The 458,493-nt window shown below is 64.8% G+C and carries 398 protein-coding genes, 5 tRNA genes, 5 pseudogenes, 1 CRISPR repeat array and 1 riboswitch (1 of these 410 only partly in view); of the genes and pseudogenes, 179 read left to right on the top strand and 229 right to left on the bottom strand.

The genetic code is table 11. The features are described 5' to 3' along the window. On the bottom strand, nucleotides 1-569 hold the 5' portion of the coding sequence (gene ehuB / locus F8S13_02040; GenBank protein KAB8145882.1) for an ectoine/hydroxyectoine ABC transporter substrate-binding protein EhuB. It extends 304 nt beyond the left edge of the window; 569 of the gene's 873 nt are visible here — the first part of the coding sequence; it begins with the start codon at nucleotides 567-569; its stop codon lies off the left edge, out of view. 216 nt (nucleotides 570-785) lie between these two features. Here ehuB and F8S13_02035 point away from each other — a divergent pair, with 216 nt between their 5' ends. Beyond that, on the top strand, nucleotides 786-1,895 hold the full coding sequence (locus tag F8S13_02035) for a transposase (GenBank protein ID KAB8145881.1): 1,110 nt from the start codon (nucleotides 786-788) through the stop codon (nucleotides 1,893-1,895). Between the two features lie 325 nt (nucleotides 1,896-2,220). Here F8S13_02035 and F8S13_02030 read toward each other — a convergent pair whose 3' ends face one another. From F8S13_02030 to F8S13_02000, 7 genes are all read right to left on the bottom strand, one after another. Further along, nucleotides 2,221-5,397 carry an alpha-mannosidase gene (locus tag F8S13_02030; protein KAB8145880.1) on the bottom strand — a complete coding sequence of 1,059 codons (3,177 nt, stop codon included), beginning with the start codon at nucleotides 5,395-5,397 and terminating at the stop codon, nucleotides 2,221-2,223. Nucleotides 5,398-5,595: 198 nt separating this feature from the next. Next, the gene (locus tag F8S13_02025; protein ID KAB8145879.1) at nucleotides 5,596-8,541 is read right to left on the bottom strand and encodes a hypothetical protein; all 2,946 of its coding nucleotides are present in this window, start codon (nucleotides 8,539-8,541) and stop codon (nucleotides 5,596-5,598) included. 525 nt (nucleotides 8,542-9,066) lie between these two features. Beyond that, on the bottom strand, nucleotides 9,067-9,939 hold the full coding sequence (locus F8S13_02020) for a carbohydrate ABC transporter permease (protein KAB8145878.1): 873 nt from the start codon (nucleotides 9,937-9,939) through the stop codon (nucleotides 9,067-9,069). Next, entirely contained in the window at nucleotides 9,923-10,870 is a 948-nt protein-coding gene (locus F8S13_02015; GenBank protein KAB8145877.1) for a sugar ABC transporter permease, read from the bottom strand. The genes F8S13_02020 and F8S13_02015 overlap by 17 nt, the downstream gene beginning before the upstream one ends. Nucleotides 10,871-11,140: 270 nt before the next feature. Continuing rightward, complete coding sequence (locus tag F8S13_02010) at nucleotides 11,141-12,580, bottom strand: sugar ABC transporter substrate-binding protein (GenBank protein ID KAB8145876.1); 1,440 nt, start codon at nucleotides 12,578-12,580, stop codon at nucleotides 11,141-11,143. Continuing rightward, nucleotides 12,516-13,952 (bottom strand): hypothetical protein, encoded by a 1,437-nt coding sequence (locus tag F8S13_02005; protein ID KAB8145875.1) that lies wholly within the window; start codon nucleotides 13,950-13,952, stop codon nucleotides 12,516-12,518. The genes F8S13_02010 and F8S13_02005 overlap by 65 nt, the downstream gene beginning before the upstream one ends. Nucleotides 13,953-14,106: 154 nt before the next feature. Then, complete coding sequence (locus F8S13_02000) at nucleotides 14,107-15,141, bottom strand: LacI family transcriptional regulator (protein KAB8145874.1); 1,035 nt, start codon at nucleotides 15,139-15,141, stop codon at nucleotides 14,107-14,109. 307 nt (nucleotides 15,142-15,448) lie between these two features. Here F8S13_02000 and F8S13_01995 point away from each other — a divergent pair, with 307 nt between their 5' ends. Next, the gene (locus F8S13_01995; protein ID KAB8145873.1) at nucleotides 15,449-16,399 is read left to right on the top strand and encodes a multidrug resistance efflux transporter family protein; all 951 of its coding nucleotides are present in this window, start codon (nucleotides 15,449-15,451) and stop codon (nucleotides 16,397-16,399) included. Nucleotides 16,400-16,442: 43 nt separating this feature from the next. Here F8S13_01995 and F8S13_01990 read toward each other — a convergent pair whose 3' ends face one another. From F8S13_01990 to F8S13_01970, 5 genes are all read right to left on the bottom strand, one after another. Then, a complete protein-coding gene (locus tag F8S13_01990; GenBank protein KAB8145872.1) occupies nucleotides 16,443-17,291 on the bottom strand; it encodes a class I SAM-dependent methyltransferase in 849 nt (282 codons plus the stop codon). Nucleotides 17,292-17,419: 128 nt separating this feature from the next. After that, nucleotides 17,420-18,664, bottom strand: coding sequence for a PAS domain-containing protein (locus F8S13_01985; GenBank protein KAB8145871.1), 1,245 nt, complete (start codon nucleotides 18,662-18,664; stop codon nucleotides 17,420-17,422). Between the two features lie 556 nt (nucleotides 18,665-19,220). Next, the gene (locus F8S13_01980; GenBank protein KAB8145870.1) at nucleotides 19,221-20,930 is read right to left on the bottom strand and encodes a hypothetical protein; all 1,710 of its coding nucleotides are present in this window, start codon (nucleotides 20,928-20,930) and stop codon (nucleotides 19,221-19,223) included. Nucleotides 20,931-21,191: 261 nt separating this feature from the next. Beyond that, complete coding sequence (locus F8S13_01975; protein ID KAB8146086.1) at nucleotides 21,192-22,229, bottom strand: beta-lactamase family protein; 1,038 nt, start codon at nucleotides 22,227-22,229, stop codon at nucleotides 21,192-21,194. Between the two features lie 53 nt (nucleotides 22,230-22,282). After that, the gene (locus F8S13_01970; protein ID KAB8145869.1) at nucleotides 22,283-23,893 is read right to left on the bottom strand and encodes a hypothetical protein; all 1,611 of its coding nucleotides are present in this window, start codon (nucleotides 23,891-23,893) and stop codon (nucleotides 22,283-22,285) included. A 181-nt stretch (nucleotides 23,894-24,074) separates the two neighbouring features. Between F8S13_01970 and F8S13_01965 the strand changes: the two genes are divergently transcribed. From F8S13_01965 to F8S13_01955, 3 genes are all read left to right on the top strand, one after another. Continuing rightward, complete coding sequence (locus tag F8S13_01965) at nucleotides 24,075-24,962, top strand: sortase (protein KAB8145868.1); 888 nt, start codon at nucleotides 24,075-24,077, stop codon at nucleotides 24,960-24,962. 24 nt (nucleotides 24,963-24,986) lie between these two features. After that, the gene (locus F8S13_01960; protein KAB8145867.1) at nucleotides 24,987-25,949 is read left to right on the top strand and encodes a voltage-dependent potassium channel subunit beta; all 963 of its coding nucleotides are present in this window, start codon (nucleotides 24,987-24,989) and stop codon (nucleotides 25,947-25,949) included. A gap of 69 nt (nucleotides 25,950-26,018) precedes the next feature. After that, nucleotides 26,019-26,486 carry a metallophosphoesterase family protein gene (locus F8S13_01955; GenBank protein ID KAB8145866.1) on the top strand — a complete coding sequence of 156 codons (468 nt, stop codon included), beginning with the start codon at nucleotides 26,019-26,021 and terminating at the stop codon, nucleotides 26,484-26,486. A gap of 51 nt (nucleotides 26,487-26,537) precedes the next feature. On the opposite strand, the gene yhbY is transcribed toward F8S13_01955, so the two are convergent. From yhbY to F8S13_01930, 5 genes are all read right to left on the bottom strand, one after another. After that, nucleotides 26,538-26,837: a ribosome assembly RNA-binding protein YhbY gene (yhbY, locus tag F8S13_01950; GenBank protein KAB8145865.1), complete on the bottom strand. Its 300-nt coding sequence runs from the start codon at nucleotides 26,835-26,837 to the stop codon at nucleotides 26,538-26,540. A gap of 103 nt (nucleotides 26,838-26,940) precedes the next feature. Further along, nucleotides 26,941-27,363, bottom strand: coding sequence for a CoA-binding protein (locus tag F8S13_01945; GenBank protein ID KAB8145864.1), 423 nt, complete (start codon nucleotides 27,361-27,363; stop codon nucleotides 26,941-26,943). 77 nt (nucleotides 27,364-27,440) lie between these two features. Then, nucleotides 27,441-28,097 (bottom strand): hypothetical protein, encoded by a 657-nt coding sequence (locus F8S13_01940; protein KAB8145863.1) that lies wholly within the window; start codon nucleotides 28,095-28,097, stop codon nucleotides 27,441-27,443. A 276-nt stretch (nucleotides 28,098-28,373) separates the two neighbouring features. Continuing rightward, nucleotides 28,374-28,979: a GTPase domain-containing protein gene (locus tag F8S13_01935; GenBank protein KAB8145862.1), complete on the bottom strand. Its 606-nt coding sequence runs from the start codon at nucleotides 28,977-28,979 to the stop codon at nucleotides 28,374-28,376. Nucleotides 28,980-28,982: 3 nt separating this feature from the next. Then, the gene (locus F8S13_01930; GenBank protein ID KAB8145861.1) at nucleotides 28,983-29,576 is read right to left on the bottom strand and encodes a GTPase domain-containing protein; all 594 of its coding nucleotides are present in this window, start codon (nucleotides 29,574-29,576) and stop codon (nucleotides 28,983-28,985) included. Nucleotides 29,577-29,999: 423 nt separating this feature from the next. Between F8S13_01930 and F8S13_01925 the strand changes: the two genes are divergently transcribed. The 11 genes from F8S13_01925 to F8S13_01875 all read left to right on the top strand — a co-directional run bounded on the left by F8S13_01925 (nucleotide 30,000) and on the right by F8S13_01875 (nucleotide 43,563). Then, a complete protein-coding gene (locus F8S13_01925) occupies nucleotides 30,000-30,638 on the top strand; it encodes a hypothetical protein (GenBank protein KAB8145860.1) in 639 nt (212 codons plus the stop codon). Between the two features lie 136 nt (nucleotides 30,639-30,774). After that, entirely contained in the window at nucleotides 30,775-31,104 is a 330-nt protein-coding gene (locus F8S13_01920; GenBank protein ID KAB8145859.1) for a cupin domain-containing protein, read from the top strand. A 1,110-nt stretch (nucleotides 31,105-32,214) separates the two neighbouring features. Further along, a complete protein-coding gene (locus F8S13_01915) occupies nucleotides 32,215-33,108 on the top strand; it encodes a glycosyltransferase family 2 protein (GenBank protein KAB8146085.1) in 894 nt (297 codons plus the stop codon). A 90-nt stretch (nucleotides 33,109-33,198) separates the two neighbouring features. Then, the gene (locus tag F8S13_01910; protein KAB8146084.1) at nucleotides 33,199-34,158 is read left to right on the top strand and encodes a glycosyltransferase family 2 protein; all 960 of its coding nucleotides are present in this window, start codon (nucleotides 33,199-33,201) and stop codon (nucleotides 34,156-34,158) included. Next, entirely contained in the window at nucleotides 34,155-35,312 is a 1,158-nt protein-coding gene (locus F8S13_01905) for a glycosyltransferase family 4 protein (GenBank protein ID KAB8145858.1), read from the top strand. The genes F8S13_01910 and F8S13_01905 overlap by 4 nt, the downstream gene beginning before the upstream one ends. Before the next feature lie 84 nt (nucleotides 35,313-35,396). Next, the gene (locus F8S13_01900) at nucleotides 35,397-37,292 is read left to right on the top strand and encodes a hypothetical protein (protein KAB8145857.1); all 1,896 of its coding nucleotides are present in this window, start codon (nucleotides 35,397-35,399) and stop codon (nucleotides 37,290-37,292) included. Continuing rightward, nucleotides 37,270-38,046 (top strand): DUF1616 domain-containing protein, encoded by a 777-nt coding sequence (locus F8S13_01895; GenBank protein KAB8145856.1) that lies wholly within the window; start codon nucleotides 37,270-37,272, stop codon nucleotides 38,044-38,046. Before F8S13_01900 ends, F8S13_01895 begins: the two co-directional genes overlap by 23 nt. Nucleotides 38,047-38,054: 8 nt before the next feature. Further along, the gene (locus F8S13_01890) at nucleotides 38,055-39,341 is read left to right on the top strand and encodes a glycosyltransferase family 4 protein (GenBank protein ID KAB8145855.1); all 1,287 of its coding nucleotides are present in this window, start codon (nucleotides 38,055-38,057) and stop codon (nucleotides 39,339-39,341) included. Then, entirely contained in the window at nucleotides 39,313-40,635 is a 1,323-nt protein-coding gene (locus tag F8S13_01885) for a hypothetical protein (protein ID KAB8145854.1), read from the top strand. Before F8S13_01890 ends, F8S13_01885 begins: the two co-directional genes overlap by 29 nt. A gap of 156 nt (nucleotides 40,636-40,791) precedes the next feature. Continuing rightward, complete coding sequence (locus F8S13_01880) at nucleotides 40,792-41,940, top strand: hypothetical protein (GenBank protein ID KAB8145853.1); 1,149 nt, start codon at nucleotides 40,792-40,794, stop codon at nucleotides 41,938-41,940. A 246-nt stretch (nucleotides 41,941-42,186) separates the two neighbouring features. Next, complete coding sequence (locus F8S13_01875; protein KAB8145852.1) at nucleotides 42,187-43,563, top strand: sugar ABC transporter substrate-binding protein; 1,377 nt, start codon at nucleotides 42,187-42,189, stop codon at nucleotides 43,561-43,563. Nucleotides 43,564-44,112: 549 nt separating this feature from the next. On the opposite strand, the gene F8S13_01870 is transcribed toward F8S13_01875, so the two are convergent. The 6 genes from F8S13_01870 to F8S13_01845 form a co-directional block, all read right to left on the bottom strand. Next, nucleotides 44,113-45,261, bottom strand: coding sequence for a LacI family DNA-binding transcriptional regulator (locus tag F8S13_01870; GenBank protein KAB8145851.1), 1,149 nt, complete (start codon nucleotides 45,259-45,261; stop codon nucleotides 44,113-44,115). A gap of 390 nt (nucleotides 45,262-45,651) precedes the next feature. Beyond that, nucleotides 45,652-46,059 carry a hypothetical protein gene (locus F8S13_01865; protein KAB8145850.1) on the bottom strand — a complete coding sequence of 136 codons (408 nt, stop codon included), beginning with the start codon at nucleotides 46,057-46,059 and terminating at the stop codon, nucleotides 45,652-45,654. A gap of 13 nt (nucleotides 46,060-46,072) precedes the next feature. Next, complete coding sequence (locus F8S13_01860) at nucleotides 46,073-46,951, bottom strand: carbohydrate ABC transporter permease (GenBank protein ID KAB8145849.1); 879 nt, start codon at nucleotides 46,949-46,951, stop codon at nucleotides 46,073-46,075. Nucleotides 46,952-46,960: 9 nt separating this feature from the next. Then, on the bottom strand, nucleotides 46,961-47,875 hold the full coding sequence (locus F8S13_01855) for a sugar ABC transporter permease (protein ID KAB8145848.1): 915 nt from the start codon (nucleotides 47,873-47,875) through the stop codon (nucleotides 46,961-46,963). 57 nt (nucleotides 47,876-47,932) lie between these two features. Further along, nucleotides 47,933-50,284 (bottom strand): DUF5110 domain-containing protein, encoded by a 2,352-nt coding sequence (locus tag F8S13_01850; GenBank protein KAB8145847.1) that lies wholly within the window; start codon nucleotides 50,282-50,284, stop codon nucleotides 47,933-47,935. A gap of 142 nt (nucleotides 50,285-50,426) precedes the next feature. Continuing rightward, entirely contained in the window at nucleotides 50,427-51,980 is a 1,554-nt protein-coding gene (locus F8S13_01845; GenBank protein KAB8145846.1) for an extracellular solute-binding protein, read from the bottom strand. Nucleotides 51,981-52,589: 609 nt separating this feature from the next. Between F8S13_01845 and F8S13_01840 the strand changes: the two genes are divergently transcribed. Continuing rightward, nucleotides 52,590-53,798 carry a radical SAM protein gene (locus F8S13_01840; GenBank protein KAB8145845.1) on the top strand — a complete coding sequence of 403 codons (1,209 nt, stop codon included), beginning with the start codon at nucleotides 52,590-52,592 and terminating at the stop codon, nucleotides 53,796-53,798. Here the strand turns inward: F8S13_01840 and F8S13_01835 are convergent, their stop codons facing one another. Further along, a complete protein-coding gene (locus F8S13_01835) occupies nucleotides 53,799-57,092 on the bottom strand; it encodes a response regulator (protein ID KAB8145844.1) in 3,294 nt (1,097 codons plus the stop codon). A 704-nt stretch (nucleotides 57,093-57,796) separates the two neighbouring features. On the opposite strand from F8S13_01835, the gene F8S13_01830 reads away from it, so the two are divergent. Beyond that, nucleotides 57,797-59,044 carry a S8 family peptidase gene (locus F8S13_01830; protein ID KAB8145843.1) on the top strand — a complete coding sequence of 416 codons (1,248 nt, stop codon included), beginning with the start codon at nucleotides 57,797-57,799 and terminating at the stop codon, nucleotides 59,042-59,044. A 53-nt stretch (nucleotides 59,045-59,097) separates the two neighbouring features. Here F8S13_01830 and F8S13_01825 read toward each other — a convergent pair whose 3' ends face one another. Next, a complete protein-coding gene (locus tag F8S13_01825; GenBank protein KAB8146083.1) occupies nucleotides 59,098-59,295 on the bottom strand; it encodes a hypothetical protein in 198 nt (65 codons plus the stop codon). A 23-nt stretch (nucleotides 59,296-59,318) separates the two neighbouring features. Next, nucleotides 59,319-60,197, bottom strand: a complete 879-nt coding sequence (locus F8S13_01820; protein ID KAB8145842.1) for a helix-turn-helix domain-containing protein — start codon at nucleotides 60,195-60,197, stop codon at nucleotides 59,319-59,321. 131 nt (nucleotides 60,198-60,328) lie between these two features. Here F8S13_01820 and F8S13_01815 point away from each other — a divergent pair, with 131 nt between their 5' ends. Beyond that, a complete protein-coding gene (locus F8S13_01815; GenBank protein KAB8145841.1) occupies nucleotides 60,329-61,093 on the top strand; it encodes an SDR family oxidoreductase in 765 nt (254 codons plus the stop codon). A 151-nt stretch (nucleotides 61,094-61,244) separates the two neighbouring features. Here the strand turns inward: F8S13_01815 and F8S13_01810 are convergent, their stop codons facing one another. Next, a complete protein-coding gene (locus F8S13_01810) occupies nucleotides 61,245-61,745 on the bottom strand; it encodes a hypothetical protein (GenBank protein ID KAB8145840.1) in 501 nt (166 codons plus the stop codon). 177 nt (nucleotides 61,746-61,922) lie between these two features. Here F8S13_01810 and F8S13_01805 point away from each other — a divergent pair, with 177 nt between their 5' ends. Further along, on the top strand, nucleotides 61,923-62,285 hold the full coding sequence (locus F8S13_01805) for a hypothetical protein (GenBank protein KAB8145839.1): 363 nt from the start codon (nucleotides 61,923-61,925) through the stop codon (nucleotides 62,283-62,285). 94 nt (nucleotides 62,286-62,379) lie between these two features. Then, nucleotides 62,380-63,492, top strand: coding sequence for a 3-deoxy-7-phosphoheptulonate synthase (locus tag F8S13_01800; GenBank protein ID KAB8145838.1), 1,113 nt, complete (start codon nucleotides 62,380-62,382; stop codon nucleotides 63,490-63,492). Between the two features lie 75 nt (nucleotides 63,493-63,567). On the opposite strand, the gene F8S13_01795 is transcribed toward F8S13_01800, so the two are convergent. After that, a complete protein-coding gene (locus tag F8S13_01795; GenBank protein KAB8145837.1) occupies nucleotides 63,568-64,236 on the bottom strand; it encodes a type 1 glutamine amidotransferase domain-containing protein in 669 nt (222 codons plus the stop codon). A 117-nt stretch (nucleotides 64,237-64,353) separates the two neighbouring features. Between F8S13_01795 and F8S13_01790 the strand changes: the two genes are divergently transcribed. From F8S13_01790 to F8S13_01780, 3 genes are all read left to right on the top strand, one after another. Beyond that, a complete protein-coding gene (locus F8S13_01790; GenBank protein KAB8145836.1) occupies nucleotides 64,354-65,223 on the top strand; it encodes a LysR family transcriptional regulator in 870 nt (289 codons plus the stop codon). A 507-nt stretch (nucleotides 65,224-65,730) separates the two neighbouring features. After that, the gene (locus F8S13_01785) at nucleotides 65,731-67,119 is read left to right on the top strand and encodes an extracellular solute-binding protein (GenBank protein KAB8145835.1); all 1,389 of its coding nucleotides are present in this window, start codon (nucleotides 65,731-65,733) and stop codon (nucleotides 67,117-67,119) included. Nucleotides 67,120-67,353: 234 nt separating this feature from the next. Continuing rightward, entirely contained in the window at nucleotides 67,354-68,859 is a 1,506-nt protein-coding gene (locus tag F8S13_01780) for an extracellular solute-binding protein (protein KAB8145834.1), read from the top strand. Between the two features lie 80 nt (nucleotides 68,860-68,939). Here the strand turns inward: F8S13_01780 and F8S13_01775 are convergent, their stop codons facing one another. The 3 genes from F8S13_01775 to F8S13_01765 all read right to left on the bottom strand — a co-directional run bounded on the left by F8S13_01775 (nucleotide 68,940) and on the right by F8S13_01765 (nucleotide 71,383). After that, on the bottom strand, nucleotides 68,940-69,341 hold the full coding sequence (locus F8S13_01775; GenBank protein ID KAB8145833.1) for a hypothetical protein: 402 nt from the start codon (nucleotides 69,339-69,341) through the stop codon (nucleotides 68,940-68,942). 274 nt (nucleotides 69,342-69,615) lie between these two features. Beyond that, nucleotides 69,616-70,767 carry a hypothetical protein gene (locus tag F8S13_01770; protein KAB8145832.1) on the bottom strand — a complete coding sequence of 384 codons (1,152 nt, stop codon included), beginning with the start codon at nucleotides 70,765-70,767 and terminating at the stop codon, nucleotides 69,616-69,618. A gap of 115 nt (nucleotides 70,768-70,882) precedes the next feature. Then, nucleotides 70,883-71,383: a YcxB family protein gene (locus tag F8S13_01765; protein ID KAB8145831.1), complete on the bottom strand. Its 501-nt coding sequence runs from the start codon at nucleotides 71,381-71,383 to the stop codon at nucleotides 70,883-70,885. A 192-nt stretch (nucleotides 71,384-71,575) separates the two neighbouring features. On the opposite strand from F8S13_01765, the gene F8S13_01760 reads away from it, so the two are divergent. Next, nucleotides 71,576-74,284 carry a glycoside hydrolase family 2 protein gene (locus F8S13_01760; protein ID KAB8145830.1) on the top strand — a complete coding sequence of 903 codons (2,709 nt, stop codon included), beginning with the start codon at nucleotides 71,576-71,578 and terminating at the stop codon, nucleotides 74,282-74,284. A gap of 70 nt (nucleotides 74,285-74,354) precedes the next feature. On the opposite strand, the gene F8S13_01755 is transcribed toward F8S13_01760, so the two are convergent. The 5 genes from F8S13_01755 to F8S13_01735 all read right to left on the bottom strand — a co-directional run bounded on the left by F8S13_01755 (nucleotide 74,355) and on the right by F8S13_01735 (nucleotide 78,764). Next, nucleotides 74,355-74,909 (bottom strand): ATP-binding protein, encoded by a 555-nt coding sequence (locus tag F8S13_01755; protein ID KAB8145829.1) that lies wholly within the window; start codon nucleotides 74,907-74,909, stop codon nucleotides 74,355-74,357. Nucleotides 74,910-74,969: 60 nt separating this feature from the next. Beyond that, nucleotides 74,970-75,671 (bottom strand): SMI1/KNR4 family protein, encoded by a 702-nt coding sequence (locus tag F8S13_01750; protein ID KAB8145828.1) that lies wholly within the window; start codon nucleotides 75,669-75,671, stop codon nucleotides 74,970-74,972. 112 nt (nucleotides 75,672-75,783) lie between these two features. Then, entirely contained in the window at nucleotides 75,784-76,245 is a 462-nt protein-coding gene (locus F8S13_01745; GenBank protein ID KAB8145827.1) for a DUF2207 domain-containing protein, read from the bottom strand. Nucleotides 76,246-76,347: 102 nt separating this feature from the next. Further along, nucleotides 76,348-77,511: a hypothetical protein gene (locus tag F8S13_01740; protein ID KAB8145826.1), complete on the bottom strand. Its 1,164-nt coding sequence runs from the start codon at nucleotides 77,509-77,511 to the stop codon at nucleotides 76,348-76,350. A 743-nt stretch (nucleotides 77,512-78,254) separates the two neighbouring features. Further along, a complete protein-coding gene (locus F8S13_01735; GenBank protein KAB8145825.1) occupies nucleotides 78,255-78,764 on the bottom strand; it encodes a DinB family protein in 510 nt (169 codons plus the stop codon). Nucleotides 78,765-79,156: 392 nt separating this feature from the next. Between F8S13_01735 and F8S13_01730 the strand changes: the two genes are divergently transcribed. The 4 genes from F8S13_01730 to F8S13_01715 all read left to right on the top strand — a co-directional run bounded on the left by F8S13_01730 (nucleotide 79,157) and on the right by F8S13_01715 (nucleotide 81,072). Beyond that, a complete protein-coding gene (locus F8S13_01730; GenBank protein KAB8145824.1) occupies nucleotides 79,157-79,726 on the top strand; it encodes an SRPBCC domain-containing protein in 570 nt (189 codons plus the stop codon). Between the two features lie 54 nt (nucleotides 79,727-79,780). Next, nucleotides 79,781-80,125 (top strand): winged helix-turn-helix transcriptional regulator, encoded by a 345-nt coding sequence (locus F8S13_01725; protein ID KAB8145823.1) that lies wholly within the window; start codon nucleotides 79,781-79,783, stop codon nucleotides 80,123-80,125. Between the two features lie 76 nt (nucleotides 80,126-80,201). Next, nucleotides 80,202-80,546: a hypothetical protein gene (locus F8S13_01720; protein KAB8145822.1), complete on the top strand. Its 345-nt coding sequence runs from the start codon at nucleotides 80,202-80,204 to the stop codon at nucleotides 80,544-80,546. A gap of 154 nt (nucleotides 80,547-80,700) precedes the next feature. Further along, nucleotides 80,701-81,072 (top strand): RidA family protein, encoded by a 372-nt coding sequence (locus tag F8S13_01715; protein KAB8145821.1) that lies wholly within the window; start codon nucleotides 80,701-80,703, stop codon nucleotides 81,070-81,072. A 33-nt stretch (nucleotides 81,073-81,105) separates the two neighbouring features. Here the strand turns inward: F8S13_01715 and F8S13_01710 are convergent, their stop codons facing one another. Further along, a complete protein-coding gene (locus F8S13_01710) occupies nucleotides 81,106-81,675 on the bottom strand; it encodes a hypothetical protein (GenBank protein KAB8145820.1) in 570 nt (189 codons plus the stop codon). 554 nt (nucleotides 81,676-82,229) lie between these two features. On the opposite strand from F8S13_01710, the gene F8S13_01705 reads away from it, so the two are divergent. After that, nucleotides 82,230-82,805, top strand: coding sequence for a hypothetical protein (locus F8S13_01705; GenBank protein KAB8145819.1), 576 nt, complete (start codon nucleotides 82,230-82,232; stop codon nucleotides 82,803-82,805). A gap of 310 nt (nucleotides 82,806-83,115) precedes the next feature. Further along, nucleotides 83,116-84,331: a CRISPR direct-repeat array (repeat unit 36 nt; unit sequence GTTTCAATCCCCTCACGAGGATTAGGTGATTCCGAG). Between the two features lie 1,364 nt (nucleotides 84,332-85,695). After that, nucleotides 85,696-86,301, top strand: coding sequence for a nitroreductase family protein (locus F8S13_01700; GenBank protein ID KAB8145818.1), 606 nt, complete (start codon nucleotides 85,696-85,698; stop codon nucleotides 86,299-86,301). Nucleotides 86,302-86,357: 56 nt separating this feature from the next. On the opposite strand, the gene F8S13_01695 is transcribed toward F8S13_01700, so the two are convergent. Further along, entirely contained in the window at nucleotides 86,358-87,425 is a 1,068-nt protein-coding gene (locus tag F8S13_01695; protein ID KAB8145817.1) for a zinc ribbon domain-containing protein, read from the bottom strand. A gap of 112 nt (nucleotides 87,426-87,537) precedes the next feature. Here F8S13_01695 and F8S13_01690 point away from each other — a divergent pair, with 112 nt between their 5' ends. Further along, nucleotides 87,538-88,185 carry a deoxynucleoside kinase gene (locus F8S13_01690; protein KAB8146082.1) on the top strand — a complete coding sequence of 216 codons (648 nt, stop codon included), beginning with the start codon at nucleotides 87,538-87,540 and terminating at the stop codon, nucleotides 88,183-88,185. Nucleotides 88,186-88,244: 59 nt separating this feature from the next. On the opposite strand, the gene F8S13_01685 is transcribed toward F8S13_01690, so the two are convergent. From F8S13_01685 to F8S13_01675, 3 genes are all read right to left on the bottom strand, one after another. Beyond that, a complete protein-coding gene (locus tag F8S13_01685; protein KAB8145816.1) occupies nucleotides 88,245-88,964 on the bottom strand; it encodes a ferritin-like domain-containing protein in 720 nt (239 codons plus the stop codon). A gap of 321 nt (nucleotides 88,965-89,285) precedes the next feature. Then, complete coding sequence (locus tag F8S13_01680) at nucleotides 89,286-90,776, bottom strand: HAMP domain-containing histidine kinase (GenBank protein ID KAB8145815.1); 1,491 nt, start codon at nucleotides 90,774-90,776, stop codon at nucleotides 89,286-89,288. Then, the gene (locus tag F8S13_01675) at nucleotides 90,769-91,452 is read right to left on the bottom strand and encodes a response regulator transcription factor (GenBank protein ID KAB8145814.1); all 684 of its coding nucleotides are present in this window, start codon (nucleotides 91,450-91,452) and stop codon (nucleotides 90,769-90,771) included. The genes F8S13_01680 and F8S13_01675 overlap by 8 nt, the downstream gene beginning before the upstream one ends. Nucleotides 91,453-91,594: 142 nt before the next feature. On the opposite strand from F8S13_01675, the gene F8S13_01670 reads away from it, so the two are divergent. The 4 genes from F8S13_01670 to F8S13_01655 are packed head-to-tail and all read left to right on the top strand — an operon-like array spanning nucleotide 91,595 to nucleotide 94,369. Beyond that, nucleotides 91,595-92,299: a PepSY domain-containing protein gene (locus F8S13_01670; protein KAB8145813.1), complete on the top strand. Its 705-nt coding sequence runs from the start codon at nucleotides 91,595-91,597 to the stop codon at nucleotides 92,297-92,299. Between the two features lie 40 nt (nucleotides 92,300-92,339). Further along, entirely contained in the window at nucleotides 92,340-92,672 is a 333-nt protein-coding gene (locus F8S13_01665; GenBank protein ID KAB8145812.1) for a hypothetical protein, read from the top strand. A gap of 13 nt (nucleotides 92,673-92,685) precedes the next feature. Next, entirely contained in the window at nucleotides 92,686-93,627 is a 942-nt protein-coding gene (locus tag F8S13_01660; protein ID KAB8145811.1) for an FAD:protein FMN transferase, read from the top strand. Continuing rightward, nucleotides 93,617-94,369: a hypothetical protein gene (locus F8S13_01655; GenBank protein KAB8145810.1), complete on the top strand. Its 753-nt coding sequence runs from the start codon at nucleotides 93,617-93,619 to the stop codon at nucleotides 94,367-94,369. The genes F8S13_01660 and F8S13_01655 overlap by 11 nt, the downstream gene beginning before the upstream one ends. Nucleotides 94,370-94,421: 52 nt before the next feature. Here F8S13_01655 and F8S13_01650 read toward each other — a convergent pair whose 3' ends face one another. Beyond that, nucleotides 94,422-96,323, bottom strand: a complete 1,902-nt coding sequence (locus tag F8S13_01650) for an AIPR family protein (protein KAB8145809.1) — start codon at nucleotides 96,321-96,323, stop codon at nucleotides 94,422-94,424. 268 nt (nucleotides 96,324-96,591) lie between these two features. Here F8S13_01650 and F8S13_01645 point away from each other — a divergent pair, with 268 nt between their 5' ends. Together F8S13_01645 and F8S13_01640 are read left to right on the top strand one after the other, a co-directional pair. Further along, entirely contained in the window at nucleotides 96,592-97,590 is a 999-nt protein-coding gene (locus tag F8S13_01645; protein KAB8146081.1) for an AAA domain-containing protein, read from the top strand. Between the two features lie 6 nt (nucleotides 97,591-97,596). Then, nucleotides 97,597-98,763 (top strand): DUF58 domain-containing protein, encoded by a 1,167-nt coding sequence (locus F8S13_01640; protein ID KAB8145808.1) that lies wholly within the window; start codon nucleotides 97,597-97,599, stop codon nucleotides 98,761-98,763. Here the strand turns inward: F8S13_01640 and F8S13_01635 are convergent. The 5 genes from F8S13_01635 to F8S13_01615 all read right to left on the bottom strand — a co-directional run bounded on the left by F8S13_01635 (nucleotide 98,651) and on the right by F8S13_01615 (nucleotide 103,568). Then, on the bottom strand, nucleotides 98,651-99,238 hold the full coding sequence (locus F8S13_01635; GenBank protein ID KAB8146080.1) for a hypothetical protein: 588 nt from the start codon (nucleotides 99,236-99,238) through the stop codon (nucleotides 98,651-98,653). The two genes, F8S13_01640 and F8S13_01635, sit on opposite strands and share 113 nt — an antisense overlap. 456 nt (nucleotides 99,239-99,694) lie before the next feature. Further along, nucleotides 99,695-100,924 (bottom strand): DUF4419 domain-containing protein, encoded by a 1,230-nt coding sequence (locus tag F8S13_01630; protein KAB8145807.1) that lies wholly within the window; start codon nucleotides 100,922-100,924, stop codon nucleotides 99,695-99,697. A 114-nt stretch (nucleotides 100,925-101,038) separates the two neighbouring features. Then, complete coding sequence (locus F8S13_01625) at nucleotides 101,039-102,226, bottom strand: DUF4419 domain-containing protein (GenBank protein ID KAB8145806.1); 1,188 nt, start codon at nucleotides 102,224-102,226, stop codon at nucleotides 101,039-101,041. A gap of 115 nt (nucleotides 102,227-102,341) precedes the next feature. Next, nucleotides 102,342-102,848 carry a YcxB family protein gene (locus F8S13_01620; protein ID KAB8145805.1) on the bottom strand — a complete coding sequence of 169 codons (507 nt, stop codon included), beginning with the start codon at nucleotides 102,846-102,848 and terminating at the stop codon, nucleotides 102,342-102,344. Between the two features lie 12 nt (nucleotides 102,849-102,860). Next, nucleotides 102,861-103,568, bottom strand: a complete 708-nt coding sequence (locus tag F8S13_01615; GenBank protein KAB8145804.1) for a YcxB family protein — start codon at nucleotides 103,566-103,568, stop codon at nucleotides 102,861-102,863. A gap of 73 nt (nucleotides 103,569-103,641) precedes the next feature. Here F8S13_01615 and F8S13_01610 point away from each other — a divergent pair, with 73 nt between their 5' ends. Next, a complete protein-coding gene (locus F8S13_01610) occupies nucleotides 103,642-104,529 on the top strand; it encodes a hypothetical protein (protein ID KAB8145803.1) in 888 nt (295 codons plus the stop codon). A 119-nt stretch (nucleotides 104,530-104,648) separates the two neighbouring features. On the opposite strand, the pseudogene F8S13_01605 reads toward F8S13_01610, so the two are convergent. After that, nucleotides 104,649-104,846 (bottom strand): annotated as a pseudogene (locus F8S13_01605) (outer membrane autotransporter barrel domain-containing protein). Between the two features lie 1,524 nt (nucleotides 104,847-106,370). Beyond that, a complete protein-coding gene (locus F8S13_01600; protein KAB8145802.1) occupies nucleotides 106,371-106,949 on the bottom strand; it encodes a dihydrofolate reductase in 579 nt (192 codons plus the stop codon). 97 nt (nucleotides 106,950-107,046) lie between these two features. On the opposite strand from F8S13_01600, the gene F8S13_01595 reads away from it, so the two are divergent. Next, a complete protein-coding gene (locus F8S13_01595) occupies nucleotides 107,047-107,337 on the top strand; it encodes a hypothetical protein (protein ID KAB8145801.1) in 291 nt (96 codons plus the stop codon). Between the two features lie 557 nt (nucleotides 107,338-107,894). Here the strand turns inward: F8S13_01595 and F8S13_01590 are convergent. The 3 genes and pseudogenes from F8S13_01590 to F8S13_01580 form a co-directional block, all read right to left on the bottom strand. After that, nucleotides 107,895-108,320: pseudogene (locus F8S13_01590) on the bottom strand (NYN domain-containing protein). A 634-nt stretch (nucleotides 108,321-108,954) separates the two neighbouring features. After that, nucleotides 108,955-109,476, bottom strand: a complete 522-nt coding sequence (locus F8S13_01585) for an ATP-binding protein (GenBank protein KAB8145800.1) — start codon at nucleotides 109,474-109,476, stop codon at nucleotides 108,955-108,957. A gap of 125 nt (nucleotides 109,477-109,601) precedes the next feature. Continuing rightward, nucleotides 109,602-109,805 (bottom strand): YwbE family protein, encoded by a 204-nt coding sequence (locus tag F8S13_01580; protein ID KAB8145799.1) that lies wholly within the window; start codon nucleotides 109,803-109,805, stop codon nucleotides 109,602-109,604. Between F8S13_01580 and F8S13_01575 the strand changes: the two genes are divergently transcribed. The 4 genes from F8S13_01575 to F8S13_01560 all read left to right on the top strand — a co-directional run bounded on the left by F8S13_01575 (nucleotide 109,804) and on the right by F8S13_01560 (nucleotide 113,066). Then, nucleotides 109,804-110,655, top strand: coding sequence for an FHA domain-containing protein (locus tag F8S13_01575; protein KAB8145798.1), 852 nt, complete (start codon nucleotides 109,804-109,806; stop codon nucleotides 110,653-110,655). The two genes, F8S13_01580 and F8S13_01575, sit on opposite strands and share 2 nt — an antisense overlap. 244 nt (nucleotides 110,656-110,899) lie before the next feature. Continuing rightward, the gene (locus F8S13_01570) at nucleotides 110,900-111,673 is read left to right on the top strand and encodes a thioesterase (GenBank protein KAB8145797.1); all 774 of its coding nucleotides are present in this window, start codon (nucleotides 110,900-110,902) and stop codon (nucleotides 111,671-111,673) included. 222 nt (nucleotides 111,674-111,895) lie between these two features. Continuing rightward, nucleotides 111,896-112,552, top strand: a complete 657-nt coding sequence (locus tag F8S13_01565; protein KAB8145796.1) for a hypothetical protein — start codon at nucleotides 111,896-111,898, stop codon at nucleotides 112,550-112,552. A gap of 4 nt (nucleotides 112,553-112,556) precedes the next feature. Further along, a complete protein-coding gene (locus tag F8S13_01560) occupies nucleotides 112,557-113,066 on the top strand; it encodes a DinB family protein (protein ID KAB8145795.1) in 510 nt (169 codons plus the stop codon). A 5-nt stretch (nucleotides 113,067-113,071) separates the two neighbouring features. Here the strand turns inward: F8S13_01560 and F8S13_01555 are convergent, their stop codons facing one another. Next, nucleotides 113,072-114,439 carry an alpha-amylase gene (locus tag F8S13_01555; GenBank protein ID KAB8145794.1) on the bottom strand — a complete coding sequence of 456 codons (1,368 nt, stop codon included), beginning with the start codon at nucleotides 114,437-114,439 and terminating at the stop codon, nucleotides 113,072-113,074. 52 nt (nucleotides 114,440-114,491) lie between these two features. Continuing rightward, the gene (locus F8S13_01550) at nucleotides 114,492-115,058 is read right to left on the bottom strand and encodes a TetR/AcrR family transcriptional regulator (protein KAB8145793.1); all 567 of its coding nucleotides are present in this window, start codon (nucleotides 115,056-115,058) and stop codon (nucleotides 114,492-114,494) included. Nucleotides 115,059-115,274: 216 nt separating this feature from the next. Between F8S13_01550 and F8S13_01545 the strand changes: the two genes are divergently transcribed. The 3 genes from F8S13_01545 (at nucleotide 115,275) to F8S13_01535 (ending at nucleotide 120,199) form a co-directional block, all read left to right on the top strand. Then, a complete protein-coding gene (locus F8S13_01545) occupies nucleotides 115,275-117,257 on the top strand; it encodes a PAS domain S-box protein (protein KAB8145792.1) in 1,983 nt (660 codons plus the stop codon). Between the two features lie 42 nt (nucleotides 117,258-117,299). Next, nucleotides 117,300-118,103, top strand: coding sequence for a response regulator transcription factor (locus F8S13_01540; GenBank protein KAB8145791.1), 804 nt, complete (start codon nucleotides 117,300-117,302; stop codon nucleotides 118,101-118,103). 158 nt (nucleotides 118,104-118,261) lie between these two features. Further along, entirely contained in the window at nucleotides 118,262-120,199 is a 1,938-nt protein-coding gene (locus F8S13_01535; GenBank protein ID KAB8145790.1) for a PAS domain S-box protein, read from the top strand. Nucleotides 120,200-120,322: 123 nt separating this feature from the next. On the opposite strand, the gene F8S13_01530 is transcribed toward F8S13_01535, so the two are convergent. From F8S13_01530 to F8S13_01515, 4 genes are all read right to left on the bottom strand, one after another. Beyond that, entirely contained in the window at nucleotides 120,323-122,161 is a 1,839-nt protein-coding gene (locus F8S13_01530) for a DNA mismatch repair protein MutS (protein ID KAB8145789.1), read from the bottom strand. A 117-nt stretch (nucleotides 122,162-122,278) separates the two neighbouring features. Beyond that, nucleotides 122,279-122,866, bottom strand: coding sequence for a TetR/AcrR family transcriptional regulator (locus F8S13_01525; GenBank protein KAB8145788.1), 588 nt, complete (start codon nucleotides 122,864-122,866; stop codon nucleotides 122,279-122,281). Next, the gene (locus F8S13_01520; GenBank protein KAB8145787.1) at nucleotides 122,856-123,587 is read right to left on the bottom strand and encodes an MBL fold metallo-hydrolase; all 732 of its coding nucleotides are present in this window, start codon (nucleotides 123,585-123,587) and stop codon (nucleotides 122,856-122,858) included. The genes F8S13_01525 and F8S13_01520 overlap by 11 nt, the downstream gene beginning before the upstream one ends. Before the next feature lie 79 nt (nucleotides 123,588-123,666). Next, on the bottom strand, nucleotides 123,667-125,037 hold the full coding sequence (locus F8S13_01515; protein ID KAB8145786.1) for a hypothetical protein: 1,371 nt from the start codon (nucleotides 125,035-125,037) through the stop codon (nucleotides 123,667-123,669). A gap of 222 nt (nucleotides 125,038-125,259) precedes the next feature. Here F8S13_01515 and F8S13_01510 point away from each other — a divergent pair, with 222 nt between their 5' ends. After that, the gene (locus tag F8S13_01510; GenBank protein KAB8145785.1) at nucleotides 125,260-125,610 is read left to right on the top strand and encodes a hypothetical protein; all 351 of its coding nucleotides are present in this window, start codon (nucleotides 125,260-125,262) and stop codon (nucleotides 125,608-125,610) included. A 50-nt stretch (nucleotides 125,611-125,660) separates the two neighbouring features. Here the strand turns inward: F8S13_01510 and F8S13_01505 are convergent, their stop codons facing one another. From F8S13_01505 to F8S13_01435, 15 genes are all read right to left on the bottom strand, one after another. Further along, nucleotides 125,661-126,086 (bottom strand): hypothetical protein, encoded by a 426-nt coding sequence (locus tag F8S13_01505; protein ID KAB8145784.1) that lies wholly within the window; start codon nucleotides 126,084-126,086, stop codon nucleotides 125,661-125,663. 2 nt (nucleotides 126,087-126,088) lie between these two features. Next, the gene (locus tag F8S13_01500) at nucleotides 126,089-126,553 is read right to left on the bottom strand and encodes a GNAT family N-acetyltransferase (GenBank protein ID KAB8145783.1); all 465 of its coding nucleotides are present in this window, start codon (nucleotides 126,551-126,553) and stop codon (nucleotides 126,089-126,091) included. Nucleotides 126,554-126,600: 47 nt separating this feature from the next. Next, nucleotides 126,601-127,086, bottom strand: coding sequence for a hypothetical protein (locus F8S13_01495; GenBank protein KAB8145782.1), 486 nt, complete (start codon nucleotides 127,084-127,086; stop codon nucleotides 126,601-126,603). 92 nt (nucleotides 127,087-127,178) lie between these two features. Further along, the gene (locus tag F8S13_01490) at nucleotides 127,179-128,111 is read right to left on the bottom strand and encodes an ADP-ribosylglycohydrolase family protein (protein KAB8145781.1); all 933 of its coding nucleotides are present in this window, start codon (nucleotides 128,109-128,111) and stop codon (nucleotides 127,179-127,181) included. A gap of 19 nt (nucleotides 128,112-128,130) precedes the next feature. Continuing rightward, complete coding sequence (gene vat / locus F8S13_01485; protein ID KAB8145780.1) at nucleotides 128,131-128,769, bottom strand: Vat family streptogramin A O-acetyltransferase; 639 nt, start codon at nucleotides 128,767-128,769, stop codon at nucleotides 128,131-128,133. A 9-nt stretch (nucleotides 128,770-128,778) separates the two neighbouring features. After that, complete coding sequence (locus F8S13_01480) at nucleotides 128,779-129,213, bottom strand: NUDIX hydrolase (GenBank protein KAB8145779.1); 435 nt, start codon at nucleotides 129,211-129,213, stop codon at nucleotides 128,779-128,781. 268 nt (nucleotides 129,214-129,481) lie between these two features. Beyond that, entirely contained in the window at nucleotides 129,482-130,318 is an 837-nt protein-coding gene (locus F8S13_01475) for a hypothetical protein (GenBank protein KAB8145778.1), read from the bottom strand. A 178-nt stretch (nucleotides 130,319-130,496) separates the two neighbouring features. Next, entirely contained in the window at nucleotides 130,497-131,291 is a 795-nt protein-coding gene (locus tag F8S13_01470) for a phosphodiesterase (GenBank protein ID KAB8145777.1), read from the bottom strand. Nucleotides 131,292-131,357: 66 nt separating this feature from the next. After that, a complete protein-coding gene (locus tag F8S13_01465; protein ID KAB8145776.1) occupies nucleotides 131,358-132,275 on the bottom strand; it encodes an alpha/beta fold hydrolase in 918 nt (305 codons plus the stop codon). Between the two features lie 15 nt (nucleotides 132,276-132,290). Further along, a complete protein-coding gene (locus F8S13_01460; GenBank protein KAB8145775.1) occupies nucleotides 132,291-133,013 on the bottom strand; it encodes a serine/threonine protein phosphatase in 723 nt (240 codons plus the stop codon). Between the two features lie 150 nt (nucleotides 133,014-133,163). After that, nucleotides 133,164-133,733: a hypothetical protein gene (locus F8S13_01455; protein KAB8145774.1), complete on the bottom strand. Its 570-nt coding sequence runs from the start codon at nucleotides 133,731-133,733 to the stop codon at nucleotides 133,164-133,166. A 60-nt stretch (nucleotides 133,734-133,793) separates the two neighbouring features. Then, nucleotides 133,794-134,330, bottom strand: coding sequence for an aminoglycoside nucleotidyltransferase ANT(2'')-Ia (locus F8S13_01450; GenBank protein ID KAB8145773.1), 537 nt, complete (start codon nucleotides 134,328-134,330; stop codon nucleotides 133,794-133,796). Further along, entirely contained in the window at nucleotides 134,327-135,139 is an 813-nt protein-coding gene (locus tag F8S13_01445; GenBank protein KAB8145772.1) for an alpha/beta hydrolase, read from the bottom strand. The genes F8S13_01450 and F8S13_01445 overlap by 4 nt, the downstream gene beginning before the upstream one ends. A 22-nt stretch (nucleotides 135,140-135,161) precedes the next feature. Beyond that, nucleotides 135,162-135,767, bottom strand: a complete 606-nt coding sequence (locus tag F8S13_01440) for a leucine-rich repeat domain-containing protein (GenBank protein KAB8145771.1) — start codon at nucleotides 135,765-135,767, stop codon at nucleotides 135,162-135,164. Between the two features lie 310 nt (nucleotides 135,768-136,077). Next, on the bottom strand, nucleotides 136,078-136,689 hold the full coding sequence (locus tag F8S13_01435) for a hypothetical protein (protein KAB8145770.1): 612 nt from the start codon (nucleotides 136,687-136,689) through the stop codon (nucleotides 136,078-136,080). Nucleotides 136,690-137,050: 361 nt separating this feature from the next. On the opposite strand from F8S13_01435, the gene F8S13_01430 reads away from it, so the two are divergent. Further along, on the top strand, nucleotides 137,051-138,514 hold the full coding sequence (locus F8S13_01430; protein KAB8145769.1) for a hypothetical protein: 1,464 nt from the start codon (nucleotides 137,051-137,053) through the stop codon (nucleotides 138,512-138,514). 187 nt (nucleotides 138,515-138,701) lie between these two features. Here F8S13_01430 and F8S13_01425 read toward each other — a convergent pair whose 3' ends face one another. The 14 genes from F8S13_01425 to F8S13_01360 form a co-directional block, all read right to left on the bottom strand. Beyond that, nucleotides 138,702-139,340 (bottom strand): EcsC family protein, encoded by a 639-nt coding sequence (locus F8S13_01425; GenBank protein ID KAB8145768.1) that lies wholly within the window; start codon nucleotides 139,338-139,340, stop codon nucleotides 138,702-138,704. 34 nt (nucleotides 139,341-139,374) lie between these two features. Beyond that, nucleotides 139,375-140,085 carry a GIY-YIG nuclease family protein gene (locus F8S13_01420; protein KAB8145767.1) on the bottom strand — a complete coding sequence of 237 codons (711 nt, stop codon included), beginning with the start codon at nucleotides 140,083-140,085 and terminating at the stop codon, nucleotides 139,375-139,377. 227 nt (nucleotides 140,086-140,312) lie between these two features. Further along, nucleotides 140,313-141,452: a DegT/DnrJ/EryC1/StrS family aminotransferase gene (locus F8S13_01415; protein KAB8145766.1), complete on the bottom strand. Its 1,140-nt coding sequence runs from the start codon at nucleotides 141,450-141,452 to the stop codon at nucleotides 140,313-140,315. 12 nt (nucleotides 141,453-141,464) lie between these two features. Then, a complete protein-coding gene (locus F8S13_01410; GenBank protein KAB8145765.1) occupies nucleotides 141,465-142,781 on the bottom strand; it encodes a cytochrome P450 in 1,317 nt (438 codons plus the stop codon). Continuing rightward, nucleotides 142,778-143,839 (bottom strand): DUF362 domain-containing protein, encoded by a 1,062-nt coding sequence (locus tag F8S13_01405; GenBank protein ID KAB8145764.1) that lies wholly within the window; start codon nucleotides 143,837-143,839, stop codon nucleotides 142,778-142,780. Before F8S13_01405 ends, F8S13_01410 begins: the two co-directional genes overlap by 4 nt. Before the next feature lie 15 nt (nucleotides 143,840-143,854). Next, nucleotides 143,855-145,339, bottom strand: a complete 1,485-nt coding sequence (locus F8S13_01400; GenBank protein KAB8145763.1) for a hypothetical protein — start codon at nucleotides 145,337-145,339, stop codon at nucleotides 143,855-143,857. Further along, nucleotides 145,290-146,546 (bottom strand): glycosyltransferase family 4 protein, encoded by a 1,257-nt coding sequence (locus F8S13_01395; GenBank protein KAB8145762.1) that lies wholly within the window; start codon nucleotides 146,544-146,546, stop codon nucleotides 145,290-145,292. Before F8S13_01395 ends, F8S13_01400 begins: the two co-directional genes overlap by 50 nt. Then, complete coding sequence (locus F8S13_01390) at nucleotides 146,543-147,454, bottom strand: glycosyltransferase family 2 protein (protein ID KAB8145761.1); 912 nt, start codon at nucleotides 147,452-147,454, stop codon at nucleotides 146,543-146,545. Before F8S13_01390 ends, F8S13_01395 begins: the two co-directional genes overlap by 4 nt. A gap of 164 nt (nucleotides 147,455-147,618) precedes the next feature. After that, nucleotides 147,619-148,893, bottom strand: coding sequence for an MFS transporter (locus F8S13_01385; protein ID KAB8145760.1), 1,275 nt, complete (start codon nucleotides 148,891-148,893; stop codon nucleotides 147,619-147,621). Next, nucleotides 148,886-149,434, bottom strand: coding sequence for a TetR/AcrR family transcriptional regulator (locus tag F8S13_01380; protein KAB8145759.1), 549 nt, complete (start codon nucleotides 149,432-149,434; stop codon nucleotides 148,886-148,888). Before F8S13_01380 ends, F8S13_01385 begins: the two co-directional genes overlap by 8 nt. 402 nt (nucleotides 149,435-149,836) lie before the next feature. Next, on the bottom strand, nucleotides 149,837-150,664 hold the full coding sequence (locus F8S13_01375; GenBank protein KAB8145758.1) for an alpha/beta hydrolase: 828 nt from the start codon (nucleotides 150,662-150,664) through the stop codon (nucleotides 149,837-149,839). A gap of 169 nt (nucleotides 150,665-150,833) precedes the next feature. Then, a complete protein-coding gene (locus F8S13_01370) occupies nucleotides 150,834-151,124 on the bottom strand; it encodes a steroid delta-isomerase (GenBank protein ID KAB8146079.1) in 291 nt (96 codons plus the stop codon). 99 nt (nucleotides 151,125-151,223) lie between these two features. Then, the gene (locus F8S13_01365; GenBank protein KAB8145757.1) at nucleotides 151,224-151,847 is read right to left on the bottom strand and encodes a suppressor of fused domain protein; all 624 of its coding nucleotides are present in this window, start codon (nucleotides 151,845-151,847) and stop codon (nucleotides 151,224-151,226) included. A gap of 36 nt (nucleotides 151,848-151,883) precedes the next feature. Continuing rightward, the gene (locus F8S13_01360; GenBank protein ID KAB8145756.1) at nucleotides 151,884-152,450 is read right to left on the bottom strand and encodes a macro domain-containing protein; all 567 of its coding nucleotides are present in this window, start codon (nucleotides 152,448-152,450) and stop codon (nucleotides 151,884-151,886) included. 228 nt (nucleotides 152,451-152,678) lie between these two features. Between F8S13_01360 and F8S13_01355 the strand changes: the two genes are divergently transcribed. Continuing rightward, on the top strand, nucleotides 152,679-153,161 hold the full coding sequence (locus F8S13_01355) for a hypothetical protein (protein KAB8145755.1): 483 nt from the start codon (nucleotides 152,679-152,681) through the stop codon (nucleotides 153,159-153,161). A 28-nt stretch (nucleotides 153,162-153,189) separates the two neighbouring features. Here F8S13_01355 and F8S13_01350 read toward each other — a convergent pair whose 3' ends face one another. The 4 genes from F8S13_01350 to F8S13_01335 form a co-directional block, all read right to left on the bottom strand. Then, complete coding sequence (locus F8S13_01350) at nucleotides 153,190-153,279, bottom strand: winged helix-turn-helix transcriptional regulator (protein ID KAB8146078.1); 90 nt, start codon at nucleotides 153,277-153,279, stop codon at nucleotides 153,190-153,192. 96 nt (nucleotides 153,280-153,375) lie between these two features. Next, entirely contained in the window at nucleotides 153,376-153,624 is a 249-nt protein-coding gene (locus F8S13_01345) for a hypothetical protein (GenBank protein KAB8145754.1), read from the bottom strand. An 83-nt stretch (nucleotides 153,625-153,707) separates the two neighbouring features. After that, the gene (locus F8S13_01340; protein KAB8145753.1) at nucleotides 153,708-154,322 is read right to left on the bottom strand and encodes a DUF479 domain-containing protein; all 615 of its coding nucleotides are present in this window, start codon (nucleotides 154,320-154,322) and stop codon (nucleotides 153,708-153,710) included. 19 nt (nucleotides 154,323-154,341) lie between these two features. Beyond that, nucleotides 154,342-154,785, bottom strand: a complete 444-nt coding sequence (locus tag F8S13_01335) for a MarR family transcriptional regulator (protein ID KAB8145752.1) — start codon at nucleotides 154,783-154,785, stop codon at nucleotides 154,342-154,344. 58 nt (nucleotides 154,786-154,843) lie between these two features. Here F8S13_01335 and F8S13_01330 point away from each other — a divergent pair, with 58 nt between their 5' ends. After that, entirely contained in the window at nucleotides 154,844-155,206 is a 363-nt protein-coding gene (locus F8S13_01330) for a VOC family protein (protein KAB8145751.1), read from the top strand. 165 nt (nucleotides 155,207-155,371) lie between these two features. Here the strand turns inward: F8S13_01330 and F8S13_01325 are convergent, their stop codons facing one another. Continuing rightward, a complete protein-coding gene (locus F8S13_01325; GenBank protein ID KAB8145750.1) occupies nucleotides 155,372-155,998 on the bottom strand; it encodes a hypothetical protein in 627 nt (208 codons plus the stop codon). A 222-nt stretch (nucleotides 155,999-156,220) separates the two neighbouring features. Beyond that, the gene (locus F8S13_01320; GenBank protein KAB8145749.1) at nucleotides 156,221-156,634 is read right to left on the bottom strand and encodes a hypothetical protein; all 414 of its coding nucleotides are present in this window, start codon (nucleotides 156,632-156,634) and stop codon (nucleotides 156,221-156,223) included. Nucleotides 156,635-156,678: 44 nt separating this feature from the next. On the opposite strand from F8S13_01320, the gene F8S13_01315 reads away from it, so the two are divergent. Beyond that, a complete protein-coding gene (locus F8S13_01315; GenBank protein KAB8145748.1) occupies nucleotides 156,679-157,245 on the top strand; it encodes a hypothetical protein in 567 nt (188 codons plus the stop codon). A gap of 218 nt (nucleotides 157,246-157,463) precedes the next feature. Here F8S13_01315 and F8S13_01310 read toward each other — a convergent pair whose 3' ends face one another. From F8S13_01310 to F8S13_01260, 11 genes are all read right to left on the bottom strand, one after another. After that, nucleotides 157,464-157,751 carry a hypothetical protein gene (locus F8S13_01310; GenBank protein ID KAB8145747.1) on the bottom strand — a complete coding sequence of 96 codons (288 nt, stop codon included), beginning with the start codon at nucleotides 157,749-157,751 and terminating at the stop codon, nucleotides 157,464-157,466. A gap of 43 nt (nucleotides 157,752-157,794) precedes the next feature. Next, a complete protein-coding gene (locus F8S13_01305) occupies nucleotides 157,795-158,184 on the bottom strand; it encodes a VOC family protein (protein KAB8145746.1) in 390 nt (129 codons plus the stop codon). 88 nt (nucleotides 158,185-158,272) lie between these two features. Continuing rightward, nucleotides 158,273-160,177 (bottom strand): DUF1998 domain-containing protein, encoded by a 1,905-nt coding sequence (locus tag F8S13_01300; GenBank protein ID KAB8145745.1) that lies wholly within the window; start codon nucleotides 160,175-160,177, stop codon nucleotides 158,273-158,275. Nucleotide 160,178: 1 nt separating this feature from the next. Next, the gene (locus tag F8S13_01295; GenBank protein KAB8145744.1) at nucleotides 160,179-164,012 is read right to left on the bottom strand and encodes a helicase; all 3,834 of its coding nucleotides are present in this window, start codon (nucleotides 164,010-164,012) and stop codon (nucleotides 160,179-160,181) included. Next, entirely contained in the window at nucleotides 164,009-166,093 is a 2,085-nt protein-coding gene (locus tag F8S13_01290) for an AAA family ATPase (protein ID KAB8145743.1), read from the bottom strand. The genes F8S13_01295 and F8S13_01290 overlap by 4 nt, the downstream gene beginning before the upstream one ends. A 12-nt stretch (nucleotides 166,094-166,105) precedes the next feature. Then, a complete protein-coding gene (locus F8S13_01285; protein KAB8145742.1) occupies nucleotides 166,106-170,917 on the bottom strand; it encodes a DUF4011 domain-containing protein in 4,812 nt (1,603 codons plus the stop codon). 87 nt (nucleotides 170,918-171,004) lie between these two features. Continuing rightward, on the bottom strand, nucleotides 171,005-173,098 hold the full coding sequence (locus tag F8S13_01280; GenBank protein ID KAB8145741.1) for a DUF262 domain-containing protein: 2,094 nt from the start codon (nucleotides 173,096-173,098) through the stop codon (nucleotides 171,005-171,007). A 329-nt stretch (nucleotides 173,099-173,427) separates the two neighbouring features. After that, a complete protein-coding gene (locus F8S13_01275; protein KAB8145740.1) occupies nucleotides 173,428-174,618 on the bottom strand; it encodes a hypothetical protein in 1,191 nt (396 codons plus the stop codon). Between the two features lie 479 nt (nucleotides 174,619-175,097). Next, the gene (rmuC, locus tag F8S13_01270; protein ID KAB8145739.1) at nucleotides 175,098-176,480 is read right to left on the bottom strand and encodes a DNA recombination protein RmuC; all 1,383 of its coding nucleotides are present in this window, start codon (nucleotides 176,478-176,480) and stop codon (nucleotides 175,098-175,100) included. Between the two features lie 419 nt (nucleotides 176,481-176,899). Then, nucleotides 176,900-180,079 carry a helicase gene (locus tag F8S13_01265; protein ID KAB8145738.1) on the bottom strand — a complete coding sequence of 1,060 codons (3,180 nt, stop codon included), beginning with the start codon at nucleotides 180,077-180,079 and terminating at the stop codon, nucleotides 176,900-176,902. Nucleotides 180,080-180,157: 78 nt separating this feature from the next. Next, nucleotides 180,158-185,275 (bottom strand): restriction endonuclease, encoded by a 5,118-nt coding sequence (locus tag F8S13_01260; GenBank protein ID KAB8145737.1) that lies wholly within the window; start codon nucleotides 185,273-185,275, stop codon nucleotides 180,158-180,160. A 910-nt stretch (nucleotides 185,276-186,185) separates the two neighbouring features. Between F8S13_01260 and F8S13_01255 the strand changes: the two genes are divergently transcribed. Continuing rightward, entirely contained in the window at nucleotides 186,186-188,462 is a 2,277-nt protein-coding gene (locus F8S13_01255) for a hypothetical protein (GenBank protein ID KAB8146077.1), read from the top strand. A gap of 38 nt (nucleotides 188,463-188,500) precedes the next feature. Here F8S13_01255 and F8S13_01250 read toward each other — a convergent pair whose 3' ends face one another. Next, nucleotides 188,501-189,619, bottom strand: coding sequence for a HAMP domain-containing histidine kinase (locus F8S13_01250; GenBank protein ID KAB8145736.1), 1,119 nt, complete (start codon nucleotides 189,617-189,619; stop codon nucleotides 188,501-188,503). Continuing rightward, nucleotides 189,612-190,298 (bottom strand): response regulator transcription factor, encoded by a 687-nt coding sequence (locus F8S13_01245; protein ID KAB8145735.1) that lies wholly within the window; start codon nucleotides 190,296-190,298, stop codon nucleotides 189,612-189,614. Before F8S13_01245 ends, F8S13_01250 begins: the two co-directional genes overlap by 8 nt. An 86-nt stretch (nucleotides 190,299-190,384) precedes the next feature. Between F8S13_01245 and F8S13_01240 the strand changes: the two genes are divergently transcribed. The 5 genes from F8S13_01240 to F8S13_01220 all read left to right on the top strand — a co-directional run bounded on the left by F8S13_01240 (nucleotide 190,385) and on the right by F8S13_01220 (nucleotide 196,322). Then, a complete protein-coding gene (locus tag F8S13_01240; protein ID KAB8145734.1) occupies nucleotides 190,385-191,146 on the top strand; it encodes a M15 family metallopeptidase in 762 nt (253 codons plus the stop codon). A gap of 60 nt (nucleotides 191,147-191,206) precedes the next feature. Then, a complete protein-coding gene (locus tag F8S13_01235) occupies nucleotides 191,207-191,890 on the top strand; it encodes an ABC transporter ATP-binding protein (GenBank protein KAB8145733.1) in 684 nt (227 codons plus the stop codon). Beyond that, on the top strand, nucleotides 191,887-194,535 hold the full coding sequence (locus F8S13_01230) for an FtsX-like permease family protein (GenBank protein ID KAB8145732.1): 2,649 nt from the start codon (nucleotides 191,887-191,889) through the stop codon (nucleotides 194,533-194,535). The genes F8S13_01235 and F8S13_01230 overlap by 4 nt, the downstream gene beginning before the upstream one ends. A 264-nt stretch (nucleotides 194,536-194,799) precedes the next feature. Beyond that, the gene (gene tnpA / locus F8S13_01225) at nucleotides 194,800-195,213 is read left to right on the top strand and encodes an IS200/IS605 family transposase (protein ID KAB8145731.1); all 414 of its coding nucleotides are present in this window, start codon (nucleotides 194,800-194,802) and stop codon (nucleotides 195,211-195,213) included. Continuing rightward, on the top strand, nucleotides 195,213-196,322 hold the full coding sequence (locus F8S13_01220) for an IS200/IS605 family element transposase accessory protein TnpB (protein ID KAB8145730.1): 1,110 nt from the start codon (nucleotides 195,213-195,215) through the stop codon (nucleotides 196,320-196,322). The genes tnpA and F8S13_01220 overlap by 1 nt, the downstream gene beginning before the upstream one ends. Before the next feature lie 287 nt (nucleotides 196,323-196,609). Here the strand turns inward: F8S13_01220 and F8S13_01215 are convergent, their stop codons facing one another. The 3 genes from F8S13_01215 to F8S13_01205 all read right to left on the bottom strand — a co-directional run bounded on the left by F8S13_01215 (nucleotide 196,610) and on the right by F8S13_01205 (nucleotide 198,890). Next, on the bottom strand, nucleotides 196,610-197,695 hold the full coding sequence (locus F8S13_01215) for an IS200/IS605 family element transposase accessory protein TnpB (GenBank protein KAB8145729.1): 1,086 nt from the start codon (nucleotides 197,693-197,695) through the stop codon (nucleotides 196,610-196,612). Between the two features lie 189 nt (nucleotides 197,696-197,884). Beyond that, nucleotides 197,885-198,586 (bottom strand): hypothetical protein, encoded by a 702-nt coding sequence (locus tag F8S13_01210; GenBank protein KAB8145728.1) that lies wholly within the window; start codon nucleotides 198,584-198,586, stop codon nucleotides 197,885-197,887. A 227-nt stretch (nucleotides 198,587-198,813) separates the two neighbouring features. Next, nucleotides 198,814-198,890: transfer RNA gene (locus F8S13_01205), tRNA-Arg, on the bottom strand. Nucleotides 198,891-199,019: 129 nt separating this feature from the next. Between F8S13_01205 and F8S13_01200 the strand changes: the two genes are divergently transcribed. The 5 genes from F8S13_01200 to F8S13_01180 all read left to right on the top strand — a co-directional run bounded on the left by F8S13_01200 (nucleotide 199,020) and on the right by F8S13_01180 (nucleotide 199,792). Then, nucleotides 199,020-199,095 (top strand) — tRNA-Lys (locus F8S13_01200). 25 nt (nucleotides 199,096-199,120) lie between these two features. Further along, nucleotides 199,121-199,196, top strand: a tRNA-Lys gene (locus tag F8S13_01195). Nucleotides 199,197-199,220: 24 nt separating this feature from the next. Then, nucleotides 199,221-199,296 (top strand) — tRNA-Lys (locus tag F8S13_01190). Between the two features lie 22 nt (nucleotides 199,297-199,318). Then, a tRNA-Lys gene (locus F8S13_01185) sits at nucleotides 199,319-199,394 on the top strand. Nucleotides 199,395-199,531: 137 nt separating this feature from the next. Beyond that, the gene (locus F8S13_01180; GenBank protein ID KAB8145727.1) at nucleotides 199,532-199,792 is read left to right on the top strand and encodes a hypothetical protein; all 261 of its coding nucleotides are present in this window, start codon (nucleotides 199,532-199,534) and stop codon (nucleotides 199,790-199,792) included. Nucleotides 199,793-199,854: 62 nt separating this feature from the next. On the opposite strand, the gene F8S13_01175 is transcribed toward F8S13_01180, so the two are convergent. Together F8S13_01175 and F8S13_01170 are read right to left on the bottom strand one after the other, a co-directional pair. Next, nucleotides 199,855-200,538, bottom strand: coding sequence for a zinc ribbon domain-containing protein (locus F8S13_01175; protein KAB8145726.1), 684 nt, complete (start codon nucleotides 200,536-200,538; stop codon nucleotides 199,855-199,857). A 3-nt stretch (nucleotides 200,539-200,541) separates the two neighbouring features. Continuing rightward, nucleotides 200,542-201,030 carry a hypothetical protein gene (locus F8S13_01170; GenBank protein KAB8145725.1) on the bottom strand — a complete coding sequence of 163 codons (489 nt, stop codon included), beginning with the start codon at nucleotides 201,028-201,030 and terminating at the stop codon, nucleotides 200,542-200,544. Between the two features lie 388 nt (nucleotides 201,031-201,418). On the opposite strand from F8S13_01170, the gene F8S13_01165 reads away from it, so the two are divergent. The 4 genes from F8S13_01165 to F8S13_01150 all read left to right on the top strand — a co-directional run bounded on the left by F8S13_01165 (nucleotide 201,419) and on the right by F8S13_01150 (nucleotide 204,724). Further along, on the top strand, nucleotides 201,419-201,964 hold the full coding sequence (locus F8S13_01165) for a PadR family transcriptional regulator (protein KAB8145724.1): 546 nt from the start codon (nucleotides 201,419-201,421) through the stop codon (nucleotides 201,962-201,964). Between the two features lie 47 nt (nucleotides 201,965-202,011). Continuing rightward, complete coding sequence (modA, locus tag F8S13_01160; protein KAB8145723.1) at nucleotides 202,012-202,926, top strand: molybdate ABC transporter substrate-binding protein; 915 nt, start codon at nucleotides 202,012-202,014, stop codon at nucleotides 202,924-202,926. 52 nt (nucleotides 202,927-202,978) lie between these two features. Beyond that, nucleotides 202,979-203,767 carry a molybdate ABC transporter permease subunit gene (gene modB, locus F8S13_01155; GenBank protein KAB8146076.1) on the top strand — a complete coding sequence of 263 codons (789 nt, stop codon included), beginning with the start codon at nucleotides 202,979-202,981 and terminating at the stop codon, nucleotides 203,765-203,767. 189 nt (nucleotides 203,768-203,956) lie between these two features. Beyond that, entirely contained in the window at nucleotides 203,957-204,724 is a 768-nt protein-coding gene (locus tag F8S13_01150; protein ID KAB8145722.1) for a hypothetical protein, read from the top strand. A gap of 177 nt (nucleotides 204,725-204,901) precedes the next feature. Here F8S13_01150 and F8S13_01145 read toward each other — a convergent pair whose 3' ends face one another. The 3 genes from F8S13_01145 to F8S13_01135 form a co-directional block, all read right to left on the bottom strand. Continuing rightward, nucleotides 204,902-206,317 (bottom strand): hypothetical protein, encoded by a 1,416-nt coding sequence (locus F8S13_01145; GenBank protein ID KAB8145721.1) that lies wholly within the window; start codon nucleotides 206,315-206,317, stop codon nucleotides 204,902-204,904. A 207-nt stretch (nucleotides 206,318-206,524) separates the two neighbouring features. Further along, on the bottom strand, nucleotides 206,525-208,210 hold the full coding sequence (gene ilvD, locus F8S13_01140; protein ID KAB8145720.1) for a dihydroxy-acid dehydratase: 1,686 nt from the start codon (nucleotides 208,208-208,210) through the stop codon (nucleotides 206,525-206,527). 365 nt (nucleotides 208,211-208,575) lie between these two features. Next, complete coding sequence (locus F8S13_01135; protein KAB8146075.1) at nucleotides 208,576-209,256, bottom strand: HAD hydrolase-like protein; 681 nt, start codon at nucleotides 209,254-209,256, stop codon at nucleotides 208,576-208,578. A 125-nt stretch (nucleotides 209,257-209,381) separates the two neighbouring features. Here F8S13_01135 and F8S13_01130 point away from each other — a divergent pair, with 125 nt between their 5' ends. Continuing rightward, nucleotides 209,382-210,131, top strand: a complete 750-nt coding sequence (locus F8S13_01130) for a superoxide dismutase (protein ID KAB8145719.1) — start codon at nucleotides 209,382-209,384, stop codon at nucleotides 210,129-210,131. Between the two features lie 49 nt (nucleotides 210,132-210,180). On the opposite strand, the gene F8S13_01125 is transcribed toward F8S13_01130, so the two are convergent. Beyond that, nucleotides 210,181-210,744 (bottom strand): NAD(P)H-dependent oxidoreductase, encoded by a 564-nt coding sequence (locus tag F8S13_01125; protein KAB8145718.1) that lies wholly within the window; start codon nucleotides 210,742-210,744, stop codon nucleotides 210,181-210,183. A gap of 202 nt (nucleotides 210,745-210,946) precedes the next feature. On the opposite strand from F8S13_01125, the gene F8S13_01120 reads away from it, so the two are divergent. Together F8S13_01120 and F8S13_01115 are read left to right on the top strand one after the other, a co-directional pair. After that, on the top strand, nucleotides 210,947-211,483 hold the full coding sequence (locus tag F8S13_01120; protein KAB8145717.1) for a hypothetical protein: 537 nt from the start codon (nucleotides 210,947-210,949) through the stop codon (nucleotides 211,481-211,483). A gap of 11 nt (nucleotides 211,484-211,494) precedes the next feature. Then, nucleotides 211,495-212,715 carry a serine hydrolase gene (locus F8S13_01115; GenBank protein ID KAB8145716.1) on the top strand — a complete coding sequence of 407 codons (1,221 nt, stop codon included), beginning with the start codon at nucleotides 211,495-211,497 and terminating at the stop codon, nucleotides 212,713-212,715. Nucleotides 212,716-212,775: 60 nt separating this feature from the next. Here F8S13_01115 and F8S13_01110 read toward each other — a convergent pair whose 3' ends face one another. After that, nucleotides 212,776-214,392 (bottom strand): catalase, encoded by a 1,617-nt coding sequence (locus F8S13_01110; protein KAB8145715.1) that lies wholly within the window; start codon nucleotides 214,390-214,392, stop codon nucleotides 212,776-212,778. 50 nt (nucleotides 214,393-214,442) lie between these two features. On the opposite strand from F8S13_01110, the gene F8S13_01105 reads away from it, so the two are divergent. Beyond that, a complete protein-coding gene (locus F8S13_01105) occupies nucleotides 214,443-215,513 on the top strand; it encodes a LysR family transcriptional regulator (protein KAB8145714.1) in 1,071 nt (356 codons plus the stop codon). On the opposite strand, the gene F8S13_01100 is transcribed toward F8S13_01105, so the two are convergent. From F8S13_01100 to F8S13_01085, 4 genes are all read right to left on the bottom strand, one after another. Then, on the bottom strand, nucleotides 215,506-216,969 hold the full coding sequence (locus F8S13_01100) for a PP2C family protein-serine/threonine phosphatase (protein ID KAB8145713.1): 1,464 nt from the start codon (nucleotides 216,967-216,969) through the stop codon (nucleotides 215,506-215,508). The genes F8S13_01105 and F8S13_01100 overlap by 8 nt on opposite strands. 264 nt (nucleotides 216,970-217,233) lie before the next feature. Beyond that, nucleotides 217,234-217,764 carry a cysteine hydrolase gene (locus F8S13_01095; protein ID KAB8145712.1) on the bottom strand — a complete coding sequence of 177 codons (531 nt, stop codon included), beginning with the start codon at nucleotides 217,762-217,764 and terminating at the stop codon, nucleotides 217,234-217,236. A gap of 68 nt (nucleotides 217,765-217,832) precedes the next feature. Beyond that, a complete protein-coding gene (locus tag F8S13_01090) occupies nucleotides 217,833-218,429 on the bottom strand; it encodes a hypothetical protein (GenBank protein KAB8145711.1) in 597 nt (198 codons plus the stop codon). A 178-nt stretch (nucleotides 218,430-218,607) separates the two neighbouring features. Next, complete coding sequence (locus F8S13_01085) at nucleotides 218,608-219,291, bottom strand: helix-turn-helix transcriptional regulator (GenBank protein ID KAB8146074.1); 684 nt, start codon at nucleotides 219,289-219,291, stop codon at nucleotides 218,608-218,610. A gap of 263 nt (nucleotides 219,292-219,554) precedes the next feature. Here F8S13_01085 and F8S13_01080 point away from each other — a divergent pair, with 263 nt between their 5' ends. Then, nucleotides 219,555-219,989, top strand: coding sequence for a VOC family protein (locus tag F8S13_01080; GenBank protein KAB8146073.1), 435 nt, complete (start codon nucleotides 219,555-219,557; stop codon nucleotides 219,987-219,989). A 56-nt stretch (nucleotides 219,990-220,045) separates the two neighbouring features. Here the strand turns inward: F8S13_01080 and F8S13_01075 are convergent, their stop codons facing one another. The 3 genes from F8S13_01075 to F8S13_01065 form a co-directional block, all read right to left on the bottom strand. Further along, a complete protein-coding gene (locus F8S13_01075; protein ID KAB8145710.1) occupies nucleotides 220,046-220,417 on the bottom strand; it encodes a VOC family protein in 372 nt (123 codons plus the stop codon). A gap of 89 nt (nucleotides 220,418-220,506) precedes the next feature. Next, on the bottom strand, nucleotides 220,507-221,472 hold the full coding sequence (locus F8S13_01070; protein KAB8145709.1) for a YafY family transcriptional regulator: 966 nt from the start codon (nucleotides 221,470-221,472) through the stop codon (nucleotides 220,507-220,509). Nucleotides 221,473-221,566: 94 nt separating this feature from the next. Then, complete coding sequence (locus tag F8S13_01065) at nucleotides 221,567-221,902, bottom strand: hypothetical protein (GenBank protein ID KAB8145708.1); 336 nt, start codon at nucleotides 221,900-221,902, stop codon at nucleotides 221,567-221,569. 333 nt (nucleotides 221,903-222,235) lie between these two features. Here F8S13_01065 and F8S13_01060 point away from each other — a divergent pair, with 333 nt between their 5' ends. Together F8S13_01060 and F8S13_01055 are read left to right on the top strand one after the other, a co-directional pair. After that, nucleotides 222,236-226,237: a DUF4157 domain-containing protein gene (locus F8S13_01060; GenBank protein KAB8145707.1), complete on the top strand. Its 4,002-nt coding sequence runs from the start codon at nucleotides 222,236-222,238 to the stop codon at nucleotides 226,235-226,237. 114 nt (nucleotides 226,238-226,351) lie between these two features. Then, nucleotides 226,352-227,158, top strand: a complete 807-nt coding sequence (locus tag F8S13_01055) for a hypothetical protein (protein ID KAB8145706.1) — start codon at nucleotides 226,352-226,354, stop codon at nucleotides 227,156-227,158. A 58-nt stretch (nucleotides 227,159-227,216) separates the two neighbouring features. Here F8S13_01055 and F8S13_01050 read toward each other — a convergent pair whose 3' ends face one another. After that, nucleotides 227,217-228,098 carry a hypothetical protein gene (locus F8S13_01050; GenBank protein ID KAB8145705.1) on the bottom strand — a complete coding sequence of 294 codons (882 nt, stop codon included), beginning with the start codon at nucleotides 228,096-228,098 and terminating at the stop codon, nucleotides 227,217-227,219. Between the two features lie 470 nt (nucleotides 228,099-228,568). On the opposite strand from F8S13_01050, the gene F8S13_01045 reads away from it, so the two are divergent. After that, a complete protein-coding gene (locus F8S13_01045) occupies nucleotides 228,569-229,051 on the top strand; it encodes a GNAT family N-acetyltransferase (GenBank protein KAB8145704.1) in 483 nt (160 codons plus the stop codon). 36 nt (nucleotides 229,052-229,087) lie between these two features. On the opposite strand, the gene F8S13_01040 is transcribed toward F8S13_01045, so the two are convergent. The 3 genes from F8S13_01040 to F8S13_01030 all read right to left on the bottom strand — a co-directional run bounded on the left by F8S13_01040 (nucleotide 229,088) and on the right by F8S13_01030 (nucleotide 231,218). Beyond that, on the bottom strand, nucleotides 229,088-229,993 hold the full coding sequence (locus F8S13_01040) for a hypothetical protein (protein ID KAB8145703.1): 906 nt from the start codon (nucleotides 229,991-229,993) through the stop codon (nucleotides 229,088-229,090). Continuing rightward, nucleotides 229,990-230,580 carry a sigma-70 family RNA polymerase sigma factor gene (locus tag F8S13_01035; protein ID KAB8145702.1) on the bottom strand — a complete coding sequence of 197 codons (591 nt, stop codon included), beginning with the start codon at nucleotides 230,578-230,580 and terminating at the stop codon, nucleotides 229,990-229,992. Before F8S13_01035 ends, F8S13_01040 begins: the two co-directional genes overlap by 4 nt. 104 nt (nucleotides 230,581-230,684) lie before the next feature. Beyond that, nucleotides 230,685-231,218, bottom strand: coding sequence for a MarR family transcriptional regulator (locus F8S13_01030; protein KAB8145701.1), 534 nt, complete (start codon nucleotides 231,216-231,218; stop codon nucleotides 230,685-230,687). 59 nt (nucleotides 231,219-231,277) lie between these two features. Here F8S13_01030 and F8S13_01025 point away from each other — a divergent pair, with 59 nt between their 5' ends. Next, nucleotides 231,278-231,847, top strand: a complete 570-nt coding sequence (locus tag F8S13_01025) for a cysteine hydrolase (GenBank protein KAB8145700.1) — start codon at nucleotides 231,278-231,280, stop codon at nucleotides 231,845-231,847. A gap of 122 nt (nucleotides 231,848-231,969) precedes the next feature. After that, nucleotides 231,970-232,542, top strand: coding sequence for a hypothetical protein (locus F8S13_01020; GenBank protein KAB8145699.1), 573 nt, complete (start codon nucleotides 231,970-231,972; stop codon nucleotides 232,540-232,542). A 9-nt stretch (nucleotides 232,543-232,551) separates the two neighbouring features. Here F8S13_01020 and F8S13_01015 read toward each other — a convergent pair whose 3' ends face one another. After that, entirely contained in the window at nucleotides 232,552-234,093 is a 1,542-nt protein-coding gene (locus F8S13_01015) for a hypothetical protein (protein ID KAB8145698.1), read from the bottom strand. A gap of 325 nt (nucleotides 234,094-234,418) precedes the next feature. On the opposite strand from F8S13_01015, the gene F8S13_01010 reads away from it, so the two are divergent. Next, nucleotides 234,419-235,393, top strand: a complete 975-nt coding sequence (locus F8S13_01010; protein KAB8145697.1) for a tyrosine-type recombinase/integrase — start codon at nucleotides 234,419-234,421, stop codon at nucleotides 235,391-235,393. A 2-nt stretch (nucleotides 235,394-235,395) separates the two neighbouring features. On the opposite strand, the gene F8S13_01005 is transcribed toward F8S13_01010, so the two are convergent. From F8S13_01005 to F8S13_00960, 10 genes are all read right to left on the bottom strand, one after another. Beyond that, the gene (locus F8S13_01005; protein ID KAB8145696.1) at nucleotides 235,396-235,803 is read right to left on the bottom strand and encodes a hypothetical protein; all 408 of its coding nucleotides are present in this window, start codon (nucleotides 235,801-235,803) and stop codon (nucleotides 235,396-235,398) included. A gap of 159 nt (nucleotides 235,804-235,962) precedes the next feature. Beyond that, on the bottom strand, nucleotides 235,963-236,373 hold the full coding sequence (locus tag F8S13_01000) for a VOC family protein (GenBank protein KAB8145695.1): 411 nt from the start codon (nucleotides 236,371-236,373) through the stop codon (nucleotides 235,963-235,965). An 86-nt stretch (nucleotides 236,374-236,459) separates the two neighbouring features. After that, nucleotides 236,460-236,900 carry a hypothetical protein gene (locus F8S13_00995; protein KAB8145694.1) on the bottom strand — a complete coding sequence of 147 codons (441 nt, stop codon included), beginning with the start codon at nucleotides 236,898-236,900 and terminating at the stop codon, nucleotides 236,460-236,462. A 32-nt stretch (nucleotides 236,901-236,932) separates the two neighbouring features. Continuing rightward, the gene (locus F8S13_00990; GenBank protein KAB8145693.1) at nucleotides 236,933-237,775 is read right to left on the bottom strand and encodes an ADP-ribosylglycohydrolase family protein; all 843 of its coding nucleotides are present in this window, start codon (nucleotides 237,773-237,775) and stop codon (nucleotides 236,933-236,935) included. 27 nt (nucleotides 237,776-237,802) lie between these two features. Then, nucleotides 237,803-239,167, bottom strand: a complete 1,365-nt coding sequence (locus F8S13_00985; protein KAB8145692.1) for a WD40 repeat domain-containing protein — start codon at nucleotides 239,165-239,167, stop codon at nucleotides 237,803-237,805. A gap of 75 nt (nucleotides 239,168-239,242) precedes the next feature. Further along, nucleotides 239,243-239,716 carry a hypothetical protein gene (locus tag F8S13_00980; GenBank protein KAB8145691.1) on the bottom strand — a complete coding sequence of 158 codons (474 nt, stop codon included), beginning with the start codon at nucleotides 239,714-239,716 and terminating at the stop codon, nucleotides 239,243-239,245. A gap of 54 nt (nucleotides 239,717-239,770) precedes the next feature. Further along, nucleotides 239,771-241,468, bottom strand: coding sequence for a CocE/NonD family hydrolase (locus tag F8S13_00975; protein ID KAB8145690.1), 1,698 nt, complete (start codon nucleotides 241,466-241,468; stop codon nucleotides 239,771-239,773). Next, nucleotides 241,465-242,079 (bottom strand): TetR/AcrR family transcriptional regulator, encoded by a 615-nt coding sequence (locus F8S13_00970; GenBank protein KAB8145689.1) that lies wholly within the window; start codon nucleotides 242,077-242,079, stop codon nucleotides 241,465-241,467. The genes F8S13_00975 and F8S13_00970 overlap by 4 nt, the downstream gene beginning before the upstream one ends. Nucleotides 242,080-242,194: 115 nt before the next feature. Further along, nucleotides 242,195-242,731: a hypothetical protein gene (locus tag F8S13_00965; protein KAB8145688.1), complete on the bottom strand. Its 537-nt coding sequence runs from the start codon at nucleotides 242,729-242,731 to the stop codon at nucleotides 242,195-242,197. 21 nt (nucleotides 242,732-242,752) lie between these two features. Beyond that, nucleotides 242,753-243,487: a hypothetical protein gene (locus F8S13_00960; protein ID KAB8145687.1), complete on the bottom strand. Its 735-nt coding sequence runs from the start codon at nucleotides 243,485-243,487 to the stop codon at nucleotides 242,753-242,755. Nucleotides 243,488-243,643: 156 nt separating this feature from the next. Between F8S13_00960 and F8S13_00955 the strand changes: the two genes are divergently transcribed. Together F8S13_00955 and F8S13_00950 are read left to right on the top strand one after the other, a co-directional pair. Continuing rightward, nucleotides 243,644-244,339, top strand: coding sequence for an AIM24 family protein (locus tag F8S13_00955; protein ID KAB8145686.1), 696 nt, complete (start codon nucleotides 243,644-243,646; stop codon nucleotides 244,337-244,339). Nucleotides 244,340-244,461: 122 nt separating this feature from the next. Then, entirely contained in the window at nucleotides 244,462-245,337 is an 876-nt protein-coding gene (locus F8S13_00950) for a fumarylacetoacetate hydrolase family protein (GenBank protein ID KAB8145685.1), read from the top strand. Between the two features lie 35 nt (nucleotides 245,338-245,372). Here F8S13_00950 and F8S13_00945 read toward each other — a convergent pair whose 3' ends face one another. Continuing rightward, on the bottom strand, nucleotides 245,373-247,379 hold the full coding sequence (locus F8S13_00945; protein ID KAB8145684.1) for a hypothetical protein: 2,007 nt from the start codon (nucleotides 247,377-247,379) through the stop codon (nucleotides 245,373-245,375). 177 nt (nucleotides 247,380-247,556) lie between these two features. On the opposite strand from F8S13_00945, the gene F8S13_00940 reads away from it, so the two are divergent. Both F8S13_00940 and F8S13_00935 read left to right on the top strand, forming a co-directional pair. Further along, nucleotides 247,557-247,973 (top strand): MarR family transcriptional regulator, encoded by a 417-nt coding sequence (locus tag F8S13_00940; protein ID KAB8146072.1) that lies wholly within the window; start codon nucleotides 247,557-247,559, stop codon nucleotides 247,971-247,973. A gap of 42 nt (nucleotides 247,974-248,015) precedes the next feature. Next, on the top strand, nucleotides 248,016-248,963 hold the full coding sequence (locus F8S13_00935; GenBank protein KAB8145683.1) for a ring-cleaving dioxygenase: 948 nt from the start codon (nucleotides 248,016-248,018) through the stop codon (nucleotides 248,961-248,963). A 64-nt stretch (nucleotides 248,964-249,027) separates the two neighbouring features. On the opposite strand, the gene F8S13_00930 is transcribed toward F8S13_00935, so the two are convergent. The 9 genes from F8S13_00930 to F8S13_00890 all read right to left on the bottom strand — a co-directional run bounded on the left by F8S13_00930 (nucleotide 249,028) and on the right by F8S13_00890 (nucleotide 259,217). Then, complete coding sequence (locus tag F8S13_00930) at nucleotides 249,028-250,050, bottom strand: LLM class flavin-dependent oxidoreductase (protein KAB8145682.1); 1,023 nt, start codon at nucleotides 250,048-250,050, stop codon at nucleotides 249,028-249,030. Between the two features lie 11 nt (nucleotides 250,051-250,061). After that, nucleotides 250,062-251,405 (bottom strand): NtaA/DmoA family FMN-dependent monooxygenase, encoded by a 1,344-nt coding sequence (locus F8S13_00925; GenBank protein ID KAB8145681.1) that lies wholly within the window; start codon nucleotides 251,403-251,405, stop codon nucleotides 250,062-250,064. 24 nt (nucleotides 251,406-251,429) lie between these two features. Next, a complete protein-coding gene (locus tag F8S13_00920; GenBank protein ID KAB8145680.1) occupies nucleotides 251,430-252,551 on the bottom strand; it encodes an LLM class flavin-dependent oxidoreductase in 1,122 nt (373 codons plus the stop codon). Nucleotides 252,552-252,563: 12 nt separating this feature from the next. Next, nucleotides 252,564-253,739 (bottom strand): amidohydrolase, encoded by a 1,176-nt coding sequence (locus F8S13_00915; GenBank protein KAB8145679.1) that lies wholly within the window; start codon nucleotides 253,737-253,739, stop codon nucleotides 252,564-252,566. Beyond that, a complete protein-coding gene (locus F8S13_00910) occupies nucleotides 253,736-254,842 on the bottom strand; it encodes an LLM class flavin-dependent oxidoreductase (protein KAB8145678.1) in 1,107 nt (368 codons plus the stop codon). Before F8S13_00910 ends, F8S13_00915 begins: the two co-directional genes overlap by 4 nt. Nucleotides 254,843-254,845: 3 nt before the next feature. Beyond that, a complete protein-coding gene (locus F8S13_00905) occupies nucleotides 254,846-255,346 on the bottom strand; it encodes a GNAT family N-acetyltransferase (GenBank protein KAB8145677.1) in 501 nt (166 codons plus the stop codon). A 167-nt stretch (nucleotides 255,347-255,513) separates the two neighbouring features. Further along, a complete protein-coding gene (locus tag F8S13_00900) occupies nucleotides 255,514-256,491 on the bottom strand; it encodes an ABC transporter permease (GenBank protein KAB8145676.1) in 978 nt (325 codons plus the stop codon). Nucleotides 256,492-256,503: 12 nt separating this feature from the next. After that, nucleotides 256,504-257,463, bottom strand: a complete 960-nt coding sequence (locus tag F8S13_00895; protein ID KAB8145675.1) for an ABC transporter permease — start codon at nucleotides 257,461-257,463, stop codon at nucleotides 256,504-256,506. Next, nucleotides 257,460-259,217, bottom strand: a complete 1,758-nt coding sequence (locus tag F8S13_00890; protein ID KAB8145674.1) for a peptide ABC transporter substrate-binding protein — start codon at nucleotides 259,215-259,217, stop codon at nucleotides 257,460-257,462. Before F8S13_00890 ends, F8S13_00895 begins: the two co-directional genes overlap by 4 nt. Nucleotides 259,218-259,563: 346 nt before the next feature. On the opposite strand from F8S13_00890, the gene F8S13_00885 reads away from it, so the two are divergent. After that, on the top strand, nucleotides 259,564-259,914 hold the full coding sequence (locus F8S13_00885) for a helix-turn-helix transcriptional regulator (protein KAB8145673.1): 351 nt from the start codon (nucleotides 259,564-259,566) through the stop codon (nucleotides 259,912-259,914). Between the two features lie 79 nt (nucleotides 259,915-259,993). Here the strand turns inward: F8S13_00885 and F8S13_00880 are convergent, their stop codons facing one another. The 7 genes from F8S13_00880 to F8S13_00850 all read right to left on the bottom strand — a co-directional run bounded on the left by F8S13_00880 (nucleotide 259,994) and on the right by F8S13_00850 (nucleotide 269,527). Continuing rightward, nucleotides 259,994-261,172: an alpha/beta fold hydrolase gene (locus tag F8S13_00880; GenBank protein KAB8145672.1), complete on the bottom strand. Its 1,179-nt coding sequence runs from the start codon at nucleotides 261,170-261,172 to the stop codon at nucleotides 259,994-259,996. 100 nt (nucleotides 261,173-261,272) lie between these two features. Next, entirely contained in the window at nucleotides 261,273-261,899 is a 627-nt protein-coding gene (locus F8S13_00875; protein ID KAB8145671.1) for a TetR/AcrR family transcriptional regulator, read from the bottom strand. Nucleotides 261,900-262,454: 555 nt separating this feature from the next. Next, a complete protein-coding gene (locus tag F8S13_00870) occupies nucleotides 262,455-263,678 on the bottom strand; it encodes an N-acyl-D-glucosamine 2-epimerase (protein KAB8145670.1) in 1,224 nt (407 codons plus the stop codon). A gap of 202 nt (nucleotides 263,679-263,880) precedes the next feature. Beyond that, nucleotides 263,881-265,878, bottom strand: a complete 1,998-nt coding sequence (locus tag F8S13_00865) for a cellulase family glycosylhydrolase (GenBank protein KAB8145669.1) — start codon at nucleotides 265,876-265,878, stop codon at nucleotides 263,881-263,883. A 115-nt stretch (nucleotides 265,879-265,993) separates the two neighbouring features. Beyond that, complete coding sequence (locus F8S13_00860) at nucleotides 265,994-266,989, bottom strand: glycosidase (GenBank protein KAB8145668.1); 996 nt, start codon at nucleotides 266,987-266,989, stop codon at nucleotides 265,994-265,996. A gap of 88 nt (nucleotides 266,990-267,077) precedes the next feature. Beyond that, complete coding sequence (locus F8S13_00855; GenBank protein ID KAB8145667.1) at nucleotides 267,078-268,154, bottom strand: LacI family transcriptional regulator; 1,077 nt, start codon at nucleotides 268,152-268,154, stop codon at nucleotides 267,078-267,080. 434 nt (nucleotides 268,155-268,588) lie between these two features. Further along, on the bottom strand, nucleotides 268,589-269,527 hold the full coding sequence (locus F8S13_00850) for an NAD-dependent epimerase/dehydratase family protein (protein ID KAB8145666.1): 939 nt from the start codon (nucleotides 269,525-269,527) through the stop codon (nucleotides 268,589-268,591). Between the two features lie 80 nt (nucleotides 269,528-269,607). Between F8S13_00850 and F8S13_00845 the strand changes: the two genes are divergently transcribed. The 4 genes from F8S13_00845 to F8S13_00830 all read left to right on the top strand — a co-directional run bounded on the left by F8S13_00845 (nucleotide 269,608) and on the right by F8S13_00830 (nucleotide 275,246). Beyond that, nucleotides 269,608-270,192 (top strand): TetR/AcrR family transcriptional regulator, encoded by a 585-nt coding sequence (locus tag F8S13_00845; protein KAB8145665.1) that lies wholly within the window; start codon nucleotides 269,608-269,610, stop codon nucleotides 270,190-270,192. Between the two features lie 29 nt (nucleotides 270,193-270,221). Further along, a complete protein-coding gene (locus F8S13_00840; protein KAB8145664.1) occupies nucleotides 270,222-270,935 on the top strand; it encodes a DUF4386 domain-containing protein in 714 nt (237 codons plus the stop codon). 443 nt (nucleotides 270,936-271,378) lie between these two features. Continuing rightward, nucleotides 271,379-273,823 carry a glycosyl transferase gene (locus tag F8S13_00835; GenBank protein KAB8145663.1) on the top strand — a complete coding sequence of 815 codons (2,445 nt, stop codon included), beginning with the start codon at nucleotides 271,379-271,381 and terminating at the stop codon, nucleotides 273,821-273,823. A gap of 181 nt (nucleotides 273,824-274,004) precedes the next feature. Beyond that, the gene (locus F8S13_00830; protein KAB8145662.1) at nucleotides 274,005-275,246 is read left to right on the top strand and encodes an N-acyl-D-glucosamine 2-epimerase; all 1,242 of its coding nucleotides are present in this window, start codon (nucleotides 274,005-274,007) and stop codon (nucleotides 275,244-275,246) included. 44 nt (nucleotides 275,247-275,290) lie between these two features. Here the strand turns inward: F8S13_00830 and F8S13_00825 are convergent, their stop codons facing one another. The 3 genes from F8S13_00825 to F8S13_00815 form a co-directional block, all read right to left on the bottom strand. Continuing rightward, entirely contained in the window at nucleotides 275,291-275,572 is a 282-nt protein-coding gene (locus tag F8S13_00825) for an STAS domain-containing protein (GenBank protein ID KAB8146071.1), read from the bottom strand. A gap of 184 nt (nucleotides 275,573-275,756) precedes the next feature. After that, a complete protein-coding gene (locus tag F8S13_00820) occupies nucleotides 275,757-276,914 on the bottom strand; it encodes a SpoIIE family protein phosphatase (GenBank protein ID KAB8145661.1) in 1,158 nt (385 codons plus the stop codon). Nucleotides 276,915-276,935: 21 nt separating this feature from the next. Then, nucleotides 276,936-279,395 carry a PAS domain S-box protein gene (locus F8S13_00815; protein KAB8145660.1) on the bottom strand — a complete coding sequence of 820 codons (2,460 nt, stop codon included), beginning with the start codon at nucleotides 279,393-279,395 and terminating at the stop codon, nucleotides 276,936-276,938. A 225-nt stretch (nucleotides 279,396-279,620) separates the two neighbouring features. Continuing rightward, nucleotides 279,621-279,756: riboswitch (cobalamin riboswitch) on the top strand. Between the two features lie 128 nt (nucleotides 279,757-279,884). On the opposite strand from F8S13_00815, the gene cobO reads away from it, so the two are divergent. The 8 genes from cobO to F8S13_00775 all read left to right on the top strand — a co-directional run bounded on the left by cobO (nucleotide 279,885) and on the right by F8S13_00775 (nucleotide 287,404). Next, entirely contained in the window at nucleotides 279,885-280,520 is a 636-nt protein-coding gene (gene cobO, locus F8S13_00810) for a cob(I)yrinic acid a,c-diamide adenosyltransferase (protein KAB8145659.1), read from the top strand. Further along, nucleotides 280,520-281,455 (top strand): cobalamin biosynthesis protein CobD, encoded by a 936-nt coding sequence (gene cobD / locus F8S13_00805; protein ID KAB8145658.1) that lies wholly within the window; start codon nucleotides 280,520-280,522, stop codon nucleotides 281,453-281,455. Before cobO ends, cobD begins: the two co-directional genes overlap by 1 nt. Next, nucleotides 281,452-282,501 carry an ABC transporter substrate-binding protein gene (locus tag F8S13_00800; protein KAB8145657.1) on the top strand — a complete coding sequence of 350 codons (1,050 nt, stop codon included), beginning with the start codon at nucleotides 281,452-281,454 and terminating at the stop codon, nucleotides 282,499-282,501. The genes cobD and F8S13_00800 overlap by 4 nt, the downstream gene beginning before the upstream one ends. A gap of 71 nt (nucleotides 282,502-282,572) precedes the next feature. Then, entirely contained in the window at nucleotides 282,573-283,544 is a 972-nt protein-coding gene (locus F8S13_00795) for an iron ABC transporter permease (protein KAB8146070.1), read from the top strand. Continuing rightward, complete coding sequence (locus F8S13_00790) at nucleotides 283,541-284,341, top strand: ABC transporter ATP-binding protein (GenBank protein KAB8145656.1); 801 nt, start codon at nucleotides 283,541-283,543, stop codon at nucleotides 284,339-284,341. The genes F8S13_00795 and F8S13_00790 overlap by 4 nt, the downstream gene beginning before the upstream one ends. Next, a complete protein-coding gene (gene cobU, locus F8S13_00785) occupies nucleotides 284,338-284,898 on the top strand; it encodes a bifunctional adenosylcobinamide kinase/adenosylcobinamide-phosphate guanylyltransferase (protein ID KAB8145655.1) in 561 nt (186 codons plus the stop codon). Before F8S13_00790 ends, cobU begins: the two co-directional genes overlap by 4 nt. Beyond that, the gene (locus F8S13_00780; GenBank protein KAB8145654.1) at nucleotides 284,892-285,932 is read left to right on the top strand and encodes a histidinol-phosphate aminotransferase family protein; all 1,041 of its coding nucleotides are present in this window, start codon (nucleotides 284,892-284,894) and stop codon (nucleotides 285,930-285,932) included. Before cobU ends, F8S13_00780 begins: the two co-directional genes overlap by 7 nt. After that, nucleotides 285,929-287,404: a cobyric acid synthase gene (locus tag F8S13_00775; protein KAB8145653.1), complete on the top strand. Its 1,476-nt coding sequence runs from the start codon at nucleotides 285,929-285,931 to the stop codon at nucleotides 287,402-287,404. Before F8S13_00780 ends, F8S13_00775 begins: the two co-directional genes overlap by 4 nt. Here F8S13_00775 and F8S13_00770 read toward each other — a convergent pair. After that, entirely contained in the window at nucleotides 287,401-287,799 is a 399-nt protein-coding gene (locus F8S13_00770; protein KAB8145652.1) for an ACT domain-containing protein, read from the bottom strand. The two genes, F8S13_00775 and F8S13_00770, sit on opposite strands and share 4 nt — an antisense overlap. A gap of 276 nt (nucleotides 287,800-288,075) precedes the next feature. Between F8S13_00770 and F8S13_00765 the strand changes: the two genes are divergently transcribed. Continuing rightward, nucleotides 288,076-288,912 carry a MerR family transcriptional regulator gene (locus F8S13_00765; GenBank protein ID KAB8145651.1) on the top strand — a complete coding sequence of 279 codons (837 nt, stop codon included), beginning with the start codon at nucleotides 288,076-288,078 and terminating at the stop codon, nucleotides 288,910-288,912. Nucleotides 288,913-288,937: 25 nt separating this feature from the next. Beyond that, nucleotides 288,938-289,807, top strand: coding sequence for an NAD(P)H-binding protein (locus F8S13_00760; GenBank protein KAB8145650.1), 870 nt, complete (start codon nucleotides 288,938-288,940; stop codon nucleotides 289,805-289,807). Between the two features lie 11 nt (nucleotides 289,808-289,818). On the opposite strand, the gene F8S13_00755 is transcribed toward F8S13_00760, so the two are convergent. After that, nucleotides 289,819-290,358 carry a flavodoxin gene (locus F8S13_00755; GenBank protein ID KAB8145649.1) on the bottom strand — a complete coding sequence of 180 codons (540 nt, stop codon included), beginning with the start codon at nucleotides 290,356-290,358 and terminating at the stop codon, nucleotides 289,819-289,821. Nucleotides 290,359-290,593: 235 nt separating this feature from the next. On the opposite strand from F8S13_00755, the gene F8S13_00750 reads away from it, so the two are divergent. Next, nucleotides 290,594-291,025 (top strand): EamA family transporter, encoded by a 432-nt coding sequence (locus tag F8S13_00750; GenBank protein ID KAB8145648.1) that lies wholly within the window; start codon nucleotides 290,594-290,596, stop codon nucleotides 291,023-291,025. 67 nt (nucleotides 291,026-291,092) lie between these two features. Here F8S13_00750 and F8S13_00745 read toward each other — a convergent pair whose 3' ends face one another. From F8S13_00745 to F8S13_00735, 3 genes are all read right to left on the bottom strand, one after another. After that, a complete protein-coding gene (locus F8S13_00745; GenBank protein ID KAB8145647.1) occupies nucleotides 291,093-292,424 on the bottom strand; it encodes a hypothetical protein in 1,332 nt (443 codons plus the stop codon). A 252-nt stretch (nucleotides 292,425-292,676) separates the two neighbouring features. Then, entirely contained in the window at nucleotides 292,677-293,744 is a 1,068-nt protein-coding gene (locus F8S13_00740; protein ID KAB8145646.1) for a leucine-rich repeat domain-containing protein, read from the bottom strand. A 111-nt stretch (nucleotides 293,745-293,855) separates the two neighbouring features. Continuing rightward, nucleotides 293,856-294,404 (bottom strand): hypothetical protein, encoded by a 549-nt coding sequence (locus F8S13_00735; GenBank protein KAB8145645.1) that lies wholly within the window; start codon nucleotides 294,402-294,404, stop codon nucleotides 293,856-293,858. Between the two features lie 371 nt (nucleotides 294,405-294,775). Between F8S13_00735 and F8S13_00730 the strand changes: the two genes are divergently transcribed. Beyond that, nucleotides 294,776-295,942, top strand: coding sequence for a hypothetical protein (locus F8S13_00730; protein KAB8145644.1), 1,167 nt, complete (start codon nucleotides 294,776-294,778; stop codon nucleotides 295,940-295,942). Between the two features lie 38 nt (nucleotides 295,943-295,980). Next, complete coding sequence (locus F8S13_00725) at nucleotides 295,981-296,943, top strand: GAF domain-containing protein (GenBank protein ID KAB8145643.1); 963 nt, start codon at nucleotides 295,981-295,983, stop codon at nucleotides 296,941-296,943. Nucleotides 296,944-297,004: 61 nt separating this feature from the next. On the opposite strand, the gene F8S13_00720 is transcribed toward F8S13_00725, so the two are convergent. The 5 genes and pseudogenes from F8S13_00720 to F8S13_00700 form a co-directional block, all read right to left on the bottom strand. Continuing rightward, nucleotides 297,005-297,511, bottom strand: a complete 507-nt coding sequence (locus tag F8S13_00720) for a hypothetical protein (protein KAB8145642.1) — start codon at nucleotides 297,509-297,511, stop codon at nucleotides 297,005-297,007. Nucleotide 297,512: 1 nt separating this feature from the next. Continuing rightward, nucleotides 297,513-298,421 (bottom strand): hypothetical protein, encoded by a 909-nt coding sequence (locus tag F8S13_00715; GenBank protein ID KAB8145641.1) that lies wholly within the window; start codon nucleotides 298,419-298,421, stop codon nucleotides 297,513-297,515. Nucleotides 298,422-298,884: 463 nt separating this feature from the next. After that, nucleotides 298,885-300,252, bottom strand: a pseudogene (gene clcA, locus F8S13_00710) (H(+)/Cl(-) exchange transporter ClcA). 162 nt (nucleotides 300,253-300,414) lie between these two features. Continuing rightward, on the bottom strand, nucleotides 300,415-301,047 hold the full coding sequence (locus tag F8S13_00705) for a LysE family translocator (GenBank protein ID KAB8145640.1): 633 nt from the start codon (nucleotides 301,045-301,047) through the stop codon (nucleotides 300,415-300,417). Between the two features lie 40 nt (nucleotides 301,048-301,087). Further along, complete coding sequence (locus F8S13_00700) at nucleotides 301,088-301,663, bottom strand: TetR/AcrR family transcriptional regulator (protein ID KAB8145639.1); 576 nt, start codon at nucleotides 301,661-301,663, stop codon at nucleotides 301,088-301,090. Between the two features lie 94 nt (nucleotides 301,664-301,757). Here F8S13_00700 and F8S13_00695 point away from each other — a divergent pair, with 94 nt between their 5' ends. The 20 genes from F8S13_00695 (at nucleotide 301,758) to F8S13_00600 (ending at nucleotide 316,613) form a co-directional block, all read left to right on the top strand. Beyond that, nucleotides 301,758-302,480 carry an SDR family NAD(P)-dependent oxidoreductase gene (locus F8S13_00695; protein ID KAB8145638.1) on the top strand — a complete coding sequence of 241 codons (723 nt, stop codon included), beginning with the start codon at nucleotides 301,758-301,760 and terminating at the stop codon, nucleotides 302,478-302,480. 97 nt (nucleotides 302,481-302,577) lie between these two features. Further along, nucleotides 302,578-303,081, top strand: a complete 504-nt coding sequence (locus F8S13_00690; protein KAB8145637.1) for a hypothetical protein — start codon at nucleotides 302,578-302,580, stop codon at nucleotides 303,079-303,081. A gap of 17 nt (nucleotides 303,082-303,098) precedes the next feature. Further along, complete coding sequence (locus F8S13_00685; GenBank protein KAB8145636.1) at nucleotides 303,099-303,725, top strand: hypothetical protein; 627 nt, start codon at nucleotides 303,099-303,101, stop codon at nucleotides 303,723-303,725. A 290-nt stretch (nucleotides 303,726-304,015) separates the two neighbouring features. Further along, the gene (locus F8S13_00680) at nucleotides 304,016-305,365 is read left to right on the top strand and encodes a GTP-binding protein (GenBank protein ID KAB8145635.1); all 1,350 of its coding nucleotides are present in this window, start codon (nucleotides 304,016-304,018) and stop codon (nucleotides 305,363-305,365) included. Beyond that, nucleotides 305,353-306,525 (top strand): WD40 repeat domain-containing protein, encoded by a 1,173-nt coding sequence (locus tag F8S13_00675; protein KAB8145634.1) that lies wholly within the window; start codon nucleotides 305,353-305,355, stop codon nucleotides 306,523-306,525. The genes F8S13_00680 and F8S13_00675 overlap by 13 nt, the downstream gene beginning before the upstream one ends. Nucleotides 306,526-306,594: 69 nt before the next feature. Further along, nucleotides 306,595-306,990, top strand: a complete 396-nt coding sequence (locus F8S13_00670; protein KAB8145633.1) for a GTP-binding protein — start codon at nucleotides 306,595-306,597, stop codon at nucleotides 306,988-306,990. Continuing rightward, entirely contained in the window at nucleotides 306,971-307,201 is a 231-nt protein-coding gene (locus tag F8S13_00665) for a zinc ribbon domain-containing protein (GenBank protein KAB8145632.1), read from the top strand. Before F8S13_00670 ends, F8S13_00665 begins: the two co-directional genes overlap by 20 nt. Further along, complete coding sequence (locus F8S13_00660; GenBank protein ID KAB8145631.1) at nucleotides 307,165-308,235, top strand: GTP-binding protein; 1,071 nt, start codon at nucleotides 307,165-307,167, stop codon at nucleotides 308,233-308,235. The genes F8S13_00665 and F8S13_00660 overlap by 37 nt, the downstream gene beginning before the upstream one ends. Beyond that, entirely contained in the window at nucleotides 308,079-308,729 is a 651-nt protein-coding gene (locus F8S13_00655; GenBank protein KAB8145630.1) for a transcriptional repressor, read from the top strand. The genes F8S13_00660 and F8S13_00655 overlap by 157 nt, the downstream gene beginning before the upstream one ends. Further along, nucleotides 308,638-309,303, top strand: a complete 666-nt coding sequence (locus F8S13_00650; GenBank protein ID KAB8145629.1) for a GNAT family N-acetyltransferase — start codon at nucleotides 308,638-308,640, stop codon at nucleotides 309,301-309,303. The genes F8S13_00655 and F8S13_00650 overlap by 92 nt, the downstream gene beginning before the upstream one ends. Continuing rightward, nucleotides 309,300-309,944, top strand: coding sequence for a 4-vinyl reductase (locus tag F8S13_00645; protein ID KAB8145628.1), 645 nt, complete (start codon nucleotides 309,300-309,302; stop codon nucleotides 309,942-309,944). Before F8S13_00650 ends, F8S13_00645 begins: the two co-directional genes overlap by 4 nt. Nucleotides 309,945-309,946: 2 nt before the next feature. Beyond that, nucleotides 309,947-310,909: a Crp/Fnr family transcriptional regulator gene (locus tag F8S13_00640; GenBank protein KAB8145627.1), complete on the top strand. Its 963-nt coding sequence runs from the start codon at nucleotides 309,947-309,949 to the stop codon at nucleotides 310,907-310,909. 403 nt (nucleotides 310,910-311,312) lie between these two features. Beyond that, nucleotides 311,313-311,831: a DinB family protein gene (locus tag F8S13_00635; protein ID KAB8145626.1), complete on the top strand. Its 519-nt coding sequence runs from the start codon at nucleotides 311,313-311,315 to the stop codon at nucleotides 311,829-311,831. A 203-nt stretch (nucleotides 311,832-312,034) separates the two neighbouring features. Beyond that, nucleotides 312,035-312,958, top strand: a complete 924-nt coding sequence (locus tag F8S13_00630; GenBank protein KAB8145625.1) for a hypothetical protein — start codon at nucleotides 312,035-312,037, stop codon at nucleotides 312,956-312,958. Then, the gene (locus F8S13_00625; protein ID KAB8145624.1) at nucleotides 312,958-313,731 is read left to right on the top strand and encodes a metal ABC transporter ATP-binding protein; all 774 of its coding nucleotides are present in this window, start codon (nucleotides 312,958-312,960) and stop codon (nucleotides 313,729-313,731) included. The genes F8S13_00630 and F8S13_00625 overlap by 1 nt, the downstream gene beginning before the upstream one ends. Beyond that, nucleotides 313,728-314,570, top strand: coding sequence for a metal ABC transporter permease (locus tag F8S13_00620; GenBank protein KAB8145623.1), 843 nt, complete (start codon nucleotides 313,728-313,730; stop codon nucleotides 314,568-314,570). Before F8S13_00625 ends, F8S13_00620 begins: the two co-directional genes overlap by 4 nt. Before the next feature lie 22 nt (nucleotides 314,571-314,592). Continuing rightward, entirely contained in the window at nucleotides 314,593-314,868 is a 276-nt protein-coding gene (gene rpmB, locus F8S13_00615; GenBank protein ID KAB8145622.1) for a 50S ribosomal protein L28, read from the top strand. Continuing rightward, on the top strand, nucleotides 314,748-315,125 hold the full coding sequence (gene rpsR, locus F8S13_00610) for a 30S ribosomal protein S18 (GenBank protein KAB8146069.1): 378 nt from the start codon (nucleotides 314,748-314,750) through the stop codon (nucleotides 315,123-315,125). The genes rpmB and rpsR overlap by 121 nt, the downstream gene beginning before the upstream one ends. 24 nt (nucleotides 315,126-315,149) lie before the next feature. Next, nucleotides 315,150-315,383, top strand: coding sequence for a hypothetical protein (locus F8S13_00605; GenBank protein ID KAB8145621.1), 234 nt, complete (start codon nucleotides 315,150-315,152; stop codon nucleotides 315,381-315,383). A gap of 15 nt (nucleotides 315,384-315,398) precedes the next feature. Further along, nucleotides 315,399-316,613, top strand: coding sequence for a GTP-binding protein (locus F8S13_00600; GenBank protein ID KAB8145620.1), 1,215 nt, complete (start codon nucleotides 315,399-315,401; stop codon nucleotides 316,611-316,613). Between the two features lie 151 nt (nucleotides 316,614-316,764). On the opposite strand, the gene F8S13_00595 is transcribed toward F8S13_00600, so the two are convergent. Then, the gene (locus tag F8S13_00595; GenBank protein KAB8145619.1) at nucleotides 316,765-317,520 is read right to left on the bottom strand and encodes an SDR family NAD(P)-dependent oxidoreductase; all 756 of its coding nucleotides are present in this window, start codon (nucleotides 317,518-317,520) and stop codon (nucleotides 316,765-316,767) included. 155 nt (nucleotides 317,521-317,675) lie between these two features. Here F8S13_00595 and F8S13_00590 point away from each other — a divergent pair, with 155 nt between their 5' ends. Further along, entirely contained in the window at nucleotides 317,676-318,305 is a 630-nt protein-coding gene (locus F8S13_00590; protein KAB8145618.1) for a TetR/AcrR family transcriptional regulator, read from the top strand. 92 nt (nucleotides 318,306-318,397) lie between these two features. Beyond that, nucleotides 318,398-318,496, top strand: a pseudogene (locus tag F8S13_00585) (DUF4343 domain-containing protein). A gap of 201 nt (nucleotides 318,497-318,697) precedes the next feature. Here the strand turns inward: F8S13_00585 and F8S13_00580 are convergent. Beyond that, a complete protein-coding gene (locus F8S13_00580; protein KAB8145617.1) occupies nucleotides 318,698-320,236 on the bottom strand; it encodes an MFS transporter in 1,539 nt (512 codons plus the stop codon). Between the two features lie 202 nt (nucleotides 320,237-320,438). After that, nucleotides 320,439-321,086, bottom strand: coding sequence for a DsbA family oxidoreductase (locus tag F8S13_00575; GenBank protein ID KAB8145616.1), 648 nt, complete (start codon nucleotides 321,084-321,086; stop codon nucleotides 320,439-320,441). Nucleotides 321,087-321,177: 91 nt separating this feature from the next. Between F8S13_00575 and F8S13_00570 the strand changes: the two genes are divergently transcribed. Both F8S13_00570 and F8S13_00565 read left to right on the top strand, forming a co-directional pair. Then, nucleotides 321,178-321,816 carry a TetR family transcriptional regulator gene (locus tag F8S13_00570; protein ID KAB8145615.1) on the top strand — a complete coding sequence of 213 codons (639 nt, stop codon included), beginning with the start codon at nucleotides 321,178-321,180 and terminating at the stop codon, nucleotides 321,814-321,816. Between the two features lie 60 nt (nucleotides 321,817-321,876). Next, a complete protein-coding gene (locus F8S13_00565) occupies nucleotides 321,877-322,626 on the top strand; it encodes an SDR family oxidoreductase (protein ID KAB8145614.1) in 750 nt (249 codons plus the stop codon). A gap of 24 nt (nucleotides 322,627-322,650) precedes the next feature. Here the strand turns inward: F8S13_00565 and F8S13_00560 are convergent, their stop codons facing one another. The 9 genes from F8S13_00560 to F8S13_00520 all read right to left on the bottom strand — a co-directional run bounded on the left by F8S13_00560 (nucleotide 322,651) and on the right by F8S13_00520 (nucleotide 334,012). Further along, nucleotides 322,651-323,202: a hypothetical protein gene (locus tag F8S13_00560; protein KAB8145613.1), complete on the bottom strand. Its 552-nt coding sequence runs from the start codon at nucleotides 323,200-323,202 to the stop codon at nucleotides 322,651-322,653. 251 nt (nucleotides 323,203-323,453) lie between these two features. Continuing rightward, complete coding sequence (locus tag F8S13_00555; GenBank protein ID KAB8145612.1) at nucleotides 323,454-324,287, bottom strand: class I SAM-dependent methyltransferase; 834 nt, start codon at nucleotides 324,285-324,287, stop codon at nucleotides 323,454-323,456. 233 nt (nucleotides 324,288-324,520) lie between these two features. Continuing rightward, complete coding sequence (locus F8S13_00550) at nucleotides 324,521-326,611, bottom strand: hypothetical protein (protein ID KAB8145611.1); 2,091 nt, start codon at nucleotides 326,609-326,611, stop codon at nucleotides 324,521-324,523. A 69-nt stretch (nucleotides 326,612-326,680) separates the two neighbouring features. Continuing rightward, nucleotides 326,681-327,325 (bottom strand): hypothetical protein, encoded by a 645-nt coding sequence (locus F8S13_00545; protein ID KAB8145610.1) that lies wholly within the window; start codon nucleotides 327,323-327,325, stop codon nucleotides 326,681-326,683. Beyond that, a complete protein-coding gene (locus F8S13_00540; protein ID KAB8145609.1) occupies nucleotides 327,318-327,968 on the bottom strand; it encodes a hypothetical protein in 651 nt (216 codons plus the stop codon). Before F8S13_00540 ends, F8S13_00545 begins: the two co-directional genes overlap by 8 nt. A 105-nt stretch (nucleotides 327,969-328,073) precedes the next feature. Then, nucleotides 328,074-329,993: an ABC transporter ATP-binding protein gene (locus tag F8S13_00535; protein ID KAB8145608.1), complete on the bottom strand. Its 1,920-nt coding sequence runs from the start codon at nucleotides 329,991-329,993 to the stop codon at nucleotides 328,074-328,076. Continuing rightward, entirely contained in the window at nucleotides 329,974-331,725 is a 1,752-nt protein-coding gene (locus tag F8S13_00530; protein ID KAB8145607.1) for an ABC transporter ATP-binding protein, read from the bottom strand. The genes F8S13_00535 and F8S13_00530 overlap by 20 nt, the downstream gene beginning before the upstream one ends. A gap of 550 nt (nucleotides 331,726-332,275) precedes the next feature. After that, on the bottom strand, nucleotides 332,276-333,490 hold the full coding sequence (locus F8S13_00525) for an amidohydrolase family protein (GenBank protein KAB8145606.1): 1,215 nt from the start codon (nucleotides 333,488-333,490) through the stop codon (nucleotides 332,276-332,278). A gap of 84 nt (nucleotides 333,491-333,574) precedes the next feature. Then, nucleotides 333,575-334,012, bottom strand: coding sequence for a MarR family transcriptional regulator (locus F8S13_00520; GenBank protein ID KAB8145605.1), 438 nt, complete (start codon nucleotides 334,010-334,012; stop codon nucleotides 333,575-333,577). 232 nt (nucleotides 334,013-334,244) lie between these two features. Between F8S13_00520 and F8S13_00515 the strand changes: the two genes are divergently transcribed. The 7 genes from F8S13_00515 to F8S13_00485 all read left to right on the top strand — a co-directional run bounded on the left by F8S13_00515 (nucleotide 334,245) and on the right by F8S13_00485 (nucleotide 341,203). After that, nucleotides 334,245-334,793: a sugar O-acetyltransferase gene (locus F8S13_00515; GenBank protein ID KAB8146068.1), complete on the top strand. Its 549-nt coding sequence runs from the start codon at nucleotides 334,245-334,247 to the stop codon at nucleotides 334,791-334,793. Between the two features lie 427 nt (nucleotides 334,794-335,220). Further along, entirely contained in the window at nucleotides 335,221-336,585 is a 1,365-nt protein-coding gene (locus F8S13_00510; protein ID KAB8145604.1) for a hypothetical protein, read from the top strand. 28 nt (nucleotides 336,586-336,613) lie between these two features. After that, the gene (locus F8S13_00505) at nucleotides 336,614-337,036 is read left to right on the top strand and encodes a response regulator (GenBank protein ID KAB8145603.1); all 423 of its coding nucleotides are present in this window, start codon (nucleotides 336,614-336,616) and stop codon (nucleotides 337,034-337,036) included. 42 nt (nucleotides 337,037-337,078) lie between these two features. Then, nucleotides 337,079-338,413 carry an FkbM family methyltransferase gene (locus tag F8S13_00500; protein ID KAB8145602.1) on the top strand — a complete coding sequence of 445 codons (1,335 nt, stop codon included), beginning with the start codon at nucleotides 337,079-337,081 and terminating at the stop codon, nucleotides 338,411-338,413. Nucleotides 338,414-338,515: 102 nt separating this feature from the next. Continuing rightward, a complete protein-coding gene (locus F8S13_00495) occupies nucleotides 338,516-339,814 on the top strand; it encodes a HAMP domain-containing histidine kinase (protein ID KAB8145601.1) in 1,299 nt (432 codons plus the stop codon). An 86-nt stretch (nucleotides 339,815-339,900) separates the two neighbouring features. Then, on the top strand, nucleotides 339,901-340,800 hold the full coding sequence (locus F8S13_00490) for a hypothetical protein (GenBank protein ID KAB8145600.1): 900 nt from the start codon (nucleotides 339,901-339,903) through the stop codon (nucleotides 340,798-340,800). Nucleotides 340,801-340,972: 172 nt separating this feature from the next. Then, a complete protein-coding gene (locus F8S13_00485) occupies nucleotides 340,973-341,203 on the top strand; it encodes a hypothetical protein (GenBank protein KAB8145599.1) in 231 nt (76 codons plus the stop codon). Between the two features lie 17 nt (nucleotides 341,204-341,220). Here F8S13_00485 and F8S13_00480 read toward each other — a convergent pair whose 3' ends face one another. After that, nucleotides 341,221-341,829, bottom strand: coding sequence for a hypothetical protein (locus tag F8S13_00480; protein ID KAB8145598.1), 609 nt, complete (start codon nucleotides 341,827-341,829; stop codon nucleotides 341,221-341,223). Between the two features lie 150 nt (nucleotides 341,830-341,979). Between F8S13_00480 and F8S13_00475 the strand changes: the two genes are divergently transcribed. Beyond that, on the top strand, nucleotides 341,980-342,828 hold the full coding sequence (locus F8S13_00475) for a DUF4343 domain-containing protein (protein ID KAB8145597.1): 849 nt from the start codon (nucleotides 341,980-341,982) through the stop codon (nucleotides 342,826-342,828). A 97-nt stretch (nucleotides 342,829-342,925) separates the two neighbouring features. Here the strand turns inward: F8S13_00475 and F8S13_00470 are convergent, their stop codons facing one another. Continuing rightward, entirely contained in the window at nucleotides 342,926-343,681 is a 756-nt protein-coding gene (locus F8S13_00470) for an SDR family oxidoreductase (protein KAB8145596.1), read from the bottom strand. A 131-nt stretch (nucleotides 343,682-343,812) separates the two neighbouring features. On the opposite strand from F8S13_00470, the gene F8S13_00465 reads away from it, so the two are divergent. Further along, entirely contained in the window at nucleotides 343,813-344,526 is a 714-nt protein-coding gene (locus F8S13_00465; protein ID KAB8145595.1) for a TetR/AcrR family transcriptional regulator, read from the top strand. Nucleotides 344,527-344,619: 93 nt separating this feature from the next. On the opposite strand, the gene F8S13_00460 is transcribed toward F8S13_00465, so the two are convergent. The 11 genes from F8S13_00460 to F8S13_00410 form a co-directional block, all read right to left on the bottom strand. Next, on the bottom strand, nucleotides 344,620-344,976 hold the full coding sequence (locus F8S13_00460; protein KAB8145594.1) for a DUF4180 domain-containing protein: 357 nt from the start codon (nucleotides 344,974-344,976) through the stop codon (nucleotides 344,620-344,622). A gap of 123 nt (nucleotides 344,977-345,099) precedes the next feature. Then, the gene (locus tag F8S13_00455; GenBank protein KAB8145593.1) at nucleotides 345,100-345,510 is read right to left on the bottom strand and encodes a DUF2000 domain-containing protein; all 411 of its coding nucleotides are present in this window, start codon (nucleotides 345,508-345,510) and stop codon (nucleotides 345,100-345,102) included. Nucleotides 345,511-345,576: 66 nt separating this feature from the next. After that, entirely contained in the window at nucleotides 345,577-346,416 is an 840-nt protein-coding gene (locus tag F8S13_00450; GenBank protein ID KAB8145592.1) for an AraC family transcriptional regulator, read from the bottom strand. After that, nucleotides 346,413-346,790, bottom strand: a complete 378-nt coding sequence (locus F8S13_00445) for a hypothetical protein (protein ID KAB8145591.1) — start codon at nucleotides 346,788-346,790, stop codon at nucleotides 346,413-346,415. Before F8S13_00445 ends, F8S13_00450 begins: the two co-directional genes overlap by 4 nt. Nucleotides 346,791-346,918: 128 nt before the next feature. Further along, nucleotides 346,919-347,923, bottom strand: coding sequence for a sugar ABC transporter permease YjfF (yjfF, locus tag F8S13_00440; GenBank protein ID KAB8145590.1), 1,005 nt, complete (start codon nucleotides 347,921-347,923; stop codon nucleotides 346,919-346,921). 11 nt (nucleotides 347,924-347,934) lie between these two features. Next, on the bottom strand, nucleotides 347,935-348,966 hold the full coding sequence (locus F8S13_00435) for an ABC transporter permease (GenBank protein ID KAB8145589.1): 1,032 nt from the start codon (nucleotides 348,964-348,966) through the stop codon (nucleotides 347,935-347,937). After that, a complete protein-coding gene (locus F8S13_00430; protein ID KAB8145588.1) occupies nucleotides 348,923-350,455 on the bottom strand; it encodes a sugar ABC transporter ATP-binding protein in 1,533 nt (510 codons plus the stop codon). Before F8S13_00430 ends, F8S13_00435 begins: the two co-directional genes overlap by 44 nt. Before the next feature lie 60 nt (nucleotides 350,456-350,515). Continuing rightward, entirely contained in the window at nucleotides 350,516-351,481 is a 966-nt protein-coding gene (locus F8S13_00425; GenBank protein KAB8146067.1) for an ABC transporter substrate-binding protein, read from the bottom strand. Between the two features lie 262 nt (nucleotides 351,482-351,743). After that, on the bottom strand, nucleotides 351,744-353,246 hold the full coding sequence (locus F8S13_00420) for a sensor histidine kinase (GenBank protein ID KAB8145587.1): 1,503 nt from the start codon (nucleotides 353,244-353,246) through the stop codon (nucleotides 351,744-351,746). A 36-nt stretch (nucleotides 353,247-353,282) separates the two neighbouring features. Beyond that, complete coding sequence (locus F8S13_00415; GenBank protein ID KAB8145586.1) at nucleotides 353,283-354,560, bottom strand: response regulator; 1,278 nt, start codon at nucleotides 354,558-354,560, stop codon at nucleotides 353,283-353,285. 21 nt (nucleotides 354,561-354,581) lie between these two features. After that, nucleotides 354,582-356,015 carry a GAF domain-containing protein gene (locus F8S13_00410; protein KAB8145585.1) on the bottom strand — a complete coding sequence of 478 codons (1,434 nt, stop codon included), beginning with the start codon at nucleotides 356,013-356,015 and terminating at the stop codon, nucleotides 354,582-354,584. A 725-nt stretch (nucleotides 356,016-356,740) separates the two neighbouring features. Between F8S13_00410 and F8S13_00405 the strand changes: the two genes are divergently transcribed. After that, nucleotides 356,741-357,922: a GRAS family protein gene (locus tag F8S13_00405; GenBank protein KAB8145584.1), complete on the top strand. Its 1,182-nt coding sequence runs from the start codon at nucleotides 356,741-356,743 to the stop codon at nucleotides 357,920-357,922. A gap of 8 nt (nucleotides 357,923-357,930) precedes the next feature. Beyond that, nucleotides 357,931-358,437: a hypothetical protein gene (locus tag F8S13_00400; GenBank protein KAB8145583.1), complete on the top strand. Its 507-nt coding sequence runs from the start codon at nucleotides 357,931-357,933 to the stop codon at nucleotides 358,435-358,437. Nucleotides 358,438-358,615: 178 nt separating this feature from the next. Here the strand turns inward: F8S13_00400 and F8S13_00395 are convergent, their stop codons facing one another. Further along, nucleotides 358,616-359,719 (bottom strand): STAS domain-containing protein, encoded by a 1,104-nt coding sequence (locus F8S13_00395; protein KAB8145582.1) that lies wholly within the window; start codon nucleotides 359,717-359,719, stop codon nucleotides 358,616-358,618. A gap of 139 nt (nucleotides 359,720-359,858) precedes the next feature. Between F8S13_00395 and F8S13_00390 the strand changes: the two genes are divergently transcribed. Both F8S13_00390 and F8S13_00385 read left to right on the top strand, forming a co-directional pair. Then, nucleotides 359,859-361,757 (top strand): gamma-glutamyltransferase family protein, encoded by a 1,899-nt coding sequence (locus F8S13_00390; protein ID KAB8145581.1) that lies wholly within the window; start codon nucleotides 359,859-359,861, stop codon nucleotides 361,755-361,757. 160 nt (nucleotides 361,758-361,917) lie between these two features. Continuing rightward, nucleotides 361,918-362,457, top strand: coding sequence for a DUF1349 domain-containing protein (locus F8S13_00385; GenBank protein KAB8145580.1), 540 nt, complete (start codon nucleotides 361,918-361,920; stop codon nucleotides 362,455-362,457). On the opposite strand, the gene F8S13_00380 is transcribed toward F8S13_00385, so the two are convergent. Together F8S13_00380 and F8S13_00375 are read right to left on the bottom strand one after the other, a co-directional pair. Next, nucleotides 362,454-363,014, bottom strand: a complete 561-nt coding sequence (locus tag F8S13_00380; GenBank protein ID KAB8145579.1) for a hypothetical protein — start codon at nucleotides 363,012-363,014, stop codon at nucleotides 362,454-362,456. The genes F8S13_00385 and F8S13_00380 overlap by 4 nt on opposite strands. A 182-nt stretch (nucleotides 363,015-363,196) precedes the next feature. Then, the gene (locus tag F8S13_00375) at nucleotides 363,197-363,595 is read right to left on the bottom strand and encodes a VOC family protein (protein ID KAB8145578.1); all 399 of its coding nucleotides are present in this window, start codon (nucleotides 363,593-363,595) and stop codon (nucleotides 363,197-363,199) included. 133 nt (nucleotides 363,596-363,728) lie between these two features. Between F8S13_00375 and F8S13_00370 the strand changes: the two genes are divergently transcribed. The 12 genes from F8S13_00370 to F8S13_00315 all read left to right on the top strand — a co-directional run bounded on the left by F8S13_00370 (nucleotide 363,729) and on the right by F8S13_00315 (nucleotide 379,110). Beyond that, the gene (locus tag F8S13_00370) at nucleotides 363,729-364,289 is read left to right on the top strand and encodes a TetR/AcrR family transcriptional regulator (GenBank protein ID KAB8146066.1); all 561 of its coding nucleotides are present in this window, start codon (nucleotides 363,729-363,731) and stop codon (nucleotides 364,287-364,289) included. A 221-nt stretch (nucleotides 364,290-364,510) separates the two neighbouring features. Beyond that, nucleotides 364,511-368,023: a helix-turn-helix domain-containing protein gene (locus tag F8S13_00365; protein KAB8145577.1), complete on the top strand. Its 3,513-nt coding sequence runs from the start codon at nucleotides 364,511-364,513 to the stop codon at nucleotides 368,021-368,023. Between the two features lie 209 nt (nucleotides 368,024-368,232). Further along, on the top strand, nucleotides 368,233-368,595 hold the full coding sequence (locus F8S13_00360) for a transposase (protein ID KAB8145576.1): 363 nt from the start codon (nucleotides 368,233-368,235) through the stop codon (nucleotides 368,593-368,595). Nucleotides 368,596-368,717: 122 nt separating this feature from the next. Then, nucleotides 368,718-369,575, top strand: a complete 858-nt coding sequence (locus F8S13_00355; GenBank protein KAB8146065.1) for a sugar ABC transporter permease — start codon at nucleotides 368,718-368,720, stop codon at nucleotides 369,573-369,575. A gap of 30 nt (nucleotides 369,576-369,605) precedes the next feature. Then, the gene (locus F8S13_00350; protein ID KAB8145575.1) at nucleotides 369,606-370,490 is read left to right on the top strand and encodes a carbohydrate ABC transporter permease; all 885 of its coding nucleotides are present in this window, start codon (nucleotides 369,606-369,608) and stop codon (nucleotides 370,488-370,490) included. 44 nt (nucleotides 370,491-370,534) lie between these two features. Continuing rightward, nucleotides 370,535-372,217 (top strand): extracellular solute-binding protein, encoded by a 1,683-nt coding sequence (locus F8S13_00345; protein ID KAB8145574.1) that lies wholly within the window; start codon nucleotides 370,535-370,537, stop codon nucleotides 372,215-372,217. Between the two features lie 126 nt (nucleotides 372,218-372,343). Beyond that, nucleotides 372,344-373,486 (top strand): glycosyl hydrolase family 88, encoded by a 1,143-nt coding sequence (locus F8S13_00340; protein KAB8145573.1) that lies wholly within the window; start codon nucleotides 372,344-372,346, stop codon nucleotides 373,484-373,486. An 11-nt stretch (nucleotides 373,487-373,497) separates the two neighbouring features. Next, nucleotides 373,498-375,030, top strand: coding sequence for a glycoside hydrolase family 28 protein (locus F8S13_00335; protein KAB8145572.1), 1,533 nt, complete (start codon nucleotides 373,498-373,500; stop codon nucleotides 375,028-375,030). A gap of 141 nt (nucleotides 375,031-375,171) precedes the next feature. Then, nucleotides 375,172-375,990: a 5-deoxy-glucuronate isomerase gene (iolB, locus tag F8S13_00330; GenBank protein ID KAB8145571.1), complete on the top strand. Its 819-nt coding sequence runs from the start codon at nucleotides 375,172-375,174 to the stop codon at nucleotides 375,988-375,990. A gap of 9 nt (nucleotides 375,991-375,999) precedes the next feature. Further along, the gene (kduD, locus tag F8S13_00325) at nucleotides 376,000-376,758 is read left to right on the top strand and encodes a 2-dehydro-3-deoxy-D-gluconate 5-dehydrogenase KduD (GenBank protein ID KAB8146064.1); all 759 of its coding nucleotides are present in this window, start codon (nucleotides 376,000-376,002) and stop codon (nucleotides 376,756-376,758) included. Nucleotides 376,759-376,812: 54 nt separating this feature from the next. Further along, a complete protein-coding gene (locus F8S13_00320) occupies nucleotides 376,813-378,276 on the top strand; it encodes a hypothetical protein (GenBank protein ID KAB8145570.1) in 1,464 nt (487 codons plus the stop codon). Between the two features lie 15 nt (nucleotides 378,277-378,291). Continuing rightward, on the top strand, nucleotides 378,292-379,110 hold the full coding sequence (locus tag F8S13_00315) for an SDR family oxidoreductase (GenBank protein ID KAB8145569.1): 819 nt from the start codon (nucleotides 378,292-378,294) through the stop codon (nucleotides 379,108-379,110). Nucleotides 379,111-379,170: 60 nt separating this feature from the next. On the opposite strand, the gene F8S13_00310 is transcribed toward F8S13_00315, so the two are convergent. Together F8S13_00310 and F8S13_00305 are read right to left on the bottom strand one after the other, a co-directional pair. Beyond that, the gene (locus F8S13_00310; protein KAB8145568.1) at nucleotides 379,171-379,662 is read right to left on the bottom strand and encodes a hypothetical protein; all 492 of its coding nucleotides are present in this window, start codon (nucleotides 379,660-379,662) and stop codon (nucleotides 379,171-379,173) included. Nucleotides 379,663-379,968: 306 nt separating this feature from the next. Continuing rightward, nucleotides 379,969-380,892 carry an aldo/keto reductase gene (locus F8S13_00305; protein ID KAB8145567.1) on the bottom strand — a complete coding sequence of 308 codons (924 nt, stop codon included), beginning with the start codon at nucleotides 380,890-380,892 and terminating at the stop codon, nucleotides 379,969-379,971. A 165-nt stretch (nucleotides 380,893-381,057) separates the two neighbouring features. Here F8S13_00305 and F8S13_00300 point away from each other — a divergent pair, with 165 nt between their 5' ends. Together F8S13_00300 and F8S13_00295 are read left to right on the top strand one after the other, a co-directional pair. Continuing rightward, entirely contained in the window at nucleotides 381,058-381,954 is an 897-nt protein-coding gene (locus tag F8S13_00300; protein KAB8145566.1) for an AraC family transcriptional regulator, read from the top strand. A gap of 33 nt (nucleotides 381,955-381,987) precedes the next feature. Beyond that, a complete protein-coding gene (locus tag F8S13_00295) occupies nucleotides 381,988-382,719 on the top strand; it encodes a hypothetical protein (GenBank protein ID KAB8145565.1) in 732 nt (243 codons plus the stop codon). Nucleotides 382,720-382,813: 94 nt separating this feature from the next. On the opposite strand, the gene F8S13_00290 is transcribed toward F8S13_00295, so the two are convergent. The 3 genes from F8S13_00290 to F8S13_00280 form a co-directional block, all read right to left on the bottom strand. Further along, nucleotides 382,814-383,992 carry a chromosome condensation regulator RCC1 gene (locus F8S13_00290; protein ID KAB8145564.1) on the bottom strand — a complete coding sequence of 393 codons (1,179 nt, stop codon included), beginning with the start codon at nucleotides 383,990-383,992 and terminating at the stop codon, nucleotides 382,814-382,816. A gap of 216 nt (nucleotides 383,993-384,208) precedes the next feature. Next, nucleotides 384,209-385,273: a glycoside hydrolase family 5 protein gene (locus F8S13_00285; GenBank protein ID KAB8145563.1), complete on the bottom strand. Its 1,065-nt coding sequence runs from the start codon at nucleotides 385,271-385,273 to the stop codon at nucleotides 384,209-384,211. A gap of 83 nt (nucleotides 385,274-385,356) precedes the next feature. After that, nucleotides 385,357-386,046: a DUF1697 domain-containing protein gene (locus F8S13_00280; protein ID KAB8145562.1), complete on the bottom strand. Its 690-nt coding sequence runs from the start codon at nucleotides 386,044-386,046 to the stop codon at nucleotides 385,357-385,359. A 12-nt stretch (nucleotides 386,047-386,058) separates the two neighbouring features. On the opposite strand from F8S13_00280, the gene F8S13_00275 reads away from it, so the two are divergent. Then, on the top strand, nucleotides 386,059-386,994 hold the full coding sequence (locus tag F8S13_00275; GenBank protein ID KAB8145561.1) for an aldo/keto reductase: 936 nt from the start codon (nucleotides 386,059-386,061) through the stop codon (nucleotides 386,992-386,994). A gap of 88 nt (nucleotides 386,995-387,082) precedes the next feature. Here F8S13_00275 and F8S13_00270 read toward each other — a convergent pair whose 3' ends face one another. Together F8S13_00270 and F8S13_00265 are read right to left on the bottom strand one after the other, a co-directional pair. After that, the gene (locus tag F8S13_00270) at nucleotides 387,083-387,901 is read right to left on the bottom strand and encodes a YceI family protein (protein KAB8145560.1); all 819 of its coding nucleotides are present in this window, start codon (nucleotides 387,899-387,901) and stop codon (nucleotides 387,083-387,085) included. 283 nt (nucleotides 387,902-388,184) lie between these two features. Next, complete coding sequence (locus F8S13_00265) at nucleotides 388,185-390,251, bottom strand: beta-galactosidase (GenBank protein ID KAB8145559.1); 2,067 nt, start codon at nucleotides 390,249-390,251, stop codon at nucleotides 388,185-388,187. Nucleotides 390,252-390,509: 258 nt separating this feature from the next. Here F8S13_00265 and F8S13_00260 point away from each other — a divergent pair, with 258 nt between their 5' ends. Next, nucleotides 390,510-391,712, top strand: a complete 1,203-nt coding sequence (locus F8S13_00260; protein ID KAB8145558.1) for a hypothetical protein — start codon at nucleotides 390,510-390,512, stop codon at nucleotides 391,710-391,712. 14 nt (nucleotides 391,713-391,726) lie between these two features. On the opposite strand, the gene F8S13_00255 is transcribed toward F8S13_00260, so the two are convergent. Continuing rightward, on the bottom strand, nucleotides 391,727-392,455 hold the full coding sequence (locus F8S13_00255) for a hypothetical protein (protein KAB8145557.1): 729 nt from the start codon (nucleotides 392,453-392,455) through the stop codon (nucleotides 391,727-391,729). A gap of 181 nt (nucleotides 392,456-392,636) precedes the next feature. On the opposite strand from F8S13_00255, the gene F8S13_00250 reads away from it, so the two are divergent. The 3 genes from F8S13_00250 to F8S13_00240 are packed head-to-tail and all read left to right on the top strand — an operon-like array spanning nucleotide 392,637 to nucleotide 395,812. Beyond that, nucleotides 392,637-393,239 (top strand): ECF transporter S component, encoded by a 603-nt coding sequence (locus F8S13_00250; GenBank protein KAB8145556.1) that lies wholly within the window; start codon nucleotides 392,637-392,639, stop codon nucleotides 393,237-393,239. A 12-nt stretch (nucleotides 393,240-393,251) separates the two neighbouring features. Further along, nucleotides 393,252-394,988, top strand: coding sequence for an ATP-binding cassette domain-containing protein (locus F8S13_00245; protein KAB8145555.1), 1,737 nt, complete (start codon nucleotides 393,252-393,254; stop codon nucleotides 394,986-394,988). Beyond that, nucleotides 394,988-395,812, top strand: a complete 825-nt coding sequence (locus tag F8S13_00240) for an energy-coupling factor transporter transmembrane protein EcfT (protein ID KAB8145554.1) — start codon at nucleotides 394,988-394,990, stop codon at nucleotides 395,810-395,812. The genes F8S13_00245 and F8S13_00240 overlap by 1 nt, the downstream gene beginning before the upstream one ends. Nucleotides 395,813-395,885: 73 nt before the next feature. On the opposite strand, the gene F8S13_00235 is transcribed toward F8S13_00240, so the two are convergent. The 3 genes from F8S13_00235 to F8S13_00225 form a co-directional block, all read right to left on the bottom strand. Then, entirely contained in the window at nucleotides 395,886-398,333 is a 2,448-nt protein-coding gene (locus F8S13_00235; protein KAB8145553.1) for an extracellular solute-binding protein, read from the bottom strand. Next, on the bottom strand, nucleotides 398,330-399,133 hold the full coding sequence (locus tag F8S13_00230) for a hypothetical protein (GenBank protein ID KAB8145552.1): 804 nt from the start codon (nucleotides 399,131-399,133) through the stop codon (nucleotides 398,330-398,332). Before F8S13_00230 ends, F8S13_00235 begins: the two co-directional genes overlap by 4 nt. A 72-nt stretch (nucleotides 399,134-399,205) precedes the next feature. After that, nucleotides 399,206-399,604, bottom strand: a complete 399-nt coding sequence (locus F8S13_00225; protein ID KAB8145551.1) for a hypothetical protein — start codon at nucleotides 399,602-399,604, stop codon at nucleotides 399,206-399,208. A 510-nt stretch (nucleotides 399,605-400,114) separates the two neighbouring features. Here F8S13_00225 and F8S13_00220 point away from each other — a divergent pair. The 3 genes from F8S13_00220 (at nucleotide 400,115) to F8S13_00210 (ending at nucleotide 404,132) form a co-directional block, all read left to right on the top strand. Beyond that, entirely contained in the window at nucleotides 400,115-400,990 is an 876-nt protein-coding gene (locus tag F8S13_00220; protein ID KAB8145550.1) for an alpha/beta fold hydrolase, read from the top strand. A 123-nt stretch (nucleotides 400,991-401,113) separates the two neighbouring features. Then, on the top strand, nucleotides 401,114-403,465 hold the full coding sequence (locus F8S13_00215) for a PAS domain S-box protein (GenBank protein ID KAB8145549.1): 2,352 nt from the start codon (nucleotides 401,114-401,116) through the stop codon (nucleotides 403,463-403,465). A gap of 19 nt (nucleotides 403,466-403,484) precedes the next feature. Continuing rightward, nucleotides 403,485-404,132 (top strand): response regulator transcription factor, encoded by a 648-nt coding sequence (locus F8S13_00210; protein ID KAB8146063.1) that lies wholly within the window; start codon nucleotides 403,485-403,487, stop codon nucleotides 404,130-404,132. Between the two features lie 49 nt (nucleotides 404,133-404,181). Here the strand turns inward: F8S13_00210 and F8S13_00205 are convergent, their stop codons facing one another. From F8S13_00205 to F8S13_00190, 4 genes are all read right to left on the bottom strand, one after another. Next, nucleotides 404,182-406,959, bottom strand: a complete 2,778-nt coding sequence (locus F8S13_00205) for a PAS domain-containing protein (protein KAB8145548.1) — start codon at nucleotides 406,957-406,959, stop codon at nucleotides 404,182-404,184. An 81-nt stretch (nucleotides 406,960-407,040) separates the two neighbouring features. After that, entirely contained in the window at nucleotides 407,041-408,081 is a 1,041-nt protein-coding gene (locus F8S13_00200; GenBank protein ID KAB8145547.1) for a chemotaxis protein CheB, read from the bottom strand. Nucleotides 408,082-408,184: 103 nt separating this feature from the next. After that, a complete protein-coding gene (locus F8S13_00195; GenBank protein ID KAB8145546.1) occupies nucleotides 408,185-408,847 on the bottom strand; it encodes a response regulator transcription factor in 663 nt (220 codons plus the stop codon). A 12-nt stretch (nucleotides 408,848-408,859) separates the two neighbouring features. After that, nucleotides 408,860-410,932, bottom strand: coding sequence for a PAS domain S-box protein (locus tag F8S13_00190; protein KAB8145545.1), 2,073 nt, complete (start codon nucleotides 410,930-410,932; stop codon nucleotides 408,860-408,862). Here F8S13_00190 and F8S13_00185 point away from each other — a divergent pair. Both F8S13_00185 and F8S13_00180 read left to right on the top strand, forming a co-directional pair. Then, nucleotides 410,600-411,268 (top strand): PAS domain-containing protein, encoded by a 669-nt coding sequence (locus tag F8S13_00185; protein KAB8146062.1) that lies wholly within the window; start codon nucleotides 410,600-410,602, stop codon nucleotides 411,266-411,268. The genes F8S13_00190 and F8S13_00185 overlap by 333 nt on opposite strands. Nucleotides 411,269-411,349: 81 nt before the next feature. Next, nucleotides 411,350-411,736, top strand: a complete 387-nt coding sequence (locus F8S13_00180) for a response regulator transcription factor (protein KAB8145544.1) — start codon at nucleotides 411,350-411,352, stop codon at nucleotides 411,734-411,736. 30 nt (nucleotides 411,737-411,766) lie between these two features. Here the strand turns inward: F8S13_00180 and cadA are convergent, their stop codons facing one another. Further along, a complete protein-coding gene (gene cadA, locus F8S13_00175; protein KAB8146061.1) occupies nucleotides 411,767-413,857 on the bottom strand; it encodes a cadmium-translocating P-type ATPase in 2,091 nt (696 codons plus the stop codon). Nucleotides 413,858-413,874: 17 nt separating this feature from the next. Next, nucleotides 413,875-414,252 (bottom strand): winged helix-turn-helix transcriptional regulator, encoded by a 378-nt coding sequence (locus tag F8S13_00170; GenBank protein KAB8145543.1) that lies wholly within the window; start codon nucleotides 414,250-414,252, stop codon nucleotides 413,875-413,877. A 298-nt stretch (nucleotides 414,253-414,550) separates the two neighbouring features. Between F8S13_00170 and F8S13_00165 the strand changes: the two genes are divergently transcribed. Further along, a complete protein-coding gene (locus F8S13_00165; protein KAB8145542.1) occupies nucleotides 414,551-415,759 on the top strand; it encodes a PLP-dependent aminotransferase family protein in 1,209 nt (402 codons plus the stop codon). 113 nt (nucleotides 415,760-415,872) lie between these two features. Here F8S13_00165 and F8S13_00160 read toward each other — a convergent pair whose 3' ends face one another. The 5 genes from F8S13_00160 to F8S13_00140 form a co-directional block, all read right to left on the bottom strand. After that, nucleotides 415,873-416,373, bottom strand: a complete 501-nt coding sequence (locus F8S13_00160) for a vitamin K epoxide reductase family protein (GenBank protein ID KAB8145541.1) — start codon at nucleotides 416,371-416,373, stop codon at nucleotides 415,873-415,875. A gap of 66 nt (nucleotides 416,374-416,439) precedes the next feature. Continuing rightward, on the bottom strand, nucleotides 416,440-417,984 hold the full coding sequence (locus F8S13_00155) for a DUF4173 domain-containing protein (GenBank protein KAB8145540.1): 1,545 nt from the start codon (nucleotides 417,982-417,984) through the stop codon (nucleotides 416,440-416,442). 102 nt (nucleotides 417,985-418,086) lie between these two features. Next, a complete protein-coding gene (locus F8S13_00150) occupies nucleotides 418,087-419,052 on the bottom strand; it encodes a hypothetical protein (GenBank protein ID KAB8145539.1) in 966 nt (321 codons plus the stop codon). A gap of 113 nt (nucleotides 419,053-419,165) precedes the next feature. Further along, nucleotides 419,166-419,915 carry a helix-turn-helix transcriptional regulator gene (locus F8S13_00145; GenBank protein KAB8145538.1) on the bottom strand — a complete coding sequence of 250 codons (750 nt, stop codon included), beginning with the start codon at nucleotides 419,913-419,915 and terminating at the stop codon, nucleotides 419,166-419,168. 32 nt (nucleotides 419,916-419,947) lie between these two features. After that, nucleotides 419,948-420,325: a cupin domain-containing protein gene (locus tag F8S13_00140; GenBank protein ID KAB8145537.1), complete on the bottom strand. Its 378-nt coding sequence runs from the start codon at nucleotides 420,323-420,325 to the stop codon at nucleotides 419,948-419,950. 428 nt (nucleotides 420,326-420,753) lie between these two features. Between F8S13_00140 and F8S13_00135 the strand changes: the two genes are divergently transcribed. Continuing rightward, complete coding sequence (locus tag F8S13_00135) at nucleotides 420,754-422,793, top strand: alpha-L-fucosidase (GenBank protein KAB8145536.1); 2,040 nt, start codon at nucleotides 420,754-420,756, stop codon at nucleotides 422,791-422,793. Nucleotides 422,794-422,837: 44 nt separating this feature from the next. Beyond that, entirely contained in the window at nucleotides 422,838-423,524 is a 687-nt protein-coding gene (locus F8S13_00130) for a M50 family metallopeptidase (protein KAB8145535.1), read from the top strand. A gap of 58 nt (nucleotides 423,525-423,582) precedes the next feature. On the opposite strand, the gene F8S13_00125 is transcribed toward F8S13_00130, so the two are convergent. From F8S13_00125 to F8S13_00105, 5 genes and pseudogenes are all read right to left on the bottom strand, one after another. Then, complete coding sequence (locus F8S13_00125) at nucleotides 423,583-424,911, bottom strand: adenylosuccinate synthetase (protein ID KAB8145534.1); 1,329 nt, start codon at nucleotides 424,909-424,911, stop codon at nucleotides 423,583-423,585. A 144-nt stretch (nucleotides 424,912-425,055) separates the two neighbouring features. After that, nucleotides 425,056-425,961 (bottom strand): annotated as a pseudogene (locus F8S13_00120) (hypothetical protein). Nucleotides 425,962-425,982: 21 nt separating this feature from the next. Beyond that, entirely contained in the window at nucleotides 425,983-427,059 is a 1,077-nt protein-coding gene (locus tag F8S13_00115) for a molecular chaperone DnaJ (protein ID KAB8145533.1), read from the bottom strand. A 183-nt stretch (nucleotides 427,060-427,242) separates the two neighbouring features. Next, a complete protein-coding gene (locus tag F8S13_00110) occupies nucleotides 427,243-428,103 on the bottom strand; it encodes an STAS domain-containing protein (GenBank protein KAB8145532.1) in 861 nt (286 codons plus the stop codon). A 182-nt stretch (nucleotides 428,104-428,285) separates the two neighbouring features. Beyond that, complete coding sequence (locus F8S13_00105) at nucleotides 428,286-428,963, bottom strand: triacylglycerol lipase (protein ID KAB8145531.1); 678 nt, start codon at nucleotides 428,961-428,963, stop codon at nucleotides 428,286-428,288. 404 nt (nucleotides 428,964-429,367) lie between these two features. On the opposite strand from F8S13_00105, the gene F8S13_00100 reads away from it, so the two are divergent. Next, a complete protein-coding gene (locus F8S13_00100) occupies nucleotides 429,368-430,096 on the top strand; it encodes a carbonic anhydrase (GenBank protein KAB8145530.1) in 729 nt (242 codons plus the stop codon). A gap of 60 nt (nucleotides 430,097-430,156) precedes the next feature. On the opposite strand, the gene F8S13_00095 is transcribed toward F8S13_00100, so the two are convergent. After that, nucleotides 430,157-430,759 (bottom strand): GNAT family N-acetyltransferase, encoded by a 603-nt coding sequence (locus F8S13_00095; protein KAB8145529.1) that lies wholly within the window; start codon nucleotides 430,757-430,759, stop codon nucleotides 430,157-430,159. A gap of 187 nt (nucleotides 430,760-430,946) precedes the next feature. On the opposite strand from F8S13_00095, the gene F8S13_00090 reads away from it, so the two are divergent. The 4 genes from F8S13_00090 to F8S13_00075 are packed head-to-tail and all read left to right on the top strand — an operon-like array spanning nucleotide 430,947 to nucleotide 433,215. Then, complete coding sequence (locus F8S13_00090; protein KAB8145528.1) at nucleotides 430,947-431,420, top strand: AAA family ATPase; 474 nt, start codon at nucleotides 430,947-430,949, stop codon at nucleotides 431,418-431,420. After that, a complete protein-coding gene (locus tag F8S13_00085; GenBank protein KAB8146060.1) occupies nucleotides 431,410-432,171 on the top strand; it encodes a guanylyltransferase in 762 nt (253 codons plus the stop codon). Before F8S13_00090 ends, F8S13_00085 begins: the two co-directional genes overlap by 11 nt. A gap of 30 nt (nucleotides 432,172-432,201) precedes the next feature. Next, on the top strand, nucleotides 432,202-432,735 hold the full coding sequence (locus tag F8S13_00080; protein ID KAB8145527.1) for a GNAT family N-acetyltransferase: 534 nt from the start codon (nucleotides 432,202-432,204) through the stop codon (nucleotides 432,733-432,735). A gap of 18 nt (nucleotides 432,736-432,753) precedes the next feature. Beyond that, entirely contained in the window at nucleotides 432,754-433,215 is a 462-nt protein-coding gene (locus F8S13_00075) for a hypothetical protein (GenBank protein ID KAB8145526.1), read from the top strand. Between the two features lie 25 nt (nucleotides 433,216-433,240). On the opposite strand, the gene F8S13_00070 is transcribed toward F8S13_00075, so the two are convergent. Then, nucleotides 433,241-434,131 carry a phosphotransferase gene (locus F8S13_00070; GenBank protein KAB8145525.1) on the bottom strand — a complete coding sequence of 297 codons (891 nt, stop codon included), beginning with the start codon at nucleotides 434,129-434,131 and terminating at the stop codon, nucleotides 433,241-433,243. Between the two features lie 12 nt (nucleotides 434,132-434,143). Beyond that, nucleotides 434,144-435,010: an ROK family protein gene (locus F8S13_00065; protein KAB8145524.1), complete on the bottom strand. Its 867-nt coding sequence runs from the start codon at nucleotides 435,008-435,010 to the stop codon at nucleotides 434,144-434,146. Nucleotides 435,011-435,146: 136 nt separating this feature from the next. Here F8S13_00065 and F8S13_00060 point away from each other — a divergent pair, with 136 nt between their 5' ends. Then, on the top strand, nucleotides 435,147-436,367 hold the full coding sequence (locus F8S13_00060; GenBank protein KAB8145523.1) for a beta-lactamase family protein: 1,221 nt from the start codon (nucleotides 435,147-435,149) through the stop codon (nucleotides 436,365-436,367). A 31-nt stretch (nucleotides 436,368-436,398) separates the two neighbouring features. Here the strand turns inward: F8S13_00060 and F8S13_00055 are convergent, their stop codons facing one another. Then, nucleotides 436,399-438,780 (bottom strand): glycoside hydrolase family 95 protein, encoded by a 2,382-nt coding sequence (locus tag F8S13_00055; GenBank protein ID KAB8145522.1) that lies wholly within the window; start codon nucleotides 438,778-438,780, stop codon nucleotides 436,399-436,401. A gap of 208 nt (nucleotides 438,781-438,988) precedes the next feature. Here F8S13_00055 and F8S13_00050 point away from each other — a divergent pair, with 208 nt between their 5' ends. From F8S13_00050 to F8S13_00040, 3 genes are all read left to right on the top strand, one after another. Then, nucleotides 438,989-441,208, top strand: coding sequence for a response regulator (locus F8S13_00050; GenBank protein KAB8145521.1), 2,220 nt, complete (start codon nucleotides 438,989-438,991; stop codon nucleotides 441,206-441,208). Between the two features lie 21 nt (nucleotides 441,209-441,229). Next, nucleotides 441,230-446,929, top strand: coding sequence for a PAS domain S-box protein (locus tag F8S13_00045; protein KAB8145520.1), 5,700 nt, complete (start codon nucleotides 441,230-441,232; stop codon nucleotides 446,927-446,929). 394 nt (nucleotides 446,930-447,323) lie between these two features. Then, nucleotides 447,324-448,232: an ABC transporter substrate-binding protein gene (locus tag F8S13_00040; protein ID KAB8145519.1), complete on the top strand. Its 909-nt coding sequence runs from the start codon at nucleotides 447,324-447,326 to the stop codon at nucleotides 448,230-448,232. Between the two features lie 64 nt (nucleotides 448,233-448,296). On the opposite strand, the gene F8S13_00035 is transcribed toward F8S13_00040, so the two are convergent. Next, entirely contained in the window at nucleotides 448,297-449,367 is a 1,071-nt protein-coding gene (locus F8S13_00035; protein KAB8145518.1) for a LacI family transcriptional regulator, read from the bottom strand. Between the two features lie 503 nt (nucleotides 449,368-449,870). Between F8S13_00035 and F8S13_00030 the strand changes: the two genes are divergently transcribed. From F8S13_00030 to yicI, 6 genes are all read left to right on the top strand, one after another. Then, complete coding sequence (locus F8S13_00030) at nucleotides 449,871-451,190, top strand: sugar ABC transporter substrate-binding protein (protein ID KAB8145517.1); 1,320 nt, start codon at nucleotides 449,871-449,873, stop codon at nucleotides 451,188-451,190. Between the two features lie 163 nt (nucleotides 451,191-451,353). Next, entirely contained in the window at nucleotides 451,354-452,262 is a 909-nt protein-coding gene (locus F8S13_00025) for a sugar ABC transporter permease (GenBank protein KAB8145516.1), read from the top strand. A 30-nt stretch (nucleotides 452,263-452,292) separates the two neighbouring features. Next, nucleotides 452,293-453,138: a carbohydrate ABC transporter permease gene (locus F8S13_00020; GenBank protein KAB8146059.1), complete on the top strand. Its 846-nt coding sequence runs from the start codon at nucleotides 452,293-452,295 to the stop codon at nucleotides 453,136-453,138. A gap of 282 nt (nucleotides 453,139-453,420) precedes the next feature. Further along, the gene (locus F8S13_00015; protein KAB8145515.1) at nucleotides 453,421-455,433 is read left to right on the top strand and encodes a beta-galactosidase; all 2,013 of its coding nucleotides are present in this window, start codon (nucleotides 453,421-453,423) and stop codon (nucleotides 455,431-455,433) included. Between the two features lie 131 nt (nucleotides 455,434-455,564). Further along, nucleotides 455,565-456,929 (top strand): beta-glucosidase, encoded by a 1,365-nt coding sequence (locus tag F8S13_00010; protein KAB8145514.1) that lies wholly within the window; start codon nucleotides 455,565-455,567, stop codon nucleotides 456,927-456,929. A 3-nt stretch (nucleotides 456,930-456,932) separates the two neighbouring features. Further along, a partial coding sequence (gene yicI, locus F8S13_00005; GenBank protein ID KAB8145513.1) for an alpha-xylosidase occupies nucleotides 456,933-458,493 on the top strand: 1,561 nt, incomplete at its 3' end.

Raw genomic sequence — 458,493 nt, 5'->3', positions numbered from 1 at the left:
CCCGATAGCACGGCGGCCAGCCCGGTCTGCGCATCTGGCACCGCCAGCAGGTGTCTGTCGGTGATCCCTACCTCGATGGCCAGATTCTGCTCCTGTGCGCCCTGGATGACGACGAGCACCGCGTCGCGTTTGAGGATGTCATCGTAGCTGTGCAGCTGCCTAGGGTTGCCGCGCGGCACCAGCAGGGCCTCATTTAGCTGGTAGGTTGGCTGGGTGAAGGCGATCTGCTGGGCGCGCTCGCAGGTGATGAACATCCCCGAGGCGATGATGTCGAATCGCCCGGCGTTGAGATTGGGTATCAGCGATGCCCACTCGGTCTGCACCCACTCGATCTGGTGGATACCAAGCTGGCCTAGGACATGCCTGATGATCTCGGGCGACTCGCCTGTGACATTGCCTGCGTTGTCGCGGAAGGCGAACGGCGACTCGGGCGCATAGCCGACCCGGATCACGCCAAGCCGCTGGGCCTGGGCCAGCGTATCTTCGCTCTGGCTGGCGAGCGTTAGGTATACGGCAATGGCGATGCTTATTCCTATGATCAGGATACTGGGCCACAGGAGCCTGCGCATACGGTGGTCTCCTTCACCCTTTTGATACAGCTGTGTGGGTGCGTGTCGTGCACCCCTATCTTGAACATCAAGAGCGATCTTTACGGATGCTTGCCTTTAGGCGCTTCGTCCCACCAGCTTCAGCGGTGGGACGAAGCGCGCCGCTTTAGCGGCTTTCGCCCACAGTCGAGATAGTACATGTTTGCTGTTTACGCAGAATGGTGCTATAACGAATGTATGCGTAAAGCGTACAACTACCGAATCAGTCCGACAAGGGGACAACAGCACATCCTCACCACGATGCTTGAGGAATGTCGCTTTGTCTATAACCAGACGCTTACCGCTCGCCGTGAGGCGTGGGAGCAGCGTCAGGAGTCGCTTGGGTTGTACGATACGCAATCCCTCCTTCCGGCCTGGAAAGCTGATCGCCCGTCGCTCAAACGGGTCCATTCTCAGGTCTTGCAGAACGTTCAGGTACGTGTTGATCTGGCGTTCAAAGCGTTCTTTCGTCGCGTCAAAGCGGGCGAATCGGACGTTGGCTATCCGCGCTTTAAGGGCTTTGGGCGCTATGACAGTCTCACCTATCCGCAGTATGGGAACGGCGTACGACTGCAAGGGAACACGCTCATCCTGAGCAAGATCGGCTCGGTCAACGTCATCTTGCATCGTCCAGTCGAAGGACCGATCAAGACGGTCACGATCCGACGCGCAGCTACAGGGAAATGGTATGCCAGCTTGAGTGTTGAAACATCGCCACGACCGCTTGCACCAGACAAGAGCGCGGTTGGCGTCGATGTTGGCCTCGCTTCGTTCGCTACCCTGTCGAATGGTGAGAAGATCGCCAACCCGCGCTTCTTTCGAGTAAAAGAGAAGGAACTTGCGAAGGTTCAGCGGAAGCTCTCGAAAGCGGAGAAAGGCACACCAGAACGAACGAAGCGTCGGAAGATTGTCGGTCGTGTGCATGAGCGGATAGCGAACTGCCGCTCGAACTTTGCCCATCAGGAAGGCCGGAAGCTGGTCAACCGTTTCGGTATCCTGGCTTTTGAGGACGTGAATACCAACGGAATGCTCACGAACCACTGCCTGGCGAAAAGCATTGCAGATGCGGCGTGGAATCAATTTGTCCTGGTCACGACGAGCAAAGCGGAAGAAGCTGGCCGTCGCGTCGTACTGGTTGATCCACGCAACACCAGCAAGCGCTGTAGCCGGTGCGGGCAGTTGGTCGAGAAAGATTTGAGCGTTCGTGTGCATTCTTGTCCTGTATGCGGTCTTGTGCTCGATAGAGACGAGAACGCCGCGATAAACATATTGGCATTGGGACTACAATGCCTGGGTGCGAGTCCCTAGAAGCCCACGGGGTTACCCGTGGGAGTAGTCACAATACTATACTCCACTTATGCATGGGGTGAAAGCTGCTTTTGTTTTCATCAGGGTCTCTGTGTTCTCCAAACGCAATGGATTGGGGAGAACCGGCAATGCTGCAAGCATTGCCTACGTTCTCCCCCAGCGCGATCCGCCTATACGATGGTTTGCCGGATGCCCTTGGCACCTTCGGGTCGTCGTGGTGTTTGTGCGCATGCGTGCCCTTGGTGTCTTGGCGCCTTGGTGGTAAAAACATGCCGCCGCATGAAAATGAGGCGGCCCCCAGCGGAGGGCCGCCTCGCCAGCCATGTTAGGATGCGCGCTCCAGCCGAATCGTGATGATCTCATAAGGGCGCACGCTAAACTGCACCACGCTGCCCGCCACATCCAGCCGCTGCTGCTCTTCTTCCAGCAGGTTGGTCTTCCACGCCGCCGCGACGGCGAAGCTGGCCCGCAGCGTGGCCGTGCCGCGCCGCCGCTGGCTCTCGTAGAGCCGCACAATGATCCCGCGCCCGTCCTCGGCCAGCTTGACGGTCTCGACCACCAGGTTGGGCTGGTCCAGCTCGATGAGCGAGGGGAGGCCCGCCGCCGCTGCAGGTCGCGCCGCAGCCTGGGGCCGCGCGTACACGATCAGCGGGTCGTTCAGGGCGTAGGCGCTGCCGATCGTCTCCTCGCCCCAGCCGCCGTCGTGCGGCAGCAGGCTGTAGCTGAAGCGGTGCTCGCCCTGGTCGGCCTCGGGGTCTGGCTCGGTGGGGCTGCGCAGCAGGCTGATCCGCATCACGTTCTCGTGGATGTCGTGGCCATACTTGCAGTCGTTCAGCAGGCTCACGCCATAGTCGCCCTCGCTCAGGTCAACCCACTTCTGCGCGCAGGTCTCGAAGCGCGCCCAGTCCCAGCTGGTGTTGCGGTGGGTAGGCCGCTGCACATTTCCCCACTGGATCTCGTAGGTGGCCTGGGGGGACAGGATGTCCACTGGGAAGGCGACCTTTAGCATGGTGTGGCGCTCACGCCAGTCGATGGTGGTGCTGATCGTCAGCAGCCGCCCGCTGTGGCCGAGCGATATGTCCTGGGTGTAGGTGCTGTGCCGGATGGTGCGCTGGATGCGCAGGGTGGCGCGCAGCGGCCCGCTCTCCACCACCGTGATCGCGGTCGCGGGGTCGGCAGTCCACATGGTGTCGGTGTAGAAAATGTCGATGTCCCAGGCGTCCCAGCGCATCGGCCGGTCCTCGAAGGCCTGGAACTGGTTGGCCAGCGCGCCCTTGGGCAGCACCTCGCGCTGGGCCTGCTTGTCGTAGATACGGGTGATGTCGCCGTCGGCGTTTAGCTCGACCAGCAGGTCGGGGTTTTCTAGGCGGCTCTGGCTGACGCGCAGGCCGCTATCGTGCCGTGGCGCGCTGGCATCGGCCACGGTCAGGCCCTGGATGCTCAGGCCGTCCCACTCGCCATACAGCAGTGTGCCCTCGGCGGTCGGCTGGCTGGGCACCAGATCGCCCTCGGCGCTGCAGATCTGCTGGCCAGCGCCCAGCTGGCTCTTCCACAGCGCCAGACCCGCACGCCGGAAGCTGGTGGGGTTCACCACCAGCAGGTCGCCGCCCACGTGGGCCGCGATCTGGGCCAGCGCGGCGTCGCGCACGGCCTCGCCGATCTGGCGGATCTGGGCGTACTGCTGCTGCGAGTCGACATAGACCTCGTGGATGCTGCTGCCGGGGATGATGTCGTGGAACTGGTTGAGGCAGACCAGCTGCCAGGCCTGGGTAAGTTCCTGCGATGGGTAGGCGTAGCTCTGGTCCAGCTGCGCCGCGATCGTGGCCAGCAGCTCGGCGTCGTGCAGCAGGAACTCGCTGGTGCGGTTGGCGCGCTTGTTGCGGCTCTGGGTGGTGTAGGTGCCGCGGTGGTACTCTAGGTACAGCTCTCCGTTCCATGTGGGCAGCCGCTCGCCCGCGCTCTCCTCCAGCGCGCGGAAGAAATCGCCCACCGCGCCCTGCCGCACCCGTGGCGTGGCCGGGAAGCTGCGCAGCTCGCGCAGGTTCTCCAGCATCTCGCGGGTCGGCCCGCCGCCGCCGTCGCCGAAGCCAAAGGCCATCAGCAGCGGCGGCAGGGGGCCGCTGCCGCTCAGGTCTTTCTGGCGGTAGTTTGTCCATGTGCCGATCACATCCTCGGCGGTGGCCATGGCGTTGTAGGTGCTGGCGTAGGCGCTGCCCTTCTCGGGCGTGGGGCTGAAGTGGGTGAGCACGCGGGTGCCATCTAGGCCCTGCCACCAGAAGCTATCGTACGGCAGGCGGTTGTACTGGCTCCAGCCGATCTTGATCGTGAAGAAGTAATCCAGCCCGGCCTGCTTGATCAGCTGCGGCAGCGCCCAGGCGTAGCCGAACACATCGGGCAGCCACACCACCGGCGAGGAGGCATCCTGGCCAAATTGCTGGCGGAAGAAGCTGCGGCCCAGCAGGAACTGCCGCGCCAGCGACTCGGCCCCGCTCAGGTTGCAGTCGGCCTCCAGCCACATGTCGCCGGTCGGCTCCCAGCGGCCCTCGGCCACGCGCTGCTTGATCTGCTCGAACAGCTCAGGGTGATCCTGCTGGATGAACTGGTACAGCTGGGGCTGGCTCTGGGTGAAGTGATAGTCGGGGAACTGCTCCATCAGCCGCATGACAGTGTGGTAGGTGCGGCTGGCCTTGCGGCGGGTCTGGCCCAGCGTCCACAGCCAGGCCACATCGATGTGGGCATGCCCGGTGGCCACGATATCGACATCCAGCGGCAGGCCAGCGCGCTCGATCTGGGCCTTCAGCGCGGCGTGGGCGGCGGGGATGCTGGCGTAGAACGCGTCGCCAAACGGCTCGCCTGTGTCGAGGACGCGGAAGGCGTCATCCAGCCCGTTCATTAGGTGGCTCTTGGCGGGCACGCTGTCGGCGATCGTGCTGGCCACGCCCAGCGTTACCCTTGCCAGTGCGATAAAATCGCGGGTCGGCTGGTCGATCTGCACCACCGCGCAGGGGCGTAGAAACAGCTGGGTCGGCTCTTGGCGGGCGCGCCAGCCGCCGCCGCCCAGGCCCACCCAGCCGTGTAGCGCCAGGTGGTGGCTCTGGCCGCCGCGCCACTCGTCGCGCAGGCGGAACTCCTGATGGTGGCGGTCGCAGGCGGCGTAGGGCGCGCCATCGATATAGGCCAGCGCCTCGGGGTGCGAGAAGTCGCCTGCCTCGCCGAGCGGCAGAAACAGCGCCACCGGCGCGCTGGTGTCCCAGTCGGCAGGGATGTGGAAGCTGCCCCGCAGCACAAAGTTCGTATTCCAGGTGCCCCAGTAGCTATTGGGGGCCACCACATCCCATGCGCTGTCGTCGAAGTTGGGTGCGGTGGGGGGTAGCTCGGTGGGGCTTTCCAGGGCGGTGTAGCGAAAAGGGGTAAGCTCGGTGCGGCGACGGTAGACAAGCGGCTCGATCAACGCGAGGCGTTGGGTGATCTTTTGGGTTGTCCAACGTACGATGTGTGACACCTTGTTTCTCCTGCGATGGGCTTTTCGCCGAATGCTGCCACTCTGTGCGAAAAGGGTGGAACAATGATGGTGACAGAGCTGCTTCCCCGTTGAGCAGCCTTCCACATGTCACGAGCCTATAGGATAACACGATCCCAACAAAAGAGCGCTGTCACGTTGACAGCGCTCCAAGCCGTTTGGTCTGCCGAGAAATGGATCCTACTCGTCCGCCGCGCTCACCCCGGCGTCCATCGTCAGCAGCTCGCTGTCGTGGGTGGTGTCATCTGCAGGCGTGGGGGCCGATTCGATGTGCGTTTCGGCGCTGGGCGGCGTCAGCAGCGACCCGATGCTGGGGTACACCTGGGGCCACTCCTGCTGGGGTGTCAGCACCACCGGCGTGGACGTGTCGGCGGTGCGGATGGCGTAGCGGTGGCTGCCGGGCACCAGCTTGGTGGCGTAGACATACAGCTTGCCGTCGCGGTAGTTGGTGTCGCTGGCGCTGGCCTCCACCATATCGTGCAGCACGCCATCGATGATGATCTGCACGGCGAACGGCTTATCGTTATCGGGGTCGGTGTAGGTGGTGCTGAACTGGAAGTTCGTGTTCTCCGTGCCGGTTTTGGGCTCGACGCTCAGCTGGGTCAGGGTCGGCTGGCCGCCGCCATTCTCATTGGTGTAGGCGATATTGTCGATGGCGATGCTACCAGGGGCGGTGCCAGCCTTCAGCCACAGCGTGATGTGGATGTTGCTCTTGTCGAGGCCGGGGAACTGATCCAGATCGAAGCGCAGGGTGGTCCAGCTGGTTGGGATGCTGATATAGCCGCCGCTGAACTCGTAGCCGCTGCCGCCCTCGGCATAGAAGCGCGCCTGGATGTTGGTGTTGCTCAGGTTCTTGACCCTGACCTCCATATAGCGGTAGCCCGAGGCGTTCACGGTATCTTTCCACGGCTCGAACTTCGCCAGCGAGCTCTCCGAGGCGGGCCTCTGGCTGAAGACGCCGACATCGCGCGCATCCACCGAGGTCTGCTCGAAGCTGCCGGTGCCGCCGTCCTGGTTGTACCAGTTGGGCCAGCCCAGGCTCACCGCGCCCCAGGTGCCATTGCCGCTGAAGTCATCGTAGAGCAGGCTGCTGCCGGGCGCGGGCAGGTCGGGGGCGGTGTTCACGTGCATGGCGCTGTATGAGTCGACACCAAGCATGCTGGTGCCGTGCACCATGATCCGGTGGAAGGCGAAGGGCTGCGAGGTGTCGATCGGCACGTCGGCGTAGTAGGAGCCGTTCTTCCACTGCATTGGCTCCTCGTCGGCGGTGAGGCTCAGGGGGTAGCCCTGCGGCTGCACAAATACCCGCACGTCGCCCGCCACGAAATCGCCGATCTGGGGGCTGGTGATTGGCAGCTGCATGGGGGTGATGCCGGTCCCCTGCGGGTTCGAGTTAGTTGCCGCCAGGGCCACCATGGTGTACAGCAGGTTCACCTGGATGCTGATGCTATACTCGTTGTAGCGCCACTGCTGCGCGTCATCCTGCCATAGCGGGCGATCCTCGTACCAGGGGCTGACGCTGTATTTGTCTTTGGTATCCTTGATATTGGGGCCGCTCACTAGCGCGCCGGGGATGGTGATGCCAGCCAGGGCGTGGTCGTAGGCCTGCTCGTCCAGACGGGTGTGCAGGTACTTCACCGAGTTCGCGCCGATGCCCGACACCCAGCTGATGTTCCACGGGTTTGCGCCATAGATCCAGTAGACGCCTTTCTTGGCCGCGCGTAGCACCGAGGGATCCTGGAACAGCTCGTAGTAGCGCATCAGGTCGCCGATGTAGGACATATGGGCCTCGTTCACGCCAAAGTTGGTGAACTCATCCAGCACACCGTAGGGCGTGTCATCGGCCATCGAGATGAAGTACTCGACGCGCGAACGCAACAGCAGGCGGATGCGGACCTTCTGGACGAGGCTCGCCTCGGGGTAGAACTCGACCAGCGACAGCGGGCGCAGATCCCAGTAGTTGGTGGCGCGCAGGTCCTCCTTGGTCAGCTCGTTGATGCGGCTGATCGCTCGGTCCTTGTAGATCTGCTCTTTGGTCAGCAGGTAGAGCTCAACCTCGGCCCACAGCAGGCTGTTAGGAAGCCCGCCGATAGCCTCGTACGACCCTTCGTTCTGTAGCTGGTTGACATAGGCGTAGTTGTAGGCGATCACGGCGCGCTGGGCGGCGGCGTCGGCGAAGCTGGGGTCGACCTTGGCCTTGTGGAAGGCCCGCGCGGTGGCGGCCAGCATACCAGCGGCCTTGGCCGACCCGCCGATGCTCAGCTCGCCGATAGTGCGGTCATCGGCTGTGCCCACGATATTGTCGGTGGTCTTCTCGGGGTGGTCGAAGCCTGCGTTGTTGGCGATGTTGTACACGGCGCCGCCGAAGGTATCGACAAACTTCATCGCGTAGAGTGCGCCGACCTTGGCCTCGTCGAGCAGGTCGGGGGTGCCGTTGTGGTCGTGGTCGAACTGCACCTCTTTGGCGTTGGCGTGGCGCAGGTAGGAGAGAGCGATCATACCGCCGACCCACTGGTTGCCGCCATACTTGCCATAATCACCGGCATCATACCAGCCGCCGGTGAGGTCGTAGTGCTGCGTGCGGTCGGGCGAGGCGGCGTCGTCTAGGTGGCCTGCCTGGTGGTAGCCCTTTGCAGAAAGTGGCGTGTTGGTATAGTTCGGCGGCAGGGCGCTTTGGGTGTCCACATTGGCGCGCTGTACGCGGTAGAAGGCGGTCATCTCGTCGAGGTACTGCTCCCAGACGTTGGCCTGGATGGGGAAGGGTGACGAGCTGGCGCCATTGGATCGGAGCGTGAAGCTGTTGCCGGTCTTCTGGATGGATGTGAAGGTGATCTTGTAGACATGCTTGCCCCAGGTGATGCCCGTGTATTCCAGCGCACCGGTGGCTAGGCGATGGTTTTCTTTGTATACCTGGAAGGTCTCGTCGCTGAGGCGTGAGGGGCTGATCACGAAGCCGATCTTGATGTCTTTCTTGCTATAGCCAGCAAGGGATGCGACCACCTGGATCGTGGTGCTGTTTGCTTCTCGGGGGTGCGCGGCAGCCGACAATGGATCCAGGGTCATCGCGATAATACCGACAATCAGCCAGAAGCGGACGAGAATTGTCTTTAGGCATGCTCCCATCATAAACCTCTCTGAATGTTTGCAAAGCGTGATCGAATTCCGAAAGATCCTTTTTTGGGTATATTAACCCAATGGTGTGAGCTATTCACTCAACCAAAACGCTGTGTTTTGTTGGTTTCTGGTATTATCTGCAGAATAACAGCATTTATTAACTGTATTGATGCAAATTATGCCAGATTCCAGAAAAAAGATGAGATAAGTGATCGAAACCGTGAATAAATATTGCGATTGTCTGAAAGGAACTGTGAGGCGCTGCGATGGCCAAGGAGCTTGGTCGCTTGGCGCTGGTTCGCTACAATTGGTCAAGTGCTTTCGCAACACGGCCAGTATGTCATGCCTCCGTTACTATATAGTAACAGAGCGTTTAGACCCGTTACCTAAATGGCAGATCATCGGTATAGATATTTTAACTTATGCGTCGAGAAGATCGCGCTGTGCTAGCGCAGGCGACACGCTCGCTGGCCGCAAAAAGCCGAGGCCCTGGCTCCAACTGGAGCCAGGGCCTCGGCTTTTTGGCGTTAGAAAGCGCTATTTTAATCCATCAACAACAAAACCTTGGATCAAGAACTTTTGAGCCGAGAAGAAAATGATCAGACAGGGAATGAGCGATATCACCGATGCCGCCATTGTCAAGTTCCAATATTGTGTATATTGTGTACGAAAGAGATTCAATCCCAGCGCAACGGTAAAGTTTTCAATCGAGCTGAGGTAGATCAGCGGCCCCATAAAATCGTTCCACGACCCAATAAAGACCATGACGCTGACCGTGATCAGCGCGGGCACCAGCATCGGCAGGATGATCCGCCAGTAGATCCCAAACGTAGAGCAGCCATCGATTCGCGCGGCATCGTCATAGTCGAGCGGGATGGTCATAATGAACTGCCGCAGCATGAAGATATAGAAGGGAGTGCCGAGCCAGGCTGGCACCGTGAGCGGGGCGAAGGTGTCGTACCATCCAAGCTCGCGGAAGAGCAGGAATGAGGGGATGAGTGTCACCTGGCTTGGCAGCATCATGGTGCTGAGCAGCAGCCCAAACAAGATGGGCTTGCCAACCCCGCTCAGGCGTGCGAACCCATAGGCCACCAGCGACCCCGAGAGCACCTGCCCGACGACCGAGACCAGCGCTATCCCGATCGAGTTGACCAAGAACTGGGCAAACGGTACGGTGGTAAACAGATCGACATAATTACCCCAGTGGGGCCGTGCGGGTATCCACTCGATTGGGATGGAAAAGGCCTCGATGCTGGTCTTGAGCGATGTCGAGATCATCCAGAAGAATGGGACGAGGAACAGTGTCCCGATGCCAAACAAGAGCACATAGGTGATGATCTTCTGCCCCTGCGAGGCCATCGGTGATTCGAGGCCGTTGGGCATGGGGCGGATATTAGCGTTTTGACTCATAGTGTACCCACCGATCCTGTGTTTTGATCAGCACGAATGTGCAGGCTAATATGATCAGAAAGAGTATCCAGGCCAGCGCCGAGGCGTAGCCCATGTTGAAGTAGGTAAAGGCATGCCGGAATAGGTAGAGCACATAGAAGAGGCTGGCGTTGTCGGGGCCGCCGTCGGTCATCACGTAGGCCTGGGTGAAGGTCTGGAATGTGCCGATGACGCTCTGGATGAGCACAAAGAACAGCACCGGCGATAGCATGGGCACCGTGATATGCCAAAGTCGCTGGGCCGCGTTGGCACCGTCGAGCTCGGCGGCCTCGTAGAGCGCGGTGGGGATGCCCTGCAGACCCGAGATGAGGATCATCATGTTGCCGCCAGCGCCCCACAGACCCATGATGATCAGGGCCGGCATGACCCAGTTGGAGTCGTAGATCCACATCGGGCCATTGATGCCGAAGGCGCTGAGCGCCTGGTTGATGATGCCAGTGTTGGGGTTGAACACCCATGTCCAGATCAGCGAGACCGCCACGCCGCTGATCAGCGAGGGCAGGTAGAACAAGGTTCGCCAGACCTTCACCCCCCGGATCTTCTGGTTGAGCAGCAGCGCGATGCCTAGCGATACCATCATGTTGAGCGGGACGCTGATGAAGGTGTAGGTGATGGTGACCCTGAGCGACTGCCAGAACGAGTCGTCCTCGGTGAAGATGGTGCGATAGTTCTCGAACCCGACATAGTGAATGGAGCCGATGATGTCCCATTTCGACAGGCTCAGCCAGATCGAGAAGAGCAGCGGGTAGACGCTGAAGACTAGGAAACCGATCAGCCAGGGTGAGATAAACAGGAAGAAAAGTGCGTTTTGCCGAAAGCTGCGCGCCCACCGCTGGGAGAGGCCCTGTGGCCCTGCGTAGGGTACTTTGTGAACAGGTTGATATGATGCCATCAATGCTCTCTTTCGCCAGGGCCGTCTCCCTGAGCCAGTCTGCTGGGGTTGTGCGAATAGAACGTTTTATGTTCAATTTGCCCAAGAAATACATGGGTATATACTGGGCTAGGCTGAAACGGAACTGTTTTGCCCCGCTCAACTATGTATTGTATATGTGTGCCATTACCAATGCGTTATACATTTTGTGAAAAAAGCCGTTGGGTCTTGGAATAAATCTTCCAAGACCCAATCGAAATAGTTTGTTTGTGATATTATTTGTGTCGTAAATTAATTTGACACTGGCTCATCCATCAGCTTTTGTATCTTGGGCTGAAGCTCGTTCATCAGTGTCGCGGCATCCGATTTCCCCGACCAGAGCGGCTCAAGGCCGTCGTTGAGTGCGATCTCGATCTTCGACCAGTTGGGGTTGAAGCGCAGGTAGATCGGCTTGGCATCGGGGTGCTTGGTGGCCTCGGTGAAGACCTCGATATGCAGGTTGGGCAGCGATTCCTTGGCGTCGCTGATGAAGGTGCGCTGGAGGCTTGTCATGGCCGGGATGGCCGCGCCGCCGCCCGCCGCCTGGATGAACTCGCTGGTGTGGGTCTCGTCGCCGAAGATCCAGTCGATGACCTTCCACATCGCGTCGGGGTTCTTGGAGTTGTCGCCGATGCCGATGCCGTCGGTGAAGAGCACGATCGAGTGGTTGGTGCCGATAGGCGAGGCCGCCACGTTCCAGTGCAGGTTGGGCTTCTCTTTGTAGCTGGCGATGGCCCAGTTGCCGTTCATGGTCATGGCCGCCTTGCCGGTGGCGAAGAGGTCGCCGCCTAGGGCCTTGATAGTGGCGGGGGTGGGCAGCACGTGGTATTTGTTGCTCAGGTCGGCCACGGTCTGCAGGCCCTTGACCACCTCGGGCGAGTTGCCGGTGAAGGTTTTGCCCTCCTTGTCGCTCCAATCGCCGCCGAAATACCATGGGTAGAGCAGGAATGACTGCATGTCGGCGATTCCGTACTGCACCACGTTGTTGGGGTCGAAGGCTGGGTCGAGGGCATTCTTGCCATTTTTGTCGATGGTCAGCTTCTGGGCGACCTGGGTGAATTCATCGAGCGTCCAGGTCTTGTTGTTCCAGTCGGTCGGCGGCGTGTCGATACCTGCGGCCTTGAACATGTCCTCGTTGTAGAACAGCACGACGGTGAAGGTGGCCGTGGGGATGCGCCAGAGCTTGCCATTCCAGCGGAAGGCGTCGACCGTCTTGGGGTCGAATCGGCTCAGGTCGAAGTTGTTGGTGGTGATATAGTCGTTGATCGGCTTGACCGCGCCACGGCTGGCCCAGGGCACAAAGTCGGTGCCGCCGACCCAGAACTCGGGGTTCTCTTTGGCGGCGATCAGGGTCTGCACCTTCTGATTGAAGTTGTCGGCGGTAGTTGGGCTGATATCGACCTCGATGTTAAGATCGCGCCGGGCCTCGCTCATCACCTGCTGGTACTGGACAAGCTGCTCGGGGCTAGCGCCGACAAGCCAGGATATCTTCTGCGGGGTGCCAGGGACGGCCGTTGCTTGGGCGACAGGCGGTGTAACAGAGCCGGGGGTGCCGCAGGCCGCGATGGCGAAAAGCAGGCACGAGATCAGCGCTGCGGATGTCCACCGTTTCATGAGCGGTCTCCTTTCATGATCCAATCCCTGTTGTTGAGAAGAGCGCATATGCCAGTTCTGCCGGTGCAGAAGAAGCATCGAGGGAAGGATTGGCCTGGTCGGCGTGCAGCTGGAGATGGATGATCTGGGGCAGGCCGGTGAGGGTGAGCCGCATGAACACCACCTTGTGCTCGACGATCGTGGCCTCGTGCACGCCCTGGATGTCGGTGATCTGGTAGCTACGGAGATCGTCCCAGTAGGCAAGACCAAAGGGCATCGGGCTGCTGTGGCCAATGGTGAACTGGATGTCGATCCGCCCGGCGCTGCGGGTATAGTGCTTGATGGTGATCTCGGGGAGATTGGCGACCCTGAAGTTTCCCTCCATCGAGGCCGCACCCACGTAGCTGCGCAGCATATGCGGCGTCGCACTGCCGCGCACGAAGGCCATCTGGCATTCGGCGTCGTAGTAGAGCAGGGTCTCGGGCCAGGGGCCGCTGGAAACCCCGCCGTGGGCCATGGTGTAGCTATTGATCTGGGGGACGACGTCGCTGCCCTGGCAGAGCATCAGGGCGGGCGCGGTGGCGCTGTGGGCCTGCCGATAGCGGGCGACGGCATCGGGCAGGCTGGTGCATGTCGCGCCGCTGCTGCGCACGTGGTGGAAGAACTGGCCGAGCAGCCGGGCGCTGTCGTCGATCTCCTGCTGCGACCAGATGGCGAATCGGTCGCTGCGCTCCATCTCGTGGGCCTCTTGGTGCTGCACAAAGATGACCTGCTGGTTGTGCTGGGTGTTGCGCATGTACTGGCCGAACAGATCGCGCCAGTAGCGGTCGGATGTGGCGCTGCACAGCCCGGCGCGCAGCACATCGTTGGGATCGGTGGAGTAGATGCAGGGCTGGCCGGTGTGGTAGGCCGCGTGCAGATCGCGCGCGGTCCACTCGCAGGCCACCATGCCGCCGCTGCTGGGGTTGGGCACCTTGTAGCGCAGCGGGTCGATATACCACATGCCCCATGGGCAGCCCTGGTGGCTGATGTTGTCCCAGCGGCTCTGCTCCCAGCAGTAGCCCCACAGGCCATCGAACGCGAGCTCGTCGAGCACGCGCACCAGATCGGGGGTGATGTAGCCAGCGGCGGCGACCTTGGCCTCAACCCATGGGAAGGCGCTGGTGAGCAGCTCCCACTCGCGGCAGATCGCCTCGCGCAGGGCGGCGCTGATCATGGCGGTGTCGTTGCTGTGCAGGTGCGGTGGGGTGCAGAGGATCACGCTGTCGCCCCAGCGCTCGTGGCGGGCCTGGATCATGGGCTGGAGCTCGGTGATCGAGCCGCTGTTGACGATCCATGTCACCGGGATGCCGTAGACTGAGGCGAGATCGGCTATGCGTCTGGCGCCGATAGCGGGTGTGCCATGCCCCCATGATGCGTCGATGTGGGCTGCGAAGCAGACAAACGTGTAGGAGAGCTGGTGTGGGTTCATGTGCATCCTTACATGCTCCAGCCGCGTAGCGGCGGCTGGGTTGGGGTTGATGGCTTGGGGGTGCGCCAGGGCATCCAAGCCATCGGGCTAGAGCAACAGCATGCGGGGGTGTCAGGGCTGCAAGGCGGCGGGGTCTGCGGCCTGAAGGGGAGATCTAGATACTTTCGCCTGGTACGAGCCGGGCCGAGAGCCACTGGCTCGATGTGTCGGTGGTGGGCCGACGATGGCTGATGTACTCGATCAGCCGTTTGGTGGCGAGGATACCCATGTCTTTGTAGGGCACCTCGACCGCGCTAAGCGTGGGGATCATGTGCGCGTTGATCCGCTCGGTGTTGTCGCAGGCCATCACCTGCAGGTCGCGCCCGATGCGCAGCCCCAGGCTGTAGGCGGCGCGGTAGAGATAGGCTGCCCCGCGCGACCAGTTGGAGAGCACGGTCATGGGCAGCTGCTGCTGCGAGAGCCACGAGATCCAGAAGTGCGAGCCAGCGGCCCATGGCTGATCTTCGATGGACAGCACGCGCGGCTCGCTGCCGTGGCTCTTCATCCAGCGGCAGTAGGCGTTGCGCCGGTTGGTCTCGGCCCAGTTTTCGTACGAGTGTCCGTCGGCGGTGTCGTAGAGCTCAAGGTAGAGCGGCAGCACCGGGCTGCGCTGCGACATATACTCCAGCGCGATCGTGACGCTGTGCGCATAGTCCATCAGCACTGATGAGACATCGCTGTTGGTTGGGTAGCCCTCGATCGAGACATAGGGCACCTCTTCGGTGCTGATCGTCTTAAACCACGAGAAATCTTGGAAGGTGGTGTAGTCGACCGAGATGATCCCATCGATGCGGTGCTGTAGAAAGACATCGATCATGGAAAACCGATAGGCCGGGTCTCGTTTGGCCCCGTAGAGCAGCAGGTGGTAGTCGTTGTTGCTGCAGACCTCTTGAATGCCATCAAGCGACTGTAAGAACAGCGGGTTGGTGACATTGCCGTAGACTGCGATGCAGCGACTTAGGCCAGTACGCATGCTCTTGGCTTGGACGTTGACTTTGTAGTTGAGCTCTTGGATGGCTTGCAGAACCGATTTGCGCGTCTCTTCGCTGTAGCCGATACCTGGCGTGTGATTTAGGATGGCTGAGACGGTGCTGCGAGAAACCCCAGCACGCTTGGCGACATCCTGGCTGGTAGCGCGGCGCTTTCTCATAGTTTGGCCTCCGCGTAGATTATAACACGTGTTATTTGGCTGTCAAGAGCTGTGATGTACTTCTTTGGTCTGAACTTTTGCTAAATTATATCGGTGCATTTTAATACGTATGCGAAAGCATTGCTTGTCGGGCTATAGGATGCTTTAGAATGCAAACTATATCTAAAAAAACGGATGTGTGCACAGCGCACTATGCTGCTCTATTCCACGATTATTTTTAAAACACGCCTAAAACTTTTGCATGGCGCTTGCTTTTCAATAGTATACTGCCTGCTAGGACGTTTTTGCAAGTGGAGGAAGCCTCGCCGTGAAAGCGATCGTGCTGGGCCTGATTGCCTCGCTGTTTTTCGCCACCTCGTTCGTGCTGAATCGCTCGATGAACCTGGGCGGCGGCGCGTGGATGTGGAGCGCGGTGCTGCGCTATGTATGGATGCTGCCCATGCTGCTGGCCATCGTGTATATGCGGGGCAGCGCCCGCGCCATGTGGCGCGAGCTGCGGCAGCACCTGTGGGCCTGGCTGGGCTGGAGCACGGTGGGCTTTGGGCTGTTCTACGCGCCGCTGTGCTTTGCCGCCGCCTTCCAGCCGGCCTGGCTGGTGGCCAGCACCTGGCAGCTGACAATCATCGCGGGGTCGCTGCTGGCCCCGCTGTTATGGGTGGCCGCGCCCACGCCCGATGGGCCTCGCCGTGTGCGCGGGCGCATCCCGCTGCGCGGCATCGGCTTCTCGCTGCTGATCGTGCTGGGCGTGGTGGTGATGCAGGCCGAGCAGGTGGGTCGGGTGTCGCTGGGCGACGTGCTGCTGGGCGCGCTGCCGGTGCTGCTGGCGGCGTTTGCCTACCCGCTGGGCAACCGCAAGATGATGGAGCTGTGCGGCCAGCGCCTCGATACCTTCCAGCGCGTGTGCGGGATGACGATCGCCAGCATGCCGTTCTGGGCCGTGCTGGCGGCATATGGCCTGGCCACCGCCGGGCCGCCCAGTCTGCCGCAGGTCGAGCAGTCGCTGGTGGTGGCGGTCTGCTCGGGGGTGGTGGCCACGCTGCTGTTCTTCCGCGCCACCGACATGGCCCATGGCGACGCGCATCGGCTGGCGGCGGTCGAGGCTACCCAGTCGGGCGAGGTGGTGTTCACGCTGCTGGGCGAGATCGTGTGGCTGCAGGGCGCGCTGCCCTCGGCGGTGGGGCTGGCGGGGATCGCCTGCATCGTGGTGGGCATGGTGGCCCATAGCTACAGCTCGCATCGGGTGGTGCGGCCAGCCTAGATCGGCCATGTGGCGCGGGGCCGCCCCGCGCCACATGGCCGATCTAGCCCAGCGGGGCGCTGGCCACGAACACCCCGCTGGGGTGGGCGAGCCAGCGCCGCCCGCCGCGCTCGTAGCTGAGCTGGTGCAGCGTGTCAAGCACGTGCTCGCGCAGCTCGGCGGGGGCGCGCTGCATGTCGGCCTGCATGATGAAGTCGAGCAGCTGCTGGCCGAGGGCCGAGCCGGGCTGGAAGCAGGCGCTCACATCGATCGCCACATCGGGGAAGCGCGCGGCCTCGTAGCGGATGCCCTCTCGGTTGAGGATGTCCATCAGGCTCTCGTGGCCAAACAGGCCGTGGGTGAAGAAGCTGTAGTCGATCTCGCCCCAGTGGCGCTGCATCATCTGGTAGATGCCGCCCTGCTCGCTGGAGAGCGCGATCAGCAGCCTGCCGCCAGGCCTCAGCCGGGAGTACGCGCCGAGGATGAGTTGCTGCTCGTGGTCGGGCATGTGATAGAGCGAGTGGATAAAGTGGATGAGGTCGAACTGCCGCTCGGGCTGGTAGGCCTCGGCGGGCTGGGCGATGAAGCTGAACTGCACTGTGGGGCGCGGGCTGCGCGCTAGGTTGGCCTGAAAGCCACGCAGCTGAGCCTCGTTGGGGTCGAGCGCGACATAGCACATGGGCATGTCGCCCAGGTGCTGCTGGAGGCAGTCGATGATCTGCAGATCGAAGGAGCCGTCGCCCACGCCGATGCCTAGGATGTCCAGCCCATGCGCGCTGGGGGTGGGCAGGTGGGCGCGCAGGCACGAGAGCACCTGGTCGCGGTCGGCGGCCCAGCACTGGCGGAAGGCCTCGTTGGCGGCGGCGTAGCCCTGGGCGCTGAGCGGCAGCGCGATCGGGGTGGATGTGTCCATGGTGGTTGCTCCTCCCGCGCGGCGTCGCGCGGTATGCAAGCGCGCCACCCGGCGCGCTTGCTTTGATTCGCAGATATTTTGTGTTTCGTATCGTTGGGTGGCACAATAGCGTACAACAAAAGCGGTGTTTAGAGCTTTCGCAATGCGTAGGCGATACCATTTTCAAGCGTGCCAGGGGTGGAGATCGACGAGAGATCGGCCCCAATGCCGATCAGAGTCTGCGCCACCTCGGGGCCGATGCCGGTGAGCACCACCTCGGACCCAAGCAGCCCAACAGCCCTGGCCGACTGGAACAGCACCGCCGCCACCTGGGTGTCGACGATCGGCAGCCCGGTGATGTCGATGATCGCGGTGCGGGCCTGGTGGCGCATCACGCCCTCCAACAGCGTCTCCATCACCTGCTGGGCGCGGGCGCTGTCCATGGTGCCCACCAGCGGCATCACCACCACGCCATCGGCGATCGGGATGAGCGGGGTGGAGAGGTCGCGCAGCGCCGACTGCTGGGCTTCGATCACGGTCTGCTGCATCTGCTCGCGCTCGCGCTCGGCCTGGCGGATGCTGGTGATGTCGGTAGATATGCCGCAGATCGCATAGGGCTGGTCGTCGGCGGTGTAGAGCGGGAACTGCACCGAGAAGAAGTCGCGCGGCTCGCCATCGACCTCGAACACGTTGTCGAGCTGGACTGGCTGCCGCTGGGCGAAGATCGCGCGGTCCTTCTCGCGCCACTGGCGCACCACCTCGGCGGGGAACAGCTGGTCTTCGGTCTTGCCTACGATCTCGTGGACGGGCCTGCCCAATACATGGGCGTACATGCTGCTCACCGCTAGCATCTTGCTGCTGGGATCTTTGACATAGATGACCGTTGGGGCGTGCTTGAGGATACCGTCCAGGATGCGCTGGCTCTGCTCTAGGGCCTGCTCGGCCTGCCGCTGGGCGGTGATGTCGAAGATCGTGCCCGTGGTGGCGTAGATCTGCTGGTCGCTGCCGTGCAGTGGCGTGCGCTGAATGCGGAAGCTGCGCACCTGCCCCTGGCTGTCGATCTGCTGCTCGGATGTGGTGCTAGCGTTGCTCTGGTAGACCTTTTGGCTATCGGCGCGCCACTGTCCGACCAGGGCAGCGGGGAAGATCGCGTCCAGCTTTTTGCCGACAAGGTCGCCAATGGAGTGCTGCGCCCAAGCCGCGAATGGCTGGTTGACGATCTGGATTTGCTCGTTACGGTCGGTGGTGTAGAGTAGGAGCGGAAGGCTGTCTATGGTTTCCTGAAAGATCTGGAGCCGTTGCTGGGCATCAGAAAGCTGCTGCTCAAGCTCGGCGATGCGCTGATGGAGCGCTGTCCCGTCCTCGTTGGGATCGGCGGGCGTCGTGTCAGTCATGGCTTCCTCTATAGGGCTGGATGTTCGGGCAATTATACCAGCAACCGCATGATCTTACATCGCGTTGAAGCCGACTTGTTCCTAACTTTATGCGTTTCGGTGGTATTCTCGCCCAGTGATGAGCGCGGGCAGATCGTGCGGGATGAAGCGCCCGGTGCGCTTGCTGTAGCGCTCGGACTGCACATGGCATTCTCAGCGATATTTCTGTCAGATCTACGTTTAGGCTAATGTGTTGTGCACCTGTAGCGTTCGCAGCACTGTTGCCCGTAGGCCTCCATTTTTAAGGGGCAGAATGCATGCCGTTGCGTGATCGATACCTGAAAGAGCCGCTCGAAGATCTGTTCGCAGAAGATGACATAATCACGCGGTACGGCGAAAATGACATTGAGGATGCGGCTGATATGCGGCGCGAGCACCATGCTGTTGGTGAATGAGCATATTCTACCATTGCTGCGGGCTGCTGCGGCTCATTTTTGTAGCCTAACATCTTGATTTCAGGAAATGCCAAGGCCCCAGGCTCGCTGATCGCGGGCCTGGGGCCTTGGCGCTGGTTGGCCTACAGCCCGGCGGACTCGGCCCCGAGCCTGCCAAACTGGATGGTGTACGGCTCGGGGTTCTCGGGGAACTCCTCGAAGCGGGCGCGCTCGAAGATCTGGACGGTGCGGGCAAGCTGAGGGTCGACGAAGGGCTGGCTGAGCGGCAGCCCGTAGAGGGCCAGCGACTCGCGCTGGCTGATGCCCGGATCGTCCAGGTCGACGCCCGCGCGCCGCCAGTAGCGCAGCTGGCTGCCGCAGATGCTGTGGCCAGTCTCGGGGAACCACAGGCAGCCGGTCTCGTCGGGGTGGTCGATCGGGAGAAAGGCGACGTTTGCCGTGAGATTACGCCGCTGCGCATCCGCCGCGCCCATGCGCCCGATCAGCACCTCGTAAGGGCCACCCGCGTTTTCGGGGTGCAGCTCGAAGCGCTGGCGCTCGAAGATCTGCACGGTGTAGACCTGGCCGGTGTCGGCGTTGCGCTCGGCGTACTCCTCGGTGAGCGGGTAGCCGAAGGTGGCCAGGCCGCCGCTGCGCTCCCAGAAGCTGCGGAAGGTGCCTGAGAGCGTGTGGCCGGTCTGCGGGAAGTACACGCTCTGCTCGGCAGGCATGGCACGTGCGATCTGCACGGCACGTATGGTGATGGGAGAAGTCAGGCCATGCTGATAGACCAGCATCCCGCTGCCCAACGATGGCATCACATTCTCGCGATCGTCCGCCGCAATGCTAAAACGTGTCTGCGCCTGGATGTCGTAGCCGTACAGATCGATCGCACCATCGCGCGGCTCGCTAGAGAGGATGTGGCGGTCGGTGTAGGAGGAGATGCCATGGGTTGTTGGGATGTCGGTGCGCTTTCCCGTCTGCAGGTTCACCACGGCGATGCTGCTGGCATATTGCTCAAGCACCACGCTGGCTGCGCCTACGGCTGGGCTACCCGCCAGGGTGATGCCTGGCCCAAACTGCTCCTCGAAGGATCGCGTCTGGCCGCTGCGCAGGTCGTGTATATAGGTTTTGTTGGCTAGCGGCTGCCCCGACGAGCTTGGCCCCAGCGGCGGAAAGTCGGTCCAGCCCAGGTGCGTGTTGCTGAGCATGAAAATGCTGGGCGCGGTGAATTCGAGTGATGTGATCACCTGAGGGGCATCCATCGAGCGGATGTTGCGGCGGATGATCTGGCGCACGTCGCCCCGGTCGATGGCCCAGGCGGCGTAGTCACCCCAGATAATGGGGCCGTTCAGCAGCCGCGCGCCGCTGTCTAGCTCCGTCACCTGGCCACTGGTGAAAGTTCTGGTCAATACATGTGCGCCGTCGTCGCGCAGCTCGCCCCACACCACCCGGCCACCCTGGATCTTAGGCGCACCAGCCAGCTTGGGGCTGGTGCTGATCGCGAAGCTCGCGCCGCTGCGCAGGTCGCGGGCGCTGATGTGTACGCCATCCGGCTTCTGCACGGCCCAGACGGCGATGCCGCCATCGATGCTGAAGGGGCTGTCGATGGCGAGGCCCGTTTCGAGCAGGATGGGGTCGCCGCCCACTATATTGGCGGCATAGAGCGATAGATCTGCGCCTCCCTGCGTCTGGCTGAGATAGAGCATGAAGATGCCATCGGTCTGGACGCTAGCGATGGGGCTAGAAACGCTGATCTCGCGCAGGGTAGGCGCGGGCTGCTGAGCCTGCGCCGCGCCTGCTGGGATCATAAAGAGCGCTGCGACGATCGCGAGTACGAGCGATTTTTTCATAAAGAAGAACCTCAGCAGATAAAGAGGAACACGGTGTTCAATCTATTCGGATGGGCACTATCATACCTGCGATCTAGGAAGAAGTCATTGATAGGCAATAGCGCGCAGAATGAGCTGTCTCTGATGAAAAACGTCGAAGATGATACATTTTATCAGGCGGGATCTAGCGCAGCCGATTGAGCGGGAGGCAGCTGAAGGGGATGTTTCGGGTCTGTGGCTCTAGGCTCGCGTATCTCTCCCGCGTTGGTCTGCGCTCTGTGGCTAGCTGCCGAGGGCGAGATCGACGAGGGCGGCGCAGACCTCGTGGTGCTGCGCCGGGGTGCGCCGGGGGTACACGCGGTTGGTGAGCATGATCACCACGGCGCGCTGCTGCGGCACCACCACCATGGCGGTGCCGGTGAAGCCGGTGTGCCCGAAGCTGCCGTGCAGGGCTGCGCCCATGAAGTTCGGCCTATCCATCATCCAGCCCAGGCCGCAGGCCAGCGCGTGCTGCGGGGTCTGGCTGGTGGTGGCCTGCTGGGCGATGGTGCTGCCCAGGATGCCGCCGGGCTGGCCCTCGGCGGCCAGCAGCCAGGCCTGGCAGAAGCCCAGGAGATCGCGGGCGGTGCTGAACAGGCCAGCGTGGCCCGCGACCCCGCCCAGGGCGTAGGCGCTCTCGTCGTGGACGTGGCCGTGCACCAGGCCGCCGCGCCAGTCGGCATCCACCTCGGTGGGCACGATGCGCGGTCGCAGCGCAGCGGGCGGGCGGAACATAGTCTCGCGCAGGCCCAGCGGCTGCAGCACCAGCCGGGCGATGGCATGATCGAGCGGTTGGCTTGTCAGGTGTGCCACCAGATCGCCCAGCAGCAGCGTGTTGACATTCGAGTAGGCCACCGCCTCGCCAGGGGCGCGCTGGGGCTGGGTGCGGTAGATAGCCTGGCGGATCTGCTCGGGCGGCAGCTCGCGCAGCGCCGAGAGGCGGATGTCGATGCCGGATGTGTGGGTAAGCAGGTGCCAGATCGTGATTGCGAGCTGGGGGTAGCCCGGCAGCACATCGGCCAGCGGCGCGTCGAGCGCCAGCGCGCCCGCCTCGATCAGGCGCAGCGCGGCGGTGGCGGTGAACATCTTGGTGAGCGAGGCGATGTCGAAGATATCGTCGGGCGCGATCGGGCGGCTGCCGGGGTCGCCGTAGCAGGTGGTGCCGTAGGCCGCGTGGTGGGCGACATGGCCGTCGCGGGCGAGCAGGACGACCGCCCCCGGGAAGATGTGCCGCTCGATGGCCTGGCGGATGGTCGACGCAATCGTGGCGTGGAGTGTCATGGGTGTGAGGTAGGATGTGCGGCGCGGGAAAGCCCCCGCGCCGCACGGTTGGGCTACCGCGTGGGCGCGCAGCCGGGGCGCGCGGTGAGCCATGGCTCGAAGGTGATGTTTGCGCCGACCGAGTTGCCGCGCCCGTCGGCGTGCAGATCGGGGTGGTAGGGGCCAAGGTCGCTGCGCCACCAGTTGTTCTTCATGTCGATATACAGATCGCTGGTGGCCCCGCGCCCGATGCCGTACTTCAGGTAGGTCGGGATGATCGGCGGGGTCTGGTCCTCGATAGCGTTGTTCGAGATATCGAGCTGGATCTGCGGCGCGACCTGCACCATCGACGACTTGACCATCAGGCCGTCGGTGCCATTCAGCATGGCGTTGCAGCTCAGGCTGCCCAGCAGCCCGCCGTCGGTGTACACCACCATGTCTGGCCCCTGCTCGCCGACCAGCAGGTTGCCCTGCACGTTCATGTTCAGCGTGGTGTAGGGGTTCTCGTTGCGGATCTCCACCGGCGGAGCGCCTGGGGCCAGGCGGTTGCCGCCGATGCGATTGCCCTGCAGCGTGATGCCGCCGCCGATGCCGTAGCTGGCGTTGATCGCGCCGCCGTAGGGCATGTCGTTGCCGCTGATCTCGCTGTTGCGGATGTCGACGCGGCTATCGATGGCGCTGATATGCCCACCGTTGTCGCTGATCCGCGAGTTCATGATGCTCAGGTTGCCGCCCTTGCTGGCGATCAGCGTGCCGCCGTTGCCGCCCCGGCTCACATTGGCGTACTCCAGCCCGATGTCGCTGTTGGAATTGCCGTAGATCGCATCCCAGCGGCCCGCGCCCGCGCTGGTGAAGCGCACGGGGTTGCCCTCGGTGCCTGCGGCGTAGAGCTTGCCATCCACATAGATCGCCGCCCCTGGGGCCACGCGCACCTCGACGCCCGGCTCGATCACCAGGGTGGAGCCTGCCGCCACCTGCAGGTCGCGCGGCAGCGTGATCGGGCTTTGGTTGGCGGTCCAGTGCATCGAGCCGCGCACCACGTCGATCGGCACCGCGGTGGGCGGCACGGCGGTGGCCGTGGGCCTGGGCGGCGGTGGTGTGGGCGGGATGCTGGTATCGGGCGTTGGGAAGCTGATATCGGGCGTCGGGAAGCTCGTGTCGGGCGTCGGCTGCGGGATAGGCGTGTAGACAGGAGCGGGGGTGACGATCACCGGTGTGGGCTGCTGCCCGCCAGGGCCAGGGTACGGGTTGCTGCCCCCGTTGCCTGTGTCGGTGGGGCGGCTGGGGTCGAAGGTCGGCAGCGACCCAACGATCGGCGTGGGCGTGGCGAAGCCGCCCGGCAGCGTGGTCTCGCCCGGGATGCCGACTGCGGTGGGGCCGCCCGGCTCGCCGGGGCCAGGGTAGGGCTGGCCCGACACGGTCGGGAACAGGCTGCCCGGCCCAGGGTAGGCCGCGCTGGTGGGCGCGGTGCCGATGGCGCTAGATGTGCCCTGCGCCGTTGGGTTGATCGCGATCGGCGTACCAGTTGGCCCGGTGGCATTTGGCGATTCGAGCGAGAAGAAAATGGCTAGGATGACCGCAGCAAGTAGAAACAGTACCGCAGCAGCCAGGATGACATTTTCTGGGGTTAGACGAAGGGTGAGTGCACGTTCGGAGGCTCCATCCGGCTGCTCATTCGATCCCACACGTCGCTCCTTATTGCTTCAGGGAGAGCATTTACGCGGCTGTCCACCGCGGACCGGCATTCATCTTACCATAGCCATGAAATGCGTGCAATGATAGCGCCCTGAGTGGTATACTACCCCTGACTATTTCAGTGCCCGGATAATTGTCGGGCATCGGTGCCAGCATCATCGTGGAGGCGCAATGACCCGTACCCAACGTGGGCGCGCGGCTGGGGTGGCCCACACCCCGCGAGGCCGCGCCACCCGCAAGCCGACCCCGCGCACATCGACCCCGCGCATACCAGCCCCGCAGCGCTCGGCCCCGCGCCCCCTTACCTCGCGCTTCCGCCTGCTCTGGACGCTGGGAAATATCCTGATGCTGGTGGGCGTGGTGGTGCTGCTCTACGTCGGCGGGCTCTACGCCACCGATGCCTATGGCCGCTACGCCGCCCGTGGCGACTCCGATGTGCCCGCGCCGGTGGTGGTTGAGGAGAGCGAGGGCAGCCCAGCAGAGGAGGAGCCTGCTCCCTTCGTGGCCCCCATGCTGAATAACGGCCAGCCGGTGCCGAGCGACCAGGCCGCCAAGCGCTCGACCGTGACCCGCCTGATCATCCCCAGCGTCGATATCGACGCCAAAGTGGTGGATGTGGGCTGGGACATGGCCCAGGTGGGCGACGAGCAGGTGGCCACATGGCAGGTGGCCAAGTACGCCGTGGGCCACCACCAGGGCTCGGCCAACCCCGGCGAGGGCGACAATATCGTGATGGCCGGCCACGTGGGCGGCTTCGGCCACGTGTTCCGCGATCTCTACTATGTACACCCCGGCGAGGAGGTGCTGGTGTTCAGCGGCGACCAGCAGTTCCGCTACCTCATCCAGCAGCGCCTGATCGTGGATGAGGAGGGCGTGTCTGCCGAGCAGCACGCCGAGAACGCCAAGCTGATCGCGCCTACTGGCAAAGAAGAAGTAACTTTGGTAACATGCTGGCCGCCGACCGGAAAAGAGAAGTTCAAGCAGCGCGTGGTTGTGCGCGCGGTTCCGTTCTCGGCTGGCTCGGTCGATACCACACAGAGTAGTTGGTCGATCCGATGATCTTCTGAGTTGAAGGGATTGGTCATGGAGTACCGACGGTTAGGGAAGGCGGGCCTGAAGGTGAGCGCGCTCTCGCTGGGCGCGTGGGTGACATACGGCGGCCAGGTGGGCCAGGATGCGGCGGACGATTGCATGGTGGCGGCCTACGAGGCCGGGGTGAACTTCTTCGACAACGCCGAGGGTTACGCCGCTGGCCAGGCCGAGATCGTGATGGGCAACACCATCAAGAAGCAGGGCTGGGCGCGCGAGGATCTGGTGGTCTCCACCAAGATCTTCTTCGGCGGCGACGGCCCCAACCAGCGCGGCCTCTCGCACAAGCACATCATCGAGGGCGTCAACAAGGCGCTGAAGCGCTTCCAGTTCGACTACGTGGATCTGGTGTTCTGCCACCGCCCCGACCCCGAAACCCCGATCGAGGAGACGGTGCGCGCCATGGACATCGTGGTCAAGCAGGGCAAGGCCTTCTACTGGGGAACCTCCGAGTGGAGCGCCGAGCAGATCCTTGAGGCCGACCGGATCGCCCGCGAGAACTACCTCACGCCGCCCTCGATGGAGCAGCCGCAGTACAACATGCTGTTCCGCGAGCGCGTGGAGGTGGAGTACGCGCCGCTGTACGAGAAGCTGGGCTACGGCACCACGATCTGGAGCCCGCTGGCATCTGGCCTGCTCACCGGCAAGTACAACGATGGCATCCCGCAGGACAGCCGCGCCGCCCTCAAGGGCTACGAGTGGCTCCAGCAGGGCGTGATCACCGCCGAGAACATCGCCACGGTGCGCCGCCTGCAGCCGATCGCCGATGGCCTGGGCGTGCCGCTGGCCCAGCTGGCGCTGGCCTGGTGCCTCAAGAACCCCCACGTGTCCACCGTGATCACGGGGGCTAGCCGCGTGGAGCAGGTGCACCAGAACATGAAGGCGCTCGATCTGCTGCCCCAGCTCACCGATGAGGTGATGGGCCAGATCGACGCGGCGCTGGCCAACAAGCAGTAGCCGTCTTCTTTCTTAGCAAGCCAAACGGGGCTGGTCTATGCGCCAGCCCCGTTTGTGTGCGGAGGAGCAATGCACCTGATCGGCATTATCTCGGACACCCACGGCCTGCTGCGCCCCGAGGCCCTGGCCGCGCTGGCGGGGGTGGAGCAGATCATCCACGCGGGCGACGTGGGTGGGCCGGAGATCATCGCGGCCCTAGCCGAGCTGGCCCCGGTTACGGCGGTGCGCGGCAACACCGACACCAGCCCGTGGGGCCGCACGCTGCCGCGCACTGCCGAGCTGGCGGTGGACCAGGCGCGCCTGCTGATCATCCACAACCTAGCCGAGCTGCCGCCGCCCACCCCCGACGCGGGCTACCACGCGGTGATCAGCGGGCACACCCACCGCGCCCTGGTGCGGCCCTACGGCGCGGCGCTGGGCATCAACCCTGGCGCGGCAGGCCACCGCCGCTTCAGCCTGCCGGTGACGGTGGCGCTGCTGCGGGTGGATGGGGTGGATCTGGATGTGGATGTGGTGGAGCTGGATGTGGGGCGCTAGGGCGGTGGCTGCGGGGTTTGCCCCGCAGCCGCTTTTGCTTACTGGGGTGGGCTAGATCGGCAGGATGATCGAGCGTAGGTCGGGGTCGGGACTTTCGCGGTAGAGGATCACGGTGTTGCCGATCACATACACCAGCGCGCTGCCGGTGCGGTCGGCAAGGCTCTCGGAAAGCTCCTGCTTCTCGTCCTGAACATCGTTAAACTTCACCTTGATCAGCTCGTGGGTGATCAGCACCTGATCGATGGCCGCGATGGTCTGATCGGTGATGCCGTTCTTGCCAATCTGCACGATAGGCTTGAGGTTGTGGGCGGTCTTGCGCAGGTACTGGCGCTGCTTCTGCGTGAGCTGCATATCTCTCCTAGATGGGTGTTGGTTGTGGCCCCTCGGCCAGAAAAAGACCAGGCCGATGCCCGCTGGCACGCCTGGCTGGGCGAAAACGTGCGGAGGACGGTCGCTAGGAAGGCCCCCCGAAGCGGTAGTGCTCGATCTTGATGCAGCGGTCCTGCACGGCCACCAGGCCCGCGTCTGCCGCCTGCTGCGAGGCCTCGTCGTTGCGGATGCCCAGCTGTAGCCATACGGCCTTCGCCCCCACGGCGATCGCCTCTTCCACATGCGGCAGCACGGCCTCGGGCTTGCGGAAGATGTCGACGATGTCGATCGGGAAGGGCACCGACGCCAGGTCGGGGTAGGTCTGCTCGCCCAGGATGCTGCCCGGCTTGGGTGTGATCGGCACGATGGTGTAGCCGCGCCGCTGCATGTACTCGGCCACGCCGTAGCTGGCCTTGCCAGGGTTATCGCTCAGGCCGACCACCGCGATCACCCGCGCCTGCTTGAGCAGGTCGGCGATGGCGGCGTCGGGCGGGTTGGTGAAGCTCATGAGTCCTCGTCCTTCTCTTTCCTGCCTACCATACTACCATATTTCTGCGGGTGTCTGGAGCACCTTCTGACCGATCTTCAGCAAGAATCGTGCGCCGACTCCGCTGGCTCGCTTTTCGCGATGCGGTGGGCCGAGGCAATCGCTACGAGGTAGCTGGTGGGGTACGTGTTCGGCGCGAGATTTGCCACCGCAGCGTAGAGTGTGGCGACGATCCGCAGCGCGGTGTAGCCCAGCAGCGCGCCGAACATGTTGCACATCACGTCGTTGACATCCACCACGCGGTAGAGCACGCCCGCCACCAGCGAGAGCAGCAGCTGCGACCCCTCCAGCCCCAGCCCCAGCCCCAGCGCGGCCCACCACATGCGCCCAGGCCGCACGCGGGCCACCAGCGGCAGCCCAAAGCCAAACGGCATGGTCATCAGCACGTTCAGCACGGCGTCTTCGAGCATCTGGCTGCGGTAGGCGCGGGGGTTGATGTAGAAGGGGATGAGGTTGAGATTTGCCCTGTCGCCCCAGTCCATCAGCGGATCGAGGCCGTGCGCCAGCCGGTTGCTCAGCGGCCACGGGAACAGCACCTTGTCCAGCATCACCATCATGTAGAGCCAGAATAGCGTGAGCGCGGCCAATGCTGCCCAGCCGCGCCCACGGCGGCGCTGCACGGCCAGCGCCACCGGCAGCAGGGCGAGCGCGAACGGCCATAGGCTGATGGCCGAGTTGCCGATGATAATGTCCATTTGGTGGGCTTTCTTCTAGAATGTTGGCGGTTCTCCCACATGCTCTCCAATTATACGCGTGACCATATCGAACGCGTTCATAATGCCGCCGCTGCGCCTGGGTATAGGCGGGCACGAGACCCGCCCCTACGTCAATGATCGCATCGCACGCATGCCCCCTTCGATTGCCTTTTGTTCCCTTGGAGCCTTGGCGGTAAAGAATTCTCGGTGCATGACGTTGGTCTTGTGGCCTGGCACCTGGACCGGGTTGAGGTCGCTCTGATCGTGCGGTTTCGCCTATCGATTAGCCCCAAAGGTTTTCTCATGCTGCGCCACGACCATACGCGTTATCGCATCGAACGCGTCCATAATGCCGCCGCTACGCTGCTTGAGGTCGGTCTCGAAGACGGGCAGGCGCAGCGGGTTGAGGTAGTGGTTCATGCGGTCAATAGAAAAAATGTTAGTGAGATCGCGCTTGTGGTATTGCAAAATGAATGGGATAGTGCGGATGGATCGGCCCTGCTGGCGGAGCGCACCTTCTAGCTCATGCATAAGCTCTATGTTGTGGCGCATGTGGAAGCCGCTGCTCTCCCATTCAGAAGAGGCTACAAAGATAACCCCATCCGCATCTTTGAGCGTATCAATACGCGTTTGGGGGTAGAGTAAAGAGCCAGGTGCGGTATAGAGGTGAAAGTGGCGCGTGCAGCCTTGGAAGGGTGTCATATCAGGTATTTGGCACTGAAAGAATAGAACCCGCTCCCCGATGGACCAGAGATCTTGGGCATGATCCGGGCCAAGTGTCGCATGAATATGCTCAAAACATGATGTTTTCCCCGCCATTCCAATGCCATAGTAGGCGATCTTGTGGTGAATGATCTTGTTTTCGGTGTCGATAGTGGCCATATATCACCCTTTGCGCTGCTGCGCCACGACCATACGCGTTATCGCATCGAACGCATTCATAATGTCGCTGCTGCGCTGCTTGAGGTCGGTCTCGAAGACGGGCAGGTGCAGCGGGTTGAGGTAGTGGTTCATGCGGTCAATAGAGAAAATGTTTGGGAGATCGCGCTTGTTATATTGGAGAATGAAGGGGATAGTGCGGATGGATCGGCCCTTCCCCTGAAGAGCTTGCTCTAGCTCTCGCATGTGCTTCACGTTGTCCATCATCCTATACCAGAGCCGCTGCGAGTCGGCCACAAACACCACGCCGTCGGCCTGTTCGAGGGTGCGGGTGCGGTTGTGGCGGTAGAGCACGGCCCCCGGCGTTGCGGTGAGAGTGAACGATTGTGTGTAGGCTGTAGCTGGTGGGATGTGTGGCGCTTGGCAATGCAGAAAGATCGTGTGCTCTGTTTCAGTGGCGATAGCGTAGATATCTTCGGCGTATGCGTTGCCCAGGTGGCGACGGACATACTGCATGGATGATGATTTTCCTCCTGCGCAAGGGCCATAGTAGGTGATGGTGTAGCGGATCTCCCGCCTGTCGTGGTCGATGGCTGGCATCGCGTGTCTCCTCGCCGCCTGCGCTGGGTACGCTCTCATGCGGAATGTGCGTGGTTGTGGCGATTATAGATGCCCTGTCCAGCAGGTGCAATAAATCGGGGATTTGTGTAGATAGCGGGGGCTGGGTGTGCTTCTCAACCGATTCTTGACAAAAACCCATGGTTGGCGTATCGTACGGCACAGTTCGTGTGATGATAGCAACAGAAAAAGGGTAGCGCCGCAACGCTACCCTTTCGTGCGGGGCGGGGCGGCCTAGCTGCCCAGCGCCTGGTCGTCGGTGCCTGCGCGGCGCGGGGCATCGAGCGCGGCTGCGGCCTGGCCGCCGTCGAAGGCGATCGCGCCGTCGGCGGGGGTGAAGGTGGCGCAGTGCGGCATGCCCTCGTAGAGCGCGATCTGCACCGCGCCGGCGTGGCAGTGGCCGACATGGTTGAAGCTGCAGATCGTGACGCCGCAGGATTCAACGACGCTCTGGCCGAAGGTGTTGTCGGTCGGGCTGGCTGTGTCCATAGTGGCCTCCTCTGCACAGTGGCGTTAGCTATCGTTCACACTGCAGACGTGAAGAGCAAGATAGAGACCAAAAACATCCCAAGGAGTTTTTCTGTGAGCAACATGCAGTTTTCTCTCGCTGGCCTAGAGCCCAGCCAGTATGGCTTCGCGGTGCTGGTGCTGAACCGCATCCCCCTCACCCACACGCTGCGGGTGCGGCTGGGTGCGCTGGATGCCCAGCCGCTGGCCAGCGAGCTGGCGGGGGTGCCCACGGTGCGCTCGCGCATGGGCGTGGTGCTGGGCCAGATGGTGGAGCGGCTGGATGGCCACCTGGCCCATGTGTTCCTGCAGTGCACCGAGGGCAACATGATCGAGGCCTCGGTGGTGGTGGAGACGGCGCTGGAGCAGATCTCGGTGCCGATGACGTGCGGCGACGCCTTCGCGCTGGCGGTGGCGCATCGCCTGCCGATCTTTGGCGATCTGTCGCTGGGCAGCCTGCTGAAGCCCACCGCCCACGAGCGCGCCGACGAGGTGGTGCTGCCCTCGGGCATCGACGCCTTCCTCAGCTCGCTCTAGCGCCTGCTGCGATTAGCCTACCCTGGGCGCGTGGGAGATTTTCCCGCGCGCCTTTTTGCGTGCCTGCTGCGATCTGTGCGATACTGGGCCGGGTTTCCTTCGTCTCGTCAATGGCGTCGTTGTGGAGGAGCGATCTATGCAACCGATCAGACTTATGGAGCAGTTTGCGACGTTTAGCCAGCAGTGGTGCCCGCAGGTGGTGGCTGCGCTCAATGGCCAGCAGATCAAGCTGGTGAAGCTGCAGGGCGCGTTTGTGTGGCATCGCCACGAGCACGAGGATGAGCTGTTTCTGGTGTGGCGCGGGCGGCTGGTGGTGGAGTTTCGCGACGGCGCGGTGCAGCTGGGGCCAGGCGAGCTGCTGGTGGTGCCGCGCGGCGTCGAGCATCGCACGGTGGCGGCGGATGAGGTGGAGGTGCTGCTGTTCGAGCCGGTTGCCGCCCGCGATGCGGAGGCGCTGCCGGTGTGAGCCTACCGCGTCAGCAAGATGACAAAACCGTTATGTGCTTGGCGTGGCTGGGTGCGGTTGGGTTTCTTCTTGCTGGGTTTTTGTTAGGTTCTACATGCTGATGCGTTTGGGCGTTGCCTGCATGGGGCACTCTGATGGCGTGGGTGCTGCTGGCTGTGATGCGCCGCGCCGCCGCGCATCACAGCCCGGTGCTAGGCGGATCGCCGCTGATGAGCCTGGCGCTGGGCAAAATAGAGGGGGAACGCCACGCTGCCATGAGTGAACAAATTGTCACTCATGGTTGCGGAAAGGTTGTGGTATAGTAGCAATCGAGAACCATATCTCGGCGGTGAACCCTGCCACAGGGCCACAACGAAGTCGCAACACTGTGTTCCCGACCGAGCCATGGCCACGCAACGAGGCGGGTCGATACAATCCAGCGGGTGAAGCCTTGACCTCCCGGGGAGCGCTCACCCTGTAGATGCCGGATGACCCGTTCGCCACTCCTCCTCCTCCCGATTCGGCACAGCACTCATGGCATAGATCCTGCATTGCCAGAGCGAGCCCCATCAATGATGATCATGCGCTCTTGTTTTGCAGATGCGATCATGCCGCTATGGCAGCGCGCTGCGCTGGACTGTGCCTTGGCGAGGAGATCGGGCGTGGGAAGAAACACTTGGTCTCATCTCCCCCTGCTGATCCCAGTTGATCAGCTGCTCTTCCACCTGCAGAAATGCCAAGGTCTTGCTGTGCCATCCCGGTGTTGCTGATCGCCAGGTGATTAGCTGATGGATGCAGAAGCTGTGTAGGCCGCTCGGCAGAGCGTGAGGCGCGGGCGGGGCGTATGTGCGGTACGCCCCGCCCAACCGAGGATCAAGCGTTCGGCGCTGCTAGCAACGAGCGTTTGGAAGTTCCACGGCTGCCTCATTATAGCGCCTTTTGCCCAAGAATACATGGAGGATCACGCCTATTTTGTGACGTCGTCATCGGTATTCGCAATCCTGGCCCTGCCTTTTTGCCCCACCCCCGTGTGCGGCGGGTGAGGGGCGACGCATCGTGCGGGTGCGCTGGCACGGCCAGATCGAAAAGCTGCTAGCAACGAGAAAATTGGAGGATCCCATGACAACAGCGATGCGTGAATCGTTTGATACTGGCCTGCGCCCTTCAGGCAGCGTGTTCGCCAAAGAGCACGGTGCGCTTGCCTCGATCGCCCCTGCGGCCTTCCCGCCCTCCCATTTTCCGACGGTCAGTGTGGTCATTCCAGCCCTGAACGAGGCCGAGAACCTAGCCCATGTGCTGCCGCGCATCCCCGCCTGGGTCCACGAGGTGCTGCTGGTGGATGGCAACTCCACCGATGGCACCGTGGATGTGGCCCGCTCGATCATGCCCGACATCCGTGTGATGGGCCAGCATGGGCGCGGCAAGGGCGCTGCGCTGCGCTCGGGCATCGCCGCCGCCACCGGCGAGATCGTGGTGCTGCTGGATGCCGATGGCTCCACCGACCCCGCCGAGATCCCCTCGTTCGTGGCGGCGCTGCTGGTGGGGGCCGATTTCGCCAAAGGCTCGCGCTTCCTGCAGGGCGCCGGCACTAACGACATGCCCGGCCTGCGCCAGCTGGGCAACTGGGCGCTGACCACCCTCACCAACCTGTGCTTCGGCACGCGCTACACCGACATCACCTACGGCTACAACGCCTTCTGGCGCAAGAACGCCCAGTGCCTGGCTCTGGAGATCGACGGCTGGGCCAACGAGATCGTGAGCGGCATCCGCGTGGCCCGCCACGGCCTGCATATCGTGGAGGTGCCCAGCTTCGAGCACGAGCGGATCGCCGGGCAGGCCAAGCTCAGCACCTTCTCGGCGGGCTGGGTCATCCTCAAGGCCATCCTGGGCGAGTGGGTGGCGGCGGTGCGCAACCAGGCCCCGGTGCGCAGCGCGCTGGCCCATGTCTCTCAGGCCACCTCGACGATCGCCATCCTCCCACGGCAAGAAGTGGAGATCCTGCACGAGCGCTCGGTTGGCGAGTAGCCTGCGCCGCCTGCCGCGCTGGGTGTGGCTGCCACACAACGGCGGCCACACCAGCGCCCCTGTTTGGAGATTCAGACCATGCAAGAAGATATGCTCGATATCTCGGTGATCATCTGCGCCTACACCGATAAGCGCTGGGACTACCTGGCCGCCGCTGTTGCGTCGGTGCAGCGCCAGACCAAGCGCCCCCGCGAGCTGATTATCGTGGTGGACCACAACCCCGCGCTGCTGGAGCGTATCCAGGAGCGCTTCCCCGACGTGCGGGCGGTGGCCAACAGCCAGCCGCGCGGCTCCTCGGGGGCCAAGAACGCGGGCGTGGCGGTGGCCGAGGGCGAGATCATCCTGTTCCTAGATGACGATGCCGAGGCGCTGCCCGACTGGCTTGAGCAGATCTGGGCGGCCTACGCCGACCCCAAGGTGATCGGCGTGGGCGGCGCGCTGACGGCCAAGTGGCCAGATAAGCGCCCTGCGTGGTTTCCGGTCGAGTTCGACTGGGTGGTGGGCTGCACCTACCGCGGCCTGCCCGAGGTGGCCACGCCGGTGCGCAACCTGATCGGCGCGAACATGTCGTTCCGGCGCGAGGTGTTCGAGAAAGTGCTGCTCTACAGCGGCATCGGCCACGTTGGCTCGCGACCGTTTGGCGGGTCCGACCCCGACTTCTGCATCCGCGTGGGCCAGGCCTTCCCCGACCACGTGCTGCTGCACGAGCCGAAGGCCCGCGTGCTGCACAATGTCAGCCAGCAGCGCACCACCTGGGGCTACTTCATCACCCGCTGCTACAACGAGGGCCTGTCGAAGTCGCTGCTGACCCGCCGCGTGGGCAGCAAGGCGGGCCTCTCTTCCGAGCGGGCCTATACGCTGCGCACGCTGCCCACCGGCGTGCTGCGCGGCCTGGCCGAGGCGGCCACCGGCCTTGACCGCGCCGGGGCGCGGCGGGCCTGGGCGATCGTGGCGGGGTTCAGCGCCACGGTGTGGGGCTATGTGGTGGGCAGCGTGCGCCAGCGCCTGCCCACCTACAGCGGCTCGCTCACTGGGGAGGTGGCGGCATGAGCATGACGGCATCGCTGGCGGGGCTGGCCCCCGCCCCCGCCGCGCGCGGCAAGGTGCTGATCGTCAGCCCGCGCTACTTCCCCTTCTCGGGCGGCGTGCAGAACCACACCTACCAGATCGCGCGGCGTATGACCGAGCGCGGCCTGGATGTGACGGTGCTCACATCCAACCCCAACGGCGACCTGCCTGCATCCGAGGTGCTGGATGGCGTGTCGGTGGCGCGGGTGCCCGCCATGCCGCGCGGGCGCGACTACTACTTTGCGCCTGCCATGTACGGGATCATCGCCAGGGGGGGCTGGAGCGTGGTGCACGTGCAGTCGTACCACACGCTGGTCGCGCCGATGGCCATGTACGCGGCCTACCGCGCTGGAATCCCATATGTGGTAACGCTGCACGGCGGCGGCCACTCGTCGCGGCTGCGCCAGGTGCTGCGCGGGCTGCACTGGCGGCTGCTGGGGCCGCTGCTGCGGCGGGCCGACCGCCTGATCGCCACAGCCCGCTTCGAGCAGACCTTCTTCGGCAAGCTGCTGGGCATCCCGCCCGAGAAGTTTATCTACATCCCCAACGGCGGCGATCTGCCCGATATCGGCACGCCGCCCGCGCCGCCCACCGACCGCACCCTGGTGGTGTCGATCGGGCGGCTGGAGCGCTACAAGGGCCACCATCGTGTGATCCGGGCCTTTCCGCAGGTGCTGGCGCAGCGCCCCGATGCCTTTCTGTGGGTGGCGGGCGCAGGGCCGGATGCGCAGAAGCTGAAGGATCTGGCCGCCCAGCTTGGCATCGCCGACCGCGTGGATGTGCGGGCCGTGCCTGCATCCGACCGCGCCGAGATGGCCCGCCAGCTGGCCCGCGCCCACCTGGTGGTCTCGATGAGCGACTACGAGACCCACCCCATGGCCATCCTGGAGGCGGTGGCGCTGCGCCGCTCGGTGCTGGTGGCCGATTCGCCAGGGCTGAACGAGATCGCCGAGGATGGGATGGCGCGCGCCATACCGCGCGGCAGCAGCACGGCGGCCCTGGCCGAGGCCATGTTGGCCCAGCTCGCGGCACCGCTCGACCCGCCCGCGCCCAAGCTGAATACCTGGGACTCGTGCACGGATGAGGTGATGGCTCTCTATCGCGCGGTCACAGCCGGGCGGCTGGCGACGGTCTGATTTTTTACACTGCGCGGTCGTAACGTAGTAAGGAGGATGGGGATGAAGCGAGCCAGCCTGCGGGCAAGCGTGAGGGACGGGTGAATGGCCGCGCTGGCTGACAAGCGGCGCGGTGAGCGCGCGGCGGAGGCCTACCGCCCTGAGGTGGAGCTGCGGCCTGCGCCGCGTGTGCCGCAGCACTGGGAGTGGGGCTGGCTGCCGCCGCTGACGCTGGCCATGGCCTGCGGCATGCTGCTGATCGGCTACGCCTTTGCGCAGGCGCGGGCCGGGGCGGCCTGGGCCGAGCTGGGCTTCTGGGGCGGGCTGCTGCTGATCGTGCTGCCCACCGCGCTGCGGCTGATGAGCGCGGGGGCCTCGCGGCGCGAGCGGCTGGGCCTGGTGGTGACCATGGGCCTGGCGATCTACGCGGTGAAGGTGATGCACAACCCGCTGGCCTTCACCTTCCCCGACGAGCTGACCCACTACCGCAATGTGGAGGAGGCGCTGGCCTCAGGCCATCTGTTCGCGCCGAACCCCGGCGTGGAGGCCACGGCGCGCTACCCAGGGCTGCCCATCCTGGCGGCGGCGCTGGTGCAGCTGGGCGGGCTGTCGATCTTCCAGGCGGGCCTCGCGCTGATCGGGGTGGCGCGCGCGGTGGCGCTGGCCGCGCTGTTCCTGCTGCACGAGCGGGTGAGCGGGTCGGCGCGGATCGCGGGGATCGCCAGCCTGATCTACATCGGCAACTCGAACTTCGTGTTCTGGAGCGCGCAGTACGCCTACGAGTCGCTGGCGCTGCCCATGGGCTGCCTGGTGCTGTTCCTGGTGGCGCGGCGCGAGCGCGAGTACGACGCGGGCGTGCGCGGCGGCCTGACGGTGGCGGCGGCTATGGTCATCCTGCTGGTGGTGGTGACGCACCATATGACCACGGCGGCGCTGCTAGTGTTCCTGTGGGCGGCCTGCGTGGCGGTGTTTGCGCTCTCGGGGCGGCGGCGGGCCGGGCCGCTGGATCTGGCGGTGTACGCCACCGGGCTAGGGGTGGCCTGGCTGCTCACGGTCTCGCCGGTGACGGTGGGCTACCTCTCGCCGGTGCTGGGCGGCGCGATCCGCTCGGGCTTCGAGTTCGCCACGGGGCAGCGCGGCGGGCGGCAGCTGTTCCAGTCGACATCCACCAGCACGGTCGCGCCGCTGTGGGAGCGGGTGACCGGCCTCGGCTCGGTGGCGGTGATCGTGCTGGCGCTGCCCTTCGGGCTGGTGCGCTTCTGGCGCGAGTACCGCGACCACGCCTACGCCTGGCTGCTGGCGCTGGCGGCGCTGGGCTACTTCCCGGTGCTGGGCCTGCGCCTGACGGCGGCGGGCTGGGAGACCTCGAACCGGGCCTCGACCTTCATGTTCATCGGCGTGTCGATGATCGTGGCGCTGGCGCTGGCCCAGCTGACGCTGGTGCGGCGCTGGCGCTGGCCCATCCGGGCGGCCTGCGCGGCCTATGTGGGCGTGGTGTTCTTCGGCGGGGTGATCGCGGGCTGGGCGCCGCGCGTGCGCATGGCCCAGCCCTACGCGGTGGGTGAGCAGATGGTAGAGCCGCAGGGCCTGCTGGCCGCCGAGTGGCTGCGCGGCAGCTTCGGCGCGGACAACCGCGTGGCGGTGGACCCGGCCAACGCCAAGTACATGCTGTCCTACGGCGAGCAGACGCCGCTGACCCGCACCAAGAACGGTATCAAGGCCATGCTGACATCCGACAACGTGGGCCGCACCGAGCGCTCAATCATCCGCAAGAGCGATGTGCGCTTTGTGGTGATGGATCGGCGCGAGGTGAGCTGGGACCACGTGGCCGGGCTGTACTACGAGCGGGCGGGCGTGCAGAGCCTGACGCCGCTGTACCTGAGCGACGCCGTGTTTACCAAGTTTGCCTATGAGGAGTTCGTGGATCGGCTATACGACAGCGGTACGGTGGTGATCTACGACGTGGGAGTGTACGAGCATGTTCCTGAAGCGCCAAGATAACGCCGCGCTGGCCACGCTGGGCGCGCTGGGCCTGGCCCTGCTGGCGCTGCTGGCGGATGTGCCGCTGGCGCGCGCGGCGGCGGCCCTGGCGCTGGCCCTGGCCCTGCCGGGCTACGCGCTGAGCCTGGCGCTGTTTGCGCCCGGCGCGCTGCGCAAGGATGAGCAGGCCGTGATCGGCGTGGGCATGAGCCTGGCGTCGACGGTGTGCGGCGGGCTGGTGCTGAACGGGCTGGCCTCGCTGCGGCAGGAGCTGTGGCTGGCCTGGCTGGCCGGGGTGACGCTGCTGGGCTGCGCTGTGGCGCTGTGGCGCTGGCGGGCCGCGCCCGCGCCGCTGGCTGGCGGGCCGAGCGGGCCGCGCCACACGCTGGGCATGGGGCAGTGGCCGTGGCTGCTGGCCGCCGCCGGGGTGGCCTGCGCGGCGCTGTGGGTGAGCCGCACGCCGCCGCCCTCGGCGGGCTTCCAGGGCTACACCGCGCTGTGGGTGACGCCCGAGGCGGGCGGCGGCGATGGCCTAGCGCTGGGCGTGCGCAGCAGCGAGTTTGCGCCCACGCGCTACCGGCTTCAGATTACCCAGGGCGGCGCGCTTCTCCAGCAGTGGGATGACATCGCGCTCCAGCCGGGGCAGACCTGGCAGGCCGAGCTGCCGCTGGCCGAGGTGCGCGGGGCCGAGCCGGTGCGGGCAACCCTGTACCGCGCCGACGCGCCCGCCGTGGCCTACCGCGAGGGCATCTGGTGGCCGATCAAGCCAAAGTGAGGAAGAGCATGAGCATGCGCGTGATGATCGTGAGCGACGTCTACCCGCCGCTGATCGGCGGGGTCGAGCGCCAGATGCAGGTGCTGGGCCAGATGCTGCGCCAGCGCGGGCACGAGGTGTGCGTGGCCACGCCCTGGCAGGAGGGCCTCGCGCCCTACGAGGAGGCTGACGGCGTGGCCATCCACCGCCTGCGCGGCGTTAGCGCGCTGCTGGCCCCGGCCAAGGGGGCCAAGCGCCGCCACCACCCGCCCGCGCCCGACCCAGCGACGGTGTGGCAGCTGCGCCGCCTGATCGACCGTTTCCGCCCCGATGTGGTGCACGTCTACGGCTGGATCGCCTACTCCTGCGCGGCAGCGCTGGTGGGCAGGCGCACCCCTATGCTGCTATCGGTGCGGGAGTATGGCTACACCTGCGCGCTGCGCACCATGATGCACCACGGCAAGGAGCTATGCTCGGGGCCTGCGCCCGCCAAGTGCCTGAGCTGCGCGGCCAGCTACTTTGGCCCGGCTAAGGGCGTGGTGGCGACGGTCGGTGTGTGGTCGGGCCGGGGCCTGCTGCGCGGGAAGACCGCCGGGCTGCACAGCGTGAGCCACTACATGCAGCAGAATATCCGCCGCGACCTGTACGACGACCAGGTACCGCCCCAGCTGCCCGACGCGGTCATCCCCAGCTTTCGCAACGACGCCGACTCGGCCAGCGAGGCCGAGCTGCGGCCCTACCTTGAGCAGCTGCCCGACGAGCCATTTATCCTGTTTGTGGGCGCGCTGCGGCTGGTGAAGGGCCTGGGGCCGCTGCTGGAGGCCTACGCGGCCCTGCGCGACGCCCCGCCGCTGGTGCTGATCGGGCGCATGGCCTCGGACACGCCGCGTAGCTTCCCGCCCAATGTGCGCGTGCTGTACGACTTCCCGCACCCCGCTGTGATGGCGGCCTGGGGCCGCTCGCTGTTCGGCGTCGCGCCCTCGGTGTGGCCCGAGCCGTTTGGCAGCGTCATCCACGAGGCCATGAGCCAGGGCAAGGCCGTGGTGGGCACCACGCCCGGCGGCCAGACCGACATGATCGTGGATGGCGAGACCGGCCTGCTGGTGCCCGCTGGCGACGCGGGCGCGCTGGCCCAGGCCATGCAGCGCCTGATCGACGACCCGGCCCTGCGCGAGCGCCTAGGCGAGGCCAGCCGCGTGCGCGCCCGCCTGTTCACCGCCGAGCTGGTGGTGCCGCAGTTCGAGCAGCTCTACCGCCAGCTTATTGCCCAGAGCAGAGGAAACGCCTTTGAAAGCGATCATCTCTCGATTAGTTAGCGCCAACCGCATCATTCTCACCAACGCCAGCTCGCTGATTAGCTCGACGCTGATCGCCTCGGCGCTGGGGTTCGCGTACTGGTGGCTGGCGGCGCGCTTCTTCTCGCAGCACGCGGTGGGCGTGGCCTCGGCCTCGGTCTCGGCCATGCAGCTGTTCGGCAGCCTGGGCGTGATGGGCCTGAGCACCCTGCTGATCAGCGAGCTGCCGCAGTCGGCAGAAGAGGCCCCCTCGCTGATCTGTACCGCGCTGTGCGTGGCGGGCGCGGCCAGCTTCGCGCTGGGCCTGGGTTTCTCGGTCGTCGCTCCGCTGGTCGCGCCCGATCTGGGCGACCTGGCCACACCCAGCCATAGCCTGCAGTTCGCGGCGGGCGTGAGCCTGACGGCCATGAACACCGTGCTCGATCAGGCCACCATCGGGCTGCTGCGCGGCCACCTGCAGCTGTGGCGCAACGCCTTCTTCGCCGTCGCAAAGCTGGTGATTCTCTACGCCGCAGCCATGTTCGTGAGCCTGCGCACCGGCATGGGCATCTATACCTCGTGGACGCTGGCCAGCCTGCTGTCGTTTCTTTTCCTGCTCTGGTTCAGTCGCCGTATCATCAGCACCGGCGACGCCTTCCGCCCGCGCTGGGGCCTGCTGCGCCGCCTGGGCCGCGCCGCGCTCAGCCACCACGCGCTGAACATCACGCTGCAGGGGCCGCGCCTGCTGCTGCCGCTGATCGTCACCGCCATGCTCTCCGCCGCCACCAACGCCCACTTCTATGTGGCGCTGATGATCGCCAATTTTATCTACATGGTGCCGATCTCGCTCACCACCGTGCTGCACGCCGTGGGCATGGCCCAGCGCGAGGCGCTCATCCAGCGGCTGCGCTCGACCTTCGCCATGTCGCTGGCGGCGGGCCTGGGGGCGAACCTAGTCACGCTGGTGGCGGCGGACTGGATGCTACGGATCTTCGGCCACTCCTACGCCGAGGAGGCCCGCGCCTGCCTGCAGATCCTGGCCCTGGCGGTCTTCCCGATCATCATCCGCTACCACTACGTGTCGCTGGCCCGCATCCACGGATTTGTGCTGAGCGCCGCGCTCTGGCTGACCATTGGCGGCCTGCTGGAGCTGGGCATGGCGGCGGCGGGCGCGGCCATGGGCGGCCTCAGCGGCCTCAGCTGGGGCTGGCTGCTGGCCATGGCGCTGCAGGCGGCGGCCATGTTCCCGGCGCTCTACCGCCTGGCGCTCGGCCAGATCGTGCGGCAGCTGCTGCGGCGCGATGCCATGCCCGCCGTGCCGACCAGCGCCGAGTAACGCAGGGGCGGCGGGCAGATGCAACCATTTCGATTCAAAAAGATCGATATATGCGCCGGTGACACAGGATAACAAAATGCTAACATTCCCCCGTACGCATATCCGTCCATCATTTAGCCGCAGTGGTGGGCAGATGCCACCGCTGCTCCAACAGCCATGCAACAACCATCACTGCCCCGCCGCCGTTTCGGCTGGCAAGCTGCTCTCTCAATCCTCTGCCTCTTCATCGTCATCCTGGCCGTCGCCCTGCTGGCGCGCCCGATCTCGGGCGACACCACGCGCTCCGACGCGATCTACTGGGGTGCGCTGATCAAGGGCAGCACCTACAGCATGACCGACGCGCCCTGGGATATGGCCACCGTCAGCATGTTCGAGCAGCACACCAAGAAGAAGGCCTCGATCATCCACTGGGGCCAGCCCTGGTGGTTCTGCCACTCGACCTGCGACTACCAGCCCTTCACCGACCAGCTGGCGCAGTACAATGCGGTGCGCGCCCGTGGCTCCATCCCGCTGGTGGACTGGGGCTCGTGGGACTACTCGATCCAGCCGCAGTACAAGCAGCCCGACTTCTCGCTGGACACCATCATCACCGGCAAGCACGATGCCTTCATCCGCCAGTGGGCCACCGACGCCAAGGCCTGGGGCCACCCGTTCTTCCTGCGCTTTAACTGGGAGATGAACGGCAAGTGGTACCCGTGGAGCGAGCGCCGCAACGGCAACGAGGCGGGCGAGTTTGTGAAGGCCTGGCAGCACGTGCACAACATCTTCCGCGATGTGGGCGCGACCAATGTGACCTGGGTGTGGTGCCCAGTCGCGCTCTACGACGACAGCACCGGCCTGCAGCGGCTCTACCCCGGCGACGCCTATGTGGATTGGACGTGCGTCGACGCCTACAACTGGGGCACCAACCCCAACCGCACCAGCAGCTGGCGCAGCTTCGCCGAGACGCTCAAGCCCACCTACGACCGCCTGCTTGAGATCGCGCCCAGCAAGCCGATCATGATCGGCGAGTTTGCCAGCAGCGAGCACGGCGGCTCGAAGGCGCAGTGGATCACGGATGCGCTGGCGGTGCAGCTGCCGCAGAACTTCCCCAAGGTCAAGGCGATCGTCTGGTTTAACTGGGACACCGGCGGGATGGACTGGACGATCGAGACCTCATCCAGCGCGCAGGCGGCCTTCGCCAAGGGCATCGCCTCTACCTACTACACCAAGAACGATTTTGCCAATCTGAACGTCGGGCCGATCCCTCCCTACGAGGATCTGCCATCGATGCTGCAGCAACTCTATAACGATCTGATGCAGTAGTGGGGCTTTTTTTATTTGCCTGCCCAGGAGCGTTTCTCCTGGGCTTTTTTATTGCTACTGGGTGAAAATAAATGTTAGGGTATCATTCTTGTTTGCAGCGTCACCTTTGGGCAAAAACGGCAAGACCGCTACCTGCTATCCCCGAATATATATGATGTCATCCAACGCATACCCTTGGTCATAGATTGCTCATATTGGGCCGGTATCATTCCACCTGCAAATAGTTTGCATCAAGGAGCATCCAGGATGATCTGGCCACCAGTTCGCCGCACCACCGCTGTGGCGCTAGCGCTTAGCGCTGTGCTGCTGGCGGGCTGCGGCACGCAGGCGGGCCGCGCCGCGCCCGCGCCCACCGCCCCCGCCCCGACCCCCGCGCCCACCGCCACCCCCACCGCTACCCCCACCCCCAGCAGCGATACCGTGACCCTGCGCTGGTACATGCGCTGGGATAAGGTGCGGGTCGATACGATCGCCAAGCCGGTGATCGAGGAGTTCGAGCGCACCCACCCTACTATCAAGATCAAGTTTGAGAATGTCTCGGTGTCCTCCGAGTACTGGACCCAGCTGCAGTCGACGCTCTCGGATGGCACTGGCCCCGATATCTTCTACCCCCAGGTCTACCAGGTCGACAAGATGGGCAAGAGCGGCTATCTGCTCGACCTCAACCCCTATCTCGCCCGCGATCGCATCGACACTGCCGCCTATGATCAGAAGGCCTTCGAGATGTACCAGTTCGACCAGAAGCAGTACGGACTGCCCGTCGACCTCGTGCCAGTGGTGATCGCCTACAACCGCGACATGTTCGACGCGGCTGGCCTGCCCTACCCCACCGACGACTGGACCTGGGATGATTTTCTGGCTGCCGCCCAGAAGCTCACGCTGGACAAAGATGGGGATGGCGCTGTCGATCAGTATGGCGTCGATCAGTTCACCAACTACTGGCCGGTGTACCTGTGGAGCAAGACTGGCCACGGTGTGTTTGACGACGAGCGCGCGCCCACACAGTTCCTGCTGGGCGAGCAGGATTCGGTGGATGCGCTGCAGTGGCTGGCCGACCTGACCGCCAAGCACCACGTGATGCCCACCTCCGCCGAGCGCGGCGAGTCGAGCGACCTCTTCCTGGATGGCAAGGCGGCGATGACCATGCTGGCCCACCGCCAGCTGCCCCAGTACCTGCGCAACGCCGCGTTCTCGTGGGATCTGGCCGCCTTCCCCCACGGCAAGGCCCGCGTGGTGCGGGTGGATGGCAGCGCCTTCGTGATCAACGCCCACACCGCCCACCCCGATGAGGCCTGGGAGTTCGTGAAGTTCTTGGCCGGGCCAGAGGGCCACGGCGTGCGCATGCTGGTCTCGCTGCAGCAGATGCTGCCATCGCTGAGCGCCCTGCAGCAGACCGACGACTTCCTGCGGCCCAAGGAGCGCCCCACGCTGCACAAGGATGCCTTCCTGCCCACCACCGATACCGTGCGCATCTCGATGTACCAGCCGATCACCGCGCTCTATGAGCCGGTGTCGCAGATCGAGGGCGAGTCGCTGGGCAAGCTCTGGGAGGGCAAGATCACCGCCGCTGAGGCCGTGAGGGAGATGGAGCCGAAGATCGCCACGCTGCTGAAGCAGCCGTAGCTCGCGCAGGCCGGTCGGGTAGAGAACCGTTTACCACGAGGACACGAAGGCGCGAAGGGGAAAATGGTTTTACCACCAAGACTCCAAGACACCAAGGGGGCAAAAGGTGTTGCTCATGCACGCGACGCGTTCAGTGACGTAGGGGCGGGTCTGGTGCCCGCCCACGCCGTGTTTCATCGTATCCATCGCAGGGGCATTCGATGACGCCGATGAACGCGAAGCAGATCTGCATCGCCACGCGCTGTTCTCATCGGTTGGCGTTCGATGCCTGCGGCGGCCTGCGATGGGGCGGGCACCAGACCCGCCCCTACACCCGTTGCGGATCATTGCAGTCATCGGATCGGAGGCGATGACCGCAATGTGAGAGCATCGGTGCCGCCCGCGCATGGGCACCAAAGAAAGTAGAGGAACGCCCGTGAAAAGGGACACTAGCAGGGCATCCACCCAGCTCATCGAGCCACCATCCCTCGTAGCGCACCCGCGCCGCCCGTCGGCAAATGCTTGGAGCGTTGCCCGGTCGGCCCTGGCGCATACCAGCGCGCCGACCCCCTAGCGCTGGCTGCGGCTGCTGGCCCGCACCACCAGGCTTGGCTCCAGCAGCACATTGCGCCGCGCCACCGGCGTCTCCTGGATCTCGCCGATCAGCATCTCGATCACGCGCACCGCCACCACATCGGTGGGCTGCCGCACCGACGTGAGCTGCAGCAGCTCGGCCACCGGCGTGTCGTCGTAGCCGGTCACGGCCACATCGACGCCCACGCGCAGGCCGGCCTGCTCTAGGTAGCGCATCACGCCGAAGGCCATCACGTCGTTGGCGCAGGCGATGGCGGTGGGGCGCGGTGTGGCCGCCAGCAGCTGCTGGGTGGCGAATAGCGCGTGGTCCACCGCGTTGCGGGTGTGCCCCACCCACTGCGGCGGCGGCTCGATGCCAGCGCTGCGCATGGCGTCCATGTAGCCCTGGGCGCGGCTGTCGCCGATCCGCACGCCCTCGGGCCAGCTCAGCAGCGCCACCCGCTCGTGCCCGCGCGCCAGCAGGTGCTCCACCGCCATGCGCATGCCCAGCTGGCCATCCACATCCACCGAGGGGATCTGCCAGTCGGGGCGCGACTGGCCGAAGGCCACGAACGGCACCCCGGTCTTGCGCAGGTAGGCGATGCGCGCATCGTTGTAGGCGATGTCCGAGAGCACGAAGCCATCCACCCGCGTCATCTGGATCAGCTCCTCGTAGCTGCGGATGCTGGTGGGGTCGGGCTGGGCGAAGGTGAGGATGTGGTAGCCCCACGACTCGGCGGCCTGCGCGATGTCGTAGAGGAAGCGGTCGAGCAGAGTGTTGCGGCGGATGGGGTCTTCGGCGCTGTGCCAGGCGTAGCCGATCAGGCGGCTCTGGTTCGACTTCAGGCCGCGCGCGATGCTGTTGCGGCGGTACTCCAGGTCGCTGATCGCCTGCAGCACGCGCTGGCGCGTCTCGGGCTTGGTCAGCGGGCTGTCGTTCAGCACATGCGACACCGTGCCCACCGACACCCCGGCCAGCGCGGCCACATCGCGGATGGTGACGTTGAGCGTGTAGCCCGACTCGTCGGCGGCGTGGCGCACGCGCTGCCGCACGTCGGCGGCTACTTCGCCATACTCGCGCAGCGCCTGGTACGCCGTCAGGATAGAGACATTGGCAAGATCGGCGATCTGTTTTAGGTTTGTCATATGGCGAATATGCTCGCTGCCGCGCGCCGTGCCCGTGGCTGGTGTGGCTACAGAGCGCTGCGACTTTCTGCTGAGATAGTACCGATGCCCTGCCCGCTTGTCAAATAACCAGGGCCGAGGCGAGAGAACGATTTACCACGAAGGTTTTTCACCACGAAGAAGCGAAGACGCGAAGGGAACGAGAACCGTTTACCACCAAGACACCAAGGCACCAAGGGAACGAAATGTCATGGAAAAGAGCGACGGAGCGAACCTTACCCACCCGGCCCATGCGGCGAAGGTGCTGCTCGTGTTTTGATGGCCATATGCACGAACACCAGCCGCCAGTTTTCGGCACGGGAACGCCCAAAATTGGGGGATCGAAGGGGGCATCGCCCCCTCGCGGGGTTGCTAGGGGCAGGCCCCTAGCCGCCGCCCGCGCAGGGCACACACCAAACAACAACAAGAACCCGCTATCGCAGAATTGGCACCATGTTTGAACGCCGAGCAAACAAGATTCACCGCCGAGCAAACGAGATGTATTGCCAATCCAACAAGTTTTGTCGACAATCCGACGAGATCAGTTGTCGCGCGAACGAGATTGATTGCTAATCCAACGAGATATGTTGCCAATCCGACAAGATTCACCGTCGCGCCAACGAGTTCTATTGCCAATCCAACGAGATATGTTGCCAATCCGACAAGATTCACCGTCGCGCCAACGAGTTCTATTGCCAATCCAACGAGATATGTTGCCAATCCGACAAGATTCATCGTCGTGCAGACGAGTTCTATTGCCAATCCAACGAGCTTGATCATCAAACCAGCGCCGCTAGCCCTTCACGCTGCCCAGCAGCATGCCGCCCTTCATATAGCGCTGCATCAAGAACGCCACGATCAGCGGCGGCACCATCGCCATAAACGCCGCCGCCAGCTGCAGGTTCTGCGGGAAGTTCTGCACCAGCGTGTAGAGCCGCACCGTGATCGGCTGCAGGCTGGCCTCGCGCAGCACCAGCAGCGGCAGCATGAAATCCTTCCACAGGCCCACGAAGCTCAGCATCGCCAGGATCAGCAGGATCGAGCGCGAGAGCGGCAGCGTGATCGTGAAGAAGATCCGCAGCGGCGAGGCTCCATCCACCGCCGCCGCATCGTAGATATCCTGTGGGATCTGCTCGAAGAAGTTCTTGAGCATCAGGATGGCGAAGGCGCTGACCGAGTAGGGCAGCCACAGGCCCCAGTAGTTGTTCAGCAGGCTGATGTTCAGGATGGGCAGCCGCACCAGCGTGATGTAGAGCGGGATGATGTAGGCGATGCCGGGGATGGCCAGGCTCATCAGGAAGATCAGCAGCATCAGCTTGCCGCCCACCGGCTTCAGCCGCGCCAGGCTATAGGCCGCCAGCGACGAGATCAGCAGCTGTCCCGCCACGCCGCCCAGCGCCACCGCGAAGCTGTTGCGGAACATGCCCAGCATGTTGAAGCGCTGCCAGGCGTCGGCGTAGTTCTTCCACTGCGCCACCTTGGGCAGCAGGTTCAGGCCGGGGCGGTAGATCTCGGCGCTGTTCTTCAGCCCGGCGGTGAGCGCGTAGAAGAACGGGAACACGAAGGCCAGGCTCAGGGCCAGCAGAAAGGCGAAGATCAGCCAGTAGGTCAGCCGACCGCCCAGCGAGCGCGCCTCGGTGTGCGAGAGGATACCGCGTTGTACTGTGCTCATGGCAAACTCCTAGCTGTTGCGGTTGGAAGCCCACACGTGGATGATCGAGAAGATCGAGAGCACCACCAGCAGCGTGATGCTCCAGGCCGAGGCCAGCCCAAAGTCGTTCTGCAGGAAGGCGATGCGGTAGCTGGCCAGCACTGGCGTCAGCGTGCTGTTGGCCGGGCCGCCCTCGGTCAGCAGCATTGGCTCGGCGAACACCTGCACCACGGCGATGATCTGCAGCACCAGCAGCACCTGCATCTTGGATGCTAGGTTGGGGATGGCGATGTAGCGCACGCGCTGCCAGGGGCCGAAGCCATCTAGCTCGGCGGCCTCGTACAGCTCCATGGGGATGTCCTGCAGCGCGGCCAGGTAGATCAGCACGGTGCCGCCCGCCCCAGCCCATGTCATGATGATCACGATCGCGAACTTGGCCAGCGCGGGGTTCTGCAGCCACAGCTGCGGCGGTAGCGACACCATCTGCAGCAGGCTGTTGAGCAGGCCGCCCTCGGGGGCGTAGATCTGCCGCCAGACCAGCAGCGCGATGGTGACGGGGATGAGCGTGGGCAGGTAGTAGACCAGCTGGAAGAACGGCGTGGCGCGGCGCATCTCGTTGATCATCAGCGCCAGCAGCACCGGCACGAAGAAGCCGAACACCAGGCTGAGCAGGGTGTAGTTGAAAATGTTCTGCCAGGCCGTTACGAACAGCGGGTCGGCGAGCATGCGCTGGTAGTTCGAGAGGCCAACCCAGGTCGACTCGCCCACCAGGCTCACGTGCTGGAAGCTGTAGCCGATCGCCACCAGCATGGGGTACCAGACAAAGTAGGCGAACACCACCAGGGCGGGCAGCAAGAACAGCCACGCCGGGATCTGCTCGCGCCAGCGGATGCGGCGGCGCTTGATGGCCGGGGCTTTGGCTGAGGGGATCGTCGAAGATCGCATTTCTTTAGCTTTCTTGAGCCGCCGCGACCAGCACACCTGGGCGCGGCGGTAGAGCTGCTAGGCAAGGGCGATGTCGAGCTGGAAGGGCTGGCCGTCGTCGCGCCGCTCCACCGTCAGCACCTGGGTCGCCGCGTCGTAGCCGCCGCCCTGGGCCGCCGCGCCGTGGAAGCGCAGGGTCAGCGGGCGAGGCGGCACGCGGTAGCTGCCCTGGCGGGGCTGGGCCTCGAAGCGCAGGCCCTGTGGGGTGCGGCCCACGCGGTAGCGGGTGGTGCTGCACTCGCCGCGCTCGTAGGCGAAGCTGATGCCGTCATCATCGTAGTGGGTCCACTCGCCATCGCCGGGGTAGATGTCTAGGGTCAGCGCGGCCAGCGGGCCTTCATGCGCGTGCAGGCTGGCCGGGCCGCTGGCCACGATCGCGCCGCCGCGCACATACAGCGGCATGCGCTCCAGCGGGGCCTGGGCCAGGATGTGTGCCGGGCCGCTTGTCACCTCGCCGGTCCACCAGTCGTGCCAGGTGCCCTCGGGCAGGTAGACGTGGCGGCAGCGCTGGTCGGCGTGGTAGACCGGCGCGGCCAGCAGCCATGGGCCGAGCATGAACTGGTCGTGGATGCCGTAGGTGGCGGTGTCGTCGGGGAAGTGGTAGAGCAGCGGGCGCATCACCGGTGTGCCGCGCTGCGATGCCTCCCAGAACAGGCTGTAGAGGTAGGGCATCAGCCGGTAGCGCAGGGCCAGGTACTCGCGGCAGATCGCCTCCACCTCCGGCCCGAAGGCCCACGGCTCGTGGCGTGCGGTGCCCGCCGTCGAGTGCCCGCGCGCGAACGGCACCAGCGCGCCCAGCTGCATCCAGCGCGCGAACAGCTCGCCGGTGGCGTTATCGTAGAAGCCGCCGATATCGGTGCCCACGAACGGCACGCCCGAGAGCCCCATGTTCATCAGCTGGGGCATGGTCATCTCCATATGCTCCCAGCGCGAGCAGTTGTCGCCCATCCAGCAGGCGCTCCAGCGCTGCACCCCCGCGAAGCCCGAGCGCGTGAGCACGAAGGGCCGCTCGTCGCTCACCATCCGCATGCCCTGGTAGGATGCCTGGGCCATGTTCGAGCCGTAGAGGTTGTGCACCTCGGCGTGGGTGGTCTGCTCGCCCGCAGGCCCCTGGGGCGCATCCAGGTCGATGGTGTGGGGCAGCCCGCCGCCCTGGCTGAAGGGCAGGTCGAACACGGTCGGCTCGTTCATGTCGTTCCAGATGCCGCCGATGCCCAGCTCGGCCAGCGGGCGCTGCTGCTGGCCCCACCACGCGCGCACCTCGGGCCGCAGGAAGTCGGCGAACACCGAGTCGTCGGGCCACACGTAGCCGTGAAACACCTCGCCGTCGGCGCGGCGCAGAAACATGTCGCGCTCGCTGCCGTCGATAAACACGCCGTACTCGGGGTCGGCCTTCACGCCCGCGTCGATGATCGGCACCACGCGCACGCCCGCGCGCCGCAGGTCGGCCACCAGGGCGGCGGGGTCGGGGAAGGCCTCGTCGTTCCAGGTGAAGTCGCGGTAGCCGCGCATATAGTCGATGTCGAGGTGGATGGCGTCCAGCGGGATCTGGCGGCTGCGGAACTGCTCGGCCAGCTGGCGGGTCTCGGCGTCGCTGCCGTAGCTCCAGCGGCTCTGGTGGTAGCCCAGCGCCCAGCGTGGCGGCAGCGGCATGGTGCCCAAGATCTGCGCGAGGCCCTGCGATACCGCCTCGGGGCGCGGGCCATACACGACATAATAGTCTAGCTCGCCGCCCTCGGCCCAGATCTGCAGCGCGCCCGCGCGGGCCGCGCCCACGTCGAAGCTGCTGCGCCAGGTGTTGTTGAAGAATACGCCGTAGGCCAGGCCAGGCCGCAGCGCCATGAAGGTGGGGATGGCGATATACAGCGGGTCGGTGCAGGGGCCGTAGCGGTACTGGTCGGTGGTCCAGTTGCTCAGCAGCTGGCCGCGCTTGTCCAGTTGGCCGGTGCGCTCGCCGAAGCCGTAGAAGTGCTCGCCCGCCGCGATCTGCTTGGCGCAGCGCACCTGGCCGCCGCCGTCCTGCCACTCGGCCCCGACCTCGTCGGCGCAGAACGCGCGGCCATCCGCCGTGGTGAAGCGCAGCGCACCCGTGGCCGTATCCACATGGGCCGCCAGCGCCGCCGTGCGCAGCGTGATCACCCCGCCCTCGTGCGCCACCTGGGCGGCTGCGCCGGGGAACTCCTCGTCGGGGGCGGCCACCGCCCACGAGCGGCGCGGCGCGAAGCTGCCTGTGGGGGCCAGCCTCACTCGCATGATCTGGTCGGTCAGCGTGGTGATCGCAAGCACCGGCCCGCCAAATGCCAGGCTCAGCGTGCTGCCTTCGAGGCGGTGCGACTGCACCGCGCCAAGTTGTTTGAATGAACCGCTCATAGGGTATTTTCTCCAAAGGACAAAAGGGAGCTTTTCTTCTTCTTTTGACACATGCGCAGAGGATGTGCTTTTTTTCAGAAGATCGCATCTTCTGCGGGAAGCATGTCGCTTCCCGCAGAAGATGTGATATACGGCGCGATCGCTACTTCTTCAGCAGATTGAGCACGTTGGCCTGGAACGTGTCCGACGCGCCCTTCATCGCGGCGGCAGGCTCCACCGACTGATCGGTGAGGATGCTGCTGACCACGGTGCCGATCGCGGCGTAGTACTCCTGCCCGGCGGTCGCAGGCTCCGGCTCAAGGCTCACCTGCTCCGCCGTCACGGCGTCGATGAACGGGGCGTAGTTGGCCACCGGCAGGTTGGCGTACTGGGCCTGGAGCGCCTGCGCGGCCTTCTGGTAGTCGCCCACGTAGAGCGGCAGCACCGGCTGGCCCACTACCACGGTCGGGTCTTTCTTACTGTTGTCGTAGCCGATCTGGATCTCGCTGGGGTCGAACTGTGTCCACAGGCGGAAGTAGGCGGCGGCCTCCTTCTCGTCGTCGCTGGCGCTGGCGCTGACCATGGCGATGTTGCCGCCCACCAGTGAGACGCTCTTGCCATCCGGGCCTGCGGGCAGCGGCGCATAGCCGAACTGGCTCATGTCTACATCGGGGAAGGTGGTGCGGATCCAGGTGTACTGGTCGCCCGCGATCACCACCATGGCCGCGCGGCCCGTGGCCAGCGCCTCGCCGTTGCGGTTCCAGTTCAGGTTCTCGCGCGGCAGCACGTCGTACTTCCAGCGCAGATCCTTCACATACTGCATGGCATCCACCGGCGCGCCCTCGGCGAACCCGGCGGTGTAGCTGCCGTCGGCGTTCTGCTTCACGATGCTGCCCTGCTTCGCGCCCCAGGTGTAGGCCAGCGTGGTGAACTGCCAGCCCGACGCGCCGCTGCCGTCGGTGATGAACGAGAACCCGGCGACGCCCTCATCGCGCTTGGTCAGCTTCTGCGCCATGGTCGCCAGCTCCTCCCATGTCTTGGGCGGCGCGCTGAACCCGGCGTCTTTGAGCATCTGGAGGTTGTAGCCAAGGCCCATGGCGTAGGCGAAGCGCGGGATGCCGTACACCTTGCCATCCTTCGAGGTGATCGAGAGGATGTTGGGGTTGAACACATCCTGCAGCTTGTTGGCGTCGAACACGCTGGTCAGGTCGGCGGCGATGCCCTGGTCGATGATCTTCGACGGGTCGGAGAGGTAGACTTCGAAGAGCGTGGGCACCTGCTTGCCGGCCACGAGGGTGGCGAAGGTGTCGGGGCTGTAGGCGTAGTCGGTGCCGTTGATCGTGACGTTGGGGTAGCGCTTCTCGAAGCGCTCGACCTGGGCGGTCCAGCTGGCCAGCGACTCGGGCTGCGACTCGGCGGGCTTGCCCACCACCGAGATGGTCACGGGGCGGCCCCCGGCGATCTGCTCGGGCATCTTGATGATGGACGGCAGTACGCCTGCCGCTGCGGGTGCGGTGGCGGCGTCGGCTGCGGGTGCGGCTGTGGTGGCGTCGGCTGCGGCGGGAGCCTGGGTGGCGGACACAGGTGCCTCGGTGGCGTTGCCAGCGGCGGGTGCCTCGGTGGCGGCGGGTGCGGTGGCTCCGCTGCACGAGCTGAGCACGGCGGCCACGAGTGCGCACGGGATCAGCGAGCCCCAGCGGATATTGGTTATGGACATGGCAGACTCCTCTATGAGATTAGCTTACGTCATTGTGGTTGCGGGCGTTGTTGGCTGGTTGAGCTGACCTCCTCTGGTTGTTTGAACCGTTTCAAAAATCAGGGTAAAAAAAGGAATGCCCATCCCTTCCTGGGTTGGAAACGCAGGATATGTATGTGATCTTGTCAGGTTTTGCCGAATAATGTGTACGATAAACACTACCTGGGCAAAACAGATCTCATCACGCGCATCGCTGCGTTGTTTAGCTGGTTGTGTGAACACTATCTTTGAAACGGTTCAATAATAGCACGAAGCCTATACCCTGTCAATAGCATCTGCCCTCAGTCCATGGTGGATGCGTTCTACGCAGCCGTCGCGCTGGGGCCGATCAGCAACGCTGAAAACAGTGTCGATGTTTGTTCCAGCGCGGTATGCCCATTACGAGTTCGCTTGCTTTTCCCCTCTGTGTCTTCGCGCCGTTGTGGTATCCGTTTCTTTTTGTTCCTTGGTGTCTTGGCGTCTTGGTGGTGAATATCGCTGGCATGTTGAGAAGGTATAGGCCCTGTCGCCAATCCCCAACGAACCCTGGTATAATCGCAGCGACCAGCATTTCACGCAAAGGCCAACCCAATGATCGAGCTCACCCCCCATATCGCCAGCACCCAGCACGCTAATTCGGCGCTCTACATAGCTGCCAAGCATAACATGCTCACCATCTCGGAAAACCTCACCACCACCGCCGCCTTCGACCGCGCGGGCCGCCTGGTGAGCGCCGTGATGGATGGGGCCACCTACTGCCGCGCGCTCAACGGCGACATGGTGCTCAAGCAGGTGCGGCCCAATGCCCCCAAGCTGCGCCGCCGCCTGGCTACCGCCGAGTCCGAGCAGGTCGAGGCCCGCCTGATCGACCACCTGCGCAGCATCGCCCCCGCCCTGCCCACGGCAGGCCGCGCCGACCTCGCCGCCTGGCTCGACACCATCCTGGCTTGGGATGCCGACCGCCGCGAGCGCGAGCGCCAGCAGTTCGCGGCCATCTACAAGCCGGTCAGCATCCTCCCGCCCGATCAGTACCGCTCGGTGGTCTTCCAATCTGCCGAGGGCTGCAGCTGGAACCGCTGCAGCTTCTGCACCTTCTACCTCGATCGCCCGTTCCGGATCAAAGCGCCTGTCGCCTTTCGCCAGCACGTGCGCGATGTGCTGGCTTTCTTGGGCCAGGGCATCAGCATGCGCGGATCGGTGTTTCTGGGCGATGCCAACGCGCTGATCGTGCCGCAGCCGCGCCTGCTTGAGCAGATCCGGGTCATCCACGACGAGCTGCCCGGTGTGGCCAGCGGGGCGCAGGGCATCTATTCATTTCTAGACATCTTTGGGGCCACGCGCAAGACCGAGGATGACTACCGCCAGCTCCGCGAGCTGGGGCTGCGCCGCGTCTATATTGGCATGGAGACGGGGGATGACGAGGTGTTCGCGCTGCTGCGCAAGCCTGGATCGCCCGCCGCGTGCGTGGAGGCCGTGCATACGATGAAGCGGGCTGGCCTTGAGGTGGGCGTGATCGTGCTGGCGGGCGCGGGTGGGGCGCGCCTGGCCGACCAGCACTGCGCAAACACCCTGATGCGGCTCGGCGAGATGCAGCTTGGCGTGGGCGATATCGTATACGTTTCGCCGCTGATCCCGCCGCCGGGCAGCCCTTACGAGCAGGACATGCGGGCGCTCGGCAGCGAGGCGCTGTCGCCCGCGCAGCTGGATGCCCAGCTCGCCACGATTCGGTCGGCCGTACGCTCGTGGCCTGGCCCGCCGCCCAAGGTTGCGCTCTACCATATCGAAGAGTTCCTCTACTAGCTAGGTGTTCGATTGCGCCAGGATTGTGTGCATGGCTTGCATCGACTGCTGATAGAGCGTGGTGAGCGTCGGCTCGCTTGTGCCTGGGTCGCTGATCACCCCAGCAGCTGCCAGCTGCTCGATCTGACCGCAGTATTTGGCCAGCGCTGCTAGCCCCAGGTTGGCCGCGCTGCCCTTGATGGTATGCGCCTGGGCGCTCACGTCGGCGGCCTCGTTGGTGCGGATCGCCTGAAATAGTCGATCCAGATGCGACGGCGTATCGCGCTCGAAGATCTGCAGCAGCTCGCTGAGCAGATCGTAGCTTTTTGACCCGCTGTCGTTGACAAGATCATCGATCAGGCTCATGTCGATCAGCGCAGCGCTATCCTTTGGGCTGGCGGTGGCGGACGGCTCCTGTTGAGCGATCCAGCGGGTCAGCGCGCTGGCCAGCGCATCGCGGGTGACCGGTTTCGAGATATAGTCGTCCATCCCCGAGGAGAGGCAGCGCTCGCGCTCGCCTTGCAGGGCGCTGGCGGTGAGCGCGATGATCGGCGTGTGGCGCGCATGCCCCTCGCGCTGGCGGATGGCGGATGTTGCGGCGAATCCATCCATCTCGGGCATGTGGCAGTCCATCAGCACCAGCGTATACTGTATTCTCGCTAGGGCGTCGAGCGCCTCGATCCCGTTGGCTGCGACATCGGCTTTATAGCCCAGCCGCTCAAGCAGGTGCACGGCCACCTTCTGATTTACCGCGTTGTCATCCACCACCAAGATCCGCCCGTGCTTGATGCTGGCCTGCTCGCTGATCGTGTGTTTGGTGACGATCTGGGGCGCGCTGTGGGGCTGCTCGCCGCTGGAGAAGAGCGCGGCGAGCGCGGCGAACAGCTGCTCCTGGCGTAGGGGCTTGCTGAGGTAGGCCGATGCGCCGGCCAGCCGTGCGGCGCGGCCATCGCCGCGCTGCGAGAAGGCCGTGACCATAAGCAGCGGGGTAGCCTGCAGCAGCACATCGGCCTTGATCTGGCGCGCGAGGCTTAGGCCATCCAGCACCGGCATGGCGATGTCGAGGATGGCCACATCGTAGGGTTTCTTGCCCATGGCCGCCTTGCGGAGCATCTGGATGGCCTCTAGCGGCTGATCGATGGCGGTGGCATGCATGCCCCAGCTCTCGGTCAGCTGGGTGAGCAGCATACAGCTGGTCAGATGATCGTCGACGATCAGCACGCGGCGGCCGCGCAGATCCTCGGCCTGCTGCTTGGCTGGGGCGGGGTGCAGCGGCTGCGGCAGCTGCAGGGTGAAGGTAAATGTTGAGCCCATCTGTGGCGTGCTGTCGAGGCGGATGTCGCCGCCCATCAGCAGCACTAGCTGGCGGCAGATCGAGAGGCCGAGGCCGGTGCCGCCATAGAGTCGAGTGGTAGAGCTATCGGCCTGCGAGAAGGGCTGGAACAGCTGGGCCTGGCCCTGTGCGCTGATCCCGATGCCGGTGTCTTGCACGGCTATTTCGATCGTGCTCTGCTCGCTGTTCTGGCTTTCTAGCCGAGCCTGCACGATCACCTCGCCCTGGTGGGTGAACTTGATCGCGTTACTCACCAAGTTCGTTAGGATCTGACGAATACGCCCAGGGTCGCCGCGCAGCCGCTGCGGCACACTGTGTTCGACGATGCAGGTGAGCAGCAGGCCCTTGCGCTCGGCATGTTCGGCCAGCAGATCCAGCACATCTTCGATCAAGATCCGCATGTCGAAATCCAGCATCTCTAGCTCAAGTTTCCCAGCTTCGATCTTCGAGAAGTCGAGAATATCATTAATAATGGTGAGCAGCGACTCGCCGCTGCGGCGGATGGTTTCGGCATAGTCGCGCTGCTCGGATGAGAGGTTGCTATCCAGCAGCAGGCTGGTCATGCCGATCACGCCATTCATGGGGGTGCGGATCTCGTGGCTCATATTGGCCAGGAAGGTTGATCGGGCGCGCACGGCGGCCTCGGCGGCCTCTTTGGCATCTTGCAGCGCGCACTCGGCAGCGCGGCGCTCGGTGATGTCGTGGATGATCGTGTGGAGCAGCACATGCCCATCGATATCGATCGGGCTGCTGTAGACTTCGACATCGCGGATGCTGCCATCGGCGATGCGGTGCTGAAAATGGAAGACGCTGTGGGTGGTCTGTTCTGCTTGCTTGGTCGCTGCCAGCACCTGCTCTGGGGAGAGCAGGTTGAGGTCATAGACATACATCGAGGTGAGGGTGCTGTGGGGGTAGCCATAGAATTTGCAGGCGGCTGGGTTGACATCGATGATCCGGGCAGTTGCTGGGTCGATGAGCATCTGGAGGGCCTGGTTGCCCTCGAACAGCTGGCGGTACTGGCGCTCGCTGTCGAGCAGCACCTGCTCGGCCTGCTTGCGCGCGGTGATGTCGGAGAATGATGAGACAACGGCGTAGGGCGATTGCTCACCCTGCTCGAAGAGCGGCTGCACATTGAGCAGGATCCATGTCACTTGCCCATCGGGCTTGTGGATGGCCAGGGTGATATCGCGCTGAGGCTTTCCGGTGCGGAACCCGACCAGCGCCGGGTGCTCATCTATGGGGCAGTCGCGCCCATCCTCGTAGCAGATCTTCCAGCCTGCCTCTATAGTGTCTGGCCGCTCGATCTGCTGGGCGCTGATGCCGAGGATGTCTTCGGCGCTGCGGTTGCACGAGTAGACCACGCCGTTGGGGCCTTGGAGCACCACGCCCTCGGTCATTGCGCCGATGGTGGCGCGGTAGCGTAGCTGGCTGCTGTGCAGCGCGGCCTCGATCTGCTGCCGTTCGTCTATGGCTTCTTCGAGCGCCCGGATCTTGAGCCGCTGCTCAAGCAGCAACATGACTTGGCGGCCCAAGGTGCGTAGCGCATCACGCTGGAACGGGGTGAGCGTGCGCGGCGTATGGTCGAGCACACACAGCGTGCCGAGCGCGTGCTGCTCGGGATCGACGATCGGCATCCCTGCGTAGAAGCGGATGTTGGGATCGGCGGTGACCAGAGGGTTGTCGTAGAATCGCTGGTCCTCAAGGGCGTTTGGCACCTCGAAAATTTCTGTTGGCTGGTGGATGGCGTGGGCGCAGAAGGAGACCTCGCGTGAGGTCTGGTTGGTCTCTATACCGATCTGGGCCTTGAACCACTGGCGGTCGCTCTCGATAAAGGTGATGAGCGCCATCGGGGTGCCGCAGATGCTGGCGGCAAGCTGCACCAGGCTGTTGAAATCGGCTTCGGGGTCGGTGTCGAGGATGTCGTAGTTATACAGCGCTGCGAGGCGCTCGGCTTCATTTGCTGGTAGCGATGATTTTTGCATGGGGGTGTCGCTTCTTCATAGGTGCGTCAGCCGCCAAGATTCTGCCGACATGCCGAGTATAGCGCGTATGTATGGCAAAAGGCGTACAAGATAGGCGCAAAATGGCTTGATAGCCGCAATGCTTGGCGTGCGGATATGTGTTCTCGTTCGGCAGAACGTTTTACCACCAAGATCCAAGAGACCAAGGCACAACGAAGCCCCGAAGCATGAAGTGGAGCAGGCAAAGGCCTCACATAGGGGCATAGTGCGCGGGGGCGAACGTCGGCAGTGCTTGCAGCCTTGCCCGTTCGCGCTAGCTTATGGCTCCTGGAGAACGTATAGGCCCTGTTTATCCTCGGAGGTTGATAGATTTGAATTACTATATTATAGTGTTTTTAAAATTGATTTACTGCTAAATAATTTGATTTGCATTAAATAATATACTAATATCAAAATATTTGATATTAGTATTATTTTCGATGCTAAAATTTTTGTAATCAAAAATATTTCCAAAAATGCAATCTTTTCTATACAGTTCTGTGACTATTTTCGATTGCAAAAGGGTAAACGAGTATTTTTGTGGATGATGGTGCTGCCATTGACATAGCGCTGAATAGAGTTCTATAATCAAAGTAGATGCTTAACGACACGTAGATTTACCCGCGACAATAGAACAATCATGTACTGAAGACATCCGCCCTGATGCACGATGTGAACCAAGGCGGATGTCTTCTTCATGGTTGGCCCGGCAAACCCGAAACACACCCATACGCCGTGAAACCATCGGTTTTGTATATAGCGGAGGCCATCCCATGAAACACACCACAAAGCTCTACCTCGTGCTATTTGCGGTCGCGCTGCAGCTTCCTTTCGCCTTGGCGGTGCAGGCGGCCCCCTCCCCTCTCCCCATCCAATCTGCATCGGCTGCCGATGGCGTGCCGGGGCGCTATATTATCACCATGAAGCCAGGTCGGCACGCACAGCCGCTCATCCAGGCGCGTGGCCTGCAGGCCCGCCGCGTGTTCGCGCGTAGCCACGCGGGCTTTGTGGCCGACCTCAGCGCGGCCCAGCTCGAAGGGCTGCGCCGCGCGCCCGATGTGGCGGCGATCGAGCAGGATCGGCGGCTGCGCATGCAGGGCCTGGAGGTGGTTGGCTCGGAGTCGGCGTGGGGTATTGACCGGATCGACCAGCGCAGCCTGCCGCTCTCATACACCTATAGCTACGAGAGCACCGGCGCGGGGGTGAATGTCTACATTCTCGACTCGGGGATTGATGTCTCCCTGCCCGAGTTTGGCGGGCGCGCCTCGGTGGCCTACGATGTGTTGGGCGGCGACGGGCTAGACTGCCACGGCCACGGCACCCATGTGGCAGGCACGATCGGCAGCGCGACCTATGGGGTAGCCAAGCAGGCCAACCTTCATGCGGTGCGCGTGCTGGATTGCGATGGCACCGCCACCGTGGCCGAGCTAGTGGATGGCATCACCTGGGTGGCGAATAATCACCTGCCGATGGCGGTGGCCAATATCTCGATCGGCGGCGACTACTCGGCGGCGATCAACGCGGCGGTGGCTGATCTGGTGGCTTCGGGCGTGTTTGTGGTGGTGGCGGCGGGCAACGAGACGCGGAATGCATGCAATGTCTCGCCCGCTAGCGCCCCTGCCGCATATACCGTGGCGGCGGTAGATAAGAAGGATGTCCGATCGCTCATTTCGAACTATGGCTCGTGTGTGGATGCCTATGCCCCTGGCGTAGCGATCAAATCCACATGGCCAGGCGATACAGCCAAGACCCTTAGCGGCACGTCGATGTCGGCGGCGCATGTCACCGGCGTGGCGGCGCTGTACAAGGCCACCTACGGCGATGTGGGGGCGGCCACGATCTGCGCCTGGCTAGATAGCCACGCGGTGCCAAATGTGATCAAGAGCAACCGCATCGGCACGCCAAATCTGCTGCTGAACATGGTCGGGCTCTAGCGCGGGGCGGGCTGTCGAGGGCGGTGGGCTATACCCACCGCCCTCGCTTTTTGTTAGGCGGTCGTGCGTTTTTGCTTGCCCAGGGCTGCCCCGCACCATGGGCAGTAGTCTATGTGGATGCTCGATCTGCCGCCGTCGTGGATGATCAGGCCGTAGGTGTTGCTCTGCGGGCTATAGTACACCAGCATATCGGGGCAGTCGAAGGGGTCGGGGTGCTGCTCGCAGATCTGCGCGAGCTGCGTGCGCATCATTTTGCACCAGTGGGTGGTATTGGTCACGGTCTGGCTCCTAGCAGCGGCGGCTTGGCTGGGGCTGGCAGCAGCGCGCTGAGCGCGGCTGCGGTGGGCGGGTCGGCGGGCGTGTGGACACAGCAGCGCAGATCGGGGTCGCCGCCGATCTGGAAGCTGAGCACGGTGAAGCGGAGCGCCCCGGCCAGCGGGTGCAGCATGGTGCGCTGTGGCGCGCAGCTGTTCTGCACATCGTGCTGGCTCCACAGCTGTCGAAACGCTTGGCTGCGCTGGCTGAGCGTAGCGATCAGCTGGGCGGTCTTGGGGCTGTCCAGCTGGCGGCCAGCGGTGATGCGGAACCCGGCCACGGTGCCCTGCGCGACGCTATCCCAGTCGTCGAATCGCTGGCGGAAGTCGTGGTCGAGGAAGAGCAGCTGCAGGAAGTTGCGCTCGCCTGCGGGCACGGCGTCTAGCTGGCCAAACACCAGATCTGCGGCGCGGTTCCAGGCCACCACATCCATCATGCGGTTGGTGATATAGGCCGGGCTGTAGGGCAGCGCCTCGATCATCTGCTGGTAGCTTTCCAGCGTGCCGCCCGCGGGAAAGGGATCGGGGAGGAGGGCGGCGGGGGTGGTGAGGATGGCTAGGTAGAGCTGCTCGTCGGCGCTGAGCCGCAGTGCCCGCGCGATATTCTGCAGCACGCTGCTGGAGACATGGATATCGCGGCCCTGCTCGATCCAGGTGTACCACTCGACGCTTACCCCGGCCTGCTCGGCCACCTCCTCGCGGCGCAGCCCCGGCGTGCGCCGCCGCCCGCCTGAGGTGGGCACGCCGATCTGCTCGGGCCGCAGCCTGGCGCGGCGCGTGCGCAGGAAGTCGCCCAGCATCGTGCGCCGCCGTATATCAACGTTGGGGTTTGATGTCATAGTTCTTTCGATAAGCCTAGGAGCAGCGCTCCCTGGCTGCGCGGTGCTGTGCCTATTATAGTGGGTCTGCGGCAGTTTTCCACAAGGCCTGAGCGATCGCTGCCGCCGCTCAGGAGATCTGGGGTAGAGATATGGGCACACTCTCGGGGAAGGTTGCGCTGGTCACCGGCGCGAGCCGTGGGATCGGGCGGGCCATTGCGCTGCGGCTGGCCCGCGATGGGGCGCTGGTGGCGGTGCACTACGGCGCTCGCCGCGAGGCCGCCGAGGCCACGCTGGCCACGATCGCGGCGGCGGGCGGCCAGGCGTTTGCGGTTGGGGCCGATCTGGGCCAGCCAGGCGGGGCGGCGGCGCTCTGCGATGCGCTGGCCCCAGCCCTGCGCGAGCGCACCGGCAGCACATCGCTTGATATTCTAGTGCATAACGCCGGGATCTCGCCGCGCGTCTCGATCGAGCAGACGAGCGAGGATGTGTTCGATCAGGTGTTCGCGGTGAATGTGCGCTCGGTGTTTTTCTTGACCCAGCGGCTGCTGCCGCAGCTGCGCGATGGCGGGCGGATCATCGCCATCTCCTCGGGTGTGACGCGGATCGCCTACCCCGAGACGGCGGCCTACAGCATGACCAAAGGTGCGCTGAACACATTCACGCTGATGCTGGCCAAGCAGCTCGGCGGGCGCGGGATCACAGTCAATGCGGTGCTGCCAGGCATCATCGAGACCGACATGAATGCGGAGTGGATGCGCGTGCCCGAGGCCCACGCCCAGGCGGCGGCCTACTCGGCATTCGGGCGGGTGGGCCAGCCCGAGGATGTGGCCGACGTGGTGGGCTTTGTGGCCTCGCCCGATGGCCGATGGGTCACGGGGCAGCTGCTGGATGCGACCGGCGGCTCGCAGCTGTGATTTGCCCGTTGCCCGGCCTAGCCCGCCCGCACCAGCGCCCTGGAGCATGAGCGCGCCGCCTGCTCCATGGGCGCGGCCCAGTAGCACGCGCTGTGCAGGGTCGAGGGCCGCCCACGCGCAGGCAGCAGGGCGTCCAGCTGTTCGGCTGCGATCATGGCTTGGCCTCCCCGGCCAGCGGCGAGAACTGGCTGATGGTGTAGCTGATCTCATCATCGGCGATCTCGAATCCGCCATCTATCGCCACCTGGCTGGGGTAGCCATACGCTGGGTCGTAGCGCACATCCAGCCGCGCGGCGCGATTGTCCTGCGCGGTCTGGATGATCGCGAACATGCCCTCGATCGGCACCGCCTGCGCGAAGAAGCTGGCCTCCACCGGTTCGTCGCTGTCGGTGTAGCGCAGCTCGGGCTGCATGCCTTCGCGCACGGTCACACGCACCGGGCTGGTGATCTGGGTGGGGCAGAAGCACGAGATCTGCAGCACATACTGATACGCGGCTGGCCGACGGTCGGCCCACAGCTGCTGGTTTTTGCGCAGCGGCGTGCTGGCCGCCGCCCCCCACGCCCACAGCAGCCCACCCGCGACGAGCAGCGCTACCGCCCCCGCCAGCCAAAAGCGGACATGCCGCCGGTGATTCTGCATCGCTGCTACCATCGTCTTTCTCCCTTCGTAGAGCCTATCGACAGCTGCCTATCGGCAGCGTCCGCCTGCCTGTATGACGGCTGCCTGCCGCTTTTGTTCCACGCTGCGGGCGCGGCGCAAGGCAAGCGCGGTAAAGGTGTATACTTCCCTGCATCGCACTGGTGCCCCGCTATGCAGGAGGAATGCGCCATGAAAGAATTTTACAGCTACGAGGACTGGGTGGATTATGTGCTTGACGAGGAGCGCGAGTTCAGCTACCGATCGATCTATGACGCCTATCTGCTGGTTCAGAACCCGCGCTCGTTTGGCGTCTTTTTTACGATCGAATCGCGGGCCGCTGCTGATGGGGGTCAGGAATATGTGCTGGTAGACCCCCAGGGCGAGTATGCGCTCATCCTGGCGGGCGACCCCGGGCGCGAGGCCTTCATCGAGTACCTGATCAGCCGCTTTAGCCCGCAGGAGCGCGATATGGCCAGCTGGCACCAGCTGCGCCACCAGTGGCACGGCGACGATCTGGACAGCTGGGAGCCGATCGACGAGCCTGCGGCCTAGCGTTTTTGATCGCTGCAGGCTGCAGGCCCACAGTATGGTATCCTGCAGTGCTGCGGAGATGTGACGATACTGAACAGAAGCGGAGCACACGGACATGACCAATACCAGTGGCGAACCGCGCCACGCATCGGATGCGGACGCGACGCCGCGCACCCGCGACCTGCGCATTGTGGGCTACCGGCCCCTGCTGCCGCCAGCCATCCTGATGGAAGAGCTGCCGCTGAAGCCAGCGGCCTCGCGAACCGTGAGCGGGCATCGCGAGGAGATGGTGAACATCCTCGATCGGCGCGACGACCGGCTGATCGTGGTGGTCGGCCCGTGCTCGGTGCACGACACCACGGCGGCGCTGGAGTACGCGCGGCGGCTGGCCGCTGCGCTGCCCGAGTTCGAGCGCGACCTGCTGCTGGTGATGCGGGTCTACTTCGAGAAGCCGCGCACCACCGTCGGCTGGCGCGGCCTGATCAGCGACCCCTACCTGGATGGCAGCTTTGCGGTGAATGACGGCCTGCGCATGGGCCGCCGCCTGCTGATCGATATTGTCGAGCTTGGCCTGCCGGTCAGCTGCGAGTTTGTCGACCCGATCTCGCCGCAGTTCTTCGCCGATGCCGTCAGCTGGGCGGCCATCGGGGCGCGCACCACCGAGAGCCAGGTGCACCGCAACCTCGCGTCGGGTCTGTCGATGCCGGTGGGCTTCAAGAACGGCACGGGCGGCAGCGTGCAGATGGCGATCGACGCCATCCGCGCCGCCGGGGCCGCGCACAGCTTCCTGAGCGTTACCGAGCAGGGCCTGGCGGCCATTGTCACCACCCGCAGCAACCCCGACTGCCACGTGGTGCTGCGCGGCGGGCGCACCAGCCCCAACTACGACCGCGAGAGCGTGCAGAGCACGCTGGCGGGGCTGCGCAAGGCCGCCCTGCCCGAGCGCGTGATCATCGATGCCAGCCACGACAACAGCCGCAAGGACTTCCGCCGCCAGCCGGTGGTGGCCAGTGAGATCGCCGCGCAGGTGGCCGAGGGCGAGCGCGGGATCGTGGGCGTGATGCTGGAGAGCTTTCTGGTGGAGGGGCGGCAGGATCTGGATGACCCCAAGCAGCTGGTCTATGGCCAGAGCATCACCGACAGCTGCATGAGCTGGGAGACCACCGTGCAGGTGCTGCGCGAGCTGGCGGGCGCGGTGCAGGCCCGCCGTGCGGCGAGCGCCAGCTAGCTGCCTGCGCTTCTCTATGCGATATACCAATGCCCCAGGCCGCACACTGCGGCCTGGGGCATTGGTATGTTGCTGCTACGCCGCCACGGCGGCCAGCGCATCTGCCACCGCCCTGGCGATGCTGGCGCTCGACTGCGGGTTCTGGCCGGTGATCAGCTTGCCATCCTGCTCGATGTGGTCGCTCCAGTTGGGCTGGGGCACGAAGACCGCGCCCAGCTCGCGCAGCCGCGACTCCAGCAAAAATGGCATATCGTTGGTGTGCTGGGCGGCCTCCTCCTCGTCGTTGGTGAACGCGGTGATGGTCTTGCCCGCCACCAGCGGTGTGCCGTCGGAGAGCGTCGCGCCGACCAGGCCTGCGGGGCCGTGGCATACTGCCGCTATCACCTTATCGCCCTCGGCGAAGGCGCGCAGCAGCTGGTGCAGCGCGCCGCTCTCGGGCAGGTCGAACATGGTGCCGTGACCGCCCGGCAGAAAGATCGCGTCGAACCCAGCGGCGCTGACCTCGGCGAGCGGCAGGGTCTGCTGGAGCGCCGCGTAGGCATCCTGCGCGTCGTCGGGCACGGGCAGGCTGTTGGGGTCGATCGGCACCACGCCGCCCCTGGGGCTTGCGGTGGTGATCGCCACCCCGGCCTCGCGCAGGATGTTGTACGGCGTTGCGAACTCTTCGAACCAGAGCCCGGTCGGTGTGTTGGTTGCTGGGATGATATCGTGGCTGGTGACGACCATCAGAATACGTTTTGCCATTATCTGCTACCTCTTTTTTGATCGTATGCGGCGCTATCGCCGCTCGATAGCCTGAGTATAGTGGGCGAGATGCTATAATTCAAATAATCATTTTATCGCCAAACCATAAGATTATTTATGATCGACCTCACATGGTACCAGAGTTTCATTGCGATCTACCGCACGGGCAGCGTGTCGCGGGCGGCCAAGGCGCGCTTCCTGACCCAGCCTGCGGTCAGCCAGCACCTGGCCGCGCTTGAGCATGCGGTGGGCCAGCCGCTATTTCAGCGCCTGCCGCGCCGGATGCTACCCACCGAGTATGCCAAGGAGCTCTACACCCAGGTCGCGCCTGCGCTGGATGCGCTCGACATAACCAGTCAGCAGCTGCGCCTCGCCGCCGACGAGCGCCCGCTGGTGCGGGTGGGCGGCCCGCCCGAGTACATCGGCCAGGTTGCCATGGCCAAGCTGCTGCCGCTGCCGCTGCGGCTGGCGGTGCAGTTCGGCATGCCGCAGGCGCTCATCCCGCTGTTGGAGCAGGGCGAGCTAGATCTGGTGATCTCCTCGCAGCGGGTGCCAGCCATGCAGGTGGACTACACGCTGTTTGCCGAGGAGGAGTTCATCCTGATTGCGGCCAGCGGCCATGTGCCGCCCGAGGGCGATGTCGAGCAGCTGCAGCGCTGGATGTCGGTCCAGCCCTGGCTCAGCTACGCCGCCGACCTGCCGATCATCCGTCGCTTCTGGCGGCAGCACTTTCAGGTACGCCCGCCCTTCCGCCCGGCGGTGATCATCCCCGATCTACGCATTCTGGTCGAGGCGGTGGCGCTGGGCCACGGCCTGAGCGTGCTGCCCGCCTATCTCTGCCGCCAGGCCCTAGCCGAGGGCCGTATCCACGAGCTGTGGCGCGCGCCCCAGCCTGCCACCAACGAGCTGTGGCTTGCGACCCGCCGGATCGACCGCGACCGCCCAGATCTGCGGCAGATCGCCGACGCGCTCCGCGAGCGCGTATAAGGGCGGTTGGGGTTGATGCCCTCAACAGGTGCTACTTTTTCGGGCGGGCCATTCCGATGCAGCAGATGGCGCGATACCGCGTGCCGGGGCAGCCTGGTGGGTGCCACGGCAGCAGGTGGGCATGGGTGCGATGCGATCGTTGACGTAGGGGCGGGTCTCGTGCCCGCCTCTACGTGTTTCATTGTATCCATCGCCGAGGCGTTCGATGACGCCGATGAACGCGAAGCCGATCAGCATCGCCACGTACCGTGCTCATCGGTTGGCGTTCGATGCCTGCGGTGGGTTGCAATGGGGCGGGCACCAGACCCGCCCCTACATCCATGGTGCGGCAGTGCGTGCATCGGATTGCGGGTGATGTCGGCAATGCAGGATCATCGCCAGCTGACCAGGCGGGAGCGCCAAGTGCCAAGCGCTGTAAGGTAAGCATAGGTAATTGCCCTGCGGTACACTAGCGTTCTATTAACGGCGGATACCACATCGCTTGTACCACCGCTTGCGCCACGCAGTATGGTTTATTTGAGGAGAGCTCCGATGAAGATCAACAGGCCATGGATCGCGTCAGCTGCGTCGCTGCTCTGTATGCTCCTCGCCTCGTGTACCATGGCCCCGGCGGCAGCGACACCCCAGCCCACCCAGGCGGCAACGCCTCCCCCCGCGAGCACCAGCGCCCCCACCCCCACCGCAGGCACCAGCGCCCCTGTGACGCTGCGTGTCGCGTGGTGGGGCAGCAAAAATCGCCATGATCGCACGCTTCAGGTCATCGATCTGTTTGAGAAAGCGCACCCGAACGTCACAGTTGTTCCGGTCTACGTCGATTTTAAAGACTACTGGGATCTGCTGGGCAAGCAGGAGGCCGAGGGGACGACCATCGATGTGATCCAACAGGACTACTCGCGGATCGGCGAGTGGGTTTCCAAGGGCAAGCTGCTCTCGCTCAACCGCTACGTCTCGGAGAAAGATATCCACCTGGATGGTGTGGCGGATGAGCAGCTGGCCGGTGGGCGTATCGGCGACCAGATGTATGGCATCTCGCTGGGTACCAATGCGATCACGCTGCTCTACGACCCGGCGCAGTTCAAGGCGGCGGGCGTGGCCGAGCCGACCGCCGACTGGACCTGGGACGACTTCAAGCAGGCGGCCACCACGCTCCACGACAAGCTGGGCATCTATGGCGTCGAGCAGATCTCGAACCTCGATGTTCTCAAAATCTACCTGAAAGAGCATGGCAAATGGCCCTACAATGATCAGAGAACGGGCCTTGGCTATACCGATGATAGACTAGCGTCCTCGTTTTTCCAACTTCTGGTCGATCTGGATGCGTCGGGAGCGATGGCCCCGCTGGAGACCGACTCCTCTCGGGGGGGCCTCGCCCTAGAGGAGTCGCTGATCGTGAATAACAAGGCCGCGATGAAGATGCTCTGGAGCAACCAGGCGGTGGCGCTTTCCGCCGCAAATCCCGAGCATCAGCTGGCGCTGGTGCAGACGCCGCGCGTGGCGGAGGGCAGCGAGGGCCTGTTCCTCAAGCCGTCGATGTTCTTCTCGATATCGTCGAAGACGCAGCACCCCGATGCGGCAGCGCTCTTTATCGATTTTTTCATCAACTCGCCCGAGGCCAACACGATCCTGGCTGCCGAGCGGGGCGTGCCGATTATCCCCGCAGTACGTAAGGCGATCAAGCCCAACCTGCTCCCCATGCAGCAGGAGGTCTTCCGGTATATTGGTGAGGTCGAGACGGTGGCCTCGCCGCTCAACCCGCCCGACCCGACGAGCTTTGCCAAGATCTCAGCCGAGATCTATGATCCGCTGATCAACCAGCTGCTGAGCGGCCAGATCACTGCCGACGAGGCGGCTGCGCAGCTGCGAGCTCAGCTCACCGCGATCCTACAGGAAAAATAGCAGACCGCTGACCGTGGGCACACTATCGGGCTAGCTCCGCAGGGCTGGCCCGATGTTTTTTTGCTGAGCGCGAGCTATGCCTTGTGGCGGGCCAGTGTAGGCCATGAAGCGAGCCGATCGCTGGTCCAGGGTGAGAAAATTGTCAGGGTAAAGATGATAAGACCGTTAACAGAAATTGGTAATTATCCGGGTATACTATGAGAGAGTGAGATGTTCTGAACAAGGCTTTGATCCATGTCGATCCTGGTGGGCATCTGTGGGCTGCGCTATAGGAGCAGATCGACCGCGCTCGCCACGCTGGCTGGATCATGTAGTGGCAATTGTTCGTTTTCTGCCCCTATGCTAAGGAGACCATTGATGAAGGGAATGACGTCTTGGGTAGCCTCGGCTGTGCTGCTCAGCTCGGCGTTTCTTGCCGCGTGTGGCGTGCCAGCTACTGGGACTCAGCCATCTGTCGCTTCTACCCCTGCTGATTCTTCTGCGACGGCTGCGGCTGTCGTCGCCGCCGAGACGGCTGCCCCCGCCGCCACCAGCGCCGAGCCAGTGACTCTGCGCGTCGCATGGTGGGGCTCGCCCACCCGCAACGAGCGCACGCTTGCGGTGATCAAGCTGTTCGAGCAAGAATACCCACATATCAAAATTGCCCCCGAGTATGCCGAGGTGCGCGACTACTGGCCGCAGCTCAACACCGAGGCGACCGAGGGCAAACTGCCCGATGTGATGCAGCAGGACTACGCGTTCATGGACAGCTGGGTGTCGCAGGGTAACCTGCTCTCGCTGAACCCCTATGTGGCGTCGGGGGTTATCCAGCTGGACAAGGTGGCCGATGAGCAGCTGGCGGGCGGGCGCAAGGGCGAGAAGCTGTATGGCGTCTCGCTGGGCACCAACGCGATCACGCTGATCTACGACCCGGCCAAGTTCAAGGCGGCGGGTGTGGCCGAGCCGACCTCCGACTGGACATGGAAGGACTTCGAGCAGGCGGCCACCACCATCCACCAGAAGCTGGGGATCTACGGCGTCGAGCGCTTTTCCAACTACGATTTCTTCAACCTCTACCTGAAAGAGCATGGCCAGTCGATGTATAACCAGCAGGGCAGCGACCTGGGCTACACCGACGATGCGGTGGCCGCGCAGTTCTTTCAGATGCTGGTCGATATGCAGGCCTCGGGCGCGATGACCTCGATGAAGGCTGATGAGGAGCGCGGCACCACCAAGCTGGAGGAGTCGATGATCGTCACCGGCGAGGCGGCGATGAAGCTCTCGTGGAGCAACCAGGCCGAGGCAGTGGCCGCCGCCGCTGGCCGCGAGCTGGCGCTGGTTCAGACGCCGCGCGTGGCCGGGGGCAGCGAGGGCGTCTACCTCAAGCCGTCGATGTTCTTCTCCATCCCATCCACCACCAAGCACCCCGACGAGGCGGCGCTGTTTATCAACTTCTTCCTCAATTCGCCCGAGGCCAACGTCATCCTGGCCGCCGAGCGCGGTGTGCCGATCGTGCCCAAGGTGCGCAGCGCGATCAAGGGCGGCCTGATGCCGATGCAGCAGCAGGTGTTCAAATATATCACCGAGGTCGAGTCGGTGTCGTCGCCGCTTGACTCGCCGCCGCCGCCGTTCCACTCGCAGATATCCAGCGGCGTGTATGGCAAGACCACCACGCAGGTGCTGAAAGGCGAGCTGTCCCCCGCCGATGCTGCGGCCCAGATCCGGTCGCAGGCGGCGGAGGTCTTCAAGTCGGCAAAGTAGGCCTTTCGCCTGCTGCCTGGATATACAAAGCGCCCTGGATCGCAAGCCTGCGATCCAGGGCGCTTCGCGTATGCTGCCGGCTAGGCCGGGAAGTTGGCGAAGTTGATGCGGATGGTGGCGTAGTCGCCGCCCTCGTCGGTGTTCTTCACCACTTGCTTGGTGTTCACCAGCTTGCCCGCCGGGACCAGCACGCTGAAGTTCTTGGTGCCGTCCAGGTCGTTGGTGTTCTCGCTGGTGCCCTCGAACAGCTTGGCCGTGCCCTGCACCAGCACGTCGCCGTTGGTGCGCAGCTGGCCGATCAGGTCAAGCTCGATCCGCACCTCGCCGCCGAAGCGCAGCTCGCTGGAGAGCACGTTGGCGGGCTGGCTGGTCTCGCTGAGAATGGCCTCGGTGGTGTCCTCTAGGTGGCCGTACTCGTTCGAGCCGAAGGTCTCGTCATCCACCCCGTCGATCACCACGCTGGTCGAAAGTCGTCGGTCCATGGTCTCCTGTCTCCTCGTTGTTCAGATTGCAGCAGTCGCTGCTCGGTTTCGCCTGAGCGGTTGCTCATTGACACTTACCCAAACGCGACGCGGCGGCTGATTATCGGACTCCTGCAGTCGTGGAGGAGGAATATACCCCGTTGGAATGAGCATATCTGACCATGGTAGGATGCGCCGCTCGTGCGCGGATAGGAGCTATCGGCCTTGGGTAGGATGCGCCGCTCGTGCGCGGATAGGAGCGCCTATCGGCGTGAGGGAGGAGGTGGCAGCGCTGCTAGCTTGCGTAGGTCTTCGCCAGCCATGTCTCCCAGTCGCGCTCGAAGTCGTCGGCGCTGGTGCCGAGCGCATCGCGCATGGCCTGATCGATATCCTGCGAATCTTGGTAGTTGCGGGCCATCTTCCAGAACGAGTCAAGCCCGTGGTAGCGCTCGTCGATATAGGCGACCACCGATGCGGCTAGGGCGTAGGCCTGCGGGCGGTCGCTGGTGATCGCGCGCATGTGCATCAGGTCGTATTTGTCGATGCTATGCTGCTTGTCGATGAGCGGGATGATCGCGTGTGAGCTGAGCGCACGGCGGATGGTGGCCCCGATCGGCTCTTGTGAGACGTAGGTGGCCAGCCCCTCGGTCATCCAGCCGGTGAAGTAGCCAACATTGCCGAAGACGCGCTTGTGGATCATGTGGGCGTACTCGTGGGTCAAGGTCTGCCGCAGCTCGCGCTGCCAGCCGCCAGATTTGCCGTAGAATCCGAACATGTAGGTGTGCGGCGCAAAGATCTCGATCAGATCGTGGCCGTGCGGCCCGTAGTTTGGCTTATACACTGCGACATAACCGGCATTCTCGAAGGGGCTAAGCTCGAAGCTGGGCTTGATGATAACGTTGAGCTTGGTGTCAGTATCTTTGCCCAGCCGATCCGCCGCATCGTGCTGGGCCTGCCGCATGAGGTCGATGACCTCTTGGTTGATGTCGTCGGCCCAAGGATAGGTGGTGAAGGTGATGTGGCCGATGGTCATATCGCTGGGCGTGCCGAGCTGCTGCTTGGATGGCTCGGAGAGCAGCCACTGGCCATCGACCTGGCGCAGCGGCCAGTCGGCCAGATTGCCGTTGCTGGCCTGGATGTGGGCGAGAACGAGTCCGTCGCTCAGCGGGGTGGTGCCCAGCAATTTGAGCGATGCTCTGGCGCGGTCGTGCTCCCACGAGGACTGGAAGCTGGTGAAGTTGCTGAGCGTGAAGCGGCGGAATGGCAGCCGCTGCGGGTCGATGATCTGCGTGAGCAGCTGCTGGTCGTTCTGGTTGTAGGCCTGGGTGTAGCGGTCAAGCGTCTGCTGGATGCCCGCTGCGGCGTGGGCGGGGGTGGGCGTGGGCGTGGCTGTGGCTGTGACGCTGGCTTGGGGCGGGGCGGCGGGTGCGGCACATGCTGCTAGCACGGCGCACGCTGCTAGCGCTACCAGTGCGCCCCACCGGGGTGTATATGCCTGTGAGAGCATGGTGATACTCCTAATATGTTTCCAATATAGAGCACGCATCCCAACGATCTATGCTCTATACGGCAGTGGTGCGGTGCGAGCGGATGAGCGCGAGGCACTCGGCAGCGCTGTCGTCAGGAAATGCCGAGAGCGGGAAGGCCATCGCTGCGTTGCGCTCGAGCAGGATGAGCAGATATGGCGGCTGGATGGCGGCATTTTGCACCAGCGACCAGGCGAGGGTGCTCCGTGTGCCATCGGTGAGGATGGTGATACCCCGGTCGTCAAACTGTGCCGTGATCTGCGCAAATTTTGGCCGCTGCCTTCGGCACCGATCGATGGTGCTGATCGGGTAGAGAAAGCGCACATTTGCAAACATGGCCAGTGCCATGCAGAGAGATAAGAGCAGATCGGCGATGCGAAAGGATCCGGCAGATAGCCGCGTGAAGAGAAGGCTGAGGATCAGCGCCCCTACGGCGCTGGCCTGCGCGATCCGTAAGACGCGCGGCATGATTGGCGCAAGGGCGTAGCGCGCCGCTACGGCCCGCTCGGCGGGGCCAGATGTGTAGGTGATTTGCACGATTTGCTCGCATTCTGCTGAAGCTATGGCGTACACCTCACCAGTATAGCGTAGCTATCGTACACCGCCGCCGTATTTCTGCCCGCCCAGACGTGCTATACTCGTGCGCGTCGCGCCCACCCCGCTGTGCGGCGCGGCGCTGTGCGGAGCGCGCCACGGGCCGCTTCCCCGCCGAATGCCTAGAGGAATCGCATGAGTCACCCTACCACCCCCCCGCCCACGCCCGCCCGCGAGCGCACCCGTATCGACGACGGCTGGCGCTTCTCGCTCGGCCACGCCGCCGATTTTAGCAAGGATTTTAGCCACGGCACCGGCTATTTCTCATACCTGGCCAAGACCGGCTACGGCGACGGTCCGGCCAGCCCGGCCTTCGACGACCGTGGCTGGCGCGCCGTCGACCTGCCGCACGACTGGGCGGTGGCGCTGCCCTTCGACGCGCGCGGCTCGGCCAGCCACGGCTTTAAGGCTATCGGCCACCGCTTCCCCGAGAACAGCGTGGGCTGGTATCGCCGCAGCTTCTTCGTGCCCGAGTCCGACCTGGGCCGCCGCATCCTGGTCGAGTTCGACGGCATCTACCGCAGCGGGCGTGTGTTCGTCAACGGTTTCTTGGTGGGCGAGGAGCCGAGCGGCTACCTGGGCGTCAGCTACGATGTGACCGACTACCTGAACTATGGCGGCCAAAACCTGATCGCGGTGCGCGCCGATGCGACCATGGAGGAGGGCTGGTACTACGAGGGCGCGGGCATCTACCGCCACGCCTGGCTGGTGAAGATCGCGCCGCTGCACGTGGCCCGCCATGGCGTGTGGGTGCGCACCGCGCTTGCCGATGGCAGCGCCATCATCACCGTGGACACGGCCCTCGTGAACGATGGTCGCGAGGCGGCGGGCTATACCATCGAGCAGGTGGTGCGCGGCCCAGATGGCCAGGTGGCCGCGCTGGCCCCGCTGGGCGGCCACATCCAGCCCGGCGAGGTGCGGCAGCACCAGGCCGAGGCCGAGGTGGCGAACCCCGCGCTGTGGTCGATTGAGACGCCGACCATGCACACGCTCGTCACCACGGTGCGCCAGGGCGGGCGCGTGGTGGATGTGGTCGAGACGCCGTTTGGCCTCCGCACGGTCGTATTCGACCCCAACGGCGGCTTCTTCTTGAACGGCCAGCGCGTGATGCTGAAGGGCAGCAACAACCACCAGGATCACGCTGGGATCGGCGTGGCCCTTCCCGACGCCATGCAGGACTACCGCATCGGGCTGCTGAAGGCCATGGGCGGCAACGCCTACCGCTGCTCGCACCACCCGCCCACGCCCGAGCTGCTGGATGCCTGCGACCGCCTGGGCATGGTGGTGATCGACGAGAACCGCCTGATGGGCAGCAACGAGTGGCACCTGCGCCAGCTAGAGCAGATGATCTTGCGCGACCGCAACCACCCCAGCGTGATCATCTGGTCGGTGGGCAACGAGGAGTGGGCGATCGAGGGCAACATCAAGGGCGCGCGCATCGCCCAGACCATGCAGGATTACGCGCGCCGCCTGGACCCCAGCCGCATCACCACGGCGGCGATCAGCGGCGGCTGGGGCGGCATCTCGCACACCATCCTGGCGGCGGGCGTGAACTACATCAAGCAGGCCAACACCAATAGGCAGCACGCCGACTACCCCTGGCAGGTGATCATCGGCACCGAGGAGACCACCACGCAGGCCACGCGCGGCATCTATGTGGAGGATGCGGCCAGGGCGCACCTGGCCCCGCTGGAGGACGGCACATCCGGCGGCAACGCCGAGGTCGGCTGGCGGTACTACGCGGCGCGACCGTGGGCGGCGGGCGTGTTCTACTGGACCGGCTTCGACTATCGCGGCGAGCCGACGCCCTACGGCTACCCGGCGATTGGGTCTCAGTTTGGCATTCTGGACATGTGCGGCTTCCCCAAGGATGGCTACTACTACCTGAAGGCGTGGTGGGCCGATGAGGATGTGCTGCACATCTTCCCGCACTGGAACTGGGCGGGGCGCGAGGGCCAGCCTATCGACGTGACGGTGCACAGCAACGCCGAGGAGGTCGAGCTGTTCCTCAACGGCGTGTCGCAGGGCCGCAAGACGATGCCGCCCAACGACCACCTAACATGGCAGGTGTCCTACGCCCCTGGTGCGCTGCTGGCGCGCGGCTTCCGCGCTGGCCAGCCGGTGATGGAGCAGCAGGTGCAGACCACAGGCGCTCCCGCCGCCATCGCGCTGAGCGCCGACCGCCCGCACATCCTGGCCGACGGCTGCGATGTGGCCGTGGTGATGGTGGAGCACCGCGACGCCGAAGGGCGGCTGGTGCCGACGGCGTGCGAGCAGGTGCGCTTCGCGCTGCGCGGCCCGGGCCGGATCATCGGTGTGGGCAACGGCGACCCGTCGAGCCACGAGCCGGACCAGTTTGTGGATGCGGTGCGCGTGGTGAAGCTGGGCGCGTGGCAGGCCCCCGATGCCGCGATCACCGAGGGCGGCCTGAGCTTCGAGGCGCGCTTCGACGCGCCCGCCCTGGCCGAGGGCGAGACCGCCACGCTGCTGCTGAACGCGCTTGGCCCGCAGCAGACCGTCACGCTCAACGGCGCGGCGCTGCTGGTCGACGCCTCGCCCGAGCAGCTGCGCGCGGCGCTGTCGCTGCCCGCGCTGCTGCCCGAGGGCAACGTGCTGCGTATCGAGGCCGCGCGGCGCTTCGAGGCCTGGGGCGCGCGAGAGGGCCTGCTCCAGATCCACCCGGCGGCGCTGCGCATCGACACGCCCGCCGCGCCCTGGTGCCGCGCCACCTTCAACGGCCTAGCCCAGGTGATCGTGCAGTCCACCGGCGCTGCTGGCGAGATCGTGCTGGAGGCCACGGGCGAGGGCGTGCGGCCCGCCGCAGTGGTGGTGCGCGCCAGCTAGGCTGCGCAGCATCCCCCGCGCAGGTGCCAGCGACGTGCGCGGGGGATGCTGTAAAGGTTTACATATCGGATCACTTTTTTCTTCCCAACGATGGATTCGCAAAGGTGAGGATGGCCTCTACGCTCCCCTCGACCGTCAGCTGGCTGCTTTCGATCACGGCCCAGTCGGCGGGGATCGCCAGACTGCGGAAGACCTGGTGAAGCTCTCGGATCGTCCCGATCAGCACGCTGGTGTCGAACGGCTTGCTGGTGCGCTCGCGGTTGCGCTGGAGCGCGGTCTCCACGCTCGGCAGCAGTAGCACGCGGTAGAAACCCAGCCCCGCGAATACGGGCGCGAAGATACGATCCACCTCGTCGGGCATGATGATGTCGTCGATGGCCACGGCGAAGCCCTCGCGGGCGTACATGGCAGCCAGATGCGCCGCACCCTGGCGGGCCAGCCTAAACTGGCGCGTCGTCTCAGCGGTCCACTGCGGCACGGGGTGGGCGATTCCAGAGACCACCAGCTCGCGCAGGTCGTCGACCGGCAGGTGTAGCCCGTGGGGGAAACGCCGCAGCAGCGCCGCCGCCACGGTGCTCTTGCCCGCCCCCGGCGGCCCGCTGAGAAGAAAGATCGGCGCTGCCATAACACCTCCTTTTCATCAGATCTTGCCATTTTTTTTGCGTTCGCAGGCATGCGGCATTTGCTAGGGGAAAACCCGCCGTGCGATGGTGCCGATCTGCCTGAGCGCATCGGCGAGCAGGATCGGCAAGCGCCGATGCGCTGGCTGCCTATCGACCTCGGACAGCGCCCTGGCGAGCCACAGCAGGTACCAGTCGAGGAACTGCGTGCGCCCCTCCTGCTCGAAGTAGGGGTCGGGGTAGATGCCGCCGTCGCTTGCGCGGTCATCCACCCACATGTTGCCGTACTCCGCGCCGTTGACCACCAGGTTCAGCGCCACGCCGCACCCGAAATTGCAGATCCGCAGCAGCCCATCGACCCGCGCGGGCTGGTAGTACTCCTCTTCAAAGGCCGCGTAGGCCTGCGCATCGTCATCATCGCCGTCGTAGTCCATATTCCAGCGCGAGGTCAGCAGAAATGGCTTGGACGGATCGCCATATGCCTGCTCAATCTTGCGGTCCAGGTCGAGAAACAGGCTGTCCTGCAAGCGCTCAAGCCCATAGTACGGCCCCGCGCCGCCGTCGCCGATCTCGGTCAGAAAGCGCCGGTAGCCCTCGGGCAGCCGAATGCCGTGCTGCTGCTCGAAGGCCAGCGCATCGGCCTCGGGAAGAACGGGATTCAGCAGATAGCGATGTCTTTGCGAGCCAAAGACGCGGTAGTCTGGATCGAGCGTTTGAAGCTGGGGGAGCACCTGTTTGATGCGAACAATCTTTTCGTCGGTGTTCATGTCGGATTATGCCCCAAACCGTGCCTTTCATGTGCCGCAGAGTGTAGCACAAAAAGCGGGCGACAAGCAGCCCGTGAGCCGCCTGCCGCCCGTGAAACATGGGCTGCCCGCCCTAGCTTGCCAGCGACACCCATGCGAAGATGCCGCCGATCAAGAGCGCCACGCCGATAATCGATGGGATGATATAGCGCCGCCACGCAGCCCAGTAATTTTTGCCCCAGATGCCATCGATGATGAAGATCAGAGTGGAGAGCAACAAGTAGGCAAACAGCAGATACGGCACAGCGCTGCTGCTGGCCTGGCCCAGCAGGTTCAGCTGGCTGGCGATGATGCCGATGGCGAACAAGATGCTGGCTACTAGCCCAACGATCTGCAGGGTGCGGCGGCCACCCTCGGCGGTGCGCAGCGCGGCGAACGCCAGCCCAATATAAACCAGCGTGATGCCGATACCAAGTATGATCAGCGTGAGCCTAACCCAATAGTTGCTGCCCAGTAGGGTGATGGCGAATAGCATGAAGAGCACAATGGCCGCTATGATGCCGCTGCGGACGAACGATACTTTTCCGGTGCTCATAGGTCGCTCCAACGATCAGTTGAGCAATCAGGCTGCTCTAGAAAAGATACGCATCTCATACCTTGCAGGTTTCCGCGCTATATAGGATGCGCCCCAACGATGCTACCCCAGCTCGCCCGCCGCGCCGACCAGCCGCGCGCACGCCTCGCGGTCATAGGGCAGCCCGGCCCGCCGGAACTGCAGCGATGCGTTGCCAAACGTCGGGTTCCACAGCTCGGCGCGCCGCACCAGCGCGGCCAGGTAGCGGCGCTGCGCCTCGCTGGCGATCTGGCCGTCGCCAGCGGAGAAGGCGGCGCGCAGCAGCGGCCCCCAGTCGAAGTCGGCGCTGTGCAGCGTGCCCACCTCGACCGCCGCGATGGCCGCCTCGGCCAGCTGCGCGAAGTCGCGCACCTGCTCGACCAGCCGCGCCACCACCGCGAAGCGCGGGTGCGCGGGCAGCTGCGGCGGTCGCTCGGTAAACCAGCCGTCGATCTCCGCCGCGTGGCGCTCTAGCGCGCCCAGCAGCTCGCCGGTGGCGCGGGGGTGGCCCGCCAGGCTCGGGGCGAGCGCGGCGCACAGCCGCACCGCTGGCGATGCGTCATCCAGAAAGGCCAGCGGCGTGTGCCCGAGGCTGCCCAGCGCCAGCACATGGGCGCTGCGCTCGTCGCTGGTGGGTGCGGCGCGGGCCAGCGCCAGCAGCCGCCGCTCAAGCTCCTGTGCCTGGCCGTGCAGTGCCTCGGTGCGGGCCAGATCGACCGCGCCCATCGCGGCGTTGGCCCTGGCGCGTGGGCTGGGGTGCTCCAGCCCGCTCAGCAGCACCGGCATGAGCACGGGGGCCGCCTGGATACAGCCGAGCAGCGCGCGGGCGTACAGCGCCTCTGCCGCCTCCTCATCCTCGAAGATCGCCGCCTCGTCCTCGTCGTCGATCAGCATCTCGATGTCGAGCGCGGCGGTGCCCTCAAGCTCCTCGCGGTGGCTGTCCGCCTGCTGGGCCAGCTCGGCGATGGCCGCCAGGAAGGCGAGCAGATCGGCCCAGATCGGGTCGCCGCGATCGATCGCGCCATCCCGCAGCAGCCCGGCGATCACCAGCGCTGTGGGGGCGGTGGCGGTCCACGGCGTGCCCTGGTGGATGATGGCCGACCAGAGGTGAGCGATAGCATGTCTGCGCGCGGCCTCCTGCTGCCCCAGCAGGGCGCGCAGGTGCTCCGGTGTGTCTGTTGCCCGCCCGTAGGCGTGGTAGAGCCGACCCCAGTCAGTGTGTTCGAGCGCAGCAAGGCCTGTGGGCATATGTGACCTTCGTTTCATTAATGATTGCAGCTGGCGGATGTTTTTTCGACCTCTAATGTCGTGAGAAGCGTTCCTGTATCATCGTATGCGCTTAGCGAGCATAGCTCATTGGCCTGGTTTATATGTAGTGCAAACATGGTATATTTTATCTCTACGTTCAAGGTTGTTCCGTTGCTGTATGTTGATCGTATGCTATAAATGCCAGCGTTGGTTATTGATCCTAAGAGAAAGCGTTGATGAATATTGCTGTCGGATGGCTCCAGTATTTGATATCGTATTCCATTTTGGTCGAAGCTAAAATGATTAATAGTACGCATATCTCTGAGCGGAGACCATATACCTGCTTTTCTTTGTATAAATAAAAATGATAGATCTTCTCTGTTTTGCTGTTTGGTCTGAGAGTCTAAGCATTTTGCCTTAAAGAGCAGCACTATTGTGTTTATATCTATCATGTATGGCACGCTCTCAAAATCATGCGGCTCTTCTTGCGGGTCGCGACCGAAAGGATCGGAAACACATACGCTTGATGAACCCCAGATCGATGTGTAGAGATATAGGGGTGCCAGATCAACAAGGTACACTGTGGCATACAGCGCAACTGCCACCAAGAATTTTCGTGGGGGTATGCTTCTGAGCATATGAAGCAATTGAGCTATAAATGCTGGATATCTCATGGCAGATCGCTCTCATGATTGAAAAGATCGCCGGTAAAAGTGGGTATGACCGATGGATCGCAATACCCGTTACCACTCCCCCGCATAGGAGAGAGCGTATGGCGCAGCCATCTGCTCGATCAGCGCGCGCCGGATCTCGACGAGCTGGCGGATGTGCAGGTTGTCGTGCGCGGCCCAGCAGGCCAGCATGTCGCCCGCGCTGATGCTGTAGTCTGGCATGGTGTAGCTCTTGTCCCAGTCGGGGCTCTGCAGCCCAGCGAGCCACGCCAGCGACCGCCCGCGCTCGTCGAGGAACTTCTCCAGCATCTTGGCGATGTCCTGCTGGTGATAGGCGCGCTGCGTCACCCACTCCTCGGGGGTGTTGTCGTACCACTCCCCGCCCTGGCGGTGCAGGATGAAGTCGAGGTGCTCGCGAAAGTCCTCGCGCTCCTCATCGTAGAGGTGGCAGACCACCTCAAGCATCGACCACGCGTCGGCGGAGGGGCGCTGTCGGGCCTGCTCGGGCGACACGCCCACCACCAGCGCGCGGATCATCGTGGCGCTGTGCTGAAGCTCCTGGGTGATTGTGGCGAGATCCATAAGTGCTCTCTTTTCTCTGCTGTGGGCTTCTTGGCTACTTCTGAACTGAGTGGGTAGTGCCTAGCCACTTCCTCCGCCATTATCAGGTGCGCCCACGAGCTGCGCTGGTGTAGTGCTGTGGCTGAATGCCCATCCGCTGCCGACAAACAGGGACAGCCCAAGCCATAGTGCCAGAAGGATTTGTTTCATGGTGCGCATGGGTATCTCCTAGATGGGTATTGTGTGGAGCTGTTGGTCTGCTTGCGCATGGCATGTGTCAATATGCTTCACCTCGTTGCGGTACCTGACCGCTCTACGATGCGGGTTGATGCTGGCCCAGCCCCAGGCTGCTGAAGCAGCTTGCGATATGGAGGGCAGTATAGCAGCGGAAAGGTAGTCTTGCTTCAGCCTAGATGCGCAGATCTGGCGGGCATGTCACCTTCAGCCGGATATCTAGGGTATTGACAGCGGATGCGATTGCCTCTATAGTATTTGCAACTTATTGGTTGCACATGAGAGGAGAGCGTATGGCGCAGCATGCTGTGGAACGGGATATCTGGATCGCCGCGCCGCGCGAGCGGGTGTGGCAGGCCATCACCGACCCCGTGCAGATGGAGCAGTGGTTTTCGCCGGGCACCGCGTGGCAGATGCCCGCGCTGGAGGTTGGCGGCAAGCTGTTCACGCGCGACCCGCAGACCGGGGCCGAGCTGTACACTCAGATCATCCAGCACGTCGACCCGCCCCAGCATTTCGCCATCCAGACCCTCCCCGACGCCTCGGGGGCCTATCAGGTGACGGCCTACGCGCTGCGAGCGGAGGGCCAGGGCACGCGCCTGACGGTGACGTATACCGCCCATGGCGACAGCGCGCCTGCCGACTGGGAGAATCTGTCGCAGCAGCATGCCGTGGGCTTTGGTATGATGCTGGAAAATGTGAAGGCGCACGTAGAAGGGAACACGCTGCCGTACCCTCAGGGTTTCTGACGCATGGCTGCGCGGTGCGCCAGAGCGCGGGCGGCGGCGGCAGGGTAGATGCCAATGCTAGACAGAGATGCCATAGACCGCCAGCAATCCGTTTTCGAGGCGCTGGCCGACCCAATGCGCCGCAGGCTGCTGCTCAACCTAGCGGAGTATAGCCCGAAGACCGCCACCCAGCTGGCCCAGGAGTACCCGATCACGCGCCAGGGCATTCTCAAGCACCTGACCGTGCTTGAGCACGCCGGGCTGGTGGCGGTGCACCAGGCGGGGCGCGAGAAGCGCTACACGCTCACCCCCGAGCCGCTGGGCGAGCTTGAGCGCTGGGTGAGCGCGGTGGGTGCCACGTGGGATGCGCGGCTGCTGCGGCTCAAGGCCTGGGTCGAGCGGGAGCAGCCAGGCGAGTAGGGCAGCGCACATCGGCTGTCCAGATCGTTTGCGTGCCCATAGTTGGTCTACGTGATACAGCTGGAGGAAACCGAGCATGTCGGTCTATACAGAAGAAGAGCTTCGCCCGTTGGCATCGCTGATCAGCAAATCCGAGAAGGCGCAGCAGAAGGTGGCGGAGGGCACATGGCAGCACCGCATGCTGCACCAAAACTTGCGCGCGCTGCGTCTCGCGTCGGCGCTGCTACAGGCGCATCCCGGCGTTGCGTCATCATGTGGGCCTGAGGAGCTGCAGGAGGCCGCCCGCACGCTGGCCGCGATGATCGCCAAGGTGGCGCAGACCCAGGAGCAGTTTGCGCCCGGCACCGCCCAGCACACCCTGCAGCGCAACCGGCTGCGGGCGCTGCGCATCGCCGAGGAGCGGGTGCGGGCGGCGCTGTAAACCGCCTGATCCGCAACGTAGCCTTTTTGCCAAAAAACAGAGGCCCGCCCTGATCGCGGCGTGACTTGACAGGATACGAACAAATGTACTATAGTGCGCCGTTAGTCTTTTTGCCGTGCCAGTGCGGCGCGGCCCCTGCGAAAGGCGCACCTCTATGCCACAGCACATCACCATCCCGCCCTACGACAGCTATGGTGTGGCGACCATGGTCATCCACCAGGGCACGATCTACCTTGGCCATTTCGGCGGCTCGTGCGGGGATGACGGGGCCATCCTGCCCACCATCCAAGAGCAGACGCGCCAGACCTTCCGCCACCTGGCCGAGGCTCTGCGCTCGGTTGATGCCGACCTAGCCAGCCTGCTCAAAGTGACCGTCATCCTGCGCGATATTGCCGATTTCGACGGCATGCACGAGGCCTGGAGCGAGATCTTCCCCACCGAGCCGCCCGCACGCACCACGATCACCAGCCAGTTTGTCGACGACTTCTGCCGCATCCAGGTGGATGGCGTGGCCTGCCAGGGTTAGTACACTGCCCAACGAATTATTGTGAGCGCCGAGCTACTGAAACGAGCGCACATACTCCTCAGCGCGTTCGGCGCTCATCCCCAGGTATCGCTGCACATAGCTCACCGCCGTGCCGACTAGGCCCGAACGCACAAGCTCGCGCACCTGGTCTTCGATCTGCGCGATGGTGAGCAAGCTGGGGTCAAGCCGCAGCCAGTAGCGCTCTATCGCGGCCCTCGCATCATCGTCGAGTATGTACGATTCCATATACCCACACGAGCGGCAAATAAAGTGCGTGATTTTGCCTAGAGTCTCTGCTGCGATCCAGATCTGCTGAGGCTGGCGGTTATGCCATGCTCCGTCGGTATAGATCGTGTCGGCGTGGCAGCGTGGGCAGATGCCCTGGCGGATGCTGCTTTGGCCGGGCGGTGGCGTGGGCAGCAGGCGGTCGCGCAGCGGCGTGGCGCTGGGCGGGCTAGGCAGGCGCTGGGTGGGGCCGGTGGCGGCGGGCGGATCTGGCAGGCGCTGGGTGGGGCCGATGGCGGCGGGGCGCACTGCGCTGCCGCAGGTGTGGCAGAATAGCGCGTCGAGCGGCAGGATGGCGTGGCATTTCTGGCAGATCATGGGTGCTCCAAGGTTAGGATTGCGACAGAGGTATGGCGCCACCTCACCGCAATAGGCGACTGTCTTTTCGCCCCTGCTGGTTATCGTTCTGTGAAAGATACCGCAGCAAAAAGAGCGATCGTGACGATCACGGCACGATCGCTTTTCTATACGAGTCTGGCGCGCAAAAAGATACATCTCGCCTCGCGACCTACCACCTAGCCGTCTGTGATCCCAGCGGGGCAGGCCATAGGCTCCGAGGCGCGATCATAACCGTGGCATCCTGCCTTTTGACGCTGGCGGTCGGCGATGTGATCGCGAGCCTGGCGCATCAGAAAGCGGCAGAGGCGACATTATCCCTAGTGCCGCCTCTGCCGCTTTCGCTACGCTATGCACGCTATGTAGCAGGTATGTCCTAAAATAAGCAATAACACACGATATATCCACTTTCAACCATCTTAATAGACGATGACTGTCATTTTATCTCGCCAAACATCTATACATACGGCCCTAACCCTGCTATCATAGGCGCTGTCTAAATGAGGAATACCTATGTTTTAGCAGAGGAGGATAGGATGAGACTGCATCGGATCGGTATCTCTGCGCTTGCGGTGCTGCTGCTCGCGCTCTCCACGTCCTACGCCCAGGCGGCTGACCCTGGCGCTGCCTCGCGCCAGGGCCTGCTGCTGACCGCCACGCCCACGCCCACCACCACGCCCACACCCACCGTATCGCCGCCGCTGGTGAGCGTCTCGGTCGTATCCTCGGCCCCGACGGTGGCGGTGGGCAGCACGCTGATCGTCACCGCCACCACGAACCTGGGCCTGCCAAAATACCAGCTGTATGTGATCGATGTCGACACCGGGACGGTGCAGTCGCAGTCCGACCCGCTGCTGACCCCGGCGCAGCCTGGCCCGATCTCGGTCAACTTCGGCGCGGTCTCGTGGACGCTGACGGCGGTGCGGGCCGGGCAGGTGAAGTTCACCGTCTCGGCCACGGGCGAGATCTGCGCGTACCGGCCTGGGCAGGGCTACTTCTGCAACTGGGCCGGTGGCGGGGCCACTTCCTCCACCGTCACGGTCACGGCGAGCACCCCTGCGCCGAGCGAGGCCCCGTCATCCAGCGCCTACCTACCCACGCGCTCGCGCTAGCCGTCGAGCTGTGGCCTGCTGCCCTGGCGGGGCGGGGGGTTTCCCCGCCCCCCCTTTTTGCGCCCCGCGTTCGCCCCGGCGCAGCAGGTGCGGCTTTAAGCGCGCATCGTCCCCATCTCGCGCCGATGTGCGTGATGCGCCGCAGGGGCGGGTCTTGTGTCCGCCCGCATCGCGGCCATCGCGTACCCACACCGATGATGACGATGTGGGCAATGCGCCGCCACGCCGTAGGGGCGGGTCTGGTGTCCGCCCGCATCGCGGCCATCGCGTACCCACACCGATGATGACGATGCGATGCGCCGAACTCGGTGTTTCAATCCCCTCACGAGGATTAGGTGATTCCGAGGTCGCGTAGCCATCCGCGTGACTCACTGTAGTATGCCTTAGTTTCAATCCCCTCACGAGGATTAGGTGATTCCGAGCGTTAAGATCGCGTTGCCGATGGTCAACCAGGCCGAGCTGTTTCAATCTCCTCACGAGGATTAGGTGATTCCGAGCTAGATTCGTGAGAACCAGCACCGCCTTGACTGTCTGTTTCAATCCCCTCACGAGGATTAGGTGATTCCGAGGCATGGCCTTCGCCGGGTCACGCGGCTGGCACCGCATGGCCGTTTCAATCCCCTCACGAGGATTAGGTGATTCCGAGCCTGCACGCCAGTCCGGTCTGCAAGGAGTTCAGCAAGTTTCAATCCCCTCACGAGGATTAGGTGATTCCGAGTGCGCGGCCTTATTTGCCCATACCCGTGGATCTGTTGGTTGTTTCAATCCCCTCACGAGGATTAGATGATTCCGAGGCAATGGCGATTATACCATCTACTAGATTATCTACGAAGTTTCAATCCCCTCACGAGGATTAGGTGATTCCGAGGACAGGTTGGGGCGGTGGTCGGAGCGCTTCTCGACCGTTTCAATCCCCTCACGAGGATTAGGTGATTCCGAGAGCACCAGCTTGATCTAGAAGCAGTGATTTAGATTGTTGTTTCAATCCCCTCACGAGGATTAGGTGATTCCGAGCCTCCTAAAGTTTCCCAAGTAGGCGCGCAACCTCGTCCGTTTCAATCCCCTCACGAGGATTAGGTGATTCCGAGGTCGCCATAACGGAGATCGGCAACGGCTATGCAGCGGGGGCCGTTTCAATCCCCTCACGAGGATTAGGTGATTCCGAGCGCCGCTACTACGGCGGGGGAAGGGACGACTACGAAGTTTCAATCCCCTCACGAGGATTAGGTGATTCCGAGGCAGGAGAACTGTTATGTTTACTATCCTTTCGTCGCTGCCGGTTTCAATCCCCTCACGAGGATTAGGTGATTCCGAGTGAAAACCTTGACCGAAGCGTCGGCACAGCTATTCGTTTCAATCCCCTCACGAGGATTAGGTGATTCCGAGGGTCTTCTTTGCTCATCTCAAGTGAGAACATTGGTTTCAATCCCCTCACGAGGATTAGGTGATTCCGAGCTCACCCAGAAGTGGATCAGGAAGGGCACTGATTTGTTTCAATCCCCTCACGAGGATTAGGTGATTCCGAGGGCGCCCCTATTTTAGCGCATTGGGACGCCCTTGGCAAGACAGTTTGCGCGGCATGGCCAAAATTGGCCGATTTTTCCTAACGTCAGTCATTGAAAACAGTGTTATCCGGCGTCACAGAGCCAAGCGCGGCATATTTGGGGTGAGCCACGCGCTCTATGGGCGCGCGGAACGTACAGTTTGCCGCATCACAATGGGACATGTGGCCTGTGTGCGAAAATAATCGGTATGCAGCTATTAAGGTGCGCCGATGGAGCTGGGATGTAGGGCTGTTATAGCAGATTGCGGCGGCGCTGTAAAGTGGCTGTCTTCGCCCAGAAGGGCACCAATCTACCCCCAAGACCCTAAGGGAGCGAATCTACCACCCAGACACCGAGGGGACAGAAGCCATGCAACTAGGGGCTGAGCCAATCCTTACCCATGCGGCGAAGGTGGTACTCGTACGAACTGGCCATATGCACGAACACCGGCCGCCAGCATTCGGCATGGGAATGCTTCAAATTGGGGGTTCGAAGGGGGCGGCGCCCCCTGGTGGGGTTCCGAGGGGCGAGCCCCTCGGCGCCGCCCGCGCAGGGCATCCACCCACACCACAACCACCACCGCCATCGCTGATGGGAAACACCTCGAAAAAGTGACACCATGTGAGGTCATCGCCCTCAGCAGGTGTCATCTTTTTGGGTAGGTCAATGGGAAGCGGCAAAGCGCATTATCCGGCATGCCAAGCCATGCACGGCATGTGAGATTGAGAGGCCACAACGGGTTGGTCTGGCCGAGCAGCGCTCCAAGCATTGCCGACGGTTGGCCCGACGCAGACATGCTCAAGAATCTGACATCATGTGAGGGCTAGTCTCCACGACGCCGCCTATGCAGGCATCTGCTGGGGTAGGGTCTATGCCTGCTCGACAGCACACCGCTTCTTTCACCACCAAGACTCTAAGACCCCAAGGAATAAAGCGAACAAGAGGCATGAACGCACGGAGACTCGAACGAAAAAGGAAGAGCAACCTTCGAGCCTTCGCGTCTTTGTGGGGAAGAATCCTCAGCCTGCCGAGAACACATAGGCCCTGCCGTTGAGCGCACTAGGTAGAACGCCTGGTGCTGCTACGCCCACAGGGGCCCGGGCCAGATCCGCATGGGTGGCGCGTGCGTAGAAATTAGCGGTTAGGGTGGGGCCGAAGCGGATGTCTGCCCCAGTGCTGAAACTGATGTGCTATACTTGCGTAAGTTACTTACTTGTGCTATTATAGGCCTCACGCGATTCCGAATCGCGTGCCGGGTGCAGAATGGCCTGCCGCAGCTGATGCCGCAGGCTTTTGTGTGCCTTGTGGATGCGCCTTGAACCAAGCCAGGAAGATAGAGGACGATCATGCTCGATAAGTCTGCCACCACCGATCACGAGATCCACCCGCTGCTGCGCTCGCGCTGGAGCCCCCGCGCCTTCTCGCCCGAGCCGATCCCCGCCGAGATGGTAAAAAGCCTGCTTGAGGCGGCGCGCTGGGCGCCCTCGGCCATGAACGAGCAGCCCTGGGAGTTCATCGTGGTGCCGCGCGAGGATGCCGAGGCCTTCGCGGGCGCGGTCAGCACCCTGGCCGAGGGCAACGTGAGCTGGGCCAAGAACGCGCCGCTGCTGATCTTCGCGGTGGCCCGCCTGACCAGCAGCTACAACGGTGCCGAGAACGGCGCGGCGATCTATGATCTGGGCCAGGCTGTGGCCCACCTGAGCGTGCAGGCCAGCGCGCTGGGCCTGTGGACGCACCAGATGGGCGGCTTCAGCGCCGACAAGGCCCGCGAGGTGTTCGGCATCCCCGAGGGCTACAAGCCCATGGTGGTGATCGCCGTCGGCTCGATGGGCGACGCCGACACGCTGGTGGATGTGCTGCGCGAGCGCGAGCTGGGCCCGCGCGTGCGCAAGCCGATCTCGGCCTTTGTGTACGAGGGCAAGTGGGGCGAGCCGGCCAAGATCATCGGCTAGCCGCTGTGGCATGGCTGCAGGCGCACCGCATGGGGAAGCCCATGCGGCGCGCTTTTTTATGCGCGCACCTCGGCCACCTGGCTGCGCCGGAAGGCCACCGCCACGCGGCCTCGCTGCAGCGGGTAGGCCCCACGATCGAAGACCGCGCCGTCGTAGCCGTGCTGGTCGATCCACCACTCGGTGGCGGCGTCGGTGCCTAGGTCAAGCCCGAGCTTGGCGGCGTCGGCCTGCATGCGCTGGCTGAGCGCGCGCCACTCGCCCGCGCGGATCTCCAGCGGGTTGCGCATCTGGATGCGGTAGGTGGTGAAGAGCTTGCCGGTGACGCCCGCCAGCATGGTGCCGCCGAAGGCCTCGGCCAGCACCAGCCCGCGGCCCACCGGCGTGCGCTGCTGGGTGGCGTTCTCAAGCCGAAAGACGCTGTGCACCACACCCTGGCGGGCCCATGTTTCTGCCTCGCGCGCGTTCAGCTGCCGCACCTGCTCGTTGAGGTCCGACACGCGACGGACGCGCGGCGGGGCCATCAGCTGGATCTGGGGTATGGGCAGCTGCTGCTCGGCGCCGCGCCCATCCACCCAGCGCGCCCCCAGCACCTGCATGGGCGGGTCGCTGGCAACGCGGTAGGTGAAGCCGCGACGCGTGCGCCCCTCCTCGGCGTATGACTCGGCCCCGATCTGCACCTGCAGCCGCAGCCCCTGGCCGAAGCCGGGCGCGGCGAACCACTCGCGCACGATCCGGAAGCGCACGCATATGCCCGATCCAGATCCGGCCCACCCGTCGGCGATCTTCTCCCACCCGTCGCTGGTGGTGGCGCTCCAGCCGCCCACCACCGCGCGCAGCGGGGCGTAGAGCGCCACCACCTGGCTCTCGTCGGGCGGGGCCTCGCGCCGCCACAGGCCGGGCGGCACGGCGTGGCTGGTGGCCAGCCGGATGGTGCCGCCGATCACGGCCTGCTCGACGCGGGCGTTGGCCAGCCGCACCGTTGCGCCGGTGGCGGCTGGGATGCTGCTCTCCTCGGGCGGGGTGCCGCCTAACCGCAGCGGGTTGCCGCACTCCACGCAGAATCGTGGGTCGCCAGGCGGCAGCGCTGCGCCACACTGGCCACAAAATTTTGGTGCGTTCGTCATACCCCTATTATGACACAGGTGGTCGCATCCCCGCACGGCGGATGTGCTATCATCCCCCCGTTCATGTTTTCATCTGACGAATCGAGGTTGTACCTTGGAGCACATTCGACCGATCCGCCGACATCATGTCACTGTGGCGGGCAACATTGGCGTGGGCAAGAGCACGCTTGTGGGTATCATCGCCGAGGCGTTTGGCTGGCAGCCCTACTACGAGCTGGTGGCCGATCACCCCTATATCGATGACTACTACCGCGACCGCGAGCGCTGGGGCTTTCACTCGCAGCTCTGGTTTTTGACCCAGCGCTACGAGCAGCACCAGGAGATCGCAGACACGCCGATCTCGGTGCTTCAGGACCGCAGCATCTACGAAGACTACGAGGTGTTTGTGAAGAGCCTGCTGGAGCAGGGCATCCTCACGCATCGCGACTTCCGCACCTACCGCCAGCTGTTCAACGCGCTGATCCGCAGCATCACCCCGCCTAGCCTGATGATCTACCTGCACGCCAGCGTCCCAACGCTGCAGGCCCGCATCAGCGGGCGCGACCGCTCCTACGAGCGCACCATCCCCGCCGACTACCTTGAGCAGCTGAATCACCGCTACGATGAGTGGATCCGCAAGTTTGAGGTCTGCCCGGTGCTCACGATCGAGACCGATGGGCGCGATTTTGCCCACAATGTCGAGGATCGCCGCGATGTGCTGGATCTGATCGCGCAGACGTTGGGGATGCGCGGCGTGGTGCAGGAGCGGCTGATGCCCTAGGTGGCACGCCAACGCGACAGCCGGGGAGGGCTGTCGCGTTAGGATGGAGGCGATAGAGCCTAGTACAGCTTGGCGTAGGGCGGCGGCCGTGTGGCGCGCACACCCGCCAGGGCCGTCTCGAACTGGGCCTGGCTGGGGGCCATCACCGGCCCGATGAAGCCCGAGCCGCCCTTCAGGAAGGGCGCGAGCGTGGGTAGCGCATCGGAGACGTTGTAGTAGATCGCGGCGTTGAGCGCCAGATCGTTGGGCGCGAGGCCCGCCACATCGCGGATGAGCGACAGGTGGACAGCCTCGCTGGCGGCGTGCTGGGCGGTGGTGGCGGCCAGTTTGCCCAGGCCGGCCTCGCCGAACACGCGGGTGGCGGCCAGGTACGCGCCCACAAAGGCGGTCTCGGCGGCCAGCCCGGTTTTCACAAACACATCGGCGTCGCTCAGCACCGTGGCGGGAACATAGAACTGCTGGGTCAGCGACTTGCCGCCCAGTGTGCCCAGCACGGCCAGGTGGTAGTGCTCGGCGTCGAGCGCGAGCCGGAAGTAGTCGAGCGCCTCGTCATCAATGTCGAAGGTGGCGCTGGTGATCACGCTGTAGTAGAAGGTGATTGCAAGGGTCTCGGCGGTGGCGGCCAGGTTGGCGATCGTCTGCGGATCGTCGTTTGCTGCGGCTGCCTGGGCTGGGGTCATACCAAAGGCGGTGGCGAAGCTGGCGATGGTGAGGCCACCGCCGATCCCAGCGGTGCTGGTGAGGAACTTGCGCCTTCCCGTGAGGTTGGTGGACGACATCGAGTGCTCCTTCTCGCATCAGCGCGTATCGAATGCAATCAGACGTTAGCATTTTACCGAGATTCTTGCGTAAAAACTAGCGTTGATTCTTTCTTCTTTAAAAATGCTGTTATAGCCCTGTTATGTGTCTGGAATGGGCTTTATATCGATTGTGATGGAAATATCACGCGATGTAATCGTTTTCAGGAAAATGAGACTATGATGAGATTCTGTAGTAAATATTATTTGTGTTGCTAATTTTATTAAAATGTAGTTTTAATACGGAAATAAAGCTAGAAAATGTAATTCAAAATAGCGACAAAATGTTCTTAAAATGACAGGTTATCGATGCGAAACTGCGATCTTGTTTGCAGAAATGTCTTTTTTTAACACGAGTGTGACCTGCGTGCCCACCCCCAGCTCGCTCTCGATCATCAGCTCGCCGCCGTGCGCCCTGGCCAGCCCCTGCGCGATCGAGAGGCCCAGCCCCACGTTGCCGCTGCCCGCGCCGCGCGCGCTGTCGGCGCGGTAGAAGCGCTCGAACACGCGCGGCAGGTGCTCGGGGGCGATGCCTGCGCCGGTGTCGCGCACCTGGATCAGCGTGCGCCTGCCCTGTTCGGTGGCGCCGATGGCGATGCTGCCGCCCTGCGGGGTGTAGCGCAGCGCGTTGTCGAGCAGGATGAGCAGCACCTGGCGCAGTCGTGTGGGGTCGGCCCAGGCCTGCGCCGCGCTCGGCTCGGCCAGCAGCCGCACCCCGCGCTCCTCGGCCAGCCGCCCCATCTGGCGCGCCACATCCTCGATCAGCGGCCCAAGCGCCACCAGCTCTGGCTGCATCCGCATGTTGCCGCTGTCCAGCCGCGAGAGCGTGAGCAGATCATCCACCAGCCCGCCCATATGGTCGCACTCGGCCAGCAGGTCGCCCAGGATCTCGCGCTGGTCGTTGCTGGCGCTTGCGCGCTGGGCCACCTCGGCGCTGGCGCGGATGAGCGTGAGCGGCGTGCGCAGCTCGTGGCTGGCGCTGGCGATGAAGTGCTGCTGGCGATCCCAGGCGATCTGGGCGGGCCGGATGGCGCTGCCCGCCAGCCACCAGCTGCTGAAGGCCACGAGCACCACGCTGATGCCGCCCAGCCCCACCAGCGTGAGCATGAGCTGTCCGAGGGTGCGCTGCTGGTCGCCGAGCGGGCGGGCCAGTTGGATGGCGGCGACATCGCCTAGGCCCACGCGGTGGGTCAGCAGCCGCGTGGGCGTGCCATCGGCGCTGCCGGTGCGCAGGTCGCTGCCGCTGGCCAGGGCCTGGGCCAGCGCCGCGCTGTTGGGGCTGATCGTGCTGGTGGGCCTGCCCTGGTCGTCCAGCACGTGGCCCTGCGCGTCGAGCAGGATCACACCGATGGCGGCTAGCTCAGTCTCGTAGCTGCCGTCATCGTCCTCCTCGTGTCGCTCGCTCTCTTTCCCGCGCCCGCCGCGCAGCTCACCGCTGGTGGCATCTACCAGCAGGCTGCCGCCTTTCTCAAAAGCGACCTCGTACACCGCTGCGCCGTGGATGCGGATCAGTTTGGCCTCGCGGGCCTCGCGCCCAGCTGCCGCCGTGGCGATCTGCATGGCGCTAGCGGCGCTGATCACCGCGCCTTCCCCGTGCTCTTCCCCCGCCGCGCCGCCGTGGATCTGGTTGATCACCTGGAGCTGCTGAACGAGCTTGATCTGCAGCGCGGTGTCGGTCATGCGCTGGAAGTAGCTAGCCAGCATGCTGTACGCGCCGCCGCCCAGCAGCAGCAGCAGCGCCAGCGCGGCGCAGGCGTACAGCGCGGTGAGCCGCCAGCGAAGCCCGTTAAGCATGGTTTTCCTCCAGCCGGTAGCCGATGCCACGCACGGTGGCGATCAGGTCTCGCTCGCCGGGGGCGTTGAGCTTGCGCCGCAGGTAGGAGATGTAGACATCGACCATGGAGATCTGCACGTCGCGGTCGTATGACCAGACATAATCGAGGATCTGCTGGCGGCTGAGCGACTGGCCAGGGTGGCGCAGCAGGAATTCGAGCATGCTCCACTCGGTGGGGGTCAGGTCAAGGGCGCGCATGCCCCGGCGGGCCGTGTGGGTGCGTAGGTCGAGCACCAGGTCGGCGGCGCGCAGCTCCTCGCCGCCGATCGGCCCCTGCGCAAAGCGGCGGCCCAGGGCGCGCACCCTGGCCAGCAGCTCCTCGAAGGCGAAGGGCTTGACCAGGTAGTCATCCGCGCCGCTGTCCAGCCCCAGCACGCGGTCCTCCAGCTGGCCGCGAGCCGTGAGCATGAGGATGGCGGTGGGCGTGCGGGCGGCCCGCAGCGCGCGGCAGATCGCGGGGCCGTCGCGGCTGGGCAGCATCCAGTCGACCACCAGCACCTCGTAGATGCCCTGGAGTGCCAGATCCAGCCCTTCCTCGCCGTCGGCGGCGGTGTCTAGCGTGTGATGCTCCTCGCGCAGCACGCGGGCCATCAGCCGCGCCAGCCGGGTGTCATCTTCTATCAGTAGTAGTCTCATTGCGCCTCAGTATAGATTTCAAAGATTGGAAAAAGATTGGAAAACCCCGCGATGTTTCCAAAGAAATTTTAAGCTCGCGCCGCTATCCTGTGTCCAATGCGCCCGAGGGGGCAGCAGAAGCGGGCTGAACGACGAGGGCGATATGACGAATCGTATGATGCTTGGCCTCTCCGCCGCATTCACGGCATGTGTGCTGGTTATTGTAGGCGCGCTGGTGGCTATTTCAACCTTTGCCAGCGCGCCCGACGCGGCGCAGTCCACGCCGTTGCCAGTGGCCACCGATAGCACGCTGGCCTACCAGCAGGCCTTGGCCGAGGCCAACGCCAAGCTAGAGCAGGCCAACCGCCAGATCGAGGCGGCCAACACGCGGCTGGCCCAGCCGCCCGCCGCCAGCGCGCCCGCGACTAGCGGCGTGGCGCTCAGCGCCGAGCAGGCGGCGGGCATCGCCAGCCAGGCGGCGGGCGGCGCGCAGCCCAGCGGAGCCGCGCAGCTAGTGCGGCTTCAGGGCCAGCTGGCCTATGAGGTGCCGTTTGACCAAGGCAAGGTGTACGTCGACGCGCGGAGCGGCCAGGTGCTGGCCAGCACCATGGCCAGCGCTGCGGGCGGCCAGGGCGCGCAGCCGTCAGACATCACGCAGGATCAGGCCGAGCAGATCGCGCTGGCGACCTACAGCGGCCAGGTTTGGCGCACCGAGCTGGAGGAGGAGGACGGCCAGCAGCTCTACGAGGTGCGCTTCGCCGATGGCGTGGCGGTGTATGTGGATGCGGCCAGCGGCCAGGTGCTGGGCATAGGCGGCGAGCACGAGGGACGCCGGGGCGCGGGCGAGCGAGAGCATCAGGACGACTAGCACTGGGTTTCCAGCTTGACATAGCATGAGAGATAGCATCATGAAAAAACAACAGACATCACGTGCGAAGTCGTCGGGTATCGGCATGCTGCTGGCCTCGGCGGCGGTCGCGGCCACCGTGGGCTGCTGGGCCGCGCTTTCCAACCCAGCCGAGGCCACGCAGGTGGCGGCCAATCCCAGCGTTGACCCGAGCGTGGCGCTGCTGCCGACCACAGCACCAGTGGCCACGCTGGTGCCGGTGGTCAGCCAGCCCGCCGCTGCAGCCCAGCCCACCGCCCAGGCCGATGTGCCCGAGGTGACACTGCCCACCGCTGTGGCGAGCGCGCAGTCGACGATGCCCGCCCCCAGGGCGCGCACGCGCTCATCGCGCTAGAGAGGAGCCAGCCATGGGCGAGATAGCGTTTCGCGCGATGGGGTCGCATATGTTGGCGATCGTGGAGCGCCTGCCGGATGACGCGCCGCTGCTCCGGCAGGTGCCCGCGTGGTTCCAGGGCTGGGAGCTGGTGCTGAGCCGCTTCCTGCCCGAGAGCGAGCTGAGCTGGGTGAACCGCCGCGCTGGTCGCGCCACCGTGGTCAGCCCGGTGCTGGCCGAGGTGCTGGCGCTGGCGCTGGATGTGGCCCAGGCCACGGGCGGCCTAGTGACGCCCACCGTGCTGGGCGCGCTTGAGGGTGCGGGCTACGACCGCGACTTTGCGCAGGTGCGAGATGTACTTGTTCAGCCGCCGCACGCGCCCGCCGCTGTGCCCGACTGGCGCACCGTGAAGCTTGACCGCTGCCGCCGCACGGTGCTGCTGCCCGAGGGCGTGCGGCTCGACCTGGGCGGCGTGGCCAAGGGCTGGGCGGCCAAGGCCGCGCTGGCGCGGCTCGCGCCCTACGGCCCGGCCCTGGTGGATGCGGGCGGCGATATCGCCGTGGGTGCGCCGCCTGCGCCGGAGGGCCTGTGGCCGGTGGCGGTGGCCAGCCCCCTCGCTCCGAGCGAAGACCTGGACATGCTGATGCTGGCCCACGTAGGCGTGGCCACATCCGGGCGCGACCTGCGGCGCTGGCTGCGCGGCGGCCTGCCTCAGCACCACCTGATCGACCCGGCCACCGCCCGACCCGCCGTCACCGATGTGCTGAGCGCCACCGTGGTCGCCCCCGACCTGACCATGGCCGAGGCCGCTGCCAAGCTGGCCCTACTGCGCGGCAGCGAGGCCGGGCTGGCCTGGCTGGAGTCGCGCCCTGGCCTCGCTGGGCTGCTGGTGCTGGAGGATGGGACTGTGCGCACAAGCCAGCGGATGTCGCTGTACCGCTGGGCCGACCGAGAGGAGCCGAGCTATGTCCGCTAACCCAGTCCAGCGCCCCACGGCCACCCCGCCGCGCGCGCCCGACCAGATGACCAAGGTTCAGCCGCCGAACCACGCTAGCCAAGCTGCCTTGGTAGCGCTCGGCACGGCACTTGGCGTGGCAGCAGCGCTGGCGCTGCTGCCCCAGGTGCTGCCGGGGCTGCGCGGCTCGCTGCTGGGGGCCGAGCCGAAGGCGTTCTGGTACCTCTCGCGCAGCAGCGCGGTGGTGGCCTACGCCCTGCTGTGGCTCTCCATGGCCTCGGGCCTGCTGATCTCCGACCGCTTCGCCAAGCTCTGGCCGGGCGGCCCCGCCGCCTTCGACCTGCACCAGCAGTCCAGCCTGCTGGGCCTGGCCTTCGGCCTGTTCCACGCGCTGGTGCTGCTGGGCGACCGCTACATCCAGGCCAGCCTCGGCCAGATCCTTACGCCCTTCGCCTACCCCCAGGAGGCGCAGCTCTGGGTGGGCCTTGGCCAGATCAGCATCTACGGCATGGTGATCACCTGCGCCAGCTTCTACGCGCGGCAGCAGCTCGGGCGGCGCGCGTGGCGGGCCATCCACGCCATCAGCTACGGCGTGTTCGCGCTCGCCCTCGCGCACGGCCTGATGAGCGGAAGCGACACCACCCAGCCGTTCATCCAGGCGATGTACTGGGGGAGCGGGGCCAGCGTGCTGTTCCTCACCTGCTACCGCGTGCTGATGCTGACGCTCGCGCGGGCGGGCGAGGGCGGGCGGGCGTTGGGTTGACTTTCAAATATGGAGTAGAATACACTTCTTATAAACTAAGAAGAAGTGTATTCTACTCGTTAATGGCTTTCAATATAATATCTTTTGGTGATGGGTTTCCTCTACTCATAGTGCGTATATAAAGAGCAATTAGCCTGTGTAAATTTGGTGAAGTATCTTTACTTTTTCCTAGTTGTTCCCAAGAGAGATAACTTACTAAATTATTGTTGAAGTTTTGTTGATAAGCAGGTTCTTTGAAGATAGAATCATCGTTAGAAGATTGCATATATTCACCAATGATATCGCCGCAAACTTGAAGGAGTTCATTAGATGCGATTTCATTTTTTGGATTAAATATATTAATGACTGCTTGAGTCATGTTTTTAGGGTGTATATTAGAGCCATTTAATTTTAGTATACCCCTTATTATTTCTAATACAACCATGTAGAATAAGAATCGCGTCTGTCTTCTCGAAGATATTTCAGCAGTGCGCCCGAACTTATATAGATCTGCACATTTTTGAATGAGGTAGGCTGCATAAAAATCTTCTACTGTAAGTAGATCATCTGAATCTTGAGGGTTGAAGATTCTACGGAATATGGTTCCATTTGGTAGAAAGGCAGAATTTCTACTCATAGCTACACCTGCTTCACCAAGCCACCCGGAACCATATACTTTGATTAAGTCAAAAACGTTAGTGTGTTCATGGTATTGTTTTTGATTGGGATGCTGTTTCTGATATGCCCTTTGAGATTCCCAACCTCCACGTTGCGTTTCCAAATAGATATTGTATAGATCTCCCATCATCTGTGAGAGCTTTCGGAAGTCTGATGTAAGTGCTAGAAAGTCTTTTTCTCGAACTGCATTCTGATTGTTTGTATATCTAGTAATTTTTTCAAGAAGCTCATCTCCAGAGTTCCCAACCCTTACTATTTTTGCAATGACAATCCCTTGCTCTGCTTGAGCTTTCCAAGAAAGTAACTCTGCATTCTTTCCTGTACCACCAGAATTAAATTTTTGATGAAAGACATCCCATATGGTTCGGCTAGTTTGGCAGCCATTTACAATATATGGCTCTATAAGGCTAAAATTTCCATTGCTGCCTGAGAAGTTTTCAACTACGATGGTTATGCCATTGTTATAAAGGCCAAATTGTTCAGGGGTTTTCTGTAGCGTTTCATACATAGACCTATTTACTTTTCCTTTTGCTCCAAGGAACTTACGGACATTTCTCTCATATAATCGGTCGAGATCTCCTGTTATTTTTCGATATGATTTCAAAAATCCATAAAGGTTACGCAATGGGATGGCACCAACTAGAAGATCTTTTCCAGAGAATGCTAAATCAGCATTTATGGTTATTCTAACTTTTGATTCGCCTGATATAGGCTCTTCTAGTATTCTTTTATAGATTGTATCAATAGAAACCGTTTCAACATCAAATATGTTGCCGAGGTGCATCCTTCCGATTTCTTGAACCTTGGTGAGGTATTTCTTCTGAGACGAGTTTAGAGCTTCTTCGGTTGCAAATACTAGAATTAATCTATCTGATGGACTTCTGTTCAAAAGAAAGTTTTGAAGCATTTTTAAAAGACTATCTGCTATAGAAGATAAATCTGATCTGTCTCCTTTGAGAGTATCTATAACTTTTATGCTTTCGTCTAGTATCGTTTTTGTTCCACGGAAGGCACTACCGTATTTACTTTGTATTAGATACCAGGTATCGCCATAGTTTGAAATTTTGTCATTTTCTATTTCTTCTGGTTCTGATCTTCTCAAGTAAGCGATGTCAATACCACCATCACCTTTACCATCACAATAAATAATATCGTCATCAGAGTCATTAATATCAAGCCATTGAGTGATTAATTTTCTTGAGAATCTGTTTCCTAGCTCAGAAGTGGAAGGGCTTCCTTCAAGGATATCTTGGAGCCATTCCTGACGATATTCTTCAAATGATGGTTGAGTTATCATAGCCTGCTCCTCTTATCTTAACGACTACAACGAAATGAGAGAATATTACCATTGAATACCGCTACATGTAAATAGTGAGAATTGATGTTAGGCTAGGATTGTCCTTCTTTACTTCTTCGCCATATTCGCCCACTCTCCCTCCTTGGAGTCTTAGAGTCTTGGTGGTAAATGCCTCCCACTCCCTCGCGCTTTCGCGTCTTCGTGGTGAAAAAAACCGGTGCTAAAAAGGCCTACCTTGTCAACCGCCGTGCCGCGCTCTATAATGCCCATGGTGGCCTTGGAACAGAGGATATATCTCGTGGCAACGCTTTCTGATATTGCGCCGTTCGCAGCTGCCCTGCGCGCCAACGTCGAGCGCGTCATCGTCGGCAAGGCCGAGTCGCTCGACCTGCTGCTGGTCGCGCTGCTGTGCGGCGGCCACGCCCTGCTGGAGGACGTGCCCGGCGTGGGCAAGACCATGCTGGCCCGCGCCATTGCGATCTCGCTCGGCCTGGAGTTCCGGCGGCTCCAGTGCACCCCCGATCTGCTGCCCAACGATGTGCTGGGCGTCTCGATCTTCCGCCAGGACACCGGCGCGTTCGCGTTCCAGCCGGGGCCGGTCTTTACCCACATCCTGCTGGCCGACGAGATCAACCGCGCCACCCCGCGCACCCAGAGCGCCCTGCTGGAGGCCATGGGTGAGGGCCAGGTGACGGTGGATGGCACCACGCGCCCGCTGCGCGCGCCCTTCTTCGTGCTGGCCACCCAGAACCCAGTTGAGTACGAGGGCACCTTCCCCCTACCCGAGGCCCAGCTCGACCGCTTCCTGATCGAGGTGGCTATGGGCTACCCCTCCCCCGCCGACGAGCTGCGCATGCTGGATGTGCTGCGCGGCGCGCACCCCATCGCCGTGCTTGGCCCGGCGGCGGATGGCGCGCTGCTGCCCGCGCTGCAGCAGGCGGTGTGGGGCGTGCACGTCGAGCCGTCGCTGCGCGAGTACATCGTGCGGCTGGTGGGGGCCACCCGTGCCCACCCCGACCTGGCCCTGGGCGCAAGCCCGCGCGCCACTCACGCGCTGTTCCGCGCCGCCCAGGCCCTGGCTGCGCTGGCTGGCCGCGACTACGCCCTGCCCGACGACGTGAAGCGCCTTGCCGGGCCGGTGCTGCGCCACCGCCTGCTGCTGCGCCCCGAGAGCGCCCTGCGTGGGCGCACGGCGGCGGCGGTGCTCGACGCGGTGGTGGCCGAGACGCCGCTGGACCTGGGCGACCTGGGCGCGGCGGGGCGGTAGCGCGCCATGGACGATCTCTTCTGGCTCACCGTGGCGCTGTTCGTGCTGGCCGCCGCGCTGCGCAGCGAGCTGTTCTTCTACCTGCTCTATCTGGTGGCGGGCCTGCAGATCGCGGCGAGGCTGTGGGTCTGGCGCGGCGCGCGCCGCGTCTCGTGGCGGCGCACCGCCCCGCCCGCCGCCTTCCCCGAGGAGCCGCTGGAGGTCGAGCTGGAGATCGCGAACGCCAGCCTGCTGCCCCTGCCCTGGCTGGCCATCCACGAGAGCATCCCGCCCGCGCTGCGCACGCCCCCGGCCATCCGCGAGGTGCTCTCGCTGGCCCCCGGCGAGCGCCGCACGCTGCGCTACACGCTGGCGGGCCAGCAGCGCGGCTACTACCGCCTCGGCCCCATGCGCGTGGAGCTGGGCGACGTGCTGGGTTTCGGCGAGCAGTCGGTGCAGGGTGATTCCACCACGCCGATCACGATCTACCCCCGCGTGCTGCCCCTGCACGAGCTTGGCCTGCCCGCCGCGCTGCCCTACGGCACCATGGCCGCCCAGCGGCGCCTCTTCACCGACCCGGTGCGGCCTGCCGGCCTGCGCCCCTACCAGCCCACCGACGGCGTGCGCCAGATCGACTGGAAGAGCACCGCGCGGGTGGGCGTGCCCATGGTGCGCCGCCACCAGCCCGCCATCGCGCTGGAGACCATGGTGGCGCTGGCCTTCTCCCCCGACGACTACCCCCGCCGCTTCGCCTACGACCTGATGGAGCGCGCCGCGTCCGCCGCCGCATCCATCGCGGTGTTCCTGGGCGAGCGCTCGCAGGCGGTCGGCCTCTGCGCCACCGGCACCGACGCCGCCACCGGAGCGCCGCTGGCCGCCATCCCCAGCGGCGCTGGCCGCGCCCACCTGATCGCGCTGCTGGGCGCGCTGGGGCGGCTGGAGCCAGCCCAGGGCGCGGCGCTGCCCGCGCTGCTCTCTCAGGCCGCATCCGGCCTGGGCTGGGGCGGCACCCTGGTGGTGATCACGGGCCGCTGCGACCGCGACCTGCTCGCGGCGCTGCTGCCCATGCGGCGGCGCGGCCTCAGCGTGGCCCTGGTGCTCGCCGAGCCTGCCCCCGAGGATCTGGCCCTGCCCCGCGCCCACGGCATCGTCCCCTTCGCGCTCTGGAAGGATGGCAGGCCCGAGCGCGGGTAGGCGGCTTCATCGCGCCGAGATGGGCGGTGTGCTCCCGGTATTGTGCTGCTTGCTCCCATGCCGTGGGAATAGCCCCCCCTAACCACCACCTCCAAAACGCCAGCCGTCTTTCCTCGTCCTCTGGCTGAACGTCGCCGCCCCCTGCATTCGCTACCATTGCCGATGATGCGGTGTCTCGCGCGAAGTCCGGTACATCTTCATTGGTGTACTGCTCCCAGTGCCGTATATCTCCGAGAAATTCGGCGTTGAGTGCTTCATAGCACGCTTTGAGCGCCGTATCACATGCATAGTAGACCGCGAGCGATACATCATCACGTTGAGCTGTGAATTCCTCCTCAATATTGCCGACAACATACCAGAGATCGCCGATTTCCTGCCAAACAGCGGATACGTCGGCTGTTTGATCGAGAACCGCTTCAGTGAGGGCTATCAAGTGCTCTGGGAGCGCATTATGGTCAGGGAGATGCGTTGGGATTTCTGTCCAACAACAAAAGGGGACAACGACTCACATGGTGTCACTTTTGTAGGCGAGGCTTTTGGAAGCAGTAAAACGCGCAATCATGGGTGCCGAGCCACGCATATCGTATACACTGAGCCAATCTATGATCGTGGCCCACCAGCCCACCTTTCCCATGCGGCGAAGGTGCCGCACATGTTTTGATGGCCATATGCACGAACACTAGCCGCCATCATTCGGCATAGGAATGCTGTAAATTGGGGGTTTCGAAGGCGGCATCGCCCCCTCGCGGGGTTCCTAGGGGCTGGCCCCTAGGCGCTGCCCGCGCAGGGCATCCATCCACCAGCACGCGGAACCGTCATTATTGAGGCCGCAGTAGGTCGGCCCCACCGGGCAACGCGGCAAGCATTGCCTACGATCGTCCCGACCCCAAAACGATGCGGAAACATCACCAAAAGTGACACCATGTGAGGGCTACGCCCCCGCCCCGCCCTCGTCATACACCACCGCCCACCCAAACGCGGGCGTGAGCGCGCCGCTCACCGCATCCTGCGCGACGCCGAATAGCCCCGCCACGAACCGCAGGTTGGCTGGCTCTCCCGTTCGCACATCCTCGCAGCGCACGGGCGCGCTGGAGATCGCCGACGGGAGTTGGCCCATCCCCGGGCCATTTCTGGTATCCTCATCCGCCTGCGATGCGCGCAGCCGCTGGCTCCAGCCCGTCATAAAGGTGTTTGGCACCAGCGTCGATGCCCGCATGACGCGCTGGCTGAGAAGCATGTGTTTCCTGCGGTAGCGTTTTCGAAGCGCTTGCCGCGCTATCTCATCCTCGGCGGCCTCCATCGCCTTCTCCTCCTCGGCCTCAAGCACGGCGATATCCTTGAGGAACTGCTGCGCCTTCTCCTCGGTCGGCCTCTGCGATGTGGTCATGTAGGGGAACAGCACCTGTATCCATCCCGTCATCTCTTGGACAAGCGACCCGCTGCGGTAGTGGAAGAACGACTGCCAGAACGCGCGGTCCACTTTTCCCTCGGCGCTGGCCACCAGCTCGTCGAGGATGGGCCGCAGTTCGTCGACCCACCACTCCAGGCCGTACTCGCCTAGCGCCAGGGCGCGCTGCCGCACCGACTGCCAGTCGGCGGGCGTGCCCAGCAGCGTGATCGAGGGGATGCCGCAGCCGACGCGCATCTCGTACTCGAAGTATGCCTGGAACGCATCCATCATCAGCACCTCGGTGGCGGCGCGCTCGACCGCGCCCGTGGTGGAGAAGTCCGCCACTAGCAGGCGGCGCATCCCCTCGCCGATGCTGGCCGCGATCTGCTGCGAGAACGCGCTGAACACCTCCTCCCACGGGTTCTCCTGGCCCAGCCGGAAGTCGCTGCGCTCGACGACCAGCGTCTTCTTTTCGCTGAAGTCGACAAAGCGCTCGCGCAGCTCCTCGGCGTGGATGGCCATGTGGTTGGCGAAGCCCTGCGCGATGCAGAACCAGATGATGTCGGGCGAGAGCACCAGCGGGCGGTGGTCGTAGAAGGCGCAGCGGGCAGCGGACACCAGCGCGTGGCGGTCGTCGCAGATGACCAGCGACGGCAGCGGGCCGATCTGCTCGACTTTGACGGCGAGCGTGGCGCGTATCGTTTCGGGGTGGGGCAGCGTGGGCAGCGGCTTGGGCGCGAGTGCCACGTCGGAGACGGCGAATGCGATCATGGCGGTGGCTCCTTGTTCGTTGGGTGCGCCGGATGAGGCGTTCGGCGCAGGTGCGGTAGCGTTGCGAGTGCTTACCCGATCATAGGGATACTCTAGCTTTGCAGAAGGCCTGCGCTAGTATCCTTGTCTCTCTGGCTTCAGATTATCGTATGCCACCGCCCACCCAAACGCGGGCGTGAGCGCGCCGCTCGCCGCATCCGGCGCGACGCCGAACAGCCCGCCGATAAAGCGCAGTTCATCGGTGGCAAAGGGCGTGATGAGTGTTATTGGTGCGCTGCAGAACCCCACAGGGAACGCCCGCGCCGATAGCCCGTAGTTGCGTTTGGTGAATGCGATTCGTCGTTTGAACACGTCGTCGGGCATGTCCGATGGCGGCTTGTCCAGCGGCGATTGTTGGATGATCGCCGCGGCTTGGGCGGCGCGCAGACGCTCCCGCCACTGTGGCAGGCGGGGGTTTGCGTAGGGTTTTGCATCGCCTTCTTTGAGGTAGGGAAACAATGTGTGAACCCAGCCAGTGATCTCCTCGCCCTCCCACCCGCTGCGGCGGTGAAAGAACGATTTCCAGAACGCGCGGTCCGTCTGTCCCTCGGCGCTGGCCACCAGCCCGTCGAGGATGGGCCGCAGCTCGTTGACCCACCACGCCAGGCCGTACTCGCCTAGCGCCAGGGCGCGCTGTCGCACCGAGCGCCAGTCGGCGGGCGTACCCAGCAGCGTGATCGAGGGGATGCCTTCGCGAGGTCGGATTGGTATATCCTCTGTTGGCTCGCTATAGCCAAGCAAGAAAACCTGGAATTCAAAATAGTATTGAAAAGAGTCCATCATTGCCACTGCCGAGGCAGCCTGCTTTGTTGAATCGGTCGTAGTGAAGTTGGCCACAATCAGGCGGTGCATTCCCACACCCATGTTGGTCTCGATCTGCTGCGAGAAGGCATCAAATACTTCATTCCATGGGTTCACACGACCGATGGCAAAGTCATCGCGCCGCACTTCGAGCCGCTTCTTGCCTTGGTGGTCGACGAATCGCCCGCGCAGCTTCTCGGCGTGGAGCGCCATGTGGCTGGCGAAGCCCTGCGCGATGCAGAACCAGATGATGTCGGGCGAGAGCAGGAGCGGGCGGCGCTTGGTGAAGGCCTCCACGGCGGCGGCGATCAGCGGGTGCTCCTCGCCGCAGATGGCCAGCGGCGGCAGTGGGCCAATCTGCTCGATGGGGTAGGGCAGCAGGTTTGTGATTGCCGCTGCGCTGTCGATCACGCGCAGCGGCTGGGTGTTGGTTAGGACGTTGGCGACGGGGAAGGTAGTCATGCGGCGGCTCCGTTGTTGCGGCGGCGGGCGGTGGGCGGCTATGCGCCGCGCTGGATGGATCGTTGGGCTGGGCAAACGAGGCGTTGGGGTACGCCGACGCCCCGTTTGCTATGCGCTACGCTTTGTTCGGCAGCCGCTCGCCCACCATTGCCCGCAGCTCGTCTTGCTCGGCGGGGCTGAGCCAGCGCTTGGGCAGGGTGTAGCGGTGCGACTTGCTGGCTAGCACAAAGCAGCGCGGCAGGTCGTGGAACCGGCTGAACATCTTCCAGTCGATCCGCTGCTCGATCTTGCGCTGGTGGATGGTCATCCCATGCTCGTCGAAGCTGATTACCATCGGCTGCTGCATGTCGGGGTTCGCTCGCAGGTTTTGCCGGAGCCTCCACAGGCTAATCGGTGCATCCAGCAGCAGTAGCGCAGCAAAGAGGAAGCATGCTACCATCAAGCTGCCATAGTACAGGCTTTGCATTGCTCCCAGGAGTAGGAACAGTACACCGCACATGAGCAACAGCACTCCCCCGACATACTTCATAATAATACGTGGGCGGCTGAGGCTGCGCACGTCACGGAGTGTCTCGATCAGATCTTCTTCTGTCCAGCCTGCTCGGATGGTGAGTGGTTGCATGGCTTCCTCTCGCTATTGCTGCGCTGCTATTGCTGCCAGATTCTGCTGGATGGCGCGGCTGTGGTGCTCTTTCACCTCATCGACAAAGGTCTGCCAGAGCGCTTTGCTTTCAAAGGCGCGGCTCGGCACAATGATAGCTTGAGCTGCACTGACAAACAGAAACATATGCGTATCATTCAGCTCGATGCTGTCTATTCCACCCCAGCGGTAGTTTGTTTCGGAATATCGCGTGATTAAGTGTAGCTGCTGCGCGGTTGGGGTGAGGCTCTGTCGGCCAAGCAATTTTTGATAGACGCCTTTTTTGATCTGCCCTTTGAGCGTATTGCCAATATAGTATTTTGAGAAGACCAAAATGTAGATAGCCATCGAGAAACTTAAGGCTGTTAGCCCAAACAGAGAGACAAAGACGAAGACGTTATCATGTGTAATCAGGAAAATTATTCCAAGTAGGAAGGCAAATAGAAGAAAGGTGAAACCAGTAGTGCGGATATTAGCTTTGACAAGTGGCACATGGGCGATGCTGTAGTGGTTAAAGGCGTAGATGTCTTCTTCGGTGATGTTGTAGGTGGCGGTCATGTGGTTCCCTCTGCACAAAAAAGAATGCTTGGATAGATCGTCGATGGCTCCCAATGACGGGTTGTTTGTTGCTAGCGCTTGGCTCAACGTTGCCAATACATCGTCGAAGTTATGGTACGATAGCTGCCCAACCGCGCCTATCATAGCACGGCTGCCGACCGCCTGTGCAGCCTACCCTGTGGGGCTAGGCCCCAGGCCCACGCCAAGGTACAACACCATGCACATCCTGTTTCCCAGCCTGCCCATTGCGCCCACCAGGCCCGACCCTGACTACGAGGCCGAGTACGAGGCTGCGCGCGCCGCCGGGTTCTCGTGCGCGCTCTACGAGCTAGAGTCGCTGCGCGCTGGCGATCTGCGCGGCTCGCTGCGCCGCTGCCCCGCCGCGCCCGAGGCTGGCGAGCCGCTGCTCTACCGTGGCTGGATGCTGAGCGACACGCAGTACGCCACGCTCTACAGTGCGCTGGCCCAGCGCGGCTATCAGCCGCTTACCCCGCCCGAGGCCTACGCCGAGGCGCACTACCTGCCGCTGGCCTACGCCCATCTGCGCGGCCACACCCCCGAGACAGTGTGGATGGACGGAAGCGATACGGGGAGGGCCTGGGAGCTGTACGGCCAGGTGTCCGATGCCCCGGCCATTCTGAAGGATTTTGTGAAGTCGGCCAAGCATCGCTGGCGCGAGGCCTGCTACCTTCCGGCCCACACCACGCGCCCCGACTTTGAGCGCACGCTTGCGGCGTTTCTCTACGAGCGCGGCAGCCTGTTCGAGAAGGGGCTGGTGCTGCGGCGCTACCACCCGCTGGTCGAGCTTGGCCAGAATATGCAGGGCCAGCCGATCCACGAGGAGTACCGCCTGTTCTGTTTCGATGGGGCGATCATTGCGCACGCGCCCTTTCGCGACCCCTCGGCGCTGGATGCGAACCGTGGGCTATGGCAGGATCTGGCCGCGCGCTTTGCCAACCGCTTTATCACGCTGGATGTGGCGGCGCAGGAGGATGGCTCGTGGCTGGTGGTGGAGGCGGGCGATGGCGGGGTGTCGGGCCTGCCGCTTTCGATTGAGCCGGATGCCTTCTACTCTGCGCTGTATCAGGCGTGCGCCCAGGCGTAGCGCTCATTTGTTGCCTTGATCAAAGCAGGCAGGCCGCATGAGAAATCATGCGGCCTGCCTTTCATTCTGGCGATAGGCTATGGTGCTATGATCAGCGGTAGATAGATGCTATGCGCTGCTGGCTGTGGTGCTACTGTTGGAGTGGCAGTAACGCTGGGCGTTATGGTCGGGGTCTCGGGCGTTATGGTCGGGATCTCAGGGGTAATGGTCGGGGTCTCGGGCGTTATGGTCGGGGTCTCAGGGGTAATGGTCGGGATCTCAGGCGTTATGGTCGGGGTCTCAGGCGTTATGGTCGGAGTCTCAGGCGTGGCGGTCGGGGTCATAGTGGGGGCCACCCACGCGCCCACGCTGGCCGAAGGCGGCTGCGCGTCGGCGGTGGCATAGTCGGCGGCAGCGCCTGCAGTCGTCGACTGCCCGCTATAGTGCATCGAGCGGCGCAGCTTCAGCGTTTTGTAGCTGCTCGGGCACGTTCCGCCAAACGAAGCGGGCAGCGGGTCGGTGCACGGGATACTTTGGTTGATCCACACGCCCGCCGAGCCGATGGCTTTGCTGTCTCCGGTGCACTGCGTGGTCGATGGGGTTGCGTCGTCGAGGTAGTACGAGGTCGGCTGAAGCCCTGCGATGTCGCTTTCTACCGCGTAGCTTTCGACAATGCTCCCCGGCGTGCCGCTGATCATTGCCCAGGCTAGATTGCTAGCTGTGATCGTCTCCTCTACGCCGTCGACGGTCACACCCGCTGTATTGTTTGAGTTGGCGTAGGTCATCCCCACGGCCTGATCGCTCCAGTCGAAGAAGTCCATGATCCCTGGGACGCTGTGCACGCGCAGCGCGGTGCGCATCTCTTGGTGCTGGCCGTAAAAGAGATGGTCGCGCTGGGTCAGCGGGCCGCTGTTGGCCCCAACATACGAGCGGATGGCCCGCACCGGCCCGCTCTTGTTGGCGATGAACGCACCGATCGGGTAGGGCGACACGCCATTCGAGAAGGTGTTCTCGCTGCGCCCGCAGTTGCCAGGGGCAAACAGCACCTTGTGGCGGTCGAGCAGATCGGCTGAGGTGCCATTCGTGCCGGTGAGCCATAGCTCGTCGTTCACCCAGCGGTCAGTGAAGTGGGTCTGGTAGGTCTGGCCTACCACTGTCGAGCTTTCGGGGTTTGGCCCAGTGCTAGCCATTGGGTTGGTGTAGACGCTCTTGTAGGCCCCGCCGTTCAGCGCGAAGCTGTACGACACATAGCTGGACCCCGCCGTTTGGTCGAGCGTGCCATCCTGCTCGAACAGGTAGACATAGGTGGTGTTCTGCGCATCCTGCGGATCGCTCACCCGCACCTCGCGGGCGGTGCCAGCCACCACATGGGGCGGGTCGGCCCACACTGCAGGCCGCTGGCCCGCATCGCGTGCCATGAACACTAGCTCATCGTTGGTGTCGAAGGTCGCATTGGCATCAGCCCCGGTCCACGTAGTTGCGTCGGTGTATACCAGCGCGGTGACGCCGGTCATCGCGCTGTTCTTGTAGATGGTAGCATAGTCCACCACGGCGCGCTCATCGATCTGCACTGGGATTTGCTTCCAGATGCCGCTGTAGCGCCAAGCGACAATGGTGCCTGGTGCATTGCCCGCCAGCGTCGGCAGGTCGGCCCCGGTCAGCACTACGGGGGCATCGTCGTAGGCGGCAGCGGTGCTGGCTGCGCTGCCGTTGGGCGTGGCCGCTATGGGTAGCAGCGCGGCCAGCGCACCGATGGCGGCAATGGATGTGATGATAGATGTGATATTCATAGGTTGGTGTGATGCGTATGGCCATTCGCTCTGCTTGATCGATATGGCCATACAGCTTGTGGGTGCGTTGGGCTAGGCTCGCTGCTCTAGCGCATAGCGCTGAAGCACGAAGCCGTTTGCATAGGGCTTGCTCTCCAGCAGCTTCAGCCCGATGGTGGTAGCTTTTCCATCAAACAGCGGTCTGCCCTGGCCAATAAGCACGGGGTTTACTTTCAGAATAAGCTCGTCGATCTGCGGTAGCAGCGTCGCCGCTAGCTTGCTCCCACCACACAGCCAGATCGCCATGCCATCCTCTTGCTTGAGCGCCGCCACGAACGCCTCCGCACCATCAGACACAAGCGTGACCTGCGGGTCGAGGCTTTCGGCCATGCTGCGCGAGAAGACATACTGCCGCAGCTGTGGGTAGGGGCTGGTGAGCCCTACAGGTAATCCTGCCTCATACGTTTCGCGGCCCATCAGCACTGTATCAAAAAGCTTATTTGGTCCGCTGATGCCCATAGGCTGCCAAGCTGGAGCGGGGAATGTTTCGGGGAACCGTGTGATGAGATCGTTAAAGTGCTCCCCATCAAACAGGAAGTAGTCGTAGCTGCCATCGCTACGAGCGATAAAGCCATCGGCGCTGCACGCCACATAGTAGATAAGCTTGCGCATCGTCGCTCCTTCTCTGTCGGGATGATGTGGCGGGCATTGTAGCATATGGTGCGGTAGGTAGAGTTCGTGAGGTCGGGTGGATGAAGCGTTGGGTCGGGTGGATGAAGCGTTGGGTCGAGCGGATGAAGCGTTGGGTCGGGTGGATGAAGCGTTGGGTCGAGTGGATGAAGCGTTGGGTCGAGCGGATGAAGCGTTGGGTCGGGTGGATGAAGCGTTGGGTCGAGTGGATGAAGCGTTGGGTCGGGTGGATGAAGCGTTGGGTCGAGTGGATGAAGCGTTGGGTCGGGTGGATGAAGCGTTGGGTCGGGTGGATGAAGCGTTGGGTCGAGTGGATGAAGCGTTGGGTCAAGTGGATGAACCAGGCTTAATCGCATTCCAATGCGATTAAGCCTGGTTTGGCCTAGATCAAGCCTTGGTCTTTTTTGCGCCAGCGCTAGATTTTCTCCGCACGTAGGCGGCCTTAGCGCGCATCTGTACCTCAAAAAGATCGATGGCCTCGAACAGGCTGCGCAGCTTGCTGTAGCCATAGCTGCGCAGCGTAAACCCTGCCTGCTGTGAGAGATAGCTTCCAACACTGGCAAGATCTGCCCAGCCATCATCTTTTTTGGCTTCATCGAGCGCTTTATATAGTCTATTGAGCAGCATGGTATTGTGCTTGAGCTGCTCGCCGCTTTTTTTGGTAGGCGCGGGCGCAGGCTGCGCCGCTTTTTTTGGTGTGGTGGGCTGCGGCGCTACAGCTGTTGTCTTGCCTTTCTTTGAACCGTTGGCAGCTGTTGTATTGTGGTTTGGAATCGGCTCAATAAGCGCAGGCGATGGTGCAGAATGGGGCGGCTTCTCGGGAATATCAAATACGGGAAAAAGCGGATAGGATGTATTTGGCGGACTTTCAGCCTGCTTGGTCTCAGCGGCGGTTTTTTGTTCCAAGCCTTTGGTCCGGCCGTTTGGCTCAAAGAAGTGAAAGGATGTGCATGCCTTGACAAAAGGTGTAGGTGTTTTTTCTTCGCCGAAACCGTAGACCTTTAGCCCATGTGCGCGCAGCCGCATCACCAAAGGTGTGAAGTCGCTATCGCTGGAGACTAGGGCGATGGCATCAAGCCGCTGGGTGTAGAGCAGATCCATCGCATCAATGGTCATTGCCAGATCGGATGCGTTTTTGCCCTTGGTGTAGTCGAACTGCTGGATGGGCCGGATGGCGTATTCGTGCAGGCAGTTTTCCCATGCCTGGAGGTTGGGACTTTTCCAATTGCCGTAGGCGCGGCGGATGTTGGCTTCGCCATAATGGGCGATCTGGCTCAAGATCATGGTGATCTTGGATGCGGGCGCGTTATCGGCATCGATAAGCAGTGCGATCGTTGCCTTGGGTGTTGCCATAGCGGTAGGCCCTGCTGCATGCGGCTTTGTGCGAGTATAGCATGATTATCTAACAGCTGCCTGCGTTCAGTTTGCCTATGGCTGAGGTCGGTGCGATGGTGAGGTTGTAGGGGCAAACTTCGTGTTCGTTTGCAATAGCTGCAGTACGCGCGTTGTAGATGGGGCGATAGCTGCAATGCATCATAATAAGCGCCTAGTGGGAGGATAGCAGATTTGCCCTTAGTGCGATGCGGGCAATATGTATGATGGGGATGATATGGATTGAATCTGGTATGTGTTCTCGCGGCAGCATGTTTTAATAATGACTCACAGTGATCACTGTCATGCAGATACACTATTGTGCACGCGCTGCTCGCCGCATCGACGGCGACGAGCGCTCCGCGCGGCACGCCGACTGATATGCGCGCGCGCCACTTCTTGGGGCCAAAGTAGAGGCCCTGCCCGCTGCCTTCTTCCTTGCGTAGCTCGGGCCGCTGTCCAGGGCAGGCGCTGGCACAGTGGGCGCGGCGCTGGCCACGCATGTGGCCAGCGCCGCGAGGGCAAGCAGAGCGGCGCTGATGGGGTGCATGGCCCCGCTTTCTCCTCGTTCGGCGGTGCGGATGCGGCGTTGGGCGGGGCTGACGAAGCGTTGGCCTCAGCGCGGCAGCCGCGCGAGGATGTCCTCGACCACGGCGGGCACCTCGCGGCCATCGGTGGGGATGTGCTGGGCGTAGCGGGGGTGGTCGAGTATGGGCACGCAGCGCTCGGCCTTCTGCCAAGCCCACGAGCCGGGCTGCTCGCCGCGCTGGGCGAGGCGGCGCTGCACGGTGGCGAGCGGTGCGACCAGGCAGAAGTGGTGTGTGGGGGCGCACGCGGCCAGCCCAGTGCGGATCTCGTCGAGGTAGGCGGGCTGCGCGAGGGTCATGGGCACGATCATGGGGCGCTGGTAGCGCCGCCACAGCCCCTGGGCCGCCGCAACGGTCAGCGAGCGCCACAGGGCGATGTCTTGGAAGTCGTCGGTGGCCTCCTCGCCCTGGCGCAGGCCCTCGGTGAGGTGGCGGGCGAGCATGCCGACATACTCGGGGTCGTAGATGATGCTGCCCGCGATACGCTGGCGGAGCGCCTCGGCGGTGGTGCTCTTGCCCACGCCAAAGGAGCCGTTGAGCATGATGATCATTGGCCGCTGCCCTTTCCATTGGTGCTGAGGTGTGCCCCAACGATACACGGCGTGCGGGCAGCGGTCAATGATCGCGAGCTGATGGCTTGGTGGTAGGGAGGTTAGGGGAGGCTGGGCGAACTCTATCAGTCGCCCTCGGCCAAGATCTCCTGCACGCGGCCCACCTGGCCATCTTGCAGCCGCACCTTGATGCCGTGCGGGTGGGTGGCCGAGCTGGTCAGAATATCCTTCACCACGCCCACGGTGCGCCTGCCGGTGCGCTGATCCTGCTTGAGCACGATCGCCACCCTCAGGCCTGGGCGAATATTGCTACGCTGTCTTCCCTGCATGGTCGTCTCTCGCTCTCTGCAACCGAATGGCGGAACCGGGCGTCGAATTGCCAAGCAGCGACGCCTGGGGTATTGTACCCGGCATCGCCTGATTGTGCCGCAAGGAGTGAATGGAATGACCGACCGAGCCTCCCTTGAGAAGGAGATCAACGATCTCCGCCGCAGCGTCGCCCAGGTGGATCGGGATGTGCGCCAGCTGCGCGACTGGATCGCCACCAACGAGCGCGCCCTGGCCAGCCAGCCCGAGACGCTGCGCCGAATTACCGAGGATGGGCTGGCCCGCGCCCGCAGCGACCTGGGGGTGCGCGACCTGGAGATGCGCACCCTGCGCGAAAACCTGATGGCCGCCGAGCGGAGGATGGCGCTCTACACCGAGCTAGACCGCAAGTACCGCGACATCCAGAACCTAGAGCGCGAGCTAGAGCGGATCACCGGGCTGCTGGAGCGGCACCGCAGCGAGTTCTACCAGCTGCAGCAGAGCGTCGAGCAGCTGACGCCCGCGCCTGCGGTGCCCAGCGAGCTGGTGCTGCCCAACAACGCCCGCTTCCCGCTGGATGTGCGGCGCGGCCAGTACCTGATCGGCTGGGCCGACGCGGGGGCGCAGCGCCTGCCCGACATCGACCTGACCAGCCTGGGCGGCGGCTCGATGGGCGTGAGCCGCAACCACGCGCTGCTGCGCTTTCGCGGCGGCCAGTGGGACATCGAGGATCTGGATAGCACCAACGGCACGGCCCTGAACGAGATGCCGCTGGCCCCGCGCACCCCCACCCAGCTGGCCGACAAGACCACCATCCGCGTGGGCAGCATCAAGCTGTTCTTCCGCTACATCACCCAGACCGTGCGGCTCTAGCCCGCCCTGGGCCGTGTGGTGCGTTGGGCCGACCGTTGGCAATGCGTGGCGCGTTGCCCGGTCGGCCCAACGCGCATCATGGGCGGGCGTGTTGCGCCTGCGGGTCTTCGTGCCGTTATTTATGTGTTCCCTTGGTGTCTTGTTGGCGTGGTGGTAAAGCGCCCTGACTCCTGCCGCGAGTTGCAATTTTGTCATAAACATCTACAATGGCAATCGAACTTGTTTGGTAGTAGAGGATAGGGTTATGGACACACCTGTCAGCCGCTGGATCGATACGACGAAGCCGAGCGACCAGGCGCGGCTGCGGCTGTTCTGCTTCCCCTTCGCGGGGGGCGGGGCGGCGGTCTACCGCGCGTGGCCGGGCAGCTTCCCCAGCAGCATCGCGGTGCACGCCGTGCGCCTGCCTGGCCGCGAGACCCGCATCTTGGAGCCATCGTTTCGCAGCCTGGAGACACTCATCCCGGCCCTGGCCGAGGGGCTGCTGCCCCTGCTCGATCGCCCGTTTGCCTTCTTTGGCCACAGCATGGGCGGCCTGATCAGCTACGAGTTGACCCGCCACCTGATCGCCCACCACGGGCTCTGCCCGGCCCACCTGTTTGTCTCGGCCCACCGCGCGCCGCAGCTGCCCAACCCCAACCCGACGGTCTACCGCCTGCCCGAGGATGGCTTCATCCGCTACCTGCGCGATATGAACGGCACGCCCGACGAGGTGCTGCGCAATACGGATCTGATGCAGCTGGTGGTGCCCATCCTGCGCGCCGACTTCGAGCTGTGCGGCACCTACCAGCACCAGCCGGGTGCGCCGCTGCCCTGCCCGATCAGCGCCTTCGCGGGCACCCAGGATGCGATCGCCAGCTACGATCAGGTCGAGCCGTGGCGCGAGCAGACCAGCGGGCAGTTTCTCATCCGCGCGCTGCCCGGCAATCACTTCTTCCTGAACAGCGCGCAGTCGCTGCTGCTGTGGGCCATCCAGCGCGATATCGATCTGGATCTGGCCGAGATCTCGCGGGCAGCCTAGCGGGCGCTGAGGTGTGGCGTAGGGCGGGGGGCGCGTATCGCTCCCCGCCTTTGCTATGAGCTCGCCGCGATCGCGCTGATCTCGGACGGCGCGCTGGTGCGCCGCTGGCGGCTCGGTTTCTCCATCGTGTGCAATAGCTGTGTTGACACGTACAATCTTGACAATACGCACGTTTGTTCGTAGTATACCCCTAACAATGTTCTCTGAAGCGAGGGCTACGCGATGCCAGTTGTACGCAAGATCTCGATGCTTCAGGCCGAGCCAGACCCGGATGGCCGCGACCCTGAGGCATTCGTGCGCTTTAACCGTCGGCGCGACCGCAAGCACCAGGGGCGGCTGGAGCTGATCATCGGGCGCGAGCTGTGGTACCGCCTCGAACGCCCGCCGCGCATCAGCATCGAGCAGTTTGGCGACAAGGTGGTGATCATCCCTCGGCGCGACACCGAGCCGGGCAAGAAGCTGCACATCACCAACTCAAGCCCGCGGGTGTGGGCACCGGCCAAGCTGCAGATCGCCCCAGGGCGCTACAGCGCGCAGATCCGCTACGGGCGGATCGTGGTGGGCGACATGGAGGACGAGCCGCAGCCCGCGCCCAAGCCCGCCGAGGGCGAGGCCCCGCCGCCCGCCGAGGCGGGCGAGCGCCAGACCTACAGCTCGGCCAGCGCCGAGCCGCGCGACCGCATCCTGGACTACGTGCGCGAGTTCTACGAGGAGCACAAGCGCGGCCCGACCTACCGCGACATCCAGCGGGCGCTGGCCATCCCCTCGCGCAGCGGCGTGTGGTACCACGTGCAGGATCTTCGCGGGCGCGGCCTGGTGACGATCACGCCCCAGCGGCTTCAGACCATTGTGCCCGTGCTTGACGAAGAGGAGCACTAATTTTATGGCACACCCTCTGGTAGATCAGCTGCGCTTCACGCGCGGCGAGTGGCTGCGCGGCCTTGAGGGCATCAGCGCAGAGGACGCGACCCGCCACCTTGGCCCGATGAACTGCATCAGCTGGAACGTGGCCCACCTGGCATGGCAGGAGCAGCAGTGCTGGCTCGACCGCGCCCAGGGCGTGATGGTGGAGCCGGTGCTGGCCCGCGACTTCTGCTATGGCGCGCCGATGTTCACGCCGCCGCTGGATGTGGCGCTGGGCTGCTGGCACGCCGTCGTCGCCCGCTCGGAGGAATTCCTCGATACCCTCACCACCGAACTGCTCCAGCAGGATCTTCCCTACAACGGCGATGTGTCGGGCCAGAGCATCGGCTCGGCTATGCGCCGCGTGACCTACCACTACTGGTATCACATCGGTGAGATCCAGGCCATCCGCCAGATGCTCGGCCACACCGACCTGCCGGTGTACGTGGGCGACATCGAGGAGCTGGCCCCCTACGCCCCCGAGCCGTAGGCCCGCTAGCTGCGCTGGGCGAGCAGCACCCTCGCCCAGCAGCTCGGCACCTGCTCCAGGTGGATCGCGCCGTCTCGCACCACCGCCCCTGGCCCCGCATCCAGCACATCCACCAGCCGCGTGCCCTCGGGCAGGCTGGTGGGCACCTGCAGCGGCAGCGCCTCCTCCGCCGCATTCAGCACCACCACCGCTACCTCACCGCCATAGGCCCGCGCGAAGGCTAGCTGCTCGTGGCGCACCAGCAGCTGCTGGTAGTCGCCGTGGCGCAGGGCCGCGTGCTCGCGCCGCAGCTGTGCGAAGCGCGCGATCGCGTGGGCCAGATCGGGGTGGGGCGCGCCGCGCATGTGGGCGGGGCTGGGCAGCGCGGGGCGCAGCGGGGCGTCGCTGGTGGCGCTTTTGCTGCCGCCGATGCCCCACTCGCTGCCGTAGTAGATGGATGGCACCCCCGGCATCGTGAACATCAGCGCGTGCAGCGGGTAGAGGTGGGCGGGGTTGTGCAGCGTGCTGGCCAGCCGGTTCACATCGTGGTTGTCGGCGAAGGTGTAGAGCGGCAGGTCGCGGTACATCCCGCCCTCGCCAAACTGCCGGTTGAGCGCGTAGGCGATCTCGAAGTAGTTGGCATCGTTTAGGCTGGAGTAGAGACCCTTGTAGCACTCGTAGTTGGTGGTGGCATCCAGCCGCCCCGGCCCGGCCCAGCGGGTGTAGTCGCCGTGGATGACCTCGCCCAGCAGGAAGAAATCAGGGCGCAGGCTGCGGCAGTGCTGGGCCAGATCGTTCAGAAATCCGATATCCATCACATCCGCCGCATCCAGCCGCAGCCCATCGATATCGAACTCCTCTACCCAGCGCGCCACCACACCAAACAGGTATGCGCGCACCTCGGGGTGCTGCAGGTTTAGCTTCACCAGCTCGTAGTGGCCGCCCCATGTCTCGTAGGTAAAGCTGTCGCCGCAGGGGCTGCGCCCGCCGAAATCGACCCCAACGAACCAGTCGCGGTAGCGCGACCCCTGGCCGTGCTCGCACAGGTCGCGGAATGCCCAGAACCCGCGCCCGATATGGTTGAACACGCCATCCAGGATCACGCGGATGCCGCTGCGGTGGTAGTGGGCCACCAGATCGGCCAGGGTGGCGTTGCTGCCCAGGCGGCGGTCGACGGTGGCGTAGTCGATGGTGTCGTAGCCGTGGCTGTGCGACTCGAACAGCGGGCCGAGATAGATGGCGTTCACACCCAGCTGCTGGAGGTGCGGTGTCCACTCTTGGAGCTGGGCGAGGCGTGGCACGGCGGGCGTGTCGAGGTGATTGTGCTGCGGTGCGCCGCAGAGGCCGAGCGGGTAGATGTGGTAGAAGAAGCTGTCGGAGGCCCATGGGTGCATCGTGTTTCTCCTTGGGTACATACCGGTAGGTATAGAGCGGACATAAAAAAGACTACGAGTAGATGCCGTGCGAGAACTGCTGGATCAGGCGGTGCACCGCCTCGTCGTTCAGCTCCATGCTGTGGTTGAGCGATATGCCAATATAGGTGTTGATGACGCCGAGAAAGGTAGCGCTGTAGATGCGGTGCCTGCCGCGCATGTTGCCGTGGCGCTCGGCGGATTCGAGAAACAGCTGCTCCAAGATCTGCTGCTGCTGCTGGGTGATGGATGAGATCACCTGATGGGCCTCGCTCTCGGGCAGCACAAACCACATGGCCAGCTGCATGCGGTAGAGCAGCGGCTCGCGGCGGGCGAACGCGAAGAATGTGGTGATAACGCGGTACATCGAGTGCGGCAGATCGCCCTCGAAGCGTGCGGCCTCGGCCAGATCGTGCAGGAAGGGCTGGAAGCCCTCGGCCACGAGGGCTTCCAGCACGCCGCGCTTGCTCTTGAAGTAGTGGTAGAGCGTGGGCTTGGTCACCTTGGCGGCCTCGGCGATCTCCTGCACGCCGATAGCGTCGTAGCCACGGGCGGCGAAGAGCCGGAGCGCGCATTGCATCAGCAGCGAACGGTTATCCATAGGGTGTCTGTTCTTGACAAATATGCATATGTGCTGAGAGTATTATACCGATCGGTACCTTGTTGTCAAGGGCAATCCTTTGCCCTTCGTAGAATCGGTCACCTAGGAGCGTGCTTTCCTAACAGATGTTGGACGCGCCATCGGAGATAAATCTATCGTAGACTCGAAAAGTATCTGTTATAATACAGCCCAGCCCAACGAGCTGACGACCGTACTATGACAATTTGTCCTATCATCAAGCATCGCCGAACAGCAAGGTCAAGATTGATGCGCTGGCTACGATCTCAGGAAAAGCTTTCGATTTCGAACGTGGATTGGCGTAGCGTGTCCATACGAACCCCACAGCTCCGGGTGCTTGCGGTCAGCATCATTGGTATCCTGCTGATGTGCTATGTGCCGCTGGTGTCGGGCAGCTATGCGCTGGCCACTATCACGATCGTTGTGGCGGGCATCGTGGCCACTATCGCGGTCGGCCTGTTCACCCGCGAGGCCTACACGTGGCGCAGCGCCCTGCTGCAGATCGCGATCGCGCTGCTGTTCGCGCTTGCCAGCGCGGGCTATGTCTCGCTCACCAGCTCGTTCCCCGCGATCTCGCCGTCGCTGGCGGCGCTGGGCATCACCGCCGTGATCGCCGCGCTCGCCGCCGTGAGCGCGCTCACACCACCCGACCCGAGCCAGAGCGCCGATATGGCCGAGCAGGTGGCCAGCGCCCTGCGCGAGAGCGAGACGCACTACCGGCTGATCGCCGAGAATACCAAAGATCTGATCGCCCTGCTGGATACCGGCGGGGGTTTTCTGTATGCCAGCCCATCCTACACCAACGAGATGGGCTACGCCTCGGTGATGCTGATCGGCGCATGCTACTATGACTACATCCACCCCAGCGATATGCCCCAGACCCGCACCCAGTTCGAGCAGGCCCTGCGCGGCGCGCCCGCGCAGAGCGTCTACCGCTTCGCCCGCGCCGATGGCACCTGGTGCTGGATGGAGGGCCGCGTGACCTATGCCTCGGATCAGGGCGACGGCTACCTGGTGCTGGTGGCCCGCGATGTCACCGAGCAGCGCGCCCTGGAGCAGCAGCTGCACCAGGCCCAGAAGATGGAGGCGATCGGGCGGCTGGCGGGCGGCGTGGCCCACGACTTCAACAATCTCCTGCAGATCATCCACGGCTGCACCGACATCCTGCAGGAGGCCCTGCCGACCGACCACCCCGCCCACGAGGATCTGGCCGCGGTCGATCAGGCCTCGCAGCGAGCGGCTAGCCTCACCCGCCAGCTGCTGGCCTTCGCGCGCCGCCAGCTGATCTCGCCCCAGCCGGTGGATATCGGCACGATTGTGAGCGATCTGAGCCGCATGCTCGCGCGCCTGCTTGGCGAAGATGTCGAGCTGGAGACGGTGATCGACGCCGATATCTGGCGGATCATGGCCGACCCAGGCCAGATCGAGCAGGTGATCGTTAATCTGGCTGTGAACGCCCGCGATGCTATGCCCAATGGCGGGCGGCTGCGCATCACCGTGCGGAATATGCTCCACCGCCAGTATGGTGCCGAGAGCGACGAGAGCGCCTATGTGTGCCTTGAGATCGCCGATACCGGTATCGGCATGAGCGCGGAGACCCAGGAGCACCTCTTCGAGCCGTTCTATACCACCAAGACGCCCGACAAAGGCACCGGCCTGGGCCTGGCCACCTGCTACGGGATCATCACCCAGCTGCATGGCAAGATCGAGGTGCAGAGCACGCTGGGCGAAGGCACCATGTTCACAGTGATGCTGCCGCGCATCGCCGCCGCCGAGGTGGCCGAGCCAGCCCCGCCCGTGACGCTGAGCGGTGGCGGCACCATCCTTGTGGTGGAAGACGAGCCGCTGGTGCGCGAGATGATCGTGCGGGCCGCAAATAAGTATCAGTACACCGTGCTTGAGGCAGCAGATGCCGATCAGGCCCTGGCTCTGGTGCACACCTACCCCGGCCTGATCGACCTGCTGGTGACCGATGTGGTGCTGCCCGGCAAAAATGGCGCGGTGCTGGCGGTGGAGCTGAGCAGCATCTACCCATCTATTCAGGTGCTGCTGATCTCGGGGTATACCGAGCATGTGCAGATCATCGAGAACCTTCTGACGGCTGGCGTGGCATTTTTGCCCAAGCCCTTCAGCCCCGCGACGCTTGGGAGCAAGCTCCACGATCTGTTCCGCAAAGCCTAGCGCGGCCAGAGCGGTTTGTCGATTTTTGAAGTGAGGCAATCTATGGATTCACCGCTGCGCGTACTACTGGTTGAGGATGATGAGCGGGCGCGTGTGATGCTGGCAGGCGTGCTGACGCGCAATGGCTACCGGGTGGTGGATGTGGGTCTGGGTATGCGCGGGATCGAGGAGCTTGAGCAGGGCACGTTTGATATCGTGCTCTCCGATATCTGGATGCCCGATATCACCGGGGTGGAGGTGATGAACGCCGCCCGCAGCCGCCCCGAGCCGCCCGAGGTGATCCTTATGACCGGCAACAGCACGATCGCCACCGCTGTGGCGGCCATGCGCGCCGGGGCCTGCAACTACCTGCTGAAGCCCTGCCCCAACGAGGAGATGCTGGCCGCGGTGTCCGCCGCTGGCCGCCGCCGCCGCGAGAACATGCGCCGCGCCCACGCCCTGCGCACCATCGCCTCGCAGATCGCCGATGTGGTGGGCGGCACCCCCGTGGAGGAAGCCGCCCCACCTGCGGCCAGCACGCCTGCCAGCCACACGCTGGAGCGGTTTCTGCGCATCGGCGGGCTGGAGATCGATCGCCACCGCCACGTGGCCACGTTCAATGGCCAGCTGCTGCACCTGACCCCGATCGAGTTCACCCTGCTGATCACCTTGGCCGAGGCCGATGGCCGTGTGGTCTCGTGGACCGAGCTGACCTCGCGCAGCCACCAGTCGCGCCTGAATGCCCTTGAGTCGCACGAGCTGCTGCGGGTGCACATCCGCAACCTGCGACGCAAGATCGACCCGAGCTACCTTGTCACCGTGCGCGGGATCGGCTTCCGTCTGGTTGATCCGGATGAGCGAAGTTAGGGCAGCACATAGCAGCCCACGGCCTGTTGCCACATCGAATCCACCCGGATGTGTGCCTACTGATCTTTTTTTGACCCTTTACAGATCCCGGCCTTCTCGCTACGATTGCCACACGACTGGAGGTAGTATCGACAATAAGGCTCTGGTACGGGAAGCGTATGGTTACCATGAATGGCGACGGACCGACAACATGTCTTGATCAGGGTGAACAGCTCCGACGCCGAGTTGAGCAGCTTGAGCGCCAGCTGGCGGCGGCAGAGCAGCGCCTGCTGGCCTTTGCCGAGGGCAGCTCGGAGGTGGTGGCGCTGCTCGATGCGCGTGGCACGATCTGCGCCATAAGCCCGGCGGTCGAGCATATCCTCGGGTATGCCCCCGCCGCATGCCTCGGCATGCTGCTCTACCCGCTGATCCACCCAGAAGATCAGGCTCGGATCGTACCGCTGCTTGAGTCGCTGGCCCTAGCACCAGGGGCGCGCACGAGCTTGCAGATGCGCATGCGCCACCAGAATGGGCAGTGGTGCTGGGTCGAGGCGACGGCGAAGAACCAGCTGCATATTCCCGCAGCGGCTGGGATCGTGCTGAATGCCCACGATGTTACCGCGCTGCACCGGGCCGAGGAGCAGATTCAGGCCGACCGCGAGCTATGGGATGCGGTGATGAGCGCCAGCACAACCGCGATCGTGGTGATGAGCGCCGCAGGCCAGCTGGTGTTTGCCAGCCCGCGCGCCGAGCAGCTGCTGGCGCTGCCCGCTGATGAGCCTGCCCGCCGAGCAACGCTCCCTGCGCTGGACATGCCGCTGCGCCAGGTGCTTGATCGGGGCGAGCCAACCCCCGACATCCACCACACGATCAGCCTGCCCAACGGTGAGCAGCGCGTGCTTTCGCTGAACGGCATCCCCGTGCGCGCTGCCGCTGGCCAGATCAGCTCTGTGGTGTTCTCGATCGCCGATATCACCGATCAGCAGATCTTCGCGCAGCAGCTCATCCGCCGCCAGCAGATGGAGGCGGTGGGGCGGCTGGCCGGTGGCGTGGCCCACGATTTTAACAATGCGCTGACCGTGATCTTGGGCGCGTGCAGCTTTATGATGGATGAGGTGGCGCAGCACCCCGCCCTGCGCCACGATCTGGAGCAGATCCAGGAGGCCGGCGAGCGCGTCTCGATACTCACGCGCCAGCTGCTAGCCCTGAGCCGCCAGCCTGCGCTGATGCCCCAGCCCCTCCAGCTGAATACCAGTATCGAGCGGCTGCGCCTGATGCTGCAGCGGATGCTGGGCCGCCAGGTCGAGCTGCGCCTACAGCTTGACCTGGCGCTTGGCCTGATCATCGCCGATGCGCACCAGATCGATCTGGTGCTGGTGAATCTGGCGGCGCACGCGCTCGACTCCATGCCGCAGGGCGGCACGCTGCTGATCGAAACCGCCGAGGTCGCGCTGGATGCGACCAGCGTGCCCGGCCACACGCTCACGCCGGGGCGCTACGCGATGCTGGCCGTGAGCGACACCGGCGAGGGTATGGACCGGGCCGCCTACGAGCGGATCTTCGACCCCTTCTTTGTATCGCGCCGCTCAGGCACGAGCAACGGTCTGGTGCTTTCCAGCGTGCAGCGCGCGGTGCTGCAGCTCGGCGGGGCGATCTGGGTCGGCAGCGACCTAGGCTACGGCTCCACGTTCAAGGTCTTCCTGCCCTTCGCCACGGCGGGAGCTGCGCCGCCGCCCGCGCCGCCTTTCCCTGGGCTGCGCCGGAGCGTGCTAGTGGTGGACCCCGACCCGCACGTGCTGGCGTTTGCACGCGCGGCGCTGGCCCTGGCTGGCTATCAGGCATTTGGCCCGGAGCTGCTGGAGCATGCCTGCCCGCATGAGGCGCTGGATGTGCTGATTATCGATGTCCACACCCCCGAACTTGCGGCCCAGGTCGCCCGCCTTATGGCCGCCCTGCCGCAGCTGCAGGTGATCTATACCTCGGGGCATACCCACGCCGCGCTGGCGCTGCTGGCCCAGACCCTCCCGGCGCTGCCCGACCTGATCAAGCCGTTTACGGCAGATGCGCTGATCTCGTGTGTGCAGGCGCGCTGCTTTGGGGATTCGGGCGTGGCCTGATTGGTGCGACCTGCTTTTCGCACTGAAGCGCATAGGCCTGCACGCTTTTACAATAAAACCCTCACGGATGCGCCACATCATGCCCATCCGTGAGGGTTTTTGTTTGGGGCATGCGAAAGGGCGCTAGGCCTCGCCCACGACATCTGGCCCCAGCAGCTGCCGCACCAGCGCCAGCGCGTTGGTGGATGTGGCGATGCCCTCGCGCAGCTGGTAGTCGAAGAACATGGTCGGGCCTGCATCGGTATCGCGGAAGTGCTCGCGGAAGTGCACCAGCGTGGCGCGCGCGGGCAGGTCGCCCGATTCGGCCAGGGCCAGATCGTGAGTGGAGACCGCCCCGAGCGCGCCCTGGTCGAGCAGGCGCACCAGGATGGCGCGTGCGGCGATCAGTCGCTCGGCGCTGTTGGTGCCGTGCAGGATCTCGTCGAGCAGGAACAGGAGCGTGCGCCCGCCGTCGGCGCGCACCAGGGCGGCGCGGTCGACCACAAATTTCAGCCGCTGCAGCTCGGCCATGAAGTAGGAGATGCCCTGCTCGACCGAGTCGCGCACGCGCATGCTGCTGGCCACATCCATGGGCGAGAGCCGCAGCTGGCTGGCGCACACCGGCCCGCCAGCTTGGGCCAGCACGGTGTTGAGGCCGATGGCGCGCAGCAGGGTGCTCTTGCCCGACATGTTGGAGCCGGTGATCAGCAGCATGGTGCCGGGCGGCCCCAGCGCCACGTCGTTGCCCACGCAGGCGGCGGGCGGCAGCAGCGGGTGGCCCAGCTGGCGCGCGGCGAAGCCCGGCTGCTCGGCGAGCGTGGGGAAGATCCAGCTGGGGTGGTCGTAGGCCAGCGTGGCCAGGGCGGCCAGGGCCTCGGCGTCGCCGAGGGCGGCCAGCCACTGGCGGGCGTGCGGCCCATTCTCGCGCTGCCAGCGCTCCAGCGCCCACAGCACGTGGAAGCTCCACAGCGTGGCGACCTGGATGGGAAAGAAGAAGATCCACTTGCGGATCTCGGCGGCGGGCATGATCCGGGCCAGGCGGCGCATCTGGGCATCGGCGCGGCGCGACTGGGCGTGCAGCTGCTGCTGGATGTGCTGCAGCTCGGGTGAGTCTAGCTTGGCATCCAGCAGGCATGCGAACAGCTCGGCGTAGGATGCCAGAATGGCCTGCCGCTGGGCGACCTGCTCGATCCGCAGTTCGACGATCCGCGCCAGCGCGAAGTACAGCCCGGTGTTGACCAGCAGCACGGTGGCCAGCGGCGCGCCCACCGGCAGCCCCAGCAGCCGCGCCGCCAGCAGGGCCAGCGCGGCCACAGCGAGTGCTCGGGGCAGCCACACCAGCCAGGGGCGGGCCAGCAGCCACGGCGGCGACTCGGCCCATGTCAGCAGGCGCTCGAAGGTGGCCTGGCTGCCGCCGCGCTGCTGCCTGCCGCGCAGGGCCAGCTCGTCGCGCAGCTCGATCTGGGGGGCCAGCTCGGCCACGGCGGCCTGCCTGCGCAGGATCTGCTCGGGGGCGGCGGGGGCTAGCAGCCAGGCGCGCAGGGCCGCGCGGCCAGCGGGTGTGGCGGGGGTGTGCAGCAGGTGCTCCAGCGAGGCGCGGCCCTGCACATCCAGGTCGGCGGCGTAGGGGTGCGCGGGGTCGGCGGCGGCGGGGTCGCCCAGTGGGATGCTGTCCCAGCGGCGCGCGAGCCGCGCCAGGCCTTCCTGGCTGATGGCGAGCATGTCGCGGGCGGTGTCGCGCCTGCGGTTCACATCGCCGTGGCGGATGAATGAGACCAGGAAGGCCAGCCCGAAGCTGGCCGCGCCTGCCAGCGGCAGCGGCTGGGCCTGCCAGAGCCACAGGCCGAAGAACACCAGGGTGATGATGATAAGCCCAAGGCTGATATTGCCGTTGCGGTCGCTGCGCTGCTGCTCGCGATCGCGCAGCGCGGTGAAGCGGGCCACACGCTCGCGGTAGGTTGATTCGGGTTGCGGTGTTGTCATGCTGCGATCATACCATAGCTGGCCGCGCTGCGATGCAGCCCAGCGGCCTGGCCCATCCGCGCTACGGCGCTGCGCCTGCCGCTGCCCATGATCTTCCCCGTAGCGCTGGGGGCTGCGCTATGCTGGCGGGCTATTTTTTTCCTGCAGCGAGCGCAGCCCGGCGATATAGCCCTGGATCAGCAGGCGGAAGCTCTCGTCGAGATCGATCTTCATGCCAAACGCGCTGCTTAGTTCGAGCGTGCAGAAGCCATGGACTACGCTGCGCAGCGCGCGGATGGCGTGGATCTTCTGCTCCTCGCTCAGGTCGTATGGCTCCATGACGGCGCGCAGGATATTGATGATCGTGGCGGCGAGCTGGTGGTGCTCGTGATCGTCGTCTTCGGGCTTGTGGATGGTGGCCGCGTAGACACCAGGGTGAGCGTGGATGTAGGCGCGGTAGGCGCTCGTCAGGGCGATGATCGCCACGTCGCCGGACCTGCCGATGCTGGCGATGGCAAATTCGGTGGCCAGCTGGCGTAGCCCGTAGAGCGCCAGCTCGCGGCGCAGCCCGGACAGCCCGCTGACGTGGTTGTAGAGCGAGGGCAGCTTGACGCCGAGCTGCTCGGCCACCTGAGCCATGGTCAGCTGCTCCAGCTGGCGGGCATCGGCCAGCTGGGCCGCCGCCGCCACGATCTTGTCGCGGTCGATGCCGACGCTACGCCCCATGGGCCAGCCCTTTCTGCGCTAGGTCGCGGGCGGCGGCGGCGATGGCGGCATCCATGGCGTCCAGCGGCTGCTCGGCCACGTCGCCGTGGCCTGTGGCCAGCCGCGTGGGCCGCAGCTCGCGCAGGGCGCGGGCGCTGGCCAGAGCGGTGGGGTAGTGCCAGGTGGCGATGGCTGGGAAGGGGAAGGCCAGCCGCAGGGTGCCTGCCACAGTGACGCTGGGGCGGGTGTGGAAGGCATCGCCCGCGATCAGGCTACCGTCGCGCTCGTCGTAGAGGGCGATCTGGCCGGGGGTGTGGCCCGGCGCGGCTACCACGCGCAGCGAGCCGATGTGCTCGCCGATGCCGAGCAGCCGGGTGGGCGTGGTGGCGACCTTCTGGAAGCTGCCGCGCGGCTTGGTCTGTGGCTCGTTGGGCAGCAGGCCCATGTCGCCGCCCAGCAGGCGGGCGTCGCGGGCCGAGATCGCGACCTCGGCGCTGGGCAGCAGGGTGTGCAGCGCATCCAGCGAGCCGACGTGGTCGCCGTGGGCGTGGGTGAGCACGATGCTGGTGATCGGCAGGCCCATGCCCTGGGCGATCTGGAAGATCTCTTTGGCCATACCGGGGATGCCGGTATCGATCAGTGTTAGGCATGCTTCCTCGCGCACAAGGTAGGTGTTGATCGGAAAAAAGCGGGGGAAGCGGGTGATCTGGGTGAGATATGCCCCATGCTGGGTGACGCGCATTGCTGTATTCCTTCTCTTAACTAATATATATAGACTATAGACTAATAATATTAGTTTGTCAAGCAGCATCTAGCACTGATCACTGCGGAGCATCGGCCGCCACAACCGGATGGATAGGCAGATGGATGGTAAAAGTCGCACCTAGGCCCAGGGTGCTCTGCACACTGAGTGTGCCGCCATGGAGCTCGATCAGATGCCTGCTGATCGGCAGCCCCAGCCCCGACCCGCCGTACTGCCGCGAGAGCGAGTTTTGGGCCTGGCGAAAGGGCAAAAAGATGGTCTCCAGATCGCCCTCGGCAATGCCAATGCCGGTGTCGGCCACCGCTATTCTCAGCAGGCCATCGGCCAGCTGCGCGCTGATCGTGATCGTGCCCATCGGCGTGAACTTCACGGCATTGGAGATCAGGTTGATCAGCACCTGTTTGAGACGCACGGGGTCGGCCCAGATCCGTGGAAGATCGGTGGGGATGTCGGACTTGATGATCAGGGAATGCTGCCGCACCAGCAGCGCCGTGTCGCGCAGCACGCTGTCGAACAGCTGGCCGATCTGCATTTCCTGCCGGTCGAGCAGTAGCAGCCCCGACTCGATCTTCGAGATATCGAGCACATTGTTGATCAGGTCCAGCAGATGCGAGGCGTTAGTCAGCACGCGGCTCAGATGGTTCTGCTGGGTCGTATTGAGCGGGCCATCCTTACCTAGGTACTTGCTCATAGCCATGATCGCGTGCAGCGGCGTGCGCAGCTCGTGGCTGGTGCTGGCGATGAACATGCTTTTGGCGGCATCGGCCTGCTCGGCGTGGGCGCGGGCCTGCTCGGCGGCCGCCAGCGCGGCGTGCAGCTCGCTGGTGCGGCGCTCTACCTCGGATTCAAGCTGCATCTGATAATTCTGCATCAGCATGCGTGAATCTTGCAGCTCGCCCACGTAGGTGTACACCACCCAGGTAAAGATAATGATCACTAGGATGATGCTCAGCGTGTCACCGACCACATCCTGCGGCGGATCTCGGATGATATACCACTCCTGCAGCTCGGCCGTGCCGAGCACGACCACATAGGCGATAATCATGATTGCCATTGCGATCAGGCCGCGCCGCCCCGAGTAGAGACCGGCGATCATCAGCGGGATGGTGGTGGCGATCATCAGCACATTGCCATGGGTCAGGCCAAAGGGCAGCGCCGCCATAAGTATGGGGATGAGGATCGAGAAGCTGAGCAATCCAGTGGCCTGCTCGACTAGGCCTCGGCGCAGCAGCACAATGCAGTAGAGTGTGATCGCAACACCGGTAAGCTCCGAGGCAAGGTAGATCAATTGGGTGGGCACAAACTGCTGGGTGAAGGTCCAAGAGGTGTAGCCAGCGCCAATGATCTGCACGGTGATGATCCCCAGCGCGATCTTCTCAAGTGTGGTGCTTTTGGCGAACTTATACCAGCTCTGCGGTGCATCGTTCATATTTTTATGATCAGGATGTTCCTGTCGGGCATAGTGTGCCACCTGCAGATGCAGCTATGGCTCTGCCCGCTAGTATAGCGCATGATGCGACTGCAAGATATTGTGGTCTGCATATAAGCGGGCGATTGAGCTATTGCGATAAAAACGAGCGCTATGGATATGAACAATGCAGTTCGCGTATATAATAGCGGTGAAGTCTTCTATTTGTCTGAGGAGTACCACATGGGCACACTATCTCACCCTACGGCTCGGAAGGCCCGATCTGCCGCGCTGCTGTTCTTGGTGCCGCTGCTGGCAGGCTGCGCCACCGTGGCTATGGGCAGCCCGCTGGCCGCCGCGACGGCTGTCGCTACCGTCCCCCCCAGCCCAACGGTTGTCCCAACCGCTCCGGCCACCTCTGCGGAGTCGGCGTTCTACTGGTACGTGCTTGATGCCAACGGCAAGCCCGCGCGTGGGCTGGCATGCCTGAATGTGCCCTCGGGCAATGTGTGGGTCTGCGAGCAGAGCAGCGGCGAGAAGGTCTACTTCTCGCCAGCGGTGCCCCTGATGGTCTCGTCGGAGCCAGTGAACTAGCGCAGCTGGTAGGGATCTGGGCCGCCATGGGTGTGCATGGCGGCTCATTGTTAGGTGGATGTGGGCTGCTCGAAGGGGTGTGGTGGCAGCGGCTTGCCGCACCACGGGCAGTAGTGCACAAACTCGATGCCGTCGTTCACCATCCAGCAGGGCTCCTCGCCGCGAAACAGCATGAACTCGAAGCGCAGCGAGGCCTTCGGGTCGTTGACCGCCAGGTTCATGCTGGTGCAGCAGTAGTGCTTGGCCCGCTCGCGGGCCTCCACACGCTCGGGGAAGAGCTGATCGAGCCAGGATTGGCAGCGGTCGCAGTCGGCCACATGCTGGGCGGCGTGCTCAAGCGCGGGATCGCCGAGCGTGCCCTCCTCGATCTCGATAAACCCTTCGATCGCTAGCCACAATACGCCGTTTTGGCCGCTCGGCAGTGCGATGTGCGGCGCAAGCGTTTGTCGCGCCTCGGCGCAGGCCGGTGTGTCCATTGCTATAGCTCCATGGTCATGAAGACGCTGTTGGGGTCATCGCGGTAGCTGCCAAACGGCGGGCACAGCACGAACCCGTGGCGGGTGTAGAGCGCGCGGGCGGGCGCGAAGAACGGCATCGCTCCGGTCTCCAGGCTTAGGCGCTGGTAGCCACGCTCGCGCGCCGCGCCGATGATGTGCTGGAGCAGGCGCGATGCCACCCCGCTGCGGCGCAGGCTGGCGGCGGTGCGCATGGACTTCAGCTCGGCGTGGCGGGCGTCGAGCCGCTTGATCGCGCCACAGCCCACCAGCTGATCCTGCGCATCCCACGCGGTCCAGAAGGTGATCTCGGGCTTTCTAAGGCCGTCGAGGTCGAGCGCGTGCTTGCTCTCGGGCGGCGATATGCTGCGCATGTCGGCGATGTGCTCTTCGAGAAACTGTGCGATTCGTGGGTCGGTTAGGTCATCGATTCGGATGTCGATATTCATTGTTTCTGGGTTTGGTCCTGCTAGCAAGGTTGGGTTTGCCAACGGTACTACTGAGCTGGTGTCTCTAGGTAGCTTGTGAAGCTCTGCCACCCCACGCCCCGGCGCACGGTGATGTAATCGTAGCCTTCGCCGCCTGCCTGCACCTGCCACGAATCGAGAGCAGTGCCGGGTATGGCCCGCAGATCCAGCATCACCGCGCTGAGCGCGTCGCCCTCCTCGGCCCAGCCGTAGGCGTAGGTGGCGTGGATGTGGGTGTGGTCGATCTCGATCAGGCGGTAGATCAGGATATTTCGTTGGGCTGCACCTTCTTTCGTATTTTCGATATACTGTGCCGCATGAGCACTATCTATGAGCGTGATCAGAGATTCATTGCGCGCCACTGCAGGAACACGCGTGTAGCCCATCCGCTCCATCCTGCGCGCCGCATCGGCCAGGGCCGCCGCGCCCAATGGGGCGAATGTGGCCAGCAGATGCCAGTCTGGCCCGCTGCCGCGCTGCGATAGCTCCCAGTACCATGGTCTGGCAGTGGTCATTGTGTTCCCCTTTGTCTGCAATGCCGCATCGATATTGGGTATTTATGCCGGATCGCTCATGTGGCGCTGCGCTTGGCGCGCTCGGGCAGCCCCTACCCGTGCAGCGCCAGCAGACGCTGCACCAGCGGCGCAACCAGATCCTGCCCCAGCAGGGCCTCGCGCCAGCGCGTGGGGATGCCCGCCACGCCGTCGCGGATGCCTGCGATGCCCCCGGCCACACAGGCGGTGGTGTCGGTGTCGTGGCCCAGCGCCACAGCGGCTTTGACCACCTGCTCGTAGCTGCCTGCGCCCATGGCCCAGCGCGCCGAGCGCAGGCAGTCCACCACATAGCCGCCGCCGCTGCCTGGGCCGCCGTCGTCGGGGCGGATGTGCTGCTCCAGCTCGGCGCGCTCGACCGACGATGCGCCGTAGATGGCGCGTAGCGCGGCCACCGCCTCGGCCCAGGGGTTGGGTGTGGCGGCCAGGGTGCGTCGCGCCCACAGGCAGTAGAGCGCGCAGCACACCTGGGCGCGCACGTGGCCGTGGGTGATGAGCGACTGGGCGTGGGCGTCAGCCACCAGGGATTGGTCGTCGCCACGGTGCCACAGCGCCAGCGGCAGCACCCGCATAAGCGAGCCGTTGCCGTTGGCCTGCTCGTCGGTGCGGCCCGCCTGGGCGGCTAGGGTGCCCTGCGCCAGCATGCGGATGGACTGGCTGGTCTGGATGCCCACGTCGAAGACCTTGCCGCCCACGGCCATGTAGCCGCGCTCGTGCCAGGCCACCAGCCGCCGCCCGTAGTCATCCAGGTCGAGCCGCCCGCGCTCCAGCAGCGAGTCGAGCAGGGCCAGCGCCTGCGCGCCGTCGTCCGACCAGGTGCCGGGCGCGACGCCCGCGTGGGCGCGGTGGAACCCGGCGGGCGGTGCGAACTCGATCTGCTCGGCAGGTGGCAGCTCGCCAGGCTCGTGGAACTCGTAGGGCACGCCTAGGGCGTCGCCCACCAGCAGGCCGTAGATGCCGCCCTCAATGCGCTCGGCCAGTGTCGGCATGGTTGGGTTTCCTTTCTGCCTAGCGGCCCGCGCAGGCGCGCAGCGCCGCCAGATCGCCCGCCGCGATCGCGCTCAGATTGGCGCTGATCTGCTCGATCGGCCAGTCCCACCAGGCGATCTCCTCCAGCGCGGCGATCTCGGCCTCGGGGAAGCGCGTGCGGATGGGCCGCGCGGGGTTGCCGCCCACAATGGTGTAGGCGGGCACATCGGCCACCACCACCGAGCGCGCCGCGATGATCGCGCCGTTGCCGATCTTCACGCCCGGCATGATCAGCGACTCGTAGCCGATCCACACATCGTTGCCCACTACGGTGTCGCCCTTGTAGGGCAGGTCGCCCGGCTGGGGCATCACCTTCTCCCAGCCGCCGCCGAAGATCTGGAAGGGGTAGGTGGAGACGCCCGACATGCGGTGGTTCGCGCCGTTCATGATGAACCGCACATCGCGAGCCAGCGCGCAGAACTTGCCGATGATCAGGCGGTCGCCGATCATGGGGAAGAGGTAGAGCACGTTGCGCTCGAAGTTCTCGGAGTCGACAGGGTCGTCGTAGTAGGTGTAGTCGCCGATGATGATGTTAGGGTTTGTTACCGTATTTTTGATAAAGCACACCTGGGGGAATCCGGCCATCGGGTGCTTATCGTTGGGATCTGGGCCTCGCATTTGTGCTCCTTATGTGGCTGTATCGCCCTCGGCAAACCGCGCTGGCTCGCGCGCCCGCAGCTCGGCGAACTGGTGCAGGATCGACTGGGTCTCGGGGGCGAGGCGCAGCGGCTCGCGCGGCGGGTAGTAGGCGATCTGGTCGATCTCGTTACACGCCCTGGGCACGCCCGACGCGTACACCCAGAAGACCGCGTTGCTCTGGCCCAGGCTCTGGCGCTCGAACAGGAACACCATGCGCTCGGCCACCAGCCCGGTCTCCTCCAGCAGCTCGCGGGCGGCGGCGGCGGCATCGCTCTCGAAGGGCTTGATGCCGCCGCCGGGCAGCATCGCGCCCAAGTGGCGCATCAGCACCAGCAGAACACCCTCGGGTCGCTCGACGATGGCGCTGGCGCGGCGGCGTGGTGGCATGGCTGGCTCCATTTTTTGTGGCGCAGTATCGCCCATCGCTTGGGCGCGGGCATCGGGCGGCGATGGACGGAGCTAGGCGGTGTGCGGCTGGACACCCGGCGCATGCCACCTCTCATATCGGCGTCGCGCGATACCTTGGATTATTGTACAGCGCATGTCAACCGCAATATGATTGGTAGAGGTCTCAGATAATCGTTCTATGGCATCTACCGAGGCTATCTACCAGATATGGTGATTTTTGTTTGTATCGGCAATAGATTGCTTAGAAGATGCATTACCGCATCGATAGGTGCGCTTGCAGGCGCTAGTTGATGCGGGGCGCGCCATCGGCAAGAGTGGCAAGTTTGGCCGGATCAAGTGTCGGATCATAGCCCTGCGCTGCTAGCTCGATGTCGTAGCCCTCGCTACGGATGCGCAGATCGTAGTAGAGGCACGTGATGGTGATTGTCTGGAATGGCAGCACGATAAACAGCGTCAGCGTGGGCAACAGCGTGGTAAGGTAGATAGAGGGCGTTAGCCAGCTAAACATATAGGCTGGCAGCACGCTGAACAGCAGAGAAAGCACGCTGGTGGTGATAGCAACCCCCGCAGTGTGCCAGAAATGCGGCGTGGCCAGCGCCCAGCTGCGGCTCATGCTATCGGAGGCACGCTTCTCCTCCCCAATGATCGCTGGGGTGACTACAGCATATTTCGTAGAGAAAAAGAGCACATTCGCGCATGCGAGCAGGCCAAGGATACCCAATCCGATCCAGCGCAGCATGTCGGGCAGCGTGTTGACAAAAAAGGCTGCGAAGCCGATGGCGGTGAAAGGGATAAGTGTGATGAGGCCGATAAACATCATAGACCCCATCACCGAGAGGTAGCGCTTGCCCGCCTGGCGGTAGGCATCTCCTATTGTCCACGGCCTACCGTGGTAGAGTGCAACGGCACTTGCAGTGCCGACCCCCAGCAGCACCGGCTGGATGATAAAGGTGCGTACCGTTGACCACAGCCCGTCATTTGGGAAGAGGATCTGCAGCAGTGCGACGGGGACGAGCATTATCGCTAGGGCGCGGGTGATCGGCCAGAAGTTGGCGCGGTAGAGCCGAAAGGCGGTGTCGAGCAGCTTGCCAATGGGCTGGGCTTGAATGTATGTCTGCATAGTGCGCTACCTTCTATGCCCTGCTAGATGTTAGCGGAGTATTTGGATAATCTACGCAGTGCCACGGGCGATGTTTCGCGCTATAGACCGCAACCTGCGCAGGTTGATCAGCGTGGTGCGGAGGTAGGCGGGATATTACACCCTGGCCTCATCCAGGCCGCCAGGCGCTTCCAGATGGTTACGCCCCCCAGCGCTCGCCGTTATGCAGGGTGATCATGGGGCCGCTGTCGCCTATCACGCTGGCCTGGGTATGCAGGCCGGTGGCTGCACCCCAGTGGTGCAGCAGGCACGCGGGCTGGCCTCGGCGCACCACCAGGCGGCTGGGCTGGGCCATGTCGGGCAGCAGGTTGGCATCCACCGCCGGGCATGTGATGGCCAGCGTGCCATGGAAGCGGCGGGCGATCTGGATGTGCAGGTGCCCGGTGAGGATGGCCTCCACCTGCGGCGCTTTGGCGATCAGCTGACCAAATGCGCTGGCGTTGCCCAGGCCGATCTGGTCGCAGACACCTAGGCCGATGGGGAAGGGCGGGTGGTGCATGAGCAGCACCGTCGGGCGGTTTGGGGACTCATCCAGGCGGGCCTGGAGCCACGCGAGCCGCTCGTCGCACAGCTCGCCCGCATCCTGCTGTGGGATGTGCGTGTCGAGTCCGATCAGACGCACCGGCCACCTTTCGACGCTGTACTGCACATAATCTTGCATCGACTGCTCGCCCTGATGCCCGAAGATATCCAGCATCTGCTGGCGGCTGTCGTGGTTGCCAGGGATGACGTACACTGGCATCGGCAGCGGGGCGATGAGGCTGCGGAACTGGGCGTACTCGGCGGGGTCGCCGTGGTCGGCGCAGTCGCCCGACACCAGCACCACATCTGGTGCGACAGGCAGCTGCAGCAGGTGCTCCACCGCCTGCGCGAGGTAGGCCGCGCTCTCGGGGCGCTGGCCAATATGCGGATCGCTGATCTGGGCAATGAGCATAGGGGGCCTCCGTAGCTGCTCGGGCGGGATCGTTGGGATTATAGCACAGATGTCTTCAGCGGCAGCCTAAGGTGTCTCGCCCAGCAGCGCCGCGTCATAGAGCGCGATCACGCGCCGCTCGTACTCCGCCGCGCGTCTGGCCAGGCCCTCGCCGTGGCCCACGTCGGGCAGCTCCCACAGCGCCTTGGGCGGGGCGGCCAGCGTGTGGAACCACTGGTTCTGCCGCAGCTCGCGCCCGTGGCCATCTTGGCCGGTGGCGATCAGCAGCAGCGGCTGGCTGCGCTGGCCAAGCGCCTGCGCCATCGGGGCGGGCGCTGCCATCGCGGTGGCGCGCTCCAGCATGCGGTCCACAAACCAGTTGTCGAGCCAGTCTACGGCGGACCGGGGCCATGCGGCGGCGCTGGCGGCTGGGGTCAGGTCGGCGGATGTGGCGGGCACCGCACCATCGGCCACCACCGCGCGCAGGGCTGGGTAGGCCGCCGAGGCCCGCAGCGCCACCTGTGCGCCCATGGAGAAGCCGAAGATGCCCACACGCCCCTGGTCCACATCGCCCCGCTGGGCCAGGTAGTCGACCATCGCGCCTACATCGCCTACCTCAAGCCAGCCCCACGAGCGCAGCGCGCCGTCGCTCGCGCCGTGGGCGCGGCGGTCGCAGGCCAGCACGCCATAGCCGTGGCGGGCGAGAATGGCCATGTGGGGCAGCATCGCGCTGCGGTCGCCGCCCTCGCCATGCAGCACGATCACGGCGGCGCGGTTGTGCGAGGGCGTGTACCAGCAGGCCAGCGCGGTCTGGTCGGGCGCGGCGATCTGCACCGCCGCCACCCCAGGCAGCTCGGCGCTGGGCAGCGAGCAGCAGTCGCTGTTGGTGGCTGGCGGGGTGATGCTGCGGTAGCGCAGGTAGGCGTGGGCGGCGATGGCGCTGAACACGATCACAGTGAGCAGGGAGATCCCAATGAGGGTCGTGCGAACGAAGCGCAGCCACATGAGAGCGCTGCCTTTCTACTCAACAGTGCGGCATGCGACAGAAGCGACGCCGCTCAAGATCTTTGCCCAGGCGTAGCCACCCATCCACAGCGGGCCAGGGTTGGCCACCTGGGTGCCGCCGATCTGGTCGATGCCCACGCCCTCGTGAATGTGTCCGCAGAAGCAGATCAGCGGCTGGCGGCGCTCGATGAACGAGCGTACCGCCGCGCTGCCCGCGTGCCCACCGCCCCAGGTCTGGTCGGCGCGGGTGCGCAGGGGCGGCTGGTGGCACACCAGAACAAGCGGGATGGCCGGGTCAAGCCCATCCACCGCCTGCTCAAGGTCGTGCGCCAGCTGCGTCTCACTCCGCTCGTTGGGTGTGCGTGATGGCGATGGCAGCGCGCCGCCGACCCCTGCGAACGCCACGCCCTTGATGATCCGGTGCCGCCTATCGATGCTTACCCCCTGGGAGCCAAGATAGGCGCAGGCGGCAGGGTCATCCCAGTTGCCGGGCACGGCCAGCACGCTGGGGTTGTGCGCGCGGAAGGCCTCGATCACCTGGGCCGCACCCGCCGCGCCGGTGGCGTTGGTCAGATCGCCCGCCAGCAGCACCACGTCGGCCTGGGCCAGCGGCGCGGCCAGCGCGTCGAGGCGGCGCAGATCTTGGTGTAGGTCGGGCAGAGCTAGTAGGTTCATTGGGGTGCGCTTGCTAGAGTGCTGGCCATGGCCGCACTCCATAGGTGATCGATGGCTTGCCATGCTGAGCGATAGAGGAGCCAGTTAGGCCGATCGGGTCGTGCATATACTGATCCCGCAGCGTATATGAGACTATGCCAAGCGCCTCGGCGATGATCGTATTATCGGGTGCAAGCACTGATTCATCCAAAAGAATAGTTTCCGATCAAGCTCTTAGGTGGTTCTTTGTTGCAGGTACCGTAAGCCCAGCGCCACCAGCACCCCGGCCAGCGCGGTGAAGCTGAGCATGCCGCAGATGGTTTTGGCCAGCGTCAGGCAGCCCGCCGCGCTGGCCACCAGCGGATGCCGCGCGGGGTAGGCCAGCAGCAGCCAGATCAGCAGCGCGTTCTCGGCGTAGTCGCAGGCGGCGTTGGCCAGCGGCAGCAGCGCCAGGGAGCACCAGCGCGTATCGGCGGGTGCGATGTGGCGGGTGGCCAGGCCGATGGCCGAGGCCAGCGTGAGGCCCAGCAGCGCGGGGTACACCATGTCGCCCAGCAGAATGTGGCGGTAGGCCGCCCGCCCCGGCTCGCCCAGCAGATCGAGCCGCGCGTAGGCCGTATCGGCGCTGTAGAACGGCTCGACATCCAAGATGGACGCGCCCCCGGCGTAGGGGCGGATCGCGCCGATGCTGAAGGGCGTGGGCGCATAGAAGAAGATCGGCATGTAGATGCAGTAGGCGATCAGCAGCGCTAGAAATGCCCGCCCGCTGGCGAGCCGCAGCACCATGTTGATCAGAGGTCGCACATTGTCTCCTTGGCCAGAGCGATGTGCTATTGTACCGCATCGTTGGGCAGGCGTGTGCAGCTATAGCTCGGGGTTCTGCGCGCGGTAGCGCTGGTAGAGGTTGGCGGTGTGCGGCTCGCCGAGGGTGGCGCACACCAGGCGGTAGCTGTCCACATCCTTCTGTGGCCAGCTGGCGAACGGCAGCTCGTCGAGGTAGCCGAAGTACTCCCACAGGATGGCGTCCCAGCTTATGCAGCGGATGTCGCGCCCGGCGAGGCTGCCCTGCCGCTCGGCGGGGCACGACCCTGGTGGCATGCCCGCAAGCTCATAGGCGCGGCCATCCCAGAGGCACGGCTCGCAGTCCAGCAGCACCCCGCCCAGCGCGGCCAGAAAGCCGTAGTCCATCTGCTCGAAGTTGCTTGCGCCTTCGGACCGCAGCAGGGCGGTAAACTCGGCTATGCGCTCAGCGGGGAAGGCCAGATCGATGTCGGAGTGCTCGCGGGTGACCCGGCCCAGCCGCGCATCCACCGCCCAGCCGCTCTCAAGCCAGATCGGCAGCGACAGCGCGTCGCAGCGCTGCATCAGGCGGTGGATGAGGGCGATCTGGTCGTCGTTCATAGCTCCGCCGCCAGCCATTCCAGCGCGTCTAGCAGCGCTGCGTTGAACTGGGACGGGCGCTGGATCGGCGCGAAGTGGCTGACGCCTGGCAGCAGCACGAAGCGCCCGTTTGGCAGCGTGCGGGCGATATACTCGGCGTGCTCGCGGGTGATGAACTCGTCGTGCTCGGCCTGGGCCACCACCACCGGCGTGGCGATGGCGGCCAGATCGGCGGCGGTGTAGTTCGGCTGGGTGCGCTGCATCAGGCCCACGGCCTCGGCGAATGGCTCGAAGGCCTCGGGTGTGGCCGAGAGCGCCGCGTAGTCGGCCACGTGGCGCTCGAAGCAGCGCCCGATGGTGGGCGTCATCTCGAACGGCCTGGTGCCGCTGGGGTCGACATTGCAGGCGAAGAAGAGCACGCCCGCCACGCGCTCGGGCTGCGCCTTGGCCAGGGCCAGCGCGGTGCACGCGCCGTCGCTCCAGCCCACCAGCGCGGCCCGCCCGAGGCCCAGCGCGTCCATCACGGCCAGCACGTCGGCGGCCATCAGGTCGTAGCTGAAGGGGCGCGCGTCGCGGGTGCTGCGCCCGTGGCCGCGGCTGTCGATCAGCACCGCGCGGTAGCCCTGGCCCAGCAGCGCGGCGATCTGCTCGCCCCAGTTGCCGCTGTTGCCCAGCCCGCCGTGCAGCAGGATGATGGGTCGGCCCGCGCCATAGCTGGCGTACCAGATCTGCGCGCCGTCGCTGGGCACGTGGCCCTGCTGCGCGGTCGCTGGCAGCGGCGTCGCGCCGTGGGACGCAAAGTTCGTCAGGTCGTCGTCGTAGCGCTGCATAGGTCAGCTCACCCTTCTGCTGCTATGCAGCCTCGCGCGCCACCTCGGCCTGCAGATCCTTGATGTCGCGCATGTGGATCTCCACGCCGCGCCGCAGCAGCTCCTTCAGCGCGGCGCGGTTGGCCGTATCCTCGGCCATGTCGAGCTTGAGGGAGTAGAGCGACGCGCGGCTGAGCTTGGGCAGATCAAGCAGCGGGGTGATGTCCTGCACGCTGGTGCTGCCGATGTTCACATAGCTCAGCTCGGGCAGCCCGGCCAGCGGGGCGATGTCGTCGAGCGGGTAGCACATGTCGACCACCAGGGTGTGCAGCCGCCCCTTCCCACGCAGCGGCGCGAGGTCGCGCACCGCGTTGTCGACTAGCCACAGCTCCTCCAGCGCGTCGCAGTGCGCCAGCGGCGCGATACTTTGCACGCTGTTGCCATCGAAGCTCAGCACCCGCAGGTTGGCGCAGTGCTCGATGCCGGTTAGGTTGTCGACCGGCTCCCACGAGTCGGGGTCGTTTTCGGCCATGTACTCGTTCCACTCAAGGTGGGTGATGGACAGCAGCTTCTCGCGGGTGATCGGCTCGCCCAGGGCGTCGGCAAAGGCGCGGTAGAGGGCAGGGTCGGGGATGTGCAGGTCGCTCATAGTCGCTCCATCGTTGGCGGCGGCTGGATGTGGCGATGACGTTGGGCCTGCATACTCTAGCACGCTAGGGCGCGGGCCGCAATCCGACCATCGGCGCATGCAGGGTCTATGCGTTCTTGTGCGGCAGAAACGTTTTTACCACCCAAGCCTCCAAGCCTCCAAGGACAAAAGGAACAATAAGCACGAAAGCACGAGGACTCAAACGAAAAAGAGAAACCTTCGAGCCTTCGCGTCTTCGTGGTAAAGGATCTTCAGCCTGCCGAGAACGCATAGACCTAGAGGCCCATGTATGCTCGTATGGGCTGCTTTTTTAGCTGGGGGTGCGCTCCTCGCCGCCAGCAGCGCCGCGCCGCCCTGAGCGCGCCAGCTTGCGCGCCACGATCAGGCCGCTGGTGGCCAGCTGGAACGCGCCGAACACCTGGATGGCCAGATCGCCCTGGATCAGCGCGTAGATGCCCCAGGTCAGGCCGTCGGCCATGGAGAGCAGCCACGTGCCGAGCGAAAGATCATCCAGGCTGCGGGCGCGGAATGCGACCCAGATCTGGGGTAGGTTGGCGGCCAGCACGCTGAGCGGCAGCGCCACCCCCAGCCCGCCCGCGCCCGCCAGCGCGCCCACCGCCAGCAGCACGGCCAGCCACAGCGGCGCTACCCGCAGCTCGCTGGCGCTGTGGCCGAGGCGCAGCGTCAGCGCCGCGATCACCGCGAAGACCACGCCCGACGACCCGGTGGCCAGCGTGACGCTGAGCTGCCCAGTGAGCAGGCCATAGGCCGCCCAGCCGAAGCTCACCACCGAGCTGGTAGCGGCGCTGTCCAGCGAGACGCCGCGTGCGTGGCCCGCCCGCAGCAGCCGGGCCAGCTGGGGCAGCGCGCGGATGAGACCGATGATCGTGCCGAGGCCGCCGAGGAGTGCAGTGATGCCCATGGGTGCTCCGCGCTGGTGTGTGGCCGTGTGGCCATGGCTTCCCGATGCGCCGCCGCACCCCGTGCGGCGCTGGGCGGGCGCGGCTGGCCGGGCCATGGTGGCAGACGCGCGGCGATCTGTCAATGCCGACCTGATCGGCTGCTGCCTCTTGCTCCTAGCAGGCAACAGGTGCTTCTATTGATTTTCTGGATGAAATGATCATGTTGCAGAAATCCTACTTATTTATGATCTCGTATATTTAATGGCCATAAATATAATCTAAAAAGATCTATATTGACGATATGGTCATTTATGTTATAGAATTAACGGGGTAACTCACTAATAGTTGGAAATAAAACAGATGTAATCGATGGGGTGATGTATGGAGTTGATCGATGCAGTCTTATCGTTAAAAGATACAACTGTCCCTGGATTGCTTGTGCTTGCCGGTGTAATCTTTCTGCTGCTCGCCCTCGGTGCCCAGCTCACAGCCCACATCCACATTCCCGAAACCAGCCAGCGCTACTCAGCCATCCTTGGGGGCACGCTGCTCTTTTCCGGGGTCATTCTGTTCCTCGTCACCGGTGGCGTATCCAAGGCCAACTCGGCCATGGGCACTGCCACCGCCACCGTAGCCCAGCCCGCGATCTCCCCCACCGCTCCACCCGGCACTCCAATGATCGATGCGACACCATCTGCTATGGATAGCCCTTCAGAGCCTACCCCCGTCTACAGGTCGGCCCTAGCCAGTGTATCACCCGAAGATCTGTTCCAGGTCGCCATGCACTGGGATGTGGCCGTCGAAAACGGCTTCGCCACGCCGAGCAATTGGGTGACTCGCGGCTTTACTGAGACGATGGTGCCGACCATGGATGTGCAGTTCGACAATAGCGGACTCAATGTCCACCTTATCTCTGGGGCCGATATTGTACGCGCGGTGTTCTACAACGAAGCTGCGCAGCTGAATACCAGTGACCAGTATATGATCTCGGTGGATGCGCAGGCTCAATATCAGACAGGATGTGAGTATGGGCTGATGTTCGCTGGAGATATTAACAACGGGTTCTACCGCTTTATGATCGAGAACTCTGATATTGAAGGCGATAATAACCTGTGGTATTTTGTCGATCGGGTGTCCGATCATGGCGGCCAGGGGCTTCGCCACACTATGGTGATCACCAGCACGCCGCTGCTATTGAGCGAGGCCCCCAGCGATCTGCATGTGGTGGCGCAGGGCCAGCGCTACCTGTTCTATGTCAACAATACCTATATTGATGAGATCTACACCGATCGCATTGCTGGTGCGAAAGTAGGGGTGTCGGTTGGCCTCTGCCCAAATCTCGAGGCTAAATACAAGATGGAAAACTTTCGGGCCTACAAGCAGCCAGGTATCCCGCTCGCTAAAACGCTCCCCCTCGATTTTTTCGCTGATGATACTACCCCAGATGTTCATTCCCCGCGTACTAATCATCAAAAAGCCTATATCCCCAGATTCACTGCAGCCGATTTCACGCTGAACTTCTCCACACGTGTGCTTGCGAAAACGTGGGATCCGATCGCTATCAAGTTCCGCGCTCATGAAAAAGACTACTATCAGCTCAATCTGTTGCAGCAGGGGGTAGAGCTGGAGAAGAGCGATGGCACGACGATTTCGCGAGCTGCAATGCCCGCGCGCCTGCTGGATGATCCCTCCTCATCCTGCACCCTGATCGTGCGCAGGGGCCGCATCAGCGTGTTTATCAATGGCCTGCGGGTCGCCATGTTTGAAGATGATGCCAACTTCGGCGCTGGTGAGATTCTCTTTGATGGCCTGATTGATTTTAAGGAGGTGACCGTTCTGCCTTAGCAGGGCTAGCAGCGCACTGGAGAAAACGTGGTCTGCCGCACTGCATAGCCCTACCGCTGCGGTGCGCATCATGGCCAGCATGCGCGATCACACGCCTTTGCCGGATGAGCGAGGCTGCTGCTGATCGATTGCTCCACTACAGCGGTTGTCTGGCTCCTCACGCACGTTTGATGTGTATTTGGCAAGGTTATTCGATAAACATCTTATGGGCATAGTTTCCGATAGCTCTGGTGCTGACGGCATCGAATGTACCGCCGACCACGCCGCCGACCAGCGGTAGCGCCTTACCGAGATTGACGACACCGGTGGTGCCAAATTTGGTGATGAGGCGGAATCCAACCGCCTGATTGATCTTCTTGATGGCGGCAAATGGGATCTGCTGAATAGCTCGCTGCGCTATTTTGGTGCTGGCCTGAACCCCCACGCCTTTGAGGATCTCGCCAGCTGAATTGCCGCACAGGCAAATATAGCAGAGCGTCTGGACCTGATGGTCATGTACATCGTATTCGCCCATGCAGGCAATGGCCGCAACCATGCGGATCTGGGCAAAGAGCACGCCAACAATGTTGGCAGGAATGGCAACAGGCAGCGTGATAATGCCACCAAGGCCGGTGACGAACCCTGTGGCCGCCGCCGCGCTGGTGTGAGAGGTGATGAGTTTCTTCACCTGTTGGGAACGTGTTCCTCTGATCCTTAGATAGCTTGCTGCCAGATCCTCGGCTCTACCAAAAAAGTCGGATCTACTGTTGGGGATACCACTGACGGCTTTGTCATAAGCCCAATCGAGGGCTTGCTGCATTGTGGCGGTGTCGAATGTTGCGGCCATGGCGCTTGCTCCCACACATGTTCTCTTAGAGAAATCAGATACGTAGCTCCGCGATGTTCATCAGGTCATTAAGATCTTGCGGGCTGAGCGCAAACCACTGGCCTGAGCGGTGGCGATGCGAGAGCTTCTGGCGGATCATTGTCTCCGCCTGGTGCATATCCTGCGAGAAGATGCTGTGCATAAGGGCGATGTCGAAGGGTAGTTCATTCTTGCTGAGTTGCTTGATATGCTGCTGTGGGCTGCGAGATTTCCCGATCAGAAAGAGGCCATTTTCCGCATAGGCGATGTAGATATAGCCAGATCGTGGCCCGATATCACCATGATGACCATGGCCCAGCACCTCGCCAGCTTTTTTGCGGATGAGCAGGAGTGGCACCTGGTTTTTCTGCCAGACCGCCTCAAGTTCGCGTCGGAAGAAGGCCGAGAGTACCAGCGCAAAGCTGCCATCGCGCTCGCGGAGGTAGCTGATCAGCCCCGCTTCCTGTACGGCCTCAAGCGCTTGATGGAAAGGGTGACTTGCAAGGCCGGTGTAGTCGCGTAGCACCTCTGCGGCTATTGAGTTCCCTGTTTCGGGGTCGATGCAGACCCCGCTGGCGATGTCGGCAAGGCAGACCGCTGCGAAGAGCAGATCTTGTTCTTTTTTCTCAAGCTGAAGATCCTTAGCTGTCAGACTGATCGTCTGTCGATACAGCTGCTCCAAGTTATAGCTGCCAAAGAGCTTGATGGGGCTTCCGGTCTTTCTCATAGGTGCGCTGGTTCGCTCGCAGGCCACTGGTACCGACCGGCAGTCTGCTACTATGGGATGTTAGGGCTTTTGTGAGAGGGTAATGCTTTGAGGTAGGTTTGTCAATAGAGCATATGTGGTCTTCTACAAAAGGGCGGCCCTTGTGGCTGCCCTTTTGTGGGGATCGTCATTCCCTCATAGCAATGTGTGCTTTGCCTAGAACGCACCACAATGCGTAGGCTTGTGCATTACGCCCCCGCGCCCAGCGCCAGGTCGCTGCGGTAGAACGAGCGGACCGCGCCGCAGACGTAGCGCACCTGCTCGCGCGTGAGCGTGGGGAAGACCGGCAGCGACACGCCGCGCTCGTAGCCGCGGATGGCGTTGGGGAAGCGCGCGTCGTCGAGGTCGAGCGGGCCGCCCTGCGCGCGACTCAGGCGGGCGAAGCATGGCTGGCGGTGCAGCGGGTAGAAGAAGGTGCGCGGCTGCACCCCGCGAGCGCCCATGTGGGCCATCAGGTCGTGGGCGTGGTTGGCTAGGATGATCACGCGGAAGGGCACGTGCTCGGAGCCAGGCTCTACGGGCAGCAGCTGCACCTCGGGCAGGTCGGCCAGGTCGTGCGCGTACCAGCCGAGGATGGCGCGCTTGCGCCGGATGATCTCGTCGAGCTTGGCCAGTTGGGCCAGCCCCACGGCAGCCTGCATGTCGGTGATGCGGAAGTTGTAGCCGACGGCGGGGTGGATGAACGAGCCGCGGTCGAGCCGACCCTGGTTGCGCAGCAGCCGCAGCCGCTCGTGTACCGCCGCGTCGCGGCACACCACGTAGCCGCCCTCGCCGGTGGTGATGGTCTTGTCGGCGAAGAACGAGAAGCAGCCCACATCGCCGAACGTCCCGGCGTGCTTTCCCTGGTAGCGCACCCCCAGGGCCTGGGCGGCGTCCTCGATCACCAGCAGGCCGTGCTGGCGGGCGAAGGCCATCACCGCGCCCATGTCGGCGCACATGCCGTAGAGGTGCACCGGCATCACCGCGCGGGTGCGCGGCGTGAGCGCCTGGGCGCAGGATGCCACGTCGATCTGGTAGGTGTCGCGCGTCACCTCCACGAACACTGGCGTGGCCCCGACCATGGCCACCGCCGTGGCCGAGCCGATGAAGGTGGTGTCGGGGATGAGCACCTCGTCGCCGGGGCCGATGCCCAGGGCCAGCAGCCCCAGCACCAGGGCCAGCGTGCCGTTGGGCGCGAAGACGCCGTATTCGGCCCCCATCAGCGCGTTGAGCTGCTGGCTGAACGCGGCGCAGCGCGGCCCCTCGGTGATCCAGTTGTCGGCCACGGCCTGGGCCGCCGCCGCCTGCTCCTCCTCGCCAAGCCACGGCGATACCTGTGGGATCTGCATGGTGCTGCCTTTCTATACAGTGCGCTGGCTGCGGCGGGCGACCCGCAGCGTGATTCCGTGGGCGGGCTGGAGCGAGGTGCTGGGCCGCAGCGTGATGCGCTGGTCGGGCAGCGCTTCCAGGTGCCAGCGCTGAGCGATGGCGGCGATGGTGAGCATGATCTCGGCCCATGCGAAACCCTCGCCGATGCAGCGGCGCGGCCCCATGCCGAAGGGGATGTACGCGCCCTTGGGGCAGGCTGGCCCGTCGCCATCCCAGCGCTCGGGCTGGAACTGATCGGGCTGGGCGAACCAGCGCGGGTCGCGGTGCAGCACGTACTGGCTCATCACCACCACGGCCCCGGCGGGGATGTGGGTCTCGCCGATGCGGCAGGACTCGTGGGCGCGGCGCACGGTGGACCACGCGGGCGGGTACATGCGCAGCACCTCGCGGATGACGTTTTCGAGATAGGGCATGTGTTCGATGTCGGCCATGGTGGGCGTCCGGCCCGCCAGCGCGCGGTCAAGCTCGGCGTGGATCTGAGCCTGGATCTCGGTGTGGCTGGCGATCAGGTGCCATGTCCAGGTCAGCGCGGTGCCCGAGGTCTCGCGGCCCCCCAGCAGCAGGGTCAGCAGCTGATCATGGATAAAGCTGGGCGTGACCAGCGGATCACCCGACTGGAGCAGGCTGGAGAGGATGGTGTCGGCCTGGCTGTGGCGGTGCCGCTCGGTGAGCGTGTCGATCAGCGCGTCGAGCCACGCGCGCACGCGCTGGGTCGCGCGGTGCTCGGGCAGGGGTAGGCGGTCGCGCAGGGCGACTAGGGGCGAGCCGCCCTGGTTGAGCCAGGTGGCCAGCTGCTCAAGCGCGTCGCTGAGCATCGGTATGTCGACATCCACATCCTCGCCCCAGATAGCGGCGGCGATGTTGGCCACCGCCAGGTGCAGCATGTCCTGCCAGATATCGCGGGTCTCGCCATCTTGCCAGCGCTCGGCCAGCTGCTCGGCGCGGCGCACCATAGCGTCGCTGTGGGCGGCTACGCGCTGCGGGGCGAGCGCTCGCACCAGCAGCCTGCGCTGGCGGTGGTGCTCGTCGCCCTCGCTCACCAGGATACCCTGGCCCAGCCAGCCCCTGGCGCGGGTGTGGGCCTTGCCCTTGGTGAAGCGCCCGTGCTGCACGCGCAGCACCTGCTCCACCGCCGCTGGCTCGCTCAGGATGACTAGGCGCTTTGGCCCGATGCCCAGCTGGATGATGTGGCCCTGCTCGCGTGCGGCGGCCAGCAGGGCCTCGGGGGTACGCCGGATGGCCAGCCGCATGCGGCGGATGAGCGGCGGTCGTTGGGGTCGCGGTGTCATGATGCTCCTAGCGAGAGGGCCATGGCCGCCGCAGGGGCCAGCCACGACTCGGCGTCGTCGAGCTGCCACTGCTGCTGCTGGGCGTCAGCCGGGTGCGGGCGGAAGCTGCGGCGCACCGACTGCGGCTCCACATTGCCGCGCGTGGCGATCTGGCCCAGGTCGCCGACGCCCAGGCCGATGGCGCAGCAGTGGCGCAGGTAGCCCACCAGGGCGGGGTCGAAGCCCATGAGCCATGCGGCCAGGGTGTCGGCGGCCAGCGCGTCGGCGCTGGCCATAGCCACGCGCCACGGCACCGGATCGCCGTGGATCGGGCCTTCGCCCTCCATCGCCTCGAAGCCGTCGATCACGGCGAGGTGCGGGTAGACATAGGGTGCGAGCAGCGCCAAGTTCAGGTTCATGGCTGGGTAGCCCTGATGCATGGCTATTTTGTCGCTGCCCTCGCCCAGGCCCAGCCGTGTCAGCGTGGGCGCGGCCACCCCCACGCGCCGCGCGGCCATGCGCGCTAGGTAGATGGCGGGCAGCGGCAGCGGCAGGCGCTTGGCGCTGCCCGCCGCGTCGCGGTTGACCAAGGCCCCCATGATCATGTTCTTGAGCGAGAGCGTCACCCGCACGGTGTCGTGGGTCTTGGGCGGGCCGACCGAGATGCGCATGTCGCTCTCGACGATGGTGCGGGCTAGGCGTAGTGTGCGCGGCTGGAGCTGGCGGTCGTAGACCTGGACGGGCACGGTCTGGTCGTCGTTCAGGTCGAGCAGTGCCGCGCGGTACTCGCTGGCCAGCGCGCGGTAGCCAAAGCGCTCGAAGGCCTGCGCGGTGGGCGTGATGGCCGCGCCCTCGGCGATGGTGATCGGGCCTGCGTAGCTGCGGCGGATGACATCGAGCACCGCCCGCACGGCGTCGATGTGGGTGGTGGCGAGCGGGTGGTCGATCGAGACAAAGTTCGGCTTGATCACGACGCTGCGGCATGTGGCGAAGCTGGCCTGCTCGCCCAGCGCATCGAGCGCGCCCACGATGTTGCGATAGCGGTCGTCGCCTTGAATGAGAGCGACCTGCGCCTGCATAGCTTTTCCCCTTTCCTATGGCTCCAGCAGCTCGGCGAGCGCGCGGCCATCCAGCGGCACCTCGGGCTGAACCCCCAAGATGTGCAGGATGGTGGGCGCGACATCGGCCAGCGATGCGGCGGGCAGCGATGCCCCGGGCGCGATGCCCGGGCCGAGGGCTAGGAACACGCCGTTGGGCTGATGGTCGGCGTCGAACAGGCTCACGTTCCCCGGCAGCCGCGCGGCGTCGGGGGCCACATCCATGTTCCACTCTAGTGTGATATCGGGCGCGCGCTGGATGTGTGGCCCGTGGTAGACATCCTCGCGGCGGTAGGCGGCGCGCAGCCTGGGCTGGCCGCTGGCGGGGTCGCGCCACTCGCGCAGGGCGGCCAGCAGCCGCCCCACCACCTGCTCGTACTCGGCCCCAGGCGCGACAATGCCCTGCGGCTCGCGGCCCCTGGTGCTGACCCAGATCTCCCACGGCGACGCGCCCGCGAAGGCGGTGGTGGCGGCCCAGTCGATGCCTGCGAAGCGCACATCCGACTCCACGCGGTTGCGTAGGCCGGGCAGCCACTGGCGCAGCGCCTGCTTGTGCTGCTCGGGCAGGTGGCGTACCTGCTGGTAGGCAGCCTTTACCAGACGCTGCTGCCAGCCCTGGCTGCTGGGCTGCTGGTAGCGCAGAAAGCCCTGCTCGGCCAGCCAGCCGGCTAGGAACTCGGGCGTGGCGCAGATCGGGCCGAAGCCATGGTCGGACATGACCAGCAGCGTGGTGCCGGGGCCAGCCTGCTCGTAGAGCTGGGCGATGCGCCTATCGACCCAGCGGTAGCCATCGCGGATGGCGTCGCGCTGCGGCCCCTTGCCCTGCGCCATCTGCCGCCAGAAGAAGTGCTCCATCTCGTCGGGGATGCTGTAGACCACCACGGCCAGATCCCACGGGCGCTGGGCCATCAGGTGGCTGATCACCTTGGTGTGCAGCTCGCCCACGGCGTAGGCGTCGGCCAGTCCCTGCTCGGGGCGGCCCTCTTTGATTGCCATGGAGATGTTGCTGTTGATACGGTAGGTGCCCACGTGGCGCTCGATCTCGGCCAGGGCCTCGGGCGGCTGGCAGAAGCCCTCGGCGTGGGGGCCGGGCGCGTCGACGCCGGCCAGCATCACGCCCTGGATGCGCTCGGCGGGGTAGCTGAAGGGCACGTTGACCGCCAGCACCTCGCGCCCCGCGTCGCTGGCGTATTTCCAGAAGGGCGTGCCCTCGCGGTCGCTGCCGCGCATGGGCCGCAGCGTGCGGCGGTCGGCGGTCCAGCTCAGCTCGTGGAACAGGCCGTGCCGCGCGGGGTTTAGCCCGGTGGCGAAGGTGGTCCACGCGGGCGCGGTGTCGGTGTTTGGCACGGTGCGCAGCGGCGCGTGCGCGCCCTCGCGCAGCATGCGTGTGAAAAACGGCAGGTCGCCCGCTTCAGCCCAGGGCCGGATGAGATCAAAGGTCGCGCCGTCGAGGCCGATAACCAGCAGCTTCTGGCCTTCCATGGGGTCGTGCTCCTTCTCGCGCCTGCTCGTGGTGTGCGATAGCCTGCGCGTAGATCTGCTCTAGCTCGTCGGTGCGCTGCTGCCAGGTGTAGGCACCCTCGGCGGCGCGGCGGGCCTGCTGGCCCTGGCGGGCGCGGCGCGCGGGGTCGGCCAGCAGCGCTAGGGCGGCCTCGGCCAGGGCCTGCGGCGTGGGCGCGGCCAGCGCGCCGATGTCGTGGGCCTGCATCACCTCGGGCACATCGCCCACGGCGGTGGCCACGGTGGGCCGCCCCGCCGCCATGTAGTCGAACAGCTTGAGCGGCCAGCGCCCGCGGTTGGCCCCGCTGTCGCACAGCGGCAGCCAGCACAGGTCGCAGGCGGCCAGGTGGCTGGCCAGCGCCTCGTAGCGCAGGTCGCCGCTGCGGATGACGGCCTGCGGCGCGGCGACCAGCTGCTCGATCGGCATGTTGACATAGCCGATTAGCAGCAGCCGCGCGTCGGGCCGCGCCGCGTGGATGCGGTCGAAGGCCTGGGCCATCAGCTGGGCGTCGCGCCAGAAGATCGCGCCCACGAAGCCCAGCAGCGGCGCATGGGCGGGCAGGCCCAGCGCGGCGCGGCTGGCGTCGCGGTCGAGCGGGCGCAGGCCCTCGGTGTCGGCCCCGTCACGGATGCGGGCGATCCGCTCGGGCGGCACGCCTAGCGCCTCGGCCTTCTGCCGCAGCGTGGTGCAGATCACCGCGCTGGCGTCGGCCTGGGTGCGGAAGCGCTCCTCGAAGAAGGTCTCAATTGGGCGCAGCAGGGCGCGCACCAGCGGCTGCTGGCGCTCCTCTACCGAGCCGCCGCGCCCGAACCAGTCGCCCCAGTCGAGCACCAGCGGCACGCGGCGGATCTTTTGCATGAGCAGCGCGGGCAGCAGCACCGTTGGGCGGCACTCGAAGGCGTGCACCAGGTCGAAATCCTGGCGGCTGCACCACGCGCAGCGCCACAGCGCATCCCACACATCCCAGCCCGAGCGCAGCATGCCCCACAGCATGTCGGGCGACTCGACGATGGTCACGCCCTCCTCCTGGCGGCTGGCCCAGCCCAGCCGCCGCGTGCGGGCCATGGCCAGCAGCGTCACGCGGTGGCCGCGCCGCGCCAGGTGGCGGGCAAAGTGGAAGGCCCGCCAGTAGGTGCCCTTGCCCACCGGATTGAACACGATCATCAGGATGCGCAGCGGCCTGCTCATTGGGTGGCCCCGTGCCACAGGCCGCGCAGGTGGGCGGCGGCGGCGCTGGGCTGGCGGCGGCGCAGCAGCCGCAGCAGCGTGCGCAGGGCGCTGGCGCTGCGGTAGGGGGCCACCACCAGCCAAGCCCAGCCGCGTGTGTGCTTGCGGAAGAACTGCACGCTGCTGCGCGCGATGTGGTAGCGCTCGCCCGGCGAGTCGCTGCCGCCCAGCGAGGTGGCCACCCGATGCCACATGCGCGCGCCAGGCACCACAATTGCCGTGCAGCCAGCGGCGCGGGCGCGCAGGCAGTAGTCGGAGTCCTCGTAGTACATGAAGAAGCGCTCGTCGAACAGGCCGACCTGCTCGATGCAGCGCCGCGAGAGCAGCATCCCGCAGCCGGTCACAAAATCCACCGCCAGCGGCCCCGCGCCCAGCTCGCCCTCGGCGCAGGGCCGTATCTCCAGCGTGGGCCAGCGCCGGTAGCCGCCCGTCCACCAGATGCGGGCTGGCCCCTGGGCGTAGTAGATCGCGGGCGTGGCGATGTCGGCCTGGGCGGCCTGGGCGGCCTCGACCAGCTGTCCGATGGCGTCGGGGGCGATCACGGTGTCGTTGTTGGCCAAGAACACGTAGTCGGCACCCAGCGCCATGGCGCGGCGCATGCCCACGTTCATGCCTGCGGCGAAGCCCAGGTTGCGCTCGTTCACCACCAGCTCGGCGCGGGGGAAGTGGGCGGCCACCTGCGCTACCGAGTCATCCTGCGATGCGTTGTCCACCACCAGCGTGATCAGGCTGGGGTAGTCGAGCTGCGCGCACGAGGCCAGGAAGGCTAGTGTCTCGCGCGGGCGGTTCCAGTTCAGCGTGATGATCGCCACCAGTGGTGTGGATCGTGCGGGTTCTGCTATCGTTGGGAGCGTGGCTATATCTGGCATCTATCCCTCATACCGGCACATGCCCGCAGAATCTGGGCGATCGGTACCTATTCTGTTTGCACACGATTTTGAGGGAGATTATATCATTCTTTCTCTATCGGTTACAGAGGCGCTTTCATGTGCCAAGCTGACAAAATCATCAGGAAAAAGCGAGGTTCGCGCTTTTATTCTTGGATGCGCTGCTCCTCAATACGCATCAGGCTGGGCGAGAGAAAGCCCACCAGCGTGATCAGTGTGGCCAGCACCCCGCCGCCCACCAGCAGCCCGCGCGGGCCGAGCGCGGTGGTGAGCGGCGCGGCCAGCGCCAGCCCCAGCGGCCCCGCCAGACCCACCATGGTGGATGAGAGCGCCAGCGCGCGGCCCTGCAGCTGGTTGGGCACAATGGTCTGGATGATCGCGATGATCGGCGCGTTGCCCACCACATACAGCACGCTGCTGAGGAACCACCACAGCACCGCCAGCCAGAACATGTCGTTTGGCACAAGGCCGGTCAGCACTACCGCTAGGTTCGAGAGCGCGTAGCCCACCAGCACCACGTGGATACGCTTCCACGGCAGGGCCACGGCGCTGATCAGCAGCCCGCCCAGCAGCATGCCCGCGCCGCTCAGGCTTTCCATAAAGGCCACGTGCCCCGCGCCGCCGCCGAAGTCGTTGCGCACCAGCAGCGGCAGCAGCATGAACGAGGGCATCAGTACGCCGATCATCAGCATCATCAGGCCGTACAGCCACAGCAGGCCACGGCTGCGGCCCAGCATGCGCAGGCCCTGGCGGAAATCCTGCCAGATGCCGGTGTGCGCACTGCCGCCGCGCGATGGCTGCGGGATGCGGTAGAACAGCAGCGGCGTAATGCCTAGGATGGCCGTGACCACGTCGATCATCAGCGCGCCCTGCAGCGGCATCACGCCCAGCGCCACCGCGCCCAGCGGGGCGGCGGCCACGCTCATCAGGCCCTGCAGGGTCTGGTTCATCCCCGAGGCGCGGGTGAGCCATGTGGGCGGCACCAGCATGCTGGTGCTGGCCGCCGCCGCAGGGTTCTGGAACGCCTGCATGGTGCTGCGGATGAACACCAGGCAGTACACGTGCCAGAGCTGCACCTGCTCCGATTCAAACAGTAGGATGAGCACCACCATGCACAGCGCGGTGATCAGGTCGGCCACGATCATGATCGCGCGGCGGCTCCAGCGGTCGGCCAGGGTTCCGCCCAGCGGCCCGAATAGCGCCAGCGGCAGCAGCGCCATCATTCCGGCGATCGTTAGGGCGCTGGCCGAGCCGGTGGTCTGCGTGATCCACCAGAGCAGCACAAACTGCGTGAGCGCGCTGCCCGTGAGCGAGAGCGCCTGCCCTGACCAGATGGTGAAGAAGCGCGCCCGCCAGCGGATCGTATCCCAGCCCTGCAGATCGCCGTGCATCCCGGTCGTTGGGGTGATATGCTCAGACATAGCTGAGCCTCATGAGGTCGGCGCGCACGGCGGCGAGCTGCGATGCGGGGATGACGGCTACCTCGATCAGATCGCCGATCCAGATACCGTCGCAGGCGGCCTGGATGCTGAGCGCGCGGCCTGGGGGCAGCCCGTCGTCGCCGACTTCGGCCCACATCTGGTCGTAGATAGTGCGCCAGCGCTCGATCAGCGGTGGGTAGATGCTCATGATGCGCGCGATGGCTCGCAGCAGCTCTTGCTCTTCGGGGTCGCGCTCGAAGCAGGCGTGGATGTAGGCTCGCGACCAGCGGCCCGGCTGGCCCTCCGGCTCCTTGGCCAGGGCCTCGTCGAGGCGCTGCCGCCAGATCTGGGTCGAGCGGTCGTCGATGCCGTTGAGCAGGGCTTCTTTGGTGGGGAAGTGGTGCAGTAGCCCGCCCTTGCTCACCTGGGCGGCCTGGGCCACCGCGCTGAGGCTGAGCTGCGCCACGCCCTGCCCAACAATAATAGCGACGGCGGCCTGGATGAGCTTGGCGCGCGTCTCCTCGGGTGCTTTTTTGGTCATAGAGTTCCTCCATACCGTCCAAGTGGACGGTATGGAGGAGTGTACCGTCCAAGTGGACGGTTGTCAAGATCGCGCTACCTCGGGCTGTTGGGCCGATGCACTCTTGTTCGGCAGCACGTTTTAGCACTAAGACTTCAAGGAACGAGATGATTTCGGCGCGTTCCGATGCTCTCCGCGCCGCATCTCATCGCAAACATCGAACGCCCCTGCGATGAACGCGATGAAATGCGGCGTGGGCGGACACGAGGCCCGCCCCTACAGCGATGATCGCATCGTTGGCGAGAGTGCCACATCATCTGGCGGTTGCATATTCGGTGGCAAGGTCAAGCTATGGGATGGGAAGCGCACAGACCTTTTCGGTATTAGCCATTGGTTCAACTAACGCATTTATTGCTTGTGCTCTTAGTCGGCTGACCAATCACGCTCGGCGAGCCACGCCTGGATGCTCTGGGCCGTCTCCAGGGCGTTGTGCTCCATCATCAGGTTGTGGCCGGCGCTGGGGATGCGCAGGTACTCCGCGCCATAGTGCGCGGCAGAGCGCCGCTCCATCGGCTCGGGGATGACCGCATCGTCTGCGCCAGCGCACCACAGCATGGGCGTGTGCACCTGGCGCGGCGGCGACCAGAACGGCGGGTTGTGCTGGTAGAGGATGATGCCCGACTCGGGGCTGAGCTGGCGGTGTAGCTCCTCGGGGGTGTAGCGTGCGCCCTTGGTGATCAGCAGCGAGGCCGCGCTGGCCGGGGTGCGGATGCTGCCGTTGGATGTGAGCGTGATCTGGTTGATCAGCCCGCCGAGCGGGTCGCGCCTGAGCGCCCCCCAGAAGGCCGGAAGCAGCATATGCGATGGCCACGGGGCCACCATCACCGCAGCAGGCAGGTCGCCATGGTATTTGAGATACCACTGCGCCAGCGCCCCGCCCATGCTGTGCGCGAACAGGATCGGCGGTGTTGGCAGCCGCTCGATGGCGCTGGCCAGGAAGCCCAGGTAGTAGCCCAGCGTGCACCAGCGCGCTGGCCGCTGGCGGGGCGCGCCGCCGTGCCCCGGCAGGCTGATGGCGTACGATTCCCAGCCCCACTCGGCGAAGAGCTGCTGCCAGTAGTCCCAGCACCACGCACCGTGCCACATGCCGTGCTGGAAGAGGAGCGGGCGGGCGAACTTTGGCGTGGCGGGCTTCACATGCACCCACTCAATGCCGTCTTGAAGATAGGTTGATCGCTGTGCTTGGGTCATCGGCGGCCTTTGTGCTGTTGATGTCTTCTGCTGGGCGGTTGGCCAGTTCTTGGGGGAAGATCGCGCCTCGTTGGTTGGGTATGCGGTGCGAGTGTAGCAAAGCCGAAGATGTCTGTCAATGCTTTGACCGATATTAGTTAGGCGGTCGTAAGGGTGCGGCGCGGCGCGCTTACTCCACCGGCGTCGGTGCGCCCACAATAAACCAGGCCCGTGCGATCTTGCCGTGGCGCAGCTCGTAGATGGCCACCACCTTGACCTGGGCCTTGCCCCCGGGGAAATTGCGCGTCACCAGCTCGTGGTCGATGACGAAGCCGCCCAGCACATCGCGGCGCTCAAGCTGCCCAAAGAGGTCCGGCTCTTGGAAGCGCGCGATGTGGCGCTGCCGGATGGCATCTGCGCCCTTGGCCAGCAGGTCGTTGGGGTGGGCGTAGTACTCTGCATCCGCATCCCAATATGACATAAAGCGCTCGATGTCCTTCGCATTGTACGCGTCAAGCTGGCCCTGGATGATCGTCTCGTGGTCCACTGTTAACCTTCTTTTTTGTGATGATTCTTGTAGCTATCGTTCGCTAAGGAGCGATGGGCGTGTGAAGTTGTAGATATCATACTGCTGGCTCAGCCGCTGGTAGCACTGCTGATCGAAGGCTGTAGGCCCATGGCTGCGTACAAAGAGCGCCTCTTCATGCGAGATGGGGAACGCCCACCAAGTCTGAATGAGCAGATCCGGGGTTGAGATCTGGCCAAACGGTGTGTCGGTGAAGATATGCGGGTCATCTTGATAGGGGTAGGTGAGGTAGAGATAGCGAAGGTTGGAGTGAGGTGCCACAGGAGTGCCAATAGGGATGATGAACCCAGAATCGTAGATGATGTGCTGGGTGTAGGGGTAGCTTGCCAGCATGATCAGCAGTTCGCAGATGCGCTGGTGCTGCTGATTGGGGCCGTGAAAAAGATACTCGAAGCGCACCCCACGATTGTCCCCATAGACCTCTTTTGAGTGCGGCAGAATCGCCATGCTTGCGCCTGCGGTGCAGTAGACCGAGAAGTGCTCGTGGGGGTAGCGCAGCACGCCGAGTTTGGGCGAGAGGTGCGGCGGCAGCTCATCAGGAGCGAATACCTCTTCTGGCTCTCCCATCCAGCGGACATAGTTTTCCAAGACGCGCGAGCGCGGATCGTTATGTGCCATAGATACCGTCTTCTTCCTGAGATTGTGCTTGTGCGTTCATTCTAGCGCCCGCAGCGCCTGTGCGAAGATCTCGGTGGTCTCCTGGTCGATGTTGGTCAGGCGCACTTCGCGCACGCTGCTGCCCGGCTGCTCGGCGAAGAACGCCGGTAGCGTCTCCAGAAATACCTGGGCGCACTGGCCCTTGGGGAAGCCGAAGATGCCGCTGGAGATGGCCGGGAAGGCCACGCTGGCCAACCCCAGCTCGCTGGCGATCTCCAGGCTGCTGCGGATGGCCGAGCGCAGCAGCTCCGGCTCGTGGCGCTGGCCACCGTCCCAGATCGGGCCGACGGCGTGGATGACGTAGCGCGCCGCCAGCGCGCCCGCGCCGGTGGCCACCGCCCGCCCGGTCGGCACGGGGCCGTGGGCCTCGGTGTAGGCGTCGCACTCATCCTGGATGATGTCGCCGCCGCGCCGCAGGATGGCCCCGGCCACGCCCGCGCCGTTGAGCAGCAGCTCGTTTGCGGCGTTGACGATGGCGTCGGTGTCCTCCTCGGTCAGGTTGCCCAGGCGCACCTGGACGAGCTGCCCCGTGGGCAGGTGTCGCTCGGCGTGGAGTGTGGACATGCGGCCCTCGCTTTCTTGTGTGGCCTACCCGTGCGGGAAGGCGCTGCGGCGGGATTGTAGCATACTTGGAGTGCGTTTGTGCAGGTTGTCATCGGCTGCTGCTGTTGCGCCTGAATATGTGTCGATACTGGCAGTAGCTGGCAGCTTTACCCCTGATTTTGGCAGCTTGTGCTGGCTACGATATGCCTGCGAGCGCTACCAGATCATATCAAATCAAAGAGGCACACTATGTTGCTGTTAATTCCACTGGTTTCTATTGGGGTTGTTATCTATGCGGCGGTGATCGCACACCGCCTTGGCGGAAGGGCGGCCCGCGAGCCTGGGCGATCCAAGCTGCTGTACCTGCTGGCGCTGATGCTCTGGGAGCCGCTGGTGAACACGCTGCTGATCGGCCTGATTGTGGCCGCATCGGGCCTGCCTGTGGCGCACCCGTTTCTGGTTACGCTGCCGCAGATGGTGCTGCTCGTGCCCGTGTTTGGCATGGCGGCGGTCGCCCCCGCCGATAGGCTGCGTGGCATTATCTATGCGCTGCTTGGCTTCGCGCGCTGGCCGCTGACCGTGATGGTCTACGCCAGCGCCTCGGGCAGCGGCGAGGGCGTGCTGGCTGGTATCTGGGGCAGTATCGGCCTGCTCTACCTCACCACCACGCTCATTCATACGTGGCTCAACGAGGATGTGGTGCCGGAGCCGCTCGCCCAGCCGCAGCGTTAGGCTCCGCCCGCATCCATCCAGCGTCTGCTCAGTCGCGCATGGCCTTGAAGATCGGCTGGGGCGTGCGGCCATGCTCGGTGAGGGCGTGCTCCACGCGCGGGTGCACCTCGGGGTAGATTGCGCTGCACTAGGCCCTGCTCCTCCAGCTGGTGCAGCTTTTCGGCCAGCGTCCTCGGGCTGATGTCCTGCGCCAGCCCTCCTGGCCAAGCGCGTGCTAGATCCCAAGCCGCCGCGCGATGGTGCTGATCAGCAGCTCTAGCTCATCGTCTAGGAACGGCAGGATGATGTACCACACCGGCTCGGGCAGGCTGGGGAGCGGCGTCCTGAAGCGCTGCCCGCTCCCCAGCCGATCATCGAGCTGCTCTCTGTGTACCAGCAGGATGCACGGATGCCCCAGAGCCACGATGGCCCTCGCCTGCGCGTCATCGGCATCGACCATGTGCCACAGGAGCATGTCGAACACGCGCTGGGGAAGCTCGTCGATCTGCCGAGCGATGGTTAGGCTGCTTGCCTAATAATCTATGTTTGGCAGCGATGCTTTTGGTTCTATATATGGCATGTCTCGCCGGATGTAGCGCCCCCCTGCGCCCAGCGCTGGGCCATGTGGCGCTGTAGCGCGGGGAAGAAGCGCTGGAAATCGCGCTCGAACGCGGCGCGCTGGTCGCGCAGCTCGTGGGCGGCGGCGGCCAGATCGGCGGGGCGGCGCATGCGCGCCTGGATGCGCCCGAGCGCCCGCTCGACGCCCGCCATTGTCTGGTACGAGCCGAGCCAGCCCTCGGTGGCCATGGCCGGGGCGATCTGCTGGAGCGCGGGCGGCAGCAGCGCGTGGTGCTGGGCCAGCGTGGCCTCGGCGGCGCGGGTGAATGCGGCCAGCGGCACGGGCGCGTACTCCTCCCAGCGGCAGGCCAGCAGGTGGTCGTAGAACACGTCGACCCGCACGCCCGCGAAGCGCGGGTGCGGCGGGCGCACCCGCGCGCGGCTTGCGGCCACCACGGGGTGCGCGTCGGTGAAGCGGTCGATCTCGCGGTGCAGGGCCAGGCCGCGCCGCAGCGCGGCGGGCAGCGCGGCCTCGTCGACGCCCCGCAGGAAGTCGCCGGAGAGGTTGCCCAGGCGCACCAGGTCGTCGTCGGGCGAGAGCAGCAGGTGGGCTAGGTAGTTCATGGTGTTGCCCAACGGCTATTCAGCCGCGCCCCCGCAGCTTCTTCAGCAGGCTGGAGAGCGTGGCTACCTCGCCCGCCGAGAGGCTGCCGAAGATCTGCGCCTGCACCTCGCGCACCCGCTGGTGCGCCAGGGCCAGCAGCTCGGCACCCTCGGCGGTGATCTCGGTGCTAATGATCTTGCCGTGGGTCTTGGACTCGTAGCGCCGCACCAGCTGGCGCTCCTCCAGCTTCTGCACGATCAGGTTCATGGTCTGCGGCGTCACAAAGCTCTTGCGCGCCAGATCGGCGCTGGAGAGGCCGGGGAACTCTTCTAGCTCGGAGAGCACCGAGTACTGCGGCGTGGTCAGCCCAAGCTCCGCGAGGTCTTTGTCCATCTTGTTTCGGATCGTCTGCTGGGCCTCCTTGATCAGGTAGCCTAGCTCATGGCTCATTCCATTGGTCGTCATAGGTGCCGCCCTTGACATATCAGCATGCTTATACTATAGTATCAGTGTGCTGATATGATATCACGAGGAGAGAGCGATGACAACCATCCACGGCCCCGATTTTCTCGCGCTGAACGTGCCCGACCTCGACCGCGCCGCCGCCTTCTACAGCGAGGTGGTGGGGCTTCAGCGCGCGCCGCAGTCGCCGCCCGGCGCGGTGCTGTTCCAGACATCGCCGGTGCCGTTCGCCGTGCGCGTGCCGCAGGGGCCGCTCGGCAACGCCCCGCTGGGCCACGGTGTGGCGCTCTGGTTCCGCTGCGACAGCGCGCCCGAGCTGTATGCGCGGCTCAAGGCGCACGGTGTGGAGCTGCTGGATGAGCCAGCGCCTGGCCCGTTTGGCATGACCTTCCGCTTCAAGGATCTTGATGGCTATGTCATCACGATGCACGATAAGCCCTAGCGCCTGGGGGGAGAGCGCCTCGCATGGGCGCTTTCGGGCCGGGCCGACCGTAGGCAATGCTTGCAGCGTTGCGCGGTTGGGGCGACCGGCTGCGGCTTCGATGGTGATGGTGGTTGTTGTTCGGTGGGTGTGTGCCCTGCGCGGGCGGCGGCTAGGGGCCAGCCCCTAGCGACCCCGCGAGGGGGCGATGCCCCCTTCGACCCCCAATTTTGAGCGTTCCTGTGCTGCAAACAGGCTGCTATCGTTCGTGCATATGGCCATCAAAACATAAGTGGCACCTTCGCCGCATGGGCCGAGTGGGTAGGGCTGGGCGGTGCTTGTTTTGAGGTTGGTTTGCATGCGATGGTTGCTGTGCATGGTCCGGCACGCGGTTTTGCGTCCTGTGCTGCTTTCCAATGCCGCGCTCATGAAAGTGACACCATGTGAGGGCGATGCCCCCTTCGAACCCCCAATTTTGGGCGTTCCCGCGCTGGAAATCAGGCTGCTATCGTTCGTGCATATGGCCAGTTTGCGTGAGCAGCACCTTCGCCGCATGGGCCGGGTGGATGAGATTCTCAATCTCTCATGTGGTGCATAGCTTGGCACGTGTTCTCTCGTCATGTGCCGCATCGAGAAGCCCCGCACAAAAAAGTGACATCTGTTCAGGATGAACAGGGCGTAGTCGTCCTCGTCGGCCTGGGCGGCGCTGCGCTGCCCATCCACGTGCGCGCTGATCGCCTCGACGATCGCCAGCGGCGCGGCTGATGCCTCGACATGCAGGGTTGTCAGCCCTTCGGCGATCAGCTCGGCCATCTCCTCTCGCTCATCGGGCGTCAGCGGAAATTCGGTCCATGCCAGGGCGGCGCTCCTTCATATGCTGGCGGCGATGCGCCTATCGATCACAGCTCTGTTGGCGGGTGCCACAGCAGGCGGTCGCCCTGCGGCGTCAGTGCGCTGGGCGCGGTGAATGATGCTTGTATGGTATTGCTGTGCTACTTTGCTCGTTGGGCAGATGTCCCTATCGTACTATCGGTGTCAAGCGTATGTTGTTGAGGCTGGGGGCAAGGCTCGCACGGTTTGGATAAAAGCCACCGTCGGCATGGCGGCATCCTCGGCCAGCGCCTCAGCCGCCCACGCCTGGGGGATGGCCTCGGTCAGCCACCACGCCCAGAAGCGGAGCTGGCGCTGCGGGCTGAGGGAGAAGGAGATCCCCTCGTCTGATAGCGCGATCTCGCCTGCGCTGGCGCGGGCCGCAGGCGTCGCCGCCGCGCCGATGCCAGAGAACGGGTGGAAGCCCAAGGCCTGGCGCAGCGCCTCGCCCGCCGCCGCCGCGCTATCCAGCGCGCGTGTGGAGATCTCCTCATCCCACCCGAACGTATTCCCGAGAGCCTCCTGAAATGTGCCGCTCTCCTCCATACTCGCGCTGGGGGCAGCATCCTCCCGTAGCACAGCCTCGGCCAGATCGCAGGCATACTGCGGCAGCTCGGTGCGGAATGCTCCAAAAAGGTGCGTCCAGCGATGAGCCGCCGCGCAGTCAGGTGCGGGTCGAGTGGGATGCGAAGCTGCCTGTCGGCCTGCGCGGCCTGCGCCTGGACGGCACCGCCGATCAGCTCATGCAGCATGAGCGCCTGCGCAGCTTCCAGATGCGCTCGGTGCGCTTGCGCCAGAAGGCGGAGCTGCTGGTAGTTCACGGGCCGGGGCCGCTCTGGCAGCAGCGCTTGGAACAGCGGCTGGATCGGCGCTGGCAGATCGTATTGGGTGATGATCTCCAGCATGTAGCGGATATCCTGCTCGGTCTCGGCGGGCGTGGCGACAGGCGACTGCGCGATCTCGCTATCCCAGATCGGCAGGACGCGCCGCGCTGCCAGCAGGGCGACCCGCGCTCGTACGCGGTCACCTCGTGTGAGGAGGAGCGCCCCCTGCCGGATCTGCTCCGCCCGCTGCTGGCTACTCGGGAATGCGTAGGTCGGCCCGAGCGCATCGTAGATGAGCAGCCGTCGACGCGGGTCGAGGGTGTGCTCGGGGTGCTGTGCGACCATCTCAAGCTCACGGCGCAGTAGGCGCTCTAGCTCGGTTGCGCTGCGGGGCGCGGGAAGCATACTCTGATCAGGTTGCGGCTTTTGCTGCATAGAATAGCGCCTTTAGAATGCGTTTGGGTGGGCTGTTGCGATTGCGCTGATCGTTTGAGTCTGCGTGTGTAGCTCGTATGTCCCCACCACCTCGCCATATGGGTCGAGCGAAAAGCGCACGTGGCAAGGGCCGGTCTGCTCAAGGCTGATCACCCACCACGCGTGTCGGTTGCACCGCTGTGAAATGTGGCCCACTGCGGCGAGCGCGCATCGATCTGGTATGGCTGGAATGGGCTTCGCAGGTAGTAGAGCGTGATGCCGCAGCCGACGACCTCGCAACACCGCTCGTCGCGATCGATGATCGCCGCCGTTGGGCCGCCGTAGAAATCGCCGATGACAATGCTCTTGCGGTCGGGCGTGTCGAGAAACACCGCCTCAAACTCGTGGTAGATGCGGTAGCGCTGGCTTTGGGCCAGCGTGTGCTGGTGTGCGCTCATAACCCCCATCGCGTGTGCGGCTTTTGCCCACGATGCCCCTGCCCTACACCGTCAGGTACCAGAACACCCCGAAGCGGTCGACCACATTGGCGCAGCACGCGCTCCATGGCAGCGGCCCCAGCGGGTAGAGGATGTTGGCACCCTCGGCCAGCGCCGCGTAGGCATGCCTGACGGCCTGCTCGCTCTCCAGCGTCACGCAGAAGTTCATCGCCGGGTAGGTGGTCGCAGAGTAGCGCGCCATGTCCTGCTGGGCATGGGTGTTGTTGGCCTCGCTCACAGCCAGCAGCAGTGTACCATCGACGTACAGCTCGGCGTGCATGAATGTGCCGTCCGGGCTGTAGACGTGGTGGCCCAGCGTCGCGCCGAAGGCCCGCTGGTAGAGCGCCACCGCCTTGGCGCTATCGCGCAGGTAGAGCTGGAAGCCGATTTTCATGTTGCTATCCTGATCTATGCCCCATCCCAACGGGAGTATTGTAGCACAGATGAGCGTGTGTGAATCAGGCGGCCCTATGCGCACCGGGCTAGAGCAAACCTATCTTAAGGTCTGGTGGGAAGAAGGCGATAGTGCTCTGCTCCATTGTTGGGATGAGCGCCGCGCGGTCGAGGTATTTGTTGCCGCGCTCGCACGAGGTCTCGGGCGCAAACAGGCAGGCGTGGCAGGCGGCGGCGTGCACGGTGGTGCCGCGCAGTCCCGGCTCGTGCTCGGCGCAGAGCGGGTCGGATGCGCACAGCTCGGCGTCGCGCAGGGCCGCCCGCAGGTGGCGGGCCAGCGCGGCGGTCTCGCCCAGGCTCACCAGGCCGCCCAGCGTGCCCTCGCTGTCGGGGGCGGCGGTGTAGATCAGCACGCCCGCCATGGGGTCGGCGGGCTGGTCAGGCGTGGGCGCGCTGGCGTAGATGCGCTCGCGCAGGCTGGCGGCGGTGTAGCCGCACTCCAGCACGAGCTGGCGCATCAGCGCGTGGGCGAAGCTGTGCAGCAGCACGTAGCGCATGGTGGGGTAGAACGCCTCCGGCGGGGTGAGGTGGCGCGACTGCCGCCAGCGCATGTGGGCATTGGAGAACTGGCCGTCGCGCTGCTGCACCGCGCCCTGGCGCAGCCACGCGGCCAGCGCATCCTCGCGGAACTGGATGAAGATGCCCTCGCCGCGCACCTCGGCAGCGGGCACCCAGGCGGGCGGCTGGCGGCTGATGGGGGCGCGGCGCACCTCGGCGGCGGCCAGCTCCTCGCCGAACTCGCCGGGGGCGTCGATGCGCGTGAAGCCGATCAGGGCGCGCACCTCGCGCAGCCGCTCGACCAGCACCACGCGCGCCAGCGTGTCGGCAAAGCCGCTGGGCACGGCGGTCTCGCGCAGGCGAAAGTCTTTGGTCGGCGTGTGGCTGGCGGGCTGCGCGAGCTGCTCCCACTCGCTGCGCTTGAGGTCGGGGATGTCGCTGGGGCGCTCGCCTGCCGCGTCGGCGGCGCGCTTGCGCTCGATGGCATCCCAGATCTGCGCGTCGGTGTAGCCGATAAAGTCGCGGAAGGCATCGGGCGACATCTGCCGCGCGAAGGTGAGAAACTCGCTGGTTTTGGCGTTGGCCAGCGTGCTCCACTTCTCGGCCACCAGCTGGGCCAGCCGCACCGGCTCGGTGGGGATAGCCAGCGCGGTGATGGCGCTGGCGAACCACAGGTTGGACGCGCCCAGCAGGATGGTCTTGGCGTGCTGGTCGCAGGGTGTGGGGTCTGTGTCACGCAGGTGGGGCCGCCGCCCGCGACACTGCGGCATGTGTTTGCGCCCCTCGTCGCCGAAGGCGTCGGAGAGGCGGCGTGATGCTTTACAGGTTTCGCAGCGCACCTCCAGGTCACGGGCTTCACCGCTGGGGCCGTACTCAATCAGACGGAGTTTTGGACGGCAATTTGTCGGGCCACGGTGGGCAAACTCGATCCACGGAAAATCGTCGAGGTGGCCGTGCTCGCAGGCGACCAGGAAGCGGGCGGGCACGGCAACAGGATTTTTCTCCTTGGATGCGTCGCATCCCTCATGTACATAGCGCGTACGTTCGGGGTGATAGAGATCGTCGATGCGCTTGAATAGACCGACGCTCAGCGGCGCAAGGCGTTGGCAGCGTGGGCAGACAAGCCACCGAGGGAAGAGCGCGACAGGAATACCAACGTGATTTTGCGAATTGGCGAAGGCTATCTGCTCGTCCTCGGGTGAGAGCGCGGGTGGGCCAAGGAGCTGTTTGACCTGTGGGCCAAGCTGCACACGTATGGTTTCGAGCAGTCTTTCCTCCTCAATAACCTGTGAGACTTGACCACCGACATTCCAATCATTCAGCCCCATCACCAGTACAGAAATATGGGGCAGGTCGATTAGTGCGCCCACGCCGTAGCTGAAGATGACTTGGCTGGGGCGCACGTCACCGACGCATGGGTGTTTGAGTGTTGCCATGTTAGGCGTCCTCCTCATCGGCGGGGGCGGGGTCGTCGCTGGCGCTGAAGGTCCAGGCCTGCTCATCTAATCTATCCATTCCCCCATCGTCAAGAATGAGATTGACCGTCGGCTCGACATCGCGCAGCGACATCAGGCAGGTAAAGAGATTCCAGTCGCCACCAGGCTTGCCGAGCAAGGCAACTTCCTCTTTTCCCTGCTGCTTGTAGCCGAGCCGCGCGCCCCGGCTGCGGGTGATGCGGTCGAGCCACTGGTCGATGCGGGTGGCGGCAGCGGCCTGCACCTGGTCGCCGGCGGGCGTGTCCACGATATGGGCGGCCCGCGTGGCCAGCGCCTGCTGGGCGGCGGCGACGGCGGGGTGTGTGGCATCCAGCAGCCCCGCGCCGCCGTTGGGATTGTAGCGCGGCTCGCCCAGCCGCGCCATAGCCACCAGCACCGCCGACAGGCCCCGGTCGAGCGCGCGGGCGGAGAAGGGCGTGACCGACAGGGCCTCGACGTACTGGTAGAAGGTGGCGTGGTAGTGCTTAAAGCGCTCGTAGTGGCTCATGTCGCGCGGGCGCGTCCAGTTGTAGATGGTAGCCACCAGGCCGGGGCGCTGCCGCCCGACGCGGCTGGTGGCCTGGATATACTCGGCGGTCGACTTGGGCTGCCCGGCCACCACCATCAGGCCCAGCCGCTCGACATCCACGCCCACCGAGATCATGTTGGTGGCCAGCAGCACGTCGATGGGCCTGCCCTCGGCGGCGGCGCGGGTGGGCTTGCCCGCCTTGGGCGCGGCGGTGAAGGGCAGCTCCAGCAGGTTGAGCACGTCGGGGATGTCGGCGGCGCTCATGCGCGAGGTCAGCTCGCGCACGCTCCAGGGGTTGAGGAAGCGCTTGGTGAGGCCGCGCTGCTCCATGCGGCGCAGGCGAGTGCTCACGCTGTCATCCACGGCGCGGCGCATGGCGGCCAGCTCGCGCAGGGCGTTGAAGTAGCCCACCAGCGTCATCCACGGGTCGGCCTCGGCGGCCTCGGCCTGCTCGGCGATCTGCTGGGCCGAGGCAAGGAAGGCCACGTAGGCCTGGATGAGCGCGGTCTTGTGGCGGATGCCGGGGGCGCAGATGCCCAGGTAGCGCCGCCCGGGCGTCTCGGGGCTGGGGGCTCGCTGCATCGAGAAGAAGGTGTCGCCCGCATCCAGCCCCTGCGGCGGGAAGACCTGCACGCGGCGCAGGAACAGGCTGTGCACCTGCTGGGCGGCGCGGCGGATGGTGGCGGTGGAGGCGATGACCTTGGGCCGCACGCGCATGCCGCCCACCTCCCAGCTCGCCAGGTGGTCGATGGCGGTCTCGTAGAGGCCCACCAGGGTGCCCAGCGGCCCGCTGATCAGGTGCAGCTCGTCCTGGATGATCAGGTCCGGCGGGCGCAGCGGGGCGGCCTCGCGCACCAGGGCGGCGGGCAGGCCGCCGCGCACGGGCGGGTGGCGCTGCTCGGCGTGCTCCATGTCGGGGGTGAGGTAGCCGTGGCGCTCGCAGTGGCCGCTCACGTGGCCGAACAGCGCGGCGGTGCGCCCGTTCCAGGGCATCTGGGCGAACTTGTCGACCGTGGCGATCAGCAGCGATGGCAGGCGGTGGTAGATCTCCTCATCCACCACCATCACCGGCAGGCCCTCGCCCGGGGCGCTGCGCTGGTTGAAGGCGCACTGGTCGAGCAGGCTGCCGCAGTAGGTCAGCACGCGGGCGCGGCCCTGCTTGGCCGATTCCACCACTAGGTCGCGCCCGGCCACGATGGCCTCGCCGCACCACGGGCAGTGGGTGAGCTGGTGGGGCGTGCTGCCGCTGGCCCGCCCGCTCTTCTTCAGCTCTTTCACCGCCTCCTCGGCCTGCTCGATGCTGTTGGGCGTGGAGCGCTGGCCGACCCACAGCCCCACGCGGAACGGCTCGTCGCCCCAGCGGCTGGGGGCCTCGCGGCGGATGACCTCGCAGGCGCAGATCAGGGCGGCGGCGCGCTGGAACTGCTGGAGCGTGAGCAGGCGCAGCGTGTAGCGCATCAGCACAGCCACGCCGCTCAGGCCGCTGCGCCCGGCCACCACGCCCTGCAGGCGGCGGATGCCCAGCGTGTAGGCGGTCAGGCCCAGGTAGGCCTCGGTCTTGCCGCCGCCGGTGGGGAACCACAGCAGGTCGGCCAGGGCGTCGGCGGGGTTGGCTTGCGCGCCCTGCGGGGTGGCGCGGTCGGGGTGGGTGGGGTCGGTGAGTCCGGGCAGGTTGATCAGGATGAAGCCGAGCTGGAAGGCGCGCCACGAGTGGGTGTCGGGCGTATCGAAGCTGGCCACCTCGGCGGTGCTGCCGCGCCGCCGCTCGGCGGCGTAGCGCGTGCGGGTGCGCTGGAGCGCCATGGCGCGGTTGGCGAAGCGGAAGGCGTCGGCGGCCTGGGGGTTGCTATCCAGCAGCGCGATGCCCGCCCGGATGCGCTCCAGCGCGGTGCGGCAGTCGCGTAGGGCTGCCGCCGCTTCAGCGGTGTAGTTTGCGAGGTCGGATGTGGGAAAGTGCCGCCGCTGATCCTGCTGCGCGATCCAGGCCTCGTAGGCGTCGGCCAGGGGCGCGAGGTGGGCGCTGAACGCGCCGTTGGGCAGATCGGCCAGGGCCTGCATGTCGAGCGTGAGCGTGGCCAGCGCAGGGATGTCCTTGGCGGTGGGCGGGGTGGTCTGCGGCACCTCGTAGGCGGGCACCACGCTGGTCCACACGGCGGTGGCGCGGTCGACCGCGCCCTCGGCCAGCTGGGCGTCGACCGAGACACCATGCCCAACGGCGAACTCGACATAGTTGCGGTAGCGCATGGCCATCTGGCGCTCCTCCTGGCGCTCCGCCGCGTCGCTGGGGGCGGGCGGCGTCTGGCGGCGCTGGAAGATGGCCGCGCCATCGGGGGCGGCCACGCGCAGCTCGGGCTGAAATACCCAGGCGCTATCTTTCTGCTTGGCTGGCTCATCCTGCCCGTTCACCAGGAACAGCGTGACGATCCAGTTTCCGCCACGGCGGCGCATGCGGCCCTCGACTACCACCTGCGGCGCGTCGGGGTGCGGCGTCCATGTCTCGATCTTGCCCTCGCGCAGCGGGATGCGCCCCGAGCGGCCTGCCATGGGCACGCGCCGCCAGACGCGCCGGTAGCTGCCGTCCTTGTTGCGGAAGCGATCCTCCTCGATGCTGGCGCGCTCGTAGCGGCCCCAGCTGGCCGCTACCTGGATGGCGCTGGCCTGCTCGTCGATGGTGAAGGTCATGCCGATGGAGGAGGGCAGCATGGCGGCGGTGCTGGCCTTGGATGGCGCGGCCTCGGGCTGTCCGTCCTCGCCGCCGTCCTCGGCGGGGGCATCCTCATCGTGCTCCTCGGGCAGGCGGCTCTGGCTGCGCGGGGCTAGGATGCCCACCATGTAGCGCCCGCGCACCGTGCGCTCGTCGATGATCTCCTCGGGGCCGCCGCTGGGGCCGAGCAGGTCGGCGATCACCAGCTGCTCTAGGCGCTCGCGCAGGATGGCGACGGGCGGGGCTGGGTGGGGCGGCTGGGTGGGCGGGCTGGGCGGCAGGGGCGTTGCGGGCAGGGCGCGACCGGCGCGGCGGTGCACCCAGGACAAGAGCTGCGCGGCCAGCCCAGGGCTAAGCGTTTGGGTATCGATCACCTCATCGAGTTCGAGAAAGTCCCAGTCGGCGGGGATGGCGGCCAGCAGAAATTCGAGCTGGGCCGGGTCAAGCTCCGGCACATCGCTGCAGTCCAGCCGCACGCGGCGCTGGGCCAGCTGCACGCCGATGGTGTTGAGCGCGCCCTGGCCCTGCGGGAGGATGGCGGCGAGCCTCATGGTGGCGATCATAGGTGGTCCTTTCGCTCCCAGAGCGGCGGCGTGAGCGCGTCGAGGAAGGGCGAGGGTGTCTGGCGGCTGCCGCATATCAGCAGCGCCCGCATGGCCCGCGAGCTGCCCACGAAGAACAGGCGGCGCTGGGCCTCGTCGGCGGCGGCCTGCTCCTCGGCGGGCAGGTCGTCGTCTTGGCGGGGCAGCCGCCCGGCATCCAGCCCCACCACGGCCACAAAGGGGAACTCCAGCCCCTTGGCCGAGTGGATGGTCAGCACTTTGACCTGGCGGACGGTGATGTCGATCTGCTTGCCGCTCTGAAACACGGCGGGGATGCCGAGCGCGGTGAGGCGCTGGGCCAGCTGCTGTCCGGTGCGCTGGCCCTGGCACAGCACTGCGCCGGTGAAGATCGGCAGGCGGTAGTGGCGGGCCGCATCCACCAGAAAGGCCCGCACGGCCTCGACCTCCTCGCGCTCGCTGGCCACCAGCTGGATGCGCGGCGGCTCGCCCAGGATGGGCGACAGCTCCTGCTGGATGCTCTCGGCGTCGCCCGCTACCTCGGCGTCGAGGATGCTGGCGCAGGCGGCGGCGATCTGGGCGGTGTTGCGGTAGTTCTTGCGCAGCACTAGGGTGCGCCCGGCCATGGTCAGGTCGGCGTGGATCTGCCGCCAGCTGAAGCCGCGCTGGTAGATCGACTGGGCGGCGTCGGCGGTGAGGTAGAGGTGGTCGGGGGTGGCGACCAGGGCGCACAGCAGGCGGATGGCCACCGGCGGCAGATCCTGGGCCTCGTCGATGATCAGGGCCTGGTAGGGCTTGGCGGGCAGCGCGCGGGCCACGGCCAGCGCCTCCAGCCGCACGATGGCGGTGGTGACGAGCCGCTGCGCTGCCATCAGCTCGCGCCAGCGCGTGTAGACGGCCCACAGCGCCTCGCGGGTGCTGGCCTTGAGCGGGGTGCGCCGCCCGCGCCGCTCCATGGCCACGTAGTCGTCGGCTCGCTCCACGCCCCAGGCCAGCAGCACATCATTGAACTCTTGCAGGATGTAGGCGCTGCCCAGCCGCGCCAGGGCCTGCTGGCGCACCTGGCGGTCGAAGACGTTGGCCGCCGGGATCTCGGCCTCTGCGAGCGCCGTGGTCAGGCAGGCCTCGATCTGGCCGTCGGTGGCAAAGTTGGCCCAGCCGTGCGCCTTGGCGTAGTAGTGCATGGCCTGCGCGTCGACGGTGCCGACCTTCACGCCGCACGCGGCGGGGTCGCGGCCCAGCAGCTGGGCCAGCAGCTGCTCGGAGTAGCTGACCAGCGCGTTGGTGTAGGTGGTGAACAGGATGGGGCCGACGCCGCGCTCGATCAGATGGCGCACGCGGTAGAGCGCCAGGGTCGATTTGCCTGTGCCGGGGCCGCCCTTCACCAGCGTGGGGCCGCGCCGCTGCTGGGCCACCAGCGCGGCCTGCTCGGGCGAGAGCTTGAGCAGGAACGCGCCCAGATCCTCGGTCTCGAACAGCGCCACATCCTCGGCCTGGGCCAGCCGGTATTCGGGCTGGGTGGCGATGGCCTCCAGGGCGCGCGGGAACATGGTGTCGAGCAGGCGGCTGACGTAGCGCTCGGGGATGGACAGATCGAGCAGGTCGTCCTCGGTGCGCACCCGCAGCACGGCGGGCCAGTGATCCTCGGGGATGCGCCACTGGGCCAGCAGCTCGGGGGTGAGGGCGTAGGGCAGCGGGGCGCTGGCCGCAGGCGGCGGCACATAGGCGGGCGGCGTGTAGACGGGCGGCGCGGCCTCGGCGTGGGGGGCCAGCGCCGCCGCATCGGGGGCAGCGGCGGGCGCGGGCGCGGCGGGCAGCTCGTCGGCGTAGGTGCGCTCGTCGCGCTTGCGCACGCTCAGCAGCTTCACCCAGCCCTGGCCCACGCTGTAGAACACACGGTAGTCGCCCACGCGCACGCGGTAGACATTGGCGTAGCCCTTGATCTTCTTGGCGTCGCCCAGGGCTGAGATCGGGTCGCCCTCCAGCACTTTGAGCTTCTGCGTGATGCTCTTGCTCACGTGCCGTGGCACGTTGAGCGACTCGTTGTAGAAGGTGGGCGTGAATGAGAGCTCGTATGCGGCCATAGTGGGTTCTCGTTATGATGAGGTGAGGGTCAGAAACCCCTGCCCATCGCGTACAAGCGAGCCGTTGGCGATCAAGGCTTCAACCGCAGTGCTGATGGCCTGCTCAAGCGCCGACCCGCAGCGCCGGAAGCCGAGCAGGCGCGAGGTGCTGGTGATCAGTGCGTCGCGCTGAAGGCCAAATTGCTCGCGCAGCACTTGGCGCACGGCTGCCTGTAGCTCCTCGGGCGCAATCAGCTCGGGCTTGAGCACGGGGCATGTGTCGGCTCTGGCCCGAATCGGCGCATCCTCCATGGCAGGTGCCCAAAGGAATAGCCCCTGCTGTCGAATGCGGCCATCGCGGGCTAGGGCGGGGAGAATGCGGCTACACACATCCTGGATGCGCTTAGAGGCGCGAGTGTGGAAGAATGCTGCGACCACACGCTGCACCTCTTCCTCGTGGATTGGTGACTCATCCAGCACGATCTGGACGATGATATCGGCTAATGCTGCTGTCGGGGTCAGCTCGAAGGTGTGTGACCACGAGGGCTGGCGGAATGAAGAGCTGGCGTAGGGGATGACATGCACCGCGCCGCTTGATGTGTCGTCTATCGTGAGGCGCGTGGTGGCAATTCCCGCCGAGTTTGTTTCGTTGGGTGGTAGATCTGGCTCGGGTTTTGCGCCTTCGGTGGTAGGCTGGCTTGGTACGGTAGCTTCACCCGTTAGGATTGCAAGGATCTGCTTCTGGGCGTGCTCGGGGCGGTAGAGCCAATCCATCGCCCAGGTGCGGCAGAGCCGCCAGCCAAGCTGGGCCAGCACGCTATCGCGCAGCCGCTCGCGGTCGCGTGCGGTGGCGGAGCGGCCATAGATCTCACCATCGGTCTCGATCCCCAGCACATAGCGGTCGGGTGCTATGGGGTCGATGACGGCGATATCGACATACGATCTGCTGGTGCCCACCTGCTCGTGGCTCTGCCAGCCGTGCGATTCGAGCGCCTGCCGAATGACCGCGTAGAGCGGGTGCGGCTCGGCTGCGGCGCGCTGGCTGCGGTGCTCGCCGTGCTCGGCGAGGGCCAGGTAGCTTTTTAGGGCGGCTACGCCGCGCGCCCGTGTGGCGTCGAGGTTGATCTGCTCGGCCCGGATGGAGCTGAACAGGATGCAGCGCTGGCGGGCGCGGGTGACCAGCACGTTGAGCCGTCGCCAACCGCCATCTCGATTGAGCGGGCCAAAGTTCATGGCCACCCTGCCTGTGCTGTCTGGCCCATAGCCCACACTCAGCAGGATAACATCGCGCTCGTCGCCCTGAATAGTTTCTAAGTTCTTGACAAAGAATGGCTCGTGGGTCTGCTGAAGGAAGAATCTCTCGATGCGCGGGTCGGTGGCATCCAGCCGCATCTGCTCAATTTCGTCCTCAATGGCGCGCTGCTGCGCCACGCTGAATGCGCCGATTCCCAGGCTCAGCTCGGGGCTTGCAAGCGCGTGCTCGCGCACTGCCGCCGCAATGGCGCGGGCCTCGGCTGGGTTGTTCTGGCCTGCGCCGCGCATATAGACGCCGTCGGCGACATGGCAGAAACTCAGCCCATAGGTGCTGGTGCTGGTGTAAGGGCCGGGGAAGACCTGAAGTTTCCCATCATAGAACTGCTGATTTGAGAACTCGATCAGGCTCTGGTGGCGGCTGCGGTAGTGCCAGCGCAGCGAGCACTGGTGGGGCAGCTGCACCATCCCGAGCGAGAGCACGCTTTCCAGATCGGCGCTCTCGTTCTCCTCGCTCTCGCGCCCGTCGTCGCTCTCGATCTTCGAGAAGAAGCTGGTGGGAGGAAGCTGCTTCTCGTCGCCCACCAGGATAAGCTGGCGACCGCGCGCGATCGCGCCATAGGCGTCGGCAGGCTCGACCTGGCTGGCCTCATCGAAAATTACCACGTCGAAGCTGATCGTGCCCGGCGCGAGATATTGGGCGATGGAGATCGGGCTCATCATAAAGCACGGTTTGAGCGACTGGAGCGCGTCGTTCGTCTTGGTGAAGAGCGCGCGCAGCGCCATATTGCGCCGCTTCTTTTTTATCTCGGTCTTGAGGATGCCGAGCTTGGACTGCGGGTGGAGCGCCTGAAGCACATTTGGCTTACGGCTATGCACAGCCGCCGCGACGCGCTGGCGGTTGATCGCGATCCAGCGCTGGTCGTCGCCGATAAACGCCTGGATCTGCGTCTCATGCTCCTCGCCACGGAACCCTGCGAGCGCGGGGCGCTCCTGTCGCGCCGCATCGAGCCAGATGTGGTAGAACTGGCGCTCGAAGCAATCGGCCAGATCAACCTCGGCTGCGGGCGCGGCGCGCTCGGCCCAGGCGAGGAAGGCGGGCAGGTGCTGCGCGAGCTGCCCCTGGGCGTGGCGGTAGGCGACCCAGTCATCGAGCGCTGGGAATGCGCCGAGCAGATGGGCGAACTGCGCGTGGGTATCGCCCAGCGCGCCCTGCTCCCAGTAGCCGCCGAGCCAGTCGCGGTCACTGGTGCTGGTGCGCTCACACCATGCGCAGAACGCAGCATCGGTACGGCCTAGCGCGTGCTGAAGCGCCTCGCACAGGGTTGTGGCCTGCGCGCGACCACCGCCAGAAAGAACCAAGGCGGCGACCCGCACATCCAGCGTGCCAGCGCGGACATATGCGCGCGCCGTGCGTACCGCCTGGAGCGTCGCGTTGATGGTTTCCCAGCTTGCGTCGATCCCCTGCCAGTGGCTGCGGAACAGCGGGGCCAGATCTGCGCTGCGCGCTTGGATCTGCTGGCCCTCAGCCACATGTTCGCCTATTTGAGTCAGCAGCGCGATCTGCTCCTCGATGCTTGGGGCGATGTCGGGCTTCAGGAAGCGGCGCAGCTGCTCGGAATCGGCCCGCCAGTCGGGGAAGAGCCACTGGAGGATGCTATCTTCAAATGGGTCGGGGAGGAGCCGATGCCCGAGCGATGCGGCGTGCTGCTGGCGGCGCAGCAGCATGTGGCTCCAGTCCTGCTCCAGCGCCTCGGGGATGAACGCCTCCATCAGGTGGGTGCGCTGCTGCTGGTATTGCTGCCCCTGCGCCACCCAGCTATCGAGTGCCTCAGCAGATCCTTCCCATCGTTCATCCTCAATCATGCCTACGTCTAGATCGGGTAGGGCGAGCAGCAACGTGAGGCGGTCGAGCGCGACCCGTGCGCTGGCCCCGCTTGGCGCAAGCGGCAGCGCCAGCAGAGCACTCGCCTGCCCCAGCACGGCTTGCAGCGAGGTGACGCTAGCGACAATCTCGGCAAGCAGCTGCTGTAGTTCTTGGCGGGCGAGTGTGTCGATGTGGTCGAGGCCAATATGCCGCCACTGGTGGGTGCTGGGGTCGCCCACCCGCCGCCGCCAGCGGTCGAAGGTAGTGATGCGCTCGCGGGCCATATCAAGCGCGGCTCGATCCCATTGGAGCGGCGTATCGATGCGGATGCTGGCCTCGGGCACATCGCGCAGCGCGATGCAGTGTAGCGTGGCCTCGTGCGGCGTGATGCCCAGTGCACCGAGCGGCTGGTGGAGCGCTTGGGCATAGGCGTTAAGCCGCGCTCGCCGCTCGGCGAGCTGCTGCGGGTCGGCTCGCGGCACACTGATATTGTCCTCGTAGCTCTCTAGGGTGCGCTGTAGCTCATCCAGCACAATGCGCTTGCTGGTCTTGTTGCTATGTAGCTCCAGCACATAGGCCCCCAGTCCCACCGCCTCAAGCCGCCGTTTCACCACCGAGAGCGCCGCCGATTTCTCGGCGACGAACAGCACGCTTTTGCCTATAGCTAGGCACTCGGCGATGATATTGGTGATCGTTTGCGATTTGCCGGTGCCGGGCGGACCCTCGATCACCATACTCAGACCCTGCTTTACCGCCTGGATGGCGACCTGCTGGCTTGAGTCGGCGTCAAGCACCTGGTAGTTTTGGGCGGGCGGGATGGTCTCATCCAGCATGTTGGCATAGGGGAAGGCTGCGGGCTGGGAATCCCGGTCACCGCAGCCGAGCAGCTGGCGGATGAGCGGATGCGCGGTGAGCACCTGCTGGGTGGGCCATGTGGTGTGGTCGAGGTCGCGGTACATCAGCAGTTTGGCGAAGCTGAAGATACCCACGTGGATCTCATTGGGCAGCACGTTCCAGCCGGGAATTCCTGCGAGTGCCGCTTCGATCTGCCTGAAGTATCCTCCCACATCCAGCGTCTCGTCGATCTCGACCGTGGGAAGATCGAAGTGGAACACACGGCGGCACAGCTCGATCAGGCAGGGGTTGATCAGGATATCATCCTCATAGCGCTGGATGTGGTGGCGGTTCCGCACCGTGCGGCGTTGAAGATCGACCGGGATGAAGATCAGCGGCGCGCGCGAAGGCTCGCTCTGCTCGCGCTCGCGCCACTCGACCATGCCCAGCGTGAGGAACAGCACGTTGCACCCCTGCTCCTCGCGGGCGCTCTCAGCCTGTCGAGCGAGGTAGAGCAGTCGCGCCTGGAGATATTCGCCGCTCAGCGCGGTCTGGAGGTTTCTGTCGGTGTGGTAGCTGGCGCGCTGTTTGGCGTCGATAGGCGCAAGCTTGAAGCTGGCCGCAGAATCATCGCTCACTGCGTAGTCATCATCCTGGGCGATCAGAACACCCTTGGGTGCCTCTTCGCGGGACAGAAACTGGAGTGTCTGGGCCTCGGCAACGAGGAGCCGGAAGATTTCCGCCGAGATTTCCTTGGTGATGCCAAGGGTTGCGCGGCCTTTGGTGCGGTGGTTAAGCAGGCGGTTTCGCCGTGTAAGGTCGAGGAGCCGTCGGCGGGTATCTTCGATGCGGTTGGCTATGATTTGGTCGGTGGCTATGGTTCCTGTTTCCATGAGCTAATTCCCCAGCCAGCATGCGTGCGAATGGTGGGATGCGCGCGGGGAGGCATCGCCGCTTGCCGCCCCGCGCGGTTTGTCGCGCTACGCCACTTCGGCGGCCTCGGCCAGGATGTCTTCGTCCTCGGCCTCCGGCTCCTCGCGGTCGGCCAGGGCGCGCAGGCAGTCCTCCATCCAGATCAGCCCGGCCTCGGCGCTCAGCAGGTCGGCCTTGCCGATCGGGTTGTTGTGGGCGAAGGCGTTGCGCGCCGTCGTCACCGCCGCGATGTGCTGGTCGAAGCTCTTGCCCTCGCCAAACGTGTCGCTGAACAGCACCCAGTTGTCGCGCATGATCCGCGCGTAGTCGCTGAACTGGCAGAACTGGAGCAGATCGCCCAGCGTGCGGAACTCGTCGGCCTCGAAGGGGTTTTTGCCCACGCGCTGCCGCAGGCGGCTCTCGATGCCACGGCGCGTGTTCTGCGGAATGCAGTGCTCCAGCGCGCCCTCGCCCCGCGCCTCGGTCAGGCGGTCGGCCACCAGGTCGCGCAGCTGGTGCTCCAGCGCCTCGATGCGCGATTCAAGCTGGGCCTTCTCGCTCCCGCGTACTAGCGAGGGCGCATCAGAGAGCGAGTCGATCAGCGTGTTGAGCGCATCGGCGAGCATGGTGCGCCGCTGGAGCGCAAATGCCTCGAACTGGTCGAGCGTCCAGAGCGCCGGGTCCATTGGCACGTGCTGCGCCCGCAGCCGCCGCTCTTCGATCTTGGGAAGATACTCCGCTGGCTGCCGCGAGCTGATGCTATTATTTGCCTTGCTGGAGAGGAAGGCCAGATTTGCCACCTGATCGATGATCAGCGTGTCGGCGCGCAGGTTGTATTTCTTTGCCAGCACGGCCTTGGGGAAGATGTGGTGAAGCTCTAGCGGCTGGCTGCCGCCCAGTTTGACACTGTTGAACCAGTCCTGGGCCTCGGCCTCGCGCGCCAGCACGTAGCTCAGCACCATAAAGGGCGAGTTTTTGCGCTGGTCGCGCAGCTCGCGCTCGCTGATGCTGCGCCCGCGCCCGACCTTGTCCTCAAGGCTCTCGATCATTGCCTTGGCTGGGTTGGGTTTGTTGAGCGCAGCGTAGTCCTGATCGAGCGCGGTCTCGCTGGCGTTGCTGTAGCGGCTCCACGCCAGCGCCAGGTAGACCCAGCGCTGAAGGTCGCGCGATTGCTCGGTGGTGATCTGCTGCTGGAAGCGGTCGAAGAAGGCGGCGAGCGTGATCAGGATGTAGCTGGTGGGCAGCAGGCTCAGCCGGTCGATCTTGCAGTTGTGGATGAGGAATTCAATGGCGGTCAGCAGGCCGCTGCGGGCGCGATTCCATGCGTCGGGGATGTCCTCGACAGCCACGCGCCGCTGGTCGCCACGGAAGAACTGGCTCAGCCTGCTCTGGTTCGAGAGGAGCAGCGACATAGTGCGCAGCATGACGCCGTTGTCGAGCCAGAGGCTATGCTTGGTGTAGATGCCCCACTGGAACTTGTGGAACTCGTCCGTGACGCCGCGCCAGCGGGCCGAGATCTGAGCCAGGGCCAGATCGGCGTTGTTAAGTATGGTGCCGCCGGAGTTGATACGTACGAAAATATCGGTTACTTCTTCGTAGTTGATCCCTTCCAGTACGTTCACGCGGTATTTGTAGCTCTTGATGTTATCCAGCCGCGTGAGCCGCTCCAGCACCTTGTCCTCCTCGTCGTCGCTCAGTCCGTCACGCACCTCGCGCAACGCGCGCATAGGGCCGCTAGTGAACAGCTTCGAGACTGAGATCCAGCCTGTCTCGCCGCGCTGCCGCACGCCAGCCACCTCGAAGCGCTCGGTAAAGACGTTGAATACAATGTCGATCGGGCGCTTGGTGTCGCGCACTATTAGGGGCCTTCCCAGCATCACGGCGGCCAGCGAGGTGAGCCGCTGCTGGCCATCCAGCAGGAGCTGTGGCCTACGCTGCGCATGCTCGACCTCTTCCACGCTCACCTGGCGCGAGAACGGCAGGTCATCGGTCTCCCACACAAGTAGTTGACCGCTAGGGTAGTTGCGATACAGCGAGTCGAAGAGGTTGCGCACCTGCGGCGCTTTCCACACGTACCCGCGCTGCATCTCGGGCAGCAGCAGCTTGCCATCGCGGATGTCGTTGATGAGTGACTGGATCTCTCGATCCTGCGAGGTAATCATGAGACGGGTTCCTTTGACAACAGAGATAGTGCAATGAGTGACACAAACGGCGTTAGGTGCGCGTTTTATTCCTGCTCGCCCAGCGCGGGCGCTGCATGCGGCTGGATGGTACCCAGCTTGATGCTTTCCTAACCATTATACCCACGGCATCGTGCGCATTTGCGGACATCGCCACCGATTTCCTCGGCCATGCGTGCGCCGCTTGGTATCGGCTGGGCGTTGCGGCGCGGCGGTGTGCGCTGGCTGCGCAGCGCTTTTCATCGCGGGCGGGCATAAAGCCCGCCCCGACGGTGTGATGCATTGCCCCTCGGCGCGGGCGTGACGCGCCGCTACACCGCCAGCGTGGGCGAGCGCAGGATGATAAAGTCATCCACCGTGTCGGCTTTGTCCACGCTGCGCAGCGCGTCCTCGAACTCCTGCGCGGTCAGGCGGTGGGCCTCCATCAGCTCGAACTGGCCGATGTAGTTGCACAGCACCTCGGCGCGGGCGGTCAGCTTGCGCAGCGCGGGCAGGATGATCGCCTCGTGGAGCTGGAGGTGCTCGTCGATATCGGCCTGGTTGCGGATGCGCCGCCACGAGGCGTAGGTCTCGGGCGTGCGGGTATAGTACCACGGCTCCATCGCGGTGCGCAGCTCGTCGATCCAGCCGATGCCCTTCTCGGTGCCTTCGGTGAAGTCGAGCCAGCTGATGATCTCGGGCACGCTGGCCAGCTTGGCGAAGTCGCTGTAGAACAGCCGCCCCGGCGTGCTGCCGATCAGGAACTTCTTGGAGATGCCGCGCGCCAGCGTGAGCCAGCGCTTTTCCAGGTCGCGCACGATGCCCAGGGCGCGGGTCGGCTCGCGCAGCTCGGCGTAGCAGCGGGCGCGGGCCAGCACGGCGATGCAGAAGTACTCCTCGCAGGCCATGGCCACGGGCAGGGTGGCGGCGGCAGCGGCGCGCTCCTCGAAGATCAGGCCGGCCTTGGCCAGCTGGCCCGCCGCTGCCACCAGGGCCTTGATCCGCACCTCGGGGTCGCGCACGTCGCTGATGCCGCGCAGCTCGTCCAGGGCGGCCCGCAGCTCCGAGCGCTGCTCGATCTGCATCAGCCGCTGGATGGCGTCGACGCTGGCTTTGATCTCGCTGAGCTTCTGGTCGAGGCTGTCCAGCCGCTGCTCGATCGAGGCGAACCCCGACTGGGTGACGGCCAGATTCAGCTCGGAGAGCTTGAGGATGTTTTTGGTGTCCTTGAGGATGCGGAAGGTGTTGATGGCCGACAGGATGCCGCTGCCTGCGGCGACCACCGAGCCGATCGCGCCGACCACGGGGATGGCCCCGGCCAGGATGCCTGCGCCGCTCATGGCCACCGGGGCGAGCAGGTTGGCTGCTGGCAGCAGGTGGCAGACGATCTGCCCGGCCTGGGCGGTCCCGGCGGCCCAGCGGATGACGCCGCCGTGGAGGGTGTATTGCCCGCGCACCAGGCCGTGCAGCACGGCGGCTGGGATCTCGCGGGTGACGGTCATGCCAAACAGTGATCCAAGCATTGTGGTGTCCTCATACAAAGGAGTAGATGGATATGCCACCAAACCCCAGGATCGTTGAGAGAGACGTTTTTCGACCCTTATTTCCTACGACCCAACCATTATACACGAAAATAAGTCCACATTTGTGGACGGGTGGGTGTGATTTTTGCGAATATAGACCCCTAACGGCGATGACTGTGCTGCGAGCAAATATACTGCCCAGTCCCTAACCCTATGCTCCCTATTGCCTCGCTATTATACATACCATCGCCAGAACTTTGTCCACCAGGAAGCGCTGTTCGCCTTGTGGGCAGGTGGTCGAAAAGGATATGAGCGTTGGTGTGCATTAGTGTCCGGGATGTGGCCTCGTTATTGATCGTGACGAAAACGCCGCCGTGACTATTCTGGCTGTAGGGCTGTTGCCTAGGGCTTCTTGGGGCAAGCCCTAGGCAACAGCCCTGGGATCAGTCACCCTGATGAGATTCTATTCAGCGTGATGACTAGGCGGTGAGCGCCTGCCCATCCTCATCGTTGGGCGTAGCCTCGGGGGCGGGCAGCAGCTCGGCGCGGGTGATGGGGCGGGGGTGCTGCTCGATGGGGGCTGGCGTGGCGATCTGCTCGTCGCTGATCTTGAGCGCCTGCATGCGGCGGGCGCTGGGCAGCAGCCGCCCCTCAAGGCTGCCGATGGCGCTATTGTACGCCTCGACGGATTTTTGCAGCCCCTTGCCGACCTTGCCCATGTGCTCGGCCACGGTCTTGAGTGCCTTGTAGATGTTTTCGCCCTCGGTCTTGATGGTGTGGGCCTCTTCGGAGAGCCGGGCCTCGCGCCAGCCGGTGGCCACGGCCTTGAGCAGGCCGATCAGGGTGGCGGGGTTGGCCAGGATGACGCTCTTGGCCATGGCATGCTCCAGCAGCGTGCTGTCGTGCTCCAGCGCGGCGCTGTAGAAGACCTCGCCGGGGATGAACAGCACCACGAAGTCGTGCGAGCTATCGAGGCTGCGCTGGTAGTCGCGGCTGCCCATGGCGTCCACGTGCGCGCGCACCTGGGCGGCGTGGCGGGCCAGCAGTGCGGGGCGCTTGGCCTCGTCTGGCTCGTCGAGCGCGGCGAGGTAGGCGTCGAGCGGAACCTTGGCGTCGACGATGACCGCGCGCCCGTTGGGCAGCTTGATCACCATGTCGGGCCGCTGGCGCGTGCCATCGTCGGTGGTGATGGTCTGCTGCTCGCTGAAGTCGCACAGGTCGCTCATGCCAGCGGCCTCGACCACCTGGCGCAGCTGGAGCTCGCCCCAGCGCCCGCGCACGCCGGGGTGGCGCAGGGCGGTGGTCAGGCTGTGGGTGGCGGCGGTCAGGCTCTGCTGCCCATCGGCCATCTGGCGCAGCTGGGCCTCGATGCTGCCGTAGGCCTGCTGGCGGCTGGCCTCCAGCGCCTGGATGCTCTGCTCCTGCTGGGCGAGCTGCTGGCGCATGGGGTCGATCAGGGCGCTGAGGTCGCTGTGGGCGAGCTGCTGGTGGCTGCGGAACTGCTGCTCGGCGCGCTGGAAGAGCTGGTCGGCGCTGGCGCGCAGGGCCTCGCCGCTCAGGCGGGCGAAGGTGTCGGCCATGCGCTGCTCGTTCCGCTGGGCCTCGGCCAGGGCGGTCTGCTCGCGCTCCAGCGCGGTCTCGGCCTTGGCGGCGCGCTCGGCGTGGGCGGTGATGCTCTGCTGGGCTCGCTCAGGGTGGCCTCGGCTTTGTCGGCGCGCTCGGCGCTGGCGGATGCACGCTCGGTGAGCGTGGCGATGCTGGCTGTGGCCTCGGCTAGGGCGGTCTCGGCCTGGGTGGCGCGCTCGGTCTGCTGGGCGATCTGGGCGCGCAGGCGGCGGCCTCGGGCGGCGGCGATGGCCCATGCGATCAGGGCGGTGATCAGGATGGCTGCTCCGGCGGCGCTGGCGGCGGCGATGATGATGATCTGGGTGGTGGCATCCATGGGTTGTGCGCTTTCGTGTCGGCTTGGCTGATCTGCCTCTTCAGTATAGCGATGGGCGTGGGCGCATATGTGGGCGGGCTGCGGCGGCGGTCGCGGGCATTGGTTTTATTCGGTGTGGGCGCATTGGTCATTATCGTGTTTCAGCCGTGTGCGGGTGCGCGATACGGTGCGGGCGGACACGAGATCCGCCCTGGCGGCGTGGTGGGTCATAGCTGCACGTGGTTTTTCATCGCGGGCGGGCATAAAGCCGCCCCTACAGCGTGACGCATCGTTTTTATCGTGGGCGGGCATAAACCTGCCCCTACGGTGTGGGGTTTCAGGGTTGGGCAATCCTCCTCCCTACGCCATCCGCCGAGGCACTAGGAATACCACCGCGAGCGGGAACAGCCGGTGCTGGATGCCCGCGTAGCGCCGCTCGATGGCCTCGGTCTCCTGCGCGCGCTCGGCGGGGATCTGGGCCAGGCGGGCCTCCAGCGCGTCGATATCGCGCCGGTACTGCTCGCGCTCGCTCTCGTTGAACAGGTCCAGCGCCAGCTGCACCGGGCGATGCTCGTCATCCAGCTCGGCGCGGATAGCCCGATCTAGCTCATCCAGCACCTGCTGGATGTCGGCGGCCTCCTTGGCGCGGCGCTCGGCGAGCAGGCGCAGCAGGCTGGCGGCGCGGTCCTCGGCGCGGGCGTCCAGCGCGGCCCGCGCCGCGTCGGCCACGGCGGGCCACGCGCGGGCCAGGTCGTCGCGCACGGCGGGCGCGGGCTGGGCGTCGCCCATCGCGTCCAGCGTCTCCTGCACCTGGCCCACGTTCAGCCTGCGCAGCCGCCCCTGCTGGATCTCGCCGCCCGCCACGATGATCTCCTCGTGCAGGCGGGCGCTGTCGCCGCCGATCACCACCAGCCGCCCGTAGATCAGGGCCAGCGGCGCACTGGCCAGGTGGTCGGGGATGGTGCGGGCGGCCACGCGGTGCAGGTGGCGCTGGTGGCTGGCGGTGTTCCAGACCTCGGCGCGCAGCAGGCGCAGCGCCATCTGCACCAGGCGGTGGTTGAGGTGGGCCAGCACCACATCGTCGCGGCCCTTGGCCAGCTCGTGGTCGAACACGATCGGGCGCAGGGCGCGGGTGTGGGGGTGCTCCAGGCCCTCGGCGCAGGCCGCCCAGCTGCCCTGGAGCGGCGGCAGGTGGAACACCGGGCAGCGCCGCCGCGCGCCGCCGGGGTCGGGCCACACGCCGGGCAGCGCCGCCTCGCGCAGCGGCGGCTGGCCCGCCAGATCCAGCGCGATCTCCACCACCGCCTGCACGTGCTCGGGCGTGAGCTGGAGCGTGTGGCGGCTCTCCTGGAGCTGCTCGTAGAGCTTGCGGATCTGGTCATCCAGCTTGCGTTCGAACACCAGCATGCGCCGCGTCGGCTCGGCGTCGCGCTCGGCCTGGGCGGTGTCGAGCCGCTGCCGCCGCCCCAGCATCGCATCCGTCACCTGATCTGCGATCACCGGGCCGACCTTGCCCAGATCCTCGCGGATCTGCTCGACCTTCTGCACCGCCCGCATCAGGAACTCCAGATCGCCCTCCAGCTGGCCCACCGCCACATCGGGGCGGATGCTGGCCGCGTCGAAGCCCTGCGGCGCGAAGTGGAAGATCTGCGGGTTGTGCTGCTGGCCGTGGCGGTCGATACGCCCGTTGCGCTGCTCCATGCGGTTGGGGTTCCAGGGGATCTCGTAGTGCACCAGCCGGTAGCAGTGGCGCTGGAGGTCGATGCCCTCGGATGCGGCGTCGGTGGCCAGCAGGATGCGCACCGCGCTCTCATCCGGGCTGGCCTGGAACGCGGCCTTGACCCGCTCGCGCTCGTCGTCGGCCATGCCGCCGGAGAGCCGCATGGTGCGCCCGCTGGCGGTGAGGCCCTCGGCGGCCAGCAGGTCGAACAGCCAGTTCTGGGTGTCGCGGTACTCGGTGAAGATGATCACGCGCTCGTCCGACCACGCGCCGCCGGGGCGCACGATCTGGCCCAGCCAGTCCAGCAGCGTGCGGGCCTTGGCGTCGGGCCTGCGCCGCGCCCCCTCGGCCCAGGTGCGCAGCGCATCGAGCAGGGCCTGCTCCTGCGCGGTGGTGGGCCGAAACAGCCGCGAGCTGGTGTGCACGACCTCCTCCAGCCGCTCGTCGCTCTCGCCGTCGCCCGCCGCATCCTCGATGTCGGCCACCATGGCCCGCAGGATGCCCAGCGGCGTGCGGCGCGCGGCCCGCCGCTCGGGGTGCTGCGCCCCCTCCAGCGAGGCCAGGTGCTTCTCCAGCGTGGCGGCGAAGGCGGCGGGCGAGGAGAGCAGCCGCTTCTTGAGCAGCTTGAGCACGAACTCGGTGGCGGTGCGCTCGGCGGCGTCCTGGCTGTCCTGCTGGCGCAGCGCGGTGTAGGCTTGGAGCTGGCGGTGGGCGGCGCGCTCGGCCTCGGCGTAGGCCACCTCGATATGCTGAAGCTCGCGAGCGGGGAACAGCGCGCGCCCGCTCCAGTGCACCTTCAGCTCGGATTTGAGGCGGCGCACCATCACGCGCCGGAGCACGCTGCGGTCGGGCGGCACCCCGCGCGCGAAGCGCTGGTTGTCCAGCAGCTCCAGCAGCGACGAGAAGCTCTCGGCGTAGCCGTTGTGCGGCGTGGCGGTGAGGAACAGCTTGTGCTCGAAGTGCGGCGCGAGCGTGCGGATGGCCTCGGTGCGCAGCGAGTCCTTGGCGTAGCGACCCACGCCCGAAGGCGCGACGTTGTGGGCCTCGTCGACGATCAGCAGGTCGTAGGTGCGCGGGTAGGTGTGGCCGCCCACCGGCAGCGTCTCGCGAAACAGGCGCATCGGCTGGTCGCGCTTGAGGTAGTCGATCGAGGTGATCAGGCGCGGGAAGTGGCCCCACGGGTTCACGTGGATGCCGCGCGAGCGCCGCAGCGTGCGCATCAGCTCGCTGTCGACGATCCGAAACTCCAGGCCGAACTTCTCGCGCATCTGGTCGCGCCACTGGATCTGGAGCGCCGACGGGCAGATGATCAGGATGCGGCGGGCGCGGTGGCGGATGATCAGCTCCTGGGCCACCAGCCCGGCCTCGATAGTCTTGCCCAGGCCCACGTCGTCGGCGATCAGCAGGTTGGCGCGGGGCATCTGGATGGCGCGCACCACCGGGTCGAGCTGGTAGTCCTCGATGGCGATGCCGCTGCGGAAGGGCGACTGCAAGGCCCGCACATCGGCGGAGGAGGCCGCGCCCCAGCGCACCGCGTGCAGGAAGGCGTCCAGCCGCGCCGGGTCGTCGAAGCCCTCGGGGGCGGGCAGGGCCTGCTGATCGAGCACGCGCGCGCCCGGCTCAAGCTCCCAGATCACCTGAAGCTCCTCGCCCAGCGCGTCATCCTCGATGGATGCCAGCGTGACCATGTGCTGCGGGCGCAGCGCCTCGGGGGCCAGCGCGCCCACGGGCTGCTGGCTGCCCTGCACCTCGGCCACCACGTAGCGGCGGCGGCGCACCTCGACAAGCTGGCCCTGCTCGGGCAGGCTGGCTGCGATCATGGCGGGTTCTCCTATCTGGCGCGCAGGCGAGTCGATATAGGCACTATGCGGCTGATCGGGTGGCGAGCGTTGCGCATCCTACCTGGGCACGGTTCGTTTTGCGCGCCCTGTTGGGATGATGCGCTCATCGATGATTCGCTGGTGCATGATGCGAAGTTGCCCCCAACTATATTTCTCTTTATTCGGATGCCAGTCATAGAAAGTCTGAAAGAGCAGCTCTTCGCTCACCTGCTGCCTATCGGCCAGCAGATCATTCCAAGCCGCGTAGAGGGTCGCTATGATTTCTGCCTGGTCGCTGTCGAGTCCAACCATCGATATGATGAACTTTTCGATGGCATCGGTTTGCTCGCCAAAGGCACTGCGCATACGCCCTGCTATCGGGTGGAGATTAGGCTGTGGTATAAGCCGGAATCTACGTTGATCTTTGCTATACCACATATGTTCGCGAAAGGCTTCTATCTTTTTTCCATAGGTGAGAACCTTCCTAAGCTGTACAGTGTCAGCAGGGCCAGCGGCCATTCGGCGGGGCATTCGGCCAAGGTCTGTGGCAAAGTGTGCCTCGACGAGGTGAGCGATCTTTTCGAGCTTGATGCGGCCAAGCGTATAATCGCGATCATGTTCTTGATGTAGCTCAAGCATTCGTGCAAATAAGATGGTTTGTTTGTTGAGGGGTGAGAGCTGCGATGGTTTGGGTACGACAGAGACCATATTTGCTGGTACATTGATAGGTTTAGGGGATAGAGTTGCGGTATCGATAATCTTTTCTGGTGCATGCTGAGGTTGCAGTGCAGTGGGTATGCTTGGTGCAATAGCATCCTCCCCCAGGTCCAGCCCGAGCTGCCCGCTGTCTACAGCCTTGCGGGGTCGCTTGGCCGCGCCCGTGGGCTTCTTGGCGGGCCTCTTCTCGTGCAGGCCCGCCGCGACCTCCTCGGCGTGGCGCTCGTGGTTGAGCAGCAGCAGCCGGTCGAGCACGCTGCGCCGCGCGGCCTCGTCGATGGTGTAGCGCAGGCCCTGCTTGGTCTCATGGAAGCCGTGCCCCAGGTCCAGATCGCCCCAGCCGTAGGCCGCCGCCACGGCCTGGTCCATCTCTACATGCAGCCGCCGCAGCTCGGCGATGTCGGCGCTGGCCTCGCGCTGGTCGTGGAAGCGGTTGTAGGTTTTGGTCAGGCCCTCCTGGCGCTCGCGCATGATGCGCTGGCGGTGGCTGTGGTAGCGCTCGCCAATGGTGGCCAGCGCAGCGATTTTTGCGCTCACGCCCTCGCAAAAGGGGAAAGGGAAGGTCTCGAAACAGTCGGTGGGGGAATAGTTAATGGTTGAACCACCAAGAGTTGAACTACGTTGCCATGCCCATTCTGTATGAATCGTGGATTGAACAATACTCAAGTAGATGTTACTCAGTGGGAAAATTGCAAGTTTATGCATGAACACTATATTAGAAGGTTCAAATATGAAATTTACATATTTTGAAACAAGAGCTGTTACAATTACCCGCTCCATGCCCGCGATGGTGGCGTAGAGGTTCATAGTCTGACGTGCGAATTGCCACCACCGCCTAGATCGGTCTTTAGCGGTAGGATTGCCTTCGCCTAGCTTATCCCGCTCCGGCTTCACCTTCTCGCGCACGATCCTCATCACATCGGGGTATGTTTCCGCCCGCTCCAGCGGCCAGTCGTGGAAGTTGATCACCCAGCGTGAGGGCGACTGGTCGGGGCGGCTGTTGAGATCCTCGCCGTTCAGATAGGGGAAGAGCACATCCTTATTGCGCGGGTCTCGCTCGATCAAGGCCTGCGCCTCGTCGGGTTCGAGCACAAAACCCATGCCCAACACATACGAGCCGATAAACGACTTATTTTCGTTGGCCTTCAGCCGGAAGGGTGTGCCGCTGGCCGCGCTGGCGGTGGTCAGGAACGGCGTGATGCTGCTGGTCGGCTGGTCGTTGAGCACATACACCCCGCGCCAGTCGCCGTGGCGCACCCAGATATGCGCCACCTCCACCGCCGCCTTGCCCGGCCAGCGGCGGCTGGGCACCGCGCGCGGGATGATCATGCCATCGGCCACCAGCTTATCCAGCCCAACCTCGCGGGTGTCGCCCTGGGCGATGGTGTTGGTGGCCAGCATGCCGAACTGCCCGCCCTTGCGCAGCAGGCTCCCGGCGCGCAGGAAGAAGTAGGCGCAGATGTCGGCGCTGCCGCGCTGGCCGTGGGCTAGGTAGCTCACCAAGAAGTCGCGGTAGGGCGTCCCAAGCGCCCCCGTGATCTTCTGGCCGCCCATGAACGGCGGGTTGCCCACCAGCGCCGCAAAGCCGGGGGCGGCCTGCTCGGGCACCGCGCCGCCCGTGCGCACAGCGGCCAGCATCTGGTCGATGTCGGCCTCGTCTCCGCCATCGGCAAACACCTCGGGGAACTCCAGCGGCCAGTGGAAAGGCCTGCGCCCATCGAGCAGATCCTCTGCTTCCTCCCGCAGTTCGTCTAGCACCTCGCGCGCCGCATCGAGGTGCAGCGCCCCGGCCCCGCCGATGGTAGCGCCCTGCCAGGCCTGAGCTACGCCCATCATCTTGGCCTCAAAGTGTATGCGCAGCAGGTCGCGCTGCTTTTTATCGCTGTGGAGCTGCGCGGCCACCAGCAGGTCGGCGGCCAGCCGCAGCAGGTCCATGGCCTCCTCGGCCTCGCGCAGCCAGCGGGCCTTCTGCTCGGTGTCGCGCACATCCAGCGAGGGCGTGCGGCGGATCTGCTGGCGCAGCGACCGCGCGCGCTCCATGGCCCAGCGCAGCGGCTCGGCCAGGAAGCTCAGGCGCGAGCCGTCGGCCCCGTCGGTGTAGCCCAGATCCCAGGCCATCAGCTGGCCAATCGAGCGGATGCCCAGCAGCGAGTCGCCGCAGCGCAGCGCGTGGTCGAGAAAGCCAAACGGTCGCCCGCTGGAGAGCGTCACCAGCCACAGCGAGAGCTTGGCCATCTCTACCGCCAGCGGGTTCTTGTCCACGCCGTACAGGCAGCGGTCGGCCACCAGCTGCTGCGCCAAGATCAGTCGCTCCTGCGTGTCGGCGGGGATGGCCTCGTCGGGGTTGTCGGTTGGGAAGCCCTCGGGCGTGATGAGCGGGCGGCGGGCATGCGAGCGGGGAACGCTATTGGGGGCGATGGTGTCCAGAGAAACGTCTGTGAGGTCTGGCTGATCACGCTTCTCCACGGGCAGTGCAGAATCCTCCTGCACCTTGTTTTCCGCCTCGGCCCACGCATCCACCAGCCGCTCGGCCAGATAGCGGCACGACTGCACCAGGAACGCGCCCGAGCCCATCGCCGGGTCGCAGATCGTGAGGCGCAGCAGCTCGCTGGCGGGGCGCAGCTTCCATTTTTCCTGCGGCGCGCCTGTCGCAGGCCCGTCATAGACCAGCGGCTCCAGCGTGTGCTCGACCATTGGGATCGTGAGCGATCTGGGCGTGTAGTGGGTACCGCTCTCGCGGCGCTGCGTGCCCGAGGTGACGTAGATCTGGTTTTTTTTGATGACCACGGGTCGCCCGTAGTCGTCGCTGCGCACCAGCTTGGCGAAGGGGTACACCTGATCGTACAGGTTCTGGTCGCCGCAGATCGACCGCAGGGACGCGAGTTGGGCGTCATCCTTTGGGCTGCTCATGGCCTTGCGCAGCGCGCTGGCCGAGCGCCCGGTCTCCTCGCCGAGGAAGCTGATCAGATCCTCGGTGAAGGGCAGGCGTAAGCCAGCGCCGAATGCGTGCATGGCGTTGGAACCGAGTGGGCTGCCCTGGCCGGTGGGCGCAGCACCCAGCTTGGGCATCAGCTGCTCAAGCTGGGCCAGCGGGATCTCTGGCTCGCGCTCGCTGGTGCCGATCAGGCCCAGCACCACATCGGTGGCGCGCACGGCGGTGTGGTCGAGCAGGCCCTCGTAGACGTGGCCGATCTGCTCGATGTCTAGCGAGCGGAAGCTGAGGCGCTGGGCCTCGGCCACGCCGCCATCGCGAGATGTGCGCAGCATCTGGAGCGCCTCCAGCAGGTGCAGCACGGTGCGGTTGCTGATCGGCAGGGGGATGGCGGGCGTGTCGCGCCATGTCGTCCCCTTGGCGCGGCCTTCGAGGAACGGGTACGCGTCGGGGTCGAACAGGCTGCCGCCGTAGGCCGCGATCGTCAGGCGGTCGTGGCGCATGCCGCCGAACACCGCGCGGAACAGCGCCAGCAGCCGCGCCCAGGCGTCGTAGCGGTACTCCAGCACCTCCTCGCCGGAGCGGTCGGCCTCCTCGCGCAGCGCGTCGAGCAGGGTCGACGCCGCGTAGGAGCGGTCGTACAGCTCGTCGCCCAGCAGCAGCAGGCGCTGCTCCTCGGCAAACAGCAGGAATACCAGCCGCATCATCACCGCCAGCGCGGCGTGGTAGATCTGCTCGTTTTCAATGTCGGCCAGCAGCGCGCGTCGCTCGTTCTGGTCGGCTAGGTCGATGGCCTGCACCAGCAGCTCCACCGCGCGGCGCACCTGGTAGCCCAGCTGGTCGGCCACCTCCTGGCGCTGGCCCGCGCTCTCGCGCAGCAGCGCCTCCAGGGTGTCCTCATCGGCCACGCCGAACAGGCGATGTGCGCCCAGCAGGCTATGGAAGGCCTGGAAGGTCAGGGGCTCATCGAGCCACAGCCGCGCGTACCACGAGCCAAAGCCGGTGGTGCTGGCCGCATCGGCGGGGCCGCTGACCAGCATCCAGTGCTCGCCGTTGGTGAGCAGGCCCAGGCGCACGCCCGCGCCGCGCAGCAGATGCTCCATGCGGCTGGCCGGGGATGCCTGCCAGCGGGCCTTGGGCAGGGCCTTGCCCAGATCCTGCCAGGGCGGCAGCACCTGGATGAGCAGCCGCGCCGCCCCGCCCGCCATGCCGACCACTAGGTCGGGCTGCAGCAGCTCGCCGTGCTCGGGCACGCCCACCTCGGGCCACGCGCCCGCCCCGCCAGCGCGGCGGATGAGCGAGGCGTTCATGGCCAGCACATCGCGCAGCACCCACTCCACCCAGGCGCGGTGCATCGCCATGTCAGGCGCGAGGCCCTGGGTCGCGTCCTTCCACTCGATGTAGGCGAGGCGCAGCGCCGCAGTCAGATCAGGCGGGGTGGCGTTGAGGCCCTGCGGGAAGGCGCGATCAAGCGCGGGCGGTAGCAGAAATGGGCCAGACTGCTCGACAAGCCGGAGCCATTCGGCGTGGATGCTGCGGGTGGGCATAGGCGTCCTCGGTACCGTTCAAGGTGAGGCCAGCGCGGCCTCGCGGGAACCTGGGTATGCCGGGGAAGATGCTTTGGCTTCAGTAATATGTTAGGAAATATGTGCTATTTTTGATCAGTCGATAAACCGCGAGCTATCTATTACAAATATCGAATATATGTTCGTATAGACCAAGAAATAGCTCTCATAGGCCGATTTAATATCGTTCCAGAGCTAGATCAAATGTTCGCTCATAGGAGTCTGTAACACGCTCTATCAGCATACGACAGATTATAGTATAACCTAAAGCATTTTGGAAGTGCCAAACTGCTTTATGTAAGGCCTATACGTTCTCGTTTGGCAGTATCTTGTACCACCAAGACGCCAAGACACCAAGGAGCGCAAAGGCTGATTCACCATGAAGACGCGAAGGAAAAAGCCATTTGCCACCAAGGCGCAAAAAGGCATCGGAAAGAACGCGTAGACCCGGCAGCCTCATGCAGTCCCTGGGGGGTTCTCGATGCACAGAAGATTTCAACCACCACGACATCACACCACTATGCCATCACGCGCACTGTGGCGGCATGCTATGTAGCGCTCTCTGCCCTCTTTTTGTGATACACTGGCCTGCCCAATAGCATAGGCGGACAGGATCGCCCCTGCGCCGAGCACATGATGCGTCTGAAAAGAGTTGATCTCAGCAGGTGTGGCGATTGTAGCTACAGCGGTATTCCGCTGCCACCGCAGCGGCCAGCTCGCCCGAATCTGCGAGGTATGCGCTGTCGCGTGGCGGCGCTGGCCACTGCTTGCAATTGGGTGCTCGACAAGGCCGCGTATGTCAGCTCGTGGATGGGCGGCACCAGCGCCGCAAGTGCTGCTATGTTGGATTGACAGCAATATGGTATACCAATGGAGTTCTATGAAGACAATAGTGCTGATGCTCTACGCTGCCACCATGTTTCTCGGCGCAACCCTGCTGTTCATGGTGCAGCCTATGTTCGCGCGCATGGTGCTGCCGCTGCTGGGCGGCTCGCCGGCGGTGTGGAATACGGCTATGCTGTTCTACCAGGTCGCGCTGCTGGCTGGCTACGGCTACGCGCACCTGATCACGCGCCGCCTAGCAGCGCGCAGCCAGGTGCTGCTGCACGGCGCGCTACTGCTGCTGCCGCTGGTCGTGCTGCCGCTGGCTGTGCCCGCTGGTTGGCAGCCGCCCACCGATACCAGCCCGGTGTGGTGGCTGCTTGGCCTGCTTGCGGTCGCCGTGGGCCTGCCATTTTTCGTGGTCTCCACCACCAGTCCGCTGCTGCAGGCGTGGTTCGCGCGCACCAGCCACCCGCTCGCCGCCGACCCGTACCCGCTCTACGCCGCGAGCAATGTGGGCAGCATGCTGGCGCTGCTGGCCTACCCCACGCTGATCGAGCCTGCGCTGCGCCTCGGCGATCAGAGCCGGATCTGGGCGGGCGGCTATGTGCTGCTGGCCGGGCTGACGCTGGCCTGCGCGCTGGTGGTGTGGCGCGGTGCGGGCGTTGTGGTGCCCCCCGCAGATGCACCCGAACGCGATACCTCCAGCCGCCAGCCGATCACCATGCTGAGGCGAGCGCGCTGGGTGCTGCTGGCCTTCGTGCCATCCAGCCTGATGCTGAGCGTGACCGCCTATCTCTCGACCAATATCGCCCCGGTGCCGCTGCTGTGGACGATCCCGCTGGCGCTGTATCTGCTGACCTTTATTCTGCTGTTTGGGGGCCGCACGATCCCGCACCAGATCATAGCGCGGGCGCTGCCGATCCTCATGCTCCCGCTGGTGTTTACGCTGGCCGCGCAGGCCACCGGACCGCTGCTGCTGCTGCTGCCGCTGCACCTGCTGGTGTTCTTCGTGGTGGCCATGGTCTGCCATGGCCAGATGGCGCTCGACCGCCCGGAGGCGCGGCACCTGACCGAGTTCTACCTGTGGATGTCGGTGGGCGGGGCGCTGGGCGGGGTGTTCAACTCGCTGGTGGCGCCGCTGGTGTTCCGCACAGTGCTTGAGTACCCGCTGGTGCTGGTGCTGGCCTGCATGCTCAATGCGAACCTGCAACGCGCTGCGCCGCAGGCGGCTGCAGCGGTCAGCCCGCGCCGAGCGCTGCCGTGGCGGGAGCGGCTCGCCATGGTTGGGCGGCCCCTGTTCCGGCTGAATGGAATCGCGGTGAGCGCCTGGGACATGATTCTGCCGCTCGGGCTGGGCCTGCTGACCGCCGTGCTGGTGCTGGGCACCCAGCGGCTGGCATTTGGGGCCACGCAGGCTGGCGTGGGGGTGATGTTTGGGGTGCCAGCGCTGCTGTGCTTTCTGCTCTCGCGCAGGCCGCTGCGCTTTGCGCTGGGGGTGGCCGCCATCCTGCTGGCAGCGGGGCTGTATGTGAACACGCAGGGCCAGCTGCTGCATGTCGAGCGCACCTTCTTTGGCACCCACCGCGTGCTGCTGAGCCAGAATGGCCAGTTTCACCAGCTGGCGCATGGCCCCACGCTCCACGGCACCCAGAGCCTGGACCCCGCGCGGCGCGACACGCCGCTGAGCTACTACTACGCCAGCGGGCCTGCCGGGCAGCTGTTTGGCACGCTTGGGCCGACGCGTCGGAGCGTGGCGGTGGTGGGCCTGGGCGTGGGGTCGCTGGCCTGCTACCGCCAGCCCGGCCAGGCATGGACCTTTTACGAGATCGATGCGGCGGTCGAGCGGATAGCGCGCGACCCGCAGTTTTTCACCTTCCTGGCGGACTGCGCAGGCGATACGCCTGTGCGGCTGGGCGATGCGCGCCTGACGCTTGGGGAGGCCTCGCCGCAGTCCTACGATCTGTTGGTGATGGATGCCTACACCTCGGACTCGGTGCCGATCCACCTGCTCACGCGCGAGGCCCTGGCCATGTATACGAGTAAGCTGGCGTCTGGCGGCGTGCTGGCTTTCCACATTTCGAATCAGTTTTTCGATCTGCATCCGGTGCTCTCGGCTCTGGCGGATGATGCCGGGCTGGTTGCGCTGGCCCAGGATGATCTGGCCGTGTCGGCGGAGGAGAGCGCTGCGGGCAAGCACGGGTCGCAGTGGGTGGTGATGGCCCGCAGCGTGGGGGATCTGGGCGCGCTGGCGGATGATCCGCGCTGGTACCGGCTGCAGATCCCCGGCGCGCCGCTGTGGACCGACGACTACTCCAGCATTCTGGGTGTGCTGAAGCTGCGCTAGGCCTGAATGGGCCCTGCCGTCCTCATAGCCCTGATCGATCAGCTTTGCGCCGCGGGCAGTCGCACCGTGGCGCGCAGCCCGCCGCCCGCGCGCGGTGCGAGGTCGAGCGCGCCGTCGTGGGCTTGGGCGATGCTCTTGACGATGGCCAGGCCCAGGCCCACGCCCGCGTGGTCGCCGCGTATGCGCCCGGTGCCGCGCCGAAACGGCTCGGCGAGCGTGGCGACAAGCTGCGGCGTGAGCTGCTCGCCGGTGTTCTCGATGGTGAGCGCCACACTCGCGCCCTGAACGCTGGTCGTGACCCACACGCTGCCCTGCTCGGGCAGGTTGTGGATGATCGCGTTGTGCACGAGGTTGGTGGCCAGCTGCAGCAGGAGCGCGTGCGAGCCGATGGCGGCGGCCATGTCGCCGGATGTCTCGATGGTGAGGCCGCGCTTTTCCGCCAGGGGCAGCAGCGTCTCGCTAGCCTGCTCGGCGATCAGCGACAGGTCGACGCGCTCGCGGGCGAACGACCGCTGGTCGGCGCGGCTGAGCAGGAGCAGCGCCTCGGTGAGGCCGATCGCGCGGGCGTTGACCTCGCCGAGGCGCTCGATCAGCGCGCTGGCGTCGTGGCCCGGATCGCTGCGGGCCACCTCTAGCAGGGTCTGGGTGATCGCGAGCGGCGTGCGCAGCTCGTGGGATGCGTTGGCGGCGAACCGCTGCTGCTCGGCCACGTGGGCCTCAAGCCGCGCCAGCATGGTGTCGAAGGCGTCGGCCAGCTCGCGGAACTCGTCGCGGCGGCCCGGCAGCCGGATGCGGTGGGCGAGCGACCCGCCAGCGGCCTTGCGGGTGGCCTCGGCGATGCGCGTCAGCGGGGCGAGCATGTGCCCGGCCAGAACCCACCCGCCCACTAGGCCGCAGGCCAGCAGCCCCAGCAGCGCCATGGCCGCCTTTGGGGCAAACGCGCGCCAGAGGTCGTACCGACCAGGGATGAAGAGGGTGGGCGGGCTGGTCGCATCGCCGATCTGTCTGGGGTCGGAGAGGACGATCGCATCGTGGGGTACGTAGCGCAGCAGGAACACCCACACGACTGCGAGCAGCATGGCCCCCGCCAGCAGCAGGAACCCGGCGTAGCTGAGGGTGAGCCTGAGGCGCACGCTCGGCCCAGGTGCTCTATCCACCATCGCCCCCCTCGCTCGCTGCCGTGTCGATGCGGTAGCCGACGCCGGGCACCGTGGCGATCAGCCACGGCTCGCCGAGCCGCTTGCGCAGCCCCGAGACCGTGATGCGCACGGCGTTGGTGAACGGGTCGGCGTTCTCATCCCACGCGCGCTCCAGCAGATCCTCGGCGCTGACGATGCCGCCCTCGGCGGCCACCAGAACTTCGAGCACGGCGAACTGCTTGCGGGTGAGCGCGATGTAGCGCCCGTCGCGGTAGACCTCGCGGCGGAACGCATCCAGCCGCAGCCCCGCGATCTCGCGCACCGGCGGCCTGCGGTGGGCGCGCCTGCGGTCGAGCGCCCTGAGCCGCAGCACCAGCTCCTTCAGCTCGAACGGCTTGGTCAGGTAGTCGTCGGCCCCCAGCTCGAAGCCGCTGACCTTGTCGTCGAGGCGGTCGGCGGCGGTGAGCATGAGGATGGGCGTGCCGCTGCCGGATGCGACGATATGTCTGGCCACCTCGTCGCCGGAGGGGCCGGGGATGTCGCGGTCGAGCACGGCGATATCGTAGGTGTTGACGCCCAGCAGCCCCAGCGCGGCGTCGCCGTCGGCGGCGATGTCGGCGGCGATGGCCTGTAGGCGCAGTCCATCGCGGATGGCCTCGGCAAGATAACGCTCATCTTCAACAATCAGTACACGCATGGGCCGATTATAGCAGCTGGGGCATATTGTCGGCGTATTGAAAATCGCATACGCGCTGGCAACATATGGCCGCCTAGACTGGCGGCATGAGATACAGCGAATCAAAACCAACCGCCCATCGTCTTCCGCCAGCCCTTGTCGTCGCCCTGCTCGTCGCCGCTCTTGCGGTGGGAGCGGGGCTGGGCTTCCAGCTGCTGGCCTCCTCGCCGCGCCCCAGCGCGCCGCCCCGCAGCACGCCCGCCCCGCCCTCGCAGCAGCCCCAGCAGCAGGCGGCAGCCGAGCCCGCCACGCCCACCGCCGCCCCGCGCAGCACGCCCGCCCCACCCCAGCAGGCGGCAGCCGAGCCTGCGCTCCCTGCGCTCCCCGCCGACATCCCGCCCCGCGAGCTGCCTGGCGTGCTTGGCGAGGCCGATGGCATCCTGCCCGATGTTACCACGGCCTTTGATCAGGTGGCCGGGGTTGAGCGGCTCGACCCGGCGCTGCTCGATGCCCTGCGCCAGGCCTCGGCGGATGCCGCAGATGACGAGTTGGTGATACACATCACCAGCGGCTGGCGCTCGCCAGCCTACCAGCGCCAGCTGCTGCGCGAGGCCGTGGCGCAGTACGGATCGGAGCAGGAGGCCGCCCGCTGGGTTGCCACTGCCGCCACCTCGCCGCACGTGGCGGGCCAGGCGGTTGACGTTGGCCCCTATGCCGCCATGGACTGGCTGGCCCAGCACGGCAGCGCGTACGGCCTGTGCCAGATCTATGGCAACGAGCCCTGGCACTACGAGCTGCGCCCCGAGGCGGCCCAGCAGGGCTGCCCGCCCATGTATGCCGACCCCACGCACGATCCACGGATGCAGTAGCGCTTAGTTGTGAATCGTTGTTAGGCGAGTCAGCGGCGACACTACTTTTTGGAGGAACGCATGGATATTCTCACGGTGCGCAACCTTTCCAAGCTGTACGGGAAGGGCGGCACACAGATTAAGGCCGTGGATGATGTCAGCTTCAGCGTGGCGAAGGGCGAGTTTGTCGCGATTGTCGGCCCCTCGGGGTCGGGGAAATCGACCCTGCTGCACATCCTGGGCGGGGTGGATACGCCCAGCTCTGGCCAGGTGCTGGTGGGCGACACCGACATCTGCGCGCTCGACCAGACCAAGCTGGCGATCTTTCGCCGCCGCCAGATCGGGCTGATCTACCAGTTCTACAACCTGATCCCCATCCTCAACGTCGAGGAGAACATCGCGCTACCGCTGCTGCTGGATGAGCGCCGCCTGGACCCCGCCCGGCTCCAGGAGATCGTCGCCACGCTGGGGCTGGGCGAGCGGCGCACGCACCTGCCGAGCCAGCTCTCCGGCGGGCAGCAGCAGCGCGTCTCGATCGGGCGCGCGCTGGTCAACAACCCCGCGCTGGTGCTGGCCGACGAGCCGACCGGTAACCTGGATAGCGCCAACTCAAAAGATATCATCGCGCTGCTCAAGCTCTCCAACCAGCTGTACCAGCAGACGCTGATCATCGTGACTCACGACCGCAACATCGCCATGCAGGCCGACCGCATCATCACCTTTGGCGACGGGCGGATCGTGCGCGACGAGGCGGTGCACGTATGAGCTTCCTGACGACCTACACCCTCAAGCACCTGCGCCTGAACCGGAAGCGCACGGCGGTGACGATCCTGGGCGTGCTGCTGTCGTCGGCCCTGATCTGCGGGGTGCTGCTGCTGGGGGCCAGCTTCCAGCAGGTGATGATCGACCACGAGATCTTCATGGCGGGCAACTGGCACGCCCAGTTTTACGCCGTGCCCGCCGCCAAGGCTGGCGCTGTCGCCCAGCACCGCGCTGTCCAGGCCGCCATGCTCAGCAGGCCGCTCGGCAGCGCCAGCTACGGCAGCCACAGCGCGGTGCGCCCCTATCTCTATGTTGCCGCCTATGATGCGCTCATGTTCAAACATCAGCCCATCCGGCTGGTGGCTGGTCGCTTTCCCGAGAAGGATGATGAGCTGCTGATCTCGCCCGTGGCGAGCCAGGACTCCGGCCTAGAGCTGCGGCCTGGCTCGACCGTGCGGCTCTCGTTTGGCCAGCGGAATATCCCCGACTACGATACGATGGTCAAGGCCTGGGGCGGCGAGGCGTACGTGGCGCTGGCCGATGGGGAGACCTTCACCACCGCCGCCGCCAAGACCTACACGGTGGTGGGCCTGATGGCCCCGCTGGCCGACGAGACCAGCATGCCCGCCGCCTTCCCGGCCTTCACCTACCTCGACCCGACGCAGCTGGCAGCCTCGGACAGCGTGGATATCGCCATCCTGGCCCGCGACCCGCGTGGCGTGAACGCCAGCGCGCCCGAGATAGCCAAGGATGTGGGCCTGGTGGTGCGCAGCGGGCCAGATGGCCAGCCGCTGAGGGAGAGCATCGCCTACAACGAGGATCTGCTGCCATGGCTGGGTGGCAGCGGCCACGCCGAGTATGTGCGCTTCTTCCTGGCCACCCTGGCCATCCTGATCGCCCTGATTGTGGGCGGCTCGGCCCTGGTGATCTACAACGCCTTCGCTATCTCGACCGGCGAGCGCAAAAGGCAGTTTGGCATGTTCGCCAGCGTGGGTGCCACCTCGGCGCAGATCCGCCGCATCGTGCTGGCCGAGGCCGGGGTGATCGCGGCGGTTGGCATCCCGCTGGGCATCCTGAGTGCGATCGCCGGGGCCGCCATCCTGATGCGGCTCACCCAGGGCCTGGTGGCCGAGCTAATCCTGGATGCCGAGGAGGGGCTACCGCTGCTGGTCTCGCCGCAGGTCATTATCCTGACAGCAGCCTTCGCCGCCGTCACCACGCTGCTCTCGGCGTGGTGGCCCGCTCGCCGCGCCGCGCAGGTCTCGCCGATCGACGCTATCCGCCAGAGCGGCGAGATCCAGGATGCTGGCCCGCACAGCCTGCGCGCCAGCCCGCTGATCCGGCGCGTGTTCGGCTTCGAGGGCGAGCTGGCGCTCAAGTCGCTGCGGCGCGACCGCAAGAAGTACCTCACCACGCTGCTCTCGCTGATGATCAGCATCATCCTGTTTGTGTCGTTCAACTCGCTGATGCTGTACACCAGCACCACCGCCAGCATGGCCGTGCAGGCCATGAACTTCGACCTGATGATCGACCTGGACTATCGCGAGAGCCACGCCAACCGCTTTGCCGAGCTGGTCGGCCAACTGCCCGAGGTGCAGCGGGCCGCCTACCGCCGCTCCACCTACGAGCAGTACATCCCCGCGCGCGCGACGATCACCGAGCCGGCGCACCAGGCGCTGCGCGAGCTGCACGGCCTGGCGTTTGAAAACCTGCCCGAGGCCGTCGACGGCGGCACCTACAAGTTCGTGCTAGAGGTGAGCGCGGTGGGGCCGGATGAGTTCGCGCACTACGCCGCGCAGCTGGGCCTCGACCCGCAGCAGTACGCCGACCCATCGGTGCCCACAGGCATCTTGATCAACCACACCAGCCTGCGCCAGGGCGGCAAGCTGTATGATTTCGACCTGTTCAACCTGCGGCCAGGCGATACGATCACCGCCACCAACATCGCTGGCTCGCCCGAGAGCCTCACCTGGAAGATCGGTGCGGTCACGCGCGAGACGCCGCTGGGCTTTATGGGGGTGACGCTGGTGCCCGAGCTGATCGTCTCGGATGCCACCTTCGACGGCCTGCGCGACCGGCTGCTAGAGCTTGGCCCGATCAACCTTGGCCACATGGTCATCCAGAGCGATAGCCCGGATGCGGCGCTGGTGGCGATTGAGCGGCTCTACCAGGCCACCATCGGCGGTGAGTTCTCGTACCAGTCGATGAAGGACTTCAACCGCAGCCAGAGCCTGCGCACGCTGCTGACCAACCTGCTCTTCTACGGCTTCCTGACGCTGATCACGCTGATCGGGGTGATGAACATCATCAACACGCTGGACACCAATATCAAGCTGCGCCGCCGCGAGATCGCCATGCTGCGGTCGGCGGGGCTGACGCCGGGCAGCCTCCGGCGCATGCTGCGCTACGAGAGCCTGTTCTACGGCCTGACCGCGCTGCTCTATGGGCTGCCGCTGGGCATCGCCCTGAGCGCGCTGATCTACTACCAGTTCGACGGCGTCAGCGCCTTTGCGTTCACGCTGCCCTGGGGGGCGATCATGGCCTGCGTCGTTGGGACGATGGCGATCGTCTTCGCCACCATGATGATCTCTGGCGCGATGATCCGCAACGACACGATCGTGGATGCGATCAAGCAGGAGAATGTCTAGCGGTTCAATTTGTCGGTTTGGCAAAGGCTGTTGGCGGGTTGCTCTGGAGCAGCCCGCGCTGTTCGCGCAGGCGGCGGTGGCCCGCCAGCGGGCGCTACTACAGTTTCTGGTGGTATAACGATGGCGTATTTAGAAAAATAGGGCGTAAACCCCAGGAGCTTTAGCCCTGGGATAGAAGCCCTTCACTCGCTTTAGCCGCTTTAGTCGTTGACAGAACAGGCGTGCTATGATATATTGAGCGCAGTTATCTATCAAGGGTGATATATGGAACTGCGCCAGTCGAACAAGCCCTACCATACTGACCACAGCATCGTGTACAGTTGCCAGTACCACGTTATCTTTTGTCCAAAGTACCGCCGCAAGGTGCTGACTGATGGGGTGGCGACTCGGATGAAAGAACTCGTGTTCTCCAAGCAGGCTGACTATGGCTACAGCGTCATTGAGATGGATGTGATGCCTGATCATGTCCATCTTCTGCTTGATGTTGACCCACGAGCGGGTATCAACGTGGTTGTCGGCAAGATCAAAGGCTTCACGTCCCACGAGTTGCGGAATGAGTTCCCCTGGCTCAAGAAGCGCCTGCCGACGCTCTGGACACGCAGCAAGTTCATCTCAACCGTAGGAGCTGTCACACTCGATAGTGTCCAGCAGTACATCGAAAGCCAGAAGGGTGTGTGATGCGTAAGGCCTTCAAATATCGCATCTATCTCACGAACGGCCAGCGGCGCATGCTTGAGCGCCAGCTTGAAGAATGCCGGTGGGTCTATAACGAAACGCTTGCCACGCGCAAAAACGCCTGGGAACAGGAACAGCGCAATGTTGATTGGTACGAGACCAAGCGCGCATTGCCATTCCTGAAAGACGTGCGCCCATCGTTGAAGCTCGTTCACAGCCAGGTCTTGCAGAATGTGACCGAGCGCGTCGAGTTGGCGTTCAAGGCATTCTTTCGTCGCCTCAAGGCAGGCGAAGCGGACGTTGGCTATCCCCGTTTCAAGGGCAAGGGGCGCTACGATTCGATCACCTACCCGCAGTACGGCAACGGCGTGCGGCTTGATGGAGACCGGCTCATCCTCTCGAAAGTCGGTGCGGTGCGTGTTGTTGTGCATCGCCTGCTGGAAGGAACGCCCAAAACCGTCACCGTGTCCCGTTCGCCCACGGGCAAGTGGTACGCCTGCTTCTCGTGCGAGGTGGAAGCCCAATCCCTTCCGGTGTCGAACGAGGTTGTGGGTGTGGATGTCGGGTTGGCCTCGTTTGCGACGCTCTCGGATGGTGCAGAGCTTGCCAATCCGCGCTTCTACCGACGTGATGAGGCTGACGTGAAGCGCGTGCAAAAGCTGAAGGACGCCGCCAAAAACGCGCAGCGGTGGGATGAGCATCGTCGCCGCAAGAAGGCTCTGGCACACATCCACGAGCGAATTGCCAATCGTCGTTCCGACTTCGCACATAAGCGCAGCCGTGAACTGGTGAATTGCTATCAGGTGATCGTCTTTGAGCAGCTTGCCCCAATGGAGATGGGGCGAAGCCGTGGGATGCGAAAAAGCATTTTGGACGTGGCATGGAGCCAGTTTATCAGCATGACCGTCGCCAAAGCGGAAGAAGCTGGACGGCGCGTGGTGCTGGTGAATCCCCGCAACACATCCAAGCGGTGCTCGTCCTGCGGCGAACTCGTGCAGAAAGCGTTGCGTGACCGCACCCACACCTGCCCGCAGTGCGGGTTGGTGATGGGACGTGATCACAATGCTGCGCTCAACATTCTGCATCGGGGTCTTCAAATCCTCCAGTTGTAACCGAACGAGTGTGGGGCGGCACACGCAGAAGCCCAAGCCCTGGGGCTTGGGAGCCGTCACTATCCCCAGAGAAATATTGCTCTGGCTTCTCCGATAGATATGCTGTCTGAGATGGTTTGCCTTTGTCGCGCGCTGCGCGCGGTCGTTGTGTCGCCATAGATGCGGCGATAGCTCTGCTTCGGCTATCAGCTCAGGCTGATGTTGGTACAGGGATCGGTTGAGCAAGATATCGACATCTCGGAGCGCCTTTGTCAGAAACTCAGGGCTAAAGCACCCGGGCTTGTATCTCAACCCGAAGGCTGGACACCATAGGCCGTCTGACTTTCGGCCCGATTACGGATATTGATGGCAGCGTTGACATCGGCAGTAGCCTGATGCCTACACACGACACAACAGAATATAGCCTGCGAGCAGCGGTTGGCCTTCTCGCAGTGGCCACAGACCGAACAGGTACGGCTGGTATTTCGCGGGTCTACCGCGAGTACCGCTATCCCGATGCGCTGTGCCTTGTAGCTGATAAATTGTCGTAATTGGGCAAAGGCCCAGTTGCTGTGTCGCGACCGTTGCGTTGGCCCATTAACCCTTGTCCGCTGGCGAATATGCGTCAGTTCCTCTAACGCAATCGCTCGCTTCGTGCGTTCAGCCTTCGCAACCAGCTGCTTGCTGATGCGGTGGTTGGTATCCTTCTGAAATCGGCGCTGCTGCCCCGACAATTGGCGCAGCCGCCGCTTGGCCGACTTAGTGCCGACCGCTTGCAGTGCCGACCGGCGATGTACGTACCACTGCTGCTTGCGGTCGACCTGCGCGCCCAAGTGCGCCTCGCTGTCACTGTCAGTTGCCAGATTAACGATGCCTAGATCAATCCCGAGCACGCCATTCATCTGCTGCTCGTCCGGCTCCGGCACGTCACAAACCGCCAGCAGGTAGAACACACCGTTGTGAAAGACTAGATCACTCTCGCCCCTGCGGTACGGCAGCAGTGCGCGCTGATGATCCCCTAGGCTGTAGGGGATATATTGTCGCCCTGCAACCGTCCAAATCGTCACGGCCTCCTTGGCGGTGTACCAAGACAGGTTTCGGTCGTCAAATGCGAGAGCGCCGTGCGGACGGAACGAGCGTTGTACCTTCCGATCCAGCTTGTAGGCGTCTGCCACTTTTGCAATGCAGCGAATAAGGACCTGTGCACCGATCTGAAACGAGTCCTTAACGTGGTGATAGGCGAGTTTTTGAAGGGGGATACGGCGAAACTCATGCTCTTGCCATGCAATCGAACTGATCGCGTCACACGCAGCGTTCGCTTCGGTAAGCGTTGCGAGTAGGGCCGCGTGCTGCTCAGGAGACGGATTCAATCGAATTTGTGCAATGAGTTTCATATCGTATGAAGTGTAGTACAGGTGTGCGATAACGTCAAACGAAAGCAGCTCAAACGAGGGCGTTCCTCCTGGCAGTTTTCGCGCCTGGAAGAACGCCCTAAAGGGTAAACAACCGTGAGGAACTTCTCCAAATTGTCAACCGTGATGTGCCAGTAGTTTGCCTTGGTGTGTGATGCTGCTCTTATAGGTTCAGATCTCACTAGAGCGTCGATTAACGCCTTCGGTATTGAGCAAATAGGTGGGGAAAATATCACTGGCAACACCAATAAGCAGGTATTCTAAAAATGTAAGGGAAGTAATACCATATTCTTTCCAGATTCCAATTTTACGCCGAGGCCACGCTTTCATCCAAAAAAATGTTGGTTGACGTAATACTGGCTCAAAGGTTGGATGATCTAAGAAAAGTTTTTCGGCCCATTGCAAGTATTTCCTATTCACATTTTTAGGATTATGACCAAAAATAGTTGCTGCGCTGAGATCCCCTATATGATATTGATAGTTTGAACCCCATCGGCAGAAATTAGATTTATTGTGACGGATATTAGCAATGTTTATAGAAAGTCCGCCTTTTCGACCAATCTTCTCAGCTTTCCCAATATAGAGTGGTTGAATAATTCCTTGATCTAACCAATACATCATGTAAATAAGACCATCATAAATTTGCATTTCATGTTTGTAGTCGTTTATGACTTCCTCTGCTTGTTCTATGACCAATGCTTCCATTTCCTCGGAGCGCTTTAGAATGAGCCTATGATCTAATCCATATGGCTGTGTTTCAACGCGCATATCTTGCTGGGAAAATAAAGGTACAGATTTTTGTAAAACGCCATTATCATCGCAGAAATCTGTCCATAACTTTAGCTTTTGAGAGTAGTCTAAGATCTTAGTCATAAATGTTCTCGAAATAGCTATAACTTTTAAACCTAGCATAAAGGCTAGCAGAGTCTGTGTCAATAGGAAGGATTGATTGCCCTGAGAGGTCGGGGGGTGTGTCACATGCTTGCAGGTTTGGCGTATGTTCCGGGTGCTGGCTTTTGGTGGAGCAGGTACAATTTGTAGGGCGAGAGGTGCATGCAACAACGCCCCAAGGATTACGTCCTTGGGGCGTTGTGTGTTGTTGGTGACCCCGACTGGGTTCGAACCAGTAGCCTTCAGCTCCGGAGGCTGACGCTCTATCCAATTGAGCTACGGGGCCTCAAGACGCTGGCGATTGTACCACCCCGCGCGGCGGTTGTCAAGTGTTTCCCCAGGGGGTGTGCGGGCGGTGATCTGGGGCGATTTGCATGTTTTAAGGGAGTGTGCTATACTGCGCCGCGTTGGAAACGGGCCTCTAGCTCAACTGGCAGAGCAGTTGACTCTTAATCAATTGGTTCTGGGTTCGAGTCCCAGGGGGCCCACCAACCAACAATCACATACAGTCTCGATGGACCTCTAGCTCAACTGGCAGAGCAGTTGACTCTTAATCAATCGGTTCTGGGTTCGAGTCCCAGGGGGTCCACCACTCTTAAACTGTATAGCGTTTCTCGGGCCTCTAGCTCAACTGGCAGAGCAGTTGACTCTTAATCAATTGGTTCTGGGTTCGAGTCCCAGGGGGCCCACCAATCACATCCGCATCGTCCCGATGGACCTCTAGCTCAACTGGCAGAGCAGTTGACTCTTAATCAATTGGTTCTGGGTTCGAGTCCCAGGGGGTCCACCACCGCAGCCGCCGCGTAGCACACCTACGCGGCGGCTCTGCATATGGCTGCCGCATACTGGTCGGTTTTCTGCTATTATGGAACTGTCGCGCTGAGGTCGGGAGATGCCCCAGCGCCCGCCTGAAGAGGAGAAGAGACGATGAGCACCACAGATCACGAGGCACCCGAGCAGCTCTACCACGACAACCCCATGCGCCACAACTGGGAGCTGAGCAGCAAGGTCGGCACGGTCACGGGCATGGGCTTTGGCGCGGCGGTGGGGTCGGCCATTGGCGCTGCGGGCCTGTTCATCGGCGCGGTGCCGGGGGCGCTGGTGGGGGCGCTGGTGGGGGCGGTGGCGGGCGGCGCGGTGGGCGCTGCCGGCGATGCGCTGGCCATCTCGCGCAAGACGGGCATCTAGCCGCCGACTGAGGCGCGCTGGGCGGGCAGGTGTGGCGGTGCCATGCCTGCCCGCTTTCTTTTTTATGGGCGGTGCACGAAGCTGCTGATGAAGATCGTCAGGCCGATCAGCACCAGCACCCCCGGCCAGATCAGCCCGGAGGGGATGAGGAAGGCCAGCCCCAGCAGCCAGACCAGCGGGATGAGCCCTTGGGCTGGCCTGCCCTTGCGAGCGCTCTCAAGCGCCACTGCGATGCCGATCAGGATGAGTATGCCCGGCCACATGTGGTCGGTGGCGATCAGGAAGACGATGCCGATGGGGATGATCAGCCCGAGCGGGGAGTGCCCATGCGCCCTGCCGTAGCGCCACTGGCGCGAGGCAGTGCGGGCGCCGCGGCGCTGCGGCGGGATGGCCAGCGGGTCCGGGGCCGTGGGCAGCGTCAGCTGCGGGGTCTCGGTGCGGGCGGCAGGGCGGGGCGCGTAGCTCATCCGAGGTGGCGCGGGCTGGGGCGCGGCCACAGCGGGCCTCGGCGCGGGCGCTCGCTCGGGTGCGAGCGCCCGCCCGCAGTTGACGCAGTAGGTAGCATGCCCTGGGTTCATGACCCCACAGTCGCGGCAGATGGCTCCCTCGGGCGCGTCGGGCAGCCGCTCGGTCGCGCCGGTGGCGGCTGGCCGGGCCAGAAGCGCACCGCACTCGATGCAGAAGCGCCCGCCCGGCGGCGCGTCGGCGTGGCATATCGGGCAGCGCTCGTGCAGAATCTCGGTCATAGCTTAGGAATCTTCCTCTCGGCGCTGGAGCCGCTCGACCGCCTGGCGCTGCACCCATAGCGGCGGCACGCCATACATCGCCCGCTCGGCGTCGGTCACGCTCGGGTCCACGCGGCCCAGCGTCCAGCGGCCCTGCTCGCGCACAAACTGCGTGCCGAAGCGCTGCGCCCGACCGCACTGGATGAGCGAGCGATCCCATGCGGCGGCGATGATCGACCATGCCCGCGCGCTGCCCAGCGTGGCTGCCCGCCGCGCGAAGGTGCGCGCCAGCTCGAAGTGCGCCACCTCCTCGCCGTACAGCATTACCAGCGCGGCGTGGTAGTGGTCGTCGGCGGAGAGGATGACGCCCTGGTTGTAGAGGTCGAGCACGCGCATGCGCCGCTGCTTGCCGCGCTGGATGCGCTCGACGCTCTCGCTCTCGGTGTCGCTCAGCTGCTCGTCGGCGAGCCGCTCAAGTTCGTCGCTTGGCTCTTCCGGAATAAATGGCTCCACGATGCATCCCGTATATCAGTGCGTGTTTGCGTTGCCATATTATAGCATGGCGCTCTGCGGTATGCGGTGCTATGTCATAACGGCCTTCTTTTGGTGCCCCGCCGCTGCTTGCTTCCCATGCTTGTGCGATGTTAACTGTTCGTTATGGTTTCGTGAATCTTTCCCAGGTTGACGAAATGCAATAGTTCCACTAGTATAGAGCGTATCGGGCTACTTATTAAATAAACAGCCGTACAATCAGGCCGCGTCGGGCCAATCTTCGATGGAGATGTGGGAGAAGCGCTCCCCCTGAGCGGCCTTGCCGTTGCGCTCTGTGCTCCGAGGCCCCCTCTGCCGCGGCGTGTCTTCCCCCACATTCCCCTAGTGTGGTAGGTCTCGTATGAGCCCTATGATCAAGCTCCCGCTTACGGTCGAGTGCGCGCTGCTCGGGTTTCTGCGCGAGCGCCCGGTGCACGCCTACGAGATGCACCAGCAGATGCAGCAGGCCGAGGCGCTTGGCCTGGTGTGGCATCTCAAGCAGAGCCAGCTCTACGCCCTGCTCACCAAGCTGGAGGACGCGGGCTATATCGCGGCAGATCTGGAGCCGCAGGCCAACCGCCCGCCGCGCAAGATGCTAAGCCTCACCGAGCAAGGCCAGGTGTTCTTCGACCAGTGGCGTAGCACGCCGGTCGAACACGGGCGCGATTTCCGCATTGAGTTCTTGGCCAAGCTGTACTTTGCCCGCCAGGCTGGCAGCGGGGCGGTCGCGCAGCTGCTGGCGACCCAGCGCGAGGCCTGCCTGGGCTGGCTGGGCGCGCTGCGCGATCAGTCCGCCGCGCTCGATGAAGGCTCGTTCGAGTGGCTGGTGGTGCGCTTTCGCATCGGTCAGATCGAGGCGACGCTGGTCTGGCTCGACACATGTAGCTCGGCGCTCGCCCCTGCGGCGCTCTGCTAGATAGGCCACGTGGAGAAGCCCGCTTTGTCCTGAAAGGAACTGTCGGTATGAGCTGGGTTCGCAGATGTTCCACCTTGGCGCTGCTGATGGTGCTGTGCGCGTGTGCCGCGCAGCCCAGCGCCACCGCGCCCGTCGTTGAGGCCACCGCCAAGCCCACCGCCGCGCCCATCCCCACCTTCGCGCTGCCCACCGCCGAGGCCGCGACCGCCGAGGCTGCCGCCAGCGCCCCAGGCGACCATGTGACGCTGAATGTGTTTGCCGCTGCCTCGCTCACCGAGTCGTTTGGCGATATCGGTAAGAAGTTCGAGCAGGCCCACCCAGGCGTGACGGTGGTGTTCAACTTCGCTGGCTCGCAGCAGCTGGCGCAGCAGATCGCCCAGGGCGCGCCGGTGGATGTGTTCGCTTCGGCCAACACCGCGCAGATGAAGAACGTGATCACGGCGGGCCAGGTGATCAGCGGCACCCAGCAGACCTTCGTGCGCAACCGGTTGGTGCTGATCACGCCCAAAGAGTCGTCGGCGGGTGTCGCAGCGCTGGCCGATCTGGCCAGGCCTGGCCTCAAGCTCATCCTGGCCGATAGGTCGGTGCCGGTGGGCCAGTATGCGCTGGATGTGTTTGCCAAGGCCTCCAAGCTGCCCGAGTACACCGAGGCCTTCAGCCCGACGGTGCTGGCGAACGTGGTATCCTACGAGGAGAACGTGCGCGCGGTGCTCAGCAAGATCGCGCTGGGCGAGGGCGATGCGGGCATCGTCTACACCACCGATATCGTCGGCGACGCGGCAGATAAGGTGGCGCGGATCGAGATCCCCGACGACCTGAATACGATCGCCACCTACCCGATCGCCACCGTGAAGGATGCGGCAAACGCCGATCTGGCGCAGCAGTTTGTGGCGTATGTGCTCTCGCAGGAGGGCCAGGGCATCCTGGCTGGCTACGGCTTCATCCCGGCCGCCAAGCCCTAGGGGAAAGAGGACCAATGTGGCAGAACGCAGCCTGGCCCGCCCGCAGGTGGCCATGGTGAAGGTGCGGCGGCGCAGGGCGGCGGGGCTGCTGCTGCTGTGCATCCCGGCGCTGCTGGTGCTGTGTGTGCCGCTGGTGGCGCTTATCCTGCGGCTGGATATGCTGCAGATCGTCTCGCACCTGCGCGAGCCGTCGGTGATGCAGGCGGTGACGCTCAGCCTGACCACCAGCGGCATCACCGTGCTGATCGGCGTGGCGATCGGCACCCCGCTGGCCTACCTGCTGGCGCGGCGGCGCTTCCCAGGGCGGCGCACGCTCGACACGCTGATGGACCTGCCCATGGTGCTGCCGCCCTCGGTGGCTGGCATCGCCCTGCTGCTGGCCTTCGGGCGGCGCGGCCTGTTCGGGCCGCCGCTGGAGGCGCTGGGGCTGCATATCGCCTTCACCCAGGTGGCCGTGGTGATGGCCCAGCTGTTTGTCGCGCTGCCGCTCTACATCAAGACGGCCTCGGCGGGCTTTGTGGAGATCGACCGCGACCTGGAGCAGGCCGCGGCGGTGGATGGAGCAGGCCCTGGCCACGTGTTCTGGCTGATCACCCTGCCGCTCTCGCGCACGGCCCTGATTACGGGCGCGGTGCTGATGTGGGCACGCGCGCTGGGCGAGTTCGGCGCGACGATTATCTTCGCGGGCAATTTCCCCGGACGCACGCAGACGATGCCGCTGGCTATCTACATCGGCTTCGAGCTGGATCTGAGCGTGGCGCTCACGCTCTCGGCCATCCTGCTGGTGATCTCGTTCGGGGTGCTGTTTGTGGTCAAGGGCATCTTCCACCGCTCGGTCTAGCCTGCTCACTCGGGTAGCAGGCGGGGCCGCTGCGCCCCCGCTTTTCTGCACATGTGCGCAAGATCTCCCAGACTTTTTCATATTTTCTAAATATGCCATTTGTATGCTGCTCTATGCTGGCGGCTGTCTGGCTGCCGCATAGCTCGCATGGCTTTCCCATGCGAACCGTAAGCATATGGGAGGGAAAAGATGAAGCCTTCTTTCTCCAAGCGCATCCTGATCGGCGGCGTCGCTCTCGCCCTCGGTGTTGGCGCGGTGGCGTCGCTGGCCTCGCTCGGCGTGGCGCATGGTGCGGGCCGCGTGGTGGCGGCGCAGGCCACGCCCGCTGCCGGGCAGGGCAAGCACGGCAAGGGCGGCGGCCCGCAGGGCGGCGGGCAGCGCGGCGGCGCGATGCATGGCGCTGTGGGCTCGGTGACGGCCATCAGCGGCAACACCATCACGCTGGCCGGGAAGAACAGCGTGAGCGTGACCGTGACGGTGAGCAGCACCACCACGTTTAGCAAGCAGGCCACGGTGGCGCTGGCCGATGTGCCCGTGGGCAAGCAGATCCAGGCCGTCGGCACGCTAGATGGCAGCACCTTCACCGCTACCAGGATCCACGTGATGGATAAGGCCGCGCAGGACACGCCGCGCCAGGGTCAGCCCAAGCGCGGCGCGGGCCAGGGCCAGCGAGGCGGCGCGGCCAAGCCCACCACCACGGCCACCGCCACGCCCAAGGCCAAGGATGCTGGACACCTCATGGGCACCGTCACCGCCGCATCCGCCGACAGCCTGACCGTCACCAAGGCCGACGGCAGCACCGTCACGGTGAAGCTGGCCAGCGGCGGCAGCGTGCACCAGCAGGTGAGCGCCAGCCTGGCCGATGTGACCGTGGGCACCACGATCCGGGCCGCGGGCCAGCGCAGCGGTACCAGTGTAGCGGCCCAGCACATCGCCATCCTGCCTGCGGCGAAGTAGCAGCGCCGCGCCAACCGGCCTAGCGTTATATACAGGGTGCGCCATATTGGCGCACTCTGTTGGGTTCAATTCGATTGATATATATACATTTCATTGGAATATATGATAGAAGGTTGGTGAATGTGGCCAGATTACACTTGCCCAACGAGCTGGAGTCTGCAGCGCTCCCGCCACTCCCTAGCGGAAGATCGACAGGTGATACTCGCGCAGCACCGCCGCGCCCTGGCGCACAACGCCGGTGTCGAAGAACAGCCGCTGCAGCATGGCCTCATCGTCGAGTGTGGCCAGGGCCTGGCGGGCTGGGGCGAGGAACTCGTACTGCCAGCGGAAGTGATCGATGCCCTTGATGGTGCAGAGCAGCGTGGCTGCGGCTATGACCCCAACGATGCTATAGCAGGCCGTGCGCGCCCACGCGCGGCCCGCATGCCGCCCGCCCAGGGCCAGCAGCGCCACCAGCGCCACCCAGAACAGCGTGGCCGTGGTGGCGTAGCGCTGGGCCATGGCCTGGTGCATACCGTAGCTGGCGCGGCCAAGGCTGGTGGATGCGCCCGTGCCCAGCGCGTAGAGCGCCAGCCCCAGGTAGGGCAGCAGCCCGCGCCAGCCTATGGCCCGCGCCGCCAGCCACGCGGCCAGCGGCAGCAGCGCCAGCCCGGCGAGTCCCGCGCCGATCGCGGCGGTGTTGACATAGCTGCACAGGTCGCTGTCGCCCAGGTTGCAGATCGCGCGGTGGTCGCCGGTGGCCAGGCTGAACACCAGCTCCACCGCGCCGCGCACGGGCGGCGCGCCCAAGTAGGTGAGCGCATAGCCCGCGTAGCTGCCGATCTGGCCGAGCACCGCGTCCGCGCTGGGTGTCTGCGAGGTCCAGCTGTAGCCGTGGAAGAACGCGCCGACCGTGGCCGCGCCACATGCCAGCCACGCCGCCAGATAGCGGCGCTGCCCCCTGCGCCAGCCTCCGCCCGCCGCCAGCAGCGCCGCGCCCAGCGGCCACAGCAGCAGCCCGTTGCTGTAGGAGAAGCTAGCCACCACGCTGCAGCCTGCCGCGAGGAGCAGCCTGCCCCAGCGCTGCTCGCCTGCGCCCAGCAGCAGGATGGCGGCGCACGCCCCCAGCACGTTTAGGAAGATCTGGATGTTCCAGCCGCCCCACCAGTTCTCCGACTGCCCGAGCGAGAAGATCATGAGCGAGAGGATAGGGGCCAGCGCCGGGGCTGCGCCGCCCGCCCGCCGTGCGCTGGCGCGCACCTGCCACAGCAGCAGGCCGCATGTGGCGCTGGCCAGCGCCACGTTGGCCAGCATCTCGGCGCGGGTGCTCCAGCCGGTGAGCCAAGCAAGCCCCAGCATCAGCAGGCGCGGGAACAGCAGGCGGTGCTCGTTGTGCTGTGCCCACAGCTCGCCTAGGTTCAGCCGCCCCTGGTAGGCGTGCTGCAGCAGCGGCACCAGCGCCCACTGGTCGGCAAAAGGCACATCGACGGTGAGCGTGAGGATGAGGATGATGACATACAGCGGCGGGATGAGCGCCAGGATGAGCAGCGCGGCCTGGGCGAGGTGTGAGCGTGTGGTGGTGTGGTGAAGGTGCGCTTGGTTTGGTGCGATCACCAGCGTGTCCCTCTTCGTTCACAGATTCGGCTTTCCCAACGATACCATGCGCCCCACGACGCATAAATGATGCCAAGCTGAGATAAAGCAGGCTGCAGTAGAGCGGCTCTCTGATGAATGTGGCTGAGGTGTTGCTGGGGCGACATAGCGGCACCGCGAAGGAAGATCCCGCGCGGTGCCGCTGGCCGATCATGGTGTGGCTACGTGCTACTCAAGCACCGCGCCGTTGCTGGCGTTGGTGACCAGGCGGGTGTAGCGGGCCAGCCAGCCGCGCCGGTAGGCCGGCGTGGTCGGCTTCCAGTCCGCGCGGCGCGCCTCCAGTTCCTCGGCGGAGATCTCGACCTCCAGCCGCCGTGCGCTCAGGTCGATGTTGATGATGTCGCCATCGCGGATGAGGCCGATCGGGCCGCCCTCCGCCGCCTCGGGCGAGACGTGGCCGATGCACAGGCCGCGCGTGCCGCCGCTGAAGCGCCCGTCGGTGATCAGCGCGGTGGTGCTGCTGAGCTCGGGGATGCCCTTGACCATGCTGGTGAGCGCCAGCATCTCGCGCATGCCAGGCCCGCCGCGTGGCCCCTCTTGGCGCACCACGATCACATCGCCGGGCTTGATCCGGCGGTTGACCACCGCGTTGGTGGCGGCATCCTCGCCTTCGAAGACGCGGGCCGGGCCGCGGAACGCCATCTCGTGCTGGTCGACCGCGCCGACCTTGATCACCGCGCCCTCGGGGGCCAGGTTGCCAAACAGCACGCTGAGCGCGCCACGCGCCGAGTGCGGGTTGTCGAGCGAGCGCAGGCACTCGGGGTTGCGGTTGGTGGCGTCGACCAGATTCTCGCCCAGCGTCTTGCCGGTCACAGTCGGCACCCCCAGGTTCAGCGCGTCGGGCTTTTTGGCCAGCTCGGCCAGAATGGCCGAGACGCCGCCCGCATCGTTCACATCCTGGATGTGCCACTGGCGCGTGCCATCCCACGCGGGCGAGACCTTGGCCAGGTGGGGCACGCGGTCGGACACGTCGTTGAAGCGGCTGATCGGGTAGTCGAGGTCGGCCTCGCGGGTGAGCGCCAGCACGTGCAGCACGGTGTTGGTCGAGCCGCCCATGGCCACATCTAGCGCCATGGCGTTGTCGATCGCCTCGGCGGTGACGATGTCGCGGAAGCGGATGCCGCGCTCCAGCAGGTCGAGGATCTGTACGGCGGCGCGGCGGGCCAGCTCGTGTCGCTCGGGCGAGACCGCCGGGATGGTGCCGTTGCCCGGCAGCGCCAGGCCCAGCGCCTCGCACAGGCAGTTCATCGAGTTGGCGGTGAACATGCCCGAGCAGCTGCCGCAGGTCGGGCAGGCGATCTGCTCCAGCTTGAAGATCTGCTCGTCGCTCATCTGGCCCGCTGCGTGCTTGCCCACCGCCTCGAAGACGGTGATCAGGTCGCTGGTGTTGCCCTCCTCGTCGCGGCCAGCCAGCATGGGGCCGCCCGAGACAAAGATGGTGGGGATGTTGACGCGGGCGGCGCCCATCAGCATGCCCGGCGTGATTTTGTCGCAGTTGGGGATGCAGATCATGGCATCGAAGCAGTGCGCGGCGGCCATGGTCTCAACGCTGTCGGCGATCAGCTCGCGCGAGGGGAGCGAGTAGCGCATGCCCTCGTGCCCCATCACGATGCCATCATCCACGCCGATCGTGTTGAACTCAAACGGGATACCGCCAGCGGCGCGCACGGCCTCTTTGACAACCCGGCCAAATTCCTGCAGGTGCACATGGCCTGGGATGATGTCGACATAAGAGTTGCAGATGGCGATAAACGGCTTCCCGAAGTCGGCCTCATCGCGGATCTGGCCGGTCGCCCGCAGCAGGCTCCGGTGGGGCGCGCGCTCGATACCCCGTTTAATCATATCAGAACGCATAACACAGGTCTCCTCAGCAGCACAAAGCGGCAATGTTGATAAACGGCACGACACGCACTCTGTATCGTACCACGCTGGCGTTCATTCGTCGACCAGATCTGGTCGGATGTTCAGGGCCGATACGTCCTCGTTCGGCAGAACATTTCTACCACCAAGACTCCAAGACACTAAGGAATAAAAGAAACGACGACCACGAAGACGCGAAGACACGAAGGGGAGAAGACCAGTTCACCACCAAGACACGAGGACTCCAAGCGGACAAAAGAATGGATGAGGCGCGCTTGGTTGCGCATCCAAGCTCTATGACCGTTGTTCTTCTTGGTGCCTTGGAGTCTTGGTGGTAAAACGGTGCCCCGCTGCCGCCGCTAAAGCGCGGCCAGCAGCGCGGGCAGCAGCCCGATGTGGGCCAGTTCGTGGAAGCTCGGGTTGCCCTCGGGCCGCTCGCCCGCCTCGTGCGCCCATGTCTGCGCGTAGGGCACGTAGGCGGCGTGCCCGCCTACCGCCAGCACGGGCAGGATATCCGAGCGCAGCGCGTTCCCCACCATCAGGAAGCGCTCGGGCGCGATGTCGTAGCGGCGCAGGATGGCGGCGTAGGTCTCGGGCCGCTTCTCGCTCACGATCTCGATGTGGGCGAAGAATCGGCCCAGGCCCGAGCGCGCGATCTTCTGCTCCTGGTCGTAGAGATCGCCCTTGGTGATCACCATAAGCGTGTGCTGCGGCGCGATGGCCTCCAGCGCATCCTGCACGTGGTCTAGCAGCACCACCTCGGCGGCCAGCATGCCCTTGGCGGTGTCGATGATCTGCTGGATGTCGCCGCCGCTGATCCGGCCCTCGGTCAGCTCCACCGCCGTCTCGATCATGGAGAGCGCGAAGCTCTTGATGCCGTAGCCGAAGTGGGCCAGGTTGCGCATCTCGGTGGCGTAGAGCCGCTGCTCGACCCACTCGGGCGGGTGGTAGTGGGCTAGCAGCTGCTTCAGCGTAGACTGGGCGGCGGTGTAGAGCCGCTCGTTATGCCAGAGCGTGTCGTCGGCGTCGAACGCGATCATGTCAAAGTGTGGCACAGTTATTTTCTCCAGCGATCTCGGGGCGAGCGAAAGGGATTGTACCAGATGCGCTGGCACGGCGCGTGCTGTGATCGGTGTGCGTATTTCTGCAAGAGGAGGAGACCGCTATGGCACATCCGCGATCGGATCGACGACGTTTCCTGCGCGCCGTTGGCGCGGGCGGGGTGGCTGCGCTGCTTGCGCCCGCCGCGCCGGGGCTGGCGCTGGCCGCGCCGGGGGCGCAGGCCTCGGCCCCGGCCTACACGCTGCCGCCCCTGCCCTACGCCTACAGCGCCCTTGAGCCATATATCGACGAGCAGACCATGATCCTGCACCATACCAAGCACCACGCGGCCTATGTGGCGGCGCTCAATGGCGCGCTGGCCAGCTACCCCGCGTGGCAGGGCCGCGATATCGTCGATCTGCTCTACCATATCGAGGATGTGCCCGAGGCTGTCCGCACCACTGTGAAGAACAACGGCGGCGGTTTTCTGAACCACGCGATCTTCTGGGCCACCATGGGGCCGGGCGGTGGCGGGCAGCCGGTCGGGCCGCTGGCCGATGCGATCCGCGCCACGTTTGGCGATTTTGCTACGCTGCAGGCCCACATGAACGATGCCGCGAGCAAGCGCTTTGGCAGCGGTTGGGCCTGGCTGGTGCTGGATGGCGATGGCGCGCTGCAGGTGATCGGGCGATCCAACCAGGATGCGCCGGTGATGGAGGGCTACGCCGCCCTGGTGGGCGTGGATGTGTGGGAGCACGCCTACTACCTGAAGTACCAGAACCGCCGCGCCGACTACCTCAAGGCTTGGTGGAATGTGGTCAACTGGGAGTCGGTCGGGCTGCGCTATGCCCAGGCCCGGGCGGTGCTGGCCTAACCTTTTTCGATGCGAAGGCGGCGGGTAGTGCCCGCCGCCTTTTTTTGCGCTACGCCTCGGCGAAGAACGCACCCGCCCGCGACAGTGAGGCCGCGTCGGCCAGCACTTCGCCGGGGCGGTTGCCGTAGCCGCACAGCAGGCCGCCCCAGCGCATGCCCATATACTCGGCGCTTAGCACCAGCGCCCCCAGCAGCGGCTGTATGAACCGTTCTTCGCCGCTGCTGTCCACCGAGATGCCCCACAGCCGTTTGGCGGCCATCTGCTGCTTGAAGCTGGCCGATGGCACGCGCAGCCAGCTGCTCCAGTAGTCGAAGTAGAGCTTGGCGCTGGCCGACATGCTATACCAGTAGAGTGGCGTGACAATCACGATCTCGCTGGCCCAGAGCGTGGCGTCGAGCAGCGTGCGCTCGTGGCCCTGTGGCTCGGGGTAGGTGCCATCGCTGCTGTGGCGGATGTCCTCGAAGGACGGCAGTGGCAGATCGCGCAGGTGCAGCCAGCGCTGCTCGGCCTCGGGCGGGAGCGCGGCGGCGGCGTGGCGGGCCAGGGCTTCGCTGTTGCCGCCGGGGCGGGCGCTGGCGAGCAGGAAGAGGTAGCGGGCATTCGGTTGGGTCATGGGTTTGGTGTCAATCCTTCCTGAGCGATATGATATGGCTGTATTGTATCCCACCGGCGAGAGGCAGCATCTGCGACGTTTGGCGGATCTGGTAGGGTAGCGTTGATACAGAGTAATATTGATATGGTTCAGACGCCGGATGCTTAATTTTGAAACTAACGTGAGTTGCGTTATAATCAACCTATGGAGAACAGGAGCACACATGGCACTCTTTGGCAGCCAGCTTATCGATCAGATCATCGCGCTACTGGCGGCGCACCACCGCAGCCTGTCCCTGCCGCTCGGCGCCGCCGAAGTTGACGTAACAGATTTTGCCGAGGCCCCTATCCGCCGCGACCTCGCCCTGCTGATCGCGGTGGCCAACGGCGAGCACATGCGCAGCGCCGCGCTGGTGGCCGAGGCCGAGCGGGCGCTGGCGGGCCTGATGGCGCTGCTGCGCAGCAACGCGTTGGGCGCGCCCACCACCCTGCCCGACGACTTTTGGCGCAGCGACCTGGGTATTGTGGCCTCGCGGGTGCGCTGGTGGGTCTCGGGCGAAGACCTGATCACCATCAGCAACGCGGCGGCGCTGGCCTTTGGAGCCAACACCCAGGCCAACCGCATGCGCATCGCCCGCGCGATCGAGAGCGGCCTGCTAGAGTGGGTGCCCGACCCCTCGGTGGCTAACCCCCAGCAGAACCGGCGCGTGCTGCGCCCCCAGGTCGAGCGACTCCGCGATCTGCGCGCCCTACCCGAGTGAGGAGCAACCCTATGACCCCCCCTGCGGACACCGCCGAGACCCTGGGCCTGATGTGCGGCTTCCCGCCGCAGGTGCGCGTGAGCCACGCCCAGCAGCTGCTCGGCCCCTACAACCGCTGGAGCTTCCAGAACATCCAGCGGCTCAACCCCACCGCCGATGTGTGGCGCGGCCAGGGCGTGGCCACCGCTCTGCCCCTGGCACCGCGCGATCTCTCGCAGGTGCGCTATCACAACCGCGCCGGGCAGGCATTTAGCTTCGACGACATGGTGGAGATGAGCTACACCGACGGCATCATGGTGCTGCACCACGGCCACGTGATCTACCAGTGCTACCTGAACGGCATGCAGCCGCACACCCTGCACGCCTGGGCCTCGGGCAGCAAGTCGATGACGGGTGTGCTGGCTAGCCTGCTGGCCCACGAGGGCCTGTTCGACCCTGCCGCGCCGATCACCGACTACCTGCCCGAGCTGGCGGGCAGCGGCTGGGCTGGCGCGAGCGTGCAGCAGATCATGGACATGACCACGGCGGTGCAGTTTCGCGAGGATGAGGTCGACCCGATCTCGGAGAACTGGCAGTACAGCGTGGTGATGGGCTGGCGCGCCCGCCCCGAGGGCTACGCCGGGGCCGAGACGATCTACGAGTTCCTGCCCACCATGCGCCAGTCTGGCCCGCACGGCCAGCGCTTCACCTACCTCACCCCCAACACCGATGTGCTGGCCTGGCTGCTCATGCGGCGCAGCGGGCGTACCCTGGCCGGGCTGATGTCCGAGCGCATCTGGCAGCCGCTGCGGGCCGATCTCGATGCACACTGGGTGGTGGGTCCGGCGGCCTTCGAGACTGCCGGGTCGGGCCTGCTGACCACGCTGCCCGACATGGCGCGGTTTGGCCAGATGCTGCTGCAGCGCGGCGCGTTCGGCGGCCAGCAGATCATCCCGGCGGCTGTGGTGGGCGAGATCGAGCGCGGCGGCGAGCCAGTAGCATATGCGAATGGTTCAGCCGCCAACCCCATGTTCCCCCAGGCTTCCTACCACAACCAGTGGTGGTTCTTGGGCAATGATCACCGCGCCTACTACGCGCTGGGCTACGGCGGCCAGATGCTCTACATCGACCCTGTGGCCCAGATGGTGGTGGCCAAGATGAGCTCGTTCCCCACGCCCACCCCGGCTGGCAACGAGTTCTACAGCGCGTTCGCCGCGCTGCCTGTGCTTGGGCAGGTGCTCGCCGCTGAGTAGCGCATACGGCCACGGGCAAATCTCGCCCGTGGCCGTGCTGCCTAGTAGCTATGCGCTGTGCTAGTACGCCTTGGCCGGGTGGCCTTCGTCCTCGGCCTTGCGCACGGCCTCGTCGGCCTGCTGCGGGTTCACGCCCAAGGGTGCGCCGTGGCCGTTCTGCGCGCCGCCCTGGGCGAGGCCCAGGCCCTCGGCCACGCGCCGCCCGTAGTCGGCGTCGCACTGGGTGAACAGCCAGACCATCTTTTCCTGGATCTGGCTGGTGGCTGGTTTGAGGGTGCTGACCAGGTTGGTGATCAGGTCATCGCGCTCCCAGTCCTCGAAGGCGCGGTACTGCGCGCCCGCCTGGGCAAAGTCGTTGGTGCGCTCGATCTTCTGGCGCACCAGCTGGCCGTGAAACTCGGGCGTGTACTCGGCCCCGCTGCGCGGCGACTCGTGCAGGCCTCCCAGCGAGGATGGCTCGTAGTTGACATGGGGGTTCTGCCCTGGCGCCAGGTCCACGCGGTAGGCCATCTGGCCGTCGCGCTGGTTGGTGGCCACCGGCTTTTGCGGCGCGTTGATCGGCAGCTGCAGGTAGTTCGGCCCCACCCGGTAGCGCTGGGTGTCGGAATACGAGAGCGTGCGGCCCAGCAGCATCTTGTCCTCCGAGAAGTCCATGCCGTCCACCAGCACGCCGGTGCCAAACGCGGCCTGCTCGACCTCGGCGAAGTAGTTGACCGGGTTGCGGTCCAGCACCATGCGGCCCACCGGCAGCCAGGGGAACTGGTCCTTGGGCCAGATCTTGGTATCATCCAGCGGGTCGAAGTCCAGCTCGGGGTGCTCGTCGTCGCTCATGATCTGCACCGAAAGCTCCCACTCGGGGAAGTCGCCGCGCTCGATCGCGTCGTACAGATCCTGGGTGGCGTGGTTGAAGTTCTGGCCCTGCAGCTCCTGGGCCTGGGCCTGGGTCAGGTTTTTGATGCCCTGCTTCGGCTCCCAGTGGTACTTGACCAGCACGCCCTGGCCCTGGGCGTTCACCCACTTATAGGTGTTTACGCCCGAGCCCTGCATCTGGCGATAGTTGGCGGGGATGCCCCACGGCGAGAACAGGAAGGTGATCATGTGCATCGCCTCGGGCGTGTGGCTGATGAAGTCGAAGATGCGCTGGCCGTCCTGGCGGTTGGTCACCGGGTCGGGCTTGAAGGCGTGCACCAGGTCGGGGAACTTCATAGCGTCGCGGATGAAGAACACCTTCAGGTTGTTGCCCACCAGATCCCAGTTGCCATCCTCGGTGTAGAACTTGGTGGCGAAGCCGCGCGGGTCGCGCAGCGTCTCGGGCGAGTGTCCGCCGTGGATCACCGTGGAGAAGCGCACGAACACCGGCGTGCGCTTGCCCTTCTCCTGGAACAGCTTGGCGCGGGTGTACTTGGCCACCGGCTCGCCGCCCACGCTGCCGTAGGCCTCGAAGAAGCCGTGCGCGCCAGCGCCGCGCGCGTGCACCACCCGCTCGGGGATGCGCTCGCGGTCGAAGTGGGTGATCTTCTCGATGAAGTGGTAGTTTTCCAGCGTGGCCGGGCCACGGCTGCCTACGGTGCGCAGGTTCTGGTTGTCGTAGACCGGGTGGCCCTGGCGGGTGGTCAGGTTGCTATCGGCAGAGTCCGGCGAGCCGTTGGGCGTGCCATTCTTGGTGTCATCGCTCATGGTGGTTCAATCCCTCTCTTCGGCAGAAGCCGTAAGGCGTGGCAAGAAATATGCCTGCTTCCTTCGGTCGGAATAACACTACCACGCGATATGCCATAAGTGAAATTGATAAAATTGACAGAGCGATCAATTTTATCTATCATTACCCCATGAATTCAATCACACTGGTACAGCTAGAGTATCTGGTTTCTGTTGCGGAGTATGGCCATTTTGGCCGCGCGGCGGCGGCCTGCTGCGTCACCCAGCCCACGCTCTCGATGCAGATCCAGAAGGCCGAGCAGCAGCTGGGCGCGGTGCTGTTCGACCGCAGCCGCACGCCGGTGGTGCCCACCGATGTGGGCCGTAAGGTAGTGGCGCAAGCCCGTGTGGTGCTGCGCGAGGCCGCGCGGCTGGCCGAGCTGTGTAGCGCCGCCGAGGGCCTGGTGGCGGGCGTGCTGCGCGTGGGCGTGCTGCCCACCCTGGGGCCATACCTGATGCCCCAGCTGGTATCGGCGCTGGCCGAGCGCTACCCGCAGCTGCAGCTGGTGCTGGAGGAGCTGCAGACCGAGGTGATCGTGGAGCGGCTGCGCGAGGAGAGCCTAGACATCGGGCTGGTGGCCACGCCGCATGTGGCTGCCGACCTGCTGCAGTGGCCGCTGTTCAGCGAGCCGCTGCTGGGCTATGTGCACGCCCAGCACGCCCTGGCCGGGCACAGCAGCCTGCGCCTGGCCGAGCTGCCGCCCGAGGATGTCTGGCTGCTCTCCGAGGCGCACTGCCTGGGCCAGCTGACCCGCGATCTCTGCCACCTCTCGGGCGGGCGGGGCGAGCAGTGCCTGGCCTTCGGGCGCACCTTCCAGTTCGAGAGCGGCAGCATCGAGATGCTCAAGCAGCTGGTGGCCCACAACGGCGGGCTGACGCTGCTGCCCGCGCTCAGCGTGGAGCCGCGCGCCGCGCTGCCCGACATGGTGCGGCTCATCCCCTTCGCCGCGCCCGCGCCCGCGCGCCACGTGAGCCTGGCCTGCCGCCGCGCCTATGTGAAGCAGCACGCGGTGGCGGCCTTCGCGCAGCTGCTGCTGGCCACCCTGCCCGGCGCGGTGGCGCTGGCCCCGGATGCGCCCGCCGCGTGGCGCGCAGCTAGATGACCCGCAGCGCCACCACGGTCATGTCGTCGTTCTGCGGCGCATTGCCCATATGCTCGTGGACCTTGGCGACGATGGTCTCCACCACCACATGTGGCTCGGCCCCACCCACGCTGCCGAAGGCCTCCTCCAGCTGTGGGAAGCCCCACAGCTGCTTGCCCTCGCTCATGGCCTCGACGATGCCGTCGCTCACCAGCAGCAGCGCATCGCCCGGCTGCAGCTGCACGCGCTGCTGGCGGTAGTGCGCGCCCGGGAAGGCCCCGAGCGGCAGCCCGTAGCTCTCGACGTAGCGCACCTCGCCAGCGCGCCACAGCAGCGGCGCGATCAGCCCGGCGTTGGCCACCTGCACCTCGTCGCGCCCGATCACCAGGCTGAGGAAAGCGCTGTTCTGGCGGCTCTGCACCAGGCGCGGTGCCAGCGAGCTGTTGCACGCGGTCAGCAGCGAGCCGAGATCCTGGTACGACTCGACCAGGGTCTCGAAGGTGTTGAGCACCAGCGCCATCAGCAGCGCGGCGGGGATGCCCTTGCCGCTCACATCGCCCACGGCTACGCCCAGCCGCCCGTCGGCGAACATGTGGTAGGCGAAGAAGTCGCCGCCAACCTCTTTCGCGGGGATGGAGCAGCCCGCCACCTGCACGTGGGGGTGCTGCGGGGTGCTGCTGGGCAAGAGGCTCAGCTGGATGGTGCGCGCCGCTGCCAGCTCGCTGCGCACGCGCTCCTGGGCCTTGAGCGACTGGGCCAGCTCGGCAGTGCGTCGCTGCACCTCGCTCTCCAGCCGCTGGTTCATCTGCAGCAGCGGGTTGAACAGCTGCTGCTGCATCAGCTCATAGGTCATCAGCAGCGTGCCCAGGGTGATGGTGTAGGTCTGCAGTGGCACGCCCGGCAGCGCGATCGCCAGCACGGATGTGAGCACCACCACCACCGCGCCCAGCAGCAGCGGCAGGTGGTCTTTCCACGCGCGGTTGCGCAGCAATAGGAAGATTGCTACGCCCTCATAGATATAGTGGAATGCGGCTAGCCCGGTGGCGATCGGCTGAAGTCCGAAGGCGATGCCGCCATCCAGATCGCGCCGCACATCGGTCAAAATAGCATCCTGCAGCAGCAAGATCATGAAGAAGGTATGGATCAGCGCGCCGCTGATATTTGCCACCAGCGTCCAGCGCCGCCCAATGGGGTAGAAGCTGGTGATGAACCAGAATAGCGTGATGCCCAGCAGCGAGAAGCCCAGGGCGGCCCAGTTGATCAGCGCGGTGGGGTTGCCGCCCAGCTCGGGCAGGTTGACCTGGATGCGAGCGATGAAGCTGGGGGCCATCCAGATGATGATAGCGCTCAGAAAGCACGCGAAGCTAATATTTGTCCACCGCCGAGGCCCCAGCCACAGCACCACTAGCATGGCGGCCAGCGCGACACTGGCGGTGATCGCATTGGCGGCTTGGGCTATCCAGAAGAATAATGGCATGGTCGCCTATGCTTAGTGCGCACGTCGGCGCTGGCTTGTTCGTTAGGTGGCGATATCAGCGATAGGTCTCGCGGGGATAGCTCCATCCGCTCGCAGTACTATAGGATCCACTGCCACCACAGGATTATACTCTGTGTTCGCCACGTGCTGTGCGATTTGCTCGCAGAAGTTTTGCGACGCTGAATATGCGAACCCCTATCGTGACGTTCTTCACGATAGGGGGTTTTTGCTGCATATTCCCTGTTAGGTCTGTTTCTCGCCGTGCTAGAACGTAATCGCGCCCGCTGGCAGTGCCTGAATCTCTACGCCAAAGCTGGTGATCTCGGGCAGGGTGGCGTTATGGTGCTGCCGGATGTCGGCGGCGCTAGCGTGGGGCCGGTCGCGGGTGGTGTGGGCGTCGGCGGCCAGGGTCACGGCGTAGCCCAGCGCCGCCGCGCGGCGGGCGGTGGTGTCCACGCAGAACTCGCTGGCGTAGCCGCAGATCACCACGTGGCGCACGCCGCGCTCGGCCAGCAGCGCCGCAAGCTCGGTGCGCAGGAACGAGTCGGGCGTGGTCTTGCGCACGCGCAGGTCGGCCTTGTCCACCTGCAGCTGGCGCTCAAGCTGCCAGCCCTGGCTCTGGTAGGCCAGCTTGCCCGCATCCTCGTGCTGGATGAAGGCCACTGGCGCACCAGCGGCGCGGGCTAGCTCGGCCAGCCCATTGATCCGCTCCACCACCAGATCGGCCTCGAAGGGCCGTGGTTCGTCGTCAAACAGCCCGCGCTGCACATCGATGATCAGAAGTGCGGTTGACATAGTGCTCCTTATTGCCCAGTACCCGCACTATTATAGAACAGATGAACGCAGCTGCTGGCGGTCGGACATCACTTGTTGTACGGGGGGCGCTTGCCCAGCCATGAAATCGCTATCGAGATAAGCGGGGCGATCGGGAAGAGCGGGTGCTGCCAAATATCGGTAGAACGTTCACCAAGGTAGCTGACAAAATACTGCGCCGCCGCCCCAAGATAGACGAGCAAGGCCCCAGCCGCCAGCCCTATGGCGGCCCATCGCCGGAGTGAGTCGAGCTGCTGATCTTGCAGCAGCTGGGGGAGCTTATCGGCATAGTCGATTGCCCAGATCAGCAGGAAGATCAGCACGATCGGTAGAAGATCGAGCCTGCCATCGAGCGAATCGAGCACCCAGCCAAGCAGCATCAGCCCGCCAAATACCCGCAAGCACCTGCGCACCATCCCAAGCTGCGGGCGGTAGACCGCGCTCAGCAGGGCTACCACCCCTGCGCAGGCGGCGCTTATCTGGAGCCATGGCCGTATGATCGGCCAGCCAGTGAGCCACTCGGCCAGCACGGCGAGCGCCCCTGAGACCAGCAGGAGCAGCCCGCCCGCCACGGTCGTGATCGCAAACCTGTTTTCCCACGATTGGGCCCGAGCGGAGAGCGGCAGTGGAGAAGGAGTTGTGTTCATCGGAATGTCGCACGAAATGCAGCGTACGATCTGTACGCCTTGAGATGATCTACGACTAGGGGCGAGGTGGGTTTCAGCTATGCTTGGGCACAGCAGCAATACTCACCATTTGATGGCGCTGATATTCAGCAGGCCATCTGGTTGCTGCTCATTGCCCCACGGGGTATTAGCGGATCCGCTAGGGGTGCGGATGCGGGCAGGTGGGTGGGAGGATCTTACGGCCTTGTGATGCCTCGGCGAGCTCTTGCTTATACTGCACTGGCGTCTTGCCCACCACCTGCTTAACCGCAGTAATGAAATGCTGCTGGCTGCTGTAGCCAAGGTCGTAGGCAATGGCCGCCCAGTCGGGCTGGTCGGTCTCACGGATCTGCTGGAGCGCAGCCAGCAGCCGGTGGCGCTGCAGCAGCCACTTGAGCCCTACGCCGATGTAGCTGCGAAATAGCTGCTGGAGCCAGCGCTCGCTTCGGGCAAATGCTCTCGCCACCTCACGCACGGTCTGAAGGTCGTGGTCTGCTTCGATCGCGCGAATGATCTCGTTGACAAGCTCAATATTGGCGTCGCGCTGTGGGTGCCTGGTGCGAAGCAGCTGGAAGAGGGCGTCAACTGTGGCTAGGTCATCCAGCGTCAGCAGGCGCGCAATCACCCCGCTGTCTGTCTGGGGGAAGACCTGCTGGATATCGATGATCTTCTCTTGAACTGTGGCGATGGCACCATCCCAGAACGCGTGGAACGCCGCAGGGCGAAGCCGGATGCCCACGATTCGTCCGCTGCCCGCCGCACGATAGGTGCGTCGCCCACAAAAGGTTCCCTGGATACCAGACTGCTGGTCTGATACAAAGATATCAACGTATGGCCGATGCATAACCTCTTGGGATTCGTAGGTGTCGTTCTCCTTATCCCAACGAACGGTCCAGCCATGCTCGATAAATGGCGCAAGGTCGGCGGGGGGCGCGTAGGTGCAGAACTGGATGTGGTGCGCAAAGCCACCGGGGTCCAAGCGCCCCCGTGGCTCGTACAGCTCTGCGGATTTCTGTAAGACATCTGCCATGGTGCTTGATAGTATACAGGCAGAGCAGCTTTCTTGAAAGGAGCATCGCCGTGGTGAGTTCGCACTTTCTCCGTGGGATGGCCACCGTCAACTTCTGGGCCGAGGACGTACGAGCCGCGCGCGATTGGTATAGCGCCCTGTTTGGCGCCGAGCCCTACTTTCAGCAGCCCAACGCCGAGCAGCCAGCCTATATTGAATTTCGGATCGGCGATGATGCCGACGAGTTTGGGATCATTGATCGGCGCTATGCGCCGCAGGCGATGCGGCCCGGCCCAGGGGGCGCGATTCTCTTCTGGCATGTCGATGACATCGCGTCGGCCTTCGAGCGACTTATAGCGCTGGGCGCGCAGCCATGTGATCCGATCACCAAGCGCGGCGACAGCGGCTTTGTGACCGCATCCGTCGTTGACCCGTTTGGCAACATCCTGGGAATCATGTACAACCCGCATTATGTGGCCATGCACGAGCGGGGCGCTGGCGCAGCGCCCCCGCCCGGCCCTAGCGCTTCATGAGAGACGACGCACCAGCCAGAAGCGACCGCTTCTGGCTGGTGCATGGTGTGCGGTGCCTACCCCATCGGCGGGCTGTGCAGGCCTACCCGGTTGCCCTCGGTGTCGCGAATGAAGGCGAAGGTGCCCTGCGGGTCGATGGATGTCTCCGGCAGCAGCACCTGGCCGCCAGCAGGCTCGACCCGCCCCAGCGCTGCGGCCATCTGATCGCCGACGCTGAGGTAGATGATCGTGCCGGTGGTCGCGGGCTGCAGGTCTTCGCGCAGGACGATCGCGCCGGAGACGACGCCCGGACCGCCGGGCAAAAAGCCGTGCGGGTCGCCTTGGAACGCGCCTTTGCTGATCTCTACGCCCAGGACGGCGGTGTAGAACGCGACCGCGCGGTCGAAGTCGATGGCGGGGATCTCGAACCATGTGATGGTGTGCTGCATCTCGCTTGCCTCCTCGATAGTGGTGTGTACGGAACATGCACAGCATACTCGCGCCGAGTGACATCCCTATGTCAGCAGCGTTGCGCAGGTTATCGGGCGTGCTCTCGGTGCGGCACTTCATCGGGCGCATACCGCAGCAGCAGCGCCTCTGCCTCGGCGCGCAGCCGCTGTGCCAGCGAGGCTGGCTCTAGGACGCGCGCGTGTGCGCCCCACCCAAGCAGCCACTGCAGCACATCGCTCTCGTGGCGCACCCGCAGCGTCACCAGCAGCCCGCTGGCGGTTTTCTCATTCGAATCAATATAGAACAGCGAGTCCTCGCGCACCCAACGAGCGACGGCGGCATCGAAGAGCACGCGGACAACCAGCTGCCGCTCGCCGCGAGCAACCTGCCCAACCGCGAAATCTGATGGGCGCGCAAACAGCCGGGGCAGCAGCGAGAGCCGGTCGATCCGGTCGAGCCGAAAGTTCCGGATATCGCCGCGCATGTGGCAGTGCGCCACCATGTACCAGTGGCCAGCCACAAACACCAGCTCATAGGGGTCGGCCTCCCGGTCGAGCGAGTGGTCGCCAGCCTGGCCAGCGCGGGCGTGGTAGTGAAAGCGCAGGGTCTGCTGCTTGATGATCGCCCACCGGATGGTTGGCAGTTGCTCAGCCTCGGTCCTGCGCCCTGACTGAAAGAACTGGATCCGCTCTTGGATCGACTCAACCTGTGGGCGCAGGTCATCTGGCAGCACGCCGCTGATCTTCCGCCCGGCGTTGCGGGCCGCCGCCCGATACTCGGCATCGAAGCTCTTTGCCATCACATCGCTGCCAAGCAGGAGCAGCAGCGCCTCCTCAAGCGTGAAGCGCAGCGGTGGCAGAAAGTAGCCCTCAACGAGAGAGTAGCCTTTGCCTGGCTCAGACACCACCGGCACGCCCGCCTCGCAGAGCGCCAGCACATCACGGTAGATCGTGCGCTTGCTTACCGCAAACGCCGCGGCGAGATCCTGGGCGCGGCGCTGCCCACGGGCCTGAAGCTCCAGTACGATAGCCAGCAGACGGTCGGTACGGTTCATATGCTGCACCAGGTCTATGTGCCGCAAGGCCACCGCTGAAATGTGGCCTTGCGGCAGAAGCGTAGATACCTTTATTCGTGTGTGTGCCGCTGGCTCACGCTGTACGCCTATTGATCTTATCACGAACTTGGGGTGAATCGTCCGCGCGCTGCTTGATCTCTGGCTTGCTGCGCGTAGCTGGTGCCTCTAGCCCTACCCCTGGGTTCAAGGTTTCAATCCGCCGGGTGGGCGGCCTGGTGCGGCTTATCTCGATCACGATGCCTAGCTCGCGCAGGGCGCGCACGTCGCGGTCGATCATGGGGCGCATGCTTGGCCCCACTGGGTAGGCGTCGCGCACCAGCACGAACAGGTCGGCGCGGGTCTGCGGCCCCTTGCGCAGGGCGTCGAGCAGCGTCACGAAGCGGTAGAGGCTGTGGGTGAGCGAGTTCATGTCTGGCTGCCTATCTGTTGAGCGTCGCTTGGGCGCTACTATAGCATAGCTTCCTGCTTGGTGTGGGTGATTGCCTGACGGAGGATAATATCTTGTATTTTTACGCCTATCGGTGTTTTTAAGAGGGAAAGACACTTAACAAAAGCTTAAAGTATAAAATTCGTCATATTGTGAGCGATAGCCCCTATGGTCGGTGTTGCCCTAATGCGTGCGATAAATGATCCGAGATGCATTAAATAGTTTACAAGAGCAAGAGATGTGCTATACTGGCGGTGAAATTCTGGTGATGAAGGCCGCCATTGATGCCCAGTCGCATGGCTCTGTAGAAGCAGGATGGATGCCGCTATGCCCCGACGCCCTCGCCAGGGAGATTCGCCGCTTGTCGCGCTGGATGCAGCGCAGCCCACCGCCACGGCAGCCGAAGCCCCCGCGTCAGCCTACGCCGACCGCCCGTTTGCGCCCCCCGCGTCGGCGGTCGAGCAGCCCCAGTCGCTCCCCGAGTCGTTCTCCTTCGCGCATATCCCGCTCAGCGCCGCAGGCCAGGGCGTGGCGCTGCAGCCCTCGCTGCGCGTCAGCGCGCCCGGCGACCGCTTCGAGCAGGAGGCCGACGCGGTGGCGGCGCAGGTGATGCGCGCGCCCGCCGCTACGCCGCCGCCGGTGAGCGCGGTGGGCCAGGGCGGCGCGGGCGTGGCGGCCACGCCCCAGGTCGAGCAGCAGATCGGCCAGCTGCGCGGCGGCGGCAGCCCGCTGCCCAGCGGCGACCGCAGCTTCTTCGAGCAGCGCATAGGGGCCGATTTCGGCCACGTGCGGGTGCACACGGGCGATCAGGCGGCCATGGTGGCGCGGCAGATCAACGCGCGGGCTTTCACCGTGGGCAGCGACATCGGCTTCGACCGTGGCGAGTACGCCCCCGGCACCAGCGCGGGCCGCGAGCTGCTGGCCCACGAGCTGACCCATACCATGCAGCAGACCGGCGGCGTGGCCACCAAGCGCGTGCAGCGCAAGGCCCCCGAGGGCGCATCCCAGGCCGCCGAGGCTGCGCCGCCCGAGGCCAAGGCCGCCGCCCCCGAGGTCGCCAGCGAGCAGGCCGACATGCCCGACGAGGTGGCCGGGGTCGAGGTGGCGGTCGAGCAGAAGCCGCCAGCGGGGGCCGCCGAGGCGGCGGCTGCGGCGGTGGGCGAGCCGGGCAGCCCGGTGCAGAAGGGCCTTGCGAAGGCCGCTGCCGCTGGTCCGGCCAAGCAGATCGAGGGCCAGCAGCAGAAGCTGCAGAAGCAGACCGAGGATGGCGCGGCCAAGGGTCAGCAGGAGGAATCGGCCAGCGAGGCCAAGCCCAACGATGCCGCTGGCCAGCTCGACGCGGCCAGCGCCGGGGGCAAGGCCCAGCTCGACGCCGATGTGGCCCAGGCCCACGGGCAGGCGGTAGATGCCAGCAACGCGCTGGCCGCCACCCAGGCCGAGGCCGGGCAGGCCGCCAAGGGCGTGGTGCCCATGGCCCCGCTCAACATGAACGCGGTGCTGCAGCAGGCGGGCTACGACCCCACCCCCGTGGAGGAGCCGGAGGCCAAGGCGGGGCAGGCCCCCGCGCCCGATCAGGATGCCGACAGCGGCCTGGTGTCGCTGGATGTCGAGGGCGGCCAGGCCGAGCTTGAGAAGATCCGCGCCCAGGCCCAGTCCATGGTCAGCGGCTTTATGGTGGGCGCGACAGGCCGCGTGCAGGGCGCGCTCTCGCTGGGCCACACCATCCCCGACCGCATTAACGCGCCGGTCGCCGCCGCCCAGAGCGCGATCGCGGCGGGCGTGCAGAAGCAGCGGGCCGCGATCAGCGGGCGCTTCGCCCAGGCCCGCAGCGACGCCGAGGCCAAGGCCGCCGCCCAGCGCGCCCAGATCGAGTCGCAGTACAGCGCGGCGGTCGCCTCCATCCAGGCTGGCTCCTCGCAGGCGCTCCAGCAGATCGACACCGGCTCGCAGCAGGCTGCCCAGCAGATCCAGCAGCAGAGCACGGGCTACATCCAGTCGCTCGGCCAGCGCTACGCCCAGGCCGCCCAGCGCTGCCGCGACCTCGGCCAGCAGATCGGCGGCGAGGCTATGGCCATCGGCGAGACCATGGCGGCGGGCTACCTGAGCCAGAAGATCAACCGCTCCGACAGCCTGCTCGATGGCCATCTGACTGACAACCGCTGTGAGGCCCGCGCTAAGGCTGCCCGCGAGGTGGCCAGCGCCTACCAGAAGCAGCTGGTGGAGAACGCCAACGCCCAGGCCGGCCAGATGAACGTGGGCCAGCAGCACGACGCCCAGGCCTTCACCGCGATCGTCACCCAGTCCACCGCCACGCTGGGCCAGCAGCAGCAGGCGCTGCGCCAGCAGATCCAGGCGGCGGCGGCGGATGCCCAGCAGAAGGCCGCGCAGCTGCGCACTAGCATGCTCGGATCGGTCGGCCAGAGCCTGGCCCAGACCATCGGCTCGCTCAACGCCCAGGAGGCCGCCCAGCTGCAGAGCGCCTCGACGGTGGGCCAGCAGCAGAGCGCGGCGGTGGCGGCGGTGGGCAAGAGCACCATCGCCTCGATGCAGCACGCGATCAGCGAGACGGTGGGCGGCCTGAAGAAGACCCTGGCCGATGTGCCGAACATCTACAGCCAGACCCAGGTGCCCGACCTGCAGAAGCTGAACGAGACGCTCGACGCGACCATGGCCCAGATCGACGGCAGCGTGACCGCGCTGCAGAAATCGATCGACAGCAGCATGATCACCGCCGAGCAGCATTTTACCCAGCAGAGCGCCGACGCGCTCCAGGCACTGGCCGATGTGGGCAACCACGCCGCCTCGATCGCGGCCTCCTCGGTCGGCTCGTTCTCGGCCAGCATGGCCCAGCTGCAGTCGAGCGCCAAGACCGGCTTCCACCAAGTGCAGGAGTCGTTCACCAAGACGGCCAAGGGCATCGAGAAGACCGCCAGCGATGGCTTCGCCAAGGCGGTGAAGGATGCCGACCAGTCGTTCAAGACGGTGAGCAAAAATATTGATACCGGCCTGGCCGATGGCACCACCCGTCTAGAGAAGGCGCTGCGCTCCAGCCTAGCCGACATGCGCGGCAAGATCCAGCAGGAGGCCGACGCGGCGGCGGCCAAGGTGCAGCCGCGCTGGAAAGGCATCGCCAAGATCGCCCTGGTGGTGGTGGTCACGCTGGCGGTGGCGCTGGTGATCGGCCCGGCGGTGATCGGCGTGGTGGGCGCTGCGGCGGGCACGCTCTCGTTTGTGGGCGGCACGGCGGCGGCGATCATCGGCGAGACAGTGGGCGGCGCGCTGGCCTGGGGCGCGGCCAGCGCCATCATCCAGATGGGCAACAACCTGATCGACGGCAAGAGCGTGCTGGACATGAGCGTGCTCAAGGCCTTTGGCACCGGCGCGCTGGGCGGGGCGATCGGCGGCGCGGTGGGCGGCGCGGTCAGCTGGGCCACAGCGGGCGCGACCACCCTGAAGGTGGTGGTTGCCAGCGTGGTCGGCAACTCGGCGGTGGGCGGCCTCAACGAGCTGATCAGCCACGGCACCGATGGCCACTTCGTCAGCGCGCTGGTGGCGGGCGCGATCACCGGCCTGCTGGGCACCGGGGCCAAGGGCCTGATCGGCAAGATGCAGGAGAGCTTCAAGCGCGAGGTGGTCGAGAAGGTCACGACGGTCGTCACCGACGTGGTCAGCAAGGCGGTGACCAAGCTGATGACGACCGATGACAAGATCTCGGTGACGGATGTCATTCAGTGGTCGCTGATATCGGGTATTAAGAACGGTGTCAAGCTCTCGGGCAAGTACAAGCCGACCGACCCGAGCGCGGCCCAGGCGGCTGGGCAGAAGCCCGGCCAGGTGGCCGACGCCAGCCAGAAGTGGGGCCGCAGCTTCTTCCCCGAGGGCCAGAAGAAGATCGACGACCGCAAGGCCGAGATCGACAACAGCAAGAAGGCTGCGGCCCCGGCTGCCGATGCCAACGCCAAGGCGCCAGATGCTAACGCCAAGGCCCCGGACACAAGCGTGAAGGCCCCCGATGCCAACGCCAAGGCCCCCGATGCCAATGTCAAAGCTCCCGACACAAGCGCGAAAGCCCCGGACACGGGCGCGAAAACTGGCGATACTGCCGCCGCGCCGCCGAAGACCAGCGCGCCGCCGCCCGCCGCCAAGGTGACGGGGGCCGACATCGCCCGCAGCCAGAACCGCCCCGATGCGCCATCGGGCTACCACTGGGCCAAGCAGGGCGACGACGCGATCATCAAGCGCAACCCGGGCAGCGCAGGCACGCTGCCCCAGCTGAAGTATGATAAAGATACAAATGACTTTGTCGAGGTGAAGTAGCGGGCGTGAGCGCGCGGCGGGCATCGGCCACATGCCGATGCCCGCCGCGTGTGTTTTTGCTATACTACCGCTGCGGCCCCAACGATAGCGTAAAGCGACAGGAGCGGAGCGATCATGGAAGAGACGCTATGGGTGAATACGGCGGGCGACCGCTATTTTCTCATTCCAAATACCATAACGGTGCAGCCCGGCAACTACCCGATCCTCTCGCTGGCCCAGGAGCGGCGGGCCAGCGTGAATGCGGCGGCGCTTGAGACGTTTGCGATCGGCGAGGCCGAGGCCCGCGCCCGCTTCATCGCCGACAACGGCCCGCTGTTCGACGAGACCATCCGCACGCTGCTGGCCAGCTGGGAGACTACGATCAAGCCGCAGCTGGCCGGCGTGCCCGAGCTGCTGCAGCAGGTGCTGGGCATCCTGCTGGGTGTCGCGCCGCAGCAGCTGGGCCAGCACCCCGAGCTGGCTGGCCAGCAGTCTGCCGAGCTGCTGCGCGAGCTGGCCCAGGTGATGTCGGCGGCCTCGGCCCCCACCAAGGGCGAGCGCGCCCTGGCCCGCGCCCAGGCCCGCGCGCTGCGCAAGCGCCTGAGCGACCAGGGCATCGATGTGGACAAGCGGCTTGAGGAGATCGCGTCGGATCTGGTGCCGCGCGAAGATTTGGCCAAGATGCTCGATCAGTGCGCCGCCGCGCTGCAGCGGGCCAGCGTCGATTCGGAAGACCAGCTGCGCGAGTTGTTCGACACGCTGGAGCGCGACTTCGGCGCGCTGGTGGCCCCCGACCCTGCCGAGGAAGAGCGCCAGCGCCAGCAGCGGCTGCGCGGCTACCGCAAGAGCGCCGACGACGCTATCGCCGCCGCGCTGCGGGCGCAGGGCCTGACCCCGGCGGCGGATCTGCCGCCCACCCCCACCAAGCGCGGGCGGCGCTAGCGCTGTTTTGCCCAACGATCATAGGGTGTGAGGCACGGCTGTGTCGCACACCCTGCTGCTATTTCCACGCGCTGCGGATAGCCTTGATCGTGCCCGAGATCCCGCCGATGATCATCAGGAAGCCGGTTCCCACGAAGCTGAGCAGACGCGAGCTGCCGCGCAGCGAGATCATGCGGTAGCCGCCGCTGTAGCCGCGTATCAGCAGGTAGCCGCAGCCGAAGAACAGCGCGATGCCGCCGAGCAGGATGGCCACGCCGAAGATGATCATGAACGGGCTTTGGCGGCGCGCGACCGCAGCGTGCTGGTGTGTCTGCACATATTCCACGATCTCCTGCGCCTGCTGCCAGCTGTAGCCAAACTCGTCGCAGAGCGTGCGGCAGATCTGGTCTGGCTCAAGGTGGCTGGCCAGCCCGCGAATGGCGCGGTCGACCGCCCGCTGGGCGTAGGGTGGGGTGTCGGCCTGCGCGACGCTAGGCAGGATGAGCGTGGGCGCTGCTACGGGGGCGGGGGTGGGATCTGGCTGCGCAATGCTGGGCATGCTGAGCGTGGGCACGGTCGCTGCCACTACTGGGGGCGGCTCGGGCGCGGCAGCTTGGTCCAGCGCACGGGCGCTCAGCGTGTCGTTTTCCCCGGCGAGCGGGCGGATGATCGAACGCGCGGGTGGTGTGGCCTGCGCATTGGCCCCGCCCAGCATTGCCAGGCCGCGCTGGGCGGCGGCGTTCTGCGGGTTGATGCGCAGCACCTGCTCTAGGCAGCTGCGGCGCTGCTCTGGGTCGGCGTGGAGTCCGGAGAGCCAGAGCCAGGCTTGCTCGCACCGTGGGTCGAGTGCGATGGCCTGGGCGAGCTGCTGGCGGGCGTCGGTCGTGTTTCCAGCTTTGGCGGATGCGATACCCTGCTGCACATAGGGCGCAGCCAGGCGCTGCTGTGTTTCGTCGCTCATCTCGTTTTGTCTTCTGAAAATAGATATGTTGATAGGCACGGTGAATGCGCGAGAGCGCTATAGTATAGCATATCTTCTTGGATGCAATCTATCGTTGAATTGCTATCTGCCCAGCGGTTATTCTTAACGGCTCACGCTAGGCTTCTCTGGCGTTGGTATCGGCTCGAACATAGTCGGCTCCTGCCAGCAGACATCTCGTTTTGCGCCATACGCTATACAGCTGCTAACCCGTATCCTTTGCCTCGCCAGTATGCTACGATTGTGTGACAGCTGCTGTCACAGGGCTAGAAACGATGTTCGTCGATAGAGCGATATGTCAGCCGGTAGGTTCGCCTCTGATCGGCAACGCCCCGCAGGCATCGCGCCTGCGGGACGTTGTGCTGCCTTGGGCGGCTGTGGCCAGCAGCAATTTGACGGATGTGGTGTGGGCGATGCACCATGGTGTATTATGGAGAGGAGGAGAGGATCCGATGATTGAAATTACTCCGTTTGCGCCGCAGCACGCCGCCGGTGTGGTGGATGTGATCCTGCCCATCCAGCAGGCCGAGTTCGCGATCCCGATCACCATCGAGGCCCAGCCCGATCTGCTGGACATCCCCGGCTTCTACCAGCGCGGCGCTGGCAACTTTTGGGTGGCGCTGGATGGCGGCGATGTGGTGGGCACGCTGGCCCTGCTCGATATCGGCGGGGGGCAGGCCGCGCTGCGCAAGATGTTCGTGCGGGCCAGCCACCGTGGCGGCGGGCTGGGCGTCTCGCGCTTGCTGCTCGAAGCCCTGCTGGCCTGGTGTGGCCAGCAGGGCGTGCGCGAGGTGTTTCTGGGCACCACCGCGAAGTTTTTGGCCGCCCACCGTTTTTACGAGAAGAATGGGTTCGCCGAGATCACGCGAGACACGCTGCCCCCATCCTTCCCGGTGATGGCGGTGGACACCAAGTTCTACCGCCGTGCGATCTAGCGCCCCGGCCCCGCCTTGCGGGGCCGGGGCGGCTGCCTAGCTTCGGGGCTCGACCGGCGCATCCACCGGGGTGGGGGCAGCCTCGATCGGCACGCCAGCGGGCAGCGTGAACAGCTCATCGCCGAGCGCGGGGTCGATCTGCAGATCGGTGTAGCGCGACTCGATAAACACATCGCCGTTCGACTCGATGTAGTTGTACTTCAGCACCAGGAAGAGCTGCGAGTCGATCCACATCTCGATCTTGCTGCCTTCGTTGTCCTTGTCCGCTGGTCCCATCACGCAGTCGATCACCAGCACGTTGCGGCCCAGCATCTGCTCCTGGCCCTTGAGCGTGAGCGTGTCGCCGGGCTGGGCGCACAGGCCCATGGTGTTGCCGGTGCTATCCAGCGAGGCTGAGGGGTTGGGCACGGTGTAGAGCACATTGCCCAGCTCGGCGGGCGCGATGGTGCTCACGCTCTCGGGCTGCTTGCCAGGGTCGGCGCTCCAGATCCAGGCCTGGTCGCCCTTGATGATCTCGGTCTGCAGATTTTCGGGGAAGTTGGGGCCGGCGGGCCAGATCGTCTCGTGGCGCATGGTCGACGGGGCCTCGATCCACACCTGCTCGCGCACCAGGGTGCCGCTCCCCGGCGCGTGGGTCTCCAGCGCGCCGTGCAGCGAGCTGACGCCGCTGAGGCCGAAGGCGGTGACCTGCTGGGCACGGCGTAGCGCCTCGGCGGCGCTGACGGTGGGTGTCTGGCCGGGCAGCAGGCGTGTGCCCAGGGCCAGCAGCGCCAGCGCGCCCAGCGCCACCATGGCCGGGCGAAGGAGGGCCGGGCGGCGTACGCCTGCCGCGCGGGGGGCGGCCTCGCGGCGCACGCGGGCGGCCATATCGAGCGAGCCTGCGGGCACCTCGGCCTCGGCGACCTGGCCGAGGATCGATTCGAGCTTGCTATCCTTGGTCATATCAGTTTCTCCTCATTGCTCTGCGCTGATTCATTCCACAGTGGCCCCAGCAGCTTGCGCAGCCGCTCCCTGGCCCCGAACAGCCGCAGCTTCACCGCGCCGTGGCTGGTGCCGCCGCGCTGCGCCATCTCGGCCTCGCTCATGCCCAGGTAGTAGCGCTGCACCACGGCGACCCGCTGCAGCGGCGTGAGCTGGCCCAGCGCGTGGGCCACGGCCTCGCGGGTCTCGCCCTGGGCCAGCAGCTGCTCGGGGCCGATCTCGTCGCTGGGCAGCGCGTCGAGCGCGGCGCGGCCATCCGCATCTTGGGCGTCGAGCGTGGTCTGGCGGTCGCGCCGCTGCAGCTCCTTGAGCGTGTCGTTGACCACGATCCGCATGAACCACGGGCCGAAGGGCCGGCTGGCGTCGAACTGCTGGATGCTGCTGACGATGCGAAGGAATGCCGACTGGACGACATCCTCCGCTGTGGCGCGGTCACGGGTGATCAGGGTGGCGGCTCGCACCGCCTGGTATTGGTGGCGTCGCACCAGCTCCTCTAGCCCGGCGATGTCGCCACGCTGAAGTCGTGCTATCGCCTCATGTTCGTGCATATCCTTCCTTTCAGCCTTGGTCCAAGCGCGCGCTTACTGTATCTATCTGCTGGCGGGCCAAAAGGTTAGGGGTGCGGGGGAAATTGGTGTGAGGGGTGCGGGTACTAGGCATCATCGGGCTGCGCGAAGATGCGCTGGAGCGCGTGGAGCGCGAGCCGGAGCGCGGCGGCCTCCTCGGGGGCGAGGGGCGCAAGTCGCTGTGCGAAGGCTGCCAGCAGAGCGCTGCGGGATGCGATGCAGTGGGTGCGGCCCTCGTCGGTGGCGGCCAGCAGGGCGCTGCGGCGGTCGTTTGAGTCGGGGATGCGCCGCACCCAGCCGCGCTCGACCAGCTGCTGCACCTGCAGGCTCGCGCCCTGGCGGGTGATGCGGCAGCGCTCGGCCAGCGTGCCAAGCGTGATCGGCTGCCCAAGCAGCTGTCCCAGCATCTGGATCTGGCCGAGCGTCGGCGTGTCGGCACCCAGCTGGGCGTGCTGCGTGGCCAGCGCCTGTTTGAGCTGAGGGAAGGTAGCCAGCAGCAGCTGGGTAAGCTCTTCACGCTCGGATATGGAGGTTGTTGTGGTCTGCTTTTTCATGGTTGGCTGATTGTAGCGGCTATTTTGTAGAATGTCAATCTTATTGATTGTCAAGTATATTGACATTATTGAATAGCCGACCTATACTTTTGGCCACGAGGAACCGCTAGCCAAAGGAGCACCCTATGGATAATGAGCGTGTAAGCGAGCGACCAGCCCTGCTGGTGATGGATATGCAGCGCAATATCGTGTCGCGCCTGGGCGACGAAGCGCTGCTGGCCAGGGTGTCCGCAGCGGCAGCAGCGGCCCGCAACATAGCCATCCCGGTGATCTATGTGGCGGTGCGCTTCCGCGAGGGCTACCCCGAGGTGAGCGAGCGCAACAAGATGTTCGGCGGTATCCGGCAGCGCGGCGGCGGCGAGGATGCCAGCGCGACGGAGATCCACCCGGCGGTCGCGCCCCAGCCGGGCGATCTAGTGGTGGAGAAGCGGCGGGTCAGCGCCTTCGCTGGCAGCGATTTGGATGTGCTGCTGCGCGCCAAGGGCGTCGATACGCTCATCCTCTGCGGCATTGCCACCAGCGGCGTGGTGCTTTCCACCCTGCGCTATGCCGCAGATCTCGACTACCGCCTGTGCGTGCTGGCCGATGGCTGCGCCGATGGCGACCCCGAGGTGCACCGCGTGCTGCTGGAGAAAGTTTTTCCGCGCCAGGCCGATGTGCTCAGCATCGACGAGTGGTGCGCGTCGCTGGTGTAGCGCCCAACCGTGCGCCTCTGGCATGCGCTTTTTGAACGGAGCACGCTCGGCGTGAGGCGTTGACAGCTAACGTTAGCGGTGTTACACTCTCTATAGATAACGTTAGCCAAAGGAGCCATGCTATGTTCGACACCGATGCCATCACCGCCCAGCTCACCCAGCGGGTGCACCAGCACCAGCAGCTGCTGGCTCGCTACCTAGCCGCCGCGCCGCTGGCCGATGGCAGCGCCACCCCGCTGGCCGAGGATGTGGCGCTGTTTGTGCGCATCGCCAGCGGCGAGATCGACCGCGACAGCGTGGACGAGGAGCAGATCGGCGCGATCATCGAGCGCTTCCAGGGCCTGCTCGATCTACTGTTCACGCCCGCAGGCGGCACGGGCGGCTACCAGGTGCCCGCCAAGTTCTGGACCGAGACGCCGATCGGCCAGGTGCTGACCCACGTGCAGGTCTGGCTGCGGCGCGACGACCTGATCAGCTACAGCGATGCGGCGCGCATCCTGTTCCCCGACATGGCGGCCAGCAACCTGCAGGCGGCCCGCATGCGCGTGAAGCGCATGGCCGAGCGCAGCCTGCTGCAGTCCTACGCCGACCCGCGCGCCAGCAACCCCACCCAGCAGATGCGGGTGAGCCGCATGGCCGCCGAGGCGCTGAAGGCCGCCGAGCAGCATCGCTCGGCGGCTGAGGGTGATAGTTAGGTGGGCAGATTATGGTTCGGGTGTTGGAGGTCGTACGAGGTCTCTCCCGGCTAGCACATATGCTAGATCGAAGGAATAGACGCCGTTGGGATAGTTGATATGCAGCCCGCCGCGCTCATCGTTGCTTTCAAGTGTGAAAGAGCCGCTCTCATTCTGCGCCGTCGCGATTCGCAGATCGCGCCCGGGCAATCCCTCGACGCGCCCGCTGCCGTCTGCCCCGGTCACAAGCGTGTGGCTCTTGCCCTCGGCATCGACGATGGTGAAGGTGATGCCCGACACGATCTGGCCAGTCTCGTCGTTGGTGACGCGCAGGGTGATGCCGATCCCTGCGCTTGTTTCCGGGGCGGGTATTGTGCCGCTGCTTGGCGTCGCCATGGGCGTGGGGATACTGCCGGGGCTGCCGGTGGGGCCAAAATCGCTCTTCAGGATCTCTCCGGTGATGCTGTCGAGGTACATATTGTTGTAGCCGAACAGCCCCATGACCCGAATGCGCCACTGGCCTGGCCCCTGCTTGAGCAGCTTATCAGCAACATGCTCGGTCAGCGCCATCTCAAAAAAGCTTACCGTGTCGGGGTCCGCGCCGTTCTCGCGTCCGATGGTGGCGATCTGGTCGCTGTCGAGCGTGTGCTCAAGGTCGAGGTCGAACGGCTGGCCTTGGCCCGCGAACATTTCCTTGTAGAGCGCGGCGTCGTTGCCGGTCTCTTTCAGCAGCGCCCCATCTTTGATGATGAAGGTGTTGGTCTTCTGCATGCTGGGCGATGCGAATCGGTATGACCAGTAGCGGCTGGTGCCGTCAAGTGCCGAGTCCTGGGATGGTGTTGTTACATTGGTGTCGTTTGCCTCGAAGGTCACGCGCACCAGCAGCGCGTCGTCGCTCCACGCGCGGGCCAGCTCGCGCACGCGGCCAGCGGTGAATGCCTGTTTGGCGGTTAGGAATGTCGCGGGCGGCCTGGCCTGCTCGGTGGCGGTGGCGGCCCATGCCACTGCCGTCTGTGTGGCTTCTTTTTGAGCCTGCGCGGTCTCGCGGGCCGCCACCGTGGCGGTGATGGATAGCTCGGCGGCGCTGGGCGTGCTGGTGGGCGAGGGGGTGCGCGTGGGGCTAGGGGTGTGCGTGGGGCTAGGGGTGAATGTGGCGAACGCGGTGCCGTCGGCCAGCCGCCCCGCCGCGCCGCCGAAGAACGGCGACCATGCCACCTGGTACTCGCCCTGCTCGCTGGGCTTCTCGGCTGCCCACACGGTTGCGAAGTCGGCCTGCTCTAGCTTCCAGATGATTATCACGCTCTTTTTCTCGGGGTTCAAATCCTGCACGGTGGCCCCTTTGATCGCGCCATAGCGCCCGACCATGTCGGCGCGCAGCGCCACCAGCAGCTGGCGGATCTGCTCTTCCCCTGGCGACTGGCTGGGGATCCAGTACGTGGCGGCGGCGGCGTAGTCCTCCTTCACCACGGCGTCGGCGAAGCGCTGGATGCTGGCGGTGGGGCCGCTCGGCGCGCATGCGTACAGCGTCACAAGGCAGAACCAGGCCAGCACGAGCAGCAGACGTTTCTTCATGAGAAAATCCTTCTACAATCGGCAAAAAGGATACCAGTGCGCAGATCTATCGGTTTTTGCGCAGAGAAAAGCGTACATATGCGGCATGAGATGAGATAGAATCGTTTGGATCTCATCTTTCCCATGCCCTTTTCCTTAGAATCTTGGAGCCTTGGTGGTAAACAGCCCTCTTGTTCCCCTCGCGCCTTCGCGTCTTCGTGGTAAACGGTTCTGTTGTCCCTTGGTGTCTTGGAGCCTTGGTGGTAAACGGCCCTCCCCCCGATCTCGCACATACTTGCGCATTGCGGTACAATACCCAGAACAGATCGATCAACCGAGGTGCACCATGACCGACCTTGTCCCCCAGGATCCGCTTGCCAACCTGCCCGCCGAGCTGCGCCCGCTGGTGCAGGATGTCGAGAGCTTTGTGTCGCACAGCCTCTCGCGCAACACGCTGCGGGCCTACAGCTCGGACTGGCGGGACTTCACCGCGTGGTGCGACCAGCACGACCAGCGACCGCTGCCGGCCAGCCCGGCCACGGTGGCGCTCTACGCCGCGCACCTAGTGCGCCTGGGCCGTAAGGCCTCCACCATCGATAGGCGCATGTCGTCGATCAAGCACTTCCACCGCTGGGCCTCGTTTAGCGAGTCGCCCACCGACACCACCGAGGTCGAGACGGTGCTGCGCGGGGTGCGGCGCACCATTGGCACGGCCCAGCACGGCAAGGCCCCGGCCACCACGCCCACCATCCGCCAGCTGGTGGATGCCTGCCCCGACAGCCTGATGGGCCTGCGCGACCGCGCGCTGCTGCTGGTGGGCTTCGCAGGCGCGTTTCGCCGCTCCACGCTGGTGGCCCTGAATGTGGAGGATCTGTCCTTTCAGCACGAGGGGCTTGTCATAACGCTGCGCAAAGACAAGACCGACCAAGAGCAGGCCGGGCGCGAGATCGGCGTGCCCTACGGCTCGACCCCCAGCACATGTCCGGTGCGCACGCTCAAGCGCTGGCTGGAGCAGTCCCGCATCACCGAAGGCGCGGTGTTCCGCTCGTTCACACCCAAGCAGGCTTTGCAGCCTCACCGGCTTTCGCCCGAGGATGTGGCGCGGGTGGTGAAGCGCCACTGCAAGACCGCCGGGATCGACCCCAAGGAGTATGCCGGGCACAGCCTGCGGGCGGGCTTTGTCACGGCGGCGGCGCTGGCCGGGGTGCAGGAGCGGATCATCGCCGAGCAGACTGGCCACGAGTCGATGCGGGTGCTGCGCAAGTACATCCGCAAGGGCACGCTGTTTCAGGAAAACGCGGCGGCCAAGGTGGGGCTGTAGCCCTAGCCCTGCGCGGGCGGTGCCGCTGGCCGCGCCGCCGCTGCCGCTAGCACCAGCACGCTGCCCACGATCAGCACGCCCCAGCCCCACTGCAGCTGCATGGTGGCCAGCCCGGCGAAGGGGTTGTCGGCCAGGCTTACGGCGGCCAGCGCCATCGCGTTGCTGATGTTGATATAGGTGAAGGCCAGCAGCCCCAGGCTGGCCAGGCCGGTGAACCACAGCAGCCGGTAGCGCCGCGCCGCCAGGATGAGCAGCGACACAAACGCCAGCCCCAGAATGATCACGCCGTCGCCCTTGCCGTTGTTGATGTAGCTCATGCTGCCGATGATCGGCATCGAGACCAGCGGAGTGAACACGCCGATGGTCTGCGCGGCCACGCCTGCGAACCCAAGTGTCTGTCGGTTGTCCATGGTGTTAGTGCTCCTTCGTTTGGTGCTTCCTAACGCCAAGTATACCTATAGACCTGGGCGCAAATGCGCACAGCTGAATCTCTCCCCCCAACGATTTTTGGCACACAAAAACGCACGAGGTTCTCGCTTCGTGCGTCTGCCTTCTCTCTGTGTGCTTGGTTAGGCTGCGCTCTCCTCCGGCACGGCGTAGAGCGTGATCTGCATGCCGTCGGGGTCTTGCACGCGGGCGTTGCGGTGGCCCCACGGCGTGACCATGGGCGGGTGTACCAGCGTGGCCCCGTGGGCCAGCAGCCGCTCCAGCGCGGCATCGAGGTCGGGCACCTGCAGCGCGAAGCGGATGGGGCCGCTGACGCGCTGCCCAACCTCGATCTGGTCGACGGCGGCGGCGTGCGGCTCGTCGAATAGTTCCAGTGTGGCCCGGCCCATGTCCAGGATCACGGCGCGGTCCTGCTCGCCAGTCCACAGCGCGGCTGGCTCTAGCCCCAGGCCTACGCAGTAGAACTCGACCAGGCGCTCGTACTGGGCGGTGGTGAGGGCGACGCGCAGCTCGATGATAGGCGGCTTGCTCATGGGTTGTGCTCCTTCTCTCGATGTGCTTGCGCGAGCAGTCTAGCAGGGCGCGAGTGGGCGCACCTCGTCCGTCGGGCGGATCTGGGCTATGGCGTGCGCAGGCTCTGGCGCGTGAGTTCAAGGCCGTAGCCCAGGGTGCGGCGGATGAGACGCACCTCTTCTGGCCTCCATAGCGGGGTGTAGTGCTTGCCCTTGGGTGTTATCGAGGGCAGGTTGTTGCCCCAGAACAGCTTGGCATAGATTCGCTCGGTGCGCTCGCGGTCGGCGTTGAAGCTGCCGCCGACCGATGCCGATACATCCATGAACAGGTTCCAGATATTCAGGAACGCTTTGACATCTATCTTATCCCTTGGAAGGTTCAGCCACCGCACGAGGAAATCCAGATTATAATAGGTCGGCTCCTGCGCTTCGAGCGCGATACCCTGTTCCGTCGCGTAGCTGTGCAGCGCGCCCAGATCGTCAAATCGCACGATCCCGCCATCGGGGCTGGTGACCAGGCCATCCTCATCGTTGGTAAACCAGATCATGTGATGGTGTAGTAGCTTCGGGTCATGGGTTTTCATCCTTGTACAAGCGCCAGAAGCTGGGCGTTGAGCGCGGCGAGGTAGTCGCGCCCATAGGTGCCGTTTTCCAGCCCGGCCACCAAGTGCGCGGGCAGATCTTGCACCATGTCGGCGCTGCACGCCCCCGCCGCCAGCGCGATGGTGGCCACGGTGTCCACATCCCCGCCGAACGCCACGCAATCGCGCAGCAGGCCCGACATGGTGCGGTTGCGCGTCAGCACCGTGACAGCGGCCTGCACGCTCATCCATCCCTTGGGGCCGACCTTGCCGCGCCACGGCTCGCTCCAGCGCCCCTCGACGTGAGCCTCTAGGAACGGGCCGATCTCGGCGAGCGGCCCCAGGCGGTAGAGGCCGTAGTGGGTCATCAGCGCGGCGGCTACGGCGGCGCGTACGCCGTCCGGCGTGTCGTGGGTGAGCCGCGCCTGCACTGTGGCGCGCTCGGCCACCTCGGCGATGCTGGGGAACACGCCTATCGGCCCGGCGCGCATAGCGGCCCCGCTTTTGTCGCTGTGTGGCTCGATCAGCCGCAGGAACTCCCCGCCGTCGCGGATGCGGGTGAGGAAGGTGTGGAAGCGCTGGGCGTAGCCCTCGCGCGCGTCGCGCTTGAAGGCCGCCACGAAGCGCTCGGCCAGCGCCTCCGGCGTCCACGGGTCGCCGTGCACAATCGCCTCGGCGATGGCGATGCTCATCTGGGTGTCGTCGGTGTAGCGGCCAGGGCGGATGCTATGGCGCGGGTGCTGCGTATAAGCCGCCAGCGTGTTGAACTGGCGGATGAGCTGGGCGTTCACGCCCTCAAACCCCGCGCCGTAGGCATCTCCAATGGCAAGCTCGATCAACATAGCTGCGTGCTCTCCCTTTGCTGGCGCTCACTGCGCCTCGCCCCTGCCGATATCCCAGCGCTGGATCAGCCCATCCCAGCCGCCGCTGAGCAGCGCGGCTGGCTGGCCGCCAAATGCGATGCCGCTCACATTTTTGCTGTAGTGGATGATCTGTCGCTGGTCGGTTTCAGCTCGCCATATGCGGATAGAGCGATCATGGTAGATTGCGGCGATCGCGCTGCCATCGGGCGAGAAGCTGATCTTTGTCGGGTTGCCACCTGTCTCAAACTCGGGGTCACCTGCATCCCAGCGCATCTGGCGCATCAGCGTGCCGCTGGCCGTATTCCAGAGCTGGATGTCGCGACCGTGGGCCATGGCCAGCGTGTGGCCCTGCGGCGCAAAGGCGATCTGGATTTTGTTGCCATGACCAATGCTCTTGCTGTCGAGGAGCTGAGGTGTGCTAGGCGATGCGACCGACCAGAGGTAGACCTGGCCTTCCTTTTGGCTTGCTGCCGCTACCTGCGCCCCATCCGACGAGATCGCCACGGTGTTCAGCCCCCGCACTGGCGCGCTCAGGCGCATGGTGATGCTGCCGTCGCTGATGCGGCGCATGGTGATGGTGTCGCCATCGCCGCTCAGCACGATCTGCTGGCTGTCTGGCGTGAACTGGGCATTGCCACGGTTGCTATGGGTGTCGACGCTACGGATGAGCGCGCCATCTGCGACCGACCAGATCGAGGTTGTGCCATAGGCTCCGGTTGCGGCCAGCAGCTTTCCATCGGGTGAGAAGGTGATGGAGCTGATGATGCCCTCCGTTGGAATGGTGCGGATGTGCTGTCCGCCGCTGGTCCAGAGGCTGATCTCGTGAAAGCCTGCCGCCGCCACCGAGCCGTCGGGCGATGTCGCAAGCGCGTCGATATCTCGGCTGGTGGTGGCAAATGTGCCCTGGCATGCGCTCCGCCGCAGCGCCAGATCGCCCCAGCTACATGGCAGCGGCCCACCGGCCTGTAAGCCGGGCATCAGCAGCGCTCCAAGGATGCCCGCATTCATGAGCGAGAGCGGCATGATCGCGGGATGCGGCTTGCTGGGCTGTATGGGAAGTGCGGGCCGGTACAGGAGAAATATGTTTGATCCTGGCGGGTAGTCCTTTTTGCTTTCATGTTGGATGAACCAGAGGAATCCATTGCAGGGGGTTGTCATAATGATGAGGGGCAACGTTGCCATGGTGATACGGTTCCAGCCCATAATCAGAGTTATGGCCCAGACTATGACAACGCCGATGAGAGCGTTACGCATCCAGAAATAGGCTATTCTCTTGGTGTGGTGGTAGGCGACCGCGCATGCGATACCGATCCAGAGTAGGTATAGCGAGTAGAGGCTGTTTAATATCGTTATGATGGTTGTAAATGGCATAGATATGTGTCAATTTTCTAACATGTGAGCGGTACCGTCCGTATCTCGCACTATCTACGCGCCGCCGCGCTGGTTTCAGCTTTCCGAAGGGGTGATCGGCAGCAGCCCGCGCGAGGGGTGAGCTGCAGTGTGCAGCGCGCGCAGCCGCGCCAGACCGCGTGCCACCTCGGCGCGGTGCTTGGCGCTGGTCATCCAGCGCGGCAGGCGGCTGGCCACGCTGGTGTTGATGTTCGGCGTGCGCCGCCGCAGCCTGGCCAGCAGGTAGTGCTCAAGGAATGCCAGGTGCTCCTCGTTCAGCGCCCACAGCGTCTCGCCGCAGCAGGGCGTCTGCAGCCACAGCGGCAGGCCGAGGTACCAGTCGCGCGGCCCGCCGATGCTGGCCGTCGATGCCGAGGTGCGCCGCGCATAGCCGCAGGATGTGCAGCTTGCCCGAGCCTCTGGCGGGTTGCTCTCGGGCAGCATCACCTGTGCGGCCCCAGCGCAGCGCGGGCACACCACGAGGAAGCATGTGCCAAAGTCGTCGATGTGCTGGCCTGATTCGTCGTTCATATCGCCTAGGTGATCTGCGTCTCGCACTATCTACGCGCCGCCGCCGTGCTGGTTTCAGCTTGCTGTCGGGATGATCGGCAGCAGCACGCGCGAGGGGTGGGCCTCGTCGTGTAGCACGTGGTGGCGGGCCACCTGCGCCGCGTCGCGCTGATCCCATGTGCTGGTGTTCCTGGCCCAGCGCGGCGCGCTGCCGCACGTGATGTGGATTCGCACGCGATGGCCGCGCTGGAATACGTTGCTGGTGGGCGTCAGCGCGATACGCAGCAGTGTGGGCGTGCCCGCCTGGAGCGGCTCGCCCAGCCAGGGCATGTCGGGCGCGGCGCGGTGCCGGGCGCGCAGGGTGCCCTCGGCCACCGCGTAGGCCGCGCCGTTGGGCTGCACATCGACCAGCCGCACGATAAAGTCGCTGTCGGCCATGTCGGATACGACCCACAGCTCTGCGATCGCCGCCCCTGTGACCTCCAGATCCTCGCCCAGCGCATCCGAGGTATAGATCAGCACATCCTCGCGCCGCTCCACCTCGCGTAGGTCGCGCGGCCCGGCCAGCTCGGTGAAGCCCAGCGTGCCGCCGCCCCAGGTGGGCGCGGGGTCGTTGGGGTCGTAGCGCAGCAGCGCGGGCGGGGACGGGCGCTGATCTGGGCCAAACGTGCCGCCGCCAAGGTACCAGGGCGCCACCTGCGTGCGCGCCAGCGGCCACTCGCGCTCGTCGCGCCACACGTTGGCCCCCATCACAAAGATGCGCACCGGCGCGGCATCGCCCAGCGGCTCGCGCAGGAAGCGCAGCACCTCGGCGCGCAGCCCGGGCGCGGCCTGCAGCCCAAAGCTGCGCTCGCCGATGATGTGCGAGAGCGCGCCATGCGTCCACGGCCCCATGATCAGCCGGGTGTGCTCGCGCGCGGCGGCGCTGCCAGCCCGCGCGCGCATGCCCACGAACTGGTCGATCGCGCCCTGGCAGAAGAGGTCGTACCAGCCGCCGCTGATCAGTGCGGGTGCGGTGATGCGCTCGTACGCCTGCGCTGCCTCCAGCGCCTGGGCCATGGGCGAGGGCTGGCCATCGTAGAGCGCCAGCAGGCCAGCGCCCACGCCCGCGCGCTCGAGCGCTGCCAGCGGGGCTAGGCCGGGGCCGCCTAGGTTGGCGGGCAGCGCAGCCACCTCGGCAAACAGCTTGCCAAGGGTCTGCTGTAGCTCAGCGGGCGCATCGCGGTGGCGGCGCATCAGCGTGTCGCCGCCGAATGAGAGAAACCACGGTACCATCGCGCCCACCTCGGGCACGCCGCCACGGTAGAACAGCGTGCGCCAAGGTGTGCTGGGCGACTGGTGGGCGGCGAAGGCCCGCAGCGCGGGCGGCTGGGCGGTGGCTGCCGCCCAGCCCGCTGCCCCGCCGTAGGACGACCCGACCATAAATACCACGCCGGTGCAGAAGGGCAGCGCCGCCGCCCACGCCACCGCGTCGGCCCCGTCCTCGGCCTCGTGGGTGAACGGGGTGAACTCATCTACGCCATCCGAGCGGAAGCGCCCGCGCACATCCTGCACGATCACCGCGAAGCCCTCGCGGGCCAGGCCGAGCATGTCCATCAGCGGGTCGGGCTTGCTCTGGTCTTTGCTGTAGGGCGTGCGGATGAGCAGCGCGGGCCAGCGTCCCTCGCCTGCGGGCCGCGCGATGTTGGCCCGCAGCACCGCGCCGTCGCGGCATGGCACTGCCACATCGAAGCTAGTGATAACCTCGTGCTCGCCTGTTCCCTGGCTGCTCATGGTCGCTCCTTCTTGTTCTTTTTGGCCTTGCTCTTAGCGGTCTTAGCCCCCGGCCAGCTGCGGAAGCTGGCGTCGAGGGCCTGCACCATGCGCGCGAACGACTCGTCGAGGCTCTGGGGGTGGTGGAAATGGCCCTCGCGCTCTAGGCTGGCGAAGCCATGCAGCGCCGAGCGCAGCATGCGCACTGCATTGGTCTGCTCGGCCTCGTCGATGCCGTAGCCGTGCAGCGTGGCCGCGATGATCTGGCCGATCTGCAGCGCCGAGGCGCGGTGCTCATCGTCGATCTCGCTGAACATCAGGTGGCTGGCGGCGTAGCGCCCTGGGTGGGCCAGCACATAGGCGCGGTAGGCGGCGGCGAACGCGGCCAGCGCCTCGGCCTGCGCGCGGCCCTGCACCGCCTGGCCCAGCCGCTGCGCCATGTCGTGGCTGGCCAGCGCGGCGATCTGCTGGCGCACGTGGTCCAGGCTCTTCACGTGGGTGTAGAGGCTGGGCAGCGCGATTCCCAGCCTCTTGGCCAGCGCGGCCATGCTCAGCGCGGTCAGCCCTTCGGCGTCGGCCAGCGCGGCCGCCTCGTGGATCACGCGGGCGCGATCGATCCCTGCTCGTGGCATAGGTCTATTTCCTACTGATATTCGTCTATATCCTAATGATAATAGGAAAAAGCGATAATGTCAAAGGATTGAGGCTTATGCCACTTGGAAAAATTATTCTGTAAGGGTTGTCTGGCTAGGTTCTTGGCAGGCACACCGCCCTGGCGATGCGGGTGATATTCAGCTCGCCATAGGTTCCCAGCACAAACTGCTCGATCTTGGCCGTGTGCGCCAGCAGCTGCGCCCAGCGCTGGTCGCTCAGCCACACGCCATCCAGAAACTGCGAGACCTTGTCGTACAGCTTCAGCAGCTTGGTGGTATCGCTGCGCGCCCACAGCAGCTCGAACTCGGCGTCTAGGCTGGCGAAGGTCATCTCCTCCACCAGCCGCCGCACAATGCTCTGCGCGCTGTCGGGCAGGGGCAGCTGGGTATCCTCCAGCGTGTCGTGCCACAGCAGGGCCAGCGCGCCAGGGTAGCGGATCTGCTCGGGCAGCGCCGTCTCGGTCAGCAGTGTGCTGGCGCACCAGATCGGGTGGATAACATAGGGTGTGCGGCGATCCCACAGCCGCACGGCGTCGCGCGGGGTGTTGGCGAAGTGGGTGTGGGCGCGGATGGCGTGCTGGATGGCCTCGGCCAGCTGGTCGGCGTAGGCCTGGGTGGCGGAAAGATCCATGGCGGCTCCTTTGCTGCGGGGCTAGGGTGCGATCTGGTAGAAGCGGTAGAAGTCCTCGATCGGGGCCTGGGTGCGCAGCCGCTGGTAGGGGAAGCAGTGCCGCAGGTCATCCAGGCTGCCGACCTGATCGACGCGGGCCAGCACCTGATCGGCAAGCGCGGGGTTGACCTCCCAGTCGCGGTGGTAGCACTGGAACCACAGCACCATCTGGTCGAGCACGCCATCGGGGTTCTCGACAAATGCCTGGGTGTAGCTGGGCGGAAAGATCCGGCGGTAGGCGGGCAGGTTGTAGAGCCACGAGTGGCCGCGCACGGTGGTGGCCTGGGGCAGCGCGTGGTAGATGAGGGTGAACATGCGGCGCAGGTCATCCTGGCGGGCGGCCAGGCGCTCGTGGCCCAGCGGGCGCGCGCCGGGCACGTCGTTGCTCAGGAAGTGAGTGGAGATGGTCAGCTCGTCGCGCATGTTGAAGAAGAAGCAGCCGAACAGCGGGTAGCCGTGGTACAGCGCGTCGCCGGGCTGGGGCAGGCGCTCGTTGCCGCAGCGCTCAAGGTAGCGCTGATAGATCGCGGCCAGCGGGTCGCCGCCCCGCTCAATCTGCCGCGCCACATCCGGCCAGTCGTTCTCGGCGTGGATGCTGACTGCTACCGGCGTGTAGCGGCGCACTGCCTCGGCTAGCGGCATGCCGAAGCGCTGGGCGATGCGCTGGGCAAACGTGATCTGGAAGGCAAAAAACGATGGCGGGTAGAGCGGAGGCATGATCTTCCTTCTGGTGTGTGGGTCGTTAGGGAGCTATCGTAGCGAAAGACGCGCCGCCCGTCAAGGACGGAGGCCCTTCAGCTGTGACCTTTCCTGTCACAATGCGTAGGTATGATACGGGCGTTCATTCTTTTGTCCCAGCAAGGAGCATAGCGTATGAGCCACTACTCGATCGACTCATTCATCCAGGCCACGGCGCAGGATGATGCAGCCGCCGATCTTTTTCAGCTAGAGAACCCCTACACCCTTGAGGTGAACCTGAATGGTCGGGTCTGGGCTAAGGCCGGGTCGATGATCGGCTACCTGGGCGGCGTCACCTTCACGCGCGAGGGTGTGCTTGAGCACGGCGTGGGCACCATGCTCAAGCGCATGGTCTCGGGCGAGGGCACATCGCTGATGAAGATGGATGGTAAGGGCCGCGTCTACTTAGCCGAGAAGGGTAAGAAGATCCGCGTGCTGAAGCTGGAAAATGAGACTATCCATGTGAACGGCAACGATCTGCTGGCCATGGAGGATGGCGTGAAGTGGAACATCACCATGATGCGTAAGGTGGCGGGCATGCTGGCGGGCGGCCTGTTCAACGTGCGGCTGCAGGGGCCAGGCTTCGTGGCCATCACTACCCACTACGAGCCGCTGACCCTGCGCGTCACGCCCGACCAGCCGCTGTTCACCGACCCGAACGCCACGGTGGCATGGTCTGGCTCGCTTAGCCCCGACGTGGTGACGAACGTGACCTTCCGCACCCTGATCGGGCGCGGCAGCGGCGAGGCCATCCAGCTGAAGTTTGCGGGTGATGGCTGGGTGGTGCTGCAACCCTACGAAGAGGTGTATTTGCAAGCGAACCAAGGCTAATCGCTTCGCGCTTGACACGCTGATGTGATAGCCGCGCGGAGGTGGGCATCCTGCTCACCTCCGCGCATTTTTTTCTGATCTATAATGCCCGCGTATCCCCGATAGAGCAAGGAATGCGAGCGATGCGGCTAGTCACTTTCTCACACCAAGATGTGGTGCGGATCGGCCTTCTGATCACGCAGGGCCAAGGTTCTGCGCTGCTCGATCTTGCGGCGGCATGCCCCGAGCTTCCCCGCACCATGCAGGGCCTGCTTGCGGCGGGCGAGCCAGCCATGCGCGCCGCGCGGGCTGCCCTGGCCGAGGCCCCTGCGCACGCGCGGCTGGCGCTGGCCGAGGTGGCGCTGCTGGCCCCGCTGCCGCGCCCCGGCAAGATCATCTGCATCGGCCACAACTACACCGATCATTCGGCCATGGCCCCCGGCGAGCTGCCCGAGTACCCTACCTTCTTCTCGAAGTACAGCACCTGCGTGATCGGGCCAGGCCAGCCGATCGTGCTGCCGCGCGTGAGCCAGCAGGTGGATAACGAGGCCGAGCTGGCGGTGGTGATCGGCAGGGCCGGGCGCTTCATCCGCGAGCAGGATGCGCTAGAGCACGTGGCGGGCTACACCATCTTCAACGACGTGAGCGCCCGCGACTACCAGCGCCGCACCACCCAGTGGATGATGGGCAAGACCTTCGACACGTTCGGCCCGATGGGGCCAGCGCTGGTGACGCGCGACGAGCTGGCCGACGTGGCGAATCTGACGCTGAGCCTGCGGGTGAATGGGCGCGAGGTGCAGCGCGGCAGCACCAGCGGCTGGATCTTCGCGCTGCCCTTCCTGATCGCCTACCTGAGCGAGGTGATGACGCTGGAGCCGGGCGACCTGATCTCGACCGGCACGCCCAGCCGGGTGGGCGAGTTCCGCGAGCGCCCGGCGTTTATGCGCCCAGGCGACCAGGTGCAGATCGAGATCGAGGGCATCGGTGTGCTGGAAAATAGCGCTGCGGCGCAGGGCTAGGCGGCAGCGCGCCAGCCTAGCCCTGGCGCTGCCGTCTAGCCGCGCGAGATGACCGGCAGGTAGATCCGGCGCACCTGCTCGGCTGGTACCGCCGTATATTCCCACGCGCCGATCAGCGTGCCCACGTAGAGCTTGTTGGGCATCGCCGGGTCGGCGGCGAGGGTGGTGTGGACGACCTGTGTCGCGCTGCTCGGCAGGGTGCCGAGCGTTGTGGCTGTCGCGCCATCGTCGCTGCTGCGTAGCACCTCGCCGCTGCTGCGGGCAGCGTAGATCGTTGGGGTGGGGGCCGCCGCCACGGTGAAGCTGTCAATCCCCGCCATGCCCGCACGGCTGCTCCAGGTGGCGCCGCCGTCGTCGCTGGTGTAGAGCTGGCCGCCCGAGCGGGCGTAGAGGTGCTGGGGCTGGTCGGCCAGCAGCATAATCTGGCTGAACCCGTCGGTGATGCCGAGCGCGGCGTTCGACCATTGCTCCCATGTTGCGCCCGCGTCGGCGCTGCGGTACAGCTTCGAGCCAGTGGCGGCGTAGATGGTGGCAGGGCTGGTGGGCGCGACCGCCAGGGCCTGGATGCTGCCATCGCTGAAGCTCAGACCCAGGGGCAGCTCGGCCCAGGTGGCCCCGCTGTCGTCGCTGGCGAAGAGCCGGTTGTAGGATGAGAAGTAGATGCCGCTGGCCACCTGCGGGTGCAGTGCGAGCGTGGTGACGTTGGTGCTGGTCAGCACGCTGGTGCTGATGGTGGTGCCGTCATCCTCAATCTTGATCAGGCCATTTCCTCCAGCGTAGAGGATGTTGGGTGTAGCCGGGTTGCTTTCAAGCGCGCTGGTGTAGATCGGCAGATCGGCATAGCGCCAGGTGCCCCCGTGGTCGCTGCTGGCCGCGAGATGCTGGCCGCTGGCCACATAGATGCGTGGTGTCGCCCCCGCTGTGATTTGTAGGCCATCGATGGAGGCGCTGTGTAGGCTGCCACGCCATGTCGCACCGCTGTCGGCGCTGCGGAACATGCCGAAGGTGTCGGTGCCCGCGTAGATCGTGGCGGCGCTGGCTGGGTGGATCATCAGCGTGGTGATGGTGCTCGGCGGGCCGCTGCTGACCTTTGCCCATAGATCTGCGCCGTTGGTCGTTTTGTAGAGCCCGTCGGCGTCGCTGGTATAGAAGGTGAGCGGGTTCTGCGGGTCGGCAGCCAGCGCGGTGAGCGGATTGCTAGCATCGTGGCCGGGCAGGCCTGCTCCCTTGGCTGCCCACGAGTCCCCGCTGTTGGAGCTCTTGTAGATGGCCGATGCGCTCAGGGCGTAGATACTGGTCGGCGTGCCGCTCTCCAGCAGCAGCGTGGGGATGCTGGTTTTCTCGGGCAGGCCGCTGCTGATCGCCTCCCATGTCGCACCGCCGTCGCTGCTGCGCAGGATTCCGCCTCCGCTGCTGATGCCGCTGCTGGCAATGAATAGGCTGCAGCCAGCGTACATCTGCTGCGGGTTCGTTGGGTCGATCACCAGCGAGATGATCAGGTTCTGGGTGGAGATGCTGGCCCATGTTGTGCCGCCATCGGTGCTGCGGTAGACGCCAACGACGCCGGGCTGCAGGTGGTAGGTGCGGATCGAGGTGATGTAGATGGTGCCTGGCGCACTGGGGTGGAAGGCCATGGTGCCGAGCTGCGGGTAGTTGCTCTCGTCGGGCAGGCCGCTGGAGCTGGGCGCCCATGTTGCGCCGCCGTCGCTGCTGCGGTAGAGCAGGCCGCCTTCGGTGACGCTAAACAGCCGGGTGGGCACCAGCGGGTCGATGTAGAGCTGGCTGATGTAGGGCGTAGGCAGGCCGCTGCTGCTGCTGGCCCATGTCGCGCCGCCGTCGCTGCTGCGCCACACGCCATTGCCCCAGACCGCCACGTACATGTTGCTGGGTGTGGTGGGGTCAATTGCGCTGTCCTCGATCTTGCCGCCAGGCAGGCCCAGCGCGGTCCACTCGTTTAGCCCGGCGTAGGCCGGGGCCTGCTGCGAGAGCACCATGCTCAAGAGCAGGCTGAAGAAGAGGAGATAGTACATCCGATGTTTCATTGTGAAACTCCTTGATCAAGACATATGTTAGAGCTTTCTATACTATGGATTTATGGGCTGAGAGAAAGAATGTCTTCCTGTCATGAATCTGACGAAAACCGAAGGTTCGCACCCTCTTGACAACGGTAAGTTTAGTGCTAAACTATGGCTATGAACGAAACAGCAACAACCAGCGGCATCCGCCAGCACGCCGTGCTCGCATGGCTCCGGCTGGCGCGGGTGTTCCAGAAGATCGACGCCCGCTCGGCGCAGTTCTTTCGCGCCAACGGCCTGAGCACCGCGCACTTCGATGTGCTGGCCCAGGTGGGCGCGGCCAGCGGCTGTAGCCAGCAGGAGCTGGCCGACGCCCTGCTGGTCACCAAGGGCAATATCTCGCAGCTGCTGCACCGGCTGGAGCAGGAGGGGCTGATCACGCGGCGGGCCGAGGGGCGCACCAACTGTATCTATCTCTCCCCGCGCGGCCACGAGCTGTACGCCCAGGTGGTGCCCCAGCAGGAGGCGCTGATTGCCAGCCTGCTCGCGCCGCTCTCCGACGCCGAGCAGCGCGATCTGCTGCGGCTGCTGCGTAAGCTTGACCACGGCCTGGCACGCTAGTTTTTTTACACTGAAAGTTTAGTTCTAAACTTGGAGGATATCATGGACCTGCTCGGAATCCACCACCTGACCGCGATCTCGGCCAAGATCCGCGACAACAAGGCCTTCTACACCCAGACCCTGGGCATGCGCCTGGTGAAGCGCAGCGTCAACCAGGATGATGTGAGCGCCTACCACCTGTTCTACGCCGACGCCAAGGGCACGCCCGGCAGCGACCTGACCTTCTTCGACTGGCCAGCCCGCCGCGAGCGCCGCGGCACGCACGCGATCACGCGCACCTTCCTGCGGGTGAACGGCCTGCCCGCGCTCACATGGTGGGCCGAGCGCCTGCGCGAGCAGGGCGTGGCCACCGGCGAGATCGCCGAGCGCGACGGGCGGCTGACCCTGGACCTGGAGGATGGCGAGGGCCAGCGGCTGGCGCTGGTGGATGACGGCGGCGCTGGCCCGGCCTTCCCGTGGGAGCGCAGCCCGGTGCCCGCCGAGTACCAGATCCGCGGCCTCGGCCCCATCCTGATGAGCGTGCCGCGCCTGAAGTCGACCGACCTGGTGCTGGACAAGGGCCTTGGGATGCGCCAGGTGCGCAGCTACGCCCACCCCGAGCGCCCGCAGGACTTCGTGTACGTCTACGAGATGGGCGAGGGCGGGGCCGCCGCCGAGCTGCACGTTGCCGAGCAGCCCGGCCTGCCGCCAGCGCAGCCGGGCGCGGGCGCGGTGCACCACGTGGCCTTCCGCACCGCCGACGCCGACTACGACGCCTGGGCCGAGCGGCTGGACAAGCTGGGCATCCGCAACAGCGGCAAGATCGACCGCTACTGGTTCCGCAGCCTGTACTTCCGCGAGCCGAACGCCATCCTGTTCGAGATCGCCTCGGATGGGCCGGGCTTCGCGGTGGATGAGGACGAGGCCACGCTGGGCGAGAAGCTGGTGCTCGCACCCTTCTTGGAGCCACGGCGCGCGGAGATCGAGGCGAATCTGAAGCCTATCGACTAGGTTTGGCGAGCACAAAAAATGGACGGGAAGGCCGAGAATGGCTCTCCCGTCCATTTTTATTTTGTTAGGCGGGAGTATTCAGCTCGAACACCTCGGAGAGCAGCTCGTAGGAGCGGATCCGTAGGGCGTGGTCGGGGATGGTGGTGACGATCATCAGCTCGTCGGCGTCGATCTCGCCCACTAGCTCGTTCAGCCGCCCGTGGACACTGTCGGGCGTGCCGTAGATGGTGCTAAAGGGCCGCAGCTTCTCCTCATCGTCGGCGGTGAAGCTGTAGGCGCGGGCCTCGGCGAGGGTGGGCGGCGCGCCGCGCTCGCCGCGCAGGCGGCGCACCGAGGCCAGGTCGGTCACGCGCTTCAGGTCGCTGGCCAGCTCCTGGGTCTCGGCGCAGATCACCGAGACGCTGACGATGCTCTGCGGCTGCGGGAACAGCGCCGATGGCTGGAAGGCCGACCGATAGGCGCGGATGGCCTTGGCCGATTCCAGCGGGCTGAAGTGGTGGGCGGCGGCGAAGCCGCGCCCGCGCTCGGCGGCCAGCTGGGCGCTGCGCTGGCCCGAGCCGAGCAGCCACACCGGCGGGAAGGGCACGCCCTCGGGCGAGGCCACCACCTCGCGCAGCGGGCTACCCTCGGGGAAGATCGAGGGCGCGATCTCGGCGAATCCCTCCAGCTCGGCCACCAGGCGGGCGATGTCGTCGGCGGCAGCCAGCGCGGCCTCGCTGCCGCGCAGGGCCAGGGCGGTGCGCGGGTCTTGGTTGGGCGCGCGCCCGATGCCCAGGTCGATCCGCCCCGGCGCGAGCGCCTCAAGCGTGCGGAAGGTCTCGGCGACCTTGAGCGGCGCGTAGTTGGGCAGTAGGATGCCGCCCGACCCCACCCGGATGCGCTGGGTCTCGCGGGCGATCACGCCGATCAGCACCTCGGGGGCCACGGCGGCCAGTCCGGGGAAGCTGTGGTGCTCGGCCAGCCAGTAGCGGTGGTAGCCCAGCTGCTCGGCGTGCCGCACCAGCTCCAGCGTGTTCTGGATGGCCTGCGCGCCACCTCCATCGTTGGGCGTGGGGATGAGGTCGAGGACAGAGATAGGGAATGACATTGCGGCGCTCCTTATTTGGCCAGGGCGCTGGCGAGCCACGGCGTGGCGGGCCGCGCGACGCCCAGGTGCTCGCGCAGCGTGCTGCCGGTGTAGGCGGTGCGGTAGCGCCCGCGCGCCTGCAGCTCGGGCACCACTAGGCTGACGAAGTCATCTAGGTCGCCCGGGAAGAGCGTGGGCGAGAGCAGGAAGCCATCGCTCGCGCCCTCGTCGACCCACCGCTCGAAGTGGTCGGCCACCTGGGCGGGCGTGCCCACCACCGGCGCGCGCGGCGTGATCAGGTCGGCCACCTGGCGGGCGGTTAGGCTCTGCTCCTTGGCCTGGGCCAGCCACTTCTCGATCAGCGGGCCATTGGCGTCGGGGTGGCTCGGGTCGAGCGCGGGGAAGGGCGCATCCAGATCGACCTGCGAGAAGTCGAGGCCGCTCTGCTCGCCCAGCAGGTAGCGCACGATGTCGTCGCTGAGCAGCAGCTCGCGGTAGTGCTCGGCCTTCTCGCGGGCCTCGGCCTCGGTGGGCGCGGTGATGACGGCCAGCCCCGGCAGCACGCGGATCTCGTCGGGCGAGCGCCCATGCTGCACCAGCCGCGCCCGCAGGTCGGCGTAGAAGCTCTTGGCATCATCAATCGAGCGGTGCGGGCTGAAGATGACATCGGCGATGCGGGCCGCGAGGTCGCGCCCATCCTCGGACTGCCCGGCCTGCACGATCACGGGGTGGCCCTGCGGCGAGCGCGGCACATCGAGCGGGCCGCGCACCGACAGCCACGCGCCGTGGTGATCCAGCTCGTGGATCTTGGACGGGTCGACCTGCCCCTGGCCGATGGCGTCATCCTCCCAGCTGTCCCAGAGCTGCTTGATCAGCGCCACGAACTCGCGGGCGCGGTCGTAGCGGGTCGCGTGCTCCAGGTGCTTGGTGCGGCTGAAGTTGTAGGCCACCTGATCGCCGCCGGAGTCTTTGGCCACCGAGTTGCTGAAGGTGGTGACCACGTTCCATGCCGCGCGCCCCCCGCTCACATGGTCGATGGAGGCCAGCTGGCGGGCCAGCTCGTAGGGCTGATTGTAGGTGGAGGAGATCGTGGCGGTGAGGCCAATGTGCTGGGTGACGGCGGCCAGCGCGGGCAGCAGGGCCAGGCTATCGGGCCGCCCGTTGACAATCGGGCCGAAGAACTGCCCACGGTGCTCGCGCACCACCAGGCCCTCGCCGAAGAAGATCAGGTCCAGCAGGCCGCGCTCGGCGGTCTGGGCGAAGCGCACGTAGGTCTCGAACTCGGTGAACGAGGCGTGGTCGGGGTGCCGCCAGGCGATGCTGTGGCCGACACCTTGGAGAAATACGCCGACGTGGATCTGCTTTTTCGCGCTCATAGAAACCTCCTGATCGCTACGGGTCTAGACGGCGGCGTACTGGCTGATCGGGCGGGCGAGGCCCAGGTGCTCGCGCAGCGTGCGCCCCTGGTAGGCGCTGCGGAACAGGCCGCGCCGCTGCAGCTCGGGCACCAGCGTGCGCACCAGCTCATCCAGCCCATCGGGAAGCACGTCGGGCAGCAGGTGGAAGCCATCGGCTGCGCCCGCCGCGAACCACTCGGCCAGGCGCTCGGCCACCTGGGCGGGCGTGCCGACCAGCCGCAGGGCGCGGGGCTGCGCCGCGCCGCGCGGGCTGGCGGCGTCGAGCGCGGCGGCGCGGGCCTGGGCCTCGGCCTCGCTCTCGCCCAGGACGGGCAGGATGCTTTGGAGCACCCGCACCTCGTGCTGGGCGGCGGCGGCCTCGCCGTGGTGGTGGGCGTAGGCCCGCTGGGCGTCCTCCAGCCGCTCGTCGTGCAGGATGAGCACATCGGCCACGGTTGCGTCGAGCGGCTCGCCCGCGTCGCCCTGGTCGGTCTGCACCACCACCACGTGGCCCTGCGGCGGGCGGTAGGTGATCTGCGGACCGCGCACCTGGTAGTGCTTGCCCGCGTGGTCGATGTGGTGCAGCTTGCTGGGGTCGAGGTAGATGCCGCGCTCGCGGTCGGCGATCACCGCGTCGTCCTCCCAGCTGTCCCACAGCTTGCGGCTCACCGCGATAAACTCCTCGGCCTGCTCGCGGCGCTGCTCGGCGGGGCGGGCGTGTGCCTCGCCAAAGTTCTGGGCCTCGTCGTCGCGGGCGCTGGTGGTGGCGTTCCACGCGGCCCGCCCGCCGCTGACAAAATCGAGCGTGGCTAGCTCGCGCGAGACGTGGAATGGCTCGGTGTAGGTGGTGGGTTTGCTGGCGGCCAGCCCCACGTGGCGTGTCTCGGGGGCCAGCCGCGCGAGCACCGTAATCGCATCCAGATGCCCTGCGGAGCGGTCGATAGGCACCGACCGCTCGTCGTGCAGCAGCACGAAGTCGAGCAGGCCGCGCTCGGCTGCCTGCACCAGCCGCCGGTAGTGGGCGATGTCGGTGAGGCGCTGCGGATTGCCGCGCGGCGCGCCGGGGTGGTGGCCAAAACCTGCGATAGACGCGCTCAGGATGAGCTGATTGCTGCGTGGGCTCATGGGCAGAACTCCTTATCGCTGCGGCAGCGACTCCTCGGCCAGCCGCACCCAGGCCGCCGCGCCGGTGGTGAGGATGTCGTCGTTGAAGTCGTAGCGCGGCGTGTGCAGGCCCTGGCTGGGGCCGTTGCCGATCCAGATGTAGGCCCCAGGCCGGGCCTGGAGCATGTAGGCGAAGTCCTCGGCGGTCATCAGCGGCCTCAGGTCGGCGCGCACGCGCTCCTGTCCCACCAGTTCCTCCAGCGTGTGGTAGGCGAAGATGGTCTCGGCGTGGCTGTTGATGGTGGGCGGGTAGCCCGGCTGGTGGCGCACATCGATGGCCAGGCCGTAGCTGGCCGCCGTGCCTGCGGCCACGCGCCGGATGCCCTCGATCAGGGCGGCGCGGGCCTCGGGGCTGTAGCTGCGGGCCGTGCCCTTCAGCACCGCGCTGGCGGGGATGGCGTTGGACGCCTCGCCGCCGTGGAACTGTGTCACCGACAGCACCGCCGGGTCGAGCGGGTCGATGCTGCGGCTGACCAGCGACTGCAGGGCCAGCACCAGCGCGCTGCCCGCCAGGATGGGGTCGGCGGTGCGGTGCGGCAGGGCGGCGTGCGCACCCTCGGCCTGGATGTGCAGCTCGAAGTAGTCGGCGGCGGCCATCATCGGCCCCGGCATCACCGCGAAGTGCCCGGCCTCGATCCCTGGGATGTTGTGCATGCCGTACACCGCATCCACCGGGAAGCGCTCGAACAGGCCGTCGCGGATCATGCGCCGCGCGCCCGCGCCGCCCTCCTCGGCGGGCTGGAAGATGAACACCACCGTACCCGCGAAGGCCCTCGTCTCGCTTAGGTGGCGGGCCGCCAGCAGCAGCATGGCGGTGTGTCCATCGTGGCCGCAGGCGTGCATTTTGCCGGGCACCTCCGAGCGGTAGGGCAGCTCGTTCTCCTCGCTGATGTTGAGCGCGTCCATGTCGGCGCGCAGGCCCACCGCGCGCTGGCTGGCCCTGTTCGAGAGCACGCCCACCACGCCGGTGCGCCCGATGCCGCGATAGACTGCCAGCCCATATGATTCTAGCTCCTGCGCCACCAGCTCGGCGGTGCGGTGCTCCTCGTAGGCGGTCTCGGGCGTGGCGTGCAGGCGGCGGCGCAGCGCGGTGTAGCGCTCTTGGTAGCTTTCAAGTTGGGTGAGGATGTTGGCTGTGGCGATGCTCATGGCAGTCCTGGGATTCCGTCAAGGCTATAGGAGACCGGCCCATGCTCGTGTGGGTGTCGCTCGCTCGGCCCCTGCCAGATCGCGCTGGGGATCTCGCGCCGCAGCACGGGGATGACCTCGCTGGCGAAGATGTGCAGCTGCTCGCGCTGCTCGGCCTCGGTCAGGCCATCCACGCTGATGCTCAGCACTTGGTTGCCAAACGCCTCGTGGTAGCGCAAGATCTTCTCGATCACGCGGTCGGGGCTGCCCACCAGCACCGGCCCGTTCTCGATGTTGTCGTGCAGATCTTTGAACGGCGGCCTGTTGTGCTGGGCCGAGGCCGTGGCCATATAGGCGTTGTAGTAGGGCGTGAAGCGGCGCACGGCCTCCTCATCGGTTCGCGCGAGGTACAGGCTGCCCGCCCCCGAGCCGACCACCGCATCGTTGGGATCGCGCCCGTAGGCCGCCCAGCGCTCGCGGTAGTGGTCGATCAGCGCCTGGTACTTGCTGAGGTGGTGGAAGGCGTTGGCCGAGAAGATCGGCTCGCCGTATTTTGCCGCCAGATCGGTGGAGAGCGTGCTGGATGCGCTGCCGTGCCACACCGGGATGCGCTTCTGGAAGGGCCGGGGCATCACGGTCACGTCGTGCAACGGCGGGCGGTAGCGGCCCTCCCAGGTCACATGTTCTTCATCCCATAGCCGCCGCAGCAGCGCGTAGCGCTCGGCCAGCGACTCCCACTGCTCCTCCTCGGCGATGCCGAACAGCGGGTAGTGGCGCGGGTCGTTGCCCTTGCCGATGATGATCTCCAGCCGCCCGCCCGACAGATGGTCGAGCGTGGCGTAGTCCTCGGCCACGCGCACCGGGTCGAGCACGCTCAGCACGGTGACGGTGGTGAGCAGGCGGATGCGGGCGGTACGCCCCGCGATCGCGGCCAGGATCACCGGCGGGGCGGATGAGAGGAACGGCGGGCCGTGGCGTTCGCCTACGCCATAGGCGTCGAAGCCAAGCTCCTCGGCCAGCACGGCCTGCTTGAGGATGGTCTGGAACTTCTGCTGGGTGGTCAGCGTCTCGCCGGTGATCGGGTTGGGGATGTTCATCACCAGGCTGAACAGGGCAAATCGCATGGACTACCGCCCGTTCTCTCGCGCGTGTTCCTGCGCGCTTGGAAGATCCTTCTGATATGCCAGCACCAGCTCCCAGTCGCCGCTGAAGCGCGGGATGCGGCGGTAGCCGACCCGCTCGTAGAGCGCCGCCGCCTCGGGCTGGCGCGGGCCGGTCTGCAGCTTCAGGCTGCGGTAGCCGAACTCGGCGGCCAGCCGCTCAAGCTCGCTGAGGATGGCCTGGGCCACGCCCTGGCGGCGGGCGTCGGCGCGGGTGTACATGCGCTTGATCTCGCCGGTGTCGGCATCCAGCGGGCGCAGCGCGCCGCAGCCCACCGGCCTGCCGTCGATTCTGGCCACCACAAAGGCGGCGCGCGGCACCTCCACATCCGCTGGCTTGAACCCGGCGCTGCCGTCGCTGGTCTCGTAGAGCGCGGCCAGCTCGGCGCTTAGCTCGGCGATCAGCTGCACCGCGTCGGCGCTGCGGATGTCCTCGGGGCCAGCGGTCACACGTGCGACAACCGTCATATCCTTCTCCTCTCCGGTGTGCTGTAGGGTATGCTGAAAGGGTGGGCGGCGCGTAGGGTTTGGCACGTCGCTTCTGAATGAGTATCTACCGACAGAAGGTGAGTGAGGTGATATTAATATGCTTGATCAACTTTGTCAAGTATGAAAAAGCCTGAAAAAGGGGCAGGCTACGACCGCCGCTGCTGCGGGTCGAGCGCGTCGCGCAGGCCGTCGCCGATATAGTTGATGCTCAGCACCGACAGAAAGATGCACAGGCCCGGAAACAGCACCATAAAGGGCGCAAACTCGATAAAGTTCTGCGACTCGTAGAGCATGCGGCCCCACGTCGGTGTGTCGGGCGGGAATCCTAGGCCCAGGAAGCTGAGCGTCGACTCGGACAGGATGGCCGAGCCGACCGCCAGCGTGGCCGCCACGATCACCGGGCCGAGCGTGTTGGGCAGCAGGTGCCGCACGATGATCCGCCCAGGCGGGATGCCCAGCGCGTGCGCCGCCGTCACAAACTCGGCCTCGCGCAGCGTCAGGAAGCTCACCCGCACCAGCCGCGCCACCGGCATCCAGTTTAGCCCACCGATCACCAGCACGATCAGCGCGAAGATGCCGCCCACCGGCCCCAGCGCCGCCGTCACCGGCTCGCGGAACAGGTAGATGATCAGCAGCAGCAGGGGCAGCTGCGGCAGCGAGAGGAACACGTCGGTCAGTCGCATCAGCGCGCTGTCTACCCAGCCGCCGAAGTAGCCCGCCAGCGCGCCTACCAGCGTGCCCAGGCCAATGTTCACCAGCATGGCCACTAGGCCCACCGCGATCGAGATCCGCCCGCCCCACAGGATGCGCGCCAGCACATCCTGCCCCAGGTCGTTGGTGCCAAACGGGTGGGCCGCGCTCGGCCCCTGCAGCGCGGCGGCGAAATCCACCGCGCCGTAGGGCGTGGCGTAGACCAGCGGGCCGAGCGCCACCCCGAGCACGATCAGGCCGAACACCACCACGCCCAGCAGCGCCAGGCGGCGCCGCCGGAACTGCCGCCACACATCGCCCCACAGCGTGCGGGGCCGCCGCGCGGCGCGCTCACCGCCGCGCCGCACGCTGCCCGCTAGGGCGCGGCGCGGGGCCTCCCCATGCGCGGCTTGGTTGGTCGGAGAGAGACTCATGGCGGCTCCTTGTTAGGTGTAGCGCACTCGTGGGTCAAGCACGCCGTACAGCATGTCGGCCACCAGGTTGAAGATCACGATCAGCAGGGCGTAGATACAGGTGATCGCCATCACCACCGGCGTGTCGCTCGACTGGATGCTGCTCACCAGCAGGCCGCCGATGCCGGGCACGCGGAACACCTGCTCGGTCACCAGCGCCCCGGTGAACACCGAGGGCACCCCGAGCGCCACCAGCGTCACCACCGGGATGAGCGCGTTGCGCAGGATGTGGCGGTTGACCACCACACGCTCGTGCAGGCCCTTGGCCCGCGCGGTGCGCACATAGTCGCGGTAGATCTGCTCCAGGGCCGCCGAGCGCATGAACCGCATCATAGTGGCGGTCTGGAACAGGGTCAGCACGCCAATTGGCATGGCCGACTGGCGCAGCTGGGCCAGCAGGCTGGGCCAGTCGCTCACCACCAGCGTGCTGTTGTAGACCAGCGGGAACCAGCCAAGCCGCACGCTGAATAGCAGGATGCACAGCAGCCCGGTGAAGAAGGTGGGCAGCGAGAAGCCCACAAACGCCAGCGTCGAGCTTACCTGGTCGAAGACCGAGTAGGGCCGCAGCGCCGCCAGCATGCCCAGCGGCACGGCCAGCAGCACGCTCAGCAGGTAGGCCGTGCCCACCACCGCCAGCGTGGTGGCGATGCGCTGGCCCAGCAGCGCCCTCACAGGGCTGCGGCTGGCAAACGAGTAGCCCATGTCGCCCTGCACAAAGGCCGACAGCCACTTGCCATAGCGCACTGGCAGCGGCTCATCCAGCCCCAGCGACTGGCGGATGTTCTGGCGCACCTCGGCGCTCACCGAGGGGTCGGTGGCGAACTCGGCCATGGGGTCGCCGGGGGCCAGCGCCAGGATGCCGAAGATGATCATGCTGATCACCAGCAGCAGCGGGATGGAGATCGCGATGCGCCGCAGCAGGAACTGGTTCATGAGGCCTTCCGCCTCCAGTCTTTGATCTGCCAGAGCGTCGAGTCCCACGGCGTGAAGCTGGTGCCTTCCAGGCTGCTGCTCACGCCCAGGTTCGATGCGTTTTTGACCAGCGGGATGATTGCCACATCGCTGATCAGCAGATCGTTCAGCTGGATAAACAGCTGCTGCCGTTTGGCGGGGTCAAGCTCCACGGTTGATTTTTGGAACAGCTCGTCGTAGTGAGGGTTGCAGTAGCGCACGCGGTTGCTGCCGCTCCAGCTGTTGGCCTTCTGGGCGATCTTGGCGCAGGTAAAGCTTTCCAGGTACGCGCCGGGGTCGGGGTTGTTGTTGCCGATGGTGTAGACCTGCACGTCGGCGTAGAAGTGGTTGAAGTTGTCGGTGTTATTGGGGTCGCTGCCGAAGAAGATGCCGTTGTCCACCGATTTCAGCTCGACCTTAAAGCCGATCGACTCCAGCGCCTGCTTGATCACCTCCTGGGTCTTCTGCCGCGCTGGCACGATCGATGTCTGGTAGAGGATGCTGAGCGCCACGCCATTTTTTTCGCGCACGCCGTCGCCGTTTGTGTCTTTCCAGCCCGCCTCGTCCAGCAGCGCGGCGGCCTTCTGCAGGTTGTATTCGGCCTTGGTGTTCGGCGAGACCACCGTGGGCGGCTCGACCACGGCGTTGGTGATCGGCGTGGCCGATGGGCCGTAGACCTGGGCCGCGATGGTGGTGCGGTCCACCGCTAGCGCGAAGGCCTGCCGCACCTTGCTGTCGCTGAAGAACGGGTGCGGGGCCTTGAGGCTTGATCGCTCGCCGTCGACCTCGGCGTTTGGGTCGGTGTAGTTCAGCTCGATCCGCTCGCTGAAGCCGCCCAGCGAGGCGGGCACCACCAGCCCTTTTCCGCCCGCCTTCAGCTGCTCCAGCACCTGCGGCGCAGCCGAAAGCCCCGGTGTGAAATCGACTTCGCCAGTCTGTAGCACCGCGCGCGCCGCCGAGGTCGGGTCGCCGCCGCCCTTTAGTTCCACGCGCGCGAAGAAGGGCTTGCCCTGCTCGCGAAAGTAGGGGTTTGGCTCGTATACCACGATGTCTCCCGGCTTGAAGTCGACCACGCGGTAGGGGCCAGTGCCCACCGGCTTCAGGTTGGCCGGGGCCTCGCGGGCCTTCGCGCCCACGTAGCCCTGAAAGATGTGCTTGGGGATGATCAGCCCGGCGGTGCCCACGAAGGGCAGCGACCACGCGGGGCTGACGTCGCGGAACCGCACCTTCACCGTCGTTGGGTCGATCACCTCCACGCCGCTGACGGCGCTGTAGGTGCTGGTGGTGGTGGCCGCCGTGGCCTTGTCGGCCAGGAAATCGTAGGTGAACTTCACATCCTCGGCGGTGAATGGCTCGCCATCCGACCACTTCACGCCCGCCTTGAGCTTCCACGTCACCGATTTGCCGTCGGCGGCCAGCCCGCCATTTTCCCGCGAGGGGATCTCGGCGGCCAGGAAGGGCACCAGGCTGCCATCCTGGTCGAACGAGGCCAGTGGCTCGTAGGTCACGCGGCTGGCGTCAAAATCCTTGGTGCCGGTGGCCAGGTGCGGGTTCAGGATGGTCGGTGCCTGCAGCCACAGCAGGTGCAGCGTGTCGCCCTGGCCGCTGCCGGGCGCAGGCGCAGCGGTGCTGGATGCGGCCCCGGCCTGGGTGGTGGGCGCAGCGCCGCAGCTGGCCAGCAGTATCGCCGTGGTGAGCGCGAGGCCCGTTGCTGCAAGAGAAGTGTGTACCCGCATGGACGCTCTCTTTCTCCTCAAACAATGCCAGAAGGTATCCCGAGTAGCCCTTGATCAACGATCAAGAGAGAAAAAAGCGATGTCGAATGCGTTCGTACCGTTGGCGTCGCTGGCGCGGTAGTGGGCGATCGTATGGGTTTTATGCTGTGAGAATATTCACATGGAATAGCTCTGCACGTTGGCCCTGCCGGTAAAATTGTGGGTTGATATTATTATACTAGATCAACATTGTCAAGTATAAATTAGGTATTATTGAATAACTTGATCATCATTGTCTAGTATCATATAATCAGACGAGTGCCACACAGGTAGCGCCCAGAGCAATTGGGATAGGTGAGGAGCAGCTATGACACATTTTGGGGAGCGCATCCGCGATCTGCGAAAGGCCAAAGGCCTGACCCAGCGCCAGTTTGCCCAGCAGCTTGGGATAGATGTGACCTACGTGAGCAAGATCGAGAACAGCCGCAAGCCCACCCCGCCGAGCGAGCAGCTCATCCGCCAGATGGCCGGCCTGCTCGGCTCCAGCGCCGAGGATCTGCTGGCGCTGGCCGGGCACTTCAACCGGCGCGAGCTGCAGCGGGTGGCCTCGGAGACGCCCGAGGTGGCCACGCTGCTGCGGCGTATCCAGTCGCGCCAGTTTTCCGCCGAGGAGCTGCGCTCGCTGCTGCGCACCATGGATGCGGTGCGCGCTAGCTAGGCACCGAGCATAAAAGGGGCAGGCGGAACAATATTCCGCCTGTCCCTTTTTCTACCGCATGGGCTTTTTTGCGCTCTTGCTAGGCCAGCGTGCTGTCGAGCCAATCGAACACGCGCTGGTTGAGCAGGTGGTCGGCCCCGACGTGGCAATGCTCATCGGCACCATCCTCGGCAGTGAATCGCAGCAGCGTCCGCTCGCACGTCAGTGCATCGTAGAGCTTCTGCGGCTGGTTGTCGAAGAAGTGGTCGCGCTCGGCATCGCAGACCAGCATGGGGCAGCGGATCTGCTGGGCGATGCCCTCCATGGTGTAGCGTGCCATCCGGGCGACGAACTCCTCCGGGGTGTCGACCGCAAACGACCAGATGCCCTGGCTGATGGCCCAGCGCATGTTGAGCGAGCGCCGCTGCATTTCCTGCAGCATCTGCTGCGACTCCTGCTCGTTTTTGGCATGCTGGAGAACTGTGGTAGCCTCGGCGGGCACGTCGAACGAGAACAGCCCGTCGATGGCGACACAGGCCGCCAGCCGGTGCTCGAAGGCCGCCGCCCTTGGGGCCAGGTAGCCGCCCAGGCTCCCGCCGATCAGCACGAGCCTGGCGGGGTCCACGCCCCGCTGCGTCAGCGTGAAATCGACCACCGGCGTCACCACATTCTCCCAATCGGGGCGGAAGGGCAGGCCTTGCTTGCGCAGCACATAGCCCTGGCCCGGACCCTCGAACAGCAGGCAGTTGTATCCGCGCTCAAGGGCACCACGGGTAGCATGGAAGAAGATCTCCTCGCCGGTGGAGTCGAAACCGCCGTGGCGCAGGATGGTTGGGCGGGGTTTGCCAGAGTTGTCGGGGCGGAAGAGGTAGCCTGGCAGCGTGGTGCCCTCGTAGGGGATCTGTACCTGCTCGGCGGGGAAGGGCAGCAGCGGCAGGGCCTGCAGAAAGCAGGCGCGGCTGCGGTCGTAGGTGTCCTCGGCGCGCGGGTCGTGCCCGCCGATGTGCAGGAAGAACTCGGCGGAGCGGTAGTAGTTGCTGGCGCGTAGGTAGGCGTCGCGGGCGCTGGTGGGGTGCCCCTCGGCCATGCAGCGGTCGGCGATGCCATGGATGCGCTCGGCGGTGCGGTTCCACTCCAGGAACCATGTCTCTAGGTCGTCTTCCACGATCCGTGATCCGGTCAGCAGGCACTCGTTGATGTCGGCTCCACCGCCGACCGTCTCGCCTAACACGCGCAGAAACTCGAAGGAGAGAGTCTGATCTTGGAACATGAGCTTCATGGAGGTGTCCTTTCATTACTTCTTATTAGTTAACGATAACTAACTTAACTGGGCGAAAAGATGGCCCTTGGCCTCGTGCCAGGGCCTTGGCAAGGTTCGGCTAGCCTAGGCGTAGCGCCTGCCACCAGAGCCGGCTTGACTCTGCCAGCATTGGCTCGCTGAATCTGTCGAACATGCGGAACTTGGCGCGCATCTGGATCGCGAACAGGAAGCTCATATAGCCCCATGTGGCGGCATCCAGATCGCGCTCTTGGGGGATGAGCTTTTGCTGCTGGGCCTGGACCAGCAGCCCGTGGATAAGCCGAAATAGCTCGTTGGTATGCTCCCTCATGGCGTCTTTGACCTCGGGATCTTGGGATTCGATCAGCGCGCCCAGCAGCATGAGCGCGCTGCCCTGCAGGTGAATTGCCACATCACGGTAGTCGAGCACCAGCGAGCATAGCGTGTCCTCAAGGCTGCGGCTGGCCCGTTCGTTCACACGGTCGCGGAAGCTCTGAAAGAACTGATCGCCGGTGTGGCGTAGCACCAGCAGAAAGAGGTTCTGTTTGCTGCCAAAGTGCTTGTAGAGCATCGGCTCGGTGACGCCGCAGGCCCGCGCAAGCTCGCCGATGCTGGCCTGCGCATAGCCATGCTGGGCGAAGACTTCGGCGGTCTGCTTGAGCATCAGGGCGCGGCGCTCCTCGCCACGCATGCGGGTTACCTTGGGTTTTTCGGTCGATTCGGCCATGCTGTTTTCCTAGTTAGTTAGCGCTAACGAACATGAGTATACGCCGATCTGCACAGCGTGTCAAGATCCACATGCGCTATGTGGTCGACCGGATACCAAGATGCCATTCACGGTAGTTTTGGGGTCGGGCCAACCGTAGGCAATGCTTCCAGCGTTGCGCAGTTGGGTCGACCGGTTGTGGCAACAATGATGGTGTTTCCGCTTTTATGCTGGGTGTGCCCTGCGCGGGCGGCGCACAGGGGCCAGCCCCTGTGAACCCTGCGAGAGAGCATCGCTCCCTTCAAACCCCCAATTTTGGGCGTTCCTATGCTGCAAACTGGCGGCTGGTGTTCGTGCATATGGCCAGTTTGCGCGAGTAGCACCTTCGCCGCCTGGGCCGGGTGGGTAGGGTAACTGATCCCTATTCCTTATTTTCTACCCCCTTCATTCCCTTGGTGTCTTGGAGCCTTGGTGGTAAAAATTCTTCGTGCCTTCGTGGTTATTCGTTCCCTTGTTCCCTAGCAGTACACAAACGCCCCGCAGCAGTATGACCTGCTGCGGGGCGTTTGTGTACTGCTACTGGGCCGGGATGCGCGCCAGCAGCTCTAGGCAGAAGCGCCCGTGGTGGTAGGGGCACTCCCACGGGCCGGTCTTCACCTGATCTAGGTGCGGTGTGCCGTCGCGGCTCACCACCTTGAACCACTCGCCGTGGGTGCGGTCGACAAAGTACTTCTGCACGAAGTCCCAGCAGGCCAGCGCGGCCTCGGCGAACTGGGGGTGGCCGGAGATCTGATAGGCGTTGTAGAAGCCCACGATGGCCTCGGCCTGCGCCCACCAGTGCTTATCGGTGCTGGCTGGGCCGCTGGCGTGGCCCTCGTAGAGCACGCCGCCCGAGCTGTCCATGCCCTGGCTGTAGACGGCCCAGGCCATCTCGACCGAGGCGCTGCGGCTGGCGGCCAGCAGCTTGGGGTCATCCAGCACCTCGGCGGCCTCGACGATCAGCCAGCTGCCCTCGATGTCGTGGCCGTAGGAGCGGGTCTGGCCGGATGCGTTCCATGCGTCGTCGAAGAACAGCTTGAAGTGGTAGGTCTGCGGGTCGATGATCTGCTTGAGGAAGATCTCGACCATCTCGTGCACGCGCTGGCGCAGCAGCGGGCTGTCCCACACGCGTAGCAGGTTGGTGTAGCCCTCCATCACGTGCAGCATAGTGTTCATCGACTTGCGGCAGTTTGGCTCCAGGTCGCTCAGGCGCATGTCGTCCAGCAGGCCCCAGTCGTGGGCGCAGCCCTCGATGTAGCCGCCGTAGTGCGGCTCGTAGGCGTGCTGCTCCAGCAGCTCGAACAGGCGCTTGGCCAGCTCCAGGCTTTCGGCGTCGCCGGTGGCGCGGTGGTACTCGCTCAGGCCATAGATCGCGAACGACTGGGCGTAGCTGTGCTTGCGCGGGCTGATCGGCTTGGCGTCCTGGTCGATCTGCCAGTAGACCCCGCCGTACACCGGGTCGACGAAGGCGCTTTTTAGGTACTCGTAGGCGCGCTGGGCCATGGTGCGGTACTCGTCCTTGCCGTAGGCGCGGTAGGCCGCCGCGTAGGTCCACAGGATGCGCGCGCAGACCACCGCCGAGCGCGGGTACTCGTTATGCACCACCAGATCGTTGCTGAGCGCGCCGTAGAAGCCACCGTGCTCCTCGTCGCAGGTGTGCTCGATCCAGAACGGCAGAATATTGCCAAGCAGCTCCTGCTCGATCTGCACGCGGGCCTGTTGAAGTTGAGGGAGGATCGTCGAGGCGTCTGCTGTTATCATAATCGTATCCCTATTCATCCAAGGTAGTGTCAATAATAGCGAAATGAACACAACAAATAATAGATGTAGTTTCTTTGCTCTGCAACTGGAAAATGGTTGAGAATCGTGATCTTGCCAGCTTTTTGCGGTTTTCTTTTCATACACGTGCTCGTAGCCGCCGCACCACGCATGCGTCCATGCGCGGTGCGGCGGCTGCGCCGCGCTACTGGGCGCGGATGTTGTCGATGTCGTACTGGCCAGCGCCGAAGTAGATGTAGAAGGCGCGCAGCTGGCTCAGGTTGGGCGCGCCGCCCGAGGTGCATGTTAGGGCGGTTAGGTCGAGGGTGACGGTGGTGCTGGTGCCGCTATTGACCCAGTTCCACGGCCCCTGGCACCAGTCCCAGCTGTCGCCCAGCTGGAGCGCCACGCTGGATGAGACGCCGGTGTCGCCGGTCTGGATGTCGTACTTCAGCTCGGTCTTGCCGGTTAGGTTCACCAGCTCGCTGGTCTGCAGGCCGAACCATGCGTCCTCATTGGCGCTGATGTGCAGGCCGTAGCTGCCATGGGTGACGAAGCTGCTGGTCTGGGCCACGCTGCCCGCGCTGGCCTGCCAGCTGGCTGGCCCCCACGACTCGGTGCCATCCTCGAACGAGAACAGCGTGAGCGCGCCGTTGGGGTCGGGCTTCACCGTGATCAGGATGGTGGCCACGTTCGAGAGCCGGGCGCTGCTGTCCTTGATGGTGTAGCTGGCCTTGGCCTTGCCCGAGAAGCCGCTGGCGGGCGTGAACAGGATGGTGCCGTCGATCTGCAGCACGAAGCTGCCGCTGCCGCTGGCGTAGCTGGTCTGCCGCCCGGCGGTGGCCGGGTCAAGGTCCAGCGACTTGTAGCTGATCGTCGCGCCGCCGTAGCGGATGTCGTTGCCCAGCGGCGTGATCGACACCGGCGTGCCAAACGCGGTCTCGGCCAGATCGTCGTCGGCCACCGGCGGGAAGGTCGTGGCCTTGCCTCCCATCTTCTTGGCGAAGTTGGCGATGGTGGTGCAGATCGGGCTGGGGCAGTAGATGTTGTGTCCGTCGTAGTCGGGGTAGAGCGTGCCGTTATCCTGCGTGCCGGCCAGCATCCAGAACAGCGCGCCGTTGCCGCCCGCCTTGTAGAACTCGTCGGTCCATGTCTGGTAGATCGGGTTGCGCGTGGCCTTGTTGGTCAGGCCGAACTCGCCCAGCATCACCGGCTTCTTGAGCTTGCGGGCGTCCTTCACGTGCTTCACCAGAAACTCGGTGGCCCACTCGGTGGTCTGGCCCCAGCCCTCGGGGTAGAGGTGCAGCGACATCACGTCGATGTTGGGCAGCGCGGTCAGGGCCAGGGTGTCCACGCCCTCGCCGCAGCGGTCGATCCAGTTGGCCGCGTTGGGGTCGCAGTAGAAGCCCTCGTCGCCCACGCTCACCAGGTGGTTCTGGTCGATGGTCTTGATGTAGGTGGACATCTCATCGGCCCAGTCGGTGATCGTCTGGGTGGTGCAGGTATCGGACTGGGGGTAGACGCCCGCCGACTTGCAGCGCGGCTCGTTGCCCAGCTCCCACGTCATGATCGTTGGGTCGTTCTTGTACTGCACGCCGGTGATGCTGTTGGTGCGGTTCAGCAGGTGGCTGATCCAGCCCTTGTACCACGCGCGGATCGTTGGGTCGGTGTAGAACTCGTCGTGGTACTGGCCGCCCTTCCAGCGCACATACTGATCCATGCCGCCGAAGTTGTTCCAGTTGTTCACGAAGGGGATGACCACCTTCAGGCCGAGCGACTGGGCCTTGGCCAGCACATAGTCGAGCCGCTGCAGCCCATCCGCGCCGTCGTTGTAGGCGGGCTGGCCGGTGGCGGGGTCGAAGTACTGGAAGTAGATGCCGTTGGCCTTGCCGTTGATCGAGTTGCTGTCATCCTGGTTGCCGATGTCGATCGAGCCCCAGAGCCGCATCACCTGGTAGCCATTGGCGGCGGCCTTCTCCAGCACGTCGTCGGCCATGGCCTGCGACTGGTAGACCAAGTAGTAGTTGTTGCTGCCTGCGAAGCGGAACGTCTTGCCGTTCAGTAGCAGCTTCGAGCCGGATCGGGTGACAAAGCCCTGCTGGGCAGGGCTGGTGGTTTGGGCCGCCGTCGGCGCGGCGAAGGCCTGAAGGGAGAAGAGAAGTGCAGCGATGACGCTTCCGACACGTACGAGTCGATTCACCATTGATCGGCCACTCCTTCCGAGACATGCGGATAGTACAGCACTGTATGTGTAGGAGTTGATAAGGCTACGGAGCGTGTTCAGCCCCGCTGGGGTGAGCGGGGCTGCGCGAGAGCGACTAGAGCGAGTTTGACTTGATGAAGTCGATCACCTCATCCACCTGGCAGAAGGCCAGGCCGGTGACGGTGTCGGCAGCGCCGTAGTAGAGCGCGATGCGGCCTGTGGGCGCATCCACCAGCGCGGCGCAGGGGAAGGCCACATTGGGCACATCGCCCACGCACTCGTACAGCGTCTGCGGCGAGAGCAGGTAGGGCGCGGTGCGGTGCAGCACCTTCCAGGGCTGGTCGATGTCGAGCAGGGCCGCGCCAAAGCTGTAGACGAAGCCGTTGCACGAGTTCAGCACGCCATGGTAGAACAGCAGCCAGCCATCCTTGGTCTCGATCGGCGTCGGGCCAGCGCCGGTCTTGGTGGCCTGCCAGCCGCCCTTGGGGCCGAGCACCCAGCGGTGCTTGCCCCAGTAGGTCATGTCGGGGCTCTCGCTGTAGAAGATGTCGCCGAACGGCGTGTGGCCAGTGTCGCTCGGGCGGCTATACATGGCGTAGTTGCCGTTGATCTTGCGCGGGAAGATCACGCCGTTGCGGTTGTAGGGCAGGAAGGCGTTCTCAAGCTGGTGGAAGGTCTTGAAGTCGTAGGTGTAGCCCACGCCGATCGTCGGGCCGTGGTAGCCGTTGCACCACGAGATGTAGTAGCGATCCTCCAGCCAGGTCACGCGCGGGTCGTAGCGGTAGACCAGCTGCGTCACCTCGGGGTCGCCCTCGAAGGTGATCGGGGTGGGGTCCAGCTCCCAGCTGATGCCATCCTTGCTGAAGCCGCGGTGCAGGTTCATGTCGCGGTTGCGGTTGTCGCAGCGGAACACGCCGGCGAAGCCGCCCTCGAAGGGCACCACGGCGCTGTTGAACACGCTGTTGGATGTGGGGGTGGCGTTGCGCGGGATGATCGGGTTGGCGTCGTAGCGCCATACCACGTCGCTGCAGCCAGCCGGGCGTTCCTGCCAGGGGATGTTGGGCAGTGCGCTGCCGAGGATGGTCGGTTCTGTGGTTGTGGTCGTCACCATTGTGGTAGTACTCCTCATTGAAGTAGAGATGTGCGCGCACTGGGCACCAGCGATAGCGGCAGGGCAGCCTTCAGCGGCATATCGGGCGCTAGGCAGGGCGAGGCCCCTGCACCGACTGCCGTTCGATCAGCAGCGGGCGGATGACCGATGTCACTAGGCCAGCGTCCGTCATCTCGATGCGGTTCATCAGCAGCTGCACTGCGATGCGCCCGAGGCCGACTTTGTCCACCTGCATGGTCGTCAAGGCTGGTACGACATATGCTGCGGGGTCAGTATCATCAAAGCCAATAAGCGAGATATCTTCGGGCACACGCCTTCCAGCGGACTGCAGGGCCTGAAGCACGCCGATCGCCGTATCATCGTTGCAGCAGAATAGCGCAGTGATGTGGGGCGAGTCTTCGAGCAGCTGGAGCGTGGCCTCGGCTGCGTCGGCGCGGCGCAGGTGGCTGTCGGCGAAGTAGCATGCGGCGATGCCTCGATCGGCGAGCGCCTGGATGTAGCCCCGCCGTCGCTCGGAGATACTCGGGTAGGAATGCGGCAGGCTGGCCACCAGCCCGATGTCGCGGTGGCCCTTGTCGATCAGGTACGATACCGCCTGGTAGGCACCGGCGAAGTTGTCGGTGATCACCGAGTCGTAGCCGTTCTCGGCGATGTAGGCATCGACCAGCACGATCGGCTGGGCATCGTTGTGGATGATCTGGGCCAGCGTGGTGTCGACAAAGGTACCCACCAGCAGCATGCCGTCTAGCGCCTGCTCCTGCAGGATTCGCGGCAGCTCGGCCACGTGGTTCTCGGCATCCACCGGCACCGTGGCGTAGAGCAGGTTGATATGCTGCTTGCGGCAGACATATTCGATGCCTGCCAGCACAGGGCTGTAGAAGGGGTTCGACTGCGGGATGTCATCGGCTCGCGCCTTCATGATCACCCCGATCTGCTGGATGTCCTTCTGGCTGGCCTGCTCGGTCGAGCGTTTCTTGCGATACCCTAGGTCGCGTGCCGTCTCCAGCACGCGGCGGCGGGTCTCGGCGTTGACGCCGGGCTTGTCGCGCAGCACCAGAGAAACTGTCGCAAGCGAGACACCACTTTCCCGCGCGATCTCCTCAAGCGTGATCCGTCGCGCCATACGATCGTCCTTCTGTATCATTGGTCGTAAAAATTGAACCATAGTATAGCGCAGGTCGTTGCTCGCCTTTGATCTGATGAAAATGTCGGTGCTTTGCTGGTTCTGGTGCGGTGACGCAAGCCCTGCCGATGATCCGAGGCTGGTTCCAGAAGGCTACTGCCGATGCGTGAAATTTTATCTAAAGTTTTAAGACAACCTCCTTCGGAACCGTGATCGAAATGATCCGGACTTTTCATAAGAATAGATATCGTTTTAGCCATTGTGAATGCCTAAAAACGCTTCTGTCTGTGCATCTATGCCTATGAAAGTTTCTGGCCCCTGTAGGAATAATTATAGATCAAGCGATCTAAATGGTCAAGTGTCTTTTAATTAAAATTTTTAGTCTCAGGCTGCGCTATGGTTTCGAAATGCTCACCGGAGCGGGGCCATATGGGGAGCGATAGCCCCGCACGAGCTGGCATGCGGGGCCTGGGGTGCTACCGCCCGAGCTGGGCGCGGCTCCACGCCAGGCTTTCGCCCAGCGCATCGCGCAGCGGCGTCGGCTGGCTGCCGAAGGTCTGGCTGAAGTCGCGGCTGTCCATCACAAATGGCTGGCTCCACTCGTAGAGCATCTCGACGCTCTCGGCCACGGCTGGGCTGGCCAGGTCCACCAGCCGCAGCAGCAGCGCCCCCGCGCCGCTGGCCCGCACGGGCCGCCCCAGCAGCTCGGCCAGCAGCGCCGCCAGCTGAGCCTGGGTGACGGGCGGGGCGCTCGGCACATGCCAGGGGCGGCCCAGGCCCCGGTCGTCGGTGCCCAGGGTGGCCAGCGCCCTGCCGAAGTCGGCCACATAGGTGAAGGTGTGCGGCTGATCGAGCCTGCCCAGCATGGTCAGCCGCCTGCCGCGCAGCGCGGGCTGAAAGATCATCTGGTGCGAGATCTGGTCGTGTGGCCCGAAGAAATCGGAGCCGCGCGCGCTGGCCACGCGCAGATCGCCGCGCCGGTGGGCGGCAAATAACGCCTCGGTCATGGCCTGGCGGATGCGGCCCTTCTTGGTGTGGGCGGCGTAGGGCGTCTGCTCGGTGAAGGCCTTGCCCGCAGGCTCGCCGTAGGCGTAGAGATTCTCGGCCACGATCAGCTTGGCTCCCGCTGCAGCCGCGCCCTCCAGGATGCGCTGCTGCAGGCGCGGGAAGTTGCCCTCCCACTGGTGGTAGGGTGGCTGGGCGCACTGGTAGACTGCCGTAGCCCCTGCGGTCAGCTGGCGCACGCTGGTTTGGTCGTAGGCGTCGCCCTGGGCAAGCTCGGCCCCGGCGGGTGCGGCGGCGCTTGTGCCGCTGCGGTTGACCATGCGCACGCGCCTGCCTAGGGCCAGCAGCGTCTTGGCAGTCCAGTGCCCCAGCGGCCCGGTTCCAAAGATGACATGGAGCTCTGCGCTCATAGGGTTGCTCCTCTTGACAGATTAGAGTAAATGCTCTACTCTCTATTTTAGAGTAAATACTCTATTTTGTCGAGGAGACTATGGCCACACGCGAGCGAATTCTGGATGTAGCGCTTGAGCTTTTCAACGAGCAGGGCACCGCGCCAGTGTCGACCAACCATATCGCCAGCCAGCTGGGGATCAGCCCAGGCAACCTGTACTACCACTTTCGCAACAAGGATGCGATCATCCGCGCGATCATCTGCGAGCGCCTGTTTGGGATGTGGGATCAGATCTACGATCTGCCCGACGGCCTACCGCCCACCCTGGCCGACCTGCGGCGGCTGGTGCAGGCCAACTTCGCGGGGCTGTGGCAGTACCGCTTTGTGTACCGCGAGCTGATCGTGCTGCTGCGGCGCGACGCGGCCCTGCACGAGGCCTATATGGCGGTGCGCCAGCGCGGCTACCAGGGCTTCGAGCAGCTCTTCGCGGCGTTTGTGGCGGCGGGGGTGCTGCGCTCGCCCGCCGACCCGCAGGAGCTCGGCCGCGTGGCCGAGCTCTGCTGGATCGTCACCGAGTTCTGGCTGCCAAACTTGGAGGTGAGCGGCCGCGCGGTCGATGAGGCCCAGCTTGCCTACGGCGTGGAGCTGATGATGCAGGTGCTTAGCCCGCTGATTATCCGCTAGCATATTGATTGATCAATAAGGAGAGGCGAATGGAGAAGCTGTCTATCCAGCGCATAACCGGCGTGCTGCTGATCGGCATCCCGATGTTGTTTATGGTCTGCTTTACGCTGCTACAGGTGCTGTTCGACTATCCGGCGATCCTGCGGCAGCCTGTGTCGGCGGTGTTTGTGCAATTTCAGGCTGGCGGCCCGCGCCTGATCGCGATCTGGTACACGCTCACGCTCACGGCGCTGCTGTTCATCCCGGTGGTGGTGCTGCTGCACACCGCCCTGGCCGAGCGCCAGCCGCCCTGGTACCTCGGGCTGGCCTCGGTGCTGGGTGTGCTGGCCGGGCTTGTCCAAGGCCTCGGCTTCCTGCGCTGGAGCTTCCTAGTGCCCTCGCTGGCTGGATCGTACCTGGACCCGGCGGCGACGGCGGCCCAGCGCGATATGGCGGCGCTGATCTTTGACGTGTTCAACCGCTACGCTGGCATGGCCATTGGTGAGCACCTGGGCTATCTGTTCACCGGCCTGTGGACGGTGCTGATCGCCGGGGCGCTTGGCCGCACGCGGCTGATACCAGCGTGGCTGGGCTGGCTGGGGGCGGCGTGCGCCGGAGGGGTGCTTGTCGGCCTGCTTGAGCCAGCCGGGTGGAGCGCCGCAGGCCCGATCAATGCGGTGAGCTACATGGTCTGGGCGATCTGGCTGGTGGCGGTGGGCGCGCTGCTGCTGCTGCGCGCCGGATCGCGCGGCGGGGCGGGCTAGGCGACCCAGCGCGATCTTTCCAGGGGGATGGGCAGCTACGCCCATCCCCCTGCGCGTTGAGCGGGCATAGCTCTGGCGGCACGAGGCATACCCGGCATCGATACATCACCAGCTTGTGCGTGTTCGCACAAGCTGGTGATATATCACTTTGGTATCGCTGGCTATATCGCAAGAGCACTTCCCCGCCCACATGCCCTATGTTTTAATAGAGAGTGGTCTATAGCGCATTCAGATGCGAACTTTTTTGTTGTCGCTGCGGGCGCTGTGGGCACGCACGAGGCCCAGTGCGGGTAAATTGCGTTTCTGGAGGTCTTGTGGTTTAATCGGCGCTGCGCTGTGGCGTGCTGCGCCGTGGGGTAAAGCGGCTTATTATCTGTAGATCCACACAGCTTTATCCCCCTACGATTGGTGTGGGTATGTAGTGAATCAAGGAGATTCGGTCTATGCGCTATGGCTTTTTCGATGACGAGCAGCGCGAATACGTGATTACGCAGCCCGATACGCCGCTGCCCTGGATCAACTACCTGGGCTGCGAGTCGTACTTTGGTCTGATCTCCAATACGGCGGGCGGCTACTCGTTCTACCGCGACGCCCGCCTTCGCCGCCTGACCCGCTACCGCTACAACAATGTGCCCTTCGACACGGGCGGTCGCTATCTGTACCTGCGCGACAACGCCTCGGGCAGCTTCTGGTCGCCCTCGTGGCAGCCGACCCAGAACGAGCTTGAAGATTACACGTGTCGCCATGGCATGGGCTACACGATCATCGGCTCGACCTACCAGGGCATCAAGGCCTCGACCCGCTACTTTGTGCCGCTGGGCGAGAACCTGGAGATCTGGCAGATCACGGTGACCAACCAGCGCAGCCAGAAGGCCGCGCTCTCGCTGTTCTCCTCGATCGAGTTCTGTCTATGGGACGCTCAGGACGACGCCACCAACTTCCAGCGCAACTTCAGCACCGGCCAGGTGGAGGTTGAGGATGGCGTGATCTACCACAAGACCGAGTACCGCGAGCGGCGCGACCACTTCGCCTACTTCGCCTGCTCGGAGCAGCTGGCGGGCTTCGACACCCAGCGCGAGTCGTTCCTGGGCGCGTACCGCGGCTGGGACCGCCCCACCGTCGTGGCCAGCGGCGAGTCGCGCGACTCGATCGCCCACGGCTGGGCGCCGATCGGCTCGCACCACGTGAAGCTGGAGCTGGCCCCCGGCGAGTTGCGCACCGTCACCTTCGTGCTGGGCTACCACGAGAACCCGCGCGACCAGAAGTTCGACCCGCCCACGTCGCAGACGGTCAACAAGCGCACGGTGAAGCCCACCATCGCCAAGTACCTGGATGCCAGCGCGGCGGATGCGGCCTTCGCGGCCCTGCGCGCCTACTGGGACAAGCTGCTGGGCCTGTACCAGGCCAGCACGCCCGACGTGCACACCAACCGCATGGTGAACATCTGGAACGCCTACCAGTGCATGGCCACCTTCAACATGTCGCGCTCGGCCTCGTTCTACGAGTCGGGCATTGGCCGCGGCCTGGGATTCCGCGACTCGAACCAGGATCTGCTAGGCTTCGTGCACATGGTGCCCGAGCGCGCCCGCGAGCGCGTGCTGGACATCGCGGCCACCCAGCTGGAGTCGGGTGGCGCGTACCACCAGTACCAGCCGCTGACTAAGCGCGGCAACAACGACATCGGCGGCAACTTCAACGACGACCCGCTGTGGCTCATCCTGGGCGTGGCGGCCTACCTGAAGGAGACCGGCGACTGGAGCATCCTAGATGAGCTGGTGCCCTACGACAACCAGCCCGGCTCGGAGACGCCGCTCTACGAGCACCTGCAGCGCAGCCTGCGCTACACCACCGACCGGCTTGGACCGCACGGCCTGCCGCTGATTGGCCGCGCCGACTGGAACGACTGCCTGAACCTGAACTGCTTCTCGGACACCCCGGGCCAGTCCTTCCAGACCACCACCAACAAAGAGGGCAAGGTCGCCGAGTCGGTGTTCATCGCCGGTATGTTTGTGCTGGCCGCCAAGGAGCTTGCGGGTATCGCCGAGCAGCGCGGCCTGGCCGACGAGGCCGCCGCCTATCTGGCCGAGGCCGCCAAGATGGACGAGACTGTCCACGCCCACGGCTGGGATGGCGAGTGGTTCATCCGCGCCTACGACGACGCTGGCCAGAAGATCGGCTCGCACGAGAACGCCGAGGGCCAGATCTACATCGAGCCGCAGGGCTTCTGTGTGCTGGCCGGTATCGGCCTGGAGGATGGGATCGCCAAGAAGGCGCTCGACTCGGTGAACCAGCGCCTGGCCACAAAGCACGGCATCGTCATCCTGCAGCCCGCCTACACCCGCTACTACCTAGAGTACGGCGAGATCTCCTCGTACCCGCCCGGCTACAAGGAGAACGCCGGTATCTTCTGCCACAACAACCCCTGGGTGATCGTGGCCGAGACCAAGGTGGGCAACGGCGACCGCGCCCACGACTACTACTCGCGGATCAACCCCTCGGCCCGCGAGGAGATCGGCGACCTGCACCGCTGTGAGCCGTACGTATACGCGCAGATGATCGCAGGCAGCGACGCGCCGACCCACGGCGAGGCCAAGAACTCGTGGCTCACCGGCACGGCGGCCTGGAACTATGTGGCGATCACGCAGGCCATTCTGGGTGTGCACCCCACCTACACCGGCCTGGAGATCTCGCCGGTGATCCCCAGCGATTGGCCGGGCTTCTCGATCACCCGCGTGTTCCGCGGCGTGACCTACCGCATCGTGGTGGAGCGCGCTGGCAAGGGCAACACAGTGGCGCTCTCGGTGGATGGCCAGACGGTGAGCGGCAACGTGGTGCCGCTGCCCACCGACGGTCGCACCGAGGTCGCGGTGCATGTGACCCTCTCGTAGTCGCACGCTTGGTCAGGCGCGGCCCAGCCGCGCCTGACCGCTGCCCCTTCTGGCAGGCCGGGGTGATCTCGACCGATCACCCCGGCCTGCGCACTATTTTTTCCTTATGGGTATATGTCACATCTATGGCTTCCAGCGGCCATGAACGTGGGCGCGATAAGCGCCAGGGGTCGTACCTTTTATGATCGACACGATACAGCTACACACCTACGCGCTCAGGGCCGAGCGCGAGCTGCGGGGCAACATCCTGCCCTTCTGGATTCAGCATACGGTTGACATGGAGCGAGGCGGCTTCTATGGCGGTATCTCGAATGATCTCCATGTCGATCTGGAGGCCCCCAAAGGCGCGCTGCTCACCACCCGCATCCTGTGGGCCTACGCGGCGGCCTACCGCCGCTACCAGGAGGCCGAGTACCTCGTGATGGCGCAGATGGCCTATGCCGACCTGATCGACCGCTTCTGGGACCATGCCCACGGCGGTCTGTACTGGGCGGTCAGCCCGACCGGCGAGCCGTTGCAGCCGCACAAGCAGATCTTTGTGCAGGCCTATGGCATCTACGCGCTGGCCGAGTACGCGCTGGCCACCGGCTCGCGCTACGCGCTCGATCGCGCTATCGCGCTGCACCGCCTGATCGAGGCCCACGCTAGCGATGCGCTGCACGGCGGCTACCGCGAGGCCTGCGCCGCTGACTGGCAGCCCCACCAGGCCGCGCTGGATGCGGCTTCGGCTAGCGCCGAGAAGACCTTCAACACCCACCTGCATGTGCTTGAGGCCTACGCCAACCTGCTGCGCAGCTGGAACAGCCCCGAGCTGCGCACCCGCCTCGCCGCGCTGATCGACCTGATCGCGTCGCGCATGATCGACCGCGATAGCGCACACGCGCGCCACTTCTTCACGAACGACTTTACGCCGTTGCCGGGGCCGCTGTCGTTTGGCCACGACATCGAGGCCAGCTGGCTGCTGCTGGATGCCGCCCACGAGCTGGGCGACCGCGCGCTGCTGGCCCGGGTCGAGCCGCTGGCGCTGGCCATGGCTGACGCGGTGTACGCGCAGGGCCTGGGCGGCGATGGCGCGCTGCCCTACGAGTCCGACTGGCAGGGGAATATCGTGCAGGCGCAGCGCGAGTGGTGGCCGCAGACCGAGGCGGTGGTCGGCTTCCTGCGGGCCTACTGCGCCTCGGGCGAGCCGCACTTTCTTGAGGCGGCGCTGCGCTGCTGGGAGTTTATCGAGCAGCGGCTGGTGGACCGTGCTGGCGGCGAGTGGTTCAAGGCGGTGACGCCGGAGGGCGAGCCGCTGCGCGACGAGGCCAAGGTGAGCTTCTGGAAGTGCCCCTACCACAACACCCGCGCCTGCCTAGAGATGGTCGCGCGGCTCCAGCAGATCAACCAGTCCAGCGTGCTGCAGATCTCGCGTGGGGAGTAGCAGAAGCTGGCCCCCGGCGCATGCGCACTGGGGGCCAGCTTCTGCTACCCAGCTTTGCCGAAGGACTGTATGGCCTCCTCCACACTGGCGTAGGGCGTAAGCGTGAGGTCGAGTGTGGTGAGGTGCAGTAGGGATCTCACTTGCTTATCTGGCCGGGCGATCCGCAGATCGCCGCCCACATTTCGCGCCGCCTTCAGGCACCCGATGAGCGACCCCAGCCCCGAGCTATCAACAAAGTAGATCTCCCCAAGGTCGATGAGAATCTGCTGCTTGCCTGTGTCGATCTGTGCCTGCACTGCCTGCCGCAGCTGCCCCGAGCTGAGCATGTCAAGCCGCCCTCTGAGCTGCAAGATGCTCAGCCTCGTATTATCGTTGCTCACATCGATATGCACAGGTCACCTCCTCATTGGTAGCCATGTTTAGCGTTAGCAGAAGCCCATGGTTCGGCTTCTCGGTCATCCACTCGGCCAATGTAGATGAGCTGCATTGCAGCCCCTGAAATGTGCCGCCTTACTCCAGGCAGCGAAGGGCCATAATGGTGAAGTCATCGGGTGGGACGCCGATAGGGCTAAGCAGCCCAACGATGCGGTCAACCATGGCCCAGGCGCTGCCTGCGCCGTCGAGGTGTCTGGCCAGCGTCTTCGGCGTCAGCTCCAGCTCGGGTCGGGCGTCGATCACGCCATCGCTGTAGACCAGCAGCGCGTCGCCGGGGCTGAAGGTGATGCTGCCCTCGCCATAGACGGTGTTGGGCATCACCCCAACCGGCATGCCGCGCTCGCTCAGCATCTCGATCTTTCCGCTGGCCCTGCGCAGGAACACGTGGCCGTGGCCCGCATCCACATAGCGGAGCTGGCGCGTTGGGCCATGCAGCTGGCCGAGAAAGAGCGTCACGAAGCGGCTGGTGCGGTCGAAGTCGTCATCGAGCGCGGCGGTGACGTACTGCATGGCCTCGCTGGGCGTGCTGTGTCGCACCACCGCCCGCATGACAGCCCGCACCGTGGCCATCAGGAGCGCCGCCGACATGCCCTTCCCCATCACATCGCAGAGCCAGAACGCGGTGGTGTCGGCGCTCGGCTGCCGCCAGTCGTAGAAGTCGCCGCCGACCTCGCGGGCGGGCACGCACTCGGCGGCCAGCTCGAACCCTGGGATGATCGGCATGGAGCGGGGCAGAAGGTCGGACTGGACCTTGGCGGCGTTGGCCAGTTCCTGCTCAAGCTGGGCGCTCTTCTCCTCCAGCTGGTGGTGCAGCATGGTGTTCTGGCGGTTGAGCAGCAGTCGGGCGGTGGTGCGTCGCAGCACCGCTTTGAACTCGATCGGCTCGAAGGGCTTGCGCAGGTAGTCGTCGGCCCCGCGTCGCAGCGCGTCGATCGCCACCCGCTCAGAGCCGTAGGCGGTGGTCATGATCACGGCGGTGTCGTAGCCGCTGCTGCGGATGCTGTCGAGCACCTCTAGCCCGCTGATCCCCGGCAGGGCGACATCCAAGAACACCAGATCGGCGGGCTTGTCGGCCATCAGCCGCAGGGCAACCTCGCCGTTGGGCGCGGCGGTGATGGTGAAGCCAAGTACGCTGAGCCGCGCCAGGATCAGGCGGTTGATATCGGGGTCGTCGTCGACGACTAGGGCCGAGAGCCCATGCCCGGATGGGATTTCGTGGGTGTACGTATGCATACAGCTAGTTCCTTGGTAGTGCTAGGGCTGCGATCCGTGATGGATCGGCAGCATGAGCGTGAAGGTGGAGCCGACATCGAGCATGCTCTCGACGGTGATGCTGCCGCCGTGCATCTGGGCGAGCCTCTGGCTGATGGCCAGCCCCAGGCCGGTGCCGACCGCCTGCTTCGCACGGTTTTTGGCGCGGAAGAACTTGTTGAACAGCCGGGCCTGGTCTTCTTTGGCGATACCGATGCCGTTGTCGATGATGCTGATGTGGATATACTCGGGGCTATGCCAGGCCTGCAGCGTGATCGCGCCGCCCGCTGGGGTGTACTTATGGGCGTTCGAGATCAGGTTGGTGAGAATCTGGATCACGCGGTCGGCGTCGCAGCGGATGCTGGGCAGGTTGCTGCTGATGTCGACGAGCAGCTTCTGCTGCTTGGCGTCGATCTGCGGCTGCAGCAGGTTCACCACATTGCGGATGATCGGCGAGAGCTGGTGGCGGCGGAAGATGAGCTCGATCGCCCCTTCCTCGATCCGCGCCACATCGAGCAGATCGCTGATCAGGGCCATGAGCCGATCGGTGTTGGAGCTGACGATCTGCAGAAACTCGCGCCGCATGGGGTCGGGCAGCTCCTGCTCCAGCAGGATGTCGATATAGCCCTTGATCGAGGTGAGCGGGGTGCGCAGCTCGTGGGATACCATGGCCACAAAGTCGGATTTCATGCGGTCGATCGCGCGCTCGTCGGTCACATCGCGCACCACATACAGCCGTCCGATATAGCCCTCTTGGCTATGCACTGGCATCGAGGTGAGCGCCAGCTCGCGCGCGGGCGGCCCCGGCTGGGCGATGATCTCGTGGAAGTGCTGGCCCTGGTTGGCGGCCAGCGTGGCGTAGCGCGCCGAGAAGTCGCTGATGCTTAGGATCTCGCCCGGCTGGGCGCTTTCGGCTTCGCGGCTGTTGGCGAACAGCTCGCCGAAGCGGCGGTTGGTGGAGAGCACCCAGCCCTCGGGCGAGATCAGGGCCATGCCGTCGTTGGTGGCGTCGAACACAGCGCGCAGCTCGCTCTGGGTGCGGCGCACCGCGCGGTACTGGCGCTTCAGGGTGTCGGCAGATTCCTGTCGCTCGATCTCGCTGCTGAGCCACTGGGCCATCAGGCGCAGCACATCCTTTTGATTCTCGCTAAAATGGCTGGTGTGGGGTGCCTGGTTCGAGAAGCAGAGGGTGCCGTAGATCTGGCCATGCACTACCACTGGCGCACCAAGGTAGGACTCGGTCTGGTAGCGGGCGTAGCACGGGTGATCGCGCCAGGCCGACCTACCAGCGTGCTCGATGGCGACCAGGGCTACCTGGCTGATAGTGGCGCTGCAGTAGACCTCGTGGGTGACTAGGGTATCGCCGGGGCGGAGCGCCACCCCATCTTCGCTGCTATAGCTGCCGACGATCCGATACTGATCGCCCTCGATCTGCGAGAAGATGCCGGTGGGCATGGCGAAGTGCTCGCAGCCCATCTTCAGAAACGCCTCCACCCGCTGGGCGAAGGTGAGGTTCGGGCTGGCGGCGATCTCGTAGAGCGCGCGCATGGCCATCTCGTTCTCGTGCAGCGCGGCCTCGGCCCGCTTGCGCCGCGTGATGTCCTTCGCGACGCCGATGATCCGGTAGATCTCGTTGGCGCTGTTGCGCGCGGTGAAGCTCTGCGTCTCGATCCAGCGCATGCTGCCGTCGGGGCGCACGATCCGGTACTCGCCCTCGTAGAGCGTGTTGTCGCTGGCGCTTTCGATCGGGGTGGCCTGCTCGAGGTCGAGCGGGTAGATGCTCTCGAACAGCAGGCTGGGCCGCTCGTAGAGATCGCTGGTGCTGCGCCCCCACACCTGGCTGAAGGCGGGGTTGACATAGATGCACTGGCTCAGGTCGGGGTTGCAGACCCAGATCACATCGCTCATGCCCTCGGTCACCTGCCGCGAGCGCATCTCGCTCGATCGCAGCGACTCCTCGATCAGCTTGTGGGCCGAGATATCGCGGAAGCAGACCGCGTAGCTGATCGCTTGCCCCTGGCTGGCCTGGCGCACGATCAGCTCAAGCGGGAATTGGGTGCCGTCGTGGCGCAGGCCGCTGGTCTCGTAGGGCTGGGCGTAGGCGCGGTCGAGGTGGGCCAGGGTGCCTGCGCGGTTTTCGGGGGCGATCAGCTGCTGGATGGGCATGCCGATCAGCTGGTCGTGCGGGTAGCCAAACAGCGTGGCCATGGCCTGGTTGGCCTCGGTGATGCAGCCGCCCTGGTAGCGCACGATCCCCTCGGCGGCGAGGTCGGCGAGGTCGCTGGGCGACGCGGGCCGTCGGCTGCGCCACAGCAGGATGCCCACACACGCCGCGCCGCCGCATGCGGCGGCGATGCTGGCGTCGCGCATGCCGCCCAGCGCGAGCGCGACGCTCAGGAGCATAAGCAGCAGCGCGGCGGCGCTGATCGGTGTGCTCGGGCGGTTGTCTGGCGATACTTCCATAGCTTCCTGTGATTGCGGATGGATGTGTTCTAGAGGAAGTATAAAGATGCCGTCCTGAGATGTTATGGGGTTTTATGATCAATAGCGATACAACTATATTGCGTTTTTTTGTGGAGATGCTACGTGGCTCGTACTATATCGAAGATGAAGTGGATATATTGTATATGGTTCAGCCGCCAAAACCAAAATTGACGTAGTCTAGGGCCTCTGCTACAATCTGCGCAACAAGCAAAAGAGCGATGTGGTGCGCGAAGCCCGGATGCGACGCGCAAAATGGGGGAAGCCGGTGCGAGTCCGGCGCTGTCCCGCAACGGTAAGGTAACCCCGAGCCCGATTACCCACCATATCGTGCGTGCTCCGGTGTTCCCTCGTGGATAAGGGAAGGGAAGCGCTGCACATGTGGCAGGCTCCTTTTCCCCTTTGGCATGCGCTAAAGGGGCTTTTTGTTCCCTTCGCCGCTGGCGCTGGCACGCAGAAGAAGGAGCTGCTATGACCACACCCGAGAGCGACCCCCAGCCCAGCGACGAGCTGGATGAGACCACCACCCTTGAGTCGAGCGATGAGAAACGCGAGCGCCGCAAGGCCGTGCGCAAGGCCAATGTGCGCAAGGGCTTGGTGATCGTGAACACCGGCAATGGCAAGGGCAAAACCACGGCGGCACTGGGCATCGTGCTGCGGGCCTGGGGCCGCGATATGCGCATCGGCGGCATCCAGTTCTTCAAGCACGAGAACGCCCACTTTGGCGAGCTGCGCGCGCTGGAGCGCATGGGCGTGACGCTCACGCCCATGGGCGATGGCTTCACGTGGATGAGCCGCAACATGGATGAGACCCAGGCCAAGGCGCTGCACGGCTGGGAGACCGCCAAAGAGCGCATCCTCAGCGGCGAGTTCGACATCTTCCTGCTCGACGAGTTTACCTATGTGATGCACTTTGGCTGGCTCGACCCGCAGGAGGTGATCGGCTGGCTGCGCGAGCACAAGCCGCCCGCGATGCATCTGATCATCACGGGCCGCAGCGCTCCCGACGCGCTGGTGGAGTTTGCCGATCTGGTGACGGAGATGCGTGAGATCAAGCACCCCTTCAAGGAGCAGGGCGTCAAGGCCCAGCCAGGGATCGAGTTCTGATGCGTTTCCCCCCCCTGCTCGGCGAGCGCGGCGCGGCGCTGCTGCTGGCGCTGGCCCTCGACTCGCTGCTGCCCGAGCTGCCAAACGATGTTCACCCGGTGGTGTGGATGGGCCGCTGGATGCGGCTGGGCGAGCGCCTGGCCCCGCAGCGGCCTGAGCTGCGGCTGGCCTGGGGCGCTGGCTGGCTGGCGCTGGGCGGCCTGATCGTGGCGCAGCTGGCGGGGCGGCTGCCGCGCCACTGGGCGGTGCGCGGCGCGCTGGCATCCACCCTGCTGGCCTATGCCGCGCTCGATCGGGCGGCAGGCCAGGTGCAGGCGGCGCTGGCCCAGGGCGACCTGCCCGAGGCCCGCCGCCTGCTGGGCTGGCACCTGGTGAGCCGCCCCACCGCCGAGCTGCGCGCCGACGAGGTGGCGGGTGCGGCCATCGAGTCGCTGGCCGAGAACTTCTCGGATAGCGTGGTGGCCCCGGCGCTGGCCTACATAGCGGGCGGCCTGCCTGGGCTGGCGGTCTACCGCCTGAGCAACACCGCCGATGCGATGTGGGGCTACCATACGCCGCGTTTCGAGCACCTGGGTAAGGCGGCGGCCCGCTGGGATGACCTGCTGAACCTGCTGCCCGCGCGGCTGGCCGCTGGCCTGATCGCGCTGGCGGCGGGCGAGCATGGTGGGCGGGCCTGGCGCGTGGCCCTGCGCGACCACCGCAACACCGCGTCGCCCAATGCGGGCTGGCCCATGGCGGCCATGGCGGGCGCGCTCGACACCACGGTGACCAAGCGCGGCCACTACGCGCTTGGCGACGGTGCGGCGCTCCCCGATGCGGCGCTGCTCGGGCGGGCGCGGCGGATCGTGCGCTTGGCTTTTTCGATCCTGCTGGCGCTGCTGAGCCTCGGCGCGGCATCCAGCCTGATGTATAGATTGCGAGAAAAGAGACCATGAGACAGATTGTTCAGAAGAGCGTGCTGCTGCTGGCCCTGCTGCTTGGTGCGTGCGGCGCGCCTGCGGCGGCGGTGCCGACCATCCCCGCCGCCACGGCTCCTGCCGCCACGGCAGTGGCTACCGTAGAGGCTACCGCAGCGGCCACGGCGGCGACCACCGCGCCTGCAGCCACCGCCGAGAGCACGCCTGCCGAGGCCACCGCTGCTGCGCTGCAGGGCACGCAGGTGCTCACCGACAGCCTCGGGCGCACGGTGGAGCTGCCCGCCGCGCCCCAGCGCATCATCTCGCTGGCCCCATCCAACACCGAGATCCTGTTCGCCGTGGGCGCGGGGCCGCAGGTGGTGGGCGTGACCCAGTTCTGCAACTACCCGGCGGAGGCCACCAAGCTGCCGCAGGTCGGCGGTTTCTCGGCCAAGACGATCAGCGTGGAGACGATTGTCTCGCTGAAGCCGGATGTGGTGTTCGCAGGCGACGAGAGCCAGCAGCAGGTGATTGAGGCGCTGGAGCAGGTGAAGATCCCAGTGGTGGCGGTGAAGGCCAGCACGCTGGATGAGGTCTACCAGAACATTGCGCTGGTCGGGCAGGCCACCGGCCACAGCGCAGATGCGGCGACGGTGGTGGCCGACATGCAGGCCAAGGCGGCAGGGGTGGTGGCCAAGCTGAAGGATGTGGACGCCAAACCCAAGGTGTTCTACCAGGTCTACGACGAGCCGCTGATGACGGCTGGCCCGCGCACCTTCATCGGACAGCTTGTCGAGCTTGCTGGCGGCCAGAACATCTTCGCCGATGCGCAGGACGACTACCCGCAGATCAGCGCCGAGGAGGTGGTGTCGCGCAACCCCGAGGTGGTGCTTGGCCCTGAGTCGTCGAGCAGCACGCTGACGGTGGAGCAGATCACGCAGCGGCCCGGCTGGCAGAATATCGCGGCGGTGAAGGATGGCCGCGTGGTGCTGGTGAACGACGACATTGTCTCGCGCCCCGGCCCACGGCTTGTGGATGCGCTGGAGGCAATCGCCAAGGCGCTGCACCCCGACCTGTTCCAGTGAGCGCCCGAGCGATGATCTGGTCGCGTGTGCGCGCTGCTGGGGTGCCCCGCATGGTCTTGGTGGTCGCGCTGATGCTGCTGGTGCTGGCTGCCGCCATGCTGGTGAGCATCGGTGTAGGTGCCGTTCAGGTGCCGCCCGCCAAGGTACTGGCCGTGCTGCTCGCGCCGGGCAGCGACCCCACCGCCACCACCATTGTGTGGGATCTGCGGCTGGCGCGGGTGCTGCTGGCCGCGCTGATCGGTGCGGCGCTGGCATCCTCGGGCGCGGCGTTCCAGGGCTTGTTTCGCAACCCGCTGGCCGACCCGTATGTGATCGGGGCGGCGGGCGGCGCGGCGCTGGGCGCGACCATCGCCATCGTGATGAACGCCAGCTGGCAGGGCCTGGGCTTCAGCCCGGTGCCGCTGGCCGCGTTCATCGGCTCGCTGGCGGCGGTGGCGCTGGTCTACGCCGTGGCCGAGATCGGCGGCAGCGTGCCACCCACCGCGCTGCTGCTGGCGGGCACGGCCCTGGGCACGCTGCTCTCCGCCGCCGTGTCGCTGCTGATGATGCTGCACGACCAGACGCTTCAGGCTGTGGTGGCCTGGCTGCTGGGCGGCCTCGGCGGGCGCAGCTGGCCGCACCTTGTCTCCAGCGGCCCCTACATGCTGGCGGGCATCATTGCGCTATGGCTGTGCGCCCGCCCGCTGGACGCGCTAGCGTTTGGCGAGGAGACGGCGCGCAGCCTGGGCCTCTCGATCGGCTGGATGCGCGTGGCCGTGCTGGCCTCGGCCAGTCTGGCCACGGCGGCGGCAGTGGCGGTGGGTGGGATCATCGGCTTTGTCGGCCTGATCGCGCCGCACATCGCGCGCCGCCTGGTGGGGTCGAGCCACGCGCGGCTGGTGCCTGCCAGCGCCATGGTGGGCGCGCTGCTGCTGCTGCTGGCCGACGACTTCGCCCGCACCGTCCTCGCGCCCACCGAGCTGCCGGTGGGCATTGTGACGGCGCTGCTGGGCGGGCCGTTTTTTCTGTACCTGCTGAAGCGGCGCGGGCGGGAGGTGACATGAGCTACCTGCTTGAGGCCGTGGATCTCTCCGGCGGCTATGGCGAGCGCCCGGTGGTGCGCGGCGCGAGCCTGGGCGTGCGCTCCGGCGAGGTGCTGGCGCTCGTCGGCCCCAATGGCGCGGGCAAAACCACGCTGCTGCGCCTGCTGGCGCGGCTGCTGCGGCCCAGCGCTGGCGAGGTGCTGCTGGAGGGCCAGCCGCTCTGGTCGCGCCCGCCCAAGGATGTGGCCCGCGTGATCGCGCTCGCGCCGCAGCTGGAGCAGCTGGCCTGGCCGCTGACGGTGGCCCAGGCGGTGGAGCTTGGCCGCGCGCCACATCGTGGCTGGCTCCGGCCCTTCTCGGCCAATGACCGCGCGGTGTGCGCGGCGGCGATGGAGCGCATGGGTGTAGCGCGCTACGCCGATCGGCTGCTCAGCGAGCTTTCGGGCGGCGAGCGCCAGCGGGTGGTGCTGGCCCGCGCTCTGGCCCAGCAGCCGCGCCTGCTGATTCTGGATGAGCCGACCGCCCACCTTGATCTGAAGTACCAGACCGAGCTGCTGCTGCTGGCGCGAAATTTGGCCCATCAGGATGGGCTGGCCGTGGTGCTAACCCTGCACGACCTGAACCACGCCGCGCTGTGCGCCGACCGGATCGCGCTGCTGGCAGGTGGCGAGCTGCGAGCGATCGGCACGCCCACCGAGGTGCTAGAGCCGCAGCTGCTGCGCGATTCCTACGGCGTGGCGGTGCATGTGGCGCGGCACCCTATCGATGGTACGCTGCTGGTGACGCCAGCGCTTGATGGAGCCTTGGAGGCCGTATGAGGTGTGTGCTGTTCACGGGCGGGGCGCGCAGCGGCAAGAGCATGTGGGCCGAGCGCTACGCGGCGCGGCTGGGCTTCCCCGTGGTGTATCTGGCCACCGCAGGTATCGGCGACGCCGAGATGGGCGAGCGCGTGGCGCTGCACCGCGCCCGCAGGCCTGCCGAGTGGGGCACCGTCGAGGCCCAGCGCGACCCGGCACGGGCGCTTGCCGACATCGCCCACGGCACGGTGGTGCTGCTGGACTGCCTGACGCTCTGGACCAGCAATGTGCTGCTGGCCAACGAGCAGACGGCAGAGCAGGAGCTTGCCGCCGAGGTTACGGCCCTGCTGGGTCTGGCCCGCGAGCGCGACCTAACGCTGATCGTGGTGACAAACGAGGTGGGCATGGGGATTGTGCCCGAGTATGCGCTGGGCAGGCTGTACCGCGATGTGCTTGGCCGCGCCGCCCAGCAGATCGCCCGCAGCGCCGACGAGGTCTACCTGGTGACGGCGGGCATTCCGGTGGAGCTGAAGGCGCTGATGCCCGACTGGGCGCGGCGGGAAGAGGGCGCATGGTAGCCCACGGCGCGCTCGACTACGCCGAGCTGGCGCGGCTGGGCATCGCCCCCGCCGATGTGTGCGACTTCAGCAGCAATATCAACCCGTTTGGCCCGCCCGAGGCGGTGCGCCGCGCCCTGTCCCAGCTCGACCCCGCGCCCTACCCCGACCGCGCATGCATCGCGCTGCGCCAGCGGCTGGCCGATTCTCACGGCTGCGCGCCCGAGCACATCCTGGTGGGCAACGGCTGTAATGAGCTTATCTACCTAACGTCAAGGGCCATGCTGCGCCCTGGCGACCGCGCGCTGGTGGTGGGGGCGACCTACGGCGAGTATGCGCGGGCCAGCGAGCTGTGCGGTGCGCAAGTGTGCCACGTGGGCGCGGCTGGCGATTTCGCCCTTGGCGATGCGGCGATCGGCGCGGCGGTGCGCGAGCTGCGCCCCAGGCTCACCTGGGTGTGCACGCCCAACAACCCGACGGGCGCGCGCTTTTCGCCTGATGCGGCTGAGCGCATTGCGATGGCCTGCGCCGACGCTGGCGGGCTGCTGGTGCTCGACCGTTCCTACGCCGCGCTTGAGCGCCCCGCCGATGTGGTTGATATCGACATAAAAAATGGCGCCCTCGCGCTGTTTTCCCTGACCAAATCCTACGCGCTGGCCGGGCTGCGCCTGGGCTATATGTGTGGCGACGCGGTGCTGTTGGCCCAGATCGCGGCCTTTCAGCCCACCTGGAGTGTGAGCAGCGCCGCGCAGGCCGCCGGGCTGGCCGCACTGGATGACCGCGCCTTTCTGCCCCGCACGCTGCCGCTGATTTGGGCCGAGAGCGATGCGCTGGCTGCTGAGCTTGGCTCGTTTGGCCTAACCGTTTGGCGCGATCGCCTGCCCATGCTGCTGGTGCGGGTGGGCGATGCCGCAGCTGTGCGCACGCGCCTGCTATCCCAGGGCATGCTGGTGCGCGACTGCGCATCGTTTGGCCTGCCAGAATGGGTGCGCGTCGCGCCGCGCCTGCCCGAGGAGAATAGACGGCTGATCGCCGCGTGGAGGAGCACCCTATGACAGCGCCTGTGGTGATGGTGGTGGGCACGGCTTCGTCGGTGGGCAAGAGCACGCTGGTGGCGGCGCTCTGCCGCATCGCTGCGCGGCGCGGGCTGCGGGTCGCGCCGTTCAAGGCCCAGAACATGAGCAACAACGCCGCCGTCACCGCCGACGGCGGCGAGATCGCGCGCAGCACCGCCACCCAGGCCGCCGCCGCTGGCGTGCCGCCCACGGTGGCCATGAATCCCATCCTGATCAAGCCCGAGAGCGACCGGCGCAGCCAGGTGGTGGTGGAGGGCAAGGTCTGGAAGACGCTGAGCGCCGCCGACTACTGGCGCGACCGCATGCCGCTGTGGGATGTAGTGGCCAAGAATCTCGACGCGCTGCGCGACGAGTACGATCTGGTGATCGCCGAGGGCGCGGGCAGCCCGGTGGAGCTAAACCTGAAGGCCCGCGATATCGTGAATATGCGGGTGGCGCGCTACGCCCAGGCCCGCACGCTGCTGGTGGGCGATATCGATGCGGGCGGGATCTTCGCCGCGCTGCTGGGCACGCTGATGCTGCTGGATGCGGAGGAGCGCGCGCTGGTGCACGGCATGGTGGTGAACCGCTTCCGCGGCGACCCCGCACTGTTCACCGAGGGCGTGCGCATGCTGGAGGAGCGCGGCGGCGTGCCGGTGCTGGGCGTGGTGCCGTGGGTCCACCGCATGGATCTGCCGGAGGAAGATGCGGTGGCGCTTGACCGTGGCCGTTCAGCCGCCGAAACGCACGCGCTGACCATCGCCGTGCTGCGGCTACCACACATCGCGAACTTCGACGACTTCGACCCGCTGGCCCAGGAGCCGGGGGTGAGCGTGCGCTACATCACCAGCCCCGCCGAGCTGGCGGGCGCTGCGGCGCTGATCATCCCAGGCACCAAGGCCACCCGCGCCGACCTAGCGTGGCTGCGCGAGCGCGGCTTTGCGCAGGCCATCGCGGCGTTCGGCGGGCCGGTGGTGGGTATCTGCGGGGGCTACCAAATGCTGGGCGAGTCGATCGACGACGCGCTGGGCACCGAAGGCCCGGCGGGGCGCGAGCGCGGCCTGGGGCTGCTGCCGGTGGCCACCAGCTTCGCCGCCGAGAAGCGCACCGCGCCCATCCAGGCTCGCTCGCTGCTGCCCTGGGCGCACGGGGCAGCGCTGGAGGGCTACGAGATCCACATGGGCCGCACGGTGCGGTTGGGCGGGGCCAGCCCCAGCGCCACGCTCACCGCGCGGCGCGGCCAGCCCTGCCACGAGGATGACGGCTGCGCCAGCGCCGACGCGCGCGTGTGGGGCTGCTACATCCACGGCATCTTCGCCAGCGCTGCGTTCCGCCATGCTTGGCTGGCCACCCTGGGCTGGCAGGGCGGCACGCCCGCCACGCCCGCGCCCGACCCCTACGACCGCCTGGCCGATGTGGTCGAGCAGCACCTTGATGCGGCGCAGCTCGCCGCGCTGTTCCGCCCGCTCTAGCCCTGCTGGAAGCTGCGCAGGATGGCCATGGCCTCCTCGCGGCGCTCCCACGGCACGAACAGGTGGTCGTGGAAGTAGGCCGACACGGGGTTCACGCTCAGGCCGGCCTGGGCCAGCCGCCCGCTGATCGCGGCGATGAACCCCACCGCCTCCAGCGAGGAGTGCACCGCCAGCGTGATGCAGGCCCAGCGCGGCGCATCGGGCGGGGCCAGATCGCCCGCCGCATCCTCCTCAAGGATCAACGTCACTCCCTCATCCTCCACAAACAGCCCCTTGGGTAGCCGCTCGCCAAGGCGGTACGCGCCCGCCGCGACGGTGCAGAAGCAGTAGGCGCGTTCGTCCAGTGCTGGGCGCATGCTGCCAAGCAGCTTGGCTAGGTCGGTCTCTCCGCTCATTTAATCACCCCGCTCAATCTGATATCCGCACGAGCATACCACACAGGGTCTATGTGTTTTGTCTGATGCCTTGTGCGTTTTGGTGGCGAATCGCTTTTTCCTTCGCGCCTTTGTGGTGTTCGTTTTTTGTCGCTTTGGTGTCTTGGTAGTAAAAACCTTCTGGGTATTGAGAGCACCTAGACACTGGAGTTTACCAGGTTTTGCTTGACTTTCACCCTGCCTGAACGTGTACCCTTCACGGTGGGATATGGCTAATCTTGTACAAAGGGAGGTGTGATGCTAAAGATTCGCGACTTTGCCAAGCTGGCCGACGTGTCGATGGTGACGCTGCGCTACTACGATGAGATCGGCCTGCTGCGCCCCGCCCATGTCGATCCCGATACTGGCTACCGCTTCTACACCGTCGATCAGCTGCCGTCGCTTCACCGCATCCTCGCCTTCAAAGATCTGGGCCTTGGCCTGACCCAGATCGCCGAGCTGCTGCGCGAGGGCGTCACGCCCGCCGCCCTCGACGGCATGCTGCGCATCCGGCAGGCCCAGCTGGCGCGGCAGATCCAGTCGGATCAAGAGCAGCTGGCGCGGGTTGAGGCCCGGCTGCGCATGCGGGCCGATGGCGGCGGGCCAGCCTACGAGGTGGTGTGCAAGCCGGTGAAAGCCATGACGGCGGCTGCGCTGCGCATGACCGACCAAGATATCGAGGAGTTTGCGCACTGGGTCGACCTGATCGAGTCGCTGCTGCGGCGCTACGACGCGCGGGCCAGCGACCACCTGATGGTGCTGCATGGGGAGCATGCCGATGACTACGACCAGCAGAGCGTCGAGCTGATCGCGCCCATGCCTCTGGGCGATGCCCGCGCTTTAGCGGCACACAGCCAGGGGCGGCTGCGTGCCTGCACCCTGCCCGCCTGCCCCCAGATGGCCAGCGTGCTGCACCACGGGCACCCCGCGCTGGCCATCCTGGCCTACCAGTCGCTGGGAATCTGGATGGACGCCAACGGCTACACCATCGTCGGCCCGCGCCGCAAGATCGCGCTGCGGCGCGGAGCAGATCTGACCGACTCGCTGACAGAGATCCAGTTTCCTATCGAGAAGCTTGATTCGTTGGGAAGATAGCAGCTACGCTGAGAAGGAGCAAGCCATGATTATCGTGACCGGTGCAAATGGGAAACTGGGCCGCGCCGTGGTCGAGCAGCTGCTCGCGCGCGTGCCCGCCGCGCAGATCGGCGCGAGCGTGCGCAGCCCAGAGCAGGCGGGCGAGCTTGCGGCGCGCGGCGTCGCAGTGCGCCAGGGCGACTTCGCCGACCCCGCCAGCCTCGCGCGGGCCTTCGCAGGTGCGGCCCAGGTGCTGCTCGTATCGGCGAGTACCACAGGCGAGGAGGCGCTGCGGCTCCACCGCAATGCTATTGACGCGGCGGCCCGCGTGGGGGTGGGGCGTATCCTCTATACCAGCCACATGGGGGCATCGCCAGCCTCGCGCTTCGCGCCCATGCCCGACCACGCCGCCACCGAGGATCTGCTGCGGCACACGGGGCTGGCTTTCACCTCGCTGCGCAACGGCTTCTATGCCAGCTCGGCCATCCAGCTGCTGGGCGATGCGGTGCGCACCGGCGAGCTGATCGCTCCGGAGGATGGCCCGGTCTCCTGGACCGCCCACGCCGATCTGGCCGAGGCCGCCGCGCTGGCGCTGAGCGAGGGCGGCCTGGATGGCGTCACGGCTGCCCTGACCGGGGCCGAGGCGCTGGACCTGGCGGCGGTGGCCGCGATCGCGGCGGAGCTGACTGGCCACCCCATCCGCCGCGTGGTGGTGCCCGACGCCGCCTACAAGGCGGGCATGCTGGCCCACGGCGTGCCCGAGCACCAAGCCGAGCTGCTGCTGGGCATGTTCCGCGCCAGCCGTGCGGGCGAGTTTGCCCATGTCGACCCCGCGCTGGCGCGGCTGCTTGGGCGCCCACCCACGCCCTTCCGCGATGTGCTGGCGGCGGCGCTCGGCATCTCATATTCGACGTGAGCGTCTCGCGATTATTGAACCGCCACCTGGCTTGCCTCACCGCGCAGCTCGCCCACGAGCTGGCCCACCCAGCGCTCGATCCGGCCTGCGGTGAGCTTGTCCTGGTTGTCATCATCGATGGCCAGGCCAAAAAACATGCCATCTTCAACGCCGAGCGACTCGTAGAGATCGTAGCCCTCGGTGGGCCAGCGCCCGACCAGCGTGGCCCCGCTGGCGATTGCGGCCTTCGCCAGGATTCCCAGCGCATCCTGGAAGGTGTCGGGGTAGCCAAACTGGTCGCCGCAGCCGAATAGGCCTACGCGCTTGCCCATCAGGTCGAGCTTCTGGAACAGCGGGAAGGCGTCGTACCAGTCGTCCTGCAGCTCGCCGATGTTCCAGGTAGAGCAGCCCAGCAGCAGCGTGTCGTAGGCCAGCAGCGGGGTGAGGTCGCGCTTGATGGTGGCGACGTTGATCAGGGTTGTGGCCACCTCGTGGCTGTTCAGCGCGGCGGCGATGGCCTCGGCGGCGTCCTGGGTGTTGCCCAGCGAGGAGCCATAGACGATGGCGATCATTGGGTATCTCCTGTATCTCAATCTCAGCAGAGCGATTACCTGCGTGTTAGTATAGGCTAATATATGCTATTTCTCAAGATAATACTTTTCAAATGAAGTTAAAAAACGGCAACCGGCGGTTATTTTCGGCTGCGCCCAGGCCGATGTCCACGCGGTATAATAGCCCAGTCTCGCGCTGGCGAGCCGCTCTGCCTGGCGCATGTGGGCAGGCCTGAATGGATGTAATCGTATCGCTATGGAATCGTTTAAACAGCCGTGGGTGCTCTACGCGCTCGGATCGGCCCTCTTCGCCGCGCTGACCACGATCTTGGCCAAGGTCGGCATCAAGAACACCAACTCGGATGTGGCCACCGCCGTGCGCACCATCGTCATTTTGGTGGTGGCCTGGGGCATCGTGGCCTACCGTGGGCTGGGCCGCGAGGTGACGCAGCTTTCGGGGCGCACGGTGCTATTTCTGGTGCTGTCGGGGCTGGCTACCGGGCTGTCGTGGATCTGCTACTTCCGCGCGCTGCAGCTCGGCCCCACCGGCCCGGTGGCCGCGCTCGACAAATCCAGCCTGGTGTTCGTGCTGCTGCTGTCGCTGCTGGTGCTGCACGAGCCATTCTCGTGGCGTACGGCGCTGGGGATCGCGCTGATCGTGGCGGGCACACTGGTGCTGATCAAGTAGGGGCTAGAGTCGGGCGGTATAATCAGACCTGATGCGAGCGAGTAGCTCGCATCAGGTCTTTCGCTGTCTATGGCGCAATCCTCGCGACTATGATCGGATCGGCCATGGAAAAGAGATCGACAATGGCGCTGCCGTCGGCGCGCGCTCTGCGCATAACGGATGCGCTCTCTCGCTGCTGCACATAAAGAATCATACCGCTGCGATCTCTGCCCACCAGCAAGTTCACGCTAGGATCAAGGATCTGGGGCTGTGCGCCTGCTGTGATAGCGAGGCGGATCAGGCGGTTTTGCTCGACATAGATAATTGCGTCGCTATCTTTTGTCCAGATAAACGCTCCCCGTTCGTTATGGGGGCCTGTGATGGTGCTCTCTGCGCTACTCAGCACGCGATAGGCTGTGCCATCGGAGTTCATGATCTGTATCACCCAGCGCCCATCTTGCTCAGAGGTAAAGGCCACCTGCCGACCATCGGGCGACCAGCGGAGCACGCTGACAGCGGGAGTCTCTTTGAGTATGCGCACCTGTCCATCGGCGCTGGCTATGCACACCCCCTTTTCCCCACCGGTCGCAATGAATTGGCTGTTTGGCGACCACTCATATACGGAGAACCCATATTCACGCGATATGCCCCACCCGTCTTGATGAGAATCGATGGGATAGATAATAATGCCTGCGTTTGGCTCTTCAATAGGGCTATACATACTAAATCGATAGGCGAAGCGGGTGCTATCTGGCGCCCACCTTGCACCAGATACGGATACCGTATAGGAATCTGGCACAGAGATGTTGTGCTGATCGCTTGTGTGGCGTGCTTGTGTGGTGGCATACGGGTAAAGGATGTACATTTGTTGACTCATGACGAAGGCGACGATCATAGTGCCATCAGGCGACCAGGCAGAAAGAGTGTAGGGGGCCCTTGTTGGAACGTTAATCGTCTGCTTCTGACCTGTATCTGGATCGAAGAGATAGATAGGCGGCGTAAGTGAGATTATATCGGTATATGCTATCTGATGCCCGCCAGGTTTCCATAACATACTCCTGATCTGGCTGAGCGGATACTGCTTGTGCGTCTCAGCCTGAAAGAGTTTCATCTGTGAAACGAGAAACCGCCCGTCACCGGACCATGCTGGCGCATCGCTACAACATGATGATGCTATCGGTGCAAGCCCGCCGTATGGCGGGTTAAAGATCGATAGATTCCGGATGGATTCTGTTCCTTCCTGGTGCTTCGTGTAGAACGCGATCTGCGGAAGATACTCGCCCTCGATCAGAGGAAGGTAGGTGGTGTTGTCTACTGCCGTTGCTTGCAGTAGCTGCGGCGATAGGCTCGTACTGGCGACCACTGCCCATACCATCCAGAGAGATGCCAAGCGAGTGAGCATGTGTTCGGAACGATGCATGATTTCACTCCTTAACACGAGGTTTGATAGCGGTGAGGGCTTGAAAGAAGGATTTTAACCCTCTGTGCTATAGATTAATCTGCTCTTTCATCATGAGTATACACCTTTTTGGGAAGAAGTCGATGATCTTCTATCTATGCTTCTATTTCTCTGTGAAAATTGGCGCATATTATGATATCGTAAGTAAATTTGTTTTGCCCAACGATACTTCAGCGGGAAAGCGTGCCATGAACAGGGGCTTTATTCATCCGCCTAGTGGTAGCGAATGATCACCTGCGGGTGGCGGCGCATGAAAAGCGCGATCTGCTCGGGCGAGATCGAACGGTCGACGACCAGCCTGCGGATGCTGGGCAGCGTGAGCGCGGGCAGGTCGCCCACGGGGTTTTCGTTGATCCACAGCTCCTCAAGCGCGGGCGCACCGCTGAGCGGGGCGATCTGGCTGATCTGGCAGTGCGATAGCTCAAGGAATGAGAGCCTGGGCAGGCCGGAGAGCGGGGCCAGATCGCGCAGCTGGTTGCCGTACAGCGTGGCGAACTGCAGGCTGGCGATCTCGGCGAGCGGGGCTAGGTCGCTGATCTGTTCCTCGGTGCACCACAGATCGGTTAGGCTGCGCATCCCAGCTAGGGGCGCGAGGTCGCGGATGTTTCCATGGCTGATGCGCACCGTCCGCAGCCCGGTGAGATCGCGGATCGGCGCGAGGTCGTTGATCGAGTTCTCGTGAAGGTAGATATGGCGCAGCGCGGCGAGATCGGCCAGCGGCGCGAGGCTGCGCACCCCGCAGGCGATGGCGTCTAGCCTGCGCAGGCGGCGCAGGCCGCGCAGCGCGGCGAGGTCGTTGATCGGGTTCATCTGCAGGCTCAGATTTTCGAGCGATCGCAGCCGCGCCAGCGCCTCGATGTCACCAATTTGATTTCGGCCTAGGTGCAGATGGCGCAGGCGACTGCAGTTGCCCAGCGGCGCGAGGTAGGAGATACCCGCCTCGTAGAGCTCGGCGTGCTCAAGCATGGCCAGCTGCCCCAGCGGCGCGAGATCGCCCAGCGGCGTGTTTCGGCACACCAGCGTGCGCAGCGGCAGCCCCGCCAGCGGCGCGAGGTCGGCGAGGCCTGGGTTGTTGCTCAGGTTCAGCGCTGCCAGGTTGGGCAGCGTGCGCAGCGGCTCAAGCGAGCTGATCCCGGCCTTATTGCATGTGAGCCGCGTGATGCCGGGGATCTGGCCCAGCGCGGCGTCGCCCGGTTCGGCGTGCGGCCTGAGCCTGAGGGCCTTGCGAAACACGCGCCGCCATTCCTCGGGCAGGTTCTGCCACCATGATCGCATTGTCATTCTTTTCTCCAGACATGATATGGTTCAGCCCCCGCCACTTTCCGCTAAATATGCGCTAGAGCGGAGCTGCTGTGTTCCTTTTCTTCCCATGCCCCCTCCTCGTGCTCTGGGCTAGTAGGCCAGCGCCAGCAGCAGCCCCCACTCGCCGCGCGCGCGGATGTCGCGCAGCAGCGCCACCCAACTTTCAGCGTAGCCGATCAGGGTCTCGCAGGTGTTGATATAGGTGTCCTGCGGGCGCGGCAGCCAGGCCCGCTCGATCTCGACGCGCAGCGCTGGCCGCCACAGCGCGATCAGCTCGTCGGCTAGCGCCGGGCCGATGCTGTGGCTGAGGTCGGCAGCCTGCGGCGCCTGCTTGGGCGTGCTGCACATGGCCTGTTCGGCCCACTCATCGTCGCTCGCTATGCCGAAGGTCAGGCCGAACAGCCTGTCGGCCTGGGCGCGGGCATCGCCGGGCAGCGCGTGGCGGATGCTCGTATAGGCCTCGGCGGCATCAATGGCGACCTTCCAGTTGCTCTCGACGGCCTGCTCCTCGGCCAGCCAGCCCGCGCAGGCTGGCAGCAGCTCGCCCTGCTCATCGCTCCAGGTGTACCAGGGCGATGCGGCCAGCCTGCCGAGCTCGGCCCAGCGGATGCTGAAAAAATAGGCGTCGATCCGGGCCATAAGCCTCCCCTGATCGTATGGTTCGCTCTTGTTGGGTGAAAGTTCGTTTGGTATCTGCCTCGAATTTCTTCAAAGCAGATGTGATTGTGCCATAGATCTATCGCTCTAGCAATGATCGAGTTCCACATGTCATTCATCTTGTGAGGTGAGCTGGTGGCGGCGATGTGCGGTAGGTGTTGCATATTGCTCAGAGAGTATGAGGCATGATCGTACGGACGTGTTGTGGCAATCAGCAATCGCAATCAAGGCGTACCACATCTGCTGCTATTTTGTCCGCATCGGTGGAGCATGCTATGGCATAAATAGAAGGTGCGCCATGGTGCAGGGGCGGGGATCCAGCGGGTGGGCGCACGAACATAAAGGAGCAAGCTATGTCTCTGATCGCAGGCGCAGGTCTAAGCGCGATAGGCGACTCGCAGCGGGCCGGGGCGGCGGCCACCGAGCAGGCGCTCGCAGCGCTTGGCGGCGTGCCGCCCAAGCTGCTGATCGCCTTCACCACCGAGCAGCACGATCAGGCCAAGGCCGTGCGGGGCATCCGCGCCGCAGGCGGGGGCGCGCCTATGATCGGCTGCTGCAGCGGCGGCCTGATCACCGCCGAGGGGCACACGCCATCGGGCGTCGCTGTGCTGGCGCTCGGCGGCGAGCTAGAGGTGGCGCTCTCGATTGCCTCGGGCCTGAGCACCGCGCCCACCGCAAGCGGCGAGCAGGCCGCCGAGGCGCTTGAGCCGCTGCTGGCCTGCGCCGAGGGCCAGCACAACCTAGCGCTGATGTTTGCCGACGGCCTCACCGGCGCGATGGCCATGGACTCGGCGCTCTCGTCGATCAGCGCGGTGTTTGGGCCGCTCTGCCCCATCCTGGGCGGTGCGGCTGGCGATAACCTGAATTTTGGCCACACCTCGCTGTTCGCCAACGATGTGATCGAGAATGATGCGGTGGCGCTGGCCCTGCTGCGCACAGGTGCATCGCTGGGCTATGGCGTCCACCACGGCTGGAAGCCCACTGGGCGGCGGCTGGTGATCACCGCTAGCGAGGGCAACATCATCCACGAGTTTAACGGCAGGCCCGCCTTCGAAGTGTATCGGCAGCAGATCGCCCAGCTCGGCCATGCCGAGCAGCTTCACACCGTCTCCCGCTTCCACCCGATCGGCTTCCCGCAGATGGGCGGCGAGTACCTGGTGCGTCTGCCATTTGGCGTCACCGACCAGGGCGGCATCAAGTGCATCGGCGCGCTGCCCTCGCACGCGATCGCCCATATTATGGAGGGCGACCCTGGCTCGCTGGTGGAGGCCGCCACCGTGGCGGCGCAGCAGGCCATGCGCGGGGTCGAGGGTAAGCCTGTGGCGGCGCTGGTCTTCGACTGCGTGACGCGACCGCCGCTGCTGGGTGAGCGCAGCAGCGAGGAGCTTGCCCGCATCCGCGAGGTGGTTGGGCAGGATGTGCCGCTGGTGGGCATGTATAGCTTTGGCGAGTTCGCCTCGGCGGAGGGCGCGCCGAGCTTTCACAACAAGACGATTGTGGTCTGTGTGATCGGGCAGTAGGCTGATCGCACGCGGGCACGGTGAAGAAGCGAGGGAGCATGGAATCAGGTCTGTCGGCAGATCAATCCGCGCGCGAGCACGAGCTGGCGATCTTGTATGAGATCGCCTCGATCTCAAAATATGTCGATAGCCGCGAGCGCGTCTTCGAGCTGACGCTGGATAAGGCGTGTCGGCTGCTGGGATCGGAGATCGCGATCTTCTACGTGTTCGACGACGAGCAGGGCCTGCTGCGCGCGCGCGCGGCGCGCGGCGTGCGCATGAAGCACGTGGCCGCCAGCATGGCGCCGAGCGAGGGCGGCTTCGACCACATGGTCTCGGGCGCGTGCGACGATCTGCCGAACCCGCTGCTGCAGCAGTACCCGCTGCGCGCGGCGCTCAGCATCCCGCTGCGGCAGATGGGCAAGCTGCTGGGCTGGCTGTTTGTGGCCCGGCTGCGGCGCGGCAGCTTCGACGACTACGAGCAGGGCCTGTACATGGTGTTTGCCGAGCAGGTGGCCAGCGCGCTGCATATGACGCTGGCGTGGGAGCAGCAGCGCGCGCAGCAGGCGGCGCTCCAGCTTGCCAACGACCAGCTGGAGCACCTGGTGGCCGAGGCGACCGCCACCGCGCAGAAGCAGGATCAGCTGCTGCAGACCGTGCGCGCGCTCTCCACGCCGGTGCTCAACATCGACGCGCACATCCTGCTGCTGCCGCTGATCGGCCTGATCGACGCGGCGCGGGCCGCGCTGATCCAGCAGCGGCTGCTGGAGGAGATCGCCGAGCACCACGCCCGCGTGGCGATCATCGACATCAGCGGGGTGGCGGTGATGGATGCGCAGGTGGTGTCGCTGCTGATGCAGACGGCCAAGGCCGTGCAGCTGCTGGGGGCCACGGTTCTGATGTGCGGGATCGCGCCCGAGGTGGCGCAGTCGATGGTGGGGCTGTCGGATGGCTTCCAGATCACCACTACACACGATCTGCATAGCGCCATCCGCATGTCGTTTCGGATCGCTGGGCGCTAGCCAGGGGCGCGAGGCAGCAGAAAGCGGCCCCCGCAGTGGGGGCCGCTTTCTGTGTAGGCTGCTAGCTGTCGAGCTGGCGGGCCAGCCGGGTGCTCGTCGCACCGTTGCCGCCGCTGATCACGTAGCGGCAGTCGAGGTCGGCGCTGGCCAGATCGCTCAGCAGGCGCTGGCGCAGGCTGGCGTCGGGCAGGGCGCGCACCTCGGCCAGCAGCTCGTCGATCTGCTGGGCTAGCCGCTCGGCCTCGGGGAGGGCCTGCTGGGCGGGCTGCTCGCCGCGCGCCACGGGCAGGGCCATGGCCACAGCCTGGCGCACTAGCTTATCGGCCTGGCGGCGGGTGAGGGTCTGCTGGATGCTCGCCACCCGCTGGTCGGGCGGCTGCCCCTGGGTGGCGCTGGCCAGATCGTCGATGCCGATCTGCACCACGTCGGCGGGGTCGGCCTGCGCGCCATCCAGCCACAAGTCTATCAGCGCGTGAAGCGCCTGCTCGCCTGCCTTACGCTGCTCGCCCTCGGTGCCCTCCAGCAGGGCCTCGGCTGCCTGGCGATGGTATGCGCTGTGATCGTTCATGCTACTTTGTCTTCTCCTTGGCCGCATCGTCCTTCTTGGGCTTCAGCAGCGCCTTGGCGTCTTCCCAGCGCGTGTCCTGCATGGCCTTCTTGAAGTTGGCCCAGGTTCCGCTGCACTTCTTCTCCATATCCTCCTGCAGCGGTTTGACCGCACCTTTAAAGTAGGCGTTCAGGATCAGCTCCTCGCCCACCACGCCGACCAGCGCCTGCACCACGCCTTCTTGGTCGGGGTAGCTGTGCGATGCGGTGTAGCCTGCGGCGGTGACGGCCTTGATCGTCAGGTACTCGGTGGTGCCCTCGTTCAGCTCGGACCCCGCGAAGGGCGTCCAGTCTTTGTTGGCGTTGTTGTGCAGCATCTCGTGCGGCACCACGTCGACCGAGCCGACGTTTTTATTGATATAGTTGGTGCCTTTGTGGGCGAAGCCCTCAAGGTTGCCGAATTTCGTGGCGACATATTTATCCCAGGCGTAGGCTGTCTTGCCGTAGATCTTGTCGTAGGCGGCCTGGAATGCGGCCTGCTCAAGCACTTCGACCTTGCCGCCAGTGATGGTGGTGTAGCTGCCGTAGGATGTGGTGAGGATCTCGACCGACTTGGCCTTGTCGATCATAGAGGGCGCACTTTTGTCGCCGGTGGCGGGCGCGAGGTTGGGCGCTTCGATGGCCTCGGCCTGCTGCTCGGCGGGGGCAGGGGCGGCCTTCTCGCCAGGCGAGCCGTTCTCCCGGGCCATCAGCTCTTGCCCCTCGCTGGCGGCGGTGGGGGCCTGGGCGCTTTCCTCGCCGCGCAGGTTGACCTTGCGGAAGTCAAGCGTGGGGGTCTGGGTGGCTCCGCCGCCGCCCCAGCCGAGCTGCTCCTCGGTGGCGACCGGGGCTGGCTCCTCTTTGCGGCGGGGAACTCGTACAGGCTCGCTCATGGCTTCTCCTCATCGATGCGCGGCTGCGGCGCGTCTGTCGGCTGGCGTATCAGTGCCTAATAAATTCATCATAGCACGGGCGCTGGCCTCATTCAAGACATAAGAGAGCGACCACTGCCGATATCTTTGCTCTTCTGAGCGCCAACAGCACGCATATGGAAAAGAACGTATCAAGCTGTTTTTTTATCGCGATACGCTGTTTATTTTATGCCTCGCAGCCGCGCCGCAGCGCCTCCACCCCGCCCTCGGCCTCGGGGCCGACCACGGCGGTGATGCGCATGTGGGGTACCAGGCGGGTGCGCGCGGTGGGCACATGCTCGCGGCCATCCTCCACGCAGCGCACGATGATGCAGCCGGGCGGCAGCCCCAGGTCGCGGATCTGCCTGCCCGCAAAGGGCGACCCCGGCTCGACCTCTCGCTCGACCACCACCGGCTCGCGGTGCGGGCTGGCGCTGCCGCCGCGCCGCAGGTCGCGCTCCAGCAGCGCTTCGTACACTGGTAGGTCGCGCAGGTACTCGGCCACAGCGTATGCGCAGAAGCAGCTCACCAGCAGGGGCAGCATCTGGCTGTAGCTGCCGGTCATCTCCATGATCAGCACGATGCCGGTGAGCGGCGCGCGCACGATGCCGGTGAAGTAGGCGGCCATGCCCACCACTGCGAACACGCCCGGCTGCGGCACGGCCTCGGGGGCAACCATATGCGCCAGCTGCCCAACGGCCAGCCCGAGCAGCGCGCCCAGCACCAGCAGCGGCGCGAAGATGCCGCCCGGCGCGCCCGTGCTGTAGCTGCCCATGGTGAGGGCGAAGCGCAGTAGGAACCACAGCGGCAGCGCGGCCAGCGCCACATTGCCCTCTAGCACCAGCTCGGTGAGCGTGTGGCCGCCGCCTACGCCCATGGGGGTGAACCAGGCCACCAGCCCCACCAGCGCGCCAACGATGGCGGCGTAGGCCAGCCCTGCGCCACGCCCCCTGCCCTGGAGCAGCGCGCTCAGGTCGAGCGTGCGCAGCAGCACGCGGTTGAACACCACGCCCATGCCGCCTGCGATCACGCCCAGCGCGGCGAAGGCTGGCAGCGCGGCGAGCGGGGCCACCGGGTAGGCCGGCACGCTGAACACCGGCTGCTGGCCCGCCGCCAGCCGCGCCAGGATGTCGGCCACGGCGGCGGCGACAAAGGCCGCTCCCAGGACGATGGGCCGGAAGTCGCGCTGCACCTCTTCTAGCACGAACAGCACGCCCGAGAGTGGGGCGTTGAAGGCCGCCGCTAGGCCCGCGCCCGCGCCCGCCGCCATCAGCGTGCGGCGCTCCTGGGCGGGCGATCTGAGCAGGCTGGCCACCGCGTCGCCTGCCGCGCCGCCCATCTGCACCGTCGGCCCCTCGCGGCCCAGCACCATGCCCGCGCCGATGGCCAGGGTGCCGCCCGCCAGCTTCACCGGCAGCACGCGCCGCCAGTCGAGCGTGCGCAGGCGGTGCAGCACCGCCTCTAGGTGGGGGATGCCGCTGCCGCTGGCCTCGGGGGCGTAGCGCCGCACCATGTAGACCGCCGCCACAGCACCGAGCGCGCCAAACAGCATGGGGAAGATCCAGCCGACCGTGGGCATGGTGTGCGCCCATGTGAGCAGCGCCGCGCGCACGTCGTCGCCGCCCGCCAGCAGCCAGCGGAAGACCACCGCGACCGCGCCAGCGGCCAGGCCCACCAGCGCGGCGCGCGGGAACACCTGCCGCCGCAGTGCGCTGGCGGCGAGGTACTCCTGAAGCTCGGATTGGGCCTGCTCGCTGGGGTTGTTCTCGTTTGCCTGCTCGTTGGGGTTAAGAGATTCTGCTTGATTCTGCATGGGGCTTCGATTGTGCCTCGCTTGCTAGCTGTTGCCGCCCCCAGTATAGCGCGGCGGCAGGCAAGATTGTGCGCCGCACGCTATTCAATTTTATCTGCGCTTTTGTGTCTTTGTGGTAGGTGTCTTGTCTCTTCCCTTGGAGTCTCGGTGGTGAAAGATGTGCTACTCAACCGCCAGCCGCAGCCCGAATCCGATCAGCACCACGCTGGTGATGGCCTCCAGCCGCCGCTGGACGGCGGGCCTGCGCAGCAGCGCGCGGAACTGGCCGAACAGCAGCACGATCAGCGAGAGCCACGCGGTGTTGAGCGCGGCGTGGATGCCGCCCAGCAGCAGCGCCTGCGGCAGCATGGGGCGGGCCAGATCGAGAAACTGCGGCAGGAAGGCCAGGTAGAAGATCGCGACCTTGGGGTTGCACACGTTGGTAAGCAGCCCATTCAGGTAGGCCGAGCGCAGCGGGCTGGGGCGGGCTGGGGCTTTCTCCTCGGCAGACTGGGCGGGCGCGCCGCGCAGCGCGTGGAGCAGCGACTGCACGCCCAGCACGATCAGGTAGCCCGCGCCCACCCACTTCACCACGGTGAAAGCCATGGCCGACTGCACCAGGATGACCGACAAGCCCAGCGCAGAGAGCGCGGCGTGGAAGAACAGCCCCGAGCTGATGCCCAGCGTGGTGAGGATGCCCGCCCGCCGCCCGCCCGCGAGCACGCTGCGGATGGTGAGCATGGTGTCGGCCCCCGGCGTGATGGTGAGCAGCGCAACGATGCTGATGAAGGCCAGGATGTGCGGGTCGATAGGCATGGGGTATCCTTTCCTGGCGTTTGGAGCCGATAGAGTGTGGCTAGGGCTGGGCGGCGCGCATGCCGTCCAAGAGCAGCGCGAGGTGGCGCTCCCAGTGCTGCTTGGCGCTTGGCTCGTCGCTGCGGATCAGCATGCCGTTGGTCCAGAAGATGAAGAACAGATCCTCCACCGAGAAGTCAGCGCGCAGCACGCCATGTGCGTGCGCGCTTGCGATCAGGGCATCCCCATAGGCCATGGTCTTGCTGCACGCCGCTACAAGATGGATGGCCTGGGGGTAGATCTGCGCGATGGCATCATTCAGCGCGCGGTTTGCCCATTGCAGCTCGCTGACCTGCTGGATGTAGCAGACCAGCTTTTCCCATGGGTCGGTGTGCGCCTCAACCTCGCGGAAGATGATGGCGAAGTGGGCTTGTGCGAGATCAGGAAGCACCGCGTCGATCAGGGCCTCGCGGCTGCCGAAGCGATTGTAGAGCGTTCCGGTGCTGACGCCTGCGCGCTGGGCGATCAGCTCCAGCGGTACATTCAGCCCATGCGCTTGGAAGGCCTCGGTCGCCGCCTGCTTGAGCTTTTCGAGGTTGCGCAGGGCATCCTGCCGTAGTTTTGGTGGTGCGTCCATGGTGCCTGTGTATAAGTTGACACTAGCATCAACTTATAGTACTGTTTTCAATAAGTTGATGCTAGTGTCAACTTTGTAAACGGAGGCCATTTCTATGACAAAAACAATCGCTATCTTTGGCGCAGGCCTTGGGCTAGGCACTGCGGTGGCCCGCCGCTTTGGGCGCGAGGGCTACCAGGTGGCGCTGGTGGCGCGGCGGCCCGAGCCGCTGGCCGCCCTGAAGGCCACGCTCGCGGCGGAGGGCATCGAGGCCGAGGCCTTCCCCGCCGATCTCTCGCGCCCGCAGGACATGGCCGGGCTGGTGGAGTCCATCCGCGCGCGCTTTGGTCGGATCGATATCCTTGAGTACGCGCCGATCAGCACGGCCCCGTTCATCCCCGCCGCGTCGCTGACATCGCAGCAGCTGGCCGACAAGCTCAATCTGCACGCGCTGACCCTGATTGAGCTTGTGCAGATTATTCTACCAGAGATGATCGCCCGTGGCGACGGTGCCATCCTGGTGGGCCAAGGCTCCACGGCGGTGCAGGGCAGGCCATATATGAGCGGCTTCGGGCCGGCCATGGCGGCGGCGCGCAACTATAGCTACTCGCTGCACGGCGAGCTTGCGCCCAAGGGCATCTACGCAGGCGCGCTGACGGTCTCGGGGCTGATCGCGGGGAGCGAGGGCCACCAGATGATCACCTCGGGTGCGGTGAAGGTCGATCTGCCCAATGGCGCGACCCTGACCACCATCGACCCCAACGACCTGGCCGAGATCTACTGGGATATGCTCGCCAAGCGCGATCGGGTGGAGGTTATCCACCCGCCGCTGGGGTGATGTGCGTCGCCCTCGTGTGTCATTTCTTGGGTCACGCTGCGCGTATGCTATTGTGGCTGAGATGGCGTGGCGATGCTTTATCGAAAGTGGGGCAATAATGGGCATAGATATCTGCCTGAATATGACGATGCAGCCGATAGGGATGCAGGATCTGAGCCGATCGCAGACTATTCGATCTGCTATGACAGATATCTATGTCATAATGGGAAAATTGCAGTCTCAATTAGCACCGCTCTTTTATTTTTCGCTCTGGTCAGCAGATGAGGATTTTTCGCTAGATGCGCTTTGCTGTGAGCTAAGCCATCAGTTTTCTCCGCTGTGCGCGGTATGGCATGGAGATCATGCTGGCATCTATGGCTATAGCATATATCATAATGGGATATGTAGCCTGATCCAAGAAGATGATCATCCAATGCGCGGCTTAAATCATATATTTGGCGATGAATGGGTGATTCCAGAGGAGATTCTTGATCTTATTGATGATCATCTCGTATGCTACCACCTCAAGGTAGATGGCTCGTATCTGCCTTTGCCGAAAGATATGCTGTACAAGCTGCTTGAGGGAGATCTGGCGGCGGAGCCAGCCTTCCCCTTTAGCTGAGATAGAGGCTGGATGTCATGTTGATCGAGCGGATTCGGCGCTGGCTTGGCGTCCGGCATAAAGGCGATGGGCATGCCGACACACGCGATCTGGTTGAGGCTGGCTGGGTGCTGACCCGCCCGTGCGTCGAGCTGTACGAGGCGTCGGTGGGCGATCCGGCGGTGGCTCTTTGGGGCGGGGCGGGGGCTGTTGCCGCGCCACCAGGGCCATATCGCCATGTGATCAGCCTCGACTGCGTGGCGCTGGCGCTCCCGCAGCGCGGCTGGCTGAGTGTGTATGTCGACACGCAGTCGTGCGGCGGCGGTATTGTTGCGCAGGGGGTTGCGCCGCGCCCCGATGCGGGCGGTGTGGCACTCTGCGGTATGCCTGCCCGCTCGTTCCCGCCTGCCGAGGCACTGGGGCGCGATCTTTCGCCCCAAGAGGAGCGGGCCTATGCGCGCGCCTATGCCGATCTTTGCCCGCTCTACCGCGATACCGCTCCGGTGGCGGTGGTGGGCGGCTGGCACTTTCCCTGGCCCGATGGGGACTGGGAGGATTTTGCCAGCGCGGCGTTGCTGGTGTGGACATTTCGCGATGCCGAGCCGTGGGTGGAGGCATGGGCCTTGCCCGATGGGCGCTTTCAGGTCTGCCAGCGAATAACGTAGCTTTGGGATGATGCCGCAGCTTTTATTGAGATGGTATGTCACTTTTTGAGGCGCACCATCTTTTTTTTATTGAGCTGCGATCTCGCTTCGCGATAGCCGTACCCCAATACAGCCAAGGCTGGGGCGGCAAACTGGTTTTCCCCTTCGTGTTTTCGAGGTTATTGGTTCCCCTTGGAGTCCTGGTGGTGAAGAATCTTGACGAAACCCAGTCTTAATGATACATTGTCTAAACATTAATTGGTACGTTGTATCATTTAAGAATATGCTCTTGGCATGGAGAGGAGCGAGGGGTGACTGCTACAGCTTCAGCGCGCGTGCCGGTGACGGTGCTCACCGGCTTCCTTGGGTCGGGCAAGACCACGCTGCTCAACCGCATTTTGTCCGAGCAGCACGGCAAGCGCATCGCCGTGATCGAGAACGAGTTTGGCGAGGTGGGCGTCGACCAGGATCTGGTGATCAACGCCGAGGAAGAGGTCTTCGAGATGAACAACGGCTGCATCTGCTGCACCGTGCGCGGCGACCTCATCCGCATCCTGGGCAACCTGATGAAGCGCCGCGACAAGTTCGACTACATCCTGATCGAGACCACCGGCATGGCCGACCCCGGCCCGGTGGCGCAGACCTTCTTTGTCGACGACGAGATGCAGCAGAAGCTCCAGCTCGACGGCATTGTGACGCTGGTGGATGCCAAGCACATCAGCATGCACATCGACGACAGCGATGAGGCCCAGGAGCAGATCGCCTTCGCCGATGTGATCGTGCTCAACAAGATCGACCTCGTCACCCCCGCCGAGCTGGCCGCCGTCGAGGCGCGCATCGCCCAGATCAACAGCGCGGCCAAGATCTACCGCGCCGAGAACGCCCAGATCGACCTCGACAAGGTGCTGCACGTGGGCGGCTTCAACCTCGACCGCGCGATGGATGTGGACCCGCAGTTTATGGAGCCGGAGTACCCCTTCGAGTGGGGCGGCGCGTACCTGCTGGAGCCGGGCCGCTACGAGCTGCGCCTGCCCGTGCCCGCCGAGCCGGCCATGCAGCTGGTGGCCCTGCCGCTCCAAGGCGCGACGCCCGCCGACCTAGAGTCGGCGCAGATGGACGCGGTGCTGGCCTTCTCCGACAGCGAGCGCGAGCTGGCCCAGGGCGGTGCGATCCGCCCCGGCAAGCAGCTCTACCAGCTGCTGGTGGGTGAGGGCGCGGCCAGCTTCACGCTGGAGATCGCCAGCGCTGGGGCCTACGCCCTCTTTACCGAGCACCACCCCGACGAGTTCGACGCCGCGCTGCTGCGCGAGGGCGAGCCGCTGGCCCCCGCGCACAGCCACGCCTACAAGCCCGACCACGAGCACGACGAGGCGGTTAGCTCGGTGGGCATCACGCTGGGCGGCGACCTGGATGCCGACCGGCTGAACCGCTGGCTGGGCGACCTGCTGCGCACCCAGGGGCCGGACATTTTCCGCATGAAGGGCGTGCTGAGCATCAAGGGCCAGCCGCGCCGATTTGTGTTCCAGGGCGTGCATATGCTGTTCGACGGCAGGCCCGACCGCGAGTGGGGCGGCGAGCCGCGCGCCAACAAGCTGATCTTCATCGGGCGGAACCTGGACCGCGCGGCGCTGAACGAGGGGTTTGTGGCATGTTTGGCATAAGCGAGTCGCGGCGAGGCGCGGCCAGCCTGCGCGCCCAGTGGCAGGCCACGATTGACGACCACGTCAGCGCGCTGGCTTTCTCGCCCGATGGCGCGCTGCTGGCGGTGGCCGATGTGAACGGCCCGATCACGCTGCTGCGTGCGGCGGATGGCGCGGTGGCGCACACGCTGCGCGGCCACGGCTTCGGCACACTGGCGCTGGCCTGGTGCCCCGATGGGCGCGGGCTGCTGGCCAGCGCCGGTCAGGATGGCATGATTCGCCTGTGGGACAGCGCAAGCGGCGCGGAGCTGGCGGCCATGCCAGGTGGCGCGGCCTGGGTCGAGCGGCTGGCATGGAGCGTGCCGCAGCGCAGCGCAGCTCGCACCCCGCGCGGGTGCAGCGCCGCCCCCGAGGCGGCGGCCAGCGAACCATACACGCCGCTGTTGGCTTCTGCCGCTGGCCGCAAGCTGCGGGTGTGGGATGCCCAGGGCCAGCTGGTGCGCGAGTACCCCGACCACGCCAACACCATCTCGGGCCTGGCTTGGATGCCGGTGTGGGGCCGCCCCGCCGCAGGCACGTCGGGCGCGTCGGCGCTGCCGACGGGTAACTTTCCCATCCTGACCTCGGCCACCTATGGGAATATCGCATTCTGGCAGCCTGCGAGCGATGAGGCGCTGGGCCGCTTTTCTTGGAAAGGATCCATCCTAACTATCGCGTGGAGCCCTGATGGTAGCTTTATCGCCACGGGCGATCAGGATGCCACCGTGCACTTCTGGGTGGCCAAGACCGGCCAGGATCTGCAGATGTGGGGCTACCCCAGCAAGGTGCGTGAGCTGGCCTGGGATGCTTCCAGCCGCTATCTGGCCACTGGCGGCGCGCATACGGTGACGGTGTGGGACTGCGCGGGCAAGGGGCCGGAGGGCAGCCGCCCGCTTCAGCTGGCCGCGCACGAGGACATGGTGAGCGCGCTGGATTTCCAGCGGCGCGGTGGCCTGCTGGCCTCGGGTGGCGAGGATGGGCTGGTGGCGGTGTGGCATGTGGGCAAGGGCCGCCGCCCGCTGGCCCAGCTTGGCGGCGGCAGCGCGGTGGCCCAGCTCGCCTGGTCGCCGGATGACCGCTGGCTGGCGGTGGGCCGCGCCGATGGTACGGTGGCGCTGTATGCCGCGCCTGCGGAGCGCTGATTGCAGCCGTCGATCATAGCGCTGCTGGGCGTATCGGTTATTTTAAAAGAACGTTCAGCCGCCGAAACTGTGCGCTTACTCCAGCGAAGCGGGCGCACGGTCGAGGTGCTCGACAACGCCGACCGCCCGCTGCCCGACCTGGGCGCACCCGTGGTGCGGCTGCGCGGCGGCTGCGTGTGCTGCGGCATCGCCAGCGAGCTGCTGCGGGCCATCCGCGCCGCGCGGGCCGACGTGGCCCTGCTGGTCGCGCCCGCCGCCGCCGACCCCGAGCTGCTGGCCACGCTGCTCGATGGCATGCGTGTCGCGGGTCGGGCGGTGCTCTCGGTGGCGCTGCTGGATGCTTCCACCGCACTGCGCCTGCCGCACCTGGATGCCAAGCTGCGGCTGCACGCCGATGTCGCACTTCCCAACGATGTGCCCGCCGCAGTGTGGGAAAGGCTGATAGATGCCGTACTATGTGTATAGCTGCCCCGAGTGCGAGATCGAGCTGGAGGAGCGCCGCCCGATGGAGCTGGCTGACATGCCCACGGTCTGCCCGATCTGCCACGGCTTCTGTGTGCGCGAGGTGAGCCGCTTCAGCATCGGCGCTGGGGCGCGCGCCCAGGGCAGCCCCGCCGAGCCGCAGAGCGCGGGGCGGGTATGGCACGGCGGCGGCTGCAGCTGCTGCCGCTGGTGATGAGGAGAATGTGGATGGATATCCCAACGCTTCCGGCCCCTGTGCCGGTGATGGTGCTGACCGGCTTTCTGGGTGCGGGTAAGACTACGCTGCTCAACCAGCTGCTGCGCGCCGACCACGGGCTGCGCGTGGCCGTGCTGGTGAATGATTTCGGCAGCATCAATGTGGACACGCAGCTGGTGGTGGAGGTGGAGGATGGCGCGGTGAGCCTGGCCAACGGCTGCATCTGCTGCACGCTGCGCGATGACATGCTGGATGTGGTGCTGCAGGTGCTGCGCCGCCCTACCCCGCCTGACTATATCGTGATCGAGGCCAGCGGCATCTCCGACCCGCTGGCCATCGCGCTGACCTTCCGCATGCCCGAGCTGCGCGGCGTGCTGATGCTTGACAGCGTGGTGGCGGTGGTGGATGCCGAGCAGGTGGATGCCCGCCATGGCTACGAGGCCACGGTGATCGATCAGGTGTCCGCCGCCGACATCGTGGTGCTGAATAAGATGGATCTGGTGGGCGAGGATCGGCGCGGCTTCCTCTACACCTGGGTGCGCCAGATCGTGCCGCGCGCCCGCATTTTGGAGTCGACGTTTGGCCGGGTGCCGCTGGAGTTCGTGATGGGCGCGGGCAAGCACCGCATCGCGCTTGATGCGATGGCGATTGATGGACATAATCATGAGCATGATCATGACCACGCCCAGCAGTTTGGCACGTGGAGCTACACATCCGAAACACCGCTGGTGCTGGCCCGCCTGCGCGAGGTGCTGGGCGCGCTGCCGGTGTCGATCTACCGTGGCAAGGGACTGGTTGCCCTGGCCGACGCGCCGGAGCGGCGGGTGATCTTCCACCTGGTTGGGCGGCGGGTCTCGCTGGTGGTGGGCGAGCCGTGGGGCGCGGAGCCGCCGCGCACGCAGCTGGTGCTGATCGGCACGCCCGACGGGGTGGATGCGGCCACACTGGAGCGCAGCTTCGCCGCCTGCCACGAGGGCGCACCAGCCAGCCCGGCGCAGCCCGCCTACGAGTGGGTGCGGGCGCAACCGTGAGCGCCCCCGCCGCAGCGATCTGGCGCGATGGCGTGGAGCGGGCACTGCTGGAGAGCGGCCACCGCTCGACCACACCGCGTCGCTCGGTGATCGCCTGGATCGCCCAGCGCGATGCGCCGTTCTCTGCCGAGGATGCGGTCGCGGCGCTGGGCGGCCAGCCTGAGCGCTGCAGCCGCCCGACGATCTACCGCACCATCGAGTGGCTGCGCGAGCGCGGCTGGATCGGCAGGCTGCACCACGCGCCCAACGACTATGTGCGCATGCTGCCGGGCCACAGCCACTGCGTGATCTGCACGGTATGCGGGGTCGCCACCCTGCTCGACGGCTGCTCGGTCGAGCGGGCTTTGGCCGACACGCTGGCGGCGCTTGATTTCGCGGTGCAGGGCCACGTGCTGGAGATCTATGGCCGATGTGGCACATGCCGAGCGGAGGATCACAGACATGACTCAGACCCTAACCGAAAAGCTGGACATCCGCAGCGCCGCGCCCGCTGACTCGTGGGCTGTGCAGCTGCTGTTCGGGCGGCTGCACGCTTTCAATGCCGCGCTCGACCCGCGCTTTGCCCTGGCCGAGGGCTGGCAGGATGTGCTCGACGAGCATCTGGCCCACCTGCATGCCGCAGGCCACGGCCTCACGCTGCTGGCCTGGCGCGAGGGCGATCCGGTTGGCCTGCTGATGATGGACGGCCACACCGACTCGCCGTTGTTCCGCCACCGCCACTGGGCCGAGCTGCTGGCGCTGTATGTGGAGCCGGAGCTGCGCGGCCACGATCTGGCGCGGCGGCTGATGTCGCTGGGAGCGAGCTGGGCGCACGGGCGCGGCTACGAGCGCATCCAGCTCTATGTGACCGCATCGAATCTTCCCGCCCGCCGCTTCTACCGCCGCATGGGCTTCGCGCCCGTGCAGGAGATCTGGCGCGCCGAGCTTGGGGCCGCACCCGCGCCGCCACCCGAGGACGCCGACTGCGAGGCGATCTACGCGGCGGGGCACGATCTGATCGCGCCGCACCCCCACGCGCTCGGCATCGATGGCGTATCCTGCGAACCCCAGAACCCAGAAAGCCTATGACTAATACCGAAACCCTAGACACCAGCGCGCCGCGCTTCTACCCCAACCTGATCGGTCGGCTCTACCTGCTGAGCCTAGAGGATGTGATGGGCCGCAACGGCGTCAGCGCGCTGCTGAATCTGGCGGGCACCAAACACCTGATCGGCAACTACCCGCCTGCCAATCTCAAGCGCGAGTTTCCGTTCGCCGACCTGTCCGCGATCTCGCAGGCCACGCACGTGATGTATGGCGCACGCGGGGCCAGGGGCATGGAGCTGCGGGCCGGGCGCTACGCCTTCAACCTGGGCCTGAAGGAGTTCGGGCCGCTGCTGGGCATGGCCGACCTTGCGCTCAAGCTGATGCCGCTGACCATGAAGCTGAAGATCGCGCTCAACGCCACCGCGCAGACCTTCGACCGTTTCAGCGACCAGCCGACCCACGTGGAGGAGCAGCGCGGCCAGTTTGTCTACACCATCGACGCATGCCCGATCTGCTGGGGCCGCACCACCGAGCGGCCCTCGGGCGCGCTGGCCCAGGGTATTTTGGAAGAGGCGCTCACCTGGGTTACGGGCGGGCGCAGCTTCCCAATCGAGCAGACCGCCTGCCAGGGCAACGGCTGCGAGAAGTGCGCCTTCGCTATCGCCAAGGAGCCAAAGGACTAGCCATGGCCGATCTGCTGATCGTCGGGCGCGAGCTGCCCGACTACGAGACGCTGCAGGCGATCCACCGCGAGGGCTACCGCCTGCGGATCGAGCCAAGCGTGCTGGCCAGCGTCTGCGGCGGCGATGCCGTGGTGCTGCTGGCGCTGGATGAGGCCGCCGCGCTACCGCGCATGGGTCACGCGCTCGCGGGGCGCGGCATTCCCTGGATCGGCTGGAACACCGCCGACGACCCCGCGCTGATGCTGGCGGCCTACGCGGCGGGGGCCAGGATGGTGCTGCCCGCCGCCCTGCGCGGCGAGGTTCTGATCCAGTGCGTCCAGATGGCCTGCGGCCAGCCCGCACCTGCACACATGCCGCACCGCCACGGCCAGCGCCGCAGCTACCGCCGAGGCGAGCCTATCGACCTGGGCGATGATGAGGTGGCCGAGGTGCTAGATGGCGTGGTCGCCCAGTGTATGCTGCACAGCGATGGCAGCGAGGTGCTGATGGGCCTAGCCGGGCCTGGGCAGCTGCTGGTGGGCCACCCCGACGACGCCTGCTGCCTTCAGCTCTATGCCCACACAAATACGATGGTGTTCAGCCGCCGATGGGAAGATGCCGCCTCGACCCCGGACTTCCCCGAGCTGCTGCGCGAGCGCATCCGCAGCCTGGAGGGCTGGGGCGCGATGCAGGCCCGCCAGCATCTCGACCAGCGCATCCTGGGCGTGCTCTCGGTGCTGGCCGAGCAGTTTGGCAGGGCGCACCCGCAGGGCACGCTGGTGGATGTGCGCGTCACCCACGCCCAGCTGGCCTCGGCGGTGGGCGCGACCCGCTCGACGGTGACGCGGCTGCTGAGCGACATGCGGCAGCGCGGCGAGCTGGCCTCGGCGGGCGCGGGCGACGGCGAGCGCCACATCCTGCGCCGCTGGGAGCACATGGGCCACACCCACCGCCACAGGCGCGCGCTGGATGCGGCGGCAGATTAGGGGCTATCCGTTCTTGATCGGCAGAATGGGTTGCCACCAAAAATCTAAGATACCAAGAAGAACATACGCAGGAGATTTCTCTGATTGTGTGTTTAAAAATGACATAGGTAAAACGTTGGGGTATCCTGCATATAGCTCATTTGCTGCGTTTCTTTTGTACCCACTATAGTCAAGTAGCTGATGTGGTGCGCTATAGCCCTACCGCTGGCTCTTAGCGCACCACATATCGCTGAAGTCTGCCCCGCTGCGTCGGTCTATTCCCCCTACTTTCTCACACAACTGATTGTTTTCGGCAAGAACGTTACACATTCCATGAATGGTGCTATAATAAGAACATATGTTTTCACCTCAAGGCAAGGTCAGGACGCCTCTATTGACGCGGAATCTTCTCAAGGGGGACAGCATGGACATATCACAGCTGAAATCGAGTGTAGAGCACGCGGCGCTGCTTGACTATCTCAATGCTCAGCGGCATCACGCATTGGGTATACTCGACGGTCTTGATGATCGAGCACTACGACAACCAATGCTGCCATCGGGATGGACATGCCTTGGGCTGATACAGCACCTTACCATCGACGTAGAGCGGTTTTGGTTTGGTGCCGTTATTGCTGGTGATGCACATGTGATTGATCAGCTGACCCCTGGTGCCAACGCATGGCAGGTTGGGGCCGATGTGCCCAGCAAGGCAATCTTCGATGCCTACCAGCAAGCGATTGAGCGCGCCAACATAATTATCTCTGCAACCCCTCTGGACGCTGCACCGGCTTGGTGGCCGAATCAACTTTTTGGAACGTGGCGGCTGGAAACGGTTCGTGAGGTCATTCTGCATGTCATGACCGAAACTGCAACGCATGCTGGCCACTTGGATAGCGTGCGCGAGCTTATAGATGGCAGGTACTGGCTCGTATTAAACCCATAACCAGCGTTTTACGCTTGATTTGCGGTACAAGCACACGGATAAATATTCATCATGACCAAAAAGCCCCATGCCAGATTGAGCTGGCGTGGGGCTTTTTGGTGCGAAAAAGCACATCCCCTCTGGTGCGATCTGGCACAGCGCACGGTGCGGCGCGGGGGTACCATCTACGCTTGGTAGAGCCAAGTGTAGAAAGAAGATCTCCTATGTCCTACGCCCGAATCACCCGCGCCGCGCTGACGGCGCTTGCGCTGCTGGCCCTGTCCGCCTGCGGCGCTTCCACGGCTGCTCCGACAGCCGCCAAGCCCACCGTGGTCGCCACCACCACCCAGCTTGAGGATGTGCTGGCCGTGATCGGCGGCGAGCGCATCGCCGTGGTCGGCCTGGTGCCGCGCAACGGCGACCCCCACGAGTTCGAGCCGACCCCCGAGCACGCCAAGCAGATCGCGGCATCGCAGGCGGTGTTCAAGAACGGCGCGGGGCTAGAGGGATGGATCGACGAGCTGGTGGCCAACGCTGGCGGCGAGCGCCCGATCTTCGACACCACCAAGGGTCTCGCGCTCAGCACCATCGGCAGCGCCTTCGAGGAGGGCGGCGAGACCGACCCGCACGTGTGGTTCGACCCCACGCTGATGCAGGGCGTGGTCGACAATGTGGCGGCTGGCCTCAGGCAGATCGACCCCGGCGGCGCGGCGACCTTCGACGCCAACGCCGCCGCCTACAAACAGCAGCTCGCCGAGCTGGATGCCTACGCCAAGCAGACGCTGGCCAGCATCCCCGCCGAGCGCCGCAAGCTGGTGACGGCGCACGACGCCATGGGCTACTTCGCCAAGCGCTACGGCTTCGAGGTGGTGGGCGCAGTCATCCCCAGCGTCAGCACCGAGGCCGCGGACACGTCGGCCAAGCAGCTGGCCGAGCTGGTGGAGAAGATCAAGGCCGCTGGCGTGCCTGCGGTGTTCGCCGAGGCATCCAACAACCCCAAGTTTGTCGAGCAGCTTGGCGCAGAGGCGGGCGTGAAGGTGGTGGAGGATCTGTACGTCGACTCGCTCGGCGCGAAGGGCAGCGAGGCCGACACCTACCTGAAGTTCTTCCGCGCCGATGTCGACAAGATCACGGCGGCGCTGAAGTGATGCGCCAGACCGCCATCGCTATCGAGGGGGCCAGCGTGCGCTACCCCGGCGCGCGCGCCGAGGCCCTGTGCGACGCCAGCCTGACGGTGGGCGCGGGCAGCCGCGTGGCCCTGATCGGCCCCAACGGCGCGGGCAAATCGACCCTGCTCAAGGCCGTGGTCGGCCTGCTGCCGCTGGCGCGGGGCAGCGTCCAGATCTTCGGTGGGCCAGCGCGGGATGCCCGCCAGCGCGTGGCCTACGTGCCGCAGCGCAGCAATGTGGACTGGAGCTTCCCGATCAGCGCTGGCGATCTGGCGCTGATGGGCCGCGATGTGTTCATCCGCTGGCCGCGCCGCCCTAGCGCTGCCGACCGCGCCCTGGCCGAGCGGGCGCTGGATGCTGTGGGCATGGCCGATCTGGCCCAGCGCCACATCGCCGACCTGTCTGGCGGCCAGCAGCAGCGCGTGTTCCTGGCCCGCGCCCTGGCTCAGCAGGCCGACCTGCTGTTGCTCGACGAGCCGTTCGTGGGCATCGACACCGCCACCGAGCGCGTGATCTTCGGCGTGCTCGATAGGCTGCGCGACGAGGGCCGCACCGTGGTGGTCGCCACCCACGACCTAACGAGTTTGGTGCGCCACTTCGACCGCGCCGCGCTGATCCACCACACCGTTGTGGCCTCGGGAAGCCCGGCCCAGGTGCTCCAGCCCGATCTGCTGGCCGGGGCCTACGGTGGCCCGCTGGCACTGTTCCACGGGCTCGGCGCGGCCCATCAGCATGCGGAGTGCGCGCTATGACATGGCTGCTTGAGCCGCTCTCCTACAGCTTCTTCGAGCGTGGCCTGCTGGTGGGCGTGCTGCTGGGCTGTATCTGCGGGGCCATCGGCTGCTTTGTGGTGCTGCGCGGCATGGCCTTCATCGGCGACGCGCTCTCGCACGCGGTGCTGCCCGGCGTGGTGCTGGCCTACCTGGGCGGCGCGAGCATCGTGCTCGGCGCGTTCGCGGCGGGCATGGTCACAGCGGCGCTGATCAGCGCGATCAGCCGCACTGGCCAGGTGAAGGAGGACACGGCCATCGGCATCGTGTTCACCGGCGCGTTTGCGCTGGGCATCGTGCTGATCAGCCGCGTGCAGGGCTACATGCGCGATCTGTCGCACTTTCTGTTTGGCAACATCTTGGGCATCGCCCCCACCGACGTGGTGGTGACAGCGGCGACCGCGCTGGTGGTGCTGGCAGCGCTGGCGCTGTGGTACCGCCCGCTGCTGATCAGCTCGTTCGACCCAACCCACGCCCAGGTGATCGGCGTGCGGCTGGGCGCGCTGCACATGGGCCTGCTGGCGCTGCTGGCGCTCACCATCGTAGTGGGCATCCAGGCCGTGGGCGTGGTGCTGATCGCGGCCCTGCTGATCACGCCTGCCGCCACCGCCCGCCTGCTGACCGATCGGCTGGGGCGCATGGTCGGCCTGGCCATGCTGCTGGGCAGCGGCGCGGCGCTGGTGGGGCTGTACACCTCGTACTATCTGGGCATCGCCTCGGGTGGCGCGGTGGTGCTCACCAGCACGCTGGGCTTTGTGGTGGCGCTGGTGTGCGCGCCCCAGCGCGGCCTGATCGCCCGCTGGCGCTTCGCAAAGAGCTAACCTGATCGAGAGGAGAATCTTCATGGCCACATGTATGCTCACCGGCAAGCGCCCGGTGTTCGGGCGAAGCATCCAGCACCAGGGCGGCGGCGGCTGGTTTCGCCGCGCCCCCAAGACCAACCGTCTCTTTAAGCCGAACGTCCACCGCCACCGTCTCTACGTGCCCGAGTGGGGCCGCTGGGTGGTGCTGAAGCTCTCCGCCAAGGCGCTGCGCACCATCGAGAAGAAGGGCGTGCTCCAGGCCTTCCGCGACGAGGGCCTCGATCTGGCCCAGGTGCTGCGCGAGGCCCGCTCGTGAGCGCGGGCAGAGGCGGGGCGCGCGCCGAGAAGCCACACGTCGGGCGGCGTTTTACCGCCAAAAAGGTGGACGAGTTCGTGAAGCTCGGCATCGAGCCGAACTATAAAGATGTGGCGCGGCTGCGCAAATACCTCAACGCCCAGGGCAAGATCTTGCCGCGCCGCCGCACAGGCCTAACCGCCCGCACGCAGCGCCGCCTCGCTGTGGCGATCAAGCGCACCCGCCACCTGGCCCTACTGCCCTTTGTGGGCGGCTAGCATACACAGAAAAGGAGGCCCCGTGTGGCCGAGAAGAAGTCGAAGACCGACGTGACCGCCCGCGACAAGAGCGGACGCGAGATCTGCCGCAGCTGCACCCACTGCGGGCGCGCGATCACCAACGACCGCGAGCTGATGGTGGTGATGGATGGACGACGCAGCAACAAGACCTACTACCGCCGCGACTGCTGGCAGCGCCTGCTCTCGCCCGATAGCGAGCCGAGCACCACTGGTGCTGGCGCATGCCCATTGACATAAATTATGAACACCCCTATGAACAAGCTACCTGTCACCGTGCTCTCCGGCTTCCTTGGCTCGGGCAAGACCACGCTGCTCAACCATATCCTCAGCAATCGCGAGGGCCTGCGCGTCGCCGTGATCGTGAACGACATGAGCGAGGTCAATATCGACGCCCAGCTGGTGCGCGGCGGCAGCGCCCAGCTCAGCCGTGTGGATGAGCAGCTGGTGGCCATGAGCAACGGCTGCATCTGCTGCACGCTGCGCGAGGATCTGCTGGTGGAGGTGGGAAGGCTGGCCCGCGAGGGCCGCTTCGACTACCTGCTGATCGAGGCCACCGGCATCGCCGAGCCGCTGCCTATCGCCGAGACCTTCACGTTTGAGGATGAGCTGGGCCGCTGCCTGGGCGACATCGCCCAGCTCGATACCATGGTCACGGTGATCGACGCCCGTAACTTCCTCGACGACTACAACTCGACCGAGGAGCTGCGCGAGCGCACGGCGGCGATGAGCGATCAGGACGAGCGCACGATCGCCGATCTGCTGATCGATCAGATCGAGTTCGCCAACATCATCGTGATCAACAAGGTCGATCAGGTCGAGCGCGAGGAGATCGCCCGCCTGAACGCCATGCTCCACGCGCTGAACCCTGGGGCTACGATCATGCACAGTACGTTCGGGCAGGTGCCGCCACGGCTGCTGCTGAACACCGGCATGTTCGACTTCGCCGAGGCCGAGCAGCAGCCCGGCTGGCTGCGCGAGCTGCGCGGCGAGCGCCAGCCCGAGACCGAGGAGTACGGCATCGGCTCGTTTGCCTACCGCGCGCGGCGGCCCTTCCACCCCCAGCGCTTCTGGGAGTGCGTCAGCGAGCAGCTCGGCGCGGTCATCCGCTCCAAGGGCATCTTCTGGCTGGCCACCCGCCCCGAGGTGGTGGGCGTGTGGTCGCAGGCGGGCGTGCTGGCCCGCGCCGAGCCGGGCGGCCTGTGGTGGGCCGCTACCCCGCGCGACGCGTGGCCAGAGGATCCCGACGAGCGCGCCGAGATCGAGGCCGAATGGCGCGAGCCGTGGGGCGATAGGCGGCAGGAGCTGGTGTTTATCGGCCAGGGGCTGGACCGCGAGCGCATCACCGCGCTGCTCGATGCATGCCTGCTGACCGATGCCGAGCTTGCAGGTGGCCAGCTTGCCTGGCAGGCGCTCGAAGACCCGTTTGGTAGCTGGCAGATTGTGGAGCTGGACGAGCAAGAGTATTAAATTTACATATCGTTCAGTCGCCACAACTATTCAACACAAAACAGCCGATTAGCACTAATCGGCTGTTTTGTGTTGTCGGCGCAAAGGCAGAGCAAAGCCACGCTCTCGTGCCAAAGTGGGCTACATTAGGCTATTGAAGGAGAATGCGGAGCTACCAGGGGATGGTCGCGTTTTCCCAGCCGGTGAAGGTGTTACCCGGCGCGTCCGGCCCCAGCAGCGCCACGCGCACCACCTCGCGCGCACCCTGCTCGATCGGCTCGGTGCCCTCAAAGCCGTTGAGCGCGGTTTTGGTGAAGCCCGGCGAGACCAGCCGCACCTTGATGCTGCTCGACTCTAGCTCGATCATCATGGCCAGCGTGATGGCGTTGAGCGCGGTCTTGGATGCGGGGTAGACCGGGCTGAACATCGTGCGGTAGGGGAACGATGGGTTGGCATTCATCGTAAGCGAGCCGACGCCGCTGGAAACGTTGACAATACTGGCGCTCGGGGCAGCGCGCAGCAGCGGCAGCATGGCCTGGTAGACCGCCAGCACGCCAAATACGTTGGTCTCCCATACCGCCCGCACCTCGTCGAGCGGCACATTGCTGGCGAGGCTGATCTTGGCATATTCCTCAAGCGTTATCTCGCGCTTCTGCGTGTTCGAGATCGCCGCGTTCTGCACCAGCAGATCCAGCCGTCCAAACTCGCGGCGGATGTAGTCTGCCGCTGCGGCGATCGAGACTGGATCGGTCACATCCAGCTGAAGCGCGATCGCGCCATCGCCGATCTCTCGCGCCGCTGCCTCGCCCCGCGCCAGGTTGCGCGACCCGACCAGCACGGTCATGCCGTGGGCCACCAGCTGGCTGGCGACATGAAGCCCGATTCCTTGATTTGCCCCGGTGACCAGGGCGATACGTTTGGTTTCCATCGTGGTGCCTCCTTTAAATTCTGCCGGTCAGTGGCTAATACCGCATTGTAGTGCTACAATAACGATATGTGGAACCGCGTTCCTTTTAAAATGGAACGTCGTTCCGTATGTTTGCTATTATATGGAACATTGTTCCGTTTGTCAAGGGGGATGCTATGAGCAACAATCAATCAGCGTCGCCGGATCATGGCGACGCGCACGGCCAGAAGGAAGGGCGCGTGCGCAGCGACGCCCAGCGCAACTTTCACCAGATCGTGCAGGCCGCCATCGAGGTGTTTGCCACCTCTGGGGTCGATGCGCCAGTGCGCGAGATCGCCGAGAAGGCCGGGGTGGGCATCGGCACCTTCTACCGCCACTTCCCCCAGCGCGTCGATCTGGTCTTCGCGGTGTTCCGCCACGAGATCGATGCCTGCGCCGACGCCGCGCCGCTGCTGGCCGCGCAGCACGCCCCCGGCGAGGCGCTGGCGCTGTGGATGCAGCGCTACGCGGCATTCCTGGGTGCCAAGCGTGGCCTAGCCTCGGTGCTGCACTCGGGCAACCCGATCTTCGAGAGCCTGCCAGGGTACTTTGAGCAGCGGCTAGAGCCTGCGCTGCGCGGCCTGCTCGGCGCCGCTATCGCCGCCGGCGAGGTGCGCACCGATTTCAGCGCCGCCGAGCTGCTGGAGGCGGTGGCCAGCCTGTGCCACAGCGCCCACGCGCGCGGCCCCCAGCACACCATGCGCATGGTGTCCCTGCTGGTGGATGGGATGCGCTACGGCGCGGACCACTCAGAAGCACACGGGTAAAAGAGGACGGTACGGTGCCTACCACACCAACGCTGTTGCTCTTTTCGCGCTATACCGACGATTCGCAGCGGCTGTGGCAGGCCGCGACCCGACGCGGCTGGGCGGTGATTGCGGCGAATGCGGCCTGGGGCGCTGGCCTGTACGGGTGTGATGCGGATCGTGTACCTGATGTGGTTCTTCAGCAGCCATAGGTGAAAGGTAGCCATACAAGGAGCAGTTCTTGCGCTCGCATCACCCAGTGGCTTCGACATGTTCATGCGGCTCTCTAACAGAAATCGTACTCGGCAGTCACATGATGGATACAAGCGTCCGATCATATAACTGCCGAGTCTCTTCAAAAGCGTATCAGCGCGCTTCGAAACGCACCCGATCGGTAGGTTCCGAGGCGAATATTACTTGCTGCGCTGGGGACCTTGGACAAGGACATAGCCAAGAAGCATTGCCATAACGACAACCCCCGCCCACATGGCCCGCTGCCAGCCGTCAACAAATGATTCCTGGGCTGCTCGAATCAGCGCTGCCGCGTAGGGTTGCGACCCATCGGCGACCGCGAGGGCATTGGCGATACCATTACGAGCAATATCGGCGACCCTGGCTGGGATCCCTTGCAGCTGGGATGCGATAGCATGCTGGTACCCGCTCGTCAGGACCGCTCCAAGCAGCGCTACGCCCAGCGCCGTACCAAACTCCCGGGTGACATCATTCAGGGCGGATGCGATGCCCTGTTGTTCACGGGGGACGGACGTGGTAATGGCTTCGGTGGCAGGAGTCATGGATAACCCCATGCCAAGCCCCATGAGTAGCATACCCGGCAGAATCGACAGATAGCCACTTTCCACGGAAACAAAGATGGCCATGAGCGCCAGCCCGGAGCCACCCAGAAAAATCCCGGATGCCATTGTCAAACTTGGGCCGATCCGTGCGGACACCCGTGGGGCGAAGCCAGAGGACAGCATCATCAGTACTGCCATCGGCATGAAGGCAAGCGTAGACTGCAGGCCAGACCAGCCAAGCACCGCCTGAAAGTAGGGGTAGAGCACAACAAATATCCCCGCCTGCACGCCGAAAACGGTTAGTAGTGCTACCGATCCGCTCGCTAGGCCGCGCTTGCGGAAGAGGGCCACATCGAGCAGGGGAGCCGGTTGCCGCCGCTCCCAGAGCACAAAGCCAACGGCGCTGATGATTCCGACAAGGAGGGTCAAAAGCGATATGGGCGAGGTCCACCCCTGCTTTTCCCCCTCGTGAAGGAAGAAGATCAACCCCACGACAACAATCATCGATAGTACCGATCCAACACTATCGAATCTCTGATCGGAAGCCTCACGCGAGTTTGGGACGGATCGCAGCGTCATGAAGATGGCGGCCAGCACGAGGACAATTGGGAGAACAAAGAGGGCCCGCCAGCTCACCGTATCTACGAGCATAGCCGATAGAAACATCCCTAGAATGCCGCCACCGCCTGCGACAGCGCTCCATATACCAATGGCCTTGGAGCGTTCCTCGCTCGGGAAGGTAGAGGTGATAACGGCCAGGGTAACCGGCATGATCATCGCCGCGCCAACGCCGCTGAGGAACCGTGCCACAAGCATGATTGCGGTCGAGGGCGCAAGACCTGCCAGCACATTCGCTATCCCAAAAATGGCTAATCCTGTGACCAGCACGGGCTTCCGCCCCCAACGATCGCCAACTGCACCGAGTGGTAATAACAGTGCAGCCATGGTGACCGCATAGATATTGATCATTAACAGAACGTCGCTTTGCGAAGCATCAAGCGCTAGCGCAATCTGCGGCTGAGCAACGTTCAGCCCAGATACCGACGCAATAACGGCCATCAAGCCAATACACACCCCCAGCAGGATATTGCGGCGCTGATGCGGATCGTGAATGGTTGAGTCGGCAGGTGTATTCTGTAGAGATGGATTGGTGTTCATGTTCCCTTTGTTTCACTTGGTCGCGTAGCGTGGTGTTTCATATCACGCATCTGGCTGATGGTTGTTTCGTCGGTAGCAGATGGATCTGGTCTGTGACTATCATCACTGCGTGGCGGAGGATGTGGCGTGCTCCTCGGCGGGATGGTGCAGATGCCATCGACACACCAATCGGTTGGTTCTAGCGTGGTTATCGGGCCGCTGCTCATATGTTCGCCGCCTGTGCGAGCGCGTTCCGGAAAGCCTCTGGTGTCTGGGCGCCAGATATACCCCATGTGCTGTTGATGACGTAGAACGGCACGCCCTGAGCGCCCATCTCGTGGGCGCGTTGGATGTCGCGGTCGATAGCTGCGGCATATCGGTGATCGGCAAGCGCAAGCCGTGCGGCTGTGGGATCCATCCCGGCCTCCGTGGCGAGGCTGATAAGTTCGTCGAGGTGCCCAATGTGCCGCCCTTCTGCAAAGTAGGCGCGAAAGAGGCGGTCGGTGAGCACATGCCGGTGGCCCGTCACCTCGGCATGGTGGAGCAGCTCAAGGGCCAGGCGGGAGTTGGTCGGTTGGCTGCGGTCTGGGTCGTACGGCAGATCTTCGGCGGCGGTCATTTCCCTCAGCTGGCGGAAAACACGCTCACGTTGCTCCGAGGGAAATCGGCTCCGTCGCTCGTGAAGGGTCTGTTCATCAATCTCAACTGGTGCATCTGGCTGCAGCTGGAATGAACGATGGATAACGTTCACATCGGCATTGAGCTGCCTGACGGCCCTGTCAAAGCGAGCGCTAGCGATATAGCACCAGATACATTGCACATCCGACCAAACCTCGACGGTTACTAGCGGTCGAGTCGTGGCAGGCGCCATGGGTAGAGTTCCTTTCTAGAAACGGGACAAACATATTCTGAAACTGAGTACAAATATGGTACTCAGTTTCATATTAGCATAGTGTGTTAAAATGTCAACCATGAATCCAAAACACAAACCACTACCACCACCGAGCCTGCGTGAACGGCGTCGGCTTGAGTTAATACGCAGTATTGCGAATGCCGCAGTCGAGCTGTTCGAGCAAAAAGGGTTTGCTGCTACGACTGTAGATGACATTGCAGCAGCGGCAGGGGTGTCACGCACCACATTTTTCAGGCACTGCACGGGCAAGGAAGCAGCGGTTCTGGCGGACGAGGCAGGGCTGGAGGAGCAGCTCATCGCTGTTGCTGCGCACGCATCGAAAACGCATCCCCTTCAGGATCTGGAAGAGGCATGGGATGCGATGGCCAGCGTTTTTGATAGCGATTCCGAGGGAAACAGCCGATTTCTGCGCGTGCGTCGACTCATGAAGCGGTATCCCTCATTACACGCTGCTGGACTTCAGCGCCAAACGGTTCTTTTTGAGCGCCTCGCAGATACGCTGCGTTCACACGCAAACGTAACCGAGCTTGATGCGTACACCACCGCCGAAAGCTTTGGCCTTGTCATGCGCCTCACATTGGATGAGTGGGTTCGCCGTGCCGACCAGGGCAATACCAAGCATATGCTTCAGGAGATCTATCGAGAGGTCCGCGATTCGCTCAACCGTGTTACCAAAAGACGTAGCTGATAGCAGCTGCATAGACTGCCCCGGAAAAGGACGGGGCAGAGGCTCTGAGGGAGTATACCCATGCCAACACAGAACATCCTGCTGATCACCGGCGGCAGCCGAGGTATTGGCGCGGCAACTGCGCGGCTGGCCGCGCAGCGCGGCTACACAATCTGCATCACCTACCTGCATCGCCCCGACGCGGCCCAGGCTGTGGTGGCCGATATCGCCAGCGCTGGCGGGGCTGCCCACGCCTTCGCCACCGACATGGCCAGCGAGGCCGACATCCTGCGGCTGTTCGCGCAGATCGACGAACTGGGGCCACTGGCCGCATTGGTTAATAACGCGGGCGTGCTGGAGACCCAGATGCGGGTCGACCAGATGTCAGCGGCGCGGCTACAGCGGATCTTCACCACCAACGTGATCGGCCCATTCCTGTGCGCCCGCGAGGCGGTGCTGCGCATGTCCACCCGCCACGGCGGCGTGGGCGGCGCGATCGTGAACGTCTCGTCGGCGGCATCGCGCCTCGGCTCGCCCAACGAGTATGTGGACTACGCCGCGTCGAAGGGGGCCATCGATACGCTCACGCTGGGCCTGGCCAAGGAGGTGGCGGGCGAGGGCATCCGCGTGAACGCGGTGCGCCCCGGCGTGATCGCCACCGACATCCACGCCAGCGGCGGCGAGCCGGGCCGCGTGGAGCGGGTCAAGGCGGGTATCCCCATGCAGCGCGGCGGCACCGCCGATGAGGTGGCGCGCGCCATCCTGTGGCTGCTCTCCGAGGAGGCCTCGTATGTGACCGGGGCTTGCATGGATGTGGCGGGCGGAAGATAAATAACACCGTTCAGCCGCCAAACCTTATACCTTTTGCCCAAGAACAGCGAGCGCACCCCAACAGCCTGCGATCCCCCACAGCAGCGGGCCGAAGTAGGGTGAAGCGACGGAAGAATCGAGGTAGACATCCAGCGCGAGCGTAAGAGCGAGCACACTGGTGAAAAGCGCCTGCGCCCAGATCCATGCGGCGTGTAGGCGCTCTTTTATGGCCAAGAACACTAAGAGGGCACTCAGACCGAAACACGCAGGCAAGCTACAGAGGCGCAGCGCAAAGTAGCTCATGGGGTAGCTGATCACCTGTATTACCTGTCCAGCCTGGTTGTACTCTCGCGTGGTGAAGACGATGAGCGGGATACACGCGCCGAGCGCGCCAAGCGCCGCCAGCCCCATGCTGCCAGCACCAAGCGCCCGCTGAAACAGCGAAAGCTGATGCTGTGGGTAGCGCACCAAGGCCCATAGCGCTGCTATACCGATCCCAACGGATAGCAGCAGTTCGCTGGCGACGAACCAGTAGCGACAGAGCACAAAACAGCTGCCAGCGAGCGCGGCCAGAATCCAACCCCAACGATGCTGCATCTCCCCCCTCCGTTTGGATATATGGGTTTGATGATAGCAGCCCATGTTCATGAGAACATCAACGCTGTGTAACAGTTAGGTAAACACGTTGCGATTTCCTCATGGTACAGACCCGACAGAGCACGGATTCATTTGCCACCAAGACTCTAAGACCCCAAGCAAAAAGAGCAATCAATACCTACAAAGGCGCGAAGATCTTTTTTCAAATCTTCGCGCCTTCGTGTCCTCGTGGTAAAGAATCTTCGGCTTCCCTACGCCCGCCGCGCGAGGTAGAGCACCGCGATGTAGCTGCGCGTGATCGCGCCGCCAAACTGCGTGTCGATCAGCTCGGCCAGGCCCTGATAGAGTGCGTGGCGGGTGGGGTCGGGCAGGTCGCGAAAGTCGGAGTAAGTGTTGAACAGCTTGATGTGCTGCTCGGTCGTGTAGCGCACGCTCCATGGGTAGGTGCGCACCGTCACGGGCGCGAAGCAGCCGGTCGCGTCGATGGCGGCCACATCGCGCTCGATCTGCGTCGCAAGCGGCGTGATCGCCTCGGGGCTGGCCCACTCGGGCACCACTCGCCGGTAGACTTCCTGCGAGGCGATGTAGAACGGGGTATCGTACGGGTCGGGCTGCTTGTTGGCGAAGATGGCGACCGCGCCGCCTTCCCGCAGCATGCGCGCCGCCTTGGGGTAGCCGAGCGCCGGGTCGATCCAGTGAAATGCGGTGGCGGACATCACCAGGTCGTAGCTGCCAGGCTGGGCATCCCAGTCCTCGAACGAGCCGAGGCTGACGCTTACGCGCAGGTTCTGCGCGAACTTCGCCGCCGTGCGCGCCACCATGTGCGGGCCGATGTCGATGCTGTCTACGCGGTAGCCGCGCTGCGCGAAGGGCGCGGTGGCCTGCCCGGTGCCGCACCCGATCTCGAAGATCTGGCCGCCAGCGGGCAGCCCGGCCATGTCGATGATGTCCTGGACAAGCGCGTCGGGATAGCCGGGGCGAATCTCGTCGTACTCGTCGGCCACGGCGTCGAACAGCGTGCGCCGGTGGCCAAGCTCCTTCGTCGGTTGCATATCCGCTCCTTTGCGTGGCGATGCCTGAGGCATCGGGCGTGTGGAGCAGCGAGTATAGCAGCGCGGGCGGGCGCGATGAGCGCCATGGTGCTCATCCGTTGGGCGGATATTTCGACGCTGCTACGCCCAGCGCTCCGCCACATCCTCGATGGCGCGGGCGAGCGACAGCGCGCGCCGCTCTTCATCTTCCATTATCGCTATGGTATCCAGCGCTTCATCCATCAGTGCTGTGTCTAGGCGAGGGGTGATCTCCTCAATCAATTCCGTCAGTCCAATATATTGTTCTGATCGCTCAAAGCGGAGTGTAACGCCTCGCGCAATATACTACCTTGCTGTGCCGATGGGAAAAAGTGTGCAAGGGCTAACAAGCTTGTGGTACGTACAAAATCATTGCTCATCCCATACGCTATCGATAGCGCTTCATCCAGCACCACAAACCGCTGTTCATCGGGCAGGCGTGGAGAGAGGTATGCAAGCGCCCGTGTACGATGCCACTCACTCTCGATCCTCCGCACCACATCCAGCGCGTGATCGAGCTGTTCTGGGCGAAGGGAAGGGGTTATTGCCTGGATAGTAGAAGCGATTGGCTCGTTCTCACCTTGCATCTCTTCTATAAACTGAAGCACAGTGGGCATATGCTCCGACTGTAAGTATGGAAGAATATCTTGGAGCAAGGAGGATTGTCCCGCTGGGCTTACCTGTATCTCAGCCAGTACCTCATGCCATCGCTTTATTTGCTGCTCTGCGGGGAAATGAACGACAATAGCAGATAGGGCGCGCACGCGATTACTCGTATGCTCCATCGTATATGCGATCTCGAACGCATCGTCGAGATGCTGCTCGTCAAGATGCGGGCTGATGCTCTGTAGCGCTTCGACGCGCTGGGGATCGTTGGGGAAGCTGCGTGCGAGTGCAAGGGCTATGCCCAGATGATCGGCTGCGAGCTGTGGAAGAATCGTCAGCAGCACCTCCCAGCGATTCTCTGTTCTGGCCTTCTGTGCTAGGTCGAGCGCCCTATCTACCTGTCTTTGGTCAAGATAGGGGGCAATCTGTTCGATGATCTCCTCACGCTCTGATAGGTTCTCGATATCGGCAAGCGTATCAAGAATGTCATCCCAGAAAGCGGCGCGTGTGGCGATGGACACTAACACCTGGGCGCGTTCGGTGTGGCTTTCTATCCCCTGGGCTGCCTCAATCGCCTCGCCAAGCATGTGCGCGGGCAGGTGTGGGGCAATTTGGGCCAGCGCCTGGGCACGAAAGAGATCGCTGGACATTCCCAGCGTTGCTTTAAATGCCTCTGCAACCATCGTTGGGGGAAGTAAGCCCATCGCTGGTGGATTTCTCGCGAATCCCCATTCGTTGTTGTCTCCAAGCGTATCATCTAGCAGCTGGACCCATGCGGCCTGCTGCTGCTCTCCCTCTAGATAGGGCAAGATCGCTTTGCGTAGCTGGATCTGCCATCCACGATCAACCATCCTCTGCTCTATGGTGAAGACCCTGCCGATCTCCTGCTTGCTGAGGTGAGGCAGCAGCTCTCTAAGCACCCGCTCACAGAAAAACTCGTCCTCCATGGTTTCAGCCATTGCAAGCAGGCCGCTTACTCGCTCAATGGGGAGATATGGCCCAATTCCTTCGAGCATGTCTGCAAATACTTCCTCATCAGTACAGCGTAGCGCTCGATCAATGACGAAGCCTATCTGCGCGGGAGGCATGTATGGGGCCATTGCCGACAGGACACAAGCCAGATATGATTCCTCATGTTTCGCCTGCATCTGATCAAGCGTTTCTTCCCATAGCTGCGGCTGCTGCTCGGCGGGCATGCAGTTTATCACTACCGCCATTGCTTTGGCCTGTGAGCACTCATTATTGGGTTCTATCTGGTATGCCGCCTCCAATGCCTCGCGCAGCAGCTCGGGCCGTAGGTGCGGCACAATGGCGATCAGTGCGGATGCCTGCGTTTCTCCATCCTCGATCTGGCGGGCGGTGCGGAAGGCGGCATACCAGGTGATCTGGGCCGCCTCGGCGGGCTGGCAGGCCGCGATGGCGATCAGCGCGGTGGTGCGGTGCTCGGCCTGCTGCAGGTGGTGGGCAATGTCGAGCAGGGCGGGGATGTCGTGCGGCAGGTCGCGCCGCGCTAGGGCCTGGATGCTGGCGGCGCGCTGCTCCTCGTCGGGCATGCGCCGCAGGTATGCCAGCGCGTCGGCGAGGCTCCAGCGCCCCTCGGGCGTGCCCACGGCCACCAGCGCCGCCAGCAGCGCGGGGGTGAGGTGCGTGCGCATGTCGGGGTGGGCATGCGCTGGCCGCAGCGCGCGGATGTCCTGGGTTAGGCGGTCGAGGTCGGCTGGTGCGGCGGGCATTGCTGGTTCCTTGGGTGCTATGGGCGGGCGCAGGTTCGCGCCTGAGCGTATACACGATAGATGCCATCTCTATGGCTCAAAGCGCGTGATATCGGCGTCGGGGAACAGCGCGGCGATCTGGGCGCGCAGCCGGTTGAGGAAGCCGATGTCTGGCTGGAAGCGCTCGTCGCGGATGAAAAGCTCCTGCCAGCGGAATATGCCGCGCGTCTCGATCAGCGCGTCGAGGTACTGCTCAATATTCAGGCCCAGCCGGTAGCGCTGGCCGGATTCGGCGGTGAAGTAGTACAGCTCTGGCGCTTGGGCGCTGTTGCTCCACTTGCATAGCACGTGGTAGTCGTGGTGCATCCAGTCAAATGGGGTGTAGTTCTGCCGCAGATCGAGCGGCTGGGGGCTGTCGTCCTCCCACTGCGCATCAAATGGGGCGTACAGTTCGGCGAGCCGATGGATGTGCGCGCACCCCTCCACCAGCCTACCAGCCAGCGGCGGGTGGTGCCACCCGATCAGGATATGCCCGACGTGCAGCCCAAGGTCGCGCATCAGGGGCGGGAGCTGGAAGTCATGGATGCCTTCCTCGCGAAGGAGCGCCGCGCCGATGAGCGCCTCAAGCTCGGGGATGGACTCGCCCACGGCCCGCTGGAGTGCGAACCAGGTCAGCGGGAGCGACTGGAGCTGAATGAGCGCAGCGTTCAGCCGCGCGTGGTAGGTTTCAAACATCGGTGCGCCCCTCGCTCTGCCGCAGAAGCCGCGTGATATCGGTGTCGGGGAACAGCGCGGCGATCTGCCGGGCGATCTGCTCGCGCCGCGTGCTGCCCTGGCCAGCGTGCTCGCCGTGGGTGAAGAGCGCCTGCCAGCCATACAGGCCACGGAGCGCGCACAGCGTGTGGAGGTACTGCGGCAGGCTGAGATCGAGCGGAGACCCACCCGTGTTTTCTGCGCAGTGGTAGCGCAGGCCCGGGCGCTGTCCGTCGAGGTCGATAGTGATGCTGACCCAGCTTCTTTCGTCGATGCGGTCAAACACGATGCTGTCGCGATCTGTATCCTCGCCGTCGTCGGGTAGGTAGGGGGCGTAGATAGCAAAGAGGTGCGGGAGGGTCGCCTTTCCCCACGCGTGCGAGGCATATCGGTCGAGCCGCTCCCAGAAGAAGCTGACGCTGTTCACATGCTGGCCGAAGCTGCGCAGATCATCTGGGATATGGGCTGGGCAGCCCTCGTGCTGCGCGACATCCTCCTCTAGCTCGCGGATAGCGTGCTCGGGAACGGTGTGCCCTGGGATCGTATAGTGCATGAACAGCTTGCCGTCCATATTCAGCAGCGCGCCGAGCTGCGATCGCACGCTGCTGAGCCAGCCTTCAAACATCGCCTGCGCTCCTTTTTTACACTGCCCAAGTATAGCATACCGCCCAACGAGAAGGGGCTGAGACCAGATCTGGCCCCAGCCCCGGTGTGCCGCCCGCCAGGGCCGCTAGGAAAGCTCGAACATGCCGGTGTAGAGCTGGTAGTACTTGCCCCGCTGGGCGATCAGCTCGTCGTGGTTGCCGCGCTCGATGATCCTGCCGTGCTCTAGCACCATGATCGCGTTGGAGTTGCGCACCGTCGAGAGCCGGTGGGCGATCACGAACACCGTGCGGCCCTCCATCAAGCTGTCCATGCCCTTCTCGATCAGCGCCTCGGTGCGGGTGTCGATCGACGAGGTGGCCTCGTCGAGGATGAGCACCGGCGGGTTGGCCACGGCGGCGCGGGCGATCGCCAGCAGCTGGCGCTGGCCCTGCGAGAGGTTGGTGCCATCGGCGGAGAGCACCGTCTCGTAGCCCTGCGGCAGGTGGCGGATGAAGAAGTCGGCGTTGGCCAGCTTGGCGGCGGCGATGCACTCCTCGTCGGTCGCATCCAGCTTGCCGTAGCGGATGTTCTCCATGATCGTGCCGGTGAACAGGTGGGTGTCCTGAAGCACCATGGAGAGCGAGCGGCGCAGGTCATCCTTCTTGATCTTGTTGATGTTGATGCCGTCGTAGCGGATCTTGCCGTCAGGCACATCGTAGAAGCGGTTGATCAGGTTGGTGATCGTGGTCTTGCCCGCGCCGGTCGAGCCAACAAAGGCGATCTTCTGGCCCGGCTTGGCGTAGAGCGAGATGCCGTTTAGCACGGTCTTGTTTGGCTCGTAGCCGAACACCACGTTGTCGAACTCCACGCGGCCTTCGACCTTGGTGTAGGTCACGCGCCCGTCGGAGCGGTGGGGGTGCCGCCAGGCCCATGTGCCGGTGTATCCCTCGGCCTCGGCTAGCGCACCGTCGGGCGCGAGGGTGGCGTTCACCAGCGTCACGTAGCCGTCATCGGCCTCGGGCTGCTCGTCGATCACCTCGAAGATCCGCTCGGCCCCGGCCAGCGCCGAGAGCACGGTGTTCAGCTGCTGCGACATCTGGGTGATCGGCATGGTGAAGTTGCGGGTGAGCTGCAGGAAGGCCACCACCGCGCCGGTGGTCAGGAAGCCGTAGATCGCCAGCAGGCTGCCGACCATGGTGGTGAGGGCGTAGAGGATGTTCGACAGGTTGTTCATGATCGGCATCAGGATGTTGGCGAAGGTGTTGGCGCTGGTGGCGGCCTCGCGCAGCCCGTCGTTCAGGGCGTGGAACTCGCGCTTGGTTTGCTCCTCGTGGCAGAACACCTTCACCACCTTCTGTCCCTCGATCATCTCCTCGATGTAGCCGTTGACCTTGCCCAGCTCCTCCTGCTGCTTCTTGAAGAAGATGCGGCTCTGCCCGCCGATCTTCTGGATGGTGAACATCATCACGCCCAGCATCAGGACGACCAAAATGGTGAGCTGCCAGCTGTAGTAGAGCAGCATCGAGAAAGCCGCCACCACCGTGATCGCCGATGAGATGAAGTTGGCCACGCTGTTCGACAGCATCTCGCGGATGGTGTCGGTGTCGTTGGTGTAGCGGCTCATCAGCTCGCCGTGGGTGTGGGTGTCGAAGTAGCGGATGGGCAGCGCCTCCATCTTGGTGAACAGGTCGCGCCGCAGCTTGAGCAGCGTGTTGGTGGAGATGTAGAGCATGGCGCGGCTGTAGCCATAGGTGCATAGCGCGCCCAGCAGGTAGATCGCCGCCATGGCCACCAGGGTGCCCACGAAGCTGGCCATGCGCTCGGGCGTCGCCCCCTCGCGCAGCATGGGCAGCAGCGAGTTGTCGATCACGCGCTGCAGCAGCGCGGTGCCTACGATCTGCGTGCTGGCACTGAAGATGATCCCAACGACCACCCCGACGAACAGCGCGCGATACTCGGCCATATAGGAAAACACCCGCCCCAGGGTCTTCCAGACATTTTTCGGCTTGCCGCTGCGCCCTTGCTGCCCCTGTTGCTGCTGCTGATTACGCGTTGGTCCCCGCATACTGCTCCACTCCTTTCTGCTGCGACATGTAGACCTCGCGGTAGATCTCGTTCTGCGCCATCAGCTCGCTGTGGGTGCCGAAACCATCGACCTGGCCATCGTTCAGCACGATGATCTTGTCGGCCTCGGAGACGGATGTGATCCGCTGGGCGATGATAATGGTGGTGGTGTCCTTCAGCTTCTCTTTAAAAGCCGCGCGGATCTTACTGTCGGTGGCGGTGTCCACGGCGCTGGTCGAGTCGTCCAGGATGATGATCTTGGGGCGCTTGAGCAACGCCCGCGCGATGCAGAGCCGCTGCTTCTGGCCGCCCGAGACATTCACGCCGCCCTGCCCCAGGTCGGTGTCGTAGCCGTCGGGGAACGACATAATGAAGTCGTGGGCCTGCGCGGCCTTGCACGCCTCGATGATCTGCTCGTCGGTGGCGTCGTGGTCGCCCCACCGGATGTTGTCGCGGATGCTGCCCGAGAACAGCACGTTTTTCTGCAGCACCATGGCCACGTCGCTGCGCAGGGTGTGCAGCGGGTAGTCGCGCACACTATGGCCGCCCACCAGCAGCTCGCCGCCCAGTGTGTCGTAGAGCCGTGGGATGAGCTGGACCAGCGAGGTCTTGGCCGAGCCAGTGCCGCCGATGATGCCGATGGTCTGCCCCGACTCGATCCTCAGGCTCACGTGGGCGAGCGTGGGGTTGCTGGCGTCGCCGGTGTAGCTGAACGACACGTCGCGGAACTCGATCGAGCCATCGCGCAGCCGCACGTCGGCAGCGCCTTCGGCGTCGCGAATGTCGGGCTGCTCGTTCAGCACCTCCATGATCCGGTCGACCGAGGCGTAGGAGATGATCGAGATGATGAAGATCATCGAGAGCATCATCAGCGACATCAGGATCTGGCCGTTGTAGCTGATAAAGCTAGAGAGCTGGCCGATCGCGAAGCTGCCGCCCACCACCATGTTGCCGCCAAACCACAGCACGGCGACGATACAGGCGTACATGGAGAGCTGCATGATCGGCATGTTGAGGATCACCAACTTCTCGGCGAACACCTGGGCGCGGCGCACCTCGTCGGCGGTGGCGCTGAACTTGGCGTTCTCGTGCGGCTCGCGCACGAAGGCCTTGACCACCCGGATGCCCACCAAGTTCTCCTGCACCACCGTGTTGAGCTTGTCGTAGGTCTTCATCATGCGCAGGAAGCGCGGGTGGGCCTTGCTGATGATCAGGAACAGCGCCGTGCCCAGCAGCGGGATGGCCACTAGGAAGATCAGCGAGAGCCGTGGATTGACAAACACTGCCAGCACACAGGCGCTGATGAACATGATCGGCGCACGGAAGCCTAGGCGCAGGATCATCATGAAGGCGTTCTGGGTGTTGGTGACATCGGTGGTGAGCCGTGTGACTAGCGAGCCGGTGGAGAACTTGTCCACGTTCGAGAACGAGAAATCTTGCACCTTGTTGAACAGATCGTTGCGCAGGTTGCGGGCGAAGCCCATGGCGGCCACGGCGGCGGTGCGCCCGGCGGCCGCGCCAAACAGCAGCGAGATCAGGGCCATCACCACCATTAGGCCGCCCATCTTGATGGTGTAGCCGATGCCGCCGCTGCCCTGGATGCCCGTGTCGATAATGTGGGCCATCACCAGGGGGATCAGCACCTCCATGATGACCTCGCCGATAATGAAGAGCGGGGTGGCTATGGCGTACATGCGATACTCGCCGACATAGCCTAGTAATTTTTTGATCATGATTTCCTTCCCGCAAGCTGAAAATGTATCGCATGATCCGCCTCGGGAAAAAAACCTACCCTGGCGGCGGCCCGTGGGGCAAAGCTCGCCCCAGGCCGCGTGTAGCTGCCATCTCTGCTGATCACGATCACGACACTAGGATGAATGATACCACTGTTAAGATGAGGCGAAAGCGTAGGATTGGGTGATTTTCACCCCTCAAAGGGCCGATTCTTTCCTATGGTTGTGAAACCCTTACGGTTTGTAGCGATGCTATCGATAGCTAAAAGTGACACGAGTAAGTTTGGGTGTTGATAGCAGATAGTGCGCATAGATGTTTCTTTTCTCATACGTTCTTTATCTCGCTGCGCCGCCCCAGGGGCGAATCCAGGAAAGTTGTCACACCTTGCACTGGCGGCACTGGGGGTACTGTACGCCTCATGCCTGAGGAGCGCACTGGTTTAAAAGCGGTGCGGCATGGTCTTCATGCCGCACCGCTTTTTGTGATGATGGCCGATCTCGTGTGTTAGGGAGAAGGTTTGACCAACATTACCACCGATCGCTCGCGCTGCTAGACCACCTGGCGCACCCCGCGCCGCCACACCGCGCGGATCGAGAGCGTGGCGCTGATGTCGCTGCTGGGGTCGCCCTCCACCAGCAGCAGGTCGGCGCGCAGCCCTGGCGCGATTCGCCCACGGTCGGCTAGCCCGAAGCGCCGCGCAGGCGCCGATGTGGCTGCCCGCAGCGCCTCGACGGGCGTCAGGCCCGCGCGCACCAGCAGCTGCAGCTCGTGGTGCACACTGACCCCATGGGCTAGGCCACCCAGGTGCGGCAGCGGCATCGACACATCGGTGCCCACCAGGATGTCTACGCCTGCGGCGTGGAGCGCGGCGACGGTGGCTAGCACCGCAGCAAAGTCGCCCTGGGGAAAGGTATTAAAGCTGCTCGACAGCGTGTCCAGCCAGGCCTGGCTCAGCTTGGGTTGCACCCGTGGGTCGGCAGCCAGCGCTGCGCCGCTGAAGCCCATAATCGAGGCATTGAGGCATAAACAGGGCGTGACGAACGCGCCCGAGGTGGCGATGGCCGCGACCAGCGCCGGGGTATGCGGGCGGTCGAGAAACACATGGGCTAGGCCATCCACCCCTGCGGCTATCGCCTGCTCGGTGGTGTCAGCGGTGAGCGTGTGGGCGATGGCCAGCTTGCCGTGGCGGTGGGCCTCGCGCACGGCGGTCTCGATCACGGCCATGCTGGGCGTGGGCAGCCCAGGCGCGCCCAGCACGCTGCCCTCCTCGATCATGATCTTGATATAGTCCGAGCCGCTGGCTACCAGCTCGGCCACCATGCTTGCCGCCTCCTCGGGCGTGGAGACCGCGGGCAGCTCGTGGTCGTGCGCGTTGTCGCCCTCGTAGCCGGGCGGGATCTCGCCGCTCATCAGCTCGTCGGGGTGCCCGCCGGGCGGCGTGATGCCCAGTCCCGCCGAGCGCACATCGGCCAGGTCGTCGCGCCCGGACACCTCGCGGCGCTCCTGCGCGGTCCAGTGCCCCATCATCTCTAGCTCGGTGGTGATGCCAAACCGCAGCGCGTCGCGTAGCCCATCCACATCGGTGTGCACGTGAGCGTCGATCAGGCCGGGCAGTAGGGTCGCACCGCTGGCGTCCACCACGGTGGCTCCTGCGGGCACAGCGTCGCCCACCAGGGCGATCTGGCTGCCATCGATCACGACTGTCTGGGCGTCGATAACCTGCTCGCCGTCAAAGATCCGTGCGTTTGTGATCGCTGTGATCATGGTTTTCTCCTCTTTTGATCTTGGTTGATTAGATAGAGTTCTTACAGTTAGGATTCTATCTAATTGACAAAAAAAAGGCACCGCCTACACCACGTTCTGCGCCATATGCTCAAGCGCCTGTGCCAGCTGTTGCTGCTGATCGGGGCTGAATCCCTGCATCAACTGCTCATCTATCTGGGCAAATACAGCCTCAAAATCGTGGAGTAGATCAAGGCCCTTGGGCAGAATAATCACCTGTTTCAGGCGCTCGTCGGATGGATCGACCCGACGGGCAATAAAGCCCTTCCGTTCCAGCCCTTGCAGCAGACTCGTGACCGACGGCCCGCGTAGCTCAAACTCCTCCTCGATATCCCGCTGGTAGATGGTCTGCCCCTGTTCCTGCTTAGTGCCCACAAAGCCAATCAGCCGCGCCTGCTGTGGGGTGATCTGGTAGGGCTGGAGCCGCTCGGTGAGCTGCTGCTTCATGCGCTGGTTGATCAGCGCTATGGCTGTTCGGATCTGTTTTGCTGCTTCTTCCCCCATTTCCCCTCCTTCATTGGATAGAAGCCTAATAGTTAGATGTCTAACTTAATCGCAGTATACGATTTTGCCAAGCATCTGTCAAGAGCCCATAGGGAAAGGAGGCTCTCCTTTCTTCTGAAACGATACAGAAAAACATGGTATACTCTGGCCATCGCGTGAGCCGCGGCGCGGTTGTCATGCTTTTATCAAAGGAGTCTTTGCTGTGATCCTCAACCCTTCCGACACCCGCACCATGCGCGAGCGCATGCTGGCGGGCGATCTCTACATTGCCGACGACCCGCAGCTGGCCGCCGAGGGCATGCGCGCATCCAAGCTGACCCACCAGTTCAACACCGGCGCTCCCGACGACCCTACGACCTGGGCGGCTATCCGCGAGCTAGTCGGCACCTTTGGCGAGGGCACCTTCGTGAAGCCGCCCTTCGCCTGCGACTACGGCTACAACATCCACATCGGCGCGCGCAGCTTTGTCAACTCGGGCGCGACCATGCTGGATGTGGCCAAGATCACCATCGGTGATGACGTGCAGATCGGCCCCAATGTGCAGCTGTTGACCCCCACCCACCCGCTCGAACCCGAGCCACGCCGCGCCAAGTATGAGGCCGCCAAGCCGATCACCATCGGCGATAATGTGTGGCTAGGCGGCGGCGTGGTGGTGCTACCGGGCGTCACCATCGGCGAGAACACCGTGGTGGGCGCTGGCTCGGTGGTGACCAAAGACCTGCCCGCGAACGTGGTGGCGGTAGGTAACCCTGCTAAAATTATCCGGAAGATCGAACCATAGCTCCTAGGGCTCTTGGCTCAGAGCCGATCCAAGAAAGCTGAGAACGATGCTTGCCGACGGCCTCGACGCGGTGGCCGAGCAGAATATCATGCTCACCGAGGTGGAGTCGATGCGCCTGGTGCGCGCATCCCGCCATCCCGGCGCCGCAGATCTACTTCTTCGACCAGAGCCACGATGAGGTGACGACGCCCCAGCTTGTACACTGGGATGCGTGGAACCTCAACTTCTTTGTGAACGATGGGCGGATCAGCGGCGGATGCCTGGCGGTGGGGCTGCTCATAGGCAGCGGCCCCACCGCAGTTATATTTGCCCCATAGATACTGCCTATCCCACACGTATATGGCGCTATTCGTGGGCAGAGCTACCCTGATTCGGTATATACTGTTGTGTGGCGTAGTACTGGGCGCGTAGTGATAAGAGGCTGTCCATGGGGTGGTGGAGCATTCTACACAAACTATTAAAGCACCCTCTTTTCGCGATACTAGCTAGCGCACTAGCTGCTGAACTTATCCAAACAGCCTATATGCTGGTACGTTTTTGGCAGGGCCAGTCCCACCTGCTCTTGCTCTTTTGCAGCATGGCTGCCCTTATCATCACCTTGGGAGGTCTCGCGATACTACGGCAGAGGCAAATCGCTGAGGCGGCCCTGCTCGTCAGCCTCGGGCTTCTCCTCTCGATCGTCGTTCTGCTGGCACCCTATGGTATTTCCCATGGCAGCATCGTGCTATCGATCTTGACTACCCCGCTGATCGTAGCGACGCTCTACGCAGACAGGGGAGGGGTCATCCTTATCATGGTGTTCACTGCTGCGGCGGTGCTTGCCCTCTTCTTTTTTGAGCAGCTAGGCTTGTTTCTCGCCAAAGATAGGCCCCAGGATATTCCTATTCTTAATCTGTGCGTTGTCCTCATCTTCCTGGGGATGTTGTCGTGGCTTATGTATGATCACTTTCGCACCTTTCGTTTGTCGCAAGAAACGGGCGTCAAACAAAGCCCTAACGTACAGACCGAAGAACTTCGCCGCGCACTGGATGAGGCCAGAACAATGCGAGCACAGGCCGAGAAGGGCGATAGCGCCAAATCAGCGTTTATCGCCGCGATTAGCCATGAGCTGCGCACCCCGCTCCACGCGATTATCGCCATGACCAAATACATACCGCAAGATGGCGATGTCAACGAAGAGCAGCGTGCACACATCGCTCGCATCCTGGCAAACGCGGGGGTCTTACTGCGGCTGATCAATGATGTGCTTGACATATCCAAAATTGATGCGGGCAAGATGGAGCTCTATAAACGCACGATCCTGCCCCACGAGCTCTCGGAGTTGCTGTACTCGGTTGTTGAGGATGGCCGCATTCTTGCGGCGAAAAAGAATCTGGCAATATTTTCCAATATCCCAATAGATCTCCCTCAGATTGCCGCCGATATGAATCGCCTGCGCCAGATTCTGACAAATCTTCTCTCAAACGCGGTGAAGTTTACCGAAGCAGGGGAGATCGAGCTTTCAGCCCATATTGGTCCTGGCGGTATGCTTATGATCGAGGTGCGCGACACCGGGCTGGGCATCGCCGAGCCGGATCTCGCAATCATCTTTGCGCCTTTTGGCCAGGCAAAGCAGGCGCTTATCCAAGGTGGTACGGGGCTAGGACTGCCGATTAGCCAGAAGCTTGCAGAGCTCCATGGCGGTGCAATTACCGTAGAAAGCCAGCTTGGAAGTGGCTCAACCTTTACCCTGAGCTTGCCGATAGTGCACGGAGCACGTGTCCTTGAAGAGAAGGCCGATGTCAGTCGCTGATGCACGTCATTGATTTAAAGGATCAGCCATGCCTCCAACATCTCCGCTCATTGCGATTGTCGACGATAACGAGGATAATCTGTATATCACCGCCCGTGGCGCACGCGATGCGGGAATCCCGCGAGATCGATGCCACACCTATACGAGCGGCGATGAGCTTCTGTCCGCCATCCAGCAGCAGGATGCGCAATGCTATACCCTCATTCTGCTTGACATCCTGATGCCTCGGAAGGATGGCTTTGCTATACTGCAGGAGCTTCGCAGGCTCCCAAGGTGCCAAACGATCAGAGTAGTGGCCATGACCGCGAATATTATGGAGTCGGATAGGCATCGATATCAGGCTGCCGGATTCGATGGCCTGATCGGAAAGCCGACCGACCCCGACGATCTCCCCCACCAGATCTTAGCCGCCCTTCACGGCAAAGAGCTGGGCTGGCCAAACCCACAGTAGCCTATTCTAGAACCTCGCATCCTACCTACTAAAGGAAAGACCATGAGCGCACACGAACCCATCCTATCACGTCTTCGCGCCCACCCATTCGTTGCCGATGTCTCTCTCGCCAAAGCGGATGGCACCGAGCAGCTTGTGGTGGTGCCTAAGCTCGCACACGCACCTGTGGTGGCCGACCACGAGCGGGTCCAGCTATCGGATACGCTTGCGGTGATCACTGATAATCGGCGCGAGGCGCTCAGCCAGTACAGCGAATTCTTCGAGTCGCCCTTTCTCGGGCCGCTGACGATCCTGCCCGGCGACGTTGTTGTTGATATCGGCGCGAACATTGGGATGTTCTCGCTCTATGCCCAGCAGCACGGCGCTCGTGTGTATGCGGTCGAGCCAGCACCACAGACAAGCCGACTGCTCCAGCTGAATATCGATATGCACCAGCAGGCATCAGCCCCAACCGCGCATGTGGTTGAGGCGGGAGTCGGTGAGGAAAATGGGACCGCCCTATTTAGCTACAACCAGTGGAGTCCAGCTGGCTCTGGCTTCTACAGCCAGGAGGCACAGCAGCATTTTATCGCCGCGGCAAAGGCGCGCATCCAGAAGATCCGCTCCCAGATCCCCCCATCCGAAACCCAGCAGAGCGAGCTGCTGGCCCGTTATGAGCAGCAGATAGAGCAGAGCACCGCAGTGTTTTCGCATACCGAGGTGCCGATCTATACCCTCCACCACCTGATGAGCGCCTACCAGATAGGTCATATCGATCTGCTCAAGGTAGACGCCGAGGGGCTTGAGCTGCCTATCCTCCGCCAGCTTGATGAGCGCGATTGGGCCAGTATCTATCAGCTGCTTGTCGAGGTGCACGATGGCGGTTCTTACGAGCCAATCCTCACCTTGCTGGCGAATCACGGCTTTGATACGAGCGCCTCTACCACGGATGATCGCGGCGAAGGCACCTACCAGATCTACGCCTTCCAGCCAGGGCGTGCCAAACAGATCGCGCCTGCGCAGAGCCAAACGTTGGCACCAGTGCAGCTTTTGACCGCCGAGGCCCTAATGCCGCTCCTAGGCACAGGTGAGGCCCACCACCTGGTGATCGCCGATCCGGTGAGCGGCCTCGCCACAGCTGCCGACCATGATCTGAGCCTTCGTGAGGGGCGCCTGCGGAAGCTGGAGGCGATCTTTCGTGAACTGCTTGGCCCTGAGCACATACATGAGGATTTTCTCCAGCATGGTCGCTCGGCAAATCAGCTGTTTTTTCTGGCTCTGCGGGTCTACCAGGAGCTACAGATCCTCTTACCGTTGCCGTACCTGATGGAGGGGCCATATACTATTCGTGCGATCGAGCAGGTCATTCAGCGCATGGATCACGCTAGCGCCTCGTAGGGTGCTCTTGTGCTCATCAGCTTCTGGGCCACTGCGAAGCTGATGAGCACGTAGCAATGTTCCTTTTTCATCGATAGGGTGGATCTACAAAGTAGCGAATGTATGCAAGCGATACTGCGATATTGGAATAGCTATCTACAGGTTCGTTCGAGCGATATTGCGAAGGTTACCTACTACCGTATTTTGCTGATGTTCCTCGCATTTGCGCTGGTCGCTAATACGCTTATGACCATGTTTGACGGGTTCTACTTTCATCAACTTTCAGTATTTGAGCTATTGACCTCACCAGTAGTTTTGGTTGCATGTATCGTACTGACAAGACAGGGGTTGATCTGGGGACCGCTTATCATTACCTCTTTCTCAACCATATCTATTGTGCGCGCATTTGTCCCTGAGACCTACGCGGGCGTCTACCCGATCATTCATGTGCTCTTTCTTGTCCCACCGTTGCTTGCCATCTTTTTTATTCACCCATGGTCAGGTGTACCCGTAGTCATCATCGAGATCTTCGCCCTATCGTGGAAGGCGCTAGCGGCCACGTTCCCCCCTCAGCAGGTCAGCATCTTTTTCTGGATCGCCATATCAAATATTCTTGTCGCCAGCCTACCGCTCATGATCATCGCCTATTACCTGACAAAGCTGCTGCGCGAGCTGGATCAGAAAGTCCTTATCCAATCTGCAGATCTTGTGCATACCTCCACAGAGGCGACCTATTTACGCCATGAGGTAGACCGCGCACTGCAGGTCAAGGAGATCTTCCTGCGCAACCTGACCCATGAGCTTCGGACGCCGCTCAATGCGATCCTGAACTTCGTAGAATATGTGCGGCGGGATGGCGACCTGAATGATGAGCAGCGCTTCTCTGTCTCGCGCATACGAGAGAATGCCCATACGCTGAACCATATGATCGACTACATGCTAGAGTCAACCTACAGTGAGTCGGAGATGATCGATCTGCACCAAGAGGAGATATCGCTGGGATTTCTGCTGGAATCGGCACAGGTGCTGGCGGAGCGGCTTGTTGCGGGGAAGGATATACGCATCGTCAGCGACACTAGCGCGGTGCTTCCTCTGGTTTTCGTGGATGTGCAGCGGATATCGGAGGTATTTTTTCACCTGCTGTCGAATGCGGCAAAGTTCACCGAGGCGGGAACAATAACCATTCGCTCGCATTGGCAGATAGGAGATCCTACGATCAAGATTGCGGTGCGCGATACCGGTGTGGGCATGCCAGCAGATCAGGCCGCGCAGCTCTTTCAGCGGGCCTATCAGCGATCTGCGTTTAGCGGAGGCCTCTCGCTGTGCGAGCGGATCATCACGCTCCACAAGGGCAGCATCCAGGTTGAGAGCATGGAGGGTAAGGGCACCACATTCACGATCACGCTCCCGACTGGCGTTTAAGGGCTGAACTCTTCTATGCACGTTAGGGTATAATGACTGTGAGCGCCTATGCTCATCGAACCTACGTATGTGTAGAAGGAGCCTCTGTGACCCGCCCCACCACCGCACCGCGCCTGCGCGCCCCGCGCGACCACCGCGAGGCGCTGCTGATGCTGACCGCCGAGCTACACGTGCAGCGGATCGCCACACTTGGCACCCTGCCGCGTATCAACCAGGCCGGGCTGAAGGTGTTCTCCCAGCACGATGACGATGGCATCATCCAGTACCTGATCCAGCGCCTGGATGTGCCGCGCTCGTTCATCGAGTTCGGCGTTGAGGACTACGAGGAGGCCAACACGCGCTTTCTGCTGCTGCGCGATGGCACCTGGCGCGGGCTGCTGTTGGATGGCGACCCGGCCAACATCGACTACATCAAGTATGGCGAGCTCTACTGGCGCTACGACCTCACCGCCGCTGCCGCCTTCATCACCCGCGAGAACATCAATGACCTGATTGCCACCAACGGCTTTGTGGGCGAGGTGGGCATCCTCAGCATCGACCTGGACGGCGTGGACTACTGGGTCTGGGAGGCGATCACGGTGGTCGACCCCGTGATCGTGATCGTGGAGTACAACAGCGTGTTCGGCAGCGACGCGGCGATCACGGTGCCCTACCATCCGCAGTTCCAGCGCACCGCCGCGCACCATAGCAACCTGTACTTCGGCGCGTCGCTGCCCGCGCTGGCACACCTGGCCGCGCGCAAGGGCTACGCGCTCATCGGCTCGAACAGCGCGGGGAACAACGCCTACTTTGTGCGTTGCGACCGCCTGGGGCCGCTGGCCGCGCTCACACCGGCGGAGGGCTACATCCGCTCGACCGCCCGCGAGTCGATCGACCCCAGTGGCGCGCCGACCTTCTTGAACGGCGACGACCGCCTGCGTGCAATCGCCGACATGCCCGCCGTCGACGTGATCACCGGCGAGCTGCGGCGGGTGGGCGCGCGATAGTTGAGAGCAGCAGCTATCGACAACATGGAGTGATCGCTTCCCACACGCAAATGAGCGACGAGGTAAACCCGACAGGCTATACATTTTGGTGATTGCACTCAAGTGCTTGATACCCCATGCATACCGCTCTATAGTTTGAATATAGTACAGAAATATCGACTAAAGGTATGCGATGGAATCTCTTCCGTTTATGATCTTCGGTTTCTTTTTCCTCATTATCGCTTTTCTCGTCTCGGTTGTTATCACCGCAGTTATTGTGGAGATACCTCGTCATCGGGTACATGATTCGTCAGCCCCCGCTCGTGAGCGCGGCATAAGACCGCTGGCGATATGGATGGCTATCTTCGTGCTGATCAACCTTGTAGCATGTATCGCCCTGCTGGTATGGAACCCAACGATTTAGGCGCAGGGGCGATCGGCTTAACCGCGAACCAGCCGCTGCCCCAGCACCCATAGCCCCGCGCCAACGACCCAGAGGGTAAGCGCCGCGCCGAAGCCAAGCACAACCAGCTGTGGATTGATGTTCTGGCCGCCAAAGACCGCACTCTGCGGGATGACCAGCAGCGTGATGATCGCCAGCAGGCAAAACGCTATCCCCACCAGATAGTAGGGCCTCACGCGGAACAGACCTGCTAGGGGAAGAAAATGAATGCCAACAATGATCGCCATAGTGGGAAAGAAGAGATCAAACCGATTGATCAGATTGCAGACCACGCTCGCGATGGCGATTAGCACGCCCTCAGCGGCAAAGACGATGCCAAACCACCTGCCTATCCGCTTGTCTTCGCGGGCATCTGTCGGCGCAACCTGATCGGGCAATCGCTGAGCAGAGCGGCGCAGCAATTGCCCGCCGAGCACTAGGGCTGCACTAGCCACAAGGGCCACGCAGACGGGCCATATCCCGCCCCAGTCCTGCAGGCCCATGATCCCAATGCCTGCCCACATGGTGCCAAACAGCGCCATGAACAGCATGCCCGAAGCAACGCCTTGCACGGCATGTTTGGGAACGGTCGCGGTCGCTTTGTCCATAGCGCGTTGCCTCCTTTTCAGCCCCACGGGTTAGGAAAATGCTCGGGGTGGTGGAGTACGTAGGGACGAGAGCATGCGACGCCCGGTTGCCACAGTATACACTATTTGGTACACTCTCAACATTCTATCGCCTTACACCATCTATACACTATGCCGCACATCAATCCCGCACAGCTCGATATTTTCCTGCTCGAAGAGGTACTCTGGATCGCATCCTGCCCCATCGGTGTGCCCAGCTACGACTTCTCCTTCGAGCATCTCTTTGCGGTGCGCCACCCGCTCTACCGCCCCGCGCCGCTGACCGCTGTCGGGCGCTTCGGCGCGACCGAGAACTACGCTGAGCTGTACCAGCAGCTCGCCGAGAGCGGCGTCGCGCTCATCCACACGCCCGAGCAATATGGCCTCGCCAGCGAGCTGACCCACTGGTACCCGCTGCTGGCTGACCTGACGCCCCGCAGCGTCTGGTTCGAGCAGCCGCCCAGCGCCGCCGAGGTCGAGCAGCATTTCAGCTGGCCGATCTTCCTCAAGGGCAGCAGGCAGACCAGCAGGCACCGCGCAGCGCTGTCCATCCTGCGCTCGCCGCAGGACTACACACGCGCGATGGAGGAGTACCGGCGCAACCCCATCCTGCACTGGCAAGCGGTGGTCTGCCGCGAGTTGGTGCCCCTGCGGCCCGTGCCCGCGCCCGAGAGCGACACCATCCCGCCCGCGTTCGAGTTCCGCACCTTCTGGTGGCGCGGCCAATGCGTGGGCGCAGGGCCGTACTGGGCGGCGGTCGCTGCGTACACCTGGACTAAGGCAGAGCAGCGCGAGGCCCTGGCGGTGGCGCAGGAGGCGGCGCGGCGGCTCGATCTGCCCTTCCTCGTGGTGGATGTGGCCCAGACGCGCGAGGGCAGGTGGATCGTGATCGAGGTCAACGACGGCCAGGAGAGCGGCTACGCGGGCATCGCGCCAGTGGCGCTCTGGCAGCGGATCATCGATATTGAGCGGGGTAAGTGAGTGGTGGTGGGATGCCTTACGAAAGAGCGCTATACTGGCGCGCTTGTTCAAAACAAGCGCGCCAGTATAGCGCGTGGGGTCTAGAGCAATGTTTTGGCTAGAGGTTCTGCCCGCCCGAAGCCTCAATCCGCTGTGCGTTCACCCAACCCATCTCTGGCAAAAGCAGCGATACCACAACGCCGCTAATGTCCTCAGGCTGGCCAATGCGGCCAAGCGCGGTTACCGAGGCGGCGATTTTGGCCATGTCGGGGCTGCGCATAATACCGCCAAAATCGGTGGCGACGCCGCCCGGCGCGACAACGTTTGCGGTGATGCGCCGTGGCCCGAGCTCGGCGGCCATGTAGCGCGTGAACGTTTCGATTGCCGCTTTGGCCGCACCATACGCGCTCTGGCCGGGGTAGGTGATCCGCGAGAGCGCGCTTGAGATATTGATGATCCGACCGCCGTCGGCCATCAGCGGCAGCAGCTTCTGCGTGAGGAATACTGGCCCTTTGACATGCACATTCATGATCTGGTCGAATGCGGCCTCGCTCATATCGGCAACCATGCCGCCGCCGCCGTTGCCCGCGTTGTTGACCAGAAAGTTGAAACGCTCTGCGCCCCAGGTCTCCAGAATGTCGTGCACCTGCTTGGCAAATGCTTCAAACGACGCTATATTGCTCACTTCCAGCTGCAGCGCGGCAGCCTGGCGGCCTGTGGCTTCGATGCTGGCAACCAGCTGGTTGGCCTCGTCTTCGCTGCGCTGGTAGGTGAAGATCACATCCATACCATGCTGCACAGCCTGCTCGACGATGCTTTTCCCAATACCACGGCTGCCACCGGTTACGATTGCGATTGGAGCGCGTGTTGTCATGGTCTTTCTCCTTAACCCTGCGGCGGCAGGGCGTCATCTTTATATGTTATCGATGATAATATTATCACGATATCACTGATAATGCAAGCAATGATAACAAAGTTGTGTTATCATTGGTAGCGGAGGTACGTATGATCCGCGAAACAATGCCTACCAAAGAGGCGATTATCTGCGCGACTGCCCGTTTGCTCGAACAAGGTGGGCGCGATGCTGTCTCAACGCGCGCAGTTGCAGCAGCAGCTGGGGTGCAAGTGCCAACCATCTATCGGCAGTTTGGCGATATGCGCGGCCTGCTGGACGCGGTGGTGAGCTATGTGCTCGACCGCTATCTGGCGCAGAAAGGCCCAGTAACCACGGTCGATGATCCGGTTGTGGCGCTGCGAGAACAGTGGGACTGCAATGTCAACTTTGGGTTGGGATATCCGGCGTTTTATACGCTGCTTTATAGCGATTATCAGCCAGGCATGCCATTCAGGGCCACGGTCGAAACGATCACATTTCTTGAGGGGCTGATGCGCGAGGTCGCAAAAGCAGGTCGGCTGCGGGTTGAGGTGAATCAGGCCACGCAAATGCTCCATGCCGCCTGCAGTGGCGTGATCCTAACATTGCTTGGGCGTGCGCCTGAGGAGCGCGACATGACGCTTTCGGTTGCAACGCGCGAGGCAACCTTGGATGCTGTGCTTGTGCCTTCAGAAGCACCTACGAAAACCCCAAACATTCAGCCAGCACAGGTTGCAAACCGGGCTATTGCGCTGAAAGCCCTGCTGCCTGATGCCACAGCCCTGACAACATCTGAGCGGCAGCTGCTCGATGAGTGGCTTGATCGGCTGAGTGTATTGACATAATTAATACTTATAGACCACATAATAAGGGGGCATCTAGTCGCTAACCCATAGCGCTCGGTGCCCCCTCGTTGTTCGATGGCAATTGCCCCACCGCTAGGTTTGCGCCAGCCACGCCAGCGCCTCCTCGCGGCCATCGAACAGCCGGAAGTAGCTGCCCTCGGCCTCATCGGCCAGTAGCTCGCCAAAGCGGCTGCTCAGGCGTAGCGCGGGGGTGCGCAGTATGGCTAGGCGGATGCGGTAGTTGCGCAGCTTCTGCAGCACCTCGCCCGCGTCGCCTGAGCTGAGGTCGAAAAACTGCGGCGAGAGGTTTTCGGGGTAGAGCAGCAGCCGCGATGCGCCGTGCTCGAAGCAGGCCTCGATCAGCCGCGCGGCATCGGCAGGGCCGCCCATGTATGACTCGCCCGCCTGCCCCACGACGATCTGCTCACCCTGGTACTCTAGTGGCTCCATCGGTTTATCCTTCGTCCGAAATGCTCCTGTTGGTCACAATCATATCCCACAGCTGCCCGTTGCGCGCCCAACGATCGATGTATTATAGACCGTTGGGCGTGATCCTGCCTGCCGTCGCGCAGACTACTGGTGCAGCGGGATGCCCTTCACCACCGCGTCGGCCACCTTTCGCTCAGCGCAGAATGCGAACCCCGTCAGGTGCGGAGCGACATCCTCTAGCTCACGTACCGCGGCGCGGTTGGCCTCGTCGTGCCCGGTCGAGAACAGCTGCTCGGTGAAGATGGCCAACTGGAGATCGCGGGCCACTGCCCGCCCGTAGGCCGCGCTGATCTGCTCGGCACTGGCCCCAAACACCAGCACCGGCTGGCGGAACATGGGCAGGTAGCTGCGGCCAGCCGCATCCTCGTATGGCTCGCCCATAATCGCGCTGGCGGTGGCGGCGATCCCACTGCTCAGGAAGGCGGTCATATTGAGCTGCTGCCAGGTGGGTAGGTCATCGCGCAGCACCACAATAATCTTGGTCGTAAAACGCATGGCAGAACCCCTTCGCTATCGGCGGATACGCCATCTAGCTTAGCCCGCCCTGCGGCGGTGGGTCTATCACGATCTTGCGGTTTTACGCCGCGACAGCTGGTAGCGACCCGGCGTGATGCCCACCACACGGCGGAAGCGGCTGGTGAAATGGCTCTGGTTGCTAAAGCCGACCGCGTAGGCGATGGACGCTAGGTCGTGGCCCTGGGCGATCAGGCGCTGGGCGTGGCGGATGCGGATGCTCTCAAGGTAGGCGTGGGGCGAAAGGTCGGTGGCGCGGGCGAACACCCGCAGCAGGTGGTAGGGGCTAAGGCCCACCTGGGCCGCGATCTCGGGCAGGGTGAGCCGCTGGTCGTAGCGCTCCTCCAGTATGGCACGGGCGCGCGCTATGGCTAGCGGCTCGTCGCCCGCGCGCGGCAGGCGCAGCGGCGCGGCCCCGAAGCGCCGCACCAGCGCCACCAGCAGGCCCAGCCAGCGGCTCTGCCGCTCCAGCAGCGAGGCCGATGCATCCAGCGCCATGTGGAGCCGCCCCACGATCTCGGCCATGCCCACATCATCTACCCGCACCTTGGTGAACTCGGGCGCGGCGTCGGGGCGGCCAAACTCGGCCATGGCGCTGGCCATGTGTGCAGCCGTGGGGTAGAGCGCGCGGTAGGCGAAGCCCCCGCCGCTGCGCGCGGCCTCGCCGGTGTGAGCCTCGCCAGGGTTCAGCAGGATGAGGCCGCCGCGCGGGGTGGTGTAGGTGTCGCGGCGGCACCAGAACGACTGCACGCCGTCCTCGACCATGCCGATCACATAGTGGGTGTGCCAGTGGCGGGCGAAGGTGTGGGTGGTGAAGTTGGCCTGCAGCGATTCGAGCCGCAGATCTGGCTCGTAGACCGCGCGGCTCCACTGGCGCGGCTGGCTCATCGGGCGGCGCGCTGAGCGGCCAGCTGGCGGTCTTCCTCGGCGCGAAACACTGCGATGCGGCGGATGAGGTCGAGCGGCAGCTCGCGGTCGAGCGGCAGGCGCACTGTGCCCTTGGCCAGCGGGAAGGCAGCCAGCTCATCGGCGAAGGCCTGGATGCCGCTAGCAGTGGGGTAGAAGCCGATGTGCCGCGTGAATGCGGCGAAGTATACTAGGTTGCGGTTTAGCACGAAGGTCGGCATCTGGTAGCTGATCTTCTCCACCGCGTCGGGCACTGCCGCGCGGATGGTCTCACGGATCTGCTGCAGTCGCAGCTGGATATCCTCGGGGAACGAGGCGATGTACTCATCGACGCTGGTGTAGTCCGCCCGATCCATGGTCGTGCCTCCTGTTGCGCTGGCCGCCAGCGTAGCATAGCGCCGTCGGCATGTCAATAACGCAGCCGCGCCCCGCGTGGCGTGTGCTGGCGGGGCGCGGTTTCTTGCTAGGCTAAGATAAAAGCCCGCTACTCCACCTTCTGGCCCTGGGCGTGCAGCCAGCGCTGCATCACAATGAAGAACAGCGTGAGCATGCCCACCACAATGCGGGTCCACCACGAGTTGAGCGTGCCGTCGAAGGTGATCACCACCTGGATCAGACCCTGGATCAGTACGCCGAAGAAGGTGCCTAGCAGGAAGCCCGAGCCGCCGATCAGCGGCGTACCACCGATCACCACTGCCGAGATGATGTCCAGCTCATAGCCGTTGGCGTATAGCCCGTAGCCCGAGAGCACATACAGCGTGTAGACCACGCCCGCCAGTGCCGAGCAGAAGCCGTTCAGCGCGTAGATCAGCACCTTGGTGCGCGCCACCGGCAGGCCCATCAGCAGGGCCGACTGCTCGTTGCCGCCGATCGCGTAGACCGTGCGCCCGAAGCTGGTGTAGTGAAGGATGACCATGCCCACCGCCAGCACCACCAGCGCCACCACCACATTGGGCGACACAAAGCCGCCCGGCACCGGCACCTGGAACTGGGCCACGCTGGCGTACCACGGGTTGGTGATCGGGATGGCCTCGATGCTGATCAGAAAGCAGGCCCCGCGCGCCAAGAACATGCCGGCCAGCGTGGCCACGAATGGCGGGATCTTGAAGTACTGGATCAGCGCGCCCATGCCAGCGCCCAGCGTCGTGCCCACCATCAGCACGATCGGGATCACGATCGCAGGGCTGAGCGAGGCTCGCTCCAGCAGCGCGGCGGAGAGCATCGAGGTGAAGGCGATCACCGCCGCCACCGACAGATCGATGCCACCCGAGAGGATCACAAAGGTCATGCCCACCGCGCTGACGATGATAAAGGCATTATCGATCAGCAGGTTACAGAGCACCTGAACGGTGGCGATGCCGGTGTAGCGAGCGCCCGCCACGATGTACGCCAGCAAAAACAGGCCGATGGTTACTGCCACCGGAAGGTAGCGCGGGTTCACCAGGCGCGCGAGGGCGGGGCTGCCCCGCCGTATTCCAGAGAATATCATGGGGCTTCTCCCTACGCGCGGCCCAGCCGCACCATCTGGCGAAACTGCTCGGACTGCAGCAGGCTAACCACGCACACCACCACCGCCTTCACCACCAGCGTGACCTCGGGCGCGACGCCAAACGAGTAGATCGTGGTCGTCAGGCTCTGGATGATCAGCGCGCCCAGCAGGCTGCCCAGCAGCGAGAAGCGCCCGCCGGTCAGCGGCGTACCGCCGATCACCACCGATAGGATGGCATCCAGCTCATACCATAGCCCGGCGTTGTTGGCATCGGCGCTGCGCACGTTCGAGCTAATGATCACGCCCGCGATCCCCGCGCACAGCCCGCTGATGGTGTAGACCATCAGCTTGATGTTCTTCTCGGCTACGCCGCTGTAGAAGCTGGCGCTGGCGTTGTTGCCGATCGCCTCGATGAACAGGCCCAGCGCGGTGCGCCGCACCAGCAGGCTGGCCAGCAGCGCTACGCCCGCCACAATAAACAGCGAGAACGGCAGCACCAGAAAGCCGCCGCCGATGAAGTGGAACGGCTCGTAGTACACCGTGATGATCTGGCCTTTGGTGATTAGCTGGGCAATGCCGCGCCCGGCCACCATCAGGATGAGCGTGGCGATGATCGGCTGGATACCCAGGTAGGCGATCAGCACGCCGTTCCACAGGCCGCAGAGCGCCGCAATGCCCAGCGCGATCAGCACCGCCATCGGTAGCGGCATGGCGCTATAGTCGGTGGCCCTGCCGATCAGCGATGTCACCACCGCCGCCGCGATCGCGGCCACCGGGCCGACCGACAGGTCGACGCCGCCAGTAGCCACCACTAGGGTCATGCCGATTGCCAGCACCATATAGGGTGCGCCGAAGGTTAGGATGTCGATCACGCTGCCGAACAGATGCCCGTCGCGGATCTGCAGCGAGAAGAAGCCTGGCGTAAAGATTAGGTTGAATACCATGATCAGCAGCAGGGCAAGCCCTGCCCACGCCAGGCTGCTGGAAGAGCTTTTCGGTTTAAGCGATATCGTCGCCATCCTCTGGCCTTTCTGCGATCGCATGGAGCACCTGAGCCTCATCAATTGCACCGCGTAGCTCGGCGACTTTGCTTCGGTCGCGCATCACCGCGATGGTGTGGCTGCAGCGGATCACCTCATCTAGCTCGGAGGAGATGAAGACCACGGCCTTGCCGTCGCTTGCCAGTTGCAGCACCAGCTTCTGGATCTCGGCCTTTGCGCCGATGTCGACGCCGCGCGTCGGCTCATCGAGGATGAGCACCTGCGGGTTGGTGGCCAGCCAGCGCGCCAGGATCACCTTCTGCTGATTACCGCCGCTCAGCGTGCGTATGGGCCGCTCGGCGTCGGGTGTCTTGATCCCCAGCACGCGGATGAAGCGGTCGGCTAGCTCCTGCTGCTCGGCGGTGCTGAGCCGCCGCACCCAGCCACGGCTGGCCTGCAGCGCCAAAATGATGTTCTCGCGCACGGTTAGGTCTGGCACGATCCCATCGGCGCGGCGGTTCTCGGGGCACAGCCCGATGCCGTGGTGCACGGCACGCGCGGGGCTGCGGCGGTCGAAGGCCCTGCCTCCCACGCTGAGCGACCCGCTGTCGGCCTGATCGACCCCAAACATCAGGCGCGCGGCCTCGGTGCGGCCCGAGCCAAGCAGCCCGGCCAGCCCCACCACCTCGCCGGCCCGCACCTGCAGGTCGATCGGCTGAAGTGTTCCTTGCCTGCCCACGCCTCGCATGTCCAGCATCACTGGCGCATCTTCGCCGCTTGCGCGCTCGGCTTTTTGCTGCTCAAGGCGGTCAAGCGTCTCAAGGTCGTGGCCGATCATCTTGCTCACTAGTTCGAGCCGCGAAAGCGCTCCCACGGCGTAGCTGCCGACAAGATTGCCCTGGCGCAAGACGGTGATCTGGTCGCTGACCTCGTACACCTGGTCGAGGAAGTGGGTGATGAAGATGATGCCTAGGCCCTGCTCACGCAGCCGCTTCATCACCGCGAACAGCTGGGCCACCTCGCGGGCATCCAGCGACGAGGTTGGCTCGTCGAGGATCAGCACCTTGGCCGATACATCGATGGCCCGTGCGATGGCGACCATCTGCTGGATGGCGACCGAGTAGCTGCCCAGTGGCTTGCGCACATCGATATCGATCTCAAGCCGCCGCAGCGCCTGCGCCGAGCGCTCGTGTACGCTCTTCCAGTCGATGATGCCAAGACGGCGCGGCAGGCGACCGATAAAAATATTCTCCGCCACCGAGAGGTTGCCGCACAGGTTCACCTCTTGGTAGACGGTGCTGATGCCCAGCTGCTGCGCGTGGTGTGGGCTATGCGGCGCGTACGGCGCGCCGTCCAGCAGCATTGAGCCCCCATCGGCATGCTCAACGCCGGTGAGGATCTTGATCAGGGTAGATTTTCCCGCGCCATTCTCGCCCATCAGCGCGTGGATCTCGCCATGTCGCAGGCGGAAATCGACCCCGGCAAGCGCGGTGACTCCCGGGAACTGCTTGGCGATGTCGCGTGTCTCAAGCAGGGGGTGTTGGTCAGCCATAGCATTCCTTCGCAGGAGGGCGCAGGCATCAGGCCTGCGCCCTCGCGACACTCGACAGGGCTAGTACTTGCGGTTCGGCAGGTCGGTGGCGGCGGTATCCTGGCGGAACACTCCCTCGTTCGATTTCACCCACTTCTCCACCGGCTCGCCGTTGGCGATCTTCAGCGCGGTCTCGAAGAACTGCGGCCCGAGCAGCGGGTTGCACTCCACGGTCACATTCAGCTTACCGGCCACCATGGCCTCGAACGCGCCGCGCACGGCGTCCACCGAGACGATCTTGATGTCGACACCTGGCTTGAGCCCGGCCTCCTCGATAGCCTGGATGGCGCCCAGCGCCATGTCATCGTTGTGCGAGTACAGCGCGTTGATCTGGCCGTTGTAGGTCTTCAGGAAGGCCTGCATAACCTCCTTGCCCTTGGCGCGGGTGAAATCGCCCGACTGTGAGGCCAGCACCTTCATATCAGGTGTCTTCGCGAGGCATTCGTGGAACCCGGTCTTGCGGTCGATGGCGGGGGCCGAGCCGACAGTGCCTTCCAGCTCGACGATGTTGCCCTTGTTGTTCAGCAGCTTGCCCATCTCGGCGCAGGCCTTCTCGCCCTCGGCCTTGAAATCCGAGCCGATGAAGGCGGAGAACATGTCGTCGGGCACGGTGGCGTGGCGGTCGACCAGGATGATCGGGATGCCCGCATCCTTGGCCTCTTTAAACACGGTCTCCCAGCCGGTCTCAACCACGGGGGAGACGCCGATCACATCAACCTTCTGCGCGATAAACGAGCGGATGGCCTTGATCTGATTTTCCTGCTTCTGCTGGGCGTCCGAGAACTTCAGCTCGACCCCAAGCTGCTTGGCGCTATCTTGGATCGACTGGGTGTTGGCCGTGCGCCACTCGCTCTCGGCCCCGATCTGGGCGAAGCCAACAACGAGCTGCTTGTAGTCTTTCTTCGCGCCAGCGGTGGTGCCACCTGCGCTGGTCGCGCCGGCGGGCGCAGATGTGGTGGGGGTTGAGGAGCCACACGCGGCGAGCATGCCGACCGTGAGGGTGGTGAGTGCGAACCGAGCAAGCGTCTGTACCTTCATCGTAGTCTGCCTCCTTTGGCATACTATCAAGACACGAGCGGCAGGCAAGCGGGGGCCACCATAGAACGACAAAGCTAGACTCTGGCCGGGAGCCTAGCAACACCCGTTTTATTGGTGCCTATCGGACATACTGATTCGACCCATTGCAATGGCGTACAGCTATACTAGCATAGAATGTTGAGAAAACAATGCTCTTTTTTTAGATAGATGTCTACTCTTTTATGGTATTTGTTGGCTCAACAACTTTGTTTGTGGGCAGAAGAATTGACACCTGTGTGCCGATCTGGTGCGCGCTAACGATGGTCAGGCCATACTGCTGGCCATAGAACAGCTTGATCCGCTGATTCACGTTATTCAGGCCGTAGCCGCTCTCGCTGTGGGGGTGGTCGGTGCGGGCAAGCATCGCGCCCAGCTGCGACACGAGGTCGGCGCGCATGCCGATACCATTGTCCTCCACATCCAGCCGCACATCCTGGCCCACCCGCCTGCCGCGCACGGTGATCCTGCCGCCGCTGCGCTTGTTCTTGATCCCGTGGTACAGTGCGTTTTCCACCAGCGGCTGCAGGGTGAGCTTGAGCATCTGGGTGTCGAGGATGTCGGCCTCGACATCGATCGTGTAGTCGAGAATATCGCGGTAGCGCATTTTCTGGATGGCAAGGTAGCTCGACACATGCTCGATCTCGTCGCGCACGGTGATCCAGTCGCGGCCCTTGCTCAGCGTGATACGGAAAAAGCGCGATAGGGCCGACACAAGATCCACCACCTGGCGGGTGCGATTGCTCTCGGCCATCCAGATGATCGTGTCGAGCGTGTTGTAGAGAAAGTGCGGGTTGATCTGGGCCTGCAGGGCGCGCAGCTCGGCCTTCTTCAGGTTCTCCTGCTCCTGCACCTTGGCGGCCAGCAGCTCGCGGATGCGGCGCACCATCGCATTAAAGCTGCCGACCAGCTCGGTGATCTCGTCGGTGTTCTCCGATGTGGCCAGCACCTCCAGGTCGTGGCGCGCGATCGTGGTGGTGGCGTCGTGCAGCCGCTTGAGCGGGGCGTAGATCGTGCGCGATATGCCCCACGCCGAGACGATCGAGAACGCGACGGCGGTCAGCATCATCACGGTCCCGCCGATAGCCCAGCGGGTGAGGCCAGCCTGCATCTCGGCGTACTCGACCTGGGTGCGCTCGACCTCAAAGAGCGCGTAGTCCTGTACATCATCCTCCACCAGCTGGGTGACGGTGCGCATATGCTCAAGCAGGATAACATTGCTATCGAAGCTCTTGCCTTCTGCGATCTCGTGTCCGATCTCATCGATCTGATTGCGCAGGGTGGCGAGCGTGCGCTGCACCACGCTGAGCTTGACAAGGCCGCGCTGCGATGTGGTGTTGGCCGCCATCTGGCGCACGCGCGCCTCGGTGGCTTCGAGGATGGCGTACTGCTCGCCGCTTGCGAAGCTTTTCTTGCCAGCGACGATCTCCCACATCACATCATCGATCTGCTTCTTTGTGGTGCTGTTGATGCTATTAGCCAGGGTGATGTTTTGAATGATGGTATCGTACTGATACTTGTACTGCAGCGCTGGGGCGATCAGGAAGATATAGGGTACCGTCATCAGCACCACCACGATAAAGAGCGCAAACAGGATGCGGAAGCGCACCGTCGCGTTGAAGTTGCGCAGCGGGTTCCACGCCGACTGATTCGGTGCGCTGAGCGGCAGCGGGTTCATGACCTTGGCCTTTTCTGTAGCTCGATCGATGCGATATCAGCGCGCCCGCCGGAATGTGGTGGGCGACTGGCCGGTAACCTTGCGGAACACCGAGAAAAAATAACGTGGGTTCTGGTAGCCAACGCGGTTTGCAATCTCACTTGACGTAAGTGATGTTGTGCGCAGCAGCTCGATCGCGTGGCGGACCCGCACGCCGGTGAGGAACTCGATGAAGGTCTGGCCGACCGCGCTGCTAAACAGTGCGCTCAGGTAGCTGGGGCTGAGCATCACATGGGTGGCTACCTCGCTCAGCGACAGGTCGGGGTCGGAAGAGTGGGCAAGGATATAGGCGCGCGCGCGCTCGGCCAGGTTGTTCTGGTGGTGGGCGTGCAGATCGCGGTGGTCCATGGCCCGCTCCAGCGTGGATGCGATCGCAGCTGCGGCCTGGGCGAGGGTGTGCACTTGGCTGAGCAGGGGTGCCAGCGCCTGCAGCTCGGGCACCGCCGTATCGGGGTCAACCCCCAGATCGCGTAGCACGTGGGCCACCGTCAGCATCGCATCGGTGAGCACATACTCGATCTGCATACGGCCATGCGCACCGCCGCCCTCCAGTGGCTGTAGGTAGGCCCGGATGCTCTGGGGGATATCGGCACGCACCCCGGACCGCAGCAGCTGCTCGATTGCCCTGGTGGCGGGCTTGATCAGCGTAGGCTGCAGGTGGGTCGGCCCCGCAACCTGGCGGGTGCTGCCGGTACGAAGCAGCGCGATCTGCGCGCTTGCCGCCCGCTCTTGATCGATCTGGTTGGCAACTTTCTGCAGCACCTCCAGCAGATGCTGGGCGCTCAGCGGCTTGAGCAGGTATTCCGTGACGCCGATCTGGATGGCCTCCTGGGCATACTTAAACTCGTCGTGCCCGCTGAGGATGATGATCTTCGTGTTAGGCAGAATCTCGCGCAGCTGGCGGCTGAGCTGCAGGCCATCCATAAAAGGCATGCGGATGTCAGTGATCACCACATCCGGCTCATGCTCGCGGATGAGCGGCAGCGCCAACTCGCCATCTGGGGCCTCGCCGCAGAACTGGTACCCCGCCGTATCCCAGGCAACCGAGTCGCGTATGCCCTCGCGGGTCACTATCTCATCTTCTACCAAGAATACCTTGTAGCCCATACTATCCATCCTGTGCAGCTTCGGCGGTGACAGAATAAGGGGAAGTATACCATTGAAGGTGCCGATCGCATATACGCGTTTATACATTCTTTTTACATGTGCACATGCAACCAACGCAGAGCGCGGTGGTGGCCAAAAGGCCACCACCGCGCTCTGCGTTGGTTGCATCACGCTTGTGTGTTTGGGGCGCTACTGCACATTGCCCCGCATCGTTGTCACCGCGAACCACGTGTGGCATGGCAGGTGCGGGGTGGGGGGGACAGCCAAAAAGCGGCGCACCTGCTCGGCGCGGCGGTATGCGGTGATTTCGTCGGTCTGTGGCATCACGATCATCAGCTGAGCGTCGTCCATTACCACTACCAGATCGGTGCATGGCAGCTTGGGCTTGAGCAGATCGGCCAGCTCGCGGATAGCGCAGCAGGCGGTCTCGCCTTGCTGGGCCAGCGAGGGGAAGGTGAACTGCACCACCGAGAACGAGATCTCGGCCTGCTGGGCCTGCTGCACATCGGCGCGGATCTCCTCGACGATGCTGGCGGTGGGATCGCATGAGTGGGTGAAGCCTGGGTCGTGCTCAAGCACATGCATCTGGGTCTGCTGCTCGGTGATGTCGATCAGCGATGAGATCACCGCATAGGGGTGCAGCTCGTCGGGGCGCCAGAGCGGCAGCGAGCGAACGGCGATCCATGTGATCCGTCCATTCAGCTTGTAGACACCCATGATGTCGGATTGTGGGATGCCGGTGCGCAGCGCCCGCGACGCCGGGTGGGTCTCGCCGGGGAAGGGTCGGCCATCGCTGTGGATGGACTGCCAGTAGAAGTCGATGCCTTTGCGCCCCCGGATCTGATCGGCGGAGAGGCCCAGGATATATTCGGCGTAGGGGTCGCATGCACAGATCTGGCCATCGCGATCCTGTACGATCAGGCCCACGCCATACATGGTCTGTAGCGTCTGGAACTGCTGCCGGTTCATGTACTTGGGGGTTGGGGGAGGCACAAGGCGCTCGATCGGGTGGTGCAGCTCGGAGCGCACCCAGGAGCTGAATGCCCGCAGCTGGGTCAGCGCGGTGGCCGGTGTGTGGCGCGGTGCATCATCGGCCAGCCATAGCCCGCCCAGCACCTTGCCCTGGGCATCGCGCAGCGGCATGCCGGCATAGAAACGCAGGTGGCTGGCATAGCGCAGGAGCGGGTGATTCTGGAACCGCGTGTCGCTGCGCAGATCGGGCACGATGATGGTGTCGGAGGCGCGCGCGGCCTGCATGCCAAATGCGTAGGCGGCGTGAAAGGGGATGGGCGCGAATCCACGCGCGATATTCAGCCACTGGTGGCCGTGCGGGTATAGCGTGATCGCAGCAACTGGGGTGTGGAAGAAATCGGATGCAAGCCGCATCATGCGCTCGTAGCTGGCATCGGTGAAGGTGTCGGACGAGGATGGTGGATGGGCAGGAAAGGTTGTTGAGATGAATGTTGCTTCCATAGCAATGTACCGCATTCCCTTTGCATGGCGCAGCGCGCATCGATCTACGAGATCCGTCGGATGAGAGGTAGATGTGGGACACGGATCGTACAGGTGCCTCTCTGTAGTGCTTAGGGATGTGCGATAGAGCCTATTGGGAGATAAGGGCATGATGACATGGTGCGATTCTCCCTATAGCCGATCAGAGGAGGATGGGCTGTCTACGCCGAAGACGTAGAACGAGGTTGTTAGAATGGAGCCATGGCGTTTCCCCCGAGACGTGATGTGTGCGTATGGTAGGCTGTCGGTTGTGAGGGCAGGCGGGGGAGCCTCACAGCGGGTGCCAACAGCGGCATTGGTGGAGCGGCATAGCTTGGCGGCATACTTGCCGCATGTTTATAAGTAAACAAGCAGAGAAACTGATAAAATTATATCGTTCAACGGCGTGACTGTCAATAGCTGGAAGGCGCTAGAATGCGATTTAAACGGATTTTTGAGAAATATACCCCGATAACTACTACTTTTCATAATATAGATTTACGTTTGCTGCCAGGGATGGCGGTTGCGTTCCAAGAGTCAATAGCCCGCAGGGGCTATGAATGAGCTGCGTTGTGTGTTTTGGAGAACGCAGCGAATCTGAGATCCCCAAAGGGAGGAGAGCAGAGAGTCTTGTGGTGTGCTATGATCTCTACCACGCGGATAAACCCAGGAAAAAGCGCTGATTCTATGCGTCTGATAATGACGCTTATCAGACGTAATAAATAACCTTCTCTCAGATATCGTTAGGTAGGTAACAAGGCTACGCGTCAATCGGCCAATAGTCTGACCTTGAAAGGAGCGCTTGCCCGTTCTTTCAGCTGAGAGGCGAACCGTATGACCATCAGGGGTAGAACACCATGGCTTTCGGATTTGAACAGCAGGCCGATTGGATAGAGAGACCCGCACACCCTATGCGCACCGAAGCTCAGGCTCACATCCAAGATGCAGCACACGCACTCGCGCAGGGCGATACTGCCACGGCCTACGTGCTCATCCAGCCCTTCCTCGCGCCACCCCACCCCCAGGCAACCCCCGAGGAGCGGCTCGCCTATCTGTTTGCCCGGAGCCTCCTTGCTCGTATGCTGCCGACCGCCGAAACACACCTGCCCGTGCTTTCCGACGATCTGGCGAGCCGGGCGGCCCAAGCGTGGCTGGAGATAGCACCGTTTCGGCTGTTTGGCTATGCGAGCGCGAATGCGGCTATCCTACGCGCGCTTATGGGTGCCAAGGACATGAGCATTGTTGACATTGGTATCGATGGGCCATGGCAATGGGTGCACCTCTTGCAGCTACTGGCCCATGCTCCGCTGAGGCCCCAGTCCGTACAGATCATCGGGGTGCGGCTCCCGATCCCCGGGCTGTACCCATCCCCCTATCGTCGCGATGATATACGCAGATCGCTTATGTCATGCGCAGAAGAGTTAGGCATAAATCTCAGCTACCGTGAGGTCGATGCAGCACAGGGCCAGCTGCCAGCGCCCACCGTGCAAGCGCTGGCAGGACCAGCACCGATCGTCAACGCGGCGTTTGCCCTGCACCACATTGCCGCCGACGATGCGGCATCGATACCTCGCCAGCCGCGCGATACCATGCTGCGCGACATCGCGCGGCTGCGGCCACGCCTCATGACCTTGGTTGAGCCGGATGTGGAGCACAACGCGCTGCCCTTCAGCGCCCGCATCAGCGCATCGTGGTACTACTATCGGGGCATGTTCGAGGTCTTGCAGAGCTACTTCCCTGCCTCGATGCCCGAGCGCTGGGGAATAGAGCAGGCAATGCTCGGACACGAGATCCACAACGTGGTCACCTGCGAGGGTGCAGATCGCACGCAGCGCCACGAGCGCTGGCGGGCCTGGGTGCGCCGCCTGCAGGCCCAGGGTTTCCAGCAGGTGTCGCTGCACACACATGAATATTATGTAAATAAAACACTCGCCAGCCCTTTGGGTACCTATGCCACCACCGAAAACGGCGCGCTGGTGCTACGCTGGGAAGATATCCCGCTTATCGCCGCATCGGCATGGCGTAGAGAGAGGCCATAAAGAACGCTATGCGTACATCACTACAAGCGGCAAAAGAGCTCTTCTTCAGCTACGACTGCCGAGCCTTTTTTATGGCCCACGACGGGGTATATGAGACCTACCAGAGCTACCATGTCAGCCGCGAGCAAGAGCAGGCATGGCGCGCCGAGTTCATCGAGCACTGGTGCGCGCTGCTCTCCTGCGATGACCTAGGGGCGCTGCAGCACCTGTGGTACGCCGAGGCCACCGAGGCGCTACCGCTGCTGACGGCGCAGGCCAGCCAAGGCGACAGCTACGCCCAGCTGTGGTATGCCACCGCCATCTGGGAGCTGGCCGCGACCAACCCGACGAGGTACCACGCCGAGCAGCGCCATGCGATTCAGCTCTGGCGCACGCTGCTTGCCCAACCTATCTGGCTGACCGAGCAACACCAAGCGGCGATCCGCGCGCTGGGGAGCGCACCCCTATCCTACGAGTCCTACATCCGCGATCAGGCGGCGCACTGCCTACGCGAGAAGGCGGGCGTACTACCCTAGAAAAGAAGAACAGCAGCGGCCAAGCGGGCCGCTGCTGGAGGGGATAACGCAAACGCGTTTGAGGGCGACGTGCAGTTTTCTGTAGGTTGACAATGCTTCCCAGCATGGTCAGATGACCGCCGCGATCATCACATATCTGCCACCCCATAAAGCAAAAGCTATGCCACGGGCCGCCAAGCTATGCCCGAGCTACCCGCTGCGCAAGCGGCTGCTGGCTCAGCGCCAGCTGGAGATCACTGTAGGTCTGGATATCGTGCAGATCCACCCCCAGCCCGATGATCGATTGCGCCACCTCGGGGCGGATGCCCACCAGCAGCACCTCGGCACCCAGCAGCCGCGCGGCCTGCACCACCTTCATGAACCCCTGGGCTACCTGGGTATCCACTACCGGCACGCCAGTGATATCGAGGATGAGTCGGCGCGCGCGGCTGTGCTGGAGGGCCCGCAGCGCCTGCTCCTGCACCTGCGCGATCCGGCTAGTGTCGAGCGCCCCGATCAGCGGCATCACGCAGGTGGTCTCGGAGATCGGGATGATCGGCACGCTCATCTCGCGGATGATCATGCGCTGCTGCTCGTTCTCGGCCACGATCTTGCGCAGCTCTTCCTCGCGCTCCTGCGCTATGCGCAGGTTGCTGGCCAGCAAGGTGGTGCGCTCGGACACGCGCTGCTCTAGGTCGATGTTGATCTGCTCTAGCTCGCGGGCGGTCTGCTCTAGCTCGGCGCGCGAGCTTTCTGCGGTATTGAGCGCCTTGCTCGTATTTCTTGCGCTCACGGTGCCGGCCAGGGCCGCTACACCAGCCACGATCAGCACGTTGCGCACCAGCGCCTGCCCGTGCCGATCTTCTAGCGGATTCTTCTGGATATTGGTCAGCACCACAAACATCAGCGCGATGGTCACGCCGGTCATAGCCCAGATATAGCGCGGGCGCAGGATCACCGCGGCGATCAGCGGGGTCATCAGATAGTAGATCGGCTCGGCGTTGATGCCCTGGCCCTGGATGATCGGCACCGTTGGGACAGCCAGAAGGATCGCAAAGAGCATTCCGGCAGCAACCGCAAAGTAGCCCTTTCGCGCAATAAACACCACTGATGCGGTGAGCGCGGCGAACGACAGACTGAGAATCTGACCGATACTATTCGCGTTGAACACCATGAAGAGGAAGAATGCGATAAAGCAGATAACAACAAGCGCACAGCAGATAACAATAAGCGTAGCGCTACGTCGGCGGGTATCAGCCTGAGAATGGTGAACCGTCGTCACCCAGTTCCAGAATGCACGCATTGATGTTTCTCAGCTCCTACACACTAGCTACAAAGTTTGTGTCGCCTAGTATACAAATAATACGATATAAAAACAACTTGGCACACGAAAGAAATGTTACAATCTGGAGAGCCTATAACGCCTAGATGGAGAAATCCCTGTGAGACGCTTTCTTCGTGTGCTTCAGCGGATCGGCATTGGTCTGGTCGCGCTGATCCTCATCCTCGCCGTCGTCTACACGCTGCTGCCCAAGGGCCCGCGTGACCCCATGCAGTACACTGATCGCACAGGGCAGCCCCGCGAGCTTTTTGTGGGGAAGGAATACGCCGCTGTCACCGGTACGCCATGGGCTACCGATGCGGCGCTCAGCATCCTTGAGCAGGGCGGCACCGCGTGCGATGCGGCGGTGGCGGCGCTGCTGGCGCTGAACGTGACCCACGGCGAGGCGGCATCCTTCGCCAGCGTGGCACCGACCATGTACTACAGCGCTGCCACCGGCGAGGTGAAGTCGTACATTGGGGTGGGCAAGGCCCCCGCCGCGGCCACGATCGAGAAATTCAGCCAGCGCGGCTTCAAGACCGTGCCCGAGTTCGATATCTGGGCGCAGCTGGTGCCCGCCTCGCCCGACGTGCTGACCGCGCTGCTGTCTGACTGCGGCACGATGTCGTTTGGCCAGGTATCGGCCCCTGCGATCGCCGTGGCCCGCGAGGGCTTCCCGGCGCACAAGATCTTTGTGAAAAACTTTGACCTCTCGCCGCTGGAGGAGGTCGCGCTCTCGCTGATTCTGCCCGAGAACGCCCGCGTGTACTTCCACAGCGAGTGGTGGCGACCAATGAACCTGCACGAGCGCATCCAGCTGCCTGATCTGGCCAACACCTTCGAGGAGCTGGCCAAGGCCGAGCAGGACGCGTTGGCTGCAGGCGGCGACCGCAGGCAGGGCCTGCAGGCGGTGCGCAGCTACTTCTACCAAGGGCCGATCGCCCAGAAGATCGTGCAGATGCACCAGCAGCAGAACGGCCTGATCACCGCCGAGGACTTGGCTAGCTACAGCGGTGGCTGGGAGCAACCGATCAAGGCCGATGTGGCGGGCGGCTACACCTTCTACGGCAACGGCACCTGGTCGCAGGGCATCATGGAGCCGCTGGTGCTGCACATCCTTGAGGGCATCGACCTGAAAAAGATGGGCCATAACAGCCCCGCGTACATCCACGCGGTCACCCAGGCGATCGAGCTGGCCATGGCCGACCGCGACGGGTACGTGGCCGACCCGGCCTTCACCAAGGTGCCGCTGGACACGCTGCTCAGCCCCACGTACGCCGCCCAGCGCCGCGCGCTGATGAGCGAGCACGCGTTTGGCACGCTGCCCAAGCCCGGCGATATCCCCGGCTTCACAGCCAGCCTCAGCGTGCCCGAGGATGGTCGCCTGGCGGGGCTAGACCCCATGCGTGCGGCGCTGACCGCCAACAACGCCAAGGTGGGCAAGGACACGACCCAGCTGGTGGTGCGCGACCGCCAGGGCAACACGGTGGTGATGACACCCTCGGACTTCCCCAAGACGCCCATGGTGCCGAACACCGGCATCAACCTGGGTAACCGCATGAACCAGTTCCGGCTCGACCCGACCCACGTAAACGCGCTAGAGCCAGGCAAGCGCCCGCGCATCACGCCGCACGCCGTGATCGTATTCAAGGACGGCGCGTTCTCCATGGGCTACAGCACCCCCGGCGGCGACACCCAGTCGCAGGCGCTGGTGCAGGTGTTCCTCAACATGTCGGTGTTTGGGATGGATATCCAGCAGGCGATCAGCGCGCCGCGCTTCTACAGCACCACCGCGCCCTCGTCCTTTGCCCCGCACAACTTCACCCCCGGCGGCCTGCGGATCGAGGCCGACCTGTACGATCAAGTGGGCGAGCAGATGAAGGCGCTGGGCTACGACGCGACCCGCTCGGAGAAGTGGGACAACGACTTTGGTGCGGTGGGCGGCGTGGTGCTAGGCCAGGATGGCCAGATCTACGCCGGAGCCGACCCGCGCGAGGAGACCACCGCAGGCGGCAAGTAGGGAGAGTTCGGGCCTAGTCCGAAGCGAGGGCCGCGGTAGCTGCGGCCCTCGTTTATTATGACCCAGCGGTGGGTTTCGGCAAACCTGCATGAATATGTTATGCTACAAAAACAAATTGTAGTACGAGCGACCGCAATGGCTGTTTGCGAAGGAGCCTGGTATGGAATGGTACAATGAACCCGCAAAATGGACGATACATGATAGCGCACTTCACATCACCGCCGAGCCAAAGACGGATTTCTGGCGCACCACGCACTACGGGTTCATCCGCGATAGCGGGCATTTCGGGTTCAACATGGCCCAGGGCGACTTCCGCTGCCGTGTGGGCATTCGCGGCAGCTACCAGTACCAGTATGATCAGGCTGGGCTGATGGTGCGGCAAGACCCGCACCACTGGATCAAGTGCGGGATCGAGTATGTGGATGGCGTGCAGCAGGCCAGCGCGGTGGTGACCCACACCTTCTCCGACTGGTCGGTGGTGCCGCTCGCCGGGCACCCGCCCACGGTGTGGTTCCAGATCCAGCGTCGGGGCGACGCGATCGAGATGAGCTACACGGTGGACAAGGCGCGCTGGGTGATGCTGCGGCTGGCCTATATGCCCGCCCAGGTGCCGCTGCAGGTGGGCGTGATGTGCGCCTCGCCGCAGGGCAAGGGTTTTACCACGTCGTTCAGCGATTTCTTCGTCGATGGGCTTGGCTAGATCCCCACGATGCCGCCCCGCAGCGCGTAGCTGAGAATAATGATCGTGACTAGGCCTGCGCCCACCGCCGCCCACGCCTCGCCTGGGCGGCGCACCCCCATGATCCCCCGCACCGCCACCTGGGCAAACCACGCCTTGGCCAGATAGGCCACCACCACAATCGCCAGCCCGGCCCACCACGGCGCTGGCAGCAGCGCGCCCAGCATGGCTAGCAGCCACTGCAGCAGCTCGATCGGCACGTAGAACAGCGCAAAGCCGTAGGCCAAGGCCGCAAAGCTGCCGAGCGCGCCCTGCTGCTGCGCGAAGAAGAAGATCACGCCGGTGAAGATATAGAAGGCAAACATCTGCTGGATGAGCGCGCGCAGCATGCCCAGCGGGTCGATCAGGCCATACAGGATGGCCGAGAAGACCAGCGGGATAATGATGGCGATGGCCAGGTAGGCGGGCGCGTCCATATTCCCATCGGAGACATGGCGTGCGTGGGCGGCGAACACATGGGGGCGCGGGTGCCGCAGCACATCCCAGCTCTTTGCGGGCATCTGGCGGATCTGGTTCATCGGTATGCTCTCCCTGCAATCGGTTGCGTGCGCAGATTCTAGCACACGTTCTTTTCTGGGGGCAGCCGTAAACCATGGCAGTCGGCACTATTGGGCGCACAATGTCTTAGCCCTCAGCGCATTCCGACTGCCATGTAGCCCTAGGCCAGGGTAGAACATGCTGCTATACTGCCGCGCGTTGCCTATGCACGGAGCTGCTTGGCCGACTCTGGGTGAAGGGGCGTGAAGAAATTGATCAGATTGTCGTCCGGGTCGCGGAAGAGCAAGGAGCGATTTCCCCATGGCATGGTGGTCGGCGCTTGCACAAGGTCGAACTGTATGTCCTTGAGCTGGTCGTAGACGCGATCAACGTCATCCACCCGAAACTCGATAATAGCCGTATGGTTGTCAGCAGGTCGAACAGCATCTGGCGCAAAAAATTGGAGCGTTCGCGTGCTTCCGATTGCCAGCGTGCCAGAGGCGGTTGCAATTTCTGCAAAATCATCCGTGTACCAGGTTGCCACAAGCCCCGTAACCCGCTCGTAGAAGGTGACTAAGCGTTTGATATCGGCGGTGATGAGCCGAAGCGACACAAGATTCATACCGATTCTCCTCTTCAATAACTCCCTGTGTTATACTACGATACTGTAGCGTAGCGCAAATTGAAGGAAACGTCAAGCCTTGAACAAAAAGACCATCAAGAATCCAACCCAAGAACCCACAGCAGACGCAGCGGTGGAGCGTCCCGCGCTAGATGACCGTGTGCGGCGCTCCAAGGAGAAGGTGCTGCAGGCCACCTCAGAGCTATTAGCAGAGCATGGGGTCAGTGGTCTCAGCGTTGATGACGTGGCGCGCCGATCCGGTGTTGCAAAAACCACGATCTATCGCCATTGGCCAACCCGTACCGACTTGGTGGTGGATGCCTGCTTCCACCTTGGCACACACGCAGAGGTGCCAGATACGGGTACGTTTGTGGGCGATGTCCATGCCCTGATGATGACGATTGCCACCCTTCTGACGACAGCACGCTGGTCTTCGGTGATGCCATCCATCATTGACGCAGCAGAGCGCAGCCCTGATCTGGCGGCAGTGCATAGCAGTATCCAGCGCGGGCATACCCTGCCCTTACAAACGCTCATCGCACGTGCGATGAGCAAGGGCGAGCTGCCGCCAGACACCGATGTTGATGCGCTAATTGCCCTGCTCATGGGGGCTGTCTACTATCGCCGTTGGTTCTCGCGGGAGCCGCTGGACGCGGCTTTTGTTGCTAGTGTAGTACGAAGCGTTCTTGGCTGAGCGCTGCCCAAAGCCATCCCGGTAGCACGGGACATATTGAGCACGTTACCCTTGGGAATGAGCGAAAGCGCTGATATATGTCAGTGATTTTTAGGTTATTGGCGGCTGAACTTATTATTTTAAATAAATATATATCGAATAAGGTTTGAGATAGGGCTGAAACAACTATGCTATACTAGGTGCGCAACCAGCCATACCTACGGGTCAATGGAGACGTACCGATGGAACGCAATGCGCTGATTGAATCTAACACGGTGGCCCCACCCCACCAGCAAGCCATAGGCTTCCTGACGGCCAACATCCACGTTGGCTCTGGCCAGGTCATGTGGCGTGGCGTCGTCGAAGCCGCCGAGGGCGAGGGCGTCAACCTGCTGTGTTTCCCAGGGGGCACGTTGGGCCAGCCCGAGGCCGAGGCCCAGCGCATGGTCGTCTACGACCTTGCCAGCAACGCCGGGCTGGATGGCCTGATCAGCTGGTCATCGACCATCACCGGCTCGCTGGAGGCCGAGGCGATCCTCTCCTTTCAGCGCCGCTTCCACCAGCTGCCCATGGTGAACCTCGCCCAATCGGTGCCTGGCGTGCCGACCATATCGGTCGACAGCTACGACGGCATGTACGCCGCGATCGTGCACCTGATCGAGGTGCATGGCTTCCGCAAGCTGGCGCTGCTGCGCGGGCCAGCCAGCCACTTCTACGCCGAGGAGCGCTACCGCGCCTACCGCGATGCGCTCAGCGCCTACGACATCCCCTTCGACCAGCGCCTGGTCAGCCCGCCGCTGCACTGGGAGCGGGGCAGCGAAGCCATGGCGCACCTGCTGGATGTGGCTGGGCTGTTCCCCGGCGATCACTTCCAGGCGGTGGTGGCGGTGAGCGACCTGATGGCGCTAGGCGCGATCAAGGAGCTGCACGGGCGCGGGATCTTCGTACCGCACGACATCGCCGTGATCGGATTCAACGATTCCGCCGAGGGCCGCCTGGCCAACCCCTCGCTCACCTCGGTCTCCACGCCGATCGCGGCCCAGGGCGCGCGGGCCATGGAGACCGTGCTAGCGCGGCTGGAGGGGCGGATCGTGCCAAGCCAGATCGTGCTGCAGTCGCGGCTGGTGGTGCGCCAGTCGTGCGGCTGCCACTCCGACGCGGTGCGCAAGGCTGGGGTGCACCATAGCCATGGCGACGATGCCCTGATCGACGAGCTGCTGCATGTGGCAGCCGCGCCCGCCCAGGCGCGGCAGCTCGCCGGGGTGTTGCGCGCCAGCCTCGACCGCGACATCCGCACGCCCGCCGGGCGGTTTCTGGCCGCGCTAGGGCGAATGCTGGATGCCTCATTCGAGCACGAAGAGTCGATCATGGTCTGGCAGGATGTGCTCTCGGCCCTGCGCAGCACGGTGCTCACCGGTCTAGAGCCATCCCAGTGGCGCACCGCCGAGGACATTATCGGCCAGGCGCGGATCGTGGTCAGCGAGATCGCCCAGCGCGCCCTGGCCTTCCGGCAGCTCCAGGCCGAGCGCCGGGCGGCGGCGCTGCGCGCGCTGACCCAGAGCCTGATCACCACCTTTGACCTGCCCACGCTGGCCCGCACGCTGGCCGAGCATCTACCGCGCCTCGGCATCGTCAGCGGCTATCTGGCGCTCTACGACAACCCGGCCTCCCCCTGCGACGACGAGCGCCAGCTCATCCTCGCCTTCCACGAGGGTGGCACCCTGGTGGAGAGCGAGCAGCCGCTGCGGCTCTCGCCCGGTGTGCTGGTGCCCGCCGCGCTGCTGCCGCCGCGCCGCCATAGCTACGTGGTCGAGCCGCTGTTTTTCCACGAGCAGCAGCTGGGCTACTGCATGCTGGAGATCGGCCCGCGCGACGGCGAGCTGTATGAGATGCTGCGCGGCTCGATCTCCAGCGCGGTGAAGGGCGCGCTGCTGGTGCGCGACGAGCAGCAGGCCCGCCGGACCGCCGAGAAGGCCGACCGCATCAAGACGCGGCTGCTGGCCAACGTGAGCCACGAGCTGCGCACGCCGCTGCACATCATCCTTGAGCAGGCCCGGCTGGTGCAGACCGAAGCGCCCGACGACCCGCAGGCGCTTGAGCACATCCAGCGCAGCGCCGAGCACCAGCTGCGGCTGATCAACGACCTGCTAGATCTCTCGCGCGCTGAGATCAACGAGCTGGATCTCTACCCCGAGCTGATCGACCCGCGCCCGCTGCTAGAGGAGGTCTTTGCTAGCCTGGCCGAGCAGGCCCACGCCAAGCCGGATCTGGACTGGCGGCTCGATCTACCGCCGCGCCTGCCCAAGATCTACGCCGACCCGCTGCGGCTGCGCCAGGTGCTGCTCAACCTGCTGAGCAACGCGCTCAAGTTCACCCAGCGCGGCCATATCACGCTGGGTGCCGAGGTGCAGCCGCCGCACCTGCACCTGTGGGTGGCCGATAGCGGCAGCGGGATCGACCAGGGCCAACAGGAGCGGATCTTCGAGCCGTTTGTGACGGCGGAGAAGCGCAGCCGCGACTACGGCGGGATCGGTCTGGGGCTGTCGATCAGCCGCCAGCTGATCGCGCTGCACCGCGGCACGCTGGATGTGACCAGCGCGCCTGGCGTGGGCAGCAGCTTCGACCTACGCCTGCCGCTGCCCAGCCTGAGCGAGCAAGTGGCCACCACGGCGGTGGGCACCCCCACGCTGCTGGCGATCTCGCCCAGCGAGCAGCTGCCGCCCGAGATCGTGGCCTTCGCCGAGCGTGAGGGGCTGGAGGTGCGCTGGCTGCGCGGCGATCAGCCGATCGAGCAGATCGTGCGCGACACCGCGCCCGCCGCGCTGGCCTGGGATGTATCCAGCGCTCATGCCGAGAGCTGGGGCCTGCTGCGGCGGCTGCACGCCCACCCGCGCCTGGGGCACATCCCCTTCCTGCTGTATGGCGAGCCAGCCGACCCATTGGGCGAGGAGCAGGGCCTCACCGGCTACATGCTCAAGAATGCGCCCTCGCAGTCGCTGATCGACACGATTAACGCCATCGCGCCCGCCGCCGCTGGCGGCCCGATCCTGATCGTGGATGATGACCCCACCGCCCGCGCCCACTACCAGCGGGTTGTCGCCGCGACCCTGCCCAGCCACCCGATCGTGCTGGCCGAGAACGGCGGCGCGGCCCTTCAGCGGCTGGCCGATGTGGTGCCGAGCCTGGTGGTGCTCGACCTGCTGATGCCCGACATCGACGGCACCGAGGTGCTGGCCCAGATGCGCACCAGCGAGCGGCTGCGCCACGTGCCGGTGGTGGTGATCAGCAACAAGCTGCTAACCCTGGAGGACGTGAAGCAGCTAGAGCAGCACGCCCACGTGTTCATCCAGACCAAGTGGCTGTTCTCCGACGAGGAGGTGGCCACCACCCTGGGCCGCGCCATCGCCGACGCCGAGATGCTGCCCCAGCCTACCAGCGCCCTGGTCAAGCGTGCGATCGCCTACCTGCACCAGAACTACACCCGCGAGCTATCGCGCTGGGAGCTGGCCCAGAGCGTGGGCGTGAGCGAGGACTACCTGAGCCGGGTGTTCCACCGCGAGATCGGCGTCTCGCCCTGGGAGTACCTGAGCCGCTACCGCATCTACCATGCCAAGCTGCGGCTAGAGCAGAGCAACGACAGCATCGGCACAATCGCCCAGCAGGTCGGCTTTCAGGACCGCGCCTACTTCAGCCGCGTGTTCCGCAAGATCACCGGCATCGGCCCGCAGGAGTTCCGCGAGCGGCGGGCCGGGTGAGCGATACCCTGGCCTTATGTGTGCGGGATTGATCGGCAGAGACACAAAGATCGCATTGATCTTTGTGTCTCTGAGTCTTGGTGGATCGAAGGGGGAGAGCACGTTATTTTCCATACGCAGTGCGTCAAAATCCACACCCGAATTTTTACAATAGGTGCATCCGGAAATTCGACGCAGGCCACATATCGATCCGTGGAGGGATCAAGCCCATGTGCGATGACAGCACAGCCGACCTGGTGTCTCCTATGCCCGATGAGGTATGGCAGCAGATCGCAGGGCTGCTCCCCTCCGCCGCGCGAGTCCAGCGGCGCGGGCGGCCACGGATGGCAGATAGGGACGCCATGCGCGCCATCCTCTACCGGCTCAACAGTGGCTGCGCGTGGAAGGCGATACCGCGCGAGATCGGGGTGCCAAGCACGGTCTACGACCGGTTCCGGCTGTGGCGGGCTGCAGGCGTGTTTGATGCGATGTGGCAGCGCGGAATCTTGCCAGCTGCCGCATATACGCGGGTGCTCTCCCCCGCAGAACCACACCGAAGTGATAGACCTAACGAGCGAGGGAACAGACAATGATGAACAAACCCACCAGCCCTACGGTCTCTGCGCAGGGCCGCGCGCCAGCCAAGCCCACCACCAGCGCCACGCCCAGCCAGCTGCTGCTGCGGGCCATGTGGCGGCACCGCTGGATGTATCTGATGATCATCCCATCGATCAGCTACTTTCTGATCTTCAAGTATCTGCCGCTGTGGAACGCCCAGATCGCATTCAAGGATTTTAAGCCGCTGCTGGGGGTGGAGGCCAGCCCGTGGATCGGCTTCAAGCATTTTCTTACCTTCGTGCGCTCGTTCTACTTTAGCCAGCTGATCACCAACACGCTGTTCTTTAGCATCGCCAAGCTGATCTTGGGCATGCCGATGGCGATCATCCTGGCGCTGGCGCTCTACGAGACCAAGTTCCGCCGCCTGCGCCAGGTAGTGCAGACCGCCGCCTATATGCCGCACTTCCTCTCGTGGGTGATCGTGTTCGGCGTGCTGCTGGCTATGTTCTCGCCCGGCGAGGGCCTGGTAAACGAGATCATCGAGTCGCTCGGCGGGCGGCCTATCGCCTTCCTGACTTCGCCCGACTGGTTCCGGGGTGTGGTAATCGGCTCGGATATCTGGAAGGAGACCGGCTGGAGCACGATCATCTACCTCGCCGCGCTGATGGCGATCGACACCACGCTCTACGAGGCCGCCACGATCGACGGGGCCTCGCGGCTCCAGCGGATCTGGCACGTGTCGCTGCCCGGTATCCTGCCGGTGATCGTGGTGGTGACGCTGCTGCGTCTGGGCAACATCCTGGATGCCGGGTTTAGCCAGATCTTCGTGCTGTACTCGCTGCCGGTCTACAAGGTTGGCGACATCATCGACACCTGGGTCTACCGCCAGGGCATCCTGGAGTTCCAGTTCAGCCTTGCCACCGCCGTAGGCCTGTTCAAGGGCGTGATCGGCCTCGCGCTCATCCTCGTCTCGAACAAACTTGCCAAGCGCTTTGCTGGCAGCAGCCTCTACTAAGCTTCGCAGCGCAGCGAAAGGAGTATTGCGATGACATGGTTTGCCAGAAAGCGACGCACCGAGTTTGCCTTCGAGCTGCTGCTCGCCATCTTTCTCACGCTGGTGTTTATTCTGATCGCGGTGCCAATGTGGCGCGTGATCATGATGTCGGTCACCCCGCTGAACTACCGCAGCGAGAGCACCTTTGGCCTGCTCATCCCGCCGTGGGACTGGTCGGGCGAGGCGTTCCGGCAGCTGCTGACGCACTCGGCCTTTACCCACGCCACCATGATCAGCGTGATCATCACCGTGGGCGGCACGGCGGTCAACCTGCTGCTCACCATCCCGCTGGCCTATGTGCTGTCGGTGCGCACGCTGCCCGGGCGCGCCCTGATCACCGGGTTTATTCTGTTCACCTTCCTGTTCAACCCTGGCCTAGTGCCGACCTACCTGGTGGTGCAGAAGCTGGGCCTGATCAACACCCTGCCTGCGGTGGTGCTGCCCACGGCGATCAGCGTGTACAACACCCTGGTGATGAAGAGTTTCTTCGAGGGCCTGCCCGAGGAGATTATGGAGGCCGCGCGGATCGATGGCGCGAACGAGCTGCAGATCCTGACTAGGATCGTGATGCCGCTCTCCAAGCCGATCATCCTGACGGTCGGCATGTTCTACGCCGTGGCCCACTGGAACGAGTTCTTCTCGGCCATCCTGTATCTGAACGACGCGCAGCTGACCCCGCTGCCCGTGCTGCTGCGCAACATTCTGAACGCCGCCAACTTTAACGAGTATGTTGAGGCCAACGCCTTCAGCTCGGCCTCGATCGAGTCGATGAAGGCGGCCAGCGTACTGCTGGCGATGCTGCCGATGGTGCTGCTCTACCCGTGGATCCAGCGACACTTCACCAAAGGCACGCTGATCGGCGGTGTGAAGGGCTAGATCATATCTTTCTTGTAGCCGTTGTTTTTGGAGGAGGCACACTCATGCGTCGATCTCGGCAGAAGCTCGCGCTCGTGACAGCGACCGTCACGCTCTTTATCACCGCCTGCGGCACCAACACCGCAGCGCCGCCCGCCGCCAGCCAGCCCAGCGCCGCGCCCGCATCCGACAGCGCCACCGTCGCGCCCGCATCCGAGGGGGCGGCTGCCGCCACCGCCGCGCCTGCGCCCGCATCCGACGGCAAGCTGACCGATGTGGAGCTGTGGGCTGGCGCAAGCGTGTCGGAGGCCGGGCCGCCCCCCGAGGACTGGGCCGCCTACCAGAAGCTCCGCGACGCAGCGGGCGTGAACCTGAAGGTGACGCTGCTGCCCTCGGCCCTGAACGATCAGGACGCCAAGATCAACGCGGCGGCGGCGGCCAACAACCTGCCCGACATCTTCCAGGTGAACCGCGACGCCTGGTACCGTCTGGCCAACAACGGCCTGATCGCGCCGGTGGACGATCTGCTGCCGCAGATGCCCAAGCGCACCGAGACCCACTACGCCGACGAGAACCGCCGCAAGCTGGTGACGATCGACGGCAAGATGTACGGCCTGCCTGACCCGGGCGCGCTGCCCTACGCCGACGGCCTGGTGATCCGCAAGGACTGGCTGGACAAGCTGGGCCTGCAGATGCCCAAGACGCTGGATGACTTCATGGCGGTGGCCAAGGCCTTCACCGAGAACGACCCCGACGGCAATGGCAAGGCCGACACCTACGGCTTCGGCGCATACATCGAGGGCACCGGCCTGACCAACGGCGGCCTGGGCACCCGCTTCGACTGGGTATACGGCGCGTATGGCGTGGCGGGCGTGTGGAACGTGCAGAGCGCCGAGACCTTCGGCCTGAACGTGCGCAACCCCAACTTCATGAAGGCCACCGAGTACATCAAGCAGCTGAACGACGCCAAGGTGATCGACCCCGACTGGCCGACCCTGAAGAAGGACGAGTACCGCGCGCGCTGGAAGCAGGGCAAGTATGGCATGATGCACGAGAACTTCGCCGCGCTCTCCACCGTGGCCAACTACAAGGACTTCGACACCAACTTCCCCGACGGCGAGTGGGTTGTGCTGCCGCCGCCCACCGGCCCCGAGGGAAAGAGCGCCGATGGCGTGTACATGGCCGCCGCCCGCATCATCGCGGTCTCGCAGAAGGCCATCGACGCGGGCAAAGGCCCGGCGATCGCCAAGGCGCTGGAGTGGATGGCCACCGACGAGGGCTACTACCTGCTGGGCTTCGGCGAGGAGGGCGTGAACTACAAGAAAGACCCCAACGGCTTCGTGACCACCGAGGGCATCGATAAGGACAAGGTCTGGACCGCCAAGGAGCAGCAGCCGCTGACCCAGCTGCGCAACATGGTCTACGTCAACAACGACATCGAGCTGAAGGCCCGTTACGTGACCTACGAGACCAAGAACGGCCGCAAGATGGACCCGCTGAGCTACTGGAAGGGCTTCCGCGACCAGCCCTGGACCGACAGCACCGGCGCGGCGGTGATCAACCCGCCCTCCAACGCCGCCGACTTCACGCGCTACTACAGCGAGGGGCTGGTGCAGTTCGTGCTGGGCCAGCAGCCGCTGGATGAGGCCAACTGGCAGGCCTATGTGGACGGGCTCGATGGCCTGGGTGCCAAAGACCTTGAGGCCGCCGCCAAGGAGAACCTGACCTCGGCAGGCTTCCTGAAGTAGCCAGCCACTCCCCGCCAGCCAGCCGTCGCCCCGCGCGGCGGCTGGCCAACCAGCACCCACCGCAATCCGACTGCGGCGTGGCCCGCCAGCCACGCCGCCCCGAGCCTGCGCTGTAGAGCGCGAAGGATGACTATGCACGCTCTTTTTCCGGCGGAGACCCCGCCAGCGTCCGCCGCCGCCTGGTCTGCGCGTATGGCCGATTCCATGATCGCCCGCCACACGCCCGAGTCTGCGCAGTGGCACTACGAGCATGGCCTGCTGTGGATGGCCATCGCCGCGGTGGGGCGCGCCACCGGCGAGGAGCGCTATCTGCGAGCCGCCAATGCCTATATTGACGCGTTCATCGAGCCAGATGGCGGCATCCGCACCTACCGGATCGATGAGTACAACCTTGACCAGATCAACCCTGGGCGCCTGCTGTTCCCGCGCCTGCGCGAGACGGGAGACCAGCGCTACGAGCAGGCCATCCGCACCCTGCGCGAACAGCTGCGCAAGCACCCGCGCACCCAGGCGGGCGGCTTCTGGCACAAGCAGATCTACCCCTACCAGATGTGGCTGGACGGCATCTACATGGCCGAGCCGTTCTACGCGGCCTGCGCCCGCCATCTCGGCGAGCCGAGCGCCTTTGACGACATCGCCCACCAGATCCTGCTGATCGAGCGGCAGACCCGCGACCCTGAGACTGGCCTGCTGGCCCACGCGTGGGATGAGAGCCGCGCTATGGCCTGGGCCGACAAATCCACAGGCCGCTCGCCGCACGCCTGGGGCCGGGCCATGGGCTGGTACGCCATGGCCCTGGTGGATGTGCTCGACGACTTCCCCGCCGACCATGTGCAGCGCCCGGGCATCCTGGCCGTGCTGGGGCGGCTGGCCGATACGGTGACCCGCGTGCAGCAGCCCGAGAGCGGCCTGTGGTACCAGGTGCTCGACCAGGGCCAGCGCGCGGGCAACTACCTAGAGGCCTCGGCCTCGGCCATGTTCGTCTACGCGCTGGCCAAAGGTGCGCGGCTGGGCTACCTGCCGCACAGCGCGCTGGATGTGGCGCGGCGCGGCTACGAGGGCATGCTGCGCGAGCTGATTACGGTCGACGAGGGCGGGCTAGTCACGCTGAACCGCGTGTGCGCGGTGGCAGGCCTGGGCGGCAACCCCTATCGACCTGGGACATTCGAGTACTACATTGGGGAAGAAATACGCCCCAACGACTTTAAAGGGGTGGGGCCATTTATCCTGGCCTCGCTAGAGCTAGAGCAGGCCGCGCGGCACGGCTAGAAGGCACGCATATGCAGGACCAACACAACCTCTTCGCATTCCATGTGCGGGCCTTCGGGGCCTGCGGCGATGGCACCACCAGCGACACGCGGGCCATCCAGGCCACCATCGACAGGTGCGCGGGCGCGGGCGGCGGCACCGTGGTCGTCTCGGCGGGCGCGTATGTCACCGGGGCGATCGAGCTGCGCAGCCACGTGACGCTGCTGCTGGAGGCGGGCGCGACCCTGCTGGGCAGCCAGGACATGGCCGAGTATCCCCTGATCAGCGCCCGCTGGGAGGGCGTGGAGCGCACCACCCACGCCCCGCTGATCGGCGGGCGTGGCCTACAGAACGTGGCGATCATGGGGCGTGGCACCATCGATGGGCGCGGCCAGCCCTGGTGGGACGCCTACCACACCAAGACGCTCGGTGCGCCGCGCCCGCGCCTGGTCAGCTTCACCGAGTGCGATAATGTGGTGATCGAGGGCATCACCGCGATCAACTCGCCGAGCTGGACGATCAACCCGGTGCGCTGCAGCAATGTGCGCATCCAGGGCATCACCATCCGCAACCCCGCCGACTCGCCAAACACCGACGGCATCAACCCCGACTCGTGCCGCAACGTGCGGATCGCCGACTGCTACATCAGCGTGGGCGACGACTGCGTGACGATCAAGTCGGGCACCGAGGACGAGCGCCCCGACATGCAGGCCCCCTGCGAGAACATCGCGATCACCAACTGCACCATGGCCGACGGCCACGGCGGCGTGGTGATCGGCAGCGAGATGAGCGGCGATGTGCGCAACGTGGTGATCTCCAACTGTGTGTTTGTCGGCACCGACCGTGGCATACGCCTGAAGTCGCGGCGCGGGCGCGGCGGCCTGGTCGAGGACATCCGCGTGAGCAACATCGTGATGACCGACGTGCTCTGCCCGCTGACCATGAACCTCTACTACGCCTGTGGCAGGTGGGGCGACGCCACCGTGTCCGACAAGCAGGCTCACCCCGTCACCTCGGCCACCCCGCGCTTCCGCCACATCCACCTGAGCCACATCACGGCGCGCAACGCCAAGGTGGCCGCCGCCTTCCTGTTTGGGCTGGCCGAGATGCCGGTAGAGGATATCTCGCTCAGCGATGTGACGATCGGCATGGCCGAGAGCGCCGAGGCGGGCTACGCCGACATGGCCGACGGGCTAGAGCTGATGGAGCGGGCCGGGCTGTACATCCGCAACGCGCGGCGTATCCGGCTGCACCAGGTCGAGGTGCGCGGGCAAGCTGGCCCGGCCATCCGCATCGCCGATGCCCATCAGATCGAGATCAGCGGCTGCACCACGCCCACGCCTGCCCCCGGCGCACCGGTGATCGCGCTGCAGAACGTACAGGGCGCGTTCATCCACGGCTGCCATGCCTACCCTGGCACCGAGGTGTTTGTGCAGCTGGATGACGAGCGTTCGAGCGGGGTGGCACTCGTAGGGAACCACCTTGATCACGCGGAGCAGTCATTGCGGGCGGCTGTGGCGGCTGAACCTGAGAATATACAAATAACAGCAGAGATCGAGCGATAGCGCTATCCAAAACCCGCGCCCGCCGCGCACAGCACGCGCTGGATGGCGGGCGCAGCAAGAGCACAGCAGACTCTTTTTTTCCAGAAGTGGAGCAGGCACACGCGCACGCTCCCGCATAGGTAGGATGGAGAGAGTATTATTATGACAACTTATTTCACCAATGTTGGCAACAGCCAGGGTCTCAACCCGGTACCCGAAAACCCCTGCAAGCTGATCGACTTTGCGCGGCTGGTGCTGCCCGATGGCGCGAGCCACAGCGGCAACACGGGCGAGCGTGAGGTGCTGCTGGTGCTGCTGGGCGGGCGCTGCAGCGTGGATGCGGGCGGCCTGCGCTTCGAGCGCATCGGCAAGCGCGCCAACCCGTTTGGCGGCAAGCCCTACGCCGTCTACCTGCCGCGCGAGACCAGCTACACCATCACCGCCCACGGCAGCCTGGACGCGGGCCTGTGCTCGGCCCCCTCGGACCTGAGCGCCGAGCCGTACCTGATCGCCCCCGACCAGGTGACGGTGTACCAGATGGGCGCGGCCAGCTTCGGGCGCGAGCTGCGCAACATCCTCACCGGCAGCGACCAGCCCGAGCTGGCCGCCCGCCGCCTGATCGTGGGCGAGACCTTCGTGCCCAGCGGCAACTGGAGCACCTACCCGCCCCACAAGCACGAGGTCGACGACCTGCCGCGCGAGGCCTTCCACGAGGAGCTGTACTACTTCCGCGTCGACCAGCCCGACGGCTTCGGCCACGCCCGCCACTACAGCCCCGAGCGCGGCTACGAGACCACCTACACCGTGCGCGACTCGACCATCCTGATGGCCCCGCACGGCTACCACACCACCTGCAGCGCCCCAGGGTACACCAACTACTTCCTGTGGATGCTGGCGGGCGAGCACCGCGTGCAGGCCGTGGCGCTCGACCCGGCGCACGCGTGGGTGCAGAAGAGCATCGGTCTGCTGAAGGGACGGTAGGCCGTGAGCATCCTCGATCTCTTTCGGCTGGATGGCCAGGTGGCCCTGGTGACAGGCGGCGACAAAGGGCTAGGGCAGGGCATGGCCGTGGCGCTGGCCCAGGCCGGGGCCAGCGTGGCCGTGGTCTCGCGCAGCGGCCACAACCAGGCCACGCTCGACGCGGTGGCCGCCGCAGGCCAGCGCGGCCTGGGCCTGACCGCCGACCTGGGCGAACCCCAGGCGGCGGCGGGCGTGGTGGAGCAGGCCGTGGCCGAGCTGGGCCGGATCGACATCCTGGTGAACAACGCCGGGACCATCCGCCGCGCCGAGGCCGCGTCCACCGCGCTAGAGGACTTCACCGCCGTGCTGGATGTGAACCTGATCGGCGCGTGGGCGGCGGCGCAGGCGGCGGGGCGGCACATGCTGGCCCAGCGCCACGGGCGGATCATCAACATCGCCTCGCTGCTGTCGTTCCAGGGCGGTATCCGCGTGCCCGCCTACACCGCCGCCAAGCACGCGCTGGCGGGCCTGACCAAGGCCATGGCCAACGAGTGGGCGGGCAGCGGCGTGTGTGTCAACGCTATCGCCCCCGGCTACATGGCCACCGACAACACCCAGGCCCTGCGTGACGACCCCGAGCGCAGCCGCCAGATCATGGAGCGCATCCCGGCGGGGCGCTGGGGCACGCCCGACGACCTGGCGGGCGCGGTGGTGTTTCTGTCATCGCGGGCGGCGGGCTACATCCACGGCCATGTGCTGGCGGTGGATGGCGGCTGGCTGGCGCGGTAGAATAGGGCCAGCCTCACGCTGAGGTCAGGCTAGAAGAAGAAAACGAGCACGATCATGGACATCACAGCATTTGATGGGACGATCTACCCCGAGTCGCTGATCGAGTACCAGGGCACCACCTACGCCCTCGGCAGGCCCACAGGCAGCGCCGAGAAGCGCCTAATCATCCTGGGCGAGGGCCAGGGCTTCGGCGGCGAGCCGCAGGGCGCGGCCCTGGTGTGCCCGCTAAACGCCGATAACGCGGCGGCGCTGCGCGCCCGCCTGCCCTGGCTGCGCCCCAGCCCGCTGGGCACCCGCACCTCGTTTGGCTACGGCGATAGGATCGGCTGCGCCACCCCTGGGCATATCCAGGCCATACGCAGCACCGGGGCCGAAAACAGCATCGCCCCGATCTTGGCCCAGCAGTCGGTGCGCGAGAACACCCGCACGGGCCGCACACCCCAGCAGGTGATGGACGACGCGCTGTGGGGCATCTTCCAGGCGGGCTGGCGCGCGCCCTGGGGTGCCGACGCCGACCACGTGAAGACGGTGGCCGACCTCGCGCCGTTCGTGGCGGCGGGCTACACCTTCTTCACCATCGACCCCAGCGACCACGTGGACAACGCCGCGCAGGAGGCCCCGGTGGCCGACCTGCAGGCCCGCGTGGAGGCGCTGCCCTGGGACGCGCTGGGCACCAGCTACGCCGCGCTGGCCGAGCGCTACTGCGCTGCGCCGATAGCGCTGGGCGATCTGTCGCTCAGCTTCGACGAGCCGATCCTGCTGCGCGCCCTGGCCAAGTATGGCCGCGCCATCGCCCACACCGTGGCGATCAACGCCGCGCTGAGCGCCCAGAAGAAGGGCCAGCCCTACGACCTGGAGATGTCGGTGGATGAGACCGACACGCCCACCTCGGCGCACGAGCACTACTTCATCGCCAGCGAGCTGCTCTCGCGCGGCGTGCCGGTGGTCAGCCTCGCGCCGCGCTTCGTGGGCAAGTTCCAGAAGGGCGTGGACTACATGGGCGACCTGGCCGAGTTCGACAGCGAGCTGGCCAAGCACGTGGCGATCATGCGCCACTTCGGCGCGTACAAGCTCAGTATCCACACCGGGTCGGACAAGTTCAGCATCTACCCATCCATCGCACGCCAGAGCGAGAATCTGGTGCACGTGAAGACCGCTGGCACCAGCTACCTGGAGGCGCTGCGCCTCGTGGCCGCCTACGAGCCTGCGACCTTCCGCTCCATGCTGAACGACGCACGCGGCCACTTCGAGCACGACCGCAAAAGCTACTTCCTCGACGCCCAGCTGGAGCGCGTGCCCGCAGGCGAGGACGTGGCCGACACCGACCTGCCCGCCCTGCTCGATCAGTTCGACGCCCGCCAGGTGCTGCACGTGGCGTTCGGCACCATCCTCACGGGCTACCACGCCCAGGTGGCCGCGCTGCTGGCCGCGCACGAGGCCGAGTACGCCGCGCTGCTGGAGCGCCACTTCGCCCGCCACCTGCGCCCCTTCGCCGATCTGGCGCGGGCCGGGCGCTAGCAGGAGAGCGAAGCCATGAGCCTTGAGCAATTTTCGCTGGCGGGGAAGACGGCGGTGGTGACGGGCGGCACGGGCGTGCTGGGCGGCGCGATCGCGCGCGGCCTGGCGGCGGCGGGCGCGAAGGTGGGCATCCTGGGGCGGCGCGAGCAGCAGGCCCGCGAGGTGGCGGCCCAGATCGAGGCCGCTGGCGGCATAGCCCTGGCCCTGCCCGCCGATGTGCTCGACCGCACCAGCCTACAGGCGGCCAGCGCCACCGCCGAGCAGGCCTGGGGCCGCGTGGACATCCTGGTGAACGCGGCGGGCGGCAATGTGCCCGCCGCCACCGTGATGGGCGACCTCAGCTTCTTCGACCTGGGCGAGCAGGCCATCGATCAGGTGGTGCGGCTCAACTTCCACGGCTCGCTGCTGCCCACCCAGGTGTTCGGCGCGGCCATGGTGCGCCAGGAGGCCGGGTCGGTCATCAACATCTCGTCGATGGCGGCCCAGCGCGCGCTCACCCGCGTGGTGGGCTACGGCGCGGCCAAGTCGGCCATCGACAGCCTGACCCGCTGGCTGGCGGTGGAGATGGCGCAGAAGTACAGCCCGCGCATCCGGGTCAACGCCATCGCCCCCGGCTTCTTCATCGGCGACCAGAACCGTGCGCTGATGCTAAACCCCGACGGCTCGCTGACCGCGCGCGGACAGACCATCGTTGGGCACACGCCCATGGCCCGCTTCGGCGAGCCGGATGAGCTGGTGGGCGCGGCGGTCTGGCTGGCCAGCGAGGCATCCAGCTTCGTCACCGGCGTGGTGCTGCCGATCGATGGCGGCTTCTCGGCCTTCAGCGGCGTGTAGGGCAAGCCACGCAGAGAGGCCCAGGGCATGCTTTTGCCCTGGGCCTCTCTGTGTGCTAGGCTAGGGAGAAAATACCCACTCCCCACGTGCAAGATCGAGTGTGCCGCTCAGGCCATAGCTGGTTTGGAAGGATAGTATTCCATTCGGCCCAGATGCACCCGTTATGGTCAGTATTCCTGTGGCGCGTGGTGCGATCCAGTGGTGTCGATACAGAGATGCCTCTACCCCAAGATTCAAAACATCTGTCCCAACTACCGCATGATCATCTGTGCCTTTTTTTGACCAAACAAGGAACGGGAAGAAATCTGTTTCTCCCGCATCGGGGACAGATCCTACACGCCAGAAACTGGTTGCGCCCTGGATATATTTTGGACCGCCGAGTGTGGCCTGAAGAGAAAGTTTTTTAATCACTTTATCGGACGGAAGGGGCGTAACGCGCATTGCTTGCGCTGTAGGCACCGGTGTAGGAAAAAATGCATTATCCTTTGGAATTGCAGCATCATGCTGTGATTCGTGGAGAAATCGCTTATACTTCTCCTTTCCACAGCGCATCCGTTCCTGATATGAGGTCAAGGATATGAGATTAGCGGGACAATGCTGCTTTGGTTGATCTTGGTTGGAAGAAAATGCCAGATATATACAGCCTATGCTCCCTACGAGGAGCATATATGTTAGTAGCCTATCGTGACGCATAGCTGCTCTTGAAAAATATGTTTTCCCGACATGCACGGGTTTCTTCTAGCATAGCATTTACATGAGTGCAGCCAAATGATAAGAGGCTGAAGAGATCCTTCGCTCTATTGAAGCGCAGAGGCTCCCAGGGCAAACGCATGCCCTGGGAGCCTCTGCACCACACGATCACGCGGCCTTGGTCGGGTCGCCCAGGCTCCAGGCCAGCCCATCGCCACGATCCATGGTCGCCAGCTCGGCCATGTCCTGCTCGTCGATGGCGAACGAGAACAGGTCGGCGTTCTGGCGCATGCGCTCGGCCCTGGTGCTCTTGGGCAGCACGGGGTAGCCCTGCTGCACGCCCCAGCGCAGCAGCAGCTGGGCCTCGCTCACGCCGTACTTCGCTGCCATCCGCTTGAACGGGGCGTCGGCCTGCTCGGCCTCGGCGCGCATCGCGTCGGTCTTGGCGCTGGTGTGGCCCTCCGCCGTGCGCCACGTGGAGAGCGGGGCCAGGCTGCTGTAGGCGATCGGCACGATGCCATGCTCGTCGAGGTAGAGGGTGAGCTGCGGCTTCTGCGACCAGGGGTGCAGCTCGATCTGGTTGGCCTGGGGGCGCGGCAGCCCTGCGGCGGCTAGCTCTTCGAGGTGGGCGATGTTGAAGTTGCTCACGCCGATGGCGCGGGCCTTGCCCTGCCGCTGCAGCTCGATCAGGCCGCGCCACTGGGCCAGCCGCTGCTCGCGCTCGAACGGCGCGTGGATCAGGTAGAGGTCGACGTAGTCGAGCTGCAGCAGCTCTAGGCTGCGCAGCAGCGACTCGACCGTGGTCTCGGTGGTCTTCGGCGTCTGGCCCCAGGCCGCGTTGCCCGGCCAGAGCTTGGTGGTGACGAAGATGTCGCCCCGCGACAGGCCGGTGTCCGCCAGAGCCTGCCGGATGCCCTGCCCTACGCCCGCCTCGTTCTGGTAGAACTCCGCCGTGTCGATGTGGCGGTAGCCGATGCCGATGGCCTCGCGCACAGCGGCGGCGGCCTCATCGTTGGGGATGAGGTAGGTGCCAAAGCCCACATAGGGGATCGCAACATCGGCGCTCAGCGCCCGCGTCTGCTTCTCGCTCATGGTTCGCTCCTTATCGCGTCGCTCAACTTACGGTGAGAACATCATACGCCTGCCGCACCTGCCGCGCCTGCCTATAGCTCTCACGCGCTTGCCTGATCCTCTTCTGATTGATAGAATAGCGAGAGAAGGGCGAGCTCGCGCACAGCGGTGAGGGGGCAGCAAAACATGGATCTGCGACATCTGGCCGACGAGGCGCTTGGGCATATTCCGCAGCAGCGCGGGGAAGAGCCGCAGGCATCACACCCTATGCCAGGGCTGACGCTGCTGCGCCACCACCGCTGCAACGCCTTCCAGGCCTCGCTCTACGAGCCGGTGGTCTGCCTGATCGTGCAGGGCCAGAAAGAGACCACGCTTGGCAGCCACCGCGTGGTGGCCCGTGTGGGCGACGTGCTGCTGATCAGCCACGACCTGCCGGTGATCTCGCGCGTGACCCAGGCCCCCTACCTTGCGCTGCTGTTCAGCGTCGATGTAGGCACGCTGCGGGGGCTGTACGACGAGGTGTCCGAGGCCGGGCTATCGCCTGCGCCCGCCCGCGCGATGGAGGGCCACCAGGCCGACCCAGCCCTGATCGAGTCGCTGCGCCGCTACCTGGCGCTAGGCGCGGGGCCGCAGGCCGATGCTAGGGTGCTCGGCCCGCTGCTGGTGAAGGAGATCCACTACCGGCTGCTGGCGGCACCGTTTGGCGGCATGCTGCGCAGCCTGCTGCACTACGACAGCCCGGCTAGCGCGGTGGGCCGCGCCATCACCCACATCCGGCGCGATTTCCGCAGCACCATCGCCGTGCCCGAGCTAGCGCAGCGCGTGGGCATGAGCACATCGGCCTTCCATAAACACTTCAAGGCGATCACCTACTCGACCCCGCTGCAGTACCAGAAGGATCTGCGGCTGATGGAGGCCCGCCGCCTGCTGGCCACGGGCGGGGTTTCTGTCACCATCGCAGCCTATGAGGTCGGCTACGAGAGCGCCAGCCAGTTCAGCCGCGAGTACGCCCGCAAGTTCGGCGTACCGCCTAGCCACGACATGGCTGCGGTAGCCGAGCAAAACGCCCTACAGATGGTCTAGATAATCCGCATATTTCAAAGCAGCGCCATGCCGATGCACATAGAAGCCGTAAGCGTCAACCACAACACCTCAGCCTATATGGAGCTGATGATCCGCTCGCTGTTCGCGCGTAACCAGCGCCGCCCATCGTTTGCGCTCACCATCTGCGATAACGACTCAGTCGATGATCTGGCCGATCTGCGCCGATACGCCGAGAGCGTCGGCGTGCCAATCATCCCATCAGGGTTTCCCATCGCCACACAGCACAACTCGCACGGTGAGGTGCTGCGCCGTTTTGTGCTTGAGCACTCGCACTGCAGTCACTACCTGTTTCTGGATGCGGATGTGTGCTTTGTGGAGGAGGATGTGATCGCCCAGCTGCTGAGCGAGCTTGAGCAGCAGCCCGATGCCTTCGGGATCGGCCCGAGGATGTCGTGGGATGGCATAGCCGAGATACCGAGCGAGCTGCGGCAGGCGAACCCCGATATCTGCGATGCCCGCCTGCACCCGGCCTGCGCGCTGATGCGGAACACGCCGCTGTTTCAGGAGCTAGCGGGGGCGGTCGGGTTTTCGGCCATCAGCTACCTGTGGGCGGATAGGGCCGAGTACCGCGATACGATGAAGCTTTTCACCCAGGCGATGCGCGCCTGTGGCCAGCGGCATATCGTTGGGAAGCCCCTCATCCAGCATTTCTTTGCTGTATCCTACCCGTGGGATGATCAGGCGACGACGCAGCACAAGGCGCGCATGCGCGATCTGCAGCTGCGTCAGCTGCGCGCGCAGTAGCAGTGGGCCTCGTGGCACAGTATCCCCAGCACATCGAAACATGCCCGCATGGCCGGAGAGGAGGCCATGCGGGCATGTGTTCGCCAGCCATCAGCTAGAGCGGCGTCGAGCTTTTCGTGACGCCGGTAGTGCCGAGCTGATAGTAGGCATTGTCGCCCCAGCAGCGCACCTCGCCCGTATCCAGGGCCGCACAGGCGTGGTAGTAGCCGGTGGCGATATGTGTCGCATTCGTGACCCCCAGCACATCCACCGGCACGTTGCTGAAGGTGTTGCTCTCAATCGCCCCGCCATCGCCCAGCTGCCCCGAGCCATCATCGCCCCAGCAGCGCACCCCGCCCGTGGTCAGAAGCGCACAGATGAAAAAGGCGCTCGTGCTGATCGAGGCCACATTCCCGCTCAGGCCGGTCACATCCACCGGGGTGGGGCTACTGGTACGCGGGCCACCATTGCCCAGCTCGCCATTATAGTTGCTGCCCCAGCAGCGCACGCCGGCTTCGATGGTTAGCACGCAGCTACTATTGATATTTGTCACGATCTGCCGCACCCCTGTCATCCCTGCGACGCTCACCGGCAGCCCGCCGCTCACCGTGGTGCCATCGCCCAGCTGGCCGCGATCGTTCTTCCCCCAGCACTTCACCCCGCCGCCGCTCAGCAGCACGCAGGTGTGAAAGGAGCCGCTCGCCAGAGCGGTAGCGGTGTCGCCCAGGCCCAGCACATCCACCGGCGTGGGCGAGCTGGGATTCGCACCCAGGCCCGATCCGGTGCCCAGCTCGCCCTCAGTATCCACCCCCCAGCACTTCACCCCGCCGCTGCTCAGCAGCGCGCAGGTGTGCAGAAAGCCAGCGGCGACCGCCACCGCATCGGTGATACCGGGCACGGGGATGGGCGATGCGCGGTCAATGGTGTCGCCCAGGCCGAGCTGCCCATCCGAGTTCTCGCCCCAGCAGTAGACCAGACCTGCCATGGTGGTGGCGCAGGTGTGAAACAGCCCAGCGGCGATAGTGCTGACTCCCGAGATAGCCGCCAGATTGGCGGACGGGATCCTTGGGATCACGCTGCCGAACCCAAGCTGCCCGCTGGCCCCATTCCCCCAGCAGCGCACTGCCCCGGTGCTCAAGAGCGTGCAGGTGTGGAAGCCCCCAGCCGCCATCGATACGATCGCCGCAGGCTGAGTGGCAGGTGTGGCACGGGCCAGTGCGGGGGTGGCAAACACAAGGGCAAGCACCAGCAAGACCTGGTGTGCGGCGCGCAGGAGCGCGGGTTGGGGTCTCATCGCAGTTCTCCATAGGTTAATGCGAGTAGCTGCGCAAAGTATACGATCGCCCGCTTCTCTTTTCTTGATCGCTTTTACCACATATCTCAGCCAAAATGTTATGCGGAACTCCTTTTTGGCACAAAATAGTCACGACCCTGATGATCTCTCGTATATAAAAATATCCTGACGACAGAGTGCCGTCAGGATATCGCCAAGTGGCCTAAAAAGTAATGCCTAGCGGCCTTGCCCGCCCATCACGCGGGCGCGGTCGCCCACCACGCGGATGAGCTCCTCGCTTACCACCTGGCCCTGGGCATCCACCAGCGGGAAGCTCATGGCCTTGTAGCTCCACACCGCCCGCCCAATGCCGTGGGCATTCAGCAGATCGATCACGTCGCGGTGCCAGCGGATGCGGCTGGGGAGCGACGCACCCTCGACCACGCCAAATTCGCCGCAGTAGAGCGGCTTGCCGGTGCGCTGCATAAAATCCAGCGCGGGCTGGAAGTAGCGCAGCAGCAGATCGGCATCCATGGTGTCGGTCGGCAGCTCCTGGTTCTTCTGCTCATACTCGGGGTGCTCGGCGATGAAGGCGGCCAGGTTGGGCAGCCTGCCGGGGTACTCGGATGACTGCCGGTAGGCCCTAGCGAAGGCATCCCAGGGGGCGAGCTGGTGGGTGAACAGCAGCGGCTTGTAGAAGTGGAAGGTGTAGATGATCCGGTCGTCCTTCTCGACCAGATCGATATTGGCCAGCTCGTCGATCGAGCTGTAGTAGTTGCCACCGTAGACGATCGTGCGCTGCTGGTCGATCGCACGGATGGCCGCGATGGTGCGGTGGGCCAGCCCGTTCCAGCGCTCGCTGGTCGGCTCCACCACCTCGTTCAGCAGCTCCATGCGCAGGTGCTCGCCCACCGAGCGGTAGCGCTGGGCGAACATCTTCCAGATGCCCACGAAGCGCCCAAGCTGCTGCTCGCTCTCGAACAGGTTGTTGGTCTCCAGCCGGCCAAAGCTGTAGCCTGGCGCGTGGTGCAGGTCGAGCACCACGCCCAGCCCATGCCGCTCGCACCACTCGATGCAGCGGTCGATGTAGGCTAGGCCCTGCTCGCGGTACTGGCCGGGCGCGGCATCATCCTCGACGATCGGATAGTCCACCGGCAGCCGCACGTGGTCAAGGCCCCATGAGGCAATGGTGGCAATATCGCGCTCGGTGATGAAGGTGCTCAGGTGCTCGTCGCTTGCAACGCGGTACTGCGAGAGCCACCCGCCCAGATTGACACCGGCCAGAAATGCTGCGTTTCCCATACTGTGCTCCTCTGCAACAGCCCCGCCGCTGCTCGTTGGGCGGGGCCGCACGACACCGTGCGTACGCATAGTATAGGCGAGTTTCAGCGCGGCTCGGCGGGATACTTGGCAGCAATTTTGGCCACGGTGGTGATGTTGCGGATGGTGGCGGGCAACTTCAGCGCGCGCTCGATCGCGCCGTTGCCCACCTGCGATTCGCCGATGGGCGGGCGGCGGTGCCAGTAGATCTCGCGGCCATGGGTGTGCAACGAGTCGATCGAGCTGGCCAGCGCGGCCAGACGCTGCTGGGCCTCGGCGGCGGGCGCGGCGTGCAGGAAGCCGACCATGAGCGAGCCGCCCAGCTCGGCCAGGTCGGGGAAGGGCTGGTAGCGCGCGGTGGCCGCCAGCTCCGCCGGGGTGCGCAGGAAGGTCTCGACCGTGTAGCCCAGCGCTGCCTGCAGGTGGGCCATGATCTGCGCCTTCAGCGCGGCGTCGCCCGGCCCCTCGGCGGGCGTGTCAAAGATCACGTTCCCGCTGGCGATGAAGGTCTCGACCTGCGCGAAGCCGAGCGACTCGAACAGGCCGCGCAGGTCGGCCATCTTCACCGTGTGGCCGCCCACGTTGATGGCGCGCAGGAAGGCGATAAAGCGTGACATGGCTGCTCCTCTTTCGCATGTTTGTTCGATTATAGCACGCCGCGCCAGCGCTTCAGAAAAACAGGCTGCTTCCATTTGGCATGCGCCCTGGCTAGGCGTGCTATCATAGCCACGCGCCGCCACGAGGCGCATGGACAAGGAGCGATCGCTATGGACTATCGACAGCTTGGCAGCGCGGGCATCCGCGTCTCCACCATCGGCCTGGGCACCAACCAGTTTGGCGGCAAGGTCGACCAGGCCACCGTCACGGCCATCCTGGCCGAGGCTCGCGAGCTGGGCATCAACCTGATCGACACCGCCGACATCTACCGCGAGGGTAACTCGGAAACTACCATCGGCAACGCCATCAAGGGCAGCCGCAGCAGCTATGTGCTGGCCACCAAGGGCTACCATAAGGCCGGGCCAGGGCCAAACGACTACGGTGCATCGCGCGGGCACCTGCTCAGCGCGATCGAGGGCAGCCTACGGCGGCTGCAGACCGACTACATCGACCTGTACCAGATCCACAGCTGGGATGCCACCACGCCGATCGAGGAGACCCTGCGCACGCTCGACGATCTGGTGCGCAGCGGCAAGGTGCGCTACGTCGGCGCGTCCAACTTCGCGGCCTGGCAGCTCTCGCGCGCCAACCTGCTGGCCGAACTGCGCGGCTGGACGCCGTTCGTCACCATCCAGCCGCACTACCACATGTTCGAGCGCCAGATCGAGCAGGAGCTGGTGCCCTACTGCAACGCCTACGGCGTCGGCATCCTGCCCTACTTCCCGCTGGCGGGCGGCTTCCTGACCGGCAAATACCAGCAGGGCCAGCCCGCACCCGCAGGGTCGCGCGGCGAGAGCAATAGCTATGTGCAGCAGTACATGACCGAGGACAACTTCGCCAGGCTGGCTACGCTCACGGCCTGGGCCGCCGAGCGCGGGCACACCATGGGCGATCTGGCCCACGCCTGGCTGCTGGCGCAGCCGCGCGTCAGCTCGGTGATCTCGGGCGTCACAAGCCTGGAGCAGCTGCACAGCAACGCGCGCGGGGCGGGCTGGCAGCTCACCGCCGCCGAGCGCGACGAGGTCAACGCCATCCTCAAGGGATAGCGGGCAAGAGCGCAGCAGCACCACAACAGACAGGCGGCGGGGAAGTGCTCCCCGCCGCCTGCCTCTGTCTCTCTATGGGCTACCAGCGCTACTGCACCGGCTGGGCCACGAAATCTAGCTCAAGCCGCACGCTATCGGCCACGGTATCAACCGAGGGTGAGTCGGGGATGTTCAGGTTGAAATCGCGGTAAGGGAAGGATGCGGTGGCGGTGCCCTTCAGGCGCGTCTCGCTCTCGGCGGTGGCGGTCACATCGAAGGTCACCGGCTTGGTCACATCGGTGATTGTCAGATCACCCTGGATCTGGAAGGTATAGCTCTGGCCGACCGCGCCCTTCTCGGGCAGGCCCGTGATCGCGGTGGGCTTGAAGCTCACGTACTCGAAATCGTCGGTGCGCAGGATGGCATTCTTGATCGCGCGGTTGCGGAACTCGTTGTCGGTTGCCAGGGCGCGCACATCCACCTGGATGATGCCAACCTGCGAGTTCTGCGGGTTGCTCGGGTCGATCGCGATCTGGCCAGCCACCTGATCGGTCTTGCCGACCACCGTCACGGGGTTACCGCGCAGCACCTCGTCGATCAGGAAGCGGGCCTCGGACTCGGCAGAGACGATCTCGAACACCACGGGCGCGCCCGCTGCGGCCTCGGCGGGGGTGCTGGTCGCAGATTCGCTGGTGGCTGCAGCAACAGGCGCGCTGGTGGCGGCCCCAGTCGTCGCCTCGGCGGCGGGGGCGCTGGTCGCGGCGGCAGCGGTGGCGGCGGGGGCGCTGGTCGCGGCAGCGCTGGTGCCGATCGGGATGGCCTGGATGGGGCCGCTGGCCTGCGCTGGCGGGCGGAACACATAGAACGCGACCAGCGCAATGACGATCACCACCACAGCCGCCACCCCTATTGCAATCTTTCGTACCACAGTCCTCTCCTCTTTCGCTATTTTCTACTATCGAAAATATAGCAACAAGCATAGCATCGAAAGACGGTAAGGCAACTGAGAGAATCCTTAGGATGACGTTGGTATTTTCTGAGGATGTATGACTGCAGAGACCTTCAGAATAGCATAAAAGGGCCTAGCTGTATACACAGCTAGGCCCTTTTATGCTTAATTGTTAGGCATTGACGATTATAACCCAACCGTGCAGGCTCGTCACGTCGAAGGGACATCACCTCAGGTACCATCACGAGCTGCGCGCCCAACGCTAGGCATCAAGCACGATCACCCGCACACCGTATGGCTCCAGCGTGATGTAGCCCTCAAGCTGCACCCCCAGGGCGTCGCGCATGCCGCGCAGCAGCTCCAGCTCGCGAAACTCGCCGCTGTAGTTCAGCAAGAAGGCGAAGCGCTGCCCGGTGGCCGGGTGCTGGCGCAGGCACAGCTCGACCGAGCGCGGCAGATCGAACAGGCCGACGGCGGGCGAGGAGATGCCGATCTCGAACAGCAGAAACTCGGCGAGCGGCTGGGTGAAGGTCGAGCCATAGGTGTAGACCCGGCCAGCGCCCACCGGGTTGCGCACCAGCACGGGCGAGCCGCTGTAGAAGCCGCTGCCGTACTCGGCTAGCACCGTGGCCTGCGGCGACTGAACCATGAGCTGCTCGTTGAACAGCTCGGCGCGGATGATGCCCTCGGTGGGCGAGGTCTCGACCCACGAGAGCGCGGGCGGCTGCTCGTGCGGGCCGACACGGGTGAAGTCGGCCACGGTCACGCCACACAGCTCGGCCAGCGGCCCGGGCATGGGGCGCATGGCCACTTGGCCGCTGGGCAGCTTGTAGCCAGTGCGACAGCCCAGCACCAGCGCGCCGCCCTGCTCCACATACGCGGCCAGCACCGCCGCCGTCTCCTCGCTGAGGATGGCCGGATGGGGGTAGACCAGCAGGCGGTAGCGGGCCAGATCGGCGGCGGTTGTCGTTGGGCGCATATACACCGCGTCGCAGGGGATATGCTGGTACTGCAGCGCCTTCACCCAGGCGTGCGTGCTCTGCTGGGCCAGCGGGCCGTGCCACACATCCAGCTCGCCATCCCACTCATTCTCGTAGTCCAGCACAATAGCGACATCCGCCACCACCTGCGACCCAACGATCTGCGGCCCGATCGTGGCCAGCTCCTGGCCGATCTGGGCGGCCTCGGCGATACGGCGATTGGGCTGGTTGTGGTAGTCGTTCAGGCCGTGCCAGTAGATCTCGGTGCCCATGGTAGCCGTGCGCCAGCGGAAGTACAGCAGCATATCGGCCCCATGCGCGATCGACTGGTAGGTCCACAGCCGCATCTGGCCGGGCTTGGGGGCGGGCTGGGCCATGCGGTTTACCCAACCGCCAGGGCCAGACTGCTGCTCCATGATCGCGAAGGTCGGCGAGATGCCGCGCACGCGGCTCAGATTCCAGCCGCCGATCCGGTCGAGCAGCGGCTCGGGGCCTGCGTCGGGGTAGATCGTGGCGAAGTTGGGGTACGAGTCGTACGAGAAGAAGTCCAGCGCCTGCTCGGTGAGCGCGTAGCTGTCCAGATGGCCAAACATGCCGTTGGTGGTGACCCAGCGCCCCGGTGAGCGCGGGCGGATGATCTCGGCCTGCATCGCCGCGAAGCTGATCGCGCTGTCCGAGATGAAGCGCTTCTCATCGAGCGACTGGTGGGGGTTGGGCGAGTCGCTGGGCGTGAGGCCGGTGAGCCGCACCTGCGCCCAGTCGCTGTAGGTCTGGCTCCAGAACACCGTGCCCCAGGCGGCGTTCAGGGCATCCAGGCTTTGGTAGCGCCCCTGCAGCCACGCGCGGAAGGCCGTATGGTCGGCCTCGGCGTAGAAGACATTCACCTCGCAGTTCAGCTCGTTGTCGATCTGCCAGCCGATCAGCGCGGGGTGCTGGCCATAGTGCTCGGCCAGCTGGGTGACGATCCGGGCCGACAGCTCGCGGTAGATCGGCGCGTTGTAGCTGTAGTGGCGGCGCTGGCCGTGCTGGTAGGGCAGGCCCTCGCGGGTGGCGTTCAGCACCTCGGGGTGGCCGTGGGTCAGCCAGGCCGGCGGCGTGGCCGTGGGTGTGCCGAGGATGACGGCCAGGCCGTGCTGGTGCGCCAGATCGAGCACGCGGTCGAATAGCGCGAAGGAGAACTGCCCATCGGCAGGCTCGAAGATCGACCACGCGAACTCGGCCATGCGCACCACCGAGAAGCCAAGCTCGCGCATCCGGCGAAAATCATCATCCCAGAGCGATTCCGGCCACTGCTCGGGGTAGTAGCACACCCCGAGCCGGAACTGCTCGCTCGATAGGGCTTTTGCCATGGTTCCTCACCTTACATGTCTACAGTCGCACACGCAGTGCCCACCGCAAACTACGAACAAAGTACGGGTTGCCATACTATACGCCGATGATATACTTGCCGCAAGTTCCTTTCACGTTATGCCAATTGGTAGCGCCTATGCCCGCACGGGCCGTTTGCGCACGGCCTCACGCTGCGCTGCAGCGGTTGTGCGCACATAGGCCGATAGAGCTTTGCGCAAACTGTGTGCAGCCGCATGGAGCAGCAGAAAGGACTCGCTGTGGAAGAAGAGTACTACGCCCAACGCCTCTATCAGCGGATCGAAGCCGCCCTGGGATCGAACGTCTACAGCTTCACCGAGCTGGTCCGGCAGTGCGCGGGGGCCTACCCCACCACGGTCGCCACGCACATGCGCGATCATCCATCGCTGCCCCTGCTGCGCCAGCGCGACACAGCCCGCATCCAGGCGCTGCCCGCCATGATCCCCCAGGGCATCACCACGCAGATCGAGAACAACCCTGCGCTGGCCTCGTGGTACTTCTCCACCGAGACGTGCGCGCGCATCGAGCACATGCGCAGCTGGGATGGCATGCGGCTGGCCTTCCTGGGCGCGCCGCGACTCTACGAGTGGTTCCGCGCCCGCCGGGTCGGCGGCTACCGCGCCCTGCTGGATGCCGACGATGCGCTCATCCAGGACACCAGCGGCGCGGCGGCCCGCTCGGGCGACATGGCCTACCACTACGATGTAGCCGACGACCCCGGCCAGCTGGGCCAGCCGCCCTTTGATGCGGTGTTCCTTGACCCGCCCTGGTACGCCGACGAGTACCCGCTGTGGCTGGCCCGCGCCCGCCAGCTAGCCCCCCAGGGCACGCTGCTGCTGGCGCTCTTCCCCGACCTGACGCGGCCCAGCGCCACTGGCGAGCGCGGCAGGATCATCGGGGCGCTCCAGATGCAGTTCTGCGCGGTGCAGATGCTCAGCGGCTTCCTGCACTACGACACGCCCTCGTTCGAGCAGGGCCAGCTGCACATGGCCGGGTTCGGCAACATGGGGCCATGGCGCAGCGCCGATCTGGTGGTGGCCAGCGGCCCGCGCGCTGGCCACGTGGCCAGCGCAGCCCCGCAGCAGCGTGTGCGCTGGCAGGAGGCCCGCGTGGGCGATCTGCGTTTCTTCATCGCCCACCGCCCATCGCTGGCCGCCCAGGGCGAGCGCCTGCTCTACCAGCTGGGCGAGTCGCTGGTGCTCAGCTCGCCCAGCCGCCGCAGCCCGCTGTTCCAGCAGGCCAACGTGCTCACCTCGCGCGGGCACGGGCTGGCCACCAGCAGCCCCGCGCGGCTGACCACCGCCATCGATGCGCTGGGGGCCAGCGCGCCCAGCACACGCGAGGCCACACTGGCCCATCTGGGGGTCGATGGCGAGTCGGCGGAGATCCTGCGCGAGATCCTGATGATCGAGATACCCTACGCCATGGCGCACCAGCGGTAGCGCGGGCCAAGCTTTTATTCCTGGCCGAGCGGCGGGCACAGCCGCCCGGCCAGCGTGCCGCACAGCAGCGCGATGGCGGCGCGGCGGCTGGGGGCGATCTGGCGCGAGCCATCGGCATACACCAGCAGGTTGCGGCGGGTGTGCAGATCGTTGGCCAACACCACATCCGACCCGCTGGCGCGCAGGCTCTGGCTGGCCCGCGCCGCCATCTCCTCCACGCTCTGCCCGGCGGTGGTCTTAAACGACACCAGCGCCACATCGGGGCGCATCGCCTTGACCATGGTCAGCAGCTTCTCGCTCGGGCGCAGCGCGATGGTGGCCGAGCGGGCGTGGTGCAGGCGCGGCGCGCTTTTGCCAAACGCGGCGCTCTGCTCCTCCGCGTCATCCTCTCCGCGCACCACCAGATCCTCGGGCTCGAAGTCGCAGATCGCGGCGGCCATCACCACGGCCCTGGTGTGCGGCGCGGCCAGCAGGCCCCGCAGCAGCGCCGCCACGTCGGCATTGGTCTCGGGGCTAGCGGGGCAGCCCAGCGCGGCCAGCATGCGGCGTGTGGCGGGGCCGGGGCGGCCGGCCATGCGCATGGGGATGCGGTGGATCTCCCACCCGGCCAGGGCGGGCGCGGCGCGCAGGCGCGCGGCGATAACGCTGCCCACCTGGCCATAGGCCGGGGCACACAGCGCTAGATGCGGGCGGATGTGGGCCAGAGTGCCGCCAGTGATGACGGCGATCATGGGCGGTGGCATTGCGCTCTCCTTGTTCAGTGGCGTGGCGATAGTATAGCAAGAGCTACCTCGCCGCCTTTAATCGCACTGCCCCAAGCTACACAGGCCCTTCCCCAGCTTACACAGACCTTTCCCCAAGCGGATCGCAAGGCATCTGCAAATCTCTGCTACCATGGTGGAACGTTCTCAGAAGGAGTGGCAGATGACACAGGCGAAAAACGAACGACAGACCGGATTGAACACCCGCCGGATTGTGGTGGGCGGCGTGCTTGGCGCTATCGCGATCGTGCTGGCGGTGACGCGGCTGGGCTTCATCCCCGTGCCCAACCTCACCGGAAACGCCACAATCATGCACATCCCCGCGATCATCGGCGCGGTGCTAGAGGGGCCGCTGGTGGGAACGCTGGCGGGCGGCATCTTCGGCATCTATAGCCTGCTCTACTCGGGGTCGCCGCTGTTTGCCAACCCGCTGATCTCGGTAGCACCGCGCCTGCTGATCGGTGTCGCCTCGTGGCTGGCCTACCGCAGCCTGGTGAAGGTCAACCAAGATCTGGCGGCGGTGGTGGCCGGGGTGGTGGGCACGCTCACCAACACCGTGCTGGTGGTGGGGGCCATCCTGCTGTTTGCGCAGCTGCCAGCTGGCACTGGCGCGGGCGCGTTCGTGCTCTCGCTAGTGCCGCAGGCTCTGGCCGAGCTGGTGATCGCCGCGATTGTCACCCCACTAGTGGTGCGCGCGGTCAACCTGGTGCGCTCGGGCCGCACCACCGCCAGCGAGCGCGGCTCGCGCGACGACTCCTCATTCTAGGCAGCAGGGCATATGATCAAGCTAGAACAGGCCGCGTTTAGCTACAACGCAGGCCAACGCGACGCCATCCACGCCGTGCGCCCGCTCGACCTCGCCATCGCCCCTGGCGAGCTGGTGGCGGTGATCGGGGCCAACGGCAGCGGGAAAAGCACCCTGGCCCGCATGCTGTGCGCGCTGGCGCTGCCTACGGCGGGGCGCATCACCGTGGATGGGGTGGAGCTCGCGCCGCAGCACGCCTGGGAGGTGCGCAGGCGAGTGGGCATGGTCTTCCAGCGCCCCGACGACCAGCTGATCGCCAACACCGTGGTGGACGACGTGGCCTTCGGGCCGGAGAACCTGGGGCTGCCGCCCGCCGAGATCGAGCGGCGGGTGCAGGGCGCGCTGGCCGCGCTGGGGCTGGAGCAGCTCGCCGACATGCAGATCAGCCAGCTCTCGGGCGGCGAGAAGCAGCGCGTGGCGATCGCGGGCGTGCTGGCCATGGAGCCGCGCTACCTCATTCTGGATGAGCCGACCACTATGATCCCGCAGCAGCAGGCCCGCGACCTGATCGGGCTGGCCCACGGGCTGCGCGAGCGGCTGGGCGTGGCGGTCATCCACATCACCCACTTCATGCCCGAGATCATCACATTCGACCGCGTGGTGGTGCTGCACCAGGGGCAGGTGGCCATGCAGGGAACCCCGCGCGAGGTGTTCGCCCAGCGCGGGCGGCTGGCCGCGCTGGGGCTGGCGGTGCCCATGGCAGCTGCCCTGGCCGAGCGGCTGCGGCGGCGCGGCGTAGCCCTGCCCGAGGTGGTGCTGACGCCCGCCGAGCTGCGTGCGCACATGGCCCCGCTGGCCAAGCCCGCTGCCACCCCACCCGCGCCTATCAACCCCAACGAGCGCACATCCCCACAGGCCAGCGCGCCGCTGATCGAGGTGCGTGACCTACACTTCTCGTACATGGCCGGAACCCCGCTGGAGCGGCCCGCGCTGCGTGGGGCTTCCTGCGCGATTGCGCCGGGCGAGACCGTGGCTATCCTGGGCGGCACCCAGGCGGGCAAGAGCACACTGGTGGAGTTTTTCAACGCGCTGCGCACGCCGGGGCCGGGGCACGTATTCTACCAGGGCCAGGATGTGGCCGCACCCGGGTTCGACCGCGAGCGGCTGCGGCGGGCCGTGGCCGTGGTGTTCCAGCAGCCCGAGACCCAGCTGCTGGAGGAGATCGTGGGCATGGACATCTCGTACGCGCCGCGCCAGAAGAAGCTGCCGCCCGCGCAGTCGCGCGCCCTGGTGCAGCGGGCCATGGAGCAGGCCGGGCTGGACTACGAGGCCTTCCGGCTGCGCTACGTGCACGCCCTGAGCGGCGGGCAGAAGCGCCGGGTTGCGATCGCGGGGGCGCTGGCCGCCGAGCCGCAGGCGCTGGTGCTGGATGAGCCGACGGCGGGGCTGGACCCGCAGGGCCGCGACGAGCTGGCCGCGCTGGTGGGCGGGCTGCGCGGCGACGACCGCATGGCCGTGGTGGTGGTGGGCCACAGCTTTGACGCGCTGGCCAGCCGCGCCGACCGCGTGCTGGTGATGGCCGAGGGCCGCGTGGTGATGGAGGGAGCGCCCCGCGCCCTGCTGCGCCGCGCCGACGAGCTGCTGGCCCACGGCGTGGAGCTAGACGAGGCGGCCAGCATCGCCCTGGAGCTGCGGGCGGTGTTCCCCGCGCTCTCCACCGACGTGCTCGACCTCGACGAGCTTGAGCGCGCGATCATGGAGGTGCTGTGATGGCGATAGAGTTCTCGCGCAACGTCACCTTTGGCCAGTACATCGACACCCGCTCGGCCATCCACCGGCTGGACCCGCGCACCAAGCTGCTGTGCACCGCCGGGCTGATGCTGGCGCTGCTGGCCAGCGGCAGCTTTGTGTCGGCGGGCGTGGTCGTGGTGGCGCTGGCTATCGCCATCGGGGTGGCCCACATCCCCGTGGGCTACATGCTGCGCGGGCTGCGGCTGCTGGTGGGCACCATGCTGGTGCTGTTCTGCTTCCAGGTGCTGTTCTACCCCACCGAGGGCGCGCAGGTGCTCTGGCGCTGGGGCTGGCTGGCGGTCACGTGGGAAGGGCTGCGGCTGGGCATAATCACGCTCCTGCGCGTAGTGCTGCTGTACACCCTCGTCACCACGCTGATGCTGACCACCACGCTGATGGATCTGGCCGACGGGCTAGAGGTGATGCTGGCCCCGCTGGCCCGCCTGCGCATCCCTGTGAACGAGCTGGTGATGACGCTGGTGATCGCGCTGAAGTTCGTGCCGCTGCTGGTGGGCGAGGTCGAGCGGCTGGTGAAGGCGCAGGCCGCGCGCGGCCAGGGCATCGACACCGGCGGGCTGCTGGGCCGCGCGCGGGCCTTGGGCGGCATCCTGGTGCCGCTGTTCGTGGGGGCCATGGCCCGCGCCGAGGTGGTGGCCACCGCCATGGATGCGCGCTGCTACCGAGGCGGGCGCGGCAGAACCAAGCGGCGCGTGCTGCGCCTGGCCCGCGCCGACTGGCGGGCGCTGGCGGCGGGCGCGCTGGCCACGGCGGGCGCGCTCGCGGCGGGCTGGGCGGGGCTGTAGGAAACCGCAGATCGGTAGATAAAAATGGCGGCGCGGCATATTTCTGCCGCGCCGCCATTTTTGCGCCGCACCATCACTCGGGCGAGCACGCCCAATCATCGGGGCTACGGGCGAGGCAGGCCAGCACCTGCTCGTAGCGCTTCTGCGCATCATCAAGCGCCTGGGCCAGATTATCGCCGTGCAGCGAGGCGTCGAGCGCGCCCAGCAGCAGCCGATCGACCGCCGAGCGCGCCACCTGCGGGGTGGCGGCGGGGTGCTGCTGGGCCAGCAGCGGGGCGTAGGCGGCGTACACCTGGGCGCTGCCCGCCGCCGCCGTGGCCGCCCAGTCCGCGCCCGTGGCCAGCGAGCGGCGCGCGGGGAAGCGCTCGGGCGGGATGGCCACGGGCTGCGCGCCCAGGTAGCGCAGCCAGGGCCAGCACGCCTCGCCGTGGTCGCTCTGGGCGCTGATCGCCAGCACCACGCTGATCTCGATATCGTCGGCGCTCAGGCGCGCGGGGTCGCCGGGCGGCGGGGCCAGCGCCAGCCACGATAGGGTGCCGCCCAGGCTGCTGTAGATCGAGTCGCCCGTCGGCGCATCAAACCACAGCGCCGACGAGGCCGAGCGCGCCGCGCTGGCGTATTCCGGCGTGCCCATGGGCGGCAGGTCGCGCGCCGAGGCCCGCGCTAGATCGCGCAGGGCCTGCATGGCGGCCAGCGCCTCGGGGCTGTTGAGCCGCAGCGCCGCGCCCGCGCCGCCAAACTGCCGCACCCAGTAGCTCGCGTCGCCAGGGCGCACCACAAAGGCGTAGCTCGCCCCTTCCTGCCCTCCCAGCGCATCGACCGCCCGCGCGAAATCACCCATGCCCCACACGCCCGACGGGATCTCGACCGAGCGCGCCTGGGCCAGATCGGCCTGGTAGCGCAGCGCGCGCAGCCACAGCGCCAGCGGCAGCGTGGGCAGCTCGCCACTCTGGCGGGAGAGCGCCAGCAGCGCCGGTGGGATATCGGCCTGGGTCGCGGCGTCCACATCCAGCAGCGGCTGAAGATCGAGCGTGCGGGTGAACGGCAGACCCGGCTCGCCCAGCGCGCAGTCGCTCGCCGCGCCCTGGTCGGCATTCACCAGCGTGATAAAGCTCTCGGGGTGCTCGCGGTTGAACACGTCGGCGAGCCGCGCCAGCGCAGCCATGCGCATCGGCGGCACCGCGAAGGTGATAGGCGTCGCGCCAGCGGCTGCCACGGGCGGCGCATCCACCTGAAAAGGCCGCGCGGTCGCCGCCGGGCGCTGCTCCATGGCTAGCCTGTCGCGCTGGTAAGCCTCCAGCGCATCGGCCACCGCCTGGCCCACTGGCTGGTGCTGGGCGAGGATGGCGCGCGCCACCTGTAGGGCAAAGGTGTTGCGCAACATCACGCGCTCATCATTCGCAGGCTGGCGCTGCTCAAGCGCGGCGCGCATGGCCTGCTGCCATATGGCGTCGCCCATGCCCCAGTAGCCCTGCTGGTCGGCCACCGAGCGGCGGACCGGGGCGAACTGGAGATCGGTCTGGTCGAAGCGCAGATCCTGGCGGGTGAGGAACGACACCCAGCGCCACGCCGCCTGCGGGTGCTGCGTGCCCGCGCTGATGCCCAGCCCGCCCCGCACCATGTCGCCATCCGCCACCCACGGCATCGCGGCGAGGCCAATGGGGATGTCGGGCCGCTCGCTTGGGTCCACGGGCAGCATCATGGCATCCCACATCGCCGCCTTCCGCGCCGCCATCATCTGCTGATAGTCCGACATCCAGGTTTGGCTGGTGGTATCAAAGGGAAGAATCGCGCCGGTAGCAATCAGGCGCTGCCAGCGCTCGACATCTGGCTCTATCGCCGCCGCCGAGTCGAGCGGGTTCTGCGCCAGCGCTCCCGCAAGCGTGTGATTGCCGCCCAGATCGAGCATGCCATAGCGCGTGATCGCCGCGCCATTGCGCCGCGCAAGCTGCCCCGCGACACGGGCCAGATCATCCCACGAGTCAAGCGCGAGCGGCTCGGCAATGCCCGCGTTGCGGATGGCATCGCGATCATAGGCCAGAAACCACACCCAGAGCGTGGAGGGCATCGTGTACACCCTGCCTTCAACCGTTTGGATGGCGCGCGGGAAGATATCGTTGGGGTCAAATGTGGCGTCGGCCTGCATCAACGGATTCAAATCAAGCAACACACCCTCGCGCAGCAGCGAGCGCGGCACCTCATCGGCCTGGATGACATCGCTCTTGTAGATCGCCGCCCGCAGCGTCTGGGTGTACTGCGCAGCATCTTCCGATGAGGCCGGGGCGCTGATCGACAGATCGGTCAGATGGATGCTGATGTCGGGGTTTTGGCGCATGAATGCGTCGGCCAGCGGCTGCATGGTGCTGATGTTGGATGTTGCAAACGTGATGGCCGTCGCATTGGGAGCGGTTGTGACGCTTTGGAGCGGCTCTGGCAAGGCGGGAGGGTGCGCATAGCCATAGAGCAGGAAGGCCGCAAAGACCACAAGCAGCGTGGCAGAGAGCAGCGTAGATTTTTTCATGGCATCGCACCAATAAACGTATTATGAAGCTGGATGGCGGTAGATGCCAGAAGGTTCTGCATAAGCAAAAACATAATCAACGATACCGCACCTAAGCCGATAAAAACAACACGATCACCGCCTTTACGCCAGACCACTTGAGGCATGATGTAAACAAACAAAAACATGCTCAATACGTCAAGCATCAAGGCCCAGAGGGTAAACTGCGAGGTGCGGATCATTGCTATATTCAGCGGAAAGCAGGTCAGCAAGGCATGAAAGAGGGTATAATCAATCGAGCCAATGGGTATGACATGGTAGACAATCCTCGCTTGACCCAACAATGGCAATAGCGAGAAGAGCACTCCAATGGCGAAAGACAGCCATTTTCTCAAAAAAACCAAAGGCGCTGTTAGTGAGATCACAAACACATATGATAGCGCTGCCACCGCCAGCAGATTTAGTGGCCACGCTGCTAGTTCGCCCCCTTTCCGGGGGTCATCCACAATCAGAACACCACCCATTTTCCCTTCAGAAAAAGGGATGCACGACGCCCAGCATACTGCAACAACCGCAATCAGAAGGAAAATGCACAGAGCTGTTATCTGGAACAGGCTTCTGCTACTCAACCTGCCGTCGCTCTGTGTTTCCCGCAAAAGTGCTAAGAAGAGTATGCTTATCGGGATACATGCTAGGGTGATCTCCCAGCGCAGAAACTCGATGCTACCACGATCTGACACGAAACCGAGAAGTACGAGGAGCGCAGCAATATACCCGATGTAGTATGGATTCAAGAAAATCTTATGGATATAGGATTTCATGTATCTTTCTTTGATAAAATAAGCTTCATACGAATATACTTCTAGTATATTCGTATGAAGCTACAGTCTAGATCATCGTTTAGCTTGAGATGTTGCCTCCCATACATGCCAAACATTCTGACTGTCAGCATACTTCCATGTATGATGTGTATTCGCTGTTAATTTTGATGCAGATGGCTCGAGATCAAAGTGGCATGCTGCCTTCACTTCTCCCTTAGACATCTTTTCTGCGGACTTGGTATCCGAACAGCTATAACCAAGATTGGATTTGAGTTGCACAGTTGATATTACGGTATAAGGCTGGCTACCAGTGATAGTGGTTTTCCCAATGGCCTCTACACGAAGGGGATAAAAATCTATCCCTGTACCGCCACCTCCACCTGAGGGAGGATTTGCAAAGGTTGTACCAACAGCAACGACAGCGAGAGAAGCGCCTACAAGAATTTTACCTACTGTGCTACGAATGCTCACATGTTCCTCCTATGAATTATACGGGTGCTCGTCTATATAATGTATGCAAGTGCAAGATGTTTCATTACACCCACACAACACCATATCATATTTCCTTAAATTTTTAAGAAAACATAAACTAGCAGAAATACTAACAAGAAATATTTTATTAATCTATAGGTGTTTCATTTGAATGGCTACATTATACTATAGAATAAAGTTAGGTTGTCACTTTTGCGGCTTAAGTTTACATATACTATTTGTTTTGTTTATAGTTAGGCTTTGTTATAGCCTTTTTCAAAAGTTACACTTTATATCAATTATTTAAAAATGTAATAGTTGGGCAACAAAAAACAGACGGCATGACTATTGTCTAGCCACACTGCTTTCTCTCGTTCACGTACCGCTACCAGCGCATGCTCATCACGCCCAGGCCCACGAGGCAGATCGCCCCGCCCACCACAGCCATAAGCTATACTACTCGTGCATTAGAAGTGTACCAATACAAAACACCAGCACATAGGAGCACCCATGACCATGGACATCCCGCCCCAGCTCGCCCCGCTGGCCAGCGAGCGCGCGCTGGCCGACGGCACCCGCATCTTCCTCTACGACAGCGGCGAGGCCCACAAGCCCGCGCTGCTGCTCATCCACGGCCTGGGCGACGAGGCCGACACATGGCGCGGCCTCATCCCCGCGCTGGCGGCGCGCTACCGCGTGATCGCGCCCGACCTGCCCGGCTTCGGCAGGAGCGCCCACACGCGCCGCGCCCACACGCTGGGCTACTTCGCCAGGGCCATGGGCGGCCTGCTCGACGCGCTGGGCGTGGCGCGGGCCACGGTGGCGGGCAGCTCGCTAGGCGCGGGCGTGGCCCAGCGGCTGGCGCTCTGGCAGCCGGGGCGCGTGGAGCGGCTGGTGCTGATCGGCGGCGCGCTGCCCGTGGGCGGCGGCAAGACCGCCGTGAAGACGCTGCTCTACCTGGTGCCGGGGGTGGGCGAGCTGATGTATGTGCGCAACCGCCGCTCGCAGGATGTGGCCGCCGCCGGGCTGCGCCCCTACTACGCCAGCTTTGACGCGCTACCCAACGACGACCAGTCATTTCTGCGCCAGCGCGTGTGGGCTAGGGTGTGGAGCGCGCCGCAGCGCCGCGCCTTCCTCTCCACCGTGCGCTGGCTGGCCATCGACCGCAGCCTGCGCGCCGATAGCTTCCGCACACGGCTGACCAAACTCGCTGTGCCCACCCTGCTGCTGTGGGGCGAGCACGACCGCATCCAGTCGCTGGAGCGCGGCAGCGAGATGGCGGCGCTGCTGCCAAACGCACGGCTGGAGATCATCCCCGGCGCAGGGCACCTGCCCCAGCAGGAGCAGCCCGAGGCGGTGGCTCGGGCCATGCTGGCCGAAGACTAGGCCGGCAGCCAGCGTGACCTTGGCCATCTTCATGCGCTCTGGCTTATCTAACGTCTGATTCCGGCACGCTTCTTGCGGGCAGACACGCGTGAGGGGTAGACGCTGCGAACATGGGCAGGTGCTATGGGAAATAACCACCGTTCTGAACGCACTCGTGACGCAGCCGCCCTGGCACCGCTGGTACGGTATGCCCGCCCGCTGATCGCGCAGAAATACGACGATGCGCGGGTGCGGGTGTGGGTGGTTGGCTGCGGCACCGGCGAGCCTGCCTATACCGTGGCGATCCAGCTCCACGAGCTGCTGGCGCAGGGACACACCCGGCTATCGCTTCAGATCTTCGCCACCGACACCAGCCAGGAGGCGATCGCGACCGCCCGCCAGGGGATGTACTCGCAGTCCTCCGCCAGCCAGATCGCGCCCGATCACCCGGATGCTTTCTTCACACTGTCGGGCCAGCGCTATCGGATCAGCCCCTCTATACGAGACACACTGGTGTTCTCACGCCACAATCCGCTGAGCGACCCGCCGTTTCCGCGCCTCGATATGATCGTCGTGCTGGATGCTCCGGGGCTTGAGGCGCAGGATTCGTACGAGCGCCTGCTGGCCGCATTCCACTTTGCGCTGCAGGGCCAGGGGCTGCTGGCGATTGAGAACTGCGCGCTCGATACCGCCTCCTCGCCGCTGTTTGCGCTACGCGGCCAGGAGCACGGGCTTCGGATCTACACCGCATGCGCGGTATCGGCCAGCGCGCATGCCCACCCGCTTGCGGGCGGCGGCGCTCAGCGCGCGGAAAGCGAGGCGGCGGTAGGTGGCGCAGCGCCGCCACATATCCGCACGGTGCCCGAGCTGACCTATGCGGATATGCGCGCGACAATCGCGACCCTGACGGCAGTGCAGGAAGAGTACCAGGCCTTCAACGAGGAGCTGATCACCTATAACAGCGAGCTGCAGTACCGGGTTGATGATCTCACCCAGATCAACACCGATCTGCAGAATCTGCTCTTCGCCAGCAATATCGGCACGCTGTTCCTCAACGCCCGTCTGCAGGTGATCGGTGCGACGCCGAGCGTGCGCAGCGTGTTCCAGCTGGATGAGGCCAGTACGCCGCAGCCGATCGTGCAGGTGGAGCACCGGCTAGACTACCCCCAGCTGCTCGGCGATCTGCAGAGCGTGATCGACAGCGGACAGGGGATTGAGCGCGAGGTCGCGGATGATCAGGGCTACTGGTACTTGGTGCGGGTCCAGCCCTACCACGGCCAAGGGCCGCAAGCCAGCGGTGTGGTGCTGTCCTACATCGACATCTCTGAGCGCAGGCAGCACCAGCAGGCGCTGGCGCAGGAGCGCAGCACGCTCGCATCGATCTTGGAGAGCATCAGCGACGCGTACGCTAGCATCGACAAGGGCTGGCGCTGCCGCTATGTCAACCAGGCCGCCGAGCGCCTGCTGGGCATCGACCGCAGCGATATGCTGGGCCAGGACATCCGGGTGGTGCTGGCCCGGACCGAGCTGGCCCCCTACCTCGCCTCAGTCCAGCAGGTGATGCAGGATCGGAACATGATCGTGTTCGAGGGGCGCTACCCATCCACGGACACCTGGGTGGATGTGCGAGTCTACCCGATGGATGATGGCGGCATGACGATCTACCAGCGCGACATCACCGAGCGCAAGCAGGCCGAGTTGCTGCGGCAGCGGTCGAGCCAAGAGCTTGAGCAGCGGGTGGCCGTGCGCACGGCGGCGCTGGACGCAGCGAACCGCTCGCTCCAGGCCGAGGCCCGGGCACGAGAGCATCTGGAGCAGGTGCGCCGCGAGCTGCTGCGCGGCGTGGTGAGCGCCCAGGAGCAAGAGCGCAAGCGGCTCTCGCACGAGCTGCACGACCAGCTGGGCCAGGAGATCACCGCGCTGATGCTGGGGCTGCAGGCGCTCAAGGATCGGTCCTATGGGCGGGGTGCGACGCTCGGCCAGATCGAGCAGCTGCTTATGCTCTGCGACGATCTGAGCCAGGAGGTGCACCAGATGGCGCTGGACCTTCGCCCGCCTGCGCTGGACGACCTGGGGCTGGTGGCTACGCTCACCAACTACATCGAGCGCTGGGGCAGCCGCTCGGGGATCGCCGTGGATCTGCACAGCGACCTTGGCAAGGCCCGCCTGCCCGCCGATATGGAGGTTACAATCTTCCGGGTGGTGCAGGAGGCGCTGACCAATGTGATGCGCTACGCCGGGGCCACCCATGTGGGCCTGCTGATCGAGCTGCGGGGCGACGGCCAGCTGCTGGTGATCATTGAGGACAATGGCATCGGCTTTGATGCCGATGCCATCCTAGAAAACCCCAAGAAGACCGGGCGGCTTGGCCTGCTGGGGATGAGCGAGCGGGTCGCCCAGATCGGCGGCACCCTAACGATTGAGTCTACGTCTGGCAGCGGCACTACGATCTTTGTGCAGGTGCCACTTGAGAGCATACCATCAGGGCCAGAATAGGATGCTGGAAATGACAACGATAAACAAGCTGCGCATTTTTCTTGCGGATGACCATGAGGTCGTTCGCGAGGGCCTAAAGCGACTGGTGATCGCCCAGCCAGATATGGAGGTGATCGGCGAGGCCGCACATGGGCGGCAGGCGGTGGAACGAGCGCTGCAGTCGGATGCGGATGTGGTGATTATGGACCTCTCCATGCCCGAGCTGAGCGGTGCCGAGGCCACCGCCCTGCTCAAGCAGGAGCGCCCCGCCATCAAGGTGGTGGCGCTGAGCGTCCACGAGGATGTGAGCTACCTGCGCCGCCTGCTGGAGGCCGGGGCCTCCGGCTACGTGCTCAAGCGCAGCGCGGCGGAGACGCTCATCCAGGCGGTGCGGATAGTGGCGGCGGGCAGCGTCTACCTCGACCCGCTGCTGACAGGCACCGTGATCGAGAGCTTCGTGGATCAGCACCTGACCACAGGGGGCGTGGCGGTGAGCACGTTGAGCGAGCGCGAGACCGATGTGGTGCAGCTGATCGCCCAGGGCTACAGCAACAAGGAGATTGCCGCGCAGCTGGGCCTGAGCGTGAAGACTGTGGAGACCTACAAGGCCCGTGCGATGGAGAAGCTAGGCTTCACCAGCCGCGTGGCGCTGGTGCGCTACGCCGCGCAGCAGGGCTGGCTGGCATGAGGGCGGGCCGGATGGGCTGGGGTGCAAGGCTCACGCCCCAGCCCGCCCGCTAACGAACAGGCACATCCTCGGCATAGACCATCACGCCGTCGGAGTGGCCATCGCCATCGTGGATAGGCAGAACCGTGAAGGCGATGTGCCGCTCGGCGAGCGCCCCATCCACGCCCGCAATGGTGAACGGGCATGCTGGTGTGGTATAGGCCGCATCCTGGTACTGGGCCTCGCGGATGGCCTGCATGAGCGGCGTGCCTGCGCCCCCCAGCAGATGCAGCACATCCTCCAGCAGCCAGCCGTGCACCTCGCGCCCAGCCAGCAGCCGCGCGAAGCTGGCGTTCAGCGTCTCGACCGCCAGCTCGGGGCCGCGCAGCACCATGATCGCGAAGGGCGCAAGCTCGACCATGCCGATCAGGCGGATGCGCTCACTCTCCAGCTTGCGGGCCAGATCCTGCAGCTCGCTGCTGCGGGCGTTCAGCTCGTCGTTGGTGGCCTCTAGCTCCTCGTTGGTGGCCTGCAGCTCCTCGTTATTCGTCTCCAGCTCCTCGTTGGTGGCCTGCAGCTCCTCGTTGGTGGCCTCAAACTCCTCGTTGGTGGCCTGCAGCTCCTCTTGCGTGAGCATCATCTCCTCGTTGGCGGCCTGCAGCTCCTCGTTGGCATCCTGCAGCTCCTTATTCATCTCCGACAGCCGCTGGTTGGTGCTATTCAGCTCGCTGAGCAGCTGCTTCTGCTCGATCTGCACCGCCTCAAGCTTGCGGCGGGTCTGCACCTGCTCGGTCACATCGCTCACGCTGATCATGGCCAGCTCTGGCCCATTTGGCTCAAGCGTGATCGCGGTGATGCTCAGCGTGAGGTAGCGGGGGTTGCCGAGCACGCCCTCAAGCTCAAGCTCGGGCAGGGTGGTGGTGGTGTGCTCGCGGAACACCAGATCAATGCCGGTGCGCACCTGGGTGTAGGGCAGGCCCCGCGCGGTGTGGAGGAAATCCTGATCGTTCCCGCTATCGCGGATGCCCAGCAGCCGCCGGGCCGGGCCGTTGATTGTGATGATCCGGTAGGTGCGGTCGATCAAGGTAATGCCGAGGGGTAGGAAGCGCAGCAGCGTCTCATTCAGTCGCCGCAGTTGAGCAACATCCATGGTTGGTATCTGACTTTCGTGCTCGTTGTAGCGGGGCTCTGTTGGCTGCTGGGCTGGGGCGCTCCCGCTGCGGTAGGCGGCTGGAAGCGCACCGGGCGCGCTCCCCTGACGTGAGGGCACCGGGATCGGCCCGCTGGTGCAGCGGTAGACCTTCCAGCGCTTCTCCACAAGCTCAAAGGTGGCCTTGCTCGGTCGGGCGGTCTCGGCCTTCCCAAGGAAGAGGTAGCCGCTGGCATGGTGCAGCGAGTAGGCGAAAATGTCGAGCACCTGCTGCTGCAGCTCGGGCTTGAAGTAGATCAGTACGTTGCGGCAGACCACCAGATCGATGCGCGGAAACGGCGCGCCACGGCTGAGATCCTGCTGGCCGAAGATCACCATCTGGCGCAGCGGCTTGACGATCCGGAATCCCAGGTCCATCTGCTCGAAGTAGCGCGATCGATAGTGGTCGGGCATATTGTCCAGCACGTTGCGCGGGTAGATGCCGCGCCGGGCGTAGGTGATCGCGCCCTCGTCGATATCGGTGGCGAAGACCTTGATGTTCCACTCGGGCAGCTCGGCACCCAGCATGTCGGCGATCAGCAGCGCCAGCGAGTATGGCTCCTCGCCCGTGGCGCAGCCCGCCGACCAGAAGCGCAGCACCCGCCCGTGCTGGCGACCATGCTCGATCAGCAGCGGCATCACCACCTCGCGCAGGTAGCTGAAGGCATCCGGGTCGCGGAAGAACTCGGTCACCTTGATCAGGAAGGCCATCACCAGCTCGCCCACCTCGAAGGGGTGGGCCTCCAGGTAGTGCAGGTAGTCCTGCAGGGTCTGGCTGTGGGTCACAGCCATGCGGCGGCTGATCCGGCGCAGGATGGTGGACTGCTTGTACTGCCGAAAGTCGATGTTGGTGTGGCGGCTAATATAGTTCAGGATGTCGCGCAGCGAGTCGTGCAGGCGCTCCTGCGGCTCGGGCAGCGCGATACCCTTGATGATGTCGTAGACCAGCGGGCCAATCCGCTCGATGTCGGCCACGTGGTCTACCCCGGTGGGCGGCAGGGCCAGCGGCATGGATGGGTAGCGGGCCGTCTGCGGGTTCTGGATGATGATCGTGCCGCCGACGTTCTTAACATCGATCGCGCCCGCCGCCCCATCCGACCCCGAGCCGGTGAGGATGATGGCGATCAGGCGATCGCCATAGACCGCCGAGGCGCTGGAGAGCAGCAGGTCGATCGAGGGGCGCGGTCGCCCACGGTGATCTTCCTCGGGGATGATATGGCCATCGCGCAGCACAATATGGCGGTTGGATGGCACCACGTAAACCGTGCCGCTGTGCAGCGGGGTGGTGCTGCTCACCTGCACCACTGGCAGGGGCGAGCGCCGCTCCAGGATGGAGGCCAGGCTGCTAGGGCGCTGCGGGTCGAGGTGCTGGGCGATGATGATCGGTGCGGGAAAATCGGCGGGGAGCGTGCTGACAAGAATAGACAGCGCCTCTATACCGCCAGCCGATGATCCGATCACCACCAGATCGCTCGGCTGCCCAGGTAGCTGCTCGGGTATGCTCATGACTCCATCCACAATCGGCGATATTTGCCGTACTATAACGCGCCGCGCATGTGGTGTCAATCGCATCGAAGCGTGGCCAGGAAGCCCTATCACATCCCCGAGACCTGCGCGCCACCGACCACACGAGAATGCGGGATCAGAATGATCCCGCATTCATCTGTCGGCCCTTTGGCCTGCACACCTTCATGGTGAAGATTTTCTTTCCCTGGTACCTTGGCGGCCCCCAATGGGAGGCTACAGTGGCGGCTCCTGGCCCTCGTGGCCCATAATGCCGTGGCTATCGAGCAGCACCCGGCGGATGGACAGCACCTGGGCCTGCGTCTCCTTGAGCATCTCCTCGAAACGGCGCTGCGACTGCACCGACCCGCGCTCGCTCGCACGTGCGGCCAGGGTCGTGGCCAGCGCCGCGCGCTCCTCCAGCGTTTTGAGCGCCACCCACAGCGCCGTCTCAAGCGCATGATCCTGCTCGGCCAGCATGCTTTCGGGCGAGAAGGCGTGGCCGACCCGGCAGCGATAGCGGGTCAGCGCCCCATCCTGAAGCTCGAAGAGCACACCGCCGCACTCTGGGCACGAAAAGACCGAGGGCGTACCTGGGCGATCGGGGTTAAGCGCATCTGCTGTATCCATAGCTACGCTCTGAATCTCTTGTTGGGACGGATCACCGGTCGCCAGCGCCCGCTTCGAGGGCGCTGGCGCTGCGACCAGCTGGGTCAGCAGCGCGGCGATATCCCCCACCGGCACGCAGTGATCGGCCTGGACATACTCCAGGGCGCTGGTTGGCATGCTGGGGTAGAGCGCATCGGCGGGGTCGTGCACCACGGCGATGCCGCCCGCGCGCTTGACGGCGAACAGCCCGGCGGTGCCATCATCCAGGTTGCCGGTCAGAATGACGCCGATCACGCGCGGGCCGTAGGTCTGGGCCACCGACCGGAACAGCGGGTCGATCGCGGGGCGCGAGCGGTTCTCGCGCGGGCCGCGCACGACATGGATCCGGCCATGCTCCAGCAGCATATGGTGATCGGGCGGAGCGATATAGATCACGCCCTGGCGGATCTCCTCGTTGTTGGTGGCGTGAAGGCATGGCAGCGGGCCAGCGCGGCTCAGGATGGCGGGCAGCAGGCTGGGCGCATCGGGCGGTATATGCAGCACCACAAACAGCGATGCCGCCAGATCCGCAGGCAGCCCCTGTACGATGGTGGTGAGCGCCTCCACGCCCCCGGCGGAGGCTCCGATCACGATGATGTCGTGGTGCGAGGTGTGCGGTCTAGAGGTCATCCCTTATCACTGCCTCTCAAGCCCCTGGCATGCCTGGGACCACAAGCCGCGCGCAGCGCACGCGCGCTTGTGGTACCTATAGCAAGCCGCGTACCGCCTGCGGCTAGGTGCCGCTGCGGGGCCAGCCCTGGGCCGTGGCGTAGCGCAGCACATCGATGCGGGTATGCAGGCCCAGCTTGTGCATGGCGCTGGCCTTCTGATCGGCCACCAGCGCCGCCGCAAGCCCAAGCTGCTCGGCGATCTCCTGGTTGGTGTGGCTGCGCGCCACGCCCTGCAGCACAGCCAGCTCCAGCGCGGTGAGCGCGCTGTCGGGTGGGGCGGGCGGGCGCGGGCTGCCGCCTGCGGGCGTCTCACCCGGTTGGGCTGCGGCGGCGAAGCTCGGGTCGAGGTACATGCCCCCGGCGGCCACGGTGCGGATGGCGCTGATCAGCGCCTCGGCGGCGGTCTGCTTCAGCACATAGCCGCGCGCGCCCATGCTGAGCATGCGCCGCAGGTAGCCCCGGTCCGCGTGCCGGGTCAGGCCCACCACGCGGATATCGGGGTGGCGCTGGAGGATCTGGGCGGTCGCGGCGATTCCATCGCCCTCGGCCAGCGAGAGATCCATCACGATCACATCGGGGGCATGCGCCCCGGCCCGCTCGACCGCGTCGGCCATTGTCCCGGCCTCGGCCACCACGCACATATCGGGCTGGCCGTCGATCAGCAGCTGCAGGCCAGCCCGCAGCACGGCGTGGTCATCCACCAGCATCACGCGCAGATCTGCCATCGCTCGATCTCCTTATGGCAACAGGGGGATGCGCAGGTAGACCGCGCTGCCCCTTCCCAGGGTGCTTTCGATCGTGACGGTGCCGCCCAGCAGCGCGGCGCGCTCGGCCATGCCCAGCAAGCCTAGGTGGCGGCGGCCCGTCGGCGGGTCGACGGGCCGCGTCTGCACGAAGCCCTCGCCGTCGTCCTCGATCACCACGCGCAGCTCGTCGCGGCGCTGCTCGATGACCACACCAACCTGCGAGGCGCGGGCGTGCCGGAACACGTTGGTCAGCGCTTCCTGGATGATTCGATAGGTGGTGACCTCGACGAGCGGCTGCAGGCGCTCGATCTCCAGTGCGGCAATGTAGATCTCCACCGGAATGCCGGTCGTGCGGGTCCACTCCTCGGTATAGCGGCGAAGCGCCTCGGCCAGACCCAGGTCATCTAGCGAGGGTGGGCGCAGCTCTAGGATCAGCCGCTCAAGCTCGTCGTCGATCTGCCCGATGATCGCGCGCAGGTGGCGCACATCGGCCACCGCGCTGGCGGGAATCCCCTCCAGATGCTGCAGGATCGAGAGCCGCAGGTTGAGGGCGCTGAGGAACTGGCCGAGCGAGTCGTGGAGCTCGCGGGCGATCCGGCGGCGCTCGTCCTCCTGCGCGGTGATGATCCGCTGCAGCAGCGCCCGACGCTCGGCCTCGGCCTGCTTGCGCGCCGTGATATCGCTCAGCAGCGCCATCACAGCGGACACCTGGCCGAACGTATCGTACAGCGGGGCCGCCCACACGCTCAGAGACAGTGGGGCACCCCGCTTGTGAGCGCTCGCGGCCTCCATCTCACGGGGCACGCCGCTCTGCAGGATGGCGGACAGCTCGGCGGGGCTGGCGAACAGGCCATCGATCGGCACATCGGGCAGCCGCCGCCCGACCGTCTCCTGCTCGCCCCAGCCGAACAACTGGGTGGCCGCCGGGTTCCAGCGCTGGATGTGCAGCTCGGGGTCGATGGTGATGATCGCCAGCGGCGCGACGCGGATGAGCGCCTCAAGGGCGCTGTTCACACGCACCAGTTCGCCAGTCCGCTCGGCGATCCGCCGCTCCAGTGCGGCGTTGGCATCTACCAGCGCCCAGCGCACCATCTCGGCCTCGCTGCGGGTGGCCTGGGCGGCGTCGAGCGCCGCCCGCTGCTCGTGGATATCGGTGGCCACCCCACACCAGCGCAGCACCTGGCCATCCTGGCCCAGCAGCGGCTGGGCCTGCACGAGGAACCAGCGGTATACCCCATCCACCCGGCGGATGCGCTGCTCCTGGCGGAGCGGCTGGCGGCTCTCCAGGGCGTGCTGGAAGCTGCGCACCAGCTGCGTGCGATCATCCGGGTGGATCGCATCCCGCCAGCCCGCGCCGCTGGCCTGCGCAAAGCCCTGGCCGGTATACTCGGCCCAGCGCTGGTTGCACCAGTCGGCATTGCCTGCGGGGTCGCTGCTCCACAGCAGGTCGGGCACCAGGTCGGCAACCTCGCGCAGGCGGCTGCTGGATTCTGCCTGGCGGTTGGGCGCTACCCCCTCGGTGAGGATGACCAGCACCCCCAGCGGCGCACCATCCTCGCCCACGATCGGGCTGTAGTCGAGGTTGCACCAGCCAGCCCCAGTAGGCAGCCCGCGCACGGCCTGCGCGTGGCCAGCGAGCGCGGCCCGAAAGCGCTCGATGGTCTTCCGCGCAATGTGCGCCACAATCAGCGAGCGCACCTGGGCAACAAGAAGCCTGCCAGATGCGCAAGAATGCCAATCGGTGCTGAGGCACGAAGCTTGCTCGCGCCAGCTTGGCTCAGCCCTCATTGGCCGCGAGCGAGAAACACGATGGCAGCATCCACTCCTATCACCCATACCGGCGACCTGTTCGCTCCCAAGTTTGAGGTACTGCGCAGCCGCGCCAGGCGGCTCTACCGCTCGGCATCCGAGGGGGCGCTCGGCCAGCCCCAGCTTATGGAGGCCATGGATGAGCTGGCAAATGTGCTTGAGGCGCTGCAGGCCGCCGAGCAGTATATCCAGCAGCTCTCTGCTGCGGTCAATGTAACCCAGGGCACGCAGGATGTCCACTACCAGCATTTCCAAGATCTGTTCCAGCAGGCCCCGGCCAGCTATCTGGTCACCTCGCTGGAAGGCAGCATCCGCCAGGTGAATGCGGCGGCGCGCGCCATGTTTGACGCTGACGAGCGGCTGCTTGTGGGCCGCTCGCTGGCCTACTTTGTCGAGTCGGGCATCCGGCGACCATTTGTGGAGGAGATGCGGCACACAGAGGCCAGCCAGGCACCGCATAGCTGGGTCACGCCCATGATCTCATGGCATGGCACACCGTTCCAGGCCATGCTCACAGCGGGGCGGATCTGCGGCCCCTCAGGGCGGGCCACCGGCCTGGGGGTGCTGATCCAGCCGGTGCCTACCCAATAGCTACCCGCGCCGCGCGGCCTCTTTGGTGTAGCCAGCCGCATACAGGGTGTAGCGTGTATGCGGCCAAGCGACAGGTGAAGCATGGGAACATCGCCGCTGATCATGATGGTCGATTCGGATATCGCCTTTTTGGAGATGCTGGCCGAGTTCCTTGGTGAAGAGGGCTATGCCACCCAGCCGCTCCGCACGACATCGGATGCTTTTTCCACAATCGCGCAGGCCCAGCCGCAGCTGGTGATCGTCGAGGTGGCGCTGGACAACCCCGAGCAGGGCTGGAGCCTCCTCAACAAGCTGCGCCTCGACCCCGCAACCTGCAACATACCCGTGATCGTGGCCTCGGCGGCGACCGACCTGATCACACGCAACGAGGCCCACCTGCGCGAGAAGCGCTGTGCTATTCTGCTCAAGCCCTTTGATCTGGAGGATCTTCTGGCGATGGTGAAGCGGCACGCGCCGCTCCCCGCCTAACCGCTACAACACCAAGAGCGCAAAACCCCGCTAGGTGCGCTGGCGCAGCAGGCGCGACGAGTTGGCAAGGATGCCTAGGTCGGGCAGCGACTGCGCTGCCGCCGCCCAGATCGGGGGCAGCAGGCCAAAGGCTGCAAGCGAGAGGCCCACCAGATTATAGATCGACGTGAAGGCGATGTTCAGCTTGACGACCCGCATCGTGCGGCGCGCGATCCGCAGCACCTCGGGCACCAGCGGCCAGCTATCCTGCATCAGGGCGACGTGGGCGGCCTCGATCGCGATGGTGCTGCCCGCCGCGCCCATCGCGATACCCACATTGGCCTGGGCCAGCGCCGGGGCATCATTAACGCCATCGCCGATCATCACGACCGTGTGGCCCTGGGCCTGATACTGGCGCACGGCGGCGATCTTGTCCTCGGGCAGCAGGTTTGCGCGGTAGGCGATGCCCAGCTGGTGCGCGATCGCGGCGGCGGTGCGCTCATTATCGCCAGTCAGCATCACCACCTCGCGGATGCCAAGCTGGCGGACCTGCGCGAGCGACTCCGCCAGATCGGGGCGCGGCGTGTCGGCGGCGGCCAGAATGCCGATCAGCTGATCATCCTGGGCCACCAGCAGCAGCGTCTTGCCCTGCTGCTCAAGCTCTGCAGCTGCCGGATATCCCGCCGCCTGCGGCACCAGGCGCGCATTGCCGACGGCGATCTGGCTCCCCTCGATCTGGGCGCGCACCCCTAGGCCGGGCAGCGCCACGAAGGCTTCTGGCTGAGGGAGCAGCATGCCCTGCGTGGCATCGCGCACCGCGCCCGCTAGGGGGTGCTCGGAGTCGCGCTCTGCCGCGCCGACCAGGGCCAGCAGGCGCTCGCGCGAGATGCCGCCGAGCGGGATCACGTCGGTGATCGCCGGACACCCCATGGTGAGCGTGCCGGTCTTGTCGACCAGCAGCACATCGGCCTTTGCCAACACTTCCAGATACTTGCCGCCCTTGATCAGCACGCCGCGCTTTGCCGCAGCCCCGACCGAGGCCAGCATAGCGATGGGCGTGGCGAGCGCAAACGAGCACGAGCACGCCACCAACATCACAGCGGCGGTCGCCAGCGGGTTGCGGCTGAGGAAGAAGGTGAGCGCGGCCACACCCGCGACCACCGGCAGGTAGTAGGCCGAAAACGTATCGGCGATGCGCTGCACATCGGCGCGGTGCGTCTCGGCCTCCTCCACCAGGCGGATGACCTTGCCAAAGGTGGTATCCACACCCACAGCGGTGGCGCGCACGCGCAGGCTACCGCCCGTTGCGATCGTCGCAGCGAAGACGGTGGCCCCCGCCGCAGCCTCGACCGGCATCGGCTCGCCGGTGATCGCCGCCTGATCGACCGTGGCGTAGCCTGCCAGCACCTCGCCATCAACCGGGATCTGCTCGCCGGGCCGCACCACCACCGTTTCACCCACGCGCACATCGGCGATCGGCACCTCGTGCTCGACGCCATCGCGCTCCACGCGGGCGGTCTGCGGCGCGAGCGCGGTGAGGTCTTTTACCGCCTTGCGGGCCTGCTCGGTGGTGAAGCGCTCGGCGTACTCGCCAACGCGCATGAAAAATACCACCACCACTGCGGTGGCCCACTGCCCAACCAGCAGCGCGGCCAGCGCGCCCAGGCTCATCAGCGTATGCGCGATCACTTGGCCACGCAGAGTAGCGCGCGCCACAGTGCGAAAGATCGGCCAGCCCGCCGCCAGCACGATCAGTGCGCCGATCGGCAGCGGCACCCGATCGGTGATCGCTGCGAACAGGCCAAGCCCCTCGCCAACCACCACCACAAACAGCACCAGCGCAAAGACGACCCCAAAGAGCGCCAGTACACGCCGCGTGAATGATACCGCCTGAGGCTGGGGCGACACCGCCTGCTGCGCCGTGGGCTGGAAGGCATCGGGTACCGAGTAGCCCGCCCCCTCGACCGCACGCCGGAGCGCGGCGATCTCGACCCGCGCAGAATCAAGGCGCACCCGTGCTTTCTCGGTGGACAGCAGCACATCCACCGACTCAACCCCTGGCAGGGCGGCCAGCGCCCGCTGCACATGCCCTGCGCACTCCGCGCAGTCCATCCCCGTGATCGGCAGCTCCACCAGCTCCAGCGTATGGGGTGGGTTGCTCATGGCCTTTCATCCTGTTCTAGAGCAATCACTTCGCCCTTCAGCGCCGAGGGCGCGGTATAGCGCGTACACTCGTACACACCCTTCGCCACATCGGCCAGCAGCTCATCGGTCATGTCAAGCAGCGCGGCCACTCGCGCATCGCTCAGCTGGTAGTGCACGTAGCGGCCCTGCTGGGTGCGCGTCACGAGGCCGCAGTCCCACAGGCAGGAGAGGTGGGTCGATGCGTTGGGCTGGCTCAGGCCCGTCGCCTGCACGATCTCGCCCACCGTCTTCGCGCCGTCGCGCAGCGCGTCGAGGATGGCGAGCCGCGATGGGTCGGCAAACCCGCGATAGAGCTTGGCCCGTAGCTCGATGCTCTGCCGTTGCGCCGTCATAGCGAAGCCCTCTTCTATCAACGTATAAATGTATGTTGATATATTAGTATGATCATGCCGCGTGTCAAGGGTTGTTGTCGCTATCGCAAAAAAGTGGAGAAAACGCAAGCGATCAGGGCGAGCGCAAAACAATCGCCGCCGCGCTGGGGAAAGATCCGCCAAAGATAGGATGCGGCCCCAACCTGCCGCGCCAGCCAGCTGTGCTATGATGATCGGGCATACCCCAGGAGCATGGCGCTCATATGCCGCGCAGCGTCGCCGCCCGATCTTCTTTTTGTGTGAAGGAGGCCAGACACCCATGGTTGCATCACCGCAGCACACCACCAAGCAGCTGAGCGATCTCTACGCGCCTCGCGCCCGCGACCTTGCCCCGCCGATGTATGGGGCCGCCCAGCAGGGCCGCGCCGCCCCGATCAGCCTGGCCTTCGGCCTCGCCGACCCGACGCTCTTCCCCACCCAGGAGCTGGCCGAGGTGACCGCCGAGGTGCTGGCCGAGCGGCCCGACACCGCGCTGAACTACGGCCCCACCAGCCCCGAGCTCTACGAGCAGATCAGCGAGCGGCTGCAGCGCCAGGGTATCGCCGCCACCCGCGAGCAGGTGCTGGTGAGCCACGGCTCGGGCCAGCTGCTGGGCCTGCTGCCCGAGGTGCTGGTGTCCCCCGGCGACACCGTGATCATCGAGGGGCCGAGCTTCCTCGGCGCGGTCCGCCGCTTCGAGATCGCCGGGGCCAAGATCGTAACCATCCCCGTGGATGCCGATGGCATGGACATCGACGCGCTTGAGGAGAAGCTGGCCGAGCTGGCCCGCCAGCGCATCCGGCCCAAGTTTATCTACACCATCCCCACCTTCCAGAACCCCACCGGCACCACCATGTCGCTCGATCGCCGCAGGCGGCTGGTGGCGCTGGCCGCCACCTACGGCGTGCTGGTGGTGGAGGACGACGCCTACAGCGAGCTGGCCTTCGACGGCTCGTCGGTGACCACGCTGGCCTCGATCGACACCGAGGGCTGGGTGGTGCGCGTCGGCACCTACTCAAAGATCCTGGCCCCGGGCGTGCGCCTAGGCTGGGCCAGCGGCCCCAGCGAGCTGATCAAGCGGCTGGCCATGGTCAAGGTCGAGGGCGAGAACGGCCCGTTCGTCACCCACGTGGTCTCGCGCTTCAGTGCCGATGGTCGGCTCGACCGCCACATCGCCCAGCTGCGCGAGCGGTACCGCCACAAGTGCCAGGTGATGCTCGCGGCGATCGAGCGCGAGTTCCCCGCCGAGGTGCAGCTCTACCGGCCCGAGGGCGGCTTCTTCCTGTGGTGCACGCTGCCCCAGGGCGTCAGCGCCGCCCGCCTGCTCGACCTGAGCGAGGAGCGCGGCGTCTCGTTCCTCACCGGCTCGCGCTGCTACTGCAACGGCCAGGGCGACGACAGCATCCGCCTGGCCTTCAGCTATCACTCCCCCGAGCAGATCGCCGAGGGCATTGGCGTGATCGGCCAGGCCATGCGCGAGCTTTGGTAGGGATGCGCACCTCATACTGAGTGGCAAAACATACAGGTGAGCGGCATGGTGCAATGCCGCTCACCTGTTTATGGCTGTCGCTACATAATTCGTTTCGGCAGCTGAACTCTATGCTATCCCACTGCAAGCTCATCTAGCGGCGGCGGCTCGTAGCGCGACCAGCGCAGATCGAGCCAGGCCAGCAGGGCGATGCCCAGCTCCATACTGGCCGAGAGCATGCACCAGAAGCAGATCGCGTGGATCACCGCCAGCTGCAGGTAGACGAGATAGGCCGAAAAGAGCACCCCCAGCGTCGCAACCACGGCCAGCACCGCCCGCGCGGAAAGAGGCCCGCGCGAGAAATTGGCAAGGCTCAGCAGCGCCAGCAGCAGCAGCGCGGCGTAGCCCGCCACGCCGATAAACGCCACCGGCACGCCGAAAAATACCGCGTGGGGGCTAGCCTGCACCGCCTCGCAGCCGCCGCTGGTGGGGCAGGCTAGGTGCGAGGCAGTTAGGCGGTTGATCGAAAGGTAGAGCGCATCGAACAGGCCAACCAGCGCAAACAGCACGATCGCGATCTTCTGCACAGCGAATTGTCTCATGGTAGTGCCTCGTTGCTCGGAAACCGCACTCATGCTACCATCCCCCGATCTCCCGAGGCACTAGGACTTAGGGGTGAAAAAGCACGTTCATGGCTTGCGCTAGGGCAATTCCCAGCCGCACCTGGCGGCCTCGCCCGGCGGCACCACCGCTTCCAGCGCCGCAAGCCCGCGCGAGCGCGCCAGGTTCCAGCCGCGCCAGCCGTCGGCCACCATATCGGCCAGATGCCCGCGATGCAGGGCCAGCTCGCACATAATCTCGCCCTGGGTATCGCTCGGCAGCGTGGGCAGCGCATCTACTAGGGCCGGGTAGGCATCGGCGGAGAGGCGGGTGAGGTAGTAGTGGTCGAGCTTGCCGATATCGTGGTAGCGCTGCAGGTTGGCCCGCACGATCAGCTGCTCGGGGTTGGCCAGGTTCAGCACCGCCAGCACCACCAGCGCGCTGGCCAGACCGCCCCACACAAAGGCGCGCGGCTGCTCGCGCACCAGCGCCACCACGAACAGCACCAGCAGCGCCCCCAGCCACACCATAAACGACTGGGTGTACAGCCGCAGCTCGGTGAAGCCGTAGGCCTGCTCGTAGAGCAGCATGCGCTGGAAGGCCGAGCAGAGCATGCCGATCAGCAGCACCACCATCACCACGCATGCCCCGTCGAACAGCATGCGCTGCCGCCCCGGCGCGCGGTGCGAGACCATATAGCTCGCCCATAGCAGCCACAGCGACATACAGGCCACCACCACCAGCTCGGCGAAGCCGCGCCGCGCGTAGTCGGCATAGGTCATCTCGCTGCGCTGCAGCGTGTCTAGCCCGCCGAACAGGTAGCCCGCCTGCACCAGCATAAATGCGGCGAACAGCGCATCCACCAGCCCCAGCACCGTAATCGACTCGACCCAGCCCAAAAAGCGTAGGCCCGCGCCCTGCTGGTCGAGCCGCTGAGTCTCGCCCTCGGCGGGGGGGTGTGCGACGGCGAGCGGCGGTGTGCAGATCGCCACTGCCAGTGCGCCAGCGCACACCCAGGCCAGCACCACAGCCGCAAAGCTGTGCCACACCAGCGTGTCGAACTGAAGTGGCAGGGTTAGGGTGAAGATCCGGCTAAGGTAGGCCGAGAAGGTCGCATCGGCAGCCGAGAGCAGCCAGCCGAAGCACAGCAGCAGCGGCGCGGCGATCAGCAGACCGCGCAGGAAGGGGAACATGCGCCGCAGCAGCCCGCCGCGCAGCGGCAGGCCCAAGGCCAGCGCCTGCTGGGCCAGCTGGATCGGCTCGACGAGGCTAAACACGCATGTGCGGCACACCCGGCCCAGCGCGGCCAGCAGCGGCAGGCGTGCCAGCGCGTGGCTGCGGTAGAACGCCACCAGCAGCACCAGCAGGCCCAGCACCGCCACCACATCCAAAAACACCAGCGCGGGCGTGGCCCGCAGCGCCACAAAGCTGGCGAACAGCAGCGCCGCCGCGCCCAGCCAGGTGTTCGCGGGCGTAGCCGCCACATGCTCGGCGCGGCCCAGCGCAAAAAGCGCGACCAGGGCCAGCAGCACCCACAGGGGCACCGCCAGCCCTGGCCAGCGCCCGATCACCAGCTGGTCGGCCAGCGCGCCCAGCAACAGCGCGCCCAGCACCACCCTCCACGGCGAGCGAAACGAAGCATACATAGACAACCTCGGCATACAAAGCGATCCTGCCAAGGTTATAACGCATTGGGGCGGCGGCGCTCAACGCTGCGGGTGCGATCTGCGCCGCACTCGGGTGCTTGACTAGGGGCGGTAGATCCGGTCGACCTTCACCACCTCAAACGCGCTGCCAGGCACCGTCTTCAGCTGGTCCAGATCCTCATCATCCCAGCGCGCATCCGAGGCCCCGCTAATAAACCAGCTCGAACCGTTGTCGGCCACGATCATACCGTAGGTCTTCAGGGCCTCCAGCACCACGCGCGACTGGCCGGTGAAGCCCGAGAGGTCGTAGCTGGCCTTGAGCCGCAGCCGCAGGCCCATGGGCGGCAGATCGGTGGCGGTGAGGCTGCTGGCGTAGTGCGTGGCCGGGTGGATGTAGGCCCGCTGCGAGCGCTGCACTGTGAAGCGCAGCGCGTGGCGGATGCTGCCCGCCGACACCTCGTCGTAGCGCGCCAGGCCGGGCAGGATGGGCAGGCCCGCCGCATCGGCGGATGTCCAGCCATCGGGGCGCAGCGTGTTCGAGCGCAGGTCGAACACCGCGCCCGATCCGCCTGCCCAGCCGGGGCCGACATAGGTGGCGGCGTACATCTCGTACAGCTTGCATGTCTCGCGCTGCAGCACTAGCACGTGGCGGTCGCTGCCGCCCTCCACCGGCGCATCGGGCGGGATGGGGTAGGGGCCAGGGTCGCTCTCGTCGGCGTACTCGAACGCGACCGGCACCAGCGCCTGGTCAGGCCCCACCGTGGTGTAGGGGATACCGTACGCGCCCCCGCCGCCGAAGTCGGCGTGCAGGTACTGGCGATCCTGCATGATGCTGGCGATATACGCGTCGGAGTTGGGGTCCACCGGGTCGCTGGCAACCGGGCGGTTCCAGGGGTTGTCGGCGGGGAAGATCGGGCAGCCATCGATGATCGGCACCGACGGCGTCTGGATGAGCGGCAGGTAGCTGCTGCTGTCGCTGGCGCTGCGGCTGGTGGCTGTGGGCAGCATCGCCACCAGCGCCAGCAGCGCGATGGCGGGAAGTGCGTTGGATAGCCGCGTGAGTCGCATAGGCATCTCCTGTATTCCACACTGAATAGGCCTATCGCTATTATAGCGAGTGTCGTGTGGAAATGCCTAAGGTATTCTATTGTTTCGGCGGCTGAACCAACTTAAAAATACTACTAAAATCTCTTTCCAGCATAATCGCGCGGCGTCTGGCCAGTAAAGGCCCGAAATGCGGCGCTGAATGCGGCGGGGCTAGCAAACCCCACCGCGTAGGCCACCTCGATCACTGGCAGCGAACCCCGCTCAAGCAGCTCCATCGCGCGGATCATGCGCGCCCTGCCGAGGAAGACCCGCCACGTCATCTGCGTCTCGGCCTCGAAGCGGCGCAGCAGCGTGCGCTCGGAGACCCCAGCGGCCTGCGCCGCGCCCGCGGCGCTCAGCGGCCCGCCCAGGTGGGCGAGCGCGTAGGCCATGGCCCGCGCAAGCTCGGGCGAGCGCGGGCGCGGCAGCCAGAACGGCGCTGGCTGGGCCGCCGCCTCGCTGCCCATGTCGGCCAGCGCCGCAAAGAAGCGCGCGGCCTGCGCGTCATCCGGGCAGCGCCCGCGCCCCCAGCGCGCGCTGTAGCGCAGCATCTCGCGCAGCACTGGGGTGACGGCGAACACGCAGCATGGGCGGGCGGGCGGCGGCATATCCCCCGGCGCAAACAGCACCGAGTGGCATGCCACCGCCCCGCTGCTGCGCAGGCGGATGGGCGTCTCCGCCGCGATCAGGGCCGCGCGCTGGGGCGGCAGCCGCCACTGGGCCTCACCAGCCTCTAGCAGAAAGGCCCCGTCGGCGGCGTAGAGCAGGTAGTGGCCGGGGAAGCTCTTCCATCCGGTGTCAAGATCGGTCAGAGTCTGCGCAATGCCAAACGTTGGCTCATCCATCCGCACCTCGCATACAGCAGCGGCACCGGCGGCTACTCAGCCCACGCGGGCCGCACCTCCTCGCCATCGACCCGGAAGAAGCGCACGCCTGCCGCCGCGATCAGCAGCCACGCGGCAGGCTCGGCACCTATGGTATTGAGCTGGTGGACCTCGCCCGCCGGAATAATTGCGGCATCGCCTGCCGCAAGCTCGGCGCTGCGCTCGCCCTGCGACACCCGCAGCTGACCGCCCAGCAGGTAGATCACCTCCTCGCGGTCGTGCAGGTGCAGCGGGCCTTGGCCGCCCGGCTGCTGCTCCTGGCGGATCACGCTTACCCCGCTGGCCCCGCGCGAGGGCGTCGCCACGCCGCCCGAGCGATTTCCCCCATCGCTCGCCTGCCCCACCACATCCTCCGCCCGAATGATGATCATTGTGTGCTCCTTCTCTCCACGTTCGGTTGATGTGCATAGCATAGCGCCGCGCGCCCTGGCCGTCTGTCGTAGGTCGGCCAGGAACTATCGATGATCCGCCAGTTCCGGCCCCGAACGTTGCGATGCTGGCAATAGAAGCGCTGGCTAGCGCCGCCCCGCAACACCCGGCCCGGCTGGCGCGTCCTATCGCCAGAGGCCGATGGCGAAGCCACCCATGAGGCAGCTCTAGGTAACCGAAGAGAGTGCGGTATAATTGGCCATTCTTACCCATGGGTTGCTCCATACCGATGAGCGTAGCAGCCTAATATAGCTCATTCTAGAGAGAAGTAGGGCTATTTCTTCTGAGAATACGTTAGGAAGCAACTAGTCGAACAGTGGCGACCCTAGCTCATTGTGACCCCATCCCACTCGACGCTTCTTTGTAGAGGATGCTAAGCATGCCTTCTTTTCCACCACCAGCCCCCTTGGCACCCACCCCATCGGCCACGCAATGGCGCTGGCAACGCCTTGAAACCTATGCCTTTGTCCACTTTTCGCTCAATACCTATACCGATCAGGCCTGGGGGTACGGCGACGAAGACCTCAGCCTGTTTAATCCCCAGGGTCTCGACGCCCGCCAGTGGGCGCGGGTCTGCCGCGACGCAGGTCTGAAGGCGATCATCGTGACGGCCAAGCACCACTGCGGGTTCTGCCTATGGCCATCAAAGTATACCGACTACTCGGTGAAGAACACCCCATGGAAGGACGGGAAAGGCGACGTGGTCGGCGAGCTGGCGGCGGCGTGCCAGGAATATGGGCTGAAGCTCGGCATCTACCTCTCGCCCTGGGATCGCAACCGGGCCGACTACGCGCAGCCATCCTACATCAGCTACTTTCGCCAGCAGCTCACCGAGCTTCTCACAAACTACGGCCCGATCTTCGAGATCTGGTTCGATGGGGCCAACGGCGGGTCGGGCTACTACGGCGGCGCGCGCGAGATCCGCACCATCGACCCAAAGACCTACTACGATTGGCCGAACACCTATAGCCTCATCCGCAGCCTCCAGCCCGAGTGCATCATCTGGAACGATGGCGGCGACCGGGGCGAGCTGCGCTGGGTGGGCACCGAAGATGGCTTTGTGGGCGAGACCAACTGGAGCATGCTTGACAGCCAGGGCGATGTCTCGTGGGCCATGCTGCACCACGGGCTGCCGAGCGGCGACGCGTGGGTCGCCGCCGAGGTCAACACCTCGATCCGACCCGAGTGGTTCTACCACCCCTCGGAGGATGGCAAGGTGAAGTCGCTGCCCCGCCTGCTCGATGTCTACTACGCCTCGGTGGGACGAAATGCCAGCCTGCTGCTGAACTTCCCTATCACCCCGGCGGGCCTGATCCACCCCAACGACGAGCGCGCAGCGCGAGAGTGGGCGCAGGCCATCCGCGACTCCTTCGCCCACGATCTGGCCCCCCAGGCGCAGGTCAGCGCCTCGCCGGTGCGCGGGGGCGACCCAGCCTACGGTGGCGCGCGCACGGTGGATGGGGATATCGACACCTACTGGGCCACCGACGACGGCGTGATGCAGGGCGCTGTGACGCTCGACTGGGGGCGGCCCACCGCCATCAACCGCTTCATGGTCGAGGAGGACATCCGCCAGGGCCAGCGCGTGAGCGCGTTCGAGGTCGAGGCCATGGTAGGCGGGGCGTGGCAGACCTTGGCGCATGGCACCACCATCGGCTACCGCCGCATCCTGCGGTTTCCAAGCGTCGCTGTCTCCCAGGTGCGCTTCTCGGTGCGCGCGGCCCGAGCGTGCCCGATGATCACCAGGATAGGGGTATTTAATGCGCCGCTGGTCTTGCGCCCGCCGACCATCATGCGCAACCAGCAGGGCGACATCTCGTTCCGGACCGATGATATCGGCCCATTCGTCCACTACACGCTCGACGGCAGCAGCCCGACGCCCCAGTCGCCTCGGTTCACCGCGCCGATCCCCACCGATGGCGGACGGCTGGATGTGCGCGCTATTACCTTCGACCCTTCCAGCGGGCAGGTCAGCCCCGTGGGAAGCGAGACCTTCGACCTTGCACGCCGCGCGTGGGCCATTCTTGACACCGATGACCCAGACTCTCTACGTCTGCTTGATGGCGACCCAGCCACCGTCTGGCATAAAAACAACGGCGGCGCGCTGCCGGTGGATCTTGAGATCGACCTCGGCTCGCAGCAGACGCTGGTCGGGTTCCGCTACTTGCCCGACCACGCGCTGTGGGGGCCAGGGATTATCACCCAGTACGAGTTCTGGGTCGCCGCCGACCTTGTGAGCTGGAAGCTGGTGAGCGAGGGCGAGTTCTCAAACATCGTCAACAACCCCATCCGCCAAGAGAAAGCCTTCGCACCCGTGGAGGCGCGGTACATCCGGCTCCGGGCGCTAAAAAACGGCGAGGGCAACGACAACATCGGCTATAGCAACCTCGAAGTCATCACCATGCACTAGGTGGCGGCTTCGCCCGTTCCGACCCTTGTAACCTGTGAGGGATTATGTCACGCTCATTTTCAACATGGCACCGCCGCGAGATCGGCAGCGTCCTACTCGTCACGCTGGTCATCCTGATCACCTGGCAGATCCCGATGCTCAGCTGGGTATCGTACCCGTTCCGCCTATTCGGCACCTTCATCCACGAGATCTGCCACGGCATCGCGGCGGTCATCACCGGCGGCAGGTTTCAGGAATTTGTGGTCGAGGCCGATCTCTCTGGCCTCGCGCTTTCCGCCGGTGGGGTGCGCTGGTTTATCACTAGCGCGGGCTATGTGGGCAGCGCGGTGTTCGGCGGCCTACTGCTGCGGCTCTCGGCCCGCCACGTCTCGGCGCGCACCCTGCTGATGGGGCTAGGCGTGATACTGGGCGTGCTCTGCCTGCTGTTTGTGCGCAGCCTGTTCGGCATCGCCAGCGGGCTGCTGCTAGCGGCGGCGCTGATCGCAGCGGCCCAGCGCCTGCCCAGCCGCTGGGCCGAGACCCTGCTGCTGGTGCTGGCGGTCGAGCTGATCTTCGATGGCTTCAACAGCCTGATCGGCCTGATCTTCCTCTCGTCGCAGAGCCAGGTCAACACCGACGCCCAGATCATGGCCGCCGCCACCGGCCTGCCCGCGCTGCTGTGGGCGGTGGTGTGGACTGCGATCTCGGCGGCGATCCTGGTCTTCACGCTGCGTGATGTGTACCGCTGGTAGCGGCAGAAACGGGCCGCATGGGCTAAACCATGCGGCCCGTTTGCAAAAAGAAGAGCGGCTACCGTTGAAAAAATGGCTGCATCTGCTGTTTCCGTGTGGCGTCTGAACCATATGATGTGATCGCAACAGGAATATCTAGATCGCGCTCAAGATGATCGATCAGCGCATCCGCCGATGCCAGCGCCACATGCTTGGGCACACAGGCGAGAAGCTGCATCGTCAGCCGCTCCTGGTGGGCCAGGTCGCGCGGGTCGGGCGAGATCGCCAGCCGCTCCAGGTCGCGCCCCGCGCAGGTGTAGCGCTGGCAGACACGCAGCTCGCCCAGATCCGCCAGCCGATCCAGGCATGTCACCGCCAAGCCATCCAGCGGCCCCACCACATCCAGCGCGTAGCGCAGCATCACCATGTCCAGCCATCCCGCGCGGAAGCCGCCCTGCCACGTGCCGTGGCCATTGCGCGCATCCGGCAGCGCCGCCGTCAGCCCGGCATCCTCGCTCACGAACGGGCCTGCGCCGTGGCGGGTGGCGTAGCCCCGCGTCAGGCCCAAGCGCGTCACCGCGCCAGTATGCCCTGCCTCGGCCAGCAGCGCGTCGGCGTTGGCCAGCGTGGTGGTGCTCCAGGTGGTGTAGGGGTGGAAGCCGCGCCACTCATCGAGCAGCACGCCCTGCGCCCCCTCGAAGATCACCGCGCCAGGGCGGGCCAGCAGCCCTCGTACATGCTCGCCGGGCACCACCTGGGCGCGCGCGGCGAAATCGCGGTAAGCGGGCAGCAGCCAGTCGGCCCAGTCTGGGTCGTGCAGCAGCTCCAGCTCGGCCTCGGCCTGCGCACTCGGGAGGATGCGATCCTCGAAGGTGCGCAGCTTGGCCAGCGCCAGATCGCGCAGGAAACATAGCTTGGCATACAGCGCGTTGGGGTGGTGCATGTCGCCCATGCGCACCGCGTGCGCGGCGTGGGCCAGCGCATCAGCCGCCGCCTCGCCCACGCCGATGCCGCAGCTGCCGTGGCGGCCAGGCCCGCGCGCCAGCTCGCGCAGCCGGTTGGTGGCGCGGTGAAACGGCGTGATCACCAGGGCCTGCGCATCGATTGTGGTGAGATCGAACGGCTCGGCCACGCCCAGGCGACGCAGGTGCGCGGCCTCGGACTCCATGGCCAGCGGCTCCACCAGCATGAATCGCGAGAGGTGCGTGGCAGCGCCTGCTAGCGTGCCGCTGCCAAACTGGCTGAACACATGCTCGCGCCCGCCCTCGACCACGCGGTGCGCGGCCTGCGCGCCGCCATTGTAGCGCACCACCGTGTGCGCCCCGCTGGCGCGCGTCAGGTAGTCGACGATGCCGCCCTTCCCCGCGTCGCCAAAGCCCAGATCGACCGTCAGAAACACATCGCCCATCGCAGCGCTCCATTTTTTGGGAAGAGCAGGTGTGGCGGCTGAACCACACCTGCTTTCAAGCAACTACAGCCGACCGCCCAGGTTCAGCATCGATGCGAGGCCAAGCAGACCTTTAGTGCGCGTGGCCCCACCGTGCTTGGATGCGTAGGGCACCAGCGCCGCCGACGCGGTAGCCACCGCGCTGTCGTCATAGCCCGAGGCCACCAGGTCGTCGCCAGCATCCTTCAGGCTGCCCACCACGCCCTCGCTCAGGCCGATGGCCAGCGCCACCGTCTCGCAGACCGCGCCCTCGTCGGCCAGCATCAGCACACGCTCGCCCAGCAGCTTCTGCCAGCCCTGCTGGATGGCTTTGTCGCCACCGTGGCTGGTGTTGGTGGGGATGATGTGGAAGTGCTCATAGCGCTCGTGCAGCTCGGCCAGCAGCTTGGGCAGCGGCAGGTCGGCCTGCAGCCGGTCGCCGATCACGGACGCCACCTGCTTGCGGCTGATCGACGCGTAGGGGTGCTCGTCGCCGATGGTGAACAGGTAGCCCTTGTGTCCGCGCTTCTCGTAGCAGTCGATCGAGGTGTGCCGCGCCATCATGTACATCGCCAGCTCATACGACTCGTACACCTGGCCGCCGCCGCCGCCCTCGATGTAGATCTTGCCCAGCTCGTCGTCCATCTCCAGCCCCGACTCGAACTGGCCGATCTGCAGCGGCACCTGGTCGCAGTAGGCATCGCCCACCGCCCCGAACAGGATCTGCGGGTGCTCCACATAGCCCCGCTGCACCAGCACGCGCATCAGCGCGCCCAGCTTGGTCTGCAGCGTGCGCGGCACGCTGCCCATCGAGCCGGTCACATCAAAGATCACGGCGATCGCCAGCGAGCTGGGGTGCGCGTCGCTGTCGCGGCTCTCGCGCGTCACGCCGTAGGGGTTCATCTGCGGGTGAACCTCCACCTTGCCAGTCGAGCGCACGTGGGCATCGTAGGTGAACGCGGTGGCCCCGGTGGCCGAGCGGCGGTTCTGGCGTGCCGCGTAGGCGTCGTCGCTCCAGTAAGATCCTCCCATGACAGCCTCCTTATTTTATGTCTACACAAAAGCCGAGATCGGCATACGAAACGGGCGAAATGTCGGCGGACCATAGCAGTCATCCAGCACCTCGCGGAAGTCCTCCAGCAGCTGCCAGGCATCGTTGGCGCGGCGGATGGGCGAGGGAATGAGGCAGGACTGCAGCAGGTTGCGGATGGGCGCAGGCACACTTTTCGGCAGCTGAACTCCATTGCCACCAAGCAGCACAACCATCGTCCGTGCCGCAAGGTAGATGTCGGTGGCCGCCGTCGCTGGCTCTTTGGCCAGCACCTCGGGCGGGTACATGCCATAGTTCGCCGGGCTGATCGCGCGGATGGGCTGGCCCATCCCCACGCTATAGCACCAGTCGATCAGGATGCCGTTGTGGTCGTCGGGCCGCACCAGTACGTGCTCGGGCAGCACCGCACCATGCACTAGGCCGTGGTCGTGGGCCAGCGCCAGCGCCGCCAGCATGCGGTTGAACATCCAGGCCGCATCGGCGGGGTGCACGCCGCGCGGGTAGGCCCGCCGCACCTCGGCCAGCGACGCCACGCTGCGCTCACGGCGCAGCACGTTGGTCTGGCGCATCACCCCATGCTCATCCTCGACCAGCAGCTGCTCGATCAGGGTGGGGAAGTGGGCGCGCACCGGCCTGCCCGCCAGGGCCGCATCCAGCGTGTCCAGGGCCTCGGCCTCGGCCAGCAGCAGGTCGCGGTTGTGCGGGTCGCCCGCCATCTTCAGCAGCACCGGCGTGCCGTCGGCGTCGGCGGGGAATAGGTGGCACAGGTCGCCCGACCATGGCTCGCCCGTGCCCACGTAGTGGTGCAGCCGCCCCGCCACGTGCAGCCGAGGCGGCGCGCCATAGCGGCCATCGGCCAGCTCGGCCTGGGCCAGCTGGTACCACTGCGACAGCGACTGAAACACCTGCTGCGCCAGCGCCTGCTGGCGCGGGTTATGGTCGGGGTGGGCGATCTGCGCCAGCTCGCGGTAGCGGCGCTTCAGCGCGGCCATGTCGCCCGCCCCGATCGGCCCGAAGACCGCATCCGCGCTGGTGGCGTGGCGGATCTGCTCCCAAAGGTTTTCCAGCGGTGTGTTCATAGCTCACCTTAGTGTTAAATTCACACTAACATCTTAATGTCATATAGACACTAAGTCAAGCGCTTTTTTATGACAGAAAATTCATATTCTATTGATCAGAATGCCGGATTTCGCCCACAACAAAACCGGCCTGGGCGTACCCAGGCCGGTAAACGAGCACTGACGATCAGGCGCACGGCACGGCTAGGGCTTGCGCGCCACCACCTGCATGCCGTGGCGCGCGAAGGCCCAGGCGATGCCCGCCTGCAGATTGGCCAGCGTGTGGATCGACTGGAGGTCGACGCCCAGCTGGATGAGCGTCTGCGCGATCTCGGGGCCGATGCCCACCAGCGCCACATCGCAGCCCAGTAGCGCGCTGGCCCGCGCCGCCTGCAGCAGGTAGGCCGCCACCTGCGTGTCCACCACCGGGATGCCGGTAATATCGATGATCACACTGTCGGCCTGGTAGGTGCCGATCGAGGTCAGCAGGCTATCGGTGACCTGCATGGCGCGGCGGCTATCGATCGCGCCGATCAGCGGCAGCGCCAGGATGCCATCCCACACCTGGATCACTGGCGTCGACAGCTCCTCCAGCGTCGTCTGCTGCTCCGAAAGCTCCTGCCGCGCCGCGTCGATCTCCTGCTGCACCTGCTCGATCGAGCGCTGCTGGTGGATGGTCTCGGTGATATCGCGCAGCATCGCGACAAGGTGCGTCACCCTGCCCTCGCCGTCGCGCAGCGGGAAGTAGGTCGCCTCGGTCCAGCGCGCCACATCGACGCCGCCCTCGTGGAGCTCGAAGAGGTGCGGCGGCAGCACGATCGTCTCGCCCTGCATCACGCGGCGGTGCAGCTCGCCGCTGCCGATAGCGGCCAGCTGCGGGTCAGTGATCATGTTGAACCCGCGCGCCAAGATCTCGGGTGTCAGCTCGAATAGCGCGATGTGGGCCTGATTATAGCCGACCACGTCGCCCTGGGCGTCGTAGATCGTGAGCGGGATCGGCAGCTGGGCAAACAGCCCTATGCACTGCTCGGGCGTGAGCTGGTGGTAGAATGCGGGAGGGAGCATTAAGAACTCTCCTTTTGAAAAACACCGCTCTTGAATCAGCAATAGAGATACGAATCAGAGAAAAGCGGGCGATTTGTAGGTTATGATAGCATAATCTTCCACGCAAAGACAGGATTAAAAGAACATAGGGCGCTCGCAGCATGCTGCGAGCGCCCTGCGCAACGATCGGTCATCCAAACGAGCTATTGCGCTATCCAGGCCTTCACCTGCTTGTACACACCAGCGTTATCGTGCAGGGCCGAGTGGTCGAGGCAGCCAGCGTTGGTGTTGGTCGCGCCGCTCAGCGGCACGCTGGTGCTGCTGGGCACCACCACCACATCGCATGTCGACCACCAGGTGGCGTAGCGCACGACGCCGGGTGTCTCGTCGCTGGCGTTCAGTGCGTTGAGGAAGTTCGACGAGGGCCGCATCTCCTTGCACGCGGTCGAGAAGCACAGGTTGGCAATCGAGGTGCCGTGGTTGGGACCGCCCAGCGAGACCCACGAGTCGACGTAGGCGGTGCCGCCTAGGTTCTTCAGGTAGTAGCGCGAGGAGAGCGCGCCCATCGAGTGCGAGATGATGTCGACCTTCTTCGCGCCGGTCGCGGCCAGGATGGCCGTCACGCGCGACTTGATCTCATTCGCCACGGTCGCATTCGAGATGCTGCTGTCGTAGGTCCAGTTGTACAGCTCGTTGCTGGCCCAGCCATCGGCCTGAAAGCGCGCGACCATGGTTGTCCACGTGGATGTATCGCCGTTCCAGCCGTGCACAAACAGGATGGGGTCGTGGGCGGTGGCGGCGCGGGCAGGCTGCATGGAGAAGGTCAGAACCAGCAGGGTGGTGAGAAGCATCGCGGCCAGTTTCGGGAAGACTCGCTGCATTGGTGTCCTATCCTTATCGGTAATACGAAAGGGCACGTGGTCAGCCGCCGCCTGCGTATGGCGCAACCGGCTAGAGAACAGCCACTGGCCGTTCCCTACGCATTCTGGCTATCAGCTGACCTGGGTATGATGTCCGAAACCGTGCGCACGTGGTTCAGAAAACATCGCAAGCATAGCGGGTGTAGATTTACCCTGTATTAAGCAGGCGTTAGGGTTCCAAAAACTGTTGCCTATTATACGTTAACAATTGGTGAATAGCAAGGCATCTTCCCCCGTTTTATTGACCGTAGCGCGATTTCGTGCAATTTCGCTATCAATAAAGTGACAAACGTACCCTTTTTTTATCGCTACGACCACCTATACTACACCAGGTGTCTTTTTAATAAACAGGAGCAGCGCCCCGTATGAAGAACCCCGCCCCTCGCGCCCGCCGCGCCTTCCTACGCGTGTCCGGCATCGCCGCCGTGGGCACGCTGGCCACCGCGTGTGGCAGCGCCACCGCCGCCGTGCCCACTGCCGCCCCGCAGCCCACCGAGGCCCCCGTCAGCAGCCCCGACGAGGCGCTGGCCCGCCTGGTGGAGGGCAACAAGCGCTTTGTGGCCAACACCCCGACGAACATCAACCACTCGCCGGAGCGCCGCGCCGCCCTGGCCAGCGGGCAGGCCCCCTTCGCCACCGTGCTGAGCTGCGTGGACTCGCGCGTGCCGCCCGAGATCATCTTCGACCGTGGGCTGGGCGACCTGTTCACCATCCGCACCGCCGGGCATGTGCTCGACCACGCGGTGATCGGCAGCCTGGAGTTCGGCGTGGCCGAGCTAAAGATCCCCCTGCTGGTGGTGATGGGCCACGAGAAGTGCGGCGCGGTGAAGGCCACGATCGAGACCCTGGAGAAACACGGCAAGGCCGAAGACGACATCGAGACCCTGGTGCTGGGCATCGAGGCGGCGGTCGAGGCCGCCAAGGCCAAGGGCGGCGGCCTGCTGGACACCGCCGTGCATGAGAACACCGTGCTGACCGTGCAGAAGCTGAAAGAGCTGCCGATCTTCGCTAGCGCCATCCAGGAGCAGAAGCTGAAAATCGTGGGCGCGCGCTACGACCTCGACACCGGCGCGGTCGTGCTGATCGAAGCCTAGGCCCAAAAACAAAACGGCGACCCTGGCGCATCGCGCCAAGGCCGCCGCCCCACCCCCCACCTAGCGCAGATCCCAGGTGCTCAGCGCCTCCAGCCGCTGGATCACCGGCAGCAGCGTGCGCTGGTGCGCGCGCATATTCGGCACCGTCTCGCTGATGATCTCGTAGGTGTCGTAGCCGATCTGCATGCGCCGCCCGAGCGAGCGCAGCCCCACATTCAGGTACATCTTCAGCTTATCCTGCCGCCCCACCGCCACAATCCGCGTGCCGCCGCGCTGCTCGGCCCAGCGGAATGCGCCATACATCAGCGCCAGGGCCACCCGCGTGCCGCGGTGCTCGCGCGGAACCGTGAGCAGGCGGAACTCGTAGATCTGATCGTTGGGAAGAAACGGCGGATCATTGCGATCCATGTAGGACTCGAAGCCATAGATCGGGCTGGTGGGCGGCGTAATCGCGATAAAGCCGGTGAGCGAGCCGCCTGTGGTGGCAGTCAGGAACACGCTATGCGGGTCGAGCTGCACATCCAGCTCGCGGGGGAAGGCTTCGAGGTAGCTCTGCCCGGTGGCGGCATACACATCGGAGCAGATCCGTGCGATCGCCGCTCGATCGTCGGGGCGGGCGACGCTCACATGGAGCATCTGCGTGCGGCTGAGAAAAGATAACATGGTACGGCCTCTTTTCGATACGCCCGATACGAAGCGCCACCAAGGCCCCCACACAGCACGCTGGCGTCGCTGCGGCACATGTATGTACGGCCCTAGGTAGTGCACAAGATAGCAGGGGTATCATAGCATCTTTTCGCGCTGTTGTAGAGTCTGATCTTCTGCACAAAAAGACGGGTACAATAACGCTATGACGATCGCACGGCTTCAAGCATCCCCAGCTATCATGTTCACGGGCATTCAGGCCGTTGGGAAGTCAACCTTCTACCAGCGATACCTGAGCGACACCCACATTCGCATCAACCTCGACATGCTCAAGACCCGCCACCGCGAGCGGATTTTGCTAGCGGCATGCATCGAGGCCCAGCAGCCCTTCGTGATCGACAACACCAATATCACCCGCGAGGATCGCGCCCGCTACCTAGCCGCCGCGCAGGCCGCCGGGCTGCCAGTGGCCGGGTGCTACTTCCAGTCGCGCATCGCCGACGCCCTGCGGCGCAACCAGCAGCGCCAGCGCGCCCGGCCCATCCCCGCCCAGGCGATCGCAGGCACCCACAAGCGCCTTGAGCCGCCGCAAAAAAGCGAGGGGTTCGTAGAACTGTTCTACATTTTCATTGACGATACCGGCGAATTTGTCACCCAGGAGTGGAATGATGCACTTTGATGAGCTTGACCGACAGATGCGCGTGTTTGAGACCATAAACGATCAGTATGCCCTGCCCGGTATCTTTCTTGTGGTGCGGCTCGACGGGCGCAACTTTACGCGGCTCACCAAGGAGACCCACCAGTTTCAGGCCCCCTTTGACGAGCGCATGCGCGACTATATGGTCGAGACCACCGCCCACCTGATGCAGTGTGGCTTTCGCGTGATCTATGGCTACACCCAGAGCGACAAGATCTCGCTGCTGCTCGACCCCAGCGAGGAGACCTTCGGGCGTAAGATGCGCAAGATCAACTCGATTCTGGCGGGCGAGGCCAGCGCCAAGTGCTCGCTGCTGCTGGGCGATATCGCCGCGTTCGACTGCCGCGTGGCCCAGCTGCCCAGCCTAGAGCGCGTGGTCGACTACTTCCGCTGGCGCGAGGAGGACGCGCATCGCAACGCGCTCAACGGCCACTGCTACTGGATGCTGCGCGGCCAGGGTGCAAGTCGGCGCGAGGCGGCTGAACGGCTCAAGAGCTTGTCGATCGCCGACAAGAACGAGCTGCTGTTCGCAGGTGGCATCAACGTGAAGAATCTGCCCAACTGGCAGAATCGCGGCGTCGGCCTGTTCTGGCAGGTCGAGGAGCAGCCCGCCATCAACCAGAAGACTGGCCAGCCGACCATCGCCCTGCGCCGTCGGCTGCACATCGAGCTGAATCTGCCGCGCAAAGAGACCTACGAGCAGCTGGTTCTGGAGATCATCCAGCGCGGGTAAGGCCCGTGCGCCGACAAGAAAGCGTTACCCATGCCCACTACCATCACCACCTACTACCTGCAGATGCCCAGCCTCGCGGCGCTGCGCCCCGCCCGCCCACACGCCGGGCTGGCGCTGCGCCGCGCCGCGATCGCCAGCCCAGAGCTCAGCCGCTTCCTCTACGCCAGCGTGGGCGCGGGCTGGCACTGGACCGACCGCCTCGGCTGGGATCGCCAGCGCTGGATGGACTACCTCTCCCGGCCCGAGCTAGAGCTGTGGGTCGGCTACCTGGGCGGCAACCCGGTGGGCTACCTTGAGCTAGAGCGGCAGGCGGGCGACGAATGCGAGATCGTCTACTTCGGCCTGCTGCCCCAGTTTATCGGGCAGGGGCTGGGCGGCGCGCTGCTCAGCGAGGGCGTGCGCCAGGCATGGCAAGGCACCACCAGGCGCGTGTGGCTGCACACCTGCTCGCTCGACGGGCCGTATGCGCTGGCCAACTACCAGGCGCGTGGGTTTGTGGTCTACAAGCAGGAAGAGGAATGGGTCGATCTGCCAGCATCCGCCCCGCAGGCATGGCCCGAGTAGCTATCTACTGGAGGCATTATGACAAGCCAAAGCGGCGAGTCGCTGCCGCCCACCTTCCCCGCATGCCCGCACTGCGGCGCGCGCTATGCGGGGAACGCCACCACCTGCAACAGCTGCGGCAAGCTGCTACCGATCTCGTATACCGGCCCGACCCAGCGGCTCGAACAAGCCCGCCCCACGCTGGTGCCTGCGCAGCCCACCGCGCCCGCGCTGCCGCCTGTCGACCCCGCCACCGAGCAGGCCATCCTGGCCGAGCTGGAGCGCACCGGCAACCACGGCGAGGCCGCGCGGATCGTGATCGATGCCTACCAGTGCCACTGGGATGTGGCGCTGCAGATCGTCGAGACCATCGAGCAGCGCCACGCTGCCGCCCAGGCCAGCGCGGCAGGCCAGCGCTCGCCGCTGCCCATCCTGATCGCGATCTGCGCGGTCGTCCTGATCGTGCTGCTGATCTTCCTGCTGCTGCGTGCGCTCGCGTAGAGGTGCGGCGACTGAACAACAACAGCTAGAGCGTGAAGCCCCGCGTCCACTCGGCGCGGCGCACCCACTCGGCGCAGGCCGCAGGCTGATCGTGCACGCGGGCCAGGATCATGGCGATCTGGCCCAGCATCAGCGCCCGCAGCCCTTGCGGGGCGGGCAGCTGCGGCAGCCCGCCAGCGGCGGCGTAGCACGCTAGGAAGTGCGGCCACAGGCCATCGGGCAGCGCGCGCCAGCCCAGGGTCCAGCGTAGCCAGGCCAGATCGAGCAGCGGCGTGCCGAGCGCCGCCCACTCCCAATCCAGCAGCGTCAGGCTATCGGCGTGCCACAGCACATTATGTAGCCCAATATCGCCATGCACCACATGGGCCGTATCGTGCTGCCACAGATCGCTGGCCAGCGCCTCGGCCAGCGCCGCGCGCAGATCATCGGGCAGGCCAAGGCTGGCCAGCATGCCCCGCGCGTGGCCCACGCGCTCGGCCAGCAGCGCGGCCCCGCCAGCGGCTGGGACCACGCGATGCACCGCCGCCAGCGTCGCGGCCAGCGCGGCGTACACCTCCGGCAGTGCCTCGGGCATCGCCGCCAGTGTCTGCAGGCCATTCTCGCCAGGGCACCAGCCCGTCACCACCACCGTCCAGCGTTCGTCGGCGGCGTGGGCCAGCAGCGGCGGGATGGCCAGGCCGCTGCTGCCCAGCAGGGACAGCATAGTCGCCTCGTTGCGCAGGTCGGCGCGCTTGAACGGGGTCTGGGCTGCCTTCACAATGCAGCGCTGCCCGCCCACCGTGGCCGCCAGCGTGAGGTTGGAGAAGCCGCCGTAGGTCGCGGCCAGATCAAGCGGAAGCGCGCCGCCAAACGCCTGCGCCACCAGCAGGCGAACCTCGGGCGGCAGCATGGGGGCGGGGGAAGATGTTGCAGTCATGGATTTCTTCTCTTAGAGCGCTGCGGTGCGCTCGGCATCAAGCGCCAGGGCGATCGTCCCATACAGCGCGGTATCGTAGCCAAGTGTGCTCAGCCTCACGTTCGGCGGCTGAACCAGACGAAGATGATCGGCCATATGCCGCGCGGCAGCATCGACCAGCACCGCGCCGCCGCCCACCGCCACCCCGCCGCCCAGCGCGATCACATCGGGGGCGTAGAAGGTGGCCATGTTGCGTAGGCCCTGGCCCAGATTGTAGGCCACCTCGGCCCACTCATCGGGCGCAAGCTGCTCGGCAGGGCGCTCGTAGATCCGGCGGATGGCGTTGCCCGAGATCAGCGCCTCAAGGCAGTCATCCAGGCCGCACTCGCAGCGCACGCGCTCGGGGTGGGCGCAGCGGAACGGTATGGCCTGGTGGCCAACCTCGGGGTGCTCGCCGCGCGCGCCACGGTAGATCTGGCCATCCACCACCAGCCCGCCGCCCATCCCCGTGCTCAAGGTTAGGTACAGCAGGCGATCCACCGGCTCGCCGCCCCAGCGATACTCGCCCAGCGCGGCCACGTTTGCATCCACATCCACCGCGAACGGGCAGCCATAGGCCCGCTCGAACAGCTGCTTCAGCGGCACATCGCGCCACTTGGGCTGGTGCAGCGGCGATACCACACCGCGCTCGTAGTCGAGCGGGCCACCCGCCGCCGCGCCGATCGCCACGATCTGGTCATCACCACATACCTCGGCGATCAGCTCGTGCAGCGCGGCCAGGCCAGCATCCAGCGCCAGCGGCGTCGGGCGCTGGGCGCGGCGCAGGATCGCCCCGCTGCGGTCGGCTGCCGCCACCAGCAGTTTCGTGCCGCCGATATCAAGGCCAACCAGCACATCCATTACACACCACCTATCGCTTAGGATCTATGCGTTCTCGATAGCGCGCCGATTCTTTTACCACCAAGACTCCAAGACACCAAGGAAAAAAGAGAGCCAATAACCATGAAGGCTCGAAGATTCGAAGAATCAAGAGCCCATGGGCCCTTCCTATCGCTATCACAACTTGTTTATCAGAAGTGAACCCGCTATACTACCGCAGCACAAATCAGCATACAACGAAAGCCTGCTCATGAACCGGCGCTCTTTTGTGATCTTTGGGCTTCTGATCCTGGGCGTGATTATCTTCCTCATTCTTGCCCCAGCATCGGCCCCGCAGCCCATCATATCGCGCTGGGGCGGACAGGGCAGCCAGGGCGGCCTGATCTCGGGCGAGGCCCAGCCCGCCGCCCGCCCCGACAACAGCGCCGAGATGGATGCCTACCTTGCACAGCTAGCCAGCGCCGGGCAGTGGAGCGGGTCGGCGCTGGTGGCCAGTGGCGGCAAGGTGCTGCTGGCCAAGGGCTACGGCCTCTCCGACGTGAACAGCAAGGTGGCCAATACGCCCGACACCCGGCTGCGCCTAGCCTCGGTCACCAAGCAGTTCACCGCCATGGCCGTGATGCAGCTGGTCAACGATGGCAAGCTTCAGCTCACCTCATCGGTCTGCAGCTATGTGCCGCAGTGCCCGCAGGCCTGGCAGCCGATCACCATCCACAACCTGCTGACCCACACATCCGGCCTGCAGAACTTTACCGATCTGCCCAGCTACGAGCCGACCATGGCTCAGCCCACCTCCCCCGAGGAGCTGGTGGGCCGCTTCCGCGACCTACCGCTGCTCTCCACGCCCGGCTCGGCCTACCGCTACGGCAACTCGGGCTATGTGCTGCTGGGCTACATCATCGAGCAGGTGAGCGGGCAGAGCTACCCCGACTATCTGCGCAGCCACATCTTCGAGCCGCTGGGCATGAGCAACAGCGGCTTCGACGTGGGCATCACCGGTGTGGCACAGGGCTACAGCTCGATCGGCGTGCCCTGCGCGCGGCTGGATGCCACCACACTATTCTCGGCTGGCGGGCTGTACAGCTCGGCCAACGACCTCTACCGCTGGGATCAGGCGCTCTACACCAGCAAGCTGCTGCCGGACAGCCTGCGCGCCGAGATCTTCACCCCGCAGGTCGGCTCCTATGGCTACGGCTGGATCATCACCGCGCGCGGCGGCCAGCGTGTGGTTGAGCACCCCGGCCTGATGAGCGGCGCGGCCACCGAGATCGCCCGCCTGCCCGACGCGGGCATCACCGTGATCGTGCTGAGCAACCTAGAGAATGCCGATGTCGGCGGCATCACCAACCACCTGATCGACCTAGCGCTGGGCGGCTAAGGCACGAGCGCCACACCCTAACCAATAGGGGCTACGCAGGTACCACCACCGCGCGCTCGCCGGGGCGCAGCTCGAAGGCCAGCGAGCCGTCGGCCAGCAACTCGGCCTGGGCAGCACCCGCGGGACGGATGGGCATCCCCGCCCGCACCACACAGCGCCCGCCGCGCGTGGCCAGCAGCTCGGCCTCGGCCAGCAGGCCATCGGCCCAGGCGATCGCCACCTCGAAGCCGCCGCGCGCGCACAGCCCGGCCACGCGCCCCTGCGGCCACACGCTGGGCAGCGCGGGCAGCAGCTGGATAGCGCCAGTGTGGCTCTGCACTAGCATCTCGGCGATGCCAGCCGTCACGCCGAAGTTGCCATCGATCTGGAACGGCGGGTGTGCGTCGAACAGGTTGGTGTACACGCCGCCGCCCTCGCCGTGCGCGTCGGGGCGCACCAGGTTGAACATCTTCTGCAGCATCAGGTAGGCGTGGTCGCCATCCAGCAGCCGCGCCCAGAAGTTCAGCTTCCAGGCCATCGACCAGCCGGTGCCATCGTCGCCGCGCAGCTCTAGGCTGCGCCGCGCCGCCGCGAACAGCTCGGGCGTACCCTCACTGGTGATCTGGCGGCCAGGGTGCAGACCGAACAGGTGCGACACGTGGCGGTGGTGCGGCTCGGGCACCAGCGTGTCCCAGTCCTCGGCCCACTCCTGGAGCTGGCCCGCCGCGCCCACCTTGGGCGGCAGCAGCCGCGCCCGCGCCGCCGCCAGCTCCTCGCGGAAGGCCACATCCACGCCCAGGATCTGGCTGGCCTCGATGCAGCCGCCAAACAGATCCCAGATGATCGCCATGTCCATAGTGCAGCCGATGCTGGCATCTGCCACCACGCCCTCGGGGGTTGCGAAAGCGTTCTCAGGCGAGGTCGAGGGCGCAGTGGCCAAATGGCCTTTGCCATCCTCCACCAGCCAGTCGAGGCAGAACTGGGCGGCCCCGCGCATCACGGGGTAGGCGTGGTCGCGCAGGTAGGCCAGATCGCCGCCGAACAGAAAGCGCTCCCACAGGTGCTGGCACAGCCACGCCCCGCCCATCGGCCAGATCGACCAGACCGGGCGGAAGGAGCCATCCCCGGGGGGCGCGCTCTGCCGCCACAGGTCGGCATTGTGGTGGGCCACCCAGCCACGGCAGCCGTAGTTGACCCGTGCGGTGTCCGCGCCGCTCACGCTCAGGTCGCGGATGAAGTCGAGCAGCGGCTGGTGGCACTCGGCCAGGTTAGCGGTCTCGGCCAGCCAGTAGTTCATCTCGGTGTTGATATTCAGCGTCCAGTTCGAGCTCCAGGGCGGGCGGACCATATCGTTCCAGATACCCTGCAGGTTGGCGGGCTGGCTGCCAGGGCGCGAGCTGGCGATCAGCAGGTAACGGCCATATTGAAACAGCAGCGCGGCCAGCGCTGGGTCGGGGTGCTGAGAAAAGGCGCGCACTCGCTGATCAGTCGGCAGCTGAACGGTATTGCTATGCCCAAGATCAAGCGAGACACGGCGGAATAGCGCCTGGTGATCGGCCACATGCGCCGCACGCAGCGCGGCATAGGGCCGACCTAGCGCCGCCGCCAGCTGGCCAGCGGCCAGCGCCGCCGGGTCGATCCCGGTGCGCCCTGGCACCTGGTCAAACCCGCCAAAGCTGGTCGCCGCCGTCAGCACCAATGTCACCGAGTCGGCCTGGTCCACCGCCACGCCCGCGGCGGTCGCCCCCACGCTGCCGCCCTCGGCCAGCACCCGCAGCTGTACGGCAAAGCGCATCGCATCGCCATCCTCGGCGTAGCTCACGTGGTCACCATCGCCCAGGTAGCTGGGCGCCACGCTCAGCGGGGCGGTGCCCGCCAGGGTCAGGCCCGCCTGGCCAGCGGCCACCACCGTGTGGCGCAGCGGGCAGGCCAGCCGCACCCGCAGGCTCAGGCTGCGCGGCGCATCGCAGGCCAGCCGCACCACCAGCGCCTGATCGGGCGCGCTCACAAATGCCTCGCGCACATAGCCCACACCGCCCATCGTGTAGCGGGTGGTGGCCACCGCCGCATCCAGATCCAGGTCGCGGTAGTACTCGCCGATCGCGCCAGCATCCGCAAGCTCGATCAGCAGATCGCCCAGCGGCTGGTAGGACTGGTTAAATGGCCCCTGCATCTGCTTGCAGGCCTCGTCGGCCTCGGCATACTGCCCAGCGAACAGCAGCCGCCGCACCTCGGGCAGCACCTCGCGGGCGCGCGGGTTGTTCCAATCGCGCGGTCGCCCCGACCACAGCGTATCCTCATTCAGCTGCAGCCGCTCGTGCAGCGGATCGCCAAACACCATCGCCCCCAAACGCCCGTTGCCCAACGGTAGCGCATCAACCCAGTGCTGCGCAGGCTGGTCGTACCATAACACTGATTCAATTTTCTCTACCATAACGAACAAATCCTGTTCATCATCATGTGGTGGAAACACGCTATTCTACCCTAGATAAGCGAAATGGATCATAGTCGTCGAGCGCGCTTGCTATGGTAATAGCACAGCGCTAGTATAGAGAAGATAGCAGCTGCCGCCCAAATAAGAGCTGCGCACACCAAACCCACCCGGTCTTCTGTCCTATCTTGTAACCAGCAGTAAGATCATCATGAATCAGACTCTCACCATCCTCATAGTCGATGACGAGCCAGCTGGCCGCGAGACACTCGCCGCACTTCTGCACGCCGAGCGCTACCAGCTTGAGTTCGCCGACTGCGGCAAGCACGCCATTGCCCAAGCCAGAGATCACCAGCCCGATCTCATCCTGCTCGATGTGATGATGCCCGAGATGGATGGCTTCGAGGTCTGCCGCTATCTTCGCGCCACGCCCTCGCTCGCCGAAGTGCCAATCATCCTGATCACCGCGCTGGATGACCGCGACTCGCGGCTTGAGGGCATCGAGGCCGGGGCCGACGACTTTATCACCAAGCCCTTCGACCGTATCGAGCTGCGCGCCCGCATCCGCGCCATCCTGCGGCTCAACCGCTACCGGCGGCTGCTGCACCAGCGCGCCCGCTTCGAGCGCGTGATCGAGCTGGCCCCCAACGGCATGCTCATCCTCTCCAGCGAGGGCATGGTAAACTTGGCCAACCCCGCGATCTACCGGCTGCTGGGCATCGCCGACAGCACGATCATCGGCCAGCCATTCGCACGCTTTATCGCCAGCCCCTACGCCGCACAGTTCAGCTACGAGCTACAAAACGTGATCAGCACGCCCGCGACTGTGGCCCGCTTCGAGAGCGAGCTGATCTGCCCCTCGGGGGAGAAGATCGACATCGAGATCGACATCGGCCATATCGACTGGGAAAACGCGCCCGCCGCCCAGGTCAACCTGCGCGACATCACCGAGCGCAAGCGCGCCGAGGCCATGCGCCAGCGCCAGATGGAGCACCTGAGTGCGCTCCGCCTGATCGACAAGGCGATCGCATCCAACCTTGAGCTGGCCGCAACGCTGAACATCGTGATCGATCAGGCGATCACACACCTAGGCGTCCAGGCAGCGGCCATCCTGCTGCGCAGGCCCCATACCCAGTCTTTTGAATATAGCACCCTGCGCGGCTTCAGCCGCGGGGCGCTCGGCGCATCCGTGCTGCGCATCGGCGAGGGCTTCGCCGGGCAAGTGGCGCTGGCACGGCGCGCGCTCAGCCTTGCCGACATGCCGCCCACCATCGAGCCGCCGATCAACGCGGGCATCGCCGACTACCGCGGCATCCCGCTCATTGTCAAAGGCCAGGTCGAAGGAATCCTCGAGATCTTCAGCCGCACGCCCATCCTGGCCGACACCTCGTGGTGGGAATTTCTTGAGACCCTGGCCAGCCAGGTGGCGGTCGCGATCGACCACGCCGCGCTCTTCGAGTCGATCCAGCACGCCAACCTCGAGCTGACCATGGCCTACGACTCGACGCTTGAGGGCTGGGCACGCGCCCTAGAGCTGCGCGACAAAGAGACCGAGGGCCACGCCCAGCGTGTGACCGACATGACCCTCGCGCTGGCGAGGGCCATGGGCCTGCCCACCAACGACCTGGTGCACATCCGGCGCGGCGCGCTGCTGCACGACATCGGCAAGATGGGCATCCCCGACAGCATCTTGCTCAAGGCTGGCCCGCTCAGCGACGACGAGTGGCAGATCATGCGGCAGCACCCAGTCTACGCCTACAACATGCTCTCGCCGATCGCCTATTTGCGCCCGGCGCTCGACATCCCCTACTACCACCACGAAAAATGGGATGGCACCGGCTACCCCCGCGGGCTGAAGGGCGAGGCCATACCGCTCGCCGCACGCATCTTCGCCATCGCCGATGTGTGGGATGCCCTCAGCTTCGACCGGCCCTACCGCAGCGCCTGGCCCGAGGCCCAGGTGCGCGAGCACATCCAGGCCGCCGCAGGCAGCCACTTCGACCCGCAGGTGGTCGAGGCCTTCCTGCGCCTGCACGCCATCGACACCACCGAGCAGCGCCTCTCCATCCTGATCGTCGACGATGAGGAGCATATCGCCACCACCGCGCACCGGCTGCTCAACGATCAGTTCATCGTCTTCTCGACCACCTCCCCCGACGAGGCGCTCGACATCCTCGCCCGCGAGCCAATCGCCATCATCCTCTCGGACCAGCGCATGCCGCAGATGACCGGCGTGCAGCTGCTTGAGCGCGCGCGGCACCTGCGCCCAACCACCTTGGGTATTCTCAGCTCGGCCTACTTCGACAACGACGCGCTCACCGAGGCCATCAACCTTGGCAATGTGCGCGGCTACATCCAGAAGCCATGGAATGCGATCGAGCTGCGCCGCCGTGTCAACGAGGTCGCCCAGATCTACCGCGCCATGCCATAGCCAGACCACAAAAGGTTTACTATGCCCAACATGACTTTCTCTCAAGCTGGTCAGATGCTCGATGCGGCATTGCTTGGCCTGCTCGTGCTTGATGACCACGGGCAGATTGCCTACGCCAACGACATGCTGGCCAGCACCTTCGGCTACAGCCGAGATCAGCTTCTCGGCATGCCGATCGAGCAGCTCATCCCCGAGCGCCACCGCGAGCACCACCCGAAATTGCGCGACAGCTATGTGCAGTCCGACTTTAACCTGGGCGGGCATGGGCGCGACCTCCAAGGGCGCAGGCAAGATGGCACGGTCTTCACCGTCGAGGTGCGCCTCACATCTATTATGGATCAAGGAGTGAGAAGCGCTGCGGCCATCGTTATCGACACCACCCAGCGCAAGCAGATCGAGCACGAGCGCGACCAGCTACTGTTTGAGGAGAAGGCCGCACGCAGCCAGGCCGAAAATATCCAGCGCCGTCAGAGCTTCCTGGCCCAAGCCAGCAGAGCCATCACATCCTCGCTCGACTACCACAAGACCCTGACCGCGTTTATACAGGCGACTGTCCCGTTCCTAGGCGACGCCTGTATGATCGACCTGCTTCAGGAAGGCCAGCTCAGCCGCATCGCGGCGACCCACACCAACCCCACAAAGCATCATCTCATCCAGAACCCCTGGCAAGGCACACCATCCACGCTGAGCAGCCAGCACCCGCTCCTCCAGGAGCTCGCGGCGGGCAGGGCGCTATTTCTGCCGCAGTTGGACGAGGAGCACCTGCACAACACCGCATTCAACGGGCACCACATGCGGCTCATCCGCCAGATCGGCGTCACATCGCTGATCGTAGTGCCGATCAGCATCGGCAGCCAGCTCATTGGGGCCATGTCGCTGCTGATCAGCGAATCCGAGCGGCAGTTCTGCGAGGACGACCTACAAACCGCCAGGGATCTGGCCACGCTGGCCGCGCAGGCGCTGGAAAATGCCCGCCTCTTTCACGAAGCGCAGGAGGCGATGCGGCGCAAAGATGAGGCTCTGGCGCTGCTGGAAAGCACCGTGGCGAGCGCACCCTTCGGCTTCGCATTCCTCGACACTAGCTTCCGCTACCAGATGATCAATCAGTGGCTGGCCGACATGGGCAACCGGCCAATCGCCGAACATATCGGGCATACCCCCGACGAGGTCATCCCAAAAATCAGCGCACGCATCGCCCCGCTGCTCCAGCAGGTGTGCGAGACCAAGCAGCCGATCATCAACCGCGAGATCATCACCCTACCCACCGATACACAGCAGCAGCAGCGCAACCTGGTGCTGAACTACTACCCCGTGCTGACCAAAGATCAGGAGCTGCTGGGGATCGGCTTCCTGATGGTGGATATCACCCAGACCAAGCAGGCCGAGCAGGCCCTGGCGCGCTACCAGATCCTGGCCGAGCACGGCAAAGATATCGTGCTGTTCCTGCGGCCCGACGGCATGATCATCGAGGCAAACCGCGCCGCCACCCTGGCCTATGGCTACGACCCCGCGACCCTCGCCACGCTCGCCTTTCGCCAGCTCCAGAGCGACGAGGATCTGACCGACATTACCACCAACCAAAACATGGCGCTGATCGAGGGCAGCCACCGCCGTAGCGATGGAAGCGCTTTCCCCGTCGAGATCACGATTCTGCACAGCACGATCGACCGCGAGCCGGTGATCGCATGTGTCATCCGCGACATCAGCGAGCGCAAGCGCGCCGAGGAAGAGCGGCAATCCCGCGAGGCCCAGTTCCGCATGCTGGCCGACAATGCCCACGACATCATCTACCGCTACCAATACCACGAGCCAATAGGGTTTAACTATGTCAGCCCCTCGGTCACGCGCATCCTGGGCTACACCCCCGAGGAGCACTACGCCGACCCCACACTCGGCGAGCGGATCATCCACCCCGAAGATCTGCCCATGGTGCTCCAGCATCGGCCCCAAACGCACGACAGCCGCCCGATCGTGTTCCGATGGGTCTGCAAGGATGGCAGCATCCGCTGGGCAGAGCAGTACATCACCCCGATCTACGATGCCCAGGGTCAGCTATTTGCCATTGAGGGGATTGCCCGCGACATCACCGAGCGCAAGCAGGCCGAGGAGGAGCGCGGCCAGTTCGCCGCCATGGTTAACTCATCAGAAGACGCGATTTTCAGCGTCGACTTCGATACCATCATCACCAGCTGGAATAGAGGTGCCGAGCAGATCACAGGCTACACCGCCGAGGAAGCGCTCGGGCAGACCCCGCTCTTTCTCATACTCCCAGAGCAGCAGGATGCGCGGCGCGCATTCTACAAGCAGCTCCAGCAGCAGCAGGAGGTGATCCATAACGAGACGATCTGGTGCCGCAAAGATGGCCGAAAGCTCGATGTGAATATCACCATATCACCGATCCGATTGCGCGATCACACGGTGGGGCTCTCGTTCATCGCCCGCGACATCACCGAGCGCAAGCAGGCCGAGCAGTCCATCCGGCGGCAGGCATCGCTGAACAAGCTGCTGCAGGTGATCGCCGCCGCCGCCAACCAGGCGCGCTCGCTCGAAATGGCGCTGCAGTCGGCGGTCGATCATATCTGCGAGATCCTCGGCTGGCCGCTTGGGCATGTCTACCTGGCCACCGAAACCGGCTTCTTCGCGCTCACATCCAGCAATATCTGGTATGTCTCCGAGCCGCAGGAGTTCGCCGCCTTCCGCAGCATCACCGAGCTAAACAAGGTGGCCCTGATCGATGATCTCCCAGGCAAGGTGCTGCTCAGCGGCAAGGTCGAGTGGGCCAGCGATCTGGGCGCGGTAGAGGACACCCTGCGCACCCGCCTGATCAGCGCCAGCGGCATCCGCTCCGGGTTCGCCTTCCCGGTGCTGGTCGGGGCCGAGACCGTGGCCGTGCTCGAGTTCTTTTCCAAACAGCCCATGGAGCCAGACGAGCAGCTGACCGAGGTGTTCGAGTTTGTGGGCGCGCAGCTTGGGCGCGTGGCCGAGCGCATCCGGGCCGAGACGGCCATCCGGGCCAGCGAGGAGCGCTACCGCCTGATTGCCGACCACACCGCCGACCTGATCACGCTGCTGGATGCCCAGGGCCGCATGATCTATGCCAGCCCATCGTACCACTCGATGCTGGGTCACCACCCGCCTGCCCTGCTCGGGCAATCGATCTACGCCCTGCTGCACCCCGACGATGCCGAGCGCGCGTCGCTGGCATGGTCGGACCAGGCTAGTGGCGCAGGAAGCCAGATCACGGTGCGCATGGCCAGCGCCGCCGGCGAGTGGCGGTTCATCGCCATGCGCGGCATGCGCACCCTCCAGCGCGACCAGCGCTACCTGGTGTGCATCGGCCACGATGTCAGCGAGCAGCTGCGCTCGGAGGAGGCGCTGCGTAGCGCCGAGGCGCGCTACCGCACGCTGGTCGAGCAGCAGCCCGCGATCATCTACACCATCCCGATCGAGCCACACAGCTTCAGCAAGTACATCAGCCCGCAGATCGAAACGATTCTGGGCTTCAGCGCCGACGCATGGCTGCGCGACCCAGGGCTTTGGGATCGGCAGGTGCACCCCGACGACCGCGGGCTGGTGCACCAGATCGCCCACCAGGGCACACCGCACAGCCAAACCCACACCACCGAGTACCGGATCTTCGCCCACGATGGGCGGCTGGTGTGGATGCAGGACATCGCCAAGATCGTGCTCGACCACCATGGGCAGCCGCTGTTTGTGCAGGGCATCGCATTCGACATCACCGACCGCAAGCAGGCCGAAAATGCGCTGCGGCGCAGCGAGCAGCTCTACCGCGCGCTGGCGCACAATTTCCCGAACGGCTCGGTCTTTCTCTTCGATCACGATCTCAACATCACAATCGCCGATGGCACCGACCTTGGGCGCTTCGGGCTATCGAGCGAGCTGCTAGAGGGAAAGAACCTGAAGGGCAGTATCTCGCAGTACCTCTACGATGAGATCGAAACCCTGTGTGAGCAAACGCTGACAGGCGAACTGATCAGCCGCGAGTTCGAGATAGGGGGGTACACCTACCGCGCCCACATGCTGCCGGTACGCAACGAGCACGGCCAGATCATGGCCGGCATGATCATGAGCCAGGACATCACCGACTACAAGGAGGCCACCAAGGCGCTGGCCGAAGAGCGCACCCTGCTGGCCCGCCGCGTCGAGGAGCGCACCGCCGACCTGAGCGCGGCCAACGCCGAGCTCGCCCGCGCATCGCGCCTGAAAGATGAGTTCTTGGCCAATATGAGCCACGAGCTGCGCACCCCGCTGAACGCAGTGCTAGGCCTTTCCGAGGCCCTGCGCGAGCATGCCTACGGGCCGCTCAACGAGCAGCAGGAGCGCTCGCTTCAGACCATCGAGGACAGTGGCCGACATCTGCTAGAGCTGATCAACGATATTCTGGATCTGGCCAAGGTCGGCGCGGGCAAGATGGATATCTTCCTTGAGCCAACCAATGTCGAGATGATCTGCCAAGCCAGCACCCGCATGATCCGCCAGATCGCCCAGAAGAAGCACCTGACGATCAAGACTAGCATTGAGCCACAGGCCAGGCAGATCATGGCCGATCCGCGACGGCTCAAGCAGATTCTGGTAAACCTGATCTCGAACGCGGTCAAGTTCACGCCCGCAGGCGGGCAGATCGGGCTAGAGGTGCAGGCCGATGCGAACCAGCAGGCTGTCCACTTCACGGTGTGGGACACCGGTATCGGCATCGCGAACGATCAGCTGGAGCACCTGTTCCAGCCCTTTGTCCAGCTCGATAGCAGCCTCACCCGCCACTACGAGGGCACCGGACTAGGCCTGGCGCTGGTCTACCGCATGACCGAGCTGCATGGCGGCAGCGTCTCGGCATCGAGCGTGCAGGGCGAGGGCAGCAGCTTCCGCATCTCTATCCCCTGGCAGCCTGTCGAGCAGGCCAGCGATGCCACCGCCAAGCCGCCGCAGAGCGCCCCGGGCAGCGTAACCTTCAGGCGAACGCTGATCATCGAGGATTCGCAGACATCGGCGGAGCATATTGTCCGCTATCTGAGCGAGTATCAGATCGAAAGCACGATCACGAGCCTGGGGGCGCAGGCCTGCGCGCTGGCCCTGTCGTTCCAGCCCGATCTGATCTTGCTCGATCTCCTGCTGCCCGATATCTCGGGGTGGGAGGTGCTGGCCCAGCTGAAGGCCAATCCCAAGACCAGAGACATCCCGGTGGTGATCATATCGGTGGTGGATGACCAGCGGCGGGCCAGCGAGCTGGGGGCGGTGGCGCACATGACCAAGCCCTACACCCGAGCGACACTGCGCCACGTGCTGCAGACGATCAGCCTTGGCGGGCAGAGGGGCAGATTTATCCACAGCCCGCACGAGCAGCCGCCTACCATCCTGCTGGCCGAGGACAACGAGGCCAACATCCTAACGATGGTAGACTACCTAGAAAATGCGGGCTACCACGTGGTGATCGCCCGCAACGGGGCCGAGGCGATCGCGCAGGCGCGCGAGGTGCGGCCCGGCATCATCCTCATGGACATCCAAATGCCCGGCATGGATGGCATCGAGGCCACCAAGCGCCTCCGCGCCGACCCGCAGCTGGCGGCCATACCAATCATAGCGATGACCGCGCTGGCAATGCCGGGCGACCGCGAGCGCTGCCTAGAGGCGGGGGCCAGCGATTATATGAGCAAGCCCATAAGCCTGCGCCAGCTGACCGACACGATCTCCGCGCTGATCTAGCCTGTAGGGCCAGCCAGCGCACAACAGCTCCACCAGAATTGGTGGAGCTGTTGTATATTAAACAACACATATGGACTAAAAATAGCGCTATACCAGCATAGAGTGCAGGCTATTTGGCATTATCGAGCCAAATAGTCTCTTTTTGTACAATTTGGGGCTAGTAATTTCTCAAAAAACGTAGTATTCTTCCTGCTAATTTATCTCTCATTCATCAAATCGAATACTTGTAACGAGATGAGCGCGCCTTGAACATCCAAGCAGATGCGATTCGTGTATCTCATAGCCCACGATGGCGTGAGCGTACACCACCGTAACAAGCCAGCTATCAAGCAGTAGGCACGCCCGACATGTCGGTTCTGAGCTATGGCCTGTGATAGACGAAAAGTGCGGAAGAATGACCATGCGGCTACTCTACCTTCTTTCATGGACGCTGATGGGGCTGGCGCTGACGATGTGCGGGCGGGCCACATCGCAGATCGTGGATGTGATCCCCACCCACGCGCAGCAACCGCGCACGCATACAAGCCTTATCTCGTATACGCCCCCATCTCCCGCGCACGATCGGATCATCAGCCTGGGCGGTGAAGACATGCTAGCCGACCTGCTGAGCGTGGGCATCCGTCCCAGCGCAGCACTGATCGAGCACAGCACCGCCGAGCTACAGGATGCCCAGATCGACCACGCGAACGTGCAGATCCTCCGCACGGGGGCGGGCCTCGATCTGCAGCAGATCGCAGCGCTGCAGCCCAGCCTGATCATCGGTACGCGCTCGTTTGTCACGCCCGAGATCGAGCAGCAGCTGCGGGGTATTGCGCCGCTCACCCTGGTGAGCAGCGAGCCAGCGCGGCAATATGCCGAGACGCTTGACCTCTTCGGGCTGCACGAGCAGGCCCAGGATGATCTAAACACGCTGCACACCAGCATCGCGCACGCGAGCGCGCGGTGGCCTGCGGGCAAGACCGTATCGGTGGCCCATATCCGCCAGGGTGCCGCAGGCGCGCTACAGCTGGGCGAGGCCAGCGCGGCCAGGGATCTGCTCGCCGAGCTGGGGTTCGAGCTGCGGCCCGCCGCGCTGCCCGAGGCCAATGGGCTGGCGACGCTGGATGGCGAGAGCCTGGTGGTGTTCTACGATGGGCAGCAGCAGTATCGCCCGGCGCTGGCGTGGCTGCAGCAGCAGCCGGGCTGGGCCAGCCTGCCCGCCGTGCGCAAAGGGCATGTCTATCTGATCGATCGCTGCGCCTACCCAGGGTTCCAGGGACAGCGGCAGCTGATCGAGCGGCTGGAGCAGCTGCTCGGGGGCTAGGTCCGTCTATCCGACACCACAAGGCCCCGGCCAGCACGGTGCTGGCCGGGGCCTTGTGGTGTCGCTACAGCTCTATTTTGCGGACTGAATCGCGGATAACCAGGTTGGTCGAGACCGTTATGTTCAGGCCGGGCAGGGTCTCACCCTTGATCCGTGAGATCAGGCGCTGCACCGCGATGCGGCCCATCGCCTCGGGATAGTTGGCCAGGGTGGTGAGCGGCGGGTGGGCCATGCGCGCGATTGGGAAGTTGTCGAAGCCGACCACCGATACATCATCGGGAACGCGCAGCCCTAGGTCGCGCAGCAGCCCCATCACATACACCGCGATATAGTCGGTGACGCAGAAAAGCGCGGTGGGCCGATCGGGCTGGGCAAACAGGGCCTCAAGGCTGGCCTGCATGTGCGGGCGATCCCAGACAGTGATGGTGGGCGGCAGCATGGCAAGGCCAGCATCGGTGCATGCGGCGCGGTAGCCGCGCTGGCGGGCCGCGAGGCTGGGGCTGTACTCGCCCACCGCCACCCCGATCTGGCGATGGCCCAGGTCGATCAGGTGGCGGGTGGCCAGCAGCGCGCCATAGAAGTCGTCGGCCATGACGGTGTCGCAGGAGACGCCCGGGATGATGTTGTCGACCAGCACCATGGGCGCGGACAGCGTTTCGGACACCTGCTGCACCACATGGGCGGGGTAGGCCCCCACCAGCAGCACGCCATCGGGGGTGTGGCTGGCCACCAGCGAGGCCAGCTGCTCTTCCACCCGATCCTCGGGCGAGAGAAGGCAGAACGTGAGCCGCATGCCCAGGCGCAGCGCCTCTTGCTCGGCGGCGCCCAAGATCTCGCCATAGAACGGGTTGGCTGTCACCGGGCGGTCGCCAAAATCTTTGGTGACGTAGAGCAGCTGGGCCACCCGCGCGACATTGGGCGCGCGCCCGCGCGAGGCGGGCGAGTAGTTCAGCTCGCGGGCAGCCGCTAGGGCGCGCTCGCGCGTGGCGGGCGAGATCGACTCGGAGCCGCGCAGGGCCAGCGAGACCGTAGCTGGCGAGAGACGGGCGCGCGCGGCGACCATGCGGATATTTGGTTTATTGTGCGCTTTAGCGGCCATACAACCTGCTTCTGTGTAGTGGGGATGTCCCTCCATTGTAAACGGAAAAAGCCGCCGATGTCAATAAACGTTCAATGTTTAACTAAACAAAATTAAACAAGGTTTTGCCGTATTCTGCCCCAATATCTCCCCCACTCACATACGATTTACCGCATTAGGGCGGGATAAGAAACCTCGAACAAGTGGCCAATAGTTCGTCTATCAAACAATATTGACAGCTTAAACAAAGGTGTCTATAATGGCTAATGTTCAGCCGGCGAACAAACCAATGTCTCTGGGAACTGCCAAAACGTAAGGTGTGGTGGTTTGGGCATCGCTATGCCTACAGATCGCCTAGAAGATCGCTTGTATAGCGATCCCCGACCCTGGCATATCTTGGTACGGGCCAATCAGGGCTTCATTTCAACACTCTCGGCATCCCTATCGTGTTCCATATGCTCAAAGAAGGAGCAACGCTCATGCGCGAGCTGAAACGACAAGGTACGTCTGCAGGGCGCTCGCAGGCCAGATTCTCATTCGGTGTAGCGGCCATGCTGTGTATGGCAACGATCGCCACCGCCTGTGGCACATCCTCCTCGGGTTCGAACACCGCCGCCACCAGCGCCGCCGTCGCCCCGGCTACCGCTGCCGCAGGCGAGGCCGCCGCCCCGGCCACCGGCAATGGCCCCACCGAGATCACCTGGATGATCTGGGCAGATGATGTGGCCAACGACAAGAACATGCAGAACGAGATCAAGCTGTTCAACGACTCGCAGAGCGAGGTTAAGGTCAACTTGATCGGCGTGCCCTGGGGCGACTTCGACTCGAAGCTACAGGCCATGATCGCCGCCGACACCCCGCCCGATGTGGTCGCGATCAAGAGCGAGGGCGACTATGTGTCGAAGGGCTTCATGCTGCCGATCGACGACCTGATCAAGCAGGATAACATCGACATCAACAAATTCGTGGGCGGCGCGGTGGCACCGGCCTACGATGGCAAGATCTACGGCTTCGGCCACGACACCGCCTACTGGCTGCTGTACTACAACAAAGACATGTTCGATGCCGCTGGCATCCCCTATCCCTCGGCCAAGGGCTACACCATCGACGAGTTCATGGATGTGGCCTGCAAGCTCTCCAAGCCCGACCAGGGCCAGTGGGGCATGCACAACTTCCACTGGATCATGAGCATCCTGGCCCAGCAGCAGGGCATCCCCTACCTGAACATGGTGGACGGCCAGCCCAAGTACCAGCTGGATGACCCCAAGACGGTCGAGTTCTTCCAGAAGGTCTCGGACTTCATCAATGTGAAGAACTGCCAGCTGAACAACGACCAGAGCACCTCGCTCGGCGGCGCCGACCCGTTCATCGCTGGCAAGGCCGCGATGAGCCTGAACGGCAACTGGGGCTTTGGCAACGTCAAGGACAACGCCCAGTTCAACTGGGGCGTCGCACCCATCCCCGGCACCAAGCAGCCGAACGTGGGTATGAAGATTGGCATCGCCAAGACCAGCAAGAACCAGGCTGCCGCGTGGAAGTTCCTCAAGTGGCTGACCTACGAGCCAGAGGCCACCCGCTACCGCGCCGAGCACGGCATGGGCCAGCCCGCGCTGAACGACGAGCAGGCCATGACCACCTTCATCAGCGGCCCCGCATCGCCCGCCGAGCTGAAGGACATCATCGGCTCGCTGACCGACCCGAACAACTCGTTCAAGCTGCTCGATCCGCCTGGGATCGCCGAGGCTTCGGGCCATATTCAGCCCGCCAGCGACGAGGTGATGCAGGGCCTGGCCAAGGCAGCCGATGTGCTGCCCGCCGCCTCGGCGAAGGCGAACGAAGTGCTGGCCAAAGAGTGGGCAAAGGCCAACGCCAGTAAGTAGGCCGATCCATGGGTGGGGCGGGCCAATGCTCGCCCTGCCCTTCCTGGGCAGCTGGCCGCCGGGGCCAAACAAGACCTTGGGACAAAGGATTCACGCGATGTTAACCACCAAAAAAAGATCGGTCGGCGCAGCACCCGCGAGAAAGCGCCAATCTTGGAGCGCGATGTCGCCGCTGGCGCGACGTGAGGCGATCGCCGCCTACCTCTTCACCGCCCCCTTTAGCATCGGGTTTGTGCTGTTTACGCTCTTCCCTATGCTGTTTTCGATCTACATGAGCTTTCACGAGTGGGATATCGCGCGACCGCCGGAGTGGGTGGGGCTAGCAAATTACACCACGATTTTTAATGATGAATTGTTCCGCACTGCTTCTTTTAACACGCTGTATTATGTCATCTTCAGTGTGCCGCTCGGCCTGCTGATGAGCTTTGGACTCGCGCTGATCCTCAACCAGAAGGTGCGCGGCGAGGGTATCTGGCGCACAATCTTCTACCTGCCCTCGGTGGTGCCGCTGGTGGCCACCACGGTGCTGTGGATGTGGATCTTCAACAAGGACTATGGCCTGCTCAACTCGCTGCTCGCGCCGCTGGGTGTGGGCAAGATCAGCTGGCTGGGCGACCCCAACTACAGCAAGCCCGCCCTGATCATTATGAGCCTGTGGACCGCAGGTGGCGGCACGGTCATCCTGCTGGCGGCGCTGAAAAACGTGCCGACCGAGCTGTACGAGGCGGCGACGATCGATGGCGCAAATGTGTGGCAGCGCTTCTGGAGCATCACCATCCCCATGATCTCGCCCTCACTGTTCTTCCAGCTGATCATGAGCGTGATCGGCACCCTGCAGATCTTCACCCAGACCTATGTGCTGGTGGGCAAGAACGGCGGCTCGTTCGCGGGGCCGCGCAACTCGATGCTGTTCTTCGTGCCGTACCTGTACCTGAACGCGTTCCGATACTTTAAGCTCGGCTATGCATCGGCTATGGCGTGGGTGCTGTTTGTGGTGATCGTGATCATCACGGTTATCCAGTTCCGCACGGTGGGCAGCCGCGTGTACTACGAAGTCGACCAGCGGAGGTAAGCCATGCAGATGTCACCAGCGCGCACGCCGATGCGGCAGGCGCACAAGCTTCAATTTATCGTTGGGCAGGTCTTTTCCTACGGAATACTGGTCTTTTTCAGTATTATCTTCCTGATCCCCTTCGTGTGGCTGATCATCACGTCGTTTAAGCGCGAAAATCAGATGTTCACCTGGCCACCGCAGTGGATCCCCAGCCCGTTCTGGCCGCAGAACTACAGCCAGATGTTCGACCTGGTGCCTATGGGCACCTACCTGGGCAACACGCTCAAGGTGTCGGCGCTGGGTGTCTCGGGCGTGGTGATCACCTCGGCCCTGGTGGGCTACGGCTTCGCGCGGCTGCGCGCGCCGGGGCTGAACATCCTGTTCGGCATCTGCCTGGCCACCCTCATGCTGCCCTCGCAGGTGACCATGATCCCGCTCTTCATTATGTTCAGCAAGATCGGCTGGGTCGATACGCATCTGCCGCTGTGGGTGCCCGCATGGTTTGGCGGCGGCGCCTGGAACATCTTCCTGTTCCGCCAGTTCTTCAGCTCCATCCCCAAGGATCTGGAAGAGGCGGCGATGATCGACGGGGCCAACCGCCTGCGGATCTTCTGGAGCATCATCCTGCCAAACTCGAAGGCGGTGCTGGCCGTGATCTCGGTGTTCAGCATCCAGGTGTTCTGGACCGACATCTTCAACCCGGTGATCTACCTGAACACCCGCGACAACTTCACCCTGGCGATCGGCATCCTGACCCTGATCGGTGCGCAGGTCACCCGCTTTGGCCCGCTGATGGCGGCCTCGGTGCTGATGACGCTGCCAATGATTGTGCTCTACTTCTTTGTGCAGCGCTATATCGCCGAGGGCGTGGTGATGAGCGGCGTCAAGGGATAGCGCTTGCTCACCCCTGCCCCAAGCGTCGGCCCCTTGCCCCTGCCTCTCTCGCTCGGACTGGGAACCCGCTTCCCGGCCAGCCTGGGGCGGGCGGCGAGGGGCCGAAAGCGTTTTCACTTTTTCTCTGTTCATCCGCCATACACCCGTGATCTACGCGATTAGAATATGGCCCAGATCGGAAGGAAAGCGGTTTCAGCCCTACTTTGGATGGATGGAAGTTCACAGGAAGAACGCTATCATATGCTCGCCATGTGCTTTTCCCACTAGCGAAGGAGTCCAACGATGCGCTCATATCGCCCGACCAATCCCAAAGCGCCCTACATCTGGCACGGCGGCGACTACAACCCCGAGCAGTGGCCCGAGGCCACCTGGGATGACGATGCCGCGCTGATGCAGCAGGCCCATTATAAGATCGCCACCATCGGCGTGTTCAGCTGGGTGTCGCTCCAGCCTGCCGAAGATACCTTCACCTTCGAGTGGCTCGACCGCGTGATCGAGAAGCTGAGCAATGCCGACCGCACGATCTGCCTGGCCACACCCTCGGCGGCCATCCCGGCCTGGATGGCCAAGCAGTACCCCGATGTGCTGCGCGCCGACGCACGCGGGCGGCGCGTGCACCACGGCGGGCGCACCAACTACTGCCCCAGCTCGCCCACCTACCGTAGGCTGGCCATGCAGATGGCCACCAAGCTAGCCGAGCGCTACAAAGATCTGCCCAACCTGATGCTCTGGCATATCTCGAACGAATACGCCACACCCTGCTACTGCGACACCTGCGCCGCCGCGTTCCGCAGCTGGCTCCAGAACAAGTACGGCACACTGGATGCGCTGAACGACGCATGGTGGACACGCTTCTGGAGCCACACCTTCACCGACTGGGAGCAGGTGGACCCCTACTATGAGGATGGCGAGACCCGCCTGCACGGACTGACGATCGACTACCGCCGCTTCCAGAGCGACGCCATGCTGGCGTGCTACCAGCTGGAGCGCGACGCCATCCGCGCGATCACGCCCGACATCCCGATCACCACCAACATGATGGGCACCTTCCCGCACCTCGACTACCGCGCGTGGGCCAAGGAGGTGGATGTGGTCTCGTGGGACTGCTACCCCGCACCCAGCGGCTACACCGGCGACATCGGCTTCCTGCACGACCTGAACCGCGGGCTCAAAGACGGCCAGCCCTTCCTGATGCTGGAGCAGACCCCCAGCAGCCAGAACTGGCAGACGGTGAACGCGCTCAAGCGCCCCGGCGTAATGCGGCTGTGGAGCTACATGGCCCTGGCCCACGGGTCGGACAGCGTGATGTACTTCCAGTGGCGGCGCGGGCGCGGCGGCTGCGAGAAGTTCCATGGCGCGGTGGTGGAGCACAGCGGGCGCAGCGACACCCGCGTGTTCCGCGAGGTGAGCGAGCTGGGGGCCGAGCTAGAGCGGCTGGGCGACCTGACCATCGGCGCGGTAACGCATTCCAAGGTGGCGGTGCTGTTCGACTGGAACAACTGGTGGGCGATCGAGAACGCGGTCGGCCCGATCAACCCCAAGGACTACGTGGCGTTTGTGCGCAAGCACTACGGCGCGCTGTGGCGCAAAAATGTGTCGGTCGATATCATATTCAGCGACTCGGCGCTTGACCAGTACGAGATCGTGATCGCCCCGATGCTCTACATGGTCAAGCCCGGCGTGGGCGAGCGCATCCAGGCCTTTGTGGAGCGCGGCGGCACGTTTGTGAGCACGGTGTTCAGCGGCATCGCCAACGAGACCGACCTAGCGTTCGAGGGCTACCCTGGGCCGCTGAGCAAAACCCTGGGCATCTGGGTCGAGGAGATCGACGCGCTCTACCCCAACCAGGCCAACCAGATCGTGCTGGCCGATGGCAGCGGCAGCTACGCCTGCGGCATGCTGTGCGACATCGTGCACGCCGAGGGCGCGGAGGTGCTGGCCACCTACGGCCACGACTTCTACGAGGGCATGCCGGTGGTCACCCGCAACCGGCTGGGCGCGGGCCAGGGCTACTATATCGGCACCGATGCGGACGAGATGTTCCTCGACCGCCTCTACGGCGACCTGCTGGCCGAGAAGGGCATCCAGCCGCTGCTGGAAGCGCCATTCGGTGTGGAGGTGACGCAGCGCGAAAATGATCAGCACCGCGTGCTGTTCGTGCTCAACCACAACAGCGAGCCGACCAGCCTGGATCTTCCGGAGGGAAATCGCTACCATGATTATCTGAGCGAGTCTGAGGTGAGCGGGAGCCTTGAGCTTCCGGCCTACGGCGTCGCCATTCTCGAAGCCAGGTAATCTGGCTACTTTCTAGCAGCCGGGCGCGCTGCTCGGACCCCGTATGACGCGCGCCCAGATGTCCGCCGTGTCATACGGGGAGCCTTTTGCGCCCTCTACGTTATCAGCATCACACACTGGAGTCACTTGTTATGTCCAACAACGCAACACCTTTTCCCAAAGATTTCGTCTGGGGTGCCGCAACTGCCTCATATCAGATCGAGGGGGCCATCCACGAAGATGGCCGTGGGGTCTCGATCTGGGATACGTTTAGCGCCACGCCCGGCAAGATCGTGAACGGCGACACCGGCGCGGTGGCCTGCGACCACTACCACCGCTGGGAGGGCGACATCGCGCTGATGCGCCAGCTCGGCCTGAAGGCCTACCGCTTCTCAATCGCCTGGCCGCGCATCCTGCCGCAGGGCCGGGGCCAGGTGAACGAGGCCGGGCTGGACTTCTACGAGAAGCTGGTGGATGGCCTGCTGGCCGCTGGCATCACGCCGTGGGTCACGCTCTACCACTGGGATCTGCCGCAGGCCCTGGAGGACGAGGGCGGCTGGCTGAACCGCGCCACCAGCGAGGCCTTCGCCGAGTACACCGAGGTGGTGACGAAGCGCCTGGGTGGCAAGGTCAAAAACTGGATCACCTTCAACGAGCCGTGGTGCAGCTGCGTGCTGGGCTACCACAACGGCATCCACGCGCCGGGCCGGGTCAGCCACACCGTGGCCGACTCGCTGACCGCGCTGCACACCACCTACCTAGCCCACGGCAAGGCCATGGCGATCATCCGCCGCAACAGCCCGGGCGCGAAGGCCGGAATCACCCTGAACCTCAGCCAGGTCTACCCCGCCAGCGACAGCGAGGCCGATAAGGCCGCCGCGTGGCGGCACGACGGCTACCAGAACCGCTGGTACCTCGACCCGCTGTATGGGCGCGGCTACCCCGCCGACATGCTGGCGATCTACGGCGACCTGGCCCCGCAGGTGCAGCCCGGCGACTTCGAGCTGATGGCCGCCGAGACCGACTTCCTGGGCCTCAACTACTACGCCCCCACCTACATCGGCGACGGCACCGAGGGCGGCGACCCGCTGCTGAAGACGCGCTGGGTGCGCCGCGAGGAGCTGGCGGTCACCGCGATGGATTGGTCGATCTACCCCGACGGCCTGTACGACCAGATCATGCGCGTGAGCCGCGACTACCCGGTGAAGGAAGTGTATGTGACCGAGAACGGCGCGGCCTACGACGACGCAGCGCCCACCGGCGATGCCGTGCACGACGAGCTGCGCGTGGCCTACTACCAGCAGCACATCGCCGCCGCAGGCCGCTCGATCGCCGACGGAGCGCCGTTCAAGGGCTACTTCGCGTGGTCGCTGATGGACAACTACGAGTGGGCCTTTGGCTACACCAAGCGCTTTGGCATCATCTACGTGGACTACGAGACCCAGAAGCGCACGATCAAGGACAGCGGCCTCTGGTACCGCGATTTCATTGCAGCAAACACAGGTAAGGACGCCTAAGTCATGAAATTCACCGATGGAAACTGGCTCATGCGCGATGGGGTGCAGGTCTTCTACCCCGCGCAGGCATACGATATCGACGTGGCCGAGAAGGGCTTCACGGCCTACGCCACCCGCCGGATCAACCACCGCGGCGACACGCTGGCCGGGCCGCTGCTCACGGTCGAGTTCTCCTCGCCGCTGCCGAACGTGATCAAGGTGCGCATGACGCACTTCGCGGGCGTGCGCCAGAAAGCGCCGGAGTTCGCGATCAACGACCTGCGCCCCGATGTGGCGATCACCAACGACGAGCACGCGGTGAGCCTGACCAGCGGCGAGCTGACCGTGCGCGTGCCCCGCGACGAGCCGTGGCGGGTGGACTTCCTGCACGGCGACGAGCTGATCACCAGCAGCGGCGTGCGCGGCATGGGCATCGCGGATGTGCGGGGCATGGGCCACTTCATGCACGAGCAGCTGGGGCTGGGTGTGGGCGAGAACGTCTACGGCCTGGGCGAGCGCTTCACCGCCTTTGTCAAGAACGGCCAGACCGTGGAGACCTGGAACCGCGACGGCGGCACCGGCAGCGAGCAGGCCTACAAGAACGTGCCCTTCTACATGACCAACAAGGGCTACGGCGTGTTCGTCAACCACCCCGAGCAGGTCGAGTTCGAGGTCGCCACCGAGAAGGTGTCGCGGGTGCAGTTCAGCGTGGAGGGCCACACGCTGGAGTACTTCGTGATCTACGGCCCCACGCCCAAGGAGGTGCTCGGGCGCTACACCGCGCTCACGGGCCGCCCCGCGCTGCCCCCGGCCTGGTCGTTTGGCCTCTGGCTCACCACCTCGTTCACCACCAACTACGACGAGGCCACCGTCTCCTCCTTCATCGACGGCATGGCCGAGCGCCACCTCCCGCTCCACGTCTTCCACTTCGACTGCTTCTGGATGCGCGAGTTCAACTGGTGCGACTTCGTCTGGGACACCCGCATGTTCCCCGACCCCCAGGCCATGCTCCAGCGCCTCAAGGCCCGCGGCCTGCACATCTCGGCCTGGATCAACCCCTACATCGCCCAGCGCTCCCCGCTCTTCGCCGAGGGCGCGGCCAATGGCTACCTGATCAAGCGCGCCAACGGCGACGTCTGGCAGTGGGATCTCTGGCAGCCCGGCATGGCGATCGTCGACTTCACCAACCCCGCCGCCTGCGCCTGGTTCGCCGACAAGCTGCGCGGCCTGATGGCCATGGGCGTCGATACCTTCAAGACCGACTTCGGCGAGCGCATCCCCACCGACGCCGTGTACTTCGACGGCGCCGACCCGCAGAAGATGCACAACTACTACACCCAGCGCTACAACCAGGTGGTGTTTGATGTGCTAGAGGAAGGCCGCGGCAAGGGCGAGGCGGTGGTGTTCGCCCGCTCGGCCACGGCGGGCGGCCAGCAGTACCCCGTGCACTGGGGCGGTGACAACGACTCGACCTTCCCCTCCATGGCCGAGAGCCTGCGCGGCGGCCTCTCGCTGGGCCTCTCGGGCTTCGGCTTCTGGAGCCACGACATCGGCGGGTTCGAGGGCATGCCCAACACCGCGCTCT

This window comes from Chloroflexia bacterium SDU3-3, assembly GCA_009268125.1.
In the GTDB taxonomy this organism is placed as follows: Bacteria; Chloroflexota; Chloroflexia; order Chloroflexales; family Roseiflexaceae; genus SDU3-3.
The sequence above is the reverse complement of the archived record's forward strand: the minus strand, read 5'-3'. Positions and strand labels throughout refer to the sequence as shown.

Coding starts and splice junctions, on each gene's coding strand:
- F8S13_00915 (KAB8145679.1), bottom strand. CDS start 253,739: ATGAGCATCGCCACAGCCAACATCCTCACCCAACTTGAAAGCTACCAA.
- F8S13_01685 (KAB8145816.1), bottom strand. CDS start 88,964: ATGTCGTCCACCAACCTCACGGGAAGGCGCAAGTTCCTCACCAGCACC.
- F8S13_01050 (KAB8145705.1), bottom strand. CDS start 228,098: ATGAGCGACGAAACACAGCAGCGCCTGGCTGCGCCCTATGTGCAGCAG.
- F8S13_01480 (KAB8145779.1), bottom strand. CDS start 129,213: ATGGGCGATACTGCGCCACAAAAAATGGAGCCAGCCATGCCACCACGC.
- F8S13_01040 (KAB8145703.1), bottom strand. CDS start 229,993: ATGACCAAGGATAGCAAGCTCGAATCGATCCTCGGCCAGGTCGCCGAG.
- F8S13_00935 (KAB8145683.1), top strand. CDS start 248,016: ATGGACCTGCTCGGAATCCACCACCTGACCGCGATCTCGGCCAAGATC.
- F8S13_01110 (KAB8145715.1), bottom strand. CDS start 214,392: ATGAGCGATGACACCAAGAATGGCACGCCCAACGGCTCGCCGGACTCT.
- F8S13_00290 (KAB8145564.1), bottom strand. CDS start 383,992: ATGAGACCCCAACCCGCGCTCCTGCGCGCCGCACACCAGGTCTTGCTG.
- F8S13_00765 (KAB8145651.1), top strand. CDS start 288,076: ATGCTAAAGATTCGCGACTTTGCCAAGCTGGCCGACGTGTCGATGGTG.
- F8S13_00675 (KAB8145634.1), top strand. CDS start 305,353: ATGTTTGGCATAAGCGAGTCGCGGCGAGGCGCGGCCAGCCTGCGCGCC.
- F8S13_00085 (KAB8146060.1), top strand. CDS start 431,410: ATGCACTTTGATGAGCTTGACCGACAGATGCGCGTGTTTGAGACCATA.
- F8S13_02005 (KAB8145875.1), bottom strand. CDS start 13,952: ATGAACCCACACCAGCTCTCCTACACGTTTGTCTGCTTCGCAGCCCAC.
- F8S13_01740 (KAB8145826.1), bottom strand. CDS start 77,511: ATGCCCACAGGCCTTGCTGCGCTCGAACACACTGACTGGGGTCGGCTC.
- F8S13_01915 (KAB8146085.1), top strand. CDS start 32,215: ATGCGTGAATCGTTTGATACTGGCCTGCGCCCTTCAGGCAGCGTGTTC.
- F8S13_00495 (KAB8145601.1), top strand. CDS start 338,516: ATGCAAGCGATACTGCGATATTGGAATAGCTATCTACAGGTTCGTTCG.
- F8S13_00990 (KAB8145693.1), bottom strand. CDS start 237,775: ATGTTGATCGAGCTTGCCATTGGAGATGCCTACGGCGCGGGGTTTGAG.
- F8S13_01700 (KAB8145818.1), top strand. CDS start 85,696: ATGCTCGATAAGTCTGCCACCACCGATCACGAGATCCACCCGCTGCTG.
- F8S13_00395 (KAB8145582.1), bottom strand. CDS start 359,719: ATGCGTGCATTCTGGAACTGGGTGACGACGGTTCACCATTCTCAGGCT.
- F8S13_01720 (KAB8145822.1), top strand. CDS start 80,202: ATGTCGGTCTATACAGAAGAAGAGCTTCGCCCGTTGGCATCGCTGATC.
- F8S13_00415 (KAB8145586.1), bottom strand. CDS start 354,560: ATGCAACCAACGCAGAGCGCGGTGGTGGCCTTTTGGCCACCACCGCGC.
- F8S13_01415 (KAB8145766.1), bottom strand. CDS start 141,452: ATGCAGATCCCACAGGTATCGCCGTGGCTTGGCGAGGAGGAGCAGGCG.
- F8S13_00600 (KAB8145620.1), top strand. CDS start 315,399: ATGAACAAGCTACCTGTCACCGTGCTCTCCGGCTTCCTTGGCTCGGGC.
- F8S13_01725 (KAB8145823.1), top strand. CDS start 79,781: ATGCTAGACAGAGATGCCATAGACCGCCAGCAATCCGTTTTCGAGGCG.
- F8S13_00095 (KAB8145529.1), bottom strand. CDS start 430,759: ATGTTATCTTTTCTCAGCCGCACGCAGATGCTCCATGTGAGCGTCGCC.
- F8S13_00220 (KAB8145550.1), top strand. CDS start 400,115: ATGACCATGGACATCCCGCCCCAGCTCGCCCCGCTGGCCAGCGAGCGC.
- F8S13_01660 (KAB8145811.1), top strand. CDS start 92,686: ATGGGCGAGATAGCGTTTCGCGCGATGGGGTCGCATATGTTGGCGATC.
- F8S13_01835 (KAB8145844.1), bottom strand. CDS start 57,092: ATGCAAAAATCATCGCTACCAGCAAATGAAGCCGAGCGCCTCGCAGCG.
- F8S13_01290 (KAB8145743.1), bottom strand. CDS start 166,093: ATGGCCGCATACGAGCTCTCATTCACGCCCACCTTCTACAACGAGTCG.
- F8S13_01730 (KAB8145824.1), top strand. CDS start 79,157: ATGCGCAGATCTGGCGGGCATGTCACCTTCAGCCGGATATCTAGGGTA.
- F8S13_00090 (KAB8145528.1), top strand. CDS start 430,947: ATGACGATCGCACGGCTTCAAGCATCCCCAGCTATCATGTTCACGGGC.
- F8S13_00820 (KAB8145661.1), bottom strand. CDS start 276,914: ATGCATACGTACACCCACGAAATCCCATCCGGGCATGGGCTCTCGGCC.
- F8S13_00685 (KAB8145636.1), top strand. CDS start 303,099: ATGTTGATCGAGCGGATTCGGCGCTGGCTTGGCGTCCGGCATAAAGGC.
- F8S13_00770 (KAB8145652.1), bottom strand. CDS start 287,799: ATGAGCGGAGAGACCGACCTAGCCAAGCTGCTTGGCAGCATGCGCCCA.
- F8S13_01330 (KAB8145751.1), top strand. CDS start 154,844: ATGACAACCATCCACGGCCCCGATTTTCTCGCGCTGAACGTGCCCGAC.
- F8S13_01440 (KAB8145771.1), bottom strand. CDS start 135,767: ATGAGCGACCTGCACATCCCCGACCCTGCCCTCTACCGCGCCTTTGCC.
- F8S13_01100 (KAB8145713.1), bottom strand. CDS start 216,969: ATGCCATTATTCTTCTGGATAGCCCAAGCCGCCAATGCGATCACCGCC.
- F8S13_01825 (KAB8146083.1), bottom strand. CDS start 59,295: ATGATGCGCACGCAGCTCGCGCAGATCTGCGAGCAGCACCCCGACCCC.
- F8S13_00505 (KAB8145603.1), top strand. CDS start 336,614: ATGCCTCCAACATCTCCGCTCATTGCGATTGTCGACGATAACGAGGAT.
- F8S13_00115 (KAB8145533.1), bottom strand. CDS start 427,059: ATGAACACACCGCTGGAAAACCTTTGGGAGCAGATCCGCCACGCCACC.
- F8S13_01945 (KAB8145864.1), bottom strand. CDS start 27,363: ATGAGCTTCACCAACCCGCCCGACGCCGCCATCGCCGACCTGCTCAAG.
- F8S13_01920 (KAB8145859.1), top strand. CDS start 30,775: ATGCAACCGATCAGACTTATGGAGCAGTTTGCGACGTTTAGCCAGCAG.
- F8S13_00975 (KAB8145690.1), bottom strand. CDS start 241,468: ATGAGCAGCCAGGGAACAGGCGAGCACGAGGTTATCACTAGCTTCGAT.
- F8S13_00640 (KAB8145627.1), top strand. CDS start 309,947: ATGGCCGATCTGCTGATCGTCGGGCGCGAGCTGCCCGACTACGAGACG.
- F8S13_00545 (KAB8145610.1), bottom strand. CDS start 327,325: ATGTTTGAAACCTACCACGCGCGGCTGAACGCTGCGCTCATTCAGCTC.
- F8S13_00780 (KAB8145654.1), top strand. CDS start 284,892: ATGGTAGCCCACGGCGCGCTCGACTACGCCGAGCTGGCGCGGCTGGGC.
- F8S13_01390 (KAB8145761.1), bottom strand. CDS start 147,454: ATGCCAGATATAGCCACGCTCCCAACGATAGCAGAACCCGCACGATCC.
- F8S13_00560 (KAB8145613.1), bottom strand. CDS start 323,202: ATGCAGCATCGTTGGGGTTGGATTCTGGCCGCGCTCGCTGGCAGCTGT.
- F8S13_01335 (KAB8145752.1), bottom strand. CDS start 154,785: ATGTCAAGGGCGGCACCTATGACGACCAATGGAATGAGCCATGAGCTA.
- F8S13_01865 (KAB8145850.1), bottom strand. CDS start 46,059: ATGATCAAGCTCGTTGGATTGGCAATAGAACTCGTCTGCACGACGATG.
- F8S13_00430 (KAB8145588.1), bottom strand. CDS start 350,455: ATGGCTGACCAACACCCCCTGCTTGAGACACGCGACATCGCCAAGCAG.
- F8S13_01980 (KAB8145870.1), bottom strand. CDS start 20,930: ATGAAAAAATCGCTCGTACTCGCGATCGTCGCAGCGCTCTTTATGATC.
- F8S13_00350 (KAB8145575.1), top strand. CDS start 369,606: ATGACATGGTTTGCCAGAAAGCGACGCACCGAGTTTGCCTTCGAGCTG.
- F8S13_01445 (KAB8145772.1), bottom strand. CDS start 135,139: ATGCAGCGCTACGACGACGACCTGACGAACTTTGCGTCCCACGGCGCG.
- F8S13_00840 (KAB8145664.1), top strand. CDS start 270,222: ATGGAGAAGCTGTCTATCCAGCGCATAACCGGCGTGCTGCTGATCGGC.
- F8S13_01235 (KAB8145733.1), top strand. CDS start 191,207: ATGGATATTCTCACGGTGCGCAACCTTTCCAAGCTGTACGGGAAGGGC.
- F8S13_00110 (KAB8145532.1), bottom strand. CDS start 428,103: ATGCTCCCTCCCGCATTCTACCACCAGCTCACGCCCGAGCAGTGCATA.
- F8S13_00445 (KAB8145591.1), bottom strand. CDS start 346,790: ATGGATCGGGCGGACTACACCAGCGTCGATGAGTACATCGCCTCGTTC.
- F8S13_01895 (KAB8145856.1), top strand. CDS start 37,270: ATGTTCCTGAAGCGCCAAGATAACGCCGCGCTGGCCACGCTGGGCGCG.
- F8S13_01830 (KAB8145843.1), top strand. CDS start 57,797: ATGTCTTCTTCATGGTTGGCCCGGCAAACCCGAAACACACCCATACGC.
- F8S13_00050 (KAB8145521.1), top strand. CDS start 438,989: ATGAATCAGACTCTCACCATCCTCATAGTCGATGACGAGCCAGCTGGC.
- F8S13_01530 (KAB8145789.1), bottom strand. CDS start 122,161: ATGACAACACCGCAACCCGAATCAACCTACCGCGAGCGTGTGGCCCGC.
- F8S13_00315 (KAB8145569.1), top strand. CDS start 378,292: ATGAGCCTTGAGCAATTTTCGCTGGCGGGGAAGACGGCGGTGGTGACG.
- F8S13_01015 (KAB8145698.1), bottom strand. CDS start 234,093: ATGAAGAAACGTCTGCTGCTCGTGCTGGCCTGGTTCTGCCTTGTGACG.
- F8S13_01750 (KAB8145828.1), bottom strand. CDS start 75,671: ATGAACACCGACGAAAAGATTGTTCGCATCAAACAGGTGCTCCCCCAG.
- F8S13_01555 (KAB8145794.1), bottom strand. CDS start 114,439: ATGCACCCATGGGCCTCCGACAGCTTCTTCTACCACATCTACCCGCTC.
- F8S13_01870 (KAB8145851.1), bottom strand. CDS start 45,261: ATGACAAACCTAAAACAGATCGCCGATCTTGCCAATGTCTCTATCCTG.
- F8S13_00040 (KAB8145519.1), top strand. CDS start 447,324: ATGACCATGCGGCTACTCTACCTTCTTTCATGGACGCTGATGGGGCTG.
- F8S13_00570 (KAB8145615.1), top strand. CDS start 321,178: ATGTCAACCATGAATCCAAAACACAAACCACTACCACCACCGAGCCTG.
- F8S13_01940 (KAB8145863.1), bottom strand. CDS start 28,097: ATGGACATTATCATCGGCAACTCGGCCATCAGCCTATGGCCGTTCGCG.
- F8S13_00335 (KAB8145572.1), top strand. CDS start 373,498: ATGCAGGACCAACACAACCTCTTCGCATTCCATGTGCGGGCCTTCGGG.
- F8S13_01365 (KAB8145757.1), bottom strand. CDS start 151,847: ATGGCACATAACGATCCGCGCTCGCGCGTCTTGGAAAACTATGTCCGC.
- F8S13_01855 (KAB8145848.1), bottom strand. CDS start 47,875: ATGCGATCTTCGACGATCCCCTCAGCCAAAGCCCCGGCCATCAAGCGC.
- F8S13_00460 (KAB8145594.1), bottom strand. CDS start 344,976: ATGGAGCCACTAGAGTACCAGGGTGAGCAGATCGTCGTGGGGCAGGCG.
- F8S13_00360 (KAB8145576.1), top strand. CDS start 368,233: ATGTGCGATGACAGCACAGCCGACCTGGTGTCTCCTATGCCCGATGAG.
- F8S13_00045 (KAB8145520.1), top strand. CDS start 441,230: ATGCCCAACATGACTTTCTCTCAAGCTGGTCAGATGCTCGATGCGGCA.
- F8S13_01910 (KAB8146084.1), top strand. CDS start 33,199: ATGCTCGATATCTCGGTGATCATCTGCGCCTACACCGATAAGCGCTGG.
- F8S13_00010 (KAB8145514.1), top strand. CDS start 455,565: ATGTCCAACAACGCAACACCTTTTCCCAAAGATTTCGTCTGGGGTGCC.
- F8S13_01420 (KAB8145767.1), bottom strand. CDS start 140,085: ATGAGAAAGACCGGAAGCCCCATCAAGCTCTTTGGCAGCTATAACTTG.
- F8S13_01385 (KAB8145760.1), bottom strand. CDS start 148,893: ATGTCTGAGCATATCACCCCAACGACCGGGATGCACGGCGATCTGCAG.
- F8S13_01900 (KAB8145857.1), top strand. CDS start 35,397: ATGGCCGCGCTGGCTGACAAGCGGCGCGGTGAGCGCGCGGCGGAGGCC.
- F8S13_00900 (KAB8145676.1), bottom strand. CDS start 256,491: ATGAGTCTCTCTCCGACCAACCAAGCCGCGCATGGGGAGGCCCCGCGC.
- F8S13_00715 (KAB8145641.1), bottom strand. CDS start 298,421: ATGAGCGAGCCTGTACGAGTTCCCCGCCGCAAAGAGGAGCCAGCCCCG.
- F8S13_01640 (KAB8145808.1), top strand. CDS start 97,597: ATGGACGATCTCTTCTGGCTCACCGTGGCGCTGTTCGTGCTGGCCGCC.
- F8S13_00895 (KAB8145675.1), bottom strand. CDS start 257,463: ATGAACCAGTTCCTGCTGCGGCGCATCGCGATCTCCATCCCGCTGCTG.
- F8S13_00650 (KAB8145629.1), top strand. CDS start 308,638: ATGGCCGATGTGGCACATGCCGAGCGGAGGATCACAGACATGACTCAG.
- F8S13_00480 (KAB8145598.1), bottom strand. CDS start 341,829: ATGGACAAAGCGACCGCGACCGTTCCCAAACATGCCGTGCAAGGCGTT.
- F8S13_00265 (KAB8145559.1), bottom strand. CDS start 390,251: ATGGCAAAAGCCCTATCGAGCGAGCAGTTCCGGCTCGGGGTGTGCTAC.
- F8S13_00165 (KAB8145542.1), top strand. CDS start 414,551: ATGGTTGCATCACCGCAGCACACCACCAAGCAGCTGAGCGATCTCTAC.
- F8S13_01150 (KAB8145722.1), top strand. CDS start 203,957: ATGAAGCCTTCTTTCTCCAAGCGCATCCTGATCGGCGGCGTCGCTCTC.
- F8S13_00510 (KAB8145604.1), top strand. CDS start 335,221: ATGGGGTGGTGGAGCATTCTACACAAACTATTAAAGCACCCTCTTTTC.
- F8S13_01305 (KAB8145746.1), bottom strand. CDS start 158,184: ATGAAAATCGGCTTCCAGCTCTACCTGCGCGATAGCGCCAAGGCGGTG.
- F8S13_00285 (KAB8145563.1), bottom strand. CDS start 385,273: ATGGGAAACGCAGCATTTCTGGCCGGTGTCAATCTGGGCGGGTGGCTC.
- F8S13_01570 (KAB8145797.1), top strand. CDS start 110,900: ATGGACACACCTGTCAGCCGCTGGATCGATACGACGAAGCCGAGCGAC.
- F8S13_01545 (KAB8145792.1), top strand. CDS start 115,275: ATGACAATTTGTCCTATCATCAAGCATCGCCGAACAGCAAGGTCAAGA.
- F8S13_01965 (KAB8145868.1), top strand. CDS start 24,075: ATGACCCGTACCCAACGTGGGCGCGCGGCTGGGGTGGCCCACACCCCG.
- rpmB (KAB8145622.1), top strand. CDS start 314,593: ATGGCCACATGTATGCTCACCGGCAAGCGCCCGGTGTTCGGGCGAAGC.
- F8S13_00235 (KAB8145553.1), bottom strand. CDS start 398,333: ATGAAAAAATCTACGCTGCTCTCTGCCACGCTGCTTGTGGTCTTTGCG.
- F8S13_00905 (KAB8145677.1), bottom strand. CDS start 255,346: ATGACGGTTGTCGCACGTGTGACCGCTGGCCCCGAGGACATCCGCAGC.
- F8S13_00530 (KAB8145607.1), bottom strand. CDS start 331,725: ATGATCAAAAAATTACTAGGCTATGTCGGCGAGTATCGCATGTACGCC.
- modB (KAB8146076.1), top strand. CDS start 202,979: ATGGTGAAGGTGCGGCGGCGCAGGGCGGCGGGGCTGCTGCTGCTGTGC.
- F8S13_00520 (KAB8145605.1), bottom strand. CDS start 334,012: ATGGGGGAAGAAGCAGCAAAACAGATCCGAACAGCCATAGCGCTGATC.
- F8S13_00200 (KAB8145547.1), bottom strand. CDS start 408,081: ATGACCTCTAGACCGCACACCTCGCACCACGACATCATCGTGATCGGA.
- F8S13_00410 (KAB8145585.1), bottom strand. CDS start 356,015: ATGCCCTTATCTCCCAATAGGCTCTATCGCACATCCCTAAGCACTACA.
- tnpA (KAB8145731.1), top strand. CDS start 194,800: ATGGAACTGCGCCAGTCGAACAAGCCCTACCATACTGACCACAGCATC.
- F8S13_01575 (KAB8145798.1), top strand. CDS start 109,804: ATGGTCGTCTCTCGCTCTCTGCAACCGAATGGCGGAACCGGGCGTCGA.
- F8S13_01985 (KAB8145871.1), bottom strand. CDS start 18,664: ATGACTGACACGACGCCCGCCGATCCCAACGAGGACGGGACAGCGCTC.
- F8S13_00185 (KAB8146062.1), top strand. CDS start 410,600: ATGCCAATCGGTGCTGAGGCACGAAGCTTGCTCGCGCCAGCTTGGCTC.
- F8S13_01105 (KAB8145714.1), top strand. CDS start 214,443: ATGCCTGCTTCCTTCGGTCGGAATAACACTACCACGCGATATGCCATA.
- F8S13_01500 (KAB8145783.1), bottom strand. CDS start 126,553: ATGAATATCGACATCCGAATCGATGACCTAACCGACCCACGAATCGCA.
- F8S13_00155 (KAB8145540.1), bottom strand. CDS start 417,984: ATGTATGCTTCGTTTCGCTCGCCGTGGAGGGTGGTGCTGGGCGCGCTG.
- F8S13_00875 (KAB8145671.1), bottom strand. CDS start 261,899: ATGGCCGAATCGACCGAAAAACCCAAGGTAACCCGCATGCGTGGCGAG.
- F8S13_00725 (KAB8145643.1), top strand. CDS start 295,981: ATGGAATCAGGTCTGTCGGCAGATCAATCCGCGCGCGAGCACGAGCTG.
- F8S13_01370 (KAB8146079.1), bottom strand. CDS start 151,124: ATGTCATATTGGGATGCGGATGCAGAGTACTACGCCCACCCCAACGAC.
- F8S13_01010 (KAB8145697.1), top strand. CDS start 234,419: ATGACCGACCTTGTCCCCCAGGATCCGCTTGCCAACCTGCCCGCCGAG.
- F8S13_01465 (KAB8145776.1), bottom strand. CDS start 132,275: ATGTGGCTGCGCTTCGTTCGCACGACCCTCATTGGGATCTCCCTGCTC.
- F8S13_01800 (KAB8145838.1), top strand. CDS start 62,380: ATGACCAATACCAGTGGCGAACCGCGCCACGCATCGGATGCGGACGCG.
- vat (KAB8145780.1), bottom strand. CDS start 128,769: ATGCGAGGCCCAGATCCCAACGATAAGCACCCGATGGCCGGATTCCCC.
- F8S13_01535 (KAB8145790.1), top strand. CDS start 118,262: ATGGTTACCATGAATGGCGACGGACCGACAACATGTCTTGATCAGGGT.
- F8S13_01035 (KAB8145702.1), bottom strand. CDS start 230,580: ATGCACGAACATGAGGCGATAGCACGACTTCAGCGTGGCGACATCGCC.
- F8S13_00985 (KAB8145692.1), bottom strand. CDS start 239,167: ATGCCATTTACAACCATCATAACGATATTAAACAGCCTCTACTCGCTA.
- F8S13_00405 (KAB8145584.1), top strand. CDS start 356,741: ATGGCTTTCGGATTTGAACAGCAGGCCGATTGGATAGAGAGACCCGCA.
- F8S13_01565 (KAB8145796.1), top strand. CDS start 111,896: ATGCCAGTTGTACGCAAGATCTCGATGCTTCAGGCCGAGCCAGACCCG.
- F8S13_01790 (KAB8145836.1), top strand. CDS start 64,354: ATGATCGACCTCACATGGTACCAGAGTTTCATTGCGATCTACCGCACG.
- F8S13_00980 (KAB8145691.1), bottom strand. CDS start 239,716: ATGAACGACGAATCAGGCCAGCACATCGACGACTTTGGCACATGCTTC.
- F8S13_01795 (KAB8145837.1), bottom strand. CDS start 64,236: ATGGCAAAACGTATTCTGATGGTCGTCACCAGCCACGATATCATCCCA.
- F8S13_00800 (KAB8145657.1), top strand. CDS start 281,452: ATGAGACAGATTGTTCAGAAGAGCGTGCTGCTGCTGGCCCTGCTGCTT.
- F8S13_00690 (KAB8145637.1), top strand. CDS start 302,578: ATGGGCATAGATATCTGCCTGAATATGACGATGCAGCCGATAGGGATG.
- F8S13_00310 (KAB8145568.1), bottom strand. CDS start 379,662: ATGCGCTGTGGAAAGGAGAAGTATAAGCGATTTCTCCACGAATCACAG.
- F8S13_00030 (KAB8145517.1), top strand. CDS start 449,871: ATGGCAACGATCGCCACCGCCTGTGGCACATCCTCCTCGGGTTCGAAC.
- F8S13_00830 (KAB8145662.1), top strand. CDS start 274,005: ATGATCGACACGATACAGCTACACACCTACGCGCTCAGGGCCGAGCGC.
- F8S13_00815 (KAB8145660.1), bottom strand. CDS start 279,395: ATGGAAGTATCGCCAGACAACCGCCCGAGCACACCGATCAGCGCCGCC.
- F8S13_00960 (KAB8145687.1), bottom strand. CDS start 243,487: ATGCCTCCGCTCTACCCGCCATCGTTTTTTGCCTTCCAGATCACGTTT.
- F8S13_00855 (KAB8145667.1), bottom strand. CDS start 268,154: ATGGTTCAATTTTTACGACCAATGATACAGAAGGACGATCGTATGGCG.
- F8S13_00740 (KAB8145646.1), bottom strand. CDS start 293,744: ATGACAATGCGATCATGGTGGCAGAACCTGCCCGAGGAATGGCGGCGC.
- F8S13_01745 (KAB8145827.1), bottom strand. CDS start 76,245: ATGAGCACCGGAAAAGTATCGTTCGTCCGCAGCGGCATCATAGCGGCC.
- F8S13_00140 (KAB8145537.1), bottom strand. CDS start 420,325: ATGATCATCATTCGGGCGGAGGATGTGGTGGGGCAGGCGAGCGATGGG.
- F8S13_00255 (KAB8145557.1), bottom strand. CDS start 392,455: ATGCCACCGCCCATGATCGCCGTCATCACTGGCGGCACTCTGGCCCAC.
- F8S13_00920 (KAB8145680.1), bottom strand. CDS start 252,551: ATGAGCCCACGCAGCAATCAGCTCATCCTGAGCGCGTCTATCGCAGGT.
- F8S13_00620 (KAB8145623.1), top strand. CDS start 313,728: ATGACATGGCTGCTTGAGCCGCTCTCCTACAGCTTCTTCGAGCGTGGC.
- F8S13_01955 (KAB8145866.1), top strand. CDS start 26,019: ATGCACCTGATCGGCATTATCTCGGACACCCACGGCCTGCTGCGCCCC.
- F8S13_00065 (KAB8145524.1), bottom strand. CDS start 435,010: ATGGATGTGCTGGTTGGCCTTGATATCGGCGGCACGAAACTGCTGGTG.
- F8S13_01060 (KAB8145707.1), top strand. CDS start 222,236: ATGGATGCCGCTATGCCCCGACGCCCTCGCCAGGGAGATTCGCCGCTT.
- cobD (KAB8145658.1), top strand. CDS start 280,520: ATGCGTTTCCCCCCCCTGCTCGGCGAGCGCGGCGCGGCGCTGCTGCTG.
- F8S13_01840 (KAB8145845.1), top strand. CDS start 52,590: ATGATCGAGCTCACCCCCCATATCGCCAGCACCCAGCACGCTAATTCG.
- F8S13_01890 (KAB8145855.1), top strand. CDS start 38,055: ATGAGCATGCGCGTGATGATCGTGAGCGACGTCTACCCGCCGCTGATC.
- F8S13_00970 (KAB8145689.1), bottom strand. CDS start 242,079: ATGCCACGAGCAGGGATCGATCGCGCCCGCGTGATCCACGAGGCGGCC.
- F8S13_00595 (KAB8145619.1), bottom strand. CDS start 317,520: ATGGAAACCAAACGTATCGCCCTGGTCACCGGGGCAAATCAAGGAATC.
- F8S13_00305 (KAB8145567.1), bottom strand. CDS start 380,892: ATGAGCGAGAAGCAGACGCGGGCGCTGAGCGCCGATGTTGCGATCCCC.
- F8S13_00755 (KAB8145649.1), bottom strand. CDS start 290,358: ATGATCGCCATCGTCTATGGCTCCTCGCTGGGCAACACCCAGGACGCC.
- F8S13_01665 (KAB8145812.1), top strand. CDS start 92,340: ATGAAAAAACAACAGACATCACGTGCGAAGTCGTCGGGTATCGGCATG.
- F8S13_00930 (KAB8145682.1), bottom strand. CDS start 250,050: ATGTCATTCCCTATCTCTGTCCTCGACCTCATCCCCACGCCCAACGAT.
- F8S13_01425 (KAB8145768.1), bottom strand. CDS start 139,340: ATGGCCGCAACATTCGACACCGCCACAATGCAGCAAGCCCTCGATTGG.
- F8S13_00080 (KAB8145527.1), top strand. CDS start 432,202: ATGCCCACTACCATCACCACCTACTACCTGCAGATGCCCAGCCTCGCG.
- F8S13_00945 (KAB8145684.1), bottom strand. CDS start 247,379: ATGAAACATCGGATGTACTATCTCCTCTTCTTCAGCCTGCTCTTGAGC.
- F8S13_00630 (KAB8145625.1), top strand. CDS start 312,035: ATGTCCTACGCCCGAATCACCCGCGCCGCGCTGACGGCGCTTGCGCTG.
- F8S13_01875 (KAB8145852.1), top strand. CDS start 42,187: ATGATCTGGCCACCAGTTCGCCGCACCACCGCTGTGGCGCTAGCGCTT.
- F8S13_00355 (KAB8146065.1), top strand. CDS start 368,718: ATGATCATCCCATCGATCAGCTACTTTCTGATCTTCAAGTATCTGCCG.
- F8S13_00245 (KAB8145555.1), top strand. CDS start 393,252: ATGATCAAGCTAGAACAGGCCGCGTTTAGCTACAACGCAGGCCAACGC.
- F8S13_01780 (KAB8145834.1), top strand. CDS start 67,354: ATGTCGATCCTGGTGGGCATCTGTGGGCTGCGCTATAGGAGCAGATCG.
- F8S13_00060 (KAB8145523.1), top strand. CDS start 435,147: ATGGGCCCTTCCTATCGCTATCACAACTTGTTTATCAGAAGTGAACCC.
- F8S13_00795 (KAB8146070.1), top strand. CDS start 282,573: ATGCTGCTGGTGCTGGCTGCCGCCATGCTGGTGAGCATCGGTGTAGGT.
- F8S13_01490 (KAB8145781.1), bottom strand. CDS start 128,111: ATGCCGACACTGGCCGAGCGCATTGAGGGCGGCATCTACGGCCTGCTG.
- F8S13_01395 (KAB8145762.1), bottom strand. CDS start 146,546: ATGAGCAGGCCGCTGCGCATCCTGATGATCGTGTTCAATCCGGTGGGC.
- F8S13_01510 (KAB8145785.1), top strand. CDS start 125,260: ATGGGCACACTATCTCACCCTACGGCTCGGAAGGCCCGATCTGCCGCG.
- F8S13_00425 (KAB8146067.1), bottom strand. CDS start 351,481: ATGCTCGCCGCGTGTGGCTCCTCAACCCCCACCACATCTGCGCCCGCC.
- F8S13_00515 (KAB8146068.1), top strand. CDS start 334,245: ATGCGCGAGCGCATGCTGGCGGGCGATCTCTACATTGCCGACGACCCG.
- F8S13_00455 (KAB8145593.1), bottom strand. CDS start 345,510: ATGCGTTTTACGACCAAGATTATTGTGGTGCTGCGCGATGACCTACCC.
- F8S13_00695 (KAB8145638.1), top strand. CDS start 301,758: ATGACAAAAACAATCGCTATCTTTGGCGCAGGCCTTGGGCTAGGCACT.
- F8S13_01005 (KAB8145696.1), bottom strand. CDS start 235,803: ATGGACAACCGACAGACACTTGGGTTCGCAGGCGTGGCCGCGCAGACC.
- F8S13_00015 (KAB8145515.1), top strand. CDS start 453,421: ATGCGCTCATATCGCCCGACCAATCCCAAAGCGCCCTACATCTGGCAC.
- F8S13_01990 (KAB8145872.1), bottom strand. CDS start 17,291: ATGGACACATCCACCCCGATCGCGCTGCCGCTCAGCGCCCAGGGCTAC.
- F8S13_00320 (KAB8145570.1), top strand. CDS start 376,813: ATGGACATCACAGCATTTGATGGGACGATCTACCCCGAGTCGCTGATC.
- F8S13_00100 (KAB8145530.1), top strand. CDS start 429,368: ATGAAGAACCCCGCCCCTCGCGCCCGCCGCGCCTTCCTACGCGTGTCC.
- F8S13_01435 (KAB8145770.1), bottom strand. CDS start 136,689: ATGGGCATCACTGCACTCCTCGGCGGCCTCGGCACGATCATCGGTCTC.
- yjfF (KAB8145590.1), bottom strand. CDS start 347,923: ATGATATTCTCTGGAATACGGCGGGGCAGCCCCGCCCTCGCGCGCCTG.
- F8S13_00540 (KAB8145609.1), bottom strand. CDS start 327,968: ATGTTTGAAGGCTGGCTCAGCAGCGTGCGATCGCAGCTCGGCGCGCTG.
- F8S13_01560 (KAB8145795.1), top strand. CDS start 112,557: ATGGCACACCCTCTGGTAGATCAGCTGCGCTTCACGCGCGGCGAGTGG.
- F8S13_01615 (KAB8145804.1), bottom strand. CDS start 103,568: ATGATAGGCGCGGTTGGGCAGCTATCGTACCATAACTTCGACGATGTA.
- F8S13_01715 (KAB8145821.1), top strand. CDS start 80,701: ATGCCACAGCACATCACCATCCCGCCCTACGACAGCTATGGTGTGGCG.
- F8S13_01650 (KAB8145809.1), bottom strand. CDS start 96,323: ATGATAACTCAACCATCATTTGAAGAATATCGTCAGGAATGGCTCCAA.
- F8S13_00565 (KAB8145614.1), top strand. CDS start 321,877: ATGCCAACACAGAACATCCTGCTGATCACCGGCGGCAGCCGAGGTATT.
- F8S13_00730 (KAB8145644.1), top strand. CDS start 294,776: ATGTCTCTGATCGCAGGCGCAGGTCTAAGCGCGATAGGCGACTCGCAG.
- F8S13_00860 (KAB8145668.1), bottom strand. CDS start 266,989: ATGGTGACGACCACAACCACAGAACCGACCATCCTCGGCAGCGCACTG.
- F8S13_00420 (KAB8145587.1), bottom strand. CDS start 353,246: ATGAACCCGCTGCCGCTCAGCGCACCGAATCAGTCGGCGTGGAACCCG.
- F8S13_01070 (KAB8145709.1), bottom strand. CDS start 221,472: ATGAACCGTACCGACCGTCTGCTGGCTATCGTACTGGAGCTTCAGGCC.
- F8S13_00635 (KAB8145626.1), top strand. CDS start 311,313: ATGGACATATCACAGCTGAAATCGAGTGTAGAGCACGCGGCGCTGCTT.
- F8S13_01175 (KAB8145726.1), bottom strand. CDS start 200,538: ATGACCGAGATTCTGCACGAGCGCTGCCCGATATGCCACGCCGACGCG.
- F8S13_00760 (KAB8145650.1), top strand. CDS start 288,938: ATGATTATCGTGACCGGTGCAAATGGGAAACTGGGCCGCGCCGTGGTC.
- F8S13_01850 (KAB8145847.1), bottom strand. CDS start 50,284: ATGAGCGGTTCATTCAAACAACTTGGCGCGGTGCAGTCGCACCGCCTC.
- F8S13_00075 (KAB8145526.1), top strand. CDS start 432,754: ATGACAAGCCAAAGCGGCGAGTCGCTGCCGCCCACCTTCCCCGCATGC.
- F8S13_00835 (KAB8145663.1), top strand. CDS start 271,379: ATGCGCTATGGCTTTTTCGATGACGAGCAGCGCGAATACGTGATTACG.
- F8S13_01275 (KAB8145740.1), bottom strand. CDS start 174,618: ATGCTTGGATCACTGTTTGGCATGACCGTCACCCGCGAGATCCCAGCC.
- F8S13_01355 (KAB8145755.1), top strand. CDS start 152,679: ATGTTGCTGTTAATTCCACTGGTTTCTATTGGGGTTGTTATCTATGCG.
- F8S13_01115 (KAB8145716.1), top strand. CDS start 211,495: ATGACCCCCCCTGCGGACACCGCCGAGACCCTGGGCCTGATGTGCGGC.
- F8S13_00925 (KAB8145681.1), bottom strand. CDS start 251,405: ATGAGCGCGAAAAAGCAGATCCACGTCGGCGTATTTCTCCAAGGTGTC.
- F8S13_00885 (KAB8145673.1), top strand. CDS start 259,564: ATGACACATTTTGGGGAGCGCATCCGCGATCTGCGAAAGGCCAAAGGC.
- F8S13_00590 (KAB8145618.1), top strand. CDS start 317,676: ATGAGCAACAATCAATCAGCGTCGCCGGATCATGGCGACGCGCACGGC.
- F8S13_01375 (KAB8145758.1), bottom strand. CDS start 150,664: ATGACCCAAGCACAGCGATCAACCTATCTTCAAGACGGCATTGAGTGG.
- F8S13_01125 (KAB8145718.1), bottom strand. CDS start 210,744: ATGACCCAACCGAATGCCCGCTACCTCTTCCTGCTCGCCAGCGCCCGC.
- F8S13_01775 (KAB8145833.1), bottom strand. CDS start 69,341: ATGGACCGACGACTTTCGACCAGCGTGGTGATCGACGGGGTGGATGAC.
- F8S13_00385 (KAB8145580.1), top strand. CDS start 361,918: ATGGAATGGTACAATGAACCCGCAAAATGGACGATACATGATAGCGCA.
- ilvD (KAB8145720.1), bottom strand. CDS start 208,210: ATGCGTTCTGATATGATTAAACGGGGTATCGAGCGCGCGCCCCACCGG.
- F8S13_01075 (KAB8145710.1), bottom strand. CDS start 220,417: ATGCAGCACACCATCACATGGTTCGAGATCCCCGCCATCGACTTCGAC.
- F8S13_00550 (KAB8145611.1), bottom strand. CDS start 326,611: ATGCCCGCCGCACCAGCCGACCTCGACCGCCTAACCCAGGACATCCGC.
- F8S13_01065 (KAB8145708.1), bottom strand. CDS start 221,902: ATGAACTCGCTCACCCACAGCCTCTACCGCTTCGTGACGCTGCTCGAC.
- F8S13_01620 (KAB8145805.1), bottom strand. CDS start 102,848: ATGCAACCACTCACCATCCGAGCAGGCTGGACAGAAGAAGATCTGATC.
- F8S13_00720 (KAB8145642.1), bottom strand. CDS start 297,511: ATGAACGATCACAGCGCATACCATCGCCAGGCAGCCGAGGCCCTGCTG.
- F8S13_00555 (KAB8145612.1), bottom strand. CDS start 324,287: ATGCCTCAGGCATCGCCACGCAAAGGAGCGGATATGCAACCGACGAAG.
- cobO (KAB8145659.1), top strand. CDS start 279,885: ATGACCACACCCGAGAGCGACCCCCAGCCCAGCGACGAGCTGGATGAG.
- F8S13_00950 (KAB8145685.1), top strand. CDS start 244,462: ATGCGGCTAGTCACTTTCTCACACCAAGATGTGGTGCGGATCGGCCTT.
- F8S13_01735 (KAB8145825.1), bottom strand. CDS start 78,764: ATGGATCTCGCCACAATCACCCAGGAGCTTCAGCACAGCGCCACGATG.
- F8S13_01760 (KAB8145830.1), top strand. CDS start 71,576: ATGAGTCACCCTACCACCCCCCCGCCCACGCCCGCCCGCGAGCGCACC.
- F8S13_00300 (KAB8145566.1), top strand. CDS start 381,058: ATGGATCTGCGACATCTGGCCGACGAGGCGCTTGGGCATATTCCGCAG.
- F8S13_00375 (KAB8145578.1), bottom strand. CDS start 363,595: ATGAATCTTGTGTCGCTTCGGCTCATCACCGCCGATATCAAACGCTTA.
- F8S13_00880 (KAB8145672.1), bottom strand. CDS start 261,172: ATGAAGCTCATGTTCCAAGATCAGACTCTCTCCTTCGAGTTTCTGCGC.
- F8S13_01000 (KAB8145695.1), bottom strand. CDS start 236,373: ATGAGCAAGCCGCCTATCATCGAGCTGCGCGTCGCCCTCACCACCGCC.
- F8S13_01020 (KAB8145699.1), top strand. CDS start 231,970: ATGTTCGACACCGATGCCATCACCGCCCAGCTCACCCAGCGGGTGCAC.
- F8S13_01645 (KAB8146081.1), top strand. CDS start 96,592: ATGGTGGCCTTGGAACAGAGGATATATCTCGTGGCAACGCTTTCTGAT.
- F8S13_02035 (KAB8145881.1), top strand. CDS start 786: ATGCGTAAAGCGTACAACTACCGAATCAGTCCGACAAGGGGACAACAG.
- F8S13_00170 (KAB8145543.1), bottom strand. CDS start 414,252: ATGACGGCGCAACGGCAGAGCATCGAGCTACGGGCCAAGCTCTATCGC.
- F8S13_01095 (KAB8145712.1), bottom strand. CDS start 217,764: ATGTCAACCGCACTTCTGATCATCGATGTGCAGCGCGGGCTGTTTGAC.
- F8S13_00160 (KAB8145541.1), bottom strand. CDS start 416,373: ATGAGTGCGGTTTCCGAGCAACGAGGCACTACCATGAGACAATTCGCT.
- F8S13_00450 (KAB8145592.1), bottom strand. CDS start 346,416: ATGAGCCAGCCGCGCCAGTGGAGCCGCGCGGTCTACGAGCCAGATCTG.
- F8S13_01930 (KAB8145861.1), bottom strand. CDS start 29,576: ATGCCAGCCATCGACCACGACAGGCGGGAGATCCGCTACACCATCACC.
- F8S13_00150 (KAB8145539.1), bottom strand. CDS start 419,052: ATGCGACTCACGCGGCTATCCAACGCACTTCCCGCCATCGCGCTGCTG.
- F8S13_01325 (KAB8145750.1), bottom strand. CDS start 155,998: ATGGCCGAGCTGATCGCCGAAGGGCTGACAACCCTGCATGTCGAGGCA.
- F8S13_01470 (KAB8145777.1), bottom strand. CDS start 131,291: ATGCTCATTGCCCAGATCAGCGATCCGCATATTGGCCAGCGCCCCGAG.
- F8S13_00465 (KAB8145595.1), top strand. CDS start 343,813: ATGATCCGCGAAACAATGCCTACCAAAGAGGCGATTATCTGCGCGACT.
- F8S13_00380 (KAB8145579.1), bottom strand. CDS start 363,014: ATGAACCAGATCCGCCAGATGCCCGCAAAGAGCTGGGATGTGCTGCGG.
- F8S13_01710 (KAB8145820.1), bottom strand. CDS start 81,675: ATGATCTGCCAGAAATGCCACGCCATCCTGCCGCTCGACGCGCTATTC.
- F8S13_00825 (KAB8146071.1), bottom strand. CDS start 275,572: ATGCTCAGCTCGGGGCAGCTGCGGCAGGCAGTGCAGGCACAGATCGAC.
- F8S13_01260 (KAB8145737.1), bottom strand. CDS start 185,275: ATGCCCACCCGCAGCATCCACGCCGAATGGCTCCGGCTTGTCGAGCAG.
- F8S13_00705 (KAB8145640.1), bottom strand. CDS start 301,047: ATGCCTATCGACCCGCACATCCTGGCCTTCATCAGCATCGTTGCGCTG.
- F8S13_00195 (KAB8145546.1), bottom strand. CDS start 408,847: ATGGCAGATCTGCGCGTGATGCTGGTGGATGACCACGCCGTGCTGCGG.
- iolB (KAB8145571.1), top strand. CDS start 375,172: ATGACAACTTATTTCACCAATGTTGGCAACAGCCAGGGTCTCAACCCG.
- F8S13_01215 (KAB8145729.1), bottom strand. CDS start 197,695: ATGAAACTCATTGCACAAATTCGATTGAATCCGTCTCCTGAGCAGCAC.
- F8S13_01180 (KAB8145727.1), top strand. CDS start 199,532: ATGAGCACCACAGATCACGAGGCACCCGAGCAGCTCTACCACGACAAC.
- F8S13_00750 (KAB8145648.1), top strand. CDS start 290,594: ATGGAATCGTTTAAACAGCCGTGGGTGCTCTACGCGCTCGGATCGGCC.
- F8S13_00965 (KAB8145688.1), bottom strand. CDS start 242,731: ATGGATCTTTCCGCCACCCAGGCCTACGCCGACCAGCTGGCCGAGGCC.
- F8S13_01520 (KAB8145787.1), bottom strand. CDS start 123,587: ATGCGCGTCACCCAGCATGGGGCATATCTCACCCAGATCACCCGCTTC.
- F8S13_02015 (KAB8145877.1), bottom strand. CDS start 10,870: ATGGCATCATATCAACCTGTTCACAAAGTACCCTACGCAGGGCCACAG.
- F8S13_00775 (KAB8145653.1), top strand. CDS start 285,929: ATGACAGCGCCTGTGGTGATGGTGGTGGGCACGGCTTCGTCGGTGGGC.
- F8S13_00135 (KAB8145536.1), top strand. CDS start 420,754: ATGCTAAGCATGCCTTCTTTTCCACCACCAGCCCCCTTGGCACCCACC.
- F8S13_01670 (KAB8145813.1), top strand. CDS start 91,595: ATGACGAATCGTATGATGCTTGGCCTCTCCGCCGCATTCACGGCATGT.
- F8S13_01080 (KAB8146073.1), top strand. CDS start 219,555: ATGGCCACCGTCAACTTCTGGGCCGAGGACGTACGAGCCGCGCGCGAT.
- F8S13_02020 (KAB8145878.1), bottom strand. CDS start 9,939: ATGAGTCAAAACGCTAATATCCGCCCCATGCCCAACGGCCTCGAATCA.
- F8S13_00400 (KAB8145583.1), top strand. CDS start 357,931: ATGCGTACATCACTACAAGCGGCAAAAGAGCTCTTCTTCAGCTACGAC.
- F8S13_01460 (KAB8145775.1), bottom strand. CDS start 133,013: ATGGCAAGCCATCGATCACCTATGGAGTGCGGCCATGGCCAGCACTCT.
- F8S13_01450 (KAB8145773.1), bottom strand. CDS start 134,330: ATGAACGACGACCAGATCGCCCTCATCCACCGCCTGATGCAGCGCTGC.
- F8S13_01240 (KAB8145734.1), top strand. CDS start 190,385: ATGAGATACAGCGAATCAAAACCAACCGCCCATCGTCTTCCGCCAGCC.
- F8S13_01810 (KAB8145840.1), bottom strand. CDS start 61,745: ATGGTAGCAGCGATGCAGAATCACCGGCGGCATGTCCGCTTTTGGCTG.
- F8S13_01785 (KAB8145835.1), top strand. CDS start 65,731: ATGGTTTATTTGAGGAGAGCTCCGATGAAGATCAACAGGCCATGGATC.
- F8S13_01430 (KAB8145769.1), top strand. CDS start 137,051: ATGGAGTTGATCGATGCAGTCTTATCGTTAAAAGATACAACTGTCCCT.
- F8S13_01505 (KAB8145784.1), bottom strand. CDS start 126,086: ATGGACACACCGGCCTGCGCCGAGGCGCGACAAACGCTTGCGCCGCAC.
- F8S13_00865 (KAB8145669.1), bottom strand. CDS start 265,878: ATGGTGAATCGACTCGTACGTGTCGGAAGCGTCATCGCTGCACTTCTC.
- F8S13_01135 (KAB8146075.1), bottom strand. CDS start 209,256: ATGATCGCGTTCGACGCCGACGACACGCTCTGGCATAACGAGCGGCTC.
- F8S13_01525 (KAB8145788.1), bottom strand. CDS start 122,866: ATGGGGCGTAGCGTCGGCATCGACCGCGACAAGATCGTGGCGGCGGCG.
- F8S13_00055 (KAB8145522.1), bottom strand. CDS start 438,780: ATGGTAGAGAAAATTGAATCAGTGTTATGGTACGACCAGCCTGCGCAG.
- F8S13_00580 (KAB8145617.1), bottom strand. CDS start 320,236: ATGAACACCAATCCATCTCTACAGAATACACCTGCCGACTCAACCATT.
- F8S13_00435 (KAB8145589.1), bottom strand. CDS start 348,966: ATGCGATCGCAGAAAGGCCAGAGGATGGCGACGATATCGCTTAAACCG.
- F8S13_00665 (KAB8145632.1), top strand. CDS start 306,971: ATGCCGTACTATGTGTATAGCTGCCCCGAGTGCGAGATCGAGCTGGAG.
- F8S13_01675 (KAB8145814.1), bottom strand. CDS start 91,452: ATGAGACTACTACTGATAGAAGATGACACCCGGCTGGCGCGGCTGATG.
- F8S13_00790 (KAB8145656.1), top strand. CDS start 283,541: ATGAGCTACCTGCTTGAGGCCGTGGATCTCTCCGGCGGCTATGGCGAG.
- F8S13_01245 (KAB8145735.1), bottom strand. CDS start 190,298: ATGCGTGTACTGATTGTTGAAGATGAGCGTTATCTTGCCGAGGCCATC.
- F8S13_02000 (KAB8145874.1), bottom strand. CDS start 15,141: ATGAGAAAGCGCCGCGCTACCAGCCAGGATGTCGCCAAGCGTGCTGGG.
- F8S13_00485 (KAB8145599.1), top strand. CDS start 340,973: ATGGAATCTCTTCCGTTTATGATCTTCGGTTTCTTTTTCCTCATTATC.
- F8S13_00645 (KAB8145628.1), top strand. CDS start 309,300: ATGACTAATACCGAAACCCTAGACACCAGCGCGCCGCGCTTCTACCCC.
- F8S13_01860 (KAB8145849.1), bottom strand. CDS start 46,951: ATGAGCACAGTACAACGCGGTATCCTCTCGCACACCGAGGCGCGCTCG.
- F8S13_01340 (KAB8145753.1), bottom strand. CDS start 154,322: ATGAACTACCTAGCCCACCTGCTGCTCTCGCCCGACGACGACCTGGTG.
- F8S13_02025 (KAB8145879.1), bottom strand. CDS start 8,541: ATGATGGGAGCATGCCTAAAGACAATTCTCGTCCGCTTCTGGCTGATT.
- F8S13_01820 (KAB8145842.1), bottom strand. CDS start 60,197: ATGACATCAAACCCCAACGTTGATATACGGCGGCGCACGATGCTGGGC.
- F8S13_00250 (KAB8145556.1), top strand. CDS start 392,637: ATGACACAGGCGAAAAACGAACGACAGACCGGATTGAACACCCGCCGG.
- F8S13_01600 (KAB8145802.1), bottom strand. CDS start 106,949: ATGCGCAAGCTTATCTACTATGTGGCGTGCAGCGCCGATGGCTTTATC.
- F8S13_00020 (KAB8146059.1), top strand. CDS start 452,293: ATGCGGCAGGCGCACAAGCTTCAATTTATCGTTGGGCAGGTCTTTTCC.
- cobU (KAB8145655.1), top strand. CDS start 284,338: ATGAGGTGTGTGCTGTTCACGGGCGGGGCGCGCAGCGGCAAGAGCATG.
- F8S13_00365 (KAB8145577.1), top strand. CDS start 364,511: ATGGAACGCAATGCGCTGATTGAATCTAACACGGTGGCCCCACCCCAC.
- F8S13_01805 (KAB8145839.1), top strand. CDS start 61,923: ATGAAAGAATTTTACAGCTACGAGGACTGGGTGGATTATGTGCTTGAC.
- F8S13_00035 (KAB8145518.1), bottom strand. CDS start 449,367: ATGGAGGGACATCCCCACTACACAGAAGCAGGTTGTATGGCCGCTAAA.
- F8S13_00660 (KAB8145631.1), top strand. CDS start 307,165: ATGGCACGGCGGCGGCTGCAGCTGCTGCCGCTGGTGATGAGGAGAATG.
- F8S13_01045 (KAB8145704.1), top strand. CDS start 228,569: ATGATTGAAATTACTCCGTTTGCGCCGCAGCACGCCGCCGGTGTGGTG.
- F8S13_00575 (KAB8145616.1), bottom strand. CDS start 321,086: ATGGCGCCTGCCACGACTCGACCGCTAGTAACCGTCGAGGTTTGGTCG.
- F8S13_01475 (KAB8145778.1), bottom strand. CDS start 130,318: ATGCAGACATACATTCAAGCCCAGCCCATTGGCAAGCTGCTCGACACC.
- F8S13_01925 (KAB8145860.1), top strand. CDS start 30,000: ATGGTTGAAGCTGCAGATCGTGACGCCGCAGGATTCAACGACGCTCTG.
- F8S13_00130 (KAB8145535.1), top strand. CDS start 422,838: ATGTCACGCTCATTTTCAACATGGCACCGCCGCGAGATCGGCAGCGTC.
- F8S13_00275 (KAB8145561.1), top strand. CDS start 386,059: ATGGACTATCGACAGCTTGGCAGCGCGGGCATCCGCGTCTCCACCATC.
- F8S13_01515 (KAB8145786.1), bottom strand. CDS start 125,037: ATGAACGATGCACCGCAGAGCTGGTATAAGTTCGCCAAAAGCACCACA.
- F8S13_00295 (KAB8145565.1), top strand. CDS start 381,988: ATGCACATAGAAGCCGTAAGCGTCAACCACAACACCTCAGCCTATATG.
- F8S13_00025 (KAB8145516.1), top strand. CDS start 451,354: ATGTCGCCGCTGGCGCGACGTGAGGCGATCGCCGCCTACCTCTTCACC.
- F8S13_01935 (KAB8145862.1), bottom strand. CDS start 28,979: ATGGCCACTATCGACACCGAAAACAAGATCATTCACCACAAGATCGCC.
- F8S13_00145 (KAB8145538.1), bottom strand. CDS start 419,915: ATGGATGAGCCAACGTTTGGCATTGCGCAGACTCTGACCGATCTTGAC.
- F8S13_00845 (KAB8145665.1), top strand. CDS start 269,608: ATGGCCACACGCGAGCGAATTCTGGATGTAGCGCTTGAGCTTTTCAAC.
- F8S13_01310 (KAB8145747.1), bottom strand. CDS start 157,751: ATGAGCGCACACCAGCACACGCTGGCCCAAAGCCAGCGCTACCGCATC.
- F8S13_01280 (KAB8145741.1), bottom strand. CDS start 173,098: ATGATTACCTCGCAGGATCGAGAGATCCAGTCACTCATCAACGACATC.
- F8S13_01630 (KAB8145807.1), bottom strand. CDS start 100,924: ATGATCGCATTCGCCGTCTCCGACGTGGCACTCGCGCCCAAGCCGCTG.
- F8S13_01085 (KAB8146074.1), bottom strand. CDS start 219,291: ATGCATCGGCCATACGTTGATATCTTTGTATCAGACCAGCAGTCTGGT.
- F8S13_00345 (KAB8145574.1), top strand. CDS start 370,535: ATGCGTCGATCTCGGCAGAAGCTCGCGCTCGTGACAGCGACCGTCACG.
- rmuC (KAB8145739.1), bottom strand. CDS start 176,480: ATGGGCCATCGCCGCCGCCCGAGGCCGCCGCCTGCGCGCCCAGATCGC.
- F8S13_01265 (KAB8145738.1), bottom strand. CDS start 180,079: ATGATCGCAGCCAGCCTGCCCGAGCAGGGCCAGCTTGTCGAGGTGCGC.
- F8S13_00625 (KAB8145624.1), top strand. CDS start 312,958: ATGCGCCAGACCGCCATCGCTATCGAGGGGGCCAGCGTGCGCTACCCC.
- F8S13_01625 (KAB8145806.1), bottom strand. CDS start 102,226: ATGACTACCTTCCCCGTCGCCAACGTCCTAACCAACACCCAGCCGCTG.
- F8S13_01030 (KAB8145701.1), bottom strand. CDS start 231,218: ATGTCAATATACTTGACAATCAATAAGATTGACATTCTACAAAATAGC.
- F8S13_00105 (KAB8145531.1), bottom strand. CDS start 428,963: ATGCAGCGAGTCTTCCCGAAACTGGCCGCGATGCTTCTCACCACCCTG.
- F8S13_01905 (KAB8145858.1), top strand. CDS start 34,155: ATGAGCATGACGGCATCGCTGGCGGGGCTGGCCCCCGCCCCCGCCGCG.
- F8S13_01585 (KAB8145800.1), bottom strand. CDS start 109,476: ATGATCATCATGCTCAACGGCTCCTTTGGCGTGGGCAAGAGCACCACC.
- F8S13_01405 (KAB8145764.1), bottom strand. CDS start 143,839: ATGCAGGCGCAGGTCGCTCTCATTCAAGGCGACGACCGCTATCGCAAC.
- F8S13_00525 (KAB8145606.1), bottom strand. CDS start 333,490: ATGATCACAGCGATCACAAACGCACGGATCTTTGACGGCGAGCAGGTT.
- F8S13_01230 (KAB8145732.1), top strand. CDS start 191,887: ATGAGCTTCCTGACGACCTACACCCTCAAGCACCTGCGCCTGAACCGG.
- F8S13_01380 (KAB8145759.1), bottom strand. CDS start 149,434: ATGACCAAAAAAGCACCCGAGGAGACGCGCGCCAAGCTCATCCAGGCC.
- F8S13_02010 (KAB8145876.1), bottom strand. CDS start 12,580: ATGCTTCTTCTGCACCGGCAGAACTGGCATATGCGCTCTTCTCAACAA.
- F8S13_01295 (KAB8145744.1), bottom strand. CDS start 164,012: ATGATCGCCACCATGAGGCTCGCCGCCATCCTCCCGCAGGGCCAGGGC.
- F8S13_01755 (KAB8145829.1), bottom strand. CDS start 74,909: ATGGCAGCGCCGATCTTTCTTCTCAGCGGGCCGCCGGGGGCGGGCAAG.
- modA (KAB8145723.1), top strand. CDS start 202,012: ATGAGCTGGGTTCGCAGATGTTCCACCTTGGCGCTGCTGATGGTGCTG.
- F8S13_00125 (KAB8145534.1), bottom strand. CDS start 424,911: ATGGGCGATGTGTTTCTGACGGTCGATCTGGGCTTTGGCGACGCGGGG.
- F8S13_00735 (KAB8145645.1), bottom strand. CDS start 294,404: ATGGCCCGGATCGACGCCTATTTTTTCAGCATCCGCTGGGCCGAGCTC.
- F8S13_00870 (KAB8145670.1), bottom strand. CDS start 263,678: ATGATAACAGCAGACGCCTCGACGATCCTCCCTCAACTTCAACAGGCC.
- F8S13_00230 (KAB8145552.1), bottom strand. CDS start 399,133: ATGAAATCCTATATCCATAAGATTTTCTTGAATCCATACTACATCGGG.
- F8S13_00745 (KAB8145647.1), bottom strand. CDS start 292,424: ATGCATCGTTCCGAACACATGCTCACTCGCTTGGCATCTCTCTGGATG.
- F8S13_01580 (KAB8145799.1), bottom strand. CDS start 109,805: ATGCAGGGAAGACAGCGTAGCAATATTCGCCCAGGCCTGAGGGTGGCG.
- F8S13_01165 (KAB8145724.1), top strand. CDS start 201,419: ATGATCAAGCTCCCGCTTACGGTCGAGTGCGCGCTGCTCGGGTTTCTG.
- F8S13_00215 (KAB8145549.1), top strand. CDS start 401,114: ATGGGAAATAACCACCGTTCTGAACGCACTCGTGACGCAGCCGCCCTG.
- F8S13_01975 (KAB8146086.1), bottom strand. CDS start 22,229: ATGACACTCCACGCCACGATTGCGTCGACCATCCGCCAGGCCATCGAG.
- F8S13_01360 (KAB8145756.1), bottom strand. CDS start 152,450: ATGTCCACACTCCACGCCGAGCGACACCTGCCCACGGGGCAGCTCGTC.
- F8S13_01845 (KAB8145846.1), bottom strand. CDS start 51,980: ATGTCCATAACCAATATCCGCTGGGGCTCGCTGATCCCGTGCGCACTC.
- yhbY (KAB8145865.1), bottom strand. CDS start 26,837: ATGCAGCTCACGCAGAAGCAGCGCCAGTACCTGCGCAAGACCGCCCAC.
- F8S13_01090 (KAB8145711.1), bottom strand. CDS start 218,429: ATGAACACAACTCCTTCTCCACTGCCGCTCTCCGCTCGGGCCCAATCG.
- F8S13_01220 (KAB8145730.1), top strand. CDS start 195,213: ATGCGTAAGGCCTTCAAATATCGCATCTATCTCACGAACGGCCAGCGG.
- F8S13_01315 (KAB8145748.1), top strand. CDS start 156,679: ATGCTCCAAAAAGGTGCGTCCAGCGATGAGCCGCCGCGCAGTCAGGTG.
- F8S13_01610 (KAB8145803.1), top strand. CDS start 103,642: ATGCACATCCTGTTTCCCAGCCTGCCCATTGCGCCCACCAGGCCCGAC.
- F8S13_01960 (KAB8145867.1), top strand. CDS start 24,987: ATGGAGTACCGACGGTTAGGGAAGGCGGGCCTGAAGGTGAGCGCGCTC.
- F8S13_01815 (KAB8145841.1), top strand. CDS start 60,329: ATGGGCACACTCTCGGGGAAGGTTGCGCTGGTCACCGGCGCGAGCCGT.
- F8S13_00890 (KAB8145674.1), bottom strand. CDS start 259,217: ATGCGGGTACACACTTCTCTTGCAGCAACGGGCCTCGCGCTCACCACG.
- F8S13_00205 (KAB8145548.1), bottom strand. CDS start 406,959: ATGCGGGATCATTCTGATCCCGCATTCTCGTGTGGTCGGTGGCGCGCA.
- F8S13_00910 (KAB8145678.1), bottom strand. CDS start 254,842: ATGCGATTTGCCCTGTTCAGCCTGGTGATGAACATCCCCAACCCGATC.
- F8S13_01400 (KAB8145763.1), bottom strand. CDS start 145,339: ATGGAAGGCCAGAAGCTGCTGGTTATCGGCCTCGACGGCGCGACCTTT.
- F8S13_01410 (KAB8145765.1), bottom strand. CDS start 142,781: ATGACACCGCGACCCCAACGACCGCCGCTCATCCGCCGCATGCGGCTG.
- F8S13_01880 (KAB8145853.1), top strand. CDS start 40,792: ATGCAACAACCATCACTGCCCCGCCGCCGTTTCGGCTGGCAAGCTGCT.
- F8S13_00700 (KAB8145639.1), bottom strand. CDS start 301,663: ATGGACGCACCACCAAAACTACGGCAGGATGCCCTGCGCAACCTCGAA.
- F8S13_01705 (KAB8145819.1), top strand. CDS start 82,230: ATGAGACTGCATCGGATCGGTATCTCTGCGCTTGCGGTGCTGCTGCTC.
- F8S13_00535 (KAB8145608.1), bottom strand. CDS start 329,993: ATGCGGGGACCAACGCGTAATCAGCAGCAGCAACAGGGGCAGCAAGGG.
- F8S13_00240 (KAB8145554.1), top strand. CDS start 394,988: ATGGCGATAGAGTTCTCGCGCAACGTCACCTTTGGCCAGTACATCGAC.
- F8S13_00955 (KAB8145686.1), top strand. CDS start 243,644: ATGAGCCACTACTCGATCGACTCATTCATCCAGGCCACGGCGCAGGAT.
- F8S13_00340 (KAB8145573.1), top strand. CDS start 372,344: ATGACTATGCACGCTCTTTTTCCGGCGGAGACCCCGCCAGCGTCCGCC.
- F8S13_01055 (KAB8145706.1), top strand. CDS start 226,352: ATGGAAGAGACGCTATGGGTGAATACGGCGGGCGACCGCTATTTTCTC.
- F8S13_00850 (KAB8145666.1), bottom strand. CDS start 269,527: ATGAGCGCAGAGCTCCATGTCATCTTTGGAACCGGGCCGCTGGGGCAC.
- F8S13_00475 (KAB8145597.1), top strand. CDS start 341,980: ATGCCGCACATCAATCCCGCACAGCTCGATATTTTCCTGCTCGAAGAG.
- F8S13_01540 (KAB8145791.1), top strand. CDS start 117,300: ATGGATTCACCGCTGCGCGTACTACTGGTTGAGGATGATGAGCGGGCG.
- F8S13_01120 (KAB8145717.1), top strand. CDS start 210,947: ATGGCACTCTTTGGCAGCCAGCTTATCGATCAGATCATCGCGCTACTG.
- F8S13_01550 (KAB8145793.1), bottom strand. CDS start 115,058: ATGGATAACCGTTCGCTGCTGATGCAATGCGCGCTCCGGCTCTTCGCC.
- F8S13_01680 (KAB8145815.1), bottom strand. CDS start 90,776: ATGCTTAACGGGCTTCGCTGGCGGCTCACCGCGCTGTACGCCTGCGCC.
- F8S13_01210 (KAB8145728.1), bottom strand. CDS start 198,586: ATGACTAAGATCTTAGACTACTCTCAAAAGCTAAAGTTATGGACAGAT.
- F8S13_01285 (KAB8145742.1), bottom strand. CDS start 170,917: ATGGAAACAGGAACCATAGCCACCGACCAAATCATAGCCAACCGCATC.
- F8S13_01495 (KAB8145782.1), bottom strand. CDS start 127,086: ATGACCACTGCCAGACCATGGTACTGGGAGCTATCGCAGCGCGGCAGC.
- F8S13_00470 (KAB8145596.1), bottom strand. CDS start 343,681: ATGACAACACGCGCTCCAATCGCAATCGTAACCGGTGGCAGCCGTGGT.
- F8S13_01695 (KAB8145817.1), bottom strand. CDS start 87,425: ATGACGAACGCACCAAAATTTTGTGGCCAGTGTGGCGCAGCGCTGCCG.
- F8S13_01025 (KAB8145700.1), top strand. CDS start 231,278: ATGGATAATGAGCGTGTAAGCGAGCGACCAGCCCTGCTGGTGATGGAT.
- F8S13_00500 (KAB8145602.1), top strand. CDS start 337,079: ATGAGCGCACACGAACCCATCCTATCACGTCTTCGCGCCCACCCATTC.
- F8S13_01130 (KAB8145719.1), top strand. CDS start 209,382: ATGGCACATCCGCGATCGGATCGACGACGTTTCCTGCGCGCCGTTGGC.
- F8S13_00995 (KAB8145694.1), bottom strand. CDS start 236,900: ATGATCTGGTTTACCAACGATGAGGATGGCCTGGTCACCAGCCCCGAT.
- F8S13_00070 (KAB8145525.1), bottom strand. CDS start 434,131: ATGACTGCAACATCTTCCCCCGCCCCCATGCTGCCGCCCGAGGTTCGC.
- F8S13_00180 (KAB8145544.1), top strand. CDS start 411,350: ATGGGAACATCGCCGCTGATCATGATGGTCGATTCGGATATCGCCTTT.
- F8S13_01655 (KAB8145810.1), top strand. CDS start 93,617: ATGTCCGCTAACCCAGTCCAGCGCCCCACGGCCACCCCGCCGCGCGCG.
- F8S13_01300 (KAB8145745.1), bottom strand. CDS start 160,177: ATGGCAACACTCAAACACCCATGCGTCGGTGACGTGCGCCCCAGCCAA.